Raw genomic sequence first — 461,373 nt, forward strand, 5'->3', positions numbered from 1 at the left:
TGAGATAGAGATGCCAGGGCTGCGTCGTCAGCGGCGCCAGCAGGAATCCTGCGCCCATCAGGACGACGCCGAGTTCCATCACTGCGCGCGGCCCGGCGCGGTCCATCAGGCGGCCGATCAGCGGGCTGACGAAGCCGGATACCACGAAGCCGAACGAGAACGCGCCAGCGGTGACGCCACGGTCCCAGCCGAACTCGCCAATGATGGGCGGGAAGAATAGCGAGAAGGCGGTCCGCGCGTTGACGCCGATCGCCATGGTGACGAAGGTCACCGCGATGATGATCCATCCGTAGAAGAAGGGAAGCCGCATCAGTGGCTCACCAGCGCGTGGCTCTCATGGCCGAAATAGGCGCGCTCCAGCCGCTGCGCCAGATTGCTTTCGTCGGTCGATGCTTCCAGCACGATATTCCCCTGCACCAAGGCGTAGACGCGGTCCGCCGTCGCCAGCGCCTTTTCAAGCAATTGCTCCACCAGCAATACCGCGGTGCCCTGCGCGCGCAAGCGGCCGATGACGTTGAGGACCCGATCGACCAGCACCGGCGACAGGCCCGCCGACGGTTCGTCGAGCATCAACAACCGCGGGCGGCGCACGAGGCCTTGCGCGACCGTGAGCATCTGCTGTTGCCCGCCCGACAGCGCGCCGCCGCGCTCGTGACGCTTTTCGGCGATCTCGGGAAAATATGCCAGGGCTTCCTCGACGCGCTGCGCGCGCTCGGCGCGCGGCACATCGTAGCCGGCAAGCAGCAGATTGTCGGTGACGGAGATCTGCGTGAACACACGATGTCCCTCGATCACATGGACAAGGCCGGCACGCGCAGCATCGCGTGGCGTCGCGTTGGTCATGTCGCGGCCGTCGAAGCGCACCTGTCCGGCGGTCACCGGCAGCAATCCGGAGAGAGCCCGCAGCATCGTGGTCTTGCCGGCGCCATTGGGCCCGAGCAGCGCTACCACCTCGCCGGCGGCGATGTGGAAGTCGATGCCGTGAAGCACGCGGATCTTGCCGTAACCGGATTCCAGCGCGCTCACGGAGAGCAGAGGTTCAGCCGCCGAGGTAAGCACTGACCACCTCCTTGTGAACGCGGATCTCGGCCGGCGTGCCCGCCGCCAGCGTGCGGCCGAGATTGAGCACGGTGACCTGGTGGCAGATATCGAAGATGAGGTCGGCGTGATGCTCCACCAGCAATACGCCGGTGCCGCGCGCGCTGATCGCCTTGATCAACGAAGCCAGCCGCTCGATCTCGTCATTGGAAAGACCGGCCGCGGGCTCATCGAGTAGCAGGAAATCTGGATCGAGCATCAGCGCACGCGCGATCTCGATGAAGCGGAGTTCGCTGTGCTGCAGGCGGTCGGCGCGCACATCCGCCAGCGTCTCCAGTCCAACCACGCCGAGCAGCGCCCGCGCTTTCGCGGCGAGCATGCGCTCGTCCTCGCGATTGCGCGGGGCAGACAGCATCGCCTCGACGAAACTCGCCCTGCCCTCCACCGAGCCGCCGATCATCACGTTCTCCAGCACCGAGGCCTCGCCGATCACACGCGGGGTCTGGAAGGTGCGTGCGATGCCGCAAGCTGCGCGCAATGCCGACTGGCCCGGCGGCAACATCTCCTCGCCCAGGGTCATCGTGCCGGCTTTGGCGGCGTAATAGCCGGAGATGACGTTGAGCGTCGTGGTCTTGCCGCTGCCGTTCGGGCCGATCAGGCCGTGGATCTCGCCGGGCGCCACGTCGAGATCGAGGCCGTCGATCGCCTTCACATTGCCGAAGCTCAGCGCAATGCCGCGCAGCCTCAAATGCTTGCCGCCGCCGCGCCGGCGCACGATATCGGCGAGCACAGCCGGACGCGGCACGATGGCGCGGTTGCTGGCGAGCGGGCGACGGTTGCGGAAATCGAGCAGTGCCGCGATGCCGCCGGGCATCACCAGCACGATCACCAGGAGCAGCACGGCATAGAGGAAGGTCGACCAGGCCGCAAGCGGCGCGGCAATCTCCGGCAGGATGGTCAGGATGATGGTGCCGAGCATCGGCCCCAAAATCGAACCGCGGCCGCCGATCAGGATCGCGATGAAGAACAAGACCGACAGATCGAAGGTGAAGGCGTCGGGCGTGATGTAGGTTTGCAGGGTCGCGAACAGGCCGCCGGCGATCGCGGCAAGCGCGCCGGCGAACAGGAAGATCGCGATCAGCATCTTCGGCTTGGAGATGCCAGTCGCTTCCGCCGCCACTTCGGCGTCGCGCACCGCGATCAGCGCGCGGCCGAACCGGCTGCGGGCGACGTTGGCGCTCATCCAGGTGGCGACCGCCGCAAACGCGACGCAGAGCGCGTAGAAGCCCCACGGTGTATCGAACGGCGCCGGGAATTCCGGACCCGCGATTCCGATCCCGCCTCCGGTCACGCTCTGCCAGGCCAGCGCGATCTGCGTCACGATGGTGGCAAAGCCCAGCGTCGACATCGCGAAATAGAAGGTGCGCAAGCGTAGCGCCGGCAATCCGACGATGACGCCGAACAGCGCACCGACGCAGCCGGCAATCGGCAGCGCGAGGAACACCGGCACCGCCGGCGTGACATTGCCGGCGACGAGCACGCTCGTCGTGTAGGCGCCTAACGTCAGCAGCGCGACATAGCCGATCGCGAGATGGCCGGCGAAGCCGACCACGAGGTTGAGGCCGGAGACCAGCACCCAATAGATCGCCATGCGCGTGCCGATCAGCACCCAATAATCGTTGCTGACGAACGGCAACAGCATCGCGAGCGCGAGGATGCCGAGGAACGGCGCGATGTGCGGCAAGGCGGCGCGCCATGCGCCGCTTTCACCCTGAGCGGAGGTTGCGGTGACAGTTGTCATCACACCCTCCGCGCCGAGGTTCCGCCGAACAGGCCCTGCGGCGCTGCCAAGAGGACCACGATGAACAGCGTGAAGACGGCGACAGATGAGAAGATGCCGCCGACCAGGAAATTCGCGGCCTGCTGGAACAGGCCGAGCGCCAGCCCTCCGACGATGGCGCCGCGGTTGTTGCCGAGGCCGCCGAGCGCCACCGGCACGAAGCCGTAGAAATTGAGCAGCGCGCCGTTGGCAAAGAATGCCAGCAGAAGCTGGCCGCCGGAAAAGCCGGCGATGCCGCCAATCACGCCGGCCAGTGCGTAGCTCGCGACCCTGAGATTGCGCTCGGGAAGACCGAGCGCGCGTGCGGCAAAATTATCCTCCGCGATCGCGACGAAGGCGCGGCCGACCAGCGTGCGGCGGTAGAGATATTCGAGGCCCACGATCGTCAGCGCGCAGGCGACCACGGGCAGCCAGAACTTTTCGTCCCAGACCCCGCTGCCGAGCCCGGTCACGCGCGGGAATGGCTGCGGCTCGGTGCCCCATTTGATCGCCGCGACCTGCTGGATCATCAAGGCCAGCGCCAGCGTCGAGAGCACGTAGAGATGTTGGTCGAGGCTCTTCAGGACCGGCCGCACTGCGACGAACTCGGTGATGACGCCGACGATCGCGCAGGCGGCCAGCGTCAGCACGAAGCCGACGATAATGGGCATGCCCATCTTCAAGGTGAACATCGAGCCGAGCACGCCGCCGAGCATGGCAAGCTGGCCTGCGGTGAAGCTCATCACCCGCGAGGTCGAGAACATCGTGTTGTAGGTGACGCCGACGAGCGCATAGATCGCGCCCGCCGCGAGACCGGATGCGAGGATCGAGGCGAGCATTGGATGCGCCCTCTGCCGCCGGCCTATGTATAGCCCGGCGCGAGCGCGAACGTCCCGTTCTTGGCGGTGCTGGCCTCCGACATCACGATTTCGTCGGTCGGATAGCCGTTATGCTGGGTCGGCGTGAAGCTGTAGGTGCCGAAATAGCCGGGATATTTCGAGAGCGTATTCCAGTATTTGACGATGCCCGCGCTTTCGGTCGCCCCGCTCTCGGCAACCGCCTTGGCGATCAGCTCGATCGCATCGATGCCGCCGGCGACCCACCACAATAGCGTGTCGTTGAGCGCCACGTTCGCCTTCGCGAGCCGCGCGACCAGCTCCTCGCTTTTCGGCGGCAGCTTGCCGGACGCATCATAGCTGCAGCTCTTGTAGCCGATCGCGTAGACCTTCTTCCAGTTCTCGGGCTTCTCGACGAGACCGGCGAGTTCGCCCGAGGCAAGTGACGGATGGCCGGCGAACGGCACATCCCAGCCCATGGCGGCGCGGGTGTTGAACATCCGCGCCTCCATGCCGGTGGTGACGCTCCAGACCACGATGACCTCCGAGCCCGCATTCTTGGCGCGCAGCATGTCCGGCGTCATGTCGGGCTGGGTCGCATCGATATTGGCCTGGTAGACGACGTCGGCGCCGTCCTTCTTGAAAGCCGCCACCGAGGCGCCGACGGCGGTGACGCCGTAGCCCGTGGTGTCGCCGATGACGGCGATCTTCTTCGCCTTGAGGACGTTGAGGCAGTAATTGCGGACCGCGTCGTCCCACTGGCTGTTCGACGGCGCCATGCGGAAGGCGTTCGGATATTTCGTGGTGTCGATCAGGCTTTCGACCACGCAAGGGTGAATGTCCGGGATTTTGGCCCGCGCCATGATCGGTGTGGTGGCGAGCGCTTCGCCCGAATTGACCGGCCCCCAGATGGCATGGACCTTGGCCTGGCTGATCAATTCCTGCGTCGCGTTCACCGCCTTGGTCGGATCGCCCTGCGTGTCCCGCATGACGAGCTCGATCTTGCGGCCCTTGATACCGCCACCCGCATTGATGCTGTCCACCGCAAAGTTGATGCCGCGGTTGAAACCGACCGTCGGCGCGGAACTCGGCCCGGTAATCGCCGCGAGGCACCCGATCTTGATCGGCTCGGACTGGGCAATGGCAGGCCTTGGGAATGAAAATGATGCGGCGCCCAAGGCGCCGGCGCTTCCCAACAGCATGTTGCGGCGTGAAATAGCCATGTGATGCTCCCGTTCGTTTCCTTTTTGCGGCGCCCATCTTTGGATTGCAGGCGTCCGCATGATTTTATTTTCCCGGCTGGTAGCCGAGGCTCGTCGCGGGACTCAAGTTTGAGCCTGACGGGACCGGCTTGTCCAGCGTTTATCCCGTAGAATTGCGGAGACGATTCGCGAACACTGCCCGGACACGGGCCTGTGACCGATCTGTTGGGCTTCAGCACATGAAACCTCTGGAAACTTGTCGCCGTCCACGCCAATAGGGTGCCACGAGATGCCGCTCTCGAAGGTCAGTTGATGCACGATGTATCCATCCCGGCGGCCTTGATCGCCGGACTAGTCAGTTTCCTGTCGCCCTGCGTGCTGCCGCTGGTGCCGCCCTATCTGGTGTACCTGACCGGCGCGACCATCGAGCATGTCGCCCATGATGAGAGCATGAAGGCCTCCAAGCGCGCGGTGATGGCGGCGGCGCTGATGTTCGTGCTCGGCTTCTCCACCGTGTTCGTGGCGCTCGGCGCCAGCGCGTCCCTGATCGGCGGGCTGATCCGCGCCTGGTCGGCGCAGCTCTCCATCGTCGCCGGCATCGTCATCATCGTGATGGGGCTCCACTTCCTGGGACTGACGCGGATCGGGATCTTGATGCGCGAAGGCCGGATGAGCATGCCGAAACCGGTTGGGTTGTGGGGCGCCTATGTGATGGGCCTCGCCTTTGCCTTCGGCTGGACGCCCTGCATCGGCCCGATCCTCGCCGCGATCCTTTCGATCGCCGCGGCAGAAGCGACGGTGACCAAGGGCGCCGCGCTGCTTGCGATCTATTCCGCAGGGCTCGGCATCCCCTTCCTGCTCGCGGCATTCGCGGTCGAGCAGTTCTCGTCACTGTTCGTCCGGATGAAGCGGCACTTGCGCAATGTCGAGCGCGTGATGGGTGTGCTGATGATCATCACCGGCATCGGCTTCCTGACCGGCGCCGTCACCAATGTCAGCATCTGGCTCCTGGAGACGTTTCCGGCGCTGCAGAACTTCGGCTGAGCGATCTTAAGAGCCTAATCCGATCAAGTTGAACCGCAGCCGCGCTGAAGCTGCGCTCCCTCTCCCGCTTGCGAGAGAGGGTTAGGGTGTCTCCGCGGTGGGACTCTTCGTGTGGAGAGAGCCCTCACCCGGCGCTACGCCATAGCCGAAGCTCGGCTTCGGCGTTCCTTAAGAACGGCCGCCGAAAGGCGGCCTACGCCTCTCCCGCAAGCGGGAGAGGTGAAATCAATCCGCAGCCGATCCAACCAGACGGATCACGTTCTAGCCCGCCGGAATGATCTTTCCGGGATTGAAGATGTTCAGCGGATCGAACGCCTTCTTCAGCGCGCGCATGGCGTCGAGCGCCTCGGGCCCAAGCTCGGCTTCGAGATATTTCTGCTTGCCCTGCCCGATGCCGTGCTCGCCGGTGCAGGTGCCGCCCATCGCCTGCGCGCGCTCGACCAGGCGGTGCATGAATTCCTCGCCGCGCGCCATCTCCTCGGCATCCTCGACGTCGCAGGCCAGCGAGCAATGGAAATTGCCGTCGCCAACATGGCCGACGATCGGCGAGAGCAGATTGAGCCGCGTCAGATCCTCTTCGGTTTCGGTGACGCAATCGGCCAATCGCGAGATCGGCACGCAAACGTCGGTCGCGACCACGCCAGCGCCGGGCCGCAGCGCCTTCACCGCCCAATAGGCGTCATGCCGCGCCTGCCAGAGCTTGGTGCGGTCCTCCGGCTTGGTGGTCCAGGTGAAACCGAGCCCGCCGCATTCGGAGGCGATCTCCTTGAAGTTCTTCGACTGCTCGGCGACCTCGGCCTCGCTGCCGTGGAACTCGAGCAGCAACAGCGGCGTCTCCGGCAGTGTCAGCTTCGAATAGGCGTTGCACGCCTTCACCTGCGCCGCATTCAGCAGCTCGATGCGGGCGACGGGAATACCGGTCTGGATTGCCAAAATCGTCGCCTGGCAGGCGCCGCGCACGGTCTCGAAAGAACAGGCGGCTGCCGCGATCGTCTCGGGGATGCCGCGCAATTTGATCGTCAGTTCGGAGATGATCCCGAGCGTGCCCTCGGCACCGACGAACAGATGCGTCAGGTCGTAGCCGGCGGAGGATTTCTTCGCCCGCGTGCCGGTGGTGATGATCTCGCCGTCGCCGCGCACCACTTTCAGCGCCAGCACGTTCTCGCGCATCGTCCCGTAGCGCACCGCATTGGTGCCGGAGGCGCGCGTCGCGGTCATGCCGCCGAGCGAGGCATCGGCGCCGGGATCGATCGGGAAGAACAGGCCCTGGTCGCGCAGATGCTCGTTGAGCGCCTTCCGCGTGACGCCGGGCTCGATCACGCAGTCGAGGTCCTCGGCATGCACGGCAAGCACCCGGTTCATGTCGTGCAGATCGATGCAGATGCCGCCGGCCGGCGCGTTCACCTGCCCCTCGAGCGAGGTGCCGGTACCGAAGGCGATCACGGGAACGCGATGTTTGGCGCAGATCCGCACCACATCCTGGATGTCGGCGGTCTCCTGCGCCATCACCACCGCGTCCGGTGGCTGCGGCGGCAGCCAGGTCGTGGTGTGGGCGTGCTGCTCGCGCACCGCCTGCGAGGTGATCAGGCGGTTGCCGAAGCGCGCCGCCAGCGCGTCGAGCGCGCCCTTCAGGGCCTGCGGCTCCGGACGCGCTGGATTGTTCGAGATCGTAGTCGCCACGTGAAATTTCCTCCCGGCTTTAGCCGACCGTGGCAAAGGTTATATAAGGGGTCAAGAGCGCGACACAAACTAACAGGAATGCATGATGACGACCGTTAATGCCGCCCGGGACATGAAGCTGCCCTCAGCCCCGTTCCTGTCCTCGGTGATGCAGATCGAGCCGCAATGGATCGACTATAACGGCCACCTCAACATGGCCTATTACAACGTGATGTTCGACCGCGCCATCGACGAGATCTGGCTGCAGCTCGGCATCGGCCCCGCCTATAAGAAAGAGCGCCACGGCTCGACCTTCACCGCCGAATGCCACGTGCGCTACCTGCGCGAGGTCCACCTCGGCGACCCCCTGCAGGTGACGGTCTATCTGCTCGGCGCCGACGACAAGCGGCTGCACACCTTCGAGGAGCTGCGACACGCGACGGAAGGCTGGATCTCGGCCACCTCCGAAAACATGTCGCTGCATATCGACATGAACTCGCGCAAGGTCGCCTCATTTCCATCCGACATCCGCGCCCAAATCAAGGCGATCGCGGATATCCATGCTTTGGTCCCGCGCCCCGAGGGCATCGGCCGCAGCGTGGCGATGCCCTCGCGCTAGGCCGGGTCATCTACACCCTGGAGCGGCCGCGTACCAAGCCCACGACTGCCGAGATCAGGAACAGGATGATGGCGATGAAGAAGATCGCCTTGGCGATCTCGATGGAGGCACCGGCGATGCCGCCGAAGCCCAGAATGCCGGCGATCAGCGCGATGACCAGAAACGTTACGACCCAGCCTAACATGGCCAAACCCTCTGCTTTCCGTTTCCGCCGGCACGATTGATCATCGCGCCGGACTTAGGGAAACAATCCGGCCCCAAAACGAAGGTTCCGGGCCGAAAATCTGCGAAATTTGCCGTTTTCGAAGGAACAATTCGCGCGCTGGTCGTGGCAGGCAACCCGGCACGTGAGACGGATAAAACCTGTCAAAACAGAGGAAGAGGCCCTATATGGCCTTTAATCCCTGCTAAGAAGGCTCCCCTTCACCGCACCACGGTGCCATCGTGGGGCCAAACGATTCGCGATGACCGAGCCGAGCAAGCTGTCCAATCAGGCCGTTCCCGAGCACCAGCCGTTGGCTGGCGGCATTGCCGCGCGTGCCCGCGCCGCCGCCGGCCCGCAATATCTCGCAGGCCTCAATCCCGAGCAGCGCGAGGCGGTGGAGACGCTCGACGGCCCGGTGCTGGTTCTGGCCGGCGCCGGTACCGGCAAGACACGGGTGCTCACCACCCGCATTGCCCATATCCTGAGCCAAAGCCGTGCGCGGCCGCACGAGATCCTGTCGGTGACCTTCACCAACAAGGCGGCGCGCGAGATGAAGCTGCGGCTCGGCCAGATGCTCGGCCAAGCTGTAGAAGGCATGCCGTGGCTCGGCACCTTCCACTCGATCGCGGGGCGCATTTTGCGCATCCATGCCGAGCTGGTGCAGCTCAAATCCAATTTCACCGTGCTCGACGTCGATGACCAGGTGCGGCTGCTGAAGCAATTGCTGCAGGCGGAGAACATCGACGACAAGCGCTGGCCGGCGCGAATGCTGGCCGGACTGATCGACACCTGGAAGAACCGCGGCCTGACGCCGCCGCAGGTGCCGGCTGGCGAGGCTGCGAGCTTCGCCAACGGCAAAGGCGGCAAGCTCTATGCGAGCTATCAGGAACGGCTGAAGATCCTTAACGCCGCCGATTTCGGCGATCTCCTGCTCGAGAACATCCGCCTGTTCCGCGAGAACCCGGATGTGCTCAGGCAATACCAGAGCCGCTTCAAGTTCATCCTGGTCGACGAATATCAGGACACCAACGTCGCGCAGTATCTCTGGCTGCGACTGCTCTCGCAGGCGCCGTCGTCCTCCACCTCTCCCCGCCTGCGGGGAGAGGTCGGATTGCGCAGCAATCCGGGTGAGGGAGAGCCGCCACGAGTCGAGTTCGCGGAGAGAGCCCCTCACCCCGCCCCTCTCCCCGCAAGCGAGGAGAGGGAGAAGACTCCCCCCAAGAACATCTGCTGCGTCGGCGACGACGACCAGTCGATCTACGGCTGGCGCGGCGCCGAGGTCGACAACATCCTGCGCTTCGAGCACGATTTTCCCGGCGCCAAGGTCATCCGCCTCGAGCGCAACTATCGCTCGACCGGCCACATCCTCGCAGCCGCCTCGCATCTGATCGCGCACAATGAAGGCCGGCTCGGCAAGACGCTGCGCACCGAGGACGAGGATGGCGAAAAGGTCACCGTCACCGGTTCCTGGGATTCGGAAGAGGAAGCGCGCGGGATCGGCGAGGAGATCGAGGATCTGCAGCGCGCCGGCGAGAATTTGAACGAGATCGCGATCCTGGTGCGTGCCTCGTTCCAGATGCGCGAGTTCGAAGACCGCTTCGTCACGCTCGGCCTGCCCTATCGCGTGATCGGCGGCCCGCGCTTCTATGAGCGCGCCGAAATCCGCGACGCGCTGGCCTACCTGCGCACGATCAATTCGCCGGCCGACGATCTCGCCTTCGAGCGCATCATCAATGTGCCGAAGCGGGGGCTGGGCGATGCCACCGTGCAGCTCTTGCACGACCACGCCCGCAAGCGCCGCATTCCCCTGTTCGAGGCGGCACGCGCGGTGGCGGAGACCGACGAGCTGAAGCCGAAGGCGCGCGGGAGCTTGCGCGGTCTCGTGCAGCAATTCGACCGCTGGCGGGCGCAGAGCGAGGTTACCGCGCACACGGAACTGGCCGAGATCGTGCTCGACGAGAGCGGCTATACCGAGATGTGGCAGAAGGATCGTTCGGCCGACGCCGCCGGCAGGCTCGACAACCTCAAGGAGCTCATTCGCTCGATGGAGGAGTTCGAGAACCTGCAAGGCTTCCTCGAGCACATTTCGCTGGTGATGGACCGCGACGGCGAAGCCGGCGACGAAGCGGTGTCGCTGATGACCCTGCATTCCGCCAAGGGCCTGGAGTTCGACAACGTCTTCCTGCCCGGCTGGGAGGAAGGCCTGTTTCCGAGCCAGCGCACGCTGGATGAGCAGGGCCGCGCGGGCCTCGAAGAAGAGCGCCGTCTCGCCCATGTCGGCCTCACCCGCGCCCGGCGCCGCGCCAAGATCTACTTCGCCACCAACCGCCGCATCCACGGCACCTGGTCGACCACGATTCCCTCGCGCTTCCTCGACGAGTTGCCGGCGCATAATGTCGAGATCACGGAATCCAAGGGCGGCTCCGGCTGGGGCGGCGCCGGCGGCTACGGCCCTTCGCGCTTCGACAATGTCGAAGCCTTCGGCTCGAGCTACACCACACCCGGCTGGCAGCGCGCCCAGGCCAACCGCTCCCGCAACCAGAACCGCGGCGGCGGCTCACGCGGCGGATTCGACGAGGAGCAATCACCCTTCGGCGGCTTCGGACGCAACAAGCGCGCACCCGTGGTAATCGAGGGCGAACTGGTGGCGAAATCCACCGGGACTGTTTCGGAATTCTCGCTCGACGACCGCGTGTTCCACCAAAAATTCGGCTACGGCCACGTGGTGAAGATCGACGGCAACAAGCTCACCATCGCCTTCGAGAAGGCCGGCGAGAAAAAGGTGGTCGATAGTTTCGTGGAGCGGGTGTAAGAGAGTGTCCTGCGGGTCGCTCACTTAACGCCGGCAGGCAGGCTTTAAGGTCTACATGATCCAAAGAGAGGTTTCATGCTGACCAATAGCCGCGAGATCATACGCCGCCTGGAGCGGGACGGATGGATACTTGTTCGAGTTACCGGCTCTCACCACGTGTTCAAGAATCCCGTATCTGGCGAAACGCTAGTCATTCCGCACCCAAAGAAAGACTTGGGGAAGGGATTGGTACGTGCCATCTATAAAGGCGCAGGCTGGAAGCCCGATTGAGGTTGGCCATGGCTCATTACGTCGCGATCGTTGAGGATGCCGGACCTGAGCACAGCATAGGTGTCTGGTTTCCGGACCTGCCAGGCTGCACGTCCGGCGGCGATGATATCGATGAGGCCTTGCGTAATGCGCCGGAAGCCTTGCAGCTATACGCGGAAACCCTAGAAAATGATGGCAAGTCGTTGCCGCGTCCGCGAACACTGACCGAGCTGAAGACCGATCCGGAGATCGCGAACGATATTAAGACCTACATGGTCGCGCTGGTTGAATTGCCGGCACGCGCTCACGCGGCGGAATGAACTGATCGTCGTTTCGACGGATTGCGGAACGCGCCGGGCGCACCTATGTAGTGCCGGCCCTCCTCCGTGCGCGGTCAAGCGTCGCGTCACCCCTTGCCACATTCTAGATCACGTCACCATCAGCCATGTCGCCGATCATCTCCGTTTCCAATCTTTCAAAGGTCTATGGCTCCGGCTTCAGGGCGCTGAACAACATCAATCTCGATATCCGGCGCGGCGAGATCTTTGCGCTGCTGGGGCCGAATGGCGCCGGCAAGACGACGCTGATCAGCATCATCTGCGGCATCGCCAATCCGAGTGAAGGCAGCGTCGCGGTCAACGGCCACGACATCATCAAGTCCTACCGCGCCGCGCGCTCGCTGATCGGCCTCGTGCCGCAGGAGCTGCACACCGATTCCTTCGAGACGGTGTGGGCGACCGTGAGCTTCAGCCGCGGCCTGTTCGGCAAGCCGAAAAACCCGGCTTATATCGAGAAGGTGCTGAAGGATCTCTCGCTGTGGGAGAAGAAGGATTCCAAGATCATCACGCTGTCGGGCGGCATGAAGCGCCGCGTGATGATTGCAAAGGCGTTGTCGCACGAGCCGCAGATACTGTTCCTGGACGAGCCGACTGCCGGCGTCGACGTCGAGTTGCGCAAGGGCATGTGGGAAGTGGTGCGGACGCTGCGGGATGCCGGCGTCACCATCATCCTGACCACGCATTACATCGAGGAAGCCGAGGAGATGGCGGACCGGATCGGCGTCATCAACAAGGGCGAGATCATCCTGGTCGAGGACAAGGCCAAGCTGATGTCAAAGCTCGGTAGGAAGCAGCTCAAGCTGCATCTGGCGCACAAGATCGACGCCGTTCCGCCGGCGCTCGCGCCCTATCATCTCGTGCTGTCGGAAGGCGGCAACGAACTGATCTATGACTACGACACCGCGGGCGAACGCACAGGCATCACCAGCCTGCTCGGCGATCTCCGCAATGCCGGGATCCGTTTCTCCGACCTCGAGACCAGCCAGTCTTCGCTGGAAGATATCTTCGTCAGCCTGGTGAGGGCGCCATGAATTATCGGGCGATCCGCGCAATCTATTTGTTCGAAATGGCGCGCACCTGGCGCACGCTGCTGCAGAGCATCGTCTCGCCTGTCGTGTCGACCTCGCTCTATTTCGTGGTGTTCGGCGCCGCGATCGGCTCGCGGATCACGGAGGTCGAGGGCGTCAGCTACGGCACCTTCATCGTGCCCGGGCTCGTGATGCTGTCGGTGCTGACGCAGAGCATCGCCAATGCGTCCTTCGGCATCTATTTCCCGAAATTCGTCGGTACGATCTATGAAATCCTTTCGGCGCCGATCTCCTATTTCGAGATCGTCATCGGCTATGTCGGGGCGGCCGCGACCAAATCGATCATCCTGGGGCTCATCATCCTGGCGACGGCCGGATTATTCGTGCCGCTGCACATCAATCACCCGATCTGGATGCTGACGTTCCTGGTGCTGACCGCCGTCACTTTCAGCCTGTTCGGTTTCATCATCGGCATCTGGGCCGATGGATTCGAGAAGCTGCAGATGATCCCGATGCTGGTGGTGACGCCGTTGACTTTCCTGGGCGGCAGCTTCTATTCCGTGAACATGCTGCCCCCGGCCTGGCACACCATCGCCCTGCTCAATCCGGTGGTCTACCTGATCTCCGGCTTCCGCTGGAGTTTCTTTGAGATCGCCGATGTCGGCGTCGGCCTGAGCCTCGGCATGACCCTGGGCTTCCTCGCCATCTGCATGGCGATCGTCTGGTGGATCTTCAGGACGGGCTATCGCTTAAAGAACTGATTGCCACAGCCGTAGCCCGGATGGAGCGATCAGCGATAGCAGCGGAAATGCCCTGAGTGGGTGTAGTAGCCGCGGCAGCGATGGCCACGGTGCCAACCGCGATTGGGCAGGCCGAGCACGCCGTTGACCGCGCCCACGGCGCCGCCGACGCCGGCGCCGACGGCCCCACCAACCACGCCGCCGACCGGACCGGCGATCCGATTGCCCTCGTAGGACCCTTGCTGCGCACCGCGCACGATGCCTTGGGCGTGTCCGAGATGAGGCATCGCAAGCAGTGCGAGGATGATGGCGGCAGCCGCAAGCAAGAGCCGCAATGGGGTGACGTCAGGCAGCGCCAGCGTCTTGACCTTGGTCTTCTTCATCGCAATTCCCAAAAATGCACGGCAAATTGTACCGTCAGGCGGGAATGTGAAACACTCTTGCGGCCAAATGGTTGCGCGTCTGTGACGAATTCGAGTCGTCTGCTCACAACTCGCGAAAAAGTCAGCAGGCCGGTGCCGGATTTCTCCGATCGCGCCTTGCTTGCGCCGCTCGTTATATTAACGATGCATAGGCGGGCTACTGGAACCCGAGCCGGATTCCGGGCATAGTGGATGCCGGGGACGGAGAGCCACGACGCTGCAATGGTAGGCCTGGAGGGCCAAAGTAAGATGCGTACGTTCCTCGTTGCTTTCACCGCCCTGACGCTGACGTTTGCCGGCGCCGCACAGGCCAAGGTCGCCATCACCGTCGACAAGGACAACCAGCAGATGACCGTCGCGGTCGACGGCGTCGAGCGGTATCACTGGCCGGTCTCGACCGGCATCCCCTCCTACGAGACGCCGAGCGGCAGCTTCCGTACCTTCCGCATGGAGGAAGACCACTACTCCAAGGAATTCGACGACGCGCCGATGCCGCATTCGATCTTCTTCACCAAGATCGGGCATGCGATCCACGGCACCGACTCCGTCAACCGCCTCGGCAGCCCCGCCTCGCATGGCTGCGTGCGGCTGTCGCGCGCCAATGCCGCCACGCTCTATGCGCTGGTGCAGGAGCAAGGCGTGCTCAACACCACGGTGACGCTGACCGGATCCTCGCAAGTGGCGCTCGCGCGCAATCCGAAGCGCGGCAATGCCGCGGTCGCCCGCCGCGCACCGCAGCAGTACGACCAGCAATATGAGGCCGCCGCCGGCGATCCCGTCATGATCACACCGCAACAGCAGCAGCAATTGCCGCAGGCGCGCGCCGACGACGGCTACATCTATCCGGCCGACGGCAGCTCCACCGCGCAGATGTATCCGGCGCCGCGCAGCCGCCGCGTCTACGATACGCAGACCTACTATCGCCAAGATACGCAGACCTATTATCGCCAACCGCAGCAATATTCCGACCGCTACGCGCCGGCGCCGCAAGGCTATTACTACCAGCAGCGCCCGCGCGGGTTCTTCACGTCCCAGGATTGACCAGCGCAGAACTGGTCGACATTTCAGAGCGGGATGGCTTCGTCCCGCTCTTTTTCTTTGCCTGATCTTTGCCTGCGCACGATCGCCATCGACACGCCTGCGTGAACCTAAATTGACAACGCCTGCTGCGTCCGTATTGTGTCTAATTGTTTCGCTGGATTTCCCATGACACAGGAAGAAATATCCGGTTTTTGCATCGATTCGCTCGCGAAAGTGCTGCGGATCGCAAAGGACCGGATCAAGACCGATACGAAATTCAACCGGCTCGGGCTCGATTCGGCGATGGTCGTCTATGTCATGATGGAACTCGAGGAGAAGTTCGACCTCGAGCTTTCGACCGACGACTTCTACGACTATCCCACGGTCGATGCGCTGTCGCGTTACCTCGCTGAAAAGCTCGCGGCCCGCTCCGCTGCCTGATCCCTTATCGTCGCCGGATATCATTGGCCAAGATGGAGACGTTTTCCTCGCTGGTGGCGCTGCTGGCAAAGCGGGCGGAAACGCAGCCCGACGCGCGCGCCTATATCTTCCTCTCCGACCGTGGCGCGGAGGAAGCGGTCCTCACCTTTCGCGAGTTGCATGACGCCGCCCGCGCGCTGGCGGCACGGCTCGGCGAAGTCACCCGACCCGGCGATCGCGCGATGCTGGTGTTTCCGCCCGGCCTCGAATTCGTCGTCGCCTTCTTCGGCTGCCTGATCGCGCGCGTGATCGCGGTGCCGATGATGATGCCGCGCCGGCAGAGCGCGCGCGACTCCAGCGCCGCGATTATGTCCAATTGCGAACCTGCGATCGCGCTCACCAGTTCGGCCTTCGCCATCCGCGGCGATCTGCAGGAGCGGTTTTCGCGCGAAGGCCTGCAGTGGCTGGCCGTCGATCTCGAGACGGCGCCGGCGCAGCCTGCGGCCGATCTGCCGCTTCCCGCCCGAGACGATGTCGCCTTCCTGCAATACACCTCGGGCTCGACCTCGGAGCCCAAGGGCGTCGCCGTCAGCCACGGCAACCTGCTCGCCAACCTCGAGATGATCCGCATCTCGCTCGGCAACACCGAGCGGTCGACCTATGTCAATTGGGTGCCGCTCTACCACGACATGGGGCTGATCCTGAACACGCTGGAGGCGCTCTATGTCGGTGCGCTCTGCGTGCTGATGGCGCCGAACGCCTTCACCCAGCGGCCGCTCAACTGGCTGCGCGCGATCAGCGACTATCGCGCCGAGGTCGCTTGCTGCCCGAATTTCGGCTACGATCTCTGCGTCAGCCGCTACCGCGCCGAGCAGATGCAGGGCGTCGATCTCTCGTCCTGGAAGATCGCGCTCAACGGCGCCGAGCCGGTGCATGCCGAAACGATCGCGCAATTCATCGAGACCTTTGCCGGTCACGGATTCGATCCCCGCGCCGCGTTTCCTGCCTATGGCATGGCGGAAGCGACGCTCCTGATCTCCGGCGGCCACCGCGGCGCCGGCCATGTGACGCGCGATGTCAGCCGCGCGGCGCTGCAGGCGCATCGGGCCGAAGCGCCGGCTGATACGGCCGACAGCCAAACGCTGGTCGGCTGCGGCCGCGCGCTTGAAGGCGAGCGGATCGCGATCGTCGATCCCGACACCTGCGCGCGCCTGCCTGTCGATCAGGTCGGCGAGGTCTGGGTCAACGGAGCCAATGTCGCGGGCGCCTATTGGAACAATCCGGAAGCGACCAAGGCAGGGTTGCATGCGCGCATCGCGGGTGCTGACGACGGCGCGAACTGGCTGCGCACCGGCGACCTCGGCTTCCTCGATTCCGCGGGCGAACTCTACATCACCGGGCGGATCAAGGACCTCATCATCGTCCGCGGCATCAACCACTATCCGCAGGATATCGAACGCACGGTGCAAGCAGCGCATTCGGCGCTCCGCGCCAATTGCGGCGCGGCGTTCTCTGTTAGCGACGCGCATGGTGACGAAACGCTTGTTGTCGTGCAGGAGGTCGAGCGCACCGAACGCAACCGGATCGACGGCGCCGAGATGAAGGGCGTGATCCGCGAGCATGTCACCGACCAGCACGAATTGTTCGCGCGCCATATCGTGCTGATCCGGCCGGGGACACTGCCGAAAACCACCAGCGGCAAGATCCAGCGCAGCCTGGCGCGCCGGCTGTGGTCCGATGGTCGGTTCGAGGATCTCGCCGCGGACGCGGATTGATCAGAAGTCGACCTTCGCCGCCTCGCCGTCGCGGATGCTGGCGGCGATGCCTTCCATCATCTTGGTCGCGATGCTCGGGCGGTAGTGGATGAAATCCGCAAAATTCGCGCGGTCGCGGGTCAGCGCGTTATCGACGCGGTAGTTGATGAAATTGCTGTTCGGCCGGCCCGCCACGATCCGTTTCAAGGCTGCATTGCATGCCTCGCGGTCCGCTGCGGCTGATGTGCCGGGCTGCGGCATCTTGCTTTGGACGGTCGGCGGCACGACGATGACGACACTGGTCTCAAGCGGAAGTCTCTTGACCGCCGCATCGAGCCGCGCGACGTCGGGAAGCATCTCGCGCTCCGCGAGGGTGGCCGCCGGCGGCGGATCGCGCGGCGGACTGATCTCGCGGAAGGTGCCGGGGAGCCAGATATCCTCGTAGCTGAAGAAGCCGGTGGGGTCCCTGCGCTGATGCCAGCCGAGACCGATGGAGAGACGTTGGAACGTGCGCTCGATCGTCGTCCATGACAGCATGTTTGTCGCGTAGGCGAGCGAGCTTGCGCCATAGAGCCAGTCGGGGAAGGTGCCAGGCGGCGACTGCACCGGCACATGCGCGCACCACCAGGGATCGACGACGAATACCAACGCGCCCACGCGGCGGTGATGGCGCAGGAAGAAATCGAGCAGCATGAGCTGCTCATGGGGATTGCCGCCGGTCATGTAGAGCTGGACGAAACGCAGGCCGGTCGCCCTCGACAGCTCGGACGGTTCAAGCATCTGCGCGGTCGAATTGCCGATGATGGCGGAATCGAAATTCGGATCGCGCGCGCGGCTTGCCGCTGATGTGAGCGTGTTCCGATCGTCGACGCCGTCGATCCCGAGCAAGCCAAACTTTCCGGTGTCATAGGGGTCGACCAGGATCATCAGCGCGTAGAGCAGCAGCAGGCCGCCAACAAGCGTGCCGACACAGTTGGCGAGGCAACGGCCCCATTCGGGCGACGTGTCAGAACTGGTAGTAGGCGAAGCCACGAACGTTCCCTTCTCCAAGCAAGATCAGGATGGCCAATAGGCCGAGGCCGGCCACCACACCAAGCCAGGGCCGCGGCCGCTGCATCACGCGATCGACGATGTCCTGGGTCGCCGGCAGCAGGAAGGCCATCAGCGGAACGACCACGAGCGGCCACAAATGTTTCCCCTCCGACAGGTTGGGCGAAACGGCGAGGCCGTGGAAGATGTTCAAGGCTGCATCCAGCGTGCCGGCGCGGAAGATGACGCCGGTCAGCAGCACGAAGATCACCGTCAGCGCCCATCCGGCGAGCGCAGGCAGCCGCGGCCCGTAGCGGCGCCACAACGAGCAGAAGACCAGCGCCAGACCATGCAGCGTGCCCCACAGCACGAAGGTCCAGCTCGCGCCGTGCCAGAGGCCGCACAGCGCCATGGTCAGCACCATCACGGCGAAATATTGGAGCTGGTAGAAGCGCCGCGGCACCATGCGCTTGTTGGCGAGCGGAAAGAACAGATATTCGCGCAGGAACGTCATCAGGGTGATGTGCCAGCGCTGCCAGAAATCCTGGATGCTGGTGGAACGGAACGGCGCATCGAAGTTGTAGGGCAGCTTGACGCCGAACAAGAGGCCGAGCCCGACCGCGATGTCGGAATAGCCGGCGAAGTCGTAGAGGATCTGGATGCCGAAGGCGAGCGCCAGCCATGCGTCGCCATTGCTCACCGGACCTTCAAGCGCCCGCGCATAGATCGGATCGATCAGCCGCGCAATGCGGTCGCCGAGCAGGATCTTCTCGACGAGCCCGATCAGGATGAAGGCGATGCCGATGCAGAATTCGCGCTGCCAGCCCGGCGCATAGACCTTCTTGCCGAACTGCTCCATCACCTGCGACCAGCGCACCAGCGGTCCGGCCAGCGCCTGCGGGAAGAAGGAAATATAGAGCGCGTAGCGGTTCAGCGAATAGGTCGGCGCCTTTCCGTTGCGCAGATCGACCAGATACATGATGTGGTGGAAGGTGAAGAAGGAGATGCCGAGCGGCAGCACGATGTCGAGCGCGGGCATCGGCCGGCCCAGCGCCAGGCCGATATTGTAGGCGAGGAAATTCGCGTATTTGAACCAGCCGAGCACGCCGAGATTGGCAACGATCGCCGCGGTGATGATCCACGGCAGCTTGGTCCTGGCATACACCATCGCGGCAACCCAGTTGACCAGGATCGACAGGATCAGGAGCAGGACGAAGGGCGGATTGCCGTAGGCGTAGAACACCAGCGACATCAGGACGAGCGTCCAGATCCGCCACTGCGGATGCGGATCGACGAATCGATAGATGAGGATTGCCGCCGGCAGGAAGCCCAGCAGGAAAGGGTAGTCGTTGAACAGCATCAGCCGGCGATCTCAGGCATGACCGAGGTTACTCACCTTATCCGCCGGAAGCCGACGACTATCCGTGCTCGAGCTCGGCCACGTCCGGCGCCGGCTCGTGCAGCAGGCGCAGCGCGATCTTCTCCGCGCTCGGCACCTTGACATTCCAGGCCAGTCCCAGCGCGGCAAGCAATCGGATGAAGAGATAGCCCGGATCGAATTCGAACCATCGCAACCCGAACGCCGCCGAATAAGGGAAGGCATGGTGATTGTTATGCCACCCCTCGCCCCACGCCAACCATGCCATTACGCCGAGATTGCGGCTGTTGTCACCCCGGGTGCGGTAGGGACGTGCGCCGAACGTATGCATGACCGAGTTGATCCCCGACATCGCCTGCTCGACCACGAACATGCGCACCACGCCGCCCCAGAGGAACCCGGCCACCGCACCCCACAGGCTGCCGGCAACGAGCCCGCCAATGACGGTCGGGATCAATAGCCCCAGCAGCACCCAGGCGAAATAGTAGCTGTTGACCCGGACCAGCACCGGCTGCGCCATCAGGTCCGGGACGTAGTGGGCGACGTTCGGATAATCATGCTCGATCATCCAGGTCAAATGTGCATGCAGGAAGCCGCGCAGGCGGCCGAGGAAGCTCTCGCCATGCAAATTGGGCGAATGCAGGTCGCCCTCGTGATCGCTGAGCTCGTGGTGGCGGCGATGCATCGCGGCCCATGATACCATCGGCCCCCTTCCCGCCATCGAGCCCATGATGATCAGCATCGCGCTCACCGCCGTGCTTGTTGCGAAGGCGCGGTGCGTGAACAGCCGGTGGTAGCCGACGGTAAGGCCGAGGCCCGTGACCAGCCACATCACGAAAAACAGGCTGATCTCGAGCGCCCCGATCGGACGATAGAACAAGGCGCCAAGCGCGATCAATGTCCCGATGAATGGCAAAACATCAAACAGGATGAAATGCCGCCGCTGCAATCGATGAAAGTGCCGGCTCCGGATAATCCGATGGTCGCGCATGATGAATGGAACAATTAGGAAACAAGTTCCATCAGTATCGAGTCCGCCCACGGCCCGCAACCGTTGCGGTGGATTGTCCGGCCAAACCGCGAACGCGGGCGGCCGGTGTTGCAAAAATATCGAGATCACTACTCGCCGTCGCGCAACCGCCGGTAAACCGCGCCCAGGATGTTGGAATAATCGTCGGTCCAGACCCGCTGCTTCTCATCGGCCTCGGTCTCGGCCCACTGGTCGGACGAGGCGAGCTTGCCGACATCGGCCTCCTCGCGTGCGGAGATCACGACCGAGGTCGAGAAAATGTACTCGCTGTCGCGGCCGGAATCCTCGCTGTAGACCCAGCTCTTGAGGTCATTGGCCTCGGCGATGCCGACCACGACGCTGGAAAGCTCGAGGTGACGGTTGGAGACATGCATCACAACCGCGCCCTGCGGCGCCAGCTTCGCCCTGTAGATCGCCATCGCCTCCTCCGTCGCCAGATGGATCGGGATCGCGTCGGATGAATAGGCATCGACGATGATGAGGTCGTAGATGCCATCAGGCTCGCGGGCGAAGGTGAGCCTGGCATCGCCGATCACCGGCTTCAGGTCGGGCGCGCAGTTCTGGATGTAGGTGAAATATTTCGGATCGCGCGCGGTATCGACCATGGTCTGGTCGATCTCGAAGAACTTCCATTGTTCGCCCGGCGCCGCCGCGCAAGTGAGCGTGCCCGAGCCGAGTCCGATCACGGCCACCTTAAGCGGCGCGCCCTTGCGCTCGCGCATCGCCGTGATCGCCTGCCCGATGCCGCCGTCCTTGTAATAATAGGTGATGGGTTCGGGCCGCCCGGTTGCCGGCGTGCCGTCGTCATTCTTGAATCGCTCGGCGCCGTGAATCGTGGTGCCGTGCATCAGCACGTGATACTGGCCGTTCGGCGTCACCACGATCTTGTGCACGCCGAAGAAGCTGCGCACGGTCTCGACCCGCCCTTCATCGGACGGATAAGCGCGCAACAGTACCAGCGCGACCACGACGGTCGCGAAGATCTTCCAGCGGTTGGCCTTGAGCGCGAGCGCCAGCAGCGCCGAGAGCACGCCGACCGTACCGATCACCCACGCCCGCCGCTCGTCGAGCCAGTTGAACAGCGTCCCGGTTGAATAGGACGGCGCGATCAGCGCCACCGCGAGCACGGCAAGGAACGGCCAGTACCAGGCGCTCCAGCGCGGCAGCCGCTCATCCCCGTCGGACGGCCGGCACAACGCGGCGAGCGCCAGCAGGATCGGATATTCCGCCACCCAGGAGAAGGTGAACGGCGCGATCAGGCCGGCGAACAGGCCGCCGACCATGCCGCCGAACGACAGCGCCACGTAGAAGCCGGTAAGGTATTTTGCCGCCGGCCGGGTCCGCGCCAATTCGCCATGGCAGGCCATCGCGATGATGAAGAAGCAGAGCTGATGTCCGCCGAGCGTCAGTAGCAGATTCTGCTCACCGCCGACCGCGAGCAGGATGACGACGCCCGCAATCGCAAGCGGTTGCAGCATCAACATCCATCTGTGCGGAAACAGCGGGCGCGACTGGAACACCAGCACCCAGGTCAAGAGGTAAAGCGACAGCGGCAAGACCCAGAGCAGCGGCGCTGCGGCAACGTCGGTCGAGATATGCGCGGTCACCGCGATCAGAAGGCCGGAGGGCACCGCGGCGAGGAAGATCCAGCGCAGGCGCAACAGCCAGGAAGGCGCCGGCGCATCGGAATCATCGGCCGGCAAATTCAGCGCCGCCGCGCTCGCGGGCGAACGCAACAGCAGCACGCCGCAGCACGCGATCAAGAGGATCAACAGGCCATAGCCCCCGGTCCAGATCAGGTTCTGCGCGCGCAGCGTGAACATCGGCTCCAGCAGCACCGGATAGGACAACAGCGCGAGAAAGCTGCCGATATTCGAGGACGCGTAGAGGAAGTACGGATCGGGACCGTTGGGATGGCCGGTGCGCACGAACCAGGCTTGCAGCAGCGGGTTGTTGGCGGCGAGTGCGAAGAACGGCAGGCCGATCGAGACCGCGAACAGGCCGAGCAGCCAGAACGCATAACCTGATGTCGGCGGATCGCCCCAGCCGCTCCGGATCGCGAGCGGCAGCGTCAGTATGGCCGCGACCAAAAGCAAGAGATGCACCGCGACCGGAGCGGCGCGGCTCTTCAGCTTCATCAGGTAATGCGCGTAAGCGTAGCCGGCGAGCAGTAGCGACTGGAAGAACACCATCGCTACCGACCACACCGCCGGCGAGCCGCCGAGCCGTGGCAGCACCATCTTGGTGAACAGCGGTTGCACCGAGAACAACAGCAGCGCGCTGACGAAGATCGCCGTGGTGTAGACGATCAATACCAGCCGGTTTCGCGCGGCGGACGGCTTAGAAGTCATGAAAGCTCCGGCTTGGGCCCGGCGGACACCGGCGGCGGGATTTCCGGCGGGGGCACGCCAGAGGTTTCTCGTTGAGCATACGGCAGCATGGCCGGCAATGTAACCCGGTCACGTGGACGTGACGGCGTGGCGCTGCGGAACAGCAACACGCTCCAACATTACGGTTTCATAACTGAGTACCTCGCAATGCGGGGGCGAGGCCTGATTCAATTGTCAAACAGCTCTCTCCGCTGTCATCGTCCGCGAAAGCGGACGATCCAGTATTCCAGAGACCGCAGTGCTTGAGCGGAGACGCCGCGGGTTACTGGATGCCCGCCTTCGCGGGCATGACGGTGGAATTGGTGGAGGATATGCGTTCGCATTCTCGCGGCATGCATTGCCCGAGCTTTGCGTTACTTTCCACCCTCCTCGATCGCAGAGGGCGCAGGGAAAGCCGGGTGCCGGTTGCACCCGTGGGCCCCGTGCAACAAAAAGCACGGGGGTAGGACCACAGGTCAACCGAAGCAACTCCGGCTTTCCCTGCGCGATGGTTTTACGGCTTACTTCGTGCTCTCCCCGGTGACCGGGCTTTCTTGCCACCGTCATCTCGCGCGCAAACTTGTTTGCGCAAAAAACTTAGCGCCAGCGTCGGGGCGCCAGAACCACACGACTTCGCCGTCCGCGAGTGCCACGCTCGTCAGTCGCAACACCCGCGTCCACCGCATCCCACCGCAACGTTCGTGACGATCGCGAGCCGCCCCTCTCTTGGGTGAGACGCGCGGAGTTAAATCACTGATTTGCCCGACGACGGAAGCGGAATATTTTTCGCCGATAGTCTGGACAGACTTTCGGTGATTTGCCCGTCGGGTTGTTATGTCGCACCTCGCGCGCCGAACCCACGCTCGTCATTCCGGGGCGCACGAAGTGCGAGCCCGGAATCCATTTCGCCGCTTGCGTCTGTGGCTCGATGGATTCCGGGTTCGCGCTGACGCGCGCCCCGGAATGACGATCGAGCAAGTGGCGAAATAGTATATTGCGTGCAACGATGGGCTAGTGGCGAACCGATGGGAAAATGAAGCGGACATGAACGAAACGGACGTCGTCATCATCGGCGCGGGGCATAACGGCCTCACCTGCGCGGCCTATCTCGCGATGGCGGGCCTGCGCGTGAAAGTGGTCGAGCGCCGCAAGGTCGTTGGCGGCGCGGCGGTGACGGAGGAATTCCATCCCGGGTTCCGCAACTCGGTCGCGGCCTATACGGTGAGCCTGCTCAACCCGAAGGTCATTGCGGATCTCAGGCTCGCCGAGCACGGCCTGCGGATCGTCGAGCGCCGCGCCCAAAATTTTCTGCCTTCCCCTGAAGGCAGTTATCTCCTCACCGGCGAAGGCCGCACCACGGAATCCGTCGCCAGGCTCAGCGCGCATGATGCCGAGGAGATCGGCATCTTCTCGCGCCGGTTGGAGGCGATCGCCGACGTGCTGCGCCAATTCGTGCTGCGTGCGCCGCCGAACATCGTCGAGGGATTTGGCGCGGACGCGCTCCGCGAGGTCTTCAACGCGCTCGGCTCCGCCAACCTCTTGCGCAAGCTCTCGCTGGAACAGCAGCGCGACCTGCTCGACCTCTTCACCCGTTCGGCCGGCGAAATGCTTGACGAACGGTTCGAGAACGACCTGGTGAAAGCGCTGTTCGGCTTCGACGCCATCGTCGGCAATTATGCGAGCCCCTACGCCGCGGGCTCGGCCTACTTGATGCTGCACCACGCCTTCGGCGAGGTGAACGGCAAGAAGGGCGTCTGGGGCCACGCGGTCGGCGGCATGGGCACGATCACGCAGGCGATGGCGGCCGCGGCGCGCGCGCATGGCGCCGAGATCGACGTGGATGCCGGCGTGCGCGAGGTGATGGTCGAGAGCGGCCGCGCCGCCGGTGTCGTGCTCGACAACGGCACGACCATCCGCGCCAGATATGTCGCCGCCAACGTCAATCCGAAACTGCTCTACACGCGGCTGATGCCGGCGGGCGCGCTGGCGCCGGAATTCCTGCGGCGGATGTCGCGCTGGCGCAACGGCTCCGGCACCTTTCGCATGAACGTCGCGTTGAGCGCCCTGCCCTCCTTCACCGCGCTGCCTGGCGCAGGCGACCACCTCACGGCCGGCATCATCATCGCGCCGAGCCTTGGCTATATGGACCGCGCCTGGCTCGATGCGCGCGGCTCCGGCTGGAGCCGCGAGCCCGTGGTCGAGGTGCTGATCCCCTCGACGCTGGACGATTCGCTGGCACCGGCGGGACAGCATGTCGCGAGCCTGTTCTGCCAGCACGTCGCGCCGGAACTGCCCGACGGCAAATCCTGGGACGACCATCGCGACGAGGTCGCCGACCTCATGATCGCGACGGTCGACCGATACGCGCCCGGCTTCGCCTCAAGCGTGCTCGGCCGGCAGGTGCTCTCGCCGCTCGATCTGGAGCGGCAGTTCGGCCTGTTGGGCGGCGATATCTTCCACGGCGCGCTGACGCTGAACCAACTCTTCTCAGCGCGCCCGATGCTCGGCCACGCCGACTACCGCGGCCCCGTGAGGGGGCTCTATCACTGCGGCTCCGGCGCCCATCCCGGCGGCGGCGTCACCGGCGCCCCCGGCCACAACGCCGCGCAGGCGATCCTGAGCGATCACCGCTCCCTGTTCGCAAAGCGTTGAAAAGGCTGTGGACAACCTGTGAATCACCGGTGGAAGCCAATGTGCATCCGACCGGTCAGGCTGCCGCGCGATCGTCGGCAAGCACGACTGCAATTCAAGTCGCATTTCATCCGCGCGACAGCTTGGACTCCCTCCCCCGCTTGCGGGAGAGGGAGCGCAGCTTCACCGCGGCAACACTTCAACCTGTTCGGATCATGCTCTAAGTCCGGGTGGAGAACCCTGTTGAAAACCCCGGCATTCCCGGCTGGCAACTTCTCCATGACGGCCACGCAACGCACCGGAAGGCGAACGCGTCGCGAGCTGAGGTGACCGATCCGGTTCACCGTCGCTTGCGGCGAGGGCGGTCGATGAGAAAATCGTCCAGCTTGGAGCCGGCACCGAGCCGCTTTGCCAGCCATCGTGGCTGTTTGCCGCGACCCGACCACGTCTCTCCAGGATTTTTCGGATTCCGATATTTGGGGAAAACCTTTGGATAAGGACGGCGGCTACGATCTGGTTTCGTAGCTTCGCCGGGCGACTGGAGCTTACGCAGCCGTTCCTCGAGCGTGGCTTTCTCGCTGACTATTCGTTGCGTCAGCTCGGCCGCTACTCGTTCATGGAGCGCCCACAGTGCATCTGTGGACAGGGATCGGAAGCCATCGCTTTTCATCGAGTTGCGCCCAAGGAATCAACAGAGCGCACTTACCAAGCGCGCCGGACGCAAACAAGCGGTCCCGATGCCATTTGGCGCATCCTTATAGGGAGCAGTTCCGATTCAGGTCTTCAAGGCATCGGGCTCGCGCATTCAAGCGGCTGCGATAAAGTCCTGTCCTCTGTCTTCGAGGTCTTCTGGCAGCCATTTCCCGTTGTTCCCGTTGTCTAGCAAAAACCCTTGCTTCGGCCTCCCGGACCTGCCGTCGAAGATCGTGAAGTTCGGCAATGCGCTGGGCCATCAGCTTCAAAGTCTTGCGAAGAATTCCGGCCCACATGCTTTTGCAACCACTCATTATCACTCCTGAATAAAACTACTATAAATTTAACTAAAACAACGGGTTGCATCATGCATCGTCCGCGTGAACTTTCCATTATGGGAAAACTACGGATTTTTGGCGCGGAACCGCTCCGAGGCAGAGCAAAGAGTTCCTCGAGATTTCGGCTCCCTGCTGACTCGCGGCAATCCAGGATGATATTGCGATCGCAATTGACGCTGAGTTCCGGATGAAGTCGAAACGGTTCCCCCAAATGCTGCAGAAACCTACCCATCGCGCCAGCCTCGCGCTTCCCGACGAGCAGACCGCCAAGCGGCTGGTCGACGCGCTGAGCGAGATATTCTTCGAGGGCGAGACGGCGATTGCCGCGTTCGAGCGGCCGGACGGGCGCTGGGAGGTCACAGCGCATTTTGCCGATGCGCCGGACCAGGCGCTGATGCGCGAACTCGTCGCCAATGCGGCTGGCGAAGAGATTGCAAAGACCATCGCCTTCGACACTGTCGAGGCCAAGGACTGGGTCAAGGCCAGTCTCGAGGACCTCGTTCCCGTGCCGGCCGGGCGCTTCGTCGTGCATGGCCAGCACGATCGCGCCCGGGTGCCGGCGAACAAGCTCGGCATCGAGATCGAGGCGGCGCTGGCCTTCGGCACCGGCCACCACGGCACCACGCGCGGATGCCTGCTGCTGCTCGATCACGTGCTGAAGGCGCATCATCCGCGCCGCGTGCTCGACCTCGGCACCGGCACCGGCGTGCTGGCGATCGCCGCGGCGAAGGCGCTGCACGGCGCGGTGCTGGCAAGCGACATCGATCCGCCATCGGTCAAGGTCGCGCGCGAGAACGCCGAGCTGAACCAGACCGGACACCTCGTGACGACGATCCGCGCCACCGGTTTCTCCGCGCCGCAATTCGCCGCGCACGGCCCGTTCGACCTCGTGCTGGCGAACATCCTCGCCAATCCGCTGCGGCAATTGGCGGGGCCGATGGTGCGGCATCTCGCGCCTTCAGCGCTCGTGATCCTGTCGGGGCTTTTGACGCATCAGGCGGGAGGCGTGATCGCCGCCTACCGCGCGCGCGGGCTGGTGCCGTTACGGCATCTGAGAATCGAGGGATGGAGCAGCCTGCTGCTGCGCTCCACGCGTTAGAGCAGCGTGATCCGATCAAGTTGAAATGCAGCCGCGATGAAGCTGCGCCCCCTCTCCCGCTTGCGGGGGAGGGCTGGGGTGGGGCTATCGCCGCATTGGGACTCCCCGAGGGGAGAGAGCCCTCACCCGGCGCTACGCGCCGACCTCTCCCGCAAGCGGGAGAGGTGAGGTGAACTCGCTGCCGATTCAATCGAATCGCATCACGCCATAGACTGATCGAGAAGCTGATCGGGCTACTTTTCCTGCTCGCGCGGGGCGGCTTCGGCCTTCTCCGCCTTCAGCCGGCGCCTGACGCGCCGTTCGACAAAGCGATCCAGGATCTGGACGATGACACCGCGCTGCTTCTGTTCGATGGGAGCAATCGGGCCGCGGCGGATCGGCGGCGAAATCTTCTCAAAGCTGAAAGCAGGCATCGTGTATCCCCTCGCCGTTGAGTTGAAACACTCCTGGAAGCCTCCCCGGGCATCGTTATCGAACGGCTTGCCTTGAAAACCGTTCCGTCTTTTCTAAACCTGCATGACAGTGTTGAAGCATAACTTATGCCAAATTGTGGCGATATCCGCTTACATTGCGGACCCATCCACCCAATCATAAAGTGACCGGCGATGTTCGAGGCCCATTTCCAGACGTTCGAAGAGCCCGAAGGCGGCGTGGCGCTGACGGCGCGGCTGGCTGCCTTCCGCGAGGAATTGGCGCGGCGGAAGCTGACCGGCTTCGTCATCCCCCGCGCCGACCAACAGCAGAATGAATATGTCGCGCCGTCCGAGGAGCGGCTGGCCTGGCTGACCGGCTTTACCGGATCGGCGGGGCTGGCGATCGTGCTGATGCAGGAAGCCGCCCTGTTCGTGGATGGGCGCTACACGCTCCAGGCAGGCAAGCAGGTCGATCCGAAAGCCTGGCAAATCCAGCCGCTGGTCGATCCGCCGCCGGAACACTGGCTCACAAAACATCTCTCCGCCGGCGACCGCCTCGGATTTGACCCGTGGCTGCACACTTCCGCAGCAGCCGAGCGTCTCGCCGCGGCTTGCTCCAAGGCGGGCGCCGAGCTGGTCGCGGTCGACAGCAACCCTGTCGATGCGATCTGGATCGAACGCCCGCGCCCGCCGCTCGGGCCGGTCTCCATCCACGGCCTGCCATTTGCCGGCGAGGCCGAGGCTGCGAAGCTGGAGCGGATCAGGGATGAGATCGACAAGCTCGGCGTCGATGCGCTGGTGCTGTCGGACAGCCACGCGGTGGCCTGGACGTTCAATATCCGCGGCGCCGACGTCTCGCATACGCCGCTGCCGCTCTCCTACGCGCTGGTGCCGCGAGAGGGCCGGCCGACCGTGTTCATCGATCACCGGAAGCTTTCGAACCTCACGCGCGACCATCTCGAGCAATCCGCCGATGTCGAGGAGCCGGACCGGCTGACGTTGAAGCTGACCGAGCTCGCGCAGCGCGGCGCCGCGATCGCGCTCGACAATGCGACCGCCGCCGAGGCGCTGAACCGCCTGATCACCACCGCCGGCGGCAAGCCGGTGCGCGGCAACGATCCGGTGAGCCTGTTGAAAGCGGTGAAGAACGCCGCCGAGATCCAGGGGACACGAACTGCGCATCAGCGCGACGCGGTGGCGCTGGCGCGCTTCCTCGCCTGGATCGACCGCGAGGCGCCCTCTGGTGGGCTTACCGAGATCGATGCCGTCGAGGCGCTGGAGACCTTCCGCCGTGAGACCGGGGCGCTGAAGGATGTCTCATTCCCGACCATCGCCGGCACCGGGCCGAACGGCGCCATCGTGCACTACCGCGTCACCCGCAAGAGCAACCGCCGGATCGCATCAGGCGATCTGCTCTTGATCGATTCCGGCGCACAATATGAGGATGGCACCACGGATGTCACCCGCACCATTGCGATCGGCCAGCCGACGGCGGAGATGCGTGACCGCTTCACGCGGGTGCTGCGCGGCCATATCGCAATTGCGCGCGCCGTGTTCCCTGACGGCACCACCGGCGCGCAGCTCGACACGCTGGCGCGGCAATATCTGTGGCAGGCCGGCATCGATTTCGAGCACGGCACCGGCCATGGCGTCGGCAGCTATCTTTCCGTGCACGAGGGGCCGGCGCGAATCTCAAAGCTCGGCATCACGCCGCTGAAGCGCGGCATGATCCTCTCCAACGAGCCCGGCTACTACAAGACCGATGCCTACGGCATCCGGATCGAGAACCTCGAACTCGTGATCGGCATCGACATCGCTGGAGCCGAAAAGCCGATGAACGCATTCGAGACGCTGACGCTGGCGCCGATCGACCGCCGGCTGATCGATGCGAGGATGCTGAGCGAGGCCGAGCTGAAGTGGCTCAACGACTATCATGCGCGCGTCAAGGCCGAGGTACGCCCGCACCTTGGCGATGACGCCGCAAAGCTGTGGCTGGACGAGGCGACGGCGGCGTTGAAGTAGGCGAACACACTCCGCTGTCATTCCCCGCGAAGGCGGGGAATCCAGTACGCCGCGGCGTCGCCGTACATAACTCCGCCCTCTGGAATACTGGATCATCCGCCTTCGCGGATGATGACCGCGGAGAAGCTGGAAACGCCGCAAAAATCATCGCCTCCCGGAATCGGCATGGCCGCATGCCGAAACATCCGTATTCGCATCTGCGCATCACGCTACATTGCGCCTCTCGAAAGGATGCGAAGCTGAATGCATGGCGTGATGGGCAAGCCGCCCGGCGCGGCGACGGACAAGAGCATCGCGACGTCGAAGCTCATGCTGCTGTTGCTCGTCGCGATGACCGGCGTGGCGCCGATCTCGCTCTACATGCTGGTGCCGGCGCTGCCGGTGCTGGCCGCGACCTTCGACCGCGACATTTCGATCGCGCAGATGACGGTGTCGCTGTTCATGGTCGGCATCGCCTGCTCGCAGCTCATCATGGGCCCGCTGTCGGACAAGTTCGGGCGGCGGCCGGTGCTCTTGGCCGGGCTCGGCCTGATGGTCGCGGCGGGCGTCGGAAGCATTTTCGCGGAAACCCTGCCGCAACTGATCGCGACGCGCTTCTTCCAGGCGCTCGGCGGCGCCAGCGGCATGGTGGTGAGCCGCGCCATCATCCGCGATCTCTATAGCCGCGACCGTGTCGGCGCCATGATCAGCCTGGTGATCGCGGTGATGATGATCGCGCAGATGCTGAGCCCGTTGACCGGCGGCCTATTGGAGACCGCATTCGGCTGGCGCGCGATCTTCTACGCCATCACCGCGGGCTCGCTCACTGTGGCGGTCGGCATCGCGCTGGCGCTGCCGGAGACGCGCCGCGTCCGCAGCGAAGGCAGCAACTTCCGCCGCGATGTCGGCAGCCTGATCAAGAGCCGCGCCTTCATCGGCTATGTGCTGTGCCAGGTGCTGGCCTCGCAGATCATCTTCACCTTCGCCGGCGGCGGCCCCTACATCGTGGTGACCCAGATGGGTCGCACCAGCGCCGAATATGGCGCGTGGTTCGCGACGACGGGCTTTGCCTATCTGGTCGGCAATCTGCTCTGCGTGCGCTTCGCGCCGCGCCACTCGCTGGAACGACTGATCTGGTTCGGGCTCGCGCTGCAACTCGGCGGCAGCCTGTTGAACCTCATCTTTAGCTTCACGGGCCTCAACCAGGCCCCGCTCTGGCTGTTCGGCACCCAGATGATCGTGATGGCCGGCAACGCCTTCGTGATGGCGAACTCGGCGGCCGGCGCGATCAGCGTCCGGCCCGAAGCCGCCGGCACCGCCTCCGGCGCGATGGGATTCCTGCAGCAGGGCATCGGCTCGCTGGTCTCGCAGTTCGGCGCCTATCTCGGCGGCCATTCCACCACCACGCTGCCGCTGACGACGGCGATCCTCATAATCTCGATCGCCTGCGCCTCGAGTATGATCTTCCTGGTGCCGCGGCGGAACACGGTGGTGAGCGAGGAACTGATCGAGGAGGCGGAAGAGGACGAGGCGGGGGTGATGTGAGGCTCCGGCAGCGCCTACTCTCCGTCGTCATACCCCGCGCAGGCGGGGTATCCAGTACGCCGCGGCCTCTCCGTATAACACTGCCGTCTCTGGAATACTGGGTCGCCCGCCTTCGCGGGTGATGACAGCGGTGAGTGTGGCCGCTCACTCCCCGATCAGCTTCAGCCACTCGTCTTCGGTCAGCACCGCCACGCCGTGCTTCTTCGCTTCCGCCAGCTTCGATCCGGCGCCGGGGCCCGCGACCACGTAGTCCGTCTTCTTCGACACCGAGCTGGCCGCCTTCGCGCCCAATCGCTCGGCGGTGGCCTTGGCCTCGTCGCGTGTCATCTTCTCCAGCGAGCCGGTGAAGACGACGGTCTTGCCGGCGATCGCCGAACTGCTCTTCGGCTTTTCGGTGTCGACGATCTCGTCAAGCTCCTTGACCAGCCGCTCGACGATGCCGCGGTTGTGGCTCTCGCCGAAATAGGCGGCGACGCTCTTGATCACGGTGTCGCCGATCTGGTCGAGCGCATCCATCTCCGCGATCGCTTCCTCGTCACCCTTGGCGACGCGCAGGCAGGCATCGTGGAACGCCGCCCACGAGCCGTAGCCGCGCGCCAGCGCCAGCGCGGTGGTCTCGCCGACATGGCGCATGCCGAGCGCATAGATGAAACGCTCGAGCGCGATCCGGCGCCGGTTCTCGATCGCACCGAACAGGTTGCGCACCGAGGTCTCGCCGTAACCCTCGATCTGCTCGAGCTTGAGCGTGCGATTGCGCTTCGGCAGCGTGAAGATATCAGCGGGCTCCCGCACCCATTCCTTGTCGAAGAAAAATTCGAGCTGCTTCTCGCCGAGGCCATCGATATCGAAGGCGCGGCGCGAGACGAACAGCTTCAGGTGCTCGATCTTCTGGAACGGACAGGCGAACTCGCCGGTACAACGGGCGCGCGCGCCCTCCTCTCCTGTCGCGGTCTCCTCGCGCACCACGTCGGTATGCAGCGGGCACGGACACTTCTTCGGGAAATGAAACTCTTTCGCGTTCTTCGGCCGCTTGTCGATGACGACGTCGACCACTTGCGGAATCACGTCGCCGGCGCGCTGGATCACGACGGTATCGCCGATCCGGATATCGCGCCCCTCTCGCAACTGCTCGCCGTGACCGCCGATGCCCTTGATGTAGTCCTCGTTATGCAGCGTGACGTTCTGCACGATGACGCCGCCGACCCCGACCGGCTCGAGTTTGCCGACCGGCGTGAACGAGCCGGTGCGCCCGACCTGGATCTCGATATCGCGCAGCACGGTCATCGCCCGCTCGGCCGGAAACTTGTGCGCGATCGCCCAGCGCGGCGTGCGCGACACGAAGCCAAGCCGCTCCTGCCAGTCGATCCGGTCGACCTTGTAGACGACACCATCGATGTCGTAATCCAGCTCGGCGCGCTGTTCCTCGATCTTGCGATGGAACGCGAGCAGTTCGTCGACCGAGTGGCAGAGCTTGGTCAGCGGATTGGTCTTGAAACCGCAGCGCTCGAACCAGTGGATCATGCCGGTCTGCGTGTCCTCCGGCATCGCGCTCATCTGGCCCCAGGCATAGGCGAAGAAGCCGAGCGGCCGCGAAGCGGTGATGCCAGGATCCTTCTGGCGCAGCGAGCCCGCCGCCGAATTGCGCGGATTGGCGAAGATGGTGTCGCCGGCGGCCTTCTGGCGTTCGTTGAGCGCAAGGAAGGCCTTCTTGGTCATGTAGACCTCGCCGCGCACCTCGCAGATGTCGGGGACATTCCGACCCTTCAGCTTCTGCGGAACGTCCTCGAGCGTTCGTATGTTGGCGGTGACATCTTCGCCAACAGCGCCGTCGCCGCGGGTCGCTGCGGTGACGAGCTCGCCGCCCTCGTAGCGTAGCGACATCGAGAGGCCGTCGATCTTCGGCTCGGCGGAAAAATCGATCTTGTCATCAGGCAATTTCAGGAAGCGCGTGATACGGCCGACGAAGTCGAGCACATCCTGTTCGGCAAACGCATTGTCGAGCGACAGCATCGGCAGCGCGTGACGCACCTTCTTGAAGCGTCCCGACGGCGCGGCGCCGACCTTCTGCGACGGCGACTCGGCAGTGACGAATTCGGGAAAGCGCTTTTCGATAGCGTTGAAGCGCTGGCGCAGCGCGTCGTACTCGGCGTCGCTGACGGTGGGCGCATCTTCCTGATAATAGCGCTTGTCGTGCGCCTCCAGTTCAAGCGCGAGCCGCGTATGCTCCACCCTGGCCTGTGCCTTGGTGAGCTTGTCGACGTCGGGAAGCGCGCGAGTTTTTGCTGCCTTGGCCATGGCGCAAGATCAGGCGGTTGCGGCGCGCAACAGACGCTCCGCCGCCGCCCTTGCTTCGGCGGTGATCTCGGCGCCGGCGAGCATGCGGGCGATTTCCTCGCGGCGGTGGTCGGCGGCGAGCGCGTTGACGCGGGTGGCGACGCGCTTGCCCTTGTCGAGCGCGTCCTTGGAAATGAGCAAATGCTGGCTGGCGCGGGCGGCGACCTGCGGCGCGTGCGTCACCGCCATCACCTGCACCTTGTCGGCGAGGCGTGACAGCCGCGCGCCGATCGCGTCCGCCACCGCGCCGCCGACGCCGGTATCGATCTCGTCGAACACCAGCGTCGGCGCCGAGCCACGGTCGGACAGCACGACCTTCAGCGCCAGCAGGAAGCGCGACAGCTCGCCGCCGGAAGCGACCTTCATCAGTGGCCCTGGCTTGGTGCCCGGATTGGTCTGGACCCAGAACTCGACGCGGTCGATGCCTTCCGGCCCGGGCGAGGCCGCATCGCTCTCGACCTGCGTCATGAATTTCGCGCGCTCGAGCTTCAGCGGCGCCAGTTCGGCGTTGACAGCCTTGTTGAGCTTTTCGGCGGCTTTGGTCCGTGCCGCCGACAGTTTTGCTGCCGCCGCGCCGTAGCGCTTGTCCGCCTCCTCGGCTGCTGCTTCGAGCTTCTTCAGCTTATCGGCGCCGGCATCGATCAGCGCGACGTCGGCGGCGTATTTGCTGGCAAGTGCGGCCAGTCCATCGACCGGCGTCGCATATTTGCGCGAGGCCGCGCGCAGCGCGAACAGGCGCTCCTCGATGCGCTCCAGCTCGGCCGGATCGAAATCAGCCGCCGCAAGCGCGGCATTGAGGTGCTGGTCGGCCTCCTCCAGCGCGTTGATGGCGGCATCGATCGCCTTCACTGCCGGTTCCACCAGCGCCGGCGAACCGGCCGCGCGACGCTCCAATCGGCGCACGGCGGCCGACAGCGCGGCCACCGGTGAATGAGGGCCCGAGATCGCCTCCTGCGCCTCGCGCAGATCGGTGGCGATCTTCTCGCCCTGCATCATGGTGGTGCGGCGGCCGGCGAGCTCGGTCTCCTCGCCATCCTTCGGCGCCAGCGTCTTCAGTTCCTGCGACGCGTGGCGCAGATAGTCGGCCTCGCGCGCGGCACGCTCCATGCCGGCGCGATGAATCTCCAGCGCGGCGTTGGCGCTGCGCCGTGTCTCCCACAGCGATTCCAGTGCCGCCACGTCCTTCTCGAGCCCGGCAAAGGCGTCGAGCAGCCGCCGGTGGGTCGAGGCATCGACCAGCGCGCGCTCGTCATGCTGACCGTGGATCTCAACCAGCGCGGAGCCTACGGCCTTCAGGGTCTGGACGCTGATGGCCTGGTCGTTGATGAATGCGCGGGTGCGGCCGTCGGCGAGCTGCACGCGACGCAGGATCATCTCACCGGTGTCGTCGAGCCCGTTATCGGCCAGGAGCTTTGCGGCGGGATGGTTCTTCGGCACGTCGAAGGTGGCCGTCACCTGCCCCTGCTCGGCACCATGCCGCACCAAGCCGGCATCGCCGCGGCCGCCGAGGGCGAGCGCGAACGCATCGAGCAGGATCGATTTGCCCGCGCCGGTTTCGCCGGTCAGGACCGCAAGGCCACGGGAGAATTCGATATCGAGTCGTTCGATCAGGACGATGTCACGGATCGACAGACGCGCCAGCATGCGAGGACTATTCCTAGCCGAGACCCATTTTCTTGAAGGTCCTGCTGATCCAGGAACCCTGATTCTCGCTCGGCTCGAGACCGCCGGACTTTACTAAATTATAGGCGTCCTTGTACCAGCGGCTGTCAGGAAAATTATGCCCGAGCACGGCGGCGGCCGTCTGCGCCTCGCTCGGGATGCCGATCGCCATATAGGCCTCGGTGAGCCGCGCCAAGGCCTCCTCGACGTGGCGCGTGGTCTGATACTGCGTGACCACGGTCTTGAAGCGGTTGATCGCGGCGGTGAAGTCGCGTCGCTCCATGTAATAGCGCCCGACATTCATCTCGCGGCCGGCGAGCTGGTCGCGCGCGCCTTCGAGCTTGGCCTTGGCGGAGGTCGCATATTCCGAGGTCGGATATTTGCGGACGACCTCTTCCAGCGCCGCGATCGCCTTCTCGGTCCGGGTCTGGTCGCGAGTAACGTCCGGGATCTGGTCGTAATGCGAGGCCGCGATCAGGTATTGCGCGTAGGCAGCGTCCGGACTGCCGGGATGCAGGGTGACGTAACGTGTCGCCGACCCGATGCAGGTATCGTAGTCGCCCTGCTGGTAGGAGGCATAGGCCGACATCAGGAGCGACTTGCGCGCCCATTCCGAATAGGGATGCTGCCGGTCGACTTCCTCGAACTTCTTCGACGCCGCCCGCGAATCCTTGCGCTGGTTCATCAGGTACAAGCCCTCATTGTAGAGCTTGTCCGCGGGCTCCTCGACGAAGGTGTCGTCCTTGGCCAGAAACTTGTCCCACAGCGGACCGGTGCCGCAGCCGCCCAGCGGCAGCGCCAGCACGATCAGGCCCGCGGCCAGTCGCAACAACGACGCCCATCCGGCTCTGCCGGCCGATGGGGTGCATGATTCGTGCGTGCTACGCGGTACCGGCATGAATGTGAGAACCTGACGCCTTGAAAGCGATTGATGGCGATCTGTCCACGAACGAGGCCATGGACGGAAATTTTCCCCGTGCCTGTGCTGCCCCATGCAACCGCAGGCCTGTCTAGCCGAAAAACGACCCTCAACCAACCGAATACGGAGCCATTTCGCCCGGATTAAGGCGGCCCCGCACAACTCCGCCGTCATCGTCCGCGAAGGCGGACGATCCAGTATCCCGCAGCGTCTCGGTTAAACCATGAACTTCGGTGTTTACTGGATACCCCGCCTTCGCGGGGTATGACCGGAGAGAGAGCGCGGTGGCCCCTAACGCTAACGAAAAGCCGTTTTTAAGACACGTCCGGACCGTAGGCCGGGGCGATCAGGCCGCCGACCGTGGCACTTCCAACCTCGGCAACGGTACGGGAGCGCCGCGCGGTTTCCGATTCGACCACCCGCCAGGCGCTGCGATCGGACAGCAGCGCGGTCAGCGCCGCGTGGTTCAGCTTGTGGCCGCCGCGAATCGAGCGATAGGCACCCAGGATCGGCAGGCCGGCCAGCGCGAGATCGCCGACCACGTCCAGCACCTTGTGGCGGACGCATTCGTCACGGAACCGCAGGCCTTCGGCATTGAGCAGGCGGGTCTCGTCGAACACCACCGAGTTCTCGAAGGAGGCACCGAGCGCGAAACCGGCGCTCCACAGCCGCGCCACGTCGTTCATGCAGCCGAAAGTGCGGGCGCGGGAAATCTCCCGGCGGAAGCTTTCGGCGGAGAGATCGAAGCAGTAGCTCTGGCGGCCGATCAAGGGATTGGCGAAGTCGATCTCGACCTCGGCGCGGAAGCCGCCGGCAAAGGGCCGGAACTCGCCGACGCAGTCGCCGATCGCGACCTGCACCGGCTTCAGCACCTGGATGAAGCGGCGGGCGGCGGACTGGGTGACGATACCCGCCTGATCGACCGCAGCGACGAAGGCCACAGCGCTGCCGTCCATGATCGGCACTTCCGGACCGTCGATTTCGATGATGGCGTTGTCGACACCCATGCCGCGCAGCGCGGCGAGCACGTGCTCAGCGGTCGAGACCAGCGGCCCCTCGCGGTCGCCCAGGACGGTCGCGAACTCGGTCGCGATCACGGCGTCGGCCGTGGCGTGAACCTCGCGGTCGGCACCGTCGAGACCGGTGCGGATGAAGATGTAGCCTGCGTCAACAGGAGCAGGTCCAATGGTAAGGCTGACCGGTAAACCGGAGTGAACGCCGACGCCCGTCACGGTGGCCTGCGACCGAAGCGTTGTTTGACGGCTCAATTTCATCCGATATGCGCCCACTACCCGACGTAACCTAGGCGAGACGGCCTTGCTTCCCCAACCGACTCGCTTAGGCATCCCCAAAGTTGGACAGACCATAGTCACTGCCCCTGAGCGTACAACTCACGCTTCTTTACCGATTGTTACCCCATCTCCGCCGCAATCGCGCCAACGCTTAACCAAATTGCGGATCGGCCGGACACCCTTTCGGCACCATGACCAAACCACGGAATACCTGATTAATCATTTAATTTCAGTTACTTGCCTGCCGATCTGCGGCCGCCGGCGAGGTTAAATGAAAGAGCCCCGGCGGGTTCCGCCGGGGCTCTTTGCATGGTCAGGATTGTAACAAACCTCAGTTCGCCTGCCGGCGCAGGAAGGCCGGGATATCAAGATGATCGTCTCCCTGTGGCGCCGGCGCAACAGGTGCCGGGCGACCATGAGCATCCAGCCCCTGTGGTGCCGGTCGCTTCGCGTACTCTGATACCGGCTCGTGGGCTGCGATCTGCTGCGCCACGCTACGCTGCGGCTTGCGCTCAGGCAGCGGCGGCATGGCCGGACCGGAGGCGCGGGCCGCGACCGGCGGCTCGCTCTCCTCGTCGCGGCGGCCGAGGCCGACATTGGCGAGCCGCTGCAAGAGCGACAGCCGGGTCTTTTGCGGATGCTCCTCCTCGGCCTCGCCGCGGGCCTGGCGAATCTCGGCCTGGGCCGGCATCGGCAGGTCCTCGAACTTCGGCATCCGCGGCGTGCGCACCGGCGGCCGCTCGGCGGTCGGCGGGATGAAGGTGTCCGGCGTCGCCGGCTCGTGGGCCTCGACCCTGGCCGCTTCCGGGTCGGGGAACAGCGTCGGCTTCTGCGCGATCGGGCGGACGGTGACGTCGCCATAGGACGCCGGCTGCATCGGCGCGGCCTGCTGTTCCGGCGACACTGCGGCGGCGATGGCGGCAAGCGCGGCCCGCTCGACGCTGCCCGCCTGGCGCAGCGGTGGCGGCGCAGCAGGCGCCGGCGCCGCAGGCTGAGCCATCGGAGCGCCAGCGGCGGCTTCCAGCTTGTGGGCGCGCTCGGCCAGGCGCTGGTTGTCGGCGCGCAGCCGCGCGGTCAGATCGGCGAGCCGGCTCTCGGGCGAACCGTTGCCGGCCGGCGCAGCGGGAGCGGGGGCCGCGGCGGCGTTACGCGCGATCGCGGCCTGCTCGATGCCGGTCGCAACCACCGAGACGCGGATGATGCCATCGAGCGTCTCGTCGAAGGTGGCGCCGACGATGATGTTGGCGTCGGGGTCGACCTCCTCGCGGATGCGGGTGGCGGCCTCGTCGACTTCGAACAGCGTCAGGTCCTTGCCGCCGGTGATCGAGATCAGGAGGCCCCTGGCACCCTTCATCGAGGAGTCGTCGATCAGCGGATTGGCGATCGCGGCCTCGGCGGCGGTGAGCGCGCGCTTCTCACCGGTCGCCTCGCCCGTGCCCATCATCGCCTTGCCCATCTCGCGCATCACGGCGCGGACATCGGCGAAGTCGAGGTTGATCAGGCCTTCCTTGACCATCAGGTCGGTGATGCAGGCGACACCCGAATAGAGCACCTGGTCGGCCATCGCAAAAGCGTCGGCGAAGGTGGTCTTCTCGTTGGCGACCCGGAACAGGTTCTGGTTCGGGATGATCAAGAGCGTATCGACCACCTTGTGCAGCTCGGCGATGCCGTTCTCGGCGGTGCGCATGCGGCGCTGGCCTTCGAAGTGGAACGGCTTGGTCACCACACCGACCGTGAGGATGCCCATCTCGCGTGCGGTCTTGGCGATCACGGGAGCAGCGCCGGTGCCGGTGCCGCCGCCCATGCCGGCGGTGACGAACACCATGTTGGCGCCGGTGAGGTGATCGCGAAGCTCGTCGATGACCTCCTGCGCGGCGGCCGCACCGACATCCGGCTGCGAGCCGGCGCCGAGGCCCTGGGTCACCTGCGTGCCCATCTGGACGATGCGCTGCGCCTTCGACATGGTCAGCGCCTGCGCGTCCGTGTTGGCGACGACGAAATCGACGCCCTGCAGCCCGGCGGTGATCATGTTGTTGACGGCATTGCCGCCGGCGCCACCGACGCCGAAGACGGTGATCCGCGGTTTCAGCTCGCTGATGTCAGGAGGGGTCAGATTGAGTGTCATGGTTGCCTCTCGATTACGCGCGCGCGTAGGTTGGCCCCGGCCAGCGGCCGCGGGAGCTGGTGAAAATCCTGTGGGCCTTAAGAGTGGTCATCAGAAGCCCTCGCGAAGCCATCGTCCGACCTTTCCGAAATAACCGTCAGTCCCTGTCTTGAGCTGCCGCGTGTGCCGCGGTTCGACATGTTCGAGGTGAGCGTATTGCGGATAGACCAGAAGCCCGGTGGGCACCGCGAATGACGGGCCCTTGGCCTCGTTGGGCAGGCGGCCGAAGCCGAGCGGACGGCCGATCCGCACCGGCCGATTGAGAATGCGGGTGGCGAGTTCGATCATGCCGGTGAGCTGCGAAGCGCCGCCGCTCAGCACGACCCGCGCCCTTGGCTCTGCCGCAAAGGGGGAAGCCTTGAGCCGGTCGCGGACCATCTCAAAAATCTCCTCGGCGCGATGCCGGACGATATTCGCAATCGTGGCGCGGGAGACGATCTGCGGCGTATCCCGTTCGTCGCCGGCGGTCGGGACCGACATCAGCTCGCGCGCATCGGAGCCGCCGGTCAGCACGGTGCCGTATAAGGTCTTGATTCGCTCGGCATCCGCAATGCATGCGCCGATGCCGCGCGCAAGATCCATCGTGATGTGCTGCCCGCCGAGCGCAAATCCGGACGCATGCACGAAGCGTCCGCCCGAATAGGTCGCGATCGTGGTCGAGCCGGCGCCCATCTCGACCACGGCCGCGCCGAGATCGGCTTCGTCATCGGTGAGCACGGAGAGGCCGGCGACATAGGAGCTCGCCGCCATCGCCTCGACGTTGAGGTGGCAACGCTCGACGACAAGCATCAGGTTCTTGGCGACGGTGGCGTCCGCCGTGACGACGTTCATGTCGACGCCGAACTGGCGCGCGACCATGCCGCGCGGATCGCGGATGCCCTTGACGCCGTCGAGCGCGTAGCCGACCGGCAGCGCGTGCAGCACCGTCCGCCCGTGGGCGGTCGCATGGATCATGCCGGCCGTGGTGACGCGGCTGATATCGGCTTCCGTCACCGAGCCGCCGCGAATGTCGGCGGCCGCCTCGACCAGCGCGCCCGCGGGCCGGCCGCCGGCGACCGGCAGCAGCACGGATTCGACGCGGACCTTGGCCATGCGCTCGGCCAGCGCCACCGCATGGCGCACCGCCTTTTCGCATTCGGCGAGATCGACCACCGCGCCGGCCTTCACGCCGCGGGACTGGATCTGGCTGTAGCCGATCAATTCCACCGCGTGGGTGCGGCCGCGCAGGGCCTCGCTCGGCGGCGACGGCTTCAGCCGCGCGATCATGCAGGCGATCTTGCTGGTGCCGATATCGAGCGAAGCCACCAGCGCGGTGCGCTTGTGGGCCATCGGGCGCGTCTTCGGCGTCAGGTTGCGATCGAGGACGGTCATGCGTCGCCGCCCTTCTTCTTGGACTTCTTGTCCTTGAACAGCTCTTCGCGCGCCTTTGCCGCCTCCTCGGACAGTTGCACCGTCAACCTGTCAGGCAGGCGCATATCGACGGCGACGATGTCGCGCGAGAACAGCCGGTCTTCCTTGTCGAGCTTGGAGAGCGCGGCGAGCGCATTGCCGACGTCGTTCTCGGGCAGGCGGATGTCGAGCCCGTCCTTGAGCCGCAGATTCCAGCGCCGTTCGCCGACGAAGATCGCGGCCTTGGTCACCGAGCGCACCTGCGGATAGCGGTCGAGCAGCGCCAGGAAGTCCCTGGCTCTTGTCTCGGCACCCTTGCCAACCACGAACGGCAACGTGATGAAACGGCGCGACACGTAGGGCTCGAGGACTGCGCCATCATCCGCGATCACCGACAGGCGCCCATCCTGCTGCCACAGCGCGAAAGCCTTCCGCTCGACGATGTCGATCTGGAGCTGGCCCGGATAAAGCTTCAGGATCGTCGCGTCGGCGATCCAGGGATTTGCCTTCAGCCGATCGCGCACGGTCGCGGCATCCAGGAACAGCAGCGAGGAGCGGCCGTTGACGCCGCCGATCGCCAGCACCTCGTCCTGGCTCAACTGCTTGCGGCCGTTGATGACCACCGTGGTGATTCGGAAGCCCGCCGAGTTGGCGAGCGCATTGCGCGCATCCGACAGCCCCGTGATGAACTCATCGACATGGCCGCCCTTGACGATGCCAAGGCCGGCGCTGCCGAGCAGGATGAAGACGGTGGCGGCAAGACCGACACGGCGCGGCAGATAGCGCTCGAGCAGAAGGATGAAGCGGCTGGGCGGATCGCGGTCGATCACCACCGGCGGGGCGCGGCGGGCACGACGGCGCGCACGATGCTCGGCAAAATACTCGCGCAACAGCACCGCCGCTCCAATAGCGGCTGCCTTCAGGTCAGCTTCGGGCCTCAGCGATCGCAGTGATCGGGCGAGGCGGCCTGCACCATCCATTGCACGAGCTCGTCAAACCTTGTGCCCGCAATACATTTGCGGGTCCTGGCGCACACGACGTCTCGGTGATGCCGGCCTGGGTGTCGAAGCCAGTAAGAAAGGCCCCCTGTCCCTCGCTACGCGTGTCGAAGTGAAGTTCCCGCGACAGCTCACGCCCGGCAGCCAAGCGCCACATGCGCCGCCGGCGTTAACCTTCGGACTTCCTGGTAAACAAAAGGTAAAATTGGTTAACGAAGAACAGCTTTTGATGAGCAATCTGCGTAGTTTGCCATCCAATCCTTAGGATTTTAGCAATCCCGGGGGGTTTGGGTTTGGCATGGAACCCGCGCCTGCCCCCTGGAACTACTTGTGGGCGCGTCGCTTCGCCAATTCGATCTGGTCGTGCAGGAACTCGACAAATTCGATGCCCTGCGCCTTGAGCGCCTTCGGATAGAGCGAGGCCTTGGTCAGCCCCGGCAGCGTGTTGGTCTCCAGATAGATCGGCCCTTTGGCGGAGACGATGAAGTCGGTGCGGGAATAGCCGGTGCAGGACAACGCCCGGTGGGCGCGCAGCGCGAGGTCCATGATCGCGGCGCTGATTTCGGGCGAAAACCGTCCAGGGCAAATCTCCTGGGTGGACTTCAGCAAATATTTCGCCGTGTAGTCGAAGGCGCCCTCCCCCGGCACGATTTCGATCGGCGGCAATGAGAGGATCGAGCCGTCGGACCGCTCCAGCACGCCGCAGGTTGCTTCCACGCCCGAAATGAACGGCTCGATCAGATAGTCCTCGGTTTTGGCCGCGTTGCGGACCGCAATCAGATCCTGATTCGCATTGACGAAGATCAGTCCGTAGCTCGATCCGTCGCGCGCAGGCTTGGCGATCAGCTTGCCGTATTCGGCGAAGGCGGCGTCGATGTCGTCCAGCGCAATGCCGCCCGGCGCCGGCACGCCGGCAATCGCCGCGAATCGCTTCGCCGCGACCTTGTCGAAGGCGAGATGCGAGGAGGCTGAGCCAGAGCCGGTGAAGGGGATGCCGCGCATCTCGCACATCGCCTGCAATTCGCCGTTCTCCGCGCGCCCACCGTGCAGGCCAAGCACCAACACACGATTCTCGCGTGCGGCCTGATCGAGCGCCTGCGCGAGCGGGATGCCGCGCGTGCCGGGCCTGAACTCATCCTCAAAGGGCCTGGCATGTTCGAGGAGCTGCTCGGACTTCACGACGTGGACATTGTCGGCCACATCCCAGAACCAGAGATCGGCCTCCGGCAGTGCCTGATGCAGCGCCTGCGCGCTTGCCACCGACACGAGGCGCTCCTTGTTGCTGCCGCCGAAGAGAATCGTTGTCCGCATCAGCTTCGCTCGATCCCGATTCGCTTGATTTCCCAGTGTAACTCGATTCCCGAGGTCTCTTTCACCCGCTGCCGCACGGTTTCGCCGAGCGTCTCGATATCGTGCCCGGTGGCGCTGCCGGTGTTGATCAGGAAATTGCAGTGCATCTCCGAGACCTGGGCGCCGCCGACGCGGAGACCGCGGCAGCCGGCGGCATCGATCAATTTCCAGGCGCTGTTGCCAGGCGGGTTCTTGAACGTCGAGCCGCCGGTCTTCTCGCGAATCGGCTGCGCGGTTTCGCGGTGGCTTTGCACCTCGTTCATGCGCGCGCGGATCGCCTCGGGCACGGTGATGTTGCCGCGAAAGCGCGCGGCGGTGAAGATGATCGAGGGATCGACGCCGCTGCTCCGATAAACGAATTTCATGTCGGCATTTGTGAACACATGCCTGGTGCCGTCGCGGCCGATGCCGGTGGCATCCAGCAGCACATCCTTGGTCTCGCCGCCGTTGGCGCCTGCATTCATGCGCAGCGCACCGCCGATGCTGCCGGGGATGCCGAAGAAGAATTCCAGCCCGCCGATATTCGCAGCAGCCGCCGTCTCGGCCACGCGCTTGTCGAGCGCCGCCGCGCCGGCGCTGACGATGTCGCCTTCGGCCCTGGTCTCGCCGAATGCGCGCGGTGCGAGACGAACCACGACGCCCGGCATGCCGCCGTCGCGCACGATCAGGTTCGAGCCGACACCGACGACATAGACCGGCAACTCCTTCGGCAAGCGCGCCAGGAAATAAGCGAGGTCGTCTTCATCGGCCGGCGTGAACAGCACCTGCGCCGGTCCGCCGACGCGAAACCAGGTCAATTCCGCCAGCGACTGGTTCGCCAAGAGGCGCCCGCGCAATTCCGGCATCGCGGCCTTCAGCTCTAGCGTGACGTCGGGGAAATCACTCATGCTAGCCCAGCGCCTTCAATTCACCGGGCAGCGCGTACGCCCATTGCGTGATGTTGCCGGCGCCGAGGCACACAACCAGATCACCGGGCTTCGCGAGGCCGCGAACGATCTTCGCAAGCTCGCCGGCATTCGGCAGCGGGATCACCTCGCGATGGCCGTGCGCGCGCAGGCCGAGCACGAAATGATCGCGGTCGATGCCCGGGATCGGCGCCTCGCCCGCCGGATAGACCTCGGCGACGACGACCGCATCGGCATCGTTGAAGCAGGTGCAGAATTCCTCGAATAGCGACTGCAGGCGGGTGAAGCGATGCGGCTGCACCACGGCGATGATCCTGCCGCTGTAGGAATCGCGCGCCGCTCTCAGGACCGCGGCGATCTCGACGGGATGGTGGCCGTAATCGTCGATCACGGTGACGCCGTTCCACTCCCCGGTCCTGGTGAAGCGCCGCTTCACGCCGCCGAAGCCTGCGATGGCCTTGCGGATCGCTTCGTCGGAAATGCCGAGCTCATGCGCCACCGCGATTGCCGCTGTCGCGTTCGACGCGTTGTGGCGGCCCGGCATCGGCAGCACGATGTCCGCTATCTCGTGCGTCACGCCGCTCTTGCGGTTGCGGAAGGCGACCTTGAACTTGGAGCCGCCGGGAATCGGCTGCAGGTCAACCAGGCGCGCATCGGCCTGCGGGTTTTCGCCGTAGGTGATGATGCGGCGGTCCTCGATGCGGCCGACGATGGTCTGCACCACGGGATGGTCGACGCACATCACGGCAAAGCCATAGAACGGCACGTTCTCGACGAAGGCGCGGAACGCATCCTGCACCGCCTCGAAGGTCTTGAAGTGATCGAGATGCTCGGGGTCGACATTGGTGACGATGGCGACGTCAGTCGGCAGCTTCAGGAACGTGCCGTCGCTTTCGTCGGCCTCCACCACCATCCAGTCGCCGGCGCCCAGCCGCGCATTGGTGCCGTAGGCATTGATGATGCCGCCATTGATCACGGTCGGATCGATATCGCCGGCATCGAGCAGGGCTGCGACCATCGAGGTGGTCGTGGTCTTGCCATGGGTGCCGGCGATCGCGACGCAGCTCTTCAGCCGCATCAGTTCGGCGAGCATCTCGGCGCGGCGCACCACTGGAACGCGCTGCGCGCGTGCCGCCATCAGCTCCGGATTGTCGCGCTTGATCGCGGTCGAGACCACGACGACGTCGGCGCCGTTGATGTTCTCGGCCTTGTGGCCGACCGAAACCGTGATGCCCTTCTCCCGCAGCCGGGCGACATTGGCGCTCTCGGAAGCGTCAGACCCCTGCACGGTGTAGCCGAGATTGCAGAGCACCTCGGCAATGCCGCTCATGCCGATGCCGCCGATCCCGATGAAGTGGATAGGTCCGATCTCGCGCGGCAGTCTCATCGATTGTTCCTCGAGGTCATCGTCCGCGAAGGCGGACGATCCAGTATTCCGCGCAGCCTAAGAGATTCAAATCGGGCTCCGCGGGTTACTGGATGCCCCGCTTTCGCGGGGCATGACAAGGGCAATTTGTGTGGGAATTGTGTGGGATCGCCTAAATTCCAGCCACTTTCACCACCAGATCGGCCAGCCGTTCGGCGGCGTCGAGCCGGCCGACGCCGCGCGCGGCCGAGGCCATCGCGGTCAGTTTGACCGGTTCGGCCGCGAAAGCGGAGATTTCGGCCGCGAGCCGGCCTTGCGTGAATTCGGCTTGTGGGATCCGCAACGCGCCGCCGGCCTGCGACAGCACGCCGGCATTGGCGAATTGGTCCTGGTCGATGGCGCCGGGCAGCGGCACCAGGATCGAGGGCCGGCCGATCGCGGCGAGCTCGGCGACCGTGCCGGCACCGGAGCGCGAGATCACGAGATGGCTGGCGGCGAGTCTTGCCGGCAGGTCGGCGAAGAACGGCGCGAGCTCGACATTGATCTTGAGCCGGTCATAGACCGCGCGCACCCGCGCCATGTCCTCCTCCCGCACCTGCTGGGTGAGGATCAGGCGACTCCACAGCGCCGGCTCGAGCTTTTCGATCGCGCCGGGCACGATGTCGCTCATCACCCGCGCGCCCTGGCTGCCGCCGACCACGAGCAGGCGCAGCGGCCCGTTCGGTTCCAGCGCGGCGAACGGCACCGCGGCGGCTGCGAGGATCGCGGGCCGCATCGGCGTGCCGACCGTGGTGGTCTTGCCCGCCAGCGCCGGATCGCGATCGAGCACGCCGGGCAGCGAGGTCGCGATCGCATTGACGCGGGCAGAGAGGAAGCGATTGGCGCGGCCGAGCACCGCGTTGGCGTCATGGATGATGCCGGGCACGCCGAGCAGGCGCGCGGCCAAGAGCGGCGGCACCGTGGGATAGCCGCCGAAGCCGACCACCGCAGCCGGCTTCAGCCGGCGCACCAGATTGGCGGCAACCGCGAGACCGTAGCCGAGCATGATCGCGGTGCGGGCGAGCGCGATCGGGTTGCGGCCGCGCACCGTCTCGCTCGGCACCACGTCGATATTGTCCTTGGAGAACAGTCCGCTGTAGCGCAGCGCGCGGGCGTCGGTCGCGAGCCGCACACGCAGGCCGCGTTTGATCAGTTCCACGCCGAGCGCTTCAGCGGGGAACAGATGGCCGCCGGTGCCGCCGGCAGCAAGCAGAATGAGGGGCGCGTTGTCCATGGCCGACTTCTACAGGCATTAGGCCGTCATTGCGAGCGAAGCGAAGCAATCCATGCCTCCGCGAGTGGCGAGATGGATTGCTTCGCTTCGCTCGCAATGACGACGGAAATGTCTCACGCGTAGCTCGGCGCTGCGCTGGCTGCGTTGGTCGATTCGATCTCGGTGCGCGGGCGCTGCCGGGTCAGCGCCAGCATCATCCCGACGCCATAAGCCAGCGAGACGATCGACGAGCCGCCATAGGAGATGAACGGCAGCGTCATGCCCTTGGCCGGGATCAATTGCAGATTGACCGCCATGTTGATGGCGGCCTGCACGCCGAACAGGATCGCGAGCCCCGACGCCGCAAAGCGCGCGAACATGTCCTCGCTCGCATAGGCGCGCGAGAGCGTGCGGATCACGACGAAGGCGAACAGTGCCAGCAGCGCAAGGCAGAGGATGATGCCGAACTCTTCCGCGGCGACGGCGAAGACGAAGTCGGTGTGGCTGTCCGGCAGGCTGCGCTTTGCAATGCCCTCGCCCGGCCCGAGCCCGAACCAGCCGCCGTTCCAGAATGCCTCCATCGCCATGTCGACCTGGAAGGTGTCACCGGAGGCCGGGTTCAAGAAGCGCTTGATGCGGCCGGCGACGTGCGGAACAAACAGATAGGCGCTGAAGAGGCCGAGGCCGGCGGCGCCGGCAAGCCCCGCGACCCAGATCATCCGCATGCCCGCGATGAAGAACAGCGCGCCCCAGACCATCAGGATCAGCATGGTCTGGCCGAAATCGGGCTCCATCACCAGGGGCGAGACCAGCATCAAGAGCAGCACCATTGCCATCGACGTCGCCGGCATTTCCGGACGCCTGGTCGATTCCGCAAACAGCCAGGCCGCAACGATGACGAAGGCCGGCTTTGCCGATTCGGAAGCCTGGATGTTGATGCCGAGCAGCGTGATCCAGCGCCGGGAGCCCTTCACCTCCGGACCGACCAGGAGCGTCATCACGATCAGCACGATGCTGGCGAAGAACACGACCAGCGCGGCGCGCCGGATCTGGCGCGGCGACAGGAAGGAGACGGCGATCAGCACGATGAAGGATGGCAGCAGGAACAGCACGTGCCTGGAGAAGAAATGGAAGGGATCGAGCCCGATCCGGGTCGCGACCGGCGGGCTCGCCGCCAGCGACAGGATGACGCCGCCGAACATCAGCGCGATGATCGCAGCCAGCAGCGGCTTGTCGATGGTCCACCACCAGTCGGAGAACGGGGTGCGTTGGTCGCGGGCGAGCATGGGCGTCCCCAGATGGCCGAGGTAACGGCCATTGGTGGACGAGGATGGTTTCCGAAGGGTTAATGGATTGCGGAAGTTTTGAATTGTAGCGAGCCGTCCCCACTCACCGTCGTCATACCCCGCGCAGGCGGGGTATCCAGTACACGCCGGCCTATCGACTCAAGCCACCAGCTTCGGTGGAATACTGGGTCACCCGCCTTCGCGGGTGACGACGGTCGAACGTGGTCTCACACCACCGGCTTGACGCCGGGCAGCACATTGACGAGGTCGCGGAAGGCGGCGCCACGGATTTCGAAATTGCGGTACTGGTCGAACGAGGCGCAGGCCGGCGACAGCAGCACAACAGCCTCAGCGAGGCCGGAGGCTTCTGCCTCACGCGCCGCGTTGGCCACGGCCACATCCAGCGTCTGCGAGATCTCGTGCGGCACGGCTTGGCCCAGCGTGCCGGCAAATTCCTGCGCCGCCTCGCCGATCAGATAGGCTTTGCGGATGCGCGGGAAATAGCCGGTCAGGCTGGTTATGCCGCCGGCCTTCGGCTTGCCGCCGGCGATCCAGAAAATGTCAGAGAATGACGACAGCGCATGCGCCGCCGCATCCGCATTGGTGCCCTTGGAGTCATTCACGAACAGCACGTTGCCGCGACGACCGACCTGCTCCATGCGGTGGGCGAGGCCCGGAAAGCTGCGCAGGCCGTTCTGCAGCACATCCGTCGAGATGCCCATCGCCAGCGCGCAAGCTGCGGCGCAGGCGGCGTTCTGGGCGTTGTGCAGGCCGCGGAGCGAACCGATGCCGCCCAGCCGCGCGACCTCGCTGCGCGCAGCGCCCGACGCAAGCACGATGGTCTCGCGTTCGACATAGATGCCGTCGGGCAGCGGGTTCTTCACGGACACCCGCACCACGCGCTTGCCTGACCGATCCAGGCGATCGGCGATGTTGCGGCAGAAGATGTCGTCGACGCCGACGATCGAGGTGCCATCCGGCTGCACGCCGGCGACCAGCCGCTCCTTCACGGCGGCGTAATTCTCCAGCGTGCCGTGGCGATCGATATGGTCCTCGCTGACATTGAGGAGGATGCCGACGGATGGATCGAGCGATGGCGTGAGGTCGATCTGGTAGGACGACATCTCGATCACGTGCACGCGTCCCATCCGCGGCGGCTCCAGCGACAGGATCGCGGTGCCGATATTGCCGCCCATCTGGGTGTCGTAGCCGGCGACCTTCATCAGATGCGCGATCAGCGCTGTCGTGGTCGACTTGCCGTTGGTGCCGGTGATGGTGACGAACGGCGCCTGCGGCGCATGGCGGCGCCGCTCGCGGCAGAACAGTTCGACATCGCCGATCACCTCGACGCCGGCCTGGCGCGCCAGCAGCACGCTCCAATGCGGCGCCGGATGGGTCAGCGGCGCGCCGGGGGTCAGGATCAGCGCGGCGAAATTCGCCCAGGACACGGAGCGCAGATCGGCGGTGGTGAAGCCGGCTTGCGCGGCCTTCGCGATATTGTCGGCATTGTCGTCGCCGGCGATCACCTCCGCCCCGCCCGCCTTCAGCGCGTTGCAGCTCGCAAGCCCCGAACCGCCGAGCCCGAACACGGCGACCGTCTTGCCCGCAAAGGAAGTGACAGGGATCATCGCAGCTTCAGCGTGGAGAGGCCGGCGAGCGCCAGCATCACGGAGATGATCCAGAAGCGGATCACGATCTGCGGCTCGGTCCAGCCCTTCTGCTCGAAATGATGGTGCAGCGGCGCCATCCGGAACACGCGCTTGCCGGTGAGCTTGAAGGAAGCCACCTGCACGATCACCGAAACCGCCTCCAGCACGAACAGGCCGCCGATCACCGCCAGCACGATCTCGTGCTTCACCGCGACCGCCGTTGCCCCCAGCATGCCACCGAGCGCGAGCGAGCCGGTGTCGCCCATGAAGATCGAGGCCGGCGGCGCGTTGAACCACAAAAATCCGAGACCTGCGCCCAGCACGGCGCCGCAGAGCACGGCGAGCTCGCCGGTGCCGGCGACATAGTTGATCTGCAGGTAATCGGAGAACACCGCGTTGCCGGTGAGATAGGAGATCATGCCGAAGCTCGCAGCCGCGATCATCACCGGGACGATGGCGAGACCGTCGAGGCCGTCGGTCAGGTTCACCGCATTGCCCGCGCCGACCATGACGAAGGCGCCGAAGATCACGAAGAACCAGCCGAAATTGAACACGACATCCTTGAAGAAGGGAATCGCGAGCGAGGTGGAGGACACATCGCGGCCGAGCCGCACCAGCGCGTAACAGGCGGCGAGCGCGATGATCGCTTCGATCGCAAGGCGCAGCTTGCCGGCAAAGCCGCTGTGGCTCTGCTTGGTGACCTTCAGATAGTCGTCATAGAAACCGACGAAGCCGAAGCCCAGCGTCACCGCCAGCACGATCCAGACATAGGGGTTGATCGGGTTCGCCCAGAGCAGCGTCGCCACCACCACGCCGGACAGGATCATCAGCCCGCCCATGGTCGGCGTGCCCTTCTTGGTAATGAGGTGCGACTGCGGGCCGTCGGTGCGGATCGGCTGGCCCTTGCCCTGGCGCAGCCGCAAGTGATCGATGATCCAGGGCCCGAACAGGAACACGAACAGCGCGCCCGTCACCATCGCCCCGCCGGTGCGGAACGTGATGTAGCGGAACACGTTGAGCGCGCCCCGGAACACCCCGAAGCCGGGGACCGTGTTGGAAAGGTCGATCAGCCAATAAAACATTCAATTATGCCTATACCGCTTCTTCGCGCGCGGCTTTGCCGGGAAAGCGCTTTTCCAGCGCGTTGACGATCCGCTTCATCTTCGAACCCAGCGATCCCTTGACCATGACGGCGTCGCCGGGGCGGATGGCCGCGACCGCCTGGATCTCCAGACTCGCCGAACTATCGGCATAGCCTCCCCGTCTTCCCGTGGAAAGAGCATCCCAGAGGTTGCGCATCAGCGGACCACAACAATAAACGAGGTCGATATTGTTGGCGTTGACCGCCTCGGCCAGGCCGCGATGCAGCGCGGGGCCGGTTGGCCCGAGCTCGAGCATGTCGCCGAGCACCGCGATGCGGCGGCCCAGCGGACCGAGCCGGGCCCGCCCGAGCACGTTCAGCGCCGCCGCCATCGACGCCGGATTGGCATTATAGCTCTCATCGATCAGCGTCGCTTCGCCAGTACCGACCTCCAGGACGCGCCGCGCACCGCGGCCCGCGGGCGCCTCGAGCTGCGACAGCGACAATGCCGCGCGCGCGAGGTCCGCCCCGATCAGCGACGCGCCGGCGAGCACAGCGAGCGAGTTCATCGCCATGTGGCGGCCCGGCATGCTGATCTTGTAGGTGACGTCGTGGCCAAAGATGTTGGCATGCACGGCGGAACAGGCCGCCTGCAGCGAGACGTCGAGGAGCCGCGCGTCGGATTGCGCGTCCGTGCCGAAGGAGACGATGCGTGAAATGCCGAGTTCCTTCGCGTGCGCTTGCAGCCTTGCGAATTGCGCATTGTCGCGGTTGAGCACGACGGCGCCGGCGGGCTCCAGACCCAGGAAGATCTCCGCCTTGGCGTCCGCGATCTCTTCGATGCCGGAGAAGAATTCCAGATGCACCGGCTCCACTGTGGTGATGACGGCCACATGCGGCCGCACCAGCCTCACCAGCGGCGTGATCTCGCCGACATGGTTCATGCCGATCTCGAACACCGCGAAGCGCGCCGATGCCGGGCAGCGTGCCAGCGACAGCGGCACGCCCCAATGATTGTTGAAGGAAGCAACGGAGGCATGCGTCTCGCCTTGTGCCGAGAGCACGTGCCGCAGCGCTTCCTTGGTCGAGGTCTTGCCGACCGAACCGGTGACCGCGATGATCCTGGCGTTGAGCCGCGCGCGCGAGGCGCGGGCAAGATCGACGAGACCCGCGAGCACGTCGTCGACAATCAACAGCCGCGCATCGGCTGCAAATTTTTCGTGCTGCGCCCTTTCGACCACCGCGAGCGCGGCGCCCGCCTTCAATGCGGCCTCGACAAAATCGTGGCCGTCATGCACGTCGCCCTTGATGGCGAAATAGGCCTCGCCCGGCTGAAGCGTGCGGCTGTCGATGGAAAGACCGCTGACGCCGGAGGGCAAGCGCCCCTGCGTTGCGGCGCGCATCGCCTCAGCCATCGCGACCGGTGTCCATAGTGGCGTGCTCATGCGACCCTCGCTTCAAGCGCCGCAGCTACGGCCTCATGATCGCTGAACGGCAGCGTCCTGTCGCCGATGATCTGTCCGATTTCATGCCCCTTGCCGGCGATCAGGAGCACATCGCCCGGCTGCAATGCGGCGATGCCGGCCCTGATCGCTTCGGCGCGGTCGCCGATTTCGCTCGCGCCCTTTGCCGCGGCGAGAATGGCAGCGCGGATCGCCGCGGGATTCTCGCTGCGCGGATTGTCGTCGGTGACGATGACGCTGTCGGCATTGTCAGCGGCAATCGCTCCCATCAGCGGGCGCTTGCCCGCATCGCGGTCGCCGCCGGCGCCGAAGACCACGATCAGCTTGCGCTTCGCATAGGGCCGCAGCGCCTGCAGCGCCTTGGCGAGCGCATCCGGCTTGTGCGCGTAGTCGATGAAAATCGGCGCACCGTTGCGCTCGCCGACGCGTTCGAGCCGGCCCTTGGCGCCCTCGAGATGTTCGAGGCTTGCGAAGACAGCGTCGGCGTCGCTGCCGGTGCCGATCGCAAGTCCGGCGGCCACCAGCGCGTTCTCGATCTGGAACTCGCCGACCAGCGGCAAATGGATCGTGCGTTTCCGGCCGCGGTGTTCGATCACGAGCTTCTGCGCAAAGCCTTCGATCGACGCGCCGACCAGACGAATGCCATCTCCGCCATCGGCATTGCGGCCAACCGTGACGATCCCAAGCTTGCGCGCGCGCGCCGCATCGATCACGTCAGCCGAACAATCATGATCGGCCGAGATCACGGCGGCGCCGCCGGGCATCACGAGATCGCGGAACAGCCGCAGCTTGGCGTTGAGATAGTGCGCCACGTCGGGGTGATAATCCATGTGGTCGCGCGACAGGTTGGTGAATCCGCCGGCGGCGATGCGCACGCCGTCGAGCCGATACTGGTCGAGCCCGTGCGAGGACGCTTCGAATGCGAGATGCGTGACTCCGTCACCGGCAATCTCGTCGAGCTGGCGATGCAGCTCGATCGGATCAGGCGTGGTCAGCGAGCCGTAGACCGTGCGCTTCGGCGACACCAGGCCGATGGTCCCGATGCTCGCGGCATCGTGCCCCAATCGCTGCCAGATCTGGCGCGTGAAAGCCGCCACCGATGTCTTGCCGCTGGTGCCGGTCACCGCCGCGATCGTCTCGGGCTGGCGCTTGAAGAACTTCGCCGCAGCCAACGCCAATGCGCGGCGCGGATTGGGCGTCACGACAAAAGGCACGCGCAGATCGCCTTGCGGCCGATGATCGCCCGCGACCGCCGCCGCGCCTGCGGCAATCGCGGCATCGACGAAGCGCGCCCCGTCGGTCTTGTAGCCCGCGAGTGCGAAGAACAGATCGCCCGCCTTCACCGTGCGGCTATCAGCCGTCACCCCTCCGATCTCGACGGCTTCCGCCTGCGGATCGATCGTGGCATCAGCACTGAAGAGGTCGCGAAGTCTCATGATCTTCCAGTCCGGCCGGCGATTCACACGTTGAAACGTGACGGCACTTCCTCGAAGCAGCGCCCTGCTTTCTGTTTGAGCATGATCCTCGGAAAACTGCATCCATGCTTCCGGATCATGCCCTCCCCCACGCCTTACTGGGTTGTCCTCGATGCCGCAAGAATAAGGCGGTCGGACGGCGGCAGATCGAACCGCGGCTCGAGCCCCAGAAGCGGCGCAATACGGGCGATCACCTTGCCTCCGGTCGGCACCGCGTTCCAGCCCGAAGTGATGAAACCATGGGTCTCCGGCAGCGCCTTCGGCTCGTCCAGCATCACCAGGAGCTGATACCTCGGATTATCCGCCGGCATGATGGCGGTGAACGAGTTCAGCACCTGTTTCTTGGAATAGCGGCCGTTGACCACTTTTTCCGCGGTACCGGTCTTGCCGCCGATATAATAACCCTTCACGTCGGCCGACTTGGCCGTTCCGATCTCGGCATTGAGCCGCATCAGGTAACGGATCTTGTCCGATGTCTCGGGCTTGACCACTCTTTTCGCGATTGCCCTCGCCTCTTCCTCCGACCGCTTCAGGAAGGTCGGCTGGATCAGATAGCCGCCATTGACCATGGCATTGATGCCCATCACCGCCTGCAGCGGCGCCACCGCGATGCCGTGACCGAAGGCAATGGTGATCGTGTTCAATTCGCCCCAGCGCTTCGGCACGATCGGCGATGCGCTCTCCGGCAGTTCGGTGCGCAGCCGGTCAAGCTGGCCGACTTTCTTCAGGAACGCCTTGTGCGCTTCCACGCCCTGGCTCAATGCGACGCGGGCCGCGCCGACATTGGAGGAGAAGGTGAACACTTCCGACAGCGAGATCGCCCGGCCCAGCGGATGGGTGTCGTGGATCGCGAACTTGCCGTAGTGCAGCGCGCCGCGCGCGTCATACATGGTGTTGAGCGTGGCCTTGCCGGAGTCGAGCGCCATCGCCAGCGTCAGCGTCTTGAAGGTCGAACCCATCTCGAACACGCCCGTGGTCAGGCGGTTGATGCGGTCGGGATCGTGCGCTTCCTTCGGATTGTTCGGATCGAAATCGGGCAGCGAGATCAGCGCGACGATCTCGCCGGTCCGCACGTTTGACACGAGGCCCGAGGCCGCCTTCGCCTTGTATTTCTCCTTGGCCTTCAGGAGCTCGTCGCGCAGCGCGTGCTCAACGCGCAGATCGATCGACAGTTCCACCGGCTTCTGCAAGCGGTCGGTGGCAAAGCCCGCGCGATGCAGGTCGGCCAGACCGTTGTTGTCCAGCCACTTCTCCATGCCGGCGATGCCCTGGTTGTCGATGTTGACGAGGCCGATCAGGTGGGCGACGGCAGCGCCGGTCGGATAGATACGCCTGTTCTCGCGCAGGAAGCCGATGCCGGGAATGCCGAGGCGGTGGATATCCTGCTGCTGTTGCGGCGTGATCTCACGCTTCAGCCAGACAAAACCTTTTCGCGAGGACAGACGGTCGCGCACTTCGACGGTGTCGAGGTCGGGCAACGTCGCTGTCAGAAGCTCAATCGCCTCGTCCTTGTCGATGATGCGGCGCGGCTCGCCGAACAGGCTCGGCGCCTTGACGTCGGTCGCAAGGATTGCGCCGTTGCGGTCGACGATATCAGGCCGCGCGGTCGCGATCGCATCCTGTGCGGCCGTGCGGCGCGCGCCATGGCTGTCGGCGCCGATCGCGAACATCACGAGCCGCCCGGCGATGATGGCGTAAACGGCGGCAAAGGCGATGATCGCAAAGCCGACGCGGGCGCGCGCCTTCACTGCGCGGTCGACGTTGCGCCCATAGAGCAGGCTGCGGATCAGCCGCTGCCGCCACGGCTCGGCCGGTTTTGTGCTTGGCGCGCGGTCGGTCATTGCTGATCACCCTGCGGCGGCTGCTGCACCGAGCCGGTCACGCTTTCCTGGTCGGCGGCGGCCTCGATGGTGTTGATCATTGCGCCGATCGGATCGGGCGCGCCCGGCCGCGCGAAGTTCGGCGGGCGCTCGGGCAGATTCTTCAGCGAGTCATATTGATTGGCACTGAGCGGCTTCAACGCCAGATGACGCTCGGCCAGCCCCTGCAACCGAAGCGGCGCGTCGAGCTTGGCCCATTCGGCGCGCAGAGCCGCGATCGCGTCGCGCTGCTCGCGAATTTCCGCGTTCAGCCGCAGCACGCGCTCGGTACGGGCGGTCGATTCCATCTTGATGCGGTAGACATAGGCCGCACAGACCACGAGGAAGCCGATCACGAGGAAATGGAGGATGCGCATGCGCTAGCCTCCCCTCATGACGCGTTCGAGCGTCGGCCATGACGGCGGCGCACTCTCGGCATGCACGGGCGCTTCCGTGCGCTCGGCGGCGCGCAGCTTGGCTGACCGCGCGCGCGGATTGGCCGCGATCTCGTCCTCGGATGGTGTCAGCGGACGTTTTGTCAAAATCTTGAAGCTTGGCGCCATCTGCGCGACTGCGGGCAGATGCCGCGAGCCGCTGGCAACCTTACCGCGCTCAGCCAGGAAATTCTTGACGATGCGGTCTTCCAGCGAATGGAACGAAACAACCACGAGCCGCCCGCCCGCCTTCAGCACACGCTCGGCGGCTGTGAGCGCGCGATGCAATTCGTCGAGCTCTTCGTTGACGAAGATTCGCAGCGCCTGGAACGTCCGCGTCGCCGGATGGATCTCGTTCGGCTTGGAACGCACGACCCTGGCGACGATGTCAGCCAGCGCTTGCGTCGTCGCGATCGGCGCTTGCTTCCGCGCAGCCACGATAGCGCGCGCCACCGCGCGCGAGTGCCGCTCCTCGCCGAAGAGATAGATGATGTCGGCAAGATCGCGCTCGGACGCGGTTGCGATCACGTCCGCCGCGGTCGGCCCCTCATTCCCCATCCGCATATCGAGCGGGCCCGCCAGGCGGAACGAGAAGCCGCGCGCGGCCTGGTCGAGCTGCATCGAGGAGACCCCGATGTCCATCACCACGCCGTCGACGGCCTCGACGCCCTGGGCGCTGCAGATGCCGGCGAGATTCGAGAAGCGGTCCTCGACCAGCGTCAGCCGGCCATCGGCGCGATCGACCAGATCGAAACCGCCCGTGATCGCCGAGCGGTCGCGATCGATGCCGATGACGCGGGTTCCAGGCACGGCAAGGATCAGGCGGCTATAGCCGCCGGCGCCGAAGGTGGCGTCGACATAGATGCCTCCGTTTCGCGGATTCAGCATCTCGACCGCCTCGCGGCCGAGCACGGAAATATGCGGCGCAGCAGGCGTCATGCGCCGGCTCCGGTGATCGTCCGGCGTAAGGGGTCGAAACTGGACACGGACCAGCCCATGGCGCCTCGAATGGTTGCGCGTCATTCCGCGGTCCCGGCTGAGCAGCCGCGGCACGGAGCGAACGCCGGTTCCCATATCAGGCCGCAAATCCTGATGTCCGACCGGAGTTTGCTGGGCTGCCATGGGATTTCGCGCGCAAGCGGGCCTCGGCCGTCCCTCAAAAACCGGTTCGGCTATTCACCACTTAGTAACGGCACTTAGCGTTAAGAAAGCGTTGCCGAAACCTTCACGGTTTCCCTTGCTTTTTAACCACACGTGGAACCGGATGATGCGCATCATCCACAGGCGGGTCTAAAATTCACGAGATGCACGCCCATATGATTGCGCCCGCGGCAGGGTAAAGGAATAGTAAATTGGCGGCTGTCCGGAAACTGCAGGGCTGCCGTTCTGCCGCCGGGTTTGAGATTTCGGATGTCGTCTGGTTCGTTCACGTCTGCTGATTCGAAGCGTCAACGCGCCCTTCCGGTTCCCAGGGCCATAGCCGACATGAAGACCTTTACCCCGGACTCCTCGATCGTCTCCGATGTCATCCCGTCGGTGAATTTCGGCGAACGCGCCAACGACCGGCAACCCGACATGATCGTGCTGCACTACACCGGCATGCCCGACGTCGAAGGCGCCATCGCGCAGCTCTGCACCGCCGGCACCGAGGTCTCTGCGCATTACATTGTGCTGGAGGATGGGCGCATCGTGCAGTGCGTGCCGGAGAGCAAGCGCGCCTGGCATGCCGGCGTGTCCTGCTGGGCCGGCGAAGAGGACATCAATTCCTGCTCGATCGGCATCGAGATCATCAACCGCGGCCACGACTGGGGCTATCCGGACTATCCGCTGCGCCAGATCGCAGCAGTGATCGCGCTGTGCCGCGGCATCATGCTCCGCCGCAACGTGCCCTCGCATCGCGTGCTCGGCCATTCGGACGTGGCGCCGGCGCGCAAGAAGGATCCCGGCGAGAAGTTCCCGTGGCATTCGCTGGCCAATTCCGGTGTCGGCCACTGGGTTCAGCCCGCGCCGATCGTGCGCGGGGATACGCTCCAGCTCGGCGCTATCAGCGACAACGTCACCAGCATGCAGAAGGCATTCGCCCGCTACGGCTACAACATCCCGACCAACGGCAAATTTGACGGGCCGACCATGGAAGTCGTCACCGCCTTCCAGCGCCATTTCCGCCAGGCACGCGTCGACGGCATTGCCGATCGCTCGACCATGACCACCCTGCACGCGCTGCTGGAGAGCCTGCCGCCGGAAGCGACGACAGCGGTTGCGGCGAAGTAGGCAAGTATCTCTCAATCGCTTCGTCGCTATGCTCCTCGCAATAGCGGTGTCGTCCCGGGCTTGACCCGGGACCCATAACCACAGGCGATGTGGTGTGCTCCGCTGCAACTGCTTGCTCACACCAGAACCATTTCCTGTGGTTATGGGTCCCGGCTCAAGGCCGGGACGACAGCGGTGGTTTGATCGATCATCATAGCGAGGAGCATCGCGACGAAGGCCACTATTCCATCTCCGCGATGCGCCGCGCATAGAGCCGGCGCAGGGGCTCCAGTTGCGTCGCGGCGGTTGCCGCCAGATATGCATCGCGCGCGGCGTCGTGGCGACCGAGGCGGCGCAAGAGATCGGCGCGGACGGCCGGCAGCAATTCGTAACCCTTGAGGCTGCCGCGCGCTTCCAGCGCGTCGATCAGGTGGAGCGCGCGCGCCGGGCCGTCGACCATCGACACCGCCGCGGCATGGTTCAGCTCGATCACCGGCGACGGGCTGATGCGGAGCAGCACTTCATAGAGACCGGCGATCTGCGGCCAGTCGGTGTCTTCATAACTTGGCGCACGGGCATGCAGCGCCGCGATCGCGGCCTGCACTGCGTAGGATTGCGGCCGGCCGGGCATCCGCAGCGCTTCCTCCACCAATCGCAGACCTTCGGCGATCTGGCGATAGTCCCACAGCGAACGGTCCTGCTCCTCCAACAGCACGATGTCGCCGCCCGCGGTCTTGCGGCCAGCGCGGCGCGCGTCATGCAGCAGCATCAGCGCCAGCAGCCCCTTGATCTCGCCGCGCGCTGGCATCAGCGCATCGATCAGCCGCGCCAGCCGGATCGCCTCGCGCGCCAGATCCGGGCGCATCAAATCCTCGCCGGAGGTCGCCGCATAACCTTCGGTGAAGACGAGATAGATCACCGCCAGCACGCCGCGCAGCCTTGGCTCCAGCGCCTCGCGTTCCGGCACCTCATAGGGAATGCCCGCGAGACGAATCTTCTGCTTCGCCCGCAGCAGCCGTTGCGCCATCGCGTCCTCGCTGACGAGGAAGGCGCGCGCGACCTGGGCCGTCGAGAGGCCACAGACCGTGCGCAACGTCAGCGCGACCTGCACTTCATCGGCAAACGACGGATGACAGCAGGTGAAAATCAACCGCAGCATGTCGTCGTCGAGCGTGGCATCGGCGAGTTCGAAAGGAGCGGACGCATTGAGCAGGAGTTCGTGCGTCAGCTCCTGCTGCTTGCCGCGGAATACGGCATTGCGGCGGATGCGATCGATCGCCTTGTTGCGACCGACATTGACAAGCCATGCCCGTGGGTTCTCCGGCAGTTCGCCCGCATACCATCGCTCCAGCGCCACCGCGAATGCCTCCTGCAGCGCGTCCTCCGCGAGATCGAAATCGCCAACGAGGCGGATCAGCGTCGCCAGCGCGCGCCTCGCCTCGTCGCGGAAGATCTTTTCGATCTGGGTTGGAGTCATGCGGTGAACTGCTCGTCGTCGTTCCGGGCCTGCGCCTCACAGCGCATCCCGGAATGACGCCGGTGAGAGACCGTCAATCATACACCCAGATCGGCCGCACCTCGATCGTGCCGAACCTCGCGCTCGGGATGCGCGCGGCAATCGCGAGCGCCGTGTCGAGGTCCTTCGCTTCGATCAGATAGTAGCCGCCGAGCTGCTCACGCGTCTCCGCGAACGGACCGTCCGTGGTCAGCGTCTTGCCGTCGCGCACGCGCACGGAGGTGGCGGTGGTCGTTGGTCGCAGCCGGTCTCCAGCCTTGAAGTTGCCGCTCTGGATGATGGATTGGGTGAACTTGCCGTATTCCTCCATCATCTTCTGGCTCGTTGCCGCGTCGAGTTTCGCGTACTCGACCTCGTTCTGATAGATCATCAACAGATACTGCATCGCGAAGTCTCCTTTTCATCGGCTGAATCGCCTACATTCCAGTCGAGCGGGCCGGACGGAAAACGACACCCTTCAGGATAATTTATTTTGGCGAGGTTCCGCAGGCCGCTTTCGCCTTGACCTTGCGGCTGCAAACCCCCATGCCTATGGGTGTCAGTCGGCCGGACGGCCGCTCCCGCAAGCGCCGAAAGGCCGCGGGGGAGGAAAGTCCGGGCTCCATCGACATGCGGTGCCGGATAACGTCCGGCGGGGGCAACCCCAGGGAAAGTGCCACAGAGAACGGACCGCTTCCCCCACCCTCCCCTCCCCCGCAAGCGGGGGAGGGATAAAGGGAGGGGGCCAGTAAGGGTGAAAAGGTGCGGTAAGAGCGCACCGCGTTTCCGGCAACGGAGACGGCATGGCAAACCCCACCGGGAGCAAAACCGAATAGGGACGGCAACGCGGATGGTTCGCGAAAGCGATAACACCGCAGGGCGATGTCAGGCCCGCCGTCCGGGTAGGTTGCTCGAGGCCATCTGCGAAGATGGCCCCAGAGGAATGGCCGTCACGTACCATTCGCGAGAATGGTGCCCTACAGAACCCGGCTTACAGGCCGGCTGATGTCCTAAAGCGTTTTCGAGCGAAGTGGTCTTCCGGTTCGCATGAAGAAAACGCGTCTTGATGGACCGAATGAGGGGTTCGGCGCAACACGCCGGACCCCTCGCCATTTTTGGCGCGCACGGGGATGACGTCGCAAGTCACGGCAATGGTACCTGCTGGGTTCGTCGTGTAAACGTCAGGCCAATGACAATGAGAACAAGACGATGACGGGGGGATTCGCTCTGGCAATGCTGTTTATCGGCGCGTTGGCCGGTGGCTTCGTATCCGGCCTGGCCGGCTTCGGCACCGCGCTGATGGCGCTGGGAATCTGGCTTTACGTAGCGCCGCCTGCGGTTGCGGTGCCTTTGGTCCTGATCTGCTCGGTCGTCGGCCAGGTCACGACCCTCCCCTCGATCTGGCGCAGCATCGATTTCAGGCTGGTCTGGCCGTTTGTACTCGGCGGGCTCGCCGGAGTGCCGCTCGGCACGCTGCTGATCGCGCAGGCCGATCCCAACACCTTCAAACTGACCATCGGCGTCTTCCTGTTGGTCTTTCCCACCGCGCTTTATTTTCAGCGCAGGCCAATGGCGATCAAGCTTGGCGGCAAGCCGTTCGACGGCGCCATCGGATTTGCCGGCGGCATCCTCGGCGGCCTGGCCGGCCTTTCCGGCCCGCTCCCGATTCTTTGGGCCAGCGTGCGCGGCTGGAATAAGGAGCAGCGGCGCGGGATTTTCCAGACCTTCAACTTCACGGTGCTCGCAACGGCGCTCCTGCTCCAGGCGTTCGCCGGCTTCGTCACCAGGGAAGTCCTCACGCTCGCTGTCGTGACCTTTCCGGCGACAGTGGCCGGCGCCTGGCTCGGCGCGCGAATCTATCATGCGCTGAGCGACCGCAATTTCACAAACATCGTGCTCGGGCTGCTGTTTCTGTCCGGCATCGGACTGGTGTGCAGCGGAATTGCTCCGAGATAGCGCGCGCATGGCTGCCATATGCACCGAGTAGATTGCTGTACGCAGGACAGCGAACCCGCTATCCACGCGTATCATGTCCTCGTCCTCCTCGCGCGAGCGTCTCGGCCTGTTGCTGGGCTTCATCGGCATGGCGATCTTCGGCGGCACGCTGCCGGCGACGCGGCTTGCTGTCGCGGAAATTGATCCGATTGCGCTGACCGCGGTCCGCACCGCAATCGCCGGCCTATGCTCGCTCGCGCTCCTGATCGTGTTGCGGCGGCCGCTGCCGCGGAGAGCGCTCTGGCCGCAGCTTACCCTGGTCATGCTGTGCGTCGCCATCCTGTTTCCGCTGCTGATGGCCGAGGGCATGCAGCGCGTTGACGCCTCCCATGGCGGCGTCGTGCTCGGCGTGCTGCCGATCGCGACCGCCCTGGTGGCTGTAGCGATCACCCATGAGCGGCCGCGGCCCTTGTTCTGGGTCGCCGCTCTCGTGGGCGCCGCGCTGGTGATCGCCTTTGCGCTGCGCGGTGGCGGCGGCACGCTGTCGGCGGGCGATCTCTTCCTGTTCGCTTCCGTTGCCGTAGCCGCCGTCGGCTATGCCTTCTCCGGACGGCTCACCGCGGAGATGCCGGGCTGGGAAGTCATCAGTTGGGTGCTGGTGATTGCGTTGCCGTTCGCGCTGCCGGCGGCTGCGCTGACGATGCCGGCCGATCCCATGCACATCTCGCTGAAGCCGTGGCTTGGTCTGCTCTACGTCGCGCTGTTCTCGCAATGGATCGGCTTCTTCGCCTGGAATGCCGGCATGGCGATGGGCGGGATCGCGCGGGTGTCGCAGATCCAGTTGCTGCAGCCCTTCATCACCTTCGTGCTCGCCTCGCTGTTCAACGGCGAGACGATCACCTTGCAGGTCGTGCTGTTCGCCGCCGCGGTGGTGGCGACGGTCGCGATCAGCGCGCGCACGCGCGGGCGGGCGACCGTCGCTCCGGGACGGCTCAATGAGCCGAACCCGGAACCTCGAATGACGGTGGCTATTCCGCCGCGCTGACCCGGCCGAACTCGGTCGCCTGCCGCTCGAACAGGCTGCGATAGATGCCGCCGGGTCGCGCGGTCAGCACGGCATGGGTGCCCTGCTCGACGATCTCGCCGCGATCGAACACCAGGATGCGATCCATGCCGCGCACCGTCGACAGCCGGTGCGCGATCACGATCGAGGTGCGGCCCTTCATCAGCCGTTCCATCGCCTGCTGGATCAGCGCCTCCGATTCCGAATCCAGGCTCGAGGTCGCCTCGTCCAGGATCAGGATCGGCGCATCGGCGAGGAACGCGCGTGCCAGCGCGACGCGCTGCCGCTCGCCGCCGGACAGCTTGACACCGCGTTCGCCGACCAGCGTGCCGTAGCCCTTCGGCAGACGCAGGATGAAGTCGTGCGCATTGGCAAGCCGCGCCGCCTGCTCGATCGCCGCCATGCTGGCGCCGGGCCGGCCGTAGGCGATGTTCTCCGCCAGCGAACGGTGGAACAGGATCGGCTCCTGCTGCACGATCGCGATCTGGCTGCGCAGCGATTGCTGCGTGGCGTGAGCGATATCCTGACCGTCGATCAGGATCCGTCCGCCCGAGACGTCATAGAGCCGCTGCACCAGTTTCACGAACGTGGTCTTGCCCGACCCGGACCTGCCGACCAGGCCAATACGCTCGCCGGCGCGGATGTCGATCGACAGCGCGTCATAGAGCGGCGTGCGATGGCCACCATAGAGGAAGGTTACGTTGTCGAACGTGATCCTTCCGCCCTGGACGTCGATCGTCCCAGCGTCAGGCACATCGACGATGCCGAGCGGCTCGTCATGGATGGTGACGAGTTCCTCCATGTCGTTCACCGAACGCTGCAGGTTGTTGATGTGCATGCCGACGTCGCGCAGGTAGGCGTGGATGACGTAGTAGCTCGTCAGCACATAGGTGACGTCGCCCGGCGAGGCGCGGCCGGCGAGCCACAGCAGGATGGCGCCGCCGATCACCGAGGCACGGAAGCACAAGAGCACCACGAGTTGCGCCATGTTGGTGGCGTTGTAGCGCAGCCAGGTACGCGACACCCGCCTGCGCCAGCGCCCGATGACGCCGGCGAGCCGCGCATCCTCGCGCGCTTCCGCGCCGAACGATTTCACCACCGCGTTGCAGGTGAGCGCATCCGCCAGCGTGCCGCCGACCTTGGTGTCCCAGGCGTTGGAGACGCGCGCGGCCGGTGCAATATAGTTCACCGAGAGCACGATGGTCATTGCAACATAGATCACCGCGCCGACGCCGATCACGGCGCCGAGCACGGGCCAGTGCAGCCCGAGCAGGATCATCGAGCCGACCAGCACCATCAGCGACGGCAGCAGCGCCATCAGCACGGTGTCGTTGAGCAGGTCGATCGCCCACATGCCGCGGGTGATCTTGCGCACCGTCGAGCCGGCAAACGAATTGGCGTGCCAGTCGGTCGAGAACCGCTGCACCCGCGCGAACGCCTCGCGAGCCACATCCGACATCGTCGTCAGCGTGAACGGCACGATCGCCTGCAGCCCGACAAAACGCAGGATGATCGACAGCAGGCCGAGCGCGACAATGCCGCCGAACGCAACCAGCGCCGCATGTCGCCCCGCCTGGTCCGAGGTGCCGAGCGTCAGCGCGTCGACCAGATGGCCGGAATAAACCGGCATGAACAGGTCAGCGACGGTGGCGCCGAGAAAGCCGACCAATACGGTCGTGGCGCGGGTGGGCTGCCTCAGCCAGTGGCGGAATACAAACGGGATCACGACGCGGATCGCGGCGGGACGTTTGCTGGTCGAAATGGTCATGGCGCAATCCGGCCGCGCTCGCCGCACAGGCCGACTCCATCTGAATTGACGCACGAAGGCGCAAAAGCGCGCAACGAGAGCGTCGTTGAAAGATCGGTAAGGTGTTGGAAGGTTTGGAGGACCGGGACTTCAGCCCCGGTCAAAACTCGCGGTCAACGGCGCGACCGGGCATCCAGTACAAACATCGGACAGGGGCGCGCGATCTGCGAATAAGCCGAAATCATGCAAATCTCCCCGGTTCGAGCGACGACGCGTTGCTTATAAATGCGTCACGCCTGATTTGCAAGATGACAAAGCCGTGAGCTCGCGTCTTCGCGCTAGAGCATGATCCGGAAAAGTGGAAACCGGTTTTCCCTCAAGGAGATGAGATCGCGATCCGATCCCGTCTAATCGGATCATGATCAAGGCGTGGACTCATTTGCGCGCAGCCATATCCGGATTGACGCAAGTTGAATGAGGTAGTTGGCCGCGAGCTTGTCGTAGTTGCCACGCTTTCAGGCGGATTATGTTGCAAAAGTATTTTTGACATTCGACGCGCAACAAAGATTCAAGCTAGAGCGACAGCGCGCAAACTTGATTCAAAGAGAGCTGCTCGCCGATTCGACTATTTCACAAGGCCGCGGTGCAACGTCGCCGGAATTCCGCAGTGCTTCGCGTTACATCCGCTTCGGACGCATCCGGCCAAATCTGCAGCAGGACTATGCTACTCCTCTTCACAACTTCACATGGGAGAACCGCGCGCCTCACTCCGGCAGCCCCGCCTTCCGCAACCCATCCGCGAAGGTCGCGAGGTCCTCCGGCCGGCGGATCGGGAGCCAATCCGTGAGATTGGAGACGCGCAGCGTGGGGTCGAGCTCGCGCAGATGCTCCATCGCGCGCTGCGCCTCGGCCGGCCGGCCCGCGAGCGCATGGCTCGCCGCGATGACACTGACGACCATCAGGAAGCTCGGCAACTCCCGGAAGGCTTTCTCCGCCCACGACGACGCGGCGTCGAAGCGCCCCGCGAACAGATGCGCCGCCGCCAGTCCGGCCTGCATGCGGTATAGCTCGGGGTCGAGTGGGCTCAGCCTCATGGCGTGCGCGAAGTGCTCGATGGCGGCGTCCGGCTCGCCGTTCCAGGTCCGCAGGAATCCGGCGAGGAACCAGGCCGACGCGAGATTGGGATTGAGCACGAGCGCCCGGTCGAGCAAGGCGATGCCGCCGGCGACGTCATCGGTGAGGTGGGCGAGCGCATGCCCGCCGCGGGTGAGCGCGACCGCATCGTCCCGGCCCAGGTCGACGGCCCGGCGCGCCAGGCGGGCGCCCTCGGCGATCTCGCCTGGGCGATCGGTCATCCAGCCGTTGACCTTGCGCCAGAAATAGCACCACGCCGCCATCGCATAGGCCGACGCAAAATTCGGGTCGCGCATGAGCGCGTGGTTGAACTGGCCGAGCGCCGCGTCGATCGATTCCCTTGATCCCAGGTGGAGGTGCGCCATGCCGCGCAGATAGTAGTCGTAGGCGTCGAGGCTTTCGGTTGGCTTGCGCTTCGCGCGCTCGATCTCGGCCCGCTCGAGCTGCGGCGCGATCGCGCCGACGACGGCCTCGGTGATCTGATCCTGCAGCTCGAAAATATCGTCGAGCGCGCTTTCGAAGCGCTCGGCCCACAGATGCGCCCCGGTGGTCGCATCGATCAGCTGCCCGGTGATGCGCACCCTGTGCAGCGCCTTGCGCACGCTGCCTTCCAGCACATAGCGCACGCCGAGCTCGCGGCCAACCTGCTTCACGTCGACCGCGCGGCCCTTGTAGATGAAGCTCGAATTGCGTGCGATCACAAACAGCCAGCGAATGCGCGACAAGGCCGTGATGATGTCCTCCACCACGCCGTCAGTGAAGTACTCCTGCTCGATGTCGCCGCTTAGGTTCAGGAACGGGAGCGCGGCAATGGAGGGCCTGTCGGGGAGGGCCGGCGCCTCTGCGATAGTCTTGCCCGGTGCGTCGGGCTCGGTGCTGACCGCGGCGGAGCGACTGGCGATCTCGCTGACGTCGCCGACGAACCGGAATCCCTTGCGGGCGATCGTTCGAAGCAGGCGCTGGTTCTGCCCGCTGTCGCCGATGACCTTGCGGGCCGCGTTGATGTGACTGGTCAGGGTCGATTCAGAGACGATCCGCCCGGCCCACACGGCATCCAGGAGCTCGTCCTTGCTGACGACGTGCTCGCGGTTCCGCACCAGATGGAGCAGCAGGTCGAAGACCTGCGGCCCGACGGCGATCGGCTCGGCGCTGCGCGTGAGCTCCCGCCGGTCCGAGTCGATCACGTAGTCCTCGAACGCGTACTGCACGTCGCCCTCTCATCGCCGCGCCATGGCCGGCAAGCCATTGATAGCACGGTGATCATCGCCGAAGCTCGCGCGAGTTGCCGCGCCGGTAAAGCAAGCGGAAACTGCCGGAACAGCGGGGCGCTTTCTTGGCACGTCTTGCTCTTTTGTCCTGCTGTCTTGGACGGAAACCCAAGCGAAATTCAATCGCGCCTCAAGGCCGCCACAAGGCTTTCCGGCCGCCGATCCGGCATCCTTCCGCATCGAATAAGACACAACCTGGCACTCCCTTGCATACACTTGGAGAGCAAAATCATGAAAATTGTCGTCATCGGAGGCACCGGTCTCATCGGATCAAAGCTCGTCAAGAAACTGCAGGAGAAGGGTCACGATGCCATCGCCGCCGCGCCCAATACCGGCGTCAACACCATCACGGGCGAGGGACTGAAAGAGGCGCTCTCCGGCGCACAGGTCGTCGTCGATCTGGCGAACGCGCCGGTGTGGGAGGACAAGGCGGTGCTTGAATTCTTCGAGACCTCGGGCCGCAATCTGCTGGCCGCGGAAAAGGCCGCCGGCGTGAAGCATCATCTGGCGCTGTCGATCGTCGGCAGCGACCGCAGTCCCGACAGTGGCTACCTCCGCGCCAAGGTGGCGCAGGAAAATCTGATCAAGGCGTCAGGCATTCCCTATACGATCCTGCGCTCGACGCAGTTCTTCGAGTTCGTCGGAGGCATCGTCAAATCGGGCGCAGAGGGCGATGTGGTCCGGCTGTCGCCCGCGCTGTTCCAGCCGATTGCCTCGGATGACGTGGTCGCCAACCTGGCCGAGCTGACGCTCGCACCGCCGCTGAACGGCACCGTCGAGGTTGCGGGCCCGGAAGCCTGTCCGATGGACAAGTTCGCGCGCAAGTTCCTGGCCGCGAGCGGCGACCAGCGCAAGGTGATCGCTGACGTGCACTGGCGCTACTTCGGAACCGAGCTGAACGACCGCTCGCTGACGCCCGGCGATCGCCCCCGCCTCGGCTCCATCCGCTTCGACGACTGGCTCAGCCGCAACGCGGTTCATAGCTGAAGTACAGAAGATAACCATGATCATCCGAGCGGGTCCCGGGCAACGAACGAAAGAGGCGACTATGACGATCAAACTCGTTGCGTTGGTTCTTCTGTGCCTCATGACCGGCACGGCGGTGGCTCAAGAGCCTAAGGTCACGTCACTCATGTCTAAGGATCTTCCGGAGAATCCCGGCAGGGAAGCTCTGATGATCACGGTCGAGCATGCGCCCGGCGGATCGAGCGCTATCCACCGACACAATGCACACGCGTTTGTGTACGTGCTGGAGGGCTCCGTCGTGATGCAGCTGAAGGGGGGACAACAGGTGACACTGACACCAGGACAGTCCTTCTATGAAGGCCCTGACGATGTTCATGTCGTCGACCGGAACGCAAGCGGCACCCAGCCGGCGAAGTTCCTGGTGCTCTTGATCAAGGACAAGGGCGCCCCAGCGCTCGTGCCCGCACAGTGACTGTTACGCAACCCAAGTACTCGAAAGGCAAGGCAGTCAGCAGGAGACAAACATGAGCTTGGACAACACCTCACAGCCCTCGGTCAACTACTGCGCCGACAAGGTGAACGCGAAGCACATCCACGGTAGACCGGAGCCCGAGTTGGTTCCGTCGCGCTACGCGCTGAAGGTCGGCGCGATTGACGTGCTGGTGGTTAGCGATGGGGTGCTGTCGTTGCCAGGCGCGATGTTGGGCCACAACGTTGACCCGGCCGTCCGGGCGACCTGGCTGGAGGACATGTTCCTGCCGCCGGACGTGCTCGAGTGGGCGCTGAACGTGGTCGTGGTGCGTAGCGGCGGCCGGACCATACTCGTCGACGCTGGGATGGGGGCGGAGTTCCCGGACTTGCCGCGGGCCGGACGGACTGTCCAGCGACTGGAGGCCGCCGGCATCGATCTCGCATCCGTGACCGACGTGGTGCTCACCCACATGCACATGGACCACGTTGGCGGGCTGCTCGTCGACGGAGTGAGGGACCGGCTGCGTCCGGACCTGCGCATCCACGTGGCGGCCGCCGAAACCAAGTTCTGGGAGTCGCCCGATTTCTCCCACGTCTCCATGCCGCCGGGGTTCCCGGACGCGCTTCGGCGGACGGCCAAGCGGTTCTTGCACGAGTACCAGAGCCAGTTGCGGACGTTCGAGGAGAAGCACGAGGTAGCGCCGGGGGTGCTCGTCACACGCACTGGCGGCCACACCCCTGGGCACAGCGTGGTCCGCCTGGCATCCGGCAGCGACCGGCTGACGTTCGCTGGCGACGCCGTGTTCCAGGTCGGGTTCGAGCACCCCGACTGGCACAACGGCTTCGAACACGACCCCGAGGAGGCGGCCCGCGTCCGGGTCCGTCTTTTGCGGGAGCTGGCGGCGAACCGCGAGTCGCTGGTGGCCACTCACCTGTCGTTCCCGTCCGTCTGCCATGTGGCGGTCGACGGCGACGTCTTTCGTTGGGTACCGGGCCCCTGGGAGTACTGACCGCTTGTTGGGTCAGGGCCGAACGAGACAACCGCAGTTTGAACGAAATGGATGGCCGGCGGTAGGGAGGCGATCATCATGGACGTATATGAGGCAGTCACAAGCCGACGGGCGGTGCGCGGATTCAAAGACGAGCCTGTCTCGAGGGAAGTGCTTGAGCGCGTGCTGTCCGCCGCAGCCTGGTCGCCGTCCGGATCGAACATCCAGCCGTGGAACACCTACGTGCTGACCGGCGCGCCGCTGGCCGAACTCAAGACGCGCTCCGTCGAACGCGTGTGCCACGGCGACCCCTGGGACGAGCGGCAGTACGAGATGTACCCGCCCGCGCTGAAGTCCCCGTACGGGGAGCGCCGGTCCGCCTTCGGCAAGGAGCGTTACAGCGCGCTCGGCATTGCGCGCGAGGACTGGGAGGCGCGCCAGCGGGCGGCCATCGGCAACTGGAACTGTTTCGGCGCGCCCGCCGCCCTGTTCTGCTACATTGACCGCGACCTGGGCCGGCCCCAATGGGCCGACGTCGGCATGTATCTGCAGACCGTCATGCTGCTGCTCCGCGCCGAAGGGCTGCACAGTTGCCCGCAGATGGCGTGGTCGCAGGTTCGCGAGACGGTCGCGGAGGTCCTGTCACCCTCGGACGGGCTCATCCTCTTCTGCGGCATGTCGATCGGGTACGAGGACCCCACGGTGAGTTACGCCCGTACGGGCCGCGCCCCGCTCGACGAGACGGTCACGTTCGTCGGCGGTTAGTTACTTGCGCTCGGAGACAAGAGGCCCCTTCCATGATTCTTGCGTGTGATAACGTCCTTTATCATGCGTGATATTGGTGGCATCCTGCGGCCATGACCGACGTGGTGTCCCCACGCCGTTTTGCTTTTCGGCCGCAACCCTCTGATCGACCATTGCCCGCTTTCATAGGATAGTTCGCTGCATCTGCTCACGGCAGCAAGGGGCCCTTCGCGTCATTTCGCGGCCGCGCTTTCGGAGCAAAGCGGACATTCAGCGAGCCGCGCTTTCCGAACCGGATTTATGAGTACGCGCCCTAATGTCCGCCGCCGCCAGGCGCCGCCGCCGAGGGCTTGTTCAGCAACAGGACGAGAAGACTGAGGCCCACATAGAACACGGTCAGCATGAAGAAGGCGTCGCCATAGCCCATTACCGCGGCCTGACGGTGCACGATCTGCGACAATTGCTTCAGTGCCATCATTGCGGAATCGCCCATGCCCTGCATGCGCTGGGTGAGCATGTTGAGCGTCTCGACCGCCGTCGCATTGCCCCAATGCACGCGATCGTGCAGACGTGAGATGTGCAGGTCGGTGCGGTCGTTCAGCACCTGATTGATGATAGCCAATCCCACCGCGCCGCCGAGGTTCCGCATCAGGTTGAACAGGCCGGAGGCGTTCTTGACCAGATGCGGCGCCAGCGTGCCGAGCGCGATGTTGTTGGTCGGCACCATCGCACACATCATGCCGATGCCGCGCAGGATCTGCGGCACCAAGAGTTCGTAGAAGTCATAGTCGCGCGTGATCCAGGTCATCTGCCAGGAGCCGAGCGCGAAAGTGACGAGGCCGAAGGCGATGATGTAGCGCAGGTCGACCTTCTGCATCAGCTTTCCGACAATCGGCGCCATCAGGAACATCGTGATGCCGGAGACGAACATGGTCTCGCCGATCATCAGCGCGCTGTAGCCGCGGACCTCCGCGAGATAGCGCGGATAGATATAGGTCAGGCCGTACAGGCCGATCCCGATGCAGAACTGCAGCACGCAGCCGATCGCGAAATTGCGGTTGCCGAACGTCCTGAGATCGACGATCGGCTCTTCCACCGTGAAGACGCGCCAGAAGAAGGCAATCGCGGAGACGAAGCAGACCGCAGCAAAGATCGCAACCGACGTATCCTGCAGCCACTCATACTGCGGCCCCTCTTCCAGCACATATTCCAGCGAGCCGAGGAAGCCCGCCATGAACAAGAGGCCCCACCAGTCGAAGCGCTCGAGCAGTGCGAAATTCGGCTGGTCGAAATCGATCAGCGCGAGCACGCCGAGCGTGATGCCGATGCCGGGCACGATGTTGATGAAGAACAGCCAGTGCCACGACATCAAATCCGTGATGTAGCCTCCCACCGTGGGACCGACGGTCGGCGCCAGCGTCGCAACGAGGCCGATGATCGGCGCGACGATGTGGAACTTGGAGCGCGGAAAGATCGTGTAGGCCGAGGCGAACACGGTCGGGATCATGCCGGCGCCCAAGAACCCCTGCAGCGCGCGCCAGAGGATCATCTGCTCGATCGATGAGGCGAAGCCGCACAGGAAGCTCGAGACGGTGAAGCCGAAGGCCGAGATCGCGAACAGCAGCCGCGTGCCGAGCGCGCGCGACAGGAAGCCGGACAAGGGAATGGCGATGACCTCGGCGATCAGATAGGCGGTCTGCACCCAGGCCACTTCGCTCGTACTCGCCGAGAGGCCGGCCTGGATGTCGGCGAGCGATGCCGAGACGATCTGGATGTCCAGGATCGACATGAACATCCCGAACACCATGATGATGAAGGCGACCACCCGCTTCGGCTCGATGCGCTCGGCGGCCGCCGCGGCGTTCATCATGTTCGGCGAAGCGGTGGTGGCGTCGGCCATATCTGCTCACCTGCGCCCGGATTATCTTCCGGACCTAAAATATCACTGCGGATGAATCGTCATCGGTGCATCGAGATCGGCGTCATTGTCCGCGTCCACAGCGCCCTCGCGGGTATCCACGGTGGTGTAGACCGACATGCCGGCGCGCAGCAGATTCTGCCGCGCGACGCTCTTCGGCACGCGGATGCGGACCGGCAGCCGCTGCACGATCTTGGTGAAATTGCCGGTGGCGTTGTCCGGCGGCAGAAGAGTGAATACCGAGCCTGCGGCCGGCGAGATGCTGTCGACCACGCCCTTGAACTTGCGGTGGCCGTAGGCGTCGACCGAGATCGTCACCGACTGGCCCGGGCGGATGCGCTTGAGCTGGGTCTCTTTATAATTGGCGTCGATGAAGACGTCGTCGAGCGGCACCACATTGCCGAGCCGCTGGCCGGCCTGGATGAAGTCGCCGACATTGACGAGGCGGTTGGAGAAGGTGCCGTCCACCGGCGCGCGCACCGTGGCGAAGTCGAGGTCGCGCTCAGCCTTGGCGAGCTGGGTCTGCAGTTCAGCGAGCGTGGCGCGGGCCTCGTTCTGCTGCGCCCTGGTCACCTCGACATTGTCGCGCGCGGCGTCATAGGCGGCCTGCGCCGACTTCACCGCGGCGACACCCTGGTCACGGCTCGCTTCGGATACTTCGAAGGTGGCGCGCGAGGCAAAGCCTTTGGTGCTCAGCGCCTGCTGGCGGTCGAAATCGAGCCCGGCGCGTTTCAAGTTCGCTTCGGCGGAGACGAGCTGTGCCTGGGCCTGCTCGACCGCGCTTTCGAGCGCGGTGACCTGGCGGCCGATGCGCTCGATGGTCGCCTGCTGGGTGGCGATCTTGCTGCGCGCCGCGTCGGCTGCGATCCGGTAGTCGCCGTCGTCGATCCGGAAGATCACGTCGCCGGCGCGTACGATCGAATTGTCGGCAGGCAGGATCGCTGCCAGATGACCCGAGACACGCGCGCCGAGCATGGTGTTGTTGGCGCGCACGTAGGCGTCGTCGGTCGAGATGTAGAAACGTCCGGCGACGAACCAGTAGACGCCGTAGCCGATGGCGGCGAGCGCGAGCAGGCCGAGCACGCCCATCATGACGAATTTGCGCTTGGCAGGTTTTGGCGCGGCAGCGGTTTGCGCTGGCGCCGCCGGCTGCTCCGGCGCGGGCGGCGTTTCCGCGGGCCGGCGCTTGGCCTCTTCGGCAGCGGGGCCACGGAGCTGCTCTGCCGGCTGAGCTGATGTGTTACGCACGAACTCGCCCTCGACCTCCGGCTCGGAGCGGACGACGCGTGCAGCCTGATCTCTCGCCGCGGCCATGGCCGGACTCCTCACTTACCCCATCACGACGCAAGCGAGGCCCCCGGCCGCTGCGGCATCGTGTCTTGACAACTATCATTGACCGAACGGTTCGGTCAAGTTACATTACTTTGGAGGAACCCTAAGGAGAAAATCGCTTCGGGACAGTATCCCGGATTGAAATGTTCTCCGAAAAGCTAAACCAATGGTTGCAAGCCGGACAATCCCTCTTCAAATCGTGGCCGAGGAGGACTCCTCCAAGCGGCGGCAGATTCTCGACGGTGCCCGCAAGGTGTTCTTGGAATTGGGTTTCGATGGCGCCAGCATGGGCGAGATCGCCCGCGCCGCGGGGGTCTCCAAAGGCACGCTTTACGTTTATTTCGACGACAAGTGCCGGCTGTTCGAGGCGATCGTCGAGGAAGAGAAGATCGAGCAGGGCAAGACCGCTTTCAATTTCGATCCGGAGCGCAACGTCGATATCACCCTGCCTGAATTCGGGCGCACCTATATCGCACTGCTGTGCCGGCCGGGCGGCGGCTCGGCAATCCGCACGGTGATGGCGATCGCCGAGCGGATGCCTGAGGTTGGCAGCCGGTTTTACGAGCAGGCGATCGCGAGCAACGTCAAACGCTTTGCGGCCTATCTCGAAGCCCGCGCCGCGCACGGCGAGCTCGTGATCGACAATTTCGAACTCGCCGCCTGGCAATTCTTGCAGATGTGCCAGGCGACGCTGTTCCAGGCTTTCATCTTCCAGGCCAAGCCCTCACCATCGCCCGAGCAGATCGCCACCGTCGTCGACAGCGCGACGCGGGTGTTCCTGGCCGCGTATCGCGTGAAGAAGTGAGGCACTTGCTCCCCAGCGCTGACGACAAGCTGGTCGTCTCCGATTGCAATTGATGAGACGCAGCGCATCCGCGTCAGACAAAATCAACGAGCGGCTCGGTCAGAGCCGCTCATCGCTCGCTAATAGCGCTTGGTGGCGCTGCCGGTGGTCTGGCCCGGCTCGGAAGCGCCCGGCGCCTTCGATTTCTTCGCACTCTTCATCTTGTGTTTCGGTGCCGTCTGGGCCGTCGACTTGGTCGCCTTCTGCATCTGTTGGCCGGTTGTCTGGCCCGCAACACCCTGAGTGCCTTGCGCGAATGCGGGAACAGCGAACACAAGCAGCGCTGCGGTTATCGCTGACTTGAGGTACATGATTTCCTCCTCTTTAAAGAAGACTTAACCATTACGATCGGAGCGTGGTTCCGATGAAACTGCCCTGTGATTGCATATTTTTCCCGCCAATAACGAGAGACGGGCACTTTTCGAAGCGGCGCTGACTTCCTCCGCCATGCTCACTTCGCAGCGAAGCAGATCGCCGCCGTCGTCGACAGTGCGACGCAGGCGTTCTTGTCCGCGTATCGGAAGAAGGCGGCGTGAGAGGCGTGGCGGCGCAGGGTAGGCAAAGGCGTGCAGCGCCGTGTCCACCATCGGGCGCTCCGCTCGCGAACGGTGGGCACGCTTCGCTTTGCCCACCCTACGGCACTGTCGTCCCTGCGAAAGCAGCGACCCATAACCACAGGGAGGTGTTGTGGCGCGAACAAGCGGTTGCGGCGGAGCACACCACAAAACGCCTGTGGTTATGGGCTCCGGGTCCCGGCTACGCCACGGCTTCGCCGCGGCGCGTAAGCCCCCGGACAACGAAGTCGTCGTTGCGAGCTTCGCTCGCAACGACTGGGGCTGTCATTCCGGGGCGTCCGAAGGACGAACCCGGAATCCATTTCCCCACCTGGGCCTGCGGCCTGATGATTCCGGGCTCGCGACTTCGTCGCGCCCCGGAATGACGGGGGTATTGGGCTCGCGCTCCGCGCACTACTTCAAGGCTTGAAGACGTAGCCCGGCCCGATCGCTGCCGATTCCGGGATTGGCGGCAGGTCGGAGAACAGTTCGGGGTGATCCTTCATCACCTTCAGGATGTATTTCGGATCGACATGCTTGTTGACGTCGAAGGTCGCCTTGATGATGCCGAGCCGGGAGAGCCGATCTTCGGCGCTGAAGAGCGCGCGATAATTGTTCGCCGAGAGACGGCGGTCCGCCTGCTGGATGTTGAACTGCATCGCGGCTTCGGCGATTTCCTGCTTAAGGCCGGGGATCCAGCGCGTCGCGACCTGTGCCGCCTGCTTCGGGTTCTTGCGCATCCACTGATCGGCTTCGGAGACTGCAGCCAGGAATTTCTCGATGGTCTCGCCATTGGCCTGCACCCACGGACGCATGGCGACATTGAAGCCAAGATACGAGATCACGTCGCCGCCGCGGACGATCTCGACCGCGCCCGGCACATCCTTGCCCGCCACGATCGGCCACGGATCCCATCCGGAGAAAGCATCGATGCCCTTGGCGAGCAGCGCGACCGTCATGTCCGGCGGCGGCGTGTTCACCAGCGTGACCTCCTCCGGCTTCAGCCCGGCCTTCTCCAGGATGGCGAGGATATAGAGGTGATTGATGGTCCCGAAGGACGCCGCGATCTTCTTGCCCTTCAGGCTCGCAAGGTTGCCCTTGACGATGCCGGAGCCTTCGCGCGCGATGATCGCCATCGTCGCGTCCGAGCCGGCCTTGGTGGCGTTGCCGCTGTAATTGCCGAGCGCGACCAGATCCATGCCGCGCAGCACCGCGCCGATCATGGGCACGCCGACCTGCACGATCTCGCTCTCGCCGGCCTGCAGCGCGTTAAGCGCATCGACACCGGTCGCATAGGGCCGCGCGATGGTGACGTCGAGGCCGTATTTCTCGAAGAAGCCGCGCTCGAGCGCGATCGGCAATCCGATCTGGTCGATGCCGGTGACCATGCCGGCCTTCAACTTGGTCAGCGTCTGCGCGCCCGACGGCGTGCAGAGCAGCGCGAACGCCATCGCGAGCAGCAATAATCGTTTCATTGTCCTACCCTCCCGGTTTTATCGGCCCCACCGCCGTCACCCAGTACGGCCGGGCGACGGCGTTGAGGTCCGTTCGTTTGACGCCACGTAACTCAATCGAATGCTCGTCGGTGCCCGAGACACGTCCATATTGCTGGAACGCGAGCACGTGAAAGCGCTCGGGCGTGAATGGCAGCTCGATCTGCACATTGACCTTCTCGGACGTGCCGGCGAGTTCGGGCGCGATCTTGCCGGGCGCGGCCAAGGTCAGCCAAAGCTGAAAGCCGGCCCAGGCGGCGATGACGCCGAGCACGATGCGGCCCTTGGTCGAGCGGAAGGCTTGCGCGACGAGGCTCATGCGGCGCGCACCATCTGCAGGACACGCGCGGAGAGCTGCTTGAACTTGTCGTCCTTGACCAGATCGTCCCAGACCCGCGGCCGCGGCAGGTCGACCTCGATCTGATCGAGGATGCGGCCCTTCGAGAGCACGACGACGCGGTTGGCGAGGAACACCGCCTCCGCCACGTCATGGGTGATGAAGAGCACGGTCGGCTTGCGCTCCTGCCAGATCCGCGTGAGCTCTTCCTGCAGCGTCATGCGGGTCTGCGCATCGACGCTGGCGAAGGGCTCGTCCATCAGCAGCACATCCGGATTGTTGGCGAGCGCGCGCACCACGCCGACGCGCTGCTGCATGCCGCCGGATAATTCATTGGGGTAGCGGTGCGCCGCGTGCGAAAGGCCGGCGAGCGCGAGATATTCGCGCGCGATGCGGTCGCGCTCCGCTTTCGGCACGCCGCGCATCTTCGGTCCGAAGCCGACATTGTCGAGCACGGTCTTCCAGGGAAACAGCGCAAACGACTGGAACACGACGCCGCGCTCGGGACCCGGCCCCTTCACCGGCCTGCCATCAAGCAGGATCTCGCCGCCTGTATAGGGAATGAAGCCCGCGATCATGTTGAGGATGGTGGTCTTGCCGCAGCCGGACGGCCCGACCACCGAGACGAACTCGCCCTGCTCGACATTGAGCGAGACGTCGTGGACGGCGTTGACGTGCGAGCCGGCATACGGATCGAAATAGGTCTTTGCGAGGTTCCTGAGCGAGAGCGTCTTCATGATGTCACCAATCCCCAGCGCTGGCCGGTCGCGCGCTCGAGCGGCGCGAGGATCCAGGCGTCCACGATGTACCAGAGCAATCCGAGAATGATCATGCCGAGCAGGATCTCGACGGTGGAGCCGGCGCGGCGGGCGTCGAACATCATGAAGCCGATGCCGCTGGTGCCGACGATCATCTCCACCGCGATCAGGGCGCGCCAGCCATAGCCGAGACCGTTGCGCAGGCCCGTGATGATGTTGGGCAGCGCACCGGGCAGCGTCACCTCCCAGAGCACGCGTGCCGGCGAGGCGCCGAGGCTGCGGGCGGCACGCGCGAGATCGCGCGGCACGGATTCGACGCCGAGCACGGTGTTGAGCACGACCGGGAACAGCACGGTATAGACGATGACGAAGGTCATCGTCGTGAGCCCGAAGCCGAACCAGATCAGGAGGATCGGCAGCCAGGCGATGTCGCCGATCGCCTGGAAGAACAGGAGGACCGGCCAGCAGATGCGATGCGCCCAGCGGCTGGTGCCGATCAGCACGCCGAGCGGAATCCCCAGCGCCATGCCGACGGCCGCGCCCGTGAACAGGCGGATCAGGCTGTCGCCGAGATAATCCGGCAGGATGCCCTTGTAGATCAGCGTGAAGAAGGAATTCACGACATCGACCGGACCCGGGAAGAACGCGCGCGGAAAAATGCCGGCGGCGGCAACCGCGCTCCACAGCGCCACCACGGGAATGAAGGGAACGATGGCGGCAAGCGCCGGCCAGTGCCGGGTTAGCCGCGCGTAACCGCTCCAGCATTGCAGCAGAATGTTCATGCTCGCCTCACCATGCCCCAGCGCTCGATGGTCGCCCGCTCCAGCGGGACCAGCAGCAGACGGTCGATCAAGAGCCACAGCACGCCGATCACGATCATGCCGAACACGATGACCTCGGTGCGGTAGAAATCGCGGGCGACGAACAGCATGTAACCGAGCCCGACATTGGTCGCGATCATCTCGGCCGCGATCAGGCCGCGCCAGGCGAAGCCGAGCCCGGTGCGGACGCCGGTGACGATGTTCGGCAGCGCGCCGGGCAACAACACTTCCGTCAGCAGCGCCCATCGGCCGGCGCCGAGCGAGCTTGCGGCGTTGCGTATCGTGTGCGGAATGGTCTTGACGCCGAGCAGCGTGTTGTAGGCGACGACGAAGAACACGGCGTTGAAGATCACGAAGACGATGGCGCCGAAGCCATAGCCGAACCAGAGCGTCGCGATCGGAATCCAGGCGATGCCGGCGAGCACGGAGAAGAAGCGGAACAGCGGCGTCAGGAACGCGGCGACCGTCGGGCTCACGCCCATCGCAATCCCAAGCGGCACGGCGGTGACGATGCCGATCACGGTGCCCAAGCCGACGCGCAGCAGGCTGGCGCCGATATGGGCAAGCAGCGTACCGTCGCGGATGGAATCCATCGCGGCCGTGCCGACCGCGCCGACGGAGGGGAAGACGCGCGGATTGATATCGAACAACGGAACGATGACGGCCCAGAGCGCAACCAGTACAAGCAGCGGCGCGACAAACATCGCAGCCCCCGCGAGCGAACTGACGCTGCGCGTGAGCCACGGCGCTCGGCTTTTCAGACTGCCCGTCACCTGCATGTTACCTCCCGAGTGCCATTCGATGCCTTTGCGGCATTTCTTTCTCGTTTATCGCGTCCCTGCCCGCTTAGACACGCGACGCCATGCCTCATGCTGCCTGCAATACCTCACTCACGCAATCGCATATCCGCCGTCGATCACCAGCACCGTGCCGGTCACGAAGGACGCGACCGGCGAGCAGAGATAGAGCACGCCGCCGAGCAGGTCCGCCGGCCTGCCCCAGCGGGCGAGCGGCGTGCGGTCGAGAATGGTCCTGCTGCGCGCGGGATCGTTTTGCAGCGCCGTCGTGAGCGGCGTCGCAATCCAGCCCGGCGCGATCGCATTGACGCGGATGCCGTCGCCGGCATAGGCGATCGCGAGCGACTTCGTGAGCTGCGCGATGCCGCCCTTGCTGGCGGCATAGCCCGGCACCAGGGCGCCGCCGAAGAACGACAGCATCGACGCTAGGTTGACGATTGCACCCTGCGAACGCCTGAGCAGCGGCCGCATCGCGGCGCAGACCCGCATCGTGCCGCTGAGATTGATGTCGACGACGTCGTCGAACACGTCAGGATCGAGCTCGTCGCCGCGGCGGATCACGCCGGCGCAATTGACGACGATGTCGAGATGATCGAGCTGCTCCGACAGCGCCGCGATCGCATTGCGGTCGCGCACGTCGAGCCGGCGGAGCTGCGCCTTCCGCAGCAACGGATCATCGCCTGCAGCCGCGATTTCGGCCTCGCTCACACCTACCGCCGTCACTTCCGCGCCGGCCTCGATGAAGCCGCGTGCGATGCCGGCGCCGATGCCGGAGGTGCCGCCGGTGACGAGCACGCGCTTGCCGGCATACCACTGCGACGCCCAGGCGCCCGAGGTGACGTCATCAGCTAGAGGGAGATGATCGGACATCAGCGCACGAACTGGTCGACATAGTCGGCGCCCAGCCCGACCTCGGCGTAGTGCGCGCGGCACATGTCGATCTTGGTGAAGACGTCCTCGTAGCCGACGTGACGGTTCTGCTCGTCGAGATAGACCATCGATCCCTGGATGTTGAAGAAGGTGATCATCTCCGCCGTGTCCTCCGGCACCGTCAGCGTATGGATCTCGCCGGGCGGCTCGAACACATAGGAGCCCTCGGTCGCGACCCAGTCGTGCTCGCGATAGAACCATTTGCCCTTGAGGACGAAACCGTGAACGGGATTGGGATGCAGATGGCGCGACAGCACGCCGGATTTGCGCACGCGGAGCAGATTGCACCATTGCCCTTGTCGCGTGTTGAGCATCAGCGGACGAAACCAGACGTCCTTGGCCTGCGGCACCCAGACCCGCTCATCCTCGGGGATCGCGACCACCGCGATCTCCGGCGAGGCGAGCACGTGGGTGGAGCCTTTCATGTTACGGTACATGGCGCTTTCTCTTGCTTTTGACGCTCCTCGCCGCAGACTTGCGTTCGGCAGCGGCAATCGCGGGCTTCTTGTTCGACAGCTTGAACCTGGTGTAGCCGAGCACCCGCTCCATCGCGGCCCTCGCCTTCTCGGCATTGCCTTCCTCGATGGCGCGCGCGGCGGCCGCATGGTTCGGCAGATTGTCCTTGAACCAGCCGACGCTGCCGACCGCGACGATGAAGACGGTGCTCAGGATGGTGTCGATCGCGCCGCGAAAACCCTGCAGCACGGGATTGTGGGTCGCATCCAGGATCGCGAGATGGAACGCCTTGTCGGCTGCGATCGCGCTGGCCTGGTCCTGCGCGGTCTCCATCGCGGCGAGCGCGGTGTTGATGCGCCAGCGGTCGTTCTGGGTGGCGCGCTCGGCGGCGAGCGCCGCGGCGGCGGGCTCGATGATCGAGCGCACCTCCTGGATCGCGAGCAGCAGGTCGCGGTCTGGCTCGTCCTGGCCGACCAGCCAGCTCAGCACGTCGCGGTCGAGCAGGCTCCATTCATAGCGCGGCAGCACATGCGTGCCGTGGCGCGGGCGGACGCTGACCAGCCCTTTCGCCGCCAGCGTCTTGATCGCCTCGCGCACCACGCCGCGGCCGACGCCGAACCGCGCCTCGAGGTCCGGCTCGGGCGGCAGCGCGGTGCCGACGGGAATGAGGTCCTGCGCGATCTCGCGGCCGAGCGTCGTCAGCACGGTCCTGATGCGACCGGGCTTGACCCGCCTGTCCGTGGTTTTCGGCCGCGCTTTGGCCACGCTCGTCCTCCCCGCGCCTCGCGTTGATCCGCGGGCTGTTGGAACGCCTCTAGCATGGGCGGCGGCGGCTTGGCAATCATCCGATGTTTAACATCGGATGATTGGTGGCGAGATGAGCCCGGCGGTTACTTCACCTCTCCCGCTTGCGCGGGAGGTCGGCGCGTAAGCGCCGGGTGGGGGCTCTCTCCCCACGCTTGGACAGTGTGAATCGCGGAGATACCCCCACCCCGGCCCTCCCCCGCAAGCGCAGGGGAATCGCATTTGATTTTTCCGTGCCTATTGCATTGGAAAGCAAGCCGGATTCTGAAGACGACTCCCGAATCATGGAGGGGGTCGGATGCACAAATTCAAGAAGGCGTTTGGTCGGCTGTCGGACCCGCGCGCGGCCAATGCCAGGCACGATCTTCTGGAGGTGTTGGTCATCGCGCTGGCGGCAACGCTGTGCGGGGCGGAATCGTGCTCGGACATGGCGGACTTCGGAGAGGCGAAGGAGGAGCTGTTGCGACTGTTCCTTCGCCTGGAGCATGGCGTGCCGAGCCACGATACGTTCAGCCGCGTGTTCCGCCTGCTCGAGCCGGAGGCCTTCGAGAAGACATTCCGTCGCTTCATGGCGGCCTTTACCAAGGCCAACGGGGTCAAGCTCACAGGAGTGGTGGCCGTGGATGGCAAGGCGTTGCGCGGCGCCTACGAGCGCGGCCAGAAAGCCACGCCGCTGCACCTGGTCAATGTCTTCGCGGTGGAAGCCCGCATGGCTTTGGCTCAACAAAAAGCGCACGGCCGCAACGAGACCGCAGGCGCCTTGGAGGTGCTGGAGCTTCTCAGCCTGGAGGGCTGTATCGTCACCGCCGATGCGCTGCATTGCACCCGCGCCTTTGCCAGTGCGGTGCTGCGACGGGGCGGCGATTATGCACTTGTGGTCAAGGCCAACCGTGGCCCCTTGTTCAAGGCGGTTACGCAGCAGTTTGCGCGATCGGGCAACCGCAGCAGCGCCGCACAGATCGAACTCTCCAGTCACGATCGGCGCGAAGCGCGGCGTGCCACCGTCATGCGCAATACCCGTCTGGCGGCGTACCACGGGTTTCCTGGCGTTGTTGCGGTGGGGCGCGTCACCTCGCGCAGGCGCCTGCGCGGCAAGCCGGCCGATACGCCGGTCCTGCGCTACTATCTCTTGTCCAAATACATCTCCCCCAAGCGGCTGCTACACGTTACTCGCAGTCATTGGGGCATCGAGAACCAGCTCCATTGGGTGCTCGACGTTCACTTCGCCGAGGATGGCAATCGCGCCCGAAAGGACAATGCTCCCGAGAACCTCGCCATCTTGCGCAGGCTCGCCCTCAACATCCTGCGAACTCACCCCGACCGCGCCTCGATCCGGCGCAAAATCAAGCGCTCCGGCTGGGACCATGCCTTCCTTCTCAGCATGCTCGGCCAAATGCGATAGCCCTGCCCGCAAGCGGGAGAGGGAGCGCAGCATCCATCGCGGATGCTGGCCGCTACTCGTCGGTGAATTCGTCTTCTTCGTTGACCTTGGCCTTGCGGCTGAACCAGGAGGACTTCTTGCCGCCGAGCGAGCCCGTGACATTGGGGTCGCGCGAGGCGTAGGGGTTGCGGGAATTGGCGCGGGCGGCGATCTCCTCGCCGGAGACGGCGGCGGGTTCGCAGACGACGCGGCGGCTGGCGCGGCGCATCAGGTCAACGTGAATGTGATCGTAGTGAAAGCGGTTGGAGCCCGGCGCCAGCACGGTGTTGAACTGCTGGCAGGCCGCGCCCTGGATGTCGCGCAAAAATCCCTGCTCTTCCGGCAGGCCCCGCCAGCCATCCTTCACCGAGATGCGGCGGCCGTCGGCGAGCGTGAAGCCGGCGATGTCGAGCGCATTGCCGAAGGCATGCTCGGAAATATGCGCGCTCGGATTGCCGTTCATGCCGCGGCAGGAATAGGCGGAGATCTGCTTGATCTCGACCACGCGCGCGCCGAACCAGCGCGTGGCCGCCGGCTGCACGGAATCCGCGAGCCAGCGGTCGAGCGCGGAGACGATCGGACAGGCGAGCGTCGCGGTCGGCTTCAGTGCGACCGGGCCGACCGCGGTGACGGGATTGCCGCGCTCGGGGCCGAGCCGCGGCAGCGGCGCGGCGGCGCCCTGCGACGGTGAATAAGGCGCTGGCGAATAAGGTGCGGATGAGCGGTCGCGCTGCGGATAGCCCTGCGGCGCGCCATAGGTCGGACCGCCCGGCGGCTCCGGCGTGCCCTCCGCCGGCAAATCGATCTCGTCCTGCTGCGGCGCGACGCCCGGGGCGTTCAGCGAGATCGGCCCGTTCGACGGCGCGCCGTAGCTCGGCTGGCTTGGGGTCGAGTTCGAATAATAAGGCGCCTGCTGCGGCGCCCGTTGCGGTGCGATCGGCCAGCGCGGCTGGCTGCGGCTCGAGCCGATATCGGCCGGCGGGCGCAAATCATCCGCGAACCCGAACGCGCCGCTGCTCTCACCGAGTGCTGCGACTTTGAGCGGGAATTGCGCACCGCACGCGCCGGGACCCGAGATCGGGTCGATGCGCACGAGGTCCGGCCCTTCCTTCACCGCGCCGGATTTCAGGCAGGCGACTTCGGCCTCGGCCCGCCAGGGTTCACGCTCGGCCTGGAAGAAACCGCGACCGCAACCCGCCAGCGAAACGAGGACGACGGAGCCGACGAGATACAAACGAACTCCACGCGTCATGCGCGGCAGGTTCGGCGAATTTATTTAAGGACTCTTCAACGCGTTGTTTTTACACATCTTTAACCATAAGGGCGCCGGCCCGGGGCGCCTCGCGCGGGACGGACAGCATCGCTGGCTTTTTCGGCCGGGAACGGTTTGGTAAATTGGGGCTCTCTGTGCGGGCAGGCGCAAATGCTGGGAGCGTTCCCGATGGCTATGAGTCTTCTTGTCAGCCGGTTGAGCGTCGTCGCCGCCTATGTTGCGTTCGCCTTTGTCGGCGCGATCGTGCTTGGCCTGCTGTAGGCTTTCCCTGCTAACCTGGATTGGACTTGCGCCCGGTGGCTCTCCCGCCGGGCGCTGTCGTGATTCCAGGTCGCCCAAGCCTACCAGCTATAGCGCACGACGCCCTTGCCGGCGTAGGAGCGCGTGACATCGGAGAACTCGCCCTCGAAGGTCGCGGCGGTCGACCAGCCGTTCATCCAGTTCACTTCGGCGGACACCGTGGAGAGCGCCGCATCGTGCGCCGGAGCCGCGCCGCCAACGACAAAGGATGCACCTGGGAGTGCCTGGAAGGTCGCGGCGACATTGCGATCGGTGTTGAAATCGTGCGCCCATGCAAAGCGGCCGCGCAGAGTGAGGACCGCATCCGGTATCGCGAACGACTTGTCAGTCCGTACGCCCAATTCGCTGCGCGGCGCGGTGACGGTCTTGGCGCCGTAGGCCAAGGCGAACGCACCGACACCGGCCACGACCTGCTCCGTATAGGCCGGCAGATCGAATGTCGTGAACTGCGCGGCAGCATAGGGCGTGACTGCTCCGATCCATGGCGTCAGCAGCCGATAGCCGCCTTCGACACGGCCCGAGTAAGCATTGGCGTTGAACTCAGCGTGCAATCGATCGAGGCCCGCCCCGATCACGGTGCGATCGGTCGTGATGTCCTGCCAGCCATAGGCGAGCGCGCCCAGGACATAGGCCGCGCCGACGTCGTGACGCGCGAAGACGCCAGCCTGGAACAGATCGGAGCGGCCGCTTCCGAGCGAATTGGCAACCGAGAAGTTGGTGCCGCCACCGGCGAGCGCGAAGCCTACCAGCGTGTTCGGCGCGATCCGGTAATCGGCGCCAACAGCCGCGCCGTAGATGCGGCTGGAGGTGTTGTTCGATCCGAGCGCGGCGTTGCCGTCGGTCGTCTGCGAGCCGCCGAAGCCGGACGCCCAGACGCTCCAGCGTTGCAGGGTCTGAACCGGCGGCAGCGCCTTCCGATGCACGGCGGCATAGGCATCGCGTTCGGCGCGCGATCGCGGCTTGCGCGCCGAGGCATAGGCGTTCGCGCCCTCGGTAGCGTCATCGGCGAACTGCGCAGCGCCCGGCGATGGCGATGCGTTGTCGCCGCGTCCAGCGCTGAACGGATCGGTCATGATCCCCATGAACATGTTCATCGCGTTGAAGGTGGTCTGCTGCGAACCCGTCGCGGTCTCGCCGGAAGCCTGCGTCAAGCCGGCCGGCGTCAGGCCGCCGAAGGCTCCCGGGATGCTGCCGCTATTGTTGAAGAAACCGGTCAGCACGTTCGCCAGCGTGGCTTGATTGATATTGAGGCCGGAGCTGGGCGCGAAGTTGAGCGCCAGGTCGAGATAGACGTTCCTGGCGTCATAGCTCAGGCCTGCGCTGACCGACGGCAGGTTGGTCGTGACGGATGAAGCGAAGGTGCCACTGACGCCGCCGCCCGCGTTGAGGACTGTGTAGTGCTTCTGCAGGGACGCACCGAGGAGGGACACGTTCACCGCCGCGCCACCCAGCGTCGCGGTGCCGGTGACGTTGGTTCGACCGGCGCCCGCGCCGTCGACCTGCACCAGATAAATGGAGGCCGCCGTGAAGCTGAGGTTGCCCTGCACCGTGAGCGCGCCTGATGTCGTGGTGCCCGGCGCGAGGACGCCGCCGCTGACCGCGGTGTTGGCGACGCTGCCGATGCCGCCGAGCGTGCCGCCACTATTGACCGTCACGTCGCTGGCAAGCGCGCCGTTCACCAGCAAGGTGGCGCCGGCGAACACGCCGGTGCCGTTCTGATAGGTCTGCGCGTCGGTGATGGTCCACCTTCCGCCCTGCACGTTCAGCGCCTGGAAATTGATCACGTTCGACAGCGTGCCCGAGCCCGAGCCGTACAGGTTGATGGTGTTGGTGCCGACGCCGCCGTCGATCCGGCCGACGATGCTGGAGCCGCCGTACAGATTGAGCGTATCGTTGCCGCCTTCCATGCTGATGGCGCGGCCGGAGTTGCCGATGATGGCGCCGTAGTTGGAGAGGACGTCATCGCCCTCGCCGGTCTGGATCGCCGCGCCGTCGCCGCGAATGAAGCGGGTCGCGCCGGTCCCGGTATAGGTCACGCCGTCGAGCGTGCCGACCGAACCCGGATCGGGATTGCCGTCCTGCAGCAGCGTCGTGCCGCTCGGGTCGGGGATCGTGCCATTGCCGATAATCGTGCCGTAGTTGACGACAGTGTCGTTGTCGCCGGCGGCGGTGCCGGTCTTGTTCTCGGAGCGGATCGCATAGCTGCTGTTGCCGACAATCATGCCACCGGCATAGTTGATCAGGTCGAGCGCCGTCGTGCCGCTGCGCGAATGATCCAGATTGGAATCGTTGTTGATCACGATGCCCGCACCCGCGCCGGAGATGGTGCCATAGTTGCGGATCGTGCCGCCGCTGGCCGTGATGCCTTCGCTGTTGTTGAAGCGCAGACCGTCGTCCGCGCCCTTGGCGCCGGTGCCCTGGATGGTGCCGTAGTTCGTGAGCAGCGTGAGCACGCCGTCGATGTCCATGCCGTCGCCATCGCCGCGCGCCGAGGTGGTGTCGATCGCGCCCGTGATGGTGCCGTAGTTGGTCACCGTGGCATCGCCGCCGGATCCGACGCCCGAGCCGTCGCGGCCGATGATGGTGGCGCCGGCGTAGTTGTAGACCGTGATGTTGCTGCCGAGGTCGCCAGCGGTGCCGTTCTTGGCGCCCGAGATCAGGCCGCCGGCGTAGTTGTAGACGGTGCCGCTATGACCGGTCTGCAGGTCGATGCCATCGGAGCCGGGGCGGTCCGTGGGCTCCGGCTCCGAATTGGCGATGATCTGGCCGTAATTGTAGACCGTGAAATTCTGGCCCGGCCGCATCGCATCGGCATTGTCGGCGGTGATGAGACCGCTCGCGCGATTGGTGATCGTGACCGTCGCCGCCGTCGAGGTCAGATTGTCGAAGTCGAGCGCCTGGCCGGTCGCCGACTTGATGGTGCCGGCATTGTCGATCGATATCGACGCCGCCGTGGTCGAATTGGTGCTGTTGGAGCCGTTGATCTGGATGGCATCGTCAACCGACTGGATGGTTGCACCGGCATTGTTGACGATCGAGATCGAGGTGACGTTGTCGAGATTTGTGTTCGCGCGGATCGCCCGGGCAGAGGCGTCGATCAATCCGGAATTGGTGATCGTAGTGGTGCCCGCGCCGATGCGCATCACGTCATTGCCGGTCGCCTTGAGCGTGCCGCCGGCTTCGTTCGTGATCGAGAACACCGCCGCATTCGAGGTCACCGAGTTGAAGTCGAACACGCGGCCGTTGTTGGTCGACTGGATCGTGCCGAAATTGTCGACCTTGACCGTCCCGCTGGTGAGACCGCTCTGGATCCGGAACGCATCATTGGACGATGTGAACAGCGCCCCCCTGTTGTTGATCAGCGTGAAATTGCCGCTGATCGCGCTGTTCGACGTATCGATGCCGCGCGAGGTCGCCGAAATCGTGCCGTCGTTGGTGATGACCACGCCCGGCGAAGCGAGCCCGGTGGTCCATGTGATTGCCGTCCCGATCACCGAGAGCGTGCTTCCATCCGCGACGAAACCGGCATCATTGTTCGAGACCGTCTTCGCGGTCGCCGGATCGTCGGGCGGCACACTGAAGCTTGCAGCCAAGGCAGAGCCAAACGCGATAGACGACGCAGCAACAACCAATGCGAGCCTGCTCGCATGGTTCAACAACTCAACTTTCACCACCAGTCCCCTGAAACTTGCGGTGCGCGGAACATGGTGTCCGTATGTAACAGTTTGATAACAACGCATTTGCGTGTAAGACATGCGCGGCACTTGTGATATAATTGCAACGAACGAACATCTCCCTTGTCTTCAAAGCCTGAACGACCCGGCGTCGCCGACCAGACGTTGCAACGCGCCGCGTTGGCACTGCAGATGCAGCGACCGGACGAGGCCGAGCGATTGGCAGCGGCGGTGTTCAAGGCGAACCGTGGCAACGTGGCGGCTGCGGCGCTGCTTGGCCGCGCACTGATGCTGCAAAGTCGCTTCGACGAGGCGATTGCGCCGTTGCAGAAGGCCTTGCGGCGCGGCGATGACCCTGCAGCCGAGACCCTGCTCGCCGCCGCGTTCGCCGCCACCGGCCGGCGCGACGACGCACTCGCTCTCCTGCGCCAGGCGATCGCGCGACGGCCCGCCTTCCCGCCGGCGTTCCTCGAATATGGCACCCAGCTCGCATCCGGCGGAAAGATCGACGAGGCGATCGCCGTCCTTGAAGAAGGGCTTTCGCTCGCGCCTGGAATCATCGAGCTGCAACTTCGTTTGGCGACGCTCTATATCGGCCGCAACAAGCGCGCCGAGGCGCGCGCGATGCTGCAGCAGGCAGCCACCGCCGCGCCCGCGCGTCACGACGTGCTGGCCGAACTCGCCCGCGTGATGGTGCTGGACGGCGACTACGCCGCGGCCGTCGACGTGTTCCGCCGCGCGCTCGCGCTACGTCCGGACGATGCGACAACGCGTGCCAATCTCGGCATCTGCCTGATGGAGATGGGCGAGCGCGCCGCCGGTGAGGCGAGCGTGCGCGAGGCCGCGCGCGGCAGGCCGGACATGACGGGCCGCGCGATCATGTCGCTCGCCGCCTCCTCGCACGGCCGCTTCTTCCTGCGCCCCAGCGCCGCGACGAAATTCCTGACCAGCTAGCGCGATGTCCCCAACTGGGTTGCGCGCCCGGCCAAACTCGATGTCCGCTTCGCCCCAACGCGACATAATAGAAAAGAGCCCGGCGTGTTGTGCCGGGCTCTCGTTCAGCGATTGACACCCGGCCTAGCCACCCGGGCGTCTCGGGGACAAAGTCCGCGCTATTTGATTTCCCACGACGTGTTGTGCGGGATGTCCATCGCAAAATAGTCACCCGGGCCGGCCAGCGCGGGCATCGCGATGCAAGCAAATGGCTCACTCCCAGTGATCCCCTTATACTTCCCGGTGCCGCCGGTAATGATATGGGTTCCGCAATCCATCTTCGGCTGAGACTTATCGAGATCGCGGGTGTCGAAGGTCGAGAAGATCTTGTCGCCGTCGCTGTCGGTCAGCACGCAGGCGCCATCGATATATTTCTTGTCACCAGACGAGACGTTCAGCGCCGCGCAACGCGCTGACATCTTGTCCAGCATCTTCTCCCCCTTCATATTTTGAGTGGTACCGACCGCTTCGAGCGCAGTCGCCTTCCCGAGTTCGGCGATATCGATGCTCATCAATGGCCGAAAAATGAAATGCGTCACATAGGGGGTAGTCCCCTTCTTTTCGATCGGATCTCCCGCGACAGCCGCAGGTGCAAAGGACATGAGCACCGCAGCAAGAGCCGTCGTCTTGGCGAGTCTTGTTGCTGCGGTGGATGTGGTGATTATGCTCAGATTAATGAACTTCATTTTCTCCTCCTTGGATTGAGCGGCGGATTCAGCGTTCGTCGCGAACCACCGCGAAGTTGGAGACGACCTGCCTATGGTTTCCTTGATAATGTCGAATTGTGCGCCGGCGCTGAACGTCAACGCCATCACGCTCCAATGATACTTCGCCTCAACCGACCAGGCATGTAGGGGATTGCGGCCCCGATCATCGGTTTACGAGTCTGCACAAGGCATAACCGCACGATCCGAGCACTCGGTACAGTAGCATGGAGCGTAGCGGAGGTCAGTCATCATCTCCGCGAAGAATCGTCAGATGTCCTGACCGATTGCACCATGGCCCTGCTTTTCGAACTGGTCAGCGTGACCGGTGCCGAGGTCGCGCACCAACTATCATCGTAGCAGATCGAGAGCCTCATCTACGCACACCTGCAAATTCCGATGTGCCGTGTCGATAACAAGGCGATCGCGATTCCACTTATCGTAGGTGCGGACGGCGAGCGCATTCCAGTCGGGCAAGGCCAGTCCCGCAATGTCGCTTGATCTTGTCTCAATTCTCCGGCGGTGCTCGATGGGATCGCTACACACCACTTCGAGCCATTTGATCTCGGCTCCAGTACGTTGTGCTGCCGCCTCCCAACCGTCCCGTGCCTCCTGACAATCGTTTACACAATCCGCTATTACGTCCAGGCCGAGGGCTAAATTATCGGCAGCGATTGCTTGGGCTGCTCGGTAGCTCCAGTCAAAGAGATCGCGCGGCGCTGTACCCGATGCCCAGATTGCCTGATCCATGGAGTCGATCCGCAGCCAGATGGCTCCGCAGCGCCGCGCCAGATGCTGCGCAATGCTCGACTTGCCAACGCCGGGCAAGCCAGCCAACGCGATGAGACGCGCCATTTCATCCTCAGCTTTTCTCAACCAGTACTCGGCCCAAAGGTACCTCAACCCCGCACAGCGCATTGTCGTCGCCTTTAGAATCATTCCAATCGACGCTATTTCCTTTCCTCGTGCTCGCCAGCGCAAATTCGAACGATTCAAAATTTTGGGGGTGGAATTGTACCGCCCTCATCGTGTTCAAGTGTTGGTCGCCGCGCGCCATGAGGCCCGCGGCCAACAACGTTCTTGGGGCACTAAGAAACATGATGAGATTATCACGGGCGAACCTTCGGCTGTTTGCCTCGGCGAGCTACGTCGCGCTGTGTCTGTCTATCGGAGAAGCAGACGCACAAGCGCAGACAACACCGAGCCAGGGGGGAGCCTCTCTGCCTGCGGTCACAGTCAACCCACCAGAGACGCGGCGACGGCCCGCGCCGCCGGCCGCGCGCACTTCCTCGAACGCGAGACGAGGCCGGCGAACACAGGTCGCGCGCCGGAACGAACCGGTTTCAAGCGATAAGCCTGCTTTTGGTCCAACCCAGGATGCCCGCACCGGCACGGTCGGCGTCTATGCCAACAGCACCTCGGTCGCCACGAAGACGAACACGCCTTTGATCGACATCCCACAGTCCGTCAGCGTCCTGACCAAGGATTTCATCCAGGACCAGGGCTTTCAGACTCTGACTGATGTGACGCGCTACGTTCCTGGCGTCGCCATCCACCAGGGCGAAGGCAACCGCGACGAGCTTGTCATTCGCGGCGTGGACTCCAGCGCGAACTTTTATGTGAACGGCTTCCGCGACGACGTGCAGTATTTCCGCGACCTCTACAACGCCCAGAGCGTCGAGGTGCTGAAAGGGCCGAGCGCGCTGACCTTCGGACGTGGCGCCGGCGGCGGTCTCGTGAACCGGACGCTTAAGGAAGCGGACGGCACAAGGATTTACCAAGCGACGGCGCAGACCGGCTCCTACAACGACAGGCGTGTATCGCTCGATGCGGGACAGGCCGTGAACGAGAACGTCGCGGTGCGGCTGAACACCTTCTACGAGAACAGCAATACGTTTCGCGACTATGGGCACTTCGAGCGATACGGTTTCAATCCGACCGTGACGCTGCAGCCGACCGACGACACAAAGATCAAGCTGAGCTACGAATACTACCACGATGAGCGCCTTGCGGATCGCGGTAACCCGTCGCTCGGCATTCCGGGCGGCGCCACGCGCTTCAACCCGACGGCACCGTTCGCGCCCAATGGCGATCTGACGACGTTCTACGGCAGCCCAATCTACAACCAGGCAAGGGTCGACGTGCAGACCGGCATCGCCGTGATCGAGCATGATTTCGGCAACGGGCTGACCGTAAAGAACTCCACGCTCTACGCCGACTACAACCGTGGCTATCGCAACGTCTTTCCCGGTGGCACGGGCGGCGGTCCCGGCGGCGGCGCGGTGACGCCGGATCTTACGCAAGTGTCGCTCAACGCGTACCAGAACTATACCCCCCGCGAGAACGCCTTCAATCAAACCGATTTCGTGTACAAGACGGCGACGGGACCGGTCTTTCATACGATCGCGTTCGGCACGGAATTCGGTCGAGAGACCGGCCTGTCCAGGCGCGACTCCGGCATCTTCCCCGCCAACGGGAACAGGGCGTTCGATGTCGTCAATCCGTTCAACCCGACCTATTTCGGACCCGTGCTGTTCACCCATCTTCCGAGCGACGCCAACAGCAAATACCGGCTGAATATCGCCTCAGGCTATGTGCAGGACCAGATCGAGGCGACCCGCTGGCTGCAATTCTTCCTCGGCGCCCGCTACGACAGCTTTGACCTGTCGGCGTTCGATTTCAATACCAGCATCAATCGCAGCAGGGTCGACGAGAAGGTCTCTCCGCGCGTCGCAGTTATCGTGAAGCCACTCGACAACCTTTCCGTCTACACGGCCTACAGCACCTCCTTCTTGCCCGCATCCGGCGACCAGTTCAGCGCGCTGAGCCCGGGGACGCTGATCTTGCAGCCGCAGAAATTCGAGAGCACCGAGGTCGGGGTCAAATGGAACATCCAGCCCAAGCTGCTGTTCACGGCGGCTTTGTATGAACTCAATCGTACGAATGTGCCGATTGCCGATCCCAACAATCCGGGCTTCTTCTTCCCCAGCGGCGCCAACCAGATCCGCGGTTTCGAGACTGCGATGACGGGTTACGTGACGCCTGATTGGCAAACGACCTTCGGCTACGCCTATACCGACGCGCGCGTCACCAGCGCGACCTCGCCGACGATCGTGCCCGGTAACCGCGTACAGCTCGTGCCGTTCAATCAGTTCGCCTGGTGGAACAAGTATCAGATCGATCAGCGATGGGCGGCTTCTCTCGGCATCATCTACTTCTCGGATTCCTTTGCCTCGTCCGACGACACCGTGCGACTGCCGGGCTTCTGGCGCTTTGATGCGGGCTTGTTCGCAAAGATCGACGAGACATGGAGCGCCCAGCTCAATATCGAGAACATCTTCAACACGGGCTACTGGGCGACCGCCGACGGCAACAACAACATCTCGCCAGGCCAGGGTCGCACGATCCGAGTGCTGGCGCGGGCGAGGTTCTAGGTTCGTTATTGGTCGCAAGACGGCTCCGCACCGGAAGAACGTCGGTCGGAGCGGGGCCGTGGCTCTCTTTTCCCGTCAGATAACCTCCGGAAAGACCACAGCGAGACCGGGAGCATAGCGGTTGGCAGGAGCGTGCACGGCTCCTGTGCAACGCACACACGTTTGTACCAGCGAATCGGCGGGGCGTTGTGATAGTATCGGGTCACAATCACGGGGAGTATCCCAATGCCCGAGGCGGAGATTGGCTGGATTGCTGCAATCATAATTGGTGGTTTCGCAGGCTGGTTCGCCGAGATGTTCATGAAGTCCGGCACCGGCATCCTGATGAACATCATCCTTGGTATCGTTGGCGCAGCGTTGGCCAACTGGCTGCTCGGCCTGTTTGGCATCGTGCTCGGCGGATGGATCGGCTACCTGGTCGCCGGATTCGTCGGCGCCTGCATCATCATCTTCCTGTGGCGGGCAATCAGGGGTCGGACCGTTTAGCCACATCTAGACAACTAAAAAATCGTTCCGCACCTTAGAGGAGGCTTCTGATGGAGCAGATTCTTATCAATCTGGTAGCGGGTGCCATCGGTGGAAACGCGGTGGGAAAGTCGTCTCAGAACTTTGATTTGGGCACGCTGGGCAACACGATCGCCGGCCTCGTCGGCGGAGGTGTTCTTGGTCAGATCATCACTCTGGCGTGGCCGGCAGTCGCCACATCGATCCAGAGCGGGAATTTCGACATTGGGTCGATCATTACCCAGGTGATCGGTGGCGGCGCAGGTGGCGCGATCCTCACGGCCATTGTCGGCGCGATCAAAAACCGAGCCGCCGCCTGAAAGCTGTCAGCGGCCGGTTTCTCGAAGCTGAAATTGGTGAGGGCGTCTCTGGATTGATGCGCCGCGAAGGCTCATCCTTTAGAGGCCAGCGCCGAACATGCGCTATTGTTCTGGCTGCAGACGCACGATCTGGCGTCCGCCATTCATCGCCTTGAGATTGTTCACGTACTCCTCAGGACGCTGCCAGCGGTGCGGAACTTTCAATCCCATGAAACTGGCGATGTCACCGATAAAGCCGGTGCAATTGAATGTCTCGGCGTTCCAGACCGGTGAATTCGCCTGCAGTTTCTTGATGTAGGCGAAAACCCGTTTTGCGTCCGCCTCATTCAAGTAAACCCGGTAACTCGCGGTCAGGTAGTCCGGATCAAGATCGCCATAGCTTGCCCCGGTCTCGGACGGCACCACCGTCAGATGACCGATTACATAGGCCAAGGTGTCTCCCGCAGGGGTAAGACCCGCGACATCAACCGCTCGCTCGCTTGTCTTCCCGTACCAGACGAAAGCGTGTCCCCAGCTCGCCGCTGTTCTTGCCCTGAAATCAACGTAGTACGGACCCTTCGCGGATCTCGACGTCGACTTTCGAGCCGGCTGTGATTCGATGGCCGCGTCACTGGAAACAAGCGCATTCGCATTGGCGGTGCGCTTGTAGATCTCCCGTTTCTGGGAAATGACACGTTCCGAACCGGCGCGAGCGTCAGCCTCCTGAGCAGAAACCGATTGGACATTGGCCGGGAGCAAAACAGCAAGTGTCAATGCCGCAAGCAAGCATCGCCCTGATCTCGTCAGGCTGTTTGCCACGCTTTGCCCCCTTCACTGTCGACGATAAAGTCCGGGATTCGACGAATGCCGAATCAGTATCGCATCAGTAGCGCGGCGCTACGACAGGCGTCTTGCCGACGGGGGTCTTCCCGACCGGGGTCTTGCCAATCGGCATCTTGCCGACGGGAGCCGCCGGATAGGCGGGCACGGGCTCTCGGCGCGGGAGATCGGCCGCGCTGGCGACAGTCACCATGGCAAGCGTTGCGCCCACTGCAATCACGATTTTCTTCACGGTACTTTCTCCCCAACTTAGAAGGAACAAGGCGATAACCTGTGCTCCCTCCGACCATGAACGTCGGAATGCGACCACAGTGCGGCAGATAGGACTCGTTCGAGGAATAGGTCCACAGTGCGGCACATATGACACACCTGGGAACCTCATCGGGTCCCTACACTTCGAGCCATTCCTTGCGAACGGCTTCGTTGGCCCTGAGATCGTCGGGCGTGCCTTCGAACACGATGCGGCCGTGGCCCATGATGTAGACCCGATGCGAAATCCTGAGCGCGATGGACAGCTTCTGCTCGACCAGCAGGATCGCAACGCCTGCCTTGGCGATATGCGCGATCAGGTCGCCCACCTGCTGCACGATCAGCGGCGCCAGTCCTTCCGTGGGCTCATCGATCATGATGAGCTCGGGGTCTCCCATCAGCGTCCGGCAGGTGGTCAGCATCTGCTTTTCACCGCCGGACAGGACACCCGCGGGCGTATCGGCGCGCGCCGCAAGGTTGGGGAACATGTCGAGCATGTCCTGCAGCCGCCATTTGCCGGGCCGGCGCGTGTTCTTGATGCCGAGCAGGAGATTCTGACGGACCGTGAGGCCGGGGAAGATGTCGCGATGCTCCGGGACATAGCCGAGCCCCAGGCGCGCGATCCTGTAGCTCGGCAGCCCGGCGATCTCCTGCCCCTTGAAGCGGATGGCGCCCTGCGGCGGCACCTCGCCCATGATCGCCTTGACGGTGGTGGAGCGGCCGACGCCGTTGCGACCAAGCAGGCTCACCACCTCCCCGGCCGCGATGTCGAGATCGACACCCTGGAGGATGTGGCTCTTGCCGTAATAAGCGTGCAGATCCCTGACCTCGAGCATCAGTGCGCCTCTTCGCCGAGATAGGCTTCCTTGACCTTCGGGTTGCCCCGGATCTCCTCGGGCGTGCCGGAGGCGATGATGCGGCCGTAGACCAACACCGAGATGCGGTCGGCAAGGCCGAACACCACGCTCATGTCGTGCTCGACGATCACGAGCGTGCGCCCCTCGGTGAGGCGGCGGATCAGGGCGACGGCGCGTTCGGTCTCCGCGTGGCTCATGCCCGCGGTCGGCTCGTCCAGCATGATGACGTTGGCGCCGCCTGCGATGGTGATGCCGATCTCGAGTTCGCGTTGTTCGGCATAGGTGAGAAGTCCCGCCGGCACGTCACGGCGGTGGCTTAAGTGAATGTCTTCCAGGATCTCGGCGGTGCGTCGCCGTACCTCCGGCAGGTCGTCCACGTTCTTCCAGAACGCGTAGCGGTGGCCGGTGGCCCAAAGCACGGCGCAGCGGACGTTCTCCCACACCGTCATGCGGGCGAAGACGTTGGTCACCTGGAACGAACGCGACAGGCCGCGTCGGTTGATCTCGAACGGCCGCAATCCCGAGATCACGTCGCCATTCAGCCGGATCTCACCCGAACTCGGGCTGAGATAGCCGCTGATCAGGTTGAATGTCGTGGACTTGCCGGCCCCGTTGGGACCGATGATGGCGTGGCGCTCGCCCTGTGCGACGCTCAAATTGAGGTCCTGGATGATGCTCACATTGCCGAAGCGCTTTTCGACGGCACGAACTTCGATGGCTGGTGTCACGCGAGATACCCCCGGTCACGGGCGATGCCGGCGGCGCGATCCCAGGCATCAGCGATGCGCCGCCAGGTGATGCGGGCGACAATGAAGCCGCCGACCACCAGGACGGCCGCTATGCCCCAGGTCGCAGGCGCGGTCGTGTTGAAGGGGATGCCGAGCAGCTTGACGATGTTGCCCTCGCCCCCGCTCGCGGCGTAGCGGGCCACCGTCTCGATGACAAGAATGACGCCGCAGGCCAGCGCCAGCGTCGGGAGCGCCGCGACCAGATAGGACGGGATCACCATGCCAAGGGTCCTGGCGCGGATCAGCGGCCGGTGCATCATCAAAAGGCCGGCGATGCCGCCCGGCGCGAACATCACGATGCCGATGAAGATGATGCCGAAATAAAGCTGCCACACGCTGGTCAGGCTGGTGAGCCCGAGCTGCAGATAGGTCACGAGGATAGCGCCCAGGATCGGACCGAAGAAATAGGAAGCGCCGCCGATAAAGGTCGCGAACAGCACCATGCCGGACTGCACCGCGCCGAGATAGGCGGAGTTCGCTATCTCGAAATTGATCGCGGCCAGGCCGCCCGCGATGCCGGCAAAGAAGCCGGCAAAGCAGTAGGCGAGATAGCGGACGACGTGGGGATCGTAGCCGATGAACTCGACCCGCCCGGGATTGTCGCGGACCGCGTTGCAGATGCGCCCCAGCGGCGTGCGGGTGAGTGCGTACATCGCTATCGCCGAGACCAGCACCCAGAATGCGATCAGATAATAGACCTGGATTTGCGGCCCGAAGGTCCAGCCGAAGATGTGCGGCAGCGCCGTGCGATCGGTGCTGATCCCGGACTCGCCGCCGAACACGCTGCGCAGGATCAGCGACGAGGATGCGACCAGTTCGCCGATGCCGAGCGAAATCATCGCGAACACCGTGCCGGCGCGCCGGGTCATCACCCAGCCGATCAGGAGCGCGAAACCGAGGCCGCCGATGCCGCCGATCAGCGGAATCAGGGGCAGCGGGATCGGCCATCCGTGCGCCGTGACCGCGTTCATGACATGCACGGCGGCAAAGCCGCCGAGGCCGTAGTGAACCGCATGGCCGAACGACAACAGTCCGGTCTCGCCAAGGAGAATGTTGTAGGACAGCGCGAAGATGATCGCGATGCCGATCAGGCTGAAGGAGGTGAGCGAACCGCCGGAGGAGAAGATCAAGGGCAATGCGACGAGCGCGATCGCTGCAATCACCCACAGGCCATAGAAGCGCAGGTTCTGGCCGGATGGCGTCACAGCGATATCAGGCGCGGAAGTGACGGTGCCGGTCATGTTTCGCGCGTCCCGAGAAGGCCCATGGGACGGACGATCAGGATGAACACCAGCAGCACATAGGGCAGAACCGGCGCGATCTGGGCGATCGTGACATTCCAGATATCGGTGAGCACCGAGGGCCCGATGCCCGGATCCAGCGGCCCGAACGTGCTGGCGAGCGAGCCGTTCAGCGCCACCGCAAAGGTCTGCACCAGCCCGATGAAGAGCGAGGCGATGAATGCGCCGGGCAACGAGCCCAGCCCGCCGAAGACGATGACGACGAACAGGATCGGGCCAAGAAGAGCGGCCATGTCGGACTGCGTCACCAGCGCCGGACCGGCGATGACGCCGGCGAGGCCGGCAAGCGCGCTGCCGACACCAAACACCAGCATGAACACCTGCCCGACATTATGGCCGAGATGCCCGACCATGTGGGGGTGCGTCAGCGCCGCCTGCACGATGAGTCCGACCCGGGTGCGCTTGAGCGCAATCAAGAGCGCGACGAAGATCAGCACCGAGATCGCCAGCATGAAAATCTTGTAGGCAGGATAGTTGGTGGAGAAAATGGTGAAGGCCGGAAAGTCCAGCACCGCCGGCACCCGATAATCCACCGGGCTCTTGCCCCAGATCATCGAGACGATTTCCTCGATGGCGAAAGCAAGCCCGAATGTCAAAAGCAATTCCGCGACATGTCCGTGCTTGTGGGTGTTGCGCAGCCCGTAACGCTCGACCGCCATGCCGACCGCACCCACAAGCAATGGCGCCATCACCAGTGCAGGCCAGAACCCGATCCACTTCGTGAGCTGATAGCCGAAGAACGCGCCCAGCATGTAGAAACTGGCATGGGCGAAATTGAGCACGCCCATCATGCTGAAGATCACGGTCAGGCCGCTGGACAAAAGGAACAACAGCATCCCGAACAGGACGCCATTGAGCGTAGAAATCACGATCAACTCAAGCACGGTTCATCCGTTAGAGCGCGATGCTATTTGGTTCACTTTACCTCTCCCGCTTGCGGGGGAGGTCGGCGCGTAAGCGCCGGGTGGGGGCTATCTCCCCACGGTCGGACAGCGTGAATCGCGGAGAGACCCCCACCCCAGCCCTCCCCCGCAAGCGGGAGAGGGAGCGCAGCGGCCCCGCCGAATGCAATTCGCGTCCCATTCATTCCGGCACAACAGCCAGCTACGCAAACGTCCATCCCGTTCCGGATTACCCGGAACGGGACGCCGCGCGCATCATGGCCGCGTCATCTTGCAGGTGGTCGGCAGCATGGTCTGCGGCGTGTCGATCTTCGCCACCAGACGCCAGCCCCAGCCGGTGTTCTCCTCGTCGAACGGCTCCTTCTCGCTGCGGCTGCCGAACGAGGAGATGTAGATCGGCTGGAAGAACTGATGGTCGTCCTTGCGCATCACGCCGCTGCCGCCGTCGAGGACGTCGAACTTCAGGTCCTCGAGCGCGGCGGCGACCTTCACCGGATCGAGCGAGTTGGCTTTTTCGGCTGCGGCCTTGAACATGCGCATCTCGTTCACCGCGCGCGGATACCAGAGCGACAGGCCGACCTTGGCGCGGAACGCCTTCTCGAATTCCATCGCCGCCGGATTGTCCGAGTTCGGGATGCCTTCGCTGATCTGGAACACCTGGTGATCCAGACCGGTCTGCTTGATTGCGGTCGGACCGCCGGCGCCGCCGGCATAATAGGTGTACCAGTTGACCTTGAGCCCGGCATCGGCGGCCGCCTTGAGCAGCAGCGCGAAATCCTGTCCCCAATTGCCGGTCACCACGCTGTCGGCGCCTGAGGCCTTGATCTTGGCGATATAGGGCGAGAAGTCGGTGATCTTGAGCAGCGGGTGCAGCTCGTCGCCGACGATCTGGATGTCGGGCCGCTTCTCTCCGAGCATCTTGCGCGCCTGGGTCCGCACCGACTGGCCGAACGAATAGTCCTGGTTGATCAGGTAGACTTTCTTGATGGCCGCATTGCCCTTCATGTAGCTGGTCAGCGCTTCCATCTTGATGTCTGAGTTGGCATCCCATCGGAAGTGCCAGAAGCTGCACTTCTCGTTGGTCATGCTCGGATCGACCGCGGCGTAGTTGAAGTAGAGCACTTCCTTGCCGGGGTTGCGCGTGTTGTGCTTGGTAACGAAATCCTCGAGCGCTGCGCCGACCGAGGAGCCGTTGCCCTGCGTGATGTAATGGGCGCCTGCGTCGATCGCCTTCTGCGCCTGGATGAGGCTTTCCTGCGGATTGGTCTTGTTGTCGAGTGGTATGATCTCGACTTTACGGCCGAGAATACCGCCCTTGGCGTTCAGCTCATCGGCCAGATACTGGAACGTCTTCAATCCGCCTTCGCCGACACTGGCGCCACCTCCGGACAGTGGATCGATATAGCCGATCTTGACGGTCTCCTGCGCGTAGGCAGTACCACTGAGCATCGGCAGGGCCACGGCGATGACCCTCGCTATTTTGAGCATTTTCTTGTTTCCTCGCTTGCATGTCGACTCTGGTGCCAGCGCCTGTTGCGCAGCACAATTTCGGCCATACTGAGCAGATTGATCGTGCGTTGACAAGTCCAACGCCGAGCAGACTCCAGTACCGCGGCAGAATGGCTCGCGAGATCTCGACGGAATAACTCTATCGGTAGTTCGCTCGCTTTGACCTCGCAATCGCAAGGTGCGAGCGGCGTTCTTGGTTAGGCCCCTGCAGATCGGGTGACGGAAAAGCTTCGCGCGGGTTTGTAGACGCCTCGCAACGGCGAGACATTCTGTCGCTGAACCATTCATTCTGCCGGAGGACTAACTTCTAGGCGGAAACCCGCCGTTCATGATGTCGAACGGCGTGCAACGGGGAGCGCCTCTCCGGTTGCAAGTGCTGTGGGCGGCGGCCGCCCTTTCTGCTGATCTGTCAAAGAGCATGAGAGCTGACTGCCGAAATCTGACCGCTAGCCACGGGAGGAGATGCCATGACGGAGATCCGGCTGGCCTCGCTGCAGGGCGGGCGCCCTAGGCAACCGGAGGCCTCTACGTCAACTTCATGCCGGAGGACGAGACCGATCGCGTGGCCGGCGCCTACGGCCCGAACTATGCTCGTCTAGCGGCGCTGAAGGCCAAGTACGATCCCGGCAACTTGTTCCGGCTCAACCAGAACGTCAGGCCATCCGCCGCACAGCGACCGGCCGCCTGACAAGAGATAGAGGAAGGGATCCGTAATTGAGGGGGCTACGGAGAAGAAGTTGGACATTGGAGAATGGCTGCGCAGCCTGGGCTTGCAGTCCTATGAGCAGACGTTCCGCGACAACGGAATTGACCTTGAGATCCTGCCCCACCTGACAGTTGAAGATCTCAAGGAGATCGGAGTCCTGGCCGTCGGTCACCGGCGCAAGCTTCTCGATGCAATCCGGCTGCTACCAGTGGACCTGGCGGCGGCTCGGCCCCCCGCGTCGGTCGAGCGCCGTCATCTCACGCTCATGTTCGTCGACCTCGTCGGCTCGACTGACCTCAGCCGCCGTCTCGATCCCGAGGAATTGCGCGAGGTCATGCGGGCCTACTCGAATACGGTAGCGGGAGAGATTGCGCGACGGGAGGGCCACGTCGCGAAGTTTCTGGGAGACGGCGTGCAGGCCTATTTCGGCTGGCCTCGTGCAAGCGAAGATGCGGCAGAGCAAGCCGTCCGGGCGGGACTTGCCGTCGCAACCGCGGTCAGCCGCATGTCGTCGGGCGCAGGAGGCCTGCTGGCCGCACGCGTCGGCATCGCCACCGGGCTTGTGGTGGTGGGCGATCTGCTCGGGGAAGGTGCCGCGAAGGAGGAAGCAGTGACCGGGGAGACACCTAATCTCGCTGCCCGACTGCAACAGGTTGCGGAGCCCGGTACGGTCGTGATCGCCGACAGCACGCGCCGCCTGGTCGGCGATCTGTTCGAGTTTGTTGGGCTCGGTTCGCTTCAGCTCAAGGGCTTTGCAGAGCCGGTGCAAGCGTGGCAGGTCATCGGCGAAGGCAGGGCCGAGAGCAGGTTCGAGGCCTTGCATGGCGCTCACGTCACGCCACTCGTCGGGCGCGGCGAGGAGCTCGATTTGATGCTCTCGCGCTGGCGGCTTGCAAAAGAACGGGCTGGACAGGTTGTCCTGATCTTTGGCGAGCCAGGAATCGGAAAATCACGATTGGTGCTGGGGCTGCGCGAGCGGCTAAAGGACGAGCCAATCACGCTCGTTAGCTACGCCTGCTCGCCGCATCACTTGAACAGCCCGCTCTTTCCCTTCATCTCGCAGCTCGAGCGGCAGGCGCAGTTCGCACCTGATGACGCCGCGGAAAAGCGGCTCAAGCGTCTCGAAATACTCCTTGGCGAAAACGGCGAGGGGCTGTCTTGCGATGCAATCCAGCCTTTTGCCGATCTGCTTGGCATTGCAACTGCGAGGCCGAGCATCCAGCCAGAGATGTCGCCGCAGCAAAGGAAGGCGCTCCTGTTCCGCACGTTCCTGGCCCGGCTCGATCGACTTGCCGCTCGTGGCCCGGCGCTGATGGTGCTTGAAGACGCGCACTGGCTCGATCCGACCTCGCGCGAGCTGTTCGACCAGATCGTCGATCGTCTTCAGGACCTGCCAGTGCTGGTCGTCGCCACATTCCGCCCGGAACTCCCACCGCCATGGACCGGATTTCCGCACGTCACGTTGCTGATGCTGAACCGCCTGCCACGGGCGCAATCGGTCGTACTCGTCGACCGGATCACCGAAGGTAAAGCGCTTCCCGCCGAGGTCCTCGACCAGATCCTGGCGCGAACCGAGGGTGTGCCGCTCTTCACCGAGGAGCTCACGAAGGCCGTTCTCGAAGCTGGGATCCTCCACTACACCGGCGCCCGCTACGTGCTCGCCGGAGCAATCCCGTTCTTGGCGATCCCGGCGACGCTGCACGATTCGTTGATGGCGCGACTTGACCGTCTTGCTCCCGTCAAGGAGGTCGCCCAGATCGGAGCCTGTATCGGCCGTGAGTTCGATCACGAGTTGCTTGCCGCGGTCGTGTCGATGCCAGAGGTGGAGCTCGCCGCGGCGCTTGACCGCCTGGTAGCGGCAGAGCTCGTTTTCCGGCGGGGCCTTGCGCCTGCAGCTACCTATGTCTTCAAGCACGCCTTGGTCCGCGATGCCGCCTACGAAAGCCTGCTCAAGCGGCGCCGGCAGGAGCTGCACGCGCGAATTGCCGCATCGATCGAAGCGCTGTTTCCGCAACTTGTCGAAGCGCAGCCGGAGCTCGTCGCCCGTCATTTCAGCGAGGCGGGATTGGCAGAGAAGGCCATTCCATACTGGCTGAAGGCCGGCCGTCTTGCAGCCGCCCGATCGGCGAACATGGAGGCCATTGCCCATTTGAGATCGGGCTCGAGTGCGCCCAAGCACTTCCTGCAGGAGCATCACGCTCGCGCTTCGAGCTTGCCCTGCAGCTTGGACTTGGCGGCCCGCTGATTGCAACCAAAGGATTTGCTTCACGCGAGGCAGAAGCGGCGTTCCAGCGCGCGCAGGAGCTCAGCCGCGAGCTGCAGAGCGAAGGTGATCTCTCCGCCGCGTTGAAGGGGCTCGGCCACGTCTATCACGTGCGCGCCAATCTGCGCGAGGTCACAAAACTTGTCGAGGAGACGGAGGAGCTGGCGAAACGAAGCGGTGATCCCGTGCGTCAGGCCGAAGCCGATCATCTTGCGGGAGTGCTCTCGTTCCACCTCGGCCAGTTTCAATTCTCGCGCGATCGGCTCCAGAGAAGCGCACAAGCCGGCGAATATCACGGCCGTTACTATTCCGAGGTTTACGGAGTCGACATGGGCGTATTCTGCCGTGCCTACATGAGCCATTGCGACTGGCATCTCGGCTATCCCATTCGTAGCCTTAAGATTGCCGAGGAAGGGCTCGCCGTTGCACGCGAGATTTCACATCCGTTCAGCATCGCGCTCGCGCTCAACTATATGGCGATGCTGTATCAATTCCGGCGAGAGCCCGATGCCGCACTGAAAGCCGCTGCAGAGTCACGCGACATTTGCGCCGAGCACGGCTTCGACTACTATGGCGCATGGGCCAGTCTCGTTCGCGCCTGGTCGATCGCTGAATCCGGCCGGCTTGACGAAGGTCTTGCGGACTTTGATGCCGGGCTTGAGGATTTCCGGCGAACCAGTGCGGGACTACGCATTCCGCACCACCTGGGCCTGCTCGCCGCGCTTCATCGCAAAGCTGGAAACGCCATGGCCGGGCTTCGGCTCATCGACGAAGCAGTCGCAATTGCGGAAGCAAGTCTCGAGAGCTGGTGCGACGTCGAGCTTCACCGGGAGCGCGGTGAATTGCTGTTGCTAGCAGCCGGGCAGGAGGCCGAAAATCAAGCGGACGCGGAGTTCGCGGCTGCGATTGAAATCGCCGCTGCCCAGGGAGCAAAGCTCCCCGGTCTGCGCGCAAGCTTTGCGCGCGCAAGACTCCACGCCGCACGCGGCATGCGACAGCAGGCGCGCGACGCTCTCGGGCCGATCTACAGCTGGTTCAGCGAGGGCTTGGAAACGCGCGATCTCGTGGACGCTCGCAAGTTGCTGGCAGGCTTGTAGTGGCTCGTGACGAAGTTTCCCGGTCGGTCGGCATGGCGGACAGCGTCGGCATCGCAAGGAGACCCATGCAAAGGAGCAGTCCACCCGATCCACGCGCGGCCATGCTGTTCCCCTCCGCCTGGCGCTCCGGCGCGACACGTCCGGACGTGAGGACCTTAGCCTCAACGGCAGGCTATCTGCCATCGGCAACCGATATCCGAGATGGGTCACGAGCGGTAATGCTCAGAGTGATCGTAATATTTCCGCTTGGCCCTCAGAAGGCGATATCTACGCCCTAGATAGGTGGAAGAGCTTTACGCGGTAGCAAAGTAGCAAATCAGGCTCACACGCGAAACTGACGGCGGTAGAAGCCCGGTTCGCGCTCGATGCTGGTGGTGAGATCGTGCGCCCGCTGCGTCTCCTCTGATGTGAACGGCGCGGTTCGCAGCGTCCAGTTCTCGCGCTTCACCGGAATGCATTGCGCAATCGGCGTGCCCCTCGGCAGCACGCCGCAGAAATTCACATCGTGCCAGTAGGCGGGAAAGTGAATCCAGTTGTCGTGATAGCGGTCGCAATCGACGAGGCCCGTCAGCGTGGTGAACGGCAGGTCGGGGCGATTGATCGGATGCGTGAACAGCACCGCATAGCCCTCGGGCGCTTCGATAGTCCAGAGATTGTGGAATTTGATCAGGAAGCGATCGGCCTCGAACAACGGCGTGCCGGTCACCTGGCTTGCATCATGAAATCCGATCGGCGAACGCGTGAAGCTGGCTGAACCGCCCGCCGGCAACTCGTTGTCCCAGGTGATCTCGCCGTTCTCGAATTTGAGATCGCACATCAGCGGGATCAGGAAGCCGGAAGTCATGGCATCGACAAAGGGCGGGCAGCGCTTGACGGTGTTTTCTTCGCGCAGGTTGATCGCGTTGAAGGCCTGCGCCGGCATCGTCTTCAGCCAGTCCGGCACCCCAAGGCCGGCTCTGATTGGCGGCGGCAGCACGCCCTCCAATTCCGCGGGGCAGCGGAAGGTCAGTGTCTGGGAAAGATCGGGATCGGGCACTTGCTTGGTTATTGTTATGCGCTGTCGCTGGTTCGGCACGCGGCGAGGCAGCACACCTTGGAATCTCTGTCACATCTTGCCACAGGCGCGACCGGACGGAAGATGGCGAGACGTGTGGCCTGCCATGCGTTGGGCATGCCGAACATGAATTGTCGGTAATGAAATCCGCGACGGCGGTAACGCAGGGTGGATACGAATGGCGTGTGCAGCGAGAGCGCGGGCGGCTCTGTGACACTGATAACGGAAGCCTACATCAGAGAATCTATTGCGCCACAACTGCCAGCGGAGAAATGGATTCCGGGTTCGCGCTTCGCGCACCTCGGAATGACGGCTGAGAGATGGCGCGCCCATTCATGCGGCGTTCAGCCCGGAGCAGTTGATATCGCGGCCCTCGCCTGTGGTCTCTCCGGGAATCTCTTGTGACGCGGCGCCGCCTTTCCTTCGCGCTCCTGTTTGCGATCGGCTTTTTGTTGAGCGGCCTGGCCAACTCACCGGCCGCAGCCGACGCGATGCGGCTCGCACAGGCGCAGCCTCTGCCGGTTCCTGCCCAAACTCCGGCCGCACCCGCCACGCAGGCTCCCGCATCGCCGGCAGCAAATGCGCAGCGGCCCGCCGCAGAGCCGATCGGCAATGTCGCCGATCTCACCGGCAGCGCCAGCGTCACGCGTAATAACGCGACAACGGCGCTGCAGATCAGGGACGACATCTTTGCCGGCGACATCGTGGAGACGCAGGCCAAGTCGACGCTCGGCATCACCTTCAACGATGCCACGACGTTCAAGCTGTCGGCGAGCGCCAGGATCACGATCGACAACTATGTCTATGACGAAAGCGGCAAAGGCAACGCCGCGCTGTTCGACGTCGCCAAGGGCACGCTTGCCTTCGTCGCGGCCGGCGTCGCCAAGAGCGGCGACATGCGGATCGCGACGCCGACTGCAACGCTCGGCATTCGCGGCACCACCGGTCTGGTCGAGGTGCCCGAGGGCGCGACGGCGACGTCGAACAACGTCGCTATCAAGCTCTATCCGGACGCTGACGGCCGCGTTGGCAGGATCGAGATCAACGACCGCGGCGGTGTGCAGCTCGGCACGCTGACGCGCGGCGCCAGCGGCTTCACGATCCGGCCCGGCGGCGCCGGTGGCGCGCGCTTCACCGCCGTGCCGCTGACGATGTCCGCGCTGCAGATCCAGCGCGACCGCGGCTTCGTCCGCCAGCTCCACAGCACGCAGAATTTCGGCCGGCAGCTCGTCAATGAGCAGCGCGCGTTCCGCCGCGCCAATCCCGGCGTGCCCTACCCGAATCGCGGCCAGCCGTTCCGACCGGGTCCGCAGCGGCAGAATATGTTGCCGGGTCAGCAGCCCGGCGGGCCTGGCCGGCAGGGCTTGCAGCAGCGACCGGGCTCGCCGCAGCAGGCGCGGCCGTCGCGCGCCGACCAGCACACACTGCCCGGACAACCCGGCGGTACGCCGCTGCCACGTGCCGGACAGCAAGGCGTGCCGCGGCAAGGCGCAGAGCCGTCACGCGCGCCGCAGCGAGCTGGGCAACCGCCGTCCATCCGCGAGCGACAACCGCGGCAAGGTGGATTGAGGCAAGCTGCCCCCGGCCTGCAACGGCCCGGATTGCTGAACCGCCCGACGGTGCAACCGCGACGGCAATTTCCATTGAGGGACGGCAGGCGAGAGCGGCGCGGCGATTGAGCGGTTCGCGCCGGCTCAGGCCGCGCGGCGCAGCCAGTCCCTGACGCGGTCGATGAAATTCCTGCGCGGACGGTGGGCGTCGATGACGACAGGTTCGACATCAGGTGCAAACGGCGGCGGGATCTCGCTCTCCGGCGCAGGAGCTGACATCGCGGGCTCCACCGCCTCGGTGGTAGAGAGCGGCTCCTCCTGCGCGATCGGCGCATCGAGATGCGCGGGCTCGGGGGGCACGGTCGCCGGTTCGTTGACCAAAGGCGGCGGCGTGACCACACGACGGGGCCGCCGCGCGGCCGGCTTGGCCGCTTTCCGCCGCGTGGCTCCGCTGAGGGCTGCGGCCTTCAGTGCGATCGGACCGACATTCTCGAGGAACGCACGCTCATGGTCGCGCGACAGCCGTTCGAGCGCATCCTCGAGCGGCAGCCAGTCGACGGCCTTGATGTCGTACATCAATTCGTAGGCCGGCTCGTCGCCCGCTTCCATGCGCCAGTAGTGCACGACCTTGTAGCGACCGCCGGAGTCATAGACGAGCGTGCCCAGGAATTCGTGCACGGACACCTCGTGCCCGGTCTCTTCCAGCACCTCGCGCTCGGCGGCCGCGCGCGGCGTCTCGCCGTCGTCGAGCTTGCCTTTGGGCAGCACCCATTCGTTCCGCTTGCGCAGGCGCACGACCGCGATCAGCGGCGTCGCTCGCCGCCGCAGCACAATGCCTCCCGCCGCCAGAACAGGCGTCCGCGCCATGTATGTTCTCGAATTGCTCGAATGCCGAATCGTATCGGGACGATATAGGGGCTTCTGGCGGCAAAATCGAGATTGGAGCGATGGCTGTTTCAACTGCGGTTTTCGTGACGGGCGAGCCTCTCTGCCCTCATCCCGAGGAGCGCGAAGCGCGTCTCGAGGGATGAGGCCACAGACGGGGCCTCATGGTTCGAGACGCGCTACGCGCTCCTCACCATGAGGGGAGATAGCGAGGCTACGCCGAAGGCTTTCTCAGCAGCGGCTCGCCGGCGCGGATGCGGGTGCCGTCGGCAACATTTTCACAAAACTCGAAATGATCGGGGGCGAGCACGATGATGGTGGAGCCGTGCTCGAACCAGCCGAGCTCATCGCCCTTATGCGCGCCGGCGTCGCAGGGGAACGTGACCGGGCCCCTGGTCTGCGCATTCAGTGTGCGATCAAGGAAATGCAGCCGGATGCTCGCGACCAGGATCGCGGCGACCGGCACCAAGGTCAGCGGCTCGCCGGTGGAAAGACGCGCCTCCAGCACCGCGCGCTCGTTCTTGCAGAACAGGCGCTCGACCCGCTTCAGCGCGATCGGATTGACGTTCCAGACGTCACCATGGATGAAGGCGACGTTCTCGATCCGGCAGTCCGCGGGCGCATGGAACCGGTGATACATGCTCGAGGTCAGCCGCAAGGTGACGAAGCGGCCGTTGCGGTGCTGCTCGACCAGAGCGGGATCACCGAGCAGGTCGAGGAGCGCATAGGGCGCACCCTTGATCTGAAACAGCTTCGTGTCCTCGATCCGCCCATGCGCCCCGATGATCGCGTCCGACGGGCTGGCGATGACCGCGGGATCGGGATCGAACGGGCGCAGCCCGGGGCGGAGCTCTCGCGTGAAACAGTCGTGCAGGCTCTTGAATTCGGTCTTTTTGGCCTCCGACAGGTCAAGGTCGGAGAACAGCCGCCAGCAGGCGATCGAGAGGTTGCGCACCAGGGGGTTCTCGATCTTGGAGAACCAGCCCATGAAGCGGGTCACGGCCGCCCGGGGGATGCGGTTGGTGAGCAGGAAATTCAGGTCCTCCTGCTGGGTTATCGACGAAATCAGGCCGCGGACTGTCATGAATCTGTTAGCTGCCGACGTTAGCGCTTCTGGCATGGATACGTCCCTTCCGATTCTCTCGCTGTCCGCCGCCGCGATTGCCGGCGCCGCCGCAGCTTTCCCCAAGATTGGGGCCCGCCTGGCGCTGTCGCGCGCCAAGCATCGCTCGCTGACCGGACATTCCAAGATGTCCAAGATGGTCGCGCGGCTGGTGCCCCACTACGAATTCGATATCGACAAGTTCTTCGCCGTCGACGGCGCGCCGCGCGAGATCGCGATGCAGCGGCAGGACGGCTTCTTCCGCCTCGCCGGCTTCTACGCCCAGCACTATGCCAAGGGCCGGCAGATGACGGCGGAGGCCGCGCAGCACATCTCCGACCTGCAATTCACCGAGAGCTACCGCGTGCCGTTCCAGTTCAGCCGGCTGGTGCGCGAGCATCTCAACATCAGCGCGTTCATGCAGTCGTCCTCGGGCGTCACCGTCACCGACGTCGATGGCAACGTGTTCTACGACCTCACCGGCTCCTACGGCGTCAACATCTTCGGCAACGACTTCTACAAGGAGTGCATCGCCGACGGTGAGAAACGCGCGCATGCCCTGGGTCCCGTGCTCGGCCCGTACCACCCTGTCATCATCGACAACGTCAAGCGGCTCTGCGAGATCTCGGGCCTCGACGAAGTCTCGTTCCATATGTCCGGCACCGAAGCGGTGATGCAGGCGGTGCGGCTGGCGCGCTACCACACCCGCCGCACGCATCTCGTCCGCTTCGCCGGCGCCTATCACGGCTGGTGGGGCGACGTGCAGCCCGGCGTCGGCAATCCCGTTTCGCCGCACGAGACCTACACGCTGGCCGACATGTCGGAAAAGACCTTGCACGTGTTGCGCACGCGGCGCGACATCGCCTGCGTGCTGGTCAATCCGCTGCAGGCGCTGCATCCGAATGCCAACGCGCCCGGCGATTCCGCGCTGGTCGACAGTTCCCGCGGCGCCAAGTTCGATCGCGCCGCCTATACCGAATGGTTGAAGAAGCTGCGCGAGGTGTGCACCGAGCGCGGCATCGTGCTGATCTTCGACGAGGTGTTCGTCGGCTTCCGCATCGCCGCCGGCGGCGCCCAGGAATATTTCGGCGTGCGCGCCGACATGGTCACCTACGGCAAGAGCCTCGCTGGCGGCCTGCCGGTCGGCGTGGTCTGCGGCCGCAAGGACCTGATGCGGCGCTTCCGTGATGATCGGCCCGCCGACATCTGCTTCGCTCGCGGCACCTTCAATTCGCACCCTTACGTGATGACGGCGATGGACGAGTTCCTGAGCCGGCTCGCCAGCCCGAATTTCCGCTCGGTCTATAACGGGCTGGACGAGACCTGGAACGGGCGCGCCAAGCAGCTCAACGACCGGCTGACCACCGCGGGACTTCCGGTCCGCGTCGCCAATCTCTCGTCGATATGGACCGTCCATTATACCGAGCCGTCCCGCTACAACTGGATGCTGCAATACTATCTGCGCGCCGAAGGGCTGGCGCTGAGCTGGGTCGGCACCGGGCGCCTGATCTTCGGCCTGAACACCAGCGACGCCGATTTCGCCGAGGTCGCCGATCGCGTCATAGCCGCCGGCGAGAAGATGAAGCGTGACGGCTGGTGGTGGCAGAAGCCCGGGGTCACCAACAAGGACATCAAGCGGCAGATCCTGAAGGAGATGCTCGCCGGGAAGTTCAGGCGCTAGGCGCTCTCGTTTCCCACTCAACCCTCTCTCCGTCATTCCGGGGCGATGCGAAAGCATCGAGCCCGGAATCCATTTCGCCACCGTCACCGCGGCCCGATGGATTCCGGGCTCGCGCTCCGCGCGCCCCGGAATGACGGGGGCTGAGACAATAACCGAGCCTGAGACGAGGATGCCCGGGACGAGCCCGGGCATGACGCAAGTGAACACAGCGAAGTCGATCTGCTGGCACGAGCTCAGGCGTGCTTCTCTTCCAGCTCGCCGGCGAGGTGCAGGCCCGGATCGATCAGCTCACCCTTGAGCAGCGCCAGCGGCGCCTTGTGATAGAGCTTCAGGTCGTGGAAGGGATCGGTGATGATCTTGGTCATCCAGACCAGGCCGGTCTCGACGTCGCGGATGAAGAACAGGTGCACGGTGCGGAACAGCAGCCCGCCGATGCCGACCGCGAGCCAGATCTTGGCGACCTGACGGGTGAAGTCGGCCAGCGTCTCCCACGGCGCGAACAGGCCGAACAGGGTCGGATCGGCGAGGAGCACCAGCGGCGACAAGGCCCAGATCGCCATCAGCACGACCTTGCGCTGCAGGTTGTAGCCGACCTTGATCTCTTCCTTGTGCTCATGCGTGGCTTGGTTGATGTGGTCGTAACCGCGCGGCTCGAAGAAGAAGTGACCGGCCTGACGCGAGGTCATCGAAACCAGCCAGCCGACCAGCGCCGAGATCGCCGGATCGAAGAACAGCATCACATAGGCGAACAGGAAGCTCAGGGCGCTGACGAAGTGCAGGCTCTGATTGATCCGGCTGTGATGATAGAAGCGGTGGTCGTCCCAGCGCTGGGTACGCAGTTCCTGCAGAAAATTCTTGATCATTCTTTCCCCCACGAGGATTTCGGGACGTGCTTACAGAGATTCGATGTACGGCGTGTGACATCATCATAATGACATATGACGGTGTGCAGCGACGCGGTGACGCAATGGGAGACCGTCTCCCCTCATCAAGGACTGACTGTCTCCCCTCATCCTGAGGAGCGCGGAACGCGCGTCTCGAAGGATGAGGCCGGCGGCGAGGCCTCATGGTTCTCCAGGCGAAGCGAAGCTTCGTCCGGAGACGGCGCTGCGCGCCTCCTCACCATGAGGGGCGAGACAAGACCTACGCGGCCTTGGCCACCTCGGCCTTGCGGAAGCGGACCAGCGAGAAATGGCCGAGCGGCGGGATCAGGCGACGCTCCGCCAGCTCGATGCCGTTGGCGCCGGCAAGCCACTTGGTGTAGCGCGACCAGGCGAACTCGGCGGTGCGGAAGCCGAGCGGACGCACGACCGGCTGCAGCTTCTGCTCGATGAAGCGGCGCATGCCGGCATCGGCACTGACGCGGGTCAGGATGATGAGCTCACCGCCCGGGCGCAGCACGCGCGCGAATTCATCGAGCGCAGCTTCCGGGTTAGGCACGGCGGTGACGACATATTGCGCCATCACCACGTCGAACGAGTTGTCGGGGAATTCGAGCTTCTCGGCGTCCATCACCGCGAGCCCCTCGACATTCTTCAGCCCGAGTTCGGCGACGCGCTTCTTCGCCTTCTCCAGCATCGCTTCCGAAATATCGGTGCCGAAGATGCGGACATGCGGGGCATAGAGCGGCAGCGAGATGCCGGTGCCGACGCCGACCTCGAGCACACGGCCGCCGATCTTGTTGGTGGCCTGGATCGCCGCAGCCCGGCCCTTCCTGAACACGCCGCCGAACACGAGGTCGTAGACCGGAGCCCAGCGGTCATAAGCCTGCTCGACCGTCTCGCGATCGAAATCCAACTGGCTGCTTCCGTCGAGTTTGATGATTTCTGCCATCGTTAGCTTGCCTTCTCGTCTTGAAGATTAACCCTGCACCGCGCTCTGGCCGGCGACGCGGCGCGCCGGGCGCAGCGCCCGGCTCGGCTGCAGCGCGGAGAGATTGCCGATGAATTGCCGTGCACTGTTCTCCCAGGAACGCTGCAGCGCGAAGTTCCGGCAGTCCTGGCGCGACATCGTGAGCGCGCGCAGGCAGGCGCTGCGCAAATCGTCATCGATCGCGCCGATCGGATGATCCGATATCACGTCTTTCGGACCAGTGACCGGAAACGCTGCAACCGGCGTGCCGCAGGCCAACGCTTCGAGCTGAACCACGCCAAACGTGTCGGTGAGACTCGGGAACACGAACACGTCGGCAGCAGCCAGATGCGAGGTGAGGTCCTGCCCGGTCTTCTCGCCGAGAAAGGCGGCGCTTGGATATTTCCGCTCGAGCTCCGCCTTCTGCGGCCCGTCACCGATCACGACCTTGGTGCCCGGCAGATCCAGCGACAGGAACGCTTCGAGGTTCTTCTCCACCGCCACGCGGCCCATGGCCATGAAGATCGGCCGCGGCAGATCCAGCTTGGCCGGATGATCGGGATTGAACAGTTCGGTATCGACGCCGCGCGTCCAGAAGCCGAGCTTGCGAAAGCCGCGTTCGGCCAGTTCCTGGCGGAGGCGAGGGTGTCGCGACCATCGTCATGGCACCGGCGGCATGGAAGCGGCGCAGGATCCAGTAGCCGACGCTGGCCGGAAGCCCCGTGCGGACCGAGACGTATTCCGGAAAGCGCGTCGTGTAGGAGGTCGTGAAAGCGAGCTTGCGGCGCAGGCAACAGCCGCGCACCGCCCAGCCGATCGGGCCTTCGGTCGCGATATGGATCGCCTCCGGCTCCGCCGCCTCGATCCGCCGCGCGATCTCGCGCCGGTTCGGCAGCGCCATGCGCAGGCCGGGATAGGTCGGCACGCCCAGGGAAGGAAACCCTTCCGGTGTCAGGAAAGTGATCTCGGCGCCGAGCGCCGCCGCGCTACGCTGCAGCGATGTCAGCGTGCGCACCACGCCATTGACCTGCGGATGCCAGGCGTCGGTTGCAACTAAGATCCGCATCTCGAAAACCCGAAGCGTTAATGATTCTTCGGGCCAGAAGTTCTGACATAGATATTTCAGGCGTATGACGTCATCGATATGTAAGGAAGGTTTTCGGGCAGCTCCCCCTGCTTTTTCGGCTAACATGACAGAACGATGTCAGAGACGAGCGAAGATCAGGCTCCAAAGCGGCCGCGGCGGAAGCGAAAAAACTACTCGCTGCTGATCCTCGCGGCCGGCCTCTTCCTGTTCGGCGTCGCCGCCGGCACGCTCTATTATTTCCTGCGGCCCGTGACGCTGACGATCGCGGTCGCCCCTCCCGGCAGCGAGGACCAGAAGCTGATCCAGGCGCTGGCGCAGACCTTTGCCCGCGATCAAAGCCCGGTGCGCCTGTCACCGGTGGTGACGGAAAACGCCGCTGAAAGCATTGCGGCATTGACGAGTTCGAAAGCAGACATGGCGGTGGCGCGCGCTGACCTCAACCTGCCCGCCAACGCCGATGCGGTCGCGATCCTGCGCAAGAATGTCGTGGTGCTGTGGGCGCCTTCCGGCCTGCGCGCGAAGGGATCGAGGCGAGCGCCGACGCCAAAGATCAAGAGCATCGACGATCTCGACGGCCATCGCATCGGCGTCATCGGGCGGACAGACGCCAACGTCACGTTGCTGCGCGTGATCCTGAGCGAGTCCGGCGTCAACCCCGACAAGGTCGCGGTGACGCAATTCGCCATCAACCAGACCGCCGAAATGGCGCGCGATATGACGCTCGACGCCTACATGGCGGTCGGTCCGCTCGACAGCAAGATCACCGCGGGCGCGATCGCCGCGACGGCCGCCGCACGCGGCGAGCCGAAATTCCTGCCGATCGACGTCTCCGAGGCGATCGCCGCAAAGCATCCGCTCTATGAATCGGCCGAGATCGCGGGCAGCATCTTTTCATCCTCGCCGGCCTGGCCCGACGACAAGGTCGAGACCGTCAGCGTCGACCATCTCATCGTCGCGCTGCATTCGTTCTCGGACACTGCGATCGGGAGTTTCGTCCGCCAGCTCTTCAATGTGCGCCAGGAGCTTGCGCGCGACGTGCCGGCGGCGGCGAACATCGAGAAACCCGACACCGACAAGGACGCGGCACTGCCGGCGCATCCGGGCGCAGCCGCCTATATCGACGGCACCGAGCGCACCTTCATGGATAAATACAGCGACTATATCTGGTTCGCGATCCTGGGCCTGTCGGGCCTGGGATCGGTCGGCGCCTGGCTGCGGCATGCGTGGCGCCGCGACGAGCGCGACCGCTATCTGGACCACCGCGACAGCCTGCTCGAATTGATCGCCAGGGTGCGGCAGGCGGAGACGCCGGACGCGCTGGCTGCGATGCAGAGCGAGGCCGACGGCGTGCTGCGCGAGGCGCTCGACTGCTACGACGACGGCGCGATCGAGGAAGGCGACCTCTCCGCGATCGGGCTCGCGCTCGACCAGCTCCACCACGCCGTCGCCGACCGCCGCGCCATGCTCGGCATCGCGCCGCCCGATGCGCCGCGGATGCGCGCGATGCCGGGTTAGTCTAGCGCAGCTTCCTCACCTCTCCCGCTTGCGGGAGAGGTCGGCGCATAGCGCCGGGTGAGGGCTCTCTCCACTCGGGGAGTCCCGATGCGGAGACACCCTCATCCCGGCCCTCTCCCGCAAGCGGGAGAGGGAGCCGCTCAAACACCCAGATAGACCTGCCGGATATATTCGTCGCCGGCGAGTTCCTTCGCGCGGCCTTCGCGCACGGTGCGGCCGTGCTCGAGCACATAGACACGGTCGGCGATGCGCAAGGTTGCGGTGGCGTCCTGCTCGACGATCAGGATCGCGGTGCCGTCCTTCCTGATCTTCTCGATGGCGTCGAAGATCAGGCCCTTCAGCCGCGGCGCGATGCCGACGGAGGGTTCATCGAGCAGCAGCAATTCGGGGCGGCCCATCATGGCGCGGCCGATCGCCACCATCTGCTGCTCGCCGCCCGACAGCGTGCTCGACTGCTGCTGCTGGCGCTCCTTCAACACCGGGAACAGCGCGAACACGCGTTCGAGGTCCTCGGCGATCTCGGCCTTGTTGCTGCGGAGATAGGCGCCGAGCTGCAGGTTCTTCAGCACAGACAATTCCGGGAACAGCCGCCGCCCTTCCGGGCAGTGGCAGATGCCGCGGGCGACGACGTCGTAGGGCGGCAGCCGCTCCAGCGTCTCGCCCTTGAATTTCAGCGTGCCGGTCGACTGAATCGCGCGCGAGATCGCTTTCAGGAGCGTGGTCTTGCCGGCGCCGTTCGGGCCGAGCACGCCGACCAGTTCGCCCTTGTCGACGGTGACGCTGACCTGCTCGACGGCGAGCGCCTTGCCGTAGCGCACGCTGAGATCCGCGACTTCAAGCAGAGGCATGCGCGGCCTCCGTCTTCCCGATATAGGCCTCGATCACGCGAGGGTCGCGCACGATCTCGGCCGGCGGCGCGATCGCGATGATCTCGCCGAAATCGATTGCGATCACGCGCGAGACCAGCGCCATGAACTCGCGCAGCTTGTGCTCGATCAAGAGGATCGTCAGCTTCTGCTCGCGGTGCAATCGCCTGATCAGTTGCGCCAGCGGCTCGATCTCGCTGCTGCCGAGCCCCGCGAAGGGTTCGTCGAGCAGCAACAGGTTCGGCTTGGTCGCAAGCGCACGCGCGATCTCCAGCCGCCGGAGGTCGCCATAGGGCAGCGTCTCGACCGGCTCGCGCGCCTTGGCGCCGAGGCCGACCTGGTCGAGCAGCTCCTGCGCACGCGCCTCCTTGTCGTGCGCGTCGCGCGCGCGCGGCGACAGGCAGGCGACGACGACATTTTCCAGCACCGTCATGCCGAGGAAGGGCCGCGTGAGCTGGAAGGTGCGGGCGACGCCGCGGTTGACGATCTTGTGCGGCGCCAGCCCGCGAAGCTCCTGCCCCTCGAACAGGACGCTGCCGGTGTCAGCGGCGATGAAGCCGGTGAGCAGGTTGAACAGCGTGGTCTTGCCGGCGCCGTTCGGTCCGAGAATGCCGGTGAGCTCGCCAGGCTCGAGCGAGAAGCTGACGTTCTTCGTTGCCGTGAGGCCGCCGAAGCGCTTGGAGAGGTCCTTCACTTCAAGAATGGCGCTCATCGGAAGCGCTCCGTCAGCCGCCGCCACAGCGGCGCGATCAGCCCGTTGGGCAGGAAGAACAGGATCAGCATCAAGGTCAGCGTATAGACCCAGAGCCGGTATTCGCCGAACGTGCGTAGCAGCTCGGTCAAGAGCGTCAGCATGATCGCGCCTAAAGCCGGACCATAGATCGAGCCGATGCCGCCGACATAGACCATGATGATCACCGTGATCGACACCACCACCGAGAACAGCGGCGGGCTCACCTGCAACTGGTAGTGCGCGTACAGCGCGCCGCCGAGGCCGGCAAAGGCCGCGCTGATCGTCAATGAGGCGATCTTGTAGAAGGTGACGTTGATGCCTGCGGCCTGGCAGGTCGCCTCGTCGCCACGGATCGCACGGAGCAGCAGCCCCCAATGCGATTGCGCCAGCGCGGTGAGGATTGCGACCGCGGCGACCAGGATCGCCAGCACGAACCAGTAGTAATGCAGCGGCGACTGGATCAGCGGATCGAGGCCGTAGAGCCCTTCCTCGCCGCCGCTATACTCCCAGAAGATCAGGCAGAGCCGCTGCATGATCGCGGAAGCCGACAGCATGGCGAGCGCGAAATACGGCCCGCGCAGCCGCAGCGTCGGGAAGCCGACGATCAGGCTGAAGGCGACCGCGACCACCACCGCCGTCGGCAGGCTGTACCAGGGATTGGCGTACCAGACGGTGGCGAGGAAGCCCGCGGTGTAGGCGCCCGCGCCGATGAACAGCGAGTGGCCGAAGTTCTCACGCCCGGTGAGCCCGGACATGAAGTCCCAGCTCGCCGCCCAGATCGCGTAGATCACGCAGACGGTGAGGACGCCGGTGAAGTAGTTGCTGTTGAGCAGCACCGGCGCGAGCGCCAGCAGCGCCACGATGACGACGGCGCCGGAAAGGTCGACGATGGAAAGCTGTTTCATCAGAACGCCGCCCGCCGGCCGAGCAATCCGGACGGCTTGATCATCAACGTTATGACGACGGCAACCAGCGACACCAGTTCGGTCCAGGAGGACGAAATGAGATAGGCGACGATGGTCTCGGAATAGCCGAGCAGGAGCGCGGCCAGGATGCTGCCGGGGATCGATCCGAGCCCGCCGACGATGACGATGGCGAACGCCTTCACCATCGGCAGCAATCCCATGGTCGGCTGGACCGTGAGGAACGGCGACACCAGCACGCCCGCGAGCGCCGCGGTGCCGGCCGAGATCGCCATCACGACCGAGAAGATGCGGTTGGTGGGAATGCCCATATATTGCGCGGCCTCCGGATCCTGCGACACCGCGAGGATGGCAGCCCCAAGCCGCGTGCGCTGGATGAACAGCCACAGCAGGAGAAGCACCAGCACGCCTGCGATCAGAGCAAGCAGGCGCTGCCCGCCGATGTCGACGCCGCCGATGGAGATCTTCTCCGCCACGAAGGACGGCACGTTGCGGTATTCGGAACCGAAGGTGATGAACAGCCCCTGTTCGACCGCGAGCGACACCGAGAGCGTGATCATCAAGACCGCGAGCTGCGAATAGCGCAGCGGGCGGACCAGGAAACGCTCCATCAGCACGCCGAACAGCGCGACCAAGAGCACCGCGAGCGGCGCCGCGATGAACAATGGCCACTGCAACAGGCTGGTGAAGACATAGGCCGCATAGGCGCCGAGCGCGTAGAACGCGCCATGCGCGAGGTTGAGAATCCGCGCCACACCGAAGATCAGCGTGAAGCCGACCGCGAGCATGGCGTAGATCGCGCTCGACACCGCGCCATAGATCAGAATTTCAAGCATGCTATCCCTGTCGAACGTCGCGAGTCGGGGCGACCGGCCACACCAAAGCGGGCCGGCCGCCCAGCGAAAACAGACGCGATCAGTTGCTCATCCAGGGCGGAGCGATCATCTTGCCGGTGGCCGATTCCTTCGGCCAGACCACGACGCGCTCGCCATTCGGCTGCCACTGCACGAACAGCAGATTCTGCAGACCTGGACCGGCCTTGACGTCGTGCAACTCGTCGAACACCAGCTTGCCGGCGATGCCGACATGGTCAGTCTTCTCGAGTTCCTTGATGACGGCGTCGGCTTCGGTCGACTTGGCGCGGGCGACCGCATCGGCATAGACGTAGACCGCGTCATAGGCGCCGATGCCCGTGTAAACAGGCGCGGTGCCGTAGCGTTTCACGAACTCATCCCAGAACGGAATGGTTTTCGGCGTCAGCGGCGCGCGGATCGCGAACATACCGACCGTCTCGCTGTTGGCCTTGCCGCCAACGCGAGTGAAGAAGTCAGCATCCTGGCTCTTGACGTCGATGCCGCCGATCGGGATCGGCACCTGCGCATCATGCCACTGCTTGACGAACACGTCCGAAGAAGCGTGCGACAGGATCACGATCAGGTACTGCGCGCCGCTGTCCTTGACCTTGGCGAACAGTGGCGAGAAGTCCGCGGTCGACGTGTCGAAGAATTCCGCGAGCTTCACCTCGGTGCCGCCGTCGATCGCGCCCTTCTTGAGGATCGGCACCAGATCCTGCACCCATTTCGCGTTCTCGCCGACGATCGCGATCTTGGTGTACTTCATGTCGCCCTTGAGCTTGCCGTTGATGAAGTCGACAAGCGCGCGGGCCTGGTGCGCCGCGTTAACCGGGAAGGCCCGGAATATATATTTGTAATTGTCGTAGTCGGCCTTCACCTTCGCGGTGATCGCGGGCGATGCTGCGCCGACGCCGATATAGATGGTCTTGGCGCGGGAGATGTGCGGCAATTGCGCCAGCGTGACGCCAGAGGTGTAGCCGCCGATCAGGACGTCGACCTTGTCGTCGGCGGTGAGCTTCTTGATCGCGGCGATCCCCTGCTCGGGGTTCTCGGTCTCGTCGGCAACGACGATCTCGAGCTTGCGGCCGAGAACGCCGCCCTTGGCATTGATCTCGTCGGCGGCCAGTTTCGCCGCATTCTGGGTGTCACGCCCGACCTGGAGCTGGATGGAGGTCGGCACACCTATACGGATGGGCTGCTGGGCTAAAGCGGTTTGGGCGGAAATACCGAGACCGAGAATGCTCGCGGCTGCGAGCCATTTCAAGAATGGCTTCATTTTTAAACTCCCTGCCGCAACAGGCCTTTTCTGCCTGATGCGTTTGTTTTTCTTCTAATTGCACCAACACTTTGCCCGCTGCGCAAACGGCGAGTCAAGGACGTAGGTTGGGCAGCCCGGCGCAGCGACGAAATGCAGCGACGAAATCTTAACGAAACAATTCCTTACCCCCACGAAACCATTTTGGCGATTTCGTGCAAACGTCCCGAAACGCTTGACCTGTACTGGATTGCGTCAACGACGCGCCACAAACGGCGCAACAGGGCGTAGTCAGACAGGGGTCGACAATGTTTAATTCCATTAAGCGAAACGCGCGTCTTGCCGCCGCCGCTTTGGGCGCGCTGGCGATTGGCACTATTGGCTTTTCCGCATCGAGCGCGGCCGCGCCGCTACCGTTCTTCCCGTTCATCATGACGCCGCCGACCGAAGCCGCCCCGCCGCCTTCGGTCGAGGCTCAGCCGCCGCAGGGTCAGGACCGGTTCGAGCTGCCCGCGCGCCTGCGCCGCCAGGTGGTCAATTACGCGACGCGCGAGGCGCCCGGCACGATCATCATCGATACCCCGCACACTTATCTCTATTATGTGCTCGGCAACGGCCAGGCGATCCGCTATGGCATCGGCGTCGGCCGCGATGGTTTCACCTGGTCCGGCGTCCAGACCGTCACCAGGAAGGCGGAATGGCCGGATTGGACCCCGCCGCCGGAAATGATTGCCCGCCAGCCCTATCTGCCGCGCCACATGGCCGGCGGCCCCGGCAACCCGCTCGGCGCCCGCGCCATGTATCTCGGCGGCACCGTCTATCGCATCCACGGCACCAACGCCCCGGAGACGATCGGCACCCACGTTTCGTCCGGCTGCCTCAGGCTGACCAACGAAGACGTGATCGACCTCTATTCCCGGGTCAACGTCGGAACCAAGGTGATCGTGCTGCCGATGACCGACCGTCGCGCCGATCTCGGTACGACGGTCCGCTGATCGCACAAGAGCGAATTCGAAAGCGGCTCCGGTACCCGCCGGAGCCGTTTCGTTTTTGCGATAGCCACGGTGGTCGCGCTCCCTCTCCCGCTTGCGGGAGAGGGTTGGGGTGAGGGTGTGTCCACGATGGGGCCATCCGTGGGGACAGAACCCCCACCCGCCGCTACGCGGCGACCTCCCCCGCAAGCGGGAGAGGTGAACCCGCGGGCATACCGTTTAACCAAGTAACATCACGACCGCCCGGCCCAGAAACGCCGCAGCGCGGACACCGATCCGCCTCACTGGCGCATCTTTCGCCTTCCCTATAATAAGCGAATCGGGGGTTCTTCTCGATTTGGGGGAATGATGCGTCTGCCGATGCATCCGAAGACGATACTGATCGGCGCAGCGGTTATTGCGGCGTCGTTCCTACTCAGCCTGAAGGCTATGGACTGGCTGGCGCCGCGCGCCGCTGTGCCAGCACCGCCGCTTGCCGAATTGCCGCCGCTGCCACCGGCGCCGCGCAGTTCCGTGGTGATGGCGCCCGTCGCCGTTGCGCTGTCGGCGATCCGCGAGGCCGCCGACCGCGGCACGCCGAAGAATTTCGGCGGCAAGGCCGACAATCCAGTGCAGCAGATCCTGGAGAATGCCGATATCGGCTGGACCGCTTCGCGCGGGCCGATCGCGGCAACAGGGGCGCAGGACGTGCTGTCGCTCGCAACGCCGCTGACCGGCATGCTGAACGTCACGGGCTCGCTGTCGGCGAAGGCGACGGGCGCGATCGGCGACGCGCTCGGCAGCCTGCTCGGCGCCAATGCCGCCAAGCAGATCGGCGGCATCAATATCAAGCAGATCAATGCGAATGCCGAGATCAGGGGCAATGTGGTCATCACCTCGCGGCCGCGGCTTGCCGCGGCTTGGCGCATCGAGCCCAATCTGCAGGGACAGGTCAATCTCGGCGACACCAGCCTTTCGGTCGCGGGCGCCCGCGTCAACGTGCCGGCGCAGGTCAAGCCGCTGATCGACAAGACCGTCGCCGAGCAGCTCAACGCCGCTTCGACGCGGATGCGCAACGACCCAACCTTCGAGCAGAATGCACGGGCACAATGGGCGAAAGCCTGCCGCTCGATCCCGCTGCAAGGCGCGGGTGCCATCGCCAATATGCCGCCGCTGTGGCTGGAGCTTCGCCCGATCCGTGCGCTGGCGGCGCAGCCGCGTGTCGACGCGTCCGCGGTGACGCTGACGCTCGGCATCGAAGCCGAGACCCGGATCACCGAGGCGCCGACCAAGCCGGACTGCCCGTTCCCAGCGACGATCACGATCGGACCGCAGACACCGGGCCATGTCAGCATCGGCATGCCCGTCGACATGTCCTTTGTGTCGCTGACAAAGCTTCTGGAAGCGCAGCTCGCCGGCAAGACCTTCCCGGAGGACGGCTCCGGTCCCGTCGACGTCACGGTCAAGCACGCGAGCGTGGCGGCCTCCGGCGATCGCCTGTTGATCTCGCTGTTGGTGAGCGCGAAAGAGAAGAAGAGCTTCTTCGGCCTCGGCGCCGAGGCCACTGTGCACATCTGGGGACGGCCGGTGCTGGACCAGGCGCAACAGATCGTGCGGCTGACAGATATCGAGCTGGCGGTCGAATCCGAGGCCGCCTTCGGCCTGCTGGGCGCTGCGGCGCGCGCAGCGGTGCCGCAGTTGCAGCGCGCACTCGCGGAGAAGATGACCGTCGACCTGAAGCCGTTCGCGAGCAACGCGCGCGAGAAGCTCGCCGCCGCGATCGCCGATTACCAGAAGAACGACGATGGCGTGAAGGTTTCGACCGAGATCACGAGCCTGCGACTCGCGGGCATCGCCTTCGACTCCAAGACGCTGCGCGTGATCGTGGAAACCGAAGGCGCGATCGACGTTTCCATCAGCAAGCTCCCGGCGCTGTAGTTCACCTCCCCTTGAAAAGGGGGAGGTCGGTCTGCACATTCACGCATCGCGCAGACCTCCCCTGCGCCTTGTTCGCAGTCTTGTGCTTTGCCGCTTCTATGGCACCGGATAGAACTGGCGGCGTTAATCAAAGCCCTTAACAAGAAGCCAGGGAGAAGAAACGATGAAATCGCTTGCGGCCGCCCTTGCGGCGGGTCTCGCGCTTGCCGCCTCCAGCGGCGCCGCCAATGCCCAGATTTCCGACGACGTGGTCAAGATCGGCGTGCTCACCGACATGTCCAGCCTCTATGCCGATGCCACCGGCAAGGGCTCGGTCGCCGCGGTGCAGATGGCGGTTGCCGATTACGGCGCCAAGGTGAAGGGCAAGCCGGTCGAGGTGGTCTCGGCCGACCACCAGAACAAGCCGGATGTCGGCGTCGCGATCGCCAGGAACTGGTACGATAACGAGAAGGTCGACGCGATCTTCGACGTGCCGACCTCCTCGGTCGCACTGCCGATCTCGGCGCTGACGCGCGAGAAGAACAAGATCAACATCAATTCCGGCGGCGGCTCATCCGACCTCACCGGCGTCGCCTGCTCGCCCAACACCGTGCACTGGACCTATGACACCTATGCGCTGTCGAATGTCGCCGGCAAGGCGATGGTCAAGCGCGGCGAGGACACCTGGTTCTTCGTCACCGCCGATTATGCCTTCGGCATGGCGCTGCAACGCGACGCCGCCAACGTCGTCAAGGAGAGCGGCGGCAAGGTGCTCGGCGAAGTGCGCCACCCGCTCAACACCTCCGACTTCTCCTCCTTCCTGCTGCAGGCGCAGGCCTCGAAGGCCAAGGTCGTGGCGCTCGCGAACGCCGGCGGCGACACCACCAACGCGCTGAAGCAGGCCGCCGAATTCGGCCTCACCCAGGGCGGTCAGAAGATGATCGCGCTGTTGCAGGAGATCACCGACACCCATTCGCTCGGCATCCAGGCCACCCAAGGCCTGATCGTCACCGACGCCTTCTACTGGGACATGAACGACGAGACGCGCGCCTTCTCGAAGCGCTTCAACGAGAAGGTCGGGCACATGCCGACCATGATCCAGGCCGGGCTCTATTCGGCGACGATGCATTACCTGAAGGCGATCGAGGCCATCGGCACCGACGGGGCGCCGAAGGTGATGGCGCAGATGCGGGCGACGCCGGTGAACGACTTCTTCGCCAAGAATGGCAAGATCCGCATCGACGGGCGCATGGTGCATGACATGTACCTGTTCGAGGTGAAGAAGCCCTCGGAGTCCAAGGGCGAATGGGACCTCTACAAGCTGCTCGCCACCGTGCCCGGCGACGAAGCGTTCCGTCCGCTCGACAAGGGCGGGTGCCCGCTGGTGACACACTGACGCGACAGCGAATGGCGGATGGGCCGTCCCATCCGTCATTTTCTCCTCACGCCAACCGGTACGTTCCCCCGATCACCGGATCCCCGTCGGTCGTGACGATCCCCCGCGCAACGAGATCCTCCAGATGCGCCAGCACGGAATAGCCGGCGGCACCGGTTAGCCGCGGATCGAGGCCGATATAGATCGCCCGCACCATGGTCGGGATATCGGTCTCGCCCTTGGCGAGGCGATGCAGGATCGAGGCTTCGCGCGCCTTCCGGTGCCGCGCCAGGTAGCGGACGTAGCGCGGCCCTTCGGTGATTTCCGGGCCATGGCCGGAGAAATAGAGTTCCTCGGGCCGCTGCTCCAGCCGTTCCAGCGACGCCATGTAGTCGATCATCGATCCGTCCGGCGGGGCCACGATCGAGGTCGACCAGCCCATCACGTGATCGCCGACGAAATTGATGCCGCGCTCCGGCCAGGCAAACGCGAGGTGATTGGCGGTATGGCCCGGCGTCGCCACCGCCTCCAGCGCCCAGCCGGAACCTTCGATCACGTCGCCGTTCTTGACCTCGATATCCGGCCTGAAGTCGCGGTCGGCACCGGACTCCGGATTATGCTTTTCGCTCTCGAACCGCGGCCGCGAGGCGCGGTGCGGACCCTCGGCATAAACAGGCGCACCGGTTGCCTGCTTGATCCGCGCGGTGTTCGGCGAATGGTCGCGATGGGTGTGGGTGACCAGGATATGCGTCACGGTCTCGCCGCGCACGGCATCCAAGAGCGCCCTGGCATGCGCTTCGTCATCCGGACCCGGATCGATGATCGCGACATTGCCCTTGCCCACGATGTAGCTGACCGTGCCGGTGAAGGTGAACGGGCTCGGATTGTTGCAGAGGACGCGCCGCACGCCGGGGCGGGCTTCTTCGACCACGCCGGGCTGCAGCGGAAAATCGCGATTGAACGGGATGTCGTCGTTGTCGGCCATGGGGATTTCCTATCCACGTCCGTCATACCCCGCGAAGGCGGGGTATCCAGTAGTCGCCGGCACGGAAAAGAAATCGAGATGCCGCAGAGTACTGGATCGCCCGCCTTCGCGGGCGATGACGGCGCTATGCGGGGCCACGTTCGCGCCCCTCTACACCATTACGAAAACGCCTGGATGCCGGTGATCGCGCGGCCCAGGATCAGCGCGTGGACGTCGTGGGTGCCCTCATAGGTGTTCACGGTTTCCAAATTCGCGGCGTGGCGCATCACGTGATACTCGATCTGGATGCCGTTGCCGCCGTGCATGTCGCGCGACATGCGGGCGATGTCGAGCGCCTTGCCGCAATTGTTGCGCTTGACGATGGAGATCATCTCCGGGGCCATCTTGCCCTCGTCCATCAGCCGGCCGACGCGAAGCGAGGCCTGCAGGCCGAGCGCGATCTCGGTTTCCATGTCGGCGAGCTTCTTCTGCACCAATTGTGTCGCGGCAAGCGGGCGGCCGAACTGCTTGCGGTCGAGGGTATATTGCCGCGCACGGTGCATGCAGTCCTCCGCGGCGCCCATGGCGCCCCAGGAGATGCCGTAGCGGGCGCGGTTGAGGCAGCCGAACGGCCCCTTGAGACCGGAGACATTGGGCAGCAGCGCGCTCTCCGGCGCCACCACGCCATCCAGCACGATCTCGCCGGTGATCGAAGCACGCAAGGACAGCTTGCCGCCGACCTTCGGCGCGGAGAGGCCCTTCATGCCCTTCTCCAGGATGAAGCCGCGGATCTGGTTGTCGTGCGCGGCCGACTTCGCCCACACCACGAAGACATCGGCGATCGGCGCGTTCGAGATCCACATCTTGCTGCCGGTCAGCCGGTAGCCGTCCGAAACCTTCTCGGCGCGGGTCTTCATGCCGCCGGGATCGGAACCCGCATCCGGCTCGGTCAGGCCGAAACAGCCGACCCATTCTCCGGTGGCGAGCTTGGGCAGATATTTCTTGCGCTGGTTCTCATCGCCATAGGCATAGATCGGGTACATCACCAGCGAGGACTGCACCGAGTTCATCGAGCGATAGCCGGAATCGACCCGCTCGATCTCGCGCGCCACGAGGCCATAGGCGACGTAGCTCGCATTGGCGCAGCCATATTCCTCCGGCAGCGTCACGCCGATGAGCCCGAGTTCGCCCATCTCGTTGAAGATGTCGCGGTCGGTTTTCTCCTCGAGATATGCGTTGATGACGCGCGGCAGCAGCTTGTCCTGCGCGTAGGCGCGCGCGGTGTCGCGGATCATGCGTTCGTCTTCGGTGAGCTGGTCATCGAGCAGGAACGGATCATCCCACTGGAAAGAAGCCGCTGCCGGCTTGTCCTTGGCCTGAGGGCGCACGCTCATGAAAATCCCTTTCGCATCGTTTCGGAATTGTCCGATAAATTAAAGCGCCGTGAGTAGAAGCGCAATTGCATTGGGTTCCCGGAATGACGGCATCTAGCTCTCAAGCTTCTCGTTCGAAACGATCTCGATACCGAAACCGGACAATCCCTTGTAGTCGTGCACGGATGACGTGAGGTTGCGGATCGAGGTGACGCCGAGATCGCGCAGGATCTGCGCGCCGACACCGACCTCGCGCCATTGCCGGTTGCGATCGGCCTCCGCAGTCTGCGTGCCGACGGGCTCAACGGGAACACCCGCGGCGCCATCGCGCAGATAGACCAGCACGCCGCGGCCGGCCTTCTTGAACTGCCGCAGAACGGCTTCCATGCGCGCCCCGCCGGTAAAGATGTCCTTGACGATGTTCGGCTTGTGCAGCCGCGTCAGCACATTCTTGCCGTCGCCGATGCCGTTATAGACGAAGGCGGCGTGCATGATCTCGTCGAAGGGCGAGCGGTAGGCATAGCCCTGCAGCGGGCCGATCGGGCTGTCGGTCGTGAACGTCGCGACCCGCTCGATCAGCTTCTCGCGGGCCTGGCGATAGGCGATCAGGTCGGCGATCGTGACGTGCTTAAGGTTGTTGGCGGCGGCAAAACGGGCGACCTGCTCGCCCTTCATCACTGAACCGTCGTCGTTCATCAATTCGCTGATGACGCCGACCGGCGGCAGGCCGGAGAGCTTGCAGAGGTCGACCGCGGCTTCGGTATGGCCGGAGCGCAGCAGCACGCCGCCGTCGCGCGCGATCAGCGGGAAGATGTGGCCCGGCCGGGCAAAATCATTGGCGCCGGCGTTGGGATTGGCCAGCGCGCGGCAGCAGGAGGCGCGCTCGTCCGCCGAAATGCCGGTGCCGCCATCGGGCTTGTAGTCGATCGAGACGGTAAAGGCGGTGGTATGGCTGGAATCGTTGTGTGCGACCATCGGGTCGAGCCGCAGCCGCCTCGCGTCGTCGGTGGTGATCGGCGCGCACACGATGCCGGAGGTGTGGCGGATGATGAAGGCCATCTTGTCGGCGGTGCAGAGCGAGGCCGCGACGATCAGATCGCCCTCGCCTTCCCGGTCATCATCATCCGTGACGACGACGAGTTCACCCTTCGCAAAGGCTTGCAACACTTCCTGGATCGTATCGGCCATGTCTCAAAATCTCGCTTTGTGCTGGCAGTGCATTAGCCGGAACCGGCAGCCCACGCCAGCATCAATCCGCAGGTTAATTGCACCTCCCCCGCTTGCGGGGGAGGTCGACGCGCGAAGCGCGGCGGGTGAGGGTTCTCTCCACACGGAAAGTCCCATCGCGGAGACACCTCACCCCGGCCCTCTCCCGCAAGCGGGAGAGGGAGCACATCTCCATTGCCGCAGCAGCTCGACCTAGTCGCACTATGCCTCAAGGCAACACCTCGCGGCGCTCGGCGAGCTGCGCATCCATCTCGGCGCGCTTCTCTTCCAAAAGGCCGGCATCCGCCGCTTCGATCACCGAGAACAGCTCCTTCGCATCGCTGAGCCGCGTCACCATCGCGTAGTCGGCCCCGGCGGCGTAGAGATCGTTCACGTCGGCCAGGAGATCGGCGGTCGCGACGATCTTGGCGGTCGGATTGAGACTCCGGACGTGGCGGACCAGCTTCTCGTTGTTGGCGCCGACCAGGAGCGAATCCGGCACGCTCAGGATGATGATCTCGGCCTTGCCGATGCCGGCATGCACCAGCGTATCGACATTGCTGATATCACCATAGATCACCTGCAGACCGCGATCTTTCAAGGTCCTGAACACCAGCGGGTTGAAATCGATGACGCTGATCTGCTCCAGAAGCGCCTCGTTCTGCCGCTCGATCTGGCTGAGCAGGGCGCTTGCGGCACGGAAAAAGCCCAGGATGACGATCCGGCGGCTCTCGCCGTGGCCGCCCTCGCCGCCCCCTTCCGCAGGGTGCCCCTGGTCGAGGTCGTGGAGCCCGATCCGCTTGAGCGGCCCGATCAGGGAACGGGTGATCTCGCCGCTCCTGGTCATCACGAAGGTGCTGAGCACCGCCAGCACCACGAAGGCGAAGGAGGCCGCGCTCGACGTCGCCGTGGAGATGTGCCCGGCGGCGACGCCGGTCTGGATCACCACCAGCGAGAATTCCGAGATCTGCGCCAGGTTGATCGCCGGCAGCAGGCTGGCCCTCAAGCCCTGCCTCATCAGATAGAGCGGCGTGAACGTCGTGACCAGGCGGCTCACCACGGTGAACGCCGCGATCGCCAGCGCCAGCCCGATCACCGAAAGGCCGGGAACCGGAATGGTCATCCCGAGCGCGACGAAGAACAGCGTGATGAAGAAATCGCGGAGGGTCGTCACCTTGGCGGTGACGTCGAGCGCATAGGGGAAGGTCGACAGTGATACGCCGGCAACCAGCGAGCCCATCTCGCGTGACAAATGCAGGCGTTCGGCGACCTCGCCGATCAGGAAGCACCAGGCGAGCGCGCCCAAGAGGATCAATTCGGGGCGCCGAGCGATCTGCTGGAACAGCCGCGGCAACACGTAGCGGCTGAGCACCAGCGCCGTCGCCACCAGCACGCCGACACGCAGGATCGAAAGCAGGATGATGCCGACCTGGAGATTGTCGAGGCTCGGCTGCACCGCCAGGAACAGGATCGCAAAGATATCCTGCAGCACCAGCACGCCCAGCGTGATGCGGCCGGGCAGCGTATCGAGCTCGCGCTTCTCGTAGAGCACCTTGACGATGATCACGGTCGAGGAGAGCGCGCAGGCGACGCAGAGATAAAGCGCGTCGAACTTCCCGCCGCCGCCCATCGACAGCCCGATGCCGACGAAAAACAGGATGCCGAGCAGGCAGCCGCCCAGGAGCTGACCGCCGGCCGCGAACAGGATCACCTTGCCGGCCCGGACGATCTTCTTCAGGTCGATCTCGAGCCCGATCATGAACAGCATGAAGATCAGGCCGAGCTCGGATATGACGCTGATCGATTCCTGGGACTTGACCCAGCCCGTGCCGAATGGACCAATGAAAAACCCGGCGATAAGGTAGGCCAGGATCAGGGGCTGCCGGGAGAAATGAGCTAACAGGCCGAGCACCCAGGCGAACAGGATGCTTAAAGTAATATCACCTATAAGTTCATGCATGTCTTGGGGCTTCTCCTCGTCGCAACCTAGAGACCCAAGCACGGGGGTCAAACGAGCAATCTGTCACATCCGCGCCCTTAGCCTGTTTTTCGCGATTCTGGCATCGTTGATCGCATCCCGTCCCTGCACGGCACAAACTGGCAACATCGAGCAGGGTTTTGCGGGTTCGCTGACGGCTGTTCCCATCGAGAATCCCGCTGTCTCCGGCTCGTTCTATGTCCCAGTCTATTCCAGTGTCTCGATGAGCCAAGGCAGGCTCAGGGCCGATTTCTCGGTGACGTTGAGTGTCCACAACACCTCCGAAACCAAGCCCCTGATATTGAAGCGGATCGCCTATTTCGACACCGAAGGCAAGCTGGTTGAAAGCTACCTCAAGGCGCCGATTGCGCTGAAGCCGCTTGCGACCATCGAGGTCTTCATCGCCACGTCCGACGTGCGCGGCGGCACCGGCGCCAATTTCGTGGTGGACTGGGCCGCAACCGGCGAGATCGCCGAACCCGCGGTCGAAGCGCTGATGGTTGGCAGCGTCGGCCCGGGGCATTATGCCTTCATCAGCCAGGGGCGACCGATCAGGATCGTCGGCAAGAACTAGCAGGAAGGCCATCGACTTTCTCTTGGCCTTCTCAACGACAACAACACGGGAGTGAATGTCCATGTCCGCCTCAACCCAATTCGATTTCACGCCGCTGTTGCCTGCCGGCCTGCCGGCGCCGGCCGCAAAATGGACCGGGCTTGCCAGATACAGCTTCGTCGGCGGCAACAACGATCCGGACGGGGTTCCGGTCGACGGGCTGATCGAGGCGGTCAATGCGGTGTTGAAGCGCGAGGGCAAGGCGCTCGCGACCTACAACCTCGCCCACGGCCCGCAGGGCTATCGGCCCTTGCGCGAATTCCTCACCCAAAAGCTCAAGCGCGATGCCGGCATCGATTGCACGGCCGACGACATATTGCTGGTCTCCGGCTCGCTGCAGGCGCTCGACCTCGTCAACCACACGCTGCTTGCGAAGGGCGACACGGTGCTGATCGAGCAGGAGACCTATCAGGGCTCGCTGAACCGGCTCACGCGGCTCGGCGTCAATGCGGTCGGTATTCCCCTCGACCAGGACGGCATCCGGATCGACGCGCTGGCGGCCGCGCTCGCCGACCACAAGCGGCGCGGCGTCACGCCGAAATATATCTACACCATCCCGACCGTGCAGAACCCGACCGGCACGATCCTACCCGAGAGCCGCCGCGCCGAGATGCTGAAGCTGTCGCGCGACTATGGCGTACCGATCTTCGAGGACGATTGCTACGCCGACCTCACCTGGAGCGGCAAGCGTCCGCCTGCGATCTACGCCATGAGCCAGCAGGGAGGCGTGATCCATATCGGTTCGTTCTCGAAATCCATCGCGCCCGCCTTGCGCGTCGGCTTCATCGTCGCGCCCTGGGAGGTGATGTCGCGGATGCTGGCGCTAAAGACCGATGCAGGCTCCGGCGCGCTGGAGCAGATGGTGCTCGCCGAATATTGCACGCCGCATTTTGCAACCCACGTGCCGGAGCTGACGCGCGGCCTGCGCGCCAAGCTCGATACGCTGATGGAGGCGCTGGGCGAGCAGTTCGGCACCGTGGCGGAGTTCGAGGAGCCGAAGGGCGGCATCTTCCTTTGGGTCAAGCTCCCGGATCATGTCGATACGCTGAAACTCTACCAGGCAGCGCTCGCCGCCGGCGTCTCCATCAACCCGGGACCGGAATGGTCGACCAACAAGGCCTGGTCCGGCAGCCGGCTGCGGCTGTGCTTCGCAAGCCCGTCGCATCAGCAGATCCGCGAAGGCGTGGCCGTGCTCGCCGAAGTGTGCCGTCGCGAGTTCGGCGTGCCGACACGCAGCGGCAATATCGAGCGCGCGCAGGGCTGAACGCATTCTGAGCCATGCTTGCTGAAAATGATGAGTTTTGCTGCGCTCTACCCATCCTACGATGTCGTCCTTGCGAAAGCAGGGACCCATAACCACAGGGAGGTGTTGTGACGCCAGCAAGTTGTTGCAGCGGAGCGCATCACAAAGGCCTGTGGTTATGGGTCCCGGCTCAAGGCCGGGACGACGTGGGGACAGGTTCGGATTCAAATGTCAAACAGCGGGAGGATGTGACTCTGCATTCTCGCGGCGCGTTGCGCCCGAGGTTTGCGTCTCGTTTCACCCTCATCGAACAGAGGGCGCAGGGAAAGCCGGGTGCCGGTTGCACCCGTGGGCCCCGTGCAACAAAAAGCACGGGGGTAGGACCACAGGTCAACCGAAGCAACTCCGGCTTTCCCTGCGCAGTGGTTTACGGCTTACTTCGTGCTCTTCCCGGTGACCGGGCTTTCTTGCCACCGTCATCTCTCGCGCAAATTTTGTTTGCGCAAAAAACTTAGCGCCAGCGTCGGGGCGCCAGAACCACACGACTTCGCCGTCCGCGGATGTTGCGTTCGTCTGTCGCAACAGCCGCGTCCACCGCATCTCACCGCAACGTTCGTGACGATCGCGATCCGCCCCTCATCTGGGTGAGACGCGCGGAGTTAAATCACTGATTTGCCCGACGGCGAAAGCGAAATGTTTTTTGCGCGAGGACTGGACGGGGCAAATCACTTTGGAATTGCTGGTGAATTTTCTCTCGTCATTCCGGGGCATCGCGAAGCGATGAGCCCGGAATCCATGTCCCCGCCTGTGCATGCGGCCCTATGGATTCCGGGCTCGCGACTTCGTCGCGCCCCGGAATGACGGAGAGTGAGACACCCGCGGCCCATCCCTCGAGACGCCGCTTCGCGGCTCCTCGGGATGAGGTCGGAAGGTGGCGGCAAAGTCAGATATGCTCGGCCATGATCTCGCCGGGCCGCGCATCCGGCCGCGGCTCAATGTCGACCGACCAGAGGTCGCGGTTGTCGACGTCCTTCAAGGTGACCGTCATGACCTCGCTGTCGCCGTCGATGTCGACGCGGCCGAAGAATTGCAGGCCGAAGCACGGGGCAAGGTTGTCGCCCTGCTCCGCGCTGCAGCCTTTCTGATACATCGCCTTCGGGCCGAACGTGTTGTCGAGCACGCCGGGCGACCAGGTGCCGGCGTGCAGCGGGCCGGAGACGAATTCCCAGAACGGCTCGAAATCCTGGAATACTCCGCGGTTCGGATCGTAATGATGGGCCGCGGTGTAATGCATATCGGCGGTGAGCCAGACCGTGTTGCGGACGCCGGCGCGCTTCATGAAGGACAACAGATCGGCGATCTCATGCTCGCGCCGCTCCGGCGCACCGTCGCCGAGCGCGACCGCATCCAGGCTGATGAGGCCGATCGGCAGGTCCGCGGCGATCACCTTCCAGGTGGCGTTGGAAGCGACCAGTTCGCGCTTCAGCCACGCGAGCTGCGCCTTGCCGAGGATGAAGCTGTCGCGGCCCTCGCCCTTGTTCCAGGTGGAGTCGCGATAAGAACGCATGTCGATCAGGAAGACGTCGAGCAGCGGGCCGTAGGCGATCCTGCGATAGACGCGGCCGTCCTGCGATAGGATAGCGCGCGTCGGCATGAATTCGTGAAACGCGCGCCGCGCCCGCGCCACCAGACGCGACGAGCCGTCCTCGGCATAGCCGGTCTCATCCGCGCTGCCGATCGGCGACCAGTCATCGCAAACCTCGTGGTCGTCCCACTGCGCGAACATCGGCACCTCCGCATGGAAGGCGCGGAAGTTCGCATCACACCAGTTGTATTTGTAGTTGCCACGGAACTGCTCGAGGCTGCGAGCAACGGTCGACTTCTCTTCCGTGACGATGTTGCGCCAGAGCGTGCCGTCCGGCAGCGGCAACTCTGACGGCACCGGGCAATCGGCATAGATGTGGTCCCCGGAATGGATGAAGAAATCGGGACGGTTCTCCAGCATGGTGCGGTAGCTGCGCAGGCCGCCGCGGGCGGGATCGATGCCCCAGCCCTGCCCCACAGTATCGCCGGACCAGACGAAGGAGATCGATTGGCGCGTCACCGGCGCCGTGCGGAAACGGCCGCCCCTCGCCTCGCCCGCGAGTCCATCGCTCGATTCAAAGCGCACGCGATAGAAGATGTCCTGTCCCGGCGGCAGGCTGTCGAGCAGGAGCTTTGCGGTGAAGTCGGACGACGGCAACGCGTCCGCGGAAGCCGTGCGCAAAATGGTTCTGAAATTTTCGTCGGCGGCGCATTCCACCCGCATCCGCGCGGCCCGGTCGGCACGCGACCAGATCACGGCGGCATCGCTGGAGACGTCGCCCGATTGAGTTCCGCACCGAAGCTGCGGGCGATCGGCGGCGCGGCTGAGATAGGGCTTTGCGAGGGTGCCGAGACTTGCGAGTGCGGCAGTCGAAGCTGAACGGATCAGAAGCTGGCGCCGGGTCAGGCCGCGCCTGGCACGTGTCGCGATCGCCATTGGGCAGGACCTCCGTCGAATCGCGACGGAGGTTGCCTGCGCTGCTTGACTCCCAGCCTACGGTTTTACGACAGGCGGATGACTCGTGGGCTTCGCGGATCGAAAGAACGTGGATGAGAAACGTTGAAGCAGCGGACTCAACTCTATCCCCTCATCCTGAGGAGGCGCGCCAGCGCCGTCTCGAAGGATGTGGCCCGGCTGCGAGATCGGGGCCTCATCCTTCGAGACGCGCGCGAGCGCGCTCCTCAGGATGAGGGTCTGCCGTCTGAGGGGCTTCCACAGAAGCGAACGCGATCAGCGCCAGTTGCAGATGCCGCCGGAGCGGCAGGGCCAGGTCTGGATGCGGGTGTCGCGGGCCTGGGCGTCGAGCGGATTGCTGTGGCGGCGGGCAAGCTTCGCGCGGGCGGGAGTCCGGCGCTCGGTGCGCACTGAGCGTTGCGGCGCCGGCGCAGCCGTCGCGGCGCGGGCCGCCCTCACTCTCGTCGTCTGCACCGGCTTCGGTTCCGCGACCACGTGTGCAGCATCACTGCGATCGCTCTTGGCTTCGACGGGAACCGGCGCGAACTCAGTGGACGGTCCGAGGCGCTTGGGCGACAGCACGGCCTTGGAGAGGTCGAGATTGAAATAGTCGCCGGGACGGTACTCGTCCGCCATCGCCGGGACGCTCAGGACCAGGGCGGCGGTGGCAACGGCGGCCAGAATTGCATTTCTGGAGCTCACCGAACGCCTCCGAAATGACTCCAAATGGAACACGCCCATCATGTAGGAAGCCGGCCGGGCAATTCCAGCCGATCCTGTGGGCACGGTTACCGATCAACGAAAGTAATGGCCGCAGGTTGCTTCATGCGGCCCAAGAATCGGCCCAAGAATCGTCCCAAGCACCGGACTGGATCGGAACCTATTCAGCCGCCTGCGCGACCGGCTGGCCAATCGCGGCTTCCAGCCGCTGGCATTCCTGGCGATAGCGCGCGACGTTGGCTTCCTTGACGTGGCCGTAGCCGCGCACCAGTTCGGCCGCCCTCGCCAGCGCCACCAGCCGCGGCAAATCGAGCGGCTTGCTGTCGAGATGGCCCAGGATCATCGCGGAATATTCCTGCGGCAGCGCCCGTTCCATCCGCCGCTCGGCGGTGTAGCCGAAGATGTCGAGCGCGGTGCCGCGCAAGCGCTTCAGCCGCGCCAGCAGCCTGAACGCGCCGAACACCCAGGGCCCGAACTCGCGCTTCTGCAGATGTCCGGTGACCTTGTCGCGGCGAGCGAACAGCGGCGGCGCCAGCAGCACCTTCAGGCCGGGCTCACCGTCGAACTGCTCCTTCAACGCCCTCGCGAACTCGCCATCGGTATAGAGACGGGCGACCTCGTACTCGTCCTTGTAGGCCATCAGCTTGAACAGGCCTTTTGCAAACGCTTCCGTCAGTTCATGCGAGCCGGGAGCGGCCGCTGACTCGACGGCACGCACCCGTGCGACGTCGGCAAGGTAGCGCTGCGAATAGGCCTCGTCCTGATAGTCGGTGAGGAATTTGGCGCGGAAGGCGATGGTCTCGTCGAGGGTGCGCCTCGCTGGCGCTGCGCTCGATGTCTTGAAGCGCGCGGCGCTGACGACGCGCGCCAGATCGTGCGCGGCGAGCCGGCCCCATGAGAAGGCCAGCTTGTTCATCTCGACCGCGGCACCGTTGAGCTCGATCGCCTTCATCAGCGCGTCAAGCGACAACGGCACCGCGCCGCGCTGGAAGGCGAAGCCGAGCAGGAAGGCGTTGGTGGCAATGCTGTCGCCCATCAGCGCCGTGGCTAGGCCGGTGGCATCGAGGATGTCGAGGTCGGACGAGGTGACGGCTTCGCTCAGCGCATCGCGCATCGCGCCCGCCTCGAAATCGATGTCCGGATTCATCACGAAGCTGGCGGTCGGCAGCAGATCGGCGTTGACGATCGCGCGCGTGACGCCGCGCTCGGCCCGGCTCAACGCCGCGACGCTGGTCGCAACCACGATGTCGCAGCCGAGGATCAGGTTGGCGCCGCCCGCGGCGATGCGGACGCTGGCGAGATCCTCCACATTGGAAGCAAGCCGGACATGGCTCATGACCGCGCCGTTCTTCTGCGACAGACCGGTGAAGTCGAGCGTCGAGCAGGCCAGCCCCTCGACATGGGCCGCCATGCCGAGCAGCGCGCCGATGGTGATGACGCCGGTGCCGCCGATGCCGGTGACGAGGATGTTGTAGGGGCCGGACAGCGCCTGCGGCTTCGGCGTCGGCAGGTCGGCAAACAGCGCCGACGGATCGGCGGCTGCGCGGTCGGCCTTGCGCAGCTTGGGATCATGGACGGTGACGAAGCTCGGGCAGAAGCCCTCGATGCAGGAGAAATCCTTGTTGCAGTTGGACTGGTCGATGCGGCGCTTGCGGCCGAACTCGGTATCGAGCGGCTGCACCGAGACGCAGTTCGACTGCACGGAGCAGTCGCCGCAGCCCTCGCAGACGCGCTCGTTGATGAAGACGCGCTTCGGCGGATCGGGATAGAGCCCGCGCTTGCGGCGACGGCGCTTCTCCGCCGCGCAGGTCTGGTCGTAGATCAGGACCGTGAGACCAGCGACGTCACGGAGCTCGCGCTGCACCGCGTCGAGCTCGCGGCGGTGATGGATGGTGGCGCCCGCGGGGAAATAGTTGTCCGGATATTTCGTGGGATCGTCGGAAACGATGGCGATGCGCTTGGTGCCCTCGGCGGCGACCTGATGCGCGATCTGCGACACCGTGAAGCTGCCCTCGGCGGGCTGACCGCCGGTCATCGCGACCGCGTCATTATAGAGGATCTTGTAGGTGATGTTGACGCCGGCGGCGGCCGCGGCGCGCAGCGCCAGCAGGCCGGAATGGGTGTAGGTGCCGTCGCCGAGATTCTGGAAGACGTGCTTCTCGTCGGTGAACGGCGCCTGCCCGATCCAGGCCACGCCCTCCGCGCCCATATGCGAGATGGTCGCGGTGCGGCGCGCCGGGATCGACAGCGCCATGCCGTGACAGCCGATGCCGGCCATGGCGCGGCTGCCTTCCGGGATCTTGGTCGAGGTGTTGTGCGGGCAGCCCGAGCAGAAATACGGCGTGCGCTGCAGTTTTGCGGCGCCAATACCTTCCGCCGGCCGGTCGAAAGCTTCGAGTTTTGCGAGCCGCTGCTCCAGCATCGGGCTGCGATGGCCGAGCTTGCGCAACCGTGCGACGACGGCGGCGGCGACCATGGTCGGCGTCAATTCGCCTTCGCTCGGCAGCAGCACCGCGCCGCTCTCGTCGCGCTTGCCGACCACCGACGGACGCTTGGAGGCATCGACATTGTAGAGGATGCGGATGAGCTGCTCCTCGATGAAGCCGCGCTTCTCCTCGACCACGAGAACATCCTGCAGACCTTCGGCGAAGGCGCGGGCTCCGGCTTCTTCCAGCGGCCAGGTCAGCGCGACCTTGTAGATGCGAAGGCCGAGCGCCTGCGCCTCGGCATCCGATATGCCGAGTTCGGCGAGCGCCTGGCGCAGATCGAGATAGGCCTTGCCGGTCGCCATGATGCCGAGCCGCGCCGGCCTGGAGTCGAGCACGATGCGGTCGAAGCGGTTGGCGCGGGCGAAGGCGGCAACGGCCTGCATCTTCGGGCCGTGCAGGCGCCGCTCCTGTTCGAGCGGCGCATCCGGCCAGCGGATGGAAAGGCCATCCGGTGGCATCTCGAAATCGTCAGGCGTGATGATCCGGATGCGGTCGGGATCGCTGATGATGGAGGCCGAGCTCTCCACCGTCTCCGAGATCGCCTTGAAGCCGACCCAGCAGCCGCTATAGCGCGAGAGGGCAAAACCGAGGATGCCGAGGTCCAGATAATCCTGCAGCGTCGCGGGATTGACCACCGGCATCAGCGCTGCCGCGAACACCTGCTCGCTCTGATGCGCCAGCGTCGACGACTGGCAGCCATGATCGTCGCCGGCGAGCGCGATCACGCCGCCGTTCCGCGAGGTGCCGGCCGAATTGGCATGCTTCAGCGCATCGAGCGAACGGTCGACGCCGGGGCCCTTGCCGTACCAGATGCCGAACACGCCATCGACCTTGGCGCCCGGAAACATCCCGACCTGCTGGCTGCCCCACACAGCGGTCGCCGCCAGATCCTCGTTGAGGCCGGGGACGAAGGCGATGTCATGCTGCTTGAGGAAGGATTTCGCCCGCCACAACGTGTGGTCGTACATGCCGAGCGGCGAGCCGCGGTAGCCGGAGATGAAACCCGCGGTAGTGAGACCCTGCGCGCGATCGCGTTCGCGCTGCAACATGGGAAGCCGGACCAGCGCCTGGGTACCGGAAAGGAAGATGCGTTTGACGTCCAACCGGTACTTGTCGTCCAGGCCAACTTCCATCAGCGACATGCTCGCTCCCCGTCCCTGCAGATTCTGTCGTTGCCGCATAGCATGCACTGATTTTGCTATGCATGGACAGGACCGCATTCATGGTCTGACGGCATATCTCACGGCAGCCGTCGCCTCTTGCCGCGATGGCGCCACTTTGAAACGGTGGCGGCAACGGGGAAGACCCCGATGGACCAGCGGGAGTGAAACGAGATGCGCCTTCAAGATCGTGTCGCCATTGTCGTCGGCGCCGGCCAGAGCCCCGGCGAGGGCATCGGCAACGGCCGCGCCACCGCGCTGACCTTCGCGCGCGAAGGCGCCAGGGTGCTGTGCGTCGACCATCACCTGGACTCGGCGCAGGAGACGGTCGACATGATCGCGGCGAAGGGCGGTACCGCTGCAGTCTTCAAGGCCGACGTGACGAAGCACGCCGAGATCAAGGCGATGGTGGCGGATGCGCATCAGCGCTGGGGCAAGGTCGACATCCTGCACAACAATGTCGGCGTCAGCCTCTCCGGCGGCGATGCCGAACTGCTCGAGATCAGCGAGGAGGCGTTCGACCGCTGCGTCGCGATCAACCTCAAGAGCTGCATCCTCGCCGCCAAGCATGTGATCCCGATCATGCGCGCGCAGCGAAGCGGCGCCATCATCAACATCTCGTCGATGGCCGCGATCACGACCTACCCTTACGTTGCCTACAAGGCGACGAAGTCGGCGATGATCGCCTTCACCGAACAACTCGCCTATCAGAATGCGCAATACGGCATTCGCGCCAATGTGATCCTGCCCGGCCTGATGAACACGCCGATGGCAGTCGACACCCGCGCCCGCCAGTTCAAGAAGAGCCGCACTGAGGTCGAGGCCGAGCGCGACAGCAAGGTACCGCTGCGACACAAGATGGGCACCGGCTGGGACGTCGCCAACGCCGCGCTGTTTCTGGCTTCAGATGAAGCGAGTTTTATTACCGGAGTAACCTTGCCTGTGGATGGCGGTGCCAGCGTACGGCGTGGCTGAGTTGGTTAATGCAAGGACGGGGCGAAGAAGAAGCGGCAGCACCACTGTCCTGCGTGGTTAAGATTCAATGGAATTCTTGAAAATGTTGAAGGATTCCAGCCACACGATGATGTGACGCTCTGTTCGAAATCCTGACTCGATCTGGTCGCATGTTCTTCATGAGCGCTGGGTAAACCGCGCTCGCCAATGGTTAACGAATCCGAGGAACCATGAACGACGAATTCGACACCGAATTGACGGCGGATCAATGGGAAGTTCTCAAGGCGCTGCGCGCACCTGCAGCAAATCCTTCGAGAATAAACAGGTTTTCAGTCGAAAGCCTGATCACGCTCGGACTCGTCGCGATGCGCGGCGAATCGCTTGTGCTAACGCCGGCCGGACGCAAGGTGCTGGTCCGCGGCTCGTCGAAGCTGCTGCAGGACCTCGCCGCCTGAAATTAAGGTTTGAGCACACGCGGCATCATGCCGCGTGTGCCTTTGCAGGAATCGTAGCTTCGCCGTGATGCGTCAGCGGCTTCATGCCGGTGGCGCTGCGAAGCAACACATAGAATACCGGCGTCAGGAACAGACCGAAGATCGTGACGCCGATCATGCCGGAGAACACCGCGACGCCCATCGCACGCCGCATCTCCGAGCCCGCACCGGTCGACAGCACCAGCGGCAGCACGCCCATGATGAACGCCATCGACGTCATCAGGATCGGGCGAAGACGCAAGCGGCTGGCCTCGATCGCGGCGCGGATCGGCGAACGGCCGGCGAACTCCAACTCGCGCGCGAATTCGACGATCAGGATCGCGTTCTTCGCCGACAACCCCACCAGCACGATCAGGCCGATCTGGGTGAAGATGTTGTTGTCGCCGCCCGAGAGCCAGACACCGAACATCGCAGCCAAGAGCCCCATCGGCACGATCATGAGGATCGCGAGCGGCAGCGTGAGACTCTCATAGAGCGCGGCCAGCACCAGGAAGACCAGCAGGATTGCCAGCGGGAAGACCCAGATGCCGGAATTGCCGGCGATGAACTCCTGATAGGTCAGGTCGGTCCATTCGAAGGCAAAGCCCGGCGGCAGCACTTCGGCGGCAATCCGCGTCGCCGCTTCCTGCGCCTGGCCGGACGAATAGCCGGGCGCGGCGGCGGCGTTGATGTCCGAGGACAGGAAGCCATTGTAGCGGATCGCGCGCTCGGGTCCCGCGCTCTGGCGGATCTTCAACAACGCCGACAGCGGCACCATGTCGCCGGAGGACGAGCGCACCTTCAACTGCCTGATATCGTCGGCGCGGGCGCGGAACGGCGCGTCGGCCTGGACATAGACCGAATAGGTGCGGCCGAATTTGTTGAAGTCGTTGACGTAGTACGAGCCCAAATAGATTTGGAGCGTGTTGAAGACCTCCGTCACCGGGACGCCAAGTTGCAGCGCCTTGGTGCGGTCGATATCCGCATAGAGCTGCGGCACGTTGACCTGGAAGCTCGAGAACAGGCCGGCGATCTCCGGCGCCTTTGACATCGCCGCCATGAACGCCTTGGTCGCATCGTTGAGGGCGTCATAGCCGAGGCCGGCGCGATCCTCGATCTGCAGCTTGAAGCCGCCGATGGTCCCGAGGCCGTTGACCGGCGGCGGCGGGAACATCGCGATGAAGGCTTCCTGGATGCCGGCATATTTCTTGTTCAGGTCGGCCGCGATCGCATTGCCGCTGAGCGAAGCGTCCTTGCGCTCGTCGAACGGCTTCAGCGTCGAGAACACGATGCCGGCGTTGGAGGAGTTGGTGAAGCCGGAGATCGACAGCCCCGGGAACGCGACCGAGCTTTCGACGCCCGGCTGGGTCAGCGCGATGTCGCTCATCTTGCGGATGACCTCTTCGGTGCGATCGAGCGTCGCGCCATCGGGCAGCCGCGCGAAGCCGACCAGATACTGCTTGTCCTGGCCGGGGACGAAGCCGCTCGGCACCTGCTTGAACAGCACGGCGGTGACGCCGATCAGGAGCACATAGAGGCCCATCACGGCGGCCTTGCCGAAGATCACCTTGCCGACGCTGCGGCCGTAATTCTCCGAGGAGCGCGTGAAGACGCGGTTGAAGCCGCGGAAGAACCAGCCCAGCCCCTTGTCGAGGATGAGCGTGAGCCTGTCCTTGGGCTCGTGATGGCCCTTTAGCAGCAGCGCCGAGAGCGCCGGCGACAGCGTCAGCGAGTTGATCGCCGAGATCACGGTCGAGATCGCGATCGTCAGCGCGAACTGCTTGTAGAACTGCCCGGTGAGGCCGGAGATGAAGGCGAGCGGCACGAACACGGCGATCAGGACCAGCGCGATCGCGATGATCGGGCCGGACACTTCCTTCATCGCCTGATAGGTGGCGTCCCGCGGCGACAGGCCGGACTCGATATTGCGCTCGACGTTCTCGACCACGACGATGGCGTCGTCGACGACGATGCCGATCGCGAGCACCAGGCCGAACAGGCTGAGCGCGTTGATCGAAAAGCCGAACACATGCATCACCGCGAAGGTGCCGACGATCGACACCGGCACCGCGAGCAGCGGGATGATCGAGGCGCGCCAGGTCTGCAGGAACAGGATCACGACCAGGACGACCAGCACGATCGCTTCCAGCAGCGTATGCACCACCGCCTCGATCGAGGAACGCACGAACTGGGTCGGGTCGTAAACGATCTTGTAGTCGACGCCGTCAGGCATGTTCTTCTTGATCTCGGCCATGGTGGCGCGGACCTTGGTGGAGATATCCAGCGCATTGGAGCCGGGCGCCTGGTTGATCGGGATCGCGACCGCCTGCTTGTTGTCGAGCAAGGAACGCAGGCCGTATTCGGAGGCTCCCAGCTCGATGCGGGCAACGTCGCGCAGCCGCACCACCTCGCCGCGCGCGCCGGTCTTCACCACGATCTCGCCGAACTGTTCCTCGCTGGCGAGCCGGCCCTCGGCGTTGACGGAAAGCTGCAGGTCGATGCCCTTGACGCTCGGCGAGGAGCCGACGACGCCCGCGGCGGCCTCCACGTTCTGCGCCTGGATCGCCCTGACGATGTCGCTCGCGGTCAGGCCGTGCTCGGCGGCCTTCTGAGGATCCACCCAGACCCGCATCGAATAGTCGCCGGCGCCATAGAGCTGGACGTCGCCGACGCCGTCGATCCGCGCCAGCCGGTCCTTGACGTTGAGCACCGCATAGTTGCGCAGATACGTCATGTCGTAGCGGTTGTTCGGCGACAGCAGGTGCACGACCATCGTGAGGTCGGGCGAGCTCTTCTTGGTGATGATGCCGAGCTGGCGCACCACGGCCGGCAGCCGCGGCTCGGCCTGCTGCACGCGGTTCTGCACGAGCTGCGTCGCCTTGTCGGGATCGGTGCCGAGGCGGAAGGTCACCGTCAGCGTCATCGCGCCGTCGGTGGTGGCCTGGCTGCTCATATAGAGCATGTTCTCGACGCCGTTGATCTGCTCCTCGATCGGGGTCGCGACCGTTTCCGCGATCACCTTCGGATTGGCGCCGGGATAGGTGGCGCGCACCACGACCGACGGCGGCACGACATCGGGATATTCCGAGATCGGCATCGCCAGAAGCGAGATCAGGCCGGCGAGGAAAATCAGGACCGACAGCACGCCCGCAAAGATCGGCCGGTCGATGAAAAATTTCGAGAGATTCATAGGTGTGCCCCTGTGCGCAGCATCTTATCTTTGTCTGAGCATGATCTCCGCGCAAACGCTTCGCGTTTGTCGCAGGGAAAACCGGTTTCCACTTTTCCGGATCATGCTCTAGCGCTGCACCACGTGCTTGTTGTCTTCGTTGGAGGCTCGCTGGGTGCCGCGCGCGCCCATTTCGGCGACCTCCGTCTTCAGGAGAGCGCCGGGGCGCACGCGCTGCAGGCCGTTGACGACGATGCGCTCGCCGGACTTCAAGCCTGACGTGATGATGCGCAAACCATCGACGGTGCCGCCGAGCGTGATCGGACGGTAGACCGCGCGGTTGTCCTCGCTAACCACCATCACGAACTTCTTGTCCTGGTCGGTGCCGATCGCACGTTCGTCCACCAGGACCAGCGTCTGCTTCTGCGGCTGGCCCATCCGCACGCGAGCGAACTGGCCGGGGATCAGGCGGCCGTCATCATTGCGGAACACCGCGCGCACGCGGATGGTGCCGCTCTGGCCGTTGACCTGGTTGTCGATGAGCTGGATGTGGCCCTTCGCTGTGGTGCCGCCCGACGTGGTCATCTCCACTGGGATGCGATCGAGATTGCCGCGGGTGCCGGAGCTATCTGCGATCGAGTGCAACGCGCGCAGCACCACCTCTTCGTCGGCATCGAAGCTGGCATAGATCGGATTGACCGAGACCAGCGACGTCAAGACCGGCGACGCCGTGCCGGCGGCGACGAGATTGCCGACGGTGACCTCGAACTTGCCGACGCGGCCGTCCACGGGCGCGCGCACTTCGGTGTAGTCGAGATTGAGCTTTGCGGTTTGCAGCGTCGCTTCGGCGGCCTTGACGTTGGCGATGGCTTCGCGATTGGCGTTGTCGCGCTGGTCATAGTCGCGCCGGGTCACGACGGCGTTGCCGACGAGTTGCGCGCCGCGCTCGAGCTCGCTGGTCGTGAAGACCACGCGCGCCTTGGCGGCCTCGAGCTGTGCCTTGGCCTTGTCGACCTCCGCGGCGTAAGGCGCGGGATCGATCTTGAACAGGACATCGCCGGCCTTCACCAGCGAGCCTTCGGTGAAGTTGGTCGAAAGGATCGCACCGGCGACACGCGGCCGCAGCTCGACCCGGTCGATGGCTTCGAGCCGGCCGGAGAAATCGTCCCACAGATTGGCCTGTCGGGGTTCGATCACCGCGACCGTCACGGCGACGGCCGGCTCCGGTGCGGTGGCGGCACTGGTTGCCTGCGCGGCATGGAAATAGCGGCCGGAAAGGACCGATCCGGCCGCTGCGATAGCGCCAAGGATCACAATGCCGACAACGATGCGTCGGAACCGGCCGGAACGGGGGGTGATGCGGGATGGGGGCATTTGCGCGCTCCAGAATTGTAGTGAGCACTACAAATGTGGAGCTGGACGCCGGTCCGCAAGATACTTATGTAGCGGATGTTAAGAAATTTTCAGGGAGCACGCAATGGCGATGGGCAGGCCCCGGGCGTTCGACGCCGACGCGGCGCTGGACCAGGCGATGGAAGTGTTCTGGCGGCACGGCTATGAGGGCGCGACGATCGCGCAACTCACTGACGCCATGGGCATAAATCCGCCAAGCCTGTACGCGGCCTTTGGCAGCAAAGAGGGCCTGTTGAAGGCCGCGCTCGATCGTTACAGCGCCAAGCGCGCCTGCTGGCTGGAACAAATCGTGAGCGCGCCGACCGCCCGCGAAGTGGCCGAGCGCATCCTGATGGGCACCGCCGATACCCAGACCGACCCGGCCAACCCGCCCGGCTGCCTCTTGGTCCAGGGCGGCCTTGCCTGCGGCACCGGTTCGGAAAACGTTCCGTTCGAACTCGCCGCCCATCGGGCGCAGACCGAAAACCAGCTCCGCGACCGCTTCGTAAGGGCGAGAGCCGAGGGTGATCTCAAGGAAACCGCCGACCCTGCCGCGCTCGCGCGCTATCTTTCCGCGGTTATCGCCGGCATGGGCGTGATGGCTTCGTCCGGCGCGGACCGCGAGGCGCTGCGGCAGGTCGCTGCGGTATCGCTGAAGGCGTTCGAGGAGCAGAGCAATTCATAGTGACCGGCAATGAAGCATTGGAGCTGCTGGCTGCCTGGTCTCTACACCCTCCGTCGCTATGAAGCGGCGTCGCTTCCGCGCGATGTCTTCGCCGGGCTCGTGCTGGCGACCATGCTGGCGCCGGTTGGGATTGCCTACGCGGAAGCATCGGGTCTGCCTGGCATCTATGGTCTGTACGCAACGATCGTACCGCTGCTCGTCTACGCATTGTTCGGCCCCAGCCGCATCCTTGTGCTGGCGCCGGACTCGGCTCTGGCAGCCGTCATCCTCGGTGTCGTCGTTCCGTTGTCCGGCGGCGATCCTCTGCGCGCCATAACCTTGGCCGGCGCGATGGCCATCGTGTCCGGGACGATATGCATTCTGGCCGGCATCGTGCGTCTGGGTTTCGTGACCGAGCTGCTCTCCAAGCCGATACGCTACGGCTATATGAACGGCATTGCCCTGACGGTGTTGGTCAGCCAACTGCCAAAGCTGTTCGGTTTTTCCATTGAGAGCGATGGACTGTTGTGGAGCTTGCGGGCGATCGCCGGTGCAATCCTTGAAGGCAGGACCAACTGGGTCGCGTTCGGGATCGGGCTCGGCACATTGATCGTCATGCTCCTGCTCCGCAACAACAAGCGGCTGCCAGGTATTCTGATCGCGGTGGTCGGGGCGACGGTCGTCGTCGGTGCGCTGGATCTCGGGCCCCAGTACGGCGTGACCGTTCTGGGTCCTCTTCCGGAAGGCCTGCCGGGCTTCGCCGTTCCCCGGATCGGCTACGACGACATATTGCCGGTGATAATCGGCGGGTGCGCCGTCGCGCTCATATCGTTCGCCGATACCAGCGTGCTTTCGCGCGCCTTTGCTGCGCGATTGGGCACGCAGGCCGATCCCAACCAGGAGATGGTGGCGCTCGGCACCGCCAATCTGGCAACCGGCTTTTTCCAGGGATTTCCGATCAGCAGCAGCAGTTCGCGGACGCCGGTTGCGGAAGCAGCGGGCGCCCGCACGCAACTGGCCAATGTCGTCGGCGCGCTGGCCATCGCCCTTCTTTTGCTGGCAGCACCAAACCTCCTTCGGCATCTGCCCAACGCTGCGCTGGCCGCCGTCGTCATCGCCGGCGCGATCGGCTTGATCGAAGTCACCGACCTGAAACGAATCTATCGCATCCAGCAGTGGGAGTTCTGGCTATCGATCATCTGCTTTGTCGGCGTGGCAGTGCTTGGAGTCATTCCGGGCATTGGTCTCGCCATCGCGATCGCCATTGCCGAGTTTCTATGGGACGCGTGGCGCCCGCACTCGGCCGTATTGGGCCGCGCAGATCGCGTGAAAGGCTATCACGACATCACGAGATATCCGGATGCGCGCCAGATCCCCGGTCTGGTCCTGTTTCGGTGGGACGCGCCTCTGTTCTTCGCCAATGCCGAGTTCTTCAACGAGCGCATTCTGGACGCCGTGGCGAAATCGCCGACGCCCGTGCGTTGGCTGGTCGTTGCCGCGGAGCCGGTCACCAGCGTGGACGTCACTGCCGGCGATACGCTTGCCAAACTGGACGAGATGTTGCACGCACGGGGTATCGAGCTTCGATTTGCCGAACTCAAGGATCCCGTAAAGGACAAGCTGAAGAAATTCGGATTGCTGGCGCAGCTTGGTGAAGACAGCTTCTTCCCGACCGTCGGCGCAGCCGTCTCCACCTACCTGGAAATCAACAGTGATGTGGCATGGGAGGACTGGGAAGACCAAGCCGCCCGCTAGACTTCACCTCTCCCGCTTGCGGGAGAGGGAGCGCAGCGTGCATCGCGCGGGCCGCGTCACCACATCGTCTGGCGGGCGCGCTCCGGCCATTCGCGGTCGTAGGTTTCGCCGCCGACCTTGTCCTCGCTCATGCTGGCGAGGATCTGGCCCGGAGTCGGCAATGTCCTGGGGTCGACGCGCTTGTCGGGATTCCAGAGGTCGGCGCGGACGATGGCGCGGGCGCATTGGAAGTAGATCTCGTCGACGGTCATGACGATGACGGAGCGCGGCGTCTTTCCCTCCATCTTGAAGGAAGCGAGCAAATCCGGATCGATGGAGAGATGGGCGCGGCCGTTGACGCGGAGCGTGGTGCCGGAGCCGGGGATCAGGAACAAGAGCGCGATGCGCGAGTCGCGAACGATGTTGCGAAGCGAATCGACGCGGTTGTTGCCGCGACGATCGGGCATCATCAGCGTCTTCTCGTCATGGATGCGGACGAAGCCGGGCAGGTCGCCGCGCGGCGAGCAATCGATGCCTTCCGGACCGACGGTGGCGAGCACCGCGAACGGCGACGTCTCGATCAGGATGCGATAGGGCGGCGTGATATGGTCGGCGACCTTGACGGTGGAGGCATCGTTCGGGAAGCCGTAGATCGCCTCCAATTGTTCGATCGTCGCGATACGTGTCATCGGCTTCCCTTGTTTACTCGTCCCAGCGGCTGCCCCTGATGATCCGCGCGAGCTGACGCGCGTGATAGTCGGCGGCGCCGACATTGACGATGGTGAAGTCCGGAGCGGCCGTCGTCTCGTCGACGGTGCGGCCGAGCCGATGCTCGATCCGGCCGTCGCTCGCGCGTCCGCGCATCGCCAGCCGCTCGGCGAGCACGTTCGGCGGCGCCGTGATCTGGACCACGACGACATTGGCGTAGGCGCGGCGGGCCACCGATATCACCGTGCGCGAGACATTGGCGATCACGGTGCGGCCGGCGCGGACATCGTCATCGATCGCGCGCGGCAGCGCATAGCAATGACCATGCGCCTCCCAATGCATGGCGTAGTCGCCGCACGCCACCGCTTCGCGGAACGCTTCCGCGCTGACCTCGTCATTGTCCTCGGAGGCCGAGGAGGCGCGTGTGATCACACGGCGGGCGAAGACGGCATTGCCGTCATCAGCACAGGCTGCTTGGGCGAGTCCCAACAGCGTATCCTTGCCGGCGCCACTCGGGCCGACCACCAGCACCAGGCGGCCGGGGCCGATCGCAACAGGCGCGTCGATTGCAACTGCGCGCGCTTCCGTCATGCGACCCGCTCCCCCTCGCGCCAGACACTGCGCACTACCGGGAGGTCACGCGCGATATGCACGCGGATCAGGTCGGCGCGCTTGCCGACGGCAATCTCGCCGCGGTCGGTGAGCCCCACCGCTTCAGCCGGCGTCTTCGTCACCGTACGCACGGCGGATGCGAGATCGATCGCGGGAACGTGCTGCGGCAATTGCAGCGCCGCCATCAACAGGCTGGAAGGGATGTAGTCGGACGAGAGGATGTCGAGCAGCCCCTCGCGGGCGAGATCGACGGCGGCGATGTTGCCGGAATGCGAGCCGCCGCGCACGACATTGGGCGCGCCCATCAGGATATCGATGCCGGCCGCATGCAGCCCGCGCGCGGCTTCCATCGTGGTGGGGAATTCCGCGACGGAAACGCGGTCTCGCACGGCGTCGACGACGTTCTCCTCGGTGGTGTCGTCGTGGCTCGCAAGCGGAATCTTGTATTCATGCGCGAGCGCGACGATCGCGCGCATGTTGGTGGCGGCATAGGCCTTCTGGTTGGCGAAACGTCGTGCGAAGAGTTCGTCGAGCTGGGCATCGGTCATGCCGCCGCCCTTGCCGCGGTAGTAGTCGCGCAGCTTCACCTCGTCGCGGAACTGGCGCTGGCCGGGCGTGTGGTCCATCAGCGACATCAGCCGCACGTCGGGCCGATCGATCAGCTCCTTCGCTTCGGCGACCACGTCCGGCATCGGGATCTCGCAGCGCAGATGCAGGAAATGATCCGCGCGAAGCAGATTGCCCTCGCGCGCTGCCGAGATCGCGGCAGCCAGAATGCCGGCGCGGCCGTCGACGTCCTCGGCGCCATCCTCGCGCCAGACCCGGAGCGAATCCAGCACCGTCGTAATGCCTGAGGTCGCGAGCTGGGCGTCATAGGAGATGACGGAGGCGACCGGGTCCCAGAACACCTTCGGGCGTGGCACGTAATGGCCTTCGAGGTGATCGGTGTGCAGCTCGATCATGCCGGGCATGATGAGGTCGCCGCCGGCATCCTCGCCGCCATCGGGCGCGCTCCCCTCGCCGAACTCGGCGACACGACCATCGGCGAGCGCGACCCAGCCGCGCTCGATGACGCGGTCCGCCAATACGAGCCGGGCATTGCCGATGATGGTCTCTCTTGCGGTCATCTCCCCTTCCCTCTCATGTCACCCCCTCATGCCGCTGCAGCGAATGACGTGACATCCACGATTCGGTCTGCAATCAGATGACGGATTTCATCGTCATGCACGATCGCGACCATCGCGACGCCGCGGCGTTTCTTCTCTCCGATCAGTTCCACCACCACGGCGCGGTTGGCCGCATCGAGCGAGGCCGTCGGCTCGTCCAACAGCAGGATCGGCAGATCGGAAATGAAGCCATGCGCGATGTTGACGCGCTGCTGCTCGCCGCCGGAGAAGGTCGAGGGCGGCAGCCGCCACAGCCGCTCGGGAATGTTGAGGCGGCGGAGCAGCGCGCCGGCCTTGTCGTGCGCCTCGGTCCGCGGCGTGCCATTGGCGACCAGCGGCTCGGCGACGACGTCGATGGTCGGCACCCGCGGCACCGCGCGCAGGAACTGGCTGACATAGCCGATGGTGGCGCGGCGCACGCTCAGGACCTGGCGTGGCTCGGCGCTGGCGAGATCGATCACCTTGCCCTGGTGGCGGACGTCGATCCGCCCGGTGTCGCAGCGGTAGTTGCCGAAGATCATCTTGAGGATCGACGATTTGCCGGCGCCCGATGGACCGGACAGCACGACGCATTCGCCCGGCTCGACATGGAACGAGACGCCGCTGACCACGGGCAACTCGACCCCACCCTGCAGATGCATGGTGAAGGTCTTGGCCGCGTTCGAAATCTGGATCATCGCAGTCATCGGCGCCCTCATGGCGGCAGGATCGAGGAAACGAGCAATTGGGTGTAGGGCTCGCGCGGGTCGTCGAGCACCTGGTCGGTCAGGCCGGTCTCGATGACGCGGCCGCCCTTCATCACCATCACCCGGTGCGACAGCAGCCGCGCCACGGCGAGGTCATGCGTGACGACGATGGCGGCGAGGTTGAGTTCGCTGACGAGATTGCGCATGAGATCGAGCAGGCGGGCCTGCACGGAGACGTCGAGCCCGCCGGTCGGCTCGTCCATGAACACCAGGCGCGGCTCGGTGACAAGGTTGCGCGCGATCTGCAGGCGCTGCCGCATGCCGCCGGAATAGGTCTTCGGCGCATCGTCGATGCGGCCGATGTCGATCTCGACGCGATCGAGCCATGTCGTTGCGGTGTCGCGGATGCGGCCATAGTGATTCCAGCCGACCGCCATCAGCCGCTCGCCGACATTGGCGCCGGCCGAGACCGCCATGCGCAGTCCCTGCGCGGGATCCTGATGCACATAGCCCCAATCGGTGCGGAACAGGAAGCGCCGCTCGGCCTCGCCCAGCGAAGCAAGATCGCGCAGCACGCCGTCGCGCATGCGGTAGGACACCCGGCCCGCGCTCGGCGAGAGCTGCGCCGACAGCAGTTGCAGCAATGTCGACTTGCCCGAGCCGGATTCGCCGACGATCGCCAGCACCTCGCCGGGATAGAGCGAGAACGACACGTCGCGGCAGGCGGCGAGCCGGCCGTAGTTCTTCGACAGGCCGTCCGCGACCAGCAGCGGCTCGTCATCGTCGGGCGTGGTCACCGGCTTAGACATGCGCCCTCTCCTTGTGCGGCGCCGCGCTCTCGCGGCCGCGATGGCCGTCCGCCTGGCGCTGCTCGCAGTAATCAGTGTCGGAGCAAACGAACATCCGCCCGCCCTTGTCGTCGGTGACGATTTCGTCGAGATAGGAGTTCTCCGCGCCGCAGAGCGCGCAAGGAGCGTCGAAGCGGTACGGCTTGAAAGGATGGTCCTCGAAGTCGAGCGAAACCACCGTCGTATAGGGCGGGATCGCGTAGATGCGCTTCTCGCGGCCGGCGCCGAACAATTGCAGCGCCGCGCAATTATCCATCTTCGGATTGTCGAATTTTGGCGTCGGCGACGGATCCATCACATAGCGCGCGTTCACCTTCACCGGATAGGCATAGGACGTCGCGATATGGCCGAAGCGCGCGATGTCCTCGTAGAGTTTGACATGCATCAAGCCGTATTCGGCGAGCGCGTGCATGCGCCGCGTCTCGGTCTCGCGCGGCTCCAGAAAACGTAGTGGCTCGGGGATCGGCACCTGATAGACCAGCACCTGCCCTTCATGAAGCGTCGCTTCGGGGATGCGGTGACGGGTCTGGATCACCGTTGCTTCCGTCGTCGACGTCGTGGTCGCGACGCCTGCGGTCTTGCCGAAGAATTTGCGGATCGAGATCGCGTTCGTGGTGTCGTCGGAGCCCTGGTCGATCACCTTCAAGACGTCATCGGGACCGAGGATCGCGGCGGTGACCTGCACGCCGCCGGTGCCCCAGCCATAGGGCATCGGCATCTCGCGGCTTGCGAACGGCACCTGATAGCCGGGAATCGCGATAGCCTTCAGGATCGCGCGGCGGATCATCCGCTTGGTCTGTTCGTCGAGATAGGCGAAATTATAGGACGGCGCGTTCATTCGGCGGCCTCCTGCAGCGGCTCCGATGCGTTGGCCTCAGTGAATTCCTGGCGCAGCCTGCGCAGCAGGCCGAGCTCGGACTGGAAGTCGACATAATGCGGCAGCTTGAGATGCTCGACGAAGCCGGTCGCCTGCACGTTGTCGGAATGCGACATCACGAATTCCTCGTCCTGCGCCGGCGCCCCCACCTCCTCGCCGAGCTCGCGCGCACGAAGCGCGCGATCGACCAGCGCCATCGACATGGTCTTGCGCTCACTCTGGCCGAAGGCGAGGCCATAGCCACGGGTGAAGCACGGCGCCTCGGTCGCCGAGCCCTTGAACTGGTTGACCATCTGGCACTCGGTGAGTTCGATCGAGCCGAGCGGGACGGCAAAGCCCGCGTCCTCGGCGAAGAATTCGACATCGACCTCACCGAAGCGGATTTCGCCCGCGAAGGGATGGTTGCGGCCATAGCCGCGCTGGGTGGAATAGCCGAGCGCGAGCAGGAAACCCTCGTCGGCGCGGGCGAGATTCTGCAGGCGCAGGTCGCGGTCGGCCGGGAAGCTGAGCGGCTCGCGCGTGAGGTCGCCGACCGGCGCGTCCGCCTCTGCTTGCGGCGACGATTCAACCAGACCGTCGCGGCCGAGGATGTCGGTGACGCGTGGGGTCTCGGCCTGCGAGACCTCGCCTGCCGCGGGCACCTCCGGCACAAAACCCTCGGCAAGCTGCGGGTCGAGCAGGCGATGGGTATAGTCGAAAGTGGGGCCGAGGATCTGGCCGCCGGGAATATCCTTGAAGGTCGCGGAGATGCGGCGGCGGATCTGCATCCTGCCGGTATCGACCGGCTCGGTGGTGCCGAAGCGCGGCAGCGTGGCGCGGAAGGCGCGGACCAGGAAGATCGCCTCGATCAGGTCGCCGCGCGCCTGCTTGATCGCGAGCGCGGCGAGCTCGCGATCATAGAGCGAGCCTTCTGCCATGACGCGGTCGACGCCGAGTGCAAGCTGTTCGGAGATCTGCGCGAGCGTAAGCTCCGGCACCTCGCGGTCGCCGCGCCGTTCATGCGCGAGCAGGCGATGGGCGTTCTCGATGGCGCGTTCGCCGCCCTTGACTGCAACGTACATCGTCAGTCCTTCCCATGAACGAGCCGCGTGGTGCGCGGGATCGCGACAATCGAGGAGTCGTCGACCAGCACGACGTCGATGCCGCGCGGAAACAGTGTGGCGTTGACGGCGAGCCGATCGAACAGATCGCGCGGCTCGATGCTCGCGGTCAGCACGGTGACGCCGTCGATGCCGGGGCCGCGCAGCTCGTAGGCTGTGCCGCGCGAGAGGCTGTCGACCTGCAGGATCAGCGTGGTCGAGCGATCGGGATATTCGCCGCTGCCGAACGCGAAACGGTCGAGCGCGGGAAGATTTTTGGGATCGCCGATCAGCGCAAAGCCTGCCATCGCGGGATCGCCGACGATGGGCGCGCCGGTGTGGAACTTCAGCCATTTGGCGACGTCGGAGGTCGACATCGCGCCATCGAGCCAAATCGGCGTGTCGTGATCGAACAGCATCAGCGCGATCGCGGCCGTGCCGTGCATCACGCCGTCCGGGCTACCAGCCGATGCCGCGATTCGCTGGATCGTCCCCGGACGCGCCATCGCATTCATCACGGAACGGAAGGTCGCTTGCGCTGACAGGACCTTGTCGGCGAACCCACCCGGCAGTTCGGCAACCGTCGTCATGTCCATCAGCCCTCGCCGCGCACCATGGTGTAGAAATCAACCCGCGTCGCCGCCGTCTCCGCGGCCACCTGGCTCCGCTTCGCGATCATGGCCGTGCGCAGCGGCGCGATCACTTCCGCCTCGACCGCATCGGCAAACGCGTCCGATTGCGCCATGGCGTCGCACAGCGCGATCAGCCGCGCCTTCTCATGGTCGCGCCCGAGCGTGTAGCCGAAGCCGACCTGGCCGGTCGAAAGCAGCACCGCCGCCCGCGAGACCGTCGCCTCGCCGACATTGAAGGCCATGCCGTCGCCGCCGATCCGGCCACGCACCATCACGAGGCCGTTTTCCGGCTCGCGCAGGGTCTTGTGATCGGGCAGCGCCATCGCGCTGAGCCGGGCCGAAATGTCGGCGGCTTCCGACTGCGCGAGCACCGCCATCGCCGCCTTGCGCTGCGCCCGCCTGCCGCCTTGCTCGGTCTTCGTCATATCGCGGAACCTTGCCTGACTGAAGTTGTCTATGATAATAGACAACTTGATAGGCAAACGCCATGACTGTTTCATGACACAGGCATGATTTTCGACAGGACTGGGTTTCCGGAATGAGCGTGCAGGACACCGCCTCATCGGGCGTCGCGCTGTGGCGGCTGGTTGCCGATGGCATCGAGCGCGGCATCGCCGAGGGCCGCTTTGCCGCCGGCGAGAAGCTGCCGGGCGAGATGGAGATCGCGGAGATCTACCGCGTGAACCGGCACACGGTGCGACGGGCCTTGGCGGCGCTCGCCGAGCGCGGCCTGGTGCGCGCCGAGCGCGGCAGCGGCACCTATGTCGAAGTGCAGAAAATCGCCTATCCGCTGCGCTCACGCACGCGATTCTCGGAGATCGTCGGCGCGGGCGGGCGCGAGCCGCGCGGGCAGTTCATCGATGCGTCGGAGGAAGCCGCGAGCCGCGAATTGGCGCGGGAGCTCGGACTGAAGGCTGGCGCGCCGCTGGTCCGGATCGAGTCGGTACGATCAGCCGACCGTGCGCCGATCTGCGTCTCCACCTCCTGGCTTTCGGCCGAGCGCTTTCCGGGCGCCGGAGAGGTCTTCGCCACCGTCCGCTCGATGACGAAGCTGCTCGAACATTATGGCGTCCGCGATTATCGTCGCGCCTCGACCCGGATCACCGCCGGGATCGTCGACGCCACCGACGCCGCGCGGCTCGACCTCGCACTCGGACGCCCGATCCTGGTGGTCGACTCCACCGACGTCGATCCCGACGGCAGACCGCTGGTGACGAAGCGCTCGCGCTTCGCCGCCGAGCGCGTGGAGTTCCTGGTGGAGAACGGGTGATCCGTTTGTCGTCTTGTAGGGTGGGCAAAGGCGCGCAAGCGCCGTGCCCACCATCTCCCGCTCCGCTCGGAATGGTGGGCACGCTTCGCTTTGCCCACCCTCATATGGGGCTTTGTGAGTCAAGGCTCTTGAACCGGTGCGGGTTGGGTTTTTGCAGTGAGAGGGCGGCGCGCGGAGCCATGCGTAGCGCAGCGCGACGACCGGGCCCCGGGCGAGGATTGGCTTCCGAAGATTTCTGCAGCTCACTGCATCACCTCATATCCGGTCGGATCGGCTGATCCGTACCCACATTCCGCATGCTTGCGGCGAGGAAGCCAAGAGGATGAGACCCATCTACAAAGCGGCCTGGTTGGGCCCCTGGGTGGCACGGTCATCATCCATCCTGTACGGGGCGCGCGGCGCGGAGCCGCCTCGCCCTGGTGGCGTGGTCCGGTGCTAGGCCTTCATCACGGCCTGCTCCGGAACAAGGCCGGTGGTGAGATAGCGCCACAGCGCCACGATCAGCTTGCGCGCCAGCGCGACGATGGCGATGCGCTTGGCGCGCTTGCCGGCGTTTTCGGTGCGGGTGCGGAACCAGCGGCTGAGCGCGCTGTCCGGCTGATGGCGCAGCCAGAGCCAGGCCAGTTCGATCGTCTTGTGGCGGGCGCGCCGGTTGCCGGCCTTGCTGATCCCCTGCTCGCGATCGATGCTGCCGCTTTGCCAGGGACTGGGCGCCAATCCGCAATAGCTGGCGACCTCGCGCCGGTTGCGGAAGTCCTTGTAGAACACCTCGTTCACCAGCGTCGCGGCAAACGCCGGGCCGAGCGCCTTGAGCTGCTGCAACTGATCCCGTCGCTTCGCCATCGGCGCCGGCGCCGCGGCGGCTTCCGCCGCGACTTCTGCCGCGACTTCTGTAGCGACTTGGGCCTGCTCCAGCGCCTTGAGCTGGTCGCGCACCAGCATCAGCCGGGCATGCTCGCGCTTCACTTCGGCCAGAAGCTGCGGCGGCAGCGGCTGCCCTTGCCAGTCCCGCTGCTGCTCCAGCCAGGCGAGCCAGGTCCGTCGTCGCAAGGTGCCGGCCGCCATGCCCAACAGGCGCAGCAGCGCCTTGATCCGGTTGGTGTGCCCCGTCTGCTCCTTCACCAGTCGTTCGCGTTCGCGGCTGGCGCGCCGGGCGTCCTCCTCGGCCACGCTCGGCACCCGGACGATCCGCACCACCCGCGGCTCGCCTCGCAAATGAGCCATCAAGGTGCGCAGCAGAAGCTCGCCATCGATCCGGTCTGTCTTCGCCCGCCGCGCCCGTTGCTCCACCGCGATGCTCGCCGGGTCGAAGATGAAGTTGGTGATCCCAGCCGCCGCGAGCAGCCGGTGCAGCCAGAAGCCGTCATAGCCAGCCTCGTAGCAGCTCACCACCCGCGGCGCCGCTCCAAGCTTCGCAGTCGCCCGGGCCTTGACCTGCTCGATCAGCGCCAGCAGCCCGGCGTGATCGCCGCCTTCCAGCTTGTGGCGCGATATCCGGTCCCGATCCGGACTGTGCAGCGTCACCAGCCACGTCTTCTGACTCAGTTCGATCGCAACGAAAATCGTGCCACAATGCCCGGCGGTGGGCGTGTTCTTGGTCAATGCTTGCATCAGACTCTCCGATGGTTCGAGTGTGGAAACCCAAACCTACCGGAAAGGGCGCGCTCACCGCCCCATGGAATCTACGAATCTACGAATCGCGATTGGCCTCACGCCACCGCGCGCCGGCCGATGATGGCGAAGCGGAGTTTCGTCGAGATCCAGTCGATCACGGCGACCGCGATCAGGATCATTAGAATCAAGAACGACACCTTCTGCCATTCCAGCACGCGGATCTGTTCGGCGAGCTGCAGACCGATGCCGCCGGCGCCAACGATGCCGATGATAGTGGCCGAACGCGTGTTCGATTCGATGTAATAGAGCACCTGCCCCGCGATCACGGGCAGCACCTGCGGCATCAGGCCGAACAGGCCGGGGCGGCGGCTGCGGCGGCCCAATCGGGGTCCAGCTCATGTCGTGCACGGGCCAACTCCAGGCAGCGGATTTCGGCGAATCAAACCATAGATATAGCAAAGGAAGTGTGATGCAGGTTTCAGAGGGGAGTCGGGGGGTAGACCACGCTCTCCGTCATTCCGGGGCGTCCGAAGGACGAGCCCGGAATCCATTTTTCCACCAGCGCATGCGGTCCAATGGATTCCGGGCTCGCGCCAAGAGGCGCGCCCCGGAATGACGAGCGTAGTTTGTGGCGGCAGTCACCTCGCGCCGCCCTTCGCGGGGGAGTGCCGTAGGGTGGGCAAAGCGGAGCGTGCCCACCATCACGAGCGGAACGCCAGATGGTGGGCACGGCGCTACGCGCCTTTGCCCACCCTACGGATTCTGATCGTATTCGCGGAGAGAGCCCTCTCCCCGCGAAGAGCGGAGCAAGGGAGAAGGTCGGCTACGCGGTCTTGTCGAACAGTTCGCGGCCGATCAGCATGCGGCGGATTTCGCTGGTGCCGGCGCCGATCTCATAGAGTTTCGCGTCGCGCAGCAGGCGACCGGTCGGATAGTCGTTGATATAGCCGTTGCCGCCGAGGAGCTGAATGGCATCGAGCGCGCATTGCGTCGCCTTCTCGGCGGCGTAGAGGATTGCGCCGGCGGCGTCCTCGCGCGTGGTCTCGCCGCGGTCGCAAGCTTTCGCCACCGCATAGACATAGGCGCGCGAGGCGTTCATCGTGGTGTAGATGTCGGCGACCTTGCCCTGCACGAGCTGGAAGGTGCCGATCGGCTGGCCGAACTGCTTGCGCTCGTGCACGTAGGGCATCACCACGTCCATGCAGGCCTGCATGATGCCGATCGGCCCCGCGGCCAGCACCGCGCGCTCATAGTCGAGGCCACTCATCAGCACGTTCACGCCACGGCCGACCTCGGCGAGCACGTTCTCCTCCGGCACCTCGCAATCCTCGAACACGAGTTCACAGGTGTCGGAGCCGCGCATGCCGAGCTTGTCAAGCTTCTGCGCGGTGGAGAATCCCTTCATGCCCTTCTCGATGATGAAGGCGGTGATGCCGCGCGGCCCGCCGCTCGGATCGGTCTTGGCATAGACCACCAATGTATCGGCGATCGGGCCGTTGGTGATCCACATCTTGTTGCCGTTGAGCACGAAGCGGTCGCCCTTCTTCTCCGCGCGGGTCTTCATCGAGACCACGTCGCTTCCGGCGCCAGGCTCGGACATCGCGAGCGAGCCGACATGCTCGCCGGAGATCAGCTTGGGCAGATACTTCCGCTTCTGCGCCTCGTTGCCGTTGCGGCGGATCTGGTTGACGCAAAGGTTGGAATGGGCGCCATAGGACAGGCCGACCGAGGCGGACGCCCGCGAGATCTCCTCCACCGCGATGCAGTGTTCGAGATAGCCGAGGCCGCTGCCGCCATATTCCTCCTCGACCGTGATGCCGTGCAACCCGAGCGCGCCGATCTTCGGCCAGAGGTCACGCGGAAACTGGTTGGTGCGGTCGATCTCGGCCGCGCGGGGGGCAACCTCGTTGCTCGCAAAATCGAACACGGTCTCGCGGATCGCATCCGCGGTCTCGCCCAGGTCGAAATTGAACATCCGTTGCGCGTTGGGAATCATGGCGGGCGGCCTCCGGGAGAATGACTTGTTGCCCTAGGCTTATTCGCTGCCGGACCGGTTGTCACGGGGCTCCATCTTGGACCCCTTCCCCCTGAAAGGGGGAAGGCTGGGATGGGGGTCAAGCCACGGGCGCAGGTGCCCGTGGAGAGAGATGATCCCCACCCGGTTTGCGCTTTCAGCGCAAACCGACCTCCCCTTTTCAAGGGGAGGTGAGAAGCGGGGGGAGGTAGAATCCGATGCGGCCAAATGTGCCAAACTCGCCCTTGCCCTGCGCGGCGCGGCGGGTTGTAATTCCCATAAAATGCGCCCGACGGAACAACCGGACCGGGACGATCCAGGGAGATACGCCATGCACGGGACGATCGATCGCCTCAATGAGACCCAGGAGGCCGCCCGGGAGCGGGCCCATTCGATCCCGCTGGATCAATTCGACCCCGGCGATCCCGAACTGTTCCGGACCGATTCGTTCTGGCCCTATTTCGACCGGCTGCGCCGGGAGGAGCCGGTGCACTACTGCCGGGACAGCCTGTTCGGGCCCTATTGGTCGGTGACCAAATATAACGACATCATGGAGATCGAGACCAACCATTCGGTGTTCTCCTCGGCCGCCTCGCTGGGCGGCATCACCATTCGCGACATCGCCCCCGACCTGCGCCGCGAGAGCTTCATCGCAATGGACCAGCCGCGGCACTCGGCGCAACGCCGGACCGTGGCGCCGATGTTCACGCCGACCCATCTCGACGACCTCGCGATCAACATCCGCAAGCGCTCGACCGAATGCCTCGACAATCTGCCGCGCGGCGACGTGTTCGACTGGGTCGACAAGGTCTCGATCGAATTGACCACGCAGATGCTGGCCGTGCTGTTCGATTTCCCCTGGGAGGACCGGCGCAAGCTGACGCGCTGGTCCGACGTCGCCACCACCCTTCCGGGCGTCGGCGGGCTGGTCGCGACCGAGGACGAGCGGCAGGCCGAGCTTTTGGAATGCGCCAGCTATTTCTCGCGGCTGGGGAAGGAGCGGATCGAGCAGCCGCCGAAGAGCGACCTGCTCTCGATGATGGCGCACAGCCCTGCGACCCGCGACATGGACCCGAAGAACTTCCTCGGCAATCTGATCCTGCTGATCGTCGGCGGCAACGACACCACGCGCAATACGCTCTCCGGCAGCATCTATGCGCTGAACCGGAATCCGGACCAGTATCACAAGCTGAAGCAGAACCCCGACCTGATCGACAGTTTCGTGCCGGAGGTGATCCGCTGGCAGACTCCGCTGGCGCATATGCGCCGCACGGCGCTTGCCGACATCGAGTTCCGTGGGCGTCAGATCAAGAAGGGTGACAAGGTCGTGATGTGGTACGTCTCCGGCAATCGCGACGAAGAAGTGATCGAGCGTCCCTATGAGTTCATCATTGACCGCGCCCGTCCCCGCACTCACATTTCGTTTGGCTTCGGCATTCATCGCTGCGTCGGCCTCAGACTTGCCGAATTGCAGTTGAAGATCATCTGGGAAGAGATCCTGAAGCGCTTCGACACGATCGAGGTGGTGGAGGAGCCGAAGCGTGTGTATTCGAGCTTCATCAAGGGATATGAGACGCTGCCGGTTCGCATCGCGGCCTAGCGCTTTTGGGAGATGGCAATGAACGTCCAGACTTCAGTCAGGGCCGACAAGAACGAGCTGATGCGCGTAGCGCGCGAGGAAGCCTATTCGACGCCGCTGAAGGATTTCCATCCGGGCGCGCCGAGGCTGTTCCAGAACGACACGTGGCAGCCATGGTTCGAGCGGCTGCGCAAGGAAGAGCCGGTGCATTACTGCACCAACGCGCCGATCGAGCCCTATTGGTCGGTCACCAAATACAACGACATCATGCGTGTCGACACCAACCACGGCATCTTCTCCTCCGATGCGAGCCTGGGCGGCATCGGCATCCGCGACCAGCCGCCCGGCTATGACTGGCCGAGTTTCATCGCGATGGACCAGCCGAAGCATTCTGCACAGCGCAAGACGGTGTCGCCGATGTTTACGCCGACGCATCTGGATGAACTCGCGAAGCTGATCCGCGAGCGGTCGCAAAAGGTGCTGGATAGCCTGCCGCGCAATGAAACCTTCAACTTCGTCGACCGCGTTTCGATCGAATTGACCACGCAGATGCTGGCGACCCTGTTCGACTTCCCCTGGGAAGAGCGGCGCAAGCTGACGCGCTGGTCCGACGTCGCCACCGCGCTGCCCAAGAGCGGCATCGTGGAATCGCCGGAGCAGCGGCGACAGGAGATGGACGAATGCTACGCCTATTTCGCCAATCTCTGGAACGAGCGCGTCAACGCGCCGCCGCGCAACGATCTGTTGTCGATGATGGCGCATAGCGACGCGACGCGGTACATGGACCGCGACAACCTCATGGGCAACCTCATCCTGCTCATCGTCGGCGGCAACGACACCACGCGCAACACCATGACCGGCTCGGTGCTGGCGCTGAACGAGAACCCCGAGCAGTACAGGAAGCTCAAGGAAAACCCTGAATTGATCGACTCGATGGTGCCGGAAGTGATCCGCTGGCAGACGCCGCTCGCCCATATGCGGCGCACGGCGCTGGTCGACACCGAGATCGGCGGCAAGACGATCAGGAAGGGCGACCGCGTCGTGATGTGGTACGTCTCCGGCAACCGCGACGAGGAAGTAATCGACCGTCCCAACGAGTTCATCATCGACCGGCCGCGGCCGCGCACGCATCTGTCGTTCGGCTTCGGCATCCACCGCTGCGTCGGCATGCGGCTCGCTGAGCTGCAACTCAGGATCGTGTGGGAGGAGATGCTGAAACGCTTCGACCGCATCGAGGTGGTCGGCGAGCCCCGGCGGATCTATTCGAGCTTCATCAAGGGGTATGAGACGTTGCCCGTGCGGATTCCGGGGTGACAGGGACACCGTCGTCCCGGGCTTGACCCGGGACCCATAACCACAAGCATCTGTAACGTGCTCCGCTGCAATCGCTTGCTCGCGCCACAAGGCCTCCCTGTGGTTATGGGTCCCTGCTTTCGCACTAGGGCATGCACGGATGTCTGAGGCTCCATCCGACTGCGGCGGCATGGAAGTATTCCAGGCCGTTTTTGAAGGTGATCGGGCCTGGTGGCTTGGATGATCGATAGCCATCCCAGCCGCCGAGACGACCGATGATCCAGGCGGCCCAGGCGAGGCTGTGGGATGGATGCGGGTTTCTCAGCCGTTTGCTCCTGGTTTCGAGCTGCTGATTGAGGGCAGTAAGCGCGGCGACCTCGCTGGCGTTGAAGGCAATGTGGACCGACTGTGGGCTGCCGTTGCGCGCTTGCAGGAGTTGGATGGTGATGACGGCGGCCTTGGCTGCGATGGCGACCAGTTTGAGCAGCCGGTTGGCGGTGCCGATTTGGCTGTCTTCGAGCCGGAAGCCTTGCGTCTTGAGGACGCGGAAGAACTGCTCGATGATCCAGCGCTGTTTGTACCATTCGACAATGCGCCAAGCGTCTTCTGTATTGGCGATCTGATGCGAGGTGAGAAGCCGCCAATGCAGCGGCTCGACCCCGGCTCCGGCGTTGACCTCGCGCACGTCAACCACGGCCAGCGGCAAGCTTTTCGGTAAATGGCGCAGGAACTTGGTCTGCGGTCGAGCGAGCTCGGTTGCGCCAAAACGGAGTTCGAGGTGAGCCGAACGTGCAGGCCGCTGTGGGCGTGCAGGCAGCTCGATGGTGCGCCGATCCACCACCGTCATGGCGTCGCTGGCCGCATACAAGCCGTCGCCGGAGGCCAGCTTGCGATCATGCATGCTGCGGGCGATCACGTGGTAGTGCTGCTCGGCCGCACTGGCATAAAGGGCGAAGATGTCGCTCTCGCGGTCGCCGAGCACGGTCACCATCGCGGCGCCGGCGAGCAATGGCTTGGCCGCAAGCGCAGTGGATATCCAGCGCTGCGATTCCTTGTCCGACAATTCGCGCGAGTCATGCGAGACGGTGCGGCGACCCTCGCGCGTCCACACTTCGCCGCTCACAAGTCCAAGGCAGGCGCCGTTGTCCGCATCGACCGCCAGCAGCGGATGCAGCAGCACGCCATGGTGATTGCCCTTGCCGATCTCCCCGAGCCCACGCCGATGGTGTGGCGTGGTGTTGAAGTGGATCTCGCTGGTGTCCTGGATCGCCAACACATGGCGGCCCGCGACCGCCGCAACCGTGCCTTCGCTCCAGCTCTCGATAATGCGCTCCGTCGTCACCTTGGCGTGGCCGAGAAAGCGGTTGAACCGCACCTCCAGCGCGCGGTCGCCCTTGGCAAGCCGCCGCAGGCAAACATCCTTGCCCGCAACCATGCGTTCGACGAGCGCCGCCCCCCTTTATCGAGACGACGATCCCCGAACCGGCCCAACGTCCAGTCAATCCGTGGCAACATGGCGGCACCTCCGTCAAATCGAAGTGCCGCAATAGAGATCACACAGATTCCCGATTCTGGAATCCCTCACACCCGCCCCGAGTCAATCCGTCGCACCAGATACGTGCATGCCCTAGTGCTTTCGCGGGGACGACAGAAGGAGGGACGGCACGCTCCAACTCTATCCCCTCACCCTGAGGAGGTCGCGCAGCGACCGTCTCGAAGGGCGAGGCCACCGGCGGGGCCTCATGGTTCTCCCGGCGATGCGCAGCATCTTCCGGAGACGCGCTGCGCGCTCCTCACCATGAGGGGCGACAGCGCCGCTATAAAAACCCGGCATGACAGCCTGCACCAGATGCGAAGGGAAGACCGCGCGAGCTTACCTTAAGTCTTCCGCTGCTGGCGCGCACCGCAACGGCGTTACGTCAGTTTGATGTCCCAGAGGCCTTCCTTGCGGCAGGCGACGACCTCCTCGCGCAACAGCGTGGTGACGGCGGTGGTCGCGATCGAGGCCGGACGATCGATCGGAGAGGCAATGACGAGGTCGCGCGACAGCGGCTTTGAGATCGCCGCGGTTTCCAGCCGGCCGTCGGCGACTTCGCTGCGCACCGAGGAGGGCGGCAGCAGCGCAAAGCCGAGGCCCTCCTCGACCAGGCTGGTGAGCACGCGGAAGGAATCCGCCTCGAGCTGGACGTCGAGCTTGATCTTCTTGAGCGCCGCAGCGTGCTCGATCAGGGCACGGAGCCCATGCGAATGACTTGGCAGCACCAGGCGTTGGCGGAGCAGCCAGCCGATCTCGACCTGCTTCTTGCGCGACAGGCCGCAGCCGCGAGGGCCGACGGCGACGATCTGGTCGCGGCCGAGCGGCTGCGCTGCAAGATGCAGGTCCGCGGTGCGGCCGTAGATGATCGAAAGATCCATCTCGCCGCGGTGCAGCCATTCGATCAAATGGCCGCTATAGCTCTCGACGATCCGCAGCGAGATGCCGGGGAAATTTTCCACGCAGCGGCGGGCGAAACGCGCCGAGAGCACGCAGCTTACCGTCGGCACCAGGCCGAGCACCACGCGGCCCGACGGCGGGCCCTGCGCGGACTGGATGTCGTCGCGGATCTGGTCGACCTGGCGGACGATGCCCGAGGTGCGCGCGAGCAGCAGGCGACCGGCATCGGTCAGCACCATGCCGCGGCCGTTCCGCGTGAACAGCTCAGTGCGCAGCTCATGCTCGAGCAGCTTGATCTGCCGGCTCAGCGCCGGCTGAGCTATGCGCAGCGTGTCGGAGGCCTTGCTCAGGCTCCCGAGTTCCGCGACGCAGGTAAACGTCCTAAGCTGGCGGAAATCCATGCTTGCCAATCTTGGAATGCTACTTCATACGCTATAACAAAACAGCATAGGGAGTTTACGCTGGCGCCACAACGGTCCGCCGCCTTTCAACCCACCCTCCCGCAACGAACGCGCCGGTGATTTCCGATGACCGCACCAGAACAACATGACGACCACTCCGACATCCGCGACGCGGTGGCAAAACTCTGCGCGCAGTTTCCGGGCGAATACTGGCGCAAGCTCGATCGGCAGATGGCGTATCCGAAGGAATTCGTCGATGCGTTGACCGAGGCCGGCTACCTCTCGGTGCTGATCCCCGAGGAATATGGCGGCGCGGGGCTGAAGCTCTCCGCGGCGGCGGCGATCCTGGAGGAAATCCAGCGTGCGGGGTGCAATGGCGGCGGCTGCCACGCGCAGATGTACACGATGGGCACGCTGCTGCGGCACGGCAGCGCAGCGCAGAAGGCAAAATATCTGCCGAAGGTGGCGAGCGGCGAATTGCGGCTGCAGGCTTTTGGCGTGACCGAGCCAACCAGCGGCACTGATACGTCCTCGCTGAAAACCTTCGCGCGCCGCGACGGCGACAGCTACGTCGTCAACGGCCAGAAGATCTGGACCAGCCGCGCCGAGCATTCCGACCTGATGATCCTGCTGGCGCGCACCACGCCGAAGGAGCAGGCGAAGAAGCGCACCGATGGGCTGTCGGTGTTCATCGTCGACATGCGTGAGGTCAAGGGCAAGGGGCTGGAGATCCGCCCGATCAGGACCATGATGAACCACGCGACGACCGAGGTGTTCTTCACGGACATGCGGGTACCGGCGGAGAATCTGATCGGCGACGAGGGCAAGGGCTTCCGCTACATCCTCTCCGGCATGAATGCCGAGCGCATCCTGATCGCGGCCGAATGCATCGGCGACGCCAAATGGTTCATTGCGAAAGCAACCAATTACGCCAAGGAGCGCGTCGTGTTCGGCCACCCGATCGGCCAGAACCAGGGCATCCAGTTCCCGATCGCGAAAGCCTATGCGGCGATGCGCGCGGCCGAATTGATGGTGAAGGAAGCCACGCGCAAATACGAGGCCGGGCTCGATTGCGGCGCGGAAGCCAACATGGCGAAGATGCTGGCGGCGGATGCGTCCTGGGAGGCGGCAAATGCCTGCGTGCAGACCCATGGTGGGTTCGGTTTTGCGGAGGAATACGACGTCGAGCGCAAGTTCCGCGAGACCCGACTCTACCAGGTGGCGCCGATCTCGACCAATCTGATCCTGTCCTTCGTCGCCGAGCATGTGCTCGGCATGCCCCGCTCGTACTGAGGTGAGACGCATGCTGCCGCTCGAGGGACTGACCGTGATCGCCGTCGAACAGGCGGTCGCAGCCCCATTCTGCTCATCGCGCCTGGCCGATGCAGGCGCGCATGTCATCAAGATCGAACGCCCTGAGGGCGATTTCGCCCGCGGCTATGACGCCGCCGCCAAGGGCCAGAGCAGCTATTTCGTCTGGCTCAACCGTGGCAAGGATTCGGTCGTGGTCGATCTCGCGACCAAGGAAGGCCGCGCCTCGCTGGAGGAACTGATCGCGGGCGCCGACGTGCTGCTGCAGAATTTGAAGCCCGGCTCGATGGACAAGCTCGGCTTCTCGCTCGCGCGGCTGCGCAAGGACTATCCAAAGCTGATCTGCTGCACCATCACGGGCTATGGCGACGAAGGGCCGTATGCCAATCGCAAGGCCTATGATCTCCTGATCCAGGCCGAGAGCGGGCTCGCCTCGATCACCGGCGGGCCGGAGGGCGCCTCGCGCGTCGGCATGTCGATCGTCGATGTTGCGACCGGCGCGACCGCACATGCGGCGATCCTGGAAGCGCTGATCGCGCGGGGACGCACGGGCGTGGGCGCCGACATCCGCATCTCGATGTTCGACGTGATGGCGGACTGGCTGACGGTGCCGCTGCTCAATGCCGAGGACGGCAAGCCGCCGAAGCGGATGGGCCTCGCCCATCCCTCGATCGCGCCCTACGGCGTGTTCCGCTCCAGGGACGGCAAGGAGATTTTGATCTCGATCCAGAGCGAGCGGGAATGGAAGAAGCTGTGCGCCGAGGTGCTGGGACAGCCGGATCTGCCCAACGACCCGCGTTTCGCCAACATGGTCGAGCGCGTACGCAACCGCGCGCTGACCGATAAGACCGTCGGCGACGCCTTCGCGAAGCTGACACGCGACGGGCTGTTGCAGAAGCTCGCCGATGCCGACATCGCCTTCGCCGAGGTCAACACCATGGACGATCTCGCCCATCATCCGCATCTGCGCCGGATCGAGGTCGATACGCCGAACGGCCGCGTCGCCTATCCGGCGCCGGCTGCGATCTTCGTCGGCGAGCCGCGCCACTATGGCGCGGTGCCGGCGATCGGCGAACAGACCAGCGCCGCAAAATCCCCTCCTGCCCGGGCCAAATCGTCATGAGCGAACAACTCGACCTCGAGCATCTGCGGCAATGGATCGGCCGCACAAGTGAAGCCTCCGACATCGTCACCGCGCAGCTCGTGAAGGGCCTGCGCGCGACGCTGTTCCAGGAGATCGGCGAGCCGAAGCCAGGTGATGCCGCGCCGTTCACGGTGCATTGGTGCCTGGCGCAGCCGGTGTTTCCGATGTCGCAGCTCGGCCCCGACGGCCACCCGACCCGCGGCGGCTTCCTGCCGCCGGTGCCGCTGCCGCGCCGGATGTGGGCCGGCGGCGAGCTCGAATTCCTCGACACCCTGCGCGTCGGCGACGAGCCGAAGCGCACTTCGCGCATCTCCGACGTGAGCTTGAAGAGCGGCTCGACCGGCACGCTGTGCTTCGTCTCCGTTCAGCACGAAGTGACGACGCCGCGCGGGCTCGCGATCCGCGAACGGCAGGACATCGTCTATCGCGAGATGACGAGCACGCCATCGGCCGTATCAGCAAAGGCGCCGCCCCCGCCACCGGTCGCAAAGCACCGCGAGAGCCACATGGCCGATCCGGTGCTGCTGTTCCGCTATTCGGCGCTGACTTTCAACGGCCATCGCATCCATTACGATCGCGACTACGTCACCAAGGTCGAGGGCTATCCCGGCCTGATCTTCCACGGGCCGCTGCAGGCCGCGTTCATCGTTGAGCTGGCGGCAAAGCTTCATGGCGGAAAGCCGCCGAGGAAGTTCAGCTACCGCGGCGTGCAGCCGTTGTTCGAAGGCAGCGAGTTCTCGGTCAATGCCAATGAGAATGGCGAAGGCCTCGATCTGTGGACCGCGAATTCGGAAGGACAGCCGACGATGAAGGGTACGGCGACGTGGTAGTGTCGCACTAAGCCGTCATTGCGAGGAGCGTAGCGACGAAGCAATCCATATCTTTCCACGTGGTCGGAATGGATTGCTTCGCTTCGCTCGCAATGACGGAGCAAAATAATAAAACTGGGGAGAATCGCCTGATGTCGTCCCGCAAGCCAGCCACCACCAACAGCAAAGCCGTCACGGTCAAGGACGCGACGTTCGGCCTGCTGCGCGCTTTCGGCATCAAGAAGGTGTTCGGCAATCCGGGCTCGACCGAATTGCCGTTCCTGAGCGACTGGCCCGACGACATCGACTACGTGCTGGGGCTGCAGGAAGCCTCCGTCGTCGGCATGGCGGACGGCTATGCCCAGGCGACGCGGAACGCCGGCTTCGTCAATCTGCATTCGGCGGCCGGCGTCGGACACGCGCTCGGCAATGTCTTCAACGCCTACCGCAACCAGACGCCGCTGGTGATCACCGCAGGCCAGCAGGCGCGCTCGATCCTGCCGCTGCAGCCATTCCTCTATGCCGAACGTGCCACCGAATTCCCGCAGCCTTATGTGAAATGGGCCGTCGAGCCGGCGCGGCCCGAGGACGTGCCGGGCGCGATCGCGCGCGCCTATTACATCGCGATGCAGCCGCCCTGCGGGCCGACCTTCGTCTCGGTGCCGGTCGACGATTGGAACCGGCCGACCCAGCCGATCGAGGCGCGCGAGATCAGCCGCGAGGTCGGGCCCGATCCGGCAGCGATAAAGGCGCTGGTCGCGGCGCTCGCCGAGAGCAAGCACCCTGCCCTCGTGGTCGGCCCCGCCGTCGACCGCGCGCAGGCCGTCGATCTCATGGTCAAGGTCGCGGAGAAAGCCAAGGCCCTGGTGTGGGCGAGCCCATTCTCGGCGCGCTGCTCGTTCCCCGAACGGCATCCGCAATTCGCCGGCTTCCTGCACGCTTCCCCCGGGCAGTTGTCCGAGGCACTGCGTGGGCACGACCTCGTGGTCGTGATCGGGCGCGCCGGTGTTCACCTTCCATGTCGAGGGCCACGCCGCGATCTTCGATGGCGCGGCCACGCTGTTTCAGATCACCGACGATGCAGGCGCTGCGTCGTTCACGCCGGTCGGCAACAGCATCATCGGCACGATGAAACCGTCGCTTGCGATGCTGCTCGAACTGTTGCCCGAGACCAGGCGCGCCGTGCCGACTGGCCGCACATTGCCGCCCTTGCCGGCGGCTGGCGATCCAATCCCCGTCGAGTTCCTGATGCACTCACTCTCGGCCGCAATGGGCCCGCACGACGTGCTGGTGGAAGAGGTGCCCTCGCATCGCCCGGCGATGCAAAAATTCATGCCGATGCGCGGACAGGACAGCTTCTACACCATGGCGAGCGGCGGTCTCGGCTACAGCCTGCCGGCCGCGGTCGGCATGGCGCTCGGCCGCAGCGGTTGTCGCATCGTCTGCCTGATCGGCGACGGCTCGGCGATGTATTCGATCCAGGCGCTATGGACCGCGGCGCAGCGCAAGCTGCCGCTGACGGTGGTGGTGCTCAACAACGCAGGCTACGGCGCGATGCGCTCGTTCAGCCAGGTCATGCAGGTGCGCAACGTGCCAGGGCTCGAATTGCCCGATATCGATTTCGTCAAGATCGCCGAAGGCATGGGCTGCCACGCGGTACGCGTGACGAAGGCCGCGGAGCTTCCGGCCGCGCTGAAGCGTGGCCTCACGCATGAGGGCACCAGCCTGATCGAGGTGGTCGTGGATTCGTCGGTGCCGCTGCTCTACGCACAAAAGAGCTAACGTTTCTTAGCACTCGGGGGCGGTCGCGGAACTCAGCTTCGTGTGCTCTCACTAATCAGTTTGAGGTCGATCCTGTCGATCAGATCAGAACGGAGCAGCTCCGCCGCGCCTATATCGGCCAACGTCTGTTGCAATGTACTGACATTCGATCCGAGCGATACGATTCCGCCCAGCACCAGGGCTATCGATCCAATGGCGGCGACTTGATTGGGCCCGAACAGGCCGAGCATCATAACGATCAGCAATGCAATACCGCCTGCGATTGCAGCCTTCGAAAATAAAATGATTTTCCTGCATCGCTCGGCAACTTCGGCTAGTTGCTCGAGCCGAGCTTCGAGCATTGAAATCTCGTCGATGGGCTCGTCTTCGATCATCGAACTCAAGATCCAAATCCGGAGATCACGAATCTATCAGATTTTTGCAGAGCAGACGATCTCCCGAGCGAACTCCGTTGCTTCATTGAAATCGAAGGCCGCACGCGGCTGAGCGCCTATGGCGCCGCGCAGGCAAGGGAACTTGTCAGAAATGAAGAGAAACAGCAATCCGGAACTGTTGAACCCGGATCGCGTTAGTCTTTCCCGCCGACTGCATTTTGTCTCAGATACCCACAACCATTCATGGAGGCGACGATGCGAGCGATCATTGCGTTTGCCTGTCTTTCAATCCTCGCAAAGCCAGCACTCGCCCAACAGCCCGACATCCAGACCCTTGCCGTCGGCCCTTGGACGATAGCGACAACATATAAAGCCGATAAGTTCGAGAACTGCACCATGACGCGATCCAGCGATGGTCTAGGCATCATGTTCATACGCAACCAGGAAGGCCTTCTGCTATCGCTCGATTCGCCCAAATGGAGGCTTGAACGGGGTAAAGCTTACTCCGTTCGCCTGTCTGCGGGTTCGCGCTCGGTCGACGCGAAGGCCCTGGCGGAATCGAAATCAGTGACGATCGCGCTAGCCGACGCGCCGTTCAACGAACGATTGCGAATCGCCAACGTTCTCGAAGTTCGAGGCGAAGGGATGACTCTCCGTCTGCCGCTGGATGGAAGCGCGGCAGCGCTTGAACGTCTTGATGTATGTTTCGACAAGAATCTTCGACAGAGTCCGGAATCGAACCCGTTCGTTGCACCCGCCAGAAGGCCTTGAGCCACGCTGGGTTAGTTGGCTTATCTCGCTCTATCGACGCTGCGGACAGACGTATCCCGCGACCAGATGCGGTCGCGCACTAATCGGACAATCTGTCACGCGAGAAGGCGACCCCAGCTTTCCCGGGGTCGCTCTCAAGATGAGTTCGGGCGACTATCGCTGATGACCGAGGCCTATCCCGAGCTGAGAGGCCTTTGCACGAAGCGCGCTTACGGTTCGCTTCAGCTCCCTCGAAATTTTCCCGACCGGAGTGCGTGCCTTTGAATGCTTCTTCAAAGTCCGGAGATCCGTTGCGGTCCATTCGCGACGAACTGACCTCTTTTTGCTCTTCTTCAATTTCCAAGCTCCTGCTGCATAAAAGGACTTGTGGCTTACCAAAATCGCAGCGCACCTCAAGTCATCAGTAGTGATCAAATAGTGCGGTCGCGTTCCTAGAGCGACAATTTATTCAACGTTTTGATTGCGGCGCATCTCGCAAAGGTGCCGCTTGAGCCTATTGCTGGACCGATCATTCGGCTTTCTCACCAGAGTGGCGTGACAGAAATTTTCCTGCATTTCGAGTTTCTGATCCGAGTGGCGGGACAAATCCGCCTTGAACTTGTCGCATCGCTCAGGTCGATCTCAACGCGCCGGCACTATAGCATGGAACGATTGCCATTTCCTCCCGTTTTACGATTGAGCGCCGCGGTTCTTCCAACGGTCCGAGAATCGAGGGACGCGGAGCTACGTTTCGCGCTTGCCAACATATGGAGATCGTCATGCGCTCTGTTGTTCTGGTCCTGGTCATTCTTCTGAGTGAGACTTCGCTATCTTTTGCGCAGGGTCACATGGGCACGCCACAAGAGCAGCAGGCCTGCAGGCGCGATGCGCAGCGCTTCTGCCGCAAGCAATTGGCAGATGACACAGCGGTTCAACAATGCCTGCAGCAGAACAGGACCAGACTGAGCAAGGGCTGTCAAAAAGTATTTGCCAGCCACGGCATGTAAGCCGGCTGAAAATGTTATCCGTTATGGCGTCACGATGTTGAACCAGAAATATTGGTTTAGATCGACGAGATAGCCCATGAACTCACCGAACTTCGCCTGATTGCCGGCAAACCTGACCTGGCCGGTCTTGACGGCGTCCTCGAACGACACCTGCTTGGTCAACACCTTGGTCAAAGTGGCACGATCCACAGTTACGGTGACATCGGCCTTGGCATTGGTGTAATCGGGCCAATGGTTGAGCACGGAGTTCTCCAGGAAGAGCGCGTGCTTCTCATTGATGTCAGGGAATATCCAGTTGACCGCAAGCGTCTTGCCGTCCGCCTTCTTGGCATCGAGCTGCACGGCCATGTAACCAAATAACAGCTCAGGCGACATGCTGCCAACGATGTCGGCGCTGGCTGGATTGCCTGTCGCCTGCTTCTTGACGCCATGCCGAAGCTCATCGGCGCCCGTCAGATAGAAGCCCCGCCAGGGGCCGGATTCCGCCTGATAACCCATCTGTTCCAGGATATCGGCTTGCAGATTCTTCGCCTCCTGATTGTCGGGCTGGGCAAACACCAGGTGGTTCACCAGTTCAGCGCCCCACCGATAGTCGCCCTTCTCGAATGCCTCGCGTCCGAGCTTCATGACAGCGCCGGGTCCACCCATCGCCGCTACATACTTGCCTGCGACTTCGACCGGCGGCAGCGGGTTCAAGGTCGCGGGGTTGCCGTCGAAATATCCCAGATAAAAATTGTAGACGGCACGCACGTTGTGGCTTTGCGTGCCATAGTAACCCTGGCTCGCCCAGTGATTGGCGAGCGATTGAGGCAACATCACGAGGCCCGGCAACTCCCTCATGGTGTAACCCATGTTCGCGTAGTGCAGGGTCTGGTCGTGCATGAATTTGTAGGTGTCGCGCTGCACCTTCAGAAGCTGCGTAATTTCGTTGTTCCCCCAGGTGGGCCAATGGTGCATCGTGATCTGCACCTCATACTGACCGCCCCACATCTGAAGGGCTTGGTTCAGGTACATCGGCCACAGCCGCGCGTCCCGCGTCTTGGCGCCGCGCAACGTATAGAGATTGTGCATCGTGCGTGTGGCATCCTCGGCCGTATTGATCAGCTTGAACTTCGGCAGATACCACATTATCTCGGCCGGAGCCTCCGAGCCCGGTGCCAATAGGAACTCGTACTCAATGCCGTCGATGATCCGCTTCTCGCCGGTCTTCGTGATCAGATCGGTCGGCGCGATCAGCGTGACCGTGCCGCTCGATGTCGTGACACCCAACCCCGCCGTCACCGAGCCCCGCGGTCCGGGGGCAACCAGGTTTCCGTACATATAGGACGCACGGCGTCCCATGGCCGGGCCTGCAAACAGGTTCTCGGCGACGAAGTTCTCGAGAAAACCTTCGGGCGCGAAAATCCTGACCTTGCCCGACGTCACGTCGGCTTCGTCGACGATGCCCCGCACGCCGCCAGCGTGATCGACGTGGGAATGCGAATAGATCACGGCCACGACCGGTTTCCTCGGCCGATTTTGGTAGTAAAGGTCGAGTGCAGCGCGCGCGGTTTCGGCCGATATCAAGGGATCGTATATCGTGATGCCCTGCTCACCCTCGATGATGGTCAGGTTCGACAGGTCCGCGCCACGCACCTGATAGACGCCTGGAACCACTTCATAGAGACCGGCTTCCATCAGAAGCTGCGACATGCGCCAAAGGCTCGGATTGACGGTGTCGGGCGCGGCCGTGCCATCCTTGATGAAACCAGCGAACCTCGAAAGATCCCAAACAATCCTGCCATTCTTGTCCCTGATGACGCCGCTATCAGGCAATCGCGCGATCAGGCCACGCTTGGCGTTTGCGAAATCCGCATTGTCTGACCACGGCAATGAGGCCGTGGAGGCCTTGTTGAACTCCAGCGTGGATGGCGACGCCGGCTTGGAATCGCTGGACGTCTGCGCGCGCGCAATCGTGGCCGCTAGCGCCAAGATCAATCCTGCCGCCATGACACGGAAGGTGCATTTGGGGTAGGAGCCCGGCAACGACCGGCAGCCTAAGATGATGGTTTGTGTCAATGTCCCTCTCCTTGGTCCCTGCATCGATTGACATTATCGACCGCAGGCACGCGCCTCCGAATTCTCGGCAGTCTTCGTGTCCTCTTCTATCGGGAGCGGGGAAGCGATCCTATGCAACTTCGGCAATCGGCCAACGATTCTTCGCCTCCGACGCAGCTATAAGCTGGAATCGGCAAGCCGGGCCGAATACCGCGATGTCCTGTGATCGCATCTCAGTATGCCTTGAGAGCAAAAACGAGTCGGTTTGAGCCCAATAACGAACGGCCAGCACGTCGCAGCGCCGGCGGTCGTCACCCCCCGCTCTACGGTACGTCCGATCCGGCCTAAGAGCCGACGTGTATCGCAAGTCGCGTTTTGACCCCAAGCTGCCTAACCAACGAGTCGGCCGCCCGAGCTAGTTTGGACAGCCAAGCTTTGGCGGATAGCCATCACCGCACAGGGATTAGGTAGCGCTCACGACAGTTGGTTGCTTGGCAATGTCTGGGGCGGCGGGAAGGCTGAACTCAAAAATCGCGCCGCGAGGCACATTAGCCTTCGCCGACAATCGGCCCCCATGCGCTTCGATGATCGAGCGACAAATCGACAGCCCCAGCCCAAGACCGCCAGGCTTGGTCGTGTAGAAGGCGTCGAAAAGATGATCGAGAGTCTCTAGTGCCAGTCCTGGTCCCGAATCTCGCACCGCGACGAGAATGACGTCAGATTCCGTTTTCCGGGTACTGATAAGCAACTCTCTCGCGCCCTCGCCAATACTGTTCATAGCTTCGACTGCATTCATCACGAGATTCAGCATCACTTGTTGGAGTTGCACCCGGTCGCCTTCCAACGGTTGTGTGCCTTCTTCCAGATCCGTGTGCACCGAAATGCCGTTCTTCATCGTTTCGCCGCGGGCGAGCTCAACGACCTCGCGGATTGCATCATTGATGTTCAGGATTTCCTTCCTCGGTTGCGCTTTTTTGATCATGTCCCGGATTCGTTCGACGACATCGCCGGCTCGCATGCCGTCGTTAACGATATAACCGAACGTCTGCCGGGCTTTTTCCAGATTTGGCGGTTGAGCGCCCAGCCAGCTCAGTCCGGCCTGCGCGTTGGTCACCATCGCGGCGACGGGCTGCTTCACTTCATGGGCGATCGAAGCTGCGAGTTGGCCCATGGTGGCGACGCGATTGGCGTGCGCAAGCGCCAGCGTGCGTTGCTTCTCGACTTCGAGCAGGCGCACGTTTTCGATCGCGATCGCCGCCTGATCGGCGAATGTCTCGAGGAGCGCGATCTGTTTGTCGGAGAATGGTCGGACCTCCCATCGCCGGAACAGAATTACTCCAATGGGGGTTCGCTCACGCAACAACGGTGTCCCGAGCGTGGTGCGATGGCCCTGGCGTTTTGCATCACTGCTGCCCGACGGGTACTCGCCATCCTCTGCGACGAGATCGTGGACATGAACCGACCGCCGATCACATATAGCTCGTCCTATCACCCTGTCGCGATTTAAGGGAAATCCCTCACGGGCTTGAATGTGCACCGGAAGCTCCCCGTATGAAGCCACCAAGCGAAGAAGGTTGTTCTCCAGGCGGTAGATCTCCGCATTGTTCGAGTCGCAGAGGCGTGCGGCATGTTCGGCCACCGTTTCCAGCACCGACTGAAGTGGCGAATCCGAGATGAGGCGCAGCATCTCGGAGGTGGCAGTTTGCTGCTTCGTAGCCTCGATCAAGCGCTCCCGCGCGTTAGCGATCTGCCGCTTGCATGCTTTAAGCTGTCGTTCGAGATCGGCGCGGCTTTTGGTAGCTCGACCAACGCGCGCCTTCGCGCCGGTCGAATGAAGCTTGCGATCTCGCGTTCGGCTCTTCGCCCAATTGCGAGCCAAGGTCACCTCCGTTGCCAGACACCGTCCAATGCTGGTCGTCGCAGCCGGGGACGGGCCTGCGGTGAGAATATCAGATAGCCCAGAGCGCGCATCAGCATATATTACTGCCTTCGACAACCGGTGTCGGAGCCCTTCTGGTGGCGCAGATAAGAAGGCCAGCCCCTCCGGGCCATGTCGCCTTCCGGCCCTTCTGAGACTTGTAGGTGCAGCCGAATATCCGGTTTGCGCAGAAACCGGCCGCGCTGATGGTCGGGAACTCGAAATTCGACAATGTCGGACGAAGGGGACTCGCAATTGACAGAAACTAGACTTCAAATCCGTTTGTCGGGCTGAATCGAACGTATTGGCCTTCGCGTCCCGCCAGACTCGTAGTTCACTCTTAAGCACAATCAGCCGACGGCTGCACATCATAATGCTTAGCCGGCCTCACTCCAGGATGAAAGTGCGCAACACGAACTACCCGTCAACGTTGTGACGTGCCGCAGAGCCGGGAAGGAGAATGTTGGCTGCCCAGTTGCCTTAACCGGGAAGTCCGGCACGTGGACCGCTATGCAGCGTTGTGCCGCAGCGCCGCCCCTTGGTCGAGCAGCCCGGCTTCAACCAGCGCTGCCCGGATTCGTGCGATTTCCGCATCCGTTATCTTGACCAAAGGCGGGCGCACTACAGCACGAGGCAGTTTTCCAAGCAGCACCAAGGCTTCCTTCATGCGGTTATGCATATCGACGAAGGGATCGGCGTAGAACACGCGCGCCAATGGATAAATCCGGTCGTTGAGCCGACGGGCTTCTGCAAGATCATTGGTCTGTACCGCGCGAAAGAGCCTGGCTTGAAGATCGGCGATCACGCTGCCGCTGCCCGACAGCAAGCCATTGCAGCCTAGCACCAGAGAACTCAACAGCCATGCACTGTTGGTCGACAGCACGTTGACGGAGGGCTTGCGCCCCTGCAATGCGCGAATCTGGCTCTCGTGCTGCGGCACCAGTGGCGTCCAATCCTTGATTGCGCGGATCGTAGGCACCTCAGCGAACAGCCGCTCCAGCGTCGCCGCCGGATAGCCCTGCCCCGTAGCCAAGGGATACTGAAACACGATCATTGGCAGGTCGGACGCATCGCGGATGGTCTTGAAATGGGCCAGCACCATCTCGGCCGATTGGCCAAGCGTGAACGGTGCCGGCGGGAACACCAGCAGCGCCGAAGCCCCGCCGCCCTGCGCCTGCCGCGCGATGCGCGCCGCCTCCAGGCCGCCGTCTGCCCAGACACCATGGATGATCGGCAAAGTGCTGCCGACTTCTTCCCCCGTGATCTCCATGACGCGGCGCTGCTCGTCGCTCGTGCAGGATGCGACTTCTGTGGAGTGCGCGTTGATCGTGACCGCTGACAATCCGTGCACCGCCGCGACATCGCGCAAGTGAGCTCGAAAGCTCTGCTCGTCGATCGATAGATCTTCGTGGAACGGCAGCAGCACCGCCGGGATCACACCCTGGGGCACGAAATCCGGATACCGGCCCATGTGTCGTCTCCTTCAGAGTTCCAGCCGTAAGTCTAAACCGGGATGACTTTTCTTCGAATCGTCATCCCACTTTAGCTCTTTGTTCGAGCATGATCTTTTCGGAAAACCGGTTTCCACTTTTCCGGATCATGCTCTAGCGCTTTCCCCGCCGATCAGCGAGTCACCCGATCGATTGGCTCGAACCGCCTTCTATCTCGCCTCTTTCGATGGTGAGGGTCACGTCGGCAAACGTCTCAAGCAGCTTCGGATTCGACTCCGTAATCAGCATCGTAATGTCTTTGTCCTGCGAACGAAGCCGACGGAGCGCTTCGGCGTATCGCTGCGCGAGAACAGGTGCAAGTCCCTGAAATGGCTCGTCGAGAATAAGGAGCCGGGTACCCAGCATAAGCGCCCGACCGAGCGCGACCATCTTGCCTTGTCCGCCCGAGACCGATCCCGCCGGACGCCTGGCAAGCTCGCTCAGCTCCGGCAACACGGCGTAGGCCCGTTCCAGCCTTCGTCGTGTCTCTTCAGGAGAGAGCTTTGCAACGCGACCAGGCAGAAGGATGTTTTCTTCCACGGTAAAAGCCGAAAACAGGCGGCGATCCTCAGGCGCATAGCCGACGCCCAGCGACGGCCGGCGGTGCGGCGGAATCGGCCCGAGGTCCTCGCCACCGAGCCGCACGGCGCCGATGGCTTTCGTGAAGCCCATGATGGTGCGAACGGTCGTGGTCTTGCCCGCACCATTGCGCCCGATGAGCGCGGCGCTCGCTCCGGGCTTCAGCGAGAAGCTGACATTGCGTAGCACCGGCGCATCGGCGATCGCGACATTGACATTCTCGAAACTCAGCATCGGTGTCATATTCCGATTACCTGCTCCCGAACCCTTGGGTCCGCCAGAACCTCCGCCGGCGTGCCGACCTTCTGGATCTTCCCGACGTTCCACACGGCGACGCGGTGGGCGTAACGCTCCACCATGTCCATGTCGTGCTCGACAAAGACCGACGTAACCTTCTCCTTCGCGAGCGCGGTGGTGAGAATATCCATGATCTCGAGCTTCTCGGATGACGCGACGCCAGAGGTTGGCTCGTCCATGAGCAGGAGCCTGGGCTTCAGCGCGAGCGCAAGCGCAATATCAACCAGCTTGCGCTGCCCTTCGGGCAGCTCCCGCGCCTTTCGTTCGGCATAAGACCCGACACCGACGAGCTCGAGCAGCCGCTCCATCTCGGACGCCTCCGGCAATCGCGAGAGAGCCGTGAAGCCTGACGGGTATCCCTGCCGCGAGGCCGCCGCGATCAGCATGTTTTCCATAACCGTCTGATCGAGGAAGAGCTGCGGAATCTGGAAGGCGCGAGCAATGCCGAGCTTGGTGATGGTCCGCGGAAGGTGCGCGGTAATATCCTGGCCGAGAAAAGTCACCGTACCGGCCTGCGGCCGGAGATAGCCCGTCGATATATTGAGGAACGTCGTCTTGCCGGCGCCGTTCGGTCCAATGATGGCAAGATTCTCGCCCTCATGGACGTCGAGGTTGATTCCATCCGCGGCGATAACCCCGCCGAACCGGATCTTGATGTCCTTCGCAGAGAGCAGGACGTCGGCCATCAGTGTCCCCCCTTGCCGGACTGGCTATACCGTTGCCTGAGACCGATCAGCCCGTTCGGCGCGTACAGGATGATCACGATCAGCACGACGCCGAGGATGAGCTGCCAGGAATCCGCGAGGTGAGCAGCCGCATAGAACCGGACGCACTCGAACATCGCGGCCCCCGCAAACGCGCCGAAAGCGTGGGCTCCGCCACCAAGGATCGCGATGAACACGAACTCGCCCGATTTGGTCCAGAAGCCAAACTCCGGCGTGGCGATCTGCTGGACGATTGCCACCAGCGTGCCGCCGATTCCGCCGAGGAATGCAGAGATCACGTACCCGATGAGCAGCACGCGGCGGGCCGACATTCCCAGATACTCGAGCCGGGTCTCGTTCGACTTGATCGCCCGCAGCATATGCCCGAGCGGGCTCTCGAGGTAGCGTTGCACGCCGTAGAATGCCGCGACCGCCGTCAACAGGCTCACGTAAAGAATGACGTACTGAAAGGTTTCCGGCGTGAAGGCAAACCCCAGCAGGCCGGGACGCGCCACGCGGATGCCGTCCGCGCCGTTGGTGTAGTGGAACATCTTCTCGAGCAGTGACCACAACACCATCGAGAACGCCAGATTGAGCATTCCGAAGAAGATTTCCCGGTAGCGGACCACGAACAGACCGACAATCAGGCCGAAGACGGTGGAAGATATGCCTCCGAGCACGAGAAAAAGCAGGATATCGCCGCCACCGACATATTTGCCCCAGAAGGCCGACGTGTAGGCGCCGATGGCGAAGAACATCGCGTGCCCGAAAGATACCTGTCCTGCCTGCAACAGCAGAACGATTCCGAGCACGACGATGCCCTTCGCGAGAATAAGCGCGAACAGGGTCGCCCAGCTCGACACGAACAGCGGTGCGACGGCGCTGACCAGGAAGAAGATGACTGCGGCCGTCGTGATCGGCTTGATGCGGCCCGCCATCAGATCTTTCTCACCTGGGCAGCACCGAACAGTCCGAACGGACGGACCAGAAGCACCAGCACCATCAACAGATAAGGCACGAGGACTTCGAACTCCGGCTGGAGGTAGATCACAAAGGCGCGCGTCAGGCCGATCATGAGGGCGGTGAGAGCGGTGCCCTCGATCTGCCCGAGACCCGCAGTTGCCGCTACCGCGAAAGAGAGCACGATCATGTCGGCGCCCATCCCGGGTACGAGTGATGTCGTCGGCGAGGCGAGCGCCCCGCCGAGCGCCGCCAAGCTCGCGCCAATGATGAACGTAACGAAATAGACGCGCCTGGCATCGATACCGATCGACGTGGACGCCTCACGATCCTCCGTGACGGCCAGGATCACCGCCCCGGCCAGGGTGCGGCGCAGGAAGTAGCGCAGGCCAAACAGCGTCGCGAGCGCCACGACCGGCAGCAGGATGACCTGGTAGGACGTGTAGTTCACGCCGAACACGGTCACGTTCGGCAGCAGCTTCAACGGCTCGGCCGCGAAGATCGGCTGCACGCCCCAGATCAAACGCTGCAGATTGTCCATGATCATGAAGGCGGCAAACGTGATCAGGAGCTGCAGGACATCGTCCCGTCCGTATAGCGGCCGCAGCAGAACGCGCTCAATGAAGCCGCCGCAAACTGCGCCGATCACGATGGAAGCAGCCAGCAGTGCGGGATAGGTGAGCCACGGCGACAGTGGCGCAACCTTGATGCTGAACGTCGCGGCGAGATAGGCGCCAAAGGCATACAGTGAGCCGTGCGCCACGTTCACCACGCGAAGCACGCCGAAGATCAGGCTGAGCCCGACGGAAACCAGGAACACCAGGGCGGCGTAGCTGATCCCGTCGAGGACGGCCAGTATGGCGAGAGTCGAGTTCATGGAGACCTTCAGGGAAGCCCGTCCCCGGCAGAGCCGGAGGACGGTGATGGAGCGCTACTGTTTGAAGGTCGGCACGTCCATCTTGGCAAACTCCGGCTTGAGCGTCTTGAGCCACTCGACCGACCGCACGCCCGCCGGGTTGGTGATCACCTTCGGATCGAAGATCATCATGTTATCGAGCAGTTTGAAGTCGTAGCCTGGAACGGATTTGGTGACGCCGACAAGCTGGGCTTCCAGACCCTGATTGTCCTCGGGCCTCAGCGTGACCGGCCTGCCGAAGCCGGTCGCGAACTCTGTGCCGGCGGCCGCATCCACGACTTGCTCCCGCGTCGGCCAGCTGCCGCCATTCGCCTTGATGGCCTTGTCATAGGTCGTTTGCAACGCCGTGAACGCCTGCGCCATGTGATAGACCGGATAGATCGGCCATGCGCCGGTCTTCGCCTTGAACGCTTCGTTGAAGGCCTTGAAGGCCGGATCATTCTTCTTTTCCGGATGCAGGAACCAGTGGTCCCCTCGTGCACCGACGATCAGGCCCTCGGGCAGATCCTTGCCCAATCGCTGGATTGACGATTCTCCGATACCGAGCACGAATGTCGATTGCTGCAACAGGCCACGTTGGCCCGCCTGGCGAACCAGAGTGTCGAGGTCACCGCCCCAGGCGGTGGTGAGCACGACGTCCGGTCGCAGCGCCAGCAAGCGGGAGACCTCCGTGGAATAGTCGGGCGCGCCGAACTTCGGGAACAGCTCCGCAACGACCTGGACGTCAGGCTTCATCGCCTTCAACGCAGTGGAGAATATCTCCCAGCTTTCGCGACCCCACGCGTAATCCTGATTGACGACTGCGATCGTCTTGAAGTCGGGCTTCACCTTGAGGAGATAGATCAGCACCGCCAGCATCTCAGGCGTGCCGTTCGCCTGGGTGCGGAAATTGTAGCGGTACTTCTTCGTCTCGAGAATGGAAGCAGCGCCGCAATCCCACATGAAGTTCATGACCTTGAGGTCTTCGGCAACCGGAACAAGCTGATTGCAGCTACCCGAGGAGATTGCAGCGAACGTCGCGTCAACCTTGTCGTCCTGCACCATGCGCCGGTAGTTCGAGACCAATGCTTCGCCGCCGGCGCCTTCGTCGATGAAGGAAAGCTTGACCGGTACTCCGCCGATACCACCTTTCTTATTGAGATCCTCCGCGATCATCTCGGCGGCGGCCTTTGCGGGAACGCCGAAAACGGAGGCCGGCCCGGACAGGAATGTCGCTATGCCGATCTTGATGTCCTGGGGTTTACCCTGCGCAAGAGCGGCACCTGCAAAAATTGCAGTTGCTGCGGCCGCCGCAAGTGCGGTCTTGAAATATTGCATTGGAAGCCCTCCCTGTTCTTTTCGACTATTGTATCTGGCCTGGTGGCCATTTTTCTTGCCGTAACGCTACTATAATTTGCGTCCTTTGCCAGCACTTACTGGCTGACCTCGGCACCGCTTTTGTCGTACGGATGGACTCATGAACCGATATCACCACGAGTAGGCTGTTAGCCGCAAATGCAGAAACGCCATGGCAGCGGCGCCCGGGATTCGCCGGCTGGCACTAGGATCTGCCCCGCAGGTGGAGCGCGAGAGCTTCAAATGTTCCAGCGATCACCGAGCTGGGGCCGTCCGATCCAGGCCCTGTTAAGACAGCGGGTTGCCCAGCCGAGCCGCGGTCTTCCTTGTAGTCGCGCTTGAGCTTCGTGGTAAGGGCCGACGTAGCGAAGCCGGGTCGGTATTGCGGAGTATACGCGTCGTATACGTGCAAGCGCACGTTCTGCGGCTTTCCTGTCCCGTTCGTCAAAAGCAAGTCCGAAACACATGCGAAGGCGGTCAGGCAGCAGCTCAGTGCTCAGGGCTTGATACCATCGCGGTATGCGCAACCATGGTCGTCCGCCGGCGAAGATCTGTCGAGCCACCTCGCCTGCGGTGCCAGTGACCGACAATGTGTCCGATCGCATCATGGCCTCGTTATAGGCGACAAATGATTCCCAATCCGCCGGCAAGTCAGTCGGCTTGAGTCCGAACAACGCCCCGAACAGCCGGCTTTCGGTCCAATACTGCTCGCGCTCCTCGACCGAGAGCGGAGGCAAGATCATGTCGTGCACCATGAGGGCGGTCTCGACGAGGGTCGCGTGAACCCACCGCAGCGCTGCGATCTCATTCGCGCGATAGGGTGAGCCGCTCTCGAACGGACCGACTGCTTCGGGCAAGCGGCCGACGATCGTGGCATGGCGGCGGTGTAGATGTCGGGCAGCAGCAAGAGCTGTATCGAGCGAGCCGAACACCATCGTAAACATAACGTCAAAGGTTCGATGAAAACGACCGATTGGATCCGCAAAAGTCCGGGAATGCTCGGCCACGGCGGCGGCGACCCACGGATGCGCGAGCTGAAGGAGCAAGGCACGGCCGGCGCCCAAGAAGATGACGGCTTCTCTATCGATCCTCCAGGTCATCGAGGCTGGACCAAAAATGCCCTCGGCAGATCCAGCAGCCCGAGCCCTGACGAAATCCAGAGTAGCCTCCAATTCGCTTGCGGAGACCAATGTGTACCCTTCCAAGTGGACGATGACAGTTTATTCCAGCAAGCTGTACAGTCCATCGCAAGTCAGCAGGTCGGCGCCGACACCACGCAGAAGAGTTAGATTCTTGCTTTTGACGCGTTTTCTTCGCGCGAGCCGGTATCCACTTCGCGCGAAAACGTCCGCTCAGGACGCCAGAAACCCTCCGTCGGCTGCCAGCACGTGACCGACCACGTAGGACGCGGCGTCCGACAGCAGCCAGACCACGGCTTCGGCGACTTCCTCGGGTTTGCCCATCCGCCGCAGCGGCAATCCGGCTGCGACGGCAGACATATCGCCGACGCCCGAGCGGAGCATCATGTCGGTCACGACACGGCCGGGCGCGATCGCGTTGATGGTGACGCCGCGTGGCGCGGCCTCCATCGCGGCCGAGCGCATCAGCGAGATCGCCGCCGCCTTCGACGCACAATAGAGCGAAAGCCCTGTATTTGGATTCCGGATGCCGCTCACCGATGTGTTGACGACGATCCTGCCCGCGCCTTGCGCGAACATGAGCGGGAGCTGGTAGCGCAGGCACAAGAAGACCGAACGGACATTGGTGTCGAATACCTCGTCGTAGACGGCGCTGCGCTGCTCCTCGACGCCGGCGCGACGCTCCTGGAAACCGGCATTGTTGAACGCCGCATCCAGCCTGCCGTATTGCTCGACCGCCGTCCGGACCAGTCGCTCGACCTCCTGCTCCTGCGTCACGTCCGTCCTGACTGCCAGAGCCTCTGCACCCAGAGCGTGGCATTCGGCCGCGGCCGATTCAATTTCGGCTTCGCGCCTGCCGGCGATCAGGATTGCCGCCGCTCCCTCTTCGGCCATTTTGATCGCGGTGGCGCGACCGATGCCGGTGCCACCGCCCGTCACGAGGCAAACCTTGCCCTTCATTCGGTTCTCGGCCGTGGTCCGACCGCTGGTTGCTGGCTCGCTCATCGGGCCGGACTCCGTTGTCTCGACAATAGTTGTATGATACAACTATTGTGCCGGAGTCAAGCCATGCCTTTCCGTGACCTGTCCCTCGTCGATGACATTCGCGCGGCCTCGCGGCTGATGGTGCGCGAGCTTGGCTTCATGGAGCAGACGGTGGCCGCGACCGACTATCCGCCGTCGGCCGTCCATACGATCCTGGAAATCGGCACAAGGGGTCCCCTGACCTCGGCCGAACTGTCTGAAATCCTCCATCTGGAGAAATCGAGCGTCAGCCGCATGGTGCGCAAGCTGATCGAGTGCGGCGAGCTGAAGGAAGCGGTCGATGCTGATGATGCGCGGATCAAGCAGCTCTCGTTGACGGCGAAGGGACGACGCACGCTCTCCGCCCTCCATGATTTCGGCCGGCGGCAAGTTTCCGGCGCACTCGAGCGTCTCAGCGAGACAGAGCGCAAGATCGTGCGCGATGGACTGATGATCTACGCACGCGCGCTCCAGGCCAGCCGCGACGCCGACGCGGAATTGAAGCTGCGCTACGCACAGAGCCAGGGCGTTTGAATCATATCCCGAAGGAAAAACCCGACCTGCACCGTTGGCGGCTAACGCAATTCGCACCCGCTGGCTCGACTCGCTAGACGGCAGAATAGAGGGGCCGTCGGCGCAACCTGCGCCCGGTCAGCCGAGTTCGATGCGGACGCCTTTCGCGCCGTTGAGCAGCCGCCTCAAATGATAGCTGGCGAGCGGATCATCGGCATGCGTTCCGACCAGTGCGGCGAAAGCCGGCATGGCCGCGGCGTCGCCCGACTCGAGCTTGGCGAAGGCCATCGCATATTGCGCTGTGGCCGGCGCATCGAACCCAGCGGCCGATAAAGGCTCGTGGGCACGCAACGGTTCGCTGCGTCCGCGCAGGACGAGATCGCCGACCGGCCGCCCCTTGAATTCCTGTGCCGCGCTTGCGACCGCGCCACTGACGCAGATCCGCGTGCCCAGCGCCTTGTTCGCGGCTTCCAGCCTGGCGGCGGTGTTGATCGTGTCGCCGTAGGCCGTGTAATCGAAGAAGCGGTCGCCGCCGAAATTGCCGACCAGCGCGGGGCCGGCGTGCACGCCGATCCGTGTGGCGCCGAAATCCACGCCTCTCTCTTTCCAACGCGCGCGGAACGCCTCGGCCCATTCATCGAGCGCCTGCGCGCAGGCGACCGCGCGGGTCGCGTAGTCGGGCTGGTCGCCGGGCGCATTGAACAGCACCTGGATCGCATCACCGATCACCTTCGCCACCGTTCCTTCATGAGCGAAGACGACATCCGTCAGGCCGCCGACATATTCGTTGAGCAGCTCCGCCAGCACCTCCGGCACGGCCGTCTCGACCAGCGAGGTGAAGCCCGTGATGTCGGTGAAGATCACGGCGACCTCGCGCCAGCGCACCTCCATGTCGTCGCCGTCGTCCCCGGCGGCAAGACGCTTGGCGAGCTCGGGTGAGAAATAGCGCGACAGCGAAGCGTGGGCGCGCTCCGCTTCCATCTGGCGGCGGCGTGCCTCGCGCAGGACCTCGATGTGACGCATCGTTTTCTCGATCGTCATTTCCAGGTCGGCGAAATCGATGGGCTTGGTCAGGAAGTCGAACGCGCCGCGATTCATCGCGGTGCGTATGTTGCTCATGTCGCCGTAGGCCGAGACGATGATGGTCGACTTCTTGTCGTCCGCCTCCTGCAGTTTCGCCAGCAGCGACAGGCCATCCATGCGCGGCATGTTGATGTCGGAGACCACAAGATCGACATGGGGATGCTGCTCGATCGACTGGAGGGCTTCAAGGCCGTCACGCGCGAAGACGAAGCTCACCAGCCCGTCGCGAATCTGCCTGCGGAATTTCTGGAGCACGAGCGCCTCCAGATCAGGCTCGTCGTCGACTACGAGGATGGTGGCGGTCATGCTGAGTGTTCCAACCTCGCGTCGATCTCCTGGCGGACCTGACCGAAGTCGATCGGCTTGGTCAACAGGCTCTCCGCGCCCCGCTCCAGGGCCCTCTTGCGCGTCGCGGTATCTCCGTAGGCCGTGATCATGATCACGGGAACGTCAGGCCGCCGGGCGCGGACCTCCGGCAGCATCTCCAGCCCGCTCATCCCGGGCATATTGATGTCGGAGAAAATCAGAATCAGCGAGTGCTCGCCGACGTCGGTGATGCGGGTCAAGGCTTCCGACGCCGACCCGGCGAAATCCATCACAAAACGCTGGGCGCGAAGATCGCGGCGAAATTGCTGGCGGAACAAGGCCTCCACATCGGGCTCGTCATCCACCACCAGAACCATCACACTCACGGCTAACCTCTGGTATCATCCGGAAAATTGCTTCTGCGCGGCAGCAGGATGGTGAACTCGGTAAACTCGCCGGGCTCGCTCTCGACGTTGATCGTGCCGCCATGCTGCTTCACGATGATGTCATGGCTCATGGAAAGTCCAAGGCCAGTGCCTTCGCCTGGCGGTTTGGTCGTAAAGAACGGGTTGAACATCTTCTCCTTTACCTCGGGCGGAATGCCGACACCGTTGTCGCGGATGCGGATTTCGACGTAATCGCCACGGCTATGTGTGCTGGCGCTGAGCGCAGGTTCAAACTCGGGACCATTTTCCCTGCCGCGCTTGGCGACCGCATAGAAGCCGTTCGAGATCAGGTTCAAGAGCACCCGGGTGATCTCCTGCGGGAACACCTCGACCGTGCCGGCGTCCGGATCGAGCTCGCGGCTGAGGGCAACATTGAACTGCGGCTTCTCGGCGCGCGCGCCGTGATAGGCGAGGTTGAGGCTCTCCTCGACCAGCGCGTTCACGTCGGTCGGCTGGTGCTCGCCGCTGCCCTCTCGCGAATGCAGGAGCATGTTCCTGACGATCGAATCGGCGCGCTGGCCGTGCTGCACGATCTTTTGCAGGTTGTCCTTCAACAGCCCGCTCAGTTCATCGACCTCGCCGCGAATGTTGTCGGCGAGTGCCGCTGATGCAAGCAAATCGTTCAACTCGCCCGTCAGTTCCGCCGAAAGTGCGGCAAAATTATTGACGAAGTTGAGCGGATTCTTGATCTCGTGCGCGATGCCGGCCGTGAGCTGACCGAGGGAGGCCAGTTTCTCGGTCTGGATCAGGCGGTCCTGCGCGGCGCGCAAATCATCGAGGGATTTTGCAAGCTCCCCGGTGCGGGCCTGGACTTCCTCGAACAGGCGGACATTGCCGATCGCAATCACCGCCTGGTCGGCGAAGGTCTGCAGGAGTGCGATCTGCTTGTCGGTGAACGGGTGCACCTCGTTGCGACGGAGCAGGATCGCGCCGATGCTTTCGTCGTCGCGCAACAGCGGTACCGACAGCACGGTACGAATGCGGGCCCCGGAGCGTTCGGTCAGCGCCTTGCTGTCCGGAAATTCATGGCCTTGCTCCGACATTGAGTCGCGCAAATGCACCGGCTTGCCGTCGAGAAAAGCGCGGCCGGCAGTCCACCCGCGGCTGATCGGCCATTTCTCGACATTGATCTCGATCGGCCCGTGATGGGCGCTGAAGCGGAGATCGTCGCCGTCCTTTAGCACCACTGCAGCGTCATAGGCATCGCAAAGCTCGCAGGCGCTTTCGACGATTGCCCTCAATGCCGGCCCGACATCTGTCGGCGAGGAAGCAATCACCTTCAGGATGTTGGCGCTGCCGGTCTGGTAGGTGAGGGCTTCCTGCAGATCGCGCGTCTTGGCCTGCACTTCGTTGAACAGCCGCGCGTTCTCGATCGCGATCACGGCCTGATCGGCGAATGTCCTGAGCAGGGCGATCTGGTTGTCGGCGAACGCTCCCGGTTCGGCGCGCGAAACACCGATCGTGCCGATCGCGACACCTTCGCGCAGCATGGGCACGACGATGATGCTTCGATATCCCCTGGCGCGCGCCATGTCCTTGACCGCTTGAGAGACATCGGGCTCGGCTTCGATGTCGGTGCGAAACGCGATGGTTGAGCTCTGCGCGACCCGGCTGTGAATTCCCGAAGACGTGAGCGGGGTGGGGAATGAATTCTCTATCTCCCTGTCTCCGGCTTGGCTTCCGGCAGTATGAGCTGCGAGATGAAGCATGTCACCGACAACGCGCGTGACAAGCCCCGTCTGGCCGCCGAGGAGCCGCCTCGCACTTTCGGCGATGGCGTCGAATACCGGCCGCACATCGGTCGGTGAGCTCGCGATGACGTTGAGAATTTCGGCGGTCGCGGTCTGCCGCTCCAGCGCTTCCCTCGTCGCGTTGAACAGGCCGACATTCTTGATCGCGATCACGGCCTGGTCGGCGAAGGTCTGCAACAGCCGGACCTGGTGCTCGCCGAACGCCCCGGTCGCCCGGCGTGTAGCGATGATGATACCGATGACCTCGCCCTCGCTCACCAGCGGGGCGAACAACATGCTGCGATAGCCGCGCGCACGCGCGATGTCCCGCGCGGCCGGCTCGAGCTCGGTGTCGGGCAGTTGCGCGGCCGTACCACCCGCCACGAGCTGGCAGGGCGGGAATTGAGCGAAGGGCACCGGGAACGCCGCTTGCAGCGCCCGATCGCCGGCCGGATCGGTCGGCGTGAAGGCCGCCAGATGGGCGGCGCCGTCGACATAGCGAAGCACCGCAGTGGAAAAGCCGCCGATCAGCCGGTTGGCATTGGCCGCGATGGCCTCGAACACCGGCTGCACGTCCGACGGTGAACCTGCCATCACTTTCAGGATCTCAGCGGTGGCGGTTTGCCGCTCCAGTGCTTCCCGTGTCTCATTGAACAGACGCGCGTTCTCGATCGCGATCACGGCCTGATCGGCGAACGTCTGCAGCAACTGCACGTGATCCGCGGCAAACGCGCCCGGCTCGGCACGCGTGACGCTGATCATGCCGACGGGCGTTCCGCGATTCATCAGCGGCATGAACAGGACGCTGCGGAAACCGCGCAGCCTTGCCAGCTCCTTGTTCAGTTGCGGGACGTCATCGGCCTCGCTGTCCGGAAACTGCACCGTCTCACCACCGCGAACCAGGGCAAAGGTCGGAAAGTCCGCGATCTGTCGCGGGAATGATGACGTCAATCCTTCGTCCGCATCGGGGCTGACCGGCGTATACGCCACCAGATGAAGCTCGTCGCCGATGAATTGGAGGACGGTGGCGGAGAAGGCGCCGAGCAGGCGCTTGGAGCTGGATGCGATCGCCTCGAATACCGGCCGGGCATCGGAGGGCGAGGCCGCGATGGTACGCAGGATCGCGGCACTGGCGCTCTGGCGATCACGCGCAATCGCAAGCTCGCTTCGCAGACGTGCATTCTCGGCCGCACCGGATTGCAATTGCTGCTCGAGCTCGTCGATCCTGCACCTCAGTTCGGCAGCCATGTCCTGGGAAAGCGCGGTCATTCATGATCCGGTTCGGCGTCGCGACGCGAGTGGCGCACTGCACGGCCGACGGAGGCCGCCAGCCAGGTTGCCGTATTACCACATCCCGCGCGGCTGGGAGCCAGTGCCTGCGGCCGCGGCTCTGCCCGCCAGTGATCTCTATGTCGGCTCGAAAGCGCCAGCCGGTAAGGGCCCCGGATCCTGGCCCGAAGCCGAACAACGTTCCGGGCGCGAGCATGTCGGCTGTCCGACGTAGGGCAGACATCGCTGTGCGCTCGTCTTGATCCGCTTTTGATCCAAGGGAGACATTGCCCCTGCCGTTCCGCTGTCCCCCTCGACGACCAGCGTGTTCCGGGACTCAGCGTATCGTGCGGCATCGGTTGTGCTGTTGCAGAGATGATCGATCTCAAACACAACTCGGGGCGCGATGTCGTAGGCCTCCCGAGGTTCATCCCGGGTTTGGGGCCGTCGCCGATGTCGTCGTTTTGGAAACCAATCGGAGTAGTATAAGTGGCATGTAGGTAGAGAAGCTGACCGCCCCGGTATTCGTTGCGATTGATCTATCTTCACCGCAAAGTGGTTCATGTTTGGGCGAAGGAACTCGGCACGTTTAGGCGAGGACGAGCTGTCATGAGCCGAGACAATCTAAATACCATACTAAATGTAATCGCAATGGTTGGAAGCATGGGCGACTTGAAAGCAACCAGTCAGATGGAAAACTTCGTGACAATTTCAGGCTGTTCCGGCGGCGGCAAATCGACCCTGCTGGCGGAGCTTCGGCGACGCGGCTTCACTACGATCGATGAGCCGGGACGGCGGGTCGTGGCCGAGCAAGTCAATTGCGGTGGGAGAGCGCTGCCGTGGGTGGATGCGGTTGCTTTTGCCCGGCGCGCGATCGAGGTGTCACTCGCCGATCGGGCCACTGCTGAAGTCGGCGCTCGCTGGATCTTTTTCGATAGAGGTTTGATCGATGCTTGCGCTGCGCTCCAGCATCTGACGGGAGAACGGGTCCTTCATAGTCTTGGTCTGGTTCATCGTTACAACAGACGCGCGTTCCTCACGCCGCCTTGGCCCGAGATCTACGCAACGGACCAGGCACGACGGCACAGTCTCGTTGAGGCCGTTGCGGAATACGAACGATTGATCAGCGTCTATCCGTCCCTGGGCTACGACATCCACGTGCTGCCGAAAGTGAGCGTCGCCGAGCGAGCCGACTGGATTCTAGCCTCACTCGAGTGCTGAGGCCCGATTGAGCCATAGGCGTCAGACCTGCGCCCTCAACGCCTCACCTCTTCCGCCTCGGCCCTGTGGAAAGCCCGCGGCGACGTTCATGATGGCAGCGTGGCTCCGGCTCCGAGCCACTGTTTGACCAGCGCCGCCAACGTGCCGTCGGCTGCAAGCGCCCCTAGCGCCCCGTTGATGGCATTGCGCAGCGCAACGTCTCCCTTGCGGACACAGATGCCAAGGCGCTCGACCGTGATGCCGGTCTCGACGACCCGAAGCCTCGGCCGGTCGCGCACGAACCAGGCCGTGACGGGTGCGAGTTTCATGAAGGCGTCGCAGCCTCCGCCTGTCAGATCGTCGAGCGCTTTCTCGATCTCGTGATAGGCATAGACGCGCACCCGCGCAGCGCGACTCTCGGCGACCAGTTTTTCGGCGACGGGCTGGCTGGTGTTGCCCTGCTGCACCCCGACGACCAGATCTTTGAGATCGGCGATGCCGTGCACGGCTGGATTGCGGATGACATCGACAACGAGTGATTGGCCTGAGATCGCATAGGGCGCGCAGAAATCGGCCATTTCCTCCCGTCCGGGCGTGATGGTGGTGCCGGAGGCGACGCAGTCGTAACTGCCGTCATCCAGACCGGCGAAGATGCCGTTGAAATCGGAGCCCGTATACGGGACGAGCTGCCATCTGCGGCGGAGCATCCCGGCAATGCGCTGCATTAGCGCAATGTCGAATCCCGCCGGACCATCTGTCGTCAAGAACTCGAATGGCGGATCGGGAAGCGCTGCCCCCACTCTCAAGGTTGACACGGCTCTGACCTTTGAAGCGCCAAGTTGAGAGGCCAACGGGCGATAGCTCCGCACTCAGCCATGATACGCAAACAGCTCGATTGGATCACTGAAGCCTCGCACCGGAAATTCGCCGACGCGTTCGAGATCGAAATCGCTTTGTACGAAGTCGGCGAACGCGCGGGACAATAGCACGTTTCTACCCAATTGCTTGGTCAGGGTTTCGAGACGCGACGCCATGTTGACCGCGGGACCGATGACGGTGAAGTCGAGCCGGGTGCGGGACCCGATATTGCCGTACATGACGTCTCCGACGTGGACGCCGATACCGTAATTCAGCGGCGCACGACCGGTTTCGCTGTTCTTTTCGTTCAGGGCAATCATGGCCTGACGGGCCTCAGTCACGGCATGCAGCAGATTTGCGCAGGCCGACGGCTGGCTGAGCGGAAAAATGGCGAGCAGGCCGTCGCCGATGAATTTCAGTATTTCCCCGCCATGTCGCGCGATCGGCTCCGACATCGCGTCAAAATAGCCGTTCAGAAGATCAATGACGTCATCGCGCGGCCAATTGTCGGAGATCCTGGTGAAATCGCGCAGATCGCAGATCATGATGGCTGCGCGTACCGTCGTCCCGCTTCCGCGCCTGGTGGCGCCGGCCAGAATCAGTTCGCCGGCGTGCGAGCCGACATAGGTTTCGAGCAGCGTTCGCGCCAGCCGGTTCTTGACACGGATTTCGCTGACCAGCGCCAGAATCGGCAACAATTTTAACAGGCGGGCGACATGCGCGTCGTCGAAACCTCCCACCCGGTCGGTTGCAAAGGTCACGATGTGCCGCTTGCCGAGCGTATGATACAGCGGCCACGCCACATAGTCGGTCAAGCCGCTAGCCCGCATCTCGTCGTAGACGGCGTGTTTGCGGCCCAGCGACGGATCGCGTTCGAGATTTTCGCGCACCTCGGCGGCACCGTTATGAATTTCGTTGACAGGACTATCGATGTATTCGGATCGCTCCGTCACATCGTAATCGACTCTCGCAATCTCGGCCTCGCGCATTCCGTCGACCCACATCATCCGGGCGCCGAGCCATTGGGGATGGTGGATCAGGATATGAAGCGACGCCCGCTTGACGGGAATGCCCGCTCGCTGAAGGCGGACACACAGCTCAGCGAAAATATTGTCAATGAAGCGCTCATCGCGCGTGTCGTTTGTCAGCCAGTGCACAACGTCATCGTCAGAATGCGCGGTGCCGGGATCGATGTTTGACGGCGCGTTCATATCTTGCTCCCGTAGCTTCAAAGCCCCGCCAGGAATCGCTCCAGCGCGGCGTTGGTTTCCGCCGGGGCTTCCTGCTGCACCCAGTGACCGACGCCCGGGAGGATAACCGATCCGCGAAAGTCGGTGCAGCCGATTCCGGGGTTCGCATAAAGATCCATGCCGGGAACGAACGCGCGAACCGCGTCGCGCTCGCCGGCCACAAAATACGACGGCTGCGTCACCGGCTTTCCGGCAAGCTCCGCCAATTCCCGAAAATCGACGTCCTGCGCGCGATAGCGATTGAGCGGCCCGCGGAAGCCGCCCGCGCGAAATGCGTCGACATAGACCTGCAAGTCCTGCTCGCTCATCCACTCCGGAAACGGCTGCGGATCGACCATCCCGTCGAGCAGTTTCGCGTCCGCAGGCTTGTGTTCGAGCCACTTGTTGAGCGGCGCGCTACCTGAGATGGCGAAATAGAGTTTTCGTAAGGCAACAGGGATGTCGGCCTCGAGCTCTTTCTCCGCCACGCCTTCGTCCTGGAAATAGATCTGATAGAAGAAGCGATCCTTGTAGGCAGCCTTCACGGCATCGAGAAAAGCTACAGGTCGTCTGGGGATGTACGGAACACTCAAACCGGCGACCGCCGTCACCTTGTTCGGATAGAGCAGCGCCGAATTCCAGACCATCGGCGCACCCCAATCGTGACCGATCAGGATCGCCTTGCCATCACCCAATTGATCGATCACGGCGGCGATATCGGACGCCAGATTGCGGATGGTGTAGGCGGCAATCTCCTGCGGCTTGGAGCTCTGCCCGTAGCCGCGCACATCAAGCGCCGCGACCGTGTAGCCTCGCTCCGAGAAATACCCGATCTGGTGACGCCAAGAGTACCAAAGCTCGGGAAAGCCGTGAACGCAGAGGATCAGGGGACCACGGCCGGCGAGCGCAACATTCAGGTTGATCGATCCGTTCCGCACCGTGACGAAATCCATGACGTCCTCGCAGATTTTCAGGGTTCCCGGTTCTTACTCTTACTCAAGCTTCCGCGGATGGAAAGGACGTGGATGCCCGAACACGGCTACATCTGTAATGCGGAGCCACGCGGAAAGTCCTCTTGCCTGAGCGAATAGTATGGAGCGCGCAGCTTTCTCCCACTGTCGTCCCGGGCTTGACCCGGGACCCATAACCACAGGCGTTAGTGGTGAACTCCGCTGCAACTGCTTGCTCGCGCCACAACAACTCCCTGTGGTTATGGGTCCCCGCTTTCCGCGGGGACGACGCGTGTTGTTGTGGCGAGTGCGCGTCGATTAATCCCCGTCCTTCGACGACCAAACGCTGCGCGAAAGTATGAGTCGCGCCGCCTGCGCTTATTTCCCGTGCTCCTCGCGCATCCTGGCCTGGATCTTGGCCATGCCGCCGATCCAGCGGTCGTAGTTCTCGGTCTTCTTGCGCATATAGCCTAGCACCTGCGGATGCGGCAGGATCAGGAAGGTCTCCTGCTCGATGCCGCGCAGCGCGTCCTGCGCGACCTGCTCTGCCGTGAGGTCGCCGTCGCCGGATTGCGGGCCCTTCGGGATCGAGCGCAGCATGTTGGTGTCGACACCCTGCGGGCAGAGGATCGAGACCTTGATGCCGTCGGCGCGGTGGGAGATCGCGAGGTTTTCGGCAAAGCCGACCGCGGCGTGCTTAGTGGTGGAATAAGCGGGGCTGCCGACCTGCGACAACAGGCCGGCCGCGGAGATCGTATTGAGGAAATAGCCGCCGCCGCGCGCCTTCATGCGCGGGATCAGATGCCGCGCGGCATAGACATGCGCCATCACATGGATCGCCCAGCTTCGTGCCCACGGCTCATCCGAGGTGCCGCCGGCATTGACGGAGAGCGGATCGAAGCCGCCACCGATGCCGGCATTGGAGCAGAACAGCGCGATCGGGCCGAACATCCGCTCGGTCGCCTCGATCACATGCAGGACATTCTTCTCCTGCCCGACATCGCATTTGAACGCCGCGCCGCCGACGGAGGCCGCGACCTTTTCGGCAGCCGCATGGTCGAGATCGACGACCACCACCTTCGCGGCACCCGCGCGGTGGAATACCTCGCACAACGCCTTGCCGATGCCATTGCCGCCACCGGTGACGACCACGACTTTCTCTGCCACCTGCATGGCGCCCTCCCGATCTCTGTATTTGTCAGCGCCTCAGCTCGCGAGCACGAGGTCGAGGATCGCCGTATAGTGGCAGGCCGCGCCAAGCAAGACAAAACAATGCCAGATCGCATTCTGGAAGCGGAGCCGCTGCCAGGCGTGGAATACCACGCCGAGACTGTACGATAGGCCGCCCGCGACCACGAACCACAGCGCCATCGCCGGCAGCGCCTTCACCACCGCATCATAGAGCATCAGGCCGCTCCAGCCCATGGCGAGGTAGAGACCGACCGACAGGCGGTCGAAGCGGCCCGGCAGCGTCAGCTTCAGCACGATGCCGACGATCGCCACGCACCAGACCCCGACCAGGAGCGCGATGGCAAAGTAGCTCTCCCGCAATTCCATGATGAAGGGCGTATAGGTCGCAGCGATCAGAACATAGATCGCCGAATGGTCGAAGCGGCGCAGCACCCATTTGGCGCGCGACACCGGCCAGAGATTATAGGTCGCCGACAGCACCAGCATGGCCAAGAGGCCCGCGACGTAAACTGAGACCACCGCGACATCGCGCGGCGTCGCGTAGACCGCCGTCAGCACGATCAGCACGGTGGCGGCGATCAGCCCGAAGCAGATGCCGACGACATGGACGATGCCGTCGGCGATCAGTTCGGCGCGGTCATAGTTCCAGATCACGGCGCCGGCCGCGTGGAACGAATTGGAGGCGAGTTGCTTCAGTCGGAATATCGTCATGACCAGTCGGCGCGCACCAGTGAGGCAGCGAGGGGATATCGGCGTTGGGAGGTTAGCCGATCTACTACCCCATCGTCGTGGCTGTTTTTTGAACCGGCGATGAACAGGCCCGCCCGCCAGGGACTGAGGAAGTGCTTGATTTTGGTCCATCAATTGCCATTTTGCCGATAAGTTGCTCTGTGAATTGCCCTCCCGCCGGGTTTCGTTATCGCCTGCATGGCTCCCAGTCTCACCGATATCGTCGAGGAAGCGCGCCTGTCGGCGCGGGCGCTCTGGGACTATGGCGACAGTTTCTTCAACCCGACCGTGCGGCTCGGCGTCACCGGATTATCGCGTGCCGGCAAGACGGTGTTCATCACGGCGCTGATCCATGGATTGACCCGCGGCGGCCGCTTTCCGGTGTTCGAGGCCTATGCCTCGGGCCGGATCGCTCGCGCCCATCTGGAGCCGCAGCCGGACGACGCGGTGCCGCGTTTCGACTACGAGAATCATGTCCGCACCCTCGTCGAGGAACGGCGCTGGCCGAACTCGACCACCGACATCAGCGAGCTTCGCCTCGTCATCGACTACCAGCGGCAAAATGGCGCGGATCGCACCCTCACCCTCGACATCGTCGACTACCCCGGCGAGTGGCTGCTCGACCTGCCGCTGCTCGGCAAGAGTTTCGAGCAATGGTCGACTGAGGGCCTCGCGCTTTCGCGCGAGCCGCTTCGCGCCGGACTTGCCGCACCCTGGCATGAGCATCTGAGGACACTGGATCCCGAAGACCGCGAGGATGAGCAGGCGGCGCTAAAGGCAGCAAAACTCTTCACCGACTATCTTCGCGCCTGCCGCGACGAACGCTTTGCCATGAGCCTCTTGCCGCCTGGCCGCTTCCTGATGCCGGGCAGCCTCGCCGGCTCGCCGGCGCTGACCTTTGCGCCGCTCGAAGTTCCCATCGACGGCACCGCGCCCGACGGCTCGCTGTGGGCGATGATGCGGCGGCGCTATGAGGCCTATAAGGACGTCGTGGTCCGCCCGTTCTTCCGCGATCATTTTGCACGGCTCGACCGCCAGATCGTGCTGGTCGATGCGCTCGCCGCCTTCAATGCCGGGCCTGAGGCGCTGCACGATCTCGAGGCCGCGCTCGCCGGCATCCTGGATTGCTTCCGCATCGGGCGCAGCACGATCCTGAGTGCGCTGTTCCGGCCGCGGATCGACCGCATCCTGTTCGCTGCGACCAAGGCCGACCATCTGCATCACCAGAGCCATGACCGGCTGGAAGCGATCCTGCGCCGAACGGTGGCGAAAGCCGCCGACCGCGCCGAATTCGCCGGTGCCGCGATCGACGTGGTGGCGCTGGCCGCGGTGCGCGCGACCCGCGAAGCGCAGGTGGCGCGCGGCCGGGAAAAGCTGCCGTCGATCCTGGGCACGCCGGCGCCCGGCGAAACGGCCAATGGCGAGACGTTCGACGGAGAGACCGAAGTGGCGACCTTTCCGGGCGACCTGCCTGTTGACCCGGACGAGCTGTTCAGGGGTACTTTCCGCGGCCTGTCGAGTGCGGCGGCCGACAAGGCCGATTACCGCTTCCTGCGATTTCGGCCGCCGAAGCTGGTGCGGGAGGGTGACGAGGAACCCGCCCTGCCCCATATCCGCCTAGACCGCGCGCTCCAGTTCCTGATCGGAGACCGATTGCAATGAGCGAGAAAACGCCCCACCGGCGGCCGGCGACCTTCAAGCTCGACGACCCCTCCGTGATCGTGATCGACGCGGACGAGAAGGGCCGGCCCGCCCGCGGCACCATCCAGATCACGCCGGAGCCTGATCCGACGCTGCTGCCGGTGCCGGTCGATGCGCCGCAGGTAGCTGCGCGCCGCGGCTTCCGCTGGGGCACGCTATTCTGGGCGGCTTCCGGCGGATTGATGCTGCTCGGCGCAGGCCTCGGCGTCATCAACCTGATCGAAGACCTGTTTGCGCGCAACGAAGGGCTTGGCTTCGTCGGACTTGCATTGGCCGTCGTTGCAACGGTCGCGTTGTTCGTCGTCATCGGCCGCGAGGCCTTCGGTTTGGCGCGGCTGACGACGATCGAGAAACTGCATCAGCGCGCCGCGGAGGTGCTGCTCAGCGACGAGCGCGCAGCGAGCCGGGCGATCGTGAACGACCTGCTCAAGCTCGCGCACGAGAACCCGCAGCTCGCCCGCGCCCGCGCCACGCTGCAGGGCCATGCCGACGACATCATCGACGGCGCCGACATGATCAAGCTCGCCGAACGCGAATTGCTGACGCCGCTCGATGAAGAGGCGCGCCGCCTGGTGTCGTCAGCGGCGCAGCGGGTCTCGGTCGTCACCGCGGTGAGCCCGCGCGCGGCGATCGACGTGCTGTTCGTGTTCGTGGCAGCGCTGCGCATGATCCGGCAATTGGCCTATCTCTATGGCGGCCGGCCCGGCGCGCTCGGCATGTTCAGCCTGATGCGCCAGGTCATCGCGCATCTCGCGATCACCGGCGGCATGGCCGCAAGCGACAGCCTGATCCAGCAGATGCTCGGCCACGGCATCGCCGCCAAGCTGTCCCAGCGCCTCGGCGAAGGCGTCCTCAACGGCCTCCTCACCGCCCGCCTCGGACTGGCGGCGATCGAAGTGACGAGGCCACTGCCGTTCACGGCGCTGCCGCGGCCGGCGCTGGCTGATCTTGCGAAGGACCTGCTGCGCAAGCGCGACGACGAAGAGCGATAGCGAGGAAGAGTTGTAGGGTGGGCAAAGCGACCTCATTCACGGCCGGCGCAACAAGCACCAGCGCAAGCGTGCCCACCATCACAAGCGGAGTGCTGATGGTGGGCACGCTACGCTTTGCCCACCCTCATATGGGGCTTTGTGAGTCAAGGCTCTTGAACCGGTGCGGGTTGGGTTTTTGCAGTGAGAGGGCGGCGCGCGGAGCCATGCGTAGCGCAGCGCGACGACCGGGCCCCGGGCGAGGATTGGCTTCCGAAGATTTCTGCAGCTCACTGCATCACCTCATATCCGGTCGGATCGGCTGATCCGTACCCACATTCCGCATGCTTGCGGCGAGGAAGCCAAGAGGATGAGACCCATCTACAAAGCGGCCTGGTTGGGCCCCTGGGTGGCACGGTCATCATCCATCCTGTACGGGGCGCGCGGCGCGGAGCCGCCTCGCCCTGGTGGCGTGGTCCGGTGCTAGGCCTTCATCACGGCCTGCTCCGGAACAAGGCCGGTGGTGAGATAGCGCCACAGCGCCACGATCAGCTTGCGCGCCAGCGCGACGATGGCGATGCGCTTGGCGCGCTTGCCGGCGTTTTCGGTGCGGGTGCGGAACCAGCGGCTGAGCGCGCTGTCCGGCTGATGGCGCAGCCAGAGCCAGGCCAGTTCGATCGTCTTGTGGCGGGCGCGCCGGTTGCCGGCCTTGCTGATCCCCTGCTCGCGATCGATGCTGCCGCTTTGCCAGGGACTGGGCGCCAATCCGCAATAGCTGGCGACCTCGCGCCGGTTGCGGAAGTCCTTGTAGAACACCTCGTTCACCAGCGTCGCGGCAAACGCCGGGCCGAGCGCCTTGAGCTGCTGCAACTGATCCCGTCGCTTCGCCATCGGCGCCGGCGCCGCGGCGGCTTCCGCCGCGACTTCTGCCGCGACTTCTGTAGCGACTTGGGCCTGCTCCAGCGCCTTGAGCTGGTCGCGCACCAGCATCAGCCGGGCATGCTCGCGCTTCACTTCGGCCAGAAGCTGCGGCGGCAGCGGCTGCCCTTGCCAGTCCCGCTGCTGCTCCAGCCAGGCGAGCCAGGTCCGTCGTCGCAAGGTGCCGGCCGCCATGCCCAACAGGCGCAGCAGCGCCTTGATCCGGTTGGTGTGCCCCGTCTGCTCCTTCACCAGTCGTTCGCGTTCGCGGCTGGCGCGCCGGGCGTCCTCCTCGGCCACGCTCGGCACCCGGACGATCCGCACCACCCGCGGCTCGCCTCGCAAATGAGCCATCAAGGTGCGCAGCAGAAGCTCGCCATCGATCCGGTCTGTCTTCGCCCGCCGCGCCCGTTGCTCCACCGCGATGCTCGCCGGGTCGAAGATGAAGTTGGTGATCCCAGCCGCCGCGAGCAGCCGGTGCAGCCAGAAGCCGTCATAGCCAGCCTCGTAGCAGCTCACCACCCGCGGCGCCGCTCCAAGCTTCGCAGTCGCCCGGGCCTTGACCTGCTCGATCAGCGCCAGCAGCCCGGCGTGATCGCCGCCTTCCAGCTTGTGGCGCGATATCCGGTCCCGATCCGGACTGTGCAGCGTCACCAGCCACGTCTTCTGACTCAGTTCGATCGCAACGAAAATCGTGCCACAATGCCCGGCGGTGGGCGTGTTCTTGGTCAATGCTTGCATCAGACTCTCCGATGGTTCGAGTGTGGAAACCCAAACCTACCGGAAAGGGCGCGCTCACCGCCCCATGGAATCTACACCTCTCGCCTTGTGGCATCAGCATCGCCAGCACGCGCCAGCGGAATAGCGGCGAATCCGGCGGCGGCGAGAGTTCGGGGGTGTAGCCGGTCAGCTTTTCCAGCGAATAGCTGTCCATCACCATGCCGCGCCAGACGCGCTCGACGCGTTCGAGCGGCTGGCGCACGGCACCTGCCGAATCCAGGAATGGCATCTGGCTGTCGAGCTCACGCACGACATAGATGCCGGCATGATTGCGGACACGCTCCATGCCGGGATCGCGAAAGCCCTGGAAGCGGCCGCGCTCGTTGAGCTGAACCACCGGCACGCGGCCGTTGAAGAACCAGCGCAGCATCGCATAGGTGCGGTAGTCAGTGGTGGCGATCCAGGTCGCGCCCTGCTTCTGCAACTGATCTTCCACGCGCGCGGCGAGCTCTCGGTAGCCGGCCTCGCCGCCGATCGGATCGGTGCGGCCGATCAAATTGAAGGGGGTCGCGACATAATAAAGGAATACGCAGACGACGAAGGCGAGACCTGACATCACCGCGATCCGCGCCCAGGAGATGGTCGAGCGGATCATCCATTTCGGAAAACCTTCGCGCGGCAGCATGGCGATGTTGATGGCCGTGGCGGCAAAGCCGGCCGGCCACAGGAACATCGGCCAGGTGTCGCCAACACGGAGCGTCAGCGACTTCCACAGGAAATAGAAGAACGGCACGATCACCGCGGTCGAGAGCAGGATCGCGACCGGCTCGCGGGTGCGATAGCCGCGCCACGCAGTGAGCGTCACGCCCGACAGCACCACCGGCAGCACCACGAATCCGACGAGGCCGAGTTGCAGGGCGAAAAACTCGCCCAAGGTGCGAAGCGAGAACGGATGGTCGGCGGTGGCGCGCACCGCCTGGAAACGGAACGAGGCCCAGTCGTGCTGGTAATTCCAGATCAAGACCGGCGAGAACACCACGATTGCAATCACGGCGGCAAGATAGGGATAGGGGCTGGAGAGCCAGCGCCACCGCCAGGGAGGCACCAGCATGAACGCGACGACCCCCGGCACCAGCATGATCACGGTGAATTTCGATAGTAGCGCAAGCCCACCGAACAGGCCGGCGGCGAGCCACCAGCGCCCGTCGCCGCTTTCGGTGAGCCGCACCAGCGACCACAGCATCGCGACCGCAAACGGGATCATCGCGGTGTCGGGCGCGATCTTCGCCATCAACAGGCCGTAATAGAGCGCGGCCTCCGGCAACAGCAGCGCCAGCACGATCGCCCTGAAATCACGGGTGACGCGGCGGACGATGTCGGCGAGCAGCAATTGAGTTGCCAGCATCGCCAAGATGCCGGCGAAGCGCGCGCCGAGATTGGTATCGCCGAAGATCGCGGTGCCGAAGCGGATGAACCAGGCGATCATGGGCGGATGATCGAGGAACGACAGTACGTTCTCCTTCGACCAGGTCCAGTAATAGGCCTCGTCCGTGCGCAGGTCGAGCGTGCCCGCATAGACCAGGCGCATGACCGTCATCGCCGCGATCAGGGCGATCACTACAGGCCATGGCGGCGCGGCAGGATAGTCGTCCGCTGTGGCGCGGCTGGTTTTAAGCGGGATCTTCGTCACGGCCGCGCTTTTCCTAGACTCCTAACGGAGTGTCAACGTGTCGCGGGAAAAGAATGGTAAGTGGCGTCCCGGCGAGGCCGAACCCATGACACTGGTGTGTAACCTGGGCGCGGCAGGCGTGAAATCCGGCCTCTCCCACGGTGTTCAGCAATGGAATAAGGCATTAGATTTGACGATAGTAACTACGGATCACATGGCCTCCTCGGCGCGCGAGCAGTTAAGGGAATTTTTCCGCGGCATCGGCTTGCGGCAGGTCCGGCTCGCCAGCGGCACCATCCTGTTCGCCTATCTGGTCAGCCATTTCGTCAATCACGCGCTCGGCAACATCTCGCTGGAGGCGCTGGCCTGGGGCGTCGACTGGCACACCGCCTTCTGGCAATTCCCGCCCATTGCCTTCATCTTCTACGGCGCCTGCCTCGTGCATTCCGGGCTCGGCATCTGGGCGCTGTATCAGCGCCGCCAGTTCGGCTGGAAGGCGATCGAGCCGTTGCAACTCGTGCTGGGCTTGAGCATCCCGCTCCTGATCATCGCCCATATCGTCGGCGTGCGGCTCGGCCAGACGCTGTACGGGCACGAGAAGCTCTATCCGCAGGAACTCTATCTGTTCTTCATCAGCGCGCAACAGAGGCTGTGGCTGATGCTCGCCGTGCTCGTCATCGCCTGGGTGCACGGCTGCATCGGGCTTTATTTCTGGCTGAGGCTGCGCAGCTTCTTCAAGCGCGCGGCACCGTTTCTGCTCGCAGCCGCCGTGCTGATCCCGACGCTGGCGGTGCTCGGCATCTACCAGGGCGGGCGCACCGTGATCGCCGACAGCACGGAGCCCGAATGGCGGCACGACAATCTGTCCGCGCAACATGTCGGCACGCTCGAGCAGGCTGACATGCTGGACCGCATCACAAGCGGCATGACGATCGGCTATGTCGGTCTGCTTGGCCTGGTGCTGCTTGCGCGCGGCGCACGCGCGATCCTCGAGCGGCGCGGCGGCATGGTCCGCCTGTCCTACGGCAATGGCCGCACCGTCCGAGTCCCCAGGGGATTGAGCGTGCTGGAGGCGAGCCTGCGCCACAACGTGCCGCATGCCTCTGTCTGCGGCGGCCGCGCGCGCTGCTCGACCTGCCGCATCCGCATCATCGGCGACTGCAGCGATCTGCCCGAGCCCTCGCCGCGCGAGGCCTTCGTGCTCGGCCGCGTCGGATCGAGCGATCCCTCGATCCGGCTTGCCTGCCAGCTCAAGCCGACCACCGACCTCTCCTTCTTCCAGCTATTCACCCCGCACACGATGTCGGCCAATGCGCACGCGTCGAGCCCGACGCGGATCGGGCAGGAGCGCTACCTCGTCAGCCTGTTCGTCGATATGCGCGGCTCGACGCAGCTTGCAGAGACGCGGCTGCCGTTCGACACTGTCTTCATCGTCAACCGCTTCCTCGGCGCGGTGTCGCAGGCGGTGATCGAAAGCGGCGGCCAGCCCAACCAGTTCGTCGGCGACGGCATGCTGGCGCTGTTTGGCCTCGCAAGCAGCCGGCAGCAGGCCTGCCGGCAGGCGCTGCGCGCGGCGGCGCAGATCGGGAAGAACATCGAGGAATTGAACCAGTTCCTGAGCCATGACCTGCCCGAGCCACTCCGCTTCGGCATCGGCATCCATGGCGGCGAGGTGATCGTCGGCGACATCGGCTATCGCGACCACATGGTGTTCACCGCACTCGGCGACGCTGTCAACGTTGCGGCGCGCTTGCAGGACATGACCAAGATGCTCGGCTGCGAAGCCATCTTCTCCGAGGAGGTGCGCATCACCGCGGGCCTTGCCGACGATGCACTGCCCCAACAGGAAGTCGCGATCCGAGGCCGCAACGAGCCGATGACCGTGCGCACGGCCAGCGACACGCGCACGCTGTCCGCGCTGGTCAACGGCGATCGAGTCGTTGCGGCCTGATTATCACCTGTTGATGACGCGGTTCGGCAATCGCTCGCGTATCGTCAACGTCGGCTTGTACCGATCGCGAACGCCGGCCTGCAAGGCCCCGGCCGCGCCAGATGCCCGAGACTTGCCGCTATTGGCCGATCTTTTCCACGGGAATGAGCGGGAAATAGGCAAAAGGGCGCAAAAGCGCCGCGAAACGGCGTGTTTCCGCCAAAATCACGCGTGAGCTTTGCGCTACCAAGCGCGACGCAATCTGCGTTATCCTGCGCCTTGCGAACATGCCGGGGTGTGCGGGGACCGGCCGGTTCGTTTAATTATTTGATTTCCGCCGGAGACGACGTGAATGGCTAAAGGTACTGTAAAATGGTTCAACCCGACCAAGGGCTACGGGTTCATCCAACCCTCAGCGGGTGGCAAAGATATATTCGTTCATATCTCAGCGGTTCAGAAGGCCGGTCTTACGACGCTCAATGAAGGGCAGTCGGTCGAGTATGACGAGATCGCCAACCGCGGCCGGACATCGGCGGAGAATTTGAAGGTCTAGCATCATCCCAAAGGTCGCGCTCTCGGGGATGCGTCCGGGAGTGGCGTCCAAACAAATTACAGCAGAGGGAAGCGTTCGCAAGGAGCTGAGCGCGCGCATCCGCGCGTCGGCCACTTTCAGTCCTCCGTCACCCATTGGGTGACAGGCATGACATCCGGCGGCTGCAGATAGCCGCGCGGCCAGAGATCGACGGCCCATTCCACCTTGGTGGCGCGCTCGACCAGCACCGCGGTGTTGTGCGGCGTCTGCAACACCAGCGTATTGCCGCGATAATGCGGATCGCCGACGACGTGGTGCTTCAGCAGATTCCATTGCTGCAGCACCAGGAGCAGGCTCGTGGTGTTGCGAGTGGTGTCCCAGCAATCGTAATTGTGCTTGTCGTCGAAATAGCGGAAATCCGCCTTCGCCACCCGCTTGTCGGTGCCGATGATTGGACCCATGCGGCGGTCGAACCACATCACCGCTTTTTGCACCGCAGCACGCTCGGCCGTCGCGGAGGCGCGGCCCGCATTCATGATCTGCGTCAGCGCGGCGCGGTCGGCGGCGGTGAAATCCAGTATCTCGCGGCGGCGGCAGACGAAGCCGTAGCAGACCGTCATCGAGTTCGCCGACGGCGGATAGATCGACACCGAGGTGTAGAGCGCCTCGACCGCCGCGCTCATCTCGGCGGACGCGGCAGGGCCGGCAAAGAGCGCCAGGAGGCTCACGCAGACGCCGGGAAGCGTTGCGCGTGGGCGGCGCTGCATCTGTCGATCGGTGTCGCTCATGAACCCTGCACCCGAAGTGGGCTTGAGGATTAGCGTGGCCTCTCGATCCTGCCAATATGCCGGACGAGAGCCTGTGGATCACATCTCGCCAGACAAAAGTGCTAGGGGACCGGCAGCGGCGCGTCGCGCTTGACCTCTTCCATCACGGCGTAGGTGCGCGTCTCCTTCACGCCGGGAAGCGCGAGCAGGCTCTCGCCGAGGAACCGGCGATAGGCGGTCATATCGGCGACGCGCGCCTTCACCAGGTAATCGAAGCCGCCGGCCACCATGTGGCACTCCAGGACCTCAGGCGCGGCCTGCACCGCGCGTGCGAACTTTTCGAAGACATCAGGCGTCGTCTTGTCGAGCATCACCTCGACGAACACGAGCAGCCCGAGGCCGAGCCGGTGCGGATTGAGGCGGGCGCCGAACCCCTCCACATAGCCCTCGCGCTGCAGCCGTTTCAGCCGCTCGCCGACCGAGGTCGCGGACAGGCCGATGCGCTCCGCCAGTTCGACATTGGCGATTCGGCCGTCGTCCTGCAGAATTTCGAGGATCTTGCGGTCAATTTTGTCTATTTCCGGCATATATCAACCGTTTTCCAAGTATATCCTGATTTTCTAAGGAATATATACGAATTTGTCTATCGAAATACGGTTTGGAGGGAAGTAAGCTTCTGCTGGGTCTGAGGAAAACGCCATGCCGGTCGAACACACGATTCCACCTTTCAGCGCAGCCTATGCGCCGGACGATGCCGCGATCGCATCGCGGCTGCTGCAGGACTCGCGGCTTGGCGCGGAGCAGGAAGCAGGGATCGACACCACCGCGACGCGGCTGATCGAGGCCATCCGCGCCAATGACGATCCGCTCGGCGGTATCGAGGACATGCTGCGGGAATTCGCGCTCTCGACCAAGGAGGGCCTGGCGCTGATGGTGCTGGCGGAAGCGCTGCTGCGCGTACCGGATGCGCGCACCGCCGATCAGTTCATCGAGGACAAGCTGGCGCAAGGCGATTTCATCCGTCACGAGACCAAGTCGAGCGCCTTCCTGGTCAATGCCTCGGCCTGGGCGCTCGGCATGTCCGCCCGGGTGATCCAGCCGGGTGAGACGCCGCAGGGCACAATAGGGCGACTCACAAAACGGCTCGGCGCGCCGGCGGTGCGCGCTGCCACGCGGCAGGCGATGCGGCTGATGGGTAGTCACTTCGTGCTCGGCGAGACCATTGAGGCGGCGCTGTCGCGGGCAGAGTCGCAGTCGGCGGAGAGGCCGCGCTATTCCTTCGACATGCTCGGCGAAGGCGCGCGCACCGCCACTGATGCCGAGCGCTATTTCAATTCCTACGCGCGTGCGATCGAGGCGATCGGGCGAGCGGCGGACAACCGTCCCCTGCCCGACCGACCCGGCATTTCCGTCAAGCTCTCGGCGCTGCATCCGCGTTTCGAGGCGACAAGCCACGGCCGCGTCATGCGCGAGTTGGTGCCGCGGCTGGTCGAACTCGCGCGGCAGGCCAAGGCGTTCAACTTGAATTTCACCGTCGACGCCGAGGAAGCCGACCGGCTGGAATTGTCGCTCGACGTGATCGCCGCAGCATTCCCCGACAATGCGCTTGCGGGCTGGGACGGTTTCGGCCTCGCGATCCAGGCCTATCAGAAGCGCGCCGGCGAGGTGATCGACTATGTCGACCAGCTTGCGCAAAGGCTGAACCGCCGGATGATGGTGCGGCTGGTCAAGGGCGCCTATTGGGACACCGAGATCAAGCGCGCGCAGGAACGCGGGCTCGACGACTATCCGGTCTTCACCCGCAAGGCGATGACCGATTTGAACTACATCGCCTGCGCGCGAAAGCTTTTGACGCTGCGGCCACGCCTGTTTCCACAATTCGCGACCCACAACGCACTCACCGTCGCGACCATCCTGGAGTTGGCCGGCGACGGCAGCAGCTTCGAATTCCAGCGGCTACATGGCATGGGCGAGGCGCTCTATGCGCAGCTTGCCAAGGACCGCCCCGACATCGCCCATCGCACCTATGCGCCGGTCGGCAGCCATCGCGATCTGCTCGCCTATCTGGTGCGACGACTGCTCGAGAACGGCGCCAACTCCTCCTTCGTCGCGCTCGCGGCCGACGAGGCGGTGCCCGTGACGAAATTGCTGCGCCGGCCGGCCGACATCATCGGCACGGCGGCGAATGCACGGCATCCTAACATCCCGCTGCCGCAGGATCTCTATCGGCCGGAGCGGCAGAATTCACGCGGCATCGAGTTCGGCGAACGCGCCGCGCTGAACGGCCTCCTGGCGGCGATCGGCGCCGAAACAGTGCCAGCGGCCGCGAGCAGCGAGGCCACGCCGGAACAAGCGAATGCCGCGATCGCCACGGCGCGCGGCGGTTTCGGCCGCTGGAGCCGGATGCCGGCCGAGACGCGCGCGAAAGTCCTCGAACGTGCTGCGGAGCTGTTGCAGCAGCGCGCCGCGCATTTCATCGCACTGTTGCAGCGCGAAGGCGGCAAGACGCTGGATGACGCGCTCTCCGAGGTGCGCGAGGCGACCGATTTCTGCCGCTACTACGCCGCGCAGGGCCGCAAACTGTTCTGCGACGCCGAGGCGATGCCGGGACCGACGGGTGAGAGCAACGCGCTCGCCTTGCGCGGCCGCGGTGTCTTTGTCGCGATCTCGCCGTGGAATTTTCCATTGGCGATCTTTCTGGGCCAGGTAACGGCCGCGCTGGTGGCGGGCAACTCGGTGGTGGCAAAGCCGGCCGAGCAGACGCCGTTGATCGCGGCTGAGGCGGTCGCGCTGCTGCACGAGGCAGGCGTGCCAACTTCCGCCCTGCAGCTCGTGCAAGGCGACGGCCGGGTCGGCGCGGCGCTGGTGGCGCATCCGGACATCGCGGGCGTCGTCTTCACCGGATCGACCGAGGTCGCGCGATCGATCAACCGCACGCTGGCCGCCAAGGACGGTCCGATCGTGCCGCTGATCGCCGAGACCGGCGGCATCAATGCGATGATCGTCGATGCCACAGCGCTGCCCGAGCAGGTCGCCGACGATGTCGTGACCTCGGCGTTCCGCTCCGCCGGACAGCGCTGCTCGGCGCTGCGGCTCTTGTTCGTCCAGGACGACGTCGCCGACCGCACGATCGAGATGATCGCCGGCGCAGCGCGTGAGCTGAAGCTTGGCGATCCCGTCGATCCCTCAACCCATGTCGGGCCGGTGATCGATGCCGAGGCCAAGCAGCGGCTCGACGCGCACATCGCACGGATGAAGCGGGAGGCGCGCGTGCATTTCGCAGGCATCGCGCCAGAAGGCAATTTCGTCGCGCCGCACATCTTCGAACTGGCGAATGCCGGCCAGCTCACCGAGGAAGTGTTCGGCCCGATCCTGCACGTGGTGCGCTACCGCGCGGAAAATCTCGGCGACGTGCTCGGATCGATCGAGGCGACAGGCTATGGGCTGACGCTCGGCATCCACTCGCGCATCGACGACGCCGTCGAGGACATCGTCGAGCGCCTCGCGGTCGGCAACATCTATGTCAACCGCAACATGATCGGCGCCGTCGTCGGCGTGCAGCCGTTCGGCGGCTGCGGCCTCTCCGGCACCGGCCCCAAGGCCGGCGGCCCGCATTACCTGGCGCGGTTTGCAACCGAACAGACTGTGACGATCAACACGGCCGCCGCCGGTGGCAATGCGGCGTTGCTCGCGGGCGGGGAGTAAGCCAGCGCCGCAATAACGGACTAGCACCGCTGTCCGCCCCTCATGGTGAGGAGCGCGCAGCGCGTCTCGAACCATGAGGCCCCGCCGGTGGCCTCGCCCTTCGAGACGACCGCTTCGCGCTCTCCTCAGGGTGAGGGGATAGATTGGAATGCGCGGCTCTCTCCACGTCATTGAGAGCGAAGCGAAGCAATCCATCTCTCCACGCTCGCGGAGGCATGGATTGCTTCGTCGCTCCGCTCCTCGCAATGACGGCCCAAACAGCCGTTGCATCCCCCACCCATCATAGGTCAAATGTCGCTTCCTCGGGATCATCGGCAGCGGTAATTCCGCCTCACGAACAACAGCAACAAACGCCACGGGAGCGACGGCACGATGGAAAAAGGTATCTTTGAAGGCTTGAAGGTTCTGGACTGCGCGAGCTTCATTGCGGCCCCGGCGGCCGCGACCGTGCTGTCCGACTTCGGCGCCGATGTGATCAAGATCGAGCCGCCCGGGGCCGGCGATCCCTACCGCAATCTGCCGAACCTGCCCGGCTATCCCCATACCGAGCACAATTTCGCCTGGCTCCTGGAGGCGCGCAACAAGAAGAGCCTGGCGCTCGACCTCACCAAGCCGGAGGCGCAGGCGGTGCTCTACAAGCTCGTGGCCGAGGCCGACGTCTTCATCACCAACATGCCGCCGCAGGTCCGCGCCAAGCTCGGCATCACCTATGACCATCTCGCCCATCTCAACGACCGCCTGATCTACGCCTCCTTCACCGGCTATGGCGAAAAGGGCGAGGAAGCCAACAAGCCGGGCTTCGACAGCAACGCCTATTGGGCGCGCTCCGGACTGATGGACCTGGTGCGCGCCGATGAGGACACCACGCCGGCCCGCTCCGTCGCCGGCATGGGCGACCACCCCTGCGCGATGGCGTTCTACGGCGCGATCGTCACCGCGCTGTTCAAGCGCGAGCGCACCGGCAAGGGCTCGCATGTCTCGACCAATCTGATGGCGAACGGCGTCTGGGCCAACAGCGTACTGGCGCAGGCAAAACTTTGCGGCGCGAAATTCTCCAGGCGCAAGCCGCGCGAAGAGGCGCTGAACGCAGTGACCAACCACTATAAGTGCAAGGACGGCCGCTGGATCATCCTGTCGCTGCTCAACGAGGAGCGGCAATGGCCGACGCTGGCGCGCTGTCTCGGCCGCGAGGACCTCGTGGCCGACGAACGCTTCGCCACCAAGGCCGGGCGCCATGCGCGCTCGGTGGAACTGATCAAAATCCTCGACGAAGTCTTCGCAACCCGCGACCTTGCCGAGTGGCGGAAGATCCTCGACGGCAATGGCCTCGTGTTCGGTGTAGTCGGCATCCTCGACGACATCCCGACCGACAAGCAGATGATCGAGAACGAGGTGCTGGTGCGGTTCGAGAACGACACCATGCTGACCGTCAACAGCCCGATCTTCATCGACGGCGAGAAGAAAGTGCAGCCGCGCAAGCCGCCGGAAGTCGGCGAGCATTCGGACGAGATCCTGCGGCAAGCGGGATACGACGAGGCCACGATCGGGAAGCTGCGTGCGAGCGGCGCGGTGGCGTAAATTCCAACGTACCACGTCGTCATGCCCGGGCTTGTCCCGGGCATCCACGCCCTTTGCCGTTCAGAGACAGAAGAACGTGGACGGCCGGGTCAAGCCCGGCCATGACGGAGGATGGGGAGCGCACGGAACGAACCAACCGTCAGCTTTACGGGCTTTTGATGAAGCACATGCCCATGCGCGAGGTCTTGCCGGCGGCCTGGCAGGCGAGCCCTTCGGCGCAGGTCCAGTTGCGAAAACTGCGGTCGTTGTCGGCGGCTTTGGCGCTTTGCTGATAGCAATGGGCGCCCCAGCCGTCGTCATACTCGGTGCCGGCAAGCTCGGTGCTGCCGCGTAGCTGCGGGCGGTTGGAGAAGCCGCGGGAAAAATCCGGCTGCGCGCCGCGGGAAAACGCAGCCAGGATGTCGCGGCGGCGGACCTGGTCGCCGAAGAAATGCGGCGAGGCCGGCACCACGGTCGTGTTCGACGGCTTGGCCGCCATCCAGTCGACACCGGGGAAATGGAAGCCGCCGATGCCGCGGGTCTGGTGGCAGCCGGCACAGGTGATATCGTTGAGCCGGCGCTCAAAGCCCGCGACCGAGCGGATGTTCTGCAGCCTGGTGCCGTCTTCCGCCGCCTTCTTCAGCGCGCCAACGACGTCATTGTCATCGAATGCGGCCGCGCTGCTTTCACCACTCATCATTCCATATTCGGGCTGCAGGTCCGACAGGTCGAAGCCAACAGGTGTCGGCGCGATCGCAGCCCTGGCGAGGAATTTCTCCGGGATCAGGATCGTGCCGCGGTCGAGCTCGGCGAAATGCCTGGGATCGAGCAGCCAGCTCTTGAACTCGCGCTTCAGGTTTTCGTCAGCGAGAATGCGATCGCGATCGATCTGGTTTTCCAGCGGCGCTTCCTCGAAACGCCCGGCGTCGCTGTTGTAGTTGAACACCTTGAGGAGATAGTCGGTGCGGAAATCGCGCGTGGGCGATTTCGGCGCATGGGCGATCTGCAGGTTGGTCTCGATCTGCTCGATATTCTGGTAGCCGATCAGGTCGAGCGGACCGTCCTTGCCGGTGAGCTTCTCAAGTGCCCGATCGCCCGCCGACGAAAGGTCGCTGACGGCAAGCCAGCGGCGCGCGATCTCGCGGCAGGTGATCGCGGCACCGTTTCGATCGCGCGCGCCCTCGCCCTTCGCCTTCAAAACCAGATTGAGCGTCATCGGCAGCCGTTGCGAGACCGCGTTCTCGCCGATCACGGGCGCATCGATGCGCGTCAGCCGATAGATCAGCCGGATCTCGCCGCAGCTTTCAGGTGAGACATAGGCGCGGTCCATGCGGTTCACGATGCCGGCCAGCACGAAGCGCGTTCCGGCTGAGTAGAGCTGCGCACGGTCGAATAGCTGGAAGGCAAAGCTGTCGCCGACGCCGATGGTTTCGTTCGGGAGATCTCGCCTGTGCCTTGCGATGTAGCGATCGAACTCGCGGTCGAGCGCCGCGCGGATCGGCGCCATCGACGGCAGCGCGAACAGTTCGGCGTCATCGAGCGGAAGATCGGCAGATCGCTGCGGCGACAGCATGCGTCCGAGACCGAACCTGCCGCGATCGAGATCACGAAGCACAGATGGATCCGTGATCGCAGCGCCGCGTTCCAGCGCCTTGTCCTGCGCGGCACGCGCCGCCAAGCCGCCGCACAACAGGGCGAGCAGGATCACAAGAAAACGCAGCGCACGGCTCATGCCCCCACTAACACCGTGCGGCGCGGCGTATTCAAGTCAAATGCCGTCTCACATCGCGGTGAGGCGCTTCACCTCTCCCGCTTGCGGGAGAGGGAGAACTTCTAGCGCGCGACGATCAGGCCCTTGCTGGTGACGACGACCCAGCGGCCGTCCTGGCGGCGGATCGCGTCGACGCGGCCGAGGCCGGGAACGGGATCGCCGGCATAGACCTCGTAGAGGCCGCGGCGGCCTTCGATCAATGCGCCGCCATTGCTGACGTCGCGCAGCACCCAGCCTTCCACGGTCGGCAGCCGGCCGATTTCGGGCTTTGGAGCCGCGGCAGCGGGCGTTGCAGCCGCCGTGGTCGCCGGCGGCGTCACGCTGCCGGTCACATCCCTGGCCGCGGCGGGCTGGGCTGCGGCGACCGGGGCCGGCGCGGCGGCAGCGGCCTTCAGCTTCTCGACGGTCTCGCTGAGCTTGGCGATTCTCGCAGCCGGCTCGGCCTGCGCCTTCTCGAGCTTGTCGAGGCGGTCGCTGGTCTTGTTGAACTGGCTCGTTCCCGTCTTGGAGGCGTGCTCGAGCCCGGCCTTCAGCGCGACGACATCGGCATCGATGCGCGCGATCGAAGCTTCGAGCGCAGTGTCCTTCGGCGGAGGTGCTGCCGCCGTCGCGGGCTTCGTGTAAAGGCCGAGGCCTGCCGTAGCGAGCGCGCCGCCGATCGCACCCGCCGCGGTCGCGAGCACGACGACTGCCGCCATCGCGGCAAAGCGGCGCTTGCCCGACGATGCCGGCTTCTCATCATTGGCGGGCTTGGCGGCCACGCCTTCGTCGTCCCAGATGCGCTCGCCGGGCGACATGATCATGAGCTTGCCGGGCGCGCGAGCTGCTTCTGTTGCTTCCGGCTCGATCTTGGTCGGCTCGACCTTGGGCGCTTCCGCCTTGATCGCTTCGAACTTGGGAGTGTCAGATTTCGGCGCTTCAAATTTGGGCGCCTCAAGCTTGGGAACGTCCGCCTTCGGCGCCGTCTCTTCCTGGTTTGCTGCGATCACCGCCGCGTTCATGTCGGCCGAAGACGCGGACGCCGACACCGGTTCGCTGGCGGCGGACGGAGCGGCCGGCCCGGCGCCGTTGGCTCCGGCTTCAGCTTGGATCGGGGCAGGCTCTTGCTCACTCACGTTCAAAGTCTCCAGATTAGGTTGACCATTTGGTAACTTTTATTGCTTGCGAATTCGTTACTGGCAGCAGGACTTACCGAAATTTAAGGAACCTTTCGGGCCATCACGACGTGCATCACTGACTGTGAGGCAGATGACGTCATTTTTGAGGAAGGCCTGATGAACCGGACATGACCGGAACCGCAGCGGTATCGAGACGCCGATCGTCGCTGCCGCTACATCACCACCGGCGTATCCGGCAGCTCGTTCGGGCCCCGGCCCTGCTGCGGGAAATGCCTGGCCAGTTCGCGTGAGACGGCTTCGATGCCCTTGATCACACCGAGCTCGAAATGGCCGGCCCGAAAATCCTCCTCCATCATGCGACAAATCGCCTCCCAGCCTTCCGCACCCACCTTGGCGTGGATGCCGCGGTCCGCGACGATCTCGACGTCGCGGTCGGCGAGCAGGAGGTAGATCAGGACGCCGTTATTGTGTGCGGTGTCCCAGATGCGCAAATGCGCGAACACGTCCAGCGCGCGCTCGCGCGCCGGCTGGTTACGCAACAAGGGGACGCCGTCGAGCGCGCCTTCGACGACGAATCGGATCTGGCCGGAATGGGTGGCTTCGCCGGCCTTGATCGCCTCCTTGATCGCGTCGAGCGCGCGCGGCGGAAACAGCCGCTGCACGCGCCAACGGTGTTCGACGAGGTGCCTGCCGATACGCCGGATGTCCATGCTACCAGCTCCCCGATGCGCCGCCGCCGCCAAAGCTGCCGCCTCTGCCGCTGAAGCCGCCGCTATCGCGCGAGCTGCGGCCGCCGCCGGGCCAAGAGCCACCATAGTTGCCACCATAGCCGCCACCCGGCCAGCCGCCGCGGCGATAACCGCCCGGACCGCCCCAACCCCAGCTCCCGGCGAGCAAGGTGACGACGACGGCGATGATCGCAAGCAGCACCGCAGCGGCGACTGACCCCGCAACCACCCAGGCGAAGAAGCCGACGATGCCACCCGTGGCGGCCGCGCCGAGCAGCCGGCCCAGCACGGTACGCAGAAACGAGCCCAGCACGAAGATGCCGACAATGACGAAGGGATTGAGCGGATCGATCTGGTTGAGGAAGTTGGGCGCCTGCCAGTGCTCGGGCTCCGGCGCCGGCAGCTTCTCGCCGTCGATCAGGCGGATCATCCGGTTGATGCCGGCGGCGACGCCATCAGCGAAATCGCCGGCCTTGAATTTCGGCGCGATGACCTCGTCGATGATGCGCCTTGTGGTGGCATCCGTGAGCACGCCTTCGAGGCCGTAGCCGACCTCGATGCGCAGATGGCGATCGTTCTTGGCGATGACGAGCAGTGCGCCGTCGTCGATCTTCTTGCGGCCGATCTTCCAGGCTTCCGCGACGCGGATCGAGAACTGCTCGATGGTCTCTTCGCCCGTGGTCGGCACGATCAGCACCGCGACCTGGCTGCCCTTGCGCTTCTCAAGATCCTCGAGCGTTTGCGTCAGCGAGGAGATGTCGCCTGGCGACAGCGTGCCGGTCGTATCGACGACGCGGCCGGTGAGCGGCGGCACCGCGACTTCGGCGAAGGCCGGGAAAATCCAGCCCACCAGCAGCGCGAGCAGGATGGCGCGTGCAGCGTTCATCGGAAGCGGATCGCGCGTTGGACTATTTCGCCGGCGATGGCGACGGCTGTGGGTTGAAGTCGACCTTCGGCGCGACCGAAATCTCCTTCTCGTTCTCCACCGTGAAGTTGGGCTTCTCCTTGTAGCCGAACAGCATCGCGGTCAAATTGTTCGGGAAGGTGCGGATACCGACGTTATACTCCTGCACCGCCTTGATGTAGCGGTTGCGCGCGACTGTGATGCGGTTCTCGGTGCCTTCGAGCTGCGACACCAGATCGCGGAACAGCGCGTCCGACTTGAGCTGCGGATAGTTCTCAGTGACGACCAGAAGCCGTGACAGTGCGCCCGTGAGTTCGCCCTGCGCCTGCGTGAACTTCTGGAACGCGGCGGGATCGTTCAGCACTTCCGGCGTCGCCTGGATGCTGCCGACCTTGGCACGCGCATTGGTGACGCCGAGCAGCACGTCCTTCTCCTGCTGCGCAAAACCCTTCACGCTATTGACGAGGTTGGGCACGAGATCGGCGCGGCGCTGATACTGATTGACCACTTCCGACCAGCCCGACTTGACCTGCTCATCATTGGTCTGGATCGCGTTGTAGCCGCAATTGGTCAGGCTCAGCGTTGCCAGCGCCGCCAGCACGTTCCAAAATTTCCGCATCGCAATTCTCCCCGGTCGAACTGGGACAACCTAGCAGAATGGCGTGGTCGCGTAAGCCTGCAAACGTTGCCGCATCGTCATTCCGGGACGCGCGCAGCGCGAACCCGGAATCCATTTCACCGCTGGTGAAGGCGGCCCGATGGATTCCGGGCCTGCGCCCAAGAGGGCGCATCCCGGAATGACGGGGAGAGAGCCTAGGCCTGCGTCGCCTTGGCGTCCTGGATCGCTTTCCAGATCTTTGCCGGCGTCAGCGGTGTATTGAGCTGGGAAATGCCGAGTTCGCTCAGCGCGTCCATCACGCCGTTGGTGATGCAGGGCGGGCCGCCGATCGCGCCGGATTCGCCGCAGCCTTTGGCGCCAAGCGGATTGGTCTTGCACGGCGCCGACGGATCGAGCGTCACCACGATCGGCGGCACGTCGGCCGCGCGCGGCACACAATAGTCCTGATAGGTCGCGGTCAGGAGCTGGCCTTCCTCGCTGTAGGCGACGCCCTCATAGAGCGCCTGCCCGATGCCTTGCGCGACGCCGCCGTGAATCTGCCCCGTCACCAGCATCGGGTTAACGGCGATGCCGACGTCGTCGACCGTGGTGTAGCGCACCACACGAGTGACGCCAGTCTCCGGATCGATCTCGACCTCGCAGATATGCGTGCCGTTGGGCCAACTCGGGCCGTCGACCTCGCCCTGGCTCTCGACAGAGAGGCGCGCGCCATTTTCCTTCTTGGCGATCTCGAACAGGCTGACGCGCTTGTCGGTGCCGACCACGGTGAGGAAACCGTCGCGATACTCGATGTCCTCGACGGACGCCTCGAGCGCATTTGAGGCCTTTTCGCGCGCCTTGTTGATCATGTCGTTGGTCGAGACCGCGACAGCCGTGCCGCCGACGAACAGCGAGCGCGAGCCGACGCTGCCGAAACCGGTGGCCAAATCCGTGTCACCCTGCACAACGTCGATCTTGTCGAGGGGAATGCCGAGCGTGTCCGAGATCATCTGGGTGTAGGTCGTCTGCAGGCCCTGCCCCATCGCCATGGTGCCGGAATGCAGGATGATGCGGCCCTCCGCGGTCGCATGCAGGCTGACCTTTTCGGTGTGGGCGCGGCCGCCGGTCCATTCGATATAGCTGGTCAATCCGCGGCCATAGAGCAGGCCCTTCTTCTTCGCCGCCTTCTTGCGCGCGGTAAAGCCGTTCCAATCGGCGAGATCCGAAGCGCGCTCCAGCATGTGCGCGAAGGCGCCGGAGTCATAGACCTGGCCGACCGCATTGGTGTAGGGCAGTTGCGCCGGCTTGATGTAGTTCACTTTTCGGATGGTGCGCGGATCCATGCCGATCTGGCGCGCCGCGGCGTCGAACAGCCGCTCGACGATGAACACCGCTTCCGGCCGGCCCGCGCCGCGATAGGCGCCGACCGGCGCGGTGTGGGTCATCACCGACTTCACTTCGAAATGCACCAGCGGCAGATCGTAGACGCCGGTCTGCACGAACGGCCCCAGCACCAGCGGAATGATGTTGCCGGCGCCGGAGGAATAGGCGCCGGTGCCGCCGATCGAGCGCACGCGATAGGCCAGCACGCGGCCCTTGGCGTCGAGCGCGAACTGGCCGGTCGAGGTGAGGTCGCGGCCATGGGTGCCGCCGACGAAATCGTCGGTGCGGTCGCCGCGCCAGCGGATCTTCTTGTTCAGCTTGGTGGCGGCATAGGCGACGATGCCGTCTTCCGGATAGAGGTTGGTCTTCTGGCCGAAGCCGCCGCCGATATCGCCGACCAGCACGCGGATGCTCTCCTTCGGCCGCTTCAGGACCGCATCCGCCAGCACGTCGCGGGTCGAGCCCGGGGTTTGCGATTGCACATGCAGGATCAGGCGACCGGTCTTCTTCTCGATCTCGGCGATGGTCGAGCGCGGCTCCATCGCCGACGGCACGAGGCGCTGGCTGACGAGGTCGAGCGAGACCACGTGGTCCGCTCTTGCAAAGGCTTCCTCGACCTTGGCGGCGTCGCCATAGCTCATGGCGGCAACAATGTTGTCGGGCGCTTCCGGCCACACCAATGGCGCGCCTGTTTTGATCGCCTCGACCGGATCGACCACCGAGGGCAGCACGTCGTAATCGACCACGATCGCTTCGGATGCGGTCTGCGCCAGCACGCGAGACGTGGCGACCACAACCGCCACCGGCTCACCGGCAAAGCGCACCACTTCATGCGCGAGCAGGCGGCGCGGCGGCACCGTCATCGGCGAGCCGTCCGGCCGCTTGAAGATCGCAAGCGTCGGAATGGTACCGACATCATCGGCCACGAGATCGGCGCCGGTATAGACCGCCTCGACGCCCGGCATCTCCTTGGCCGCCTTGGCATCGATCGAAACGATCCTGGCGTGGGCATGCGGCGAGCGCAGCACATGCAGCCACAACGCGCCGTCTTCCGGCTTGTCGTCGATGAACTGTCCCTTCCCGGTGAGCAGTCTCTGGTCTTCCAAACGCTTGACCGGCTGGCCCGCACCGAAACGCAAATTGCCGGGAAGAATATTCATCAGTCCGTCCTTCAAAGTCTTCTTGGGGTGGGGCGCGTTTTAGCGGATTTTTGCCGCGAGACAACCGACCGCGGACGAGAGCAGACGCGCCATCCCGCCCGCGCATGAGAAGGATGGATGACCACTCGCAGAGCGATGACAGGAATTTTATTGCGTGCGGCCGATATCGACGATGTCGACATTGACATCGCGCGTCTCCGAGCCGCGCTTCAGGCTGATCCGCACCGTCTTCCCGGCGCCGATCTGCTCGAGCTGATCGGTCAGGTCGGAGAGGCGGTGGACCGGCTTGCCGTCGGCCGCGGTGATGACGTCGCCCAGATTGCCGGAGGCAAGATCGACGCCGCGGATTCCGGCGCGCTCTGCCGGAGAACCGGGCGCGGTGCGCACGACGATCACCCCTTCGGTGCCCAACCGAGTGGCAACTGCCTCGCTCGCGGCGACAATGCCGATGCCCGGCGTCGGCACGCGGCCATTGCGGATCAGTTCGGGGACCACGCGGTTGACGATGTCGACCGGGACGGCAAAGCCGATGCCGGCGTTCGATCCGGACGGCGACAGGATCGCCGTGGTCACGCCGATCAGCCTTCCGGCGGAATCGAGCAGCGGACCGCCGGAATTGCCGGGATTGATCGCGGTGTCGGTCTGGATCACGTTGGCGATCTCGCGTCCGGTGGAGGTCGGAAGCCGCCGCTTGAGCGCGCTGATGATGCCACTGGACATCGATTGGTCGAGCCCGAAGGGATTGCCGATCGCGAAGGCAAATTGGCCGACCTTGAGATCGGAAGAACTGCCGATCGCAACCGGCGGCGGCAGCGTGCGCGCGCTCCTGATCCGCAGCACCGCCAGATCGTAATTCGGCGCGGTGCCGACAAGCTCGGCGCGCGCTACCTCGCCCGAGGCAAAGCGGATCGCGAGCGCGCTTGCCTCCTCCACGACGTGATTATTGGTGACGACATGGCCGTCATTGTCCCAGACAAATCCGGTCCCGGATGATCCGCCGCCTTCCGACTCCTCGCTGAGCGGATTGGCGGCAGACTGTGCGGCCACCTGCACGACCGAGGGCGAGACCCGCTCGAAAATCTCGATATTGGCGCGCTCGGCATCGGAGAGCGGGCCACGCTGCTCCACCGAGCGGGCGGCCGAGCTGGTCCACGGCGCGTTGCGAATATTGCTGACGGTCAAAGCCGCCAGAATGGCCGCGACCACAGCGAGAACAACAAGATAGCGACGATTCATCGGCATCGGATCTCCGCGGCAACAAACGCCACAATTGGCCGGAGGTTTCTGGTACGCGAACTTACCACAGCGTCGCACTGGTGCGCTTTTTCCGCACTGGCAACCCGGCGCCATTTGTCGCGCTGAGGGTTGAAACCCGGCCGCCGCGCGCTAGTTGTTCCGTAGTGTCAGAGTGTCGGCTGCCCGCTCGGGGGCACGTCCAAGGCCATCGGACCGACGCTTGGAGCGGCCCATATCGGTGTTGATCGGAGGGCGGTCATGAACAACAAGATGCGCTTCAATGTCGGATATGCGATTGCGGCGATATTCGGCATCCTGCTTGTTCAGTACGTCTATGTCAGCGCCAGCAAGATCGCCGTTATCCCCTATAGCGAGTATCAGCAATTGCTGCGCGAGGGGAAGATCGAGAGCGTCGGCATCTCCGACCGCACGCTTCAGGGCACCCTGAAGGGGCCGCTCCCTGGCGGACAGAAGCAGTTCATCACCACGCGCGTCGATCCGGAGGTCGCGCAAGAACTCGAGAAATATAATGTCCGCTTCACCGGGCAGATCGAGAGCACATTCCTGCGCGATCTCCTCTCGTGGGTCATGCCGGTGCTTTTGTTCTTCGGTCTGTGGTGGTTCATCGCCAGGCGCGCCGCGCAAGGCGGAGGCCTCGGCGGCGGGCTTATGGCGATCGGCAAGAGCAAGGCCAAGATCTACGTTGAAGCCGATACCGGCGTGAATTTCAGCGATGTCGCCGGCGTCGACGAAGCCAAGGACGAACTGCGCGAGGTGGTCGATTTCCTCAAGAACCCGACCGAATACGGCCGGCTCGGCGGCCGCATGCCTAAGGGCGTGCTATTGGTCGGCCCGCCCGGCACCGGCAAGACGCTGCTCGCCAAGGCCGTTGCCGGCGAGGCCAAGGTGCCGTTCTTCTCGATCTCCGGCTCCGAATTCGTCGAGATGTTCGTCGGCGTCGGTGCCGCGCGCGTGCGCGACCTGTTCCAGCAGGCGCACCAGAAGGCGCCCGCGATCATCTTCATCGACGAGCTCGATGCGCTCGGCCGCGCCCGCGGCATCGGCCCGTTCGCCGGCGGCCATGACGAAAAGGAGCAGACATTGAACCAGCTCCTGGTCGAACTCGACGGCTTCGACTCGCGCTCCGGCCTCGTGATCCTCGCCGCCACCAACCGGCCGGAAATCCTCGATCCCGCGCTGCTCCGCGCCGGCCGCTTCGACCGTCAGGTGCTGGTCGACCGTCCGGACAAGAAGGGGCGCACCGAGATCCTCAACGTCCACATCAAGAAGGTGAAGCTGGCGCCCGGCGTCGACCCCGAGGCGGTCGCGGCGCTGACGCCGGGATTCACCGGCGCGGATCTCGCCAACCTCGTCAACGAGGCCGCGCTGCTGGCGACGCGCCGCGGCGGCGACGCCGTCACCATGAGCGACTTCAACAATGCGATCGAGCGCATGGTGGCCGGGCTCGAAAAGCGCAACCGGCTGCTCAACCCGAAGGAGCGCGAGATCGTCGCCTATCACGAGATGGGCCATGCGCTGGTAGCGCTGTCGCTGCCGGGCGTTGATCCCGTGCACAAGGTCTCGATCATCCCGCGCGGCGTCGGCGCGCTCGGCTACACCATCCAGCGTCCGATCGAGGATCGCTTCCTGATGACGAAGGAGGAACTGGAGAACAAGATGGCGGTGCTGCTCGGCGGCCGCGTCGCCGAGTTGATCGTGTTCGACCATCTCTCCACCGGTGCGGCCGACGATTTGCGCAGGGTGACCGACATCGCGCGCAGCATGGTGACGCGTTACGGCATGTCGGAAAAACTTGGCAGCATCGCCTATGACCGCGAGCCCGGCAATTTCCTGGCTGGCGCCGACCGGCCCTACCCGATGCCGGAACGCGATTATGCGGAAGAGACCGCGGCCGTGGTCGACCACGAGGTGCGCGACATCGTCGAGCGCGTGTTCCAGCGTACCCAGGGCATCCTGAGCGCGCGGCGCGCAGTGCTCGATCGCGCGGCGAAGAAGCTGCTGGAAAAGGAGACCCTGGAGCAGCGCGACCTGGAGGCGCTGATCCGCGAAGCGCCGGAGGGCCTACGCGCGGTGTGAGATGTGGATTTGTAGGGTGGGCAAAGCGAAGCGTGCCCACCATCACGAGCTGAGCGAGAAATGGTGGGCACGCTTCGCTTTGCCCACCCTACGGTAGCTACCTGCGAACCGCGGAAGCACCGACGGTCGCGTTACCCGACTGCAGGCGACCGGGCAGAGGCCCGGCGTTTGTCGTGTTCCTCCAGGTAGGAACTGCGTCTGTCGAGCCTACCGACGGCCAATAATACGATCCCACTGATGGTCCGACGACCGACCCGTAGCCGGCAGTTCCGGCTGTTTGCGGCGTTGTTTGCGCCAGTGCCGCCGTGCTCGAGAGAGCAAGTGCAGTTGCCAGCGTGATTGCTGCGAGCTTCATGGCTGATTCCTTTCCAATTGTATCTCACTGCAAAGGTGGGGAGGCACTTGACTGCTTAAAGCGAACGTTTTCATCACGCTCTTTCAATCCAGCGCGATAACCTCGCTCGTCCCTGCCTTCACGCAGCGTTGAGGTTACGTGCGGAGCGTAGCGTGCCCACCGTCGCGAGCGGGACGTGAAATGGTGGGACGGCGCAGACGCCTTTGTCCACCTTACGGCATCTACGAGTCCAACTCTTGCAGCGCGGCTTCCACCATCTTGCGCTGATCGTCGGTCAGCGGCGCCTGTGGCGGGATGGGGTCGCCGACGTCGTAGCCCTGAATCGAGAGGCCGGCCTTGATGCAGGCAGCGAGGTTGAAACGGGCGAAGGCCTCGTTGATGCGCCAGAGCTTTCGTTGCAGCGCCATCGCCTCGTCCCAGCGATCGCGCCGGCAGAGATTGTAGAGCTCGACGCTCTGCCGCGGGATGATGCAGGCCGGGCCCGCCATCCATCCCACGCCGCCGATCAGCATCACCGCCGCCGGAATATGGGCAGAGGCCGAGAACACTTTGATGTTGTCGCCGCAGCGGTTCATGATCGACAACAGCCGGCCGGTGTTGGTCGAGGCATCCTTGATGTAGCCGATGCGGGGATGGGCGGCGAGCCGCTCGATGACGTCGAGCGTCAGATCCGAGCGCTGGAATTGCGGATTGGTGTAGATCACCACCGGAATATCGACCGCATCCGCAATGGCGCGGAAGTAGGATTCGACCTGCGCATCCGGCAGCGGGAAGTAGGCTTCGAGGATCGCGAGAATCCCCGCAGCGCCGCGCTTCTGATAGGCCCTGGCCTGCGCGACCGCATCCGCCGTCGAGGTCGAGGCGACGCCGGCTACGACCGGCACGCGGCCATTCGCGGCTTCGATGGTCGTCTGCACCACCTGCGCGCGCTGCGCATTGTTGAGATAGGCGAATTCACCGGTCGAGCCGAGCGGCGTCAGTCCGTGCACGCCCGCCTTGATCAGGTCGTCGCATAGCCGGCCCAGCACCTCGCTGCGGATATGGCCGGCGGGATCGAGCGGCGAGACCAGATAGGGAAAGACGCCGTGGAAATCAGCCATGCTGCAACCTCGTGGACGGCGAGACATAGTCGGGATCGTGCGCGAAGGGAAGCGGCGCGCCGCGGCGCAAGCTCTCGAGCACTTCGGCGAAATCAGTCCGGGCGCGGAATCCGAGCAAACGCTCGGCTTTGGCGGGATCGTAGATGCGGCCAATGCTGCGCGGCAACCGCCAATTTCGCCTGGCGTAGAGCGCGGCCGCTTCAGGGAAATGGCGCACGATCACGCTGGCTGCATCCGATTTCAGCGCCTCAGTCTCGGCCGGCGCGAACGGCGGCGGCGCGCTGATGATGAAGATCTCGAAGCCCTTGGCCCTGTCGAGCGCCGCCAGATGCGCGTCTGCGGCGTCCTCGACGGTGAGGCGGCGGTGCAGAAACTCGTTCGCCTTGAGATTCTCGCCTTCGAGGCCCCGTTCGCTGTCGTCCTCCTCGGGAAAGAAGCGGCTGGTGCGCAGCACGGCACAGTTCAGCCCGTGCTCGCGGCTATAGATGCGGCAGAGCCCCTCGGCAGCGAGCTTGGTGACGCCGTAGATGTTGCGCGGCTCGAGCGCCCCCGCCGTCTCGTCGAGCCACACCGCGGCACGTCCCTCGCCTTCCCTGATCGCCTGCGAGATCATCAGCGACGTCGTCGAGGTGAAGATGAAGCGCTCGTGGCGCGCGGCGACGGCCGCCTGCAGCAGGTTGAGCGTGCCTGATACGTTAACGTCGACAAAAGCCTGCGGCGAAAAGCGCGCGATATCGGGCTTGTGCAGGGCGCCCGCATGGATCACGGCCTCGATGCCGTGATCGGCGAACACCCGCTCGACGAGCGCGCGGTCGGCAACCGATCCGACCACGTCGGTCGCCTCGCCCGCGACGATATCGAGGCCGATCACGTGATGGCCGGCTTGCCGCAGTCTCGGCGCGAGGAAGCGCCCCAGCCAGCCGGAGGAACCGGTGAGCAGAATACGCATGGCGATGACGGCAGGCCCCTATCCAAAAACCTTCGCGATCGCCGCCTGCGCATCGCTCTGGATCCGCTTCAGGTGATCCTCTCCGCGGAAGCTCTCGGCGTAGATCTTGTAGACGTCCTCAGTGCCCGACGGCCGCGCCGCGAACCACCCGGACTCGGTCTCGACCTTGATGCCGCCGAACGACTGGTCGTTGCCCGGCGCCTTGGTCCTGACCGCGCGCACCGGCTCGCCGGCAAGCTCCTTCATGTTGAGCTGCTCCGGACCCACGGCCTTGAGCGCGCTCTTCTGCTTCGGCGTCGCCTCAACGTCGGTACGCTCATAGAAAGGCACGCCGAGCTCGGCGGTGAGATCGGCGAACAGATGACTCGGGTCGCGACCCGTTTTGGCGATCATTTCCGCGGCAAGCAGCCCCAGGATGATGCCGTCCTTGTCGGTGGTCCACACCGAGCCGTCGCGCTTCAGGAACGAAGCGCCGGCGCTCTCCTCGCCCGCGAAACCGAATGCACCGCTGCCGAGACCCTCGACGAACCATTTGAAGCCGACCGGCGTCTCCACCAGCTTGCGGCCAAGCTTCCTGGCCACCCGGTCGATGATCGAGGAGGAGACGATGGTCTTGCCGATCGCGGCGCTCGCGTTCCATTGCGGGCGTTGGCTGAACAGATAGGCGATCGACACGGCGAGGAAGTGGTTCGGGTTCATCAAGCCGTTCGAGCGCGTCACGATGCCATGCCGATCAGCATCGGTGTCGTTGGCGAACGCGACATCGAACTTCTCGCGCATCTGGATCAGGCTCGCCATCGCGTAGGGCGAGGAGCAATCCATGCGGATCTTGCCGTCCCAATCCGCGGTCATGAAGCGGAAGGTCGGATCGACCGCATCGTTCACCACGCTGGCGTTGATCCCGTAGCGCTCGATGATCGGCTGCCAGAAATGCACCGCCGCGCCGCCGAGCGGATCGATGCCGATCCTGACGCCGGCGGATTTGACCAACGCCAGGTCGACCATGTTGGCGAGATCGGCGACGTAGGGCGTGATGTAATCATAAAAGTGCGTCGACGGCGCCTTGCGTGCGCGCTCGTAAGCCATCCGCGCGACGCCTTTCAGCCCGGCTTCCAGATAACGGTTGGCGTTCTTCTCGATGATGCCGGTGACGTCGGTATCGGCGGGTCCGCCATGCGGTGGGTTATATTTGTAGCCGCCGTCTTCCGGTGGATTGTGTGACGGCGTGATGACAACGCCATCCGCAAGGCCGGAGGTCTTGCCCTTGTTGTAGGTCAGGATCGCGTGCGAGATGACCGGCGTCGGCGTGTAGCCGCCGCGCTCGTCGATCATGATCTCGATGCCGTTCGCGGCGAACACCTCGACCGCGCTCGCCAGCGCCGGCTCGGCCAGCGCATGGGTGTCGATGCCGATGAAGAGCGGCCCGGTCAGCCCGACCTCGCGGCGATAGTCGCAGATCGCCTGCGTCGTCGTGAGGATATGATCCTCGTTGAACGAATTTCGCAGCGAGGAACCGCGATGACCCGATGTTCCGAAGGAGACCCGTTGCGTAGCGTCGGCTGGATCGGGCTTTGATGCAAAATACGCCGTGACGAGCCGCGGGATGTTTGCAAGCGAAGCGGGATCGACCGGCTTGCCTGCTGCAGGATTTGGTGCAGTCACGTGACCTCTCAGGACCAATGCTGTCTTTGAGACATCACTATAGGGGCGAGCCGGTTGCAGGCAAAGCGTTATGCCGCGCGGCTGCAGCGGGCTGCGGGCATCCGCAATCTTTTCATGGTCGAACTCGAGCGTCTCCGAACAGGCCGATCAGATCATTGGGCCTTCCCGGCGCCGGATCACTGATCCGTCACATTCCCGTACGGTGGCCCGTATGCCGCACCCCAACGTCTTGCCCGGCGGCGGCACGAAAGGTTAACGTGGATTAATCCACCGTTGCAGGCCGGAGATGATCGGCGAATTGACCCCGAGAGTTCTGCTCGCGATCGGTTATGTCGCCGTGACGGCGCCCGCCCTGGCCCAGGACGATCTCGAAGCGGCGCCGGCAGCGCTCACCTTGCAGGTGACCACCGAGCCCACGACCACCGAGTGCCGTCGCGTCGAAGATCAGCCGGCCACGTCACTCGCCTTCCTGCCCCTGCACCGGACCTTCAGCGACGATTTCAACGAACATCCGCTGGCGGACGGAAGGTGGGTGCCGCATTATGCTGGCGGCGCGGCGTGGCCGGAGGCCCGCTACTGGGGCGGCGACGGCTCCGACTTCAAACGCAAGACCAGCGCCAATGGCGAGCAGCAGATCTATGTCGATCCCCGCTATGGCGGCAGAATGAACACTCCGCTGGGACTTGACCCGTTCAGGGTCCACAATGGCGTGCTGTCGATCGTCGCCAGCCGCACGCCGCCCGACCTGAAGCCGGCGCTGTTCGACAATGAATACATCTCGGGCATCCTGACGACACAGGGCAAGTTCTCGCAGAAGTACGGCTATTTCGAAATCCGCGCGAAGATCCCGATCGGCCGTGGCGTGTGGCCGGCGTTCTGGATGCTCGCCGACGATGGCGGCTGGCCCCCGGAAGTCGACGTCGTGGAAGGTCGGGGCGAGCGGCCCGGCGACGTCGTGATGACGACGCATTGGCGGATTCCGTCGAGCCAGCGCATCCAGTCCTGCGGGTTCGATTTCACCGTGCCCGGCGCAGAATCCGAATTCCACAATTACGGTGTGCTGTGGGAAGAGGATCGGCTGATCTACTTCATCGACCGCAAGCCGGTGTCCGATATCAAGGTCCCCATCGGATACGACGATCCCATGTACATGATCGTCAATCTGGCAATGGGATCGAAATTCTTTCTCGGCGTCGGCTTCGTCGATACCAGTTCGCCCCAAGACGTCGCCTTCGAGATCGATCGGATCTCGACCTACCAGATCGATGCCAACCCGACCGGAGAGACCGATGTTCGGTAGATTTTCGCGCCGGCATTTCGCCAAGCTTGCGGGCATTTCCGCGCTCGGCATGGCGGCGACGCCCGCAGTCGCGGCAGAGGGCAACGTGACGCCGGCCGTAGCCGCCGACCCGCACGCGCCCGGACCTTTTCCCGCCGGCTTTGTCTGGGGCACCGCGACGTCGTCCTACCAGATCGAGGGCGCCGTCAACGAGGACGGCCGCGGCCGCTCGATCTGGGACACATTCAGCCACACGCCCGGCAAGATCGAGGACAACAGCAATGGCGACCGCGCCAACGAGCACTATCACCGCTACAAGGAGGACGTGGCGCTGATCAGGGATCTCGGCGTCAAGGCCTACCGCTTCTCGATCGCCTGGCCGCGGGTGTTTCCGGAAGGCACCGGCCAGCCGAATCCGAAAGGGCTCGACTTCTACAATCGCCTGATCGACGAATTGCTCGCGAACGGCATCGAGCCCTACGCCACGCTTTATCACTGGGACCTGCCGCAAGCGCTGCAGGATCGCATCGGCGGCTGGCAATCGAGCGAAACGTCAAAGGCGTTCGGCGACTACGCCGCCTATGTGGCGGAGCGCATCACCGACCGGGTGAAGAACATCTTCACCGTCAACGAGGCGGGCCGTTTCGTCAATTTCGGCTATGGCTGGGGCATCGACGCCCCTGGCCTCAAACTGCCGACGGCGCCATTGAACCAGGTCCGCCATCATGTCGCGCTCGGCCATGGGCTTGCGGTGCAGGCGATCCGCGCCAAGGGCCGCGCCGGCACCAAGGTCGGCGTCGCCGAGAACATCGCAGCCTGTGTGCCCGCGATCGCGACGCCGGAAAACATCCGTGCCGCCGAGATCGCCACGCGCGAACTGAACGCGGGCTTCCTCGGCGTGATCCTGGAGGGCAAATACACCGACGGCTTCCTCGAATATGCCGGCGCCAACGCGCCCAAATTCACGGCCGAGGAATTGAAGATCATTGCTTCGCCGACCGATTTCGTCGGGCTCAATATCTACGCGCCGCAATTCTACATCACCGCGTCGGACCGCAAGCCGCATTTCAACGTGCTGCCGTTCCCGACCTCGTTCCCGCACATGAATTCGGAATGGCTGCGGGTCGGCCCGGAGACGATCTATTGGGCGCCAAGGCTCGCCGCGAAGATCTGGAACATCGAGAATATCTTTATCAGCGAGAACGGCACCTCGTCCGAAGATAAGCTTATGGCCGATGGCAAGGTCTACGATCTCGACCGCATCATGTATCTGCGCAACTATTTGACGCAGCTCCAGCGCGCGACATCGGAGGGCGTCCCGGTACGCGGCTATTTCCTCTGGAGCCTGATGGACAATTTCGAGTGGATCTTCGGCTATGAGAAGCGTTTCGGGCTCTACCGCGTGGACTTCGAGACGCAAGCGCGCGTGCCGAAACTGAGCGCAGAATTCTACCGCGACGTGGTGGCGAAGAACGCGATCGGGGTGTGAGGCGAACGCCCTGGCACCTCAATCGCGGCTGCGGCATGGAACCAAAAGGAACTGCGGGTGACTGCGGGCGTTCTTAACTGGAAGCGCCGATTCTTCCGAGAGGAACATCATGACGGACACCAGAGACATCCAGCACGGCGTCAATGATCCCGTCAGCGGCGTCGACGTGAAGCGCAAGTTCAGGGACAATCAAAGCCCGCATGAACGGGCACAGACCGCGGCCGACGTCCGCGCCGATCCTTCGCCCGCGCCGGACGAGCCGTTCCTGCCCGAGGCGCTGCGGCGACCGCCGACCGCCCCGCTCAACCCGCGCACCGGGCGGCGTCCGACCGAGTGAGCGGTGGTCAATGCGCCGTCAAAACACGCCGCTCGATGCGAGCGCTTTGCGGATGTGCTCGAGTTCCTGCTCGTCGGCGACCACGTCGAGGATGATGTTGCGGACGCCCCGCTCGGCGAAGCTGCGCAGCTTCGCGCCGATTTCGGCGTAGCTGCCGACGAGATACGGGCAATCCGCCTGGAAGGTCAGGAAGGGCAGCAGCCAATAGCCGTTGTCGTGGAGCGCGCCATCCTGCTCATCATCGCCAAGCCGCCGCTTCCAGATGGAATCGGTGTTCTCCATCGTCAGCTTGAACAATTCGCGATTGTCGTCGCTGTCATGAAATCGAAGTTTTGCGGCCCGTCTCGCCTCCTCGCGGTCTTCCCTGGCAAAGATCCCGAAATTCAATCCGGGAGCCCTGATCCCCTGCTCGAGATCGGGCGGAAGCATCTGCATCATCAGGCATTGCATCTCCGCCGCCACGCGGCGGGCATCGTCCGATTGGCCGGCAATCAAGAATTCCGGCATCAATTCCGCCGGCAGGCGCGGCCAGATCTGCAGATTGTTCGTGGTGTAGAACCTGCCCCGAAAGCTGAGGGGCCGCGTGCTCGCAAGCAACTGCCGCACCACGGCAATGAATTCGCCGAGTCTTGCATATCGCTCGGCATGGGACCGCTCGTCGCCGAGCCCATGCAGATCGCTCAGCGCGGTCCCCGTGATCATGTTCAGGTAGACTTTCCGGCCGTAGAGCAGCGCAAAGGAGGAGATCAGCTTCGCCGCGGTGAACGGATGCAGATAGACCGGATTGACCGCGATCAGCGGCGCGCAACGCTGCGTGAGCGCCAGGATATGCTGGGCCATCGACCACGGCTCGACGAACACGTCATTGCCGACGAACAGCAAGATTCCTTCGAAGCCGTTGCGGTCGGCGAAATGCGCGATGCGCATCAGCTCGTCGGCATATTTTGCGGGATCGCGGTTGCGCGAAACCGCCGGGAAGACGCGAAGCCCGGTCTTCGCCGCCGACGGCTCACCCGATCGGGATCTTCGCTTGTTCGCGGTCATGCCGCGCAAGCGATTGGTTCTGGCGGCGAAACGCGGTGATCCATCTCTGCTCACCGCGTCGCACAGCAACGCGCGCGCTGCCGGCACGGTCCGCCGGAAGCGCACGCTGCGAATTCTGCATCGGCGTTTCGAACAGATATCCTAAAGAGATACGCGTCCGAGCCGCGCATGGCCTCTAAGCCTTGCTGCGTCTACCTGGACTTTTTCTTCTTTTTCTTTTTGGCCTTCTTCTTGGCCGCCTTGCCCAGCTTCGCCAAGCCTTTTTCGGTCAGGGCCAACGCCTCTTTGAGCTGATCCCGCTCGCGTTTGAGCAAATCCCGCAGTTTTCTCTTTTCCTCGGGCGACAACTTATCGAAATCAAGATACGGAACAAATCCCATAGTAAATACCCCGGGTTTCCCGCGACCCCTTGTCAGGCGCGAAAACAATGTTGCTCGCGAAGCGACAAATAATCAAGGTAGTTTTCTTGAGTGCTGCAGCCTGGAGTGACTGACGCCTGCACGCCTCACGCGGCGCGGCGACGGAGCAAACGCTGCAATGGCGCGTTGGGCTGCGCTGCGGCGCGCGTGAGGATCACAACAAGATCCTCCATCCATTGTGGAATCACGCGGTGTCCGAACAGTTCGCGCTTGTAGCTGCACGAGCCGGTGATGCCACTCGGCCGTTCCTTCAGCATCAGCGAGAGCAAGGTCTGATTGACCGGCAGTACGGGCTGTCCTTCGCGGTAGGCGCTTCCAAGCGTGCGCATCTTCACATCCGGAAACTTCAGCGGCTGGCGCAGCGGATTCTGCAAGGTGAAGTAGACCTGGATCAGGGAGGCCGGATCGATGCCCGCGTCTGCGAGTCGCGCGGCAAGGATGTTAAAGGGCAATTCCTGCCTGGCATGGGCTTCGAGGACGCTGTCGCGCACCCGGGAAAATGCTTGGCGGAACGAAAGTCCCGGATCAATGCGGGTGCGGATGATCACGGTGTTCTCGAACGGTCCGATCACACGCTCGGTATCAGGCTGGGAGCGATTGGCCATCGCGGTGGCAACGCAAATGTCATCGCGGCCGGTTTGCCTCACAAGCAGGGTCTTCAGCCCGGTCAACAACGCCATGAACAGCGTGCCGTTCTCGCAGGCCGCAAAGCTGCTCAGCGCTGTGACCAGATCGCCCGACAGGCGCACCGGCTGATGATCGCTGGGTGGAGCCGGCGCAACGTCGGCAGCATCGCCAAAGACCGGCGCGGCCCTGCGCAAATTCTCCTTCCAATAGCTGGCCTGCCGTTCCGCCGCGTCCGTGGCACACCATCGGCGCTGCCGGCGCGCCACGTCGGAGAAGGGCAAGGCCGGCTCGAGCGCCGGTTCCGATCGACGATCCAGGAGCGCGGCATAGCGCTCCGAGATCTCGTCAAAGAGGATTCCGATCGACCAGCCATCGGCGATGGCATGGTGGATCGTGAGCAGCAGCACATGGTCTTCCTCGCCCAATCGCAACAGGCGCGCCCGCCACAGCGGAGCGCGTGTCAGGTCAAACGGCGTCCGGGCTTCCTGCTCGGCGCGGAGCTTGGCCTTCCTCAATTGCAGTTGGCTGACGCGCTTGCCCGCCGACGGCCTGCGAGCCGTCAGATCTTCGACGTCCAATGACACGGCGCGCTTGCCGGGGGGCGCGATCGCGACCACAGGCTCGGCGCCATCCCAGCCAAAGGCGGTGCGCAAGGACTCGTGACGGCGCATGACCTCACCCAAGCTCTTCTTCAGCGCAGCGGGGTCGAGCGGCCCCTGCAGCCGCAGTGCAAACGGCAGGTTGAACAAGGGAAGTTCCGGAAGCGCGCGCTCGATGCCGAGCATCTGGGCCTGCGCGATCGACGGCAGGCGCGAATCCGTTTCCGCGACATCCGGAATGATCGGCAAAACCTGTTGCGGTTTCGCTGCCGACGCATCGTCGATGCGCTGCGCGAGTTCTTCCACGGTCGGCGCTTCGAAAATCGTCTTGATCGGCAACGACACGCCGAACGCCCGTGCGATGCGCGCCATCGCCTGGCCCGCCAACAGCGAATGGCCGCCGAGGTCGAAGAAATTGTCGGTGACGCCGATGCCGGGGACTTTCAGCAGATCGATCCAGATGTCGGTCAGCGTCTTTTCGGTGGCGCGCCGCGCCGGCACCGTCGCGCCGGCGGCTGTCGGCTCGGATGGGTACGCGCCTCTCAGCGCGGAACGGTCGACCTTGCCGTGGCTGTTCAGCGGAATGCGTTCGAGGAACAGGAAAGCCGCGGGCACCATGTAGCCCGGCAGCCTGCTCTTGAGGACATCGCGCAGCGCACCGGCATCCGGCCGGCTGCCCGGCCTCGCGACGATGTGCGCGACCAGCCGGGCCTCGCCACCGGCTTCACCGCGCGGCTCGACGATGGCGGCGCGGATATCCGGATGATCAAGCAGAACATGTTCGATCTCCTTCAGCTCGATCCGATAGCCGCGGATCTTCACCTGATCGTCGATGCGGCCGAGGCACTCGATCGTGCCGTCGGCGCGGCGCCGGGCAAGATCACCGGTTCGATACAGACGCGCATCCGCGGCTTGCGAAAACGGATCGCGCAGGAAGCGCGCGCTTGTCTGCCCGGGATCATTGACGTAGCCGCGCCCGACACCGGCGCCGCCAACACAGAGTTCACCCACAGTCCCTGATGGCACCGGTTGCAGGTGCGGATCGAGCACATAGAGGCGCGTATTGGGCAACGGGCGGCCGATCGGAACGCTGGTCGCGAGCGTCGGCGGCTCGGTGAGGCGATGGAGCGCGACGTCATCGGAGCATTCGGACGCACCATAGGCGTCGACCAGCGGCACAGCGGGAAACCGCCGAAACCAGGCGCGGCAGAGATCGACGGCGAGCGGCTCGCCGGTCGAGATCAAGAGGCGCAGGCGGGAGAAGGCGCGCAGCACCGGCGCTTCGTCGGTTCGTTCGAGGATCACCCGCAGCAGCGACGGCACGATCTGCAGCACCGTCACCCCTGCCCGCCCGATGTCTTGCGCCAGCAGTTCGGGATCGCGCACGACCTCGTCGGCGCAAATGTGGACGCGCGCACCGACCATGGGGCCGGCCAGAAACTGCCAGATCGAGATCACAAAACTCTGCGGCGCGGTCTGCGCGATGACGTCCGCAGACGACAGGCCAAGCTCGGAGATCAGGGACGCGAGATGATTGGACAATCCCCGCTGCTCGATCATCACGCCCTTCGGCGTCCCGGACGAACCCGAGGTGTAGATGACATAGGCGAGATTCGATGGCGCGCGCCGCGCCGGCTTTGCGGGATTGACGGCGGCGCTGCCCGGACCTTCAAGACGAACAATGGGCATGTGCTGCTGAACGGGCGAGCGGGATAGAACTTCCTGTAATGCCGAGAAGCGGCTCGCTCCGACCAATATCAAATGCGCGCCGCTGGATTTCAGTATCTCGGCGAGCCGTGCGGCAGGCAGGGCCGGGTCCAGGCAGAGAAAGGCCGCTCCAACGCGCTGTACCGCAATCATCGCAGCCAGCAAATCCGGGCTTCGTTCGGCGAACAGCGCGACCACCGTCTCGGCGCCGATTTCCTCCTGCGCGAACCGCGCGGCGATCGCCGCGCTGCGGTCGGCGAGCTCGCGGTAGCTAAGACGCGCCTCACCTGCGGAGACCGCGACCGCTTCCGGCGCACGCGCGACCTGCCGGTCGAAGCTCTCAGCAAGATCGTGGAAGGCGCCGAAATCTGCTTCGACCCCGCTGCAATCCGCCAGCGCACGGCGGCGCTCCGATGGCGATAGCAGCGGCAGGCGCGAGATCTTCTCCTCGGGATCGGCAACGGCTGCTTTCAGGAGCCGTTCGAAATGCACGGCCATTCCTGCGATCGTCGAAGCATCGAACAGGTCGGTGCTGTATTCGAAGAAGCCGGAAAAACGGCCGTCGGTCTCGACCAGCTCGAGCGTGATGTCGAAGCGCGAAATCTGCGGGTCAACCTCGAGGCGCTGCGTTGTCAAGCCCGGAAACGTCGCCGCCTCGATCGAAGCGCTCTGCAGGATGAACATCACCGGAAATAGCGGATTGCCGTCGCGGCTGCGCGACACCTGCAGCGCCCGCAACACCTCTTCGATGGGCAGATCCTGGTTGCGATAGGCATCGAGCGTGACCTGCCGCACGCGCCAGAGCAGTTCGCCGAAGGTGAGATCGCCGGAGCAGTCGGTTCGCAGGATCACGGTATTGGCAAACAGCCCGATCAGGCGTTCGGTCTGGATCTGGTTGCGGTTCGCGATCAGCGAGCCGATCGCGACGTCCTCATGGCCGGTGTAGCGATGGAGCAGGCATTGAAACGCCGCGAGCAGCGTCATGAAGGGTGTGACGCCCTTCGCCTGGCTCAGCGACCTGAGCCGCGCCGACAGGCCTTGCGGGAATTCGACGTAATGCCGGGCGCCGCGACCGCTCCAGATCGGTGGACGCGGGCGATCGGTGCGCAGCGGCAGGGTGGTGACGCCATCGAGCTGCCTGCGCCAATAGCTCAACTGCTCCTTCGCCGCCGGCGTTGCCGCCCAGTCCTGCTGCCAGCCGGCAAAATCGCGATACTGGAGCGCGAGCGGAGGCAGCGCGGCCACGCGTCCCGCGCGGCTCGCTGCATAATGCGCTTCGAGCTCCTGCCAGAACAGCCGCTGCGACCAGCCATCGGTGACGAGGTGATGGATGTTGATCACCAATGCATGATCGGTCGCACTGAAGCGCAACAGCCTGGCTTTGAGCGGCGGTTCATGTTCGAGGTCGAATTGGTGGTGCGCCAGTCTCAAGGCTTCCCGCCGGATCGCCGTTTCGCGCTTACCTTTCACGCATCGCGTCAAGTCCACATGTTCGAGCCGCGGCCTTGCGGCATCCGCGCGCTGAACCGGCTCGCCCAGCCATTCGGAAAAGGTCGAGCGCAAGATCTCATGCCGCTCGCAAAGCGCCGCGATACCAGCCTCGAATGCGGCAACGTCGAGCCGGCCGGACAGGCGCGCCACTTCCGCGACATTGTAGTTGTATTTGGTCCGGTCCAGCCGACTGAGCACGTACATCCGCTGCTGCTGGAACGAGAGCGGCGCACGGCCGTCCTCCGTCACGGTCTTGCGCCATCCCGGCATCGCAATGTCGCGATCCGCCGCGCGCGATTGCAGCCGCCCGGCAAGCTCGGCGACCGTCGGCGCGTCGAAAATATCCTTGAACGACAGATCCGTGCCGAATTGTTCGCGCAAGCGCGACAGCATTTGCGTCACAGCAAGCGAATCCGCGCCCAGTGCGAAGACATCCTGATCGACGCCGACCTGCTCCACTTCCAGGAGCCTTGCCCAGATCTCGGCCAGTTGCCGCTCCAACTCGGAACGAGGCAAACGTCCGCCTGCGGTGTCCTGGCCTACCGGCGCAGCCGACACCAGCTCGGCAAGCGCGCTTCGCTTGAGCTTGCCGCTTGCGCCTTTCGGCAACGCCTGCACCATCCGGATCAGGCTCGGGACCTTGTAGGCGGCGAGCCGCTGCCGCGCGAATTGCCGAAGCTGATGCGCTGTCACGCCGGACTGCGGCCGCAGCACGATCGCGGCGGCGACGGTCTCGCCGAGCTTCTGGTGCGGAGTGCCGAAGGCCCCGGCCTCGAGCACATCCGGATGGCTCAGCAACACCTCTTCCACTTCGGAAGGCGAGATCTTCTGTCCGCCGCGGTTGATGACGTCCTTGATGCGGCCGACGATGAAGAGATAACCGTCCGCGTCGAGATAGCCGAGGTCACCGGTCCTGAACCAGCCGTCCCGGAAGGCGGATCTGGTCGCCTCGGGATCGTTGTAATAACCCCTGCTGATGGTGGGGCCGCGCAGCATGATCTCGCCGCGCTCGCCGGCCGGCAGCGGCCGGCCTTCGTTGTCCATGATCGCGATCTCGGGACCAGCGGGCACGCCGACGGAGCCCTGCTTGCGCCGGTGGCGAGGATTGGCGGCAATCTGGGACGCGCCTTCCGTCATGCCGTAGGTCTCGATGACGGGAACGCCGAACCGCGATTCCAATCCTTGCAGGATGGCGGGCGCAAGCGAGGCGGAGGCCGAGCGGATCACGCGCAGCGAGGACGCCCGCGTCATCTCTGTGTCATGTTCTGAAGCGGACAGCAGCGCGCGGTGGATGGTCGGCACCGCGGTGTACCAGGTCGGCTTGAGCTCCTTCAGGCAGGTGAAGAAGGACACGGGATCGAAGCCCGCGGTGCAGATCACGCTCGATCCGGCCGCGAGCGCCGTGAGCAGGCCGGATATCAGGCCATGCGCATGAAACAGCGGCAGCACGTTGAGCAGGCGATCCTGAGGCCCGAGCGCCAGCACGGCTCCGGCATTGTGGGCCGAAAGACACACGCTCGCATGTGTCAGCGGTACCATCTTAGGGCGAGATGCCGTGCCTGACGTCAAGAGGATAAAGGCATCATCGTCACCGCGCGCGGCGCCACCCACAATGGCAGGCCCAGCCGCCGAGCCCGCCAATTCGAAAGCGCCGAGGCCCTGGCCCAGCCTGGGCGAGAGGTCGATCACAGGAACGCCCAACGCGTGCGCAGCCGCCCGGCCTGCCGAGCTCGCTTCCGCAGAAGTGACGAGGGCGGCAAGCTTCAGCTCGCTGAAATAGCGCTGCAGTTCGTCCCCGGTCAGGTCCGGATTGACTGGGACGCACACGGCTGCTGTGGCTACCACAACAAGGGCCAGCGCGTTATCAACGCCCCGCGGCAACACCACCGCCACGCGATCGCCCTGAGCGATGCCGAGCCCGCGCAATTGACGGACGGTATCATTGGTCCGCGCGGCAAGCTCGGCATAGGTCGCGCCACCGCGCCCGGGAGCAAGCACCGCGGTCCGATCGGACGCCGTACGCGCATAGAAATCGAGGATATCCCCGATGCACGAAAAGGCTTGGATGCACGAAAAGGCTTGGCCTCCGGTGCTGCTGCCGGCCGATCCCTGCGACAGTGAGGCTGCGACGTCCGACAAGCACGTGCCTTTTTGCTGGAGTTGAGCTATTGTTCTCGAACTTCGCAAATCCGTCCAGACCGAGGTCGGGCAATAGTCCCCTGAAATGTATGCAACCAGACCGAGACGGTCCTTTCCTGAGATGCAGCCCGACGGATAGTTATGCCGGAGAATAAGCCAGGCTCTGAAACGACAGATGGCTTGAAGCACTGGCTTGAGGAGATCGGCCTCGGGCAATACGGCGATCTTTTCATCCAGCACCGCATCGACCGCGACGTCCTCCCCGATCTGACCGAAGAGGATCTGGCGAAGCTTGGTCTGCCGATGGGTGATCGCCGGCGCCTGCAGCGCGCGATAGGTTCGCTCGTCCCGATCGCACCGGCGATCAATCCGACCCCGCCGAGAACGGCGAACGCCGCCGAACGGCGGCAGCTCACCGCCATGTTCTGCGACATGGTGGGCTCCACGTCACTCTCCGAGCAGTTCGATCCCGAGGATGTGCGCGACATCATCGCCCGCTTCAGGGAGACCTGCGTCCGGATCGTGAAGTATTATGACGGCTTCGCCGCGCGCTATGTCGGCGATGCCATCCTGATCTATTTCGGCTATCCGCATGCGCATGAGGACGACGCCGAGCGCGCCGTGCGCGCCGGACTTGAGATCGTGGAGGCGCTGTCATCGGCGCAAGGCGGCGAGCCGCGAGGGGCGTCCGGCTACACGCCTGCGGTTCGCATCGGAATTGCGACCGGCCTTGCCGTCGTCGGAGACATGATCGGACAGAGCTCCGAGGAACGCGACTCCGCCGTCGGCGAAACGCTGAACCTCGCCGCCCGGCTGCAGCCGCTGGCCCCGCCCAATGGGGTGGTCATCGCGTCCTCGACGCAATCCCTGCTGAAGGGAAAGTTCGACTACCAGAACCTCGGCATTCACACGCTCAAGGGGCTATCCGAAAAAGTCCAGGCCTGGCGCGTGGTCCGGCGGGCGCGCACGGAAACACGCTTCGCCGCGGCAATGGGCCCGAGATTGACCCCGCTCGTCAACCGGGAGGAAGAAATCGCCCTGCTGATGCAGCGCTGGCAACAGGCCAAGCGGGGCAACGGCCAGGTCGTCCTGTTGTCGGGAGAGCCTGGAATCGGCAAGTCGCGCATCTTCCAGGAGATTCACGAACGGGTCGCGGGCGAGCAGCACGGGCAGTTGTCGTTCCAGTGTTCTCCCTATTACACCGGCACCGCGTTCTATCCGTTTATCGAGCAGTTCAAATTCGCGATCGGACTTGATCGCGAAAGCTCTTCGGTGCTGGCGCTTTCAAGCCTCGAGGCGGCCGTGGCCGCCGCAAAGGGCAATGTGCAGCAGGTCGTGCCGATCTTTGCGGAGCTGTTGTCGATCTCGACCGGCGATCGGCATGCGCTGCCGGAGCTTTCGCCGCAGCAGCACAAGGATGTGACGGTCGCCGCGCTGGTGAACCATCTGATCGGGCTTGCGCGCGACCGGCCGCTCATGATCGCATTGGAGGATGCCCACTGGATCGATCCTACCTCGCGGGAAGTGCTCGATCTGTTGGTGGCGAGGGCCCACAGCGCCACCATTCTCGTGATCGTCACCTGCCGTCCGGAATTCGAGCCGAGCTGGAATGCGCATCGCCACATCACGACATTGACGCTCAACCGGCTCAGCCGGCAACTGCGGACGACGTTGGTCGAGCGGGTCGCAGGGCGGCGTGAGCTGCCGAGGGAAGTCGTCGAGGAGATCATCGTCAGGACCGACGGCGTGCCGCTGTTCCTGGAAGAGCTGACCAAGGCCGTCATCGAATCCAACCTGCTCACCGAGCGGCATGGGCGCTACGTCTTCACCGGACCATGGCGCCAGCTCTCGATCCCGGCGACCCTGACCGACTCGCTGATGGCGCGCCTCGATCGCATGGGGCCGTTCAAGAAGATCGCACAGATCGGGGCCACAATCGGCCGGGAGTTCTCCTACGAGATCCTTCGCGCGGTCGCCGAAGCGCCGGCGGAGGAGATCGAGGCGGCGCTTGATCATCTCGAGCAGGCGGGGCTGATCGTTCGCCGTGGCCATGGGCCGGATGCGGTCTATGTCTTCAAGCATGTGATGATCCAGGACGCGGCGCATTCGAGCCTCCTGCACAGCGAAAGGCGAAGGCTGCATTCGCGGATCGCCGAGGTGATCGCGGGCATCTATCCGGAACGTACCGAGCGCGAGCCCGAGCTGTTCGCCTATCACCTGACCGAGTCCGGCCAGAGCGAACCGGCCGCCGGTTTCTGGCTGAAGGCGGGCAAGCAGGCCGCGAAGGCGGGCGCCAATCTGGAAGCGATCAGCCATCTCCGGCGCGGCCTCGGCGTCACGCAAAGCCATCCCAAGATGCAGCGACGCGACGAAATGGAGCTGGAGCTTCGCACCGCCCTGGGCAACGCCTTGATCGCCGCGAAGGGCTATGCGGTGCAGGAGGTCGAGGAAAACTACGCCCAGGCGCTCGAGCTCGGCCGTCAGCTTGACGACGAGGCAAAGGTGTTCACGGCGACCCGCGGGCTTTGGGTGTGCCATTTCATCCGCGCCGATCTCACGCGCGCCCATGATCTCAGCGTCGAGCTCCTGCAGTTCGCAAAGCGGATGCGCCCGAACGCGACCGCGCAATCGATGCAGCAGCAGGCCGGATATCTGATCGAGGCCCACCGGGCCATCGCCATGACGATGCTCTATCGCGGGCGATTTGCGGCTTCGCATTATCATCTGCAGCGCTGCATCGGGCTCTACACGCCCGATCTGCACGGCGAACTGACCGAACGGCACGGCATCGATCCCGGCGTCGTCTCGCTGTCCTATCTCGGATATCTCCAGTGGTTTCTCGGCCGCCCGGATGCGGCGCGCCAGTACAGCGAGGATGCGATCGTCAACGCGGAACAGTTGCGTCATCCGTTCACGCTCGCCTTCGCCCTCGAATTCGGCGCCTATCTGTGCCAGCACCTGCGCGATGTCGAGGGGACCATGAACTATGCCGACCGCGCCATGGTGGTCTCGTCGGATCATGGCTTCCTGCATTGGAAGCATCAGGCAACCATCCTGCGCGGCTGGGCGATGGCCGAGCTCGGCGAGATCGACCAGGGGCTGAAGCAGATGCGGGCGGGACTGGAGGGCTATGAGGCCATGGATTCCTGGCTCGCGAGCTGCTGGTTCAGGAGCCTGCTCGCGACCGCCTATGCGAAAGCCGGCCGGCTGGAAGCGGCGCTGCGCGCGCTGGACGGCGCCTTGGCGGTTGCGAGGCGGACCGGCGACCATTTCTTCCTCGCCGAGGTCTATCGCCTGCAGGGTGAAACGACCTTTGCCCAGGGCGGCCTCGCGGTGGCCGACGACGTCGAGGAACTGTTCCGCCGTTCGATGGAGCTGGCGCGCCAGCAGAGCGCGCTTGCATGGGAATTGCGGTCGGCCGTCAGTCTGGCGCGCCTTTGGCGCGATGCCGGCAAGCGCGAGCAGGCCGTCGAGCTGCTTGTGCCGGTCGCGGCGCAGTTCACGGAGGGCTTACGCACGTCGGACCTGAAGGAAGCCTGGAACCTGATGGAGGAGCTCGGCGCGAATCCATCAAGACAGCATCCGTGGGCCGACCGGACAGGGCTTCACCGGGCGGGATGAGCGATCTGGCGGCCGCACGACGACGCTACGCGAGCGCGATCGGGCAACGCGAGCGGATTTCCTCCGCGCGCCTGCTGCAGGCTTTCGCCGCGGTACCGCGCGAGCACTTTGCCGGCGATGGGCCCTGGCGCATCCGGAGCGAAGCTCGAGACGGCTACAGCCCCACCGCCGACGCCGATCCCGTTCATCTCTACGACGACGTGCTGGTGGCGATCGATGAGCGCCGCAGGCTCGACACTGGATTGCCGAGCCTGTGGGCGCATTTCTTGGATGTGCTCGACATCAAGGAGAAAGAGCGTGTCGTGCAGATCGGCTGCGGGCTCGGCTATTATTCGGCGATCCTGTCCAGGATCGTCGGCCCGCAAGGCACGGTCCTTGCCATCGACTGCGACAAGGCATTGGTCAGCCGTGCCGCTTCCAATCTCAGGCGCTACAAGAACGTCGAAGTGATCCACGGCGACGGCTGCAGCGACGTCGGCGGCCCGGCCGATGTGATCATCGTCCATGCCGGCTTCAACCATCCGCATCCGCTGTGGATCGAGGCGCTCCGCCGCAACGGCCGCCTGCTGGTCCCGCTGACCAGGCGCGGCCGGGTCGGCACCGTCATCAAGATCACCCGCCTCGCCCGCTGCTATCAGGCCGAGGCGGTCAGGCGCATCAGGATCTTCCCCGGCAAGGGCCGAGGCAGAACCGCGCTCGGCGAGCGCGTGACGGACTGGTGGGAACGCGCCGTTGCCCTCGCCCCGCTGCGGTTTCAAAGTATCGAGCAAGGACTGCCGTCGGAGCGGAAGCCGCGGCGAACTTGGAGATTACCGACGTAGCGCAATGAGGAGCACGTCACCCCACTGCGCGCCGGGCTGGCCGCCCTGCATAGCGGACATCGTCGGCATTGTTTCTTGATCTTCCTCAAGGCAGCGCAGCATTCGTCGCGCAAAGTCCCGCAGCGACGAGAGGAGCGCCCATGTCCACCGCAGATTCATCCGTACCCGTTGCCGCCCCCGCCAGTCATCCCGCTCAACCGTCGTGGCTTCGCGCCAACTGGGGGCTTCTGGTTGCCATCGCGGTGCTGGTCACTGTGCTCCTGTTGCCGACGCCGCAGGGATTGTCGGTGGCGGGCCATCGCATGCTGGCCGTGCTCGCCTTCGCCGTGATCATCTGGATGACGGAGACGCTCGACTACGCTGTATCAGGAGTGGTCATCGCCGCGCTGATGGCCTTTCTGCTCGGCACGGCGCCGAGCCTCAGCAATCCGGCCGTAGCAATGGGCACCAGCGCAGGCCTGGGCCTTGCTTTCAGCGGCTTTTCCAACACCGCATTGGCACTGGTGGCGTCGGCGCTCTTTATCGCCGCCGCCATGACAGCCACGAAGCTCGACAGGCGCATCGCGCTCTTCATTCTCTCCCGCGTCGGCACCGAAACCCGCAACGTCGTGATCGGTGCGATTCTTGTCGGTTTCATCATGTCGTTTCTGGTGCCTTCGACGACAGCGCGTGTCGCCTGTATCGTGCCTATCATGCTCGGCATCATCGCCGCCTTCGGCGTCAACAAGAAAGGCGCTTTTGCCGGCATGCTGATGATCACCGCGACGCAGACGGCCAGCATCTGGAATGTCGGCATCAAGACCGCGGCGGCGCAGAACATGGTTGCCGTCGGTTTCATCGAGAGGACGCTGAACCACACCATCACCTGGCTCGAATGGTTCGTCGCGGCGGCGCCGTTCGGCCTCATCATGTCGGTCGCTCTTTATTTCGTGATGACGCGCATGATGCCGCCGGAAGTCAAGGAAGTGCCCGGCGGTCGCGACGCGATCCGCAAGTCGCTCGCGGAATTGGGCGCAATGAAAGCGTCCGAAAAGAAGCTGCTTGCGATTTCGCTGACGCTGCTTGCGTTCTGGGCGACCGAGGGCGTGCTGCATCGTTTCGATACATCATCGACCACCATCGCGGCCGTCGCCTTGCTGTTCATGCCCAGCATCGGAATCATGACGTGGAAGGAGGCGCAGCCGAGGATTCCGTGGGGCACCGTCGTGCTGTTTGGCGTCGGCATCAGCCTTGGCACCGCCCTGCTGCAGACCGGCGGCGCCGTCTGGCTCGCCAATCTGGTCGTAACCAAGTTTGGGCTTCAGAACGCCAGCCCGCTGTTCATCCTCGCCGTGATGAGCCTGTTCCTGACCCTGATCCACCTCGGGTTCGCCAGCGCAACTGCGCTCGCTTCCGCGATGATCCCGATCGTCATTGCCGTACTCCAGCATGTGGCAACGCCCGGGATCAATATGGTCGGCATGACCATGCTGCTGCAGTTCGTCGTGAGCTTCGGCTTCATTCTCGTGGTGAATGCGCCGCAGAACATGGTCGCCTATGGAACCGAGACCTTCGAGGCCAGGGATTTCGTTCGCACCGGCCTCGTGCTCACCATCATCGCGCTAGCGCTGGTGATGCTGCTTGGCGCCACCTACTGGCATTGGCTTGGATACGTCTGACGTCAACCGACCTCGCAGGCTGCCAATATGCTTCTCGTCACTTCGGTCTCTCGGCTGCGTGAGTGTCCTGCGCCACTTCCACACGCGCCGACCTGGACGGGAGCATCGGCTCCACGACGTTGAACAGCACGAAATTGGTCACGCGCCCGAGCGCGGTCCGCGGCAGAACGCGCCGGAAGCGCCCGTCCGGGGGCGCGAGGCAGATCGGATTCATCGAGACGCCGTACTTCAATGCCGCTCCGGCAAAGAGGCGCCCCTCCTTGTCGACAACGCTCTGATCGCTCTGCGACTCGACCGCGAGCTTCATGATGTTCTTGATCTCGTCAGGCGAGGTCTTGGCATTGGCTGTGAGCTTGTTCTGCGCGTCGCGGTCGAGCTTGAACTCGGCGGTCGCCTGCAGGATCTTTTGCCCCTGGCACACATAGCCTCCGGCATGGAGATACTGCATGGCGACCTGGCTGCATTGCGGCTTTTCCATCAGCTTGGTGAAGATCAGCCAGTTTGGACCGAGCGGAATTTCCTCGAGCAGAACGTCGTTCAGCGAGGCGTGCACCTTCACCACATAGTTCTTGCCGACGCTCCCATTCAGCATCCAGCCAAGATCGATCTTCACGCCGGTGTTGAAGCGTCCGTTCCGTTCCAGGCTTTCCTGCATCTCCCAGCTCGGCGACGACACGACGGCACCGTCGAGGTCGGCCTTGTCGGCGTGGCAGATCGCCTTGAACTCCTTCACCTCGGCGTCGACATAGTAGAGCGATCCGACTTCCATAAGATTGGAGGGCGGATTGATTGGGACAAAGCTGTATCGGCGCAACGTATCGCCGAGGGGATCCTCGCTCGGTCTGGTCAAGTAATACGCTGCCGACGGAACGGCCACCGTCGCGACCGTTGCGGCGAGCGCAATCATTGTCATGGTACGCATGACTACCTCCTGCCATCATATCCAGGTCGGACGTGCATCGGCGCGGTTATCGGCCGGGGCAGCAAGCACCGCCGCATGCGACGTAGCCCGCGGGACAGGCGAAGACCGGCGTGGCGGTGCAGGTCACCACCAAAATCGTTGCGAGTATTCCAAACGTCCTGATGGCACGCATGACGCTCTCCTCGGCCATACCGGCCCGGCGCATTGCAGCCGGCCACACGCCCCCCATCAGCGTGCGTCTATGCTATCCGGGCACACGGTCTGGTCGTATGAACTAGCTCACACGCGCAGGCTGTGAGCGGGTCAGAGCGGAGAGTCAGGGGGATCGGGCGTTACCAAGGGTCTGGAACAGCGTCCGCTGCCACCAATCGCTTTCGATTTGATCGAGCGTGGCGAGATCGAGCATCGGGCGCAAGGCGCTGCCTCTCGGCAGCACGATCGCATATCTCTCGCTGCTGAAGCTGGTATCGACGACACGAATCGAGGCTGAGAAGTCGTTCCGAACGATCCAGGCCAGGAGCGGCTTGTCGTGGACGAAGGCATCGATGCTGCCGCGGCTCATAGCGGACAGGCCGCTTTGAGCATCTGGAAATGCCCGGAAGGAAAGCTGCTGACGCGTGAGATAGTCGGCTGTCGCAGAGTTCGCCACAGCGCCGACGCGCACGGACCGCAAGTCGTTGAAGCCGTGGACGGCGCCTTGCAGCTCTCTGCGCGTAAGGGTGGAGGTGATGCCGGCGGTGAACACGGCTATCGCGATGACGGAAGCGATCATCCACCCGGTCGCGACGATTCGCCCGGGCAGCGTTGCCGGTGCGTTCGCGGCAGCTCCCGCCTGCGTCATCGCAATGGTCGACCACCAGAAGCTGGAGCCGAGCCCCTTGGCTCCTCCGCCGAAATGTTCCGTTTTCCGGCGTTCGAACAGCCAAATGAGGAAGCCCACCGCCATCGCAAAACAAAGCAGCAGACCGACAGCCTGGAAGAAGCCGAAGGAAAGAAGCGCCCGCCCGATCGAGACCCAGGGACTCTCATTGAGCGGAACCGCGATCCCCAGCCCCGTATTGTAGAAAGGTTGAGTAAAATCGACGCCGCGCGCACGCGAAGCGGTCACAGTTACCGCGGCGACGCCGGCGTCAAAGTCGCCCTTCGCGACGCCATCGAGCAGGTCCTGCACGCTCTGGGTTTCAACCAGACGAAAACGCAGATGCGCTCCATCAGCGATTCTCTTCCAGAGATCGATGCTGATACCGCCCCAGCTCCCATCCGACTGCTTCATCGCGAAAGGCGGGGCTTCCTTGGTCGCCACCACCAACTCTTTGTCGGCGGCTGTGCCTTGCGCGCGGACCGCGCTGCCGCCGAGCGCAAGCATCGCCAGCGATAAAAGACATATCAGGACAGATCGAAGTGACAAAATCACAGGTTCGCCTTGCGAGTGCCGATCTCGCCGTCGAACGTCGGAACCCAAGAAAGATCCGCGCACGAGTCGCAATTCTTATTAGAATGATGGCAATTTCGCGCGCCACGCAGAATAAAATGGCGAAGCCGTAGTCAATGCCGGCCTGCACCTCGGCCATTGCTTACGACCCACCACCGTCTGGCCAGCGTCTCAGCCGGTCTATTTCCAGCCACCACCCGGCAGCCGGCGGTACATATGGCGCACCAAAATCAGTTGGTACGACAAAAGGATGTGGTGTCCTGAACTGCGTTGGTTTTTGAATACGACGAGCCTGCACGCGGGTTCGTGGGGCCTGAGCCAAAGGTCGGCAACGTTCCGCATTGCTTTTGAGGAACTATCGAGGGATGCGTTATCGTCGTCCCCTTGCGCCCAGGGTCAAATGGGTCACCGTTGCCGCGAGATTGACCCCGATCGTGCGCTCGACGGAATGCGGCTGCAGGACGACGCTTCGGCGCGATCCGCCGATCAGGACGTTGGCGCCAAAGCCGGGGCCCAGCGCAACATTGGCGCTGGCCCCCACATAGCTCCCGCGCATGGTGCCGGGACCAATCCGCGAGTTCTTGGCAAGGACAGCCCAGGATAGAACGCCACCTCCGGTGACGCCGAGATCAAAGCCGACACGCCTTACCCGTCCTGCCTAAATGTAGCGTTGCGACGAACCCCGCCGGTAAGACACCCGCTGGCGGTAATGCGCACTGGTCAGCGCAGGCTCATGCGCCTCGCGCATCGCGTATTGCCTGAGCGACTTTCGTCGCCTGCGACACTCGCCCGATTCGCGCGCCAGTGACGATCTTCCTTCGGCGCGTGCTCAAGCGCGGCACCATGCCTTCGTTGGCGGCAGACCCGGCGGAGGGATAGGGAACGAAGTCCGCGGCTCGACGCAGCGCGAGCGCCTTTCGGGCCGCCTCGGCATGGGCGGTCCGAGCTGCCAGGTTGTGAAGACGCCTGAGCTCGCTGTTGACCCGCTTCAGTGCTGCGGCAAAGACCTGCTTGCGTTGTGATGGACGGTCGGCCGTTCCAGGGAAGTTCGCGCCGCGAGCCTGGCCTTTTCCACGCGTCTCTCGCCGCTTTTGTCGGCTGAGCGTTCGCTCCTTGTCGCGCATCTTGCGCAAGCGGGACTGCATGGCCGCAAGATCAGTCGGCTCGACCTCATAGATGGCGGGATGATGCGTGAGGCGGATGGTCTCGTATTCGTCGTGGCTGAGGAGGCTAAGTTCGAACTTGCACGGGACCGACATGTTCTGTTCCTCCGTGTGCCGACAGCGTACCGGACAGGCATCAATGCTCGGCATCTATCCGCAGTAGCTGCTCGATCGACAGGCTACCGCCTCAGGCCACTATTAGCAACCTAAGGTATTTATCAGAGGTTGACGATTCCGGTCGCGGGAATAGCGCAGTGTGTTTCCCCCTGGCCGGCGTTGAACCATGTCAAATGGCTTCGGCGCGGCGAATCAACGAGCCGTTTCTATCCTTTCGCCTGCCTGCAACTTTCTGTGTTCATCATTCAGTTCGCCCCTGCCAGCGATCTGGAGAAATGCTGTTGGGGTCTGAAGGATCGTTATCGATTTGAGTTTTGCTCGGCGTTGTGCTTCTTAGCCGCCGTCATCGGTGCCCTCAAAGGGTGAAACGGGAACGCGGTGCGGGACTCTTCCCAATGCCGCGGCTGCCCCCGCAACTGTAAGCGGATATTTGCGATCCGGATGCCACTGAGCCTGCCAAGCGGGCTTGGGAAGGCGGATCGCGAGACGACCGCGAGCCAGGAGACCGGCCGTTGACGGGTATCAACTCGTTCGACGGTGGGTCGGCGGAAAGGGCATTCATGAGCTTGCGGCGTTTTCTTGCCGTGTGTGCGGCCGTTGCTGCATGCGATCAGACTGGCGCGATGGCTCAATCGCGTCCCGAACAACTCCCTGCGGTGGTCGTCAATCCGGACGCCCGGTCCAAGCCGGCCTCGAGGAACAAGCGAACATCTTCAGCGACTCGTCCTGTGCGTCCGGCGCCGAGTAACGAGGCCCCTCCGCCGACTCCTGAACTCGTCGTAACTCCCGACCGGACACCGGAGCCCGCAAGCCGGACTGGAAGTTCGGTCAGCGTGGTCACGAACCAGATGCTCGCGACCAGCAATCCGACCTCGCTCGTCGACGCGCTGCGGACAGTGCCCGGGCTCGATATCACCGAGAGCGGCGGACCAGGCGCAACGACCAATGTGCGTTTGCGCGGCGCCAATACCGGCCAGACGCTGGTCATGATCGACGGCATCAGGGTCAACGATCCGACCGCCGCCAGCGGCGATTTCGATTTCGCGATGTTCGCCCCGGGCGCGATCGAGCGGATCGAGGTGCTGAAAGGACCGCAGAGCGCGCTCTACGGATCGGACGCGATGGGCGGCGTGGTCAACATCATCACCAAGAGGGGCACCGGCCCGGCGCAACTCGACGTCCGCACCGAGGGCGGAAGCTACGGCACGGCGAGCAGCAGCGCAGCGCTGACCGGAACCTCGGGGCCGTGGTCCTACGCATTCACGGGAAGCGGTCAGCACAGCAACGGCCTTTTCGCGCTATGGCTATCGCATCCCGGCGCTCGAGGCCAAGTATGGGCCCCTCGAGCGCGACGGCTTCGACCGCGTCGGCGGTTCGGCACGCGTCGGCTACGACGCCGGCGAAGGCGTACGCCTGGAGACCGGAATGCTGGCCTCGTTCACGCGGTCCGCCTACGACCAGTCCAGTGGAGCGTTCCCGGACACGCCGTCGAGCGCGACGCGCCTTCTCGAACAGGTCTGGGGACGCGCCTCCTTCGACACGCTCGGCGGCATCCTCACCCATGGCGTGAGCGCGTTCGAGACGCACATCGACCGCTCGTTCGATGATGTCACCTACAAGATCAACAAGCTGCCGCGGAACACCACGTCCATCCTCTCCAATTTCGTCGGCGACAGCACGGGCCTGGAATATCAGGGCAACCTGAAGGTCGGCCCGCTGGGATCGCTCATCGTCGGATCGCGCGTGCAGCACGAAACGGCGAGCACCTCCACCACCAACCTGCTGCCGATCCCAGGAGCCACGACGCCACAGCTCGCGGGGACGCAGGACACGAATTCGGTGTTCGCGCTCTGGCAACTGCCGATCGGCGAGCGGCTCAACGTCACGATCGGCGGCCGGGTCGACAACGTCGTTGACGTCGCGCGGTTCGAGACATGGCGAGCCACCGCGGCCTACACGATCGCGGAGACCGGCACCAAGCTGCATGCGAGCGCCGGGACCGGCGCCAAGGCCCCGACGCTCTATCAGCTCTATGCGCCGACCTACGGCAATCCCGCGCTCAGTCCAGAGGAAAGCTTCGGTTACGACGCCGGCATCGACCAAAGCCTGTTCGGAGGTCGCGTCGTGGTTTCGCTGACCGGATTCGGCAACAGGTTCAGCAACCTGATCGACTTCGTGATCGATCCGGCACATCCACTCGGCCACTATGTGAACATCTCGCGTGCCGAAACCGACGGATTGGAGCTTGGCGTCAATGTCGATATCCTGCCGGGATACCTGCGGTTCAACGCCGCCTTTACCTATCTGCAGGCCAAGGATCTTTCGACCGGATTGACGCTGGCGCGCCGGCCGGAAAACCTGGCGCGATTCTCGTTTCCGATCACACCGATCAAGGACTGGCTGATCGAGCCGCGGGTGCTCGCGGTATCCACGCGCTACAGCGGTTCGAACGAGACGCTGCCGCTCGCCCCTTACGTCCGCGTCGACCTCTACACCGAATACAAGATCGATGAGACCTGGAAGGTGTACTTGCGCGGCGAGAACATTTTCAACGAGCACTATCAGGAAGTGTTCAACTATGGCACCACCGGTCCCGCAGCTTATGTCGGGTTTGATGCTCACTGGTAAAGCGGACGTGATGATTGACGCGCGGGATGCGCTATTTGAACGATTGAAGCGCGCTGGCCAGGCGATCGAGACCATCGTCCGGCGCAAGGCCAAATCGCAGCCATTCGCGCGCCCAGTCGAAGCTACGGCACCAGATGTGGCGTCGGGCCAATTCGGCGTGCAGGGCCGGGGCATCGGGATGGGAGGCAAGGCGAAACAGCGTGGTCCCTCCGACGAGATGAAGGCCGGCCGCTGTCAGGATATTGTCGAGCTCACCAGACTGGCGAGCGAGCTTCGCACGCATCGCATCAGCCCACGATCGGCCCCGCAAGGCGGCGGTGCCGACGTGAAGCGCCGGGCCGGAGGCCGGCCATGGACCGAGCGCCGCGGCGATACGCTCGACGATGTCGCGTCGGCCGACCGCGAAGCCGAGGCGAAGTCCGGCGAGCCCATAGAACTTGCCGAAGGAACGCAGCACGAGGATGGGAAGGTCGGCGCTCATCCCGACAGCGCTGATCGCTGGATCAACGTCGGCAAAGGCCTCATCGATGACCAGCCAGCCACCACGACGGTCGAGCCGCTCGGCAACGTGCCGGAGCACCCCGCCATCCGCGATACGTCCATCCGGATTGTTGGGACTAACGATGACAGCGTGAAGGGCGCGTTCAGGCAACGCGGACAGATCATTCACGGCGATGACCTCTCGGCCTCCGCTGCTCCATGCGGCCGAATGCTCGCCATAGGTCGGAGTGACAATCGCAACCGTTCCGGGACCGGCGAGATACGGGATCCATTGAATGAGGGCCTGCGTGCCGGCGGCGGCCGCGATACCCGCATGGTCGGGCACACCATAGGCTTCGCGCGCGGCGGCGAGCAGGTCCTGCTCGTCGGCACACGATGGCAAGCGCGTCCATGTACTCTCTGGAATGGGATGCGGAATCGTCCACGGCCAGGGATTGATCCCGGTCGACAGGTCGAGCCAGTCCAAGGGCTCGCCGCCGTGGCGCGCAATAGCTTCCGTCAGATCACCGCCGTGCTTCATGATCGCTTCATGCCATCAATCGCGACCCCGCGCGAGACCCTTGTTGACGCGCTGCGGCCGGCGATCGGCGCAACGTTTTTGTTACTGGCAGCGCTGTGCGGAGCACATATCGCTGATGCAGCCGATCTGCCACGCGTCGCGTCCATCAATGTGTGCACGGACCAACTGCTGCTGGCGCTGGCGGATCCAAGCCAGATTCTCGGCCTCAGTCCCTATTCGCGCGACCCCGCCCGCTCCTGGAACGCGGAGAAGGCCGCAGCCTACCCCCGACTATCGGGCGAAGCCGAAGATGTCCTGATATTGCGACCGGACGCAGTGGTCGCCGGCAGGTTCACGAAGCGTGCGACACGAGAATTGCTGAAGGAGAATCGCGTGCGCGTGATCGAATTCGACGCTGCGCGTTCGCTGGAGGATGTGAAGGACCAGATCCGGCGAATGGGCGAACTCCTGCACCAGACGGATCGCGCCGCATCCGAAATACGGCGGTTGGACATCGCAATCCAGCACGCGAAGGAGGCGCTCTCGCAGCGATCCTATCGCGTGCTGGCCTTGTCGCGGCGCGGCTGGGTCTCGGGTGGCGGCAGCTTGATGAGCTCCATGCTGGCCACGATCGGCCTGAAGAACGCGGCAAGTGACCTCGGCTACAAGCTTGGCGGCTTCGCGTCGCTGGAGGCGATCGTCAAGCTGAGACCCGATCTCCTCCTTGTATCTGACGGCGGCGACTTCGCAGAAGACGAAGGCGAAGCATTCCTGATGCATCCCGCACTTGAACGTTTCTATCCGCCGTCGAAACGCCTGGTCATCCCTGAGAAGCTGACCGTCTGCGGCGGCCCGATGCTTTCGGAGGCGCTGGAACGCCTCGTCGCCGAACTAAACCGCGTGGCGCGATGACATGCTGGCGGGAAGCGAAACGGCGTTGATCGTTGTACTGGCGCTCGCATTCGACGCGATCATCGGCGATCCGGATTTGCTGTGGCGCCGTTTCCCTCATCCGGTGGCGCTGATGGGCTCGGCCATCAACCTGCTCGATCGCGCGCTGAACCGCGAGCACTGGTCGGCCGCACAGCGCAAGGCCGCGGGATGCCTAGCCACGGGCGTGCTGGTCGCGATCTGCGCTGGCCTTGGCCTGCTGCTGCAAGCCGCGCTGGGGTGGACACTGCTCGGGCAAATAGCCCAGGGCCTTGTGGCCTCCATCCTGATCGCGCAGCGGAGCCTCTATCAGCACGTCAACCGGGTCGTCTCGGCCTTCACTGGCGGTGGACTTGCCGAAGCAAGGCGCGCGGTATCCATGATCGTGGGCCGCGATCCGGAACAGCTCGACGCCAGTGGCGTCTCGCGTGCAGCGATCGAATCTTGCGCAGAGAATTTTTCCGACGGCGTGGTCGCGCCGCTGTTCTGGCTTGCGCTGCTGGGGTTGCCGGGATTGTTGGTCTACAAGGTCGTCAACACGGCGGATTCGATGATCGGCCATCGCAGTCCCCGCCATGAGTCCTTTGGCTGGGCGGCGGCGCGGCTCGACGATCTGCTCAACCTCGCGCCTGCAAGGCTGGCCGCGGCGCTGATCGCCATGGTCGCGCCGATCATAGGTGGCTCCACCGTGCAGGCCCTCAAGGTGATGTGGCGCGACGCTTCAAAGCACAGGTCGCCGAACGCGGGCTGGCCGGAAGGCGCCATGGCAGGTGCGCTCGGTCTCGCCCTGGCCGGGCCTCGCCGTTATGGCGACCGCCTCGTCGATGACCCCTTCCTCAACACAGGCGCGCGGCTGGACGCCGGCCGTGCCGATATCCGTCGCGCACTCAAGCTGTTGATTGCCGCCTGCTCGCTGGAAGCAATGATCTATGCGGCGCTGGTGTTGGTGATCTAACGGCTCCTTGCGATCTCCAGCATGCGATCGATGTCGAGATGCATTTCCAGATGGTTGGCAAGGGCATCGAGCGCCGACTCGATCTTTGCTTCGTAGGCGACAGACGAAGCGATACCGAGATTGGCAAGCCACGTCTTTCGGAAGCTGTCATTGACGAACAGCCCATGCAGATACGTCCCCTGCACGCGGCCATCGGCTGAGCCGGCACCATCGGGCCGGCCGTCGATCATGGCCACAGGGCGCGCGCAATCTTCGCCACTGGTGCGGCCGAGATGGATCTCATAGCCTTCGACCGGGCTGCCTGTGGCGCAATGAATACCCTGCATGAGCGTCGTCGATTTGTTGGCATCCATCGTCGTGGCAATGTCGAGCAGCCCCAGCCCCTCGACCGTGCCCGCCGGGCCATCGATGCCATCGGGGTCTGTGATCGTCCGGCCGAGCATCTGGTAGCCGCCGCACAGTCCAAGCACCTGACCGCCGCGCCTGGCATGCGCCTTGATGTCGATATCCCAGCCCTGCGCGCGCAGGAAGGCGAGATCGCCGATCGTCGATTTGCTGCCGGGCAGGATCACGACATCGGCGTCGGCCGGGATCGGCTCGCCCGGCCTCACGAACACCAGCCTGACGCCAGGCTCCATGCCCAGCGGGTCCAGATCGTCGAAATTGGCGATGCGCGCGAGCACGGGAACGGCGATGACCTTCTGCGCGGAAGATGCCTGCACGCGATCGAGATCAACGGCGTCCTCCGCCGGCAGCCAGGCGGCCTGGGGCAGCCACGGCACCACGCCGAGCGAGGGCCAATTGGTCAGACGCGTCACGGCTTCGAGTCCCTGGTCGAACAGCCTGGGATCGCCGCGGAACTTGTTGATCAGGAAGCCGCGAATGCGCGTGCGCTCCTCCGGTTCCAGCACGAGATGGGTGCCAACGAGACTAGCGATGACACCGCCGCGATCGATATCGCCCAGCAGCACGACGGGTACATCGGCCGCCGTCGCGAATCCCATGTTGGCGATGTCGCCGGCGCGCAGATTGATCTCGGCCGGACTGCCTGCGCCTTCGACGAGCACGATATCAGCAGGGCGGGCGAGATGCGCGAAACTGTCGAGCACGGCGGGCAGCAGCGCGGCCTTCTTTCCGAGATAATCGGCCGCGCGAAGCGTGCTGCGTCGCCGGCCCTGCACGATCACCTGCGCGCCAGTGTCAGTCTCGGGCTTCAGCAGCACCGGGTTCATATGGACGCTCGGCGGCATCCGCGCGGCGCGCGCCTGCACCGCCTGCGCACGGCCGATCTCGCCACCATCCACCGCCACCGCTGCGTTGTTCGACATGTTCTGCGGCTTGAACGGCGCGACCTTGAGACCGCGCCGCACCAGCGCCCGCGCCAAACCCGCGACAACAGTCGATTTCCCCGCATTCGACCCGGTGGCCTGGATCATCAGCGCCGGCGTCGGCCGTGTCATCAGAATTCTATCCCCTTCTGGGCCTTCACGCCGGCACGGAACGGATGCTTGACCAGCGTCATCTCGGTGACCAGATCGGCCATCTCGATCAGCGAGGCGTGCGCGTTGCGGCCGGTGATGACGACGTGCTTGTCGGCCGGCTTCTCATCACGGAGAAAGGCCAGGATTTCGTCGATGGGAAGGTAGTCGTAACGGAGGACAATGTTGAGTTCATCCAAAAGCACCATGCGATGATGATCGTCGCGGATCAGCTCCTTGGCGCGCTCCCAGCCTTTCCGCGCGGCTGCAATGTCGCGCTCGCGATCCTGCGTTTCCCAGGTGAAGCCCTCCCCCATCACATGCAAGGTCACGAGCTCTGGAAATCTGGCCAACAGCCGCGCTTCCCCGGTATCCCATTTCGGCGACTTCGTGAATTGAACGACGGCGACGGGATAGCCGTGACCGATATGCCGAAACACCATACCGAGCGCCGCTGATGTCTTGCCCTTGCCGGTCCCGGTATGGACGATCAGCAGGCTTTTTTCGCCCGTCTTGGTCGCCATGATCTTGTCGCGTGCGGCCTTGTGCTTGCGGGCCTTCTCGCGATGGCGGGCATTCTCGTCGACCTCTTGGGATGGGCTCGTCATGCGATTTCTTTCTTTGCTTCTTGCAGGCTTTCGGCAATCAAATCCGCGGCGCGATTGGAGCGTGGCGTCCATAATCCGCGCCTGATTGCTTCCGCGAACCGGGCAGCCATCTCGCGGAGTGCGGCCGGGTTGGACTGCTCCATGAAACTTCGCACGCGGTCGTCTTCGAGATAGGCCGCGAACAATTGATCGAAGTGATGATTTGAGACCGCGTCAGTCGAGGCGGCGAAACCGAACAGATAGTCCACGGTCGCGGCCATCTCGAATGCGCCCTTATAGCCGTGCCGCATGACGCCAGCGATCCATTTCGGATTGGCTGCGCGGCCACGCACCACGCGCGATATCTCATGCGCCAGCGGCCGCACCGCCGGCATCTCGGGCCGTGACGTATCGATATGCGCAATGCGCGGCGCCTGCCCGCGCAAGGCCGACACCGTTGCCGCCAGTCCGCCCATGAATTGATAGTAGTCGTCGGAGTCCAGGATATCGTGCTCGCGGTTGTCCTGGGCCTGCGCGATCAGGTCGACGTCGGCCAGCCGCGCGGCAAGATCGTCACGGGCAGCACTGCCCTCGGCCCCTGCGCCATACGAATAGCCGCCCCAATCCAGATAGACGTCGGCCAGATCGGCGCGATCATTCCAGCCGCCCTCGTCGATCAAGGCTTGCAGCCCCGCGCCATAGGCGCCCGGCTTCGAGCCGAACACGCGATGGCTGGCGCGGCGCGCGGCGATCTCGCGGCTGACGCCGCTTGCTTCCAGCGCCTGCCGGCGCCGGCGAACATTCGCCGCGATGGGATTGGCGTCATCTGGTTCGTCGAGGGCCGCAACCGCCGCCACCGCGCTTGCGATGATGTCCATCTGGGTCGGAAACGCGTCCCGAAACAGGCCCGAGACACGGAATGTGACGTCGATACGTGGACGCTTCAGTTCGGACAGGGATGTGATCGCAAAGCCGGTCACCCGTCCGGAGGTCTCCTCCCACGTGGGCCGGACGCCGATCAAGGCGAGCGCCTGCGCAACGTCATCGCCGCCGGTGCGCATGTTGGCGGTCCCCCAGGCCGACAGCGCAATCGTGCGCGGCCATTCGCCGGTTTCCTGCCAGAAGGATTCGACAAGCCGTTCGGCCGCCAATTGCCCGATCCGCCAAGCCGAGGGAGTTGGCACCGCGCGCACGTCGACCGCGAAGAAGTTGCGCCCGGTCGGCAGCACGTCGGGCCTGCCACGCGTCGGCGCGCCCGACGGACCCGGAGGCACGAAGCGGCCGTCAAGACCGCGCAGCAATGCCGTCATCTCCTGCGGCGGACTCGCGTCGATGGCCGGTCGCAATCTCGTTTCGAACCAGTTCAGGACAGCGATGGTGCGCATCCATGACGGGTCCGGCTTCATCTCACGCGACACCAGCCGCAGCGCCAATTCTTCGATCCGCTCGACGGTGTCTCCCGTCGTCCGCCATAGGTCCGAGCCGAGCTCGGCCAGAACCGCCGGTCGTGGCCCTTTGAATGTGCCAGCGAGATCGCGGGTCAGCGGATCGAAATCGGCAAGACCGAGATCGAGCGCCAGCGAGCGATGCAGCGAAGCGTCTTCAGGCTTGCGGTCCGACCGCGGCACGCGCGCGATCGACACGAGCAGATCGGCGCATTGTCTCGGATCGGGCGCACGCCCGAACACGTGGAGGCCGTCGCGGATCTGCATCTCCTTGATGTCGCACAAATGCGCGTCGAGCGCGCGCAGCGCCTCGCCGACCGGCATGTCCCGCGTCAGGTTCACATCCGCATCGAGCCGCTGCGCCCGCGCCGTCGAAAGGATGTCCTCGGCGATGACAGCGGCGCGCTTCGGATCGAGGTCGGTCGCGACCGAGTATTCGTCGACCATCGATTCCAGCCGTGCCAGATCGTCATGCAATCCGGCGCGGGTCACCGCCGGCGTCAGATGATCGACGATGACCGCGGAGGTGCGGCGCTTGGCCTGGATACCTTCGCCGGGATCGTTGACGATGAAGGGATAGAGGTGCGGCAGCGGACCGAGCACCGCGTCCGGCAGGCAATCGGCGGAAAGCCCGGTGCTCTTGCCGGGCAGCCATTCCAGATTGCCGTGCTTGCCGAGATGAACGATCGCGTGGGCGTCGAAGACGCGACGAACCCAAAGATAGAATGCCAGATAGTGATGGGGCGGAACGAGGTCCGGATCGTGATAGGTGCTCTTGGGATCGATGTTGTAGCCGCGCGCCGGCTGCACGCCGACAACGACGTTGCCGAAGCGATGCAGACCGAGACGGAACATGCCATCGGTGACATGCGGGTCTCGCGCCGCGTCGCCCCAGCGCCCGGTGACCGCACGACGAACATTGAGAGGGAGCGCGCCAAACGCCGCCTCGTATTCGGCGAACGGCCATGAGGCGCCGCCACGCCGCAACGCGCGGCCTTCGAGTGCGTTGGTCGGTCCCTCCTGCAACAGCCGCATCATGTCGGCCGCATCATCGGGCGCGCCGGGAATCTCGTATCCCTCGTTCCCCATCGCAGCGAGTATCCCGATCAAGCTTTGCGGCGTATCCAGGCCGACACCGTTCGCAAGGCGGCCGTCGCGGTTGGGATAATTGGCTAGGACGATGGCGACCCGTCGCTGGTTCGCGGGCGCGCGGCGCAGCCGCACCCATGCCGCGGCAAGATCGGCCGTCGCCTTGACGCGATCCTCGACCGGTCGGAAAGCTGTCGGCGTGAAGGAGCCGAGGCTCTGTCCGGCTTCCTTGAACGCGATGGCGTTGGCGAAGATGCGCCCGTCGACCTCCGGCAGCACCACATGCATGGCAAGATCGCGCGGATTGAGGCCACGGATCGAGCTTTCCCAGCTCTTTCGGGAGATGCCGGCCTGCGCGACCTGCAGCACGGGACAGTCGGTCTCCGACAATATCCCGGCATTTTCGCGCGCGGTCGCCGTCGCAAACGCCGTCGCATTCACGATGATGTCGGGCGGATGCGCGGCAAGCGCCGCGCGGAGAAATTCGATCGAGCGTTCGTCCTTGAGGCTCGTGACATAGAGCCCGACTACATTGAGCCTGCGGGCTCTGAGCGCAGAGCACAGCGCATTGATCGCGGCCGTATCGCCGCCTGCGACCAGGGCGCGGTAGAAGATCACGACAGCGTTCGCGCGTTCGTCCGTGGCAGGTTCGCCGTTCCAGAAGCCGGCGGCCGGCATTGGCCGCGCCGACGGCGGCCTGTTGCCGTACCCGATCAGATGCGCGGCGAAGCGAAGCGCCAACTGCGCGTTGTCGCTGCCGCCTTCGGTGCAATAGCGCCACAGCTCATAAGTCTCGTCGGCGCCCAACGTGCCGCGCGCGGCCAACGCCGCGTTCCAGTCGGTTTCGCCGGGAATGCAGGCGAACAACGTCCCGCACTCAATCGCGTCGCGCCGAATGCTCTCGACGCCATGCGGCCAATAGCTTTCCCCGCCGAGCATCCGAAGCACGACGATCTTGGCTTCGCGGAGCGTGCGCTCGACATAGAGATCGACCGAGGCGGGATGACCGAGAGCCAGCAGATTGGTCAGGCGGACACTCGGGAAGTCCGCAGGCAATGCAGCGTGCGCCGCGCCGAAGGTCGCCAGATCACTATCCGCTGCAGACAATATGACGATGTCGGCGGTGTCCTGCCCGAGGTCGCGAGCGATATCGCCATCGTCGATGCCGCCGCCGCTGTCGAGTTTCAGATGCATGCTCGCCTTTCAAGAGGCTATCCCGCAAGCGCGCGGCGCGCCGCGTCGGCGTCAAAGCCCTTCAGGCCGATCACGACCAGATGCTCGGCCTGCCTGGCATCGGGCCGCGCGAACGCCAGTTCGACACGGCTGCCGACCGCCTGCACCACGATCGGCGCAGGCTTCTGCGCGATCCGCGCGTGCCCCTTGACCCGCAGCACGCCCGCCAGACCCAAGACGCCGCTGACGCGCATGCGCATCGCCTCCACGCTCTCGGCCGCCGCAGGCGTCACGACGATGCTGTCAAAGTCGTCGTGATCGTGCTCCTCTTCCTCGCCATGATGACCCGCTCGCGCGGCGAGATCGTTCTCGGCATCAGCCTTCATTCCGATGAGCACGTCGGGCGCGAGAGCGCCGTGCGAGCGTACGACCTGGACGCCCTGTCTCAATTGTGCGCCGAGCCGCTGTTCGATGCCGCTGAGCACATCCGATGACACCAGATCGCTCTTGGAAAGGACCACAAGGTCGGCGCAGGCGAGCTGGTCCTCGAACACTTCTTCGATCGGGTCGTCGTGATCGATCTCCTCATCCGCGGCGCGCTGAGCCGCGACCGCGTGTTCGTCGAGCACGACCCGTCCCTCTGATAGTGCCAACGCATCGACGACCGTGACGACGCCGTCGACGGTCGCGCGCGTGCGGACCGCGGGCCACGCGAACGCCTTCAAGAGCGGCTGCGGCAGCGCCAGCCCGGAGGTCTCGATCACGATCGCATCCAGCGGCCCGTCGCGTGTCAGCAGCTTGTCCATGGTCGGAATGAAATCGTCGGCGACGGTGCAACAGATGCAGCCATTGGTCAGCTCGACAATATCGCCGGGCGCACAGGCCTTGGCCGCGCATTCCTCGACAAGGCCGCCATCGAAACCGGCGTCGCCGAACTCGTTGACGATGACGGCGATGCGGCGACCGTCGGCCTGCGTGAGAAGCGAGCGCAGCAGCGTCGTCTTGCCGGCACCGAGGAATCCGGTGAGCACGGTGACTGGAACACGGGACATATTTCAGGACTCCTTAAGGGGAACGTTTGAGCCACAGCGGCAGACCGGCCGCGACGAACACGACGTTGGGAACGCTTGAGGCGATCATTTGATTGAGACGGCCCTGAGCATCGCGGAAGTCGCGGCCAAGCCTGGTTTCGGGCACGATGCCGAGACCGACCTCGTTCGACACCAGAACAACAGGGTTCGCAGCGGCGCCAAGAAATTGCGCGAGCCGCTCCGCCTCGACATCCGGATCACGCCCGGCGAGCATCAGGTTGGAGAGCCAGAGCGTCAGGCAATCGACCAGCACCGCGCAGCCGGGCCGCGATACCTGCGTCAAGGCATCGATCAGCGCGAGCGGTTCCTCTACGGTGGTCCAATCCGAACCGCGCCGGCCACGATGATGCGCAATCCTGTCCCGCATCTCGCCATCGTCAGCGGTCGCCGTCGCCAGATACACGCGCGCAAGGCCGCTTTCGGCAATCACCCGTTCGGCAAAGGCTGATTTGCCCGAGCGTGCGCCCCCCAGCACCAGCGTGGTCGAGAGGGAATTCATTTCGGGGCGCTGCCATCTTCCGGCGACCAACTGACGGGCGGCAGCCGCGCCACCATTCCCCTGCGCAGGATTTCGGCGCGCTCGCGCCACGGCACCAGGCCGTACAACGACTTTCGATAGGACTCGACGAAGGACACGACGGCACCGGCACCCTCGGGCTGGAGGTCGCCGAACAGGAAGGTGTAGCCCTCCGAACTCGAAACCGCGACCGTGGTCGGCCGCTTGCACACGCTCAGGCATTGCACGCGACGGATCTGAACGGCAGCATCGCGCTCGCCTGTAGCGACCTGGATCGCGTCGAACATGGCAGGGCCGGCCAAGGCGCCATCGGACGTCTTGCAGGTGATGCAAACGCTCACGACGACGGGACCGCCAGGCGCGGCGTTCGCGGGCAAAAGTTCATCCGGGCGAAGATCTTGCTGATCGAAGTCGTTGCGATCCATCACGACGCTCAAGTCAAGGCCATGACGGCCGCGAGCTTTGTTGGATCGCGTTCGACGGTGGAACGACCATCGAACTCGTTCCGTCCGGTGCACCCCGCCCGACGAACCTCCAAAGCACAATGCGCGATGGCAGGTCTCCTGGCTCGCGGGTCGTTGCCTCTCGCCGCCTTCCCGGTCATCCCAGTGGCTTCGGCTTTGGCTCGCCGCTTACAGTTGCGGGGGCAGCGCCGGCCTTGCACCGGCTTCCCTTTTTCACCTTCCCGAAAGAAGGACCATCGCCGCCACGCTAACTGTCCCCGCGACGGCGGTCAACCGCAGTTGACCCGCACCTTTCCTTCAGTCACTTAAGGCGCGCTCACGAGGCGCCCATGACCTTCCAAATCCCATCCGACTTGCAGATCCCCGCGATCGCTCCAATCGATCAGACGCTTGCTAAGACAATGCGCGCGCGAATCGACGGCAAAGCCAAGCCGCCGGGATCGCTGGGACGAATCGAAGACCTGGCGGTGCAGCTCGGCATGATCGCCCATCCATCCGCCGCAGCGCTACAAAAGGCCGTCCTGCTCGTATTCGCCGGCGATCACGGGCTGACGGAAGAAGGCGTTTCGCAATATCCGTCCGCCGTGACGGCCGCGATGGTGAGGACCTACCTCGCAGGTCGCGCCAGCGCCAACGCCTTTGCGGCTGCGTCAGACGTCAGCATCCGCGTCGTGGACGCCGGCGTTGCCAGCGATCTGCCTGCCCATCCCGACCTCTTCGATGTCAAGATCCGGGCCGGCACCGCGAATTCCGCGCGGGAGGCTGCCATGTCGACCGAGGAAGCGCACAAGGCGCTCGCGGCCGGCTTTGCCATAGCTTCCCGTGAAATCGAGGCAGGTGCCGACATCATCGCACTCGGCGAGATGGGAATAGGCAACACCGCGTCTTCCGCACTCCTGGTGCATCGGCTGGCGCCCGCTTCCCTGGATGACTGCATCGGAGTCGGCGCCGGCCAGGACGAATCAGGCATGGCGCGCAAGCGCGCCGCCATCCACAAGGCAGCCAATCGCAGCGACGCCACGGCGCCGTTCGAGGTGCTCAGGGAATTCGGCGGCTTCGAGATCGCGATGATGACGGGTGCAGCGCTTGGCGCAGCGGCGCATCACCGTCCGGTCGTCATCGACGGCTTCATTTCGTCTGCGGCCGCCCTTGTCGCCGTCAGGCTGGCGCCGGCGACGCGCGACTATTGCGTTTTTGCGCATCGGTCGGCCGAGAAGGGTCACGATATCGTGCTGACGGCGCTTCAGGCGCGGCCGTTGCTCGCTCTCGACATGAGACTTGGCGAGGGCACCGGCGCGTTGCTGGCGGTCCCGCTGGTGCGGGCAGCGTCCCGCCTGCTGACCGACGTCGCCGACCTCAGCGACGTGCTGGAGGGAAAGATCTAGATGAGCCTGGATCGTTTTCGCGACGCGGTCCGATTCCTGACGATCATCCCGGTCGGCGATTCGAAGGATGCGCCCGATTCCGATTGGCTGGCCCGCTCCTCGCCATTCTTCCCGCTGGTCGGCGCGATCGTCGGTCTGGTTTCGGCGGCCGCCCTTCTGTTCACATCCCTCATACTGGGACCGGTGATCGCGGCGCTCATGGCGGTGATGGCAAGCGTCCTCCTCACCTGCGGATTGCACGAGGATGGCCTGGCCGACACCGCGGACGGCTTTGGCGGCGGCTGGACGGTCGAACAGCGTCTCACCATCATGAAGGACAGCCGGATCGGAACCTATGGCACGCTCGCACTCGTTTTCGCGATCGCATTGCGCGTGGCGGCGCTCACTGAGATGCCGGCCTGGACTGGCGCGGCGGCGCTGATTGCAAGTGGAGCCGCCGGCCGCGCCGTGGCGCTGCCGGTCCTCGGCTGGATGAAATATGCCGGCAACATCTCCTCGATGAAGGTGGCTTATGCACCCTCGACGCTCCGGACAGGCGAAATCGGCTTCGCGACGATCGTGGTGCTGCTCGCGCTGACACCGCTCGCTGCGGCCTCCGGCACACATGCTCCGTTCGCCCTTCTTGCCGGCATCGCTTGCGGCATCGCACTGGCAGTTGCCGTCACGCTGTGGTCGCGACGGCTGATCGGCGGCTATACCGGCGACGTGCTCGGGGCCATCGAGCAGGTGTTCGAGGTCGGTTTTCTGCTGGGCGTTGCCGCCGTCATCCGGTCGATTTGATAGTCCACCGCAGCAGCTCGGTTTTTCGACACCGCTCTACAGACTTACCGCAGAAAGATCGGCGCGGAGATGATGTCGTCTGCTTACTCGCGTATTGTTGACAGCGGTTTCTGAAAAAACCTATTGTGATCGCGACGGTTCTCCTTCGGGAGATCAAAAGGGAATGCGGTGCGGGCTCTGTCCCAACGCCGCAGCTGCCCCCGCAACTGTAAGCGGTGAGTCTCTGGTCATGTGCCACTGGATCTCGGATCCGGGAAGGCGATCAGGAGGCGATGATCCGCAAGCCAGGAGACCTGCCGTTTGTCGTGGTCACGGGCGAAACGCGTCGGTCGGGGTGAGCCGAAGCGAAATTCTCAAGGTTAAGGGCGCTTACAGCGCCTGATCCCCTGGGGATTTGTCGCGGTGACGTGTCACGTTGCCGTGGGGGCCCGTTCGGTTCTGCCAATCAGAAAGCTGCCGTAGGTCGTTGCCGGCGTCGTGCGCGGTGATGCATGCCGCGTGCTTTTGCACGCAGGCTCGCGATCGCCGTTCATTTCGCTCGTTGGGGGTTCGTATTGAGAATTCAGTTTAGTGTTGTCGCCGGATTAAGTCGTTTAGCGTTCAAGTCTGGTGTTGCCGGCGCCGCAATGATGGTGCTGACAGCGGGCCTACCGGCTCAGGCGCAACAAGCGGGACCCGATCCTGCGCTGCCGCCGGTGGTGGTGCACCCCGGCCAGCCGAGCGCACGGCCGCCGGGTGCTGCACAGCAGGCAAGGTCACGAAACGCAGCGCATCGCGCGTCGCGAACGTCCCGCTCCAATGCCAACCCCGCCCCGGTGTCGCCGGCTTCCGATACCTCCAGCACGAATCAGGGCAGAGATGGCGTTGACGGCTACGTCGCCCGCACCACCGAGGCCGGCGCCAAGGTCGGAACGCCGATCCTGCAGTGGCCGCGCTCGGTCTCGACGGTGACCCGGCAGGAGATGACCGACCGCGACGTGCAGAGCGTGCGGGACGCCCTGCAATACACGGCCGGCGTGAGCACCTATTTCCGGGAGGGCCAGTTTACCCGCGATTATGTTTCGATCCGCGGTTTCCAAGGCCTGCAATTCCTCGATGGGCTGCGGCTCAACGTCAACAATTACGGCCTGGAACCGTACGGGCTCGAGCGCATCGATGTTCTCAAGGGACCCGCCGCGACCTTGTACGGCCAGGGCAGCCCTGGCGGTCTTTGGGACCTCGTCAGCAAGCGTCCAACCGATCAGGCCTTCGGCGAAGTCCTGCTGCGGATGGGAATACGCAATTCGCTGGAAGGCGCATTCGATGTCGGCGGCCCGGTCACGTCGGATCATTCGCTGCTCTATCGCGTGGTCGGCCTTGGCAGGATCGGCGACGGTCAAATCGACTTCACCAAAGACGAGCGCGCCTTCATCGCGCCATCCTTCACGTGGCGAATCGACGAGGATACGAGCCTTACAATACTCGCGGCCTATCAGAACGATCCCAAGCTCACGGTATTACAGCCGCTGCCCTACGCGGGCACGATCGTTCCCGGCCCGACCGGTCAGTTCATCTCCCGTAACCTGTTTCTCGGGGAGCCCAGCTACCACAACACATCGGTGCAGCAGGCCCGCATTGGCTACGAGTTCAAGCATCAGTTCAACGACGTATTCTCGTTCCAGCAGAATTTCTATTACCAGAACATCGATATCAATCTGAACGAAGTGCAGAGCAGCGCGACCCCGAACACCACGACAACGAACCGGATCGCGGCCAACCAAACCTTCCAGATCGACATGTACCAGATCGACAACCGCCTGAAGGCGGATTTCGATATGGGCCCGCTGCGCCATCATGTGCTGTTTGGCGCCGACTATTCCGCGGTCCCGAATTTCCAGGGTACAGGCACTGGCGCAGCGAGTCCGCTCAATCTCTATAATCCCATCTATGGACAGCCGTTCGCGAGCCCGATCCCGATCACCACATTCCGTTATCAGGATCAGCGGCAGGCCGGCGCCTATGTGCAGGATCGCACCGAGATCGGCCGCCTGTCGGTCCTGCTTGGCGCGCGCTATGATCAACTCCAGCAAGATCAGAAGACCCGCTCGCTCAACCTGGCAACAGGGGTGCTCTCCAACCCGCCCTGGACGCGGCAGCCCGACCATGCCCTGACGTACAACGCCGGCCTGATCTATGCTTTCGACAACGGCGTCGCGCCTTATGCAAGCTACTCGCAGACCTTCACGCCGACGGCAGGTACCGACTTTTTTGGTCGGGCCTTCATTCCGGTCACCGGTGACCAGAAGGAGGTGGGCATCAAATACATGCCTCCCGGCTATGATATTCTGGCGACCGCCGCGGTGTTCGATATCACCCAATACAACGTGCTGACGGCCGATCTGGCGCACAGGGGCTTTGCGGTTCAGACCAGTTCTGTCCAAAGCCAAGGCGGCGAGATCGAGCTGAAGACAACCCGCCTGTATGGCTTCAACATCAGCGCGGCCTACACCTATCTCGACACCAAGGTGATCGCGACCAACACGGCCGGCGGGCTCGGCAAACATCCCGTCGGCATCCCGATGAACCAGGCGTCACTATGGACCACCTACCGTTTTGCAGGCGGAGATTTGGCCGGCGTGACGCTCGGCGGCGGCGTGCGCTTCGTCGGCGATCAAGCGGTCGATGCACTCAACACCCTGGCGGTGCTCTCCTTCACGCTGTACGACTTCACCGCACGCTATGAGCTGGGCGAATTGTCGCCAAGATTCAAGAAGTGGGACATCGCGCTGAACGTCAAGAACCTCTTGGACGAGCGGTATATCGGTTCGTGCGACGACGCGCTCAACTGCTACTATGGACCGGGACGCAACATCACGGGGACCCTGCGTGCGCGCTGGTAAATCGTTCGGGGCGGGCGGCGCGTGACATCAGACGAAGTCTGTACCGCGCTCGACCGGCTGGCCGTCGGAGACTACGCATCTTTCGCCGGCCGTCTGGTGGCCTGGCAAGACCCGCGCGTGGCGTTGGAGGCGGAAAGACTCCTGGATAGCGCAATGCGCGAGGCGATCAATCAACGTTTCGCGCGACGCTTCGAGGTGTTCGATGCCCGCGCCGTGCATTCGATATGGATGAAATGGTATTTGAACGCGTTCATCCCGCCGGTGCGGCTTGCCGACATCCTGTTGGAACAATCCATCTCGGTGGAGCTATCCAGCTTGCGCTTTATCGTCGGCGATGATGCGCGTGTCGATGCGGTGAAGATCGGCGGCGTCAACGACAGCGGCAACCAAGGCCCGTTTCATCGCTTCAAGCCGCTGGTGTTCGATCACTTCGCGCCGCTGATCGACATGTGGTGCGGGAGGACTGACGTCACGGCGCGCGTGTTCTGGAGCAATGTCGGCAATACATTCGAAGCAATGCTGCGCAGGATCGAGGCGGTATCCGGTCCCTCGCAGAGGCTTTCTGAAGCGCGGCATCTCTTGGAGACCGCTGATTGGCACGGCAAAGCCAATCCCTTGTTCGATGCGGTTCACTACGTTTCGGAGAACGGGACCAGCGTCCGCCGTCGGCGCGTTTGTTGCCTGCAATATCTACTTCCCGATCGGCGCTTCTGCAAAGCCTGCCCGATCGAGGAAGCCCGCATCCAACCCCGGCAGGAGGGACCAACATCTTGACTGAAGCGCTCTCGCTGAAGGCCTCCTTGCGGGAAGCAATTCGTATTGCGGCTCCGTATTTTCGCTCCAAGGAGCGATGGAGTGCCATCGGACTGCTATTCTGCACGATCGCGGCACAACTCGCTTTGGTCGCAGCCGATGTGGCGACGAATTATTGGCGCAACGCGTTCTTCCAGGCTTTGCAGGACAAGGATTGGAACGGCTTTCTCATCCAATTCGGCGTCTTCAGCGCCATCGGGGTCTTTTTTGTCCTGGCGACGGTTTATCAGCGCTATTTCACGCAATGGCTCACCATCCGCTGGCGCCGCTGGCTGACGGCCCAGTATCTCGACAGATGGCTGGACGGGCCGACTCACTACCGCGCCATGGTCGCCGGCGGTTATGTCGACAATCCCGACCAGCGTATCGCCGAGGACATCAGGCAGTTCATTGACGGCCTGCTCACGCTAACCATCGGTCTGATCGGTGCGGTCGCCAGCCTGTTCTCCTTTGTCACCGTGCTGTGGACACTCTCGAACCTGACGCCGCTTCGGATATTCGGGGATTCCTATGTGATACCCGGCTACCTGGTGTGGGCTGCGCTCATCTATGCCCTCATGGGCAGCGTGGTGACGCATTGGATCGGCCGCCGGCTGATCGGGATCGACTTCCAGCAGGAACAGCGGGAAGCCAACTTTCGCTTTGCGCTCGTGCGCGTGCGCGAAAACACCGAGTCCATCGCCCTGCTCCGCGGCGAAGCATCCGAGCGCGCTGACCTGCTGGCCCGCCTCTCGGACATCGTGCAAAACTGGTATCGGTTGATGCGTTGGCAACAATTCGTAACGCTGTTTGCCGAGAGCTATCGATACTATTCACGCTATTTCCCTTACTTCGCGCTGGCACCGCTGTTCTTTGGCGGCAGCATGCAGCTTGGCGCATTCATGCAGGCGGGCTCTGCCTTCAATGCGGTGCGGCAGGCCTTCTCCTATTTCATCAGTTCATATGTCAGGATCGCAGGACTCGCTGCGACGGTGCAGCGGCTGTCGCAATTCGATCGCGCCATGACGGAGGCCAGGTCAAGCGATGAACCGGCGTCCCTTGGCGACCAGAGCGGACTTCGCGTCTCGGATCTTGCCGTCAAGGACGCGGCTGGCAGAGAGATTGTCGCTCTCGACGACCTCTCGCTCGATCTGGGTGAGGCAGCGCTGCTGACCGGTGCGTCCGGCGCCGGAAAGACAAGCCTGCTTCGAACTATCGCCGGCATATGGCCTCACATGACGGGCACGGTCGCCCGCGCGGGCGAGAGCATGTTGGCTCTGCCGCAACGCACCTACATCCCGCTTGGTTCGCTCCGCCGCGTGCTGAGCTATCCGGCACCTTCGGAGTCCTTCGAAGACCGACGCCTGCAGGAAGCGCTTGTCGCGGTCGGACTGCCACATCTGCGGTCCTGTCTGGACGTCACCGACGCCTGGGACAGGAAGCTGTCGGAAGGCGAAAAGCAGCGGCTTTCGCTCGCACGCATTCTTCTCGCAGAACCGAACCTTGTGCTGCTCGATGAGGCAACCTCCGGCCTCGACGAACCAGCCGAGCGCGAACTGCATCAGTTGATCCGCCGTCGGTTGCCGAAAGCCGCGATTCTTTCGGCTAGCCATAGCGACGCCTTGCGGGACTATTACGATCGCGTTGTCGATCTCAATGGATATTTTGAGGTGCGCGTGAAGGCATGACCCGTCAGAAGGTCACGGGTCGATCCGCCCGCTGGTTCGTCAGCGGAATTGCCAGCACCAGGATGGATCGCCGCGATCGCGGCGCTCCGTCACGTCGACGCGCATGAAACGATCATGCGCGAGCGCGGCGCCGACCCACAGTTCATTCCAGGCGTCGAACACCACCGGGGACAGCGGGCCGCGTTCTGCCATCAGGCGCCATGAGGTCTGCCGTACCGTCGCAGTTACGCCATGCACGCGCAACTCGGCGTCATCGCCCTGCCCTCGGGCAATGCGGGCGAAGGCGCTGGCGAAGCCCGCGGCGCCGGGACCGACACCGCCGAGGAGCGAAGCGACGTCATCAAAGCTGTGCATCCCGACCAGTCGCGCTGCGGCGCCGGCAAGGTGACCGCCCTCGTCGGGACCGAGCACTGCGATGGTCTCCGGCACGATCGACGTGATGTATTCCATCGCGTAGTTGCGCAGGACCTTCTGAAGGCGCTCTTCGGGCCAGGTGTTTTCCGGAAGCCGTGGCGCAAGATCCGCTCGAAACGGCGGACATTGCTCGCCGGGCGAGAACTGCAGCCGTTCGTCGGGAGTGAGGTCGTGATCCCACTCCTTGTAGTAGCCTTCCAGGCCGGGTTGTCCGTCGACCGTCTGGCCCGTGCATACGAAGCCGAGCCGCGGATTACCGAGGACGACGCCGTTATTGGCATGCCATCCTCGCAACATCGCGCGCGACACCTCCGATGGAATGCCGCAAATCGCGGTGCCCGACCAGATCCAGCGCGGCGGCGGATATCGTACCCAGGCCTTCTGGTCGCTCTCATAGACATACTCGACCCTCACGCCGCCGACCTGGTTCGAAAGATAATGGTATTGCGCGCAGGCCACTGCGTGCGGAAGCTTGTCGAGCCCGAGCTTCTTCAACCCCGGAACAAAGCGGGCCAGTTGCTGGCGTCGGAAGGTGCGAAACACCACCTCCGCCGCGCGCGCAGCGCCGGCGCGGGACGACAGCATCAGGATGAGGCCGGTGAGATAGGAATGGTAGATCAGTTCGACGGCCCGATAGGCGGCGACGTCATCCTTGGCCCGGCTCTCCGCATTTCCGCTCAATTGTTCTTCTCCAAACCAGCGAGGACGAAATCCGCGACAGCTTCAATGCGCAGACGGAATGAGCGCGCGCAAGACGTCCCGATTCCAGCTTTGACGGGCGCTGTCGAATGCAGCGAAATCATGGTCGAACTGCCAGTAGGCCCATGCCCAGCCAAATCGGTCGGCGTTTCTCGCCACGAACGACAGGTATCTCAGGCGGCTTTCCGATGGGGCACGCTCATAAACCCCGAACTCGCCAAGATAGATGGGACGTTTTTCCCGCTTTGACCAGAGATTAATTCTGGTGAAATCAGCGACAACCCTCGCTTCGTCCTCAGAAGCACCCCATTCCAGGGGCCCAATCGTCGAAAATGTTCGGGACCATGGCGCGCCTTGATGCGTAAACCTTATCGGCGCGTAGTAATGAAACGTCACGATAAGTCTTCTGTCACCGGCCGGAAGAGCCAGTTCCTCAATGGGCGCATCGTCGGTGTTGAGAACAGCGGCGATGACGGTTCGCTCAGGGTTTGTGATCCGGATGATGCCAAGGCATTCATTGAGAAGCGCGTTCCATTCGGCCGAGGTCATTTGCCCCCCGGGCTCATTCAGAATTTCAAATATGAGCGCGGGGTATTTCCCTGCATAGCGCGACGCAATCTGTTTCCAGAACGATCTGAGCTTCTCGCCGCATCCTGAGATATCACGCTGGCAAAAATTGGTATCGTGCTCATCGAGAATGGGAATGAGCTTCCTCGCAAGAACCTCTTCGATGACTGTATCAAGGCGCCTTAAGACAGCTTCATCGAGAATGTTCTCGGAATCCATGTGCTTGAAGCCGAAGAAATTGATTCTGACGTGCGAGAAGCCAGCCCTTTGAATTGTAGTCAGGTTCTCCAAACGGAACGGCGCGTTCGCTGCGCCTTCCCAGATGCCATCGTATCCCAGGATATTGATGCCGCGCCCTAACCGGGCCGCGTCGCGAAACGCGATCTGCTCAAACCCATAGGCCTGAGGAATCCACGCTGCAAAGACAAGTGCCAGCAGTGGACGCCTGAACGCTTTTGACGAACGGGCAAGTATGGCGATCATCCTTGCCCCAACTCAGGATAGCTGCGGCTCTTCCGGCCGCACCGGCCGGCAAGTCGCGAGGAAGAAGACCAGCAGGAGCACCGACGTGAACATCGTGGAACGAAGGAATATCGTCTCCGTGAAATTCGTCTGAAAACTGAGGACGGAGAATCCGATGATGAGAGCACAGTGAAACCGATCGATCGATCGGGATGCAATCAGATGGAGCACCTTGTTCGAGAACAGGAAGACGCTTGCCGCAAAAAGCAGGTAACCCAAAAATCCCGTTTCCATGAGAATGGCGATGTAGCCGCTGTGATAGTTGTCAAGTACCCAGCCGTGGTTCTGCTCGAAGTAATCGTAGATTGATTGGGTCGTCCAAAATCCGTTTATGCCGAAGCCGAGCAAGGGTGCATCGTCGAAATGGCTTATTGCGTACTGCCAGATGTAGGTTCTCTCCGTGAAGTCGATCGTCGAGTCAAACAGATGGATGGCGTCGTATCCGGTCACGTAGAAATACAGGATCAGGAAGCCCGCCATGATGCACATCACAAAGGGCAACACCGCATAGACCTTCATGCAGTTCACCGACCGCAGGGAGGTGAAAAGCAGGCCACAAGCCGCCAGTGCCACAGCGCCGGCGCCTCGCGATCCCGATGCGAGGACGCAGGTTGAAGCGAGCAGGAATGTAACAAGGAAGGGGAGCCAGCTCTGCCCGGTTATCTTTCGATAATAGGCAAAGAACATGAGATAGGCTCCAACGAAGCCTAGCGTTTGCTTTGATTCATAAACACCTTGCCATTGACCGTTGTGCATCCAACTGCTGTCAACTCCGATATCCGGCACGAACACCGCGAAAAAAGCGGATGCCGCAACCAGTACGAGGAGGCCGCGAGTGACCGATTTGACAATATCGTCGATGTCAAGTCGCGTGATAAGACAGAACGCGCCGAGGGTCGTTATTGCAAGAGCCGCGCTTTTCATGATGGCGGCGAGGCTCAGATTTGTCCAAAGCACGGAAATGGCGGCAAGGACGTAAAATGAGACGATCGCGACCAGGTCGGGGTTGAACCCTAGCTGCAGATTGGGGCGCACAAACGCGCTTGCATAGATCAGCACGAACCACATCGACAGCGCAGCGAATTGCTGCAGGTAAGTCTGTTCCACCGCCAATAGCGCAGTGTTGAAGGTCCCCATCGATGCAACCACATTGATGGTGATGGACCAGTTCATGACGGCCCTTGCGGCCCGCTCGATGTCGACACCGCGCGCTTGCCGGATCGCGCCGTCAAGCGCGCTCGTATCCATCTGAATTTGTGTTTCGGTCATGGAATGAGCTTCGTGAAGCACGGTTAATTATTCGCTATCGTAGCAGGTTGGATGCGTCAGTCGCGCTTGGTCGCCGTGGAATGGCTCCTGTTGAACAGCAGATAGAGCGCGCGCGGGTTGGTGGTCAGATAGCGCCAGAACAGCCGGCGCGGCTCGAGCCAGACGCGCCAGGCCCATTCCAGCCCGATATCCTGCATCCATTGCGGCGCGCGGCGGCGGCTGCCGGAGAGGAAGTTGAACAGCCCGCCCGAGGTCTTGATGACACCGACATTGGAGAGCCGCGGCGTGAACTCCTCGACAAAGGCCTGCTCGTAGGGCACGCCGAGCGCGACCCAGAGATAGTCGGGCGCCAGCGCGTTGATCTCATCGACCTTGGCGCGCAACGCCTCGCCGCGCAGGTAGCCATGCGAATGGCCGACGATCTTCAGCTTCGGATACATGCCGCGGACCTTGGCGACGGCGGCTGCATTCTCCGCCTCGTCGGCGCCGAACATATAGAACGACAGCCCGGCCGCCTCCGCCTTGCGGGCAACGATGTGGAACAGGTCGGTGGTCGCGACCCGCTCCGGCAGCGGCTGCGATGACTTGAACCGCGACACCGTGACCAGCGGCTGTCCGTCGGCGTTGATGAGGTCGGCGGCGCGAAACAGGCGGTCCGTCATCGGCTCGCTCGAGCAGCGTGCCACCACCTCGCCATTGGCCGAGGTCAGATACAGCGGACGGCTCGCGCGGCGCTCCGGCCAGACCTGTTCGATCATGAAATCGGCGGTCTGCTCGAGGTCAAGCACAGCGAGCCGGAGCCCTCCGACGGTGACGCGGGGCACGCTCGCAGTGGCCGCTCTTCCGATCGGGTTGGCGCGACGTTCGCGTGTATCGTCTGGCTCTGACGGTTGGCGGTCTGACGTCGAGCCCGTTGACAGCGGTGTCGACCCTCCGCGTGGAATGTCACAAATCCGGACAGCCGAGACAGTTCGACCGAAACTGACATGCCGATTGCGTTCGTCCTCGTCCCGTGACGTCGAGATCGGGCGGGAAATCTGTTCATTCACCATGACACATGCGCTTCAGTTGGGGACTTCCGATTATTTTCCACTCCAACTGCAATATGCGGTCCATCGCCGGCTCGAACCGCTTGCTGCAGTTCGACGCTGCATGAACTGGTTAACCGTGTATGAAAGCTGTGAGGGGCCCGCTAACCATGACGAAATGGTACGCGCTGCGCGGCGACCGCAAGGTCGGCCATTATCAAGCGCTTGGTAAGAAGCCCCGGCACCCGGCGGCAACCACACTACGTTAATACAAATCGCATCTGCCCGTGTCTCCACCAACCAGCCTCTGCTAAAAGGTCGCAGCTCCGGCTCGGCCGGCGCCCTTAAAAAAGTCCGGCTTGTCTGATCGCACGTATGAACGAAAACAAAAACACTAACGACACGTTCGATGTCCGCATCGACAACGCATTTGACTTCTTGTCTCAGGAATACGCCGAACTGTTTGATGGCTCGGACGCCACGGCGTTCCAGCATCCGGTGTGGCTCGACACGCTCTATCGCAAGCTCGCGCCCGCCGCGGCGGCGAAACCTCTGGTCATCGTGATCCGCTATCGCGCAAGCGGAACATTGGCAATGGTGTTGCCGTTGCTCCGGGTGCCGCGCGGACCGATGCAGACGGTTGAATTCGCCGATCTCCGTGTGTCCGATTATCTGACCCCTGTCTGCACGGCCAAGATGTTTTCCGATCTGCTCCAGGACGAGGACGCCTGCCTGGCGCTCCGGCGGCTCGTCAGGCCCTTCGATCTCTTGCGAATGTGCAAGCTTCCTGACGGAAGAATGCCGATCGAAAATCTTCTGGCCGCACCTCGCCGCACCTTCATGGAAACCAATGCATACGCGGCGGTCCTCATCTCCCCGTTCGAGCAATGGCGGGCGAGCGCGCTGAGCCGCTCCTATCAGAAGGAGCTCGCGAAGAAGCACCGCCAGCTCCAGAAGAAGGGCGCGTTGAGCTTTTCGTGCTGCGATGACAATGCATCCGTCATCGCCGCGATGGAGGTGATGAAGAAATTCCGAGGCCCGCGTTTTCGAGCGCAAGGCGATGGCGATCTGCTGCAACGTCCCGAATATTTCGACTTCTATTCCAGTGTGGCGCTCCGCGGCCTGGGCGCCTTTGTGCGGCTCTACACCATGAAAATGGACGACAACCTGATCGCGGCCGTGCTGGGATTGTGCCACCGCGGCAGCTTCCTCATCATCATGAGCGCATTCGACATCGCGGGATACAAGAGCCAATCCCTTGGCGCGCTGACGTTCGAACAAGTCGCCAGGGATTGTATCGAGCGCGGGGATCAGATCCTGGACTTCACCATTGGCGACGAGCCGTACAAGAAGATGTTCGGCGGCCAGCCTTCGCCGTTGTGGAGCGTCACTCAGGCCGGCAGCGTCGCCGGCTCTGTTGCTCTGTTCGCGCTACGACAGGCGCCCTGGGTCAAACTGGCCGCCAAGAGAATGGCCGAATTCAAGCTGCTGCCGGTCCGCACTTGAATTTCAACGTGCTCGGCCAGCCGGAGCGCTGCACTAGGCGCGAAGCGCGCTGCGAACGCGTGCGACCCATCCCGGCCTGATACCGTCGACCCGATGGGTGATATTGCGCCGAAGAAAATGCACCCTGCGCCGCACACTCCATCTTATGTCGCTGCTCGACGTCAGGGCCTGCCGAAACCGCGCCATTTGCAGTGAGTGTTGGTCGGCCGCGATCTTGTCGGGATCGGAATAGAACTGCGATATCTTCTCCCTGCCCATGCCGCCAGTTTCGAGCCAGCGTGGCACATATTCCGTGCAAAGACGCTCAACATCCACCAGAAGACGGCTCACTCCGGTGCCGGCTGCCGGACAATTGGTCTGAAACGCATCACCGATCAGCACCACCCCCGGCTGCAGATGACCTTCGGCGACAGACAGATCCATCACCCAATTCTGCACCTGACCGACAACGCTGAAATCCCCGAGATAAGATTGCAATCCGGGCATGAGGCGGAGCAGTGTTGATTTCGTCTCCCGTCGCAGCTCGCGCATGATCGGATCGGTCGGATCGCGAAACATGAACAGGTTTGCCCGCATGCCGGCCCGCACCGGAAACAAGCTGAGATAATCGACGCCGTCGGCGGTTCGTTCGCCATAGCAGGTCAGCGCCTCGAATTCGAACGGCGAACCATCTGGACGTGCGATCGTGAAGCCGAACGAAACCGAATGGCGCTCGGCGAGAATGCGCCGCGTGATTCCGAGATTGTATCCAAGAGCTCCGGCCATGCCTGTCGCCAGGACCACGAGACGCACCGTGACGCGCTTTCCGGAGGCCAAAACGAGATGTTGAACGTCATCGCTGCAGCTCACGGCGGTGACCTGATCGACAATGAAGCTGGAATGGTCCGGCAACAGACGTCGCGCCATGGCGACGAGGTCGGCATAGGAAAGGCCATAGGTCTGGCCCGCACTGACATCGACGACCCTGCCTTCCCTGATATTGATCACGCGATCATACGCACATGCGACGGCTTCGAGTTCGCGGATGAAACCTAGCCTGCGAAAGATATCGACCTGTCGTCCGGCGATCTTTTCGACGCGGAATTCTTCCGGATGAACCGCGCGTTTGTCGATCAGGACGACCCGGTATCCCGCCCTGGCGAGGACTGCTGCCGCGAGCGATCCCGCCAACCCGCCGCCGACAATCGCGACGTCCGTGGTGATGGTTTCACATCCATCTGCCGCGATCGGTTGTGTCACCTTCTCATTCACCATCATGTTGTCGGCTCCGGCGAGTGCTGGCGGCCGAACTGCAATTTTCTCGCCTGATAGCCACTTCGCCGAGCCGGCACGATCATTTTTGAGCATCGCAGTTAACGCCGGCGTACCGGTCCAAATCAGGCACGCGCCTTGCTCAACGAATACCGTGAAATCTATTGCCCGTTGCTCAGCGGTAGGGTGGACCAATGTTTATTGTCAGGTCGGGACGCCATTTTCGTGCAAACGGGCGGTCGTTACGCGGATTTGGCTTCGGCAATCATCTTCGTGCCGTCGCACCGGCTGTTCCGGGACATCACCGGTTGCCCTGTCTGGAGACAGCCGGGACAGCGGCGTTCCAGAATGAAGCAAGGCCGCGGCCTCGCCGGACATCGCAGGTGTGTGCCGACACACTTGCCGGGCGGGGAGAACGAAATCTTAGCAGCCGGGCATTAACACTCCCGGCTTGCGCGGGTGTTAGGCTTGGGGCCAGGTGCGCGCTACGAGCATCTTGAAAAGGAAAGATGCCCTGTACTTCGCATGATCGATTTCATTCTCCAGTTGATGCGACGCGACGTGACGCGCGGTGTTGCCGGGACCATCCTTCTCAAGGTTGGCAGCGGCGGCCTCGCGTTCGCGCTGTTCTCGCTGGCAGCACGGGCCATGTCGCCGGATTCGTTTGGCGCTTTCGCGATGTGGCTTTCTGTCGCCCAGATCGCATCGGTCGTGGGGCTGGTCGGTCAGGAACTGTTGCTGGTTCGATTCCTGAACGAGTACCAGGTACGAGACCAGGCCGATCTGGCCAAAGGTGTCCTGCTATCGAGCCTGAAGATCTCCTTCATTGGCATGCTGATTGTCATTGCGGCGATCGCAGCGGGCGCGAGCGTGCGTGGTGAGGCGTGGCTGCTGATCCTGGCAATAGCCGCCTTTACGGCCGTGAATGCAGGGCTGATGCTTGGCAGCCAGATCGCACGATCGCTGGTCAGCATTCTGATGGGAGAAGGCAATCGGGAATTTTTCTGGCGAGTTGCCGCCGTCTTGTTTCTGGTCGCAGTATCGTTCGGTCATGGACGACTCGATCCCGCACAGTTGCTCACAGTGATGGCAATCGCCATGGCGATCGGACTGGCGGTTCAGGTCGTTTCGATTGCGCGGGCTCTGCCGAACTTGCGCAATGTGCCCGCGCGCTCGGAGAGCTCCCGCTGGAGATCGAGCGCGCTTCATTTTTGGCTTTCTTCCATTCTTGAAGCGGCCAATCAGTATTTCGACGTGATCCTGATTTACTGGATGCTGGATCCGGCCACGGCCGGCATCTATTTTGCCGCCTCGCGTCTGGCGAACATCTTCGCCATGCTCTCGGCCGCGCTTTACAGTTTCGGGGCGCGCCGCCTGCCGTCGCTGTACTTCAGCAAGAATCACCAGGAATTCGGCCACACGCTGCAGCTCATGGCGGAGGTGACCGCGCTGTGCGTGATCGCCGGGCTCGTCGTCGTCTGGATCGGCGCGCCCCATCTTCTCGGCTTGTTCGGGCCTCATTTCGCCGCCCAGCAATGGGTTCTGATCGTGCTCGCGCTCGGAACCGCCTTTCAGGCCGCCGGCGGTCCGTCCGCGGCCATCCTGCAGGTGACCGGCCATGAGCGTGACTATGTTCCCGTCGTCGCCGGGAATGTCGTACTGCGGCTGATCGGATTCCTCGTTCTCATTCCCTGGCTCGGCGTGCTGGGCGCCGCCATCTCGGCCACTGTCTCGCTGGCGCTCGCCACCATCGCGCTTAACGTGCTGTGCCGTCGCCGAACCGGCGTCGATCCTTCCATCCTTGTGCTTTCCCGCCTCTTGTCCTCGAAAGCAGAACCTTATGCGGTCCGCGCCGCAGACTCGAAGGACTAGAGCAAGAGCCGATCGGGCTGAATCGTCACCTCTCCCGCTTGCGGGAGAGGTCGGCGCGTAGCGCCGGGTGAGGGCTCTCTCCACTCGGGGAGCCCCAATGCGGAGGCACCCCCACCCCAGCCCTCCCCCGCAAGCGCAGGGCTATCGCATATGGCTGTTTGGTGGCTGTGAACGAGGCGGGCCTCATGGTTCGAGACGCGCCGCAAGCGGCGCTCCTCACCATGAGGGTCTAAGATCCCGCCGCGAAATCAGACCTCATCCTGAGGAGCACGCCCAAGCGTGCGTCTCGAAGGATGGGCCGCGAAGGGACCGCCCACCAAGTTCTATTTCATATGCGATAGCCCTGCCCGCAAGCGGGAGAGGGAGCGCAGCTTCACCGCGGCTGCATTTCAACCTGATCGCCGATTGCACTAGAGGCCGTTCAGCTCGCCAGCCCCAACGTCTCGCGCTGCGATTGAGTGATGACGGAATTGATGGATACGCGATTGACCACAAGCCCGGTCGGCACCGCACCGAACTTGGACAGGCCGGCCGTTGCCCGTTGAATTGCCGCCGGAGCAGCTCCGTCGCGAACCACCACGATGATCAGATCGGCATGGGCTGCCAGCGTTCGCACGTCCGCCTGCGCAGCGAGGGCTGACGCATCGACAACGATCAGATCGAACTCCTTGCGAATGTCGTCGGCGGGGACCGCGCCGCTTTTCGTGCTGGCACTCAGGAGTACATTGACAGAGCGCAGGTCTGTCTTGCTGACGCCGCGCTCTTGCACGGCGGGATTTGCAGCAGCAAGATCCGACTGCAGCTCGATCAGGACGCTGAGCATTCCCTTGTTCAGGGCCGCCCGATTCAGCGATCGCGCAACCGTGCTGCCTCCCGCGCCGCTCTCGATGGACATCACGAGCGCGACCTTGCCGCGGGACCCCGGCAACGCGTTGATTTTCTCCATCAGCGCGCGCAGGTAGGCACTCAGATCAAGTTCGCTGGTTGCCGTTATCGGCTTTTGCCAGACGCTCCTGGAGGATTCCGGTGCCGGAAGGTCGGGAATGCGGACCCAGACCGGCAGCTTCGGCGGCAATTCGGGCTGGGGCGGCAGTTCAGGTTGGAGCGAAGGTGAGTTCGCCCGGCGAACCTTGGGAGCGGACCTGTCCAGAGCGCTCTTGATGCCAGGTACCGCAACGACCGCCGTCGCTATCAACATCGAGGCAATCGCGAGCGCGGCCAGCAGCAATGCGAGCGGCGGCCGGGTCGGACGCAGCGGTGGAATGGCAAGCGAAGCGATCTTGGTCTGCGAGCTCTGCAGCAGGCGCTGCTCGTTGGTGGTCTTGAACCGCGACAGGAACTGTTCGTAGATATTCCTGTTGGCCTCCGCGTCGCGCTGCAGCTCCTGCAGTCTGACGAGTGCCTGACCGTCGACCAGTATCTGTGATTCGACCGCCTTTAACTGATCTTCCAGGGATTTCTGCTGCTCGCGTTGGGCTTCATATTCAGACTTTGCAGTTTCGATGTTCTTCTTCCGCTCGATCTCGATCTGCCTGTTGAGATCGCTTAGCTGGCTGTACGATATGACGAGGTCGGGATGGCGATCGCCGAACACCGCACGTTTCTGCGCGATCTGGTCATTGAGCGCGGACCGCTGAGCTCTGAGGGCACTCAGCAGGTCCTGTCTGACCGGTCCATCGACATTCGCCTTGAGGTCGCGTTGCGCCTGCTCGTAGCGGGCTCTTGCTTCTTCGGTACGGGCGCGAGCAGCGGAAACCTGCTGCGTCAGATCGGTCACGCGCAATTGCTGGGTCGTGGCATCCTTGCCCGCATTGACGATCCTGTGCTCGAGCTTGAAGGCGGCAACGGCATCCTCCGACGTTCTCAACCGGTCGTTCAATGTCTTGAGCCGGCTGCTGAGCCAATCGGCTGCTTCGTCGGTCGCCTCGGTGCGGACACGGCCCTGGTTGGCGACGAACGCCTCAGCTATCGCATTGGCGTAGTAAGCAGCTCGGTCCGGCCGGTTCGAGGTGAATCTGATGGCGATGACGTATGTCAGCCCGCGGCGCGAAATATCGAGCCGGTTGCGGAATCTTTCGAGCAGACGCGTGGCGTCGGTTTGACCGCCGGCGATATCTTCGTCGTCTCCAACCTTGAGCTGCTCGATCAGCGGCCGGAGAAAGCCGTCGGACTTGGCGATTTCAACCAGGCTCTGAAGCGCGGCGGCATCCTGGCCGATACCCGGCAACACGTCCTGATCCGTGGTCACGCGCTGTTCGCGCGGATCGACAACAACCAGCGCGGTTGCTGCGTACCGAACCGGAATCACCAACAGAGCAACGACGCCAACGGCGAAGATGGCCAGCGCGAGCATCAAAATGCGTCCGCCGTTTTCCCGCAGAAAGGAAAGCATGCCTGAGACGGTTAGCAATCCCTTAATGCGTTCGGCAGAAGTGGCGCGTAGCGGCAGACGGGGAGCTTCCCACGACGCCGCGGTGGGCTCCGTCGAACCGGAACTTCTCGGGCCTGCGCGGCTACCGAACATCATGGGTTTTGACTCGAATTCAACTGGCAGACACTGTTCAGTGGCCTGCCCCAACGTAAATATCTATGGTTAATCGGCAGTTACCCTCTCTCGGCAACGCCATGACCAATTAGTTAACGAACCGGCTCTATCTTCCGCGCGATGCAGCGACGTCTCCTCTTCAGCGAGCTGTGCTGCATTAACCCCGTTGCGTGCTAGCCGGTGTATGACCGAGCATCGCGTGATAGGCACGATTGCGAAAATCGGGGGAAAGATCGCACTCCCTCAACGGGTGAGGAATCCGTGTTCCGTTACCAGCCAAGCACAGAATTGCGCGAGGCACCGATACGGCCGTCGGCAGCGTCACGTGATCGGTCAAACAGCATAAAGCCAAAGCGACGTGTCGTTCTGGTGCAGACCCAGGCGGAGAACGCCGGTGCCCAGGAGATCACAAGGCTGCTCGGTGCCGGCCTGGCCGCGCGCGGCTATGAGGTCTTCAATCTATTCTTCTTCCGCAAATCGGATTCCTTCGACGAGCCGCCGAATACGCTCTATTGCGCGCAGAGCCGGCCGGGAAATCCGGTAGCGCTGCTGCGGATGCTGTGGAAGCTCGCCGGCCATCTCAGGGCTATCAGGCCCGACGTCGTCCTTACGTTCCAGCATTTCGGCAATGTCATCGGCGGAGGCGTATCGCGCCTCGTCAGCCGCGCTCCGGTTATTGCCAACCAGGTTTCGTCCGCGATGTCGATGAGCTGGCCGGTCCGCATCGCCGACATCGTCATGGGCAGCGTTGGCTTCTTCAAATGTATAACGCTCAACTCGCTGCAGATGGAGCGCGAGTATGCGCGGTATCCCGCTCCTTACCGATCGCGCATGAAGCATGTCCCCCACGGTTTCGACGACAAATCGCTCGATCTGCCGAAGGATATCGCGCGGCAACAGTTCAAGCTGCCGCCGGATCGCGCACTACTCGGTTGTGCCGCAAGATTGCACCCTCACAAGCGGCTCGATGCGGCGATACGTCTCCTGGCCGGTGAACCGTCCTGGCATCTTGCCCTGGCTGGACAAGGCGCGGACGAGGGCCGGCTAAGGCTGTTGGCAGATGAGTTGAAAGTATCCGACAGGGTGCATTTTATCGGCGAGATTCCACCGCGACGGATGGCGGACTTTCTCGCCTGCCTCGACGTGTTCGTGTTCCCTACGCAAGCTGAAACTTTCGGGCTGGCCGCGGTTGAAGCCGCGAACGCAGGCGTTCCTTCCGTCGTGAATGATCTCCCCGTTTTGCGCGAGGTATTATCTTTCGAAGGAAAGCCTACGGCGCTCTTTGTCGATGCTTCGGACAATGCGAAACTATCGGCCGCCGTTTCCACAATTTTAACAAATAGAACGTTGAGCGACGAGCTGCGGCAAAACGCCAAAGGCCTGAGGTCGCGCTATTCGGTAGACACGATGGTGGAGGAATACGTCCAAATTCTCAGCCAGGCTGTTTGACCGGGCACGCATTCAGATGGGCCGCACATGATTATCGAATTTCGCTGCGAGCGCGAGCATGCACGGGAGTGGATGTGCCGTGAGACGCTGTCCGTCAACGGCCGGGATGTCCCGGTTCAAATCGCGTGGACGGCAACTGCGGACTCTCGGCCTGCTGGCCTGGAGGCGCTTTTCGAACTCGAACGGTTGGTGTTGCGGAGGGGCAAGCGCGGCGGCGCCGACAAGCTGAAGATCATCCCGGCACGGCCGCAGGACCATGCCGGCAACGTCGACGTGATTGTCGATTTTACACGCGCTGCACGGGATCCGAACTGCTCCGCCCGGCTATACCTTCGCCCGCTGTTTAATGGGGTAGCAGGGGAAAACGCCGCGCTGGCGGCCATACTCGCCGGTGACTTGCCGGTTATCGAGATCGTCAATGAACTCGACGGAACGGTCCTCGACCGCGGCCATCCTTCCGGAGAAATTGCAGTCGGCCTGGGCGGCTCGCTCGAAACGGTCATGGCGCGAACCCTGACCATGCTGACGGCGATTCTGTCGGGAGCGCCAAGAATAGTTCCGGAGCTGGCTTCTTCGGCCAGCGAGCGCACCCTACAACCGGCGGCCAAGTATGTTGTGCGTGGCTTGGCCGTATCGATCGCGAAGGAAATATATCGGCTTTGCTGTTATGCGCCTCATTGGCACATCGGATGGCGCTACAGCGACAATGCCGATGTGTGGCGGAGCGGAGATCTATCCGGGCCGGACTGGAAGGTGCTCGGGGATCCCGGAGATCGCTTCTACGCCGATCCTTTCCCGGTCAAATGGAAGGGAAGAACATTCGTCTTCTTTGAAGATCTCGATCACAGGGTTGGCAAGGGCATCATTTCCGCCGTCGAGTTCGACCGCACTGGCCCGGTCGCAGACGTCGTACCGGTGCTGGAAGAGCCCTGGCATCTGTCCTATCCGTTTCTGTTTGAGCACGATGGTGAACTATGGATGATCCCGGAGAGCTCGGAGCATCGGGACGTCGCGGTTTACAAATGCGTTCGCTTTCCGGACCAATGGGAGCGTCACTGCACGCTGCTCTCAGGCCTTGAACTGGCCGACGTGACCATCACGCGGCACAACGGCATGTACTATCTGTTCGGCGCCTGGCGCGACGGCACCGGAGGCTATTCCGATACATTGGCGATCTATTATGCCGAGCAGCTCTTTGGCCCCTGGCTGCCACATGCGAGCAATCCGGTCCTGATGGATCGCGCAAGTGCGCGGCCGGCGGGCAACTTTGTGACCATCAATGGAAGCCTGTGGCGGCCGGTCCAGGATTGCTCCGACGGCTATGGCGCAGCACTCGGTCTTGCGGAAGTTCTCGAACTGTCGCCGACCACCTTCAGACAAATCGTTCGGCACTCTCTTAGGCCAGGGCCTGCATGGCCAGGCAGGAAGTTGCACACGCTGAACCGCTGCGGCGAGCTCGAGGTGATAGACGGATCACGGGTTCAGCCGAAGACCACGGCCTTCGTAAACGGACCTGCATCGGCCGTTCGAGCATCCTCTGGCAGTGACTCAGCTCGGCGGAAGCAAGCCCGATCACGAAGCGCCCCTAACAGCGTTCTGGCCGCTGATTAGCTTCGCGCCGGTCGATGATGATCGACGGTTACGATGTTGGCGCAATGACGACGTGGATGCTTTGGGTGCGACATAACAACCCGACGGGCAAATCAGCGGAAACGTGTCCATCCCTCGCGCGAAAAATATTCCGCTCCGTCGTCGGGCAAATCAGTGATTTAACTCCGCGCGTCTCACGGCGGATGAGGGGCGGCTCGCGATCGTCACGAACGTGCGGTGAGATGCGGTGGACGAGAGTGTTGCGACTGACGAGCGTGGCACTCGCGGACGGCGAAGTCGTGTGGTTCTGGCGCCCCGACGCTGGCGCTAAGCTTTTTGCGCAAACAAGTTTCGCGCGAGAGGCGACGGTGGCAAGAAAGCCCGGTCACCGGGAAGAGCACGAAGGAAACCGTTAAAACCACTGCGCAGGGAAAGCCGGAGTTGCTTCGGTTGACCTGTGGTCCTACCCCCGTGCTTTTTGTTGCACGGGGCCCACGGGTGCAACCGGCACCCGGCTTTCCCTGCGCCCTCTGCTCAATGAGAGGGTGAAAAATGAAGCAAAGCTCGGACGCAATGCGCCGCGAGAATGCGGACTCACATCTTCTCCGCTGTTTGACATTTGAATCGTGATCTCTCCCCTCGTCGTCCCGGGCTTGCCCCGGGACCCATAGCCACAGGCCGTTGTCGTGTGCTCCGCTGCAACCGCTTGCTCGTGCCACAACAACTGCCTGTGGTTATGGGTCCCTGCTTTCGCAGGGACGACACCGGTGCGAGGTGTGCCAGAATCCGTAGGGTGGGCAAAGCGAAGCGTGCCCACCATCGCGAGCGGAGTGCCTGATGGTGGGCACGGCGCAAAGGGCGCCTCTGCCCACCCTACGCAACGACGCCGATGGATCATTTCAGGGAGATCCTGATCCCGCTGAGGTTGGCGGCGAACTCCATCCCCGCTTTCGGCCCTTTCAGCAAAAGCACCACGCCCTTTTCGTTTCTCAAGCTGACGCCTCCTGCACCGCCGACGAGGGCACCGCCGGCGCCGACCGCGCTATAGGTACCGGCAAAATCACTGACGTCGGCTATGCCTGAGGCCCAGCCTTCCAGGCGACTGGCGGATGCTCCGGCGGTAACACCGAGGCTGAGGCCTGAGACCCGGAACGGATAGTTGCGGCCGCGATAGGTCAGGACGCCGGTGCCACTGCCGGCGCCGACCACCAGGCCCGCTTTCAGGAAATTGACCCGGACATAGCCCGGGGCTTGTGCCTGCGACGGCGCCACAGGAAGCGCAAACGCGAATAGCGCGATCATCGCAAGACGAATTGCAAATGACTGCATCGCAGCGTTCCCGCGCGCTTCAAGGATTCGTCGCCTCCACCTTCTTCCACGTCTGGTCCGGATCGAACAGGTAAATGCGCTTGGCGATGACCGCCGTGCGTTCACCGAGATCCTTCTGGTAGACGGTGCCTGCGTGGTTGACCATGAAGGTCATGACACCCGAATTGCCATACTCTGCGGGATAGGCGATCAGCCCGAAGCCGCCGATCATCTTGCCTTTGACGACGTAGTTCACGGCGCCGCCGGGCGCATTCGGCCCCTGTCCTTTCAGGATTCGAAAGTAATAGCCGTGGTATGGCGTGCCGCCCTCCGCGCCGGCCTTGTAGCCTTCCGCTGCCGCCTGCGCCGCGAGCTCGCCGAGGGGACTTTGGTCGCGATCGTCGCGCCAGAACAGGCCATCCTTCTTGCCTGGCGTGCTGACGATCCGTTGCGCGTAGATGCCGGCGCCTTGGCCGGTACGATCCTTGTCCGCATAGTCGTTCTCGGCATCGACAAAGGCGAGACAGGTTTGAATGGCATCGAGCTCGTTGCGGCCAATGCGGCGATACAGGACCTCGAGGCGGCCCGCCGCGGAATCAAACTCCCAGCCATCCCTGTTGTTGACCAGCGGGATCGGGAAAGGGAAGTCATCCGCGCCCAGGATGAGCGTCGCCTTCTTGTTTCCTTCCGCCTTGATCGAATGTCTGGCTTCGTACGCGGACAGGAAACGTTCGCGCGTCTCGGCGTCGGCGACATCATCGCCGGATTCGATGATCTCCTCGGCGTCCTTGCCCAGAACCTTCAGCATGGCTTTCTTCTCGCCGGTCTTGACGGCGGCAGCCAGCGCGGCCGCGGCGTCCTCCGGTGAAGGATAGGCCTGTTGCGCGCGAGCCGACGTGATCGCGAGCGCCAGCATCACGAGGGCGGCGACAGCGGCTGCGGGGCGAGCCAACCGGAGCGACTGGACGACGATCATGGTGATGGCTCCGATGCTCTGGGAATCCTTGCGCCGGCGGCAAGCCAGTCGCCGTAGGTCCGGAACTTCAATCCGAGCTTGTCGTAGTGGACCCTGAGATAGCCGTCGCTGCCGCGCGTGACGGCTTCCGGCATCACGCCCTGCACTTCCTGCGCCATCACGCCGACATAGGACTTGCCGCTGCCGAGATAGCTGAAGCGGTAGTAGCCAAGACCGTTGCCGAGATGACCAAGCAGAACGATATCGTGCTTCAGCGCGATGTCCGACCGCCGGCCGCCACCGCCGCGGAAGCCTCCGCCCCCTCCGCCACGGAAGCCTCCACCGCCTCCGCGAACAGCGGCGCCGTGGAAACCGCCGCCACCGCGGGCGAAGGCGGCGGCGCCTCCGGCCCGTCCGGCAAAGCTCGCCCGGCCTTGAGCGGCCTGCAGATTGGCGGCTCTGCCGGACGACACGTTCCTGAAGGCCGTGTCGCGACCGCCGCGGCCGCCGCCACCACGCGCTGCATCGCGACCGCGGTCGCCGGCCCGTGCGCGATCACCGCCTCCCTTGGCGCGATCAGCCGCAGCGGGGCGATTGCCCCGATCGCGCGCGGCAGCGCGGTCGCCGCCGCGATCCCCTGCCCGGTCGCCAACGCGATCGCCGCCGCCCGGGCGATCCTGTCCTGGACGCAGCACCTGCTCGCCGCCGCGGCCGCGGAAATCCATCCGGTTGGCGCTTCCCGCCTTCAGATTGTTGTTGCCGAAGCGCTGCTGAACATTGGCGTTGCTGTATCGCACGCCCTGCCGGTGCGCCGGGTTGTGCTGCCAGTTGTTTCCGACGTTGGTGACCCTGTTATAATGGTTGATGTAGAGATTGCGGTTGCCCCAATTGCATCCGCCGCCCCAATAATTGCCCCAGCGGGCGATCGCCCAACCGGTACCGAAGGCGAGACCCGCCGCGATCACGCCCGCGCCGATATAGGACGGGTAGCCGAAGTAATAGGGCTGATAATCCGCATACGGCCAAGTTCCGTAGACGGTGGCCGGATCGTAGTAGGGAACATACATCGTGTTTGGATCAGCCGGCTCGATGACGATCACCTGCCTGTTGTCCTGGGTCTGCACGCTGACCTTCTGCTGCTTCGTCGTCACCAGCTTGTTGTTCGCCTGGGCTTTGGCGCGCAGCCGCTGGATCGCGTCCATCACGTCGGGCTGCTGCGCGAGCACGGCGTCGCCGAGATCCTTGGTCCAGTCGATCTTGTCGCTCATCATCGAGAGAACCGCTGTGGTGCTGACCAGCGCCTTCACGCTGTCGTCCCAGGACTGCTTGGCGACCTCGTTCTTGAGTGCATCGCCCTTCAGGTTCTTGTGCGCGGCTACCCAGCGGTCGGCCTGCACGATCTCCAGCGGATAGGTCGACGCCGCGAGCACGTTGGCCAGGAGGTCGTCGGGATAAAGCGCAATCGGCGCAACCAGCGCTTCGAGCTGTTCAGGCTTCAACAATTGTTCGCTCGGCGCAGCCTGGGGCGTTCCCTGCGACTGATTGCCTTGGCCGGGCGGCGTGCTGGTCGCCTGTGCAAAGGCGACGACGGGAACCACCAGAAACAACGAAAGCGCGAGCAAAATCTTGCCGCAACGAGACATCACACCCTCCATGAGCCTCACGCGCGGCAAGCATCGGCCCGAAGCATGCGCGTTTCTTGATCAAGATCAAAGAAACGGGGTCCACCCGGAGAGCGACATTGCTGCGACGCGACATGTTCGCGCGCGGTTGCCAGGATCAAGACCAACTCCTGCAGCAGGCCGGTCGCGCCGAAGCTCAGCGAGCAAGTGGCAATTTGATGCGGAACAACGCCCCACCGCCGCTCCGGTTTTCCACCGTGATCTGGCCATGATGCGCTTCGACGATCGTCCGGGCGATCGCAAGCCCCATGCCCATGCCCTGCGCCTTGGTCGTGAAGAACGGCTCGAAGACGTCCGTCAGATGATCGCTGGCGATGCCCGGACCTGTATCGCCAACCAGGATTTCGGCCTGCTCATCAGACATGCCCGTCGCGATGATCACCTCCCGTTTCTCGGTTTGTACCTCGGATACCGAGTCGATCGCGTTCATGACGAGATTGAGGACAACCTGTTGAAGTTGAATGGTGTCGCCCTTCACGCGCAGCATCATTGAAGCCGGAACATATTTCAACATTACGGCACGGCCTTCAGCCAACGCCGACACTATGCCAACGGCCTCCGCAATGGTCTCGTTGAGCTTGATCTCTTCAACTTCAATTGGCTCTCTTTTCAGCATGCTGCGAAGACGGCGGATCACCTCACTCGCCCGCTGGTCATCACGCCTGATGTCGGCCAGGATTTCTCGTATTTCGCCGAGATCGGGCGACACCGATTTCAGCATGAGCTCCGCCGTCTCGGTATTGGTGAGAATCGAGGCGAGGGGCTGGTTCAGCTCATGCGCGATGGAGGTCGCCAGCTCTCCGGCAGCCGAATAGCGGTTGACGCGCGCAAGCTCCGCCAGACGTTGCCGAGCTTCGACCTCGGCGAGGCGACGGCGGCGACGTTCGTGGAGCAACCCACTGATCAGACCCGCCTGCACGAGAATCACGCTCGCGATCAACGCGACCTGCCATTGATATCTTGCCCAGAACGTCGGCTCGCGACGAAGAATTTCGCTTCCCGCGGGCAGGTTGCTCTCGCTGATGCCCCAGCGCTGCAGCTCGCGCCAGTCGTATCTCGGGGCCGCGAATCCAATCGGCTCGATCTTGATGTTGGCGGGCTTCTCGCCAGCGAGGATGCGGATCGCGGCATTGACGGTTTTCTCGCTCGATGCGTCGATGGAATGCATCGGGCCGCCGACGGTGTCCTGGCCAAAAAAAGCTTCCTGGAAGGAGAAGATCGGGGCGTTCGCGACCGCATGAAGACCGCGCAATGCGAGATCGCCTTCATGGGCGACACCTGCCGCGTCGACCGACATCAAGCCCCAGAACAGAACAGTGTGCGGCGGAAGCGCTGTCGCCCGCTGAAGGATTTCTTCAAATGACAGGTCCGCGTACCAGACGAATGCGACCCGGCTTTCGAAGGACTTCGCTTCCCTCTTCACTTCATCGAGCCAGAACTTTTCCAAGGGCGAGGCACCGATGACGACGGCAATCGTTTTCGTGTCCGGCAGGACCTGAAGAATACTGCTGAAAAAGGCTGAGAAATCATTGTGGACTGAGACGACCGTATCGTTGTCGGTAAGTTCGGCGCGGTTCACCAGCCGCTGTTCGACTGCCGTCAGCACCATGGGGGTCTCAGGGAAGAGCTCCGCGCGGTATCTCTGGACGAATCTGGCCGCAGGCGCCCCGATGCTTATCACGATGTCTGGCGCCGCGCGCTGGTAGAGCGAGCGCAGATAGTCGACGAACGGCGCTTCCGGGCCCGGATTGTCGAACCGCGCCGTCAGTAGCATGTGTTCCTGGAGGTCCAGCGGCCACGGCGACTGGCGCTCAAGCTCGGTCCGGATGCTCCGGGCATATTCGCTCCATGGTCGGAAGTCTCGCCCGAAGGAATGGAGCAGCAGCACGCGCTTTGGTTCGCCATGAGGAGCGGCGCTTACTGGCCCGGGCGGGATGATGACCCAGACCAGCAACCAGGCGCAGAGCCAGGCGGCCACGACAGGCCTGCCCATGTCGGGTGCAGCAATGGGGGCACGTCCGCCCATTCTTTTCCCCAGCAGTTCAAACGTCCAAACGTTGCATCTCGCGCTCGGCAATTCTAGCGCGGATTGCGCTGCAGCCAACGGCTTACTCCGCCGGGCGGCGGGTTCAGCAGCGCGCGTCGTGCCCCGGCCGCAGGCGTCCACGGGCTGTACGCAAGAGGAGATCGTAGCTTGAATCAAGCCGCACGCCGCGCGCATTGCCGCGGCAAGGGCTATTGCTTGCAGCGGTGATAGGTGACCTCCATTCCCTCGATGCCCGGGAACAGGCGCGTGATGCTGTCGTCATCAACTACTTTGAAGAAGAATTGGATGTTTTCGAGCATGATCCCCGAGGCGCAGCTAACGACCATATTGACGTTCTGGCCGTCGTCCTTCCTGGATTTGATCGAGCAGGTCGCGTGCTTGGCTCTCAGGCGATTAGGTTCGGCGATGAAGCCGCCGCCATAGACGCCGGAGAAATTCGTGAAGGTGACCTGCTTTGCCCTACCCTTGCGGGCGAAGACCTTGTCGCATTGGTCGGCGCTCGCCGCCCATGCCCCGGTGAGATCGAACGCGCTAGCGCTTTCGGATGATCCTAAAACGGAAACAACCAATGCTGTCGCAAGCACCGGAGACCTGCGAAGTCCCTTCATTTCATTCCCCCCTGCCAGAAGTTCTCAAATGCTCGCCGTGCTCCGAATGTATCAATGGCCGCTGAACACCAGGGTCGTGATCGGCAGCAGCAGTGCCTGGATCCGCAGCAGCAGTGCGTGCACCAGTCCCACCCCATCGACCACGTGCAGCGCGATGCGCCGCCCGGCGCTGGTTTCCTTGTTGGTGATCTCCTCGTGATTGCCGGTGTAGGCGTTGACGATGCAGCTACTACCCGGCGTGACCCCTTCGAGGCCACCCTTGTAGAGCGGCTCCAGGAACACCAGAATCGTGCCCGGTCGCGCGACGTTCTGCGCTTCGATCAGCTGCTCTCCGCCCCGGAACTGGCCGGCGGCGATGTAGTCCTGGACCGTCGTGACCACCATGGGAATGATCACCCAGGGCCTTGAGATGCAGGTCGCTTCTGCCACCATGCCCTCCTTCATCACCTGAGCCTCGATCTGACCGAATCCGGCCTGCAGCGACCGCCGGCCGGCCCCCTCAGGGACAAGGATCCCGGCCGGCCGCATCAGCGGGTTGACGACGTCGCCGACGCGAAGCAGGAACTGCTCCACCCGCCCATCGACGCCGGCACGAATGAAAGTCTTGTCCAAATCCACCTGAGCCTGCGCCAGTGCCGCTTCGGCGCTTGCCTTCTCCGCCGGCAGCAGCGTTGAGACCCGCAAAGCCGCAGACTGCTTGACAGCCGCCGCGGCATCGATCCCGGCTTGCCGTTGATCGACGAGGACTTGGAGTTTTTCGATGTCGCGCTGCGGAACGATGCCGGGATTGCGGCGCTGCAGTTCGCTCTTCACGTCCAATTCGTCCTTGGCCTGCTGGTGCGCGCTCCTTGCTTCTTGGATCTGGGCCTCGGCCTTGACCACATCGGCTTCCGCGGCGACCAGGGCAGCATCGACCTCGGCGACCTTGCGCTTGGCCGTCTCAAGGGCTGCTTGCTGCTTTGAATTGTCTAGCCTGAAGATCACGTCGCCCTTTTTCACCGGTGCGCTGGAGCCGAAATTGACCTCCGCGACGCGTCCCGAGGTCTCCGGAAGGATCGGGACGGTGCGGAAAAACAGTGCGGCCGTGTTGGTCGATGGATGGAAGTAGAAGATCATGGTGATCAGCGCCACCGTGAGCATCAGGCAGGCGGTGATGCCCCACCTCAGCTCGAACCAGACCGAAAAGAAGGTGATCTCCTTGCCGAAGCGCTTGCCCTGGACGTAGCGGCGGTAGAGATAGTCTGGAAGGACCGTCACAAGCGAGCAGATCAGAAGCTCAAGCATTGCTGCGCTCCCTTGCCCTCGCGGCATCCGGGCCTCTCGTCTCCGATGCGGCGGCCGGAAGTGCCGGATCCGGTTTGGTTTCAGGCTTTGCTGCGTCGCCCTCATCCGCTGCGGCACTCGCTATCTTCTCAACCGAGCCGGCAATGCTGCGCAGCGGCGTGCTGAAATCGGGAAGATCGATCATGGCAAGCAACAGCGCCGCGATCCAGAACAGGTGGATGTGCGTGAACAACGCCAACAGGCCGAGAACGGCTACGATCTCGAACTGCAGCTTCTGCGATTTGTGCGCCATCCGCTCGGGCAGGCTGTGCAGGCGCCAATAGAGCGTGCCGACCCAGAGCACAGCGGCCACCAGGAAGATGCCCATCACAACCATCAACACGTCGACCTCGTTCGGCGGCGTGATGAAAAACGGCAGATGATGGGGCGCCATTGGATGAAGCTGCTCGCTCAACTGCTTCTCCCGGTCAAAAATTGAGCCTTTGGCCGTTCAGTCTGGATACCGTCGTCCAGAGGTCGCTTGATCTGGATCAAAGGTGGGCCCCTACCCGGTCCTAGCCTTTCGCAAACGACCAGAGGAAACCGGCCACATCAGGAGATGTCAGCCATGCCAGCGAACATTGATGACCTGATCCCCAACGCCAGCCAGATCCAGAAGGAGGCCGCCCTCCGGGAGGCGGAAAAGGCCGACGAGTATGTCCGCCGCGCGGTCGCCGCCGAGGCCGAGAAGAAAGCCCTGATCGATCGGCTCAGCCGGCCCTCCGGCAAATCCGAAGAGGAAAAGATCCAGTTGGCATCGACCATTATCCAGCGTGCCGTGCGGAACGGATTGACCGAAGTCCTAGTGTATCGCTTCCCAAACTCGCTGACTACCGACAAGGGGCGCGCCATCAACCAGATGGAAGCGGGCTGGGAAGCCACGCTGACCGGGATTCCCAAGGAGATCTACCAGCTCTGGACCGACTACCTGAAGCCGCGCGGCTACCGCATCCGCTATCAGATCATCGATTTTCCCGGCGGCGTGCCCGGCGACATCGGCGTCACCATCGCCTGGGGCGATTAGATCGCCGGCCGGTTCGAGGCGATCTGAAGCAGTGGAAGCCTGGACATGGCAGACGCGCCCGTCGCACGGATGAAGCGAAAGGTCTATGAGAAGGAACTGGAGAAGCTCCAGGTCGAGCTATGCCATCTCCAGGAATGGGTGAAAGCGAACCAGGCGCGGGTCATCATCCTGTTCGAAGGCAGGGATGCGGCAGGCAAGGGAGGCACGATCAAGGCCATCACGGAAAAGGTCAGCCCGCGCGTATTTCGCGTGGTCGCCCTCCCTGCGCCCTCGGATCGCGAAAAGACCCAGATGTTCATCCAGCGCTACATGCAGCATTTCCCTGCTGCGGGCGAAATCATCATTTTCGACCGGAGCTGGTACAACCGGGCCGGGGTCGAATATGTGATGGGGTTCTGCACCCCCGCCGAGCACAAGCGCTTTCTTGAGCTGTGCCCCGCAATGGAGCAACACATCATCGAAACCGGCATCATCCTGATCAAGCTGTGGCTCGAGGTCGGGATGGAGGAACAGGAGCGACGGTTCAGGGCCAGGATCGACGATCCGCTGCGGCAATGGAAACTGAGCCCAATGGATACCGAATCTTATCGGCGCTGGTACGACTACTCGCGGGCGCGCGACCTGATGTTCAGGGCCACCAATTCGAAGCACGCGCCATGGCACATCATCCGCTCCGACGACAAACGGCGGGCACGGTTGAACTGCATCTCGCATGTCCTGTACTTGATCCCGTACAAGCGCGTTCGCCGGAACAAGGTCAAGCTGCCCAAGCGCTCCACAAAAGGACGATACAACGATCAGACCGGGCTGCGCGGGATGAAGCTTGTTGCTGAACGATACTGAGCGGACCAGGCAACGCGGCCTGGAGCAGGCGATTCTGATTGAATCAGAACCGAAGCTCCAGTTTCTTGTATTGACGCGTTTTCTTCACGTGAACCGGCATCCACTTCGCTCGAAAATGCGACAGGCCGAGCCGCTATCTTTTCAATCGTATGGTGACGCCGCCCACGGCGGCTGACACTTCGGCTCCAATCTTCGGCCCACTGAGCTGCAAGATCACGCCATTGTTGTTCTGCAACTGAACGCCACCGGCGCCGGCGGCAATGGCGCCACCGGCGCCGACCGCGCCGTAGCTGCCTTCGATGGATTCCGGTCCCCGCAGATTCAGCGCGCGCCCGACAAGCTTGGTGGTCGAGGCTCCGATCGTAAAACCAACGCTCATGCCGGACACAGTGAATGGATAGCGCTTGCCCCGAAGTATCAGCACGCCCTCGCCGCCGCCGACGCCGAGGACAAAGCCGCCCTTGGTGAAGACGACTGCAACCTGGCCGGTCTCCGCCTGCGACGGCGCGCTCAGTCCCGCCACCCCCAACACGGCCAATAGCGCGATCACCCCAACATGTCTCATGGTCTACCTCCCAGAACAATTTTGCCAACACTGCTTCGCGCGATAGACGCGCTTGAACGCGGGCCTCCCCCGGTCATCGTGAACGACGACACTCAATCGTGCTGGCTCGCCCCGCCGCCTCTTTGATCCAAGTCAATGCCGCGGTCGCTATCCAATCCGCGGCTCGTTCTGGAGATCCGGCTATCGTTCGCCGGCCTTGCTCTCGCCAAGCACGCTGTCGAGCGTCCGCATCCAGTCGCGGCTGTCGGTCTTTTCCGCCAGCCCGTCCGCCTGCAACAGGTCGCGCAATTGGCCATGGGCGCCGACGATGCAGAACGCCACGCCACGGGTTTCGAGCTCTTCATGCAGATCGTGCAACATGCGTGCCCCCGCCAGATCGATAAAGGGCGATGCCGAGAGATCGCAGGCAACCACCTTGATGTCAGACGATTTTCCGAGCGCAGCCAGAACCGTGTCGAGGATCGTCTCAGCATTGATGTAGAGCAGCGACGCTTCGGGGCGGAATGCGATGACACCGACCAGCGGCTCCACCCCATCGTGTCTGGCGCGGTCCGAATAACGGCCGGTTCCGGGGAGCCGTCCGAGGAACGCTACGTTTGGCCGCGACGCGCGGGCGAGCAGCAGGAAGATGGATGCGAGCGCCGCAAGCAGCACCCCTTGCAGGATTCCAAGCAGCAGCACCGAAGCAAGCGCGATCGCTGCAGCATAGAAATCGATGCGGCTGATCTTCCACATGCGCAGCAGCGCGGGGATGCCGACCAGCCTGTACACCGCGGCAAAAACGATGGCAGCCAACACCGCCTTGGGAAGATTTGTCAGCAGGCCCGTGAAAAACAGCAGGCACAGCGCCAGCGTAATCGAGCAGAGCACCAGCGCCAGCGGCGTGCGGGCTCCAGCCGCGTCGTTCACCGCGGATTGCGACAGGCCACCGGCAACGGGATAGCCGTGGCCGAACGCCACCGCGAGGTTGGCGGCCCCCAGCCCCAAAAATTCCTGCCGGACATCGAGGCTGTAGCCATGTTTGGCCGCAAAGCTCCGCGCCGCAGAAACACCCTCGACATAGGCGAGCAACAGACAGCCGGCGGCAATCGGAAACAATTCCGCAGGCTCCGACAGTCCGAACGAAGGCATTCCAAACGCTGGCAGCCCTTGCGGGATCGCCCCGGTAATCGGCACTCCCAGTGCCGGCAGGCCAAACATCGATGCGACCAAAATCGACAGCGCGACGACGGCGAGCCCAACCGGCTTGCCCGGCAGGTATCGTTCGCCGATCAGCAACAGCGAAAGCGAAGCAAGACCAATCGTCACAACCAACGGGTTGATATCGCCGAGCTGCCCGGCCAGCCGAACGGTCCGGTCAAAGAAGTTGTGACCACCGCCTGCAACGCCGAACAGGCTTGGCAACTGGGTCATCATGATCGTCAGCCCGGCGCCCGCCTTGAATCCCACCAGGATGCTGTCGCTGATCAGGCGTACCAGAAGGCTGAGCTTGAACAGCCAGGCGATCAGGCAGAGCAGCGCCACTGCACAGGCCACCAGGCTTGCGATGCCAGCGTATCGGACCGGATCGCCCGCGGCCAGGGCTCCGACCGAGCCGGCGATCATGAGCGAAATCGCCGATGTCGGACCGACCGCAAGCTGACGCGAGGAGCCGAGGAGGGCGTAGCCGACGCCACCGAGCAGATAGCCATAGATCCCGACATGCGGCGGCAGCCCGGCAAGCGCCGCGTAGGCCAGCGACACCGGTATCGCGTAGGCGGCGAGCGTGATTCCCGCAACGGTGTCCGGGGGCAGAAAGGAGAGCCGATAGCTGCCAAGCCACTCCAACGGCGGAAACAGCCGTGTCCATTCTGTTTGTAATGACGATGGCGTCATGTGAGCTGCCTCGTCACGCGAGATTCGAGACGTAGCGGTCGCCAATTTGCCCCCAATGAACGGCAGGCTGGCGCCAACCGGGATTGATCTGGATCAAGTGTCGCGTGGGATTCGACACGTCTAGTCGCCTCGTAATAGCGGAGCTCTGCGCCGCCCGATTTGCGACCGTGCGCAGGAGCACACCCGCACGCGTTTTCGAACATATCGGTGAGTGGGGCTCGATGAGCTAGGCGACAGCGGCAGCCATTTTTTCGATCGGCTCGATCAGCGATTTCGCCGCGAACGGCTTGGTCAGGTAAGCGACACATCCCGATTCCGTCGCCGCCGTGCGGTTCGCGTGGCTGTCGTTGCCGGTGATGTAGATCACCGGCAAGATGACGCCCTGTTCCAGGAGCCGGCGACGCAGATCAATGCCGGATTGGCCGTTCAGATTGATATCCAGGACAATGCAAAAGGCGCCGCCGAAATCGCCATGACCAAGCAGCGCGCTGGCGGAATCGAATAGCGTTGTATCAAAGCCGTGTTGCCTCAGCAGACGCTTAAGGCTCCTGAGCATGGATTGGTCGTCATCCACGACAAAAACAGACTTCTGGTTCGGCAAGATCGTTGCCTTCCGTCCTTTCGAGAATCGTTCGATTATCTGGTGGCGCGTGCCGACGACGACCTGACGCCGTCCGAATATGCAGTTCACACCCGGCTAGTACGCGCTGTCATTAAGGTGTGATATTGTCCGTTGGTACAGCGTTCCGCGGGAACCTGACAGCGCTCGCATACTTTCCCCGATCTGGAGCGATCCTCGAAAGATCGGGTGTACTTTTGCGTTAGCCGTCCACGCCGCTATTTGAACCGAGCACGCCCAGCCGCTCCGCGATCGAAACCAGTTCGGCGAGCGAATTCACTTGCATCTTCTCCATCACCTGGTGGCGATGAGCCTTCACCGTGCGCTCGGTTGTTCCCAATTGATGCGCGATCTGCTTGTTGATCCTGCCGCGCACGATGAGTTCGAACACCTGTCGCTCGCGCGGCGTCAGCCTCGCAAGGAGGGACCGATGGGAGTCGAGCCTGCTTTGTTGGCTGCGCGCTGCGCCGTGACGAGCTATGGCGCGCTCGATCGCGTCGATCAGTTGTTCCGACGACACTGGTTTGGTCAGAAAGTCCTCGGCGCCGGCCTTGATTGCCCGCACGGTCGTCGCAGTGTCGGCGTACCCAGTGAGGAACACGATCGGCAGCATCGAACCGAGTTCGCTGAGACGATTCTGCAGTTCGGGGCCGCTCAGCCCGGGTATCCGCACGTCGAGCAGGATGCATCCCGGCCGCCCATTGTCGGGCAGGCGATCCAGCAATTGCTGAGCGGACGGATAGGTCGCGACGTCATAGCCGGCGAGCCTCAGCCTCCGCTCGATGGCCGTCCGGAACGACGCATCGTCATCAACCACGTGAACGAGGCCAGCCAATTTTCCCTCCAAGGCGGCAAGGAGCCGTTGCCGCGACGGGTCGTCTCACCGCCGCCTCGACGTCATTGCCAACTTGTCCCATAGTACAATGGTCCTTGAGACGATGATTAGGAATGCTGCCTTCGTCGCAGATCAACTTTAGCGCGATTGACCCGATACCGAATTCTTGCAGCGCAATACTTCCAAAGACTGACAAAAATTGTAACGGTCAGGTTAGGAGTTGGGCCATGTTTTCCTATGTCAGCATCGATCCGGCAGTACCGCTGCCCAATATGCTCGGCGAATTCGGCATGGTAAGCGCTTCAAACCCGAGGGTGACCTTAAACGAATTCACTTACAAGAAAGGGACCGAGATCTACGGCGAGAAAGAGCCCGCGGATTACGTCTATCAGGTCAAGAGTGGTGCAGTGCGAAGCTATAAGCTGCTTTCTGACGGTCGCCGCCAGATTGGCGCGTTTCACCTGGTCGGCGATATCTTCGGACTGGAAAACGGCAGCGAGCATCGCTTCACGGCCGAAGCGATCGTCGACACCGCGGTACGCCTGGTGAAGCGTCGCAGCCTCGAGCTGGTGGCCGAAAGCGATGCCATGGTTGCCCGCAACCTGCTCAGCATGACCACGAACAACCTGCAGCATGCCGAAGATCACATGCTCCTGCTCGGCCGCAAGACCTCGCTCGAGCGCGTCGCCGCCTTCCTCCTCGAAATGGACAAGCGCCTTACCGCCGCCGGCGTCATGGCGCTGCCGATGTGCCGCCGCGACATCGCCGACTATCTCGGCCTGACGCTGGAAACGGTCTCTCGCGCCCTGTCGCGGCTGCACGAGCTCGGCATCCTCGGATTCATCGGCAATAATCAGCGCCAGATCGTGATCTTGAACCGTCCCCAGCTCGCCAGCCTCGATTTGCAGAGCTGACACGAGCCCCGCAAAGCAAATCAGCTCTTGGGAGTAAACACGCCCGTTGCCGCCTTCATGGCCGACTCGCCCATGCTCCTTGCCTGTTCCATCAGCGCTCGCATCTGCTCCTGGAAGAACTCGGACTGAATCCTGATCGTGTCCGGAACGTCCTTGGCCTGGATCAGCTTGTCGCAGAGGTCGAATGTGGCCGTGGTCTGCCGCCGCATATGATCGCAGAACTGCGTGGCCTGCCCGGCGATCGGGAGCTGTGAGGAGCTCAAGCCCTTCTCCAGCATGTCAAAATAATCCGAACTGGCCTTGCGAACACGGCCGAGATTCTCAGTGAGCATCGCCCGGGCGTTGTCCGCTGCCATTTGGGGGTCCGACATCGCATCCTCCTCTCCTGGTGAAGTCCATCAAGGTGCCGCCCGTTTTCGCGAGGCCGCCGCCGAAATAGCGGGCGTAAAGCGCCGGCAATTCGAGCTTCATCGAGTGACCGATGCCGGGCACCACGACGTGCCGGCAGTCCGGCATCTCCGCCGCCATTGTCTTGAGGTCGGCAAACGAAATCAAGCCGTCCCGCTCGCCCCAGGGTATCGAATTTGAGAGCGGCCGGCTATTGCGGGCGCGGATTGTCTTTGTAAGGGGCGCGGACCTGGTGTCATTCGCGATGCCAAGTGCGGCCGTCGAAAGGCACCATGCCGACGTTCGCAAGTTGCGGAGCGAAGCCCTGGAAGGTGTGGGCATGACCGATCGGCGGCAGCACTGAACGAATATCCTTGATGCAGATCAAAGCGACGCGGAGAGCGGGGACCAGCATCCCCCACCGGTACTGCCCTTCCATCAATCGCGTGCTGATCGGAGTGCCAACCATGAAGGCCGTACCCGTCGAAGAAGCCGTTGCGATGATTCCGGCAGGCGCAAGCATCATGGTCGGCGGCTTCATGGGCGTCGGTACGCCGGAACGCCTGCTCGATGAAGTCGTGCGCCAGCACAAGACAGGCCTGGTCGTGATCTCCAACGACGCGGCGACGCCAGGAAAAGGTATCGGCAAGCTGTTCGATGCCGGCCTGGTTTCACGCCTCACGGCAAGCCATGTCGGCCTCAATCCCAAGGCGCAGCAGCAGATGCTGGCCAACCAGATTGCCGTCGACCTCATTCCGCAGGGAACGTTGGTCGAACGGATCCGCGCCGGCGGATGCGGCCTCGGCGGCGTGCTCACGCCGACCGGCGTCGGAACAATCGTGGCCGAAGGGAAACGTCAGATCGAAGTCGATGGACGAGCGTTCCTGCTCGAGACGGCGTTGCGCGCGGAGTTCGCGCTGATCCATGCCTTCCTCGCCGACTACCTCGGCAACCTCTCCTATGCGCTGACGGCGCGCAACTTCAACCCCGTCATGGCGATGGCGGCCGATACCGTGATCGTGACCGCCGAGCACATCGTTCCGGTCGGCGTCATCGCGCCCGATCACGTGGTGACGCCGGCTCCGCTTGTCGACTATCTCATTGCGAACGAGTGACACATGGATGCACAAGAGATCATCGGTCGCCGCGTGGCACGCGAGCTTCGCACCGGCCACCTGGTGAACCTGGGGATCGGCATTCCAACGCTGGTTGCGAACTACGTTCCCGGCGACATCAAGGTGTTCTTCCAGTCCGAGAACGGACTGATCGGCACTGGTCCGATCCCCGAGCAAGGGATGGCTCACCCCCTTCTGACGGATGCAGGCGGACGGCCGATCAGCGCGCTTCCGGGAGCCTGCACCTTCGACAGCGCGATGTCGTTCGGATTGATCCGCGGCGGCCATGTCGACGTGACCGTGCTCGGCGGCCTTCAGGTCGACGCGGAAGGACACCTCGCTAACTGGATGATCCCCGGCAAGATGGTGCCAGGCATGGGTGGCGCGATGGATCTCGTCAGCGGCGCCAAACGCGTGATCGTCGCGATGCAGCATGCCGCGAAGGGGAGATCGAAGATCGTCAGCAAATGCACCCTGCCCCTGACGTCGTCGCGAACAATCGACCTTGTGGTCACCGACATGGCCGTGATCGGTTTCCCCGACGGTAAGGCGACATTGGTGGAGACCGCTCCGGACATCACGATCGCCGAGGTCATGGCGGTGACGGAAGCCGAACTCGTCATTCCCGACATAGTTCCGGAAATGAAGATCTGACGGGACACGACCTGCCTGCGTGACCGAACTGATCGCGCTGCATTATCGGTGAGCGGCTCCGTCGCGGCTACGGGAGCCGAATGCCCTCAATCGATGATGTGATAGCCGCCATCGATATACATGACGCCACCGGTGATCAGCTTTGCGCCATCGAGCGCCAGGAATGCCGTTGCGTTGCCGACGTCATCGATACTGACGAGGCTGCGGGTCGGCGCTTTCGACTGTGCTTTGTCCATCAATTCGTCGAATTCGGGGATGCCTGAGGCGGCGCGCGTGGCGAGCGGCCCCGGCGAGATCGCGTGCACGCGGATTCCCTTCGGCCCCAGTTCGGCCGCGATATAGCGTACGGCCGCCTCAAGCGCGGCCTTCGCGACGCCCATGACGTTGTAGTTCTGCACCACCATCTGGCTGCCGTAATAGGTCATCGTGAACAGCGTCCCGCCGTCCTTCATGAGTGGCTCGGCCAGGTGCGCCATGCGCATGAAGGACCAGCACGAAATATCCATTGTCTTCAAAAAGCCGTCCCGTCCGACGTCCACGACACGGCCATGCAGTGCATCCTTCGGCGAAAACGCGATCGAGTGCAGCACGAAATCAAGGCGGCCCCACTCCTTCCCGATGCGCTCGAACACCTGCTCCGTTTGTCCCTCGCTGTTGACGTCCAGCGGCATGAAGATCGGCGCTTCCAGCGCCTGCGCCAGCGGCTCGACGTGCTTCTTGGCCCGGTCGTTCAAGTAGGTGACCGCCAGATCGGCGCCGAGTGCGCGAAAGGCCTTGGCGCAGCCCCATGCGATCGATTGATCATTGGCGATGCCCACGATCAATCCCTTCCTCCCCTTGAGGGCAACCTTGGTCTCCGGAAACACGGGAATATTCATGATATCCTCTCGCGGTTCGGATTAGGCGACGGCCCGCTCAACAGCACCGACAAGGTGTGCTGTGCGATCATCAGTTCCTCATCCGTCGGTACGACGTAGACCGGGATACGGCTGTCGGACCGCGATATCAGCCGCGCGTGGCTGGAATTCGCGGCGGGATCCAGCGCTATGCCGAGCCAGGCCAGTTGCTCGAGGATGCGCGACCGAACTCCCGCCGAGTTCTCGCCGATGCCGCCCGTGAAGACGAACGCATCCAGGCCCTGCAGCGCCGCCACCAGCATGCCTGCGTTGAGGCAGATGCGGTAAACGAAATATTCGATCGCCAATATCGCGTGCGGATCGTCGCTCGCCTCGAGCTGCCGCATATCATTGCTGATGCCGGAGAGTCCCTTCAGTCCGCAACTGCGGTAGAGAAAATCCTGGACGTTCGACGCGGACATTCCCTTTTCGGATATCAGATAAAGCACGACACCCGGATCGATCTGCCCCGGACGCGTCCCCATCGGCAAGCCATCAAGCGCGGTGAACCCCATCGTGCTCTCCACGCTGCGTCCGCCCTTCAGCGCGCACATCGATGCACCACTGCCGAGATGCGCGACGATCACCCGCCCCTTTGCGACATCCGGCGCGATCTGCGGCAAGGTCCTCGCGATATACTCATAGGACAGGCCGTGGAATCCGTAGCGCCGCACACCCTCGGCGTAAAGCTGATAGGGAATCGCGTAATGGTCGGCGACCGGCCCGTGCGTGCGATGAAACGCGGTGTCGAAACACGCCACCTGCGGGAGGCCGGGAAAATTCGTGAGCAGCGAACGGATCGGCGCCAGATTGTGCGGCTGATGCAGCGGCGCCAGCGCGACGTAGCGCTCCAGGCGCGACACCACGCCATGGTCGATCAGCACCGGCCGGTCATGGTCCGGACCGCCATGGACGACGCGATGCCCGACCGCCATCGGGTTGATCCGAAGCTCGTCCCGCAGCCACGCTCCCGCTATAGCCATCGCAGCCGGGACGTCTGAAACGCTTTCGATCGGATAGGCGCGCTCCGCCAGCGGATCGCCGTTGGCGTCGGTCGCGCGCAGGCGCGGACGGCTTCCGATGCCATCCATCTGGCCCTTGATCTGCCGTCGCAGCCTCCCTTCGCCCTCAATCGCAAAGATCTGGAACTTGACGCTGGAGGAGCCCGCATTGACAACAAGGATCGTATCCATGGCGATCACGCGGCGGCAATTGGAGCAAGTCGGCGCCGCGCATCGGCATAGAGCGCCCCGACTGCACAGGAGGCCATGCGCGCCCGCGGCGAGTCCGCCCGGGAAGTCAGGACGATCGGCACCCGGGCCCCGAGCACGATGCCGGCGCCGTCGGCTTTCGCGAAATAGGCCAGATTCTTTGCCAGCATGTTGCCAGCCTCGAGGTCGGGAACGACCAGGATCTGTGCGCGCCCCGCGACTTCGGACTTTATTCCCTTGATCCTGGCCGCTTCCAGGTCGATCGCATTGTCGAAGGCAAGCGGCCCGTCGAGCACCCCGCCGGTGATCTGCCCGCGATCCGCCATCTTGCAAAGCGCCGCCGCCTCGATAGTGGATGGGATCTTGGGGGTGACGGTTTCGACCGCCGACAGGATCGCCACCCGCGGGAGCGTGCCGAAACCGGCCCTTGTGAAGAGGTCGATGGCGTTCTGGATGATGTCCCGCTTGTCATCGAGATCGGGGAAAATATTGATGGCCGCATCCGTCACAAACAGCGTGTCGGCATAGGCCGGGACGTCCATCACGAACACATGGCTGATGCGCCGGTCGGTCCGCAAGCCCGTCGCTTTTGCCGTCACGCTGCGCATCAGTTCGTCGGTGTGCAGGCTGCCTTTCATCAGCATTTCGCCTTTGGCCGCGTGAATCAGCTCGACGCCTGTGGCAGCCGCCGCTTCGCTATGCGGAGCATCAATGATCTCGAAGCCGGTGATGTCGAGGCCATGCTTGCTTGCAGTACCCCTGATCTTGGCTTCGGGGCCGACCAGCAGCGGACGGATGATGCCGGCTTCCGCGCTGTCCAACGCGCCGCGCAGCGAAGTCTCGTCGCAGGGATGCACGACAATGGTCGGTACGGGCGGCACGGCTTTGGCGGCCGCGATCAACCGATCATACTTGGTCGGGGATCGCACTTCGCCTGAAGCTGCGGGCATGACGCTCATGGTGACGCTCCGGATTCTTCCAACCAGCGTTACGACGCCTTCGCCTTCGGGTCGAATGGGGCAACCTTCGAACCCCTTTCCGACATTTCGCTCGCATCCAGACCGAACAGCCCGGCGACGTGCCGCAATCGCTTGGCGACCTCGCCGGAGATTTCGGCACTGGCCGACAGCACGTCGCGGATCACGGCGAACGCCGCGCGGCGCTCATTGGCATTGTCAGGCAGCAACTTCGGAATCGCGGCCAGCGCGCGCTCCTGGTCCAGCAGCAGCATGAAGAACTGCTCGCGCACCAGCATCTTGAATTGTGCCAGCGGCAGTCGCGCCCCACTGTAATTACGTCGAACCTGACGCAGCGCTTCAAGGCTGCGCTCGTCCACCATTCCGCGCGCCGAGCCGACATAGAGCAGACCGCGAATGGCCGCTTCGCGAAGGCCGCCCTCATCGATCCTGGACTTCAACTCGGCGATCCGCGCCTGCAGCATTTTGCGATACTCCGGCGACATCTCCCGCCGCCGCGACGGCGCCGATTGCGGATCAATTCCAACAGCCGCCTGGAGTGCGGGCGAACCGTAGACGGCGAGGAAGATGGCCTCGCTAAGCGCCTCCTGCGAATCGCGCCAACTGTCGAGCGCTTGGACGATCTGCTTGGAGACCTGCTCCTGGAAGGCAAGGAACGGATTGTCTGATGACACCGGCTTGCGATGCTCACTCGCGGTGTCTGCCGTCGCTTTCACAGCGGCCATGAAAGGATTGTGGCTGCTGAAGGCCTCATATTGCAGGCGCAGCGGGTGCAGATTGCGCATCCACTCGGCCATCTGCGGTGTCACCATGCCCTTGATCCAGGGCTGGACAAACTTTCGATAGGCCGCCAGATTGATCTCGGACACGCGCTTGGCGGCGGCGAAGCGCCGGTCATCCTCCGGCGAATTTCCGCCCATGGCACGGATGTCATCAAACGTGCGCGCCTCGCAGCGCATCACCCACTGGCCGACGGCAAGATCCGCATTGGCAGTATCGGCGTCCTTTGCCTCGAAGGTCGCTTCATAGAGGCCCGGCGGCAGCACGTCGATCAGGTCGATATTGCCTGAGAATTCCGCGTGTTCCTTCTTGGCAACGCCGCCGGAAACGAAGATTCCGAGATGGCCGACGCTTTCGTGAACCGTGTAGACGATAGTCTGCCCATAGGCCCTGATCTCGTCGACGTCGGCGTAGAGATCGAGGATCCAGTGCAGCGCCTGCTGTGGCGGGGTGATGTTGTCTCCCTTGGAGCAGAACACCACGACCGGCGATTTGATATTGCGGAGATCGACCGTCGTGCCGTCGGACATCTTGACGCGACCGGCGGCAAGATTGTTGCCGACGAAGAGCTCATCGACAATGAACTGGATTTCTTCCGCATTCAGGTTGACGTGCCCGCCCCACCAGCGCTCGAATTCGAGATAGCGATCCCCCTCGGTATCGACCTTCGAATACACATTGTACTGCTTGCTCCACAGCGTGTTCGACGGATTCTGGTTCTCGAAATTCTGCACCAGCCAGGCACCGTCGAACTTGCCGGCGCCAAGGTCACTGGTGAGCGCCGTCAGCCAACTGCCGCCAAGCAGGCCGCCCGAGTATCGCATCGGATATTTGCCGTGGACGCCGGCCCAATAGGCAAGCGGCGCGCCGGCGATGATGACGGGCCCGAAAAGTTCCGGACGCAGCGATGCAAGGATCATCACGGCCCAGCCGGCCTGGCAGTTGCCGATCACGCAGGGCTTACCATCGGCTTCAGGGTGACGCCTGATGACTTCCTCGATGAACAACGCCTCCGCGCGCGCGATGCGCTCGATGGTCTGGTTCGGCATCGGTTCCGGCAGGAAACCGATGAAGTAGCAGGGATGACCGGCTTTCATGGCGACGCCGATCTCGCTGTCCGCCTTGAACCCGCCAATTCCCGGCCCGTGCCCGGCGCGCGGATCGACCACGATGAATGGCCGCCGCTCAAGATCGATTTCGGTATCCTCGGGCGGAATGATGCGCACCAGCGCGTAGTTCACCGGCGCGGTGAGCTTGCGCCCGTCCATGACCAGTTCGGCGGTGTAGTGCAGAACATGCGGTGCCGTCTGGGCGATGTGCTCCTGATACTGATCGCCGCGCCGGCGCAGGATGTCCAGGAACAGCACGCTGCGCTGCCCGGCATCGATCATGTATTCCACGGCTGAGGCAATGAGGCCTGACACGGGATCGCGCGCAAGCGGTGCCTTGTCAATCGACATGTCCGGATCTCCCTGTCGCGCGTCGATTGAATGCGCCCCACCACCTCAAACTTTGATCTAGGTCAACGTCGTGAAGCGGAGCGAAATGGTCCGTTTTGAGCGGCTTCGACTCGCGGGCTACTGCTCCGCCGATCGCGCAAGGTGGGCGCGATCCTGGTTGATCCAGGCCACCGTCAACTCCCAGGCAACTGACAGAATGATCGGGCCGATGAAGAGGCCAACAATTCCGTGCGCGAGCGTTCCTCCGATCACGCCGATAAAGATGACGAGCGTAGGTGTGGTAAGGCCGCGCCCCATCACCAGCGGCTTCAAGATGTTGTCGAGCAAGCCGACGATCACCAGAAACACGGTCAGCGGGAGCGCCGTCGTGACGTCCTTGGCTGTCCAGAGCCAGATGATCACCGGAAACAGCACAATCGCCGAACCGATCTGCACGATGCTCAGCAGCAGGATCGCGAAAGCCAATAGGCCTGCATTCGGAATTCCCGCCAGTTTGAGGCCGATGCCGGCCAGCAAGGACTGGATGATAGCGACGCCGATAATGCCTTGAGATACCGCGCGTATCGTAGCCCCCGCCAGTTCCAGGAAGTGTTCACTCTGCTCGGGAACGACGCGGGACAGGAATCCCCTGCCCGCCGCCACTAGCTGCAGTCCATAGGGAAAGAGAAAGCCAGCCAGTGCAACCGACAGGAGGAATTTGAGTGTTCCGACGCCGGCATCACCCGCAAAGCCGAGAATAGTCGCCGCCAACGGCTTCAGATGCGGCGCGACTTCGCGCAAGACGGCACGGAGGTTGATCGATGCCTGGTCCCAGAGATCGTAGAGCTGCGCGCCGACCAGCGGCCAATCCTTGATACGCCCAGGCGGCGAAGGAACCGCAAGGCTTCCGGCGCTGAGCTGTCCGGCAATTTCCTTCAAACCCTCCACCGCGCCCAGACCGAGCCAGGTCGCCGGACCGATGACTATCGCGAGGTTGACGATGGTGAGAATTGCCGCCGCCAGCTTGGGACGCCCACCGAGCAACTTGGCGAGCCCGCTAAAGACCGGATAGAAGGCGACAGCGAGCACCACGCTCCACGCCACGATCGGTACAAAGGGGCGCACAAGGACAAAGGTCCAGTAGATCAGGAAAGCGAGCAATCCGAGCCGGATTGCAAGCTGAATGATGTCCTCCCCGGACAAAAGCTGGCGAAGTGTTCTCAAGGGCGCGCTCTCGTTCGCGGCAGCGCAAAAAAGTACCCATCGCGCTACGCGATGCGTCTTGACTTAGATCAAGCACCCACGCGCTGACGGCAGAAACGGCTCGGCACGGGCTCACTGCCCCACCGCCGCGCAATTGGTGCCCTCGCCCGGCCCGTTTTTCCCACCGGGGCAGGGGCTTCGCTTTTCCGCCCCATTGATCCAAGATCAACGCCGCGCTCAGCGCAGCATTTGCCTGTAGAAACATGAGGGGCGAGAGGAGATAGAGATGAGAGTGACATTTGCAGTTCTGTTCGCAGCCACACTCGTGAGCACTGGCATGGCCAATGCCGCAGACGGCTGCGGCCCCGGCTGCCATGTGGCGCGCAACGGTGGGTGCGTCGTCGATGGCTGGGACAGAGGCGCACGTGTGCGGAATGAGTGTCCGGCCACGAGTCGCCCCCGTCCTCCGTGCTACCGGTGGTTCATCTGGAGCCCTCGCGACGGAGCCTGCATCATCAACCCCAACTAAAGAGCGATTCAGATCGGGATGGCCGGCGTCATGTGGGAGCCGGCCTGAGTGAGCCGCGACTCGCGGCCCGCGCAAATTCACACGACCGTCACGTGCTGGTGACTGAATGGCGCCCCCGCGGGTCCCTACAACCGTTACTCGACGCAGGTTGATTTAGATCAAGCTCCCAGGTCCCCCGAACGGCAGGTTTGATTGCCGATCTCGCGGTCACATTTGGTTCTGAATAGCGCCAGCCTGACGAGTGATGGTTCCGCTGATGTCCAGGTTTCAGGTGACCCTCGTTTCGCCGGAGCACCTTCTGTTTGCGGATGAGGTCAATCAGGTCGACCTCCCCGGAGCCGAGGGCGATCTGGGCGTGCTCGCGGGTCACGCACCAATCGTCACGATGCTGCGCCCGGGCATCGCGACGATGATAAGGGAGAATGCTCGCGAGTCATTCGTTTTGCTGGGCGGGCTGGCCGAATTTTCGGATGGCCAGCTCACGATTTTGGCCGAGACGGCATCGCCCGTCGGAGAGTTTGATCTTGTGGCCTTGAAGGATCGGATCGAGCAACTCGAGAACGCATTAAGGCAAACGGCGCCCGGGCAAGAACTGGATAAGGCCATCGCCCGCCTGGATCACTACAAGGCAATTCACGTCACCCTCACGCAAGCAACCGCCTTCTAGAAGATAGAGATCAGGTCATGACCACCTTCGACGAGCGCGAAAAGGCGATGGAAGCAAAATTCGCTCACGACGAGGAACTTAGATTCAAGGCGATGGCCCGAGCCAACAAGTTGCTGGGCAACTGGGCGGCTGTGCAGCTCGGGCTGGCAGGGGAGGAAGCAGCGTCCTATGCGAACCACCTCGTCACGGCGAATCTGGAGAATCAGACGATCGACGACACCTTGCTCAGGGTCTCCGGCGATCTGACACCGAGAGGCATTACAAAGAACCAGATTTCCGAGAAAATGCAGGAGTATATTCGCGTCGCACTGCAGCAGCTCGAAGCGGAGATATAGCTCGGCAGGCGTCTCCACCTGCTCCGCTCGACATCGCCTGGTTGAATCGAGCGCCATGCTCCGGTGCGGCTTCCTCACTCGGCCTGGTCGGTGAGACCTGCCGCTGAATTGTTGGAACAAGAGGCACCGGATGCCGGAAGCCGCAACCTACACGGCACGCGAGCGTCTGACCGACGGCAGCCAGGTCGAAATACGATCGCTTCGCGGCGGGACCCGCAGACGGTCTACCTGTCGCTGACACTCAGCTAAGCCGCCGATGGACTGTGCCGCACTGCATTAGGTCCATCTTGACCCGGTCACAGGTAGAGCATGGCAATAGCGGTCGTCAGGCTGGAAAATATTCCGAGCGAGATCACGATCGCCTTGAATACCAGATCATTCTCTGCGAACCAGAACGAGCCAGACCTCAATCCGAGAACGCCCCTGCGCCAACGCAATCGGGCGATAGCGAGAATCACTATGGTCTTCGCGCGGGTCGGGTTTGAGAGTGATGGCATGGCCCCAATACTCCACGCCAATATGATGCGACTGCCGCCGACAATTGACCAGTGCAGTTTGTGCCACAGGAGCCCACTGGGGTTTGAAGGCGATCTACGTCACCTTCCGACGATCGACCCAACGCGCAGTCGTTCGTTCAACGTCATGCGGTGACCCGCCGCGGACCAGCACCATCTCGGGGTGCCAGGTCGAACCTCGTCGATCATGTTCCATGATGTGGGTCATGAGCGTAAATAACGTCGTTACCAAATCATCTAATATTTGTTTCAAAACTAATTGCTTCAAAGACCTCAAAACAAATGATCGCGCCGCGTACCAAGTGTTGTCCGGGCGAGCTTGATTGCGTTTCTGCATTTTGCCAACGTCAGGGCGAATGATTCACGTCGCTGCTCCAGAAGAACGGCAAAAATTTGGAGCGCTCAACAGGGGTAAGCACTCCAACGCGACTGCGCTGGGGCCGTTCTACGTTCAAGGTGACCAGCTCTGTCTTAGGGACACCTTCACGATTGTGTGCGTGTGCGTTTGTGGCGTCTCGTCGAGTCTGAACCTCAAGACCCAAATCCACGATGCGCTGAGCTCACGCCACAATAGAATCTGCAAGTGACCTATCCGGAATGCAAAAGCTGCCTGCGCAGGGCAAGTTCTGCGGCCAACGAGAGCTTGGCCGTTTCTCAGCCAGAAATTGCGTACTGCCACTCTATGGTCCGTTGGTTCTGGGCCGATAGGCCGCTGGACCGGACAAGCCCTGTTGCATGCAATGACCACACAACAGTGTTTCGATCATTGATGACGAAACGTGCATCGCTTCCATCCGGTTGCCCTCACACCAGTTGCAGCGCCTCTTCGCGCTATCAGCACCACCGGCGCACACCGAACGAAAACGTCCTTACAAGAAATTTCAACACGCCAGGCGAATGGGGGCATATACCGCATGTACGTAATCATTGATGATCGGGAGAGCGTTGCAACCGGCTACATCGGCGGTTTCGATCGTGAAGGCGTGTCTTCTGCTGGATTTTCGTCAGCGGAGTTTTTGGAGTGGCTGGCGTCTGCGAGCGACGATGACCTGTCGGCCATCGATGCTTTTCTTCTCGGAGATTGCGCTGCTCGCGCCTCCTTGCCCCGCACTGTCCGGAAGCGCTGCCGCGCGCCGATCATCGCGCTCAACAATCTGAAAGCGCTCAAGCACACGGTTGAGCTCTTTGATGCTGGTGTGGATGATGTCGTCCATGTTCCAATCCACCCACGCGAGATCCTGGCAAGGACTGCCGCGATTTCCCGTCGCAGTTCGGTACAATCGGTCCATGGCGGGCAAAGTGCGATTCGCGTCTTTTTTAACGGGAGGGATCCGGAAATCGGTGGAGCAGACATGACGCTGCCGCGTCGCGAGCTCCGCATCCTGGAACACATGGTTAGCAACCAGGGGAAGTGGCTGAGCAAAACGCAGATCTTCAATGCGGTATACGGGATCTTCGAGACCACGTTCGATGAAAACGTGATCGAAAGTCACGTAAGCAAACTGCGCAAGAAGCTGCGCGATCGTCTCGGCTACGACCCGATCGTCTCCAGGCGATATGTCGGGTACCGCCTCGATGCGTCAACAAGAGTCGCCGTAGACGATACGACGCGAGATCTCCTAACTCTCGGCATCCCGGTCAAGCAAACATCGTCGAGACTACGACCTATCCTCACGAGAGCAAACGAGATTATCGTTTAAGGCAGGTAACGCATTGCCACCGGAGCGACCGTATGACCAACGACCGCGGGGCGGTCGCGCAGGTTCAGTGACGAGCTGTCCCTCACTGCAGCAAGCGCAAGCATCCCATACTGATGGATCACGTGCTTGCGCGACGCGCAGGCCTGCCGCCAGCCGTGACGGCATATACCTGGAGATCAGTCACTGTCACTCACTCTCGCCCAGTGCAACGATGAACTCAATACCATCCGTTTCGGCGTCAGATACCGCCAGGCAATGATGATCGTGACTTCGCGCACTGCCTCGAAAAATGTATCCGTAAAACAACACGATCTTGTCTGATCTCGCGTGAATCCTTTGGAGACGTTCCGTAACGTGAACATCATTCTTCAAATGCTCCGCCGACCTTTCGGCTTGCGATTGCGACAGCGGCATTGTCACGGACGATCTGGATTGCCTGCTGCAGTGTGTGGTCCGGTCCAATCTTCGGATGATTAATGAAGTCAGTGTTGCTTGCCGGGAAATTCAGACGATCAGCAGATAATTTCTTAATGGCCGGCGCATTAGTGGGCTGGGAGACATGCAGTTGAGTTGAGCCTCGAACCAAACGGCTGGCGAATCACGAAGCGGATGAGGTGCGCGCCGCGAAACTGCTCGCAAATTTTTGAGTTGGGTCGATCATGACGTTAGCACGCGAGACAGTTGAATTGTTGGTTCAAGCTGCGAGGATTTGGCATTTCGAAGGTAGTCGGCACGGGCTGCGCGATCGTGAATGGATGGCCCTGCGCTTTCTTGCCCGCGCGAACCGATTCTCCCGGACGCCGTCGGCATTGGCCAATTTTGTCGGCACCACCAGGGGCACCGCATCTCAAATCGTCAAGGTACTTGAGAAAAAGGGATTCCTGGTGCGCAAGCCCGCTGCGGAAGACAAACGCTCGGTGATACTATGCGTGACCGCGCAGGGTGAGAAATTCCTTGGGCATGATCCGATCAACGTTCTTGTAAAGGCGATTGCCGCGCTCGGCGTCGAACGGCAGACCAGTTCTCGCGATGCACTCCGCCAGGTGTTGGACCGGTTGGATATTACCCAGCACCGGCAGCATGCGGACATATGCAAGGAGTGCACGTTCTTGACGGAGAATAGTCCCGAGGCCGTGGCAGGCAACGCCTCGCCACAATTCACATGCCGCTTCTTTCGTACAGCGATTACGTCGGACGACACTACGCTATTGTGCGCGAGCTTCGAGCGGGGCCGGCGATAGATTCACTTACGTTGGCACCGCAGAAGTCCGTTAACCCTCTTCGTGTTGCTACATGCGGAGAGAGCAAAACAAAGAACGTAGCTTCGAGCAGCCAGACGATGCTTCGAGTGGAGACAATTTTAATCATCTATGACGCAGCTCGAGCCAAAAATCTTCATGCCTGCGTGCTAGCACGTCACCATAAACTCCCCACCGTCAAAGGTGAATGTGCTGACGAGACCCATGAGCATGACGACGTTCTATTCACTAATCAATGAAGTTCAGACTACGACGACATCTGGGTCGACGAAACGGCAGCTAAAGGCCCTCACCCGCATTACAGACTTGTTCCTTGCCGGGTCTGGTCGCTACTCGAAGCAGCAAATCAAACTGTTCGACGAGATATTCAAAACCCTCGTTGCCGTGATTGAGTTGAAAACCAGGGTCAAGCTGGCTCACCATCTCGCGACTGACCCGAATGCGCCGGCAACGTTGGTCAGAGCACTTGCGCAGGATGATGCGATTGCCGTGGCGGCTCCGGTTCTCAGTCAGTCGGATGCGCTTAGCGAAGCCGATCTTGCTATCTGCGCCAGCACGCAAAGTCAGGGCCACCTTCACGCAATCGCGCAACGCCGAACAATCAGCGAGGCGATCGTGGAACTGCTGATTCTGCGCGGCGAAGCTGGCGTGGTCCATGCCGTTGCGAGTAACCCGGGCGCCCGCATTTCGGATGGCAGCTTTCGTGAGCTTGTCGCCCGATCATGCGAAGATGCCCAGCTTGCGCTGCATGTCGGGACGCGTCATGACATCCCTCGGCATCACTTCCTGAAACTTATGGAAACTGCTTCTGCTTCCGTGCGCAGCAAGATCGTCGCAGCAAATCCGCAACTTTCCGGCGCCGTGCACGACGCTGTGACAGAGGTCATCGACGACATAAACTTGGAGGTTCGCAGTCAGTCTCCGGATCACGCGAGGGCAAGGAAGAGGATAAAGCGGCGCAAATACTGGAGGGAACTCGGCGAAGCCGACGTTCACGCAGCCGCTCGAACGCAGGATTTTGAAACAGCAGTGATGGCGTTGTCGGTCCTTGCAGCCTGTCCCATTGAATTGGTCGAGCGGGCAATTCTTCATGACAATCCTGGCACCGTGCAACTTGTCGCAAGGGCCAGCGGATGCTCTTGGGCAACCGCCAAAGCTTTGCTGCTGATGAGGGTAGCGGAGCGCAGGCTAACCAAGATCGACCTTGATCAAGCGCGCGAGAACTTCGAGCGGCTTGAACTCCGAACGGCGAGACGTGTGCTTGAGTTCTACAAGGCGCGCCGTGACACCCGCACGGGCGAAAGCTATCCAATCGCGCCGACGAATCCTGCAGCCCTGGCGGTCGCCGTGGGATAGATTGCAGGATGCAAGAGCCTATGGACAGGGCGAGGAGCGCCTGCTCCCGGCCGAGTGGAAAGCCTACCTGCCAGTCACCAATGAACGTGATCGAGGCTGACGAATTACGACTCATACGTAATTGAAATTCCTTTGTTTTCCGGATGACCCTGGGAAAGTCGACGGCACCGACGTCCACTTCGCGCTGCACCGCAAAGCCTTTGCGGCGCGCTGACGACAGCTCACCCCTTGGTCGCGCCAAGATGATATAATGTCGGATATCAGGAGCTACCGAAGTTCGAGGACCAAGGTTTCGCTTACGCAACCGACTGCGGTCAAGACAATGGCGCTCGAAGAGATGCACTCCGAAATCGAGCAGGCGATCGTGGCTGCGGTCCGTCGGCGCGGGAAATGGAGGACATTATGGCGTGGCGTGACGACAAGGCCCGGGCAACCCTGATCCGCGAGGCCGGTGGGAGCGTGCAGCCGGGCAGGACCCCCCGAGCCTTTGCCGAGCTTCTGTTTGGCCACGGCAACATCGAGGACCTTGCCAACTACGATGCCGCGTCCCTGGCCTTTCTGGCAGAACAAGCCTGGGAACATGTGCAGCGGCGCACCGCTGACAGTGCCGACATCCGCGTCATCAATCCGATGATGCCGGACGGGCGCGAGATTTCGGTGCTCGAAGTTCTCAACGACAACATGCCCTTCCTGTTCGATTCCACCATGGCGGAGCTTGCCGAGCAGGGCATCGAGGTCACGCTGGTCGCCCACCCGATCATAGCCGTGGAGCGCAACGAGCAAGGCAAGCTGCTGCGTTTCCATGGCGAGACACTCCCGGAGGGGGTAAAGGGCGAGCGCGAAAGCCTGATTCACCTCCACATCGCCCGCCTGGATGCCGACGCCGACCGCCAGAAGCTGATTGACAGCCTCTCCAAGACGCTGGCCGACGTGCGCGCCTGCGTCACCGACTGGCGAGCCATGCGCGCCCGCGTGGAGCAGGCGATCAAGACCTTCAGCTCCAATCCGCCGCCGATGCCGATCGACGAAGTCGCCGAAGCCACCCAGTTCCTGCAATGGCTGTGCGCCGACAACTTCACTTTTCTCGGCCTGCGCGAATATCGCTTCGCGCCAGACAGCGATGCGTCGGACGACATCACGACCGGCGAAGGCCTCGGCATCCTGCGCGATCCCGATGTGAAGGTCCTGCGCCGCGGCAGCGAAATGGTGGTGATGACGTCCGAGATCCGCGCGTTCATGCGAGAGCCCACGCTGCTCATCGTCATCAAGGCCAATGTGAGCAGCCGCGTTCATCGCCGCGTTCGGATGGACTACGTGGGCATCAAACTCTATACGCCCGACGGCCGGCTTGAGGGCGAGTTGCGCCTCGTCGGCCTGTTCACCTCAGCCGCCTATACCCGCTCGGTACGGCAGATCCCCTATGTCCGCCACAAGGTGGCGCAGGTGCTCGAGCGCGCCGGCTTCGAGCCGGACAGCCATTCGGGCAAGGCGCTCCTGCACATCCTTGAAGAATATCCGCGCGACGAGCTCGTCCAGGTCGACGTCGAGACTCTCTACAATTTCGTCATGGAGATACTGATGCTCTATGAGCGCCCCCGCGTGCGGGCGCTGGTGCGGGCCGACAAATTCGACCGTTTCGTCTCCATCCTCGTCTTCATTCCGCGTGATAAATATGACACCGACGTGCGTACGCGCGTCGCCAGCTTCCTGGCGCAGGTCTATAAGGGGCAATTGGCGGCCTCCTACGCAGCTTTCCCCGAGGGATCGCTCGCCCGCGTCCACTACATCATCGGGCGCTATGAAGGCGACACGCCTGTCATCGAGCGCGCCACGCTTGAAGCCGGAATCAGTGCCATCGCCGCAACATGGGCTGACAAGCTGAAAGCCGCGCTTGCGACCACCGCGGACGGCATGCGGGCCCGCCTGATCGCCAACCGTTATGCACGCGCCTTTACCGGTGGCTATACCGAGGTCTTCGATACCTCGCAGGCGATTGCCGATATCGCCATCATCGAAAAGCTCACTGCCGCTCGTTCCGTGGCGCTTTCCGTCTACCGCATCGACGATGATGATCCGACGCGATTCGGCCTCAAGGTGTTTTCGCGCGGCGCGCCCCTGTCGCTGTCCTACCGCGTGCCGGTCATCGAAAATCATGGCCTGCGCGTCGTCAACGAGCGCACCTACGAGATCACCCCCAGCGCCACACCCGCACCCGCGCCGGTATGGCTGCACGACATGACGATCGAGACCAATGACGGCAAGCCGATCGTCATCACCGCGGAATTCGCCCCCCGCCTGGAAGCCTCGATCATGGCGGTGGTGGGCGATCGCGCCGAATCCGACGGATACAACGCGTTGATCCTGCGCACGGGCCTGAGCTGGCGCGAAGTTTCGGCCATCCGCGCCCTCTCCCGCTATCTGCATCAGATCCGCGCGCCGTTCAGCCAGGACTACATGTGGGAGACTCTGCGCAAGAACACCGCGATCACCACCAGCATCGTCGCCCTGTTCCAGGCCCGCTTCGACCCGCGCCTCACCGCCACCGATGCCGAGCGCTCGGCGCGCGAGACGGCCCTCCTGGCCGAGATCGAGGAGCAGCTCAAATCCGTCGCCTCGTTGGATGAAGACCGCATTCTGCGCCGTTTCACCAATCTGGTGCAGGCCGCCGTCCGCACCAATCTATGGCAGATCGGTCCAGACGGGCATCCGCGCCCGGTGATTTCCGTCAAATTCGACGCACGGAAGATCGAGGAGTTGCCTGCACCTCAGCCGCTCTATGAGATTTTCGTCTATTCGCCGCGTGTCGAAGGCATTCACCTGCGCTTTGGCAAGGTCGCGCGCGGCGGCCTGCGCTGGTCCGACCGGCCGCAGGATTTCCGCACCGAGATTCTCGGCCTGGTCAAGGCGCAGCAGGTCAAGAACGCCGTCATCGTGCCGGTCGGCGCCAAGGGCGGCTTCGTGCCCAAACGGCTGCCATCGCCTTCCAATCGCGAGGCCTGGATAGCAGAAGGCACCGAAGCCTATCGCATCTTCGTTCGCTCGCTGCTTGAACTCACCGACAATCTCGACGGCGAGCGCGATCGTACCGCCCGACGACACCGTGCGGCACGATGGCGACGACCCGTATCTCGTTGTCGCTGCCGACAAGGGCACCGCCACCTTTTCCGATATCGCCAACGCGATCTCAGTGGAGAAGGGACATTGGCTTGGCGATGCTTTCGCCTCCGGCGGCAGCCAGGGTTATGATCACAAGAAAATGGGCATCACTGCCCGCGGCGCGTGGGAAGCGGTCAAGCGCCATTTCCGCGAACTCGGCATCGATATCCAGACCATGCCCTTCACCGCTGTCGGCGTAGGCGATATGTCCGGCGATGTCTTCGGCAATGGCATGCTGCTCTCGCCGACAACGAGGCTCGTTGCGGCGTTCGACCACCGCGATATTTTCATCGACCCCTCACCCAACCCGACCGCCAGCCACGCCGAGCGCCAACGCCTGTTCGACTTGCCGCGGTCGAGTTGGCAGGACTACGACAAGTCAAAGATCTCGCAGGGTGGCGGAGTATTCGCGCGTTCGCTAAAGGCAATCCCGCTGGCGCCGGAAGTGCGGGCCTTGCTTGATCTCGACAAGCCGCAGGCTACACCTTTCGAGGTGATGACGGCGATCCTCAAGGCACGCGTCGACCTTCTCTGGTTTGGCGGCATCGGCACCTATATCCGCGCGTCGGGGGAAAGCGACGATCAGGTCGGCGACCGCGCCAACGATCCGATCCGCGTCACGGGCGCTGATATCCGCGCGCGGGTGATCGGCGAAGGGGCCAATCTCGGCGTCACACAGCGCGGCCGCATCGAGACCGCGCAGAAAGGCGTCAAGCTCAACACCGACGCCATCGACAATTCGGCCGGAGTCAACACCTCCGACGTCGAGGTAAATATCAAGATTGCGCTGGCACGTCCCGAACGCGAAGGGCGTCTCAGTCCGAGCGACCGCAACAGCCTGCTCGCCGCGATGACCGACGAGGTCGGCGCCCTGGTGCTGCGCAACAATTATCTGCAGACGCTGGCGCTTTCACTGGCCGAACGCAAGGGGCTGGCCGAGACCGGCTTCCTCACTCGCCTGATGCAATCGCTCGAGCAGCGCGGCCTTCTCAGCCGCGCCGTGGAATTCCTGCCGGACGATGCGGCGATCGCCGAACGTGCCCGGCGCGGCCAATATTTGACCCGGCCGGAACTTGCCGTGCTGCTCGCTTACGCCAAACTGACACTTTACGACGATCTGCTCGTGACCAGCGTGCCTGACGATCCCTATCTCGCCCGCGAACTATCCCAGTACTTCCCGCGCGAGGTTCAGGACAAATTCCCCGCCGCAGTGGACCACCATCGCCTTCGGCGGGAGATTATCGCAACCAATCTCGCGAACGCTGTTGTTAATCGTGGCGGCCCGGCTTGTGTCGTGCGTCTGATCGACGAGACGGATGCCGACGTGTCGACCATTGTCATGGCCTTCGTGGCGGTGGATGAGTCCTACGGACTGAAGCGGCTGAATGACGCTATCGACGGACTAGACACCCGCATCGACGGGCAAGCGCAACTTGGCCTCTACGCGGCGATTCAGGATCTCCTGCTCTCCCGGATGCTCTGGTACGTGCGCAACGTTGATTTCAAGGCAGGTCTGGACTCGGTCATCGCTCGCTTCGGCCCGAGCATCCGCGAAATCGCCGCCGGACTCGACAAGACCCTGCCGGAGGACGTGCAGGCGGGGCGCAGCAAGCGGCGGCAGGACCTGATCGATGCCGGCGTCCCAGCCGACCTCGCGAGCGAGCTTGCTGATCTCGACGCCCTGGTCTCGGCACCGGATATCGTAACCGTCGCGGAGCGCACCGGCCGGACCATCGACGACGCCGCCACAACCTTCTTCGCGGCCGAGGCCAATTTCCGCCTCGATCGCCTCATCGCGGCCGCACGTAGCGTGACGGCCAACGACAACTACGAACGTCTCGCCATTGATCGCGCCGTCGACCAGATCGCGGCCGCCGAAAGAAGGCTGGCTGCGGATATGCTGGCAACCGGCCAATGCGGCCAGCAGGCCGCGGGCGACTGGCTTGCGGCTCATCCTGAAGCGACGCGCATCCGCCGCTCGGTCGAAGAGATTGCGGCCAGCGGCCTGACGCTCGCCAAGCTGACGGTGGCGGCGAACCTGCTGGGGGACATGGTGAAGGGTTGAGAGGAATCGCCGCCGCAGTGTCAGAACATCGCCGGCGGTTAGCTTCGCGCCCTGTGTCGTGCAATGAGCTGATCGGCAACATCATTCAGGTCATCGCCGACAATCTGCGGCTGAGGGCCTACTGCCAAGACATCGTTGCCGACCCGCTTGATCATTGCCGCTTCCCAACCGGCCGCCACCGCCCCGAGCGTATCCCATGTGTGACAGGCGACAAGGCAGAGCTGCGAAGAACCAACTCCGAGCTCCCTTTCGACGTAAGCGTAAGCGTGCGGCGACGGCTTCAGATGCTTCGCACTGTCTGCACTGAGTCGCCGTTCGAAAAGATCGATAATGCCGGCATGCTGGAGCTGGCGGCTTTGAATTTCGGGCAGATTGTTGGTGAGAGTGAACAGCCGGAAACCGGCATCGCGCAGCTTGCGAAGCGCCGCCGGCACCTCGGCGTGGGGCGGCATCATCGAAAATTTTTCGATTAGTTCTTTCTTGTCCGCTTCATCAATTTTGACGCCCTGGGTATTCGCCAGCATCTTCATGACAGCCGACCCGATGTCGCTGAAGGGAACGTAGCAGCCGGCTACGGTCAGGGCCGTTGAATACAGTATGAAATTGGCGAACCAGAGCCGCATGGCGCCCTTCTCGCCAAGGATGCGCTCGAACGTCGGTTCCAACGTTCGAAGGTCGAGAAGCGTCTCATTAACGTCGAAGACGATCAAAGGAAGGGTGGTCATGTTATTGGGCTCCGATTAGCAACGTCCGTTCCAGACTCTCTCATGACCAATTTCGTGGATCGTTCGGGTTTGGTTACAGGACCCTGGCAAAAGGCTCAGTTCCTCATCTGATCGAAACTTCCGCGTGACGATCTCTGGTTCCGCGCTTTCGGGCCGGATTTAGCCCATCCAGGCGCTCACGGAATTTCCTCCGAGTGCTGTAACCGGAACCTCGTACGATATTGCGACCTATCAGACGACCCACCTCAACGGGGCCGCCATCTACCGCGATCAGTGTTCGGCCCGTCACGGCATCGACGGCAAGGGCGTCGCCGAACTGTTCCCGTCTATCGCGGACTCCTCGATGGTGAAGTCCGACGATCCCACGACATTGATACGCATCGTGCTGCGCGGCGCCCGAAGCGTCGCGACCCAAGCGCAACCGACGGCTCCCGGCATGCCATCCTACGGCCGCCAACTCGATGACGCGCAGATCGCTACGGTGCTCACCTACATGCGCAACGGTTGCGGCGCCCGTCGGAGCGGCCGACGTGGCGCGAGTTCGATCCGATACGGCACTGCGACCGGACTGAGTGGCCGGTCGCTCGCGGCGCGCACGAACTCGATCGCATCGCTCACTTGAAGGCTGGATTTGCCAAAGCGCGGGCATCCGCGGGCCGGCAAGTCGGCGAGAGCATCTGCACAACCATTTCCGGCTTTCCGCTGGAAAGTGCCGTTCTCACCACGTCCTTCTTCAGCAAGTAGACCGATACAGCAAGAAGGACAATGTCCTTCAGCAGGAATGGCACCTCGCCAGCCATCGCAGGAAATCCGGCTGCCGGATCCCAACCATTCGGTATGAACGGGATGATTGTGAGGGTCGTCAGAAACGTGATGGTTGAACCAAGGGCGCCGAGAAGCCCGAGCCTCTTATCCCAGAATCCCGCGAACAAGAGAACCAGGATCGTCCACTCTGAGGCGCCCAGGAACCGGGCCCCACCGCGCAGGCCGAAGGCTGGATACAGCCAAAAAATGAAAGGGCTGTGGCTGATGAAGGGGACCATGACCTGCGCCGCATACTGATGCCATTTCGTGTAGCCGAAAAATGCGAATATGATGACCATAGAGGCGCGGAGTACATGGTATTCGACATCGTCGCCGAGAAGACCAACGCCAGCCAGTATCTTCTTAAGGTTTCCGATCAGATAGTTCGATGTGCCGCTGCGCACCGCCCTTACGACATCCTGCTTGAGCAAATAGAATGACGCGGCCAGAAGCACGACATCCTTGATAAGAAAGGGAATGTTTCCGGTCATCGCTGGAAAGCCCCCAGCAACCTGATCCCACCCATTCGGCATGAATGGAATGATGGTGACGGTTGCCACGAACGTAGCGCATGACCCGAGAGCACCAAGGACTCCCGCTTGCTTGTTCCAAAATCCCCAGAACAGCAGCAAGCAGATCAGCCACTCCGAAACGCCTAAGAACCAACTGGCTCCGCGAATACCGAAAACAGGATACATCCAGGAAATCAGGGGCCCATTGCTGATATAGGGAATCAGGACCCGCGCTTCGTACGCGAACCATTTCTGATATCCGAACAACAAAAATACGATCACCATCGAGGCACGGATCAAGTGATAATCCAGATCCTCCTTGAGAAGGCCGGACCTGCTCAATGCAGCCGTCAGATAGTTGATCATGATCGCCTCGCTGTCTGCTACGTGGGTCACCAACAGATTCACATTTTGGACCCGTCGTAGAAATTCACGGATGGCCCCAACCTCCTTTCGTGGATCGCTATGGTTTGGTTACAGGGCACCCCGATCCTCGCGAGAAATTTCTCGTCCACCCATTGCGGGCAGACAGGCGGGATATGCCACGTTCTCCGCGCCTTACACTCTCAACCCCTTCACGACTTGCGGAGGGCCCCTGTGGTTTGGTTCCCGCAAGAAAAACGCCGAAGACATCAACCTCAGCCCCCTTGTCCGGCAAGGCTGCCCCGCATCTCGCGCGGAATGTCCAGTCGGGCGGAGTTCAGCCGACAGGCAGTCCGGGAAGGATCTTGTCGAGGGTGATCGGAAAGTCGCGGACACGCACGCCGGTTGCGTTATGGATCGCGTTTGCGACTGCAGCTCCCGCGCCACAGGTGCCGAGCTCGCCGATGCCCTTGGCGCCCAGCGGATTGCCCTTGTCGTCCTCCTCGGGAAGGAAGACGGCTTCGACGCTGGGAATATCGGCATGCACGGGCACGTGGTACTCGGCGAGGTCGTGGTTGACGAAATGGCCATGACGAGGATCGAGCACGGTCTGTTCCATCAGCGCCGCCCCGACGCCCCAGATCATGCCGCCGATCATTTGCGAGCGCGCCGTCTTCGGATTGAGGATACGGCCGGCGGCAAAGACGCCGAGCATGCGCCGCATCCGCGTTTCGCCGGTGTCGATATCGACTGCGACCTCGGCAAAATGCGCGCCGAACGCATGCTGTGAATAGGTGCGATAGGTTTCGCCGCGGACCGCAGAACCTTCGGCCGTCACTCCGTCCGGTGCGATCCGGGGCAGAAGGTCCACCAGACTTTCCGATCGTGAGCCGAGCCGGAGCTCGCCGCCCACAAAACGTGCTTCCGAAATGGTCGCGCCACGCAAGGGCGAACGCTCATGCGATGCGGCTGCGGACGCAATCTGCTCCTGCAATATCAGACAGGCATTGTGGACCGCCGTGCTCGAACTCGAGGCGCCCCACGAGCCGCCCGAACCGGCGGTGCGTGGCAGACGGCTGTCGCCGAGCTCGACCTTGACGGCCGAGAGCGGCACGCCCAGCCGTTCGGCCGCGACTTGCGCCAGGATCGTGTATGTGCCGGTGCCGATATCAGTCATGTCGGCCTGCACCGTGACCTTGCCCCGCGCATCGATGGCGACGCGTGCCGAGCCTGGGCCGAGATAATTCGCACGGATCGCGGCTGCCATGCCATAGCCGATCAGCTTACGGCCTTCCCGACGGCTGCCCGGCTTCACCGGGCGGTTGCGCCAGCCGAAGCGCTCGGCTCCCTCGCGCATGCAGGCAATCAGGTTGCGGCTGGAGAAAGGCACGTTGCGTTCCGGATCGCGCTCCGGCTCGTTGCGGATGCGCAAGTCGATCGGATCGAGACCGAGCTGCTCGGCAAGCTCGTCCATGGCGCATTCAAGCGCGAGCAGGCCAGATGCTTCGCCGGGTGCCCGCATCCATTCGCCGCGATTGGTGTCGAGTCGGACGAGGCGATGCGTCGTACGGCGGTTTGGCGCGGCATAGAGCGCCCGCGTCGGCACCGCGCTCTGCTCGGCGAATTCCTCGAAACGGGATGTCGAGGAGGTGACCTCATGCCCGATCGCGGTCAGGCGGCCATCGCAGTCCGCACCGAGCCGGACCCGCTGGTTCATCGCCGGGCGATGGCCGGCATTGGCGAACATCTGCTGCCGCGTCAGAGCGACCCTCACCGGCCGGCCGAGAACGCGCGCGGCCAGTGCGGCGCAGACCGTCTCGGGATGAACGATCAGCTTGGAACCGAAGCCACCGCCGATGAAGGGGCTGATGACCCGGACATTCTGCGGCGAGATGCGCAGCGTATTGGCGAGGCCAGCCTGGATATTCGCCAGCGTCTGCGCCGAAGTATGGACGATCAGCCGATCTCCATCCCATTCGGCGATGGCCGCATGCGGCTCCATCGGATTATGGCTCTCGAACGGCGTCGCATAAACCGCGTCGAGCCTGACCGGCGCGTCGGCGAAAGCGCGGTCAAAGTCGCCGAGGGTCGAGTCCGTCGGGAAGCCGGCATTGATGCGTTCGGGCCGGTAGATCTCGACATTCGCCGCTGCGGCGTCGAACGCGCCCGGTTCGCTCGCATAACGCAGCCTGATCAGCCCCGCTGCCGCTCGCGCCTCCTCGAAAGTCTCGGCGACGACCAGCGCGACCGGCTCATCATGATAGCGGACACGCTCGCTCGCCAGCACCGGCCGGGCGCGCGTGAACACCTCCGGCACAGTTGGCGTGACAGCGGGACCGAAGGCCGATTGGCTCGGTGCGTTCCTGTGCGTCATCACCAGGATGACACCGGGCGCGCGCTCGGCATCGCCGGTATCGATCTCGACAATGCGTCCCTTGGCGATGCTCGCACCAAGGATAAAGCCAAAGGCCGGCGCGCGGTCGAGCTTGTGCTCGTAGGCGTAGCGCGCCCTCCCAGTGACCTTGAGCGTGCCGTCGATACGGTCCACGGGCTGGCCGATTGCCGTGGCAGCGCCGGCGCGCGACGTCGCCTGAACGATGTGGTCTTGTGCCATCGTCTTACACCTCAGATATCTTGGGCGGTTTCAGCGAGCGTTCGCCGCAGCGTGCGCCGCGCCAGCTCGATCTTGAAGGCGGCGTGGCCTTCGGCGTGCGCGCCGGAAAGGGCCGCATCGGCGGCCGCGGCATAGGTCTCTTCGCCCGCGGCGCGCCCGGCAAGAGCACGCTCGCCTTCGGCAGCACGCCAAGGCTTCGGCGCAACACCGCCCATTGCGATGCGCGCACTGCGGATGCGTCCCGCGCTGGCGTCGACAATCGCAGCGACCGAGACCAACGCGAAAGCATAGGACGCGCGGTCGCGGACCTTGCGGTAGAGCTGCCGGCCGGGCGGCGGTGCCGGCAAGATCACAGCGGTGATCATCTCGCCAGTGGCGAGCGTGGTCTCGATGTTCGGCGTCGTTCCCGGCAGGCGGTGCAGTTCGCCAATCGAAAAGACCCGTATGCGGCCATCCGGCTGTATCGTCTCGACGCGTGCATCGAGTGCCGACATGGCCACCGCCATATCCGATGGATGGACTGCGATGCAGGCCTCGCTGGCGCCGAGGATCGCGTGAAGCCGGTTGAAGCCGCCGAGCGCGCTGCAGCCTGAGCCGGGGTCGCGCTTGTTGCATGGCATGCCGCGTTCATAGAAGTACGGGCAGCGCGTACGTTGCAGCAGATTGCCGGCAGTACTGGCCTTGTTGCGCAACTGGGCGGAGGCACCCGAGAGGAGCGCCTGCGAAAGCAGCGGATAGCGCCGTCTCACCCGCATGTCGGCCGCAAGATCGCTATTGGGAACCTGTGCCCCGATGCGCAGACCGCCTTCCGGCGTCTCCTCGATCAAGCGCAGCGGCAGCCGGCTGATATCGACGAGATGCATCGGCTGCTCGATCTCCAGCTTCATCAAATCGATGAGATTGGTGCCGCCGGCGATGAACTTGGCATTGGGACGCGCAGCCACAGCGGCGGCCGCCTCCCGCGGGCCGGACGCGCGCTCATAGGTGAACATCCTCATCGTTCATGTCCTCTCGGCAACGTCGCGAATGGCGGCGACGATGTTGGGATAGGCGGCGCAACGGCAGATATTGCCGCTCATGCGCTCGCGAATTTCGGCATCGCTCAGCGTGGTCTGCGCAACGAGATCGTCCGTGACATGGCTCGGCCAGCCGGCCTTGGCTTCGTTCAGCATGCCGACGGCCGAGCAGATCTGGCCTGGCGTGCAATAGCCGCACTGGAAGCCGTCGCGCGCGATGAACGCGGCCTGCATCGGATGCAGCGCCTCGCCCCTCGCCAATCCTTCGATCGTCGTGATCTCGTCGCCTTGATGCATGACCGCAAGCGTCAGGCAGGAATTGACCCGCCTGCCGTTGATCAGGACGGTGCAGGCACCGCACTGGCCATGGTCGCAGCCCTTTTTGGAACCCGTCAGGCCAAGCTGATGGCGCAGCGCATCCAGCAGCGTGGTGCGCGGATCGAGTTCGACTGAAGTCAGGCTGGCGTTGATCGTTAGACTTACGGGGAGCCTCGCCGTTCCGGCTGTTGGCTCGACACGACCGCCAAGCTGAGCGAGCGCCGGCACAGGATCGGAGACCCCAACAGCGAGCAGCGCCGTCGCTGCCGCGGACCCTTGAATGACGCTCCGTCGTGTCGGCCCGTCATTGGTCGGGCGTCGGTCCTTGCAATCGGCCATGTCGAACTTGCTCCTTGCGCATCAAGTGCTCGCTCGACGTAAGATGGTGGGCCGGCTTCGGGCGTTCTTTCAGGATTCCGGCAGTGTTACAGGATTCAGGAAAAAAGCTGTTGCCGGTAGGCTCGAGGCGTCATGCCGCGCTCGCGCTTGAATGCCGTGGTGAAATGGCTCTGGCTGGAGAAGCCCAGTCTGGCCGCGATCAGCGCAAGTTGGTGGTCGGGATCGGCAAGAAGCTGCTCGGCGCGACGAATCCGCCGCTCGATCACGAAGGCATAGGGAGCCATTCCGGTCGCGGTTCTGAAGCGGCGCGCGAAGGAGTCGATCTCCATATCCGCGATCGCCGCGAGATCGCTCAGCCTGATCTCTCCGCTGAGGTGCTCCTCGACATACTCCTGTATCCTGCGGAGCGTCGCCTTGCAGAGCACGCCATGTCCGTTTGGACGGGGTTTTCCGCCGTCGAGCGCCATGACCCGATGCATCGCAATGGCGGCGAGATGCTCGACATAGGCGGTGTCCGGCTTGCCGCCGGATGCAATGTCCTCATGCAGCGCAGTAAGGAGCGCCGCGATAACGGCATCGGCGCGATTCACCAATATCGGCAACGTCTCCGCCGAACGCTCGTGCCTGAACCGAGCGTGATCGAGCCAAAGGGCGGAGTAGACGAGATCCGGCTCGCCATAGCTGCCGGAGCGCTCGACACCTGCGGGGATGAAAGAAAGCGCGCCCGGCCTGTCTCGGCCGTCATAGACGAGTTCGCCGGAGCACGAAATCCGCGTTCGCGCGGTCTTGCCCGCATGGGTCAGCACGATCAGATGCGAAGGCGCCGTCCAGGTTAGTTCAGCTTCCTGGCAGGACCAGCGGCGATGATCGAAGACGATTGCGCCATCAAGCCATGAACACGTGTCCGGCGGCTCCGATCGGGTGTCGCCTATGACGCGGAGTTCTCCCTCTCCGATCATCGGGGTCAAAGCCATGGCAGGTACCTCTGGTTGATCTACTCAATTCGCTTGGCCTCACCGAAATGGGCCGCGTGTCCTATTATTTGATGAAGAAAAGTCGGGCACCTCCACATACGAGCTTGAGATCTGGCTCGGACCTCAAACTGTCGCCCTCCGTCACGAGGCGGGAAATGGCCATGCTACCCCCGCCATATGCCAGATCCAGGGGCGCGGCCGAGGTAGACGCATTCCGCAACACGAGGACGAGCAGCCAACTGATCCGAAATGCGGCTCTGCAAAGAAACAGCTCCTTCCGTGTGGCGTCGTCTTCGTCGCTCCCGGCTGATGCCCCTCTCGAGATTTCCGGAACTGCCCCGCGAGAAACGGCATCCATCGCATCGCACATGTAGCGCTCCTGCTTCGTTGAACGTGCGCACGATGGGATCTGGTTGTCGCAGAACTTTGCCGACCGCTACCGGCAATTGTCGCGATCTGTCTCAGGAACGCTGCATTGCATAGTTCGCGACAGGTTGGAGCCGGTTTCGCTGACAGCGCATCGGGACGGTTCCCTCAAAATAGATCGGCATGTTGCGGTCTTGACCCGACGCCACGAGGCCATCAGGGAAGCTGTGCAGCAAGCATTTGATTTCAGTCGACCCTACGCAACCGATACATTCTGTTACACTTTTCCGGTGGGTTGGGCGCTGGACTTCGGTATGATGCGGAACGGAGCAACTGGATGGACTCGGCACCGCACATCGCCGTCGTGGACGATCATCGCGACATCCGCGACCTCGTCGGCAAATACCTGACGCAGCATGGCTACCGCATCAGCCTTGCGGAGAGCGCTGTCGCACTTCGCCGTTTGCTGGAACGAAGTGCTTTTGACCTGGTGGTTCTTGACGTCATGATGCCGGGCGAGGACGGATTGTCGCTCTGCCGCCATCTGCGCAGCACCACGGACCTTCCCGTTATCCTGTTGACGGCCATGGCGGAGGAGACCGATCGTATCGTCGGCCTCGAAGTGGGCGCCGATGACTATGTGTGCAAGCCATTCAATCCGCGCGAACTCCTCGCCCGCATCAAAGCGGTGCTTCGACGAGTCCAAAGCCTGCCGCCGCAGAAAGGTCGGCTCGCGACCAGGATCGTACGTTTCGATCGGTGGACTTTTGACGTCAGCCGGCGCGAGCTAGTCGGACACGATGGCGTTGCCGTGCCGCTCAGCACGGCGGAGTTCCGCCTCCTGTGCGCCTTTGTCGATCATCCCGGTCTGGTACTCAGCCGCAATCAGCTCCTGGACCTGACGGTCGGCCGGGACGCCGATCCGTTCGACCGGAGCATTGACAATCAGGTCAGTCGCTTGCGGAAGAAGATCGAGGCCGACCCGAAAGTACCCGCCTTGATCAAGACTCACTGGGGCGGTGGATACAGCCTCGTCGCACAGGTCGAACAGCCATGATGAGCTTGTGGAAGCGCAGCTTGGCGGCCCGCTTCATCTGTTTCACGCTGCTGTCGCTCATGCTGTCGCAGGCAGTCGTGTTCTTCATTTCCTGGGATGAGCACGGGCAGGCAATCCGGAAGGCCGCCAAGGGCGAGATATTCAGCCGGTGCGCCTCGCTTGCGCGGGTCTTGGAGGCGACGCCTCCAGCGCTCCAGTCCGACATCCTGAACGCCAGCAACACCAGTTCAGCGAGATATTGGATATCGACCAACGGCCTGAAGGATGCCCCCGAGTGGCGGGAGGAGGCGTGGGAGCGTTTGGCACAACCATTGCCGCGCGTAACCTTTCCCGGCCACAGCGCGCCGATCGAGGTGAAACCGGATTTCGCGCGAAATACGGCCAGCAGCAGCAGCGCCACCTCCTCGCAATGGATCGATCTAAAGCCGGAAGCCTGGCCGCTGTCCCGACCTGCGAAATTCCTTTACCTCGATGACGCCACCGGCATGGGTTTGGCGGTTCAGTTGGCGGACGGCGCCTGGCTGAACACTGCATTTGCCAAACCCGCGCAAGACGGCTTCTGGACTTCGCAATCCACCGTAACGCTCGGCCTATCGGCGTTGTTGTTGTCGATCATTGCCGTATTCGCTGCGCGCGGCATCGCGCAACCATTGCGTCGCCTGGCCATAGCGGCCGAAGCCCTTGGTCGCGGTCAGGAGATCGTACCGCTGCCGGAAACCGGTCCCGACGACATCCGACGTACGGCCGAGGCATTCAATCGCATGCAGGCACGCCTGCATCGTTTCGTCGACGATCGAACCAGAATGCTGGCCGCCATCGGCCATGATCTGCGCACGCCTCTGACCTCACTCCGTTTGCGCGCAGAATTCGTACCCGATCAGGACGTGCGGGAGAAAATGCTCTCCACGATTTCAGAGATCCAGACGATGACGGAGGCAACCCTCGCATTCGCTCGCGAGGATGCGACCGCGGAAGCCACACGTACGGTGGACCTCTCCGCTCTCGTGGGAAGTCTCTGCGACGATCTCGCCGAACTCGGTTACGACGTCTCGTTTTCGGAAGGAGTGAAGATCAGCTATAGCTGCCGGCCAGACGCGCTCCGCCGCGCGTGCCGCAACCTCGTCGAAAATGCCATCCGTTACGGCGAGCGGGCACGGGTCAGCGTGGAGAGGCGGGCAGACAGCATCGAGATCATCGTCTCGGATGATGGACCGGGTATTCCCGATGGCGCCAAGGAGCAGGTTTTCACGCCCTTTTTCCGGATGGAGAATTCGCGCAACCGCGAAACCGGGGGCGTCGGTCTTGGTCTTTCCATTGCGCGGACCATAGTCCGCCACCATGGCGGAGATATCACATTGATCAACCAGCAGAAGGGACTGCGCGCGGCCATCAGCCTGCCACCGCTGGATGGCGGACCCCCTCCCATCAGCCCTCGAATCGCGGTCGCAGGAGTGAAGGACAATATCAACGCTCTCGAACCGGCAACCCGCAGCGTTTCTGCGTGAGTATTCGATCGAGACGATGCCCTGCCCAAAATGCGCTCGCTTGAAATTGATCCAGAATATCGGCCGAGCCTGATCACACTCGGAGCACCACCGAGCCCTGCCGTCGAGAGCTTGCGAAATTGTAGTGGATGAGAAGGCGGCCCGCCTTACTGTCCGGCGAACCCAAACACACAAAATCGTAGATTGGCGCGGAAAAGCATGATCTTGCCGCGCCACCCAGAACAAAACCGCGAACTCCTACACTATTGAAATCGCATTACAATCTTCCCTTGCGCCTCGCGTCGCCAGCCTGATCGCCGGGCCAGCGCTGGCACTACAAAAAATCGTTGATTTCGTCCGAACGATCCGGTTCCGGGTCGAACCGACGGCGTGCGCTTGCTAACCTGCGGCGCGGTCGCATTCGAGGCAGCGATCGGGATTTGTGACGCGAGCAGGAATATGGCCAGCAAGCATATGCTCGAGGGGCTGATAAAGTGGTCCACGCGCGAGCGCTGGGCCGGTAGGTTCGAGGCGATCCTTGAAGATCACCTCATGCAAACCTGCGACGAAACCGGCCTCGAGATCGATGATATAGTCTCGACCATTGGCGAAGACCTGTTCATGAGCATGGTGTGGGCCTGCGCTTTCGAAGACTTCCTGACCCGTGAATTCGACGACGGCGAAAACGCGATCGACGACTATCTCAAACGCCGCGGTTGGAAGGAAACCGCGTCGGTTCGCACCTACATGGCCGCGCTGCGAAATTCGGCGATGAGCCTCTATGAGGTCAGCGATATTGTCCGCGGCACCTCGTTTCGGGCGCGCGACCTGATCCGCGGCGGCGAGCCGGTCCTCATCAGCGAGCGCAGCGCTACCCAAAGCCTCAAGCCGTGGGACCGCATTGCCGCCCGCGTCGTTCAGGTGGGATCGCGACTGCAGATCGGTGGCGGCGTCCTGCCATTCGACCACGAGACATCGGAAATCCTGGTCGAGGCCGTTCGGAAGTTCGACTCGTTCAGCAGCAAGGAGAAGCAGGAGTTTGCCGAGGCGAACGGATACGACTTCGATGACGAAGCATTCTCGGACCTTTCTCCGACCGAGAGGCTACGCGCAATCGCTCCCATGTTCACGACATTTTGGCTCGTCGACGCAATTGACCGTATCCAGGCACCGAGGATTCCCGAACTGCGGAACGCCGAGGGGGACCAGTTGATGCTGTGCGAAGCGCGCTATCCGCTCGCCGCCGCCGCGACGGCCGACGACATCCGCGCCGTTCTGCAGGCATGTCCGGAGTTTCGTCGCACGAGCGCGACGTCCTGGAGCTGGGTCGGCGCAGGAAAGGACGCGGCCAAGCCGGCCGCAGCAGCATCGGATCACGGCGAGCCGTCACAGGAAACGCTCACCTTCGAAACATGGTCCGACGACGGCAAGCTCGTGCTCGGAGATGTACGGTTGGACGACAAGACGCTGGTGCTCAGCGTCAATTCGAAGCAGCGTTGCGACCGCGGATGCGCGCTGCTGTCCGACGTGCTCGGCGGATGCCTCCTGCAACCCTCGATCAAAACGGAATTGATCGAGCAAATCACGGCATCACGCGATTCTGGGGCGCCGCACCAGGTCGATATTCCCGAGGAGGAGCATCGTGCCATCGTCCATGATTACATGGACCGGCACTACCGCGACGTGCTCGATCAACCGGTTCCCATGCTTGGAGGGGAAACGCCTCGCGCCGCGGTCAAGACGGACAGCGGACGGATCAAAGTCGTCGAGTGGCTCAAGATGATGGAGAACCGGACGGCGAAGTCCGCTGACCGAGATGGCCCGATGGCCAATTACAGCTTCGGCTGGCTATGGACAGAATTGGGCCTCAGCGAATTGAGGCGATGAACGAAGGCCGAGTGGTTGCCGGGCCCCAGCTCTCGAACCGTCGTCGCGTGAAGGCGTGGGAAATCGCAGAGACGGCTGCATTCGGCGGCTTGGTGCGCCACTCAGAAAGCCGAGGACCGAGATCGCTGTATCTGAAAGAAAAGAGCGTATTGACCTGCCTTTTCGAAACCGAGTCGGATCGGCGATTGTTGCGCTCTGCGCTTGTTCAACTTGCATCGATTACGCCCCCTCCTTCCCAGACGAGCCTATATCGAGCGACCGCCGAAGCTGCCCCGTGTAGGCGACAAAGGCTTCTCCACTAAGCGTTTCGATATGTCTTGGCCGAGGCAACGCAATATCGACCTCGGCAACCACTCGACCTGGCCCTCGGCGACATCACGACGACCCGATCGCCCATGAACACGGCCTCAGAAATCGAGTGGGTGATCATTTCCCGCGTAAGCGCATCGAGAACCGGCGCGCCTTATACCCTTCGACCCGGCCACGCAGGGGGACCGCTCGTGACTTCTCGAAAGGAGCACGGTCCACGTGCTCCATGCGAGGCGGCCCGATCAAGGAAACTTGTCAAGGTCCGATTGCCGGCGCAGCGGGACGCCCTTCCTCGATCAGTTGTCGCCGCTGTTCGTCATTCAGCGAACCGGCTCCAACATACTGCACCGCGCTGTTCGGATTGTAGCTTCGTCGATCCCGCCGCGTCCGGCCTTCGTCCTCTTCCGGGCGATTTGAACCGCCGTCGCCGCCGCCGTACCCGAGAAACTCGACGATGATCACCGACGGCCGCTCCGACGGCGCCTGCTGGGTTGCGTCCTTTACGGCGTCAGCCGCGGCCTTGTCCTTGGTCTCGATCGTGAGCGGTGCAGATTTGGTCTCCACCTTCGGCATGCCTTTGACTTGACCCGAGACCTGGATGTTGTCCACGTTGACAACAAAGCGCGCCGCAAGATTGAGATTGCCGCTTACCCGTACGCCGGCGTCGCCGGCATTGACGGTGCCCTGCGGCGCGATCAGGTTGACGTCACCCTCCTCGATGCCGGTGAAGCCGATGATCGTGCCGATGCCGCTGCCGGCGATGTCGGCTTTCTCCAGCACTTTCGTCACCGCATTGACGTCGGTCTGGACCTCCGGTGCCGACGGCACGCGTGTCGTCTTGGCGCCGCGCCCGCATCGATGTCGCCCAGCGTCGACCAGATCGTCTCGTCGCCGCCGGCAAAGGTCAGGATGCGCGAGCGGTTCACGACGACATCGTCATGGGCGAAGATATTGATGCTGCCATAGCCCAGCGTAACCAGGCCGTAGCCTGGACCTGCGTCGGTAGACAACGCCGCGACCTGCAAACCGCCGCCCGGGGTCAGCACCTCAATGTCGCCACCCGCCATGGTGCGGAACAGCGCATTGCCGATGGTCACGTTGCCTTTCCAGTCGTGGCCAGGGAACAGTTCGTCGATCGCCGCATAACCGCGGTTATAACCGCCGTTGCGCGGCCGACCGTCTTCGCCGGGCGTGTTCTGGTCCGACCCCGCCTCGCGCAGCTCCTGCAAATAGACCTGGCGCAGGAAGCGCTCCTGCGTGAATTGCGGCAGCGTCTTGAACCGCGCCCAGGCGTCGAGCGGTGCCAGCTTTTCGCCGGTCATATCTTCAATGAAGGCGACGAGACCGGTGCGCACCATCTTCACGGAGCCGCTGTTGCGGGTCTCGAAGGCGTTGGTGAGATAGAGCGGCACCACCGTGCCATCGGGTAGCGTCGTCTTGAGGTAATCCGGCATCGAAGCGACATTCGCCGGATCGAGATAGGCCGCCAGGAAGGCGTCGTAGGAGGGCCGCTTGCCCTTCAATCCCGCCATCACCGTGATCGCAGCGCCGTCGTCGGGAAGCCCCGCGATCTTGGTGTCGGGAAGGACCCGGTTGCTCGTGTCGTAGCCCTGATTTCCACGGCTGTAGAGCACAAGATCGGTGCCGTAGACGTCGCGTCCCGCCGAGAGCACCAGCGCACCAGGCCCCAAGATCTCGACCTGCCCGCCATAGCGTGCGCCGACCAGGACTGATTGGAACGGGTTGGTACCGCCGATGATGTCATTGCCGGCTTCCAGCAAGGAGACGTCCGTCGCTCGAATATTGCGCAGCCCATAGTCAAGGCTGCGAATATCCATGCCAGCCCGGAACCACGTTGCCTCGTTCGTTGTGATGGCCGGCGACGTTCCGACTCCTTGCACAGGTTTCGGCGAGCCGATGATCGACCCGGACAGCGCGTAGATCCGGCTGGGCTCGTAGTCCTTCTCGTTCGGCAGGTGTTCGGGATTGCGCAGAGGATAGAGATGCAATTGATGACCGTTCAGATTAGAGGGCGGAGCGACGATGTCGTTGTAGAGAACGGTGTGGAAATTATAATAGCTCGGCAACTGGATCACCGCACCGTCGCCCCCCACGGGCTCCAACGGAGACGGGATCATCGCCGGCGTCGCGCGGGACATGACGATTGCCCCTGGATAGACGTCATTTCCGGCAAGGATTCGCAGCTCCGGGCTGCTGCCCGGCAGAGTGTAGATCTGGCCGGCGTTGATGACAGAGCCATTCAGCGCCGTGATGCGAACCCTTGACGGATAGAGGTTTCCCGCCAGTTCGTTCACCTTGGAATAGTAACGCGCCGCGGTCGGGGAGGTCACAAAATTGATGTCCTTCGACAGATATTCAACCTGACCGACAATCATGACGTCGCCGCCGGTCGAGGTGAGGCTCAACGCCGTGCGTTCGGTCTGGCCGCTCATATAGGCCAATTCATTGCCTTCACCCTTGCCGACGAGCAACGGGTCGAGCATGGTCTGCAATGTGAGATCGCCGGCTGTGTGCACATCCAGCGTTGCGTCGCCGAGAGACAGGATGGGTGCGATCGGATAGGTAGTCAGTATGTTCTGCTGAACGCGGACGTTGACCGACCGGCCAAAATCGAATTCAGCCGCCGCGATCGTGCCGGCCCCGCGCCCGACATAGTAATAGCCGGCCTTGATCGCACCGCCCGCCTCGATCGACATCGATCCGCCATTGCGCACCTCTAGCAGCTTGCGCTCGTCGATCGAGCGTCCGCCGCGCACACGGCCATTGGTCGGCAGTGCAACCAGCAGATTGAGCAGATCGCCGCCCGCGCTGACCGCGACGTTGCCGCCGCCAAGCGCTCCAACGCCACGCTCGAAATTGCCGTAATCGATCCACCAGGCGCTTTGCCGGGCCGGCTGAAGTCCCAATGCCGAATGGTTGTAGGGTCCGAACACGTAAGATGCATCGGTGGCTCCCTGCTTCTTCAGCCACTCCGTGTAGTGCTGCATCTGGGTACGATCGGCCGGAAGCGTCACCTCGATATTGCCGCCAGTCGCGATCTGGAGATGCCCGCCCCCGACGCCGAACGTAGCGCTGTCAGGTGCGGTCGTGAAATCGTCGAGCCGCGCCAGATCCCGCCGGCCAGCGGTATAGATCGATGCGGCACCGTTCAGCCTGATGTCGCCGTTTGCGGCGATGGCAATGTCACCCGTTCCGGTGCGCACGGCCGTCATTGGAGTCATCGTGCTCGTCGTTGTGCCGGGCTGGACCGACGAATACAGGAGCGCGATGGTACGCAGGTTTGGGAGGATCTGTGTCGTATAGAAATCCGCGAAGGTTGAGTACTTCGTTACGATGTTGATCCGGCTGGCGGCGGTGATGAGCTTATAGTCGGTTACTCCCTTCGCTGCCGCGTAGGTGTTCCACAAGTTCATCAGATACGTGTAGCCGGCTTCACCAGTCCCCCCAACATTGATGACTGCGGTTGAATTCGCATTCAGGCGCGTGCCTGCCGCGGTCTCGAGGGTCGAGAGCCAGGACGTTGGACTCACAGTTGCGCCCGCTGCGTTCGGCTTAAGAATGGCGTTGTAGCCCGGATCGACGTCAACGAGGGTCGTGTCGAAGACGGCTGTCCCGCCGCTGACATATGAGATGGGCGGTTGGCTGCTCAGGGTAATACTGCCGGCAGCGCCAGCAGCGCGGCGCGTTGGGTCGGCGCTCTGGCCCACCGGCGCGGCGCCGGCCACGAGAGTCTCGCTCCAGGATGTCGCAGCCACCGTGGTCCCGTCCGTCTTGGTGATAGAAGGCAATAGCACCGCATTGCCGAGTTCATTTGGTGACGTGGCGGCAGGCGTATTCGCTGCAGCATTGAACGGGGCCGCGGTGACCCGCGTCACTGAGGTCTGGGTCTTTAGAATGCCGGTCGTCGAGAAGCTGATACCCGCATAAGCGGAAGGAAGGGCCGTTAGGGAGTTGCTGTAGGTCGTGAGGTTATTGGTCGTGTTGTTGCGACCGCCGTTGAGGACGAGCGTCAGCGCCGAGCCGGTCGTTTTGTTGATCTCGATGTATTTGCTGTCGAACGTGTCGCTGAACTGGAAGAAGCCGTCGCTGATGCTGCCTTTGAGATCGATGTTGCCTTCGGCGCGCAACGTCAGCACGCCGGATTCGCCGAGGATACTGCCGCCTGTGCGGTAGACCATCGTGGTGTGGTCGCGCAGCAGCCTGCCTTCCTGACCGGGGACCACGTAAGCCTTACCCAGCAATGGATCGATGGCCATGATGCCGGCCGCAATCGCGGAAGCCTGATTGACAGTGCCAGCGCCGAGATTCCAGTTCGACTTGAGCACGATGTCGCCGGCATAGTTGAGCTCCATGCCGGGACGCGCATGGAAATTCGACTGGCTCGCCAGGCCGCCCAGCGCGCCATAAGCCGCCGAGACGTCGAAATCGCGCACGAATTCCACCAGCGTGCCGGCGCCGTAATCTGCGAGCACGTTGAGCTTGCCCGCGGCCGTGGCGGCGAGATCGAGTTCGGCCTGCCCGCTGCCGTTGATGTTCACGCCGACGAAGTTGGGGTTGCTCGCAAGGCTCGCGAGATCGAACCGCTTGAAGCCTTCGAGCACGATCTCGCGCGCGCCGGCAATGCTGCCGGCGAACGCGACGTTGACGGTGTCGGCGCCCGGCTGCACGATCACCGGCGCACGCAGGGTGACCTTGCCCCCTTCACCACCGGCCACGTCGATCAGGCCGCCCTGCACCGCGAGCGTGCCGTCCGAGATGCCGAGCGTCACGCGGCCGGAGCCGAGGTGATCCACGGTATCGATGGCGCCCGCCTGCAGCACGGCGGTGTTGGTCATGGTGAGACCATTGCCGCCATGGATGGCGATCGAACCTCCGTAGCGGGCGCGCGCATCGATCGTGCCGGCGATGGTCACGCGGCCATGGTCCGCAGCCAGCGTGAACGACTCAGTCACCGTCGTGCCGTCCACCGTGACGTCGCCGGTGCGGATGCGGAAGTCGCGCGACCTGGAGAAGCCCGCCTCGTTCAGGCGCTGGTTCAACGCCGCGAAGTTCGGCAGTTGCGCGATGTCGAGCGAGAACGAGCCACCACGCTGCCCAGCCGCTGCCTGCGCCTTGATCGCGCCGTCGAGCCCTACTTGGCTGCCATCCGAGGTGATGGCGAGCGAACCCGCACCGCCGCCACCCGGCTGTGCGGCGAGGTCGAGCACAGCGCCCGTACGCATCCGCACGGAACCACCGACAGCCGTCAGCGCGATGCGCCCCGCGTTGGTATACTCGGCGACGTCGAAGAATTGCTTGCCAAAGCCGCCGACATCGATCAGTGCGCCCTCAGCGAGGATCACGTCGCCATGCGTGGCGGTCAGCTCAACACCGCCGCCCAGCGCATCGGCGCGCCCGCCGAAGAGAATAGAACTTCCGGTCAAGCTCCAGCGTGAACCGAGGCTGTCCTGGTCTCGCGCCGGTGCGGTCGTCCCATACGCTGCAACGGTGAGCCCGCCAGTCGTCGTCAGCGATTGTGCGGCGCCGCTCCGGCCGGTCAGAAGCGGCGCGTGCAATGTCACTGCGGCGTTGCCGGCATCGAGCGAGCCTTTGCCTTCGCCGACGATGCGTGTCGTGCCGGTCAGCACAACCGCGTCGAATCCGCGCAGCGCCTTGGCGCCCTGACCGAAAGCCAATTCCTCCGCGACGAGATTCAAGCTACCATGGCCGGCGCCGGTCGGCTCGCTGAAGGTACTCGTCGAATTCTCCAGCACCAGCCGGTTGGCGACGACATCGATACTGTTCGTGCCGTAGCCGGCGATAACTGCCGCATCGAAGGTCACCGCACGCAGGCCGGACAAATCCACGGCATTGTGGAAGTCGATGCTTGTATAGCTGCGCAGAATCAGATTCTGCGTGTTGCGAAGCATGGCCAACGCGGCCTGATCGAGCACCAGGCCGCTGCCGCCGCCAAAGCCGATGCGGCCCGAGGCGACCGACAAGGTCGCGCCCGAAAGCTGTGCGCCAGATTGCATGTAGGTGTTGCGGGTAGCGTCAATCAGCAGCGCCTTGCCGCCCGCAAGCGTCGCTCCCGCGCCGATCGTCACCACGCCTCCGGCCGAAAGGTCCACATTCTCGCGGATCACCCGCACCGCATCGCCGTTGGACAGCCGGATCAGCGCGCCCCAATCCCGCGTCGGAGCCTGCGGCGTCATCACGAGATCGCCTGCGCCACTCGGCGCAGTACCGCTCGCGGCGATGACGCTGCCGGCGCCGATGTCGATCGTCTCGCTCGCGGCCAGGATGATCTCCGACCCCGTCAATGCCGAGCTGCTGCTGTTGCGAAGGACGATATCGTCGGCGGTCACATCCACCCGCAAGCCGCGCGTGTCGCCGCTGCGCACGCCGCCGAGCAAGAGACTGCCGGCGCCGAAGTTGGACAGGCTGGTGGCGTCGAGCACGAGATACCCGTTGGTGCGCAGATCGCCTGCATCCTGTTCCGCCCCGACGACCGCGATCTTCTCCGCCGCTATATCCACCAAGCCGCCGCGGCCGCCATTCGCCGCCTGCGAGCGCAATTGCCCGTTCAGGATCAGATCGCGCGTCGCCTTGAACAGCACGGCTCCACCATCCATGGGGAGCCTCGGCGTGACGATCTCCTTGCCGGTCAGGCGATACTGGGTCTGCTTGAATGCGTCGGAGGCAAAGAACGTATTGCCGAAGGCTTCGTTGTATTCGCTGTATTTGCGGACGACGTCGCCCGACATCACGCGCCATGACGACGGCATCTGATCATGGCTGCCGTCGAGCACGTTGCCACCATAGCCGGTCATGATCGCGGAACCGTCGGTCAAGTCCACCGTTCGCCGAACCGGCGCACCTTGTGAGCCGCTCATCATCTGGATGGCGTAAGCGCCTGGCAGCAACGCGTAGCGTGCCGGCAGGAGCGTGTACCACCCGGCGGAGATACCGTTGCCGCCGTCGAGCCAGATGCGGTCGCCGATCGCTGTCACCGGGCCCAGCGCCGGCATGATCGCGTACATTCCCGGGCGCGTCAGCACATCATGCGAACCGCCGGGTCCCGGCACATGCTCCCACGCATAGAGATCGCCGCCGCCGCGGATGTCGACAACGGATCCGGCCGCAAGATTGACGCTCGGGGCATCGAGCGTAATGCGCTTTTCCGGCGGGCTCGTGACGATGGCCGGCGCACCGCTACCGGTGCTCACGGTCCAGTTCTCGTTGTTGCCGAGATTGCCGTAAGGCAGAAGCAGGCCGTCACCGGTAACAGAGGTCACGCTGCCCGCACCAAGGGTCAACTCGTCGGTGGCCTTCAGAACGATCTGGCCGAACGGCGCCTTGAGCGTGCCGCCCTGCTCGATCACCGGCGCCTCCAGCGTCAAGGAGCCTCCCGCCGACAGCACCACACCGGCGATGCCGTTCCGCTCGACGATGATCTTCTCGCTCGCCTTGATCGTCGCGCTCGTTTGCGAGGCTGGATAGATTTGAGCAGCCCTCAAGACCAAAACGCCGGCCATGTCGAGCGAAACCGACTGCCCTTCGCTGTAGGGAGTGAGCCGAATATCGGTCGCTTCCAGGACCGCCTGCGCGAAGCCGCGGATGGCCGCCTGCTTGACGTCGATGACGGTGGCGGCGAGCGTCAGTGTGCCGTTCGATGCGGGGGCGGCGGCAGACGTCCCATAGAGAGCAATGTACGGTGCCGACAGGCGCGAATCGACGCCGTTGCCATTGACCAGCGCGCCGCTGATCGAGATCGAGCTCCCAAGCGTGAGGTCGACGCCCTCGAGCCGAACGGAGCTGCCGATTGCATTGAGAGTGAGATCGGTGAAACCGGACGATTGAAGGATTGCCGGACGGAAAACCAACCCCGCTTGCACAGCCGCGTTGTCGGACAGGATCAGAGGCGCCGTCGTGGTGGACAACGATATGGCACCGCCGCGTGCGCCGCTGCCACCGCCTTGCCCGCGCCACGTTCCATCAATCAGTCCCTGGCCCTTGACCGAAATGGAGCCGCCGTTGCTGGCAAGCCTGACTGGCACGTTCCCGCGTGATCCGAGCGCCCCGCCCGCAGGCACATCGATCTCGCCGCTGGCGCCCGAGACGTCGATCAGCGAACCCGATTCCAGGGCGATAGAACTCGCATCGAAGGTCACCGAGCCGCCGCCGAGCACAACACCATCGCGCTGTCCACGGCCATCCGTTTCGATGCGCGGCACGCCGCTCGCCACCAGCGCCGCTGTGCCGGCGACAGTGACCGTCGCCGAAACTGCCGAGATGATGTTGATCTTTCCGGCCAGCGCCTCCAGCCGGCCGCCGATCTTGATCGTGCCGCCGGGTGTATTGCTCTGAACCGCAACGGTGATGCTGCCGCCGACATCGGTCGCAACCGTGGCCCCGGCTCCAATCGTCACATTGCGGCCCGTGAGCGAGAGCAACGTCGGCGCGAAGTCCGCGCGCTGCGACAACGGCAGCACGACCAGCGGACCGATATCGGCAATCGACGTCCCCGACTCGAAGCGGGCAGCATCCGTCACGTCGACGCTGCGCGGGAGTTGCCGGATGGTGGCCCCGTCCGCAACGCTAATGTCGCCGCCTGAAGTGATCTGGACCGAACGGAAACCGAGATCGGAGTACAGCGTTTCCCCCAGACGGACGGTGCCCGCGGGCGCTGGAGCCGCGCCTCCGATCTGGAGGGATGAGCCTGTGGTCAAGGTCAGGCTGCCGCCCGACCCCGCCGCATAGCCGCGCAGATCGGCCTTCAACAGTTCCGCAGCGTCGATGTCGTCAAGAGTGATCTTCCCTGCGTCCCCGACCCGCAGATCGAGCTTGCCCTTCTGCAGTCTGTACCAGCCGCCGCCGGAGACATCGAGGACGGCGCCCGGCTCGAACCGTGCATTCATGACCTCGATGCTGCCGCCGCCGATGACCGGCGCCAATACCGTTGCGGCATCCGTCCGTTGATTGACCCATTGACCGCTGACATCGATGGCGGCGCCGGAGCCGAAATACACCCTCTCCGCCTGATCGAGTTTGACGCTGCCGCCGGCCGAGCGGATCACGCCGTCGACCCTGAAATCCTGGCTGTAAGCGTCCGTGGTATTGGCTTGAACCGTAAACGAGCTGCGCGGCGCCAGCTCAAGGGTCGTGCCCTTCTCGAGCGTGAAGCTCTTCGAGACATAAAGGTCAATCTTGCCGAAGCCCGCGGCACCCAGCACATCGGAATCGAGATAGGTCGTGCGGCGCAGGAATGAGTCGTCATTCGGCAAATTTGCGCCGCTATACCAGAAAGATGCGAGCGGCGTGGTCGCGCTGAAGTCTGCCGGCAATTGAACTGGGCTGTTCGATATGATCAGGTTGCCAAGCAACCACTGCTTTGCATCATCGCCGTTGTCGCCAAAAGCCAATGTACCGGCCTGCGCCAGCTTGCCCGAGGCAGCCTCGCGCTCGCCAACGACAACCCCGCCCCAATAGCCGCCTTCGAGCACGATCCCTTCGGCCGCATAGAACTGGATAGAGCCAGCCTTGCGGCCTTCCGTGTAACCGCGCTCGTAGCGAGCGCCCGTCTTGCCGAGAGGGCTCGTCCAGGTCTCCGTGACGTCCCAGCGGGCGTGCGAGCGGGTGAAGCCTCCTGCGAAAGCCACGTAGGCCTGGTCCGGCCTGGCTTCTCCGATGTCGTAGATGCGCCCATCGGCGCCGATCAGCTTGGTCGTTTTGATCCAGCCATCCGCATAGCGGACCGAGCCTCCCGAGACATCAAGGAGTGAGCCCGACCGCGTGATCAGTGAGCCGGCCGACTTCAGGGTGATCGAACCGCCCTGCGTCGACAGTTCGGCGATATCGGTCTTGCCCACGCCGACCCACGCCGACACGTCGGCAAGCGGCGTTCCCTGCCACGCTCCAGGAATGTAATTGCCGTTCTCGTCCGTCACCCACCGCACGCCGGACATCAGGTCATCGGAAAACGTCCCGCTCGCGCGCCGGTCAACATAGATCTTTTGTCCCCGCAGCCAGGAATCCTTGAAGAGCGGTGAATCGCGCAGCTCGTTGATGCGCAATTCGGCCTGAACGACATTGCGCTCCATCGCGATCATAATGTCCTGCAATCCGGCAACGCTGAGATACGCATCCTCCCCGATATAGATGCGGCTGCCATCGCGCTTTCTCTCGCCGGTGATGGGCTCGTCGGTAGCCCATCCATCGGTACTTGCCACCACGCTGATGGTGCCGGCGGGGACAATGACGCTCGCTTCGCGTTCGACATTGATGAGATTGCCGCGCAATTCGACGCGGCCCGGCCTGTAGCGCGTGCCCGTCGATGTCAGCTCGATCTCGCTTGTGTCGGAAAGATCCGGCATGACTGCCGTCACGCTGCCCGGCGCCAGGGTCACCGTGCCGGTCGACCAGAACCACAAGAGCCCAGCGGACGGGTCGCAAAATGAGCTCGAATAACATCCCATGCCCTGGCCAAAGCCCTGCAGGCGGATCGAGCCGTCACGGTTGTTGAGCGCAGTCGACGCCAGCAGGGCGCCATTCTGCATGACATCGCGGGCGGTCAGGGTGATGTTGCCATGGTCGGCCTCGACGATGCCGGTATTCACCACGCGATAGCCAATGGAAGCCGCGCGCAACTCCATTTCGGGAAGAACAGTATTCCTGACAGCGGTACTGAAGGCATCCGTCTCAAGCGCCGCTTGAGCGTAGGAGAACATCCAGGGCATTGGCGATGACGCCGCGACATCAAGGCCACGAAAGGTGCTCTTGTTGGTAACGGGATCAGGCCAGGCGGTGCTGGTCCTGAGATAGACCTGCTCGCCGGCGGCCATGATTACCTGGCCATCCGGCGCCAAAATTTGCCCTGAATTGACGACGTGCGGCGCGAACAGCATCGCCTTGCCGCCGCTCGCCGCCGTAATCTGCGCGCCGGCCTCCACCCGCACATCACCCGGCGCATCGCCGATCGCCGTGCGCGGCACCTGGCCCGGGTTATAGATGGATAAATTGTTTACAGGCCGCGGCTGCCCGAGATAGCCGAACTGTGGCATCGCGATGCTATTGCCGGACTGATCGTTGAAAACATAGAGCTCCTTGTTGATGCCCGCCATGAATTGCGCATTGGAAAGGCTCAGGCTTGACGCGACCAACGAGCCGACGTTGACCTGGCTCGCACCGCCGAAGATGATGCCGTTCTGGTTGATGACGTAGACCTGCCCCTCGGCCTTGATGGAGCCGAGGATCTGGCTCGGCGCGGCGCCGGGACCCACACGGTTCAGCGCGATCCAGTTGCTGGCGTCAGCACCGCCGGCGCGCTGGTCGAAATAGAGATCCGTCTCGCGGCCGACATTGAACTCCTTCCAGGTCAGTATAGCCTTCTGCTCGTTCTGCTTGACCGTGACCTGGGTGCGGCCGCCATTCGAGGACTCTGTCGGCAGATTCGCGCCCTGCCACAATCCAGCACCGCCATCGGTCGCGCCTGGCGTCGCACCCGGCATCACCACCAGACCACCCGGCCGCAAGCCGTTTTGTACCGTGCTCGGTGTGGTCCGCGCGAGATCGCGGGCGGCCTGCTGCGCCGCCTGCATGGCCTGGATAGATTGCGTGGCCTGCTTGAGCGAATTGATCGCCTGCTGCGCGGCCTGCGAGGCTGCCTGCGCGGTCGCCATGGCCGGCGCGGACGAAGTTGGCGCCGGGCCGCCCAAGGGACGGGAGAGCGCGCTGTGACCCGCCGCGAACAGCGCGACCGCACTTACGCCGGCGAATAGCAGGGCGCGCTTGGAGAGACGACGAGCGGAAAAAGAGCGCGGAGCGGCGTCGAGAACGGGCGGAAGCATGAATTGGCACTCTCGTCAGATTATCGGCCTCCACCCCCATGGCTTCGGCCGACCGTCGGACTTTTCCGACGACCATAGACGAGTGAGCACCGGCAAGTGCGCAACGTACCGCGCCAATTTTTTTCAGACCGACTTCGATCCGCCCGTCACCCTGGTGCGATCGCACAACTCCCATTCTGCCGCGCGAAATCGCGCGCATCTGCCCGGTCCGAACGCTCAGCTCACGAGCACCACGCCGCCCGGAAGTGACACCACCCGCGCTCCGAATGTCGCTTTCAACTGGGTGATCACGACCTCGAGGCGATCGAGCTTGAATTGCGCGGTGAAGCGCTTTTGTCCGAGCGCATCATTCACGAGAATGATACGGCCCCGCCGATAGCGATTAACCTCTTCGATAACTCGAGCCAGCCGCTCGTTCTGAAACAACAGCTCGCCTTCGCGCCACGCAGTCACAATAAGGGGGTCGACATCCTGCACGTGGCCCAGGTTGCGATCGTCATAGATGACCTGTTGCTTCTTCTGCAGTGTCGCAGAGCGTCCTTCCTGCTGAACATGAACAAGGCCTTCGAGGCATGTCACGCAGATGTCGGAACCATTGCGACGGACGCTGAACTGGGCATCGTCGGCCCAGGCACGGCCGTTGCCCGCAAGCACTTCAACGGGCTTGGATCGCGTCGCGAATGCAGCCTCTCCCCCGATCAACTCGATCTGATCGCTTCCGCCGCTCGCTGCCCGGACGTTGAGGGTGGTCCGGGTGTTCATGTCCAGCGATGCGCGCTCGTCAAGCGCGATATGGCGACGCTCGCCCGTCACGGTCCGGTAGTCGGCAGCCAGCTCGCCGAGTGACGGCCACAATCCCATCGGTGGTCGCGTGATCATGACGGCTGCCCCAGCCGCCGACGCGCCGAGAGCGCCGACCAAAAGCGCACGACGCCCGATCTGCGCGCGCACGCTCGCGTCCGCTCCTGCGCGCATGGGATGCCCGGTTTGCGCGACGTTTCCGATGGCCGCGCCTAGCACACGCCATCGTCCGCTCACCTGGGCAAAGATTTCGGCATGACGGGGGCTCTGCGCGCACCAGACCTTCAGCGCCGCGACATCTGCCTTGCTGGCGTGGCCCGACGTGAGATGCAGAAGCTTGGTCCAGGCTTCGCGTCTCAGCGACTCAAGCTCGCCCTTCGAGCGGTCCGCGGCCGTCATTGCTCAAGCGTTCCCATTGGCGAATACCATCGAACTTGCGTCCTCTATCCTTCCTTAAGACGCGTCGGGGGACTTGGGAGTGCAATCGGAGGACGAATAGCCTTCATTCTCGAGTTGTGCATCCAGATATTCCACAGCGCGCTTAAGCTCATACAGGACGGTGCGTCTGGAAATTCCAAGCCGCTCGGCAATAGCTTGATGAGTCAGCCCCTCAAGCCGAGAGGCGATGAGTATCGTCCGCGGCCGATCGGGCAATCCGCGGATCGCCCGTTCAACAATCTGAAGCTCGAGCCGTGCCTGTAACTCCAACGCCGGGTCAGGAGGTTCTCCGCCTGTTCCGAGCACGGCTTCGATTTCGGACCGGCGCGCGCGATTGCGTTCGGAGCGCAACCGATCCGTCGCAATATTGATGGCGATGCGCAACAGGTACGCTGACGGACGTTCGATCGAACCAACATGACCCGGCCGATGCAGCCGCAGCCAGGTCTCGTGCAGGCTCTCGCTCGCGAGCTCCTCCGAACCGAGCCGCCGCGTCAGCCTGACCTTGAACTCCGTGTATCTGTCGGTGAGCAGATTGCGTAACAATGCCCACGTCGTTTCCGCCATAATCGGTAGCCCCGCCGGACCAGATCAAGAACCCGAGTTCACCAGCCCCGAGGTTACTTCCCCCCATTCATTGGAGATCAGGCACCGGCGCAAGCCGCTCCAAGCGCGGCAAACGCCAGAAGGAGCGGCTTTGAACTATCAAGGCTGCATGACAAATTGGCTACGGTCCGGTGTCGCTTACCTGGTGGTCTGCGATGACCCGCCACAATCCCCCGTTTCAGACGGGGCGCGCGGGGCAACGGTGAGAATGAACGGCTGGGGCACGTTGGCCGGCGGCGCCGCGTTGATGCTGCCGCCCTGAAGCACGCGGAGCAAGGCTGTATCGAGGGCGACGTCTCCGGTAGAGGCCACGAGCACGCTACGTTGAATGGCGCCGGTCGGGGCAATCCAGAGTTCGAGCGCTGCTTTGTATCTGCCGGGCCGGGTCTGACTGTTTCGGCATAGCAGATCAAGAACGCCGTTCTGCAGCGCGCTTACGAAGCGTCCGTCGGGCTGGCTTGCCGGCGCCTCCGCGCGATCTGGCTCCGCCCGGCCAGGAAGGATGGCGAATGCATCGACATCCGTGCGGCGGGCCAGCAGTCCCGTCCCTCCGAGCAACGTCTGCAGTGCGCGACCCGGAGCAAAACTGCCTTTAACCTCCCGCGATCGCCGGCCGGCCGTTAGCGCGGTCTCGTAGAAGATCTGAACTCCGGCGGCAGTGCGGAAGACATGCAGCGCTTGGTCCAGCGCCTGTGCCGGAATGTCAAATTCCATGCTACGTTCGTCTGCGACCGCAAATGACGATAAAATCGCGAACACCAAACCAAGGATGAGCGCGGACGACCGGCACCTGTTCCGAATTTGAGCGGTGAACGGCGCATCGGTCGTCAATTGATCCTCTCCCGAAACAATGGACATGGTGCCTTTGGTTCTATCTCGATTGGGCTGATCTGGCCGATGGCCGAGCGGCGACGGCTTCGATTGAACAAGCCTTCGATATAAGCAATACACCGCACCTGGCTTCGTCGCACTTTACCATGCGTATCGCACCGCGCCTTTGCCGGCATAACTGCGGGTGACGTTGGAGACCCCCCCCTTCAAAGGTGCGCGCTCCCAAAATATCGAAAACAACCCCATGCAAAGGTGCAGGCGGCCGCGGGCGCGGCTAAAGCGCGATGAGATCAGGATGAATCGTCGTCGCGCTTTAGCCTATTGTTTGAGCATGATCTTTTCGGAAAACCGCTTCACACTTTTCCGGATCATGCTCTAGCAACTTGACACGTCGGGCAAATCAGGGGCATTCCTTCATTATCCCGCAATCTTGTAAACGCCCGTCGCCCCGCAATAGCGGGCTGTCTTGGCGCGGATTGCGGCTCAAAATCCTCACCCACCATTGAAATTGCACCGGCTCCGCGCGGCGAACGATGGCCTCGCGCGTGGCCGAACCGCGCGCGCTTGCCGCGCGGCGTGCCAGGGAGTCGCGACATGACCACCGCCCCAAGCCTCGCTATGCCAAAGACGATCGCCGCAACCGACCCCACCAAGGCTGCCGCAGCCCCGCGGATAAGGCTCTCATCACAGGGATTCTCCATCGACCATCCCGATCCGGAGCTCGGCGAACAGCTCATGGCGAACGCGCTGGGGGCTGCGGATCGCGAAGCGATGGATGGCATCCTCCGGCAATTGGTGAGGGCCAGCGTCAGCGGCGGGAGCCCCGACGAGGTCAACCTGTCCTTCATGATTTCAATGGTGAAGAGCATTCGCCCAAGGGATTCCGTCGAGGCCATGCTGGTGGCGCAGATGGTTTCGGTTCATGTGATGGCGATGCGATGTGCCCATCACCTCGCGAGTGCCGACGACCTCGCCCAGCACGACAGCGCCGCGCGCGCATTGGGCAGGCTCGCCCGCACCTTTCCCGCCCAGATCGAGGCGCTGAACCGCTACCGGAGCCATGGCGAGCCCGCCATCACCGTGCAGAACGTGTCGGTGGGGGACGGCGGCAAGGCCATCGTCGGCAACGTCACGCAGCATGCGAGCGTGATCGTTTCCGACAAGATCCGGGCCTCCGCCGCGCGGAAGGCGCCGAAGGCCGCTGGCTCCCAGCGACGGCGCGATTCCGCTAACGCCAAGCGGGAAGCACAGGCATGAGCGATCACATCAGAAATACCGCCCCGATGCTGGCGAGCCCGCGTTGCGGCGCCAAAACCCGCACCAGTGGCGCGTGCCGCTCACCGGCGGTGCACGGCAAGAAACGCTGCCGCATGCACGGCGGCGCACCGGGATCCGGCGCGCCAATGGCAAACCAGAACGCGCGCAAGCACGGCCTGTTCACCAGGGATGCAATCGCCGAGCGAAGGCAGATTCAGGCGTTGCTGGGTGAGGCGCGGAAGTTGTTGGAAGAGATGAAGTGAGTGGAATTACTTTCGCCAGCTTTTCCCGACATAAGCTCGTAGATCGCCAGGCACATGCTTATCGTCCAGCACGCGGACGCGCCTAATGAACTTACCGTTGGCCATGCCCCCGAATGCCCTGTACTCAATTCTGCAGGGCATCGAGATTGTTCTGAAGGCGCTATTGCTCATATCCGTCCGGCGAAGGCCCCCCTGCCGATCGGCCGAATGCAGCCACCGAATAGGAGATCGCAAATGGCAAGGAAACTTCCGCCGGTTCATCCCGGCGAAATCCTGCGGGAGGAATTTCTCGTCCCGCTTAAGCTGACACCTTACGCAGTCGCGGCCGCGCTGAACGTGCCGCGCACCCGGATCGAACGCATCGCGCGCGAAGAAAAGCCCGTTACGGCCGATACCGCGCTGCGGCTCGGCAAGTTCTTCAAGACCGGCGCTGCGTTCTGGATGAACATGCAGGCACGCTTCGATCTCGAAACGGCCGAAGACGTGCTCGCGCCGCAGATCAAGAAGATTGCGTCTTACGAGGCGGTGTAAGAGCTGTGCAAATCGCGCGCACCCGATATCTTGTAACCTGAGGCTTGTTACCCGACGCGACGTCCAAAACCTGGTCTAGATGGCGAGATATCCTTCCGCAACGAATCCTTCAGCGCAGCAACCTTCACTACACCGGGGCCAAACCGCGAGCGATCGACATCCACGGTCCGCGATGGCGGCAATGCCATTGTCGGCAACGTCACGCAGCATGCGAGCGTGATCGTTTCCGATAAGAACGGGGCATCCGCGGCGCGGAAGGCGCCGAAAGCCTCGGGCTCGAAGCGAGGGCGCGATTCCGCCGATGCCAAGCGGGAAGCGCAGGCATGAGCGGTCACATCAGAAATATCGGCCCGATGCTGGCGAGCCCACGTTGTGGCGCCAAAACCCGCACCAGTGGCGCGTGCCGCTCGCCGGCGGTGCACGGCAAGAAGCGCTGCCGCATGCACGGCGGTGCACAAGGATCCGGCGCGCCCAAGACCAACCTGAACGCGCGCAAGCACGGCCTGTTCACTAAGGATGCGATCGCCGAGCGAAGGCAGATTCAGGCGTTGTCGGATGAAGCGCGGAAGCTGCTGGAAGGGATGAAGTGATTGGCTTCGCAAGATGATCCGCATCTCTTTGGCACCGAGGAGCATGCGCACCGGCGTCGTGTCGATTGATCAGCAATACAGTCTAACGCTTACGCTTTTGGTGTTTTGGCCGAGATACGTATGCCGCCCACGGCGGCAAGCTCCCTCAGAACATTCAGCGTTCGTTCGGAAAACTGCTCTATTGCAGCCTGAGATATCTTCAGGTCTTCCTTCGATTTTAGTCCAACTAGAGCTGCCCGAACGTGATCGAGCGCTTCTTGGTATTGCTGAACACTTCTGGCGCCCTGAGTTCCTTCGAAGATCACGGCCAGCTCGATGGCCTTCCACTGCATCTCCGCAATCTTCGATAACACCTTCTGTATCGCGGCACTGTCTACGTAGCTTGTTCGAAGGACTCCATATTGAATGTCCGACACGTCGCTCACGAGAGATCGTGTTCTTGCATTCAGGTCATCCAAATTTCTGATCACGAACTCAGATCGAATCTTTTGCTTTTCGAGACTCTGGTTGATACCTGGAACAATGTAATATGTCCCGATGGCGCCTAGAATGATTCCGAGGATCGTAGCCCATACTGGTAATTTTTCCGCGAGCAAGAAAGCTACGGTGTGATCCAGCACACGTTTCATGGCTTGATCTCGAGCTGGACGGGTGTGTCTAAACCGATCTGCTCTTTCGACCGCTTCGCCAGGGTGTTTATTTCATCGATCTCTTTTTGATGTAGTGACTTAAACAGATAGTCTAATTTGACGCCCGTATCGTGCAAGTGAGCATCCGCCGGAGAAATCGAGTTGGTAACTTCAATGCCTTGACTTAACTCAGCGGCAGAAAAGCCCTTGAGCGAGACTGAAATCGCTACGCTAACGAACGCACTTAGAATAGCTGAAAGCGCGACAAGCCCATACTTTCCGGGCGAATTAAAATTCTGCGTAAAGGATTGGACGAGTGAGCGATCATAAAACGTTTGAATTGCGGTCCGTACGTCGAGGTCAACAAACTCCGACAACTGGTCTTTCTCAATCGCCGCGAACGCCGAGATAAAATATGAGACCAGATAGTTCGCTTCCACAGTGGCCAGAGGGTCCTTCCCGTCGTACTTCGGGCCATCCATGATAACGGCAGAGCGGTCCGCCAGGACGTATGCGGGATAAGCAAGCCGAAAGAACTCCTCCGTCTCTGGAGTCCGCAGCAAGTGCGCTATGGCGGGTGGCTTCGAAAGATAAGATTGTAGCCCTGGAGGCACTGCGTATCGCGGCACCCCAATGTTAAGCCATCGGATTCGGCGGTATGGTATCTGCTCACTGCCGTAACGAGCCACAGTCGTTACGTCCGCGACGACAAAGTCGCTGATTACTTCTGCGAAGTAGACCAACTGGTAGGACTTACCCGGAACGATAACCAGGTCTCCCGGCTTCATTCTCCCAAACATCTTGCGAACGCTAGACGCGAGAACTGCTACGCTTCTATCCTTGAACGGCGCATCAGAGTACCGACTTGGATTCCTCGATGGCACTTTTGCATTTGTATCTGTCGAGGTTGCAAAATCGGCAATTGCTCTAGACATCCTAACATGACGTCGAATCGTTGCCGCGTCCTTTGCCTTCCCTGGAGGGAGACTTAATCCAGGTGTCTCAAGGAAGATGCGTTCCCCGCGGATGAAATCGTTGATGAACCGCCGACCACGTCCTGGAAAAACAACCCAAATCGAAACGTTGGGATCAATAATCTTAGTCGCGATATCCGCGTGAATCATTCGCTCCCCCTGCCTGGGGCACATTTCCAAAATCTATCAAGAGTTGCAATACATCCGCGGTCAAATTAGCAGCCAGCCCTTCTACAGGAACTGGATACCAGCGAAGACCGATGGAGCGACGCGCGCGTTGGACTAAAGTCCAACCGACGCACACAAATTGCATGCGAATCCGCTACGTGTACGCGGCGAATACAAGCTTTCGGTCAAGAGGCGGCGCGCGCGAGGCGGTCGGGAATGATTCCAGAACTCGACCTAGTGCACGCTATTGTAGTTCAACTGCGTGCAACTTGGCATGAACTCCTAACTGCCGGCTTGAAGCCGGAACATTGCGGCTTCATCCTTCCCCAACGTTGCGATGCGATTCGTCAGCGCGGGGAGAGGGCATGACGTGCTGGATCAGGAAGGAAATTCTGGATCGCGTCCCAGAGTTGCCTAGCCGCGTCGACTTTGATGATTGGCAAAAAGAACGAGGCATGGTCAACCTCCTCTCGGAAAAGAAGAACTCAAAGCCGTGGCTCCCTGCCGGATTTTACAAGAGCACCAAGGGCGGCAGGCTTTGCGTTTTGGAGGTTCGTCGTTCGCTAAAGGGAGTTGATCAGGCCGTGTGGTTGGAGAAACCGAAAGTCCGCGTCAAAGCGCAAACGCGGACGATCTAAACCGCGCTATGGGCTAGTCTTCGTCTGCTGGTGCTGGCATCCGATGGGCCGAGATGAACTCCGTAATGGCATCGCACCGCGACGGACGAGACCGACGCACCACTGTTCCGGCTCCCTGTCGTACCGAATGAGCACAACGGATTGCACGCGCCTTGCCGTCTCATGGTGGACAAATTAACCACCGTTCTGAAATCCAAAATCGGGACGCGTATCGGGCGCCTGGACGATGAGGATGTCGTGCGTCTCAATCAGGCGGTGCTCGTGTTCCTCGGACTGGCAACGTCTCCGAGAAGCAAAGAACAGGTGTGAGCCCTCGAACTAGGGCGGCGGATAGAGCCGGATGGACGAGGAATTCCGGCCGGTTGGTGGTGGCGGGGGCAGCGGTGTTGAGTCATCGGGGGGCGATGGGGGGCGGCCCAAAGGCCGAAAGATTTTCTCCGCCTCTTCCTCGTTATACTTCTTTATCGTGGCGTCAGCACGAGTGCGGCAATCTCGAATCTTATCCTTCTCACACAATCTGTATGTCGCTGCGAGCCGAAGAGCGAGCTGGTCAGTTGGACACCCTAAGTTTTCCGCTTCGCAGAAACACCAGGTGCGCACCGTCATGGTGGATGCAACGTTCGTATCCGCCATAAGCTGATCCTGCGTCCTGACACAGCTTTCGAATTCTTTATATTCAAATTGAGAAGTGGCCTGCAGCGACCAGATGCGCTTCGCTTCGAATGCGGGACGGCACTTCAGAATTTGCTCAATCTGCCAAACCTCCTTGTTCTTCAAGCACTCCTTATCGTCCTTGTGCGTAACGTTTGCTGCCGGAGTAGAGAACAGCATCACGTAGAGAATCCATTTCATGGGCGTCCATCTATCGCGTTTGAAGCTGCCGGATAGCAGTTTCCAAGCCCTGTATGTCCAGTCGCGTCTGGGCGGCTCGCACCTGCACCGTTGAGGTTACCGGTGCTCTGTACTGCTTTCCTATGGGAAGAGAAGTGACGCTGATCGTCTCTTTGTCGTCGATGGGCGCCATGCTGATGTTCAGCTGCTCATCGAGTGAGTAACTTCCCGAGAAGGAAGCCAGGTCTGTTCCGGCAGGGAACGTGAAGGTATAGGAGCCGTTAGCGCCCATCCTGATTTGAATCTGGCTGTTGTACACTGGCTTGTCGGCCGAAAGCGCCGCGGCCACAGAAAGGGCGTCAGCAGATCGGAATAGCCATCGGCCCACGTTGAGGTGCTGGGCCAGCATATGGATCGATGGAAAATCTGGAGGACATATCAGTGTCCGGTCCGCCATAAGTGCACCGGATACAAAATTGTAGCTTATTCCGCTGCTGCGGATACCCTTGTCATCGAGCTGAACACCGGGGCCGTTAAGAGCCCAGGTCGTGAAACGAATAGGATTGCTAAGGCTTCGGCGAGTGAAGCCGCCGCTTGCGCCGAGGTCGACTTCCGTTCTCGGCAGGAGAGTAATCGTTACAAGCCATTGCTTGGCTTTGAAACGTTTGAACTGGGGCGTTTGATCAAGCACGATGAAAGCATCGCGAAGCTCGCAGGAAGCCTGCGCGATAATCGCGCGAACGGGAAGGGCAAAGTCAGGCGGTACATCGGGGATAACTGCGCAAGCGCCCGAGGAGGCTGCAAGCAACGCAGCGCAAATGCCACGAAACGCAGTCAAGGCAACCCCCATTACCTTACAGCTTTAAATAGCAGATCAGATCGGTTTCGCTCTGTCAACGGGACGCATCAATCGTCCGGGGATAAACGTCTTGGCGTCCGGCGCTAAATTAATTCGGCGTCAATCACCTCGCCGCCGAGACGTACCAGCCGCAAGAACGTCATCCAAAGGAATCGGGGTTTGCCAGGTAATACTCGATGATGTGCATCGCCGAGATGTGACGATGATGAGTCTTTTCGTGTCCGCAATCACACTCTTCGGAATGCGCTTCGCGCCTCCACAGACCGTCCGTACCAATCCTGTAGAACCAGCCGGGATTTATACCGGCGCGGGTTAACTCAAGACCCGGCTGCCCGACCAAAAGCTCGGAAACCTGGACAAGTGTGGGTTCATGGGCGATTGCAGCAATACCCTTCTGATAGAGCGTCCGACCCGCATAGTAGGATGCTGAATCAGTTCGTCGAACTCGAACGCTACGCTTCGGTGTTCAGCAAGTAGCTTTTACTGAATTAGCGCGGTGGAGTTCGCCGACGTTCGCCGACGCTTATTCAACGGATATTCGACGACTTCTCCAAAATGGATCTAAGTCATTGAAACACATGGCGCTCCCTAGGGGAATCGAACCCCTGTTTCAGCCTTGAGAGGGCCGCGTCCAAATACCCCCCTCAGGATTTCTACCGAACTATACCATCTGGGAGCGATTTTGATTGAAATCGGCAGCCAGCATGGTTGGCAGCAGCTGAAATACCCCCCTCGTCTACCATACCATTTCGAATGGGCCTCAACTTCCGCTCACTCGCAACCCGGATCGTTGAGCTCTGCGTCGGTCGACTTGCAATACATAGCTGGATTGCGAGCGAGTGCGCCGCGACGATCTCGGGCCATTGAGCGCTAGAGCCGTCGCAACGCCACCGTCTCTATGACGTGATCGGCGCCCTTGGTGAGGATCAGCGTTGCGCGCGGTCGCGTCGGCAGGATGTTTTGCTCGAGATTCGCGAGATTGGTGCGCTCCCAGATCGCCGTTGCTGTGGCGATTGCCTCATCGTCCGACAGCAGTGAATACCGGTGGAAGTACGACCTTGGATCGTGGAACGCGGTGTCGCGGAAGGTCAGAAAGCGTTGCACGTACCAATCGCGCAGCACCGACACGTCCGCATCGATATAGATGGAGAAGTCGAAGAAGTCGGAGACGACGGGCACTGCCTTGCCGTGGTGCGGCAACGGGGCGGTCTGCAGGACATTCACGCCCTCGATAATGAGGATGTCTGGCTGGTCGATCTCCTGCCACTGGTTCGGAACGATGTCGTAGGTAAGGTGCGAATAGACCGGCGCCCGCACTAGACTTCGTCCGGCTTTGATGTCGCTCAGGAACGACAACAGCCGCGGTCGATCGTAGCTCTCCGGAAATCCCTTCTTCTGCATCAGCCCCTCGCGCTCCAGCACCGCTTTGGGGTAGAGAAAGCCATCGGTTGTCACCAGATCGACTTTGGGCCGCGGTGACCATCGTGCAAGCAGCGCCTGCAGGACGCGCGCGGTGGTCGACTTACCCACCGAAGCCGAACCGGCGATACCGATGATGTAAGGAACCTTGCGGTCGCGGATGCCAAGAAACTGACGCTGCGCATAATAGAGCCGCTGCGCCGCATCGACATAGATCGACAGCAACCGCGACAGCGGCAGGTAGATCTCCTCGACTTCCCTGATGTCGAGGCGGTCGTGCAACGAGCGCAGCCGCGAAAACTCGCCGGGCTCGAGTGTCATCGGCGTGTCATCGCGCAATGCGGCCCACTGCGCGCGCGAAAAAATTCGGTAGGGGTTATATCTCTGGTCGGGAGCGCGGATATCCATGTCGCCGCCTCTCAAGTTTTACGGGCTAATCTCTTGCGCGACGCGCAACGCTCGCCGCTGTATTTTCGCACAACCAAGAACCAAAGCCGATCCCTGGGGTTGATCATGCGACGCCTTTCGGCAATTCGAATGTTCCGTCCACGCTTGGTTCGAAGCGCTGGACAGCGACAACAGCGCTCGAATTCAGGGGTCCATAGATGTGCGGGTAAAGCTTGCCATTGCCGGCGTCCTCGTACCGGATAGGCGGGATCACGCGATCTGGATCGATGACAAGCAATACGAGACCGCGTTCGCCACGAAACAGGTAGTTGGCGACCTCAACGAGTTGATCGGGTGTCGAGCAATGGATAAAACCCTCGCGGTCCAACGACAGAGAGCGATATTCGCCGCTCTTCGCTGCTGACCATACCGCCGGGGAACAGATGTGAAAGATCACTGATTGCCGCAAGTCCGTCTCCGTGTTCGTTCCATGCTATCAAGCTAAATCGGTGATGTCGCGTATGGCCATGATCGAGCGTCATGAGACCTCCGCCGCCCGTTGGTATTGCACGCCATCGGCGCCAGACCGGGCCCTCGCTTGCAAACGGGACACCGCCTCGGCCAGCGGAATGTCGGCCTGTGAGCCATCGCGCTCACGCAGGGTGACCCGACCGTCCCTCATCTCGCGCGCGCCGACGATGGCCATCACCGGCACCGCCATTTCATGCGCCGCCACGATACGCCGCGAAAGGGTATCGGCGCTGTCATAGGCAGCGGCCCGGATCCCGGCATCCTCGAACGCCGCCACTACCTCCGCGCCGTATCCGGCCTGTTCCTGGGAGATCGGCGCAACCGCGACCTGATCCGGCGACAGCCAGAACGGCAGCACGCCGCCATGATGCTCGAGCAGGATCGCGATCATGCGGCCGAGCGATCCGAAGATGGCGTGGTGGATCATCAAAGGCCTGGCGCGGCTGCCATCGGGGGCGACGTAGGATGCCTGCAGCCGCTGCGGCAGTACGCCATCGAGCTGCACCGTGCCGCACTGCCAGGATCGTCCCAGCCGGTCGCGCAGTGCGAATTCCAGCTTCGGTCCGTAGAACGCGCCTTCGCCAGGATTGATTTGAGGCACGAGGCCGCATTGCCGCGCGGCATCGCCGAGCTTCGCCTCTGACCAGTCCCAGGTCGCGTCATCGCCAGCGCGCACCGCCGGCCGCGTGGCCAGCGCCACCTCGTAGTGTGGAAAACCGAGGTCTCGATATACTTCGTCCAGCAGGGCGATGAAGCGCGCAACTTCGGCCTCTGCGTCCTGCTCGCGGCAAAATACATGGGCGTCATCTTGCTCGAAGGCGCGCGTCCGCATGATGCCGTGGAGCGAACCCGAAGGCTCATTGCGGTGGCAGGCGCCGAACTCGGCATAGCGGATTGGAAGGTCCCGCCATGAGCGCAGCCCCTTGTTGAATATCTGCACGTGGCACGGGCACGACATCGGTTTCAGCGCCATCGCCAGTTCGCCGTCCTCGATCCGGAACATGTGCTCGCCGAACTTGTCCCAGTGGCCGCTGCGGCCCCAGAGCTCCTGCGGCAGCAGCTGTGGCGTCCGGACCTCGGCATAGCCGGCTCGGCGCATCTTGCGGCGGACATAATCCTCCAGCACCCGGTAGACCGCGTAGCCGCGCGGATGCCAGAACACCATGCCAGGCGCGTCTTCCTGAAGGTGCCATAGCTTGAGCTTCACGCCGAGATTTCTGTGGTCGAGATCGTCCATGGCTGTGTTCCTTGTGGCTGGAATAAGCGCGGACGGGGGACCATCAAAAACCAGAAAAGGCCCCGTCCGTCGCCGGCGGGGCCTTTTCTGGTTGGAAATACGCTTGTCTCTAGCGCACGCGACCAGGAGGCGATCCGCCGTAAGCGGTCGCCGTGGTGGTCGATGCTGCTGATCGAAGCTCGTTCATGTCCTCTGTATGGCGGCAAAATGCTCAAGCGTCAACGTCCAGCCGCTCGGCACCGCGGAACATCGATCGTCGGGCTAGGAGCAATTTGGCAACGGGCTGTTGCCAAATTGAAACCTCGCCGTAAGCTCTCGGCCTTTAGGTTCTGGATGTACTTCCCTGATGAACGATCGGTCGACGAAATATCGCGAGTTCTTCGCCAAGTTCGTTGCCGGAGACGCCGACCCGAAAATCGTGAGCGCATTTGCCCGCGTCGCCCGCGAACCGTTTGCCGGTCCTGGTCCGTGGTCGATCCGTTGCGGAGACGGTTACATCCGCACGCCAGACGACGATCCAGCATTCATCTACCAGGACGTCCTGGTCGCGCTGGATCCGGATCGCGGGATCAATATCGGCATGCCCAGCGCCCATGCCGGCTGGCTGGACAAACTGGATCTGGGAGAAGGCGATCGGGTCATCCAGGTGGGGGCTGGCACGGGGTACTACACGGCGGTCATTGCCCAGATCGTTGGAGCGTCCGGCGCTGTCACCGCCTTCGAGATCGATGAAGGTCTAGCCGAACGGGGCACGGCACAATCTGAAGGACTACCGCCAGGTCGTGGTGCACACTGGGTCCGGCATAGGCCGGGAGTTGCCTAAGGCCAACGCCGTATACGTCTGCGCGGCGGCCACCACTCCGAGCTGGGCTTGGATCGATGCCCTGCTTCCCAGCGGCCGACTGATGTTTCCATTGGCACCGGAGTTCGGACTGGGCGGTATGCTGCGCGTGACGCGGCCTCAGGCGGGTAACCGCTGGCCCGCAACGTTCGTATCCCGCGCGCGATTCATCGGCTGCACGGGACTTCAAGGCGATCCGGAAGACAATGAGCGCCTCATCAGCTCCTTCGCCGAAGGGTGGGATCGCGTGCGATCGTTGCGGTTCGATGATCGAATGGACGAGACTTGCTGGTTTGCCGGGGATGGCTGGTGGCTCTCCACCGCCGAGCCGACATGACGGTTCGCGGGCCGCCCGACACTGCCGAGACTTGTGCTTAAGCTCTCTACGATGTGACAGCGGCCACTTCGGCGCGGGACATCGACGTTTCCATGGCTTTTCATCACAGTTCTTATGGGAAGAGTGCGGATTCATTTACTGAAGGTGCCATCACGGAAAGGGGCGGTCTTATGTCAACGTCTCATCTGGAAGACCGCATCCAGCGAGTGACCTCTGACCTACGTGAGGAGACGATCATCCCGGGCAAAGGTGGCTCGCCTTGCACGCTTGATCAAAGGATGGTGGAAACCTGCACGCCGGCCGCCAGCGTTGCTGTCGTCGACGATTTTGAGGTGGCATGGGCGCGTGGCTTCGGAGCGATTGCTGTAGGTTCAGAAGCCACCACAGCCAATACGCCGTTTCAGTGCGGTTCGATCAGCAAGCCCGTATTCGCGCTCGCAGTCATGAAGCTAGTCGAGAACGGGACCTTCGATCTCGACGCGGACGTCAACGATTATCTTACGACATGGCGTTTGCCGGCCAACGACGGATGGCAACCGCATGTCTCGCTACGACATCTCTTGAGCCATACCGCGGGCACGACGGTACACGGATTCCCAGGTTATCCTTCATCGGGGCCATTGCCCACGGTCGCCCAGATTCTGCAGGGCGTTCCCCCAGCAAACAATCACCCCATCATTGTCGATGTTCTTCCGGGGACGCAATTCCGTTATTCTGGGGGCGGGACGACGATAGCTCAGCAGGTCGTGGTCGACGTGACAAGAAGGCCTTTTCCGGAGCTCATGCGAGAGCTCATCCTGGAGCCAGTTGGAATGGCGGACAGCAGCTTCGAGCAGCCTGCTCCATCTGCCCTCACCGAACGCGCTGCCAAGAGCCACCCTTGGAATGGCGTCGAAACGCCCGGCGGCTATCACGTCTATCCGGAAATGGCAGCCGCGGGCCTCTGGACGACCGCCGCCGATCTTGCGCTACTGAGCGTGGAAATCATGCGTACGCTGAAGAGCAGATCTTCCAAACTTGGACTCACGCCTGAGACGGTGAGCAGCATGCTCCGCCCTCAGCTCCCGGATCAGGAGATAGGCCAAGACTTCGTAGGGCTCGGATGGTTTTGCTTCGGCAAAGACGAGACCTTTCGATTTGGCCACGATGGCGGCAATCATGGATATTTGGCAACCATGCGTATGCTCCCAGAGATTGGCAAAGGCGTGGTTGCGATGGTGAATTCGATTCAGGGTTGGATGTTGGGCAGCGAGATCACCGCCGCGGTTGGTCGTGAATATAGCTGGCCCGCGCTCAAAGAGCTTCAGGAAGCAAGCGAGATAGACCAAAAATTCATGTTGACCGGAGAATATGAGAGCGCAAACCAAAGGATCCGGGTAGCGCGGGACGGTGAGCGGCTTCTAGTCGAGTTCCCGTTTCAAAAGGCTGTTCCTTTGTACTATTCGACCACTGGAGAATTTTTCTCAAAGGCAATTAACCTGCGATTGCAGTTGGGCGGAAACAACCCGGAAAGGCCGTCCGATCTGACCGTTATTCATGGCCAGAAGACGGAGCTGTTCAAACGGGTCGACTAAACCTCTCAGCCAAGGACGCAGCATTGTGGTCCTTCCCTCGCGGAAGGGCGAATGCATCTCTGTCTGACGACTTGCGTTGAATCTTTCAGCGGCTCACCTGCCCGCGCGGTCTTACATCGCGAGCTTTGGCGCATATGGGTCGATCAATTTGTGGGTCTCAAAGATGTAGCTGCGGGGCCATTGGATCAAGAAATCCTCATCGAAACTCAGCAGCCTGACGACGCCTCGATAGCGGTCAAGATGAGCGACTCTCGAGAGGCAATCGACCTCTCCATTTTCGTTTACCCGGCAGGAACAGATGTAGTCATTTCCATCTTCGAGGGGTTCTTCGTGCTGCGGCAGCGGTGCGAACGGCTGGAACCAACGTTCTGAGCTCACTTGGATTGGCCTATGCTGCGTCTCAGCGAATGCATCAATCGCCGCCTGCTTTGAGAGATGGAGAAAAGTCTTGTAGGCGGCTAGATGATCTTCCTCCGGCAGCGGCGCGTACCATGGGCAACCGCGCTCGTCTCCGGCTTCGAAGAAAACGCGGACATAAAAGATTCCTGGAAGATAGTCTCCGACGTGGACAATGGGCACGATGGCCTCCCGACGTTGTAGATCGAAAGAACCTAATCGGCCGGCCAGAAAGTCCAAAGGCTTGGTTTGGCTCACACGACGACTTCGCTCCATCTCGTCGAAGTTTGCCAGCATCATCCGCTGGATTCGGGCTCGCCAAGACGCTGCGATCGGAGTTGAGCCTGAACGGACTTGTCGGCCTTCCGCCTCGCTGAACCGCCTAGCTTTCTAGGTCGCCGACCTTCACCACCCTCGCACCTACGACTTTTGTCCCCTCTAGCTCCCGCACGATACGCTCGTCCGGGCGGACGACCCCGAGATCGAACTCCCGATCCGACGTGACGAGGATCATCCTCTGCCCAACGACGACGATCACCGTGACGTCGTTGCTTTCACCGGACATCGCCCATCTGCGGATCTCGCTTCCGTACGGCTCCTTGCGCCAGGCATCCGGAAAGCCGGGGTCGCATCTGATTTCAATTCCGTCTTCGGATGTGGTTAAAACCAGTTTGGATTTGTTCGGCTTCCACTGCTCGTCGAGGTGATCATTGATCAGCCAGAGGCAGCTAAAGTTCTCGCATTCAGCCGGCCGGTCGGCGTACATCGCGCAGCCGCGCCCTGGTCTGCAATGGGGGCACCAGTAATTTGCCGGTTTTGCCAGCTCTTCGATGGCCATCACCTTGCAGCAGAGTGTGCAATCGTCACATAGCCGTTTTGCCGAAGCGATCATGCGCTCGCCCTTGCGATGTTCCGTTGCGTGCAGGCTAGGGTGGGTGGCTCCGAAAAGCTTCCGGTTTTTTTGGCGCGGCCGCGTGCGCTGGGCCCTGCCGGCATCCTTCCGGAGTCAGGCGGAATGGCAGCTTTGTGCCAATGGCTGCCATTCCGCCAATTCGCACTTTGGACCCAAAGCGGACGTCAGCCGTCAGGCACCCCGGCGATCCGCAAGCCTTGATAGAACCGCTCGCGTCCCATGAGGTAGGTTGGATTGTCACTCGCGACGCTGTCGCGAAACCGCCGCAGACAAAAGCTTGGATCAAGCTCAAATCCTGCCCTTGCAGCGGACTTTGCCTGGTCGATAGAGCCCAGCATCGCCAGCCCAACAGCAAGTGAAAAATGCGCGAGGGGAATGTTTCTGTTCGCTTCGATGCTACGACGAAACCAGCCAAGTGCCTCGATATCCGCACCCAGCTGCAGCTTGGCAAAGCCCATCCACATCATCCAGCGGTGAGCAAAGATATCACGGGGCGAAAGCCGAAACGCCTGATCGAGATGTGCTTCGGTCTCTGCGCAGCGCCCAGTTAGAATTTTCGCGAAGCCGATTGAGGCGTGCGCCTCGGCCAAATTGCGATCCAGCACCAACGCGCGCTCAAACTCGGCGATGCCTTGAACCGCACGGTTTGTCGCAGTTAGAACGGAACCCAAGGTCAAGTGGGCAAAGGCGTGGTTTGGAGCGAGAGATAGGACCTTTAGAACTCTTGCCTCGGCCGACCCGAGAAGCGCAGCGCTGTCGTCCGTCATGCTGGCCATGCTAACGATCACATCAAGGGCTGGTATGCCGACCATTGCTCCGACGTTTTCTGGATCAAGCGCCAGCGCTCGTTCAAATTTGCTTCGTGCTTGTGCCAAGTTTTCAGGTATCCATCCCTTGTACATCAAAGCCTTACCTTGAAAGTACAAGTCCATTGAACTCGGAAGCGGGGACCGTTCTGATCGCCTCGCTTCTTGCTTGGCAAGCTGAGCGTCTAGGGCGTTGGCGATGTGTGCCACAATCTCATCCTGCATGTCGAAGAGATCGGCCATCGGCTTGTCGAACCTCTCGGCCCAGAGGTGATTTCCGGTTCCTGCGTCGGCCAATTGCACGTTTATGCGCAGCCGACTTTCGCTGCGCTGTACCGAGCCTTCGAGCGCATACCGGACCTTTAATTCGCGACCGATCTGCTTGAGATCGATCGCTTTGCCTTTGTAGGTAAATGCGGTGTGTCGTCCGATAACAAACAAGCCGCTGATCCGCGACAAATCAGTGGTAAGGCTCTCGGTTACTCCATCGACGAAATATTCTTGCTCGGGAGCACCGCTGAGATTGGCAAAAGGGAGCACGACAATGGAAAGATGAGGCCCTGAAAGCGCGTCTGATTGTCCTCCAAGACTCAGTGAAACGCCGCTGGCTTCCTCCCAGACGATTGCGTAGGCCCGGACCGGTCGGGAGATATTCTTGAGCTTCTGGTCACCCAAATCAGCGAACTCAATGGCGACCTTGCCTCCAACATGGGCGTAGACGGAAGCTGAGACACAGATACCGCCGGGTTCAGCTATCCCCTCAAGCCTCGCCGCGACGTTAACATCGTCCCCGAAAATATCGTGAGGCTCAACGATCACGTCGCCGACATTGATCCCGACACGGAAGCGAACGCGGCTTTCTTCCGGATCATCGCTTGTCAGCTCATGGGTGCGGCTTTGGAATTGGGTTGCGGCCCGCACAGCCTCGACCGCACTTGAAAACTCCGCCAAGAACCCATCGCCGGTGTTTTTGACGATGCGACCGCCGTGTTCCACAATCGCTGGCCTGACAATGTTCGCCAAGAGCCCGGTCAGTTTGGCGTGCGTGGCCTCTTCGTCGTTGTGCATCAGCCGCGAATACGCAGCTACATCGGCGGCCAGTATCGCCGCCAACCTCCGTTCGACCCGGACTGGTTGCTCTTGCACGATGGGCCTGCAATCCAACGTAGAGGGTATTCTACAACGGATCAGACAGGATGCCCATCAGGCTGATGGCCTTTATTGGCCCCTCTGAGACTTGAGGGCCCGACCGAATGTCCAGTCATTGCCAAAACCGGTCGCGCTAGAGCACAGCGCTCAGCGGCCGTAATTCGTGCCGACTGATCTAATTATGGGTGCGCCCGCCTATCCTGTGCACTGAGCTTTGCCGCAAGCGCCCGGCCAGCAGCCTGACGCGGCAAGCTTGCGCTCGATAGATGGCACGCCGGTGTCTGCCGCCTATGGAGTCATCCCCGGCGCACACCGCATCTCCTCGTGCTCGTCCATCGACGCTTCAGGTTGACCGGACTCGTGATCGTTGACGTTCTTGGAGTAGATGATGCCCTTGTCGTAGACACCGGACGGGTTGACGGTGATCAGGACGTCGGCCCCCAGCGCCGAAAGCATCTTCATGAGGCGCCAGACCGAGTAGTCGTTGTGCCGATGGTTGATAATCCGCGACAGGTCGGATTGCTTCTGTCCCGTGATTTCGGCGGCCGCGGCCTGCGTGAGCTTGCGCGCCTCCACGATGGACGCGATCTCGTGGCAGAGGTGGCTCTTCACCCGGAATTCATCCGGATCGGCGATGCCCTGCTCGGCGAGAAAATCGTCGCCACCACAGATGGTCAGATCTTCGGTCTGATCCTGCGGCCGTTCGTCGACAGTGCGTTTTGCATGTCCCATGTTCATGCTCCCTTCGGCTTCGGCTGACGGGCCGTCTCAAGTGCCGCGCGCACCTGCGCTCGGATGGCATAGTTCCGCTTGTAACCCGCTTCGTTGGCCTTGTAGTCGGCCTCGGCGGCCTTCTTCCTCTCCAGCAACGTCCTCTTGTCAGCCTTCGTGATGTTGCCGCCCTCGGTGGACTTCTTGGCTCTCGCATCGAGGACGTAGATGACCTCCCGAAAGCGGATGATGTCGTAGATCCGGTAGGTGTTTCCGTCAGGTCCGCCGATCCTGATTTCGTCGATCCCGGCGAGATCTTCCTTCAACCGCTTGTAGACGTCCCTTCCTTTCGGAAGCTCGCCCGCCTGCAGGACCCGCAACACGTCGGTCGCGGCTTCATGCACGTCGGGCGGCAGATTCCTGAAATCGGCCCGCACCGCTGGCCCGACGAACCTGATGACCTTCTTGTCGATACTTCCGGGCGACGACACGCACTCCAATATAGCGGTTCCGCTATTAAACGCAATCTCAGCCTACGCGGCCGGCCTGAAAATCGGAACTTTGGGGCATGAGCTAAGGAAATTAACCACACGGCACAAGATCACTAAGGCCGTGCCTTGCGGAACCAAGTTTATATCACCAGATCTCATGACATCCACAGGATGAAAACGCATGCACACCGCGATGACCCGGGAGCAGCGACGGCTGGTGGAGACCATGCGCTCCACGGCGCTCGACTACGGCGCTGCCGCCCGCGCGCGGGACGAATTCGGCGGCGGCATGCAGTGGCTCAGGGTCAAGCAGTTTGAGTACCTGACGCGGTATCGCCGGGATCCGATCACCGGGGAGCAGAAGGCAACCTCGATCGGGCGCCGCTCGCCCGAGACCGAGGAAATCTACGACCGCTTCACCAAAAGCCGCGCCGAGCTCGACGAGCGTATGCGCACGCTTCGGCCTGGCATGGCCGAGCAGGCCAGGATGGCCAGGGCGCTGCGTCTCAACCGCGCTCCAGAGGACGTCGGTGCCATCGCGCGCGCCATCGGCGTGTCCGAGATGGTCGATCATGTCGTCATCATCGGCGAGGCCGCCATGTACGCCTACGAATGCGAGATGGCCGCGCTGCTGCCGCGGGAAGTCCTTCCCGATGCCGGCGTAGATCTCCTGGTCGCAGGTGTGCATCCGACGGACGCGATTGATGAGCTGGTCGCGACCTTCCGCCGTGCGCGGATCGACATGGACCGTCCCCGCCTTTCCGGCGACCGCGCGGCGGCCGAACTCCGGACCGATGGAGGCCTGAAGATCCGGTTGTTCACGAGCTCGACGCTCGAGCGCATGGTCGACGACTATGCGGAGCATCGCGCCTTGGGCGCAGAAGCGGCGCGCTGGGCGTTGGAGCAATCGCCGATTCAGTCGATCCTGATCGACCGCCAAGGTCGATCAGCTCAGGTTTCCGTCCCCGAACCGCGGGCCTGGTGCATCCTCCAGTGCATGGCGCTGGACATCGAGGAGATGTCACTGATCCGTCGGGAGACGTCGGCCGAGCTCAATTCGTCGATGATCCGCCTCGTCCAGGAGCGCTGGCCCGAGTCCTTCGCCGACGATCATCTCGCGGCGATTCCACAGCTCCGCGAAGCTCTCGAAGAGGACGGGTATCCGCCGGCGCCAAGGATTTAGTCGGCGACAATATTCCAAGGATTCGTTTACCGCCACTGCAGGATGTGGCGGCCGCTTAGACATTGTTCAGAGTCGGTGCGCCTATGTCGCTTGGTGTTCAGAGTTCATCAGGAGCGGGCAGTCTTCCGTCCGCAGCCGACCTTATGCAGCAAAATGTCCCGATGCGGCCCGCCGACGGTCCGCAGCCGATCCATCATGTCACCGTACCGATGCCCGTGGAGGGAATGGCCGAAGGCTGGACCGCGCGCGTTCTCTGCCTGAGCCGTCCTGACGGCGTGGTCGAAACGTTCGGTCCCCTACTGAAATACTTCAAGGCTCATTCGACGCGGGGTAGCTCCTGGCAGGACACCGCGGCCCAAGCGCTTGGTTTGCTCTGGGACTACGGTATCGCCACCAAAGACCGGTATCCCGACCGCAGCCCGCGCAATCTCTTCCGCGACTTCGCCCTAGCGCTCGCAAAGGGCACGATCGCAACGGACGCTACCGACCCCACAGGGTTGTTCTGGCCGGCGACGCCCTACACGCGCTGCAAGAGCCTGATCAAAGCCATCGAAAAGTTTGCAGAGTGGTGCGACGCCGAAGAGCGAACCTCATCGCCGATTTCGCCCGAATTCGTCCCCCTTGTTCCTCAGACCAGCGAACACGTCACCGCGATGCTCCGCTGGAGCCGGCTGCGTGAAACGTCGATGCTCAAGCACATCACCCACGCGCCGCGAGCCAGGAAGAGGAGCACTATCGACCACGGACCCGATCCTCGCGGACGCGGCCCAGAGCCCGTCAAATTCTTTCCACCCGAACACGCGGCCCGGCTACTGTGGGATGGCTACAAGGCCCCCGGCACCGAAAGCGAACCCAACATTTTCCTTCGTTATAACGTGCGAAACATGATGATCGCGCTGTTGGACGGTTGGGGCGGGCTGCGCCGATCGGAGGGCCTGCATCTGTGGGTTCAGGATGTAATAGAGGATCCCAACAACCTTGAGCACGCACTCGTCGTGCTCAATCACCCGTCGGAAGCAAAGGTCGAATTCACCGATCCGATCACGCGGCGCGTGGAGATCGTGACCAGACGTGAATTCCTGAAGCGTGAACATGGTCTGCTGCCTCGGCACGAGGTTACGCGCGGTGCATATCACGCCGGATGGAAGGGCATGGACCTCGATCGGGAGTATCGGGCCTGCGTTTTCTGGATCGATCCCGATGCCGGTGCTCTCTTCTGGGTGCTCTATTGGGGCTATCTGAATTACGTCCGCACACCGATCATGGCTGAGCGCATCAAACTCGGCGGGCGCAATCATCCCTTCCTGTTTGTGTCCGCCCGCGGCGATGAGAGCGGCGACGATCCGACGCTGCCTGGCGAGCCCTATTCGGAGGCTGCTTACGAGCGCGCCCATGAGGCGGCGGTCAAGCGTATAGGTCTTGCGCACCGCAAATATCTGGGCACGACGACCCACGGGCTTCGGCACCTGTATGGCCAAACTATGCAGGACCTCGGCGTTCCGCCGCAGGTGATCAAGAAGGGCCTGCATCACCGCAACTATCTCTCCCAGGCGCCATACACAGTCCCGGACAACGCCAAGACCAATCAGAAGCTGCGGGAAGCCCAGGAAAAAATCGTGAAGGGCGAAATCCGGGCGATTGCGCCGATCGCCGAAAGCACAGCGGAAGCGTTACTGAAGATCAGCGAATTTGTGGCAGGGGGAGGATCGGGTGGCCGATACTGAATTGACCTTCATGACGAGCGAGTGGATCGACGGCGCGTACTTCAACTCGAGCGAAGATCGCTTCGCCCTGATCCCGAGCCGCTCGGAGGAGCCCCTTGAGCTTCAGGCCATCGTTGAAGCACTGATCCGCAGGCATGCGGAGACGCAAGACCTCGATGCCAAGAACGACATCATTGCCGAGCTGATGGATCTGCACCGTCAGGGTCTCATTCTGTGGCCGCTCGGCGCGCTGTGGGACCGTTCGGCGCTGGGCGAGGTCAACGAGCAGCGCTTTGCCCGCAGCGTTGAGGATCACGATCCCGATCTATTTGGTGTCCGCAGCACCATTCTGAAGACCGAACATTTTGAAAAGGCAAAATGGTCCAGCCGCGAGAAAGCCAACCGCAGCTTCGCCTTATGGAAATTTGTCGCCGCCTTGCACTTTGCCATTGAAGGGGTCGAAGGCATCGAAAGCCTCCAGGAAATCCATCTTCTGAAGATGGCCGAGGTGCTCAGGGTGAATGGGCGCTGGAAGCCGTGGGTGCAATCCTGGACGAAGAAAAATATCCGTCACCTGGCCCGCTTGCTTGGGGAGATGCGCGGCGATCCACTGTTCGCACTTGCCGTGCGCCAGGACCTCCGGCAGGCCAAGGTGTCGCCGCGGCTATCGGATTTACTGCGTCACGCGCCTCATCTGCAATTCATCGAGGAGCAGTACGAGCTATGGATCGATCGGCAAAACGTCCTGACAAAAGGCAATTATCGGGATGGATTGCGACTGCTGTTGACCTACCTGGCGAGCCTGCCGACTGATCCCGCTCGGAACCCACTGGATCTCCTGACCGAGCCGGTGCTACGGCCACTTCTGGATTTTGCGAAGACGTTCTTTGCGCCGACGGCGCGCATCAATGCGGTCTATAAGATACAGGCTTTCGCCAAACACCTCTCCGATGAGTCCACGGCATGCGGTGGAAACAGGCTTGAGCTCGGCTTCCGCGACGTTGATCTGGAACGCTTCAAGGCCAGCCAGCAGCTTGCCACAGCCTCGTCAGCCCACAGCGACGTGCGCGCTCGCCCGATGCCTCCGCGTTACCATCAGATGTTGAGAGAAATCATCTGCGAGAATGATTTCGCCTGGCCGAGGTCGCTCGAGAAGTCGGGCAAGCCGCGACACTGGATAACGTGGTTCGATCCCGAGACCGGCATCCCGAAGCCGGTGTTCTGTGAGGTGCTGCCACGGATGCTGCTGGCTCACCTCGATCTGCCGCTGCGAAACGTTCAAATCCGGCGGCTCGACAGCGGCGAAGGGGATTCCCGGATGTGGGATCCTGAGAGCGGCCGCTGGAAGCCGTCGACCAGCACGCATGGCGGCTATTGGGAGCGCGTTGGTGCGAAGAACCCGCGTCGCGGCGTGTTCCGGGAGATCCAGACCCTCACGGGTCAGATCACGGGCTTTTGGGTCAACAGCAACAAGACCCAGGATGGCAGAGAGCTTTTCGGCGAAAACAGCGGCTATGAGATTCCATGGCAACATGAAGAAGCGCTGCGCAATCTCGCGGCCCTGCGGGCGTGGCAGGAGAAATACAATCCGGTGGAAGGTCCACTGGAACACGAAGACCTGCCTGCCAATACCTTCGATGATGATCCATCGCGGCTTGTCAAGACCATGCTGCCGGCGCGCTTCTATCTCTTTCGCTACCCGAACAATTCCGGTCCGCGCGGAAACGAGACGCCAGTTCGTTATCCGCTGTTCTATCAGTTCTTCCATGACGCCCTGGCGGAGCTCGAGCGCCGGCTGAACGAAGAGGAGCCGGATTTTCCGATCCGGATCATCACGAAGTGGGCTGGAGACTCGCCGAAAGCAGCGATCTTCACAATTCACGGCATGCGCTCGGCGAACCTGACGGCACTCTACATGGCCGGGGTGCCGATTGAGATCCTGAGCAAGGTTGTGGCCGGTCACGCCACCATCCTGATGACGCTGAAGTACACCAAGTTCGAACCCGTCCACGTCAATGAGATCCTGACCAAAGCGCGGATGCAGGCGCTTGAGACGGCGAGAAACGACTTTCCGGATCTGCTCAGGGGTGCATCGCTCGAGGAGGCGATGCAGATGACGGCGCGCGTCTCGGACGACGGCATCCGTCAGATGAAGTCGGCTTACGGCGAGCCCGGCTTATGGTCCAGGTTCGACATCGGGATATGTCCGAATGGCGGCACGCTGTGCGACATCGGCGGTCCGGTGGTCACCCGCCGGAAGGACAAGGGAAAAGACAAGTCGAAACACAGCCGGGTGCCGGGGGGAGCGCGCAATTGCGTGCGCTGCCGCTTCTTCGTGACCGGTCTACCATTCCTCATTCCCCTCTGGGCGCATGCAAACGCGGTTTTTGCCAAGCTTGATCGCGTCGCCAGGAAAATGGAAGCAACCCGCACCGAGATCGACAGGCTGAAGGGAGAGCGTCACCAGCTGAATTCGGCCGGCGAGGAAGCGCCGTACGGGTTGGGCGCGAAGATCAGGCTGCTCGATGAAACATGGTCGAGTGATGCGGTAATCCGTGACCAGGCGCTGGCGGACGCTGAATCTACGATGTTGCTGATCGAGAAGATTCGCCACATCGCAGGCAATGCCGATGGCGAGAGCAAACTACCGATGCTGCTGTCCGATGAGAAATTTCCCGACGTGGTGGGGCGCGAGTCGACCCGCTTTGAGCTAGTCGATTCCGTCGTCCAGGCTTCGCGGTGGTTTCCTTCGATCGCGGATTCGAACCTGGAGATGGAGCGCGACCGTTCGCTCGACAAGATTTTGTACCAGAATGGCTATGCTCCGATCGGCATGGCTCCGCTCGGCGAGGAGGAGCGCCGGCGTGCCGCCGACGCGCTGGCTGCCCTGCTTCTGATCGAGTTGAAGGCGACGGAGACGCAGAATCTGATCGACGGCAAGAAGACGCTCGCCGAATACGGAGGGCTGCAGGAACGCATGGAGGCGACGGCGCGCAAGGCGATCGGTCGGCCCCTAGATCGGCTGGCTCTTCCCAAACCCAACAATCCGCCCATCATCGAGGCGGCCGCGGAGTAGATCGCCGTGAGCCAATCCGTCCTTCCCGTGCTGCTGCAGGACTTGGAAACCTATCTCGACCGGCAAGCGGCCGCGTGGCAGCAGCAGAGCGAACATGCGCGGCTGCCTACGCTGCCGTCGACCTCGGATGGCAAGGTCAACGTGCGCGCGATCATTCTCGCGCTCGGCCGGCCGCAATCGCAGGAGCAGCACCTGTTCAAGCGAGCCGCCCTGAAATCGGCCATCAACGCGGTGGCCATCGAGCAGGGCCTCAAACCGATCGGCTCCCGCCTTCCGGACGATCTTGAGAAGGCGATCGCCGACCGGATGCGGCGAACTGAAAAACGGTCGAGCGAGATGTCGAAGCTCGTGGCGGAACAGGCCTCCGTCATTGAGAAGCAGCGCCGAACCATCGAAAGCCTACGGGAACAGCTGCGGATTTTTGAGGAAACGGGTCAGGTCCTCAGGACCGCGCCGGTGCCCACATGAGAGTGACGGTCGACAGCATTGTCTCCGAGAAGCCATTCGGCATCATTTTCGCGGGGACGGTCGCGGACCAAGGAAGCCGACGGCACGGGCAGCGCCTGCGCGTGCGCGCCGAGCTCCGGCACCTGCTCGGCGTACCCGCTGTCGGCGATACCTGGGAGATCGACGGCGAGGTTCTGCAGACCTCCTACGGGCCGCAGGTCGCCGCCCGCGGCGGCCGACGTCTACTGTCCTCGGGACACCTCGTGAAGCAATTCCTGGCATCGCACGTGCCGGGCGTGGGCATCGAGCGGGCGCAACGCCTCTGGGACGCATTCGGGGAGAACCTGCCGGAAGTGCTCTCGACGGACGACATGCTGGACAAGATCGCGACCACCGCGGCGCCCGACAAGCCTGCGCTCGGAGCACGTCTAGCCGTGCTCGTAGCGTCGGCCTGGCGTACCGCCAGCAGCGAAGCGGCGCTCGTTGCGTGGCTGGACGGTCTTGGCGTCCGGGATATCGGCGTTGTCCGCCGGCTACACCGGGCGTTGGGAGACACCGCAATGGAAGCCATCGCGGCGAATCCGTACGTAATGGTGCCGCTCCTGCCGTGGAAGCAGGTTGACGAATTGGGATGCCGGCTCCTGCGGGAGGATGGCCGCGAACCGTTCGCGGACGCGCGACGCCAGGTCGGCGCGGCCGACGAGGCGGTCAAGCGGATGCTCCACCGCGGTGATACGGCCGCCACGGCCGATGAGTTCACATCCGCGTTGGCGACCTTGCTGGGGCCCGCCTCGGATGGCGAGGCGGCGTTGACCGTGGCGATAGCAAACGGCGCAGTGCTGCCGTCCGGCAGACAGTTGAGGGCTCCCGGCGTAGCGGCGCTCGAGGATGACCTAGTCAACCGGTTCAGGGCCCTGTCCCAGAGGCGCCCGGAGCCCCGCCTGAAGGGGATGTCGCCCAGCCGCTGGTCCGAGATGCTCGCTGACCTGGCTGGCCCTGGCCGAACCCTCCAGACCGAACAAAACGCGGCGGTGGTGCAGGCGATGTCGCGCCCGCTTGCCTGCTTGGTCGGCGGGGCCGGCACCGGCAAGACCTACACCTGCAAAATGATCTGCGATCTGTGGGTCCGGCTCGGCGGGGACGTGCTGCTGTGCGCGCTCGCCGGCAAGGCGGCGCTGCGTCTGTCGCGCTCGACCGGCCGCCTGGCAAAGACCTTATCGAGGACATTGGCCGAGTTGGCAGAGCGGGACGACATCGAAGCGTTATTGGCGGACCCAGGCACCTCGGAAGAGGAAGCCGGTAAGGCCAAAGGCAAGCTGGAGGGGCTCAGTCGGATCGGCGACGCCACGCTGGTTGTAGTCGACGAGGCATCCATGGTCGATCTTCCGGCCCTACATGCTCTGGTCAAGCGCCTACGTCCTGCGAGCCGCCTCCTGCTGGTCGGCGACGAAGCCCAGCTGCCTCCCATCGGCGTTGGCTTGGTCTTCCACAAGCTGGTTGAGGACACGTCGATCGCTTTCCGTCTGACGCACGTCCACCGACAGGCCGCGGAGACTGGGATCCCGACGGCGGCTGCGGTGATCCGCGCAGGAGGCGTTCCCGAGTTTGCACCATTCCAGGGTCCGGCGTCCGGCATTTCCTTCGTCGATGCTCGGCATGAGGATCTCGCGGCCAGGCTCGACGATGTAATCGCTCGATTGGGAGGCCCCACCGAGGCCCTCGTTGTGACAGCAACGCTCGCCGGTGCCGCCGGCGTGGACGGCGTCAATGAGCGTTTCCATCGCCGGTACCTCGCCGCCGGCCATGAAGAGATTCGCGGCTTCTTCGGCCGCCGGTTCTCGGTAGGCGAGCCCGTGATCTTCGGCCGCAATGATTACCGTGCTGGCCTCTTCAACGGGCTGCTCGGGCACGTCACGGCTTTCGACCCCGAACAGCATTCGGTCGACGTTCTGTTCGACGGCGATTCCGAGCCCAAGAAGCTGGCTGACGAGCACCTGGTCGATCTCGATCTCGCCTATGCGGTCACCTGCCACAAGTGTCAGGGCTCGAGCGCGAAACGTGTCGTCGTGCCGATCTACGCCAGCCGATTGCTTGATCGATCATGGCTCTACACGGCGGTCACCCGCGCCGAGCAGCAGGTCGTGCTCGTCGGCGACCGGGCAGTCTTCAAGATGTCCGTCGCGAAGCCTCCCAGCGCAACGCTCAGGAAAACGGGATTGCGATGGCCGTGATCGAAGAGAAATTCTGCGGGCTCCCGATCATTAGTTTGATTGATCCCCGGAGCCGCCCTCGCGCGACCCGTCCGGCACTGGCGCGCGCAGCGCGCAAGGGAGGGTCCGCGCCGTCAGGCGTGGATGCCCTTGCGCGAGAGCACGGCAATGCCAGGGCCTTGAGCGGGAGGGAGGTCCGGGATCGAGCATTGATCCCTGGTGAGCCCGAGCGGAATTCGACTGACATCGTTGAGTGGAGGACATCGTGAGCAAGCAACTGAGCGCTCAGATGAAGAAGGCGGCCGAGGAATGTCTCGCGGCCGAGATCCAGAAGGCTTCTAACGAAACGATCAAGAAGAAGCTCGAAAATCTGGCGCTCGTTTGCCGGACGATCGTGGCCGCTCCAAGCCAAGCTCTTTCAATTGCGGAGGTAGTGCGCGAGTACAAGGCGCGCTTTCCGAAGCAGCCACTCAGCGAACAGACGATCCGTAACAAGCGGCCGAACGGAAATCCGTACATGACGGTGTATCGCGCATGGGAAAGTGTCGCCCATGCCGCGGCAACGGCTGCGCTGCCCACCCAACGGAAGGATGGGTTGATCCTGCGGGAGAGCGACCTTCACACAATCAAGGATCCTACCCTTCGTCACCAAGTGACAGCGGTGTTTGCGCAGAACCGAAGCCTCCACAATCGGCTCAACATGCTCAAGAAGATTCAGGGGCAACGGCAGATACGTGTTCTGCTCGACGGGCCCGGCACTGTGATGGCGCCAGCGGAAGAAGATCTGGTGCTGACGCCGGCGGAGTTGGACGCAATCCGTGACTTCATCGATCCACGGAAACTTAGGGCAAAACACTTGGAGCCATCGAAGGACGATGGGGTGTTCACGATCGACGGCGGCGCGGTCGCCGATCCGGGATTCCTTTCAGCGCTTCGAAAAATCTCGAAGAGCTACGAACGGCCGGAATGACGGTGCGGCATCGATCGGCAGGATATTTTCTTTATCACCGCAGCTCATCCAATGGTTGTATCATCTCACCTCACCCGCTACTGTGTTGCCCACCACAATACGGGGATAGACCTTTGGCGGCCGAAACTTCATCATACCATGATCTTTATGCACGGCTGCGACAATCATGGTCCACGGATACCAGCAGCAAGTGGCAATGCGCAGTCACCGCCTTGGTGGTTCAAGACATTCTGGGTGGAGATATCCTGAAGACAAACGTTGATGGGGCGTGGCATTTCTACAATTGCCTCGACGGCTGCAGAGTGGATTTTACGGCTGAGCAATTCGTTAGCCCCATCGAGTACAAGGATATCGTCAGCAACAGAGACGAAGCCTTTAATGAAGTCTCGATCAGTCAATATGAGCTTCTTCGCTCGTGCGTGGCCCTTTATGATAGAGAACGCATTCCGGCACTAGCACAAGAGCGGTTTGCAGCGCGACGAGAGGAGTTCATCGATCTTGATCGCGCCGCGCGCTTCAACCTGATCTATCAAACCAATCTTTGGGGTGCGGAATCTTCCGTATCGGGCGTCGGCTCCGAAATTATTGCGACGGAGAAGCTTCGCAAGGAACTCTCTGATTTGCTGCGCAGCCTGAACGTGAGAACGCTGCTTGATCTGCCCTGTGGCGACTTCTCATGGATGGCTGAGACTGACCTGGACGACATTCGATATCTTGGCGCCGATATTGTACCGGAAATCATCGAGGCCAACTTGTTGAAGCATAGCAAGGCCAGCCGGGCGTTTCGGCGCATGGACATTGTCGAAGACCCAATTCCACGACACGATGTTGTCTTGTGCAGGGATTGTCTCGTGCATTTCTCATTTGCGCAGATCAACCGCACGATCGAAAACATCAAACGATCCCGGAGCAAATGGCTGCTGACGACAACGTTCCCGGCTATTCGCCACAACCGGGATATTGAAGATGGAGACTGGCGACCGCTGAACCTCCGGGTTGCTCCGTTTCTCTTTCCTAGTCCAGATACAATAATCAACGAGAACTGCACGGAAGCAGGCGGCGACTATTCGGACAAGTCCTTAGCGTTGTGGAGTATCGACAGTTTGCCTGTCCCCTAATGACTGAAGTGGAAAGTCATGACCGAAGCAAAGAATTTTGAAAATGCGCCGTCTTTTCAAGAGATATCGAAGTCACTGGTCAGTCTACTTCATGGACGTAAGTTTGTTACAACGGGCAATGAGCATGGCCTCGCGACTACGGCAACGTCCTTTCAATACTTCGTCGATGGCACCACGGTGAGTGGCGAGTATCGGGGAGGTGAAATAATTCTAGGAAGGATAGTCGGCAAGGCTATAGGTCCGACAACAATCGAACTGCTGTTCCAATGCGTCACCGCCGACGGAAAACTGATGTGTGGAATGTCTTCGGGGCGTGTCGGCCAAAGCAGCGCTGGACTCCTTACACTTGACTTCGAATGGTCGTGGCTAACCGGCGAACGAACCAGTGGAACATCTAGCTATATCGAGGTTCGCGAGCCCTGACGTCTCGGGAATAGCGAGCTGCTGAGCAACGAGGCTTGCAAAGCGCTCGGGTGATCGAATTGTCGGCAATTCAGGCCAAGGCGGATTATCGCGCAGCGAGTTCGCCATACTTGTCTGTCAATTGGCCTCCTGTGTATCATTTCTTCCATGATTATTCGCGACGAAGAGCTCAATGACGTGCCCGCAATACGCGGTCTCGTTCAAATCGCGTTCGACAGGATGGTCGAAGCAACGCTCGTAGATCAACTTCGTGCGGATGGCGACGCCGTGATTTCGTTGGTTGCCATTGATCATGCATTATTGATTGGTCATGTGATGCTCTCGAAGATGGAGGCTCCGTTCAAAGCACTTGGCCTCGCACCTGTATCGGTTCGACCGGACCGTCAAAACTCTGGCGTCGGTAGTTCGCTCATCCGAGAAGCGTTGGTGCAAGCCAGGCTGGGGAGCTGGGACGCCGTGTTCGTATTGGGCAATCCGGGCTTTTATCGCCGTTTCGGGTTTGATCCCGAGCTGGCAAGTCATTTCACTTCGCCCTACGCAGGACCGCACCTTATGGTCCGTCCTTTGAGGGGCAACATCCCCGAAATAGGAAGGATCGACTATGCCCCCGCATTTACCGACCTTGGATAGAATGCCCCTAGATCGTCAGTACAAGCTGACCAGAATGAGGCGTGTACCGGTCAAGACAGGAGTGTCGCTAATACATGGTAGAAGGCTCACATATTGTTTTCGACTGCCGGACCCAGAACGATGACTGCTGCAACCCAATCGACATCCTCATCGCCTATTCTGTCAGACTTAGACATCCGTCATATTCTCTGCGATCGGATCGATGCGCAGGCTCAGAGCGTCGGAATCGTCGTCGGGGTCATCGAGGCGTCCGGCCGCCGCATTGTCGCGCACGGGAGGCTTGGCAAAGACGATCCTCGCCCGCTGAACGGCGACACCCTCTTCGAGATCGGCTCCGTGACGAAGGTTTTGACCGCTCTGATATTGGCCGATATGGCTCAAAGGGGCGAGGTCGGGCTGTCCGATCCGGTGGCAAAATATCTACCCTCAGAGGTGGTCGTGCCCGCGCGCGCAGGTCGATCAATCGCCCTGCAGGATCTTGCCACGCACACCTCGGGCTTACCGGGCATGCCCGACAACTTTCAGCCAGCCGATCCAAGCAATCCATATGCCGACTATTCGGTCGAACAGCTCTACAGTTTCCTTTCGGGCCATCAGCTGACGCGCGATGTCGATAGCCTCTACGAATACTCCAATTTGGGGGTCGGGCTCCTTGGGCATGCTTTGGCGCAACGTGCCGGATTGGACTACGAGACTCTTGTTCGCGCTCGGGTCTTGCAGCCGCTCGGCATGACCAGTACGGCTATCAGTCTTTCCTCCGAGCTAACGTCCCGTCTCTCGCGCGGACATGACCACGAGCTCGACCCGGTTTCGAACTGGGACCTGACGCCTGCCTTTGCTGGGGCTGGCGCTCTGAGATCGACCGCAAATGATCTTCTGAATTTTCTCGAAGCGGTGCTTGGTTACAGGCAATCACCGCTTGCGTCAGCAATGGATAGCATGCTGGCGGTTCGCCGACCGATGGCCATGCCAGCATCGCAAAGCGCCCTCGGGTGGGTCGTCATGAGCCGTGGTGACGACGAGCTCGTGTGGCACGGCGGTGGGACAGGAGGGTATCGGTCCTTCGTCGGCTTCCTCAGAAAGGCACGGGTTGGCGTCGTGGTCCTGTCAAATGCATCAACTGAAATTGGCGGCGACGATATCGGCTACCATCTGCTCGATCGCACAATTCCGCTGCAACCACCGCCGAAGAAGCGCAAGGTGGTAGAAATAGATACGACGGTGCTCGACGGCTACGTCGGACGCTATCGCTTGGGCCCTGACTTCATCGCGATCGTGACACGGTTCGGCGATCGCCTCTTTGTCGAAGCCACTGGACAAGCAAGGTGTGAAATCTTTCCGGAGAGCGAGCGAGACTTCTTTTACAAGATCGTTGACGCCCAAATTACGTTCGATGTTGATGAACGCGGCATGACTACAGGACTCACTCTGCATCAAGGCGGCCGGGATATGACAGCGCCACGGATCTGCGATTGATCGTTGCATCCGCGATGAATGAACCGATTGCAAAGACGGGTTGGATGGTGACGATCGCGATCGTCAAGAATGGCGGCAAAATCGGCCATGAAATGTACGCCGTTGCGATCGCCGAGCCGGGCCAGGCTGTGAAGGTAGCGCTGAAGGCAGGCGGCGGAGAGGCGGCGGTGGTAAACGGTGTGATCGATGACGCATCAATGAAGAGCCTCAAGCTGAAGTCAGGCGAGGTTCTCAAGATCCTGAACGATGAATCTGACCCCCTCACCAGCGGTACGACACGTCACTAGGGAAGGAGGATAATCGCACCCAACGCCGTACCCCAATTCGTTTGCACCGATCTCGAGCGAACCTGTCTGTTCTCGGACAGAGAAGGTGCGCAATCCAACCGAACTGTAGCTTTTGCGCCACTCCATCCACGAACCTACCTTGTTAAGCTTCGTAAGCTAACAGCACAACGAGATAGGCTGGTGCGCAATGACAGAACTGTTGCACAATCAAAGAAGCCTGCTGATCTTCATGGCCTTATGCGCGTTCTTCCTAGGGAGCAGAGCCGTGCTTGCGCAGATCACAATACCGGATACGCCTGCCGGCAGGACCCTGAACGCCTTTCTAGAAGCGTTCAATAGCGGTGACCGCACCAAGGTTCAGGACTACCAGCAGAAATTCGGTGCCAAAATCGACGTGGACGGACTGATGGCCTTCCGTCGCCAGACCGGCGGATTTGACTTGCTTTCGATCGACGCCAGCGAGCCTTTGTGGATAAAGTTCCGAGTCAAAGAAAAGGCAAGTCCAACCGTGGCCGTTGGTAGACTGAGACTCAAAAGCGGCGCGCCGGAAATGGTGGACACACAGATCCTGCGTGCGATGCCTCCGGGTGCGGTATTTGAAGATCTCGCCCTTGACGCTCAAAGCCGCGAACGCGTCATCGATGGTGCCATTGCAAACTTGAAGGAGCTCTACGTCTTTCCCGACCTGGCGCAGAAAATGGCCGATGCGCTAAAGAGCCATTTGAAAAGCGGCGACTACGATGGAACGACTGACGGCGTCGACTTCGCTTCTCTGCTCACCCAACATCTGCAAGCAGTGAACCAAGACAGGCATTTGTACGTCATTTACAATCCGTTCACGCAGCCCGCCGGTCGCTCAGAGCCCGGCGCCGCCGACCAGAAAGCGCAGATGGCGAAGCAGATGCAACGGATCAACTGTGGCTTCGAGAAGATCGAGATTCTGCCCGGAAACATTGGGTATCTAAAATTCAATATGTTTGCAGACCCTGCGATATGTGGCTCGACGGCTACCGCAGCGATGAATTTTCTTGCTCATGTCGACGCAGTTATTTTTGATCTTCGAAACAATGGCGGGGGTGATCCAAAGATGATTGCGCTGATCTCTTCCTACCTGTTTGATCAACCGACGCATCTAAATGACATCTTCAATCGTAAGGAAGACAGCACGACCCAATTTTGGACGCTGCCCTTCGTTCCTGGTGTCAGGTTGACTGGCAAACCTGCCTTTGTGCTGACGTCGAAGACCACATTCTCCGGGGCGGAGGAATTCTGTTACAACTTGAAAAACCTAAAACGTGCAACGATCGTCGGAGAAACGACTGGCGGAGGCGCTCACCCCGTCATGTCACGCCCCATAGATGATCATTTCGTAATTGGAGTACCGTTTGCGCGCGCGATAAATCCGATTTCGAAGACGAACTGGGAAGGTACCGGTGTCGAGCCCGACGTCTCGGTAAAGGCATCTGACGCGCTCGACGTTGCGATCGAATTGGCGACCAGGAAGATTCAAGCGAATTGACTACAGTGCGTCACCGAACCGGGTTGCTGGCAACCCTAGTAGGAGGAAAGCATGACCAGACCGTTCGAGCGGAGCCTGAAGACAAATGGCATCAGCCTGAATGTCGTCGAGCAGGGCCACGGCCCTTTTGTCTTGCTGTGCCACGGTTTTCCCGAAAGCTGGTACTCCTGGCGCCACCAGATCAGTGCGCTGGCCGATGCCGGCTTCCACGTCGTTGCCCCGGACATGCGCGGCTACGGCAAGAGCGATCGTCCCGAAGCGATCGATCAATACACCATGTTCCACCTGGTCGGCGATCTGGTGGGGCTGCTGGACGGGCTCGAGGCTTCCACGGCGGTCATCGTCGGCCATGATTGGGGCGCGAATATCGCTTGGCAGGCCGCGCGTATGCGTCCGGACCGTTTCCGTGCAATCGTCAGCCTCAGCGTGCCGTTTCGGCCGCGCAGTCCGGCGCGCCCAACCAGCCTGATGCCGCAATCGGCTGATGCGCAGTTTTACCAGCTGTACTTCCAGGAGCCCGGCGTCGCTGAAGCGGAGTTCGAGAAAGATCCTCGTTTGACGTTGCGCGCGATGCTTTACGGCGGATCCGGCGAAGGGGTTGCCGCGATCCGCGCATCAGCGGCAACTAGCGGACGAGCGCATGGCGTCGGCATGGTACCGCGCACTGGCGGTTGGTTGCCATCCAGCGCACCGCCCCTGCCGTCATGGCTTAGCGAAGCCGACCTCGATGTCTACGCTGGAGAATTTGCGCGGAGCGGCTTTCGCGGGCCTCTCAACTACTATCGCAACATCGATCGGAATTGGGAGCTGATGGCGGCGTTCGAGGGGACGAAGGTCACGGTGCCGGCGCTCTACATCGCCGGCGATCACGACATGGTCGTGGCGTTTCCGGGTGCAGCCGAGCAGATCGCCAACATGAAGCAGGACGTACCTCTGCTGCGCGAGGTCCAGATGCTCGCCGGCTGTGGGCATTGGACCCAGCAAGAACGTCCCGCAGAGGTCAGCGCCGCGGTCATCGAATTTCTGCGCGGACTTCCCAACTGAACTGGCAATCGGTCCTGTCGGCCGCCAGCGCTAGACCGGGCGTCCCTGACCCGGGCGTCCCTGACCCGAGCGGCCACCGAGCGAGCGGGCAGCGCCGTGAGTTGTTGAGAGTGATGTGTGGCGCTCCGTAGGGGAATCGAACCCCTATTTTGGCCTTGAGAGGGCCACGTCCTGACCGTTAGACGAACGGAGCTTCCGGTTTTTACGAACCTACCAAAGTAGGCTCGTTTTGCTCCCCGATGGGATGTCTACCGCGGTTAAGCCCTTGAACCTACATACATGGTAGGGTCAGAGGGGGGTATTTCTCACCCTAACCGCTAGACGAAGGGAGCGTGGTCTCAGGCAATAGCCTCGAAAACCGAAAACTGCAAGCCAGCTTGGTTCAGGGTTCGCTGACGAAGCGCAGTTTTCCTGCGGGTTTCAGGGTTTTTGCGTCGAAGGTGCGGATTTCGGTGGTCCCGCCTATATCGAGGGTCACCACCAGGCGGTCGCCGGCGATGCCGGTCGACACGATGCGGGCGCCCTTCGGCAGGGCCGCCGTGATGTCGGTCGTGGCGGCAGGGCTTCCCTCCCCGCGGTAAAAACGATAGCCGATGGCGATGAGGACCACGGTCACCGCGAGCGCCGAGGTCAGGCCCGCGATCAGCATCATCCGCCGCACCCGCGCGATCAGGGCGGCCTGCTCTTGGGTCGGTTCAGGGAACGTCGTTTCGGTCATATGCCGCTCTTTAGAGCATGACCGGGGAAAGTGAAAACCGGTTTTGTCGAAAAAGGTAAGTGTGAACGGGACGGAACAGGGCTTGTCGTCGCCTGGCGCCCAAAGGCTGGCCGTCGTCGTTCAGGGCGATGAGGGGTCGTCCCGGCTCGACCGTGTCCTCGCCCAGCGCCTGCCGGAATTGTCGCGGTCGCGGCTGAAGGCGCTGATCCTCGCCGGTTCCGTCACGGTGAAGGACGCTCCCGTCCGCGACCCTGCTTTTCATGTTGCCGAAGGCGACACGGTCGGGGTCGAGATTCCCCAAGCGGTCCCGCCGGAGCCGAAGGGCGAGGATATCGCGCTCGATATCATCTACGAGGACGACGACCTCATCGTCATCGACAAGCCGGCCGGCCTTGTGGTGCATCCCGCCGCCGGTCACGAAAGCGGCACGCTGGTCAACGCCCTGATCGCCCATTGCGGCGCGAGCCTTTCCGGCATCGGCGGCGTGCGGCGTCCGGGGATCGTCCATCGGCTGGACAAGGACACCACCGGCCTGATGGTGGTGGCGAAGAACGACCAGGCGCACCAGTCACTGACCGCGCAATTTGCCGACCATGGCCGCACCGGCGAGATGGAGCGCGGCTATATGGCCTTCATCTGGGGGGCGCCGAACCGCCAGCGCGGCACCATCGACGCGCCGATCGACCGCCACCCGTATGCGCGCGAGAAGATGGCGGTGCGCGAAGGCGGTCGCGAGGCGGTCACCCATTGGGAGCTAAGAGAAGTGTTTCAGGGGCAGGGCGGCAAGCCGGTCGCCTCCCTGCTCGCCTGCCGGCTCGAGACCGGACGGACCCACCAGATCCGGGTGCACCTCGCCCATATCGGCCATCCGCTGATGGGTGATTCCGTCTATGGGCCGCACTTCAAGACCAAGACCAGCCATCTCGGCCCCAAGGCACAGGCCGCGCTGGCCGCCCTTGGCCGCCAAGCGCTCCACGCTTATCTCCTTACCATCGAGCATCCGCGTACCGGAGAAGTTTTGCACTGGGAAGCTCCTCTACCGGAGGATTTGCTTCTCCTGGAACGCGCGCTGGAGGCGGCGCTATGACGCATCCCCTGGAAAAGCCTTGATATGACAAAAGGTTATATCAGCCACACGGGGACGTGACGTCAGCAATCCTTCCCTATCGGGGCCCCTTGGGTGTATGTTGCGGGTGCGTTGAATATCCAACGCGGAACATCGCAAGCCGGCCGGCTTTAACACAGCGGCCGCCTGCCAGGCCCGCCGCTATCGGGGGCCTGAACCACTGGAGGGCGCAAGTATGGCCCGTACAGCCTCGTTACCGGTTCTCAATGGAGAATCCGGTCTTTCTAGATACCTCGCCGAGATCCGTCGGTTCCCGATGCTGGAACCGCAGGAGGAATATATGCTCGCGAAACGTTGGCGCGAGCACGACGATCGCGACGCGGCACATAAACTCGTCACCAGCCACCTCAGGCTCGTGGCCAAGATCGCCATGGGCTATCGCGGCTACGGCTTGCCGATATCCGAAGTCGTTTCGGAAGGCAATGTCGGCCTGATGCAGGCGGTGAAACGGTTCGAGCCCGAAAAGGGCTTCCGTCTCGCCACCTACGCCATGTGGTGGATCAAGGCGTCGATACAAGAGTACATCCTGCGTTCCTGGTCGCTCGTGAAAATGGGCACCACCGCGAACCAGAAGAAACTGTTCTTCAACCTGCGCAAGGCGAAGAGCAAGATCTCCGCGCTGGACGAGGGTGATCTCCACCCCGACCAGGTGAAGCTGATTGCGAGCCGCCTCGGCGTGACGGATCAGGACGTGATCGACATGAACCGCCGCCTCGGCGGGGACGCGTCGCTCAACGCGCCGATCCGCGACGACGGCGAAGCGGGCGAATGGCAGGACTGGCTGGTCGACACCGCGCCGAACGCGGAAGCCCTGATGGCGGAGAGCGAAGAGTTCGATCATCGCCGCCAGGCTTTGACCGGCGCCATCAACGTGCTCAACCCGCGCGAACGCCGCATCTTCGAGGCGCGGCGCCTCGCCGACGAGCCGATGACGCTGGAAGACCTCGCCGCCGAATTCGGCGTGTCGCGCGAACGCGTGCGGCAGATCGAGGTCCGCGCTTTCGAGAAGGTGCAATCGGCCGTCAAGGGCACGATCGCCAGGCAGGAAGCGGCGCTCGAAGCCGCCCACTAACGGGGCGACAGCACAGCATGTTAGAGCCGGCGGCAACGCCGGCTTTTTCTTTGTCCTAGAGCTTGATGGGATAAGGTCGAATTGTATCCGGCTGGGCGCCGCCCCTTTCACCTCTCCCGCAGGGAGAGGTCGGCGCGTAGCGCCGGGTGAGGGGATTTGCTCTATCGAGGGACCGCAACCCCTCACCCGCGCCTTTGGCGCGACCTCTCCCTGTGGGAGAGGTGAACTTGCGGCGGGGCCGATTCAACCAACTACCATCACGCTCTACTCGCCCCACTCCCGCGCCATCGTCGCCAACGCGCAGCCCTCGCAATAGCGGGCGTCCTTGAAGTCGATCCAGTTATGGGCGTAGACGCGCTCGAGCGGGATGCTGTAGCGGGTGCGCAGAACCCTCACCAGGACGCGCCACGCCGCGACTTGCGCCTCTGTGGGTCCCCGCGTCACGTCGGGGTAATTGCCGGCGAATTCGACGCCGATCGAATTGCCGGCGACGACCTGGTGATAGGTCGGGCCGTTGTCGATATATTTGTTGTCGTTACGGTTGGCGCCGTCGCCGTGGGTCGTCACCAGCTTCTCGTCGACCGCCCAATAGACCGTGCCGTCGGTCTCGACCCATACCATCACGCCGCGCCGGCTCGGGTTCTTCGATTGCGCCTGCGCGCCGCTGCGGGCAGAGCCTGCCGGTCCCTCGGTCTGGTGCACGATGATGTTGCGCCAGGGATGGGCTGTTGCGACATCGCCCCACGGCGCGAGCCACACCATCTTGAGACCGGGGATGTCGGGTGTGCCCGAGGATCGCGCGATCGCCGCAAGATCAGGTGTCTGCGCGAAGGCCGACGTGACGAGCGCTGCGGTGCAAAGCGTCGCCGCAAGCAGGCGAAGGTTCATGCATCAGCCCCCGTGACGCGGCCTCAGAGCGTTTTCGGTTCTGATTAGAACCGAAGCTCTAGATTCTTGTTTTGACGCGTTTTCTTCACGCGAACCGGTGTCCACTTCGCTCGAAAACGCTCTAGTAGCACGGCTCACGCCGTCTTGCGCCTCACGATGTCAGGCATGTCGGGGATTTCGGGCACCAGCGGCGGCGCCGGCTCGGAGATCGCGTAGCCGTCGCGGCCGCGCTTCTTGGCGTCATAGAGCGCCTGGTCGGCGACGGCGATCAGACGGTCCGGATAGGCGCCGATCTCCCTGGTCCATTGCGCAACCCCGATCGACACCGCGATCGGGATCTCCTTGCCCGAGCATTCCGCAGCATCCGCCCGGCACACGTCCAGCACGCGGCGGGCGATCATCGCCCCCTCGCGCAGCGTAGACGACGGCAGCACGATGCAGAACTCGTCGCCGCCGCTGCGCGCCAGCATGTCGCCGGGCCGCAACCGGGTCTGCGCCATCAGCGCGAAATGCTGCAGGCAGGCGTCGCCGGCGGCATGGCCATGGGTGTCGTTGATGCCTTTGAAGCCGTCGAGGTCGATCACGAGCAGCGCGAACGGCTCGCCGCTGCGGACGGAGCGGGCGCATTCCTCGGTCAGCCGCTGCACCAGATGCCTGCGATTGCCGACCCCGGTAAGGTCGTCCACCAGCGCGAGATCGGCGACCTCGTTGCGCAGCCGGTCGATCGCCATCAAGAGCAGGCCGAAGTTCCAGGCCATCGACAGGAATATCACGATCAGGATCAGGGCTGCCTGGATCCCGTTGAAGTCGACGATCGAGAGATTGCCCCCGACCTGCAGCAGCGCGAGGACCGAGCGAGCGGCATAGGCGATGACGAGAAGGACGCCGCAGATGGCGGCCAGCCGGGCGCCGGCATTCTGGTCGTCGCGCCGCAGCAAATGCAACGTGATCGCGGCCGGGACGATCTGTCCGAGGGAATAGATGGCGATCCGCACCGGCATGTCGTCCTGCACGAACTGGAAATAGGCGAGGCCGATGCAGGTCAGGCCGGTGCCGAGCGCGGGGAGGCGCCAGGAGATCGGCACATTGTAGAACCGCTGGACGCCCATCACGACGAACCAGCACGCGAAGATCAGGAGCGCGTTGCAGCCGACCAGCAGCAAGGGGAAGTCGACGACGCCGCGCAGCATCGAGGCCGCCGCGCCCGCAGTTGCCGTAAACGCCGCGGCGGTCCAGAACCGCGCCGCCTCGAACTTGGGATAGCAGCGCAGCACGTAGACCCAGACGAGGCCGAGCGCGAAAAAGTTGGTGACGGATACCGTCCACAGCGTCGGAACGCTCAGCACCGCAAATCCAGGATCTGCATCCTGCCCCTTCCGTCAAGTGAACGGGCCGCCCGTGACGGCTCTCCTGCGGCCGGCAACATGCCGTCGTTTGGCTTAACGGAATCTCAATTCGATCGCCTATTCGCTGCTGTGGTTTTGAATCGATGAAGATCGAATTTCCGCAGCATTAACCTTATCGGGTCGGCTGTTCGATGACGCCGTGAGCAGCGGCTCGCGGCGGAACACGGCTGGCTCGACGAAAAATCGCGTCAAAAGGCACAACAGTTGTGGATAACACGATGACAGCGAGGTGACAGCCCGCGGCAGCACGCCGCGAATCTGTTGAGCTTGTCTCCTGAGGATGTTGCGAGGTTGGCCCTCCGCCAAGCATGCCTCGGTGTCGCGTTCAATCCATTAAACCCTGAGAGGATACTATGGCTAAGAAAGCGAAGAAGGCGAAAAAGGCGAAGAAGGCCACCAAGAAGAAGAAGGCCAAGAAGTAGCTGTTTCAGCCCGGGCGGCGGCGCGCGCTCGCCCTGCCCGGGCGCTCAAACCGGGGTTGTCAAACCGGCGGGCTTTCGGCCCGCCGTTTGATTTTGTGCTCCCCCGATCGGCGCGCATCGCAAGGCGCCACGTGCTACCGCCCGCCATCCCGCGCCAGCACCATCCGCTCCGCCTCGCGGATCACGTCCAGCGGCACCCACGGCTTCGACCAGAATTTCGCGCCGTCCGGCAGCTTCCGCCGCAGCGGCTTGCCCGAGGTGACGATGACGCCGAGGGCGGGATTGCAGCGCTTGGCGATATGGGCGAGCTCGACGCCGTCCTTGTAGCCGGCGAGCTCGACGTCGGTCATCATCAGATCGAGGCCCTCGCCGTCGCGCTGCAAAACCGCCTCCGCGGCTTCGGCGCTGGCGCATTCGATCACATCGAAATCACTCTCTTCCAGCAAGAGCCCGATCATCTGCCGCTGCATCGGGTCGTCTTCAACGATGAGCGCTTTTGCGCGAAGCGGCCTTGCCCGTTCCATCGGCGCCTCCCGTTTCGTGAAATAAAACAGGTTAAAGCCTGCGCCGCGATCTGGTTCAGTTCCAATGTGAAAAACTTGCGGAACCCTGTGCTACAGATGGGTCTCCTCATCTGTGGGAGCTGGACCGAATGACTGCAATCTCGGGAAGTGCGGTGGCCGTGACGGGGGCCGCCAGCGGCATCGGCCGGGCGCTCGCGCTCGAGCTTGCCGCACGCGGCGCCGATCTCGCGCTGGCGGACCGCGACGAGGCCGGCCTTGCCGCGGTGGCCGCCGAGATCGGCAAGGCGACCCCGCGGAAAGTCACGGTGCATCGCGTCGATGTCGGCGAGGCCAGTCAAATCGCGGGCTTCGCGGAAGCCGCGACCAGCGCGCATCCGTCCCTCAACATCCTCATCAACAATGCAGGGGTCGCCCTGCTCGGCCAGTTCCACGAGATCGACCAGGCGCAGATGGAATGGCTGTTCAACATCAACTTCTGGGGCACGGTGCATGCGACGCGGGCGTTGCTGCCGCAGCTTGCGCGCCAACGCGCAGCGCATATCGTCAACGTCTCCTCGATCTTCGGCATCGTCGCGCCGCCCGGCCAGACCGCCTATTGCGCCTCCAAATTCGCGGTGCGCGGCTTCTCCGAAAGCCTGCGGCATGAGCTTGCCGTCGCGGCAAGCCCGGTGCGGCTGTCGGTGGTGCATCCCGGCGGCGTCGCCACCAACATCGTCCGCAATTCCCGCACCGGCGTCGGCGTAGCCGACAATACGCGGCGGGCGCAGTTGATCGAACGGTTCGATGCGGCGGCCCAGACGACACCGGCCGCCGCCGCGCGCACCATCATCGATGGCATCGAGCAGAACCGGCCGCGCATCCTGATCGGCCGCGACGCCCGCTTGATGGACCTGCTGCAACGCTTCCTGCCGGGGACGTATTGGTCGGTGCTGCAGCGGCGGCTCGGGAACAAGCCGGCGCAAGCAGGGAAGTGAGGCGCCGATCATGTCGGCGATTGATCGATCACTCCGTTCAACGCAAAATCGAAGATATCGTAGTTGTGAAGCGGCCCGGCCTTCGCTCGCTTCCGGTATTCTTCGTTGACCGGCCGCGAAAGCAGAAACGGAACCTTCTGTTCGCCCAAGCCGCCATGAGAGCGAAGCCGGTGGCCAGCCAGTTGGCTTAGATTGTGATCCTCCCGCCGGGCGCCGACTACCGTCCGCCTGTCGCCGAACACCGCGAAATCTCCTTCCCTATCGATAGGGAGTTCGAATTGCTTGCAGACCTGCTGCTTGTCCAGAACCAGTTCGATTCCGGGAAGCGTTCGGGCAAACGCCATCATGGCCTGGATGTCACCGGACTTCTTCAGATGCACGCGAACGAACGAGCCTAGCGCGCCGTGATGCCGAACGAATGGATCGGCGATCGGGCAGATGACACGAACGGATCCTTCGCCGAAATGCGAATTCAGTTCGTCTTCCAGATAGACGACGTTCGGCGTGCCGTCCCTGGCGGATTTGTCGTTCATGCCGTGATCGGCTGTAATCGCGACGGTCGCACCGAGCGCGATCAGCGCCGCGACCGCCTTATCCACCGCCTGATGATAGGCATTCGCCTCCGGCTCGCCCGGCGCGTGCTTGTGCTGCACGTAATCGGAGGTCGAGAGATACATGAGATCCGGACGTTCCGTCGACAGAAGCCTGATGCCGGCGTCAAAGACGAACATCGACAGATCCGCCGAGTATTGATCCGGCGTGGACCGGCCGACCAGCTTCTCGACATCTTCGATGCCATTCTCCTTGAGATTGGCCTTGCCGGCATATTCCGACGAAAAGTTTATTCCTTGCATTTCGTAGGCCAGCACTTTGAGCAGCTTGTCCTTGGCGGTGACGACGGCTGTCTTGACGCCGGCGCAGCTCAACGCGCCGAGGATGGTGCCGCACCGCAGCCGCTTGGCGTCGGTGACCATGATCTCTTTGCCGGTTTCGGAATCGAGGTAGTAATTGCCGTTGATGCCGTGCACGACGGGCGGCACACCGGTCACGATCGACGTATTGTTGGTGTTCGTCGTGCTGGGCATCGAGCAGTCGGCGATCGCTGCAAGACCGTTCTCCTTGAACGACTTCATCGTCGGCAGCGTGCCGTTGGCTATTCCGTGTTCGAGGTAGGCCGGGTCGAAGCCGTCAACGCAGATCACCACCGTGGGACGTTTTGGCGCGGCGTAGGATCGTCCATTTACTTCGACGCCCGTCTCCGAAAGACAGGACGGTGCAATGCGTTGATTCATGCGTGATGCTCCTGCCTTGACGCGATGGGATGGATTGAGATGACAAACTCAGCCTCGCCGATTGCCTCTAAACATGCCGCCACATTCGAGGCTGACGAGGTGAGTTTCAATCGAATAAATTGCCTCGATATGTGAGTTTTGGTAGATTAACGTCGACCGTCAGGGACACTCGGGGGACCGCTGTGAAGGCACGCGAATTGCCACTTTCGGCTTTAAGAGCTTTTGCGATCGCCGCGCGCGCTCCAAGTCTCGCCGCAGCCGCCAGTGAGTTGGGCGTGACACACGGCGCGATCAGTAAGCAGATCAGCGTGCTTGAGAACTGGCTCGGGCAGCGGATGTTCATGCGCGAAGGCAGACGCCTCGTACTCACGCCCCTAGGACAGATGCTTGCCGACAAGCTTGGTCAGTCGATCGACGACATCCAGGGCGCATGCGATTACGTTCGTCATCGCAAAGGTCAGCTTGTCGTGTCGGTCGAGGCCCCGACGACGATGGCGATGTATTGGTTGCTGCCGCAGCTCCTTGGCTTTCAGCAGGAAAACCCCAACATCACCGTTTGGACCGCGACTCGGCATACAGGCCAAAACCCGGACCTGTCTTCGACCGACATCGTCATCACGCGAGGCAATCCGTCAATCCCGCGCCTGCATGCAACAAAGCTGTTGTTTGAAGAGCGATTGACCGTGATCTCATCACCATCGCTGCTGAGCCAACTTCCGGTCAAGAAGCCGATCGATGTAACCCGTCATCGTTTGATCGCCTCCGCCACTCGTCCAGGCCAATGGGAGGCATGGCTCGATTACGTCGGCGTCGACCATCCAATAATGGAGGGAGGCCACCGCTTCGATCATCTGTTCGTGGCCATGCACGCCGTACGCGACGGGCTGGGGTCGATCATCGCCCCTCAAAATCTTTTTGAAGCAAGCATCGCGAAGCGGGAGTTCGCGGCGCCGCTGCCCGATCTGGTGATCAAGGGCGCCCCGTACTTCGTCCACCGCACGCCGCGCGCCGAAGGCAGGCATATCAATCGGTTCACCGACTGGCTTCATCGTGCCGCCGAAGGATCTGGTGGGAGAGAACGGCAGTCTCGAGCGCCTGGCCGCAAATCCCCCGCCTGACATTGCCTTCAACGCGAGCTTGAATTCGGCATCCGGCGACGCCCCGTGCCGATAATAAGGCGTCTCCCCAATCCCGACGACGGCCACGCAGCCCCTGAGCGTGCGATCGGCCCGTCCCGTTATGCCTTCTTTTCCGACGACTGGTGCCGGCGATGATCGCCCAGAGCGCCTGTTTCGGCAAGGCGTGCGAAGTGGTCCTCGTCATAGCCGAGCACGTCGCGCAGCACCTGTTCCGTGTGCTGCCCGACGGCCGGCGCGGCGACGGGATCCGCGATCGGGGTGTGCGAATATCGGATCGGCAGTCTTACGTTCGGGACCCATCCGACCGTGGGATGCGGGATGCGCGTCACGATCACGCGCTCTCTCGCTTCCGGAGAGCGAATGGCCTCGCCGACGCTGCGCACCTGGCCCGAAGGCACGCCCGCCGCCCGCATCCGCGCTTGCCAATACGACCAAGGCTGCTGCGCGAAAACTTCGCCAAGGATCGCGAACAATTCATCGCGCCGGCGGATGCGTTCGGGTCCGGTTGCATAGATTTCGGCCGAGGCCAGGTCAGGGCGACCGATCACCTGCGACATCAATCGTTGAAAGATCTTGTCGTTGCCGCAATTGATATAGAAGGAGCGGTCCTGTGCCTGAAACACGCCCGAGGGGCAGGTGTCGGGAGACGTATTGCCGTGCCGCTGCGGATCTGCGCCGCTGAACAAATGTTGCAGCGTCGCGTAGCCGGTCATCAACACGGCATTGTCGAACAACGACACCTCGATGGCCTGCCCGAGGCCGCTCCGCTCGCGCGCGACTACCGCACCGAGTATCGCGTTGGATGCCATCATCGCCGTGCTGATATCCATGACCGGCGACAACGCGCGCACGCCCTCGCGATCGGCGTAGCCGTTCATGGAAACAAACCCGCTCTCGACCTGCACGATCGGATCAAAACCGAGCCTGTCAGCGGATGCGCCGTCACGGCCATAGGCCGACACCGAGCAATAGACGATCTCCGGCTTGATCTTGCGGCAATCGTCGTAGTCGAGCCCTAGCCGCTTCATGACCCCGGTCGAGAAATTCTCGACGACCACATCCGCCCTCGCGATCAGCTCGCGCACGATCTTGAGGCCGTCTGCCGATTTCAGATCGATCGCCACGCTGCGCTTGTTGCGGTTGGTCCAGAGAAACGGCGCGCCATGCATGAGGTCGGGGTGCACGGGGGGATAGCGGCGAAGATCGTCGCCCTTCCCGGGCGCCTCGATCTTGATGACCTCCGCGCCCATGTCGGCGAGGATCATCGTGGCAAGCGGTCCCGCGATGAAGTGCGAGAAATCGATAACGCGGATTCCGTCCAGGGCCTTTGGCGCATCGGATGGACGCGGCGTATGTTCCGGAAATTCCGTTTCAAGCTGATCCAGCATTTTTCCTACCCTATCGGTTTGTCGCACCAATTGCTGATTGTCGTGACCAATGTCCTAGAGATCCAGGACCAGCGTCGGCGATTTCGAGCCCGAGCAGCAGATCATCATGGTCCTGTTTGCCGCTCGTTCCTCCCCGCTGAGAAACTGGTCGCGGTGATCCGGAATCCCCTCGATCACGCGGGTCTCGCAGGTGCCACAGACACCTTCGGCACAGGCGTAATTCGCCGGTATCCCCGCATCCAACAGCGCGTTCAGGATCGTCTTGCCCGGCTCGACCGCTATCGTTCGGCCGCTTCGCGCCAGCCTCACCTCAAACCCACCTTCGGCGGTCGGCTTTTTCCTTGCCTTGAAATATTCCACATGCACGTGGTCGGCGGGCCGCTTGGTGGTCGCCGCTTCGAATGCCTCCAGCATCGACACGGGACCGCAGCAATAGAGATGCGCATCCACTGGTGCGCCTTTGACAATCGCCGCAAGGTCGAGCTTGCGGCCCAGCGGCGCGTGGTCGAAGGTCACGTGCAGGTTTTGTTGACCACAGGGTCGAAGCACACGCAAATCGTCGAGGAACGCCGCAGCGAAACGTGTCCTTGCGGCGTAGAAGAGCTGCCAGGAGCGACCGAGCGCCTCGAGGCGGCGGATCATCGAAAGCAGTGGCGTGATTCCGATTCCACCCGCGATCAGCACCGAATGGGCGGCGTTCTCCTGAAGGACAAAGTTGTTCCTGGGATGCGAGATCGTCATGATATCGCCGACCCGCACCGTGTCATGGATGAGCCTGGAGCCGCCTCGACCTGCGTCATCGCGGTTGACCGCAACGACATAGCGCTTCCGTTCGCTCTGGTCGTTTACGAGCGAGTAGCTGCGGATCATTCCGTTCGGCAGATGAAGATCGATATGGCAACCGGCCGTGAAAGGAACGAGATCGCCGCCTCCGGGAGCGACCAGTTCGTATGAATTGATGCTCTCGGCCTCGTAGCCGATCCGTTTAACGCGGAGCTGCATGGTGCTCTCAGCCATGAGCTTCGGCGCCTCCGCGTGCACGATGATTGCGCTTGATGCGGGCGGCCCTGCTCACAGCTTGTATCCGAAATCAGCGCCAAGCTCGGCGCGCATGAAACGGGCGCCGACGTCGACCCACGAGTCCTCCGGCGGCAGTTGCAGCGACACGGCGCGCACCATGAACACATCGGGATCGGTGACGCCTTTCGGCCTGGTGCCATGATCGCGATAGGCGCCCAGGGTCTCGAGCAACAGCCGCCGGGTCATCGCGATTCCGGTGTCGCTGGAGCAGAGATTCTCCTTGGTGCGGTCGAAGATCGGCGAAACACCGCTCTGGCATGCGCCATCCTGCACCCACAGGCCCGGCAGCCCCGAGAACCAGGTGGCCTGCTGCGCCTGGTAGTCGAACTGGAATCCGTTCTGCGGATTGTACTTCGACCAGTACCCCGCATAGGGAACGGTCGGAGGATGCTGGACCAGCGAATGGCGGCTGGCGTGCCCGCTCTCGCGGCCATTGTGCCCCTCTTCAAAGATCTGACGGGTCTTCGGCAATAATGGCTGCGAGGGGTGATAGGAGAACATGATGCAGAGCGTGTTCTCGTCATCGATCGGCACCCAGGCGTGCCCGCTCAGATCCGGAAACGGCGACAACGGCGGGACGAGCGTATAGAAGGGCAGCATGAACTGATTGACGCGCCAGTACAGCGTGTTCTCGTCGTAGTTCCGCCGCGCAGCGATGCTCATGCCGAAATCCTGCTTGATGCATTCGAACGTCGGACGGAGATCGCGCTTCTGAATCCACGCGCTCGTGGTGCCCTGCGAGTCGAGCCGGCCATGAAGCAACGGCGCGTGAGCGGAATCGATCTCGCCCTCGACCGCCTGCAGCCAGTTGCACTCCTGGACCCGCACGGAGATGTGCACCTGCTCCGCCGGGACCAGATTCCATTCCAGGTTCGGAAGCGGCGGAGGATTGGCAGCGTCCGGCCCCATGTAGGTCCAGAGCATCCCGTTGCGCTCCTGGCACGGATAGGCCTTGATCCGAACGCGTTCCTTCAGGCGACTGCGAACCGGCTCGGCCGGCATATCCGTTGCAGCGCCTGTCACATCGAACTTCCAGCCGTGATAGACGCATCGCAATCCGCAATCTTCGTTGCGGCCGAAGATCAGCGGCGCGCCGCGATGCGGGCATGCATGATCGACCAGTCCGACGCGGCCCTCGGTATCGCGGAAGGCGACCAGATCTTCGCCCAATAGCCGGATGCGCTTCGGCTGGCCGTCACTGACGAGATCGGCTGACGGCAGAAAGGGAATCCAGTACAGCCGGAACAGCTCTCCAAGGGGCGTGCCCTTTCCGACCCTCACCAGCCTTTCATTGTCTTCGTGCGACAGCATGAGCTCTCTCCGTTCGATTCAACAATTCGCGCCGAAGCGCTATTTGGCTGCGCGTTCGAGGAGAGCAGCGATGCGGGGCGACAGACCCAGATCGCGAGCGGTCCAGAGCGGATCGGATGCGGCAAGCGGCCTTCGGGGAACGGGAGGCTCTTGGCCTGACTCCACCAGGCGCACGATCTGTTCGATCCGCCGTCGTTCGAGCTCTCTGAGGGTGTCCTCGACGACAAACCCCTCAGCGATACAGCCCGGGAGCTCGGGATAGGCGAGCCGCAAGAGCCATTTGCCTGGCTCGGTTTCGACGGCTTCAGCCTCGAGGAGATACGGGACCGACAAAAACTCGCGCAGATCCAAAACCATCCTCCCTGCACGAACCTTGATCCGTTCGCGTCCGCATTTGTTACGTATACGTACTATGTCGATTGCTATCTTGCAAGGGCCGATGCGGCCTTTCGGGCTCGCGTTTCGGATCCGATCCGCTCCCGGCCCTCCGCCCAAGGGCCGCCCAAGGGTTGAGGACGGAACACCAAGCTGCTAACGGCTATGGCAACTTTCGCGTCAGAATGGACTACAGCTCAGGTCGACAACGGCATGTCAGCCGACAAGGCAATGAAGACGGATTCAGTTGCGGAGCTCGCGCGCAACTGGCAGCTCGAGGGCGGCATCGGCTTTCTCCTTCGGCTGCTCGAAGCCCGCTACGATGTCCTCTATCAAAAGGTGACGCGCCAGAGCGACATCACCCCCCGGCAGTTCGGCGTGCTCATGGCGCTCTATCAACGAGGCCCCCTCACGCCATCGGTGCTCGCGGAGCACATCAGTTGCGACCGCAATACGCTGAGCGAAATGCTCAAGCGAATGACGACGCGAAAGCTGATCTCGAAGAAGAGCAATGCGGACGACCGCCGGTCCGTGCAGGTTCAGATCACGGCCAAGGGAGAGACAGCTCTCTTGAGTGTGGTTCCCGCCGCTGCCGAACTGCAGGATCTGATGCTGGCGCCATTGCGCAAGGAAGATCGCGCGCATTTTCTCAAATGCATGCTGGCGATTGCAAAGGCGATGCCGTCGGACTCTTCTGCATCATCCGGGGATTAACGTTCCTCCGCAGCATCTCCGGCGAGAGCGCCATTGCCGCCCTCGCCCAACCAACCCGGCGATCCGCACGGCTCAGGACGCGATCCCATCGAGATCGATCATATCGCCGACCGGAATCCAGTTCGCACCATCGAAGCGGGCGATCTGAAGGTTGTGGATGGCGCGATAGTCGGTTGGCGAATTGCTCACCTTGATCCCATCCAGGAAGAGCGGCGGTAGTTCACCTTTGAGCGATGTCGCCTGCTTCAAGAGATTTTCCCGCGTCAGATCGCTGCCGCAGCGCTTGAGGACCTGCTCGATCATATAGGCATTGTTGTAGCCTGGCGTGGCCGTATTGTCGTCGATGCCGATCGAGGGCATGTACTTCTTCATGAACTCGACATAGGCCTTCACCCTTGGCTTATCCTGGTGTTTCGGATCGGTCACCACGATCTCCCACCATGCCGAGATCAAGCCCTTGGCGTTGTCCAGGCCGGCCGGGGCAAGCGTGCCTCCGATCGAGCTGCAGTTCGAATTGACGACGTGCAGCGGCTTCCAGCCCATTGCCGCCACCTTTCGGATGCCTTGCGCGGCAAATTTGGAGTAGGTCAGTTGGACGAACACATCGGCGCCCGCAGCCCTGCAATCGGCGACCTGATTGTCGATGGTGGGCTCGGTGATCTCGTGACTGACCTCCTTGACAAGGGCGCTCGCCTTGCCGCCCAGCCCCTTCTTGAGCCCGCGCAGGAAGTCCTTGCCGAGGTCATCGTTGACATATTGGACCGCGATCCTGGCATTCGGTTTTTCGCTCAGGATAAACGTCGCCAAGGCGGCGCCTTGCGCGACATAGATCGGGTAGAACGGAATGATCCAGGGGAACTCCTTCGGATCGTTGAAGCGCTCGGCGCCTGACGTCAGGAACAGGCTCGGCACCTTCTTGGCGTTCAGATATTTTTGTACGGCGGCGTTGGTTGCGGTCCCCAGGAAGCCGGCGATCGCGAACACCTCCTCCGACTCCACGAGCTTGCGCGTCTGCTCGACGGCCTTCGGCGGCGAAAACGCATTGTCCAGCGAAATCAGGTTGATCTTCCTGCCGTTGATGCCGCCATTGTCGTTGACCATCTGGAAATAGGCAGTCTGTGCCTGTCCATAGACGCCGTAGCCGGACGCCGGTCCGCTATAGGGCGCGGTGGTCCCGAGCTTGATTTCGGTGTCGGTTACTCCGGGTCCGTAATTATTTGCAGCGCGTGCGCGCGACCCTCGACCGAACGTGAGTGCGGTTGCGCCGAGGCCGGCGATCGTTGTTCGCCGCGAGATCAATGTCATTTCGGCTCCTCCCTTTCATTTTGGCTGTAATTGAATGCTGCAACGGGCCTGCTGCTCTTCCGGCAGCGTGAGGCCCGGTGAGCTAGACGAACGAAACGCTCACCGGAGCGAACCCTGAAATCCTGGCCTCGTAGAATTCGCCTGCGGAGACCGACGACACCGGTCCCAGCGCGCCGGTCAGCACGACATCGCCACACCGCAGCGGCTGGCCGGCTTTTGCCATGGTGCGCGCAAGCCAGAGCGCGGCGCGCAGGGGATGGCCGAGACAGGCCGCGCCGCAGCCAACGGAGACGATGGCGCCGTTGCGCGTCATCGTCATGCCGCAGGCTTCCAGATCGACATCGGTCAGGCGGCGCGGAGAGGCGCCGAGCACATAGCGGGCGCTCGAACCGTTATCCGCCACCGTATCGAGGATCGTGATCTTCCAATCGCGGATACGGCTGTCGACCACTTCGAGCGCGGGGACGACATACGCCGTCGATCGCATCAATTCGCCGAGCGTGATGTCATCGTCCGCCAGATCCCGCTCGAGCACGAGCGCCACCTCCGCCTCGACACGCGGCTGGATCAGTCGCGCGACCTCGATCCGTTCGCCGGTCGGGACCTCCATGTCGGCAAACAGCGCGCCATAGTCGGGCTGATCGACGCCAAGCTGCTGCTGGACTGCTTTCGACGTCAGGCCGATCTTTCGGCCCACGAGCCGGCGGCCGCCGGCAATCCCGCGCCTGACAACTTCGGCCTGAATGGCATAAGCCACCTCCACCCGTCCCTCGCCGATCTCGCTTGCGATCGGCGCAATCGGGCGGCATGCCACCTCCGCTTCCTGCAGGCGTGTCGCGATGTTGTCGACGATATTACTCATGGCCGATCCAGGAAATCAGAAACGAGGGCGTTGAATTCGTCGGCCTTCTCCCACTGTGCCCAGTGCCCGCATTTGGGGAAGACGTGAAGCTGCGCATTCGGCATGGTCTTCAGCAGGATGAAGCTGGAATCGAGCGGCACCACCCGATCCTCGCGCCCCCAGACCAGAAGCGTGCGATGCTTCAAGCCGCCCAGGTTTTCACGCCAGATATCGAGCGGCGGCCGCTTGAAGATGTCGATGACATCGGAACGCGTGGCGGCCTTGAGCCGCTCGGCCATCAGCTCTTCGGTGATCGAGGACTGGTCGAACACCAACAGATCGATCACGCCCTTCAGCTTCTGCAAGGTCGGCCCCTCGCCGGCATGGAACATCGCCATCCGCCGCAGGCCTTCGGTCGGCATCGGCGAGAAGATCGCCTGGCTGCCGCCGGTCCCCATCAGCACCAGCCGGTTGACCCGTTCAGGCGCGCGCAAGGCCACCATCAACGATGTCGCGCCTCCGAGGGAGTTGCCGACGAAGCTCGCCTTCTTGACGTCGATCGCGTCCATGAACGCGCGGGTGAAATCTCCCATCGCTTCGAAGATCGGACCGTCCTTCAGCTTCCCTTCGGTCTCGCCAAATCCGGGAAGGTCGAACACGATCACGCGGCGACGCGCGGCGAGCGCCTCGACATTCTTGCGATAATTGCTCAGGCCGGACGCGCCCGGACCGCCGCCATGGATGAGGAGCGTGGGCTCCCCCTGCCCGACGTCGTAGTAATGCGTGCGCGTCCCCGCGACATCGACATGCTTGCCTTTCAGTTCCACTGCTAATCTCCGACTTCGATGATGAATTCTGTCAGCCTCGCGCGGTCGCCTGCAGATAGGCGTCGCGCAGTTTCCGCTTGAAGATTTTTCCGCTCGCCTCGCGTGGCAGCGCGTCATGAAACACGAACCGCTTCGGGATCTTAAACCGGGCGATGTGGCGCTCCAGGAATGTCGTGATGGCTTCGGGCCGAAGCTGAATTGCGCCCTCCGCTTCGATGGCGGCGACCAGGCTTTCTCCGAACTCCTCGTCGGGTGCACCGAACACCGCGCAGTCCCGTACGCCCGGACAGTTCACCAGGACATTTTCGATCTCTGCGGGATAGATGTTGACGCCGCCGGAGATCACCATGTCGCGCTTGCGGTCGCAGATGAACAGATAGCCGTCGGCATCGACGTAGCCGACATCGCCGCAGGTCACGAGGCCGCCCCGATCGATCTCCTCCCGCTGCTGCGGCCGGCCGTGATAGGTGAAATCGGCATAGGCTTCCGTGCGCAGGTAGATATCGCCGGTCTGTCCGGTGCCGAGCTCATGGCCCTCGTCGTCGTAGATGCGCAAAGTCGTGCCAGGCATCGCCCTGCCGACGGTGCCGGGATGCGAAAGCCATTCCAGCGAGTTGCAGCCGACGGCTGGCCCAGTTTCGGTCGCGCCGTAGGTTTCGTGGATCACCGGCCCCCACCAGTCGATCATGCGCCGCTTGACGTCAGGCGGGCACGCGGCGCCGGTGTGGGTCGCCCAGCGAATGGAAGAGACGTCGTATCGCGACCGGACCTCGTCGCTGAGCCGAAGCAGGCGCACGAACATGGTCGGCACCATCGTGAGATGGGTGATGCGATGCTGCTCGATCGTCTTCAGCAATTCTTCGGGATCGAAATTGTGCTGGAGGATCACGAGGTCGGCATGCTGAAAGGCCTGCCTGGCAAATGCCCCGGGAGAGGCGTGATAGAGCGGGCCGCACACAAACGCGCGCATGCCCTCCTCGATCCCGTAGATCCGCCGAAGCAAGATCGCGTTCTTGCTGACTTGCTCCGCGTTCATCGGCGCGCGCCGCACGCCCTTTGGCCGGCCCGTGGTGCCGGAGGTGTAGATCATGGTGCCGCGCGGAGCCCGTGCCGGCTCCGACCATTCGGCAAAGCCGTCCCGATAGGGAGCCCAGGCACGCGCGAGCGAAAGAGCGTCCGAGGAGGCCGCGACGTCGGACGTCGCAGAAAACGTTGGAAGGTCCGCGGGAATTGCGGCGGCAATACCCTGTAGCAGGCCGGTATGGCCGATCAGCGCGTGCGGCGTACAATCAGCGAGGATGTAGCGGATTTCGTCAGCGCTGCTGTGCCAGTTGAGCGGCACGACATACGCCCCGAGCAGGGACGCGGCGTGCATCACTTCGAAATAGACCGGGTCATTCCGGATCAGGAGAGCGATCGCATCGCCTTCGCTGACGCCCGCAGCCGCAAGCGCCGATGCCGCGCGCCTGCCCTGCGCGAGCAGCATGTCGCACGAAACGCTGTGCGCTCCGATAACGATCGACCTGTCCAGTTTGTTCACTCCAAGCATATCACCGCCTCGGCGCGCACGGACGGCAGATAGACGTGGTCGAGCGCTTCGAAGTCCGCTTCCGACAAAGCGGCCGGAGTCGTGAACGTCAGCGGGTCCATGTGGCCGTTGAGCACATCGGGGTAGCGCCAATGCGCAGTCGCTAATGTACGGCTGCCGGCCTTGAGCTCCACGGTGAGCGGTGCCGCCGCACTCGAGCCGTGGCCGCTCTGATAGCCGTCGCCGATACAGTAGATCTCCAGGGTGAATTCGCCCCTCGCCCGACGCTGAACGGCGATCTCCACATCGAGCAAGCCGAAGGCCACGTCACCGGCGTCATCTTCATTGTAGAAATATACATAGGAGATGCGCGCATAGCGGCTGGCGCCAAGCGCAGCGTCGGACGGGACCTGCGCATCGCTGCGGCCCGGCGTCCGCGGCGGAACGGGACCGAGCAGGCACATCTGTGGCAGCGACCTGCAGGCAATCATGACGTTAGGCCTGCTGTGACGCGACGGAGTGGCAATCGCTAGTTGCTGCATGCTGCGTTTCCAGATCGAAGGCACGGCCAAGGAGGGCGAAGGCGTTGTCGGCGAGAACGTCCGGGCAATCCGGGAGCGCGGCGCGGACAAATGCGCCGGGATCCTTCTGGCGAATGGTGAAGGGATAGTCGGAGCCGACCACGATGCGGCCAGACCCCACGGCCGAGGACATGAATTGAAGCGCGGCGGCATCGTAGAGAATCGTGTCGTAGAAGAAGCTGCGCGCGATTTCCCTCGGCGGCTGCGTCATCCGTTTCTGCATCTCGCCGCCGAGCGACCAGCCGTAATCGAGCCGCGGCAGGATCCAGGGCAGCGCCCCGCCGCCATGGCTGAGCAGGATGCGCAGCTTCGGAAACTTCTCGAGCACGCCGCCCGCGAGCAGCGACACTACGGCGAGCGCAGTCTCCAGCGGAAATGCCGCAGTCGCTGCAAATTCAGGACCCGCCCCGATCCGCTCAAGCCCGGCCGGATGCAGCGGATGAACGAAGATGCAGAGGTCGAGCGCCTCTGCGGCCTCATAGAGCGGATGGAGCATTTCGCTGCCGAGGGCGATGCCATCGACATGGCTTCCGATTTCGATGCCGCATAGACCAAGCGCCTTGATCCGCTGCAATTGCGCCAGCGCGCGCGGCACATCCTGAACGCAGGCCATGCCTATGCCAGCAAAGCGGCGCGGCGCCTCGCCAATCATTAGAGCAATGTGCTCGTTGATGATCTCGGCGAGGTACTCGGCGTCGTCAGCCGGCAACCAATGCGACAGCAGCTCCGGCATCGGGGACAGCACCTGCATTGCGGTGCCATCCTCCTCCATGTCCGCCAGCCTGCGCCTGACGTCCCACGAGCGCTGGTCGATCTTGCGGAACACCCTTCCGCCGATCATCACCGCGGCCTTGTCGCCGGACAGCTCCACGCTCGGCCATCGCCGATCGCGCGTCGCGTCAGCCGGGAGTCGTGCCGGCACGACATGCGTATGGGCATCCACCACTGGCAATGGCGCCCTCCTTTCCTTCCCTGATCCCTGCGCTGCCGAATGCCGGTTCGCACCGCATTTCGACTGCGCAGGATAATTTACTTTACAAACAGGAATGATTGTTTTTATTCTGCTTGTCAAGCGGCCGCGAAAGGAGCGCCGCAAGCGGCAAAGAACCGCTTAAGGGGAGCGAACGCATTGGATCTATCCCGGACACGCATCGTCATCGTGGGCGCAGGCCAGGCCGGCGCGCGCGCCGCCGAGGCGTTGCGAGCCGCCGGGCATCGCGGGCCGATCACCTTGCTGGGCGCAGAACAACATCCGCCCTACGAGCGCCCGCAGCTTTCGAAGGCCATGCTGATCAATGCGGACGAAGAACCACGCTTCATCAAGAATGCGCAGGATTGGGCAAAGATCGACATCGAGCTGAGTACCTCCACGCCGACTGTTGCGATTGACGTGAACCGTCGTGCAATCGGACTATGGGACGGCCGCGAGATTTCATTCGATCGCCTTCTGCTTGCGACCGGCACGCGACCGCGTCGCTTGCACGATCTCGAGAATTCCGGCCTGCGCGTCTGCTATCTGCGCTGCATCGACGATGCGCTCGAACTCCGGCGCAATCTTAAGTCAGGCACCAAAGTGGTGCTTGTCGGCGGTGGTGTGATCGGCCTTGAGGTCGCCTCTGCCGCCATCGCCCGCGGCTGCGAGGTCACCGTGCTGGAGAAGGCCGATCGGCTGCTGCCACAGGTCGGCTCGCCGGTCCTGAGCGGATATCTGACGCGGCTGCACAGCGATCGCGGCGTTACAATCTGCTGCAACGCGGTCATCGTGCGGGCTACGGCCAAAGGAATCGAGCTGTCCGACGGAAAGATCGTTCCGGCCGATCTTGTCGTCGTCGGTGTCGGCGTTGAGCCAGCGGCAGACCTTGCCCGCCAGGCGGGGCTCGCGATTGACCAGGGCATCCGTGTCGTCTCCACCGGCATGACCGAGATCGACGGCGTCTACGCGGCCGGCGACGTCGCCGAGCAATGGAGCGACTGGCACGGGCGCTGGATGCGCGTCGAGAACTGGGCCAATGCGCAAAACCAGGCGATCGCGACAGCCAGAAACATGATCGGCCAGGACGTCAGCTACGAGGCGCCGCCCTGGTTCTGGTCGGACCAATTCGAGGCGAACATCCAGGTGATCGGCCATCCCGGCGGCGCCGACGAGATCGTGCGCGGGGATGTCGAGCGCGGACGCTTCACCACCATCAGCCTGCGCGACGGCGAAGTCGTCGGCGCCGTCACGGTGAGCTTGCCAAAGGACATGGCGCTGTTGCGAAGGCTTGCCGCTTCCCGGAAGCGGGTCAATCCGTCCGATATCGCCAATCCCGCTTTCGACTTGAAACAAGCTCTCGCTTCATGAAGAGCGCAGACGGAGGAAACGACATGCAGACCGACAACCGTCAGCCGGCGATCCTGGTTGATCCGGCGCAACAGATCTTCAAGGTCGCGCGCCGCAACTTCACCGATCCCGAGATCTTCAAGGCGGAGAAGGAACTCGTGTTCGAGCGTTCGTGGCTCTATCTCGGCCATGCATCCGAGCTTCCCAAGCCCGGAGACTTTGTAAGCCGGACTGTGGCCGGTCGCAGCATCCTGTTCACCCGCGACAGCAAGGGAACGCTTCGCGCGCTCCTCAACACCTGCCCTCACCGCGGCGCGCAGGTTTGCCGCGAGCGGAAAGGCAACGCGAAATCGTTTCAGTGCTTCTACCACGGGTGGGTGTTCGGCGCCGACGGCAAGCTGCGCAGCCAACCCGGCGAGGAAGCCTATGCGGAAGGATTCAAGACTCGCGAATCCTCCAACATGCAGGCGGTTCCGCGTTTCGAGACCTACCGTGACTTTTGCTTCATCTCCTTCGACAGGACCATCGTCCCTCTCGTCGATTATCTCGCCGGCGCGAAGGACTATCTCGATCTCATCTGCGATCAGACCGATGCAGGGCTCTCGATCATCGCCGGGACCCAGGAATACTCGATCCGGGCCAACTGGAAGCTTCTCACCGAAAACAGCATCGATGGCTATCATGCGACCACCACGCATGCGAGCTACTTCGACTATCTGATGAACACGACGGATGGGCTCGCCACCGGCATGGGCGGCGGCGGATATGGCTACGATCTCGGCAACGGCCACGCGGTTCTGGAGTATGGCGCGCCGTGGGGCCGGCCGGTCGCGCAGTGGATTCCCGCCTGGGGCGATGATGGAAAGCGGGAAATCAGCCGCCTTTACGGCAATCTGGTCCAGCGCTTCGGCAAGGAACGCGCTGACCGCATCGCCTGCAAGAACCGGAATCTCTTCATCTTCCCCAATCTCGTCGTCAACGACATCATGGCGCTGACCGTCCGCACCTACTTTCCGATGGCCGCCGACTACATGGTCATCAGCGCCTGGGCTTTGGGCCCGAACGACGAGACCTCATGGGCTCGCAAATATCGCCTGAACAACTTTCTCGAATTTCTCGGGCCCGGCGGCTTCGCGACGCCTGACGACGCCGAGGCGCTCGAACATTGCCAGCGCGGCTTCAACAACGCCAAGGAAGCGCAGTGGAACGATATCTCCAAGGGAATGGGCAAGGAGCGTCCTGCCTACAATGATGAGCTCCAGATGCGTGCGTTCTGGACCCAATGGAATGCCATGATGTTCCCGGCTCCGATCTCCAGCCTCAAGAACGTCGCCTAAAAGGAGATCGTCATGCGCGCAATCGAACGATCAGACGTGGAAGACTTCCTGTTTCACGAGGCAGACCTGCTCGACCAATGGCGACTGCCCGAATGGCTGGAGTTGTTCACCGACGATGCGACCTACGAGGTCCCCTGCACCGATCTGCCGCCCGACGCCTCGGCGGACAACAACCTCTTCTATATTGCCGACGACCGGTTCCGGCTAGGTGAGAGGGTCAAGCGCCTGATGAAACGGACCGCGCACGCCGAATTTCCGCACTCCAAGACCAGCCGCATCGTCGGCAACGTGCGTATCCGCGGGCGCAGTGAAGACAGTGTCGACGTCAGCGCGGTGTTCCAGACCTTCCGCACCAAGGACGGTACAACCGATCTCTATTTCGGCACCAGCAACTACCGCCTCAAGGTCGACGACAGCAGGATAAGGATCAGCGAGAAACGCTGCCTGCTTGGCGGCGACGGCCTGCGTCCCCATGGCCGGATTTCCATTGTGCTCTGAGAGACAGCTCCGATGGAAAAACCATTTGCCGAACAGGTTGTCGTGATCACCGGCGCCGCCAACGGCATCGGCGCTGTGATCGCACAGCATTTTGCCCGAGAGGGTGCCAGACTGGTGCTTTCGGACCTGGACGAGAGCGGGCTCGCTGCCACCGCCGACGGTCTCTCCCCGCTGTGCCACGAGAAGCCGCTGATCCGAAGCGGCGATCTCGCGCAGGAGGATGTCGCCGGCCGATTGATCGCGGATGCCGTCAAGACGTTCGGCACCATCGACGTCCTCATAAACAATGCCGGCGGCGGCATCATCAAGCCGTTCCTGGAGCACACTCCGGAGACGCTGCGGACGACCATCGACCGCAATCTCTGGACGATGCTGTGGTGCACGTGGCACGCCGTGCGGGTGATGAAGGCGAAGCGCTACGGCCGGATCGTCAATATTGGCGCCGACTCCGTGCGCAACGGGCTTTATGATCATGCAGCCTACAACGCGGCAAAGGGCGGCGTTCACGCCATCGCGACCGGACTGGCGCGCGAATTCGCGACCGACGGAATCACCGTCAATGTCGTCGCGCCATGCATCATTAATACGCCCCAGGTGCAACGCGCGGCCGCCAAGGCGCCGCAGTCGATCCAAAAATTTATCGACGTCGTGCCGATGGGACGTCCCGGGGAGATGGACGAAGTGGCGTCCATGGTCTGCTATCTCGCTTCCAAGGAAGCCTCGTTTGTCACAGGCCAGGTCATCAGCGTGAACGGCGGAAGCACGATGCTATGAGTACGACGATGACCAAGGACGTGTTGATCGGGAGTCTGGACGAGTTTCCGCCGGGAGAGGTTCGTCAGGCGACGCTGCCGGATGGCACCAATATCGCCGTGTACAATGTGGATGGAGCGATCTATGCCACGGCTGATCTGTGTACCCATGGCGAGGCTTCGCTGTCGGAAGAAGGGATTCTGACGGGGAAAATCGTCGAGTGCCCGTGGCACTTCGGCACGTTCGACGTCACAAATGGGCAGCCGACCGGCATGCCCTGCACGGTCGCGCTGAAGACCTTCCGGGTCAAACTGAGCGAAGAGGACGTTTATGTCGAATGCTGACAAGACGAAACCAGAGGCGCGCGGAGGTCAGGCGTCCCTGCCCCGCGCGGCGACGCGGCAACGGCTGCAATCGCGCCGCAACAGCTCGAGCGAGCCGAAATACGCCGCCAGACGAACCCAGGCGGAGCGTAGCGAAACCACGCAGACCCAATTGATCGAGGCTGCGGTGAAACTGGTCCGCGCCAACGGGCTGCGCGGCCTGCGCACGGTCGAGGTGGCCGAGCTCGCGGGCGTCTCGCGCGGCGCCCTGCTGCACCATTTCAAGAGCAAGCACGACCTGCTGGTCGCTGTCATCAGACACGTCAACGAGGTCTCGCTGGTGGAGAGCGCCCGCCGGGCCCACCTCGCCCAGAACAGCGGAAACGATCCGATCGAAGGGATCATCAAGGACGCGCAGGATTTCTATTTCGGCGACTACTTCTTCATCGAGCTCGCGATCGCAATGAGCGCGGACAGCGACTCGCGCATTCTCAAGCGCGAGACATACAGGAACTCCCGCACCAGCCGGTTTTCGGTCGAAGCCGCCTGGCTGGAAGCGCTGGTGTCGTCGGGCGTCCCCAAGCAGCTCGCAAGCGATATCCTGTCGCTCACGCTGAGCGTGGTCCGCGGCTATTCCGTTCGAACCCTGATCGAGAAAGATCCCGAGCAGTTCAGTCGCCTTCTGAAAGTGTGGCGCGACATCGTTCGCCAACACCTGCAGACGGCGATGGCGAACGACAAGAGCCGTGGTTGAAAATGGACGCCAAGCAGTTCACCCCGATTCCGTTGATCCAGCTCTGCTATGTGAGGCTTGCGGTACAGCACGGCGCGGCCGCGGCCGGCTTCGTGACTGACGTTCTGGGACTTCAGCGTGTCACTGATGACAAGGAGCAATTCCTGTTCCGGTCCGACGAGCGCTTCCACACGCTCTGCCTGGCGGAAGGCGCCGACAGGTCGAGCATCGGCGTGGAACTCGCATCCGCCTACGACCTTGATCGAGCGGCCGACGCCCTGGAGCGAGGGGGATTTGAAGTCCGCGAGGCGTCGGCGGAGGAATGCAGCCGGCGTTTTGTCCGGCGCGCGCTGATCATGCGCGACGCGAGCGGCAATGAGATCGATCTGGTATCGCGTCCGGCGGTCAGCGGTCGGCGCTACTTTCCGAGCCGCGATGCGGGTGTCAACGGCTTGCAATGCGTGGGCCTTCGCAGCCGCGCGATCAAGGATGATCTGAAGCTGTGGACCACGATCCTGGGAGCAGCGGTCAGCGATTGGGTGGGCGATATTGCCTATCTCGGCATCGACCGGAAGCATCACCGGATTGCGCTCTACCCCTCCGATCGGGCGGGACTGCTCTACGTCTGCTACGGAGTCGAGAGCCTCGATTCGATCATGCAGAATCACTATTTCGCCCAGGAGCGACAGATCAAGATCCTGCACGGTCCAGGCCGTGAGGCAGCATCCGGCCAGATCTTCCTGCGATTTGCCGGACCGGAAGGACACGTCTTTTCGTACGGACATGGGCTTGCCGACATCGACGCCCGGCACCGTCCGAGGCAATTTGCGCCGGCAGCTTCCTCGCTGTGCGAGTGGGGAAGCGAATGCTCCGAGATTCCAGAGCTGCGGCAAGCCATCACCTGATCTCTGCAGAAGGAGCGCAACCATGATCCAGCTCAAGGATGTCACCTATGCGCGGCTGGGGGCTTTGAGCCTCGAGGAAGCGGAATCATTTGCCACCAGATGCCTGGGTCTGCAGGTGAGCGAGAGATCGCGGAACGCACTCTATCTGCGTTCGGATGAGCGTGCGCATACGCTCTGTTACTTCGAAGGCGACCCGGCCGATCAGACGGTCGGATTCGAAGTAGAGAACGAGAGTGAGTTGAACGAGGCCGCCACGACCCTGGACTCGCTTGGTCATCCGGTGCATGTCGGCTCGGCCGCCGAATGCTCGGCACGCAAGGTTCGCGCCTTCATCGGATTTGAGGATCCCAGCGGCAACCAGATCGAGCTGGTTGTCCGTCCGGAACAGCATGGCCGCCGCTACTTTGCTTCGCGGGACGCCGGAATCACCGGCTTCAGCCATGTCGGCTTGAATTCGACCGATCCGGTCCGCGACGAGAAGTTCTGGACAGAGGTCTGCAACGCGCGCGTCAGCGATCGCATCGGGGACATTGCGCTGATGCGCGTGAACGCGATCCATCACACCATCGCGCTTGCGCCCGCCAGAGGTCCCGGGATCCAGCACATCAACCATCAGGTGCAGAGCAACGACGACGTGCTGCGATCCTTCTATCACTTGTCCGGGCAACGGGTGCCTATCGTCTTCGGCCCTGGCCGTCACCCGACGTCCGGCGCGCGGTTCCTTTACTTCCAGGGCCCCGACGGCATGGTGTTCGAATATTCGGTCGGGGTGGATGAAATCGAGAACGAGGAAACGCATCGGCCGCGCCAGTTCGGGTTCGAACCGACGAGCCTCTGCATGTGGGGATCAAGGTCGAAGCGGGCTCGGTAAAGCGCGCCCGCACAGTCGTTGAATGTGACGGCTAGACCCATACCTTCGTATAGGTTTGCCGCAGAAGATTTGATGCTCGCCAACTCCCCTTGCCGCGCGCGCAGCTGCAATGGCTGTGGTAGATTCTTCGAGAGCACACTGGCCAACCGACGCGGACGAACATTTAGTGCCGCCACTTAACCAAGTAGCGGCCATCGGCCAGACTCCGGAGTCCGGCAGATGAGTACGTCCCCACAACTCCGTACCAAGCGAGATGGTCTCGACGTCGTGTGGGAGGACGGCGAACGCGTCTTCTGCCGCGAGCGGCGTCCGGACGCTCACGGCAAGCTCACTGACGTTCTGATCATGATGCCTGCCGCGGAGCATCCGACACCCGGCTGCCTCGACCGGCTCGCCCACGAATACGCGTTGAAAGATGAGTTGGATGCGGCCTGGGCCGTGCGGCCGCTGGCGTTGATCCACGAGCGCGGCCGAACCATGCTGATGCTCGAAGATCCCGCCAGCGAGCCGCTCGATCGGCTGCTCGGCGCGCCGATGGAGCTGGGCCGCTTCTTGCGCTTGGCCATCGCCATCGCTGCGGCGCTGACGCAGCTCCATCGACGCGGCCTCGTCCATAAGGACCTCAAACCGGCAAATATCCTGGTGAACCGCGCCCGCGGAGACGTCAAGTTTACAGGATTTGGCGTCGCATCGCGCCTTCCGCGCGAGCGCCAGGCGATCGAGCCGCCCGAGACCATCGCCGGCACCCTCGCCTATATGGCGCCCGAACAAACCGGACGCATGAATCGTTCGATTGATTCCCGCAGCGATCTGTATGCGCTCGGCGTCACGCTTTACCAGATGCTCACGGGCGCCCTGCCGTTCACCGCCGCCGATGCCATGGAATGGGTGCACTGCCACGTCGCGAAGCGGGCGATGCCGCCCAGCGAACGGGTGAAGGAAGTGCCTGATACCATGTCGGCGATCATCATGAAGCTGCTCGCCAAGACGGCCGAGGAGCGTTACCAGACCGCGGCTGGCCTGAAGAGTGATCTGCAGCACTGCCTTGCCACGTGGGAGACACAACGCCGCATCGACTGCTTTCCACTCGGCGAGAACGACCAGCCGGACCGGCTCCTTCTTCCGGAAAAGTTGTACGGGAGAGAACGCGAGATCGAGACCTTGCTCGCCTCATTCGATCGCGTCGCCAGGAGCGGTGTGCCGGAGCAGGTGCTCGTCTCGGGATATTCCGGCATCGGCAAGTCCGCCATCGTCCATGAGCTGCACAAGACGCTGGTTCCGCTTGGCGGCCTCTTCGCCTCCGGCAAGTTCGACCAGTACAAGCGCGACATCCCCTATGCGACGCTTGCTCAGGCTTTTCAGACTCTCATCCGGCGCCTTCTCGCAAAGAGCGACGCTGACCTGGCCCCGTGGCGCGACAGCATTCGCGACGCGCTGGAGCCGAACGGCCGACTGATGATCGATCTCGTCCCCGAACTGAAGTTGATCATCGGCAACCAGCCGCCGGTTCCGGAGCTTTCACCGCAAGACGCGCAGCGGCGCTTTCAGCTTGTCTTCCGACGTTTCATCGGAGTCTTCGCCCGGCAGGACCATCCGCTGGTGCTCTTCCTCGATGACTTACAGTGGCTGGATGGGGCCACGTTCGATCTGCTCGAGGACCTGCTGACCCGGTCGGATCTGCGACACCTGCTGCTGATCGGCGCCTATCGCGATAACGAGGTCGGCGCCACGCATCCATTGACGCGAAAGCTCGAGGCAGTCAGCCACGCAGGAGCGCGGGTGCAGGAGATCAACCTTGCGCCTCTCGACCGCAGCAGCGTGAATCAATTCATCACGGATGCACTTCACTGCCAGCAAGCGCGCGCCGCCTCACTGGCGGAGCTGATGCATGAGAAGACCGGCGGCAATCCATTCTTCCTGATCCAGTTCCTGCAAGCACTCGCCGAAGAAGATTTGCTCACATTCGATCATGACACGGCGCGCTGGTGCTGGAATCTCGATCGCATCCACGCCAAGGGCTACACCGAGAACGTCGTGGATCTGATGGTCCGCAAACTAAGCCAACTGCCCGCCGAGGTGCAGAAAGCGTTGCAACGGCTGGCCTGCCTCGGCAACAGCGCCGAGCTGACAACTCTCTCCCTCGTGCACGGCACATCGACGCAACAAGTCCACGCCGATGTTCGGGAGGCGGTTCGTCTCGAGTTGATCGAGCGGCGGGATGGCTCCTACAAGTTCGTGCACGACCGGGTGCAGGAAGCTGCCTACGCGCTCATTCCCGAGGACCTGCGGGCCGAGGCGCACCTGCGGATCGGGCGGCTGCTGGCAGCGCACACGCCACCGGGCCGGCGGGAGAACGCGATCTTCGAGATCGTCAATCAGCTCAATCGCGGCGCCTCTCTCATCAGATCGCGGGACGAGCGCGAACAACTCGCCGAACTCAACCTGATCGCCGGCCGGCGCGCTAAAGCGTCCACCGCCTATGCCTCGGCACTCACCTATCTCGCCGCCGGCACGGACCTGCTGGCTGAGGATTGCTGGGAGCGCCGGCGTGAGCTCGCCTTTGCGCTGGAACTGAACCGGGCGGAATGCGAGTTCCTGACCGGCGAGCCCGCGGCCGCGGAGGACCGCTTGACGGCGCTGTCGAGGCGCGCCGGCAACTCCATGGAGCAGGCCGCGGTCGCGTGCTTGCGCATGGATGTATGTACGACGCTCGATCAGGCCGGACGCGCCGTTGCCATTGGTCTCGGCTACCTCCAGCAGCTCGGTGTCCACTGGTCGCCGAACCCGCCGCATGAGGAGGCACGACATGAGTACGACCGCATCTGGTCCAAGCTGGGAGAGCGCGGGATCGAAGAGCTCGTCGAGCTGCCCTTGATGAGCGATGCGGCCTCCCTCGCGACAATGGATGTTCTGACGAAGCTCCTGCCGCCCGCCCTGTTCACGGATATGAACCTGCTTTGCCTGGTGATCTGCAGGGCCGTCAACCTCAGCCTCGAGCGGGGCAATAGCGACGGTTCGTGCGTCGCCTATGTGCAGCTCGGCATGGTCGCCGGCCTGCAGTTCGGCGACTATGACGCAGGCTTCCGGTTCGGCGAGCTCGGCTACGAGCTGGTCGAACGACGCGGCATGAAGCGCTTCCAGGCTGCAACCTATCTGATCTTTGGCGCGCACGTCGTGCCGTGGACCAGGCACTTCCGGGCTGCGCGTGATGTGCTGCATCGCGCGTTCGAGACCGCCCACAAGAGCGGCGACCTCACCTTTGCTGCATACAGCCGCAGCAATCTGAACGGCAATTTTCTCGAGACGGGCAATCCGCTCGCCGAGGTGCAAAGCGAGGCCGAGAAGGGCCTCGCTTTCGCACAGAAGATGCGGTTCGGGTTCATCATGGACATCATCGCCGCGCAGCTCGGGCTATTCCGGACGCTGCGCGGGTTGACTGCCAAATTCGGTTGCTTCGACGACGGGCAATTTGATGAGCTTCGGACTGAGCGCCATTTCGCCGCCAACCCGAATCTGTGGCGAGCCGAGTGCATCTATTGGATCCTCAAATTGCGGGCGCGCTTCTTTGCCGGCGACTACGTGTCGGCGCTTGAGGCCCTATCGAAGTTGCAGCGGCGGCGATGGACGCCGCTAACCCCGATGGAAGCGGCGGCCTATCACTTTTACGGCGCATTGTCCGTCGCGGCCGTCGCCGGAACTGTCGCCGCCGAGCGTCAGCATCCAGCCGCTCTCGCAGCGCATCACCGCCAACTGCAGGCCTGGGCGCAGAATTGCCCTGACAATTTCGAGAACCGTGCCGCGCTGGTCGGCGCCGAAATCGCCCGGCTGGAAGGCCGCGATGTCGATGCGATGCACCTTTACGAGGAGGCGATCCGCTCGGCCCGCGCAAACGGCTTTGTTCACAACGAGGCCCTCGGTTACGAACTGGCCGCGCGCTTCTATGCGGCCCGTGGCTTCGATGCGTTTGCGAAAACGTATCTGCGGAATGCGCGCAACGGCTATGTCCGCTGGGGAGCCACGGGCAAGGTGCGGCAGCTCGACGAGAGATATCCAGACCTCGAGGAGAAACAACCGGTACCCACTCCAACGAGCACGATCGGCGCCCCGGTCGAACATCTCGACCTCGTAACGGTCCTCAAAGTGTCGGAGGCGGTGTCGGGAGAGATCGTGCTGGAGAAGCTCATCGATACGCTGTTGCGCACGGCCCTCGAGCACGCCGGCGCGGAACGCGGATTGCTGATCCTGCCGCGAGGCTCCGAGCTGCGGATCGAGGCGGAAGCGACTACCGACGGCGCCTCGGTCAAGATCGATCTCCGCGATCGGCCAATCTCCGGCGCTGAACTGCCGGCGTCACTCGTTCTGTACACCGCGCGTACGCAGGAAAGCGTCATCCTCGACGATGCCTCGGCGAGCGGCGCGTTCACGAGCGACGAATACATCCGTCGCAGGCAAGCCCGCTCGGTTCTCTCCCTGCCACTCATGAAGCAAGGCAAGCCAGTGGCCTTGCTGTATCTCGAAAACAACCTTGCGCCCCGCGTGTTCACCCCCGCGAGGATCGCCGTTCTGAAGTTTCTTGCTTCCGAGGCCGCGACATCGCTCGACAATGCTCGCCTCTACCGCGAGCTTCAGGAACGGGAACGGCGATACCGCGAGGCACAGATGGAACTGGCACACGCGAACCGTGTTGCGGTGATGGGGCAGCTTACGGCATCGATCGCCCATGAGGTCAACCAGCCCAACACCGCGGTCGTTGCCAGCGCGCAAGCAGCGCTGCACTGGCTGGATCGCCGACCGCCTGATCTGCAGGGAGCGCGTCATGCGCTGGCCCGCGTCATCAAGAATGGCAATCGGGCCGGCGAGGTCATCGGGCGGATCCGCGATCTCATCAAGAAGACGCCGCCGAGAAAGGATTGCCTGGCGATCAATGCGGTCGTCCGCGAGGTGATCGAGCTCACCCAGACCGAAGCAGAAAGGAACAGCGTCACGGTACAAGCCGCATTTGCAGAGCGCTTGCCCATGATCGAGGGTGACCGGGTCGAACTGCAACAGGTTGTCGTGAACCTGATCCTCAATGCGATCGAGGCAATGAGAGACGTGCCTCCAGGGACGCGAGAGCTATTGATCCGCACCGCAAAGGCCGATGGCGATGGCGTTCTGGTAGCAGTCATGGATTCGGGTCCGGGATTGCCGGCGACAAATCTCGAGCGCCTCTTCGAACCTTTTTATACGACCAAGCCATGCGGCTTAGGGGTCGGCCTGTCGATATGCCGTTCGATCATCGAGGCGCACGGCGGCCGATTGTGGGCCAGTGCCAATGCACCCCGCGGCGCCGTTTTCCAGTTCACTGTGCCCGCCAAATGTGGAGAGCCGAGCTCTTGAAGTCTGCGACAGCAGCGACGAGGACAGGAACCGTCTTACGTCTTGCGTGACCCCATGAAAGATCGCGGCAAGGAGGCGAGAAACAACACGATGCAGACGCAGAGCAGGACGATATCCTTGAATATGAATTCGCCGGTCAGGTTCCAGGCCATCGGGTCGGTCGACCAACTCCATTTGACGACACCCGGCGTCGTGAAGAAGAACGACCAGGTGATGGCGAAGGTAATCACGCCCAGGAGCGAACTGACCGCTGACAGGATCGGGCTGAATGCGCCCGCTGCAAGAAGCACCGCGATACCAAGCTCGGCAACGCCGAGGAAATACGCTTCTCCCCGGAGACCAAACACCGATAACCACGAAATGAATGGACTATTGCTGATGTATTGAACGATGCCCTGCGCCGACTGCAACGTGAACTTCTGCATGCCAAACGACACGAAGATGACGACCATGACCCAGCGCAGGATGGCCAGCATTCGGTAAGACCCGTCGCCTTTCTCGGCGACATTGAACGATGTCTTCATGTGGATCATCTCTTTCCTCGTCTGAGATCGACTACACCGCGTTGAAGTTCATGACATCCGGTACGCATGGGCGGCGTCCGTCGTTACGGGCGCTAATTCACAACGGTGTGTATGAGATGGACCACGATTGTAGCGATGGTCGCTTTCACGCGACGCAACGGCGGATCGGCTCGCACAAAACTAGATCGACTTCACTTCGCCGCCATCGATGCGAAGCTGGGTGCCGGTCATCCACTGCGCGGCAGGGGAAACCAGAAAGGCGATCAGTTCGGCGATATCCTGCGGCTCGCCATAGCGAGAAATGCCGGCTTGCGTCAGAAGCGTCTGCTTCGCCTGCGCGAGGCTGACGTTACGTGCCGAGGCCCATCTTTCGATCATCGCCAGCCGCCGGTTGGTCATGACGGGCCCGGGAGAGACGCTGTTCACCCGGATGCCATCCGTGAGCCCGCGATCGGCAAAGGCCTTGGCCAAAGCGACGATCGCGGCATTGATGACTCCGACCGCGGCGGCCGATGCGCCTGGCACTTCCGCAGTGTTGCCGGCCATGAGGACCACCGCGCCCTTTGCCGCCTTCAAGGCCTCCCATGCTCGAAGCGTCAGCCGGCGGGCCCCATGAAGCTTCAGCTCCATGCCCGCACTCCACTGCTCGTCCGCCATCTGGAACAAATCGATTCCCGGCACTGCACCGGCGATGTTCAGCACCGCGTCGATCCGGCCGAACTTCGCCAATGTCCGGCTGACGACAGTCTCGGCGGCGGTCGGAGCCATCAGATCCAGGTCGATCACAAGTGGCTCGGCCCCGTTCGCCCTCACCTGTTCGGCGGCCTCGCCGAGCTCGGCGGCGCTTCGCGCGGCGAGGACGACCGCTGAGAAATCACGGGATAATCTGATTGCAGTCGCTTTACCGATACCGGAGCTTGAGCCGGTTACGATCGCTACCGATTTGGTCATGGTGCCTTGCTTTGTTCTGTCCGGATTCTTGGTTCTTGGGCTCACGCGTGGACCACGACCATTTTTCCTGTGGCCTCATTGGCCTCCATGACGCGATGCGCCTCGCGGATCTCTTCGAAACGGAAAATACGGGTGGGCTTCACGTCGAGCCGGCCCGCCGCGGCGTCCGCAGCGATCTGCTGAAGTGGCACGTCCGAGAGCGGGAAGCCCTCGGTCCCGAACACGAAGCTGCCGAAAAAGGTCAGATAGACGCCACTGGCCATTTGCAGCAGCGGGTTGAAGTCGGGGATCGGATCGAGCCCGCCAAGCCAACCGGCCAGGCAGGAACGGCCGCCCCGCCGAAGCATGGCGAGGGAATCGAGCATGACGGTATTGCCCACCAGGTCGAGCACCGCGTCGATCTTCTTCGCCTCGGGAATGACCTTCGACAAATCGCGGCGCTCGACTTCGCAGCGCTCGGCCCCGAGCTTTTCAAGCATGGCGAAGCGATCGCGGTTACGGCTGGTTGCGATCACGCGGGCTCCGGCATTGACGGCCATCTTGAGCGCCGCCTGACCGAACGAGGAGGTTGCGCCACGAATGACGAGCAATTGCCCCTTCTTGATCTCGAGATTGCGGAACAGGCAAGTCCATGCGGTCGCATAGGTTTCGGGAATCGCGGCGAGTTCGGCCCAGGGCAGGTCCGCTTCGATCCGCGCGACATTTGAAACCGGTGCGCGGGTATATTCGGCATAACTGCCATTGATCGTGCGACCGAGCCCGCCCATCAGCGCGGCGACCTTGGCGCCGATCGGAAACTCGCCACCGGGACAGGATTTGACGAGGCCGACGCACTCGATGCCGCTGACGGGAGCGGCCTCCGCCCACTCGCCCCTGCGCATATGCATCTCGGCGTGGTTGATGCCGAACGCCTTTACCTGGATGACGACGTGTCCCGCCTTCGGCTCAGGCTCCGGAATCTCCTTGATCACCAGGCTGTCGAGGCCACCAAATTTTTCGAGGACAATTGCGCGCATCGGATCACTCTCTGGAAAGGGTCAATTCCGGCGGTACGTCTCACTTCACGCGCGAAAGAAAATCGCGGATCGCTGCAGCGATCTCCACGCAATGAGTCTCAAGCGCAAAGTGGCCGGTGTCGAAGAAGCGGACTTCCGCGCCTGGAATATCGCGCTTGAACGCCTCCGCGCCTGGCGGCAGAAAGAACGGATCGTTCTTGCCCCAAACCGCCAGGAACGGCGGCTTGTGCTTGCGGAAGTATTCCTGAAAGACCGGGTAAAGCACGACGTTGCTCTTGTAGTCGCCGAACAGGTCGAGCTGGACCTCGCCGGCGCCGGGGCGAGCCAAATAGAAGTTGTCGAGTGAATAGCCGTCCGGGGACACAGAGGTCGTGTCGGGCACGCCGTGCGTATATTGCCAGATCGTCGCCTCGGGGGCGAGGAAGGATCGGAGCGTGTTGCGATTGGCCTGCGAAGGATCCTGCCAGTAGGCCCGGATCGGATTCCATCCCTCGCTCAGCCCCTCCTCATAGGCGTTGCCGTTTTGCGAGATGATTGCAGTGATGCGCTCGGGATGGCGAACGGCCAGTCGAAAACCGGTCGGAGCGCCGTAGTCGAACACATAGATCGCGAAGCGGGCGAGCCCGATCACTTCGGTGAAGCGCTCGATCACGTCGGCCAATCGGTCAAACGTGTATGAAAAGCTGTCGCGAGACGGCATGTCGGATTGGCCGAAGCCGGGCAGATCAGGCGCTATCACGCGAAAGCGATCCGACAAGGCCGGGATCAGCTCGCGAAACATATGGCCGGCGCTTGGGAACCCGTGAAGCAGCAGCAGTGCTGTCGCATCAGCCGGCCCGGCCTCGCGGTAGAATACCTTGAACCCGTCGACGTCGGCCTTCCGGTAATGAATCCTGGTCATGAAGAGTTCCTGCCTTGCTCGAGCTAGTAACCATCTTATAACGGGCTAAATGGTTACTATACCTACGTGACCGTTCCAGTCCATCCAGCTCAATTCCACGTGACTGCCTTTCGCGGATCAAGCAGATAGGAAGGCGTCCAGGATTTCGGTTGTTTCCGTGGGGTTCTCTTCGGGAAAGAAGTGACCGCCTTTCATGGCCCGTCCCTGTACATCGTCGGCCCATCTCCGCCAGATTCCCAATGAGCCACCATCCTGTTCGTAGAAGGTATCGAGCGGTCCGCCGGCAGCCCAGAGATGCAGCATCGGGCAGGCGATACGCCGCGAGTCTTCCCTGTCCTTCCTGTCGTGCTCGATGTCCAGGGATGCAGCCGCGCGATACTCCTCGCAGATCGCGTGCACCCGAGCCGGATCGCGATAGGTTTCGGTGTACGCCGCTCTGACATCGGGGCCAAAGGAGCCCTGGCCAAACGGATTGTCGAATACCGCGCCGGGTGCGCCCAGGAGATACCTTTCCGGAAGCGGCGCCTGCTGGCACAGAAGAATCCAGGGCCAGTACGTCATGGCGAACTTTGCATCCGCGCGGGACCATCCCTCCGAGATCGGGATGACGTCGAACACGGCCAGACGGCGCACCCTTTCCGGATGATCGAGCGCGAGGCGATAGGAAACGCGGCCACCACGGTCATGCCCGACGAGATCGAACTTCGAGAATCCAAGCTTGTCCATCACCGCCACAAGTTCGTTCCCCATTGCTCGCTTGGAATAAGGGTAGTGATCCTCGGCGGAAGCGGGCACGCCGCTGCGGCCATAGCCGCGTAGATCGACGCAGATCACCGTGTGCCTGCTCGCGAGCTCGGGCGCTACGTGGCGCCACATCAGGCCGGTTCGGGGAAACCCATGCACCATGAGCAGCGGGGATCCTTTCCCGTAACGCCTGATGAAAATGGTGTTGTCACCGACATCGATCTCCGCCGTCTCAAAATGATCGGAAGCGGCCGATGCGGCCTCGCCAATCGTCTGAGCGGCGGCGCGTTGCGACAGGGTGAACGACAGTGCCGTACCGGAAGCTGCGGTGATTGCACGGAGCAGGGTGCGACGCGCGACGTCTGTCTTGTCCGTCATCTGTTGGTATCTCCCTTGACCACATGCAGGGTTCCGCCTCACGCGGGCGCAGTAACTTGTCCGTTACCGCCTCGACGGTTATGGCACTTCTTGATATGGCTGTTCCGGTCCATCCAGACCGATCTCACGTGACTATCTTTCGTGGGGTAAACTGGTTTGGTTACAGGGGACGCCGATCGTCATGGAAAATTTCTCGCGTGCCGCATGGCGGGGTTGACCGCCGGGACATGCGGCGGCGGAAACAGACGAACTGCTCCCACGCGTGGTGCCGCAGGATTGTTGGTGTCCATGGAGAACGGTTATGGGCGACAGAACCCACGACGCATGGCGGGATGTTGACTTTCACTCTCCCGCACAGATCGAACGAGATGGCGGGGAGCAATCGAGAATGTCGTCGTCGGCCTTTGTTCACATCGTCGACGACGACGAGGAGGTTCGTGAGTCGTTGGGAGACCTGCTTCGCTCCATGGACTATCAAGTCATGTTGCATGGATCGGCCTCGGAGTTTCTCGATGTCGATTTGCCTGATGCACCCGCATGTCTGGTGCTGGACGTCCGGTTGCCGGGCACCAGCGGCTTGGAGCTCCAGAAATATTTGACGGGCATCGACATCCATCTGCCAGTCATTTTGATGACCGGCTTTGGCGACATTCCAATGTCCGTGAAGGCCATGAAGGCCGGCGCGATCGACTTCCTCACGAAGCCGATAAGGGATCAGGATCTGCTCGATGCCGTGGCCGCGGCGATTCGAATCGACCAAGCTCGACGCCGGGACATTGCGCAGATCGCGCAATTGCGAGAGAAGTATGCGCTCCTGACACCCCGGGAACGGCAAGTGATGGCCCTCGTGGCGTCCGGGCTCATGAACAAGCAGGTCGCGAGCGAACTGTCGATCAGCGAAGTCACCGTGAAGATGCATCGTGGCAGCGTCATGCGAAAGTTGGGAGCAAGATCGGTTGCGACGCTCGCCCGGATAGCGGAGGCTCTCGCCTCCGACAGGTGAAACAGGCATGCGACGCCCTGCCTTCGGGCGATGTCAGAGCCGGCCGCAGCCACGCCATACCAAGGTATGGGCGTAGACGTCACAACCGAGAGATTGCGCCCCATCGCGGCCGAAAGCATGGTGCAGCTCCACCTCGTGCCGCCATTCGGCACTGGATGGCCTCTGCCCACCAGGGAGATGATGCCATGCACATCCCTTCTCGGTTGTATAACACTCCTCCTCGCCGCAAATGCCGAACGCGCAACGACTCCGTCTCAGCGGGGAAAGCGTCTTCTTCCCATGGCGTTTACGCGCGTTCGCGCGGGCGAGTTTGCACCCGGTGACAGGCCCATTTCTCGCAATCGTCGACGATGATGAAGCGCTGTGCTCAGCCCTTGTGGATCTGATGCGCTCCGTCGGCTATCGCGCCGAGCCTTATGCCTCGGCAGAGACGTTCCTGGCATCGCCCAACCTGTTCAGCTTGGACTGCATCGTCGCTGACATTCACATGCCCGGAATGAGTGGACTTCAGCTCGCGCGAAGCCTCCAGGAAGGGGGCATCACCACACCTGTCATCCTCATCACGGCCCTGCCTGACCAGCGGCTGGACGATGAGGCGATGGCCGTCGGCGCCTACGGTCTTTTCAGAAAGCCGTTCGAAACCAGCGCCTTTCTTGATTGCATCGCGAGGAGCCTCTCCAAATGAGCACCATCAACGATAAGACAATCGATTGCCCGGCATCCGCCTGGACCGAGCGCGCCCGGAATGCGGCCGAGAAGCTCTTATCGTTCGACTTTGCGGGTCGGTCATCGCGAAAAACGCAGACAGCGTTACGATCTGCGAATTGGGATAGCCGTTCCGAGCGATGGGGCAGCCTGATGGTCGCCGCACAAAATGGCGACGGCCCGGCCTACGAGCAGTTGCTCCGCGAGATCGACGTCTGGCTCCGTCGTTACTACGCGCGCCGTCTTCCATATCCTGCATCCGATGATGCAAGGCAGGATACACTCCTCGCGATCCATGCCAAGCGGCACACATACGCACCGTCGAGAGCTTTCGGGGCGTGGGTCATGGCAATTGCACGCTACAAGGGGATCGATCGCATCCGTGATGCGTCCCGATTCGCCGCGCTACCGCTCGACGAAGACATATCGACCGATGACCACGAGGGAGCTGCGATAAGTGCCGCCGCGATGGACGATCTGCTTGGCCGGCTGAAGCCCGCTCAAGCCACCGTGATCCGCCTCGTGAAGCTCGACGGCCTGAGCATTGCGCGCGCATCCGGCGTCACGGGCCAGTCTGCACCGCTCGTCAAGATCAACATCCATCGAGGCCTGAAGAGACTGGCTGCGTTGGTCTCCTGCGACGTCATTGCCGCAACGACGCCCGCTCATCCTCCGAAGCGCCGCGCCGCGCGCGCCGCAAAGGACATCTAATGCTCCGCTGGCCAAGTGTGGTATCGGCACCCCGACAAGCGATATTGTGATCCGCCATCATCGCCGGCCGCGTTTGCGCGGTCCGCAGCTCTACAGGCTCTTGCCCACTCGTCTATTGGCAGGGCGACGACCATCCGTTCGATCGAGCCGTTGCAAGCTCCAAAGCCCTCTAGGCTCGCAGATCAAGGGACAACGCGATGACAGCGCGGGAAGCGAAACCGGATCGGTTGAGCCTGTTTTCGGACGCAGTGTTCGCGGTCATCATCACGATCCTTGTGCTCGAATTGAAGCCGCCTCAAGACCGGAGCTTCCAGGCGCTTATCTCATTGTGGCCTTCCGCCGTGAGCTATGCCGTCAGCTATCTCTTCATTGCTATCGTTTGGATCAATCATCACCATCTCTTTCACTATGCCGATATCGCGACCGGCCGTCTGATCTGGGCGAATTTCGCGCATCTGTTCTCGGTTTCGCTCATGCCGTTCTCGACGGCCTGGATCGCACAAACGCAGCTAGCTGCAGTTCCTGTCTCATTTTACGCTGGCGTCTTCGTTCTGGTGAACGCGACGTACTTGCTCCTGTGCATGGAAGCGATCGACCGGCCCCGGAGCAAGGACGTACCAGCCAGCGCGCGCCGGATGATGCGGGTCCGCTCATTCGTGACTCTCGGACTTTTCGCATTGGCCGGGGTTGTTGCGCTCAAATATCCGATCGGCGGGATGGCCCTGATTTGCCTCTGCCTGATCGTATATCTCCGCCCCGAGCCACCCAATGTCAGACCGGGACACGATTCGATCGGATCTCGCTGAAAGCGACCGATCGCCAACAAGCGCCGCCCGGCCACCAATCGCCTGACTTCGCAATCCAAAGCGGGTGTTGGTTCACGGAGCTTGGGCCGACGGCTCTAGCTGGACACGCGTTATCAAGTCGCTGCAATCCAAGGGATTGAGGGTCCTCGCCGCTCCGATCCCCCTGACGTCATTGTCAGATGATGTCGCGGCCCTTGAGCGTGCACTGGAGCGGACCGATGGTCCGGTGGTGCTTGTCGCACATGCCTATAATACTTAGAGACCGCGGCGCAAGATGGTCGGCCGCAGGGCCACGTCTATAACCATGGAAATGGCCTTGCGGAGGTTATTGAAGGCAAGCCGCCAGCGGCTATATTTCAGGTTTCCGGCTCATCGGTCTTTGCCGGCATCTCTGGAAACCCCGTGACAGCCAAGCGCCCGCCACCGTTCTTCATCGCCGACAACCCAGGACTGGACTTCTTGAATTCCATTGCGGTCCCGGTGGATGTCAAGGTCGAGTGGCTGGCCTCGGGGGAAGATCTTCTGGCGTGGCTGAAACAGGCCGGACTGGTGCCGAACGAGGTGCTGAACGCGTTTCGGAAGAGTACTCTCCCCGGCGAGCTGGATGCCATTGCAGCACAGGCGCGTGCGCTGCGGGACTGGTTCAAACCGTTTGTCTACAGGCATATGGGTGGGCCCATTGAGCCGAATGCCCTGCGCCAGCTCGAACCGCTCAACCAACTGCTGGCGCGCGACGACGAGTTCGGTCAGATCGCGGTGCGTGATCGGCCGAACAAGCGCCAGCATGGCCATGGAGGAGCTTCTGGCCTCGCGTGGCGACGACGGCGGCGCTGGCAATCACCGGAGTCGCTGCTTCTCCCGTTGGCGCGGTCGCTGGCCGACCTCGTCTGCACCGAGGATTTCACCTACGTGAAAGCCTGCGAGGGACCGGATTGCACGCTGCTGTTCGTCGATCGCACCCGAAGCCGCGCGCGCAGGTGGTGCAGCATGGCGGTGTGCGGCAATCGGGCGAAGCAGGCCGCCCATCGCAAGCGCGCCCAGCAAGCAAGACGACGTTCAAAGTAGCTCCATCCGCTGAACGATCGCAGCCCCGCTTGTCGCGCAACGGGTCAACGGCCGTCCGGGCCACCTGACATCATGCCCGACGGAATCTGGCGCGGCCCAAAGATCGCCTTCGCCACGTCACCGACGGCTTCGACGTTCTCCTCGACGTCCTGGAAGCAGACAATCCTGCAAGGGCAGGCTTCGAGCCCTTCATAGCGCCAGGGAAAAGCGCCGATGACAGCGCGCTTGTTCAGCATCAACTCGATGTCGCCGCCGACATTCTCAGCGTGAATGAGCCCTTCCTGAAATGCCTGCGAGTGAAACGGAAAATAGTCTTCGACGACCTTTCGGCCGGAACGCTTATGCGTGTACGCGTTCTTTCCGAAGAACTCGTCGCAGCTCATGCCGACCTTGGCCTCGAATTGCTTGGCAAGATCAGGCCGCATGCGCCGGATCGTGGTGTTCATGGCGTGATCGCCGGAGCCGCAATCGATCCCGAACCACTTGATCTTCTTCTTCAGCATCCAATCGAGCAGTTCCTGCTTCCCTCCGGGATGCATGCAGAAGTATTTCACCAGATCCTGCTGCGGCTTGCCTTCCCAATAGCGGTGCCAGCCGGTGTGAATGATGAGGATGTCGCCGTCCTTGACGTCAACCGGCGCACTCTCGATCATTTCGGGAGTGATGACGGCCCAATCCTCCATGTGTTTGGACACATCGACGACCGCCCCCGGTCCGACCAGGAAATCCAGAGGATAGGACGCCATGTCGCCCATCCCATCCGTGCCGTGCATCGCACCGTCAATGTGGGTTCCGACATGGAGCGCGGAGTCGATCCGCTGTGCGACGATGTGGATCGTCTGCAGATTTTGCGCATAGTACATCTTGTTGCCGGCATATCCGACCCAGCCGGGCGTGTGCACATTCATCAGGTGAGACAAGTCGACGATCTTCATCGCGCGAACTCCGTTGATTGCGTTGATTGGCTTACGCAGCCTTCTTGAAGAGCGAGCTCAACCACCCCTTCAAGGCCGCAAGAACCAGCGAGGTGGTGTTGAGCGGCTTGACCGCTCCAGAACCAGGCGGGAATTGCGCGACCGATGTGGTCGACGAGCCCGCCTGAGCATTGTCGGCCGCCGCCGCGTCGCTTCGGGCGCCGAGTTCGGTTTCGGCATTTCTCACGAATTCGGCGACAAGCTGATTGGCGATCTCCGCGATGAGCCCGGTTCTTCCAAACTGAGCGATGCTGCCGGAGAGCTGGACGTCAGCAAGAACATCGACGCGGGTGGCATTGCCTTCGGGAAGAAGCTTGCACAGCATCGACATTTTGCCGCGGCTGGCGCCTTTTCTGTCGACGCCCTTTCCCTCGAACTCGACCTTCTTTGCGTCCTCGTCGTATCTGACCTTTGCTTCGCCTTCGAAGCTCGCCTGGAATGGCCCAACCTTGGCGGAGACCTTTCCAGTGATCGAGCCATCGTCTTTTGTGCCGAGATATTCTGCGCCCGGCAGGCACGCCGCAACGCGCGGAACATCATGGAAGAACGCCCACACCGTGGGGAGAGGCTGCGACACGACGAAGTTCTGCTTGATTTCCACGACTTGCCTGCGAAGTTTGTCAGAGCAGCCGGTCCAGCAAATCTCACGCCGCTATCCGCTCTTTTTAACGACATTCAAATCTATCGATCTGAATTGAAATGCGCAATCCCGATTGCAGGGAGCCGCCAACGATTTTCGACAAAGTCTGAGTGGCCGCAACGCATCCTCTACGGCCGCCGACCGGGCCGTATCGCGACGCTCAGTTCGTAATCAGGCGCGCGATAAAAATTTCAGCATCGCGAATATTTTTCCAAAATAATGTCATATATATCAATATGATACTAGATATTGCATGCAGCATACAAAATGTTGTTGCCGCTCATCCTGGATTGAACCAGACTTGGCGACGTCAGGGGACGGATGACCGTCAATGGAGACGGTCGCTGGAAGTCCGCCGGCAGTTGGGAGGGAGCAATGAGCGATCAGGTGTCCGCCATCGGAGCGACAGGCGCCGTCAGGCCGACCGGCGTGCGTTGGAACATCTTCCTGCTGATGCTGTTCCTGATCTCGATCAACTACATCGATCGCGCCTCGCTCTCGGTCGCGATGCCGCTGATCTCCAAGGAGTTCGACATCGATCCTGCGATGCAGGGCCTGATCCTGAGCTCGTTCTTCTGGACCTACGCCGCCATGCAAATCCCCGGCGGCTTGCTCGCCGACCATTACAAGCCGCGGATCGTGATCGCGCTCGCGACGATCTTCTGGGGCGCCTTCCAGGCGATCGCAGCAGTGGCCACCAACTGGTGGGTGTTGCTGCTGACCCGGCTGGGACTGGGCGCGTCGGAAGCGCCGATCTATCCGGCGGGCGGCAAGCTCAACGCGATCTGGATGACGCAGAACGAGCGCGGGCGTGGCGCGACGCTGCTCGACGGAGGCGCGCCACTCGGCGCCGCGCTCGGCTCGATCGTGATCGCCTGGCTGATCGCCGCTTTCGATTCCTGGCGCATCGCCTTTGTCATCGCCGGCGTCGGCACGATGCTATGCGGGGTGTGGGCCTGGTACTACATCCGCAACGAACCGCGGCAGCACCCGTCGGTCAACGAGGCCGAAGCGCGCTACCTCGAACAGGCGCACGCGCTGGAAGACGCCGCCACGCCGCCCTCCTCCGGAGGAAGCTGGATGGCGTATTTCCGCTTCCGTTCGGTCTGGTGCATGTGCCTGGGCTGGATGTTCTTCAACACCACCTTCTATGGCCTCTTGACGTGGATGCCGACCTATCTGTTCAAGGTGCACAATTTCGACATCAAGGTGCTCGGCGGCGCATCCTTCATCATCTTCTTTGCGGGCTTCGTCGGCGAATTGGTCGGCGGGTGGATCGGCGACACCTGGCGCAGCCGCGGCGGTGCGCCAAACCTGGTATTCCGCACCTTGTTCGGCATTGCCGCCATCATGGCGACGGTGTCGATTTTCCTGGTGGCCTATGTGCGCGACCCGGTAACGGTCGTGGTGCTGCTGTCCTCCACGCTGTTCTTCCTGCGCTGGTGCGGGATGTACTGGGCCATCCCTTCCGCGCTCGCGGGGCGCGACAAATCGGGCTTCCTCGGCGGGTGCATGAATCTCGGCGGCAACATTGCAGGCATCATGACGCCGCTGATCGTGGGCCTGATCGTCCAGGCCACCGGCTCCTACTTCCTGGCCCTGATGTTCTTCGCTGCCGCCGGCGTTGCGCTGTTGATCTGCTCGACGCTGATCGACTACAGCCGCAAATTGCCGGTGTAGCAGTATGGAACGGCCGCATATGATCAAGGCTGCAACATGACTGGTCCGGTCCGGCTCGGCATGCTGACCCCTTCGTCCAACACCGCGCTGGAGCCGATCACCTATGCGATGCTGGCCGGCATCGCCGATGTCTCGGCGCATTTCTCGCGCTTCAAGGTGACTGAAATCGCGCTGTCCGAATCCGCGCTGCGCCAGTTCGACGACAGCGAGATCCTGCGCGCCGCCGAGCTGCTGGCGCATGCGAAAGTGGACGTCATTGCCTGGAATGGAACATCGGCGAGCTGGCTCGGCTTCGAGCGCGACGAACAATTATGCGAGCGGATCACCGCCGCAACCGGCATCAAGGCCTGCACCACCGTGCTTGCCTACCGCGACCAGTTCCGGCGCGGCAAGACCGAGCGCATCGGGCTGGTGACGCCCTATCGCCGTGACGTGCAGGACAGGATCATCGCCAACTGGGCTTCCGAAGGCTTGCACTGCGTTGCCGAACGCCATCTTTCGCTGCAGGACAATTTTTCCTTCGCCGAAGTGCCGGAGGCCGAGGTGGCGAGACTGATCGAAGAGGTCGCGCGCGAGGGCTGCGACGCGGTCGCGGTGGTCTGTACCAATATGCGGGGCGCCGGCGCCGCCGCGCGGCTCGAGGCGAAGCTTAACATCCCCGTGTTCGATTCGATCGCGGTGACCCTGTGGGCGTGCCTGGCTGCAACCGGCGTTGATCCATCACGCATCCGCGGCTGGGGCAGCCTGTTTCAAATCCCGATCGAGGGCGACGGACAATCGGATTGACGCGATCCACGGGACACTCGAAGGTGCGGAGATTGATAACCGGAACGAAAACTGACCGTGGCTGAGACCAAAGCGACCAAGACCAGGAAAGCGCCCAAATCGCGCCGCGGCGTGACGGCACTGCAACGGCGGCGGCTGCGCGTGCCGCGAACCGGCCTGCATGAGCAGGCTGCGACGCGGCTTCGCACGCTGATCGTGCGCGGCGATCTTCTCCCCGGCGAGCAATTGCTCGAAGCCGACCTCTCCGAGGCGCTCGGCATCTCGCGCACGCCGCTCCGTGAGGCCCTGAAACAATTGGCGGCTGAAGGTCTGGTCGAGCTGCGCCTCAACCGCAGCGCCATCGTCGCGCCGTTCCGGCGCGATGAATTGACCGAGCTGTTCGAGGCGGTGAGTGGGATCGAGCGCTGCGCCGCCGAGCTTGCGGCGACGCGAATGGTCGAGCGCGATGTGGAGCGACTTCAGGCGCTGCAGGAGCGCATCGAATGGCACCACGACCGCGGCGAGCTGCGCGAATATTTCGAGATCAACCAGCAGATTCACAGCGCCATCGTCGGCTTCGCCCGCAACGCGGTGTTGAAGACCACGCATGATATCCTGCTGGCGCGGGTGGAGCGGGCGCGCTTCTTCGCCCTGTCGGTCCACGGGCGATGGGATGAATCGGTGCGCGAGCATCAGGACATCCTGGCCGCACTCAGGGCCGGCGATGCCGACCGCGCCGGACGGCTGCTCGGCCAGCATGTCCGCCGCACCGGCGAGATCATGGCCGCCACACTGGATGGCGATGCGGATGATGCCAGCCCGGCGAAGGCCCGGCCCAACATGCGCGGCATCACGAGAAAGGCCGCGCCGTGAAGATCCTGCTGCTCAATCCCAACACCACGTCAGCGGTGACCGATCTGCTCCATGCGGCCGGCGCGCAAGTGGCCTCCCCCGGCACCGAGCTGGTGGCGATGACCGCCAGCCGCGGCGTGCCCTATATTGCGACCCGCGCCGAGGCCCAGATCGGCGGCGCCATCGCGCTGGAAATGCTGGCGGAGGCCAGCACGGGCATCGATGCAGCGATCATTGCCGCCTTTGGCGATCCCGGCCTGTTCGGGGCGCGCGAACTGTTCGACATTCCGGTCGTAGGCCTGGCCGAAGCCGCGATGCTGACCGCCTGCATGGTGGGCCAGCGATTTTCCATCGTGACCTTCGCCCGCGCGCTTGCGCCCTGGTACCAGGAATGCGTTGCCATGCATGGTCTGTCCGCGCGTTGCGCCGGTATACGGACACTCGACGATGGCTTCCGATCCATTGCGGATGTCCAGGCCGAGAAGGAAGACATGCTGGTGACGCTCGCCAACCGCGCCGTCGAACAGGATGGCGCCGATGTCGTCATTCTTTCCGGCGCGCCGCTGGCCGGCCTTGCCGCCAAGGTCAGCCATCGCATTCCAGTGCCTGTGATCGATCCGATCGCGGCCGCGGTGCGGCAGGCCGAGACGCTTGCCGTGCTTAAGCTGCGCAAGCCCGTCGCCGGGACGTTCCGCCGTCCCGATGCCAAGGCGACCATTGGGCTGGCAGAGCCGCTGGCCGCGGTCATCGAGCATCGGCCGCGACATGATGCGGAAGGAGGGTCCAACTGATGCCGTTCGACACCATCATCCGCGGCGGCACCGTTGCGACCGCCGCCGATACCTTTGCCTGCGACGTTGGAATCCAGGGCGGCAAGATCGCTGCTTTGGGCCACGATCTCGGCGCGGCGGAGACGATCATTGACGCCACCGGTCGTCTGGTGCTGCCCGGCGGCATCGACAGCCACGTGCATTTCGCGCAGCCGTCCAGCGACGGCATCGTCATGGCCGACGGCTTTGCCAGCGGCACGCGCTCAGCGGCGTTCGGCGGCAACACCACCGTGCTGCCGTTCTGCCTGCAGGAGAAAGGCCAGACGCTGCGCGAGGCATTGCGGCGCTATCACGCGCTGGCGGACGGCGAATGCCACGTCGATGTCGCCTTCCACCTCATCGTCACCGACCCGACCGAGCAGGTGCTCGGCCAGGAGCTGCCGGCGCTGGTGGAGGACGGCTATACCTCGCTCAAGGTGTTCATGACCTATGAAGGGCTGGCGCTATCCGACCGCGAACTGCTCGAAACCATGTCGGTCGCGCGCGAGACGGGCGCCATGCTGATGGTGCATGCGGAAAACTTCGACGCCATCCGCTTCCTCACCGACCGTCTCGAACGCGCCGGCAAGACCGCGCCGCACTTTCATGCGACCTCGCGGCCGATCCCGGTCGAGCGCGAGGCCACGCATCGCGCCATCTCGCTGGCCGAACTCGTCGACGTGCCGATCATGATCGTGCACGTGTCGAACCGCGACGCGATGGAGGAAATCCGCCGCGCCCGGCAACGCGGACTGAAGGTGATGGGCGAGACCTGCCCGCAATATCTGGTCCTGACCGCGAAGGATCTGGAACAGCTCAACATGGAAGGCGCCAAATATGTGTGCTCGCCGCCGCCACGCGACCTCGCGAGCCAGCAGGCGTGCTGGGAAGGCCTGCAGCAAAAGGTGTTCTCGGTCTTTTCGTCCGACCATTGCCCGTTCCGCTATGACGATCCGCAAGGAAAGCTCGCGCCCAAGGGCCGCACCAGTTTCCGCTGGGTGCCGAACGGCATCCCTGGCGTCGCGACACGGCTGCCGATCCTGTTCTCGGAAGGCGTGGTGAAGGGCCGCATCGACCTCAACGATTTCGTCGCGTTCAGCGCGACCAATCACGCCAAGATCTACGGCCTCTATCCGCGCAAGGGCACGATCGCGGTGGGATCGGACGCCGACATCGCGTTGTGGGATCCGAAGCGCAAGGTCACGATCGGCCACGAGCTTATCCATGATGGCGCCGATTACACGCCCTATGAGGGGCTCGAGGTCACCGGCTGGCCGGTGCTGACCATGGTGCGCGGGCGCGTGGTGGTCGACGATGGCATGCTGGTCGGCGCCAAGGGCCATGGCACCTATTTGCCGCGGAGCAAGCCAGCGGCGACGGCCAATTTCTGACGACGGGAGATCAACATGCCCTATGCGACAACGGATGACGGCGTGCGGCTTTATTTCGAGGAAACGGGAGCCGGCCGTCCTGTCATCTTCGTTCATGAATTCGCCGGAGATCTGCGCAGCTACGAGCTGCAGATGCGGCATTTCGGCAAGCGCTATCGCAGCATTGCCTTCAACGCGCGCGGCTTCCCGCCATCCGACGTGCCCGAGCAGGTCTCATCCTATTCGCAGGCACGCGCCGCCGACGACATCCTCGCGGTGCTCGATCATATCGGCGAGCGGCAGGCGCATATCGTCGGCCTGTCGATGGGCGGCTTCGCGACCCTGCATTTCGGCCTGCGTCACCCCGGGCGGGCGCTGTCACTTTGCATCGGCGGCTGCGGCTACGGCGCCGAGCCCGACAAGCGCGAGGCGTTCCGCACTGAGGCCGACGTGATCGCCGGCATGATCCGGCGCGACGGCATGCCGGCGTTCGCCGAGCGCTATGCCTACGGGCCGACGCGCGTGCAGTATCAGAACAAGGATCCGCGCGGCCACGCCGAGTTCAAGGCCATGCTGGCGGAACATTCGGCGACCGGATCGGCCAACACGCAGCAAGGGGTGCAGAAGGAGCGGCCTTCGCTTTATGCGCTGGTCGAGGAGATGAAGCGCATCACCGTGCCGACGTTGATCATCACGGGCGATGAGGATTGGCCGTGCCTGCTGCCGGGCATTCTCATGAAGCAAAGCATTCCGTCGGCTGCGCTTGCGGTGATGCCGAATTCGGGACACGCGATCAATATCGAGGAGCCGGAGGAGTACAACCGGATCGTCGGCGATTTCCTCGCCCAGGTAGATTGCGGCCGCTGGCCGCTCCGCGATCCACGGGCGGTCAGCACCTCGATCACCGGAATGAAGAATTAACAGCGTCACTATATCGATCGGGAAGACGCCCAACGGCGGTCAGTAGAGATTGTTTTTGTATTCGTGCTCCAGGCCCTTCTTCAGAAGGCTCGTCGCGCCGGGAACGGATAGTGCGGCGCTCGTCAGCCGGGCTCCAAGTCCGTTGGCCTTGTTGAGCTTGATATGCTCGCTGAAGACCTTCGCGGGGTCGATGACGGGACGGTCGGCCGCCGGCCAGAGATGCGCCCGAACGAGGGCGGGGCTTTCGGACATCGTGATGCTGAGATCGTCGATCCCTATGGCGAGCACCGGCGTCTTGTCCTGAACCCGGAACTGCGCGCGCACGGCTTCGTCGTCGGTCATGTGGGCTGTCCCCGACAACCTCACGATATGGGCCGAACCAGGAATGAGCAGCGCGGCGGCGACGCGAGGCTGAGCGATGATGTTGCGAAAACTGTCGACACGACGGTTTCCCGGGCGATCGGCAAACCACAGCCGCGGGCCCTCAAGATGCGCCATCATGCCGGCAGGATCACCCTTCGGGCTGAGATCGGCGCGGCCCTGAGCATCCGTGGTGGCCAGCGCAAGGAAACGGCAATCAGCGATGAAGGCCGAGAGATTCGATGGCGCCACAGCGATCGGCGCCGCCGTCCAGAAATCCGAGCGGATCAGCGCCTTGCCGCAATGGCCGTAGCATTCCTCCACCGCGATGCAGATTTCGTCGTGCCGTACCTCGGCTACCCTTCCGTTGACTCGCAGCGTCTCGGTGATGCCTGGAAGCGGAAACAGGGAGGCGAACCCGACACCAGGCCGGGCTAGCGCCGCATCATCGAGCAACGCGGTGGGTAGCCGCAGTTCGTGCGCGCTGGCCGATGCGAAGCCGGGCTTTCCGCCCGCCATTGTGACCGCGATGCGAGAGGAGTCACTGAAGGCGGTAAAGCCAAACGGTGAAAGCCGAATCCAATGCAACGCACCTTCATCAAGATGATCGATCACCTTGAGCGTCATTGGCAGCGGCGTCTTGCCAACGATCGCTTCGAGTTCCGCGACCGTGGCGATCTGCTTGCTCATCGAAAAGTCCCTCGCGAGGCCACCAAAGTTTGGCGCTGCGCCGATCATCTCGATAGGCCGTGGAGCGGTTGGCAGCATCAGGGAATTCTGACAATATATTTTGAATTCCTGCCAACCTGCCATATTGCGAAGTCCGGACCGCCTGGAATGCCAATCCTTACTGATCTGAGCGACGCGGCTGACTTCGTCGACCCGGATGAGGTGCCGCGCGCCGTGGTCACCTACGGCATTACGACGGTCACGACCGGCATCGAGCTCGATTTTCACAGTCACCGGAAAGCGCAGCTCCTTCTGTCGTTGCGTGGCGTTCTCGCCTGCGAGCTGGAGGGCGGCCTTTGGATCGTGCCGCCGCAAAGCGCAATCTGGATTCCGGGCGACGTATCGCACAGCATCAAGGTTGCGGGCGCGATCGAAGGCTATAATGCTTTCATCGATCCCGCGGTCGCGCCGAACCTGCCCCCAGACTGCTGCACGATCTCGGTCACGCCACTCTTGCGCGAGCTCCTGGTCCGGTCTGCCAGCTTCCCAATCGCTTACCCCGAGGGGGGCATGGAGACGCATCTCGTGGCCCTCCTGCTCGACGAAGTCGCCGTGGCGCCGGTTGGCAAGTTGCATCTGCCGATGCCAACGGATCGTCGGCTGCGCAAGGTCGTCGAAATGATGATGGCCGATCCTTCCGACCAGGGAACGATGGAGATCTGGGCCCGGCGCGCCGGGCTTAGCGAACGGACACTCGCGCGCATGATTGCCCGGCAGACCGGCATGACCTTCGGCCGCTGGCGGCAGCAGCTCAACATCATGCTCGCGCTGCAATGGCTGGCGGGCGGCGCAACGATTCAGCAGGTGGCCATCGATCTCGGCTATGAGAGCGCGGGCAGTTTCGTGACGATGTTCAGGAAAGCGCTCGGCACAACTCCAGGCCGCTATATGGCCGAACGGCAGGGGCCGATCGCGTCCCATCGGGCTTAAAAAGCACCCGGGAACGTCCGTGCTTGCTAGAAATCGAAATCGCTGAGTTCGGGAAAATCATCAGGCCTTCGCCCAAGAGGCCACAGGAATATTCTGTCGCCTTCCATAATCGGATGCTCGTTGATGCTGGCGAAGCGTTGCCGTATCAGGCCATCTGAGTCCAGCTCCCAGTTTTCATTTCCATAAGCCCTGTACCAATTGCCGCTTGCATCGTGGCATTCGTATGCGAACCGTGCAGCGATCCTGTTGTCGGCAACGGCCCAGAGTTCATTGATGCGCCGGTACTCGTGCTTTGCGGCCCATTTGCGCGCTAGAAACACCTCAATCGCGGCGCGGCCGGACAAGAACTCGATGCCAGTTCGCCAGACGCTGTCGATCGTGTAGTCAAGCGCCACCAGCCTCGCTTCACGGCTATTCCAACTATCTTCCATGGCTCGAACCTTCTCCGTTGCAGTCTTCCAACTGAACGGCGGCGAAGAAGGACGTGGCATGGTCATTGCTCCAGCCGATGAAGGGACCTTGCCACAAACTGGAGCACACACGACTAGCTGGCGAGTTGATTGGTGTTAAGAACTGTAAACGCGCAAGCTTGGCCCAGGCGCTCGCGATAGGTGCGATGTTGTGGCCCTCTATTCGGCCGCGGCGCGCGGCTCTGTTTTCCACGCGCCAGCCGGTGGCTGCTTCAGCCCGAGATTTTCGCGCAGCGTCTTTCCGGCATAATCCCTGTGGAAGAGCCCACGCCGTTGCAGTTCCGGCACCACATGCTTGACGAAGTCGGCGTAAGAGCCGGGCACGTGGGTTGCGGCGATCACAAAGCCGTCACAGGCGCGACCGACGAACATCTCTTCCAGTTTGTCGGCGACCTCCTTTGGTCCGCCGACGATCGCATCGTGAGGCTTGGCGCGGCCGGAGTAGGTGACGAAGTCGCGTGTCGACGGATTGGTCTTGCCGGAACCCATGAGTACGTAGTCACGAATGCCAGTCATGCCCTGCATGCTCTGAAGCTCTTCTGTGGTCAGCGGCTCGTCGATCGGCTTTGCGCCGAAATCGAAGTTGAGGCCTTCGGCGAGCAGTGACAGCGTCTCGATTTCCAGCGGCAATTTCTCGATCAGCGCCATCTTGTCCTCGGCCTCCGATTTGGTTGCCGCGCAGATCGGCGTCGTCAGCTTGCAGACGAACATCTGATCCGGATCGCGACCTGCTTGCGCAGCCTCGCGCCGAACCGCGTCATAGCCCTGCCTGGCCAGCGCGAAGCTGGGGAACGGACTGAAGATCACCTCTGCCCATCGGCCGGCAAAACGCTGCCCGCGGCCGGACGCACCGGCCTGGATGATGACAGGATGGCCTTGCGGCGAGCGCGGCACGGTGAAAGGGCCGCGCGATTTGAAAAACGCTCCCTTGTGATCCAGCCGCTTCACCCTGGTCGGATCGGCGAAGCGATTGCTCTTCCTGTCGACGATCAACGCGCCATCTTGCCAAGTATCCCAGTGGCCCAGCACGACTTCCATGAATTCGTCGGCACGGTCGTAACGCAGATCGTGCTCGAGATGTTCGTCCTTGCCCATGTTGAGAGCTTCGCCGTCATTGACGGAGGTAACGACATTCCAGGCGGCACGGCCGCCTGTCATCAAATCGAGCGTTGCGAAGCGGCGGGCTACATCGAACGGCTCGAAATAGGTCGTCGAGCAGGTCGAGCCGAGCCCTAGCTTGTCCGTGACCATTCCCATCGTCGTGAGCACCACGATGGGGTCCATCTTCACGCAGCGGATGCCATATTCGACAGCATGCGCGTGGTCGTTGCCGTAACGGTCCGGCATCGCCAGCCTGTCGTCGAAGAAGGCCATGTGGAATTTCCCGGCCTCCAGAATGCGGCCGATCTCCTGATAGTATTCGACCGACATCGAATCGCTTCGCGACTCCGGATGCCGCCACGAGCTCGGCAGCGTGGTGCAGTTCTGTGCCTGCAGGAAGCCGATCATCACCATTTGCCGCATTATGCCGCTCTCGTCTGTTCGCGTTCATCGCACCATCAATTTGCTGCCCTCATTGCGTATCGCTCCGCGGGCGCTCAAGAGTACAGTCGCCGTCTCCCGTTACATCAAAATTTCAAATTTGGTGAACTGTGGTTACAGCAGAAACGGCCGATTCCACGCCGTGCTGAATGTTGCAGACGATGGTTCCGCGGTGTCCTGCCGGACCGCATTGGCTCAGCGAATTCACGATTGCGAAATCCGCGTCCCGAGCGTTCGAAGAAGACATTCTGTCCCCACCAGATCGGCCGTGCTGAATCCTTCCGTAAAGCGTCCATAGACGTCGCCAAGCAGGCTTCGTGCCTCGTCCGAACGTCCATGGTCCGCCCACAACCGGCCCAACGCGAGTGCGGAACGCAGTTCCCATCCAAGCGCCGACTGACTCCGCGCGCAGTCGAGCGAACGAATGAGCAAGACCTCGGCCGCAGGCCAGTCGTCGGGCGACGCCGCCATCTGCACGGCAGCGCGAGCTCGCAGCAGGTCGGGTAGCTCGAACGTTCCGGAGCCATGTTCGACTTCGGTCAGGAGCGCATCGATGATAATCGTGGCTTCCGCAGAATGTCCGGTCTGGGTCAGGCCTTCGGCCAGGGCGCGAGAGAACGATGACGAGAGAATGTATCGTTTCTCGCTTCGCAGCGTCGACAACGCGGCGCGCAGGGTCTCGATGCCACCCTCGGTGTCGCCCTTCGCCAGCATGAGCTCGCCGAGCAGGCCGAGGCCGCCGGCATGGTACATTACCAGCGAGTACCTGCCAGCATGAGCGACAAGCCGTGCTATGAGATCCTCTGCAATTCGCTGATCCCCTCGCCACATGAACACGGGCGCAGCGTAGACAAGGCTGATGCAGAGCGAGACCGGCTGTCCCTGTCTCTCGGCGACCTCAATGCCCCGATAGGCAAATTGGGCTGCCTGATCTGGAAGACCCCTGAGCCACAGCGTCCGTGCGTACCCAATCAATGCCCTGACCTGGTGGTCGTATCCGAACGAATGCACGTCTCTTACGCCGGTTGCAGCCGCCAGCCTGAATCCGCTGTCATAGCTGCGCTGCGCGGCGGCCTGATCTCCCACCAAGTGATGAGTCGCGCCCAGCATCCATTCTGCAGTCACGGCCTCTCGCGCGCCGCCAGACTCGCGGGCTATGGCCGCATAGCGCTCCGCCGCGGCCAGCGCGCTGCCATAATCGGCAAGACGTGTCCGATAAAGATTGAGACCGACCAGCAATTCCAACTGATATTCGGTGTCTCTCAATGAATCGGCCAGACTGAGCCCTCGCTCCAGCGCGGCGTCTACCTCGGCACCATCGCTATGGCCATGGTTCGACGCCGTCGCCAATGAAAGCTGGAGGCCGAGCTCGAGCCTTGTTCCGCGATCTTCTTCGGATAACGCCGCGATCGTCTGCAGGCACCAGCGCCGGCACTCGGCCAGCATCGACATGCCCAGCAGCAGCGGCACCGCACCGGAGCCGAGTGCAACCCCGACCGAACTGTCGCCTCCTTCCGAAAAACTCCATTCGAGCGCCGCTCTGATATCACCGAGCTGTCGCGAATACACGGTTAGATCACGCCCCCTTGGGATCGTCGCCCGCATCCCCGCGAGGCGTTCTGCGTAGTACAGTGCATGCCGCCTGGCAATTTGGTCAGCCTGACCACTTTCCTTCAACTTGACCGCGGCATAGGCTCGGGTCGTATCGAGGAGCCGATATGCGGTCGCGCTTTCAGTTTGTGCGACCGAGATGAGCGACTTGTCGACCAGGTTCGCAACGACGTTTGTCACCGGCAATCCGGCGCTATCCAGCCCGCAAGTGACGGCCTGCGCCTTCTCGAGGGTGAATGACCCTATAAAAATCGACAGGGCGCATAGAATGGCCTTCTCGTCTTCGGATAGGAGATCATAGCTCCAATCAAGCATTGCCCGGAGCGTTTGGTGCCGTGGCACGCTCAGCCGCTTTTGCCAGACCAGCATCAAGCGTTCGTCGATCAGCCGTGACAGTCCGTTGATACCGTAAGTGCTCGTCCTGCCGGCCGTCAGCTCGATTGCCAGTGGCATCCCATCGAGCTTCCGACAAATGTCAGCGACGACCGGTGCTTCGTCATCTGTAAGGCCGTGCCGGTATCCACCGGCAGCCGCTCGCTCCATGAAAAGCTGCACGGCGGGAAACGCTAACGCGCTGGCCGCCGTGACGCTCAATTCGTCTGGTGGGCTCTCGAGAGCGAGAAGCAGATGAATGTTCTCGCCTTCGACCCGCAATGCTTCACGCGTGGTTGCGATAATGTGCACGAGCGGCGCTTCGCGGAACATCCTCTCAGCCAGGATTGCTACCGGCTCAATCAGATGCTCGCAGCTATCGAGGATCAGAAGGATTCGCTTGTCTGCAACAAAAGCCAGAAGCCGGGGCAAGGAGTCCTGGGTCTGTTCGAGACATCCGATCGATGACGCGACGGCAGGAACAACAAGTGCACTGTCCTGGATGGCGCTGAGATCGACGAAGCATACGGCTTCGGGAAATTCGATCGCCATCTCATGAGCAACGGCCACCGCCACGGTTGTTTTGCCAACCCCGCCGGGCCCCACAATACTGACGAACCGCCGAAACGTGATCTGCGCACGCAAGGCATCGATGGTTTCATCGCGGCCAACCATTCGCTGCAAGCACGCGGGCAAGGTCTCGATCTTGGCGCGCCCGACCGGAATTCGCTCATGCATACCGTCTTGCGTTGGGCTCTGTACCGTCGCAACGAAGCAGTAGCCTCGGCCAGTCACGTTGGTGATATAACGCGCGCCGTCCCGCCCATCGCCGAGCGCTTTGCGGAGCCCGGCAATATGGACCCGAAGACTGGTCTCCTCGACCGTGACATCCGGCCAGGCTCGTTTCACCAATTCTCTGTGGCTCACGACCTCCCCTGCCTGTTCGAGCAGAGCAATCAGGATGTCGAGCGCGCGGCCGCCCAGCGCAACCGGCTCATTCTCCTTCAGCAACAATCTTTCGGACACGATCAGGCGGAACGGTCCGAATTGAAATACTTCGGTTTCGTTGAATCGCTGCGGCAAGAGAGACCTACTCACAATCCGACAAGCGTCCCCATCTGAGAGGTTCCAGCCAGGCAATTTAGCACATTCCCGTGGGGCAAGGTATGACGCCGCATCGGAACTACGCACGAGATGGATCGGCACGCGTGCCGCGGTCGAAACACAGACCTGGTTGCGAACGCAAGCACGCTCAACGCCAGGACGAATTGTAAGGGTTGGGATCCATTATTTCCGATGTAACCAGATTTACGCGCCGGGTTATCGTACCGTAACAACGGAAAACCACATTCGCTCCCGCTAACAGGTTGCGGAGTTGCATGTGGACAGGTCTTTTCTGAGTACTTCCCTCTCACGCACGCCCTCGGTGTGGACGCAGTGGAAAAACGAACGCGAAGTCAGGCGAGCAGTCCGCGCGCTCGCCGAGTTTGACGATCAGACCCTGCGCGACATGGGTATTCGAGACCGCTCCCAGGTCGAGTTCACTGTTCGATTTTGTCGCGAGTGCTGACTGTTCAGGATGGCCGTTGCTGCCGTGCTTCGCGCAACAAGAACGGCGTGTCTCTGTCCGGCCCGCGGATCGGACCATTTACCTTTCTTATCAGCGATTTTCATCACATAACGGAAGGTCGGAAGGAAGACGTGCGAGCATGGGTCGAGGAGCCGTCAACGCTTTCTTTCCCATGGAGAGATCATCCGTGTCACCTCGCGCTTCTCCCCCGTTCACGGCTACCAGCGCTCCCGAAAAGGTCCGTCTCATCGAAGATAGCTGGAACAGCCGCGATCCGAATCGGGTCGCACTCGTCTATGCAATCGACAGCCACTGGCGCAATGACGCCGAATTTCTGTCTGGCCGAGCCGCGATCGAGGCATTCCTGACGAGGAAATGGGCGCGAGAACTCGAGTACCGGTTGATCGCGGAACTGTGGGCATTCACAAACGACCGCTTGGCGGTGCGCGTCGCCTATGAGTTTCACAATGAGAGCGGTAGCTGGTTTCGCGCCTGCGGCAGCGAGAGCTGGGAGTTCGACGCCGACGGCCTGATCCGCCGTCGCATCGCCAGCGTCAACGAGCGACCGATTGTCGACAGCAATCGCAGCTTTCACTGGCCGCTCGGTCGCCGACCCGACGGGCATCCGGGCCTCAGCGACCTCGGACTTTGACGCCCTGCGAAGCGCCTCGGCAAGCACGACAAGGTCGTCACTCCGTCTCATGCCGGCTCGATTGACGTGCAGCGGCAATGAAGATCCTCCTGCTGAACAACGGCGGCTATCTTGTCGAACGGATTCTCGCCAAGGAGCCTGCTCTCACCCGCAACGGCGCGCTCCCGCTCAGGCTGGTCGACGGTCCGCAAGTGCGCCTGGCCAGGATGGAGAACCTCGTGCCTCGCGAGACGACCGAACTCACGTCCACGCGATGTCCGAGCATGGCGATGGCCCGTCGCACGATCAGCAGGCCGACGCCAAGCCCGTCACTTTGCGCAGGGTCGAGGCGAGTGAAGGCTTCGAAGATTTTCGGTATTTGCTCGGCGGAAATACCGACCCCCGTATCGAATACATCGATGCGTATGCTGTCTCGCATGTGACGGCACCCCAAAAGGACACGGCCACCAGATTCCGTGAACTTTATCGCATTGCTGACCAGATTGCGGAGAACCGCGCCGAGAAGAACGGCATCGCTCACGATCGAGGATGTGGTGGGCACCAATCGAATTTGAACTCCCTTTTGCAAGGCGGCCCATTCATTCTCCCGATAGACCTCGCGCAGCAGCGTTCCAACGTCTACGGGCACCATCTGCACGCGCTTCCCATGCTCGTGAAGACGCAGGGCGTCCAACAGTTGATCGAGTTGTTCTGTCAATCGATCGACGGCGCTTTGGCCCAGCCTCAGCAAGTGCAGTTCCGACTTTGTCCAGGCGCAGTCGCCGAGGCGATCGTGAACGCTTTGGATAATCTGGAGCGGTTGACGAAGGTCGTGACCGGCCATGGCGAGGAGAATCCCCACGAACTCACAGGCGTCCGTCTCGCTCGTTGGACCGATCATTCCATGCCCGAAGTAGGGACTGCTGGCTCGTGGCAACTTTTTCCACTCCGCTTGTCTGCGCGTGAACTGCCACCCCAACTCCCGAGCGAACTCTGCGCAATTGGCATGTGCAGGCGAATTCAGTGCTGTAACGCGGTGTGAACTCGGCTTTTCGAAGTAAACGGGGCCGCTCCTGCTCGCGCCCGGGCCACCTCGGCGACGAGGCGCTGAGACGCCTCATCAAGCCGAGACGCGTTGAGCACGAGCGGCACCAAGCTTTCACGCTGAGCCGTCGCTCGGCTAGTCCGGGACAACCGGCGCCTTGGTCTTGCGTAGCCTATCCGTCACTTGTCGATCCAGATTCAGGTGCGCATCCATCAGTGGCGGCGGAGTCAATGCCATCCACGTGTCCAGAGAGAAGTCGACAAAGTAAGGGCTCTTGAATGTTTCAAGGAATCGCAAGGGGCCAGCGCCTGTATTCTCAAGATAGTGGCCCATCGCGACCGGCACGTAACCGACATCGCCGGCGCGGAGATCGAAGGTGCGCGCCTGGCCCTGACCCGCAAACACGCCCATGCGTGCCTGTCCCTCGATGACATAGAGCCACTCATCTCCGTTCGGATGCCAGTGCAGCTCGCGCAATCCGCCCGGATTGACCTCGACCAGTGCCGCAGCGGTCGTGGTGTTGACCGGGAATACGGTGGAATCGCTGATCCGCACCGTCCCGCTGGCGGTCTTGATGGGATCCTGCGCCATTAGCCGGGAACTGAAGCTTTGCGACACTGGCGTTGCTCCCGGAATGTTGTCCGAGGTGAGCGGCCCCGGCAAGGGAGCCGGGAAAATGTAGCGCTGGCTTTCCTCCGGAGTATGGTCGAACAACGAAGCGGGCACCCCAAAATTCTTGCCGAGCACCTCGTTCGGTGTACGCTTGAACCAGTCGGCGATCAAGAAAGTATTATCTTCATCGAAATCGCCGTCATCGAACACGAGGAGAAATTCGCAACCGTCCGGACCGAGGCCCTGGATGGAGTGCGGAACTCCGGAAGGGAAGAACCAGAGGTCGCCGACACTGACATCATCGACGAAGTAACGCCCGTTGGCATCGACCGCCGTGATACGCGCTGTACCGTAAAGCATATAGGCCCATTCGGAAGCCTTGTGCCAATGCAGCTCGCGCACGCCGCCGGCATTCAACCGCATGTTCACACCGGCAAGCGCCGTGGCAACGCCGAGCTCGCGCCGGGTGACCTGGCGGGTCCAGCCGCCTGTTTCCAGCCGCATATGCGCATCGGAAAACGAAAAGCGCAGGTTCGGCAAGCTACCGTGATCGGTCGAGGGCGGCACGAGCATATCCGGATTCTGCCGGTCTCGCGTCAGATCGCGCGGACCATGATCGGTGCCGCCGCGACCTGGCCGTTGCGGCTGAGGACTTGCGTCCGCCGATTGTGCCCGTGCCATAGCGGTTGTTGTGAGAAGACCTCCGGCAGCGGTCGCTGCCAGCATTTTGCGGCGAGACATGGAATCCATGATTTTGTGTCCTGTGGTTCAAGGCTACAGACTGGTGCTGCCGTGGACGCGTGGGCCTGCAATCTTCACAGCTTCATCGATTTCTGACTGTGGATGCAGGGCGCGGCCGCTCACCATGCATCTCTATATGGGCGCACGGTCCTCTCGGCAGAATTGAAAAGATCGCAGTATGACTGTGCATACGCCGCATTCGTCACTAACGCGCAGGTCGACCATGAATGTAGTCACCATCCGCTCCCAACAAGTTGATCGCTATCGCCCACGCGACAGAGATCACGGGAGCGCGATCCGCCTACAACCTGCATTTTGCGAATAATGACTGCCCACGCCTGCCGGCTGTCGCAACTCACGCTCGCTCGACCATGCGTGACAGCGAGCCGTCCGAAATAGATTGAGACGGCTCCGTCAGCTCAAACAAACGAGCGCGCAGCGGATCGGCTGCGCGGCCAAGCATCTCGCGCAACCACTGATGCGCCGGATCACCGGCGTTCCGTTCGTGCCAGAGAACGCCTACATCCACCGTTGCGGTCTTGTATGGCAAATCATACGTCGACAATGGATGGGTGCGGGTCAATGACCTGGCGAGAGGCCGCGGAATGATCGCCGTCAGGTGCCTGTCCTCGAGCAGAGAGGGAAGCGCTAGAACATGCGGCAACGTTATTGCTATGCGCGGACCTCCTTTCAAGTTGGAAACGGCCCGTTCTAACGCACTCCGATCATACATTTCCGATCGTCGCGACAAGCCACGTTCTGAAACATAGCCGTCGACCATACGCTGGTGTTCTCCGTGCAACGAGATGGCAGCAATTGAGAGGCCTGACAAATCATCGAGCGACAATTTGCCGAGTTGCCGCGAGGAATTGACGATCAGAACGTCATCATAGGTAAAGAGCGACTTCGACCGGAAGCGCGGGGCAACGTTGGAGAACGTTCCGATTGCAGCGTCGATCTGCCCGACGTCGAGCTGCTCCGCCAGATCGGATCGGGTATCGGAAGAGAGCACGAGATCGACGAGCGGCGCCTCGCCTCTGAGCAGGCCAAGGAGACGAGGCACCATGACCGCGGTCACGAAATCGTTCACAGCGATGGTAAACCGTCTGGTGGACCTCGCAGGTTCGAATGTCGGCTCCGAGATCGCCGCCTCCAATGATTGCCAGGCCACGCGTATCAATGGAGCCATGGAGAGCGCACGCACCGTCGGCTGCATTCCCTCCCTCGTGCGAATGAACAATTCGTCGTCCAACACGTCCCTCAAGCGAGCGAGTGCGTGACTAACGGCAGACTGACTGAGGCACATCCTCCGGCCTGCCCCTAGCACACTTCGCTCCTCCATAACGGCGTCGAAAACACGTAGAAGGTTCAGGTCAAGCCTGTTGAATGGTATGGTCATGTGCGAAACCAAGAGTGTGGCAGCCTCGGTGAAGTACAGTTCAAGTTCGCCGGTCGACATGACCCCTCGTACGAACTCCTCATCTGCGAGGTGGTGAAGGCGCGTAATCCGGCCTCCCTGCTATCGATGGCGCCTGGCAGAGATCCCGTCGTGTTTCGAGCCAGGAAACTCTGGCCAACGCGCGTAGGCGGCAGTGTTGTCCTTCAGAAACGGATCCCGGAAGCAATCTCCGCCTATTCCGGATCGCATTTCGTAGCACTGCTCCATGGTATCGAAACTGCAACTCGTCATGTGTCCCGGCACGTCCCTGCGGCAATATTCGTAAGCGTGCACAACGGTCGGGGCTATTGATGCCAGGGAAAGCGCCAACAACGTCGCGCAAGCAACGACGACCAAGACCTTTGAAACCGTCTTCATAATTTTGCTCTCCATCTCGGCCATGCGCCGATTGGATAGCTGTAATGCCGGGATCGCGTCGGGCCGCGTTAAGTTCGGAGAATCTGTGAGAGCTATCGTGAAAGCGACGCTTCTCGCTGGAGTCCGATCCGGTGGATCGAGGCACATTGATTGGGACGACGTAGCTCTCCTATCCATCAATCTCGGCCAGATTCACTTTCCCTGGCCCCGGGATAGATTTCACGGCTGTCCGGACTGCTTTCTTCGGTGTCGCATTCTCTCCTTCAGCGCCGCCGGAATGCGCCCCGCACGACCGCGGCTATCTGCAGTAACAGCATAGTGACTTGGCCCAGCGAAATTTTACGGGGCCGCTCATGGAAGCCGACCTACATCTTTATCGGCGCCGATATGAGTGCGGATCGGATCGCCGATGATCCGCAATTGCGATGTTGATGCAGCAGGCAAATATACATTTCCCAGAATAACCCTTGGAGACAAAGTCATGAAACGGCTTCCGCTCGCGATCGCAATCACTGGTCTGGGCTCGCTCCTCGTTACCAATGCCGATGCGCGATCTGTCTACGACGGCCCCTGGAATCTCTTGTTCGTCACGCAATACGGTCCCTGTGACCCGACGTACAATTTCTCCGTCAACATCATCAACGGGATCGTGACTCATCCCAATCTGGTCAATTTCAGAGGGCGAGTGGCGCGATCCGGCGCGGTTCGCGCCTCTGTCACCGTTCACGAGAAATATGCCTCCGGATCCGGCAGGCTCGTCGGCCCATCGGGTCGTGGAACCTGGAGCGGTCATTCCGGCAACGCGCGCTGCGCAGGTTATTGGACCGCCCAGCGCAACTGACCTGCCTGGCGCAGCAGCCGCCGATGCTGGATGACCGCCGTTCTGAGCAACCCTGTCAGCTTCGCGCAAGCAAGATGGTCATTATATCAGGGAGTTCTCCGAAAGGATGTCTCGATGGTGTCGACGTACGCCAGCTACAATTCCGTCGTGCGCAACCTCCAGCAGTCCCTGACGCGAGTCGCGCAGCAGCCCGACGTGGCACGAAGCGCCGCCTATTACAAGGAAAACATAGGCAAAGTAGAAACCGTCGACGAATTTCTGAAGAACGATCGGCTCTACCAGTATGCAATGAAGGCATATGGGCTGGAGGATATGATCTATGCAAAAGCCTTCATGAAAAAGGTGCTGGACAGCAATCTCCTGGACGCGAACAGCTTCGCCAACAAACTGACGGACAAGCGCTTTCGCGAGTTTGCGTCGGCATTTTCCTTCACAGGCTTGGATACACCTGCTGCGCAATCGTCAAACCAGACCGACGAGATGATCGGCTTGTACACGGCAGCGGTCCAGAGGCGGGTCGATGCAATCGACGAAGATACCCGCTATTACAACACCGTGATCGGCGGCGTCAAAAGCGTCGATGAGCTTCTGAACGACGACCGCCTGCGCACATATGTGTTTGAGGCGTTCGATATCGACGACAGCAATTGGTCGCGCGACACGATACGGAACGTCTTGAGCAGCGATCCAACCGATCCGAACAGCTACGTCAACACCGTCTGGGCGCCAAAGCGGGATCAGATCAATGCCAACCTCACTCAAGCCCAGGCGGATGCCAGCGATGCCAACGCGAAGATAGCGGCCTATATGGCGCAGCTATCGCAACCCGGCGCCGACGTGGCAGATCTGAGAGCGAAGATTACGACCCAAGCCAACCGGTTGGCGAAGAGCAACGCGGACATATCCAGCTTCCAGAACTCTCTCTCCACGATCAGCCGATATTTCGATCTCGCCGGCGCGTTCGAGTTTTCAGCAGATGGAGCGCTTGCTTCCGGCAAATCCGCTCAGACCGACGCGAACCGGACCAGCACCAACGACAAATTCGTCCTCAGCAAGGGCGCGACATATCTCGACGCGGAGGAAGAGCTGGAAGCCGTCGCGATAAATCAGTTCAGAGCCGGCATCTACAGCATGAAGTCAGTTGAACAGTTCGTGTCTACGCCGAACGTGTACAACTTCGCGCTCAAGGCGGTTGGCCTCGACCCGGAAAAGGTCTCGGCGGTCACGATCAAGGCGGTGCTCACCAGCGATTTGAGCAATCCGATGAGCTATGCCAATACCCTCGGGGACGATCGATATATACGGCTCGCGCACGCTTTCAACTTTGACGGCAAGGGCAACCTGACAACGCCGCTGGTGGCGCAGAACTCGGTTGAAGTCACGCAGATTGCAAAGGACTACATCATCGCAAAAACGCGATTTGCAAGCGCTGCGGAACAGGACGGACTTCGGCAGAAAGCCGAGCAGGACGCCGCCTATTACCAAAGCGCAATCGCGAACATAGGGAGCGTTTCCGAACTGCTCGCAGACAGGAAGTTGGTCGATATCCTTCTTGTTGCAAAAGGCCTGGATCCCGCGAAGATAACCAACGAGTATCTCAAGCAGATCTTCAGTTCCGATCTGAGCGATCCCGAAAGCTTCGCAAACAACGCCGGCGACTCCCGCTTTGCCGAGATCGCAGCATCGTTCAATTTCGACGAGGACGGCAACGTCAGCCGTATCCCTGCAATAGGACCCCAGAAGCGAGACCAGCTTCTGGAAACGCAGAACGATTATCTCCAGCAAACGCTGGAAACGCAGGAAGGCGAGGCGAATGCCGGCGTTCGCCTGGCGCTGTACTTCCAACGAAAGTCAGCCCAGATCACGTCCGCATACGACATCCTTGCCGACCCGGCTCTCGCACAAGTGTTTCGAACCACCTACAACCTGCCCGACGCGCTGGCGAGCATGGCAATCGACCAGCAGGCAAAGATCGTGGAAAAGCACCTCAACTTGAAGGATCTCGGCGATCCGGAGAAAGTCGGAGCGCTGCTAAACCGGTTTGCCGCCATGTACGACATGAAGAACAGCAGCCAGGCTTCGTCACCTGGGCTGGCCATCCTGCAAGGCTCCGGCGCGGGCATCAGTCAAGACACGCTCCTGTCCATCGCGCTGTTGGGCAAGCAATATTGAGCGGCCGCAGTTCCCGGCGATATGGGGGTTGCATCCTGGATGATGGGATTCGGATCCGATAGACCGCCGCGATCGCGGAAGATTGGATGCCACCTCTTGGCCTCAGGGATCGTAGGTTTCACGTAAGGTTCGCGTGATATCCAGCAAATCAGGATTTGCCTATCCGCCGACAAACCATGGCCGAACCAGCAACCAACGAGACCGCCGCCCCAGCGACGTCGACTGCCTCGCAGCCAGCCACCTCCGATGCGGGCAAGAGTGGCGCATCGCAGGCGCGACCGGGCAACAAGGCGAAAGCTTCCGGCGCCCCTCGTGTGGCCGCAGCTACCGTTGACGAGTTGCTCGCGCAGGAGGCGCTCGCCACCCTGAAGCGGACACGCGCAATGTCCCGGGGAGAGCCGGTCAGATCGAAGGCACGCGCCCCGGTCCCGGCTGCCACACTCGTCGTCAAGAAGCCGCAGCCACGGACATGGATGGCGCCGTTCGTCACCCTTGCAGTGATCGTCGCGATCTCCTCTGTCATCTCCATCGGCGGCGTCGCCTATCTGTTCTTGCGGCCCATTGCCATCAACGCAGGATCGGATGCCGAGCTTCGCAACCTCCGTGAGGCGATGTCGCAACTACGACGCACTGTTGCAACCCTATCAAGCGACGTGGCGGCGAACCGCACGGCGTTCGACGCCGCAAATAGAGCCGCGAGCGACCGGTTTGGCCGTCTGGTCCAAAGCGTCGAGCGCGTCGAAAGAGATCAATCGCTGTCGGCCACAAAGGCCGAGCGGATGGCCGAAGGAAAGTCGCAGGTTGCGCGAACCGTGGCGGCAGTTTCGTCCCCCGAAGTCACCGGCGCCATTCAGCCACAGCCGCGGCCAGCCACCGCGCGACGGGAGATAATCCAGGGCTGGCGCGTGCGACGCGCCTATGAGGGCATCGCCATTCTCGAGGGCCAAGCCGGTGTGATCGAGGTTGCTCAGGGCCAGGATGTCCCCAATCTGGGTCGCATCGAGGAAATCAAACATGAGAACGGTAGCTGGCAAGTATTGACCAGCAGAGGCATCGTTGTTTCCGCACGTTGATGTTGCTCTCGCGCAGCTTGATCGCATGACACGATCAATTCGCTCGGCGTGAGCGATTGCTCGCAGGTGCGTTGGCATCCCAGGAACGCCAATGCAGCCTACTGCATGCTCCGACCTTCCGCAGGTTCTGCTCGCGCCGTAACCCAGCGACGCCACTTCAATTCCGCGGCGACGAGCTGGCTGACGACTGCAGATTGCTTTCGTAGCAATTTGACGACGGCAGAACTGCCCGACTGCTGAAGAGTGTGACTTGTGCGTGAAAAATAACCGTAGAAAGACGGACATCTTCTACGACGGTTCCACGACAATGATCGCCGCTCCTGTCGCCGAAAAAAATCCTCTCTTTTCGTCTCAACTTAGAGGAGTGAATTGCCAAGTATTCCGAGTGGATCCGATGAGTTAGCGTTCCAATTAGGCAACATCTACTCGCTGATGAGTTGTCTTGCAGTAAATGACTAGTTCAATTGCTTGACGATCATAGTCCACTGCGACGTAATGGACGCGTCCCGATTCGACAGTGCGCGAGCTGATGTTCATTCTTGATGTGATCTTCAACAACAAGACGCTGTGCGCTTCTCGCCGCAATGGCGGTCGGTGGTATAGAGACCAGATTGCAACTGCAAAGACAGTGCTGAGGAATCCAGAAAGATTGCCGAACTGCATCACCACGGCAGCGTTCCTCATCGCCACAAACGGTGGCACCACCCGCACCTGATCAAGCTTCCGAGCGAACCAGACGCGCGTGTTTCGGTCTCAGTATCTCGTATCGTGTAAGTACCTGTTGTTTTGCGTAACCAAGCGGAGCGAGCACGCCTGCTCGACTCCACAACAACACTCTAGGGCAAACAGGGGCATCCACATGTTCATCGTCATCGATGATCGGGAGACCGTTACACGCGGCTACGCAGCAGGATTTGATCGTGAAGGCATCGTTTCGATCGGCTTCTCATCGAAAGATTTCCGCGAATGGCTGCAATCCGCCGTGGGCAACGACGTAATGGCAATCGGGGCGTTTATCCTGGGTGACTGCTCGGACCGAACGAGCATTCCAAAGAGCATCCGCAACAAGTCTCACGCACCGATCATCGCCCTGAACAACCTGAAGCAGCTCAGGGATACGATCGAACTATTCGAAGCCGGCGTCGACGACGTCGTTCACGTCCCGATCCATGTTCGCGAGATACTCGTTCGCACGGCCGTCATCCGCCGACGAACCGTCGGGCAATCAGCCGAAACGCCGACAAGCCTGATCCGCGTCTTTCTTGACGGCCGGGATCCCGAAATCGGCGGCAGAACGTTGGCGCTGCCGCGTCGCGAACTGCGCATTCTCGAGCACCTGGTTGCCCACCAGGGAAAGTGGCTTACAAAGACCCAGCTCTTCAATGCGACCTACGGTCTTTTCGACGCGAGCTTCGACGAAAACGTCATCGAGGGGCACGTGAGCAAGCTCCGCAAGAAGCTCCGCAACCACCTCGGCTACGATCCGATTGAGTCAAAGCGCTATATGGGCTATCGGCTCGACGACCTGAGAAGGCGCTCTAACGGCGAATTTGATCCTTCGAAACATAATTGAAATCCTGGACGAGCACGTCCTGCAAGACCTCGGCTTGAAGACGCTTGTTGACGCGCTCTCTGACCATACGCGCGAAGTGGGCGAGGTCGAACCGGGCGAGATTCTTGAAGTCGAGATTCTCGTCGGAATAGATATTCCGAAATGCCTCGTCCACAACGAAGGCTTCAGGCGGCACCGGAAGCTGACGAAGCACTGTTGCATCGGCCGTGAAGACAAACTGCGCAACGATGTAGCCTTGGACGCTGCCTTCCGCGATCATCGGCACGTTGATCACCCTGGTCTTCTCGTAGACGAGCCCGCCCGCATAGTCCTGCTTGGCCGCCGGCGATGCCTGACCCTCCTTCCAATAGGACAGAGCCAGGCTCGCGCCGACCGTGACGACGCAGGCCCAGACGCCTGCCACGAGCAGCCTGACTATTTGCATCCACCCTGCCCCATCAACGAGTATGTGCCATCCGATTCAACTTCCTGGATCGACTTCGCGATAATCGCCGAGACCTCGCGAACGGCATCGAGATGCATTTGCAATGCGGCTTGATTTCTTACGAGGCTTGCTCGCAGACGCGTCAGATGCGCGACCACGCGCGGGTCGAACTCGACCCCTTGCGCCAGGCGCATGGCCCTCGTCAGCTCAAGGAGGCCGCGATTCTTGCGCTGACTGAAGGAATCAAAATCGACTTGCATCCGGCTCTCAAGCTTGTCCGTCTCCTCGTCGATGGTTGCCGTAAGCCGCTCGATCGCATTCAACGTGTTGGAATTGGTTCCGAGCCATTGAGCGGCGATATTTTGCGCATCCGTCAGCCCGGGTAAGACGTGTTGTGACGGCACCGGCAAACCGCTTCCCTCAGAAACGGCCTCCCCCTGCACCTCGAGGACTTCCAGTGTTTCTTGCTGCTCATCATTCTGATTCATCGCTGCGCTCATCTTGCTGCAAATTAGCCCTTGCCAGTTGCGGAGTCGGCGGCGTGGCGCGCCTTGGCGAGCTGCTTGGCAATTCCGATCCCCTCACCCTTGGCCATCTCATTTCCGATCTGCTCAGCCAGCATCGACCGCCAGATCGTGCCGGCGGTTCCCTTGCCGAAAACCTCGCTTGCGCCCTGCGGCAGCATCGACTCGACAAATGTCTGCAGGACGAACGCTTCGAACTTTCGATAGACGGCGCGATCGGTATCCGCCTTCTTGATGATCGTGGCGTGCCCGCCGCCGTCGATCACGCCAACGCGCGACGCGCTCATGCCTTGCCCAGACGCTACGGTTCGTTCCAGTGCGCCTGCCTCGATCTTCCGGTCCACCGCCGCAGAGAAATCTTCGCCGCCTGCGGATGACGCGCGCTCAAGCTTGCCGGCCGCCATGCGCTGGGAGACCGGATCTGCGGCCTCCATCACATCCAGGATAAGATCCGGTACGGGAGTGACGGTCATGCTGTGCCTCGCCTAGCGATCCGAACTTGTTTCATTGGCCTGCATTTTTCTCCGCCGGCCGTTTCGCCGCCGTTTCAGTTATTTCCTCGAGAACTCGCCGTTCCTGCTCTCGAAATGCCTGCCGCGCGGCCGTGCCGGCCATCCGGAGCACCTGCTTCAGCTTGCGCGCCTCGGTCATCGCGTGTGAGGCGAGACGCTCCTTCGCCTTGGCGAGCACTCCCTGTTCGACGCTTGCGGTTCTCAGATTCTGGCCCGCGGTTTGTGCCGCCAACGGCGTCACTCCGTTGCCGTCGTTGAAACCCTCGATGATCCGCCGCTGCCGTTCCTGCAGTGCGTGCTCCTTCGCATTGCACTCCATCAGCTCCCATTGGGCGAGGCGGTGCATCTTCGCCTGCACGGCTGCAATGCGACGGATTTTGCGATCCCTTGGTTTCATGCGTCGATCAACCGGTCAGCCATGATGAAAAGGCGATCGTGAACTGCAGCACGAGTTCGCGGCTGGTGAGATAGACCAGCATGAGGCCGCCGAAGAGCACGAAGGGCAGCGAAATGAAATAGATGGGAATGCTCGGCGTCAGCTTGTTGGCGAGCCCGAGCGCGAGGTTGACGATGACCCCGTAAACGACGAAGGGGCTCGCCACCCTGAGCGCCAGGATGAACGCTTGTGAAAGATGATCGGTGAGCTCGGAGAGCCCGGTCTCGCCGCTTATGCCGGCCGCCGGTGCCCAGATCCGATAGGAGCCAATGAGGCCCCGAAGCAGCTCCCAATGTTGATCGGTCATGAAGAACAGGACTATCGCCGGCAATGTGATGAAAGGCACGAGGGCCGGCATATGTTCGCCGTCTTCCGCCGTTCCGGCTATTCCGCTGAGCCCGATCGCGGATGCCGCCATCGTCGCCATCGTTTCCAGGGCGAGAAAGAACACCCGGGCGACCAGGCCAATCAGGAGACCGATCACCAGCTCCGACATGATCGCACGGACGATGGCCGGCGTCGCGGCCGCATCCACAACGGGACGTACGGTGGCTTCGAGCAGGGGCGCCAGCATCAGCGTGACGTTGATGGCCAGGAACAGCCGGACCTGCACCGGAATGTTGGACCGAGAGAATCCGGGCGCGATCATCAGGCATGTGCCGACCCGACAGAAGATCAGAAATGTGGCCAGCACGGAGCCTGATACGCCCGCGATCAAGAAACCGCTCCGAGCGACTTCACCTCGACACCACGTGCGATCTCAACATGCGACAGCACCGGCAGGGTCGGGAACATCCGTTCCGTGATCATGCGAACATACGGACGCACCTCGGGCGGCGCGACGAGCACGACGCTTTCGCCCTGGCCCATTGCCTTTCGAACCGCGGCAGAGACATCCGCCGCGAACTGCTCGACAAGGCGTGGATCGGCGTCGAATTCCACGATCTCGCCCTTGGCATCGCGTTTGAGGCTTTGATGGAATGCGAGGTCCCAGCGATTTCCGAGCCGAAGCACTTTCAGTACCCCGTTGTCGGCAAAGTCCCCGCAGATCTGCTGCGCGATGCGCGTGCGAACGTGCTCTGCGATATGTTCGGCGCGGCGGACGTAAGGCGCGATTTCCGCGACGGCTTCGAGAATAAGATGCAGGTTCCTGATCGAGATGCGCTCGGCAAGCAACAGCTTGAGCACCGCCTGCAGGCCCGAATAGGAAATTTGCGACGGGCAGATATCGTCGATGAGGCGCTTGTACTCGGGATCGAGCCGGTCCAGCAGGGCCCGCATGTCCTTGTAGGAGAGGAGCTGCGACAGGTTGCCGCGAATGATCTCGCTCAAATGGGTGAGCAGGACGGAAATGTTGTCCGCAACCTTGAAGCCGTCCCGTTTGACCTCTTCGAGGAAAGTCTCAGGGATCCACATCGCCTTCATGCCGAAGGCCGGCTCCACCGTCTCATCGCCCGGCACGTCCGGTTTGCGAACACCATCGAAAAGCACGAGGACCTCGCCGATGCGCAGCTCATGCTGCGCCACGATGGTGCCGTGGATCTTGATGCGGTAGCTCTTCGGCCCGACGGACATGTCGTCAGTCAATTTGATCTCGGGAATCACAAATCCGTATTGGGTCGCGAAGCGGCGCCGTATCTTGCTGACGCGATGCGCAAGCTCCCCATGCGCATGCAGCATTTGAACCGCAAGCTGGCTGCCGACGCAGAGCTCGACGTCCGCCGTCTTCAGATATTCCTTGATGGATTCTTTCGAGTCGGCCTGCGACCGTTCGCGCTCCTGCGCCGCAAGCGCCTCCTCCTGCTGTCGCCTTGCCGCCTGCCGGCGGGGAAGCGCGTAGCTCATGAACGCCATCACGCCGCCCAGGAAGGCAAACGGCAGCAGTGGCAGGCCCGGCAACATCCCGAGGACGAACATCATGAGCGCGGCCACCGACTGCGCGCGCGGATATCCGCCGAGCTGCCTGAGCACCGTCTGTTCGGCCGATCCCCTCGTGCCGCCCTTCGAGACGAGCAGGCCAGCCGACAGAGAGACGATCAGAGCCGGGATCTGCGAGACCAGGCCGTCACCGACGGAAAGCTTGGTGAAAATATCCGCCGCGCGCGCCAGCGGGAGGCCGTGGTGGACCACGCCGATGACGATGCCGCCGAATATGTTGATCGCGGTGATGATCAGCCCGGCAATGGCATCGCCGCGGACGAACTTGGAGGCGCCATCCATTGCGCCGAAGAAGGCGCTCTCCTCCTCCAGCTCCCTGCGCCGGCGTTGCGCCTCCTTGTCGTCGATCAGCCCCGCGGACAGATCCGCATCGATCGCCATTTGCTTGCCCGGGATCGCATCGAGCGTGAAGCGCGCCCCGACCTCCGCGATACGCGTCGCGCCCTTGGTGATGACGACGAAATTGACCGTGACAAGAATGGCGAAGATGATCAGCCCGATGACAAAGTCGCCGCCCATCACGAACTTCGAGAATCCGGCCACCACATAACCGGCTGCGTGCTCTCCTTCGGCCCCGCGCGACAGGATCACCCGCGTCGTCGCCACGTTCAGCGCGAGACGAAGAATGGTTGCGATCAGCAGCACGGTCGGGAAGGCCGAGAAATCGAGCGGGCGCTGAATCCACAGCGCGACCATCAGGATCAGGGCCGAGAGCGCGATCGAGAAGGCGAGACCGACATCGATCAGGACCGAGGGAACCGGGAGGACCAGGATCGTCAGGATGGCGACGATTCCGACCGCAAAGGCAACGTCGGCACCAATCCGACGCTCGCTCGGGAGAGCTGGGCTTAGTGCTTGCGCCATGGGGATTCCTGCGACACCGTCATATCAGCACCTTGCAGCGCCTAGCTTGCGCGAAGGTGTTGGACCGCGTCCCCGCTTCAGAATCCGTGCTCGATCCGCGAGTAGAGCAGTTCGGTGAAGGCGTAGATATGCGCGCCGATGAACGAGCCGGAGACCGCGACCACGATCAGCATGACCACGATCTTGGGAATGAACGTCAGCGTCATCTCCTGCACCTGGGTCAGCGCCTGCAGCAGCGCAATCAGGACGCCCACGATCATCGCGGCCCCGACCGCAGGGCCTGAGACCACGATGATGGTCCAGATCGCCTGCTGGACGATGTCGAGAGCGTCGCGTTCGTTCATGGCTTAGCTGATCGTGATGCCCGGCCCGAGTTGCACCTCGACGCCATTGTCGAGTGTTGCCACGGCTCCACCCTGGATGATTCGCACTGACATGATCTTTCCTTTCACATCCTCACCCTCGGACGACGTAAATGACGCCGTGCGCCCGACCAGGCTTTCGGCTTGGGCGAGCGCGCTGGAGGACAGCAGCGTGTCGAGCTTGGCGTTTGTCTGCATTGCCTGCTCGACGGCGGATAGCTGCGCAAACTGGCTCATGTATTGCGACATGTCCGTTGGACTGGTCGGATCCTGATTCTTCATCTGCGCGATCAGGAGCTGCAGGAACTGATTGTAGTCCACCGTTGCCGGTGCGGACGAGGATTCCGAATTCTTGTTCGCCGTCGAGTTTGGAGAAGCCACGCCGTCAACGTTCATATCGTCCTCCTGATGCTTTACGCGACCTCAACAGGCCTTGGCAGATCGCCGCCGGCCAGAATCACCTGCTCAACCTCGAACAGAGCGCGAATCTTGCGCAAAGCCTCATAGTATCGTTTCGATTCGACCAGCTTGTCGATCTGTTCCAGGCCGTCCAGGATCTCCGCGTTTTCGGCGGCGGCGAGCAGCCCGGACCGCTGCAGCCGATAGACCGCTTTCGTCTCTTCGACGTCGTGAGGGCTCATGAGCATGAGCTGGACGACGAAATACAGTTGGCGGAGCGGTGTCGTCGCGTCCGTCACCTGCATGACCTGGCTCTCGAGCAGAAACGTCACGTCATTGATCAGCTCGAGGGTTACCTTGCGGTCGACGCGGAGCACCGCTCCATTCACGTAGATCCGCTCGCCGCCGCGCAGCGAAATACAGATCGGCTTCTTCATGCGAGCGCGTCTCGAACAATGACGTTGATCGCGACGAGCTCGGCGACATCGCCGGATTTCTCCTGCCGAATTCGATCCGCTTCCCTGATGATCCACAGGCCGATCGAGATAAGGTCGGCGCGCAACTTTTCAGGAAGCCCGTTGCGGGCGCTGGAGAGATCCTCCACGAAGAAGGCCCAGAGCCGTCGAATGAACAGCAAGGCCTCCGCATCCTCCGGAGGCGCAAGATCCCCGCTCTGCAGCCGCCTCAACAGATCGATCCCGTGATTCAAGGCCTGTTGCTCGCGGGCGCGCGCCTCCCGTCCGCTATCCTCGATCACCGCGTCGTAACTGGAAAATGTCATTGAACTCGCAGCCGGCTGGTTACACTGACAGGTTGCCGATCAGAGATAGTTGAGGATGCTGAGCTGCTGAATGCGGGCCGTGAGCGCAAGCGACATATCCAACTGGTTTTTCAGGTTCGTGACGCGAACAGACGCTTCCGCCGGATCGACCTCTTCCATTGCCGTGACTTGCTTCGTGATCAGATCGCTCTGGATCTTGAGGCGGCTCGTGGCGTTGGTCGTCTGCTCCTGCGCCGTTCCCAGTTTGGCGCCCACGCCGGCCAGGTCGTTGATCGCATCACCGATGATTTCGGTCGCCTTGTCGACCACCACCTGGAACGCGGACTGGTTGAGGTTTTGCGTGCCGAGGTCGCTCAGCATCGTGTAAGCCATCGCCAGCTTGCGGAATGCCGGCTCGTTTGCGCTGACTGACGTGTCGATGGTTTCGGTCGTCGAGATGCGGCTTCGCATCACCTGATCGGAAGCAGTCGACCAGTTTGCGCCCCAAGCCGGATCGTCGAACTGCGCCTTGAACGTGGTATCCAGGAAGTTCTGCATCGCAGCGGCACTGATGCTCGAGACCGCCGGAGCACTTTGCGTGAAGCCAAAATTGGCCAGGAACGCGGCATCGACGGCATTCTTGCTGGTCGATCCGGCTGCGTACTCGGTCATCGGCTGCACACCCGTATTGATGCCGCCGAACAGATATTGGCCATCCATTGTGACGTTCAGCGCCCCGATCAGGCTATCGAGGTTGGCGCGCGAGGGCTGCAGGATGACGTTGCCGCCGTTGGCGGAATTGCGCGCCGCAAACAAATCCTTCTGGAAGGATTGTGCCGTGCTGATCAACTCGCCCACTCGCTGCTGCGATATGTCGAGTCGTCCCGCGATCAGGGCATTGGTGTCCACCAGCTTGTCGAGGTCGAGCAGCTCGGCCCTGAGCGTCACGTCGCGGCCAGCGAGAGCACCGAGTTCGCGACCCACATCGGCAAAGCGGCCGTTCGTCGCTTCCTTGGTCGCCTGCGCGATCGCAGTCTGACTCTTCATGGCCGCGATGCGCAACGTCGTCGAGATCGAGCTGGAGGAAATGAATGTCGTAGCCATGCCGTTACCTCACCGCCGCGAGAAGATCTTTCAACATCTCATCGACCGTCGCGATCAGTTTCGACGAGGCAGAAAATGTGCGCTCGACCTGCAACATGAACGACATTTCGTCGTCCATGTTCACGCCGCTGACGTTGGACAGCGCTTCCGCGCTGCGCTCCAGCAAAGTCTGGCTATAAGTCGCTTCATCGTTCGTGCTCTTGCGCTGAGCTTCGAGCCAGCTCACCGACGAGCCGGCGAAATCGATCAGGCTCGCATTCGGCTTGCCGAGGGCCGCCGGGCTGAACGGACGGCTTGCCGCCATGCCGTCCACAAGCTCCTGAACCCTGGCGGAGAAACCGGCCGCGCCGCTAGTGTTGTACCGATAAGCCACGTTGCCGGAGATCGCGCCATCCCTCAGCAGCAGCGGATTGCCTCCGGCCCCCTGATCGACCGACGGATTGACGAAGATGGCGCCGGCGAGCCCGGAGGAGATCACACCCGCTGGTGGCATGGCCGGTGCGCCCGGGTAGGTGAAAAGTCCGGGCACGTCGGGCAGTGCCGCGGCAGTCTGGTCACTCTCCGCGAAGGTCTCGATCAAGCCGCGCGCGATCTCGTCGAGCTGATTTTGATAGGTGACCGTGGCATCGTCGCGCAGCGCGGCAAGGCCCGCGAGCTTTCCGCCGTGGATCGGCATCACGGCGGAGGCGCCGGTGACGGGCACGCCGTCAATATAGACTGCATTTCCGGTGGTGCCTGCCGTGTAAGCGTAGGTCGGACTGAGCGTGACCGATCGCGCTTTGGTCTCAAACAGCGTAACGCCAGAATCCGTGTAAATGACCATATCGTTGTTGGCACGGGTGGCGACCGTTATGCCGACCTCCTGCGAGAGCTTGGAGAGGATGCTGTCCCGCATATCGAGGTAGTCGGTGACATCGCTTCCGGTGATGGTCCCCTTGACGATCGAGGTATTGACAGTCTCGAACTGGGCCAACAGTTGGTTGATGGTCGAAACCGATGACACCATATCGGCATCGGCGTCGGCCCGCACCGACTGGACTGTCTTCGTCGCGTCATTGAGCGCCGATGCAACGCCTTTGGCCGCCGTTACTGCCGCTTGCGCGAGCGTGATATTGTCCGGCGCCGTCGCATATTGCTGCAGGGCACTCTTCAGCTTGGCAAGTTGTGCGGCCGGCGATTGGTCCTGCTGCGGATCGTCAACGGTGGTGGCCGCGATCTTCTGCAGGCCGTTATAGATCGAATCCTGGTTGGCGGTGGCAGAAGCCGCCTTCAGCACATTGTAGAACAGCCCCTCGCTGGTGGCGCGCTGGATGCCCGCGACATAGACCCCGTTTCCCGGCAGCGAGGCGACCAGAACGTTCTTTCGCGAATAGCCCTCCTGCATGGAGCCGGCGATATTGCGCGATATCACGGAAGCCTGCGCACTGGTCGTCATGAGCGACGTACGCGCCGAGCTGAGTGCGACCGTGAGTGACATGAGACCCCCCGCCCCGATGATACGCCGACGCCGCTTAGCGCTTCAGATTGACCAGGACGTCGAGCAGGTCGGCGCCGGTCTGGAAGACCTTTGAATTGGCGGTATACCCGCGCTGTGACTCGATCATCGAGGTCAGCTCCGCCGCAAGGTCGACGTTGGACTGTTCGAGCGCCTCCGATGTGATGGTGCCCAGACCGCTCCGCCCGGCGAAGTCGAGCTGCACGTTTCCGGAGTCGATGCCAACCGAGTAGACGTTGCCGGCCTCGGGCATGAGATTGTCGGGGCTCGGGACCGTCGCGAGCGGAATTTTATAGGTGGCGAGCCGCGTCCCGTCGGCATAGATCGCGTACAAGGTGCCGTCGGTATCGACCTCCACCTTGTCGATCGCACTCGGAGCATTGCCGTTGACGTTCGGCTTGAAGGCGAAGTCGTCGGCGACCTGCGTCATCGCCGAAAGGTCGAGCGTGAATGGCGAGCCGCCCGGGATTGTAAAGGCGAGAGCGGTGGGACTGGCCGCGGCCAGCCTGCCTTTTCCGGTCGCACTGACGTCGAAGGTAAACGTATCGGAATCCAGCGGTCCGCTTGAATAGGGGAAACCGCCGTTCGTCGATGCAGCGTTGTCATAGACCTGCACGTCCCAGGTGTTGGCCGCCGTCTTGAACATGTAGACGTCAAGCATCACCTTGTTCCCGATATTGTCGTAGGTGACGATCGAGGTCTTGGACGTATAGGCGGGCGGGCCTGCGGTAACGGTCGCGTTGGCGTCGAGATTGGCACTCTCCAATGTCGCCCTGGTCGAAGGATTACCCTGAAGTGCCGTTTGCGCGATGTTGACGACGTCGAGGCCGGTCAGACCATTCGCGACAACGTTGGGCGGACCGTTCTTGACGTCATAGCCCATCAAATAGAATCCCGCCGCATTGACCAGATTGCCTTCGCCATCCGGCACAAAGGATCCGGCGCGGGTCAGGAACGGCGTGCCCCCGGCATCGGTCACGACAAAGAAGCCGTTGCCCTGGATCATGAGATCTGTCGCGGACGTCGTGAATTGCGGCGCTCCGGGATCGGAGATGGCATAGCGGACATGTGTCTCCACGCTGCCGGAATTGTAGTTGCCGGACCCGCTCCTCAGAATGAGCGAAGAGAATTCGGTAGAGGCGCGCTTGTAGCCTGTGGTGTTGACGTTCGCGATGTTATCGGCCACCGTCGACAGCTTGTTGGATTGCGCATTCATGCCGGAGCCACCGGTGCGCATAACACCATACAGACTCATCAATCACCTCCATTGTGAGTGAATGCCATTAGAGCCGCTCTTCCTTGTGTGAGGCTGTCTGCGACGCATTCCTCTAGCTCAGGTCGTGCGCTCGCCGCAGTATGCGCGCGCGCCGGTCGTCCACGCACCAAAGCCGCTCGCCACCAGACTTCCGATCACACTGCAAATGTAGCGCCGTTGCGCGACGGTATTGTTTGGACCGGCGTTGTAGCGGGCGACCGCCATGGTCCAGCTACCCTCCCGCGCGCGCAATTCCTTCAGGAAGCGCGCCGCATAGTCGACGTTTTTCGCCGGATCGAACATCGCCTCGACGCTGGCGAATTCGCGCCCGTGATAGTGATGGTTGATCTGCATGCAGCCGAGATCGACCAGCTTGGCGCCCTTGTTCTTGGCCTCGCGGAACTGGGCAACGGCATCTCGAAGGTCGCGAGCCATGGCTGTCCTGCCGTCGATATTAAGCGCGTAGGGGTGCAGCACGCCCTTGCGTCCGGTCTCGCTCAGGCCCACCGCATACAATACCCCAAGCGGCACGGCATGAGCACGTGCCGCGCGCGCCATCTCACGCTCGCAGGGCCCATCGGCACGTGCGACGGTGGCGAAGCTACAGATAGACAGCACCACCATTGCGATCGGGCGCAACCTCTTCATCCTGACGGCGCTCGGTTGGCTTGATGAACTGGTCATGACCCTGCCTATTGTGACGCGTCCCGGCTTGCGCATCGCTGGATTGACGCTCCGAGGCGCCATTATTGAGCTGTGATCCACCCTGGGGCTGCTGCGACTGTTGCTGGTCCGATTGCGCGTGCGATTGGCCGCCACCCGACGTCGGATGGCGTGCACTGCCGTGGTCAATCGACGCAATGTCGAACGTGTAGCCGGCGGACTGCATCGCATCCATCAGGGCGCCGCGCTCCTCGCGCAGGAGCTGCGTTGTCTCATGTCGGTCCGCCAAAAGCCTCACCTCGACGGCATCGCCAGCCAGGCGCATCCTCACGGTCACCGTTCCCAAGCTGGGCGGATCCAGTTGCAGGGTCAGCATCCTGATCGGCGCATCCGGCCCCCGACGCATGTCCGGCGGAGTGAGATCGGCCGCAGTCGCAGGGGCTGCGGTCGGCGCCGGCGCCAGATCAGGAGCGATGCGATCGACGATCTTCTGCAGTAGCGTCGGTTGGTCGACAGGTTGGAAATGTGTCTCCTGTTCACGTACCGCGACCTTTACCGTCGGCATGGACCGCGTCTCGACCGCACCGAGTGAGGATGCAAAACGCTGTTCGGAGACGACGTCCGCCTTTGGAGATTTTGCCGGCTCGCCCAGTGTGAGCGCGTCCGCTCGATGCTCGACCCGGGCTTGGGAGCGGGCTGGGCGCGGGGCATCGCCATCATCCCGTGAAGAGAGCGGCTGCTGATCGAGCCTGGAGATCACGGAACTGAGCGCAGCCTCGGGCGCACGCCATTCCGGCGCAGGCGAAGTGATGTCTCCGTCCGGTCGGTGGGGAGAAGTCTCGTTCGCCTGCTGGCGAGTCCGACCTCGGGGCCGACCGGCTACGTGATCCAGCACTTCCGCGAGGGGATTGGACGGCTCGGGGTCCTGCGCCGGCTCCATATCGACACTCTTGATATCGAGCTGAGGCTTTTGCTTCGCTCCCTCTGCAATCGTCCGAAGCTGCTCACGAAAATGCCGGGCATCACCCTTGCTGTCCTCGACCTTGCCCTTGTGATCCTTGGTGACCATCGCGTTCTGGGAAGCGAGGCGCGAAGCCGCCTTGCCACCCGTGAGCTGGCGGATCATTGCCATCAAAGGGTCGGTCTTGGTCATCGAGCTCGCTCCTTCAATTGCTGTTTCGATTCGTCGAGAAGGACTTGCGCCCGATTGACGGCCGCAAGCGAGCGGCCGAAGTCGATCCGCGGACGCATCGACGTCTGCCCCTCGCTTGAGTGGTCCTGCTGTGCCGGGGCTGCGGGAAGCGCTTTTCTGACGTTGCGCCCGACCGCGAGCGCTGCCCTCAGCAACTCCGCATCTCGCTCGGGAAGCCGGCCAACCTCGATCTTCTGCAGGTCCAGGAGCGCTTCTTCATGGGCGTTTGTCACCACACGCGCGGCCGCGCGATAGAAGCGCGCGCGCTCCCGCTCGGAACTCCCCTCTTCAGTAAGTCCCAGCACGCGCTCTGCCGCCAGATCCGCCATTTCGACCTTGCCGCGCACCAGCGCAGTGCGCGCGATCAGCAGATAAAGGGCGCGCTGGCCGGCGTGGTCGAGCTGATCGAGCAAGGCGACGAGGCGAGGAAACCGATCCGATTGCTGCGCGAAGCTGAAGCGCGCGACGGCCACGGCAAGGCGTTGGCGAAAATTCCCCGCGTAGATCGAATGCCTGAAGCGTCGGAAATACTTTTGAGCCAGCGCTTCAAACTTGTCGAAATCATCAACCTGGCCAGCCACGAAGATCTCCCGGCGCAGTGCTGCCTCCTCGACCAGCGTTCCGGGCATCAGCAGTCTCGCCTCATCGAGCCGTTCGATCGCGGCTTTCGGGTCGGCCTGGGCAACGAGCGCGGACTGTACCAGCGCAATTTCGGCCGCGATGGTCGGCGGCAAGTCGCGCGCAGGTATACTGCCAAGCCGTGCCTTGGCATCGTCCGCCCTGCCTTCCACGTAAGCAATCGCGCCATCCAGGATCGCCCCATCGATATTGAGCAGGTCTCGGGAGCGCAGCGCGTCGACCACCTGGGGCGATCCTCCGCTCAGCAGGAAGGTCACCACGGCGCGCGAGTTCCTCGGGTCCTTCCAGACCGCCAGATCGGCTTTCTGAAACTCCTCGCCCAATCGCTTGAGCAAGGCTGGCTGCGCGTTATGCGCCTGCAGGCTTCCGCGCGCGATCTGGTCCTGCAAGGCGTGGAGCGTCCGGACCAGTTGATAGGGTTCGCGCGACGGCGCTTCAGCCTCTTCCGCTCGGGCTGTGCCGAGCAGAACGAACAGCGCGAGAGCGATGGTTCCCGCGCGGCTCATGGCAAAGGAGCGCGGATCAACAGTTCGATCCGCCGGTTCTCGGCGGCAGACGGATCGCTCGGATTTTTCGGCCGGCGATCGGCAAACCCCTCGATGTGCTCGATGCGCCGGGCATCGAGGCCGCCGCGGATCAGCATGTAGTAAGCCATGTGGGCGCGCGCGGTCGACAATCTCCAATTGTCGTATTCCGACGATCGAAAGGGGCGGTTATCGGTATGGCCGCGTACGATCACCGGTCCCGGACTTTGCGATATCAAAGGCGTGATCTTGTCGAGCGCCCGGACGAGGCCCGGGGTGGGCTCGGCCGACCCGGTGGCGAACATGCCGTAGTTCACATCGTCCGTGAGGCTTATGAGAAGGCCCTCATTGCTCTCGCGGACCTCGGCAACGGGATGCGACGATCCGAGCGGCGCAAGGACGGCGGATATGGCGGCCTGCAGCTTGCTCGCCTCACTCTGCACAGGCTTCCTTTCAGCCTGCGGAGCGGATGAGCCTTTGTCGCCTGGCGGAGCGGTTGAGCCCTTGTCGCCTGCGGGTGGATTGGAGCCCTTCTCTCCTGGAGCCGATGATGCGCGATTGGTGGCCGGATCGTTCTTGGAGTCATCATCGGCGAACAAGCCAATCGCCTTTGCCGTGTCCTGCTTCTCGCTGGCCGCCGAAGATCCCTTAGCTGGATCCGACCGCTGAACGGGGCCCGCCGTGGCGTCCGGCTTGCCTTCCGACGGGCGTGGACCCTTTCCCTCGCTGAGAACAGCGGCGTCTTCGTCGAACGGCAGACTGCCAAGTTCCTTGCTGCCCAACGCCTTCTTTTCCAGCGGCGCTGTCGACGCCATGGGCCAGTAGATGGGATCAAACGGATCCTTGAACGCCTCGCCGCCCTTCCATCCCTCTTTGCGTGTCGAATCCAGCGAGGTGCCCACTTCCGCGATCCGCGGAGGAGCGCCCGCGATTTCCGACAGCACTGCGTAAGGATCGCGGAACAGCGCCGCCTCACCGAAACGCGGCGGCGGCGCCTGCGGACGCTGCATCTGCTGCGCGGATTTGCCCGGTTCGGGTTTCGGCCGCAGGCTGTCTTCCTCCACGGCCTTGCCGGGATCGACGCGCCGGGCATCGTTGATGCCCTTGCGATCAGGGGTCGAGTCGGTCAGCTTGATCGGGTTGAAGTAGCTGGCGACGCTTTCGCGCGTTTCCTGGTTGGTGGCGCTGATGAGCCACATCACCAGAAAGAACGCCATCATCGCCGTCATGAAGTCGGCATAGGCAATTTTCCAGACGCTGTTCTTTGCTTCGGCGCTGTCGAGACTGCTCCGGCGTCGAACGATGATCAGCTCTGACCCGTCTTGATCGGCCATATCAATTCAGGACCGCAAACTTCAATCGCTCCGCCCAGAGCTTAATCTGGGTTTCAAGGAAGACCTGATCGACGGTGACGGAAACCTCCGCCACCGGAGCGGCCCGAAGCTCCACCGCGATCGCGCGTATCGCAAGCTTGCTGCGCAGCGCCTCCACCAGTTCGGCGGGACATGTAACCCGCAAGGCCGGGCGGCGAACATCCGAGGCGACCGACGCGAGCTGCTCGACGAAGGTGGCAACCGCCTGCTTTTGAACCGCGTTCGAAATGAACGGCTCGAGGATGCGCGCGGTCACCCCGGCGATCTTGGCTTCAAGCTGCGCGCCGGCTTCGGCGATGTCGCTGGCGATCTTGGCAGCCAGTTCATTCAGCAGATTGTGCCTTTCCTCGACGAGCTGCATGCTCAGACCGTGTTTCTCGTCGGCAAGCTTCTGCTCGAACTCGGCCAACGCCGTCGCATAGCCGTTGGATCTTCCACGCTGATACGCGTCATCGTCGTTGGACGGAGGCGGGGGCGCTGGCTTGGCCTGCACCTTGGGACTGGAGTGCTGCGCGTGATCAAACGGGACGACGCGGCTGCGAGCCCTCTGCGGCTCAGGCTGATCGAAGCTTGCCAGCAAACGCGCGACCTTCTCCGAACTCATGCCGACTCCTCCTGCCGAATCCACTGCTTGAGAATCGCAGCCGCCTGCTTCTCATCGAGCTGAACGATCTGTTCCAACCGCCTCTGGGGAGCGTGCTGAACTCTTCTCGATATGTCCTGGACGAGATTCGGCGCTTCTTCCCCGAACTGGTCCATCGAGCCGCCCTCGCCGCTCAATAGCGCGGCCGCCTCTCCCGTCTCGAGCTGGGCAGTCTCGCTTGACCGCGAGTCGAGGATCGCGTTGATCGCGGGCCGCAGGCCGAACCAGATCAGCATGGCCGCGACAGCGACGATGGCGACCGCGCTGACGAAGGCGCCCGACTGGCGCATCAGCACTTCGGTGAAGGTGATGGCAGGGACCGGCGGGAAGTCGCGCGCGCCTTCCATGAACTCGACCGCCGATACCTGGATCTGGTCTCCGCGCTGGCGGTCGAGCCCCGCCGCGGTTGCGGCGAGCTGGCTGATCTCGGCGACCTTTGCTTCCACGGCCGCCTCGCTGGCCTTGTCGCCAAGACTGGCCAGGAGGCGTGGACGATTGACCAGCACCGCGAGGAACAGCTTGTTGACGACGTAGCCGTCGCTTACGGTCGTCGTCGTTTTCGACGACACTTCGAAATTGGTGACATCCTCCCGCCGCTGCTTCTCGTCGTTGGAATTCTTAGCCCCGGTCGCATTGATCTGCTGATCCGGCAGGTTCTGCTGCACCGTCGTCGGCGTCTGCCGATCCAGGCTTTGCGACGATTCCTTCTCACGAACGGCGCGAACCGATCTTTGGACGCGGGACTCCGGATCGTAGACGGTCTCGTTGGTCTGCCGCTTGTCCGTACTGAGCTGGGTGGCGACGCTGACTTCAAAGTTGTCGAGCCCCAGATAGGGCGCGAGCGCCTTGCTGACATTCTCCTGGATCAGCCGGCTGACGACGCGTTGCAGGTTCGCCATGCTCGTCGGCGCCGCGGCCTCGTCGTCGGACGCGAGCAACGATCCATCACTGTCGAGGACGGTCACCTTGTCGGCCGCCATCCCCGGGACTGCCGCCGCGACGAGGTGACGAACCGATCGAGCCGTTTTGGCGTCGGCAGCCCCGTCGGTGCGGATCACAACCGATGCCGAAGGCGGCTGCTGCTCACGCCGGAACGATCCACGCGCCGGCATGACAATGTGGACGCGCGCAGCCTTCACGCCTTTGAGGACCTGGATCGTACGGGCGATTTCACCTTCGAGCGCGCGGACGCGGGTGACTTCCTGCATGAAGGACGTCAGGCCGAGGGAGCCGATCTTGTCGAAGAGCTCATATCCCCCGCTGCTGCTGTTCGGCAAGCCTTTCTCGGCCAGCAATGTTCTTGCCTGGGCGGTCTGCCCCGGTCGCACGAAGATGGTGTCGCCCGAAGCGTTCACATCGAAGGCAACGTTCGCGTCGCGCAACACCGCGCCGACGCGAGAGACGTCTTCCCGGGTAAGACCAGTGTAGAGCACATCGAATTCCGGCCGGCTCAGGTAATAGGCGCCGCCGCCGACACCCAGGAAGACGGCAAGGCCGACAAGCGCGAGCACGGTGAGGCGCCTGGGGCCAAGCTCGAGCAGATTGTTCCAGAGCCTTTGCGCATGTTCGCGGTTAACCATCAAA

General features: G+C 63.0%; 379 protein-coding genes, 2 tRNA genes, 1 other RNA gene, 12 pseudogenes and 3 riboswitches (1 of these 397 only partly in view). Of the genes and pseudogenes, 152 read left to right on the plus strand and 242 right to left on the minus strand.

The genetic code is table 11. The features are described 5' to 3' along the window. The 5 genes in view from ACVJGD_RS17845 to ACVJGD_RS17865 are tightly spaced (at most 23 nt apart) and all read right to left on the minus strand, a layout consistent with a single transcriptional unit that may run on beyond the window. Positions 1-310 carry the start of an MFS transporter gene (locus ACVJGD_RS17845; RefSeq protein WP_456635571.1) on the minus strand. 1,001 nt of this gene lie to the left of the window's left edge, so only the first 310 of its 1,311 coding nucleotides appear in the window; the start codon lies at positions 308-310; its stop codon lies beyond the left edge, outside the window. Beyond that, on the minus strand, positions 310-1,059 hold the full coding sequence (locus tag ACVJGD_RS17850) for an ABC transporter ATP-binding protein (protein ID WP_456635572.1): 750 nt from the start codon (positions 1,057-1,059) through the stop codon (positions 310-312). The genes ACVJGD_RS17845 and ACVJGD_RS17850 overlap by 1 nt, the downstream gene beginning before the upstream one ends. Then, the gene (locus ACVJGD_RS17855; RefSeq protein ID WP_456635573.1) at positions 1,040-2,839 is read right to left on the minus strand and encodes a branched-chain amino acid ABC transporter ATP-binding protein/permease; all 1,800 of its coding nucleotides are present in this window, start codon (positions 2,837-2,839) and stop codon (positions 1,040-1,042) included. The genes ACVJGD_RS17850 and ACVJGD_RS17855 overlap by 20 nt, the downstream gene beginning before the upstream one ends. Further along, complete coding sequence (locus ACVJGD_RS17860; RefSeq protein WP_456635574.1) at positions 2,839-3,696, minus strand: branched-chain amino acid ABC transporter permease; 858 nt, start codon at positions 3,694-3,696, stop codon at positions 2,839-2,841. Before ACVJGD_RS17860 ends, ACVJGD_RS17855 begins: the two co-directional genes overlap by 1 nt. 23 nt (positions 3,697-3,719) lie before the next feature. Continuing rightward, positions 3,720-4,916, minus strand: coding sequence for an ABC transporter substrate-binding protein (locus ACVJGD_RS17865; protein WP_456635575.1), 1,197 nt, complete (start codon positions 4,914-4,916; stop codon positions 3,720-3,722). A 291-nt stretch (positions 4,917-5,207) separates the two neighbouring features. Here ACVJGD_RS17865 and ACVJGD_RS17870 point away from each other — a divergent pair, with 291 nt between their 5' ends. Then, positions 5,208-5,939, plus strand: coding sequence for a cytochrome c biogenesis CcdA family protein (locus ACVJGD_RS17870; protein ID WP_456635576.1), 732 nt, complete (start codon positions 5,208-5,210; stop codon positions 5,937-5,939). A 261-nt stretch (positions 5,940-6,200) separates the two neighbouring features. Here ACVJGD_RS17870 and ACVJGD_RS17875 read toward each other — a convergent pair whose 3' ends face one another. After that, positions 6,201-7,619, minus strand: coding sequence for an FAD-binding oxidoreductase (locus tag ACVJGD_RS17875; protein WP_456635577.1), 1,419 nt, complete (start codon positions 7,617-7,619; stop codon positions 6,201-6,203). A gap of 82 nt (positions 7,620-7,701) precedes the next feature. Here ACVJGD_RS17875 and ACVJGD_RS17880 point away from each other — a divergent pair, with 82 nt between their 5' ends. Next, positions 7,702-8,217 (plus strand): thioesterase family protein, encoded by a 516-nt coding sequence (locus ACVJGD_RS17880; RefSeq protein WP_456635578.1) that lies wholly within the window; start codon positions 7,702-7,704, stop codon positions 8,215-8,217. Between the two features lie 10 nt (positions 8,218-8,227). Here ACVJGD_RS17880 and ACVJGD_RS17885 read toward each other — a convergent pair whose 3' ends face one another. Beyond that, positions 8,228-8,401: a DUF1328 domain-containing protein gene (locus ACVJGD_RS17885; RefSeq protein ID WP_456635579.1), complete on the minus strand. Its 174-nt coding sequence runs from the start codon at positions 8,399-8,401 to the stop codon at positions 8,228-8,230. A gap of 280 nt (positions 8,402-8,681) precedes the next feature. On the opposite strand from ACVJGD_RS17885, the gene ACVJGD_RS17890 reads away from it, so the two are divergent. The 5 genes from ACVJGD_RS17890 (at position 8,682) to ACVJGD_RS17910 (ending at position 13,610) form a co-directional block, all read left to right on the plus strand. Further along, positions 8,682-11,234, plus strand: a complete 2,553-nt coding sequence (locus ACVJGD_RS17890; protein WP_456635580.1) for an ATP-dependent helicase — start codon at positions 8,682-8,684, stop codon at positions 11,232-11,234. Positions 11,235-11,309: 75 nt separating this feature from the next. Next, a complete protein-coding gene (locus ACVJGD_RS17895; RefSeq protein ID WP_456635581.1) occupies positions 11,310-11,504 on the plus strand; it encodes a type II toxin-antitoxin system HicA family toxin in 195 nt (64 codons plus the stop codon). An 8-nt stretch (positions 11,505-11,512) separates the two neighbouring features. Beyond that, the gene (locus tag ACVJGD_RS17900; RefSeq protein WP_456635582.1) at positions 11,513-11,803 is read left to right on the plus strand and encodes a type II toxin-antitoxin system HicB family antitoxin; all 291 of its coding nucleotides are present in this window, start codon (positions 11,513-11,515) and stop codon (positions 11,801-11,803) included. Between the two features lie 125 nt (positions 11,804-11,928). After that, positions 11,929-12,852: an ABC transporter ATP-binding protein gene (locus ACVJGD_RS17905; protein ID WP_456635583.1), complete on the plus strand. Its 924-nt coding sequence runs from the start codon at positions 11,929-11,931 to the stop codon at positions 12,850-12,852. Continuing rightward, on the plus strand, positions 12,849-13,610 hold the full coding sequence (locus tag ACVJGD_RS17910) for an ABC transporter permease (protein WP_456635584.1): 762 nt from the start codon (positions 12,849-12,851) through the stop codon (positions 13,608-13,610). Before ACVJGD_RS17905 ends, ACVJGD_RS17910 begins: the two co-directional genes overlap by 4 nt. A 29-nt stretch (positions 13,611-13,639) precedes the next feature. Here the strand turns inward: ACVJGD_RS17910 and ACVJGD_RS17915 are convergent, their stop codons facing one another. Next, positions 13,640-13,972, minus strand: a complete 333-nt coding sequence (locus ACVJGD_RS17915) for a hypothetical protein (RefSeq protein WP_456635585.1) — start codon at positions 13,970-13,972, stop codon at positions 13,640-13,642. 288 nt (positions 13,973-14,260) lie between these two features. On the opposite strand from ACVJGD_RS17915, the gene ACVJGD_RS17920 reads away from it, so the two are divergent. The 3 genes from ACVJGD_RS17920 (at position 14,261) to ACVJGD_RS17930 (ending at position 17,226) form a co-directional block, all read left to right on the plus strand. After that, positions 14,261-15,052 carry a L,D-transpeptidase gene (locus tag ACVJGD_RS17920; protein ID WP_456635586.1) on the plus strand — a complete coding sequence of 264 codons (792 nt, stop codon included), beginning with the start codon at positions 14,261-14,263 and terminating at the stop codon, positions 15,050-15,052. A 165-nt stretch (positions 15,053-15,217) separates the two neighbouring features. Continuing rightward, complete coding sequence (locus ACVJGD_RS17925; RefSeq protein ID WP_456635587.1) at positions 15,218-15,472, plus strand: acyl carrier protein; 255 nt, start codon at positions 15,218-15,220, stop codon at positions 15,470-15,472. A 32-nt stretch (positions 15,473-15,504) separates the two neighbouring features. After that, positions 15,505-17,226, plus strand: coding sequence for a fatty acyl-AMP ligase (locus tag ACVJGD_RS17930; protein WP_456635588.1), 1,722 nt, complete (start codon positions 15,505-15,507; stop codon positions 17,224-17,226). Here ACVJGD_RS17930 and ACVJGD_RS17935 read toward each other — a convergent pair whose 3' ends face one another. The 4 genes from ACVJGD_RS17935 to ACVJGD_RS17950 form a co-directional block, all read right to left on the minus strand. After that, positions 17,227-18,237, minus strand: coding sequence for a hypothetical protein (locus tag ACVJGD_RS17935; RefSeq protein ID WP_456635589.1), 1,011 nt, complete (start codon positions 18,235-18,237; stop codon positions 17,227-17,229). Further along, the gene (locus tag ACVJGD_RS17940) at positions 18,212-19,594 is read right to left on the minus strand and encodes an MBOAT family O-acyltransferase (RefSeq protein WP_456635590.1); all 1,383 of its coding nucleotides are present in this window, start codon (positions 19,592-19,594) and stop codon (positions 18,212-18,214) included. The genes ACVJGD_RS17935 and ACVJGD_RS17940 overlap by 26 nt, the downstream gene beginning before the upstream one ends. A gap of 58 nt (positions 19,595-19,652) precedes the next feature. Continuing rightward, on the minus strand, positions 19,653-20,603 hold the full coding sequence (locus ACVJGD_RS17945; protein ID WP_456635591.1) for an acyl-CoA desaturase: 951 nt from the start codon (positions 20,601-20,603) through the stop codon (positions 19,653-19,655). 128 nt (positions 20,604-20,731) lie between these two features. Then, positions 20,732-22,993 (minus strand): fused MFS/spermidine synthase, encoded by a 2,262-nt coding sequence (locus tag ACVJGD_RS17950; protein WP_456635592.1) that lies wholly within the window; start codon positions 22,991-22,993, stop codon positions 20,732-20,734. A gap of 1,032 nt (positions 22,994-24,025) precedes the next feature. Here ACVJGD_RS17950 and ACVJGD_RS17955 point away from each other — a divergent pair. Continuing rightward, the gene (locus tag ACVJGD_RS17955; protein WP_456635593.1) at positions 24,026-25,663 is read left to right on the plus strand and encodes a phytoene desaturase family protein; all 1,638 of its coding nucleotides are present in this window, start codon (positions 24,026-24,028) and stop codon (positions 25,661-25,663) included. A gap of 319 nt (positions 25,664-25,982) precedes the next feature. On the opposite strand, the gene ACVJGD_RS17960 is transcribed toward ACVJGD_RS17955, so the two are convergent. Then, the gene (locus tag ACVJGD_RS17960; protein WP_456635594.1) at positions 25,983-26,312 is read right to left on the minus strand and encodes an H-NS histone family protein; all 330 of its coding nucleotides are present in this window, start codon (positions 26,310-26,312) and stop codon (positions 25,983-25,985) included. Between the two features lie 572 nt (positions 26,313-26,884). On the opposite strand from ACVJGD_RS17960, the gene ACVJGD_RS17965 reads away from it, so the two are divergent. Further along, the gene (locus ACVJGD_RS17965; protein ID WP_456635595.1) at positions 26,885-27,772 is read left to right on the plus strand and encodes a 50S ribosomal protein L11 methyltransferase; all 888 of its coding nucleotides are present in this window, start codon (positions 26,885-26,887) and stop codon (positions 27,770-27,772) included. Positions 27,773-28,005: 233 nt separating this feature from the next. Here the strand turns inward: ACVJGD_RS17965 and ACVJGD_RS17970 are convergent, their stop codons facing one another. Further along, entirely contained in the window at positions 28,006-28,185 is a 180-nt protein-coding gene (locus tag ACVJGD_RS17970; protein ID WP_456635596.1) for a hypothetical protein, read from the minus strand. A gap of 192 nt (positions 28,186-28,377) precedes the next feature. Between ACVJGD_RS17970 and ACVJGD_RS17975 the strand changes: the two genes are divergently transcribed. Next, positions 28,378-30,207, plus strand: a complete 1,830-nt coding sequence (locus ACVJGD_RS17975) for an aminopeptidase P family protein (RefSeq protein WP_456635597.1) — start codon at positions 28,378-28,380, stop codon at positions 30,205-30,207. Positions 30,208-30,450: 243 nt separating this feature from the next. Continuing rightward, positions 30,451-31,731, plus strand: a complete 1,281-nt coding sequence (locus ACVJGD_RS17980; RefSeq protein WP_456635598.1) for a multidrug effflux MFS transporter — start codon at positions 30,451-30,453, stop codon at positions 31,729-31,731. A 144-nt stretch (positions 31,732-31,875) separates the two neighbouring features. Here the strand turns inward: ACVJGD_RS17980 and ligA are convergent, their stop codons facing one another. The 19 genes from ligA to rsmH form a co-directional block, all read right to left on the minus strand. Continuing rightward, positions 31,876-34,026, minus strand: a complete 2,151-nt coding sequence (ligA, locus tag ACVJGD_RS17985; protein ID WP_456635599.1) for an NAD-dependent DNA ligase LigA — start codon at positions 34,024-34,026, stop codon at positions 31,876-31,878. A 9-nt stretch (positions 34,027-34,035) separates the two neighbouring features. Continuing rightward, positions 34,036-35,709, minus strand: a complete 1,674-nt coding sequence (gene recN, locus ACVJGD_RS17990) for a DNA repair protein RecN (protein WP_456635600.1) — start codon at positions 35,707-35,709, stop codon at positions 34,036-34,038. A gap of 13 nt (positions 35,710-35,722) precedes the next feature. Beyond that, positions 35,723-36,625, minus strand: coding sequence for an outer membrane protein assembly factor BamD (locus ACVJGD_RS17995; RefSeq protein ID WP_456635601.1), 903 nt, complete (start codon positions 36,623-36,625; stop codon positions 35,723-35,725). Between the two features lie 335 nt (positions 36,626-36,960). Beyond that, positions 36,961-37,920 carry a UDP-3-O-acyl-N-acetylglucosamine deacetylase gene (gene lpxC / locus ACVJGD_RS18000; RefSeq protein ID WP_456635602.1) on the minus strand — a complete coding sequence of 320 codons (960 nt, stop codon included), beginning with the start codon at positions 37,918-37,920 and terminating at the stop codon, positions 36,961-36,963. 349 nt (positions 37,921-38,269) lie between these two features. After that, a complete protein-coding gene (gene ftsZ / locus ACVJGD_RS18005; protein WP_456635603.1) occupies positions 38,270-40,063 on the minus strand; it encodes a cell division protein FtsZ in 1,794 nt (597 codons plus the stop codon). 90 nt (positions 40,064-40,153) lie between these two features. After that, positions 40,154-41,473, minus strand: a complete 1,320-nt coding sequence (gene ftsA / locus ACVJGD_RS18010) for a cell division protein FtsA (protein ID WP_456635604.1) — start codon at positions 41,471-41,473, stop codon at positions 40,154-40,156. Further along, positions 41,470-42,471 carry a cell division protein FtsQ/DivIB gene (locus ACVJGD_RS18015; RefSeq protein WP_456635605.1) on the minus strand — a complete coding sequence of 334 codons (1,002 nt, stop codon included), beginning with the start codon at positions 42,469-42,471 and terminating at the stop codon, positions 41,470-41,472. The genes ftsA and ACVJGD_RS18015 overlap by 4 nt, the downstream gene beginning before the upstream one ends. A gap of 342 nt (positions 42,472-42,813) precedes the next feature. After that, on the minus strand, positions 42,814-43,800 hold the full coding sequence (locus ACVJGD_RS18020; RefSeq protein ID WP_456635606.1) for a D-alanine--D-alanine ligase family protein: 987 nt from the start codon (positions 43,798-43,800) through the stop codon (positions 42,814-42,816). Next, the gene (gene murB / locus ACVJGD_RS18025) at positions 43,800-44,726 is read right to left on the minus strand and encodes a UDP-N-acetylmuramate dehydrogenase (RefSeq protein ID WP_456635607.1); all 927 of its coding nucleotides are present in this window, start codon (positions 44,724-44,726) and stop codon (positions 43,800-43,802) included. Before murB ends, ACVJGD_RS18020 begins: the two co-directional genes overlap by 1 nt. Before the next feature lies 1 nt (position 44,727). Continuing rightward, positions 44,728-46,131, minus strand: coding sequence for a UDP-N-acetylmuramate--L-alanine ligase (gene murC / locus ACVJGD_RS18030; protein WP_456635608.1), 1,404 nt, complete (start codon positions 46,129-46,131; stop codon positions 44,728-44,730). A gap of 151 nt (positions 46,132-46,282) precedes the next feature. Next, positions 46,283-47,383 (minus strand): undecaprenyldiphospho-muramoylpentapeptide beta-N-acetylglucosaminyltransferase, encoded by a 1,101-nt coding sequence (murG, locus tag ACVJGD_RS18035; RefSeq protein ID WP_456635609.1) that lies wholly within the window; start codon positions 47,381-47,383, stop codon positions 46,283-46,285. A 113-nt stretch (positions 47,384-47,496) separates the two neighbouring features. Continuing rightward, positions 47,497-48,648: a putative lipid II flippase FtsW gene (ftsW, locus tag ACVJGD_RS18040; RefSeq protein WP_456635610.1), complete on the minus strand. Its 1,152-nt coding sequence runs from the start codon at positions 48,646-48,648 to the stop codon at positions 47,497-47,499. A 227-nt stretch (positions 48,649-48,875) separates the two neighbouring features. Continuing rightward, positions 48,876-50,276, minus strand: a complete 1,401-nt coding sequence (gene murD / locus ACVJGD_RS18045; RefSeq protein ID WP_456635611.1) for a UDP-N-acetylmuramoyl-L-alanine--D-glutamate ligase — start codon at positions 50,274-50,276, stop codon at positions 48,876-48,878. Beyond that, positions 50,273-51,379: a phospho-N-acetylmuramoyl-pentapeptide-transferase gene (mraY, locus tag ACVJGD_RS18050; RefSeq protein WP_454617509.1), complete on the minus strand. Its 1,107-nt coding sequence runs from the start codon at positions 51,377-51,379 to the stop codon at positions 50,273-50,275. Before mraY ends, murD begins: the two co-directional genes overlap by 4 nt. 10 nt (positions 51,380-51,389) lie before the next feature. Then, positions 51,390-52,823: a UDP-N-acetylmuramoylalanyl-D-glutamyl-2,6-diaminopimelate--D-alanyl-D-alanine ligase gene (locus tag ACVJGD_RS18055; protein ID WP_456635612.1), complete on the minus strand. Its 1,434-nt coding sequence runs from the start codon at positions 52,821-52,823 to the stop codon at positions 51,390-51,392. Continuing rightward, positions 52,820-54,277, minus strand: a complete 1,458-nt coding sequence (locus tag ACVJGD_RS18060; RefSeq protein ID WP_456635613.1) for a UDP-N-acetylmuramoyl-L-alanyl-D-glutamate--2,6-diaminopimelate ligase — start codon at positions 54,275-54,277, stop codon at positions 52,820-52,822. Before ACVJGD_RS18060 ends, ACVJGD_RS18055 begins: the two co-directional genes overlap by 4 nt. Before the next feature lie 134 nt (positions 54,278-54,411). Beyond that, positions 54,412-56,157 carry a peptidoglycan D,D-transpeptidase FtsI family protein gene (locus ACVJGD_RS18065; RefSeq protein WP_456635614.1) on the minus strand — a complete coding sequence of 582 codons (1,746 nt, stop codon included), beginning with the start codon at positions 56,155-56,157 and terminating at the stop codon, positions 54,412-54,414. Then, a complete protein-coding gene (ftsL, locus tag ACVJGD_RS18070; RefSeq protein ID WP_456635615.1) occupies positions 56,154-56,552 on the minus strand; it encodes a cell division protein FtsL in 399 nt (132 codons plus the stop codon). Before ftsL ends, ACVJGD_RS18065 begins: the two co-directional genes overlap by 4 nt. Before the next feature lie 3 nt (positions 56,553-56,555). Then, the gene (gene rsmH / locus ACVJGD_RS18075) at positions 56,556-57,683 is read right to left on the minus strand and encodes a 16S rRNA (cytosine(1402)-N(4))-methyltransferase RsmH (protein ID WP_456640284.1); all 1,128 of its coding nucleotides are present in this window, start codon (positions 57,681-57,683) and stop codon (positions 56,556-56,558) included. 336 nt (positions 57,684-58,019) lie between these two features. Here rsmH and ACVJGD_RS18080 point away from each other — a divergent pair, with 336 nt between their 5' ends. Then, positions 58,020-58,880, plus strand: a complete 861-nt coding sequence (locus ACVJGD_RS18080) for an N-acetylmuramoyl-L-alanine amidase (RefSeq protein ID WP_456635616.1) — start codon at positions 58,020-58,022, stop codon at positions 58,878-58,880. A gap of 220 nt (positions 58,881-59,100) precedes the next feature. Here ACVJGD_RS18080 and ACVJGD_RS18085 read toward each other — a convergent pair whose 3' ends face one another. Both ACVJGD_RS18085 and ACVJGD_RS18090 read right to left on the minus strand, forming a co-directional pair. Further along, positions 59,101-60,336: an RNA polymerase sigma factor gene (locus ACVJGD_RS18085; RefSeq protein ID WP_456635617.1), complete on the minus strand. Its 1,236-nt coding sequence runs from the start codon at positions 60,334-60,336 to the stop codon at positions 59,101-59,103. Positions 60,337-60,409: 73 nt separating this feature from the next. Continuing rightward, a complete protein-coding gene (locus ACVJGD_RS18090) occupies positions 60,410-60,760 on the minus strand; it encodes a YciI family protein (protein ID WP_456635618.1) in 351 nt (116 codons plus the stop codon). Between the two features lie 153 nt (positions 60,761-60,913). On the opposite strand from ACVJGD_RS18090, the gene rnpB reads away from it, so the two are divergent. The 3 genes from rnpB (at position 60,914) to ACVJGD_RS18105 (ending at position 63,334) form a co-directional block, all read left to right on the plus strand. Then, an RNA gene (gene rnpB / locus ACVJGD_RS18095) (RNase P RNA component class A) lies at positions 60,914-61,364 on the plus strand. Positions 61,365-61,563: 199 nt separating this feature from the next. Then, positions 61,564-62,310 carry a sulfite exporter TauE/SafE family protein gene (locus ACVJGD_RS18100; protein ID WP_456635619.1) on the plus strand — a complete coding sequence of 249 codons (747 nt, stop codon included), beginning with the start codon at positions 61,564-61,566 and terminating at the stop codon, positions 62,308-62,310. 73 nt (positions 62,311-62,383) lie between these two features. Further along, positions 62,384-63,334, plus strand: coding sequence for a DMT family transporter (locus ACVJGD_RS18105; protein ID WP_456635620.1), 951 nt, complete (start codon positions 62,384-62,386; stop codon positions 63,332-63,334). On the opposite strand, the gene ACVJGD_RS18110 is transcribed toward ACVJGD_RS18105, so the two are convergent. The 3 genes and pseudogenes from ACVJGD_RS18110 to ACVJGD_RS18120 all read right to left on the minus strand — a co-directional run bounded on the left by ACVJGD_RS18110 (position 63,318) and on the right by ACVJGD_RS18120 (position 67,441). Beyond that, a complete protein-coding gene (locus tag ACVJGD_RS18110) occupies positions 63,318-65,120 on the minus strand; it encodes an ABC transporter ATP-binding protein (RefSeq protein ID WP_456635621.1) in 1,803 nt (600 codons plus the stop codon). The two genes, ACVJGD_RS18105 and ACVJGD_RS18110, sit on opposite strands and share 17 nt — an antisense overlap. 401 nt (positions 65,121-65,521) lie before the next feature. Further along, positions 65,522-65,602, minus strand: a pseudogene (locus tag ACVJGD_RS18115) (IS5/IS1182 family transposase); the annotation flags it as partial. A gap of 261 nt (positions 65,603-65,863) precedes the next feature. Further along, complete coding sequence (locus ACVJGD_RS18120) at positions 65,864-67,441, minus strand: winged helix-turn-helix domain-containing tetratricopeptide repeat protein (RefSeq protein ID WP_456635622.1); 1,578 nt, start codon at positions 67,439-67,441, stop codon at positions 65,864-65,866. 291 nt (positions 67,442-67,732) lie between these two features. Between ACVJGD_RS18120 and ACVJGD_RS18125 the strand changes: the two genes are divergently transcribed. The 4 genes from ACVJGD_RS18125 to ACVJGD_RS18140 all read left to right on the plus strand — a co-directional run bounded on the left by ACVJGD_RS18125 (position 67,733) and on the right by ACVJGD_RS18140 (position 70,692). Next, complete coding sequence (locus ACVJGD_RS18125; RefSeq protein ID WP_456635623.1) at positions 67,733-68,488, plus strand: SDR family oxidoreductase; 756 nt, start codon at positions 67,733-67,735, stop codon at positions 68,486-68,488. A gap of 61 nt (positions 68,489-68,549) precedes the next feature. Further along, on the plus strand, positions 68,550-68,939 hold the full coding sequence (locus tag ACVJGD_RS18130; RefSeq protein WP_289653190.1) for a cupin domain-containing protein: 390 nt from the start codon (positions 68,550-68,552) through the stop codon (positions 68,937-68,939). 52 nt (positions 68,940-68,991) lie between these two features. Next, positions 68,992-69,948 (plus strand): MBL fold metallo-hydrolase, encoded by a 957-nt coding sequence (locus ACVJGD_RS18135; protein ID WP_456635624.1) that lies wholly within the window; start codon positions 68,992-68,994, stop codon positions 69,946-69,948. 78 nt (positions 69,949-70,026) lie between these two features. Further along, the gene (locus tag ACVJGD_RS18140; RefSeq protein WP_456635625.1) at positions 70,027-70,692 is read left to right on the plus strand and encodes a nitroreductase; all 666 of its coding nucleotides are present in this window, start codon (positions 70,027-70,029) and stop codon (positions 70,690-70,692) included. A 292-nt stretch (positions 70,693-70,984) separates the two neighbouring features. Here the strand turns inward: ACVJGD_RS18140 and ACVJGD_RS18145 are convergent, their stop codons facing one another. Continuing rightward, the gene (locus ACVJGD_RS18145; protein WP_456635626.1) at positions 70,985-72,571 is read right to left on the minus strand and encodes a DHA2 family efflux MFS transporter permease subunit; all 1,587 of its coding nucleotides are present in this window, start codon (positions 72,569-72,571) and stop codon (positions 70,985-70,987) included. 42 nt (positions 72,572-72,613) lie between these two features. After that, positions 72,614-73,903: an HlyD family secretion protein gene (locus tag ACVJGD_RS18150; protein WP_456635627.1), complete on the minus strand. Its 1,290-nt coding sequence runs from the start codon at positions 73,901-73,903 to the stop codon at positions 72,614-72,616. Between the two features lie 184 nt (positions 73,904-74,087). On the opposite strand from ACVJGD_RS18150, the gene ACVJGD_RS18155 reads away from it, so the two are divergent. Next, a complete protein-coding gene (locus ACVJGD_RS18155) occupies positions 74,088-74,726 on the plus strand; it encodes a TetR/AcrR family transcriptional regulator (RefSeq protein WP_456635628.1) in 639 nt (212 codons plus the stop codon). Between the two features lie 119 nt (positions 74,727-74,845). On the opposite strand, the gene ACVJGD_RS18160 is transcribed toward ACVJGD_RS18155, so the two are convergent. The 9 genes from ACVJGD_RS18160 to ACVJGD_RS18200 all read right to left on the minus strand — a co-directional run bounded on the left by ACVJGD_RS18160 (position 74,846) and on the right by ACVJGD_RS18200 (position 81,676). Continuing rightward, the gene (locus ACVJGD_RS18160; protein WP_456635629.1) at positions 74,846-75,076 is read right to left on the minus strand and encodes a hypothetical protein; all 231 of its coding nucleotides are present in this window, start codon (positions 75,074-75,076) and stop codon (positions 74,846-74,848) included. Between the two features lie 662 nt (positions 75,077-75,738). Then, positions 75,739-76,794 (minus strand): ABC transporter substrate-binding protein, encoded by a 1,056-nt coding sequence (locus ACVJGD_RS18165; protein ID WP_456635630.1) that lies wholly within the window; start codon positions 76,792-76,794, stop codon positions 75,739-75,741. Positions 76,795-76,798: 4 nt separating this feature from the next. Beyond that, positions 76,799-77,131 (minus strand): hypothetical protein, encoded by a 333-nt coding sequence (locus ACVJGD_RS18170; protein WP_456635631.1) that lies wholly within the window; start codon positions 77,129-77,131, stop codon positions 76,799-76,801. Then, positions 77,128-77,886, minus strand: a complete 759-nt coding sequence (locus ACVJGD_RS18175; protein ID WP_456635632.1) for an ABC transporter ATP-binding protein — start codon at positions 77,884-77,886, stop codon at positions 77,128-77,130. The genes ACVJGD_RS18170 and ACVJGD_RS18175 overlap by 4 nt, the downstream gene beginning before the upstream one ends. Then, complete coding sequence (locus tag ACVJGD_RS18180) at positions 77,883-78,689, minus strand: ABC transporter permease (RefSeq protein WP_456635633.1); 807 nt, start codon at positions 78,687-78,689, stop codon at positions 77,883-77,885. The genes ACVJGD_RS18175 and ACVJGD_RS18180 overlap by 4 nt, the downstream gene beginning before the upstream one ends. Then, positions 78,686-79,507: an ABC transporter permease gene (locus ACVJGD_RS18185; protein WP_456635634.1), complete on the minus strand. Its 822-nt coding sequence runs from the start codon at positions 79,505-79,507 to the stop codon at positions 78,686-78,688. Before ACVJGD_RS18185 ends, ACVJGD_RS18180 begins: the two co-directional genes overlap by 4 nt. 111 nt (positions 79,508-79,618) lie before the next feature. Continuing rightward, positions 79,619-80,395 carry an SDR family NAD(P)-dependent oxidoreductase gene (locus tag ACVJGD_RS18190; protein WP_456635635.1) on the minus strand — a complete coding sequence of 259 codons (777 nt, stop codon included), beginning with the start codon at positions 80,393-80,395 and terminating at the stop codon, positions 79,619-79,621. Continuing rightward, the gene (locus tag ACVJGD_RS18195; RefSeq protein WP_456635636.1) at positions 80,395-80,892 is read right to left on the minus strand and encodes a 2,4'-dihydroxyacetophenone dioxygenase family protein; all 498 of its coding nucleotides are present in this window, start codon (positions 80,890-80,892) and stop codon (positions 80,395-80,397) included. The genes ACVJGD_RS18190 and ACVJGD_RS18195 overlap by 1 nt, the downstream gene beginning before the upstream one ends. Then, the gene (locus ACVJGD_RS18200; protein ID WP_456635637.1) at positions 80,882-81,676 is read right to left on the minus strand and encodes a FadR/GntR family transcriptional regulator; all 795 of its coding nucleotides are present in this window, start codon (positions 81,674-81,676) and stop codon (positions 80,882-80,884) included. Before ACVJGD_RS18200 ends, ACVJGD_RS18195 begins: the two co-directional genes overlap by 11 nt. A gap of 337 nt (positions 81,677-82,013) precedes the next feature. On the opposite strand from ACVJGD_RS18200, the gene ACVJGD_RS18205 reads away from it, so the two are divergent. After that, a complete protein-coding gene (locus ACVJGD_RS18205) occupies positions 82,014-83,117 on the plus strand; it encodes an ISAs1 family transposase (RefSeq protein ID WP_456635638.1) in 1,104 nt (367 codons plus the stop codon). A 52-nt stretch (positions 83,118-83,169) separates the two neighbouring features. On the opposite strand, the gene ACVJGD_RS18210 is transcribed toward ACVJGD_RS18205, so the two are convergent. Together ACVJGD_RS18210 and ACVJGD_RS18215 are read right to left on the minus strand one after the other, a co-directional pair. After that, positions 83,170-84,387: an extensin-like domain-containing protein gene (locus ACVJGD_RS18210; RefSeq protein WP_456635639.1), complete on the minus strand. Its 1,218-nt coding sequence runs from the start codon at positions 84,385-84,387 to the stop codon at positions 83,170-83,172. Between the two features lie 362 nt (positions 84,388-84,749). Next, entirely contained in the window at positions 84,750-88,301 is a 3,552-nt protein-coding gene (locus ACVJGD_RS18215) for an autotransporter domain-containing protein (protein WP_456635640.1), read from the minus strand. 204 nt (positions 88,302-88,505) lie between these two features. Here ACVJGD_RS18215 and ACVJGD_RS18220 point away from each other — a divergent pair, with 204 nt between their 5' ends. Then, positions 88,506-89,336 carry a tetratricopeptide repeat protein gene (locus tag ACVJGD_RS18220; protein ID WP_456635641.1) on the plus strand — a complete coding sequence of 277 codons (831 nt, stop codon included), beginning with the start codon at positions 88,506-88,508 and terminating at the stop codon, positions 89,334-89,336. A 158-nt stretch (positions 89,337-89,494) separates the two neighbouring features. Here the strand turns inward: ACVJGD_RS18220 and ACVJGD_RS18225 are convergent, their stop codons facing one another. Continuing rightward, complete coding sequence (locus ACVJGD_RS18225; RefSeq protein WP_456635642.1) at positions 89,495-90,187, minus strand: hypothetical protein; 693 nt, start codon at positions 90,185-90,187, stop codon at positions 89,495-89,497. 243 nt (positions 90,188-90,430) lie between these two features. Next, on the minus strand, positions 90,431-90,934 hold the full coding sequence (locus ACVJGD_RS18230) for an AAA family ATPase (protein WP_456635643.1): 504 nt from the start codon (positions 90,932-90,934) through the stop codon (positions 90,431-90,433). A gap of 590 nt (positions 90,935-91,524) precedes the next feature. On the opposite strand from ACVJGD_RS18230, the gene ACVJGD_RS18235 reads away from it, so the two are divergent. The 3 genes from ACVJGD_RS18235 (at position 91,525) to ACVJGD_RS18245 (ending at position 94,337) form a co-directional block, all read left to right on the plus strand. Then, the gene (locus tag ACVJGD_RS18235) at positions 91,525-93,513 is read left to right on the plus strand and encodes a TonB-dependent receptor (protein WP_456635644.1); all 1,989 of its coding nucleotides are present in this window, start codon (positions 91,525-91,527) and stop codon (positions 93,511-93,513) included. Between the two features lie 225 nt (positions 93,514-93,738). Then, on the plus strand, positions 93,739-93,999 hold the full coding sequence (locus ACVJGD_RS18240) for a GlsB/YeaQ/YmgE family stress response membrane protein (RefSeq protein ID WP_456635645.1): 261 nt from the start codon (positions 93,739-93,741) through the stop codon (positions 93,997-93,999). A 50-nt stretch (positions 94,000-94,049) separates the two neighbouring features. After that, positions 94,050-94,337, plus strand: a complete 288-nt coding sequence (locus tag ACVJGD_RS18245; RefSeq protein WP_456635646.1) for a hypothetical protein — start codon at positions 94,050-94,052, stop codon at positions 94,335-94,337. A gap of 102 nt (positions 94,338-94,439) precedes the next feature. Here ACVJGD_RS18245 and ACVJGD_RS18250 read toward each other — a convergent pair whose 3' ends face one another. The 7 genes from ACVJGD_RS18250 to ACVJGD_RS18280 form a co-directional block, all read right to left on the minus strand. After that, positions 94,440-95,135 (minus strand): hypothetical protein, encoded by a 696-nt coding sequence (locus tag ACVJGD_RS18250; protein ID WP_456635647.1) that lies wholly within the window; start codon positions 95,133-95,135, stop codon positions 94,440-94,442. 64 nt (positions 95,136-95,199) lie between these two features. Then, positions 95,200-95,388 (minus strand): hypothetical protein, encoded by a 189-nt coding sequence (locus tag ACVJGD_RS18255; protein WP_456635648.1) that lies wholly within the window; start codon positions 95,386-95,388, stop codon positions 95,200-95,202. Between the two features lie 157 nt (positions 95,389-95,545). Continuing rightward, entirely contained in the window at positions 95,546-96,241 is a 696-nt protein-coding gene (locus tag ACVJGD_RS18260; RefSeq protein WP_456635649.1) for an ABC transporter ATP-binding protein, read from the minus strand. Next, on the minus strand, positions 96,241-96,990 hold the full coding sequence (locus ACVJGD_RS18265) for an ABC transporter ATP-binding protein (RefSeq protein ID WP_456635650.1): 750 nt from the start codon (positions 96,988-96,990) through the stop codon (positions 96,241-96,243). The genes ACVJGD_RS18260 and ACVJGD_RS18265 overlap by 1 nt, the downstream gene beginning before the upstream one ends. After that, a complete protein-coding gene (locus tag ACVJGD_RS18270) occupies positions 96,987-98,291 on the minus strand; it encodes a branched-chain amino acid ABC transporter permease (protein ID WP_456635651.1) in 1,305 nt (434 codons plus the stop codon). The genes ACVJGD_RS18265 and ACVJGD_RS18270 overlap by 4 nt, the downstream gene beginning before the upstream one ends. After that, positions 98,288-99,235, minus strand: a complete 948-nt coding sequence (locus ACVJGD_RS18275) for a branched-chain amino acid ABC transporter permease (RefSeq protein WP_456635652.1) — start codon at positions 99,233-99,235, stop codon at positions 98,288-98,290. Before ACVJGD_RS18275 ends, ACVJGD_RS18270 begins: the two co-directional genes overlap by 4 nt. Positions 99,236-99,508: 273 nt before the next feature. Next, entirely contained in the window at positions 99,509-100,741 is a 1,233-nt protein-coding gene (locus tag ACVJGD_RS18280; protein ID WP_456635653.1) for a branched-chain amino acid ABC transporter substrate-binding protein, read from the minus strand. 532 nt (positions 100,742-101,273) lie between these two features. On the opposite strand from ACVJGD_RS18280, the pseudogene ACVJGD_RS18285 reads away from it, so the two are divergent. Together ACVJGD_RS18285 and ACVJGD_RS18290 are read left to right on the plus strand one after the other, a co-directional pair. Then, positions 101,274-101,450, plus strand: a pseudogene (locus ACVJGD_RS18285) (BBE domain-containing protein); the annotation flags it as partial. A 49-nt stretch (positions 101,451-101,499) separates the two neighbouring features. Further along, on the plus strand, positions 101,500-103,713 hold the full coding sequence (locus tag ACVJGD_RS18290; protein ID WP_456635654.1) for an AAA family ATPase: 2,214 nt from the start codon (positions 101,500-101,502) through the stop codon (positions 103,711-103,713). Between the two features lie 20 nt (positions 103,714-103,733). On the opposite strand, the gene ACVJGD_RS18295 is transcribed toward ACVJGD_RS18290, so the two are convergent. Then, positions 103,734-104,027 carry a hypothetical protein gene (locus tag ACVJGD_RS18295; RefSeq protein ID WP_456635655.1) on the minus strand — a complete coding sequence of 98 codons (294 nt, stop codon included), beginning with the start codon at positions 104,025-104,027 and terminating at the stop codon, positions 103,734-103,736. A gap of 33 nt (positions 104,028-104,060) precedes the next feature. Here ACVJGD_RS18295 and ACVJGD_RS18300 point away from each other — a divergent pair, with 33 nt between their 5' ends. After that, positions 104,061-104,828: a hypothetical protein gene (locus ACVJGD_RS18300; protein WP_456635656.1), complete on the plus strand. Its 768-nt coding sequence runs from the start codon at positions 104,061-104,063 to the stop codon at positions 104,826-104,828. Between the two features lie 322 nt (positions 104,829-105,150). On the opposite strand, the gene ACVJGD_RS18305 is transcribed toward ACVJGD_RS18300, so the two are convergent. Continuing rightward, positions 105,151-105,864 carry a hypothetical protein gene (locus tag ACVJGD_RS18305; RefSeq protein ID WP_456640285.1) on the minus strand — a complete coding sequence of 238 codons (714 nt, stop codon included), beginning with the start codon at positions 105,862-105,864 and terminating at the stop codon, positions 105,151-105,153. Positions 105,865-106,283: 419 nt separating this feature from the next. On the opposite strand from ACVJGD_RS18305, the gene ACVJGD_RS18310 reads away from it, so the two are divergent. Further along, a complete protein-coding gene (locus ACVJGD_RS18310; RefSeq protein WP_456635657.1) occupies positions 106,284-107,561 on the plus strand; it encodes a FecR domain-containing protein in 1,278 nt (425 codons plus the stop codon). Positions 107,562-107,576: 15 nt separating this feature from the next. On the opposite strand, the gene ACVJGD_RS18315 is transcribed toward ACVJGD_RS18310, so the two are convergent. Both ACVJGD_RS18315 and asd read right to left on the minus strand, forming a co-directional pair. Next, positions 107,577-108,299, minus strand: a complete 723-nt coding sequence (locus ACVJGD_RS18315) for an NUDIX domain-containing protein (protein ID WP_456635658.1) — start codon at positions 108,297-108,299, stop codon at positions 107,577-107,579. A gap of 232 nt (positions 108,300-108,531) precedes the next feature. Further along, on the minus strand, positions 108,532-109,401 hold the full coding sequence (gene asd, locus ACVJGD_RS18320) for an archaetidylserine decarboxylase (protein ID WP_456635659.1): 870 nt from the start codon (positions 109,399-109,401) through the stop codon (positions 108,532-108,534). A 34-nt stretch (positions 109,402-109,435) separates the two neighbouring features. Here asd and ACVJGD_RS18325 point away from each other — a divergent pair, with 34 nt between their 5' ends. Next, complete coding sequence (locus ACVJGD_RS18325) at positions 109,436-111,100, plus strand: aminotransferase class III-fold pyridoxal phosphate-dependent enzyme (RefSeq protein WP_456635660.1); 1,665 nt, start codon at positions 109,436-109,438, stop codon at positions 111,098-111,100. Between the two features lie 233 nt (positions 111,101-111,333). Here ACVJGD_RS18325 and ACVJGD_RS18330 read toward each other — a convergent pair whose 3' ends face one another. The 3 genes and pseudogenes from ACVJGD_RS18330 to ACVJGD_RS18340 form a co-directional block, all read right to left on the minus strand. Next, entirely contained in the window at positions 111,334-111,963 is a 630-nt protein-coding gene (locus ACVJGD_RS18330; protein ID WP_456635661.1) for a hypothetical protein, read from the minus strand. A gap of 280 nt (positions 111,964-112,243) precedes the next feature. Then, positions 112,244-112,933: a methyltransferase domain-containing protein gene (locus tag ACVJGD_RS18335; protein ID WP_456635662.1), complete on the minus strand. Its 690-nt coding sequence runs from the start codon at positions 112,931-112,933 to the stop codon at positions 112,244-112,246. 27 nt (positions 112,934-112,960) lie between these two features. After that, positions 112,961-114,017: pseudogene (locus ACVJGD_RS18340) on the minus strand (glycosyltransferase family 4 protein). A gap of 135 nt (positions 114,018-114,152) precedes the next feature. On the opposite strand from ACVJGD_RS18340, the gene ACVJGD_RS18345 reads away from it, so the two are divergent. Beyond that, positions 114,153-115,553, plus strand: a complete 1,401-nt coding sequence (locus ACVJGD_RS18345) for a TAXI family TRAP transporter solute-binding subunit (RefSeq protein ID WP_456635663.1) — start codon at positions 114,153-114,155, stop codon at positions 115,551-115,553. Between the two features lie 140 nt (positions 115,554-115,693). Here the strand turns inward: ACVJGD_RS18345 and ACVJGD_RS18350 are convergent, their stop codons facing one another. The 5 genes from ACVJGD_RS18350 to ACVJGD_RS18370 form a co-directional block, all read right to left on the minus strand. Continuing rightward, a complete protein-coding gene (locus ACVJGD_RS18350; protein ID WP_456635664.1) occupies positions 115,694-116,401 on the minus strand; it encodes an ABC transporter ATP-binding protein in 708 nt (235 codons plus the stop codon). After that, positions 116,388-117,131 carry an ABC transporter ATP-binding protein gene (locus ACVJGD_RS18355; protein ID WP_456635665.1) on the minus strand — a complete coding sequence of 248 codons (744 nt, stop codon included), beginning with the start codon at positions 117,129-117,131 and terminating at the stop codon, positions 116,388-116,390. Before ACVJGD_RS18355 ends, ACVJGD_RS18350 begins: the two co-directional genes overlap by 14 nt. Then, positions 117,128-118,057: a branched-chain amino acid ABC transporter permease gene (locus tag ACVJGD_RS18360; protein ID WP_456635666.1), complete on the minus strand. Its 930-nt coding sequence runs from the start codon at positions 118,055-118,057 to the stop codon at positions 117,128-117,130. Before ACVJGD_RS18360 ends, ACVJGD_RS18355 begins: the two co-directional genes overlap by 4 nt. Further along, positions 118,057-118,911: a branched-chain amino acid ABC transporter permease gene (locus ACVJGD_RS18365; protein WP_456635667.1), complete on the minus strand. Its 855-nt coding sequence runs from the start codon at positions 118,909-118,911 to the stop codon at positions 118,057-118,059. The genes ACVJGD_RS18360 and ACVJGD_RS18365 overlap by 1 nt, the downstream gene beginning before the upstream one ends. Positions 118,912-118,990: 79 nt before the next feature. Next, entirely contained in the window at positions 118,991-120,205 is a 1,215-nt protein-coding gene (locus ACVJGD_RS18370; protein WP_456635668.1) for an ABC transporter substrate-binding protein, read from the minus strand. Positions 120,206-120,492: 287 nt separating this feature from the next. Here ACVJGD_RS18370 and ACVJGD_RS18375 point away from each other — a divergent pair, with 287 nt between their 5' ends. The 3 genes from ACVJGD_RS18375 (at position 120,493) to ACVJGD_RS18385 (ending at position 124,468) form a co-directional block, all read left to right on the plus strand. Continuing rightward, the gene (locus tag ACVJGD_RS18375; RefSeq protein WP_456635669.1) at positions 120,493-121,179 is read left to right on the plus strand and encodes a L,D-transpeptidase; all 687 of its coding nucleotides are present in this window, start codon (positions 120,493-120,495) and stop codon (positions 121,177-121,179) included. Between the two features lie 345 nt (positions 121,180-121,524). Further along, on the plus strand, positions 121,525-123,093 hold the full coding sequence (locus tag ACVJGD_RS18380; RefSeq protein WP_456640286.1) for a DUF4403 family protein: 1,569 nt from the start codon (positions 121,525-121,527) through the stop codon (positions 123,091-123,093). 163 nt (positions 123,094-123,256) lie between these two features. Next, positions 123,257-124,468, plus strand: a complete 1,212-nt coding sequence (locus ACVJGD_RS18385; RefSeq protein WP_456635670.1) for an ABC transporter substrate-binding protein — start codon at positions 123,257-123,259, stop codon at positions 124,466-124,468. Positions 124,469-124,514: 46 nt separating this feature from the next. On the opposite strand, the gene ACVJGD_RS18390 is transcribed toward ACVJGD_RS18385, so the two are convergent. From ACVJGD_RS18390 to ACVJGD_RS18405, 4 genes are all read right to left on the minus strand, one after another. After that, the gene (locus ACVJGD_RS18390) at positions 124,515-125,432 is read right to left on the minus strand and encodes an MBL fold metallo-hydrolase (RefSeq protein ID WP_456635671.1); all 918 of its coding nucleotides are present in this window, start codon (positions 125,430-125,432) and stop codon (positions 124,515-124,517) included. Positions 125,433-125,590: 158 nt separating this feature from the next. Then, complete coding sequence (locus ACVJGD_RS18395; RefSeq protein ID WP_456635672.1) at positions 125,591-126,805, minus strand: acyl-CoA dehydrogenase; 1,215 nt, start codon at positions 126,803-126,805, stop codon at positions 125,591-125,593. A gap of 93 nt (positions 126,806-126,898) precedes the next feature. After that, on the minus strand, positions 126,899-127,972 hold the full coding sequence (gene ribB / locus ACVJGD_RS18400) for a 3,4-dihydroxy-2-butanone-4-phosphate synthase (RefSeq protein WP_456635673.1): 1,074 nt from the start codon (positions 127,970-127,972) through the stop codon (positions 126,899-126,901). Positions 127,973-128,219: 247 nt separating this feature from the next. After that, entirely contained in the window at positions 128,220-129,950 is a 1,731-nt protein-coding gene (locus tag ACVJGD_RS18405; protein ID WP_456635674.1) for a cation:proton antiporter domain-containing protein, read from the minus strand. Between the two features lie 106 nt (positions 129,951-130,056). On the opposite strand from ACVJGD_RS18405, the gene ACVJGD_RS18410 reads away from it, so the two are divergent. Both ACVJGD_RS18410 and ACVJGD_RS18415 read left to right on the plus strand, forming a co-directional pair. Further along, positions 130,057-130,542: a DUF3124 domain-containing protein gene (locus tag ACVJGD_RS18410; RefSeq protein WP_456635675.1), complete on the plus strand. Its 486-nt coding sequence runs from the start codon at positions 130,057-130,059 to the stop codon at positions 130,540-130,542. Between the two features lie 61 nt (positions 130,543-130,603). Beyond that, positions 130,604-131,845, plus strand: a complete 1,242-nt coding sequence (locus tag ACVJGD_RS18415) for an aminotransferase-like domain-containing protein (RefSeq protein WP_456635676.1) — start codon at positions 130,604-130,606, stop codon at positions 131,843-131,845. A 922-nt stretch (positions 131,846-132,767) separates the two neighbouring features. Here ACVJGD_RS18415 and ACVJGD_RS18420 read toward each other — a convergent pair. The 3 genes from ACVJGD_RS18420 to ACVJGD_RS18430 all read right to left on the minus strand — a co-directional run bounded on the left by ACVJGD_RS18420 (position 132,768) and on the right by ACVJGD_RS18430 (position 138,714). Then, on the minus strand, positions 132,768-134,345 hold the full coding sequence (locus tag ACVJGD_RS18420) for an alkaline phosphatase D family protein (RefSeq protein WP_456635677.1): 1,578 nt from the start codon (positions 134,343-134,345) through the stop codon (positions 132,768-132,770). Positions 134,346-134,639: 294 nt separating this feature from the next. Then, positions 134,640-134,999, minus strand: a complete 360-nt coding sequence (locus tag ACVJGD_RS18425) for a hypothetical protein (protein ID WP_456640287.1) — start codon at positions 134,997-134,999, stop codon at positions 134,640-134,642. A gap of 244 nt (positions 135,000-135,243) precedes the next feature. Next, the gene (locus tag ACVJGD_RS18430; protein WP_456635678.1) at positions 135,244-138,714 is read right to left on the minus strand and encodes an indolepyruvate ferredoxin oxidoreductase family protein; all 3,471 of its coding nucleotides are present in this window, start codon (positions 138,712-138,714) and stop codon (positions 135,244-135,246) included. Positions 138,715-138,906: 192 nt separating this feature from the next. Here ACVJGD_RS18430 and ACVJGD_RS18435 point away from each other — a divergent pair, with 192 nt between their 5' ends. Then, positions 138,907-139,707, plus strand: a complete 801-nt coding sequence (locus ACVJGD_RS18435) for an SDR family NAD(P)-dependent oxidoreductase (protein WP_456635679.1) — start codon at positions 138,907-138,909, stop codon at positions 139,705-139,707. A gap of 209 nt (positions 139,708-139,916) precedes the next feature. Then, positions 139,917-140,141 (plus strand): hypothetical protein, encoded by a 225-nt coding sequence (locus ACVJGD_RS18440; RefSeq protein ID WP_225703081.1) that lies wholly within the window; start codon positions 139,917-139,919, stop codon positions 140,139-140,141. A gap of 25 nt (positions 140,142-140,166) precedes the next feature. Here the strand turns inward: ACVJGD_RS18440 and ACVJGD_RS18445 are convergent, their stop codons facing one another. Next, positions 140,167-143,349 carry an efflux RND transporter permease subunit gene (locus ACVJGD_RS18445; protein ID WP_456635680.1) on the minus strand — a complete coding sequence of 1,061 codons (3,183 nt, stop codon included), beginning with the start codon at positions 143,347-143,349 and terminating at the stop codon, positions 140,167-140,169. A 108-nt stretch (positions 143,350-143,457) separates the two neighbouring features. Continuing rightward, positions 143,458-144,702, minus strand: a complete 1,245-nt coding sequence (locus tag ACVJGD_RS18450) for an efflux RND transporter periplasmic adaptor subunit (RefSeq protein WP_456635681.1) — start codon at positions 144,700-144,702, stop codon at positions 143,458-143,460. A 103-nt stretch (positions 144,703-144,805) separates the two neighbouring features. On the opposite strand from ACVJGD_RS18450, the gene ACVJGD_RS18455 reads away from it, so the two are divergent. Together ACVJGD_RS18455 and ACVJGD_RS18460 are read left to right on the plus strand one after the other, a co-directional pair. Further along, a complete protein-coding gene (locus ACVJGD_RS18455; protein ID WP_456635682.1) occupies positions 144,806-145,405 on the plus strand; it encodes a TetR/AcrR family transcriptional regulator in 600 nt (199 codons plus the stop codon). Between the two features lie 9 nt (positions 145,406-145,414). Then, positions 145,415-147,139 (plus strand): SulP family inorganic anion transporter, encoded by a 1,725-nt coding sequence (locus ACVJGD_RS18460; RefSeq protein ID WP_456635683.1) that lies wholly within the window; start codon positions 145,415-145,417, stop codon positions 147,137-147,139. Between the two features lie 56 nt (positions 147,140-147,195). Here the strand turns inward: ACVJGD_RS18460 and ACVJGD_RS18465 are convergent, their stop codons facing one another. From ACVJGD_RS18465 to phnG, 9 genes are read right to left on the minus strand one after another with little or no spacing between them, the layout of a single operon-like run. Next, positions 147,196-147,807: a pyridoxamine 5'-phosphate oxidase family protein gene (locus ACVJGD_RS18465; RefSeq protein ID WP_456635684.1), complete on the minus strand. Its 612-nt coding sequence runs from the start codon at positions 147,805-147,807 to the stop codon at positions 147,196-147,198. Between the two features lie 13 nt (positions 147,808-147,820). Further along, a complete protein-coding gene (gene phnN / locus ACVJGD_RS18470; protein ID WP_456635685.1) occupies positions 147,821-148,417 on the minus strand; it encodes a phosphonate metabolism protein/1,5-bisphosphokinase (PRPP-forming) PhnN in 597 nt (198 codons plus the stop codon). After that, a complete protein-coding gene (locus ACVJGD_RS18475; RefSeq protein WP_456635686.1) occupies positions 148,414-149,565 on the minus strand; it encodes an alpha-D-ribose 1-methylphosphonate 5-triphosphate diphosphatase in 1,152 nt (383 codons plus the stop codon). Before ACVJGD_RS18475 ends, phnN begins: the two co-directional genes overlap by 4 nt. 26 nt (positions 149,566-149,591) lie before the next feature. Further along, the gene (gene phnL, locus ACVJGD_RS18480) at positions 149,592-150,290 is read right to left on the minus strand and encodes a phosphonate C-P lyase system protein PhnL (RefSeq protein ID WP_456635687.1); all 699 of its coding nucleotides are present in this window, start codon (positions 150,288-150,290) and stop codon (positions 149,592-149,594) included. 8 nt (positions 150,291-150,298) lie between these two features. Then, complete coding sequence (phnK, locus tag ACVJGD_RS18485) at positions 150,299-151,099, minus strand: phosphonate C-P lyase system protein PhnK (RefSeq protein WP_456635688.1); 801 nt, start codon at positions 151,097-151,099, stop codon at positions 150,299-150,301. Then, a complete protein-coding gene (locus tag ACVJGD_RS18490; protein WP_456635689.1) occupies positions 151,092-151,976 on the minus strand; it encodes an alpha-D-ribose 1-methylphosphonate 5-phosphate C-P-lyase PhnJ in 885 nt (294 codons plus the stop codon). The genes phnK and ACVJGD_RS18490 overlap by 8 nt, the downstream gene beginning before the upstream one ends. Further along, positions 151,973-153,076: a carbon-phosphorus lyase complex subunit PhnI gene (locus ACVJGD_RS18495; RefSeq protein WP_456635690.1), complete on the minus strand. Its 1,104-nt coding sequence runs from the start codon at positions 153,074-153,076 to the stop codon at positions 151,973-151,975. Before ACVJGD_RS18495 ends, ACVJGD_RS18490 begins: the two co-directional genes overlap by 4 nt. 2 nt (positions 153,077-153,078) lie before the next feature. After that, on the minus strand, positions 153,079-153,684 hold the full coding sequence (phnH, locus tag ACVJGD_RS18500) for a phosphonate C-P lyase system protein PhnH (protein WP_456640288.1): 606 nt from the start codon (positions 153,682-153,684) through the stop codon (positions 153,079-153,081). A gap of 5 nt (positions 153,685-153,689) precedes the next feature. Next, positions 153,690-154,151 (minus strand): phosphonate C-P lyase system protein PhnG, encoded by a 462-nt coding sequence (gene phnG / locus ACVJGD_RS18505; RefSeq protein WP_456635691.1) that lies wholly within the window; start codon positions 154,149-154,151, stop codon positions 153,690-153,692. 113 nt (positions 154,152-154,264) lie between these two features. On the opposite strand from phnG, the gene phnF reads away from it, so the two are divergent. Further along, complete coding sequence (gene phnF / locus ACVJGD_RS18510) at positions 154,265-154,996, plus strand: phosphonate metabolism transcriptional regulator PhnF (protein ID WP_456635692.1); 732 nt, start codon at positions 154,265-154,267, stop codon at positions 154,994-154,996. A gap of 435 nt (positions 154,997-155,431) precedes the next feature. Here phnF and ACVJGD_RS18515 read toward each other — a convergent pair whose 3' ends face one another. The 3 genes and pseudogenes from ACVJGD_RS18515 to ACVJGD_RS18525 form a co-directional block, all read right to left on the minus strand. After that, positions 155,432-156,607 carry an IS110 family RNA-guided transposase gene (locus tag ACVJGD_RS18515; RefSeq protein ID WP_456632918.1) on the minus strand — a complete coding sequence of 392 codons (1,176 nt, stop codon included), beginning with the start codon at positions 156,605-156,607 and terminating at the stop codon, positions 155,432-155,434. A gap of 98 nt (positions 156,608-156,705) precedes the next feature. Continuing rightward, positions 156,706-156,963: pseudogene (locus ACVJGD_RS18520) on the minus strand (phosphonate ABC transporter, permease protein PhnE); the annotation flags it as partial. Between the two features lie 470 nt (positions 156,964-157,433). Beyond that, positions 157,434-158,606, minus strand: a complete 1,173-nt coding sequence (locus ACVJGD_RS18525; protein ID WP_456635693.1) for an isovaleryl-CoA dehydrogenase — start codon at positions 158,604-158,606, stop codon at positions 157,434-157,436. A gap of 349 nt (positions 158,607-158,955) precedes the next feature. Between ACVJGD_RS18525 and ACVJGD_RS18530 the strand changes: the two genes are divergently transcribed. Beyond that, positions 158,956-160,224, plus strand: coding sequence for a cytochrome P450 (locus tag ACVJGD_RS18530; RefSeq protein ID WP_456635694.1), 1,269 nt, complete (start codon positions 158,956-158,958; stop codon positions 160,222-160,224). A gap of 18 nt (positions 160,225-160,242) precedes the next feature. Continuing rightward, a complete protein-coding gene (locus ACVJGD_RS18535) occupies positions 160,243-161,517 on the plus strand; it encodes a cytochrome P450 (RefSeq protein WP_456635695.1) in 1,275 nt (424 codons plus the stop codon). A 124-nt stretch (positions 161,518-161,641) separates the two neighbouring features. On the opposite strand, the gene ACVJGD_RS18540 is transcribed toward ACVJGD_RS18535, so the two are convergent. Both ACVJGD_RS18540 and ACVJGD_RS18545 read right to left on the minus strand, forming a co-directional pair. Further along, positions 161,642-162,931, minus strand: a complete 1,290-nt coding sequence (locus tag ACVJGD_RS18540) for an IS4 family transposase (RefSeq protein ID WP_456635696.1) — start codon at positions 162,929-162,931, stop codon at positions 161,642-161,644. Between the two features lie 479 nt (positions 162,932-163,410). Beyond that, on the minus strand, positions 163,411-164,331 hold the full coding sequence (locus tag ACVJGD_RS18545; protein WP_456635697.1) for a LysR substrate-binding domain-containing protein: 921 nt from the start codon (positions 164,329-164,331) through the stop codon (positions 163,411-163,413). A gap of 126 nt (positions 164,332-164,457) precedes the next feature. On the opposite strand from ACVJGD_RS18545, the gene ACVJGD_RS18550 reads away from it, so the two are divergent. The 4 genes and pseudogenes from ACVJGD_RS18550 to mdlC all read left to right on the plus strand — a co-directional run bounded on the left by ACVJGD_RS18550 (position 164,458) and on the right by mdlC (position 169,377). After that, positions 164,458-165,624 (plus strand): acyl-CoA dehydrogenase family protein, encoded by a 1,167-nt coding sequence (locus ACVJGD_RS18550; RefSeq protein ID WP_456635698.1) that lies wholly within the window; start codon positions 164,458-164,460, stop codon positions 165,622-165,624. Positions 165,625-165,634: 10 nt separating this feature from the next. Beyond that, positions 165,635-166,765, plus strand: coding sequence for a CaiB/BaiF CoA transferase family protein (locus ACVJGD_RS18555; protein ID WP_456635699.1), 1,131 nt, complete (start codon positions 165,635-165,637; stop codon positions 166,763-166,765). Further along, positions 166,762-167,616 carry an FAS1-like dehydratase domain-containing protein gene (locus tag ACVJGD_RS18560; protein ID WP_456635700.1) on the plus strand — a complete coding sequence of 285 codons (855 nt, stop codon included), beginning with the start codon at positions 166,762-166,764 and terminating at the stop codon, positions 167,614-167,616. The genes ACVJGD_RS18555 and ACVJGD_RS18560 overlap by 4 nt, the downstream gene beginning before the upstream one ends. 131 nt (positions 167,617-167,747) lie before the next feature. Then, positions 167,748-169,377 (plus strand): annotated as a pseudogene (mdlC, locus tag ACVJGD_RS18565) (benzoylformate decarboxylase). A gap of 32 nt (positions 169,378-169,409) precedes the next feature. Here the strand turns inward: mdlC and ACVJGD_RS18570 are convergent. Beyond that, a complete protein-coding gene (locus tag ACVJGD_RS18570; protein WP_456635701.1) occupies positions 169,410-169,751 on the minus strand; it encodes a hypothetical protein in 342 nt (113 codons plus the stop codon). A 255-nt stretch (positions 169,752-170,006) separates the two neighbouring features. Between ACVJGD_RS18570 and ACVJGD_RS18575 the strand changes: the two genes are divergently transcribed. Together ACVJGD_RS18575 and ACVJGD_RS18580 are read left to right on the plus strand one after the other, a co-directional pair. Next, the gene (locus ACVJGD_RS18575; protein WP_456635702.1) at positions 170,007-170,522 is read left to right on the plus strand and encodes a hypothetical protein; all 516 of its coding nucleotides are present in this window, start codon (positions 170,007-170,009) and stop codon (positions 170,520-170,522) included. Positions 170,523-171,280: 758 nt separating this feature from the next. After that, positions 171,281-171,508: a hypothetical protein gene (locus ACVJGD_RS18580; protein WP_456635703.1), complete on the plus strand. Its 228-nt coding sequence runs from the start codon at positions 171,281-171,283 to the stop codon at positions 171,506-171,508. A 21-nt stretch (positions 171,509-171,529) separates the two neighbouring features. Here the strand turns inward: ACVJGD_RS18580 and ACVJGD_RS18585 are convergent, their stop codons facing one another. The 10 genes from ACVJGD_RS18585 to ACVJGD_RS18630 all read right to left on the minus strand — a co-directional run bounded on the left by ACVJGD_RS18585 (position 171,530) and on the right by ACVJGD_RS18630 (position 183,888). After that, positions 171,530-173,566, minus strand: a complete 2,037-nt coding sequence (locus ACVJGD_RS18585) for an alkyl/aryl-sulfatase (RefSeq protein ID WP_456635704.1) — start codon at positions 173,564-173,566, stop codon at positions 171,530-171,532. Positions 173,567-174,008: 442 nt separating this feature from the next. After that, complete coding sequence (locus tag ACVJGD_RS18590) at positions 174,009-175,424, minus strand: sensor histidine kinase (protein ID WP_456635705.1); 1,416 nt, start codon at positions 175,422-175,424, stop codon at positions 174,009-174,011. Between the two features lie 547 nt (positions 175,425-175,971). Beyond that, on the minus strand, positions 175,972-176,934 hold the full coding sequence (locus tag ACVJGD_RS18595; protein ID WP_456635706.1) for a dihydrodipicolinate synthase family protein: 963 nt from the start codon (positions 176,932-176,934) through the stop codon (positions 175,972-175,974). A gap of 160 nt (positions 176,935-177,094) precedes the next feature. Continuing rightward, entirely contained in the window at positions 177,095-177,766 is a 672-nt protein-coding gene (locus ACVJGD_RS18600; RefSeq protein ID WP_456635707.1) for an ABC transporter ATP-binding protein, read from the minus strand. Between the two features lie 5 nt (positions 177,767-177,771). Next, complete coding sequence (locus ACVJGD_RS18605; RefSeq protein WP_456635708.1) at positions 177,772-178,515, minus strand: ABC transporter ATP-binding protein; 744 nt, start codon at positions 178,513-178,515, stop codon at positions 177,772-177,774. Continuing rightward, entirely contained in the window at positions 178,515-179,471 is a 957-nt protein-coding gene (locus tag ACVJGD_RS18610; protein WP_456635709.1) for a branched-chain amino acid ABC transporter permease, read from the minus strand. The genes ACVJGD_RS18605 and ACVJGD_RS18610 overlap by 1 nt, the downstream gene beginning before the upstream one ends. Continuing rightward, a complete protein-coding gene (locus tag ACVJGD_RS18615) occupies positions 179,471-180,370 on the minus strand; it encodes a branched-chain amino acid ABC transporter permease (RefSeq protein WP_456635710.1) in 900 nt (299 codons plus the stop codon). The genes ACVJGD_RS18610 and ACVJGD_RS18615 overlap by 1 nt, the downstream gene beginning before the upstream one ends. Before the next feature lie 54 nt (positions 180,371-180,424). After that, positions 180,425-181,726: an ABC transporter substrate-binding protein gene (locus ACVJGD_RS18620; RefSeq protein ID WP_456635711.1), complete on the minus strand. Its 1,302-nt coding sequence runs from the start codon at positions 181,724-181,726 to the stop codon at positions 180,425-180,427. 257 nt (positions 181,727-181,983) lie between these two features. Next, positions 181,984-182,934, minus strand: a complete 951-nt coding sequence (locus ACVJGD_RS18625; protein WP_456635712.1) for an oxygenase MpaB family protein — start codon at positions 182,932-182,934, stop codon at positions 181,984-181,986. Between the two features lie 162 nt (positions 182,935-183,096). Next, positions 183,097-183,888: an SDR family NAD(P)-dependent oxidoreductase gene (locus ACVJGD_RS18630; protein WP_456635713.1), complete on the minus strand. Its 792-nt coding sequence runs from the start codon at positions 183,886-183,888 to the stop codon at positions 183,097-183,099. A 63-nt stretch (positions 183,889-183,951) separates the two neighbouring features. Here ACVJGD_RS18630 and ACVJGD_RS18635 point away from each other — a divergent pair, with 63 nt between their 5' ends. After that, positions 183,952-184,440 (plus strand): MarR family winged helix-turn-helix transcriptional regulator, encoded by a 489-nt coding sequence (locus ACVJGD_RS18635; protein ID WP_456635714.1) that lies wholly within the window; start codon positions 183,952-183,954, stop codon positions 184,438-184,440. A 117-nt stretch (positions 184,441-184,557) separates the two neighbouring features. Here the strand turns inward: ACVJGD_RS18635 and ACVJGD_RS18640 are convergent, their stop codons facing one another. Genes ACVJGD_RS18640 through ACVJGD_RS18650 form a run of 3 tightly spaced genes read right to left on the minus strand, consistent with a single transcriptional unit; the run spans position 184,558 to position 189,253 of the window. Beyond that, positions 184,558-185,808, minus strand: a complete 1,251-nt coding sequence (locus ACVJGD_RS18640) for an adenylate/guanylate cyclase domain-containing protein (protein ID WP_456635715.1) — start codon at positions 185,806-185,808, stop codon at positions 184,558-184,560. After that, a complete protein-coding gene (locus ACVJGD_RS18645) occupies positions 185,805-186,194 on the minus strand; it encodes a response regulator (RefSeq protein WP_456635716.1) in 390 nt (129 codons plus the stop codon). Before ACVJGD_RS18645 ends, ACVJGD_RS18640 begins: the two co-directional genes overlap by 4 nt. A gap of 2 nt (positions 186,195-186,196) precedes the next feature. After that, positions 186,197-189,253 (minus strand): GAF domain-containing protein, encoded by a 3,057-nt coding sequence (locus ACVJGD_RS18650; RefSeq protein ID WP_456635717.1) that lies wholly within the window; start codon positions 189,251-189,253, stop codon positions 186,197-186,199. A 690-nt stretch (positions 189,254-189,943) separates the two neighbouring features. Here ACVJGD_RS18650 and ACVJGD_RS18655 point away from each other — a divergent pair. After that, complete coding sequence (locus ACVJGD_RS18655) at positions 189,944-190,474, plus strand: AAA family ATPase (RefSeq protein WP_456640289.1); 531 nt, start codon at positions 189,944-189,946, stop codon at positions 190,472-190,474. An 86-nt stretch (positions 190,475-190,560) separates the two neighbouring features. On the opposite strand, the gene ACVJGD_RS18660 is transcribed toward ACVJGD_RS18655, so the two are convergent. From ACVJGD_RS18660 to trhA, 5 genes are all read right to left on the minus strand, one after another. After that, positions 190,561-191,268 (minus strand): ABC transporter substrate-binding protein, encoded by a 708-nt coding sequence (locus tag ACVJGD_RS18660; RefSeq protein ID WP_456635718.1) that lies wholly within the window; start codon positions 191,266-191,268, stop codon positions 190,561-190,563. A gap of 54 nt (positions 191,269-191,322) precedes the next feature. Then, complete coding sequence (locus ACVJGD_RS18665) at positions 191,323-192,522, minus strand: adenylate/guanylate cyclase domain-containing protein (RefSeq protein WP_456635719.1); 1,200 nt, start codon at positions 192,520-192,522, stop codon at positions 191,323-191,325. Between the two features lie 17 nt (positions 192,523-192,539). After that, positions 192,540-193,493: an alpha/beta fold hydrolase gene (locus ACVJGD_RS18670; protein WP_456635720.1), complete on the minus strand. Its 954-nt coding sequence runs from the start codon at positions 193,491-193,493 to the stop codon at positions 192,540-192,542. Positions 193,494-193,868: 375 nt separating this feature from the next. Next, entirely contained in the window at positions 193,869-194,663 is a 795-nt protein-coding gene (locus tag ACVJGD_RS18675; RefSeq protein WP_456635721.1) for an SDR family oxidoreductase, read from the minus strand. A 33-nt stretch (positions 194,664-194,696) separates the two neighbouring features. Continuing rightward, positions 194,697-195,392, minus strand: coding sequence for a PAQR family membrane homeostasis protein TrhA (gene trhA / locus ACVJGD_RS18680; RefSeq protein ID WP_456635722.1), 696 nt, complete (start codon positions 195,390-195,392; stop codon positions 194,697-194,699). A 216-nt stretch (positions 195,393-195,608) separates the two neighbouring features. Here trhA and ACVJGD_RS18685 point away from each other — a divergent pair, with 216 nt between their 5' ends. Continuing rightward, positions 195,609-197,072 (plus strand): YcjX family protein, encoded by a 1,464-nt coding sequence (locus tag ACVJGD_RS18685; RefSeq protein ID WP_456635723.1) that lies wholly within the window; start codon positions 195,609-195,611, stop codon positions 197,070-197,072. Further along, a complete protein-coding gene (locus ACVJGD_RS18690; RefSeq protein ID WP_456635724.1) occupies positions 197,069-198,103 on the plus strand; it encodes a YcjF family protein in 1,035 nt (344 codons plus the stop codon). Before ACVJGD_RS18685 ends, ACVJGD_RS18690 begins: the two co-directional genes overlap by 4 nt. A 459-nt stretch (positions 198,104-198,562) precedes the next feature. On the opposite strand, the gene ACVJGD_RS18695 is transcribed toward ACVJGD_RS18690, so the two are convergent. Further along, positions 198,563-199,738, minus strand: a complete 1,176-nt coding sequence (locus ACVJGD_RS18695; protein WP_456632918.1) for an IS110 family RNA-guided transposase — start codon at positions 199,736-199,738, stop codon at positions 198,563-198,565. A gap of 100 nt (positions 199,739-199,838) precedes the next feature. After that, positions 199,839-201,314 (minus strand): annotated as a pseudogene (locus tag ACVJGD_RS18700) (glycosyltransferase family 39 protein); the annotation flags it as partial. Between the two features lie 286 nt (positions 201,315-201,600). Between ACVJGD_RS18700 and ACVJGD_RS18705 the strand changes: the two are divergent. Both ACVJGD_RS18705 and ACVJGD_RS18710 read left to right on the plus strand, forming a co-directional pair. Continuing rightward, entirely contained in the window at positions 201,601-203,337 is a 1,737-nt protein-coding gene (locus tag ACVJGD_RS18705; protein WP_456635725.1) for an adenylate/guanylate cyclase domain-containing protein, read from the plus strand. A gap of 331 nt (positions 203,338-203,668) precedes the next feature. Then, the gene (locus ACVJGD_RS18710; RefSeq protein ID WP_456635726.1) at positions 203,669-203,869 is read left to right on the plus strand and encodes a cold-shock protein; all 201 of its coding nucleotides are present in this window, start codon (positions 203,669-203,671) and stop codon (positions 203,867-203,869) included. A 116-nt stretch (positions 203,870-203,985) separates the two neighbouring features. Here ACVJGD_RS18710 and ACVJGD_RS18715 read toward each other — a convergent pair whose 3' ends face one another. Continuing rightward, a complete protein-coding gene (locus tag ACVJGD_RS18715; RefSeq protein ID WP_456640290.1) occupies positions 203,986-204,615 on the minus strand; it encodes a hypothetical protein in 630 nt (209 codons plus the stop codon). 122 nt (positions 204,616-204,737) lie between these two features. Next, entirely contained in the window at positions 204,738-205,202 is a 465-nt protein-coding gene (locus ACVJGD_RS18720; protein WP_456635727.1) for an Lrp/AsnC ligand binding domain-containing protein, read from the minus strand. 112 nt (positions 205,203-205,314) lie between these two features. Between ACVJGD_RS18720 and putA the strand changes: the two genes are divergently transcribed. Further along, positions 205,315-208,320 carry a bifunctional proline dehydrogenase/L-glutamate gamma-semialdehyde dehydrogenase PutA gene (gene putA, locus ACVJGD_RS18725; RefSeq protein WP_456635728.1) on the plus strand — a complete coding sequence of 1,002 codons (3,006 nt, stop codon included), beginning with the start codon at positions 205,315-205,317 and terminating at the stop codon, positions 208,318-208,320. 372 nt (positions 208,321-208,692) lie between these two features. Next, positions 208,693-209,898, plus strand: a complete 1,206-nt coding sequence (locus tag ACVJGD_RS18730) for a CaiB/BaiF CoA transferase family protein (RefSeq protein WP_456635729.1) — start codon at positions 208,693-208,695, stop codon at positions 209,896-209,898. 145 nt (positions 209,899-210,043) lie between these two features. On the opposite strand, the gene ACVJGD_RS18735 is transcribed toward ACVJGD_RS18730, so the two are convergent. The 7 genes from ACVJGD_RS18735 to ACVJGD_RS18765 all read right to left on the minus strand — a co-directional run bounded on the left by ACVJGD_RS18735 (position 210,044) and on the right by ACVJGD_RS18765 (position 218,775). Then, on the minus strand, positions 210,044-211,609 hold the full coding sequence (locus ACVJGD_RS18735) for a hypothetical protein (protein ID WP_456635730.1): 1,566 nt from the start codon (positions 211,607-211,609) through the stop codon (positions 210,044-210,046). Between the two features lie 101 nt (positions 211,610-211,710). Continuing rightward, entirely contained in the window at positions 211,711-212,763 is a 1,053-nt protein-coding gene (locus tag ACVJGD_RS18740) for a hypothetical protein (protein WP_456635731.1), read from the minus strand. Positions 212,764-212,978: 215 nt separating this feature from the next. Further along, entirely contained in the window at positions 212,979-213,476 is a 498-nt protein-coding gene (locus ACVJGD_RS18745) for a TPM domain-containing protein (RefSeq protein ID WP_456635732.1), read from the minus strand. 1 nt (position 213,477) lies between these two features. Next, the gene (locus ACVJGD_RS18750; protein WP_456635733.1) at positions 213,478-214,380 is read right to left on the minus strand and encodes a TPM domain-containing protein; all 903 of its coding nucleotides are present in this window, start codon (positions 214,378-214,380) and stop codon (positions 213,478-213,480) included. A gap of 22 nt (positions 214,381-214,402) precedes the next feature. Beyond that, a complete protein-coding gene (locus ACVJGD_RS18755) occupies positions 214,403-215,017 on the minus strand; it encodes a LemA family protein (protein WP_456635734.1) in 615 nt (204 codons plus the stop codon). Between the two features lie 194 nt (positions 215,018-215,211). Beyond that, on the minus strand, positions 215,212-217,539 hold the full coding sequence (locus ACVJGD_RS18760) for a xanthine dehydrogenase family protein molybdopterin-binding subunit (protein WP_456635735.1): 2,328 nt from the start codon (positions 217,537-217,539) through the stop codon (positions 215,212-215,214). Positions 217,540-217,686: 147 nt separating this feature from the next. Further along, positions 217,687-218,775: a S1C family serine protease gene (locus ACVJGD_RS18765; RefSeq protein WP_456640291.1), complete on the minus strand. Its 1,089-nt coding sequence runs from the start codon at positions 218,773-218,775 to the stop codon at positions 217,687-217,689. Positions 218,776-219,033: 258 nt separating this feature from the next. Here ACVJGD_RS18765 and ftsH point away from each other — a divergent pair, with 258 nt between their 5' ends. Further along, positions 219,034-220,872, plus strand: coding sequence for an ATP-dependent zinc metalloprotease FtsH (gene ftsH, locus ACVJGD_RS18770; RefSeq protein ID WP_456635736.1), 1,839 nt, complete (start codon positions 219,034-219,036; stop codon positions 220,870-220,872). Between the two features lie 576 nt (positions 220,873-221,448). Here ftsH and ACVJGD_RS18775 read toward each other — a convergent pair. From ACVJGD_RS18775 to pgm, 3 genes are read right to left on the minus strand one after another with little or no spacing between them, the layout of a single operon-like run. After that, on the minus strand, positions 221,449-222,327 hold the full coding sequence (locus ACVJGD_RS18775; protein ID WP_456635737.1) for a dihydrodipicolinate synthase family protein: 879 nt from the start codon (positions 222,325-222,327) through the stop codon (positions 221,449-221,451). Next, the gene (locus ACVJGD_RS18780; protein ID WP_456635738.1) at positions 222,320-223,276 is read right to left on the minus strand and encodes an NAD-dependent epimerase/dehydratase family protein; all 957 of its coding nucleotides are present in this window, start codon (positions 223,274-223,276) and stop codon (positions 222,320-222,322) included. The genes ACVJGD_RS18775 and ACVJGD_RS18780 overlap by 8 nt, the downstream gene beginning before the upstream one ends. An 18-nt stretch (positions 223,277-223,294) precedes the next feature. Next, positions 223,295-224,938 carry a phosphoglucomutase (alpha-D-glucose-1,6-bisphosphate-dependent) gene (gene pgm / locus ACVJGD_RS18785; RefSeq protein ID WP_456635739.1) on the minus strand — a complete coding sequence of 548 codons (1,644 nt, stop codon included), beginning with the start codon at positions 224,936-224,938 and terminating at the stop codon, positions 223,295-223,297. A 286-nt stretch (positions 224,939-225,224) separates the two neighbouring features. Between pgm and ACVJGD_RS18790 the strand changes: the two genes are divergently transcribed. The 3 genes from ACVJGD_RS18790 to ACVJGD_RS18800 all read left to right on the plus strand — a co-directional run bounded on the left by ACVJGD_RS18790 (position 225,225) and on the right by ACVJGD_RS18800 (position 228,043). Next, positions 225,225-226,238, plus strand: coding sequence for a glycoside hydrolase family 16 protein (locus tag ACVJGD_RS18790; RefSeq protein ID WP_456635740.1), 1,014 nt, complete (start codon positions 225,225-225,227; stop codon positions 226,236-226,238). After that, complete coding sequence (locus ACVJGD_RS18795) at positions 226,228-227,706, plus strand: GH1 family beta-glucosidase (protein WP_456635741.1); 1,479 nt, start codon at positions 226,228-226,230, stop codon at positions 227,704-227,706. The genes ACVJGD_RS18790 and ACVJGD_RS18795 overlap by 11 nt, the downstream gene beginning before the upstream one ends. Positions 227,707-227,815: 109 nt before the next feature. Beyond that, on the plus strand, positions 227,816-228,043 hold the full coding sequence (locus ACVJGD_RS18800; RefSeq protein ID WP_456635742.1) for a hypothetical protein: 228 nt from the start codon (positions 227,816-227,818) through the stop codon (positions 228,041-228,043). An 18-nt stretch (positions 228,044-228,061) separates the two neighbouring features. Here the strand turns inward: ACVJGD_RS18800 and ACVJGD_RS18805 are convergent, their stop codons facing one another. From ACVJGD_RS18805 to ACVJGD_RS18815, 3 genes are all read right to left on the minus strand, one after another. After that, positions 228,062-229,087: an LLM class flavin-dependent oxidoreductase gene (locus tag ACVJGD_RS18805; RefSeq protein ID WP_456635743.1), complete on the minus strand. Its 1,026-nt coding sequence runs from the start codon at positions 229,085-229,087 to the stop codon at positions 228,062-228,064. A gap of 191 nt (positions 229,088-229,278) precedes the next feature. After that, a complete protein-coding gene (locus ACVJGD_RS18810) occupies positions 229,279-229,467 on the minus strand; it encodes a hypothetical protein (RefSeq protein ID WP_456635744.1) in 189 nt (62 codons plus the stop codon). Between the two features lie 125 nt (positions 229,468-229,592). Next, positions 229,593-236,069, minus strand: a complete 6,477-nt coding sequence (locus ACVJGD_RS18815; protein ID WP_456635745.1) for an amino acid adenylation domain-containing protein — start codon at positions 236,067-236,069, stop codon at positions 229,593-229,595. A 141-nt stretch (positions 236,070-236,210) separates the two neighbouring features. On the opposite strand from ACVJGD_RS18815, the gene ACVJGD_RS18820 reads away from it, so the two are divergent. The 3 genes from ACVJGD_RS18820 (at position 236,211) to ACVJGD_RS18830 (ending at position 242,169) form a co-directional block, all read left to right on the plus strand. Further along, positions 236,211-239,690 (plus strand): ATP-binding protein, encoded by a 3,480-nt coding sequence (locus ACVJGD_RS18820; protein WP_456635746.1) that lies wholly within the window; start codon positions 236,211-236,213, stop codon positions 239,688-239,690. Further along, entirely contained in the window at positions 239,687-240,511 is an 825-nt protein-coding gene (locus tag ACVJGD_RS18825) for a protein-L-isoaspartate O-methyltransferase family protein (protein ID WP_456635747.1), read from the plus strand. Before ACVJGD_RS18820 ends, ACVJGD_RS18825 begins: the two co-directional genes overlap by 4 nt. Positions 240,512-240,651: 140 nt before the next feature. Next, a complete protein-coding gene (locus ACVJGD_RS18830) occupies positions 240,652-242,169 on the plus strand; it encodes a DASS family sodium-coupled anion symporter (RefSeq protein WP_456635748.1) in 1,518 nt (505 codons plus the stop codon). A gap of 37 nt (positions 242,170-242,206) precedes the next feature. On the opposite strand, the gene ACVJGD_RS18835 is transcribed toward ACVJGD_RS18830, so the two are convergent. The 4 genes and pseudogenes from ACVJGD_RS18835 to ACVJGD_RS18850 form a co-directional block, all read right to left on the minus strand. Continuing rightward, complete coding sequence (locus ACVJGD_RS18835; protein WP_456635749.1) at positions 242,207-243,091, minus strand: hypothetical protein; 885 nt, start codon at positions 243,089-243,091, stop codon at positions 242,207-242,209. A gap of 316 nt (positions 243,092-243,407) precedes the next feature. Further along, complete coding sequence (locus ACVJGD_RS18840; protein WP_456635750.1) at positions 243,408-244,505, minus strand: transporter substrate-binding domain-containing protein; 1,098 nt, start codon at positions 244,503-244,505, stop codon at positions 243,408-243,410. Between the two features lie 388 nt (positions 244,506-244,893). Then, positions 244,894-245,166 (minus strand): annotated as a pseudogene (locus ACVJGD_RS18845) (DUF992 domain-containing protein); the annotation flags it as partial. A gap of 88 nt (positions 245,167-245,254) precedes the next feature. Further along, entirely contained in the window at positions 245,255-245,782 is a 528-nt protein-coding gene (locus ACVJGD_RS18850; RefSeq protein WP_456635751.1) for a hypothetical protein, read from the minus strand. 351 nt (positions 245,783-246,133) lie between these two features. Then, a riboswitch (cobalamin riboswitch) is annotated at positions 246,134-246,331 on the plus strand. A 95-nt stretch (positions 246,332-246,426) separates the two neighbouring features. On the opposite strand from ACVJGD_RS18850, the pseudogene ACVJGD_RS18855 reads away from it, so the two are divergent. Continuing rightward, positions 246,427-246,924, plus strand: a pseudogene (locus ACVJGD_RS18855) (TonB-dependent receptor); the annotation flags it as partial. A gap of 304 nt (positions 246,925-247,228) precedes the next feature. Beyond that, complete coding sequence (locus ACVJGD_RS18860; RefSeq protein ID WP_456635752.1) at positions 247,229-248,431, plus strand: TonB-dependent receptor; 1,203 nt, start codon at positions 247,229-247,231, stop codon at positions 248,429-248,431. A gap of 31 nt (positions 248,432-248,462) precedes the next feature. On the opposite strand, the gene cobD is transcribed toward ACVJGD_RS18860, so the two are convergent. Further along, a complete protein-coding gene (cobD, locus tag ACVJGD_RS18865) occupies positions 248,463-249,452 on the minus strand; it encodes a threonine-phosphate decarboxylase CobD (protein ID WP_456635753.1) in 990 nt (329 codons plus the stop codon). A 9-nt stretch (positions 249,453-249,461) separates the two neighbouring features. On the opposite strand from cobD, the gene ACVJGD_RS18870 reads away from it, so the two are divergent. Further along, positions 249,462-250,343 (plus strand): ABC transporter substrate-binding protein, encoded by an 882-nt coding sequence (locus tag ACVJGD_RS18870; RefSeq protein WP_456635754.1) that lies wholly within the window; start codon positions 249,462-249,464, stop codon positions 250,341-250,343. Position 250,344: 1 nt separating this feature from the next. After that, entirely contained in the window at positions 250,345-251,316 is a 972-nt protein-coding gene (gene cbiB, locus ACVJGD_RS18875; RefSeq protein WP_456635755.1) for an adenosylcobinamide-phosphate synthase CbiB, read from the plus strand. Here cbiB and ACVJGD_RS18880 read toward each other — a convergent pair. From ACVJGD_RS18880 to ACVJGD_RS18905, 6 genes are read right to left on the minus strand one after another with little or no spacing between them, the layout of a single operon-like run. Further along, positions 251,313-252,776, minus strand: coding sequence for a cobyric acid synthase (locus ACVJGD_RS18880; protein ID WP_456635756.1), 1,464 nt, complete (start codon positions 252,774-252,776; stop codon positions 251,313-251,315). The two genes, cbiB and ACVJGD_RS18880, sit on opposite strands and share 4 nt — an antisense overlap. Continuing rightward, entirely contained in the window at positions 252,776-253,402 is a 627-nt protein-coding gene (cobO, locus tag ACVJGD_RS18885) for a cob(I)yrinic acid a,c-diamide adenosyltransferase (protein WP_456635757.1), read from the minus strand. Before cobO ends, ACVJGD_RS18880 begins: the two co-directional genes overlap by 1 nt. Beyond that, positions 253,399-257,109, minus strand: a complete 3,711-nt coding sequence (gene cobN / locus ACVJGD_RS18890; RefSeq protein ID WP_456635758.1) for a cobaltochelatase subunit CobN — start codon at positions 257,107-257,109, stop codon at positions 253,399-253,401. Before cobN ends, cobO begins: the two co-directional genes overlap by 4 nt. Positions 257,110-257,126: 17 nt before the next feature. Continuing rightward, positions 257,127-258,140, minus strand: a complete 1,014-nt coding sequence (cobW, locus tag ACVJGD_RS18895) for a cobalamin biosynthesis protein CobW (protein ID WP_456635759.1) — start codon at positions 258,138-258,140, stop codon at positions 257,127-257,129. 13 nt (positions 258,141-258,153) lie between these two features. Beyond that, on the minus strand, positions 258,154-258,678 hold the full coding sequence (gene cobU, locus ACVJGD_RS18900) for a bifunctional adenosylcobinamide kinase/adenosylcobinamide-phosphate guanylyltransferase (protein ID WP_456635760.1): 525 nt from the start codon (positions 258,676-258,678) through the stop codon (positions 258,154-258,156). Continuing rightward, positions 258,675-259,121 carry a DUF1636 domain-containing protein gene (locus tag ACVJGD_RS18905; protein WP_456635761.1) on the minus strand — a complete coding sequence of 149 codons (447 nt, stop codon included), beginning with the start codon at positions 259,119-259,121 and terminating at the stop codon, positions 258,675-258,677. The genes cobU and ACVJGD_RS18905 overlap by 4 nt, the downstream gene beginning before the upstream one ends. A 111-nt stretch (positions 259,122-259,232) precedes the next feature. Next, positions 259,233-259,413: riboswitch (cobalamin riboswitch) on the minus strand. 76 nt (positions 259,414-259,489) lie between these two features. Here ACVJGD_RS18905 and cobT point away from each other — a divergent pair. The 5 genes from cobT (at position 259,490) to ACVJGD_RS18930 (ending at position 266,684) form a co-directional block, all read left to right on the plus strand. After that, on the plus strand, positions 259,490-260,545 hold the full coding sequence (gene cobT, locus ACVJGD_RS18910; RefSeq protein ID WP_456635762.1) for a nicotinate-nucleotide--dimethylbenzimidazole phosphoribosyltransferase: 1,056 nt from the start codon (positions 259,490-259,492) through the stop codon (positions 260,543-260,545). Continuing rightward, a complete protein-coding gene (gene cobS, locus ACVJGD_RS18915) occupies positions 260,546-261,325 on the plus strand; it encodes an adenosylcobinamide-GDP ribazoletransferase (RefSeq protein WP_456635763.1) in 780 nt (259 codons plus the stop codon). It begins immediately after the preceding gene. A 118-nt stretch (positions 261,326-261,443) separates the two neighbouring features. Continuing rightward, positions 261,444-261,640: riboswitch (cobalamin riboswitch) on the plus strand. Positions 261,641-261,951: 311 nt separating this feature from the next. Beyond that, the gene (locus ACVJGD_RS18920; protein WP_456635764.1) at positions 261,952-264,204 is read left to right on the plus strand and encodes a TonB-dependent siderophore receptor; all 2,253 of its coding nucleotides are present in this window, start codon (positions 261,952-261,954) and stop codon (positions 264,202-264,204) included. Positions 264,205-264,225: 21 nt separating this feature from the next. Beyond that, positions 264,226-264,978: a siderophore-iron reductase FhuF gene (gene fhuF, locus ACVJGD_RS18925; RefSeq protein ID WP_456635765.1), complete on the plus strand. Its 753-nt coding sequence runs from the start codon at positions 264,226-264,228 to the stop codon at positions 264,976-264,978. Next, the gene (locus ACVJGD_RS18930) at positions 264,975-266,684 is read left to right on the plus strand and encodes an ABC transporter ATP-binding protein/permease (protein ID WP_456635766.1); all 1,710 of its coding nucleotides are present in this window, start codon (positions 264,975-264,977) and stop codon (positions 266,682-266,684) included. The genes fhuF and ACVJGD_RS18930 overlap by 4 nt, the downstream gene beginning before the upstream one ends. A gap of 39 nt (positions 266,685-266,723) precedes the next feature. On the opposite strand, the gene ACVJGD_RS18935 is transcribed toward ACVJGD_RS18930, so the two are convergent. The 4 genes from ACVJGD_RS18935 to ACVJGD_RS18950 are packed head-to-tail and all read right to left on the minus strand — an operon-like array spanning position 266,724 to position 270,979. Next, entirely contained in the window at positions 266,724-267,779 is a 1,056-nt protein-coding gene (locus tag ACVJGD_RS18935) for a hypothetical protein (protein WP_456635767.1), read from the minus strand. 42 nt (positions 267,780-267,821) lie between these two features. Further along, positions 267,822-268,847, minus strand: coding sequence for a glycoside hydrolase family 5 protein (locus ACVJGD_RS18940; RefSeq protein ID WP_456635768.1), 1,026 nt, complete (start codon positions 268,845-268,847; stop codon positions 267,822-267,824). Positions 268,848-268,859: 12 nt separating this feature from the next. Then, positions 268,860-270,155 carry an O-antigen ligase family protein gene (locus tag ACVJGD_RS18945; RefSeq protein ID WP_456635769.1) on the minus strand — a complete coding sequence of 432 codons (1,296 nt, stop codon included), beginning with the start codon at positions 270,153-270,155 and terminating at the stop codon, positions 268,860-268,862. Between the two features lie 56 nt (positions 270,156-270,211). Next, complete coding sequence (locus tag ACVJGD_RS18950; protein WP_456635770.1) at positions 270,212-270,979, minus strand: WecB/TagA/CpsF family glycosyltransferase; 768 nt, start codon at positions 270,977-270,979, stop codon at positions 270,212-270,214. A gap of 579 nt (positions 270,980-271,558) precedes the next feature. Here ACVJGD_RS18950 and ACVJGD_RS18955 point away from each other — a divergent pair. Further along, positions 271,559-272,689: a GNAT family N-acetyltransferase gene (locus ACVJGD_RS18955; protein ID WP_456635771.1), complete on the plus strand. Its 1,131-nt coding sequence runs from the start codon at positions 271,559-271,561 to the stop codon at positions 272,687-272,689. Between the two features lie 33 nt (positions 272,690-272,722). Here ACVJGD_RS18955 and ACVJGD_RS18960 read toward each other — a convergent pair whose 3' ends face one another. Next, the gene (locus ACVJGD_RS18960) at positions 272,723-273,946 is read right to left on the minus strand and encodes an FAD-dependent oxidoreductase (protein WP_456635772.1); all 1,224 of its coding nucleotides are present in this window, start codon (positions 273,944-273,946) and stop codon (positions 272,723-272,725) included. A gap of 519 nt (positions 273,947-274,465) precedes the next feature. On the opposite strand from ACVJGD_RS18960, the gene ACVJGD_RS18965 reads away from it, so the two are divergent. Further along, the gene (locus ACVJGD_RS18965) at positions 274,466-275,812 is read left to right on the plus strand and encodes a lipopolysaccharide biosynthesis protein (protein WP_456635773.1); all 1,347 of its coding nucleotides are present in this window, start codon (positions 274,466-274,468) and stop codon (positions 275,810-275,812) included. Between the two features lie 421 nt (positions 275,813-276,233). Here the strand turns inward: ACVJGD_RS18965 and ACVJGD_RS18970 are convergent, their stop codons facing one another. Beyond that, positions 276,234-278,339, minus strand: a complete 2,106-nt coding sequence (locus ACVJGD_RS18970; protein ID WP_456635774.1) for a GumC family protein — start codon at positions 278,337-278,339, stop codon at positions 276,234-276,236. A gap of 279 nt (positions 278,340-278,618) precedes the next feature. Between ACVJGD_RS18970 and ACVJGD_RS18975 the strand changes: the two genes are divergently transcribed. Together ACVJGD_RS18975 and ACVJGD_RS18980 are read left to right on the plus strand one after the other, a co-directional pair. Further along, positions 278,619-279,806 (plus strand): glycosyltransferase family 4 protein, encoded by a 1,188-nt coding sequence (locus ACVJGD_RS18975; RefSeq protein ID WP_456635775.1) that lies wholly within the window; start codon positions 278,619-278,621, stop codon positions 279,804-279,806. Between the two features lie 27 nt (positions 279,807-279,833). Beyond that, positions 279,834-281,417 carry a glucosamine inositolphosphorylceramide transferase family protein gene (locus ACVJGD_RS18980; protein WP_456635776.1) on the plus strand — a complete coding sequence of 528 codons (1,584 nt, stop codon included), beginning with the start codon at positions 279,834-279,836 and terminating at the stop codon, positions 281,415-281,417. A gap of 873 nt (positions 281,418-282,290) precedes the next feature. Here the strand turns inward: ACVJGD_RS18980 and ACVJGD_RS18985 are convergent. The 7 genes from ACVJGD_RS18985 to ACVJGD_RS19015 all read right to left on the minus strand — a co-directional run bounded on the left by ACVJGD_RS18985 (position 282,291) and on the right by ACVJGD_RS19015 (position 289,713). After that, entirely contained in the window at positions 282,291-282,725 is a 435-nt protein-coding gene (locus tag ACVJGD_RS18985; protein ID WP_456635777.1) for a hypothetical protein, read from the minus strand. A 19-nt stretch (positions 282,726-282,744) separates the two neighbouring features. Beyond that, positions 282,745-283,680, minus strand: coding sequence for a DUF2950 domain-containing protein (locus tag ACVJGD_RS18990; RefSeq protein ID WP_456635778.1), 936 nt, complete (start codon positions 283,678-283,680; stop codon positions 282,745-282,747). Further along, a complete protein-coding gene (locus ACVJGD_RS18995; protein ID WP_456635779.1) occupies positions 283,677-285,302 on the minus strand; it encodes a DUF3300 domain-containing protein in 1,626 nt (541 codons plus the stop codon). Before ACVJGD_RS18995 ends, ACVJGD_RS18990 begins: the two co-directional genes overlap by 4 nt. A 175-nt stretch (positions 285,303-285,477) precedes the next feature. Beyond that, complete coding sequence (locus tag ACVJGD_RS19000) at positions 285,478-287,319, minus strand: sensor histidine kinase (RefSeq protein ID WP_456635780.1); 1,842 nt, start codon at positions 287,317-287,319, stop codon at positions 285,478-285,480. 257 nt (positions 287,320-287,576) lie between these two features. Continuing rightward, positions 287,577-287,996 (minus strand): hypothetical protein, encoded by a 420-nt coding sequence (locus tag ACVJGD_RS19005; protein WP_456635781.1) that lies wholly within the window; start codon positions 287,994-287,996, stop codon positions 287,577-287,579. Positions 287,997-288,047: 51 nt separating this feature from the next. Further along, positions 288,048-289,280, minus strand: coding sequence for an HlyD family secretion protein (locus tag ACVJGD_RS19010; RefSeq protein ID WP_456635782.1), 1,233 nt, complete (start codon positions 289,278-289,280; stop codon positions 288,048-288,050). Then, on the minus strand, positions 289,273-289,713 hold the full coding sequence (locus ACVJGD_RS19015) for a hypothetical protein (RefSeq protein WP_456640292.1): 441 nt from the start codon (positions 289,711-289,713) through the stop codon (positions 289,273-289,275). Before ACVJGD_RS19015 ends, ACVJGD_RS19010 begins: the two co-directional genes overlap by 8 nt. Before the next feature lie 174 nt (positions 289,714-289,887). Between ACVJGD_RS19015 and ACVJGD_RS19020 the strand changes: the two genes are divergently transcribed. Both ACVJGD_RS19020 and ppk2 read left to right on the plus strand, forming a co-directional pair. After that, positions 289,888-290,343, plus strand: a complete 456-nt coding sequence (locus ACVJGD_RS19020) for a hypothetical protein (RefSeq protein WP_456635783.1) — start codon at positions 289,888-289,890, stop codon at positions 290,341-290,343. Positions 290,344-290,388: 45 nt separating this feature from the next. Then, entirely contained in the window at positions 290,389-291,186 is a 798-nt protein-coding gene (gene ppk2, locus ACVJGD_RS19025) for a polyphosphate kinase 2 (protein ID WP_456635784.1), read from the plus strand. 133 nt (positions 291,187-291,319) lie between these two features. Here ppk2 and ACVJGD_RS19030 read toward each other — a convergent pair whose 3' ends face one another. The 4 genes from ACVJGD_RS19030 to ACVJGD_RS19045 all read right to left on the minus strand — a co-directional run bounded on the left by ACVJGD_RS19030 (position 291,320) and on the right by ACVJGD_RS19045 (position 295,080). Continuing rightward, a complete protein-coding gene (locus ACVJGD_RS19030) occupies positions 291,320-291,751 on the minus strand; it encodes a hypothetical protein (RefSeq protein WP_456635785.1) in 432 nt (143 codons plus the stop codon). Positions 291,752-291,931: 180 nt separating this feature from the next. Beyond that, positions 291,932-293,626, minus strand: coding sequence for a SulP family inorganic anion transporter (locus ACVJGD_RS19035; protein WP_456635786.1), 1,695 nt, complete (start codon positions 293,624-293,626; stop codon positions 291,932-291,934). Between the two features lie 226 nt (positions 293,627-293,852). Beyond that, complete coding sequence (locus ACVJGD_RS19040) at positions 293,853-294,200, minus strand: response regulator (protein ID WP_456640293.1); 348 nt, start codon at positions 294,198-294,200, stop codon at positions 293,853-293,855. Positions 294,201-294,447: 247 nt separating this feature from the next. Then, entirely contained in the window at positions 294,448-295,080 is a 633-nt protein-coding gene (locus ACVJGD_RS19045) for a response regulator transcription factor (RefSeq protein WP_456635787.1), read from the minus strand. A gap of 227 nt (positions 295,081-295,307) precedes the next feature. Here ACVJGD_RS19045 and ACVJGD_RS19050 point away from each other — a divergent pair, with 227 nt between their 5' ends. Further along, positions 295,308-295,994: a helix-turn-helix domain-containing protein gene (locus ACVJGD_RS19050; protein ID WP_456640294.1), complete on the plus strand. Its 687-nt coding sequence runs from the start codon at positions 295,308-295,310 to the stop codon at positions 295,992-295,994. Positions 295,995-296,014: 20 nt separating this feature from the next. Here ACVJGD_RS19050 and ACVJGD_RS19055 read toward each other — a convergent pair whose 3' ends face one another. From ACVJGD_RS19055 to ACVJGD_RS19065, 3 genes are all read right to left on the minus strand, one after another. Next, positions 296,015-296,350, minus strand: coding sequence for a phasin (locus ACVJGD_RS19055; protein WP_456635788.1), 336 nt, complete (start codon positions 296,348-296,350; stop codon positions 296,015-296,017). Continuing rightward, positions 296,316-296,549, minus strand: a complete 234-nt coding sequence (locus ACVJGD_RS19060) for a hypothetical protein (protein WP_456635789.1) — start codon at positions 296,547-296,549, stop codon at positions 296,316-296,318. Before ACVJGD_RS19060 ends, ACVJGD_RS19055 begins: the two co-directional genes overlap by 35 nt. A gap of 88 nt (positions 296,550-296,637) precedes the next feature. Beyond that, complete coding sequence (locus tag ACVJGD_RS19065; RefSeq protein WP_456635790.1) at positions 296,638-296,850, minus strand: hypothetical protein; 213 nt, start codon at positions 296,848-296,850, stop codon at positions 296,638-296,640. Here ACVJGD_RS19065 and ACVJGD_RS19070 point away from each other — a divergent pair. Next, positions 296,849-297,496 (plus strand): CoA transferase subunit A, encoded by a 648-nt coding sequence (locus ACVJGD_RS19070; protein ID WP_456635791.1) that lies wholly within the window; start codon positions 296,849-296,851, stop codon positions 297,494-297,496. The two genes, ACVJGD_RS19065 and ACVJGD_RS19070, sit on opposite strands and share 2 nt — an antisense overlap. 3 nt (positions 297,497-297,499) lie before the next feature. Beyond that, positions 297,500-298,150 carry a 3-oxoacid CoA-transferase subunit B gene (locus tag ACVJGD_RS19075; protein WP_456635792.1) on the plus strand — a complete coding sequence of 217 codons (651 nt, stop codon included), beginning with the start codon at positions 297,500-297,502 and terminating at the stop codon, positions 298,148-298,150. Positions 298,151-298,236: 86 nt separating this feature from the next. Here the strand turns inward: ACVJGD_RS19075 and fabI are convergent, their stop codons facing one another. From fabI to ACVJGD_RS19100, 5 genes are all read right to left on the minus strand, one after another. Continuing rightward, positions 298,237-299,028, minus strand: a complete 792-nt coding sequence (gene fabI, locus ACVJGD_RS19080) for an enoyl-ACP reductase FabI (protein ID WP_456635793.1) — start codon at positions 299,026-299,028, stop codon at positions 298,237-298,239. Beyond that, entirely contained in the window at positions 299,025-300,239 is a 1,215-nt protein-coding gene (locus ACVJGD_RS19085) for an acetate/propionate family kinase (RefSeq protein WP_456635794.1), read from the minus strand. Before ACVJGD_RS19085 ends, fabI begins: the two co-directional genes overlap by 4 nt. 5 nt (positions 300,240-300,244) lie before the next feature. Beyond that, positions 300,245-301,216: a phosphate acetyltransferase gene (locus tag ACVJGD_RS19090; protein WP_456635795.1), complete on the minus strand. Its 972-nt coding sequence runs from the start codon at positions 301,214-301,216 to the stop codon at positions 300,245-300,247. A gap of 29 nt (positions 301,217-301,245) precedes the next feature. Then, a complete protein-coding gene (locus ACVJGD_RS19095) occupies positions 301,246-303,474 on the minus strand; it encodes a DUF3141 domain-containing protein (RefSeq protein WP_456635796.1) in 2,229 nt (742 codons plus the stop codon). 117 nt (positions 303,475-303,591) lie between these two features. After that, the gene (locus ACVJGD_RS19100) at positions 303,592-304,677 is read right to left on the minus strand and encodes an AI-2E family transporter (protein WP_456635797.1); all 1,086 of its coding nucleotides are present in this window, start codon (positions 304,675-304,677) and stop codon (positions 303,592-303,594) included. Between the two features lie 265 nt (positions 304,678-304,942). Here ACVJGD_RS19100 and ACVJGD_RS19105 point away from each other — a divergent pair, with 265 nt between their 5' ends. The 7 genes and pseudogenes from ACVJGD_RS19105 to ACVJGD_RS19135 all read left to right on the plus strand — a co-directional run bounded on the left by ACVJGD_RS19105 (position 304,943) and on the right by ACVJGD_RS19135 (position 316,238). Then, entirely contained in the window at positions 304,943-305,185 is a 243-nt protein-coding gene (locus ACVJGD_RS19105; protein WP_456635798.1) for a GCG_CRPN prefix-to-repeats domain-containing protein, read from the plus strand. Between the two features lie 256 nt (positions 305,186-305,441). Beyond that, complete coding sequence (locus ACVJGD_RS19110) at positions 305,442-305,852, plus strand: F0F1 ATP synthase subunit epsilon (RefSeq protein WP_456635799.1); 411 nt, start codon at positions 305,442-305,444, stop codon at positions 305,850-305,852. Positions 305,853-305,869: 17 nt separating this feature from the next. Further along, complete coding sequence (locus tag ACVJGD_RS19115) at positions 305,870-306,187, plus strand: DUF1476 domain-containing protein (protein WP_456635800.1); 318 nt, start codon at positions 305,870-305,872, stop codon at positions 306,185-306,187. A gap of 1,429 nt (positions 306,188-307,616) precedes the next feature. Further along, the gene (locus tag ACVJGD_RS19120; RefSeq protein WP_456635801.1) at positions 307,617-308,402 is read left to right on the plus strand and encodes a response regulator transcription factor; all 786 of its coding nucleotides are present in this window, start codon (positions 307,617-307,619) and stop codon (positions 308,400-308,402) included. A 659-nt stretch (positions 308,403-309,061) separates the two neighbouring features. After that, positions 309,062-309,643 carry a MarR family winged helix-turn-helix transcriptional regulator gene (locus tag ACVJGD_RS19125; protein WP_456635802.1) on the plus strand — a complete coding sequence of 194 codons (582 nt, stop codon included), beginning with the start codon at positions 309,062-309,064 and terminating at the stop codon, positions 309,641-309,643. Positions 309,644-309,871: 228 nt separating this feature from the next. After that, positions 309,872-311,017, plus strand: coding sequence for a DUF2336 domain-containing protein (locus ACVJGD_RS19130; protein WP_456635803.1), 1,146 nt, complete (start codon positions 309,872-309,874; stop codon positions 311,015-311,017). Between the two features lie 390 nt (positions 311,018-311,407). Further along, positions 311,408-316,238: pseudogene (locus ACVJGD_RS19135) on the plus strand (NAD-glutamate dehydrogenase). Positions 316,239-316,276: 38 nt separating this feature from the next. Here the strand turns inward: ACVJGD_RS19135 and ACVJGD_RS19140 are convergent. After that, positions 316,277-316,963 (minus strand): haloacid dehalogenase type II, encoded by a 687-nt coding sequence (locus ACVJGD_RS19140; protein WP_456635804.1) that lies wholly within the window; start codon positions 316,961-316,963, stop codon positions 316,277-316,279. A gap of 292 nt (positions 316,964-317,255) precedes the next feature. On the opposite strand from ACVJGD_RS19140, the gene ACVJGD_RS19145 reads away from it, so the two are divergent. Continuing rightward, positions 317,256-317,585, plus strand: a complete 330-nt coding sequence (locus ACVJGD_RS19145) for a c-type cytochrome (RefSeq protein WP_456640295.1) — start codon at positions 317,256-317,258, stop codon at positions 317,583-317,585. Here ACVJGD_RS19145 and ACVJGD_RS19150 read toward each other — a convergent pair. The 5 genes from ACVJGD_RS19150 to ACVJGD_RS19170 form a co-directional block, all read right to left on the minus strand. Further along, positions 317,578-318,645: a YkgB family protein gene (locus ACVJGD_RS19150; RefSeq protein ID WP_456635805.1), complete on the minus strand. Its 1,068-nt coding sequence runs from the start codon at positions 318,643-318,645 to the stop codon at positions 317,578-317,580. The genes ACVJGD_RS19145 and ACVJGD_RS19150 overlap by 8 nt on opposite strands. A 334-nt stretch (positions 318,646-318,979) precedes the next feature. After that, positions 318,980-321,256: a molybdopterin cofactor-binding domain-containing protein gene (locus tag ACVJGD_RS19155; RefSeq protein WP_456635806.1), complete on the minus strand. Its 2,277-nt coding sequence runs from the start codon at positions 321,254-321,256 to the stop codon at positions 318,980-318,982. Between the two features lie 11 nt (positions 321,257-321,267). Beyond that, on the minus strand, positions 321,268-322,254 hold the full coding sequence (locus ACVJGD_RS19160; RefSeq protein WP_456635807.1) for an FAD binding domain-containing protein: 987 nt from the start codon (positions 322,252-322,254) through the stop codon (positions 321,268-321,270). A 3-nt stretch (positions 322,255-322,257) separates the two neighbouring features. Next, positions 322,258-322,929, minus strand: a complete 672-nt coding sequence (locus ACVJGD_RS19165; RefSeq protein WP_456635808.1) for a 2Fe-2S iron-sulfur cluster-binding protein — start codon at positions 322,927-322,929, stop codon at positions 322,258-322,260. 95 nt (positions 322,930-323,024) lie between these two features. Beyond that, positions 323,025-323,903 carry a helix-turn-helix domain-containing protein gene (locus ACVJGD_RS19170; RefSeq protein ID WP_456635809.1) on the minus strand — a complete coding sequence of 293 codons (879 nt, stop codon included), beginning with the start codon at positions 323,901-323,903 and terminating at the stop codon, positions 323,025-323,027. Between the two features lie 703 nt (positions 323,904-324,606). Between ACVJGD_RS19170 and ACVJGD_RS19175 the strand changes: the two genes are divergently transcribed. The 3 genes from ACVJGD_RS19175 to ACVJGD_RS19185 all read left to right on the plus strand — a co-directional run bounded on the left by ACVJGD_RS19175 (position 324,607) and on the right by ACVJGD_RS19185 (position 328,697). Further along, complete coding sequence (locus ACVJGD_RS19175) at positions 324,607-325,326, plus strand: response regulator (RefSeq protein ID WP_456635810.1); 720 nt, start codon at positions 324,607-324,609, stop codon at positions 325,324-325,326. Between the two features lie 20 nt (positions 325,327-325,346). Then, positions 325,347-326,831 carry an ATP-binding protein gene (locus tag ACVJGD_RS19180; RefSeq protein ID WP_456635811.1) on the plus strand — a complete coding sequence of 495 codons (1,485 nt, stop codon included), beginning with the start codon at positions 325,347-325,349 and terminating at the stop codon, positions 326,829-326,831. Positions 326,832-327,269: 438 nt separating this feature from the next. Beyond that, positions 327,270-328,697 carry a hypothetical protein gene (locus ACVJGD_RS19185; protein ID WP_456635812.1) on the plus strand — a complete coding sequence of 476 codons (1,428 nt, stop codon included), beginning with the start codon at positions 327,270-327,272 and terminating at the stop codon, positions 328,695-328,697. Positions 328,698-329,261: 564 nt separating this feature from the next. Here ACVJGD_RS19185 and ACVJGD_RS19190 read toward each other — a convergent pair. From ACVJGD_RS19190 to ACVJGD_RS19215, 6 genes and pseudogenes are all read right to left on the minus strand, one after another. After that, complete coding sequence (locus ACVJGD_RS19190) at positions 329,262-329,834, minus strand: filamentous haemagglutinin family protein (RefSeq protein WP_456635813.1); 573 nt, start codon at positions 329,832-329,834, stop codon at positions 329,262-329,264. Further along, positions 329,792-340,855 (minus strand): filamentous hemagglutinin N-terminal domain-containing protein, encoded by an 11,064-nt coding sequence (locus ACVJGD_RS19195; RefSeq protein WP_456635814.1) that lies wholly within the window; start codon positions 340,853-340,855, stop codon positions 329,792-329,794. The genes ACVJGD_RS19190 and ACVJGD_RS19195 overlap by 43 nt, the downstream gene beginning before the upstream one ends. Positions 340,856-341,071: 216 nt before the next feature. Next, positions 341,072-341,806: a FecR family protein gene (locus tag ACVJGD_RS19200; protein ID WP_456640296.1), complete on the minus strand. Its 735-nt coding sequence runs from the start codon at positions 341,804-341,806 to the stop codon at positions 341,072-341,074. 96 nt (positions 341,807-341,902) lie between these two features. Continuing rightward, positions 341,903-342,055, minus strand: a pseudogene (locus ACVJGD_RS19205) (FecR/PupR family sigma factor regulator); the annotation flags it as partial. A gap of 54 nt (positions 342,056-342,109) precedes the next feature. Next, on the minus strand, positions 342,110-342,661 hold the full coding sequence (locus ACVJGD_RS19210; RefSeq protein ID WP_456635815.1) for an RNA polymerase sigma factor: 552 nt from the start codon (positions 342,659-342,661) through the stop codon (positions 342,110-342,112). A gap of 177 nt (positions 342,662-342,838) precedes the next feature. Then, on the minus strand, positions 342,839-343,558 hold the full coding sequence (locus ACVJGD_RS19215) for an energy transducer TonB (RefSeq protein ID WP_456635816.1): 720 nt from the start codon (positions 343,556-343,558) through the stop codon (positions 342,839-342,841). Positions 343,559-344,266: 708 nt separating this feature from the next. On the opposite strand from ACVJGD_RS19215, the gene ACVJGD_RS19220 reads away from it, so the two are divergent. The 4 genes from ACVJGD_RS19220 (at position 344,267) to ACVJGD_RS19235 (ending at position 346,172) form a co-directional block, all read left to right on the plus strand. Beyond that, on the plus strand, positions 344,267-344,788 hold the full coding sequence (locus ACVJGD_RS19220) for a hypothetical protein (RefSeq protein ID WP_456635817.1): 522 nt from the start codon (positions 344,267-344,269) through the stop codon (positions 344,786-344,788). Continuing rightward, positions 344,785-345,051, plus strand: a complete 267-nt coding sequence (locus ACVJGD_RS19225; RefSeq protein WP_456635818.1) for an HGGxSTG domain-containing protein — start codon at positions 344,785-344,787, stop codon at positions 345,049-345,051. The genes ACVJGD_RS19220 and ACVJGD_RS19225 overlap by 4 nt, the downstream gene beginning before the upstream one ends. Positions 345,052-345,285: 234 nt before the next feature. Further along, positions 345,286-345,582: a HigA family addiction module antitoxin gene (locus ACVJGD_RS19230; protein ID WP_456635819.1), complete on the plus strand. Its 297-nt coding sequence runs from the start codon at positions 345,286-345,288 to the stop codon at positions 345,580-345,582. A 323-nt stretch (positions 345,583-345,905) separates the two neighbouring features. Further along, positions 345,906-346,172 carry an HGGxSTG domain-containing protein gene (locus ACVJGD_RS19235; protein WP_456635820.1) on the plus strand — a complete coding sequence of 89 codons (267 nt, stop codon included), beginning with the start codon at positions 345,906-345,908 and terminating at the stop codon, positions 346,170-346,172. An 89-nt stretch (positions 346,173-346,261) separates the two neighbouring features. Here the strand turns inward: ACVJGD_RS19235 and ACVJGD_RS19240 are convergent, their stop codons facing one another. Next, on the minus strand, positions 346,262-346,801 hold the full coding sequence (locus tag ACVJGD_RS19240; RefSeq protein WP_456635821.1) for a hypothetical protein: 540 nt from the start codon (positions 346,799-346,801) through the stop codon (positions 346,262-346,264). After that, positions 346,798-347,925 (minus strand): hypothetical protein, encoded by a 1,128-nt coding sequence (locus tag ACVJGD_RS19245; protein ID WP_456635822.1) that lies wholly within the window; start codon positions 347,923-347,925, stop codon positions 346,798-346,800. Before ACVJGD_RS19245 ends, ACVJGD_RS19240 begins: the two co-directional genes overlap by 4 nt. Before the next feature lie 383 nt (positions 347,926-348,308). Between ACVJGD_RS19245 and ACVJGD_RS19250 the strand changes: the two genes are divergently transcribed. Both ACVJGD_RS19250 and ACVJGD_RS19255 read left to right on the plus strand, forming a co-directional pair. Continuing rightward, positions 348,309-348,581, plus strand: a complete 273-nt coding sequence (locus ACVJGD_RS19250; RefSeq protein ID WP_456635823.1) for a hypothetical protein — start codon at positions 348,309-348,311, stop codon at positions 348,579-348,581. A gap of 81 nt (positions 348,582-348,662) precedes the next feature. Next, positions 348,663-348,890 (plus strand): annotated as a pseudogene (locus tag ACVJGD_RS19255) (type II toxin-antitoxin system PemK/MazF family toxin); the annotation flags it as partial. A 9-nt stretch (positions 348,891-348,899) separates the two neighbouring features. On the opposite strand, the gene ACVJGD_RS19260 reads toward ACVJGD_RS19255, so the two are convergent. The 6 genes from ACVJGD_RS19260 to thrS all read right to left on the minus strand — a co-directional run bounded on the left by ACVJGD_RS19260 (position 348,900) and on the right by thrS (position 353,845). Further along, positions 348,900-349,433 (minus strand): hypothetical protein, encoded by a 534-nt coding sequence (locus tag ACVJGD_RS19260; protein WP_456635824.1) that lies wholly within the window; start codon positions 349,431-349,433, stop codon positions 348,900-348,902. A 10-nt stretch (positions 349,434-349,443) separates the two neighbouring features. After that, on the minus strand, positions 349,444-350,250 hold the full coding sequence (locus tag ACVJGD_RS19265; protein ID WP_456635825.1) for a hypothetical protein: 807 nt from the start codon (positions 350,248-350,250) through the stop codon (positions 349,444-349,446). A gap of 600 nt (positions 350,251-350,850) precedes the next feature. Next, a tRNA-Glu gene (locus tag ACVJGD_RS19270) sits at positions 350,851-350,949 on the minus strand. A 192-nt stretch (positions 350,950-351,141) separates the two neighbouring features. Next, positions 351,142-352,098 carry a type I pantothenate kinase gene (coaA, locus tag ACVJGD_RS19275; RefSeq protein WP_456635826.1) on the minus strand — a complete coding sequence of 319 codons (957 nt, stop codon included), beginning with the start codon at positions 352,096-352,098 and terminating at the stop codon, positions 351,142-351,144. 103 nt (positions 352,099-352,201) lie between these two features. Next, complete coding sequence (locus ACVJGD_RS19280; RefSeq protein WP_456635827.1) at positions 352,202-352,546, minus strand: DUF952 domain-containing protein; 345 nt, start codon at positions 352,544-352,546, stop codon at positions 352,202-352,204. 69 nt (positions 352,547-352,615) lie between these two features. Next, the gene (gene thrS, locus ACVJGD_RS19285; RefSeq protein WP_456635828.1) at positions 352,616-353,845 is read right to left on the minus strand and encodes a threonine--tRNA ligase; all 1,230 of its coding nucleotides are present in this window, start codon (positions 353,843-353,845) and stop codon (positions 352,616-352,618) included. A gap of 346 nt (positions 353,846-354,191) precedes the next feature. Here thrS and ACVJGD_RS19290 point away from each other — a divergent pair, with 346 nt between their 5' ends. The 3 genes from ACVJGD_RS19290 to ACVJGD_RS19300 all read left to right on the plus strand — a co-directional run bounded on the left by ACVJGD_RS19290 (position 354,192) and on the right by ACVJGD_RS19300 (position 356,597). Beyond that, on the plus strand, positions 354,192-354,668 hold the full coding sequence (locus ACVJGD_RS19290) for a protein-L-isoaspartate O-methyltransferase family protein (RefSeq protein WP_456635829.1): 477 nt from the start codon (positions 354,192-354,194) through the stop codon (positions 354,666-354,668). 118 nt (positions 354,669-354,786) lie between these two features. Continuing rightward, positions 354,787-355,023, plus strand: coding sequence for a hypothetical protein (locus ACVJGD_RS19295; protein ID WP_456635830.1), 237 nt, complete (start codon positions 354,787-354,789; stop codon positions 355,021-355,023). Positions 355,024-355,115: 92 nt separating this feature from the next. Continuing rightward, positions 355,116-356,597, plus strand: coding sequence for a serine hydrolase domain-containing protein (locus tag ACVJGD_RS19300; protein WP_456635831.1), 1,482 nt, complete (start codon positions 355,116-355,118; stop codon positions 356,595-356,597). Between the two features lie 111 nt (positions 356,598-356,708). On the opposite strand, the gene ACVJGD_RS19305 is transcribed toward ACVJGD_RS19300, so the two are convergent. The 5 genes from ACVJGD_RS19305 to ACVJGD_RS19325 all read right to left on the minus strand — a co-directional run bounded on the left by ACVJGD_RS19305 (position 356,709) and on the right by ACVJGD_RS19325 (position 361,063). Next, entirely contained in the window at positions 356,709-357,293 is a 585-nt protein-coding gene (locus ACVJGD_RS19305) for a hypothetical protein (RefSeq protein WP_456635832.1), read from the minus strand. An 82-nt stretch (positions 357,294-357,375) separates the two neighbouring features. Beyond that, positions 357,376-357,885, minus strand: coding sequence for a hypothetical protein (locus tag ACVJGD_RS19310; protein ID WP_456635833.1), 510 nt, complete (start codon positions 357,883-357,885; stop codon positions 357,376-357,378). Positions 357,886-358,070: 185 nt separating this feature from the next. Continuing rightward, positions 358,071-359,861 (minus strand): adenylate/guanylate cyclase domain-containing protein, encoded by a 1,791-nt coding sequence (locus ACVJGD_RS19315; RefSeq protein WP_456640297.1) that lies wholly within the window; start codon positions 359,859-359,861, stop codon positions 358,071-358,073. Between the two features lie 288 nt (positions 359,862-360,149). Then, positions 360,150-360,593: a helix-turn-helix domain-containing protein gene (locus tag ACVJGD_RS19320; protein WP_456635834.1), complete on the minus strand. Its 444-nt coding sequence runs from the start codon at positions 360,591-360,593 to the stop codon at positions 360,150-360,152. 2 nt (positions 360,594-360,595) lie between these two features. Continuing rightward, the gene (locus ACVJGD_RS19325) at positions 360,596-361,063 is read right to left on the minus strand and encodes a type II toxin-antitoxin system RelE/ParE family toxin (protein WP_456635835.1); all 468 of its coding nucleotides are present in this window, start codon (positions 361,061-361,063) and stop codon (positions 360,596-360,598) included. 181 nt (positions 361,064-361,244) lie between these two features. On the opposite strand from ACVJGD_RS19325, the gene ACVJGD_RS19330 reads away from it, so the two are divergent. The 13 genes from ACVJGD_RS19330 to ACVJGD_RS19390 all read left to right on the plus strand — a co-directional run bounded on the left by ACVJGD_RS19330 (position 361,245) and on the right by ACVJGD_RS19390 (position 377,149). Continuing rightward, positions 361,245-362,246 carry a GSU2403 family nucleotidyltransferase fold protein gene (locus ACVJGD_RS19330; RefSeq protein ID WP_456635836.1) on the plus strand — a complete coding sequence of 334 codons (1,002 nt, stop codon included), beginning with the start codon at positions 361,245-361,247 and terminating at the stop codon, positions 362,244-362,246. Positions 362,247-362,407: 161 nt separating this feature from the next. Beyond that, entirely contained in the window at positions 362,408-363,970 is a 1,563-nt protein-coding gene (locus ACVJGD_RS19335) for a hypothetical protein (protein WP_456635837.1), read from the plus strand. After that, a complete protein-coding gene (locus tag ACVJGD_RS19340) occupies positions 363,957-367,025 on the plus strand; it encodes a VPA1269 family protein (protein ID WP_456635838.1) in 3,069 nt (1,022 codons plus the stop codon). Before ACVJGD_RS19335 ends, ACVJGD_RS19340 begins: the two co-directional genes overlap by 14 nt. Before the next feature lie 6 nt (positions 367,026-367,031). Then, complete coding sequence (locus ACVJGD_RS19345; protein WP_456635839.1) at positions 367,032-367,493, plus strand: hypothetical protein; 462 nt, start codon at positions 367,032-367,034, stop codon at positions 367,491-367,493. Beyond that, positions 367,490-369,703 carry an AAA family ATPase gene (locus ACVJGD_RS19350; protein WP_456635840.1) on the plus strand — a complete coding sequence of 738 codons (2,214 nt, stop codon included), beginning with the start codon at positions 367,490-367,492 and terminating at the stop codon, positions 369,701-369,703. Before ACVJGD_RS19345 ends, ACVJGD_RS19350 begins: the two co-directional genes overlap by 4 nt. A gap of 244 nt (positions 369,704-369,947) precedes the next feature. Then, positions 369,948-370,652 (plus strand): gamma-mobile-trio protein GmtX, encoded by a 705-nt coding sequence (gene gmtX, locus ACVJGD_RS19355; protein WP_456635841.1) that lies wholly within the window; start codon positions 369,948-369,950, stop codon positions 370,650-370,652. Between the two features lie 113 nt (positions 370,653-370,765). Then, positions 370,766-371,770 carry a class I SAM-dependent methyltransferase gene (locus ACVJGD_RS19360; RefSeq protein WP_456635842.1) on the plus strand — a complete coding sequence of 335 codons (1,005 nt, stop codon included), beginning with the start codon at positions 370,766-370,768 and terminating at the stop codon, positions 371,768-371,770. Positions 371,771-371,788: 18 nt separating this feature from the next. Next, positions 371,789-372,193, plus strand: a complete 405-nt coding sequence (locus ACVJGD_RS19365) for a hypothetical protein (RefSeq protein WP_456635843.1) — start codon at positions 371,789-371,791, stop codon at positions 372,191-372,193. A 147-nt stretch (positions 372,194-372,340) separates the two neighbouring features. Next, entirely contained in the window at positions 372,341-372,823 is a 483-nt protein-coding gene (locus ACVJGD_RS19370; RefSeq protein WP_456635844.1) for a GNAT family N-acetyltransferase, read from the plus strand. Positions 372,824-372,943: 120 nt separating this feature from the next. Further along, a complete protein-coding gene (locus ACVJGD_RS19375) occupies positions 372,944-374,299 on the plus strand; it encodes a serine hydrolase (protein ID WP_456635845.1) in 1,356 nt (451 codons plus the stop codon). Continuing rightward, on the plus strand, positions 374,296-374,586 hold the full coding sequence (locus tag ACVJGD_RS19380) for a hypothetical protein (RefSeq protein ID WP_456635846.1): 291 nt from the start codon (positions 374,296-374,298) through the stop codon (positions 374,584-374,586). Before ACVJGD_RS19375 ends, ACVJGD_RS19380 begins: the two co-directional genes overlap by 4 nt. 187 nt (positions 374,587-374,773) lie before the next feature. After that, positions 374,774-376,105 carry a S41 family peptidase gene (locus ACVJGD_RS19385; protein WP_456635847.1) on the plus strand — a complete coding sequence of 444 codons (1,332 nt, stop codon included), beginning with the start codon at positions 374,774-374,776 and terminating at the stop codon, positions 376,103-376,105. 51 nt (positions 376,106-376,156) lie between these two features. After that, on the plus strand, positions 376,157-377,149 hold the full coding sequence (locus ACVJGD_RS19390; protein ID WP_456635848.1) for an alpha/beta fold hydrolase: 993 nt from the start codon (positions 376,157-376,159) through the stop codon (positions 377,147-377,149). Positions 377,150-377,267: 118 nt separating this feature from the next. Here the strand turns inward: ACVJGD_RS19390 and ACVJGD_RS19395 are convergent. Together ACVJGD_RS19395 and ACVJGD_RS19400 are read right to left on the minus strand one after the other, a co-directional pair. Beyond that, positions 377,268-377,342, minus strand: a tRNA-Glu gene (locus ACVJGD_RS19395). Positions 377,343-377,531: 189 nt separating this feature from the next. Next, positions 377,532-377,867: a hypothetical protein gene (locus tag ACVJGD_RS19400; protein ID WP_456635849.1), complete on the minus strand. Its 336-nt coding sequence runs from the start codon at positions 377,865-377,867 to the stop codon at positions 377,532-377,534. Between the two features lie 106 nt (positions 377,868-377,973). Between ACVJGD_RS19400 and ACVJGD_RS19405 the strand changes: the two genes are divergently transcribed. Both ACVJGD_RS19405 and rpoH read left to right on the plus strand, forming a co-directional pair. Beyond that, positions 377,974-378,954: an RluA family pseudouridine synthase gene (locus ACVJGD_RS19405; RefSeq protein WP_456640298.1), complete on the plus strand. Its 981-nt coding sequence runs from the start codon at positions 377,974-377,976 to the stop codon at positions 378,952-378,954. A 214-nt stretch (positions 378,955-379,168) separates the two neighbouring features. Then, on the plus strand, positions 379,169-380,065 hold the full coding sequence (rpoH, locus tag ACVJGD_RS19410) for an RNA polymerase sigma factor RpoH (RefSeq protein WP_456635850.1): 897 nt from the start codon (positions 379,169-379,171) through the stop codon (positions 380,063-380,065). A gap of 264 nt (positions 380,066-380,329) precedes the next feature. Here the strand turns inward: rpoH and ACVJGD_RS19415 are convergent, their stop codons facing one another. The 3 genes from ACVJGD_RS19415 to ACVJGD_RS19425 all read right to left on the minus strand — a co-directional run bounded on the left by ACVJGD_RS19415 (position 380,330) and on the right by ACVJGD_RS19425 (position 383,305). Beyond that, positions 380,330-380,953, minus strand: coding sequence for a peptidoglycan recognition protein family protein (locus ACVJGD_RS19415; RefSeq protein WP_456635851.1), 624 nt, complete (start codon positions 380,951-380,953; stop codon positions 380,330-380,332). 134 nt (positions 380,954-381,087) lie between these two features. Further along, on the minus strand, positions 381,088-382,299 hold the full coding sequence (locus ACVJGD_RS19420; RefSeq protein ID WP_456635852.1) for a GGDEF domain-containing protein: 1,212 nt from the start codon (positions 382,297-382,299) through the stop codon (positions 381,088-381,090). A 616-nt stretch (positions 382,300-382,915) separates the two neighbouring features. Beyond that, complete coding sequence (locus ACVJGD_RS19425; protein WP_456635853.1) at positions 382,916-383,305, minus strand: response regulator; 390 nt, start codon at positions 383,303-383,305, stop codon at positions 382,916-382,918. Between the two features lie 128 nt (positions 383,306-383,433). Here ACVJGD_RS19425 and ACVJGD_RS19430 point away from each other — a divergent pair, with 128 nt between their 5' ends. Continuing rightward, positions 383,434-384,279, plus strand: coding sequence for an SDR family NAD(P)-dependent oxidoreductase (locus ACVJGD_RS19430; RefSeq protein WP_456635854.1), 846 nt, complete (start codon positions 383,434-383,436; stop codon positions 384,277-384,279). Between the two features lie 8 nt (positions 384,280-384,287). Here ACVJGD_RS19430 and phnA read toward each other — a convergent pair whose 3' ends face one another. Then, positions 384,288-385,571 carry a phosphonoacetate hydrolase gene (gene phnA, locus ACVJGD_RS19435; protein WP_456635855.1) on the minus strand — a complete coding sequence of 428 codons (1,284 nt, stop codon included), beginning with the start codon at positions 385,569-385,571 and terminating at the stop codon, positions 384,288-384,290. A 182-nt stretch (positions 385,572-385,753) separates the two neighbouring features. Here phnA and ACVJGD_RS19440 point away from each other — a divergent pair, with 182 nt between their 5' ends. After that, positions 385,754-386,689, plus strand: coding sequence for a LysR substrate-binding domain-containing protein (locus ACVJGD_RS19440; RefSeq protein ID WP_456635856.1), 936 nt, complete (start codon positions 385,754-385,756; stop codon positions 386,687-386,689). A gap of 119 nt (positions 386,690-386,808) precedes the next feature. Here the strand turns inward: ACVJGD_RS19440 and ACVJGD_RS19445 are convergent, their stop codons facing one another. The 4 genes from ACVJGD_RS19445 to ACVJGD_RS19460 are packed head-to-tail and all read right to left on the minus strand — an operon-like array spanning position 386,809 to position 390,846. Continuing rightward, entirely contained in the window at positions 386,809-388,098 is a 1,290-nt protein-coding gene (locus ACVJGD_RS19445; RefSeq protein ID WP_456635857.1) for a CaiB/BaiF CoA transferase family protein, read from the minus strand. Positions 388,099-388,152: 54 nt separating this feature from the next. Then, positions 388,153-389,115, minus strand: a complete 963-nt coding sequence (locus ACVJGD_RS19450; RefSeq protein WP_456635858.1) for a PDR/VanB family oxidoreductase — start codon at positions 389,113-389,115, stop codon at positions 388,153-388,155. 54 nt (positions 389,116-389,169) lie between these two features. Continuing rightward, the gene (locus ACVJGD_RS19455) at positions 389,170-390,489 is read right to left on the minus strand and encodes a Rieske 2Fe-2S domain-containing protein (RefSeq protein ID WP_456635859.1); all 1,320 of its coding nucleotides are present in this window, start codon (positions 390,487-390,489) and stop codon (positions 389,170-389,172) included. 39 nt (positions 390,490-390,528) lie between these two features. Next, positions 390,529-390,846: a hypothetical protein gene (locus ACVJGD_RS19460; protein ID WP_456635860.1), complete on the minus strand. Its 318-nt coding sequence runs from the start codon at positions 390,844-390,846 to the stop codon at positions 390,529-390,531. A gap of 231 nt (positions 390,847-391,077) precedes the next feature. Here ACVJGD_RS19460 and ACVJGD_RS19465 point away from each other — a divergent pair, with 231 nt between their 5' ends. Then, on the plus strand, positions 391,078-391,578 hold the full coding sequence (locus ACVJGD_RS19465; protein ID WP_456635861.1) for a MarR family winged helix-turn-helix transcriptional regulator: 501 nt from the start codon (positions 391,078-391,080) through the stop codon (positions 391,576-391,578). A gap of 72 nt (positions 391,579-391,650) precedes the next feature. Here the strand turns inward: ACVJGD_RS19465 and ACVJGD_RS19470 are convergent, their stop codons facing one another. The 6 genes from ACVJGD_RS19470 to ACVJGD_RS19495 all read right to left on the minus strand — a co-directional run bounded on the left by ACVJGD_RS19470 (position 391,651) and on the right by ACVJGD_RS19495 (position 397,606). Next, positions 391,651-392,883, minus strand: coding sequence for an ABC transporter substrate-binding protein (locus ACVJGD_RS19470; protein ID WP_456635862.1), 1,233 nt, complete (start codon positions 392,881-392,883; stop codon positions 391,651-391,653). An 82-nt stretch (positions 392,884-392,965) separates the two neighbouring features. Further along, positions 392,966-393,745, minus strand: a complete 780-nt coding sequence (locus ACVJGD_RS19475; RefSeq protein WP_456635863.1) for a 2-keto-4-pentenoate hydratase — start codon at positions 393,743-393,745, stop codon at positions 392,966-392,968. After that, a complete protein-coding gene (locus ACVJGD_RS19480) occupies positions 393,742-394,551 on the minus strand; it encodes an alpha/beta fold hydrolase (protein ID WP_456635864.1) in 810 nt (269 codons plus the stop codon). Before ACVJGD_RS19480 ends, ACVJGD_RS19475 begins: the two co-directional genes overlap by 4 nt. A gap of 31 nt (positions 394,552-394,582) precedes the next feature. Then, complete coding sequence (locus tag ACVJGD_RS19485; protein ID WP_456635865.1) at positions 394,583-396,091, minus strand: AMP-binding protein; 1,509 nt, start codon at positions 396,089-396,091, stop codon at positions 394,583-394,585. Further along, positions 396,088-396,570, minus strand: a complete 483-nt coding sequence (locus tag ACVJGD_RS19490) for a hypothetical protein (protein ID WP_456635866.1) — start codon at positions 396,568-396,570, stop codon at positions 396,088-396,090. Before ACVJGD_RS19490 ends, ACVJGD_RS19485 begins: the two co-directional genes overlap by 4 nt. Before the next feature lie 4 nt (positions 396,571-396,574). Continuing rightward, on the minus strand, positions 396,575-397,606 hold the full coding sequence (locus ACVJGD_RS19495) for an amidohydrolase family protein (RefSeq protein WP_456640299.1): 1,032 nt from the start codon (positions 397,604-397,606) through the stop codon (positions 396,575-396,577). 183 nt (positions 397,607-397,789) lie between these two features. On the opposite strand from ACVJGD_RS19495, the gene ACVJGD_RS19500 reads away from it, so the two are divergent. The 9 genes from ACVJGD_RS19500 (at position 397,790) to ACVJGD_RS19540 (ending at position 409,779) form a co-directional block, all read left to right on the plus strand. Further along, positions 397,790-399,001, plus strand: a complete 1,212-nt coding sequence (locus ACVJGD_RS19500) for an NAD(P)/FAD-dependent oxidoreductase (RefSeq protein WP_456635867.1) — start codon at positions 397,790-397,792, stop codon at positions 398,999-399,001. Between the two features lie 23 nt (positions 399,002-399,024). Next, the gene (locus ACVJGD_RS19505; RefSeq protein WP_456635868.1) at positions 399,025-400,317 is read left to right on the plus strand and encodes an aromatic ring-hydroxylating oxygenase subunit alpha; all 1,293 of its coding nucleotides are present in this window, start codon (positions 399,025-399,027) and stop codon (positions 400,315-400,317) included. A gap of 12 nt (positions 400,318-400,329) precedes the next feature. Beyond that, complete coding sequence (locus tag ACVJGD_RS19510) at positions 400,330-400,815, plus strand: aromatic-ring-hydroxylating dioxygenase subunit beta (RefSeq protein ID WP_456635869.1); 486 nt, start codon at positions 400,330-400,332, stop codon at positions 400,813-400,815. 12 nt (positions 400,816-400,827) lie between these two features. After that, positions 400,828-401,589 carry an SDR family NAD(P)-dependent oxidoreductase gene (locus ACVJGD_RS19515; RefSeq protein WP_456635870.1) on the plus strand — a complete coding sequence of 254 codons (762 nt, stop codon included), beginning with the start codon at positions 400,828-400,830 and terminating at the stop codon, positions 401,587-401,589. An 8-nt stretch (positions 401,590-401,597) separates the two neighbouring features. Continuing rightward, the gene (locus ACVJGD_RS19520) at positions 401,598-401,912 is read left to right on the plus strand and encodes a non-heme iron oxygenase ferredoxin subunit (RefSeq protein WP_456635871.1); all 315 of its coding nucleotides are present in this window, start codon (positions 401,598-401,600) and stop codon (positions 401,910-401,912) included. Continuing rightward, a complete protein-coding gene (locus ACVJGD_RS19525; protein ID WP_456635872.1) occupies positions 401,899-402,645 on the plus strand; it encodes a TetR/AcrR family transcriptional regulator in 747 nt (248 codons plus the stop codon). Before ACVJGD_RS19520 ends, ACVJGD_RS19525 begins: the two co-directional genes overlap by 14 nt. Positions 402,646-402,647: 2 nt before the next feature. Beyond that, positions 402,648-403,529: a VOC family protein gene (locus ACVJGD_RS19530; protein ID WP_456635873.1), complete on the plus strand. Its 882-nt coding sequence runs from the start codon at positions 402,648-402,650 to the stop codon at positions 403,527-403,529. A gap of 22 nt (positions 403,530-403,551) precedes the next feature. After that, positions 403,552-404,400: a VOC family protein gene (locus tag ACVJGD_RS19535; RefSeq protein WP_456635874.1), complete on the plus strand. Its 849-nt coding sequence runs from the start codon at positions 403,552-403,554 to the stop codon at positions 404,398-404,400. Positions 404,401-404,619: 219 nt separating this feature from the next. After that, positions 404,620-409,779 (plus strand): trifunctional serine/threonine-protein kinase/ATP-binding protein/sensor histidine kinase, encoded by a 5,160-nt coding sequence (locus tag ACVJGD_RS19540; protein WP_456635875.1) that lies wholly within the window; start codon positions 404,620-404,622, stop codon positions 409,777-409,779. Between the two features lie 35 nt (positions 409,780-409,814). Here the strand turns inward: ACVJGD_RS19540 and ACVJGD_RS19545 are convergent, their stop codons facing one another. The 5 genes from ACVJGD_RS19545 to ACVJGD_RS19565 all read right to left on the minus strand — a co-directional run bounded on the left by ACVJGD_RS19545 (position 409,815) and on the right by ACVJGD_RS19565 (position 414,293). Next, positions 409,815-410,303 carry a YkgB family protein gene (locus ACVJGD_RS19545; RefSeq protein WP_456635876.1) on the minus strand — a complete coding sequence of 163 codons (489 nt, stop codon included), beginning with the start codon at positions 410,301-410,303 and terminating at the stop codon, positions 409,815-409,817. Positions 410,304-410,483: 180 nt separating this feature from the next. Continuing rightward, positions 410,484-411,254: an SDR family oxidoreductase gene (locus tag ACVJGD_RS19550; RefSeq protein ID WP_456635877.1), complete on the minus strand. Its 771-nt coding sequence runs from the start codon at positions 411,252-411,254 to the stop codon at positions 410,484-410,486. Between the two features lie 41 nt (positions 411,255-411,295). Beyond that, positions 411,296-412,270: a zinc-binding alcohol dehydrogenase family protein gene (locus tag ACVJGD_RS19555; RefSeq protein WP_456635878.1), complete on the minus strand. Its 975-nt coding sequence runs from the start codon at positions 412,268-412,270 to the stop codon at positions 411,296-411,298. 40 nt (positions 412,271-412,310) lie between these two features. After that, complete coding sequence (locus tag ACVJGD_RS19560; protein WP_456635879.1) at positions 412,311-413,171, minus strand: alpha/beta fold hydrolase; 861 nt, start codon at positions 413,169-413,171, stop codon at positions 412,311-412,313. Between the two features lie 117 nt (positions 413,172-413,288). After that, positions 413,289-414,293 (minus strand): alpha/beta fold hydrolase, encoded by a 1,005-nt coding sequence (locus tag ACVJGD_RS19565; RefSeq protein WP_456635880.1) that lies wholly within the window; start codon positions 414,291-414,293, stop codon positions 413,289-413,291. Between the two features lie 388 nt (positions 414,294-414,681). Here ACVJGD_RS19565 and ACVJGD_RS19570 point away from each other — a divergent pair, with 388 nt between their 5' ends. The 6 genes and pseudogenes from ACVJGD_RS19570 (at position 414,682) to ACVJGD_RS19595 (ending at position 418,583) form a co-directional block, all read left to right on the plus strand. Further along, positions 414,682-415,296, plus strand: a complete 615-nt coding sequence (locus ACVJGD_RS19570) for a response regulator transcription factor (RefSeq protein ID WP_456640300.1) — start codon at positions 414,682-414,684, stop codon at positions 415,294-415,296. Between the two features lie 229 nt (positions 415,297-415,525). Then, positions 415,526-415,981: a response regulator transcription factor gene (locus ACVJGD_RS19575; protein WP_456635881.1), complete on the plus strand. Its 456-nt coding sequence runs from the start codon at positions 415,526-415,528 to the stop codon at positions 415,979-415,981. A 173-nt stretch (positions 415,982-416,154) separates the two neighbouring features. Then, positions 416,155-416,712, plus strand: a complete 558-nt coding sequence (locus ACVJGD_RS19580; protein WP_456635882.1) for a sigma factor-like helix-turn-helix DNA-binding protein — start codon at positions 416,155-416,157, stop codon at positions 416,710-416,712. A 197-nt stretch (positions 416,713-416,909) separates the two neighbouring features. Further along, positions 416,910-417,518, plus strand: coding sequence for a TMEM175 family protein (locus ACVJGD_RS19585; RefSeq protein ID WP_456635883.1), 609 nt, complete (start codon positions 416,910-416,912; stop codon positions 417,516-417,518). 64 nt (positions 417,519-417,582) lie between these two features. Continuing rightward, positions 417,583-417,768, plus strand: a pseudogene (locus tag ACVJGD_RS19590) (alpha/beta fold hydrolase); the annotation flags it as partial. 152 nt (positions 417,769-417,920) lie between these two features. Beyond that, a complete protein-coding gene (locus ACVJGD_RS19595; protein WP_456635884.1) occupies positions 417,921-418,583 on the plus strand; it encodes a CGNR zinc finger domain-containing protein in 663 nt (220 codons plus the stop codon). Positions 418,584-418,627: 44 nt separating this feature from the next. On the opposite strand, the gene ACVJGD_RS19600 is transcribed toward ACVJGD_RS19595, so the two are convergent. Continuing rightward, positions 418,628-419,518, minus strand: coding sequence for a cyclase family protein (locus ACVJGD_RS19600; RefSeq protein WP_456635885.1), 891 nt, complete (start codon positions 419,516-419,518; stop codon positions 418,628-418,630). Between the two features lie 31 nt (positions 419,519-419,549). Continuing rightward, positions 419,550-420,158 (minus strand): SRPBCC family protein, encoded by a 609-nt coding sequence (locus tag ACVJGD_RS19605; RefSeq protein ID WP_456635886.1) that lies wholly within the window; start codon positions 420,156-420,158, stop codon positions 419,550-419,552. 414 nt (positions 420,159-420,572) lie between these two features. Here ACVJGD_RS19605 and ACVJGD_RS19610 point away from each other — a divergent pair, with 414 nt between their 5' ends. Genes ACVJGD_RS19610 through ACVJGD_RS19635 form a run of 6 tightly spaced genes read left to right on the plus strand, consistent with a single transcriptional unit; the run spans position 420,573 to position 426,594 of the window. Beyond that, positions 420,573-421,877, plus strand: a complete 1,305-nt coding sequence (locus tag ACVJGD_RS19610) for an MFS transporter (RefSeq protein WP_456635887.1) — start codon at positions 420,573-420,575, stop codon at positions 421,875-421,877. A 36-nt stretch (positions 421,878-421,913) separates the two neighbouring features. After that, positions 421,914-422,663 (plus strand): maleate cis-trans isomerase family protein, encoded by a 750-nt coding sequence (locus tag ACVJGD_RS19615; protein WP_456635888.1) that lies wholly within the window; start codon positions 421,914-421,916, stop codon positions 422,661-422,663. A gap of 57 nt (positions 422,664-422,720) precedes the next feature. Beyond that, positions 422,721-423,515, plus strand: coding sequence for a GntR family transcriptional regulator (locus ACVJGD_RS19620; RefSeq protein ID WP_456635889.1), 795 nt, complete (start codon positions 422,721-422,723; stop codon positions 423,513-423,515). After that, a complete protein-coding gene (locus ACVJGD_RS19625; protein ID WP_456635890.1) occupies positions 423,512-424,285 on the plus strand; it encodes an aspartate/glutamate racemase family protein in 774 nt (257 codons plus the stop codon). The genes ACVJGD_RS19620 and ACVJGD_RS19625 overlap by 4 nt, the downstream gene beginning before the upstream one ends. Then, complete coding sequence (gene hydA, locus ACVJGD_RS19630) at positions 424,285-425,694, plus strand: dihydropyrimidinase (RefSeq protein WP_456635891.1); 1,410 nt, start codon at positions 424,285-424,287, stop codon at positions 425,692-425,694. The genes ACVJGD_RS19625 and hydA overlap by 1 nt, the downstream gene beginning before the upstream one ends. Positions 425,695-425,709: 15 nt before the next feature. Continuing rightward, positions 425,710-426,594 carry an alpha/beta fold hydrolase gene (locus ACVJGD_RS19635; RefSeq protein ID WP_456635892.1) on the plus strand — a complete coding sequence of 295 codons (885 nt, stop codon included), beginning with the start codon at positions 425,710-425,712 and terminating at the stop codon, positions 426,592-426,594. 39 nt (positions 426,595-426,633) lie between these two features. Here the strand turns inward: ACVJGD_RS19635 and ACVJGD_RS19640 are convergent, their stop codons facing one another. Next, on the minus strand, positions 426,634-427,644 hold the full coding sequence (locus tag ACVJGD_RS19640; RefSeq protein WP_456635893.1) for a pyridoxamine 5'-phosphate oxidase family protein: 1,011 nt from the start codon (positions 427,642-427,644) through the stop codon (positions 426,634-426,636). A gap of 147 nt (positions 427,645-427,791) precedes the next feature. Here ACVJGD_RS19640 and ACVJGD_RS19645 point away from each other — a divergent pair, with 147 nt between their 5' ends. Continuing rightward, a complete protein-coding gene (locus ACVJGD_RS19645) occupies positions 427,792-428,613 on the plus strand; it encodes an AraC family transcriptional regulator (RefSeq protein WP_456635894.1) in 822 nt (273 codons plus the stop codon). 26 nt (positions 428,614-428,639) lie between these two features. Here ACVJGD_RS19645 and ACVJGD_RS19650 read toward each other — a convergent pair whose 3' ends face one another. The 3 genes from ACVJGD_RS19650 to ACVJGD_RS19660 all read right to left on the minus strand — a co-directional run bounded on the left by ACVJGD_RS19650 (position 428,640) and on the right by ACVJGD_RS19660 (position 433,691). Further along, positions 428,640-429,104: a DUF1348 family protein gene (locus ACVJGD_RS19650; protein ID WP_456640301.1), complete on the minus strand. Its 465-nt coding sequence runs from the start codon at positions 429,102-429,104 to the stop codon at positions 428,640-428,642. Between the two features lie 138 nt (positions 429,105-429,242). Continuing rightward, positions 429,243-430,610, minus strand: a complete 1,368-nt coding sequence (locus ACVJGD_RS19655) for an LLM class flavin-dependent oxidoreductase (RefSeq protein WP_456640302.1) — start codon at positions 430,608-430,610, stop codon at positions 429,243-429,245. A gap of 219 nt (positions 430,611-430,829) precedes the next feature. Further along, positions 430,830-433,691: an ATP-binding protein gene (locus tag ACVJGD_RS19660; protein WP_456635895.1), complete on the minus strand. Its 2,862-nt coding sequence runs from the start codon at positions 433,689-433,691 to the stop codon at positions 430,830-430,832. Positions 433,692-434,034: 343 nt separating this feature from the next. On the opposite strand from ACVJGD_RS19660, the gene ACVJGD_RS19665 reads away from it, so the two are divergent. Next, positions 434,035-434,178 (plus strand): DUF1127 domain-containing protein, encoded by a 144-nt coding sequence (locus ACVJGD_RS19665; RefSeq protein ID WP_456640303.1) that lies wholly within the window; start codon positions 434,035-434,037, stop codon positions 434,176-434,178. A gap of 187 nt (positions 434,179-434,365) precedes the next feature. Then, entirely contained in the window at positions 434,366-434,830 is a 465-nt protein-coding gene (locus tag ACVJGD_RS19670) for a nuclear transport factor 2 family protein (protein ID WP_456635896.1), read from the plus strand. 106 nt (positions 434,831-434,936) lie between these two features. Here the strand turns inward: ACVJGD_RS19670 and ACVJGD_RS19675 are convergent, their stop codons facing one another. The 4 genes from ACVJGD_RS19675 to ACVJGD_RS19690 form a co-directional block, all read right to left on the minus strand. Then, positions 434,937-435,710 (minus strand): sensor histidine kinase, encoded by a 774-nt coding sequence (locus ACVJGD_RS19675; RefSeq protein WP_456635897.1) that lies wholly within the window; start codon positions 435,708-435,710, stop codon positions 434,937-434,939. A gap of 279 nt (positions 435,711-435,989) precedes the next feature. After that, positions 435,990-437,216, minus strand: a complete 1,227-nt coding sequence (locus ACVJGD_RS19680; RefSeq protein ID WP_456635898.1) for a cupin domain-containing protein — start codon at positions 437,214-437,216, stop codon at positions 435,990-435,992. Positions 437,217-437,562: 346 nt separating this feature from the next. Further along, positions 437,563-438,666 (minus strand): LysR family transcriptional regulator, encoded by a 1,104-nt coding sequence (locus ACVJGD_RS19685; RefSeq protein WP_456635899.1) that lies wholly within the window; start codon positions 438,664-438,666, stop codon positions 437,563-437,565. A 60-nt stretch (positions 438,667-438,726) separates the two neighbouring features. Continuing rightward, positions 438,727-439,200 carry a DUF3551 domain-containing protein gene (locus tag ACVJGD_RS19690; RefSeq protein WP_456635900.1) on the minus strand — a complete coding sequence of 158 codons (474 nt, stop codon included), beginning with the start codon at positions 439,198-439,200 and terminating at the stop codon, positions 438,727-438,729. A 304-nt stretch (positions 439,201-439,504) separates the two neighbouring features. Here ACVJGD_RS19690 and ACVJGD_RS19695 point away from each other — a divergent pair, with 304 nt between their 5' ends. The 5 genes from ACVJGD_RS19695 to ACVJGD_RS19715 all read left to right on the plus strand — a co-directional run bounded on the left by ACVJGD_RS19695 (position 439,505) and on the right by ACVJGD_RS19715 (position 444,682). Then, complete coding sequence (locus ACVJGD_RS19695; protein ID WP_456635901.1) at positions 439,505-439,864, plus strand: hypothetical protein; 360 nt, start codon at positions 439,505-439,507, stop codon at positions 439,862-439,864. Between the two features lie 114 nt (positions 439,865-439,978). Further along, positions 439,979-442,036, plus strand: coding sequence for a DUF1217 domain-containing protein (locus ACVJGD_RS19700; protein WP_456635902.1), 2,058 nt, complete (start codon positions 439,979-439,981; stop codon positions 442,034-442,036). Between the two features lie 473 nt (positions 442,037-442,509). Beyond that, positions 442,510-443,109 carry a hypothetical protein gene (locus tag ACVJGD_RS19705; protein WP_456635903.1) on the plus strand — a complete coding sequence of 200 codons (600 nt, stop codon included), beginning with the start codon at positions 442,510-442,512 and terminating at the stop codon, positions 443,107-443,109. A 517-nt stretch (positions 443,110-443,626) separates the two neighbouring features. Further along, a complete protein-coding gene (locus tag ACVJGD_RS19710) occupies positions 443,627-443,824 on the plus strand; it encodes a hypothetical protein (RefSeq protein WP_456635904.1) in 198 nt (65 codons plus the stop codon). A 144-nt stretch (positions 443,825-443,968) separates the two neighbouring features. After that, a complete protein-coding gene (locus ACVJGD_RS19715; protein ID WP_456635905.1) occupies positions 443,969-444,682 on the plus strand; it encodes a response regulator transcription factor in 714 nt (237 codons plus the stop codon). Here ACVJGD_RS19715 and ACVJGD_RS19720 read toward each other — a convergent pair. From ACVJGD_RS19720 to fliF, 19 genes are all read right to left on the minus strand, one after another. Next, a complete protein-coding gene (locus tag ACVJGD_RS19720; RefSeq protein WP_456635906.1) occupies positions 444,648-445,106 on the minus strand; it encodes a hypothetical protein in 459 nt (152 codons plus the stop codon). The genes ACVJGD_RS19715 and ACVJGD_RS19720 overlap by 35 nt on opposite strands. Further along, positions 445,097-445,594: a hypothetical protein gene (locus ACVJGD_RS19725; RefSeq protein WP_456635907.1), complete on the minus strand. Its 498-nt coding sequence runs from the start codon at positions 445,592-445,594 to the stop codon at positions 445,097-445,099. The genes ACVJGD_RS19720 and ACVJGD_RS19725 overlap by 10 nt, the downstream gene beginning before the upstream one ends. 23 nt (positions 445,595-445,617) lie before the next feature. Beyond that, positions 445,618-446,103, minus strand: coding sequence for a rod-binding protein (locus ACVJGD_RS19730; RefSeq protein WP_456635908.1), 486 nt, complete (start codon positions 446,101-446,103; stop codon positions 445,618-445,620). A 31-nt stretch (positions 446,104-446,134) separates the two neighbouring features. Then, positions 446,135-446,539, minus strand: a complete 405-nt coding sequence (locus ACVJGD_RS19735; RefSeq protein ID WP_456635909.1) for a hypothetical protein — start codon at positions 446,537-446,539, stop codon at positions 446,135-446,137. Positions 446,540-446,546: 7 nt separating this feature from the next. Next, entirely contained in the window at positions 446,547-447,296 is a 750-nt protein-coding gene (fliR, locus tag ACVJGD_RS19740) for a flagellar biosynthesis protein FliR (RefSeq protein WP_456635910.1), read from the minus strand. Next, a complete protein-coding gene (flhA, locus tag ACVJGD_RS19745) occupies positions 447,293-449,380 on the minus strand; it encodes a flagellar biosynthesis protein FlhA (RefSeq protein ID WP_456635911.1) in 2,088 nt (695 codons plus the stop codon). Before flhA ends, fliR begins: the two co-directional genes overlap by 4 nt. A 77-nt stretch (positions 449,381-449,457) precedes the next feature. Next, positions 449,458-449,724, minus strand: a complete 267-nt coding sequence (gene fliQ, locus ACVJGD_RS19750) for a flagellar biosynthesis protein FliQ (protein ID WP_456635912.1) — start codon at positions 449,722-449,724, stop codon at positions 449,458-449,460. Positions 449,725-449,727: 3 nt separating this feature from the next. Beyond that, complete coding sequence (gene flgD, locus ACVJGD_RS19755; protein WP_456635913.1) at positions 449,728-450,138, minus strand: flagellar hook assembly protein FlgD; 411 nt, start codon at positions 450,136-450,138, stop codon at positions 449,728-449,730. Positions 450,139-450,155: 17 nt separating this feature from the next. After that, entirely contained in the window at positions 450,156-450,566 is a 411-nt protein-coding gene (gene flbT, locus ACVJGD_RS19760) for a flagellar biosynthesis repressor FlbT (protein ID WP_456640304.1), read from the minus strand. Positions 450,567-450,574: 8 nt separating this feature from the next. After that, on the minus strand, positions 450,575-450,922 hold the full coding sequence (flaF, locus tag ACVJGD_RS19765) for a flagellar biosynthesis regulator FlaF (RefSeq protein ID WP_456635914.1): 348 nt from the start codon (positions 450,920-450,922) through the stop codon (positions 450,575-450,577). A gap of 39 nt (positions 450,923-450,961) precedes the next feature. Next, a complete protein-coding gene (locus ACVJGD_RS19770; protein ID WP_456635915.1) occupies positions 450,962-452,005 on the minus strand; it encodes a flagellar hook-associated family protein in 1,044 nt (347 codons plus the stop codon). A 4-nt stretch (positions 452,006-452,009) separates the two neighbouring features. Continuing rightward, a complete protein-coding gene (gene flgK / locus ACVJGD_RS19775) occupies positions 452,010-453,482 on the minus strand; it encodes a flagellar hook-associated protein FlgK (RefSeq protein ID WP_456635916.1) in 1,473 nt (490 codons plus the stop codon). Positions 453,483-453,516: 34 nt separating this feature from the next. Next, on the minus strand, positions 453,517-454,755 hold the full coding sequence (locus tag ACVJGD_RS19780) for a flagellar hook protein FlgE (protein WP_456635917.1): 1,239 nt from the start codon (positions 454,753-454,755) through the stop codon (positions 453,517-453,519). 78 nt (positions 454,756-454,833) lie between these two features. Further along, on the minus strand, positions 454,834-455,379 hold the full coding sequence (locus ACVJGD_RS19785) for a transglycosylase SLT domain-containing protein (RefSeq protein ID WP_456640305.1): 546 nt from the start codon (positions 455,377-455,379) through the stop codon (positions 454,834-454,836). After that, a complete protein-coding gene (gene fliK, locus ACVJGD_RS19790) occupies positions 455,357-456,571 on the minus strand; it encodes a flagellar hook-length control protein FliK (RefSeq protein WP_456635918.1) in 1,215 nt (404 codons plus the stop codon). Before fliK ends, ACVJGD_RS19785 begins: the two co-directional genes overlap by 23 nt. Beyond that, positions 456,568-457,755: a chemotaxis protein gene (locus ACVJGD_RS19795; RefSeq protein WP_456635919.1), complete on the minus strand. Its 1,188-nt coding sequence runs from the start codon at positions 457,753-457,755 to the stop codon at positions 456,568-456,570. The genes fliK and ACVJGD_RS19795 overlap by 4 nt, the downstream gene beginning before the upstream one ends. After that, positions 457,752-459,107, minus strand: a complete 1,356-nt coding sequence (locus ACVJGD_RS19800; protein WP_456635920.1) for a MotB family protein — start codon at positions 459,105-459,107, stop codon at positions 457,752-457,754. Before ACVJGD_RS19800 ends, ACVJGD_RS19795 begins: the two co-directional genes overlap by 4 nt. A gap of 1 nt (position 459,108) precedes the next feature. Continuing rightward, complete coding sequence (locus tag ACVJGD_RS19805) at positions 459,109-459,555, minus strand: hypothetical protein (RefSeq protein ID WP_456635921.1); 447 nt, start codon at positions 459,553-459,555, stop codon at positions 459,109-459,111. A gap of 191 nt (positions 459,556-459,746) precedes the next feature. Then, entirely contained in the window at positions 459,747-461,369 is a 1,623-nt protein-coding gene (gene fliF, locus ACVJGD_RS19810; RefSeq protein WP_456635922.1) for a flagellar basal-body MS-ring/collar protein FliF, read from the minus strand. Positions 461,370-461,373: the final 4 nt, after the last annotated feature.

Source organism: Bradyrhizobium sp. USDA 10063, from assembly GCF_054063735.1.

Bases quoted from the DNA above. Each gene is read 5' to 3' on its own strand.
- ACVJGD_RS17855 (WP_456635573.1), bottom strand. From the start codon at position 2,839: ATGACAACTGTCACCGCAACCTCCGCTCAGGGTGAAAGCGGCGCATGG.
- ACVJGD_RS17860 (WP_456635574.1), bottom strand. From the start codon at position 3,696: ATGCTCGCCTCGATCCTCGCATCCGGTCTCGCGGCGGGCGCGATCTAT.
- ACVJGD_RS17865 (WP_456635575.1), bottom strand. From the start codon at position 4,916: ATGGCTATTTCACGCCGCAACATGCTGTTGGGAAGCGCCGGCGCCTTG.
- ACVJGD_RS17870 (WP_456635576.1), top strand. From the start codon at position 5,208: ATGCACGATGTATCCATCCCGGCGGCCTTGATCGCCGGACTAGTCAGT.
- ACVJGD_RS17880 (WP_456635578.1), top strand. From the start codon at position 7,702: ATGATGACGACCGTTAATGCCGCCCGGGACATGAAGCTGCCCTCAGCC.
- ACVJGD_RS17885 (WP_456635579.1), bottom strand. From the start codon at position 8,401: ATGTTAGGCTGGGTCGTAACGTTTCTGGTCATCGCGCTGATCGCCGGC.
- ACVJGD_RS17890 (WP_456635580.1), top strand. From the start codon at position 8,682: ATGACCGAGCCGAGCAAGCTGTCCAATCAGGCCGTTCCCGAGCACCAG.
- ACVJGD_RS17895 (WP_456635581.1), top strand. From the start codon at position 11,310: ATGCTGACCAATAGCCGCGAGATCATACGCCGCCTGGAGCGGGACGGA.
- ACVJGD_RS17900 (WP_456635582.1), top strand. From the start codon at position 11,513: ATGGCTCATTACGTCGCGATCGTTGAGGATGCCGGACCTGAGCACAGC.
- ACVJGD_RS17905 (WP_456635583.1), top strand. From the start codon at position 11,929: ATGTCGCCGATCATCTCCGTTTCCAATCTTTCAAAGGTCTATGGCTCC.
- ACVJGD_RS17910 (WP_456635584.1), top strand. From the start codon at position 12,849: ATGAATTATCGGGCGATCCGCGCAATCTATTTGTTCGAAATGGCGCGC.
- ACVJGD_RS17915 (WP_456635585.1), bottom strand. From the start codon at position 13,972: ATGAAGAAGACCAAGGTCAAGACGCTGGCGCTGCCTGACGTCACCCCA.
- ACVJGD_RS17920 (WP_456635586.1), top strand. From the start codon at position 14,261: ATGCGTACGTTCCTCGTTGCTTTCACCGCCCTGACGCTGACGTTTGCC.
- ACVJGD_RS17925 (WP_456635587.1), top strand. From the start codon at position 15,218: ATGACACAGGAAGAAATATCCGGTTTTTGCATCGATTCGCTCGCGAAA.
- ACVJGD_RS17930 (WP_456635588.1), top strand. From the start codon at position 15,505: ATGGAGACGTTTTCCTCGCTGGTGGCGCTGCTGGCAAAGCGGGCGGAA.
- ACVJGD_RS17940 (WP_456635590.1), bottom strand. From the start codon at position 19,594: ATGCTGTTCAACGACTACCCTTTCCTGCTGGGCTTCCTGCCGGCGGCA.
- ACVJGD_RS17945 (WP_456635591.1), bottom strand. From the start codon at position 20,603: ATGCGCGACCATCGGATTATCCGGAGCCGGCACTTTCATCGATTGCAG.
- ACVJGD_RS17950 (WP_456635592.1), bottom strand. From the start codon at position 22,993: ATGACTTCTAAGCCGTCCGCCGCGCGAAACCGGCTGGTATTGATCGTC.
- ACVJGD_RS17960 (WP_456635594.1), bottom strand. From the start codon at position 26,312: ATGAAAAGCGATGGCTTCCGATCCCTGTCCACAGATGCACTGTGGGCG.
- ACVJGD_RS17965 (WP_456635595.1), top strand. From the start codon at position 26,885: ATGCTGCAGAAACCTACCCATCGCGCCAGCCTCGCGCTTCCCGACGAG.
- ACVJGD_RS17970 (WP_456635596.1), bottom strand. From the start codon at position 28,185: ATGCCTGCTTTCAGCTTTGAGAAGATTTCGCCGCCGATCCGCCGCGGC.
- ACVJGD_RS17975 (WP_456635597.1), top strand. From the start codon at position 28,378: ATGTTCGAGGCCCATTTCCAGACGTTCGAAGAGCCCGAAGGCGGCGTG.
- ACVJGD_RS17980 (WP_456635598.1), top strand. From the start codon at position 30,451: ATGCATGGCGTGATGGGCAAGCCGCCCGGCGCGGCGACGGACAAGAGC.
- ligA (WP_456635599.1), bottom strand. From the start codon at position 34,026: ATGGCCAAGGCAGCAAAAACTCGCGCGCTTCCCGACGTCGACAAGCTC.
- recN (WP_456635600.1), bottom strand. From the start codon at position 35,709: ATGCTGGCGCGTCTGTCGATCCGTGACATCGTCCTGATCGAACGACTC.
- ACVJGD_RS17995 (WP_456635601.1), bottom strand. From the start codon at position 36,625: ATGCCGGTACCGCGTAGCACGCACGAATCATGCACCCCATCGGCCGGC.
- lpxC (WP_456635602.1), bottom strand. From the start codon at position 37,920: ATGAAATTGAGCCGTCAAACAACGCTTCGGTCGCAGGCCACCGTGACG.
- ftsZ (WP_456635603.1), bottom strand. From the start codon at position 40,063: ATGACACTCAATCTGACCCCTCCTGACATCAGCGAGCTGAAACCGCGG.
- ftsA (WP_456635604.1), bottom strand. From the start codon at position 41,473: ATGACCGTCCTCGATCGCAACCTGACGCCGAAGACGCGCCCGATGGCC.
- ACVJGD_RS18015 (WP_456635605.1), bottom strand. From the start codon at position 42,471: ATGGATGGTGCAGGCCGCCTCGCCCGATCACTGCGATCGCTGAGGCCC.
- ACVJGD_RS18020 (WP_456635606.1), bottom strand. From the start codon at position 43,800: ATGCGGACAACGATTCTCTTCGGCGGCAGCAACAAGGAGCGCCTCGTG.
- murB (WP_456635607.1), bottom strand. From the start codon at position 44,726: ATGAGTGATTTCCCCGACGTCACGCTAGAGCTGAAGGCCGCGATGCCG.
- murC (WP_456635608.1), bottom strand. From the start codon at position 46,131: ATGAGACTGCCGCGCGAGATCGGACCTATCCACTTCATCGGGATCGGC.
- murG (WP_456635609.1), bottom strand. From the start codon at position 47,383: ATGGACAACGCGCCCCTCATTCTGCTTGCTGCCGGCGGCACCGGCGGC.
- ftsW (WP_456635610.1), bottom strand. From the start codon at position 48,648: ATGCTCGCCCGCGACCAACGCACCCCGTTCTCCGACTGGTGGTGGACC.
- murD (WP_456635611.1), bottom strand. From the start codon at position 50,276: ATGATCCCTGTCACTTCCTTTGCGGGCAAGACGGTCGCCGTGTTCGGG.
- mraY (WP_454617509.1), bottom strand. From the start codon at position 51,379: ATGTTTTATTGGCTGATCGACCTTTCCAACACGGTCCCCGGCTTCGGG.
- ACVJGD_RS18055 (WP_456635612.1), bottom strand. From the start codon at position 52,823: ATGAGCACGCCACTATGGACACCGGTCGCGATGGCTGAGGCGATGCGC.
- ACVJGD_RS18060 (WP_456635613.1), bottom strand. From the start codon at position 54,277: ATGAGACTTCGCGACCTCTTCAGTGCTGATGCCACGATCGATCCGCAG.
- ACVJGD_RS18065 (WP_456635614.1), bottom strand. From the start codon at position 56,157: ATGACCGACCGCGCGCCAAGCACAAAACCGGCCGAGCCGTGGCGGCAG.
- ftsL (WP_456635615.1), bottom strand. From the start codon at position 56,552: ATGCGCATCCTCCATTTCCTCGTGATCGGCTTCCTCGTGGTCTGTGCG.
- rsmH (WP_456640284.1), bottom strand. From the start codon at position 57,683: ATGGGAACCGGCGTTCGCTCCGTGCCGCGGCTGCTCAGCCGGGACCGC.
- ACVJGD_RS18080 (WP_456635616.1), top strand. From the start codon at position 58,020: ATGTCGTCTGGTTCGTTCACGTCTGCTGATTCGAAGCGTCAACGCGCC.
- ACVJGD_RS18085 (WP_456635617.1), bottom strand. From the start codon at position 60,336: ATGACTCCAACCCAGATCGAAAAGATCTTCCGCGACGAGGCGAGGCGC.
- ACVJGD_RS18090 (WP_456635618.1), bottom strand. From the start codon at position 60,760: ATGCAGTATCTGTTGATGATCTATCAGAACGAGGTCGAGTACGCGAAA.
- ACVJGD_RS18100 (WP_456635619.1), top strand. From the start codon at position 61,564: ATGACGGGGGGATTCGCTCTGGCAATGCTGTTTATCGGCGCGTTGGCC.
- ACVJGD_RS18105 (WP_456635620.1), top strand. From the start codon at position 62,384: ATGTCCTCGTCCTCCTCGCGCGAGCGTCTCGGCCTGTTGCTGGGCTTC.
- ACVJGD_RS18110 (WP_456635621.1), bottom strand. From the start codon at position 65,120: ATGACCATTTCGACCAGCAAACGTCCCGCCGCGATCCGCGTCGTGATC.
- ACVJGD_RS18125 (WP_456635623.1), top strand. From the start codon at position 67,733: ATGAAAATTGTCGTCATCGGAGGCACCGGTCTCATCGGATCAAAGCTC.
- ACVJGD_RS18130 (WP_289653190.1), top strand. From the start codon at position 68,550: ATGACGATCAAACTCGTTGCGTTGGTTCTTCTGTGCCTCATGACCGGC.
- ACVJGD_RS18135 (WP_456635624.1), top strand. From the start codon at position 68,992: ATGAGCTTGGACAACACCTCACAGCCCTCGGTCAACTACTGCGCCGAC.
- ACVJGD_RS18140 (WP_456635625.1), top strand. From the start codon at position 70,027: ATGGACGTATATGAGGCAGTCACAAGCCGACGGGCGGTGCGCGGATTC.
- ACVJGD_RS18145 (WP_456635626.1), bottom strand. From the start codon at position 72,571: ATGGCCGACGCCACCACCGCTTCGCCGAACATGATGAACGCCGCGGCG.
- ACVJGD_RS18150 (WP_456635627.1), bottom strand. From the start codon at position 73,903: ATGGCCGCGGCGAGAGATCAGGCTGCACGCGTCGTCCGCTCCGAGCCG.
- ACVJGD_RS18155 (WP_456635628.1), top strand. From the start codon at position 74,088: ATGGTTGCAAGCCGGACAATCCCTCTTCAAATCGTGGCCGAGGAGGAC.
- ACVJGD_RS18160 (WP_456635629.1), bottom strand. From the start codon at position 75,076: ATGTACCTCAAGTCAGCGATAACCGCAGCGCTGCTTGTGTTCGCTGTT.
- ACVJGD_RS18165 (WP_456635630.1), bottom strand. From the start codon at position 76,794: ATGAAACGATTATTGCTGCTCGCGATGGCGTTCGCGCTGCTCTGCACG.
- ACVJGD_RS18170 (WP_456635631.1), bottom strand. From the start codon at position 77,131: ATGAGCCTCGTCGCGCAAGCCTTCCGCTCGACCAAGGGCCGCATCGTG.
- ACVJGD_RS18175 (WP_456635632.1), bottom strand. From the start codon at position 77,886: ATGAAGACGCTCTCGCTCAGGAACCTCGCAAAGACCTATTTCGATCCG.
- ACVJGD_RS18180 (WP_456635633.1), bottom strand. From the start codon at position 78,689: ATGAACATTCTGCTGCAATGCTGGAGCGGTTACGCGCGGCTAACCCGG.
- ACVJGD_RS18185 (WP_456635634.1), bottom strand. From the start codon at position 79,507: ATGCAGGTGACGGGCAGTCTGAAAAGCCGAGCGCCGTGGCTCACGCGC.
- ACVJGD_RS18190 (WP_456635635.1), bottom strand. From the start codon at position 80,395: ATGTCCGATCATCTCCCTCTAGCTGATGACGTCACCTCGGGCGCCTGG.
- ACVJGD_RS18195 (WP_456635636.1), bottom strand. From the start codon at position 80,892: ATGTACCGTAACATGAAAGGCTCCACCCACGTGCTCGCCTCGCCGGAG.
- ACVJGD_RS18205 (WP_456635638.1), top strand. From the start codon at position 82,014: ATGCACAAATTCAAGAAGGCGTTTGGTCGGCTGTCGGACCCGCGCGCG.
- ACVJGD_RS18210 (WP_456635639.1), bottom strand. From the start codon at position 84,387: ATGACGCGTGGAGTTCGTTTGTATCTCGTCGGCTCCGTCGTCCTCGTT.
- ACVJGD_RS18225 (WP_456635642.1), bottom strand. From the start codon at position 90,187: ATGGCGTTGACGTTCAGCGCCGGCGCACAATTCGACATTATCAAGGAA.
- ACVJGD_RS18230 (WP_456635643.1), bottom strand. From the start codon at position 90,934: ATGGCGCGTCTCATCGCGTTGGCTGGCTTGCCCGGCGTTGGCAAGTCG.
- ACVJGD_RS18240 (WP_456635645.1), top strand. From the start codon at position 93,739: ATGCCCGAGGCGGAGATTGGCTGGATTGCTGCAATCATAATTGGTGGT.
- ACVJGD_RS18245 (WP_456635646.1), top strand. From the start codon at position 94,050: ATGGAGCAGATTCTTATCAATCTGGTAGCGGGTGCCATCGGTGGAAAC.
- ACVJGD_RS18260 (WP_456635649.1), bottom strand. From the start codon at position 96,241: ATGCTCGAGGTCAGGGATCTGCACGCTTATTACGGCAAGAGCCACATC.
- ACVJGD_RS18270 (WP_456635651.1), bottom strand. From the start codon at position 98,291: ATGACCGGCACCGTCACTTCCGCGCCTGATATCGCTGTGACGCCATCC.
- ACVJGD_RS18280 (WP_456635653.1), bottom strand. From the start codon at position 100,741: ATGCTCAAAATAGCGAGGGTCATCGCCGTGGCCCTGCCGATGCTCAGT.
- ACVJGD_RS18300 (WP_456635656.1), top strand. From the start codon at position 104,061: ATGGGCGTATTCTGCCGTGCCTACATGAGCCATTGCGACTGGCATCTC.
- ACVJGD_RS18315 (WP_456635658.1), bottom strand. From the start codon at position 108,299: ATGGCGCGGACGCCTGTTCTGGCGGCGGGAGGCATTGTGCTGCGGCGG.
- asd (WP_456635659.1), bottom strand. From the start codon at position 109,401: ATGACAGTCCGCGGCCTGATTTCGTCGATAACCCAGCAGGAGGACCTG.
- ACVJGD_RS18325 (WP_456635660.1), top strand. From the start codon at position 109,436: ATGGATACGTCCCTTCCGATTCTCTCGCTGTCCGCCGCCGCGATTGCC.
- ACVJGD_RS18330 (WP_456635661.1), bottom strand. From the start codon at position 111,963: ATGATCAAGAATTTTCTGCAGGAACTGCGTACCCAGCGCTGGGACGAC.
- ACVJGD_RS18335 (WP_456635662.1), bottom strand. From the start codon at position 112,933: ATGGCAGAAATCATCAAACTCGACGGAAGCAGCCAGTTGGATTTCGAT.
- ACVJGD_RS18345 (WP_456635663.1), top strand. From the start codon at position 114,153: ATGTCAGAGACGAGCGAAGATCAGGCTCCAAAGCGGCCGCGGCGGAAG.
- ACVJGD_RS18350 (WP_456635664.1), bottom strand. From the start codon at position 116,401: ATGCCTCTGCTTGAAGTCGCGGATCTCAGCGTGCGCTACGGCAAGGCG.
- ACVJGD_RS18355 (WP_456635665.1), bottom strand. From the start codon at position 117,131: ATGAGCGCCATTCTTGAAGTGAAGGACCTCTCCAAGCGCTTCGGCGGC.
- ACVJGD_RS18360 (WP_456635666.1), bottom strand. From the start codon at position 118,057: ATGAAACAGCTTTCCATCGTCGACCTTTCCGGCGCCGTCGTCATCGTG.
- ACVJGD_RS18365 (WP_456635667.1), bottom strand. From the start codon at position 118,911: ATGCTTGAAATTCTGATCTATGGCGCGGTGTCGAGCGCGATCTACGCC.
- ACVJGD_RS18370 (WP_456635668.1), bottom strand. From the start codon at position 120,205: ATGAAGCCATTCTTGAAATGGCTCGCAGCCGCGAGCATTCTCGGTCTC.
- ACVJGD_RS18375 (WP_456635669.1), top strand. From the start codon at position 120,493: ATGTTTAATTCCATTAAGCGAAACGCGCGTCTTGCCGCCGCCGCTTTG.
- ACVJGD_RS18380 (WP_456640286.1), top strand. From the start codon at position 121,525: ATGCGTCTGCCGATGCATCCGAAGACGATACTGATCGGCGCAGCGGTT.
- ACVJGD_RS18385 (WP_456635670.1), top strand. From the start codon at position 123,257: ATGAAATCGCTTGCGGCCGCCCTTGCGGCGGGTCTCGCGCTTGCCGCC.
- ACVJGD_RS18390 (WP_456635671.1), bottom strand. From the start codon at position 125,432: ATGGCCGACAACGACGACATCCCGTTCAATCGCGATTTTCCGCTGCAG.
- ACVJGD_RS18395 (WP_456635672.1), bottom strand. From the start codon at position 126,805: ATGAGCGTGCGCCCTCAGGCCAAGGACAAGCCGGCAGCGGCTTCTTTC.
- ribB (WP_456635673.1), bottom strand. From the start codon at position 127,972: ATGGCCGATACGATCCAGGAAGTGTTGCAAGCCTTTGCGAAGGGTGAA.
- ACVJGD_RS18405 (WP_456635674.1), bottom strand. From the start codon at position 129,950: ATGCATGAACTTATAGGTGATATTACTTTAAGCATCCTGTTCGCCTGG.
- ACVJGD_RS18415 (WP_456635676.1), top strand. From the start codon at position 130,604: ATGTCCGCCTCAACCCAATTCGATTTCACGCCGCTGTTGCCTGCCGGC.
- ACVJGD_RS18420 (WP_456635677.1), bottom strand. From the start codon at position 134,345: ATGGCGATCGCGACACGTGCCAGGCGCGGCCTGACCCGGCGCCAGCTT.
- ACVJGD_RS18425 (WP_456640287.1), bottom strand. From the start codon at position 134,999: ATGGCGGACGAGTACCGTCCCGGCGACTATTTCAATCTCGACCTCTCC.
- ACVJGD_RS18430 (WP_456635678.1), bottom strand. From the start codon at position 138,714: ATGTCGCTGATGGAAGTTGGCCTGGACGACAAGTACCGGTTGGACGTC.
- ACVJGD_RS18435 (WP_456635679.1), top strand. From the start codon at position 138,907: ATGCGCCTTCAAGATCGTGTCGCCATTGTCGTCGGCGCCGGCCAGAGC.
- ACVJGD_RS18440 (WP_225703081.1), top strand. From the start codon at position 139,917: ATGAACGACGAATTCGACACCGAATTGACGGCGGATCAATGGGAAGTT.
- ACVJGD_RS18445 (WP_456635680.1), bottom strand. From the start codon at position 143,349: ATGAATCTCTCGAAATTTTTCATCGACCGGCCGATCTTTGCGGGCGTG.
- ACVJGD_RS18450 (WP_456635681.1), bottom strand. From the start codon at position 144,702: ATGCCCCCATCCCGCATCACCCCCCGTTCCGGCCGGTTCCGACGCATC.
- ACVJGD_RS18455 (WP_456635682.1), top strand. From the start codon at position 144,806: ATGGCGATGGGCAGGCCCCGGGCGTTCGACGCCGACGCGGCGCTGGAC.
- ACVJGD_RS18460 (WP_456635683.1), top strand. From the start codon at position 145,415: ATGAAGCATTGGAGCTGCTGGCTGCCTGGTCTCTACACCCTCCGTCGC.
- ACVJGD_RS18465 (WP_456635684.1), bottom strand. From the start codon at position 147,807: ATGACACGTATCGCGACGATCGAACAATTGGAGGCGATCTACGGCTTC.
- phnN (WP_456635685.1), bottom strand. From the start codon at position 148,417: ATGACGGAAGCGCGCGCAGTTGCAATCGACGCGCCTGTTGCGATCGGC.
- ACVJGD_RS18475 (WP_456635686.1), bottom strand. From the start codon at position 149,565: ATGACCGCAAGAGAGACCATCATCGGCAATGCCCGGCTCGTATTGGCG.
- phnL (WP_456635687.1), bottom strand. From the start codon at position 150,290: ATGACTGCGATGATCCAGATTTCGAACGCGGCCAAGACCTTCACCATG.
- phnK (WP_456635688.1), bottom strand. From the start codon at position 151,099: ATGTCTAAGCCGGTGACCACGCCCGACGATGACGAGCCGCTGCTGGTC.
- ACVJGD_RS18490 (WP_456635689.1), bottom strand. From the start codon at position 151,976: ATGAACGCGCCGTCCTATAATTTCGCCTATCTCGACGAACAGACCAAG.
- ACVJGD_RS18495 (WP_456635690.1), bottom strand. From the start codon at position 153,076: ATGTACGTTGCAGTCAAGGGCGGCGAACGCGCCATCGAGAACGCCCAT.
- phnH (WP_456640288.1), bottom strand. From the start codon at position 153,684: ATGACGACGGTTGCCGAACTGCCGGGTGGGTTCGCCGACAAGGTCCTG.
- phnG (WP_456635691.1), bottom strand. From the start codon at position 154,151: ATGACGAAGACCGAGCAAGGCGGCAGGCGGGCGCAGCGCAAGGCGGCG.
- phnF (WP_456635692.1), top strand. From the start codon at position 154,265: ATGAGCGTGCAGGACACCGCCTCATCGGGCGTCGCGCTGTGGCGGCTG.
- ACVJGD_RS18515 (WP_456632918.1), bottom strand. From the start codon at position 156,607: ATGCAAGCATTGACCAAGAACACGCCCACCGCCGGGCATTGTGGCACG.
- ACVJGD_RS18525 (WP_456635693.1), bottom strand. From the start codon at position 158,606: ATGATTCCCAACGCGCAACGGATGTTCAATTTCGACCTGGGCGAGACC.
- ACVJGD_RS18530 (WP_456635694.1), top strand. From the start codon at position 158,956: ATGCACGGGACGATCGATCGCCTCAATGAGACCCAGGAGGCCGCCCGG.
- ACVJGD_RS18535 (WP_456635695.1), top strand. From the start codon at position 160,243: ATGAACGTCCAGACTTCAGTCAGGGCCGACAAGAACGAGCTGATGCGC.
- ACVJGD_RS18540 (WP_456635696.1), bottom strand. From the start codon at position 162,931: ATGGTTGCGGGCAAGGATGTTTGCCTGCGGCGGCTTGCCAAGGGCGAC.
- ACVJGD_RS18545 (WP_456635697.1), bottom strand. From the start codon at position 164,331: ATGGATTTCCGCCAGCTTAGGACGTTTACCTGCGTCGCGGAACTCGGG.
- ACVJGD_RS18550 (WP_456635698.1), top strand. From the start codon at position 164,458: ATGACCGCACCAGAACAACATGACGACCACTCCGACATCCGCGACGCG.
- ACVJGD_RS18555 (WP_456635699.1), top strand. From the start codon at position 165,635: ATGCTGCCGCTCGAGGGACTGACCGTGATCGCCGTCGAACAGGCGGTC.
- ACVJGD_RS18560 (WP_456635700.1), top strand. From the start codon at position 166,762: ATGAGCGAACAACTCGACCTCGAGCATCTGCGGCAATGGATCGGCCGC.
- ACVJGD_RS18570 (WP_456635701.1), bottom strand. From the start codon at position 169,751: ATGATCGAAGACGAGCCCATCGACGAGATTTCAATGCTCGAAGCTCGG.
- ACVJGD_RS18575 (WP_456635702.1), top strand. From the start codon at position 170,007: ATGCGAGCGATCATTGCGTTTGCCTGTCTTTCAATCCTCGCAAAGCCA.
- ACVJGD_RS18580 (WP_456635703.1), top strand. From the start codon at position 171,281: ATGCGCTCTGTTGTTCTGGTCCTGGTCATTCTTCTGAGTGAGACTTCG.
- ACVJGD_RS18595 (WP_456635706.1), bottom strand. From the start codon at position 176,934: ATGGGCCGGTATCCGGATTTCGTGCCCCAGGGTGTGATCCCGGCGGTG.
- ACVJGD_RS18600 (WP_456635707.1), bottom strand. From the start codon at position 177,766: ATGCTGAGTTTCGAGAATGTCAATGTCGCGATCGCCGATGCGCCGGTG.
- ACVJGD_RS18605 (WP_456635708.1), bottom strand. From the start codon at position 178,515: ATGGCCGACGTCCTGCTCTCTGCGAAGGACATCAAGATCCGGTTCGGC.
- ACVJGD_RS18610 (WP_456635709.1), bottom strand. From the start codon at position 179,471: ATGGCGGGCCGCATCAAGCCGATCACGACGGCCGCAGTCATCTTCTTC.
- ACVJGD_RS18615 (WP_456635710.1), bottom strand. From the start codon at position 180,370: ATGAACTCGACTCTCGCCATACTGGCCGTCCTCGACGGGATCAGCTAC.
- ACVJGD_RS18620 (WP_456635711.1), bottom strand. From the start codon at position 181,726: ATGCAATATTTCAAGACCGCACTTGCGGCGGCCGCAGCAACTGCAATT.
- ACVJGD_RS18630 (WP_456635713.1), bottom strand. From the start codon at position 183,888: ATGAGCGAGCCAGCAACCAGCGGTCGGACCACGGCCGAGAACCGAATG.
- ACVJGD_RS18635 (WP_456635714.1), top strand. From the start codon at position 183,952: ATGCCTTTCCGTGACCTGTCCCTCGTCGATGACATTCGCGCGGCCTCG.
- ACVJGD_RS18640 (WP_456635715.1), bottom strand. From the start codon at position 185,808: ATGACCGCCACCATCCTCGTAGTCGACGACGAGCCTGATCTGGAGGCG.
- ACVJGD_RS18650 (WP_456635717.1), bottom strand. From the start codon at position 189,253: ATGACCGCGCTTTCCCAGGACATGGCTGCCGAACTGAGGTGCAGGATC.
- ACVJGD_RS18655 (WP_456640289.1), top strand. From the start codon at position 189,944: ATGGAAAACTTCGTGACAATTTCAGGCTGTTCCGGCGGCGGCAAATCG.
- ACVJGD_RS18665 (WP_456635719.1), bottom strand. From the start codon at position 192,522: ATGAACGCGCCGTCAAACATCGATCCCGGCACCGCGCATTCTGACGAT.
- ACVJGD_RS18670 (WP_456635720.1), bottom strand. From the start codon at position 193,493: ATGGATTTCGTCACGGTGCGGAACGGATCGATCAACCTGAATGTTGCG.
- ACVJGD_RS18675 (WP_456635721.1), bottom strand. From the start codon at position 194,663: ATGCAGGTGGCAGAGAAAGTCGTGGTCGTCACCGGTGGCGGCAATGGC.
- trhA (WP_456635722.1), bottom strand. From the start codon at position 195,392: ATGACGATATTCCGACTGAAGCAACTCGCCTCCAATTCGTTCCACGCG.
- ACVJGD_RS18685 (WP_456635723.1), top strand. From the start codon at position 195,609: ATGGCTCCCAGTCTCACCGATATCGTCGAGGAAGCGCGCCTGTCGGCG.
- ACVJGD_RS18690 (WP_456635724.1), top strand. From the start codon at position 197,069: ATGAGCGAGAAAACGCCCCACCGGCGGCCGGCGACCTTCAAGCTCGAC.
- ACVJGD_RS18695 (WP_456632918.1), bottom strand. From the start codon at position 199,738: ATGCAAGCATTGACCAAGAACACGCCCACCGCCGGGCATTGTGGCACG.
- ACVJGD_RS18705 (WP_456635725.1), top strand. From the start codon at position 201,601: ATGGCCTCCTCGGCGCGCGAGCAGTTAAGGGAATTTTTCCGCGGCATC.
- ACVJGD_RS18710 (WP_456635726.1), top strand. From the start codon at position 203,669: ATGGCTAAAGGTACTGTAAAATGGTTCAACCCGACCAAGGGCTACGGG.
- ACVJGD_RS18715 (WP_456640290.1), bottom strand. From the start codon at position 204,615: ATGCAGCGCCGCCCACGCGCAACGCTTCCCGGCGTCTGCGTGAGCCTC.
- ACVJGD_RS18720 (WP_456635727.1), bottom strand. From the start codon at position 205,202: ATGCCGGAAATAGACAAAATTGACCGCAAGATCCTCGAAATTCTGCAG.
- putA (WP_456635728.1), top strand. From the start codon at position 205,315: ATGCCGGTCGAACACACGATTCCACCTTTCAGCGCAGCCTATGCGCCG.
- ACVJGD_RS18730 (WP_456635729.1), top strand. From the start codon at position 208,693: ATGGAAAAAGGTATCTTTGAAGGCTTGAAGGTTCTGGACTGCGCGAGC.
- ACVJGD_RS18735 (WP_456635730.1), bottom strand. From the start codon at position 211,609: ATGAGCCGTGCGCTGCGTTTTCTTGTGATCCTGCTCGCCCTGTTGTGC.
- ACVJGD_RS18745 (WP_456635732.1), bottom strand. From the start codon at position 213,476: ATGGACATCCGGCGTATCGGCAGGCACCTCGTCGAACACCGTTGGCGC.
- ACVJGD_RS18750 (WP_456635733.1), bottom strand. From the start codon at position 214,380: ATGAACGCTGCACGCGCCATCCTGCTCGCGCTGCTGGTGGGCTGGATT.
- ACVJGD_RS18755 (WP_456635734.1), bottom strand. From the start codon at position 215,017: ATGCGGAAATTTTGGAACGTGCTGGCGGCGCTGGCAACGCTGAGCCTG.
- ACVJGD_RS18760 (WP_456635735.1), bottom strand. From the start codon at position 217,539: ATGAATATTCTTCCCGGCAATTTGCGTTTCGGTGCGGGCCAGCCGGTC.
- ACVJGD_RS18765 (WP_456640291.1), bottom strand. From the start codon at position 218,775: ATGAATCGTCGCTATCTTGTTGTTCTCGCTGTGGTCGCGGCCATTCTG.
- ftsH (WP_456635736.1), top strand. From the start codon at position 219,034: ATGAACAACAAGATGCGCTTCAATGTCGGATATGCGATTGCGGCGATA.
- ACVJGD_RS18775 (WP_456635737.1), bottom strand. From the start codon at position 222,327: ATGGCTGATTTCCACGGCGTCTTTCCCTATCTGGTCTCGCCGCTCGAT.
- ACVJGD_RS18780 (WP_456635738.1), bottom strand. From the start codon at position 223,276: ATGCGTATTCTGCTCACCGGTTCCTCCGGCTGGCTGGGGCGCTTCCTC.
- ACVJGD_RS18790 (WP_456635740.1), top strand. From the start codon at position 225,225: ATGATCGGCGAATTGACCCCGAGAGTTCTGCTCGCGATCGGTTATGTC.
- ACVJGD_RS18795 (WP_456635741.1), top strand. From the start codon at position 226,228: ATGTTCGGTAGATTTTCGCGCCGGCATTTCGCCAAGCTTGCGGGCATT.
- ACVJGD_RS18800 (WP_456635742.1), top strand. From the start codon at position 227,816: ATGACGGACACCAGAGACATCCAGCACGGCGTCAATGATCCCGTCAGC.
- ACVJGD_RS18805 (WP_456635743.1), bottom strand. From the start codon at position 229,087: ATGACCGCGAACAAGCGAAGATCCCGATCGGGTGAGCCGTCGGCGGCG.
- ACVJGD_RS18810 (WP_456635744.1), bottom strand. From the start codon at position 229,467: ATGGGATTTGTTCCGTATCTTGATTTCGATAAGTTGTCGCCCGAGGAA.
- ACVJGD_RS18820 (WP_456635746.1), top strand. From the start codon at position 236,211: ATGCCGGAGAATAAGCCAGGCTCTGAAACGACAGATGGCTTGAAGCAC.
- ACVJGD_RS18825 (WP_456635747.1), top strand. From the start codon at position 239,687: ATGAGCGATCTGGCGGCCGCACGACGACGCTACGCGAGCGCGATCGGG.
- ACVJGD_RS18830 (WP_456635748.1), top strand. From the start codon at position 240,652: ATGTCCACCGCAGATTCATCCGTACCCGTTGCCGCCCCCGCCAGTCAT.
- ACVJGD_RS18835 (WP_456635749.1), bottom strand. From the start codon at position 243,091: ATGCGTACCATGACAATGATTGCGCTCGCCGCAACGGTCGCGACGGTG.
- ACVJGD_RS18850 (WP_456635751.1), bottom strand. From the start codon at position 245,782: ATGTCGGTCCCGTGCAAGTTCGAACTTAGCCTCCTCAGCCACGACGAA.
- ACVJGD_RS18860 (WP_456635752.1), top strand. From the start codon at position 247,229: ATGCTGGCCTCGTTCACGCGGTCCGCCTACGACCAGTCCAGTGGAGCG.
- cobD (WP_456635753.1), bottom strand. From the start codon at position 249,452: ATGAAGCACGGCGGTGATCTGACGGAAGCTATTGCGCGCCACGGCGGC.
- ACVJGD_RS18870 (WP_456635754.1), top strand. From the start codon at position 249,462: ATGCCATCAATCGCGACCCCGCGCGAGACCCTTGTTGACGCGCTGCGG.
- cbiB (WP_456635755.1), top strand. From the start codon at position 250,345: ATGCTGGCGGGAAGCGAAACGGCGTTGATCGTTGTACTGGCGCTCGCA.
- ACVJGD_RS18880 (WP_456635756.1), bottom strand. From the start codon at position 252,776: ATGACACGGCCGACGCCGGCGCTGATGATCCAGGCCACCGGGTCGAAT.
- cobO (WP_456635757.1), bottom strand. From the start codon at position 253,402: ATGACGAGCCCATCCCAAGAGGTCGACGAGAATGCCCGCCATCGCGAG.
- cobN (WP_456635758.1), bottom strand. From the start codon at position 257,109: ATGCATCTGAAACTCGACAGCGGCGGCGGCATCGACGATGGCGATATC.
- cobW (WP_456635759.1), bottom strand. From the start codon at position 258,140: ATGTCCCGTGTTCCAGTCACCGTGCTCACCGGATTCCTCGGTGCCGGC.
- cobU (WP_456635760.1), bottom strand. From the start codon at position 258,678: ATGAATTCCCTCTCGACCACGCTGGTGCTGGGGGGCGCACGCTCGGGC.
- ACVJGD_RS18905 (WP_456635761.1), bottom strand. From the start codon at position 259,121: ATGGATCGCAACGACTTCGATCAGCAAGATCTTCGCCCGGATGAACTT.
- cobT (WP_456635762.1), top strand. From the start codon at position 259,490: ATGACCTTCCAAATCCCATCCGACTTGCAGATCCCCGCGATCGCTCCA.
- cobS (WP_456635763.1), top strand. From the start codon at position 260,546: ATGAGCCTGGATCGTTTTCGCGACGCGGTCCGATTCCTGACGATCATC.
- ACVJGD_RS18920 (WP_456635764.1), top strand. From the start codon at position 261,952: ATGATGGTGCTGACAGCGGGCCTACCGGCTCAGGCGCAACAAGCGGGA.
- ACVJGD_RS18940 (WP_456635768.1), bottom strand. From the start codon at position 268,847: ATGATCGCCATACTTGCCCGTTCGTCAAAAGCGTTCAGGCGTCCACTG.
- ACVJGD_RS18945 (WP_456635769.1), bottom strand. From the start codon at position 270,155: ATGACCGAAACACAAATTCAGATGGATACGAGCGCGCTTGACGGCGCG.
- ACVJGD_RS18955 (WP_456635771.1), top strand. From the start codon at position 271,559: ATGAACGAAAACAAAAACACTAACGACACGTTCGATGTCCGCATCGAC.
- ACVJGD_RS18960 (WP_456635772.1), bottom strand. From the start codon at position 273,946: ATGATGGTGAATGAGAAGGTGACACAACCGATCGCGGCAGATGGATGT.
- ACVJGD_RS18965 (WP_456635773.1), top strand. From the start codon at position 274,466: ATGATCGATTTCATTCTCCAGTTGATGCGACGCGACGTGACGCGCGGT.
- ACVJGD_RS18970 (WP_456635774.1), bottom strand. From the start codon at position 278,339: ATGATGTTCGGTAGCCGCGCAGGCCCGAGAAGTTCCGGTTCGACGGAG.
- ACVJGD_RS18980 (WP_456635776.1), top strand. From the start codon at position 279,834: ATGATTATCGAATTTCGCTGCGAGCGCGAGCATGCACGGGAGTGGATG.
- ACVJGD_RS18985 (WP_456635777.1), bottom strand. From the start codon at position 282,725: ATGCAGTCATTTGCAATTCGTCTTGCGATGATCGCGCTATTCGCGTTT.
- ACVJGD_RS18990 (WP_456635778.1), bottom strand. From the start codon at position 283,680: ATGATCGTCGTCCAGTCGCTCCGGTTGGCTCGCCCCGCAGCCGCTGTC.
- ACVJGD_RS18995 (WP_456635779.1), bottom strand. From the start codon at position 285,302: ATGTCTCGTTGCGGCAAGATTTTGCTCGCGCTTTCGTTGTTTCTGGTG.
- ACVJGD_RS19005 (WP_456635781.1), bottom strand. From the start codon at position 287,996: ATGAAGGGACTTCGCAGGTCTCCGGTGCTTGCGACAGCATTGGTTGTT.
- ACVJGD_RS19010 (WP_456635782.1), bottom strand. From the start codon at position 289,280: ATGCTTGAGCTTCTGATCTGCTCGCTTGTGACGGTCCTTCCAGACTAT.
- ACVJGD_RS19015 (WP_456640292.1), bottom strand. From the start codon at position 289,713: ATGGCGCCCCATCATCTGCCGTTTTTCATCACGCCGCCGAACGAGGTC.
- ACVJGD_RS19020 (WP_456635783.1), top strand. From the start codon at position 289,888: ATGCCAGCGAACATTGATGACCTGATCCCCAACGCCAGCCAGATCCAG.
- ppk2 (WP_456635784.1), top strand. From the start codon at position 290,389: ATGGCAGACGCGCCCGTCGCACGGATGAAGCGAAAGGTCTATGAGAAG.
- ACVJGD_RS19030 (WP_456635785.1), bottom strand. From the start codon at position 291,751: ATGAGACATGTTGGGGTGATCGCGCTATTGGCCGTGTTGGGGGTGGCG.
- ACVJGD_RS19035 (WP_456635786.1), bottom strand. From the start codon at position 293,626: ATGACGCCATCGTCATTACAAACAGAATGGACACGGCTGTTTCCGCCG.
- ACVJGD_RS19050 (WP_456640294.1), top strand. From the start codon at position 295,308: ATGTTTTCCTATGTCAGCATCGATCCGGCAGTACCGCTGCCCAATATG.
- ACVJGD_RS19055 (WP_456635788.1), bottom strand. From the start codon at position 296,350: ATGGCAGCGGACAACGCCCGGGCGATGCTCACTGAGAATCTCGGCCGT.
- ACVJGD_RS19070 (WP_456635791.1), top strand. From the start codon at position 296,849: ATGAAGGCCGTACCCGTCGAAGAAGCCGTTGCGATGATTCCGGCAGGC.
- ACVJGD_RS19065 (WP_456635790.1), bottom strand. From the start codon at position 296,850: ATGGTTGGCACTCCGATCAGCACGCGATTGATGGAAGGGCAGTACCGG.
- ACVJGD_RS19075 (WP_456635792.1), top strand. From the start codon at position 297,500: ATGGATGCACAAGAGATCATCGGTCGCCGCGTGGCACGCGAGCTTCGC.
- fabI (WP_456635793.1), bottom strand. From the start codon at position 299,028: ATGAATATTCCCGTGTTTCCGGAGACCAAGGTTGCCCTCAAGGGGAGG.
- ACVJGD_RS19085 (WP_456635794.1), bottom strand. From the start codon at position 300,239: ATGGATACGATCCTTGTTGTCAATGCGGGCTCCTCCAGCGTCAAGTTC.
- ACVJGD_RS19090 (WP_456635795.1), bottom strand. From the start codon at position 301,216: ATGAGCGTCATGCCCGCAGCTTCAGGCGAAGTGCGATCCCCGACCAAG.
- ACVJGD_RS19095 (WP_456635796.1), bottom strand. From the start codon at position 303,474: ATGTCGATTGACAAGGCACCGCTTGCGCGCGATCCCGTGTCAGGCCTC.
- ACVJGD_RS19105 (WP_456635798.1), top strand. From the start codon at position 304,943: ATGAGAGTGACATTTGCAGTTCTGTTCGCAGCCACACTCGTGAGCACT.
- ACVJGD_RS19110 (WP_456635799.1), top strand. From the start codon at position 305,442: ATGTCCAGGTTTCAGGTGACCCTCGTTTCGCCGGAGCACCTTCTGTTT.
- ACVJGD_RS19115 (WP_456635800.1), top strand. From the start codon at position 305,870: ATGACCACCTTCGACGAGCGCGAAAAGGCGATGGAAGCAAAATTCGCT.
- ACVJGD_RS19120 (WP_456635801.1), top strand. From the start codon at position 307,617: ATGTACGTAATCATTGATGATCGGGAGAGCGTTGCAACCGGCTACATC.
- ACVJGD_RS19125 (WP_456635802.1), top strand. From the start codon at position 309,062: ATGACGTTAGCACGCGAGACAGTTGAATTGTTGGTTCAAGCTGCGAGG.
- ACVJGD_RS19130 (WP_456635803.1), top strand. From the start codon at position 309,872: ATGACGACGTTCTATTCACTAATCAATGAAGTTCAGACTACGACGACA.
- ACVJGD_RS19140 (WP_456635804.1), bottom strand. From the start codon at position 316,963: ATGACCACCCTTCCTTTGATCGTCTTCGACGTTAATGAGACGCTTCTC.
- ACVJGD_RS19150 (WP_456635805.1), bottom strand. From the start codon at position 318,645: ATGATCAACTATCTGACGGCTGCATTGAGCAGGTCCGGCCTTCTCAAG.
- ACVJGD_RS19155 (WP_456635806.1), bottom strand. From the start codon at position 321,256: ATGGCACAAGACCACATCGTTCAGGCGACGTCGCGCGCCGGCGCTGCC.
- ACVJGD_RS19160 (WP_456635807.1), bottom strand. From the start codon at position 322,254: ATGAGGATGTTCACCTATGAGCGCGCGTCCGGCCCGCGGGAGGCGGCC.
- ACVJGD_RS19165 (WP_456635808.1), bottom strand. From the start codon at position 322,929: ATGGCCGATTGCAAGGACCGACGCCCGACCAATGACGGGCCGACACGA.
- ACVJGD_RS19170 (WP_456635809.1), bottom strand. From the start codon at position 323,903: ATGGCTTTGACCCCGATGATCGGAGAGGGAGAACTCCGCGTCATAGGC.
- ACVJGD_RS19175 (WP_456635810.1), top strand. From the start codon at position 324,607: ATGGACTCGGCACCGCACATCGCCGTCGTGGACGATCATCGCGACATC.
- ACVJGD_RS19185 (WP_456635812.1), top strand. From the start codon at position 327,270: ATGGCCAGCAAGCATATGCTCGAGGGGCTGATAAAGTGGTCCACGCGC.
- ACVJGD_RS19195 (WP_456635814.1), bottom strand. From the start codon at position 340,855: ATGCTTCCGCCCGTTCTCGACGCCGCTCCGCGCTCTTTTTCCGCTCGT.
- ACVJGD_RS19210 (WP_456635815.1), bottom strand. From the start codon at position 342,661: ATGGCGGAAACGACGTGGGCATTGTTACGCAATCTGCTCACCGACAGA.
- ACVJGD_RS19215 (WP_456635816.1), bottom strand. From the start codon at position 343,558: ATGTCCATTGTTTCGGGAGAGGATCAATTGACGACCGATGCGCCGTTC.
- ACVJGD_RS19220 (WP_456635817.1), top strand. From the start codon at position 344,267: ATGGCGAACGCGCTGGGGGCTGCGGATCGCGAAGCGATGGATGGCATC.
- ACVJGD_RS19225 (WP_456635818.1), top strand. From the start codon at position 344,785: ATGAGCGATCACATCAGAAATACCGCCCCGATGCTGGCGAGCCCGCGT.
- ACVJGD_RS19230 (WP_456635819.1), top strand. From the start codon at position 345,286: ATGGCAAGGAAACTTCCGCCGGTTCATCCCGGCGAAATCCTGCGGGAG.
- ACVJGD_RS19235 (WP_456635820.1), top strand. From the start codon at position 345,906: ATGAGCGGTCACATCAGAAATATCGGCCCGATGCTGGCGAGCCCACGT.
- ACVJGD_RS19240 (WP_456635821.1), bottom strand. From the start codon at position 346,801: ATGAAACGTGTGCTGGATCACACCGTAGCTTTCTTGCTCGCGGAAAAA.
- ACVJGD_RS19245 (WP_456635822.1), bottom strand. From the start codon at position 347,925: ATGATTCACGCGGATATCGCGACTAAGATTATTGATCCCAACGTTTCG.
- ACVJGD_RS19250 (WP_456635823.1), top strand. From the start codon at position 348,309: ATGACGTGCTGGATCAGGAAGGAAATTCTGGATCGCGTCCCAGAGTTG.
- ACVJGD_RS19260 (WP_456635824.1), bottom strand. From the start codon at position 349,433: ATGAAATGGATTCTCTACGTGATGCTGTTCTCTACTCCGGCAGCAAAC.
- coaA (WP_456635826.1), bottom strand. From the start codon at position 352,098: ATGGATATCCGCGCTCCCGACCAGAGATATAACCCCTACCGAATTTTT.
- thrS (WP_456635828.1), bottom strand. From the start codon at position 353,845: ATGGACGATCTCGACCACAGAAATCTCGGCGTGAAGCTCAAGCTATGG.
- ACVJGD_RS19290 (WP_456635829.1), top strand. From the start codon at position 354,192: ATGAACGATCGGTCGACGAAATATCGCGAGTTCTTCGCCAAGTTCGTT.
- ACVJGD_RS19295 (WP_456635830.1), top strand. From the start codon at position 354,787: ATGCTGCGCGTGACGCGGCCTCAGGCGGGTAACCGCTGGCCCGCAACG.
- ACVJGD_RS19300 (WP_456635831.1), top strand. From the start codon at position 355,116: ATGGCTTTTCATCACAGTTCTTATGGGAAGAGTGCGGATTCATTTACT.
- ACVJGD_RS19305 (WP_456635832.1), bottom strand. From the start codon at position 357,293: ATGATGCTGGCAAACTTCGACGAGATGGAGCGAAGTCGTCGTGTGAGC.
- ACVJGD_RS19310 (WP_456635833.1), bottom strand. From the start codon at position 357,885: ATGATCGCTTCGGCAAAACGGCTATGTGACGATTGCACACTCTGCTGC.
- ACVJGD_RS19320 (WP_456635834.1), bottom strand. From the start codon at position 360,593: ATGGGACATGCAAAACGCACTGTCGACGAACGGCCGCAGGATCAGACC.
- ACVJGD_RS19330 (WP_456635836.1), top strand. From the start codon at position 361,245: ATGCACACCGCGATGACCCGGGAGCAGCGACGGCTGGTGGAGACCATG.
- ACVJGD_RS19335 (WP_456635837.1), top strand. From the start codon at position 362,408: ATGCGGCCCGCCGACGGTCCGCAGCCGATCCATCATGTCACCGTACCG.
- ACVJGD_RS19350 (WP_456635840.1), top strand. From the start codon at position 367,490: ATGAGAGTGACGGTCGACAGCATTGTCTCCGAGAAGCCATTCGGCATC.
- ACVJGD_RS19365 (WP_456635843.1), top strand. From the start codon at position 371,789: ATGACCGAAGCAAAGAATTTTGAAAATGCGCCGTCTTTTCAAGAGATA.
- ACVJGD_RS19370 (WP_456635844.1), top strand. From the start codon at position 372,341: ATGATTATTCGCGACGAAGAGCTCAATGACGTGCCCGCAATACGCGGT.
- ACVJGD_RS19375 (WP_456635845.1), top strand. From the start codon at position 372,944: ATGACTGCTGCAACCCAATCGACATCCTCATCGCCTATTCTGTCAGAC.
- ACVJGD_RS19385 (WP_456635847.1), top strand. From the start codon at position 374,774: ATGACAGAACTGTTGCACAATCAAAGAAGCCTGCTGATCTTCATGGCC.
- ACVJGD_RS19390 (WP_456635848.1), top strand. From the start codon at position 376,157: ATGACCAGACCGTTCGAGCGGAGCCTGAAGACAAATGGCATCAGCCTG.
- ACVJGD_RS19400 (WP_456635849.1), bottom strand. From the start codon at position 377,867: ATGACCGAAACGACGTTCCCTGAACCGACCCAAGAGCAGGCCGCCCTG.
- rpoH (WP_456635850.1), top strand. From the start codon at position 379,169: ATGGCCCGTACAGCCTCGTTACCGGTTCTCAATGGAGAATCCGGTCTT.
- ACVJGD_RS19415 (WP_456635851.1), bottom strand. From the start codon at position 380,953: ATGAACCTTCGCCTGCTTGCGGCGACGCTTTGCACCGCAGCGCTCGTC.
- ACVJGD_RS19425 (WP_456635853.1), bottom strand. From the start codon at position 383,305: ATGGAACGGGCAAGGCCGCTTCGCGCAAAAGCGCTCATCGTTGAAGAC.
- ACVJGD_RS19430 (WP_456635854.1), top strand. From the start codon at position 383,434: ATGACTGCAATCTCGGGAAGTGCGGTGGCCGTGACGGGGGCCGCCAGC.
- phnA (WP_456635855.1), bottom strand. From the start codon at position 385,571: ATGAATCAACGCATTGCACCGTCCTGTCTTTCGGAGACGGGCGTCGAA.
- ACVJGD_RS19445 (WP_456635857.1), bottom strand. From the start codon at position 388,098: ATGCTGGATCAGCTTGAAACGGAATTTCCGGAACATACGCCGCGTCCA.
- ACVJGD_RS19450 (WP_456635858.1), bottom strand. From the start codon at position 389,115: ATGGCTGAGAGCACCATGCAGCTCCGCGTTAAACGGATCGGCTACGAG.
- ACVJGD_RS19455 (WP_456635859.1), bottom strand. From the start codon at position 390,489: ATGCTGTCGCACGAAGACAATGAAAGGCTGGTGAGGGTCGGAAAGGGC.
- ACVJGD_RS19460 (WP_456635860.1), bottom strand. From the start codon at position 390,846: ATGGTTTTGGATCTGCGCGAGTTTTTGTCGGTCCCGTATCTCCTCGAG.
- ACVJGD_RS19465 (WP_456635861.1), top strand. From the start codon at position 391,078: ATGTCAGCCGACAAGGCAATGAAGACGGATTCAGTTGCGGAGCTCGCG.
- ACVJGD_RS19470 (WP_456635862.1), bottom strand. From the start codon at position 392,883: ATGACATTGATCTCGCGGCGAACAACGATCGCCGGCCTCGGCGCAACC.
- ACVJGD_RS19475 (WP_456635863.1), bottom strand. From the start codon at position 393,745: ATGAGTAATATCGTCGACAACATCGCGACACGCCTGCAGGAAGCGGAG.
- ACVJGD_RS19490 (WP_456635866.1), bottom strand. From the start codon at position 396,570: ATGATTGCCTGCAGGTCGCTGCCACAGATGTGCCTGCTCGGTCCCGTT.
- ACVJGD_RS19505 (WP_456635868.1), top strand. From the start codon at position 399,025: ATGCAGACCGACAACCGTCAGCCGGCGATCCTGGTTGATCCGGCGCAA.
- ACVJGD_RS19510 (WP_456635869.1), top strand. From the start codon at position 400,330: ATGCGCGCAATCGAACGATCAGACGTGGAAGACTTCCTGTTTCACGAG.
- ACVJGD_RS19515 (WP_456635870.1), top strand. From the start codon at position 400,828: ATGGAAAAACCATTTGCCGAACAGGTTGTCGTGATCACCGGCGCCGCC.
- ACVJGD_RS19520 (WP_456635871.1), top strand. From the start codon at position 401,598: ATGACCAAGGACGTGTTGATCGGGAGTCTGGACGAGTTTCCGCCGGGA.
- ACVJGD_RS19525 (WP_456635872.1), top strand. From the start codon at position 401,899: ATGTCGAATGCTGACAAGACGAAACCAGAGGCGCGCGGAGGTCAGGCG.
- ACVJGD_RS19530 (WP_456635873.1), top strand. From the start codon at position 402,648: ATGGACGCCAAGCAGTTCACCCCGATTCCGTTGATCCAGCTCTGCTAT.
- ACVJGD_RS19535 (WP_456635874.1), top strand. From the start codon at position 403,552: ATGATCCAGCTCAAGGATGTCACCTATGCGCGGCTGGGGGCTTTGAGC.
- ACVJGD_RS19540 (WP_456635875.1), top strand. From the start codon at position 404,620: ATGAGTACGTCCCCACAACTCCGTACCAAGCGAGATGGTCTCGACGTC.
- ACVJGD_RS19545 (WP_456635876.1), bottom strand. From the start codon at position 410,303: ATGAAGACATCGTTCAATGTCGCCGAGAAAGGCGACGGGTCTTACCGA.
- ACVJGD_RS19550 (WP_456635877.1), bottom strand. From the start codon at position 411,254: ATGACCAAATCGGTAGCGATCGTAACCGGCTCAAGCTCCGGTATCGGT.
- ACVJGD_RS19555 (WP_456635878.1), bottom strand. From the start codon at position 412,270: ATGCGCGCAATTGTCCTCGAAAAATTTGGTGGCCTCGACAGCCTGGTG.
- ACVJGD_RS19560 (WP_456635879.1), bottom strand. From the start codon at position 413,171: ATGACCAGGATTCATTACCGGAAGGCCGACGTCGACGGGTTCAAGGTA.
- ACVJGD_RS19565 (WP_456635880.1), bottom strand. From the start codon at position 414,293: ATGACGGACAAGACAGACGTCGCGCGTCGCACCCTGCTCCGTGCAATC.
- ACVJGD_RS19570 (WP_456640300.1), top strand. From the start codon at position 414,682: ATGTCGTCGTCGGCCTTTGTTCACATCGTCGACGACGACGAGGAGGTT.
- ACVJGD_RS19575 (WP_456635881.1), top strand. From the start codon at position 415,526: ATGCCGAACGCGCAACGACTCCGTCTCAGCGGGGAAAGCGTCTTCTTC.
- ACVJGD_RS19580 (WP_456635882.1), top strand. From the start codon at position 416,155: ATGGTCGCCGCACAAAATGGCGACGGCCCGGCCTACGAGCAGTTGCTC.
- ACVJGD_RS19585 (WP_456635883.1), top strand. From the start codon at position 416,910: ATGACAGCGCGGGAAGCGAAACCGGATCGGTTGAGCCTGTTTTCGGAC.
- ACVJGD_RS19600 (WP_456635885.1), bottom strand. From the start codon at position 419,518: ATGAAGATCGTCGACTTGTCTCACCTGATGAATGTGCACACGCCCGGC.
- ACVJGD_RS19610 (WP_456635887.1), top strand. From the start codon at position 420,573: ATGAGCGATCAGGTGTCCGCCATCGGAGCGACAGGCGCCGTCAGGCCG.
- ACVJGD_RS19615 (WP_456635888.1), top strand. From the start codon at position 421,914: ATGACTGGTCCGGTCCGGCTCGGCATGCTGACCCCTTCGTCCAACACC.
- hydA (WP_456635891.1), top strand. From the start codon at position 424,285: ATGCCGTTCGACACCATCATCCGCGGCGGCACCGTTGCGACCGCCGCC.
- ACVJGD_RS19635 (WP_456635892.1), top strand. From the start codon at position 425,710: ATGCCCTATGCGACAACGGATGACGGCGTGCGGCTTTATTTCGAGGAA.
- ACVJGD_RS19640 (WP_456635893.1), bottom strand. From the start codon at position 427,644: ATGAGCAAGCAGATCGCCACGGTCGCGGAACTCGAAGCGATCGTTGGC.
- ACVJGD_RS19645 (WP_456635894.1), top strand. From the start codon at position 427,792: ATGCCAATCCTTACTGATCTGAGCGACGCGGCTGACTTCGTCGACCCG.
- ACVJGD_RS19650 (WP_456640301.1), bottom strand. From the start codon at position 429,104: ATGCCACGTCCTTCTTCGCCGCCGTTCAGTTGGAAGACTGCAACGGAG.
- ACVJGD_RS19675 (WP_456635897.1), bottom strand. From the start codon at position 435,710: ATGATCGGTCCAACGAGCGAGACGGACGCCTGTGAGTTCGTGGGGATT.
- ACVJGD_RS19680 (WP_456635898.1), bottom strand. From the start codon at position 437,216: ATGGATTCCATGTCTCGCCGCAAAATGCTGGCAGCGACCGCTGCCGGA.
- ACVJGD_RS19685 (WP_456635899.1), bottom strand. From the start codon at position 438,666: ATGTCGACCGGCGAACTTGAACTGTACTTCACCGAGGCTGCCACACTC.
- ACVJGD_RS19690 (WP_456635900.1), bottom strand. From the start codon at position 439,200: ATGGATAGGAGAGCTACGTCGTCCCAATCAATGTGCCTCGATCCACCG.
- ACVJGD_RS19695 (WP_456635901.1), top strand. From the start codon at position 439,505: ATGAAACGGCTTCCGCTCGCGATCGCAATCACTGGTCTGGGCTCGCTC.
- ACVJGD_RS19700 (WP_456635902.1), top strand. From the start codon at position 439,979: ATGGTGTCGACGTACGCCAGCTACAATTCCGTCGTGCGCAACCTCCAG.
- ACVJGD_RS19705 (WP_456635903.1), top strand. From the start codon at position 442,510: ATGGCGCCGTTCGTCACCCTTGCAGTGATCGTCGCGATCTCCTCTGTC.
- ACVJGD_RS19715 (WP_456635905.1), top strand. From the start codon at position 443,969: ATGTTCATCGTCATCGATGATCGGGAGACCGTTACACGCGGCTACGCA.
- ACVJGD_RS19720 (WP_456635906.1), bottom strand. From the start codon at position 445,106: ATGCAAATAGTCAGGCTGCTCGTGGCAGGCGTCTGGGCCTGCGTCGTC.
- ACVJGD_RS19725 (WP_456635907.1), bottom strand. From the start codon at position 445,594: ATGAATCAGAATGATGAGCAGCAAGAAACACTGGAAGTCCTCGAGGTG.
- ACVJGD_RS19730 (WP_456635908.1), bottom strand. From the start codon at position 446,103: ATGACCGTCACTCCCGTACCGGATCTTATCCTGGATGTGATGGAGGCC.
- ACVJGD_RS19735 (WP_456635909.1), bottom strand. From the start codon at position 446,539: ATGAAACCAAGGGATCGCAAAATCCGTCGCATTGCAGCCGTGCAGGCG.
- flhA (WP_456635911.1), bottom strand. From the start codon at position 449,380: ATGGCGCAAGCACTAAGCCCAGCTCTCCCGAGCGAGCGTCGGATTGGT.
- fliQ (WP_456635912.1), bottom strand. From the start codon at position 449,724: ATGAACGAACGCGACGCTCTCGACATCGTCCAGCAGGCGATCTGGACC.
- flgD (WP_456635913.1), bottom strand. From the start codon at position 450,138: ATGAACGTTGACGGCGTGGCTTCTCCAAACTCGACGGCGAACAAGAAT.
- flaF (WP_456635914.1), bottom strand. From the start codon at position 450,922: ATGACATTTTCCAGTTACGACGCGGTGATCGAGGATAGCGGACGGGAG.
- ACVJGD_RS19770 (WP_456635915.1), bottom strand. From the start codon at position 452,005: ATGGCTACGACATTCATTTCCTCCAGCTCGATCTCGACGACGTTGCGC.
- flgK (WP_456635916.1), bottom strand. From the start codon at position 453,482: ATGTCACTCACGGTCGCACTCAGCTCGGCGCGTACGTCGCTCATGACG.
- ACVJGD_RS19780 (WP_456635917.1), bottom strand. From the start codon at position 454,755: ATGAGTCTGTATGGTGTTATGCGCACCGGTGGCTCCGGCATGAATGCG.
- ACVJGD_RS19785 (WP_456640305.1), bottom strand. From the start codon at position 455,379: ATGGTGGTGCTGTCTATCTGTAGCTTCGCCACCGTCGCACGTGCCGAT.
- fliK (WP_456635918.1), bottom strand. From the start codon at position 456,571: ATGACCAAGACCGACCCTTTGATGGCAATGATCCGCCAGCTCACGGGT.
- ACVJGD_RS19795 (WP_456635919.1), bottom strand. From the start codon at position 457,755: ATGAGCCGCGCGGGAACCATCGCTCTCGCGCTGTTCGTTCTGCTCGGC.
- ACVJGD_RS19800 (WP_456635920.1), bottom strand. From the start codon at position 459,107: ATGGCCGATCAAGACGGGTCAGAGCTGATCATCGTTCGACGCCGGAGC.
- fliF (WP_456635922.1), bottom strand. From the start codon at position 461,369: ATGGTTAACCGCGAACATGCGCAAAGGCTCTGGAACAATCTGCTCGAG.